Raw genomic sequence first — 426,114 nt, 5'->3', positions numbered from 1 at the left:
CCGCGTGCGGATCGGTCGCCAGCGCCGCCAGCGCGATCGCCGGCGCGGTGTTGCGCCCGACCGGCTCCAGCACCAGCGCCTGCGGCGTCGCGCCCGCCGCCGCCAGCTGCGCCTCCACCTCGTCCGCGTGCGCGGCATTGGCGACCACCACCGGCGCGGCGAAGCCGTCACCCTGCGTGCGCGCCGCCGTCAGCTGCAGCATCGTTTCCGCCGCGGTCAGCGACAGGAACTGCTTGGGCTTCTCCGCCCGCGACAGCGGCCACAGCCGCGTCCCCGATCCGCCCGACAGGATCACCGGAACGATCTGCGTCATGTGCCGTAGAACTCCCGATACCAGTGGACGAACCGCCCGATCCCCTCGCGCAGCATCACCTTCGGCTGATAGCCGGTCAGCGCGTGCAGCTTCGCCACGTCGGCGAAGGTGGCGGTGACGTCGCCGGGCTGCATCGGGCGCATGTGCTTGATCGCGGTGCGGCCCAGCGCCGCCTCCAGCGTGCCGATCATGTCCATCAGCCCGACCGGGTGGCTGTCGCCGATGTTGAGGACGCGGTGCGCGCCGCGCGCGGGCGGGTGGTCAAGCGCCCCCACCACCCCGTCGACGATATCGTCGATGAAGGTGAAGTCGCGCGCCATCTTCCCCTCGCCATAGACCTCGATCGGCTCGCCCGACAGGATCTTCCGCGTGAAGCCGAAGATTGCCATGTCCGGCCGCCCCCACGGGCCGTAGACGGTGAAGAAGCGCAGTCCGGTCTGCGGGAATTTGTAGAGCGTGGCATAGGCATCGCTCATCAGCTCGCACGCGCGCTTGGTCGCGGCATAGAGCGACACCGGGTTCACCGCGGCATCGTCCTCGCTGAACCCGCCGCCGTTCAGCGGCCGGTCGCCATAGACCGAGCTGGACGAGGCATAGACCAGATGCTCGAACCCCGGCGCATGGCGGCTCGCCTCCAGCAACGACAGATGCCCCGCCAGGTTCGACCGTTCATAGGCGAAGGGATTGTCGATGCTGTAGCGCACCCCCGCCTGCGCGGCGAGGTGGACGATCCGCTTAACGCCATGGTCGCGCACCAGCGCCGCGACCAGATCGGCATCGGCGATATCGCCGCGCACCATCCGCATCGCCGGCCGGTCGGCGAAGCTGGCGGCGCGCGCCTCCTTCAGCGCGGGATCGTAATAATCGTTGAAATTGTCGATCCCGATCACGCTGTCGCCGCGGTCCAGCAGGCGGTGCGCGACGGCATGGCCGATGAAGCCGGCCGCGCCGGTGACGAGGATGGTCATCGCGTCGCTTCCCCGTCCCCGGCGCGCGTCATGTTCAGCGCCCGATGCTGGTGTAATCGAACCCGGCGGCGCGCACTTCGTCGGGGACGTAGATGTTGCGCAAATCGACCAGCACCGGCGACGTCAGCAGCGACTTCACCCGCGCCAGGTCCAGCGCGCGGAATTCGTCCCATTCGGTCACGATCGCCAGCGCGTCGGCGCCCTCGATCGCGCTGTACGGCCCGTCGCAATAATCGACATTGTCGAGCACCTTCCTGGCCTGCTCGACTCCCTCGGGATCGTACGCCTTCACCGTCGCGCCGGCATCCTGCAGCGTCTGGATCACCGCGATCGCGGGCGAATCGCGCATGTCGTCGGTGTTCGGCTTGAACGTCAGCCCCAGCACCGCGACGGTCTTGCCGCGCACGTCGCCGCCCATCGCGGCGATGATCTTGCGGCCCATCGCGCGCTTGCGGGTGTCGTTGACCGCCACCACCGCCTCGACGATGCGCTGCGGCGCGTCGTAATCCTGGCTGGTCTTGAGCAGCGCCAGCGTATCCTTGGGGAAGCACGACCCGCCATAGCCGGGGCCGGCGTGCAGGAACTTCGACCCGATGCGATTGTCGAGGCCGATGCCGCGGCTGACGTCCTTCACGTCGGCGCCGACCTTCTCGCACAGGTCGGCGATCTCGTTGATGAAGGTGATCTTGGTCGCCAGGAACGCGTTGCCGGCATATTTGATCAGCTCCGCGGTGCGGCGGCGCGTGACCAGGATCGGCGCGGCGTTGAGGTACAGCGGGCGGTACACCTGCCGCATCACCTCGGTCGCGCGGTCGTCCTCCGAGCCGATCACGATCCGGTCGGGGCGCTTGAAATCGTCGATCGCGGCGCCTTCGCGCAGGAATTCGGGGTTGGAGACGACACCGAACTGCGCCTGCGGCGCGGCCTCGCGGATGATCCGCTCCACCTCGTCGCCGGTGCCGACCGGCACGGTCGACTTGGTGACGACCACCGCATAGCCGGTCAGCGCCTCGCCGATTTCCTTGGCGGCGGCGTGGACGTAGGTGAGGTCGGCATGGCCGTCGCCGCGGCGCGAGGGCGTGCCCACCGCGATGAAGATCGCATCGGCGCCCGCCACGCCATCGGCCAGATCGGTCGTGAAGCGCAGCCGCCCGGACTGCACGTTGCGCGCGACCAGTTCGTCCAGCCCCGGCTCGTAGATCGGCATCACGCCGTCCAGCAGCCGCTCGATCTTGCTCGCGTCCTTGTCGACGCAGACCACGTCGTGCCCGAAATCGGCGAAACAGGCACCGGACACCAATCCGACATAGCCGGACCCGATCATGGCGATCTTCACGAACGTCTCCCTCTTTTGTGATCCGTCAGGCCGCCCGCACGTGGTGCGGCGCAAAACGATCGCGGCGCTCGCGACTTAGCCTGATCCGGTCGGGAATCAAGCGTCGCGCGCGCCGCAGAGGGACAGGCCGAGAGGGTGGAACGTCAGACCAGAAACCAGAAAAGCCCCAGCGTCGCCCACAGCGCGGGAACCCCCGCGGCCAGCAGCAGCAGGCGCGCGCGCGGGCTCCATTTTTGAACGCCCTGCGACGGCGCGGCAAACAGGCCGGCATTGGGGAATGCCTCGACATTGCTGCCACCGAACGCGGCGCTCACCGCGCCCGCGGGCAGCGGCGCGTCGAATTCGCAGCCATAGCCCTCCGGCCCGTGCCAGGCGACCCGCGCGCGGGTCAGCCCGACATGCGCGATGCCGATGCTGAACGCCGTACCCGGCGCGATCGTCGCGGCGGTGCGCAGCCGGCAACCGTCGCGGGTCAGGTCGACCAGCAGCGTCTCGATCGCGCTGCCGTCATCCAGGCGGATCGTTCCCGGACGGCCCAGTTCGCCGCGCAGCGCGCCGCGACGATCGTGCGAATCGGCCAGGCGCCGAGCAGCCATATCCATCAGCGTCGTCCCATCCCCGGTTCCAAGGGCGACAGGATGCACCGTCGAAGGTTTACAAACCGCTCACGGCGGGCGCGGCGTGAAAAAGATTCGGCCGGAAAATCATCGGCCAGACCATACCCGATACCCGAAACGATCTTTTTTTCCAATTTTACGCTTGCATGAAACCCGCCGATTTGGGACCAGTTGTGCAAGCGCCGTGTCAGAATGACACAGAACGGCGCACGGAGAGGATGAATGATCGAATTTGCCCATGCCGATGACGTGGTTTCCGCATCGGCGCTGCTCGGCTTCGGTGGCTCGCTGGCGACCGGTTTGTTGTGCTGGGCGGCGATCATCGTCGCGCTGATCTGATCGCCGGCCGCTCGGCGCGTCCCGCGCCGGGGCCGTTCCGGCGCGCCTGACGGCCGTGCCGATCGTTGCGGCCGCCATGGCCGTTGCTTCCTGCAGATGTCTGCCTATAGTCCGCGCCCGCAGGCGACGATGTATCGGGACAATCGGTTCCGGTCGGAAAGTCGGGGGAGAAGCGCGTGAATGATGGTGTGCAGCGATTGATCGCTGAGCCATCCCTGTCATCAGGCCTGCTGTTCCGCGGCGCTCCGTCGCGGACGCTTCGCGTGCATCTGGCGCTGTCGGTCGTGCTCGGCGACCTGGCGGCGATCATGCTCGGCATCCTGGTGGCGTGGTTCGTGAAACCGGATCCGTCCGCACTGGTGGCGCTGCTCGCGGTCACGCTGCCGATCTACGCCGGTACCGCGCTCAATTCGCGCGCCTTCGCGATCAGCACGCTGCGCCGCGGCAGCGGCGGCGTCTCGATCGCACTGCGCTCGCTCGCGTTCAGTTTCGCGGCGCTGTTCCTGCTGGTCTATTTCATCCGCAGCGAACAGTTCATCCCGCGCTCGATGCTGCTGACCACGATGGTCGCCTCCGCGCTGTTGCTGGGCGGCTTCCGCATCGCCGTGGGCAGCTATATCCGCCGCCACCTCAACGACCGGCTGTTGGCGGAAATGGTCATCTTCGACCGCGCGCACACCCATGTGCCCGACCGGATGATCCAGATCGACGCGGAAACGACCGGCATCACGCCCGACCTGACCGATCCGGCCGCGCTGCATCGCTTCGGCGAACTGGTGCGCGACATGGACCGCGTGGTGATCGTCTGCGAACCGGAGGCGCGGGCCGACTGGGCGATGATGCTGAAGGGCGCCAACGTCCTGGGCGAGGTGATGGTCGACGACATCGGGTCGTTCGGCGCGTTCGGCATCAGCGCGGTCGCGCATCACCCCACCCTGCTGGTCGCCAGCGGCCCGCTGACGCTCAGCCAGCGGGTGACGAAGCGGCTGTTCGACCTGGCATTGTGCATCCCCGCGCTGATCGCACTGGCGCCGGTGCTGCTGCTGACCGCGCTGGCGGTGAAGCTGGACAGCCGCGGCCCGGTGTTTTTCCGCCAGCGCCGCGTCGGGCGCGGCAACGCCTTCTTCGAAATCCTGAAGTTCCGCAGCATGCACGTCGCCGAATGCGATGCCGACGGCAATGTCTCCGCCGGGCGCAGCGACAGCCGCGTGACCCGCGTCGGCCGCTTCATCCGCAGCACCAGCATCGACGAGCTGCCGCAGCTGTTCAACGTCGTGTTCGGATCGATGAGCCTGGTCGGCCCGCGCCCGCACGCGCTGGGTTCGCTGGCCGGCACGCAATTGTTCTGGGAAATCGACAACCGCTACTGGCACCGCCATGCGTGCAAGCCGGGGCTGACCGGGCTGGCGCAGGTGCGCGGCTTCCGCGGCGCGACCCACCGGCGCGAGGATCTGACCAACCGCCTCCAGGCCGATCTGGAATATCTCAACGGCTGGAGCATCTGGCGCGACATCTCGATCATCTTCGCGACGCTGCGCGTGGTCGTCCACCGCAACGCCTTCTAGACCGCGGCGATACTCCGGGAGGTGGTCGGCACGTCTGCCAAGCCCCACTCCGTCATGCCGGTGGCCCGCTAACGGGCTCCGGCCCCGCCCCTCACTGCTCCGCAAACGTCTTCGACAACCGCGCCAGCAGCGGGCCGACCAGATAATCCAGCGCGCTGCGCGCCTTGGTCGGGATCATCACCTCGACCGGCGTACCTGCACGCAGCGCCCCGGCGGTGCCGTCGCGGCGCATCCGCTGCACCTCGGCCGGGGCCAGCCGGATCGCGGCGGTGTAGAACACCTGCCCGGTGCGCTCGTCCTCGATACTGTCGGCGGACACGCGCTCGACCGTGCCATGCAGCGGCGGGGCCAGCCGGCCGCGCGAACCGGCGGCGCGCACCTCGGCGGCCTGCCCCTGCGTCAGCTCCATCGCATCGGTCGCCGATACCTTCGCCTCCACGACGATCGCGTCGCGGGCGGGGACCAGTTCCAGCAGCCGCGCGCCCGCGGGTACCACCGATCCCGCCATCGCGGGCTGCAACGCGGTGACGGTGCCCGCGAACGGCGCCCGCACCACGGTGCGCCGCAGCTGGTCGCGCGCCGCCTGCCATTGCGGCAGCACCGCCGCCAGATCGTTCTGCGCCGTGCGCAGCCGCTCGGCATTCTGGTTCGCCCGCTCGCTGCGCAGCTGGGTCAGCTGCAACTGCGCCTCGCCCGCCTGATTGCGCAGCCGCGCCATCTCCGCAACCGTCTCGCCCTGATCGCCGTCCAGCGCCGCGGCGGAGCGTTCCAGGTTCAGCACCCGCTCGCGCGTCGCCAGTCCGCGCGCCAGAAGGCCGCGATACGCGTCCAGCTCGCTCGCATTCAGCGCCCGCTGGCGCTGCGTGGAGCCGAGCCGCTGGCGATAACCGTCGATCTGGTGGCCCACCTGCACGCGCCGGTCGCGCAGGACCGCGGCCTGCGCCCCCTCCAGCGCGCGCTGCGCGTCCAGCTGCGCCTGCTCGCTCGCCAGCGCCGCCGCCGCCAATGCGCGGTCGGCGTCAGAGGACGCACCGAGCGTCGCGGGCATCGCGACTCGGGACCCGCCGCGCAATTCGGTCTCGATCCGCGCGATTTCGGCCTGCAATCCGAATGTACGGGCCGCCAGCGACCGCTCCTGCGCCAGCGCCTCGCTGGCGGTGAAGGCGACCAGCTGCTGCCCGGCGCGCACGCGCATCCCGTTGCGCACGTCCAGCGACGAGATGATCCCCGCCGCCGGCGCCTGCACCACCTGCCGCGCGTCGGTCAGCCGCACCACGCCGCCGCTGACCACCGCCGCATCCAGCCGCGTGGCGACCGCCCAGCCGCCGAACCCCAGCACCAGCAGCCCGGCGAGCGCCGCGCCCCAGCGCAGCTCGCGGCGCGGATCATGGATCGCGGTACGATCGCCATCGGGCAACGCGAACCGGTCGAAGGTGGCGGACATGCTCATGCGTTGGCCTTCCGGGGGCGATAGGATGCCGGGGTGATGGCGGAAATGAAGCTGGCGGGGCGCTGACCGGAACCGGGGCCGGAGCCGGGATCTCCCCCCGCCCCCGCGATCGGCCCGAATTGCGCGATGCGGCCCGCCTCCAGCACCAGCAGCATGTCGGCACCGGCCAGCACATCGGTGCTGTGCGTCGCGAACAGCACGGTCCGCCGCGCCTCGCGCATCCGCACCAGCAGCGCGGCGAAGGCGCGCTGCGCCTCCGCGTCCAGATGCGCGGTCGGTTCGTCCAGCACCAGCACCGCCGGATCGCCGAACAGCGCGCGCGCGATCGCCACCTGCTGCGCCTGCCCCGCCGACAGCCCGGTACCGCCGATGTCGAGCAGCGTGTCATACCCTTGCGGCAGCCGCGCGATCATGTCGTGCGCGCCGATCGCCTGCGCCGCCGCGATCGCCGCCGCGTCCAGCCGCATCGCCTCCTGCGCGTCGTTGGGGCGGCGGAAACGGGTGATATTCTCCTTCACGGTGCCGGGGAACAGGATCGAATCCTGCGGGACGAAGCCGACATGCTCGGCCAGCCGCTCGGCATCCCAATCGGCGCGCGACGTGCCGTCGAAGCGGACGTGCCCCGCCTGCGGCGCCACCGCGCCCGCGATCGCGCGCAGCAGCGTCGACTTGCCCGCGCCGCTGTGCCCGACGATCCCGACGATCGTCCCCGGTTCCACCGCGAAGCCGATCTCGCTCAGCAGCACGCGCCCGGTCAGCGGCGCACACACCGTCAGCTGTTCGACCTGCACCGCGCCCGTCGGTGCGGGCAGCGCGGTGTGCTCGCGCACCGGCGCTCCGTCGAACAGGCCGCTCAGCCGGCGATAGGCGGCGCGCAGCGACACGATCGTGCGCCAGCTGCCGACCGCCTGCTCGATCGGCGCCAGCGCGCGCGACATCAGCAGCGACGCGGCGATCATCGACCCGGCCGACAGGCTGCCCTCGATCACCAGCACCGCACCCAGCGCCAGCGACCCGGACTGGACCGCCAGGCGGAAGAACTTGATGATGCTGCCATGCGCGCTGCCCGCGAAGCTGGCCTCCAGCTGAAGCGCATTGGCCGCGCCGCGCTCGCCCGCCTGCCGCCATGACAGCGACTGCACCATGCCCAGCGCGCGCGCTTCAGCGGCAAAAGCGGCGGCGTGATTCTGCCGGGCATAGGCGATGCTCACCGCCTCGCCCGCGCGCTTCATCGGCGATGCGGTCATCGCCTCGTTCGTCCAGGCGAGCGCCAGCAGGATGGCGCCCGCGACGATCATCATCAGCCCCAGCGCGGGGTGCAGCAGGAAGGCGACCAGGATGTAGATCGGCGTCCACGGCGCATCCATCGCCGCCAGCACGCCGGGGCTGCCGATCCCCTGGCGCACGGTGTCGAAATCGCGCATTGCCTCGGCGCGCTGGACCCGCGACAGATCGGGGCGGTTCATCGCCACCGCCAGCGTGTCACGCGCCAGCGTCGCCTCCAGCGCCGCGCTGGCGCGGATCAGCACCCGCGAGCGCAGCCATTCGAACGCCGCCAGCGCCGCCAGCCCGGCCAGCGTCAGCAGCCCCAGCGCCACCAGCGTCGGGATGCTGCCGCTGGGCACCACCCGGTCGTACACCTGCAGCATGAACAGCGACGGGGTGAGGTACAGCAGGTTGCCCAGCGCGCTGAACGCCGCCGCCCCCGCCAGGTGCGGGCGACAGCGCGCGAACGCGCGGCGAATCGGGTCCGCGCTGCCGCGCATGGAACGGGGGGAGGCGATCGACGACATGGGGGGAACCTCGTGACACGCACCGGCTGCGCGTGCGTACACGCTAGGCCGGATTGGTTAGCGAAGCGTTGACCAGCCCCGCTTTTGTCCCGCGTTCCCCGATATTTGTCGTTAGATCACGTGCGGATCGAAATAGTCCGCGCCCAGCTTGATCAGGCCGTCGGGATGGTCCGGCACGACGAACGTATAGTCGCCGTGCGCATCGGCCACCATGCCGGTGCCGCCGCCCAGCGAGTGCGCATCGGTCAGCCCGCTGCGGTCCGGCGCCGGCTCACGCGAGGCATTGAACGATACCCAGCCCTTGGGCAGTTCGGGCATGTCGATCACCCCGATCGTCACCGCCTTGTCCACCGTCAGCCCGCCCGCATCGGTCGCGCGGATGGTCAGCGCGTAGCTGCTCTTCCCTTCGTAATCGAGCGCGGCGGTGGTGGTGATGACCCCGGTACGCGCGTCGATCGCGAACGGCATCCCCTTGGCGTTGACCAGCGAATAATTCAGCGCCAGCCCTTCCGGATCGCTGGCGCGCGCCACCCCCACCAGGGCGCCGGGCGCCAGGTTTTCCGCCACCTTGCCCCCGGTCAGCGCCAGGTCGACCGGCGCCTCGTTGACGTCGGTGACGCCGATCGACACCACCTTGTCGACCTTCAGCCCGGCCGGATCGCTGGCGCGGACCGTCAGCGAATAGGCGTTGCGCGCCTCGTAATCGAGCGGCGCGGTAGTGGTGATGACCCCGGTGCGCGCGTCGATCGCGAACGGCAGCCCGCCGGCGCCGACCAGCGAGTAGGACAGCGTGTCGCCGTCCGGGTCCACCGCGCGCGCCGTTCCCACGATCGTGCCGGCGGCAAGGTTCTCCGTCACGGTCCCGCCGGTCAGCGTCAGGTTGGCCGGCGCCTCGTTCACGTCGGTGACGCCGATCGTCACCGCCTTGTCGGTGGTCAGCCCGCCGATGTCGGTCGCGCGTACCGACAGCGCGTAGCTGCTGCGCGTTTCGTAATCGAGCGGCGCGGTGGTGGTGATGACGCCGGTGCGCGTGTCGATCGCAAACGGCATCCCGTTCGCGCCGACCAGCGAGTACGACAGGCGCCCCGCCTCCGGGTCGATCGCCGACACGGTGCCGACGATCGCGCCCGCGGCCAGATTCTCCGCCACCTTGCCGCCCGCCAGCGTCACGCTCACCGGCGCCTCGTTGACGTCGATGACGCCGACGGTGACCGCCTTGTCCACGAACAGCCCGTTGCTGCCGGTGGCGCGCACGGTGATCGAATGGGCCTTCTGCGTTTCGTAGTCGAGCGTCCTGGCGGTGACGATCTTGCCCGTCTGCGGGTCGATCGCGAACAGCCCGCCGGCGCTGTCGACCAGCGAATAGCTGATCGCGCGTCCCTGCGCGTCGGTCGCCGCCGCGGTGCCGACCAGCGCGCCAGGCGCGCCGTTTTCGGCCACGTCGGCCACCGACAGCGTCAGGTTGGACGGCGCGGACGGGGCCGGCGCGGTGCTGTTGGGCACCAGTTCCAGCGCGGTGTTGCGGTAATTGACCGCGATCGTCTCCGGCGCCTCGGCGCGATACACGCCCTGCTTCAGATAGGGGCCGACCGCATCCTGGAAGCCCAGCGGCCCGGTATAGTCGACGATCGTCACCCCGTCGCGCACCACCGTCAGGCGCCCGTCCCCGCCGGGCAGGAACTTGATCGTGACGTCGAACGCATACCATTTGCCGCGGGTGATGTCGGCCGTGTCGGTGAAGTGGCGCTGATAGACCGAATCGTCCACCGCCATGATCGACGTCGCGCTGCTGCGCGTCACGATGCGCATCTTGTCGCCGACCATTTCCAGCGCGAACGGCGGGCTGTGCGGCGCGTCGCCGGGGTCGAACGTGGACTGGAGCTGCATCAGCGTCATCCACGAGGCGGTGTTCTTGGCGCCCGCCTCCACCATCACGTCGAAGGTCAGGTGATAGGTCTTGCCCAGGTCCAGCTTGGCGGTGGCATAGGTTTCGCTGCGTTCCTTCGCGGCGGTGCCGTCGCCCCACCAGTGATCGCCCGCGCGCACCTCGAAGCGGTTGACCCCGGCGGCGGAGGTGAAGCTCCACGCCTGCCCCGCATTCTGCGATCGCAGGTCGAGCGCCATGGCGACGGGGGTGGTGACGATCCCGCCGACCACGCTGTCCACCGCGCCCAGCGCCGAATCGATGACGCCCGGCAGCGTGATCGGCTTCGAGGCGACCGGCGCGGTGAAGGTGTAGCCGGTGGTGGTCGCGGTCAGCCGCGCCGGATCCACCGCGGTCAGTCGGATCGTCTCCCCGGTGGTGAAGGTCAGCAGCGTATCCGATCCGCTGGCCGCGACGGTCGGGCGCAGCCCGGCGTTGAGATAGGCCGACAGGTCCAGCTTGTCCGCATCGCCGTTGCGGCCGAAATCGGTGATCGTGTCGTTGCCCGATCCGCGCGCGAACACGAACGTGTCGACGCCCGCACCACCGGTCAGCGTGTCGTTCCCGCCCCCGCCGGTCAGCGTATCGTTCCCCGCACCGCCGACCAGCACGTCCGCCTTCGTCCCGCCGGTGGCGGCGTAGGCGGCGCCCGTGACGCCGTACAGATGCACCTCGCGCGCGCCATCGGCGGCAACGGTCACGTCCTGCAACAGCGCGATACCGTCGCTGGCGAAGGTCTTCGTCGTGATGCTGCCGTCCGACCGGCCGATCACTGACGTGGTCAACTGCCCGCCCGAGGTATAGCTGTTCGTGACGGTAACGACCTTTCCGTCGGTCAGCACGTCACGCGAATAATACAGGCTGCCGTCGGCGCGCAGCCGCTCGACCGACACCATCGCGCCGGCGGTGTTGTACGTTTCGTGGACGGTGCGGTAGTTCGGGTCGGTCTGCCCGTAATACCACACGTCCTTCGACCCGTCGGCATGGTTCATGATGCTGCGCGTCACCGTCGCGCCATCGGCGGCATAGGTCTTCTGCGTCGTTTCCCCGCCCTGGACGATCAGCATCGACGTCAGCACGCCGGTGGTGCTGTACGATCCGGTGGCGACCGCGCCGGTCGCCAGGTCCACCGTCTTGGTGAAGACCAGGCTGTTGTCGGCGCGCATCCGCGTCAGCGAGGTGAGCGTGCCGTTGGCGGCATATTGCTCATGCGCCTGGGTATAGGTCTGGCCGGTGATGCCGTAGATCCACACATCCTTCAGCCCGCCCGTCTGCTGGACGATGTGGCGCATGAGCGTGAAGCCGTCGGCGGCGTAGTTCTTGGTTTCGACCACGCCGGGCTGTTCGATCGTGCGCGTCGTCAGCAGGCCGGCTGTGTTGTACTGGTCCGACGTCGTACGCCCCAGCGAGGTATTGACCGTCTTGGCGAACACCATCTTGCCGTCCGCCTGGGTGCGGGTCAGCGAGATCAGCGCCCCCTTCGCATCGAAGGTGCTGTATTCGGTGGTATAGGCCTGCCCGGCGATGTTGAGCGCGTACATCTCCTTCGACCCGTTGACGTGCGTGATCGTCTTGCCGCGCAGCGTGCCGTCGGACAGGAACGAGCGCACCTCGACCGAGCCGTCGGCGTAATAGGTCGTGTTGCCGGAGGTATAGGTGACCGCGGTGGCATTCTCGATCGCGGTGATCGGGGCCGGCGCGTATTTCTCCAGCAGGTTCATCTGCGGCCGGTCGCTGCCGCCCACCGGGTCGATCGAGAAATAGTTGTTGTTGCCCGCCGCCCAATACGTGCCGCCCAGCCACGCATCGGCATGCTGCGCCATGTAGGTCAGCATCTTGTCCAACGCGGACAGGCTGGTCGCGTCGGTGCCGACGCCGAATTCGCCCAGGAACAGCTTCTGGTTGTTCTGCAACGCCCATTGCGTGATCGCCTGCAGCCGCTGCACGCCGATGTCGGCGCTGACCGGCGTCGCGACCCCGCCCGAGGCGGTGAGGTCGAGATACTGGTGCACCTCGAACGCATATTTGTTGAGCGGGTCGACCACGCCCTTGCCGATCGTGGCGGCATTGCCGCTGGTCAGCCAGTTGTACGCGCCATCCCATGCCGAACCGGCGACCAGGATCGTCTGCGCCGCGCCCGCCGCGCGGACCGCCGCGATCGCGGCATTGGCCGATACCAGCCAGTCGGCCGGGGTCTGCTCGTTCGGCTCGTTCATCAGCCCGAGCATGACGTTGCCGCGATCCTTCAGCGCACCGGCCAGCGCCCCCCACATCGCCGCGAAATCGGCATTGGTGACCACCGGCCCACCGATCAGCTCGCCATAGGCGCGGCCGAAATTGTGGACGTCGACGACGATCGTCATGCCCTTGGTCGCGGCATAATCGATGACGTGGGTGATCCGGTCGATATACGCCTGGTCGAACGCGCCGCCCTTGGTGGGCTGCAACTGCTCCCACAGGATCGGCAGGCGCAGGATGTTCATGCCCTTGCTGGCGTAATAATCGAGGTTCGCGTCGGTCGGGAACACCACCGGCAGGTGCCAGTCGGCCAGCTGGTTGGTGGTGAATTCCGCCCCCGAATAGGCGATGCCCAGATATTGCAGCGCCGCCGGCGTGGTCGACATGAACTGCGATGTCGAAAAGGACAGCGATCCGTTCGAGAACAGCGCCGCCGACGTCAGCCCGGCCTGATAGCCCAGGTGCGGGTTCGCCCCCGTCGCCAGCGCGGCCTGGAACGTGCGCCCGTCGAGCGCCAGCTCGTTGATGTAGAGGTTACGATCCTGCCCCGTTGCCGAATCGTGATAGTCGTTGGCGTAGACGATGCGGATGTCGTCGTTCGCCGAATCGCTCTGATACGAGAAGGTGAAGGTATTCCATTGCCCCAGGCGATAGTCGGCGCCGACCTCCACGTTGGTGGCGACGGCCACCCCGTTGACGAACACCGAAAATGCCGGCCTTCCCGATGCTTCGGTCCCCGACACCTTGATCGACAGATTATGCGTGATCGCCACCAGACAAGCTTCCCGTAAACCCACGATCGCGCGGTCGACCGTGATGAAGTTCCGTTTAGTTTTATGGATTTACCAAAGGGCTGTGGGGGGTGGTTAAGCCACCGTTAGACCCGCTGCGACAAAGGTCGATACGTGCCGCCGCACGCCCGCACGGTTGCCCTCCACGATCCTGCCCCTGTCCTACATCGCCCGATCGCGATTAAGAACATATAGCGAACAACAGGAGATACGTGCGATGGCGATGGCATCAATCGAGGCGCCGGCGGGTTTCGTGCCGGCATCGGGGATCAGTTTCGGCGCGATCGGCACCGGGGCGACCGCGGTCGATCCCGATCACCCGCTGCCGGTCACCCCGGTCGCGTGGCAGGGCGCGGCGACGAGCATTCCGGTGGCGGGCACCGCGTCCGCCGCCACGCTGGCCGGCCCGTTCGCGCCCGCGCTGGGGCGCCCGGTGTGGCTGACGCTGACGGGAACGTGGGCGGGCACGGTCAAGCTGCTGCGGTCGACCGACGGCGGCGCCACGCGGCTGCCGATGACGGTCGGCGGCGGCAGCTGGGGCAGTTTCCAGGGCAATTGCAACGAACCGGTGGCGGAGGAAAGCGTCGCGGGCGCGACCTATTACCTCGACATCGCAATCACCTCGGGCACGCTGTCTTATCGGGTGACGCAATGAGCGCCGACGTCGTTGCGCGAGGGCTGGCGGCCCGCGCGTGGACCGAGCGGCCGCGCGTGCCGATCGCGCTGGCGGTGCTGGGCCAGTCGAACGAGCGCGGACAGGTATCGCCCACCGAGGCGATCGCCGGAGTGGCATCACGCACCGCTTGGCCCAACGCCTACGCCAGCCTGCGCAATCCGGCGATCCGCTATCCGGTGGGGCCGGCCGGGGCACTGACCGGGGGCTATCATTTCCGGCTGTACGACGATCTGTTCGACGCCGGCTACGACCCGCAGATCGTCAACGCCTCGATCGGCAGCATGTCGATGCTGCGCGACGCCGCCGGGCAGGTGCTGGACATCGCCACATGGCGATCGCAGGGCGTCCGGCAGCAGCGGACCGCGGACGTGCCGGGCGACCGTGGCCATGCCGGCGATTACGGGGTGGCGGCGGGCAAGCTGTTCGTGTGCACGACCGGGCGGCGCGCCTATGCGTTCCACCAGGGGACGTTCCTGCCGGGCGATAGCGGCGTGAACCAGAATCTGGACTTCATCCGCGAAGTCGGCAGCCAGGCGACCGCGGCGACCGCCCCCGACTTTTCCGGCGCAACGGTGGGCGGCACCGTGGCGGACGGATCGGTGGTGTGGACCTGCGTCAGCGCATCGACCGTATACCTCGGCTTCACCTATGGCGCGGGCGCGTGCACCGAAACGCGTGCGGGGTTCGACCCGTTCGGCATCCTGCGCCGCTGTCACGAGGAGATGGCCCGGGTGCGCACCGCGCGCGAACGGATCGTGATCCTGTGCAACGGCCAGTCGGACACCGCCCTTAGCAGCGGCCAGTATCAGGGCGCGATCAACAGCATCGCGTCCTTCTTCGCCAACCGCGGCTATACGGTGCATCTCGGCTTGTCCGCCTACAACCCCAGCGGCAACAACGTCGCGGGCTACGACACGCTGACGGCGGCGCTGTCGTCCTCCTATGCCTTCCTGACCGGCGGCGGGGGCTTTTCGACGGCGCAGATCCGGCTCGGCCCGAACCTGTACCAGCTGATGGGATCGACCGGGGACATGGCGGCGGGCGGCGCGCATTTCGCCAAGGACAGCGGGCAGGACAATATCCACCTCAACGCGCGCGGCGCGGTGGCGGCGGGCGGGCATCTCGCCGCCGCGGTCACCACCTGGCTGCGCCCGATCGCGCGCTAGGGCGACAGGCGATTCGGTGGCGGCTTCCGGTCACGGGGGCCGCCACACCGCGATATGTCGCAGCCGCGGCGCGCATCGTCTCCCAATGACGCTGCATTGCACAAAACCGACGCGCGCAGGCGTTGTTTGCGCCGCATCAACCGCCTAGAGAGCCTTCATACTGGGTATGAGGTGATCGTAGTGCGCAAGGGCATCATTCTGGCGGGCGGTTCGGGCACGCGCCTGTATCCCCTGACCAAGGGCGTCTCCAAGCAGCTGATGCCCGTCTACGACAAGCCGATGATCTATTATCCGCTGTCGACGCTGCTGCTGTCGGGCATCCGCGAGATCATGCTCATCACCACCCCGCACGACCAGGCGGCGTTCCAGGCGCTGCTGGGCGACGGTAGCGAGCTGGGCATCGCGCTCCACTATGCGGTCCAGCCCGAACCGGCCGGGCTGGCGCAGGCCTATCACATCGGCGCCGATTTCGTCGGCGATTCGCCCTCCGCGCTCGTGCTGGGCGACAACATCTTCTACGGCCACGGTCTGGTCGACCTGCTGAACCGCGCCAGCACGCGCGACGACGGCGCGACCGTGTTCGGCTATTACGTGAAGGACGCGACCGCTTACGGCGTCGTCTCCTTCGATGCCGAGGGGCGGGCCGAGACGATCGAGGAAAAGCCGCCGGTGCCCAAGTCGAACTATGCGGTCACCGGGCTGTATTTCTACGACGGCAAGGCGGTGGAGCTGGCGCGCGACCTGAAGCCGTCACCGCGCGGCGAGCTGGAGATCACCGACCTCAACCGCCTGTACCTGGAGGCCGGCAAGCTGTCGGTCGAGATCATGGGCCGCGGCTATGCCTGGCTCGATACCGGCACGCACGCCTCGCTGCTCGACGCCGCGCAATACGTCCAGATCACCGAGGACCGGCAGGGGCTGAAGATCTGCTGCCCCGAGGAGATCTCCTGGCGCCGCGGGTTCATCGACGACGCGCAGCTCGAACGGCTGGCCGCGCCGCTGCGCAAGAGCGGCTATGGCGAATATCTGCTGGGGCTGCTGCAGGGCCGGGGGGCGCGCGCATGAACGTGATCGAGACGGCGATCCCGGGGCCGCTGATCCTGGAGCCGAAGGTGTTCGGCGACGACCGCGGCTTCTTCATGGAAAGCTGGAACGCGGACACCTTCCGCGCGATCGGGCTGGACGTGGCGTTCGTGCAGGACAACCACAGCCGCTCGGCGCGCGGCGTGCTGCGCGGGCTGCATTTCCAGAACCCCAACCCGCAGGGCAAGCTGGTCCGCGTCGCGGCCGGGCGCGTGTGGGACGTGGCGGTCGACGTGCGCCGGTCCTCGCCGCATTTCGGCAAATGGGTGGGCGTGGAACTGTCGGCGGCGAACAAGCGCATGTTCTGGGTGCCGGCGGGGTTCGCGCACGGTTTCGTCAGCCTGGAGGACGGCACCGACTTCCTCTACAAATGCACCGCGCTCTACGATCCGTCGGCGGAACATTCGCTGCTGTGGAACGACCCCGCGCTGGGCATCGAATGGCCGCTGGAGGGGATCGAGCCGCAGCTGTCGGGCAAGGACAAGGTCGGCAAGCCGCTGGTCGAGATCGAGGGCTTCGCATGAAGGCGCTGATCACCGGCGCGCACGGCCAGCTGGGCCGGGGCCTGGCCGCCAGCGCACCCGCGGGCACCACGCTGATCCTGCACGACCGCGACACGCTCGACATCACCGATCGCGCGGCAGTGGACGCGCTGGTCGCGGCGGAGCGGCCGGACGTCATCCTCAACGCTGCCGCCTATACCGCGGTCGACAAGGCGGAAAGCGACGAGGACGCGGCCCATGCCGTCAACGCGACCGCGACCGGCATCCTGGCGGACGCGGCGCGCGCGCACGGCGCCCGCTTCGTCCACGTTTCCACCGACTTCGTGTTCGACGGGCGCGCGGGCGTTCCCTACGCCCCCGACGCGCCGACCGCGCCGCTCAGCGCCTATGGCCGCACCAAGCTGGCGGGCGAGCGACTGGCGGGCGCCGACGCGCTGATCGTGCGCACCGCCTGGGTCTATGCGCCGACCGGCGGCAATTTCGTGCGCACGATGCTGCGCGTGATGGCCGAACGGCCCGAAGTGCGCGTCGTCGCCGACCAGATCGGCACCCCCACCTATGCCCCCGGCCTCGCTGCCGCGTTGTGGACGCTGGCCGGCAAGGGCGTGACCGGCACGCATCATTACACCGATGCGGGCGCCGCCAGCTGGTACGATTTCGCCGTCGCGATCCAGGAGGAGGCGCTGGCCGCCGGCCTGCTCGACCGCGCCGTGCCCGTCGTGCCGATCGCGACTGCCGACTATCCGACGCCCGCGGTACGCCCGCATTATTCGGTGCTCGACAAGACCAGCACCTTCGCCGCACTGGGCGGCCCCACCCCGCATTGGCGCGCGAACCTGCGCACGATGATCGCCGCGATCGCGGGGGAAGGCTGAGATGACCGCCGGCGAGCGCCCGGCCCGCGCCGCCGTCGGTCATATCGACGCGATCGGCGGCCTGCGGGCGCTGGCCGTCCTGTCGGTCGTCCTGTTCCACCTCGACGCCGCCTGGCTGCCGGGCGGCTTCGTGGGTGTCGACGTGTTCTTCGTCATCTCGGGCTTCGTCGTCGCCCATTCGGTGATCGGCGCGCGTGCCGCATCGTTCCGCGGCTATTTCCTGTGGTTCTACCGGCGACGCTTCCTGCGCATCCTGCCGGCGATCTTCGTCTATGTGCTGGCGATCGGCATCCTGGGGGTGCTGTTCATCCCCACCGCGGAGGTCAGCCGCTTCATCGAGATCACCGGCGCCGCATCGCTGTTCGGCGCCAGCAATTTCGTGCTGCTGTGGAAATCGGGCGATTATTTCGCCGCGGCGACCGAGTTCAATACCTTCACCCATACCTGGTCGCTGGCGGTCGAGGAGCAATATTACCTCATCTTCCCGCTGTTCTCCTATTTCCTGCTGATCCGCGCGCTCGGCCCGCGACGCGGGCTGGCGGTGGCGCTGATGTGGGCGGCGTGCATCGCCTCGCTCGCCTGCGCGGTGGTACTGACCGCGCGGGCGCCCGCCGCCGCCTTCTACATGCTGCCGGCGCGCTTCTGGGAATTGGGGCTGGGGTTCCTGCTGCGTTACCATGACGGCGCCGCCCACCGCGCGGGGGCGACGTTGGCGCGGCATCGTGCAGTGGAGAGCCTGGTCGCGGGCGCGGCGGTGCTGGCGCTCGGCTATGCCTTCGTCGCCACCTCGCCGCGTGCCTTTCCCTACCCCGGCGCGCTGCTACCGTGCGCGGCGACCGCGGTGCTGCTGCTGCTGGCGTGGCAGCGCGGAGACGGCTGGGCGGCGCGACTGCTGTCGTGGCGCCTGCTGACCGCGATCGGCCTCATCAGCTACTCGCTATACCTGTGGCATTGGGGCGTCATCGTCCTGATGCGCTGGACGGTCGGGCTGGACACCATCGCGCTGAAAGCGATCGCGGGCGCCGCAATGCTGCTGCTGGCGATCCTCAGCTACCGGCTGGTCGAGCGGCCGTTGCGCTATAGCGGGCTGCTGAACCGCCTGCCGCCGCTGCGTTTCTTTGCCGCCTATGGCGTGGCGGGGGCGCTGATCGGCGCGGTGGTGCTGGGCGCGATGGTGGCCAAGCCGCGCGTCGGCCTTGCCGCGTCCAACGATGCCGCGATCTGGAGCCCCTATGTCGCGCGGCCGGGCGCATCGGGGTGCGCGGTGCGGCAGGAGGCGGTCACCGTAGCGGGCGGCACGCGCGTTACGCTGACGCCCGCCTGCCCGCTCGCGAGCGAAGCGCGCCTGTTCATCATCGGCGATTCGCATGCCGGCGCCTATATCCGCCTGGCCGCGACGATCGCCGCGCAGGATCGTCGCCCGGTTACGGTCATGACCAAGGGCGGGTGCAAGCTGCTGCCGATCCTGCCCGATGACGTGACCCCGGCCTGCACCGCCTTCGATGCCGCCGCCGTCGGCGCGCTGCAACAGGCGATGCGTCCGGGCGATACGTTGCTGGTATCGGCCTATTACACCCCGCGCGAACGCGACATCTGGGGCGACGTCCCCGCCCCCGCCCGCCGCGATGCCGCCGTCGAGGCGCAATTGCGCGCCGATGCGATCGCGCGGTTGCGCCGGTGGCGCGCCGCCGGGCTGGCGGTGGTGCTGGAAGGGCCGAAGCCGACGATGCCGACCGCCGCGTTCCGTTGCGCCGACTGGTTCAACCGCAGCAGCGCCTATTGCGCGCATGGCGACCGCGTCGACCGCGCGACCGTGCTGCGCCGCTCCGCCTTCGCGCGCGCCGCGCTGGCGCGGATCGCGGCGGCGGTGCCGGGGGTGCGGCTGTGGGATCCGCTGCCGGGGTTGTGCGCCGGGGCGGTTTGCCCGGCCTATCTCGACGGCAAGCCGCTGTATTTCGACACCGATCACCTGAGCGGCGCGGGGAACGAGCGGCTGGTGCCGCTGCTGCGCCGCGAACTGGCCGCTACGCCCACCCCTCCCACCCCCAACGACAGCCGCCCGGCCCCGCCGGCCGCGACACGCCCACAGGAGTAACCATGGCCAACCTGATCGTCACCGGCGGTGCCGGCTTCATCGGCGCGAATTTCGTCCACCACTGGCGGCGCGTGTCGCCGCAGGACAGCATCGTGGTGCTGGACGCGCTGACCTATGCCGGCAACCCGGCGAACATCGACGGGCTGGACGGGGTCGAGCTGGTCGAAGGCGACATCTGCGACACCGCGCTGGTCAGCCGGCTGATCGACGACCATGCGATCGACACGATCGTCCACTTCGCCGCCGAAAGCCATGTCGACCGGTCGATCACCGGGCCGGACGCCTTCGTCACCACCAATGTCGTGGGCACGCACAGCCTGCTGAAGGCCGCGAAGGCCGCGTGGCTCGATCGCGGCACCGGCATGCCGCACCGCTTCCACCACGTGTCCACCGACGAAGTCTATGGCTCGCTGGAGCCGAACGATCCGGCGTTCAGCGAAACGACGCCCTATCAGCCCAATTCGCCCTATTCGGCGTCGAAAGCCGGGTCCGACCATCTGGTGCGCGCCTATCACCACACCTATGGGCTGGAGACGACGACCAGCAATTGCTCGAACAATTACGGCCCGTATCAATTCCCCGAAAAGCTGATCCCGCTGTTCACGCTCAACGCGCTGTCGGGCAAGCCGCTGCCGATCTACGGCGACGGGATGAACGTGCGCGACTGGCTGCATGTCGAAGATCATTGCCAGGGGATCGAGCTGATCCTGCGCAACGGGCGCATCGGCGAAACCTATAACGTCGGCGGCGGTCAGGAACTGCCCAATATCCAGGTGGTGGAGGAAATCTGCCGCGGGATCGACGCCGCCTTCGCCGCCGATCCGTCGCTGGCGCAGCGTTTCCCGAACGCCCCCGCGGCGCAGGGTCGCCCGACCGCCGAGCTGAAGACCTACGTCACCGATCGCAAGGGGCATGACCGCCGCTATGCGATCGACGAGACGAAGATCCGCGGCGAACTGGGCTACGAACCCGCGCGCGACTTCCCGCAGGGCTTTGCCGAGACGCTCGCCTGGTATCTGGCGAACGAGGGCTGGTGGCAGCCGCTGGTCGCGCGCGCGGCGCTCGCGGCCTGATCGACAGCGGGAGGACGGACCGATGACACGCGCACGGCCGCACATCCTGTGCGTGCACCAGGGTGGCGAACTCTATGGTTCGGACCGCAGCTTCCTGCAGGCGGTGCAGGCGATCCGCAGCGGCTGGCCCGATGCGTGGGTGCGCGTCGTGCTGGCGGTCGACGGCCCGCTCCGCCCGCTGCTGGCGCAGGTCGCGGACGAGGTGATCGCGCGCGACCTGTGCATCCTGCGGCTCGCCAATCCGGTGGCCACCGCGCTGAAGGGCACGGTGGCGCTGCCCTGGTATCTGGCGCAGGCGGCGCGCGACATCGCGCGGGCCGACCTGGCCTATATCAACACCACCGTCGTCGCCGATCACATCATCGCCGCGCGGATGGCGCCGGCCAAGTCGATCATCCACGTGCGCGAAATTCCCAAGCCGCGCGCGATGCCGGTGATCCGCGGGCTGTGCCTGGCATCGGGCGCGGGGCTGATCTACAATTCGGCGGCGACGCGCGATGCCTTCGCGATGCCCGCGGGACGGCGGCAGGCGGTGATCCACAACGGGGTGGACCGCGTGCCCGACGCCGCGCCGCCCGCGGTGCCCGACGCCTTCACCGCCGACCGCCCGCTGCGCATCGCGATGCTGGGGCGAATCAACGACTGGAAGGGGCAGGATCTGCTGATCGACGCGGCGGCGCGGCTGCCCGCGGACGCGCGCGCGCGGTTGCGCGTGCGGATCGTCGGCAGCACCTTCAACGACGTGCGCGAGCCAATCGAGGCGCTGGAGGCGAAGATCGCTGCCGGGAACCTCGGCGGCATCGTCTCGCTGGAGCCGTTCCGCGACGATCCGGAGGAGGTATATCGCTGGGCCGACCTGTGCGTCGTCCCGTCGCGCCTGCCCGAACCGTTCGGGCGCGTCGCGATCGAGGCGATGGCGCATGGCCGCCCGGTGATCGCGGCGGCGCACGGCGGGCTGGTGGAGATCGTCGACGACGCGTCCGGCTGGCTGTTCCCGCCCAACGATGCCGACGCATTGGCCGCGATCCTGGCCGGGGTGATCGCCGATCCGGCGTCGCTGGCCGCCCATGCCGCGGGCGCGGCGCAGCGGTTCGCGGGGCATTTTTCGTCGGAGACGATGAGCGAACGGCTGCGCGCGGTGTTGAGCGACTGGATCCCCGCGCTGAGAGTGTGACGTGATGAAACCGACGCTGCCGCTGATGCTGATCGCGATCGCCGTGATGACGGGGATCGAGGACGAACCGGCGCAGGCGCAGGCGCAGACGGTCGACCCCGCCGCGCGGGTGGCGGCGGATGCCGCGCCCTATCTGTTCGGGCAGCCGCTGCGCCGTGCGGTGGAGGATTGGGACGCCGCCCGGCGGCGCATCGCCACCGATCCCGCCGCGCAGCAGTGGCTGCGCGGCGTGCGCGCGCGCACCGACAGCTGGATCGCCGGTTACGGCGACCGCGCGGACTGGGTGGCGGGCTGGGCGCACGACATGGTCGATGCGCGCACCGGGCTGCCGGTATCGTGGCAATGGACCACCCCGGAACCGCCGGCGGGCAGCAAGGCGCACGGCGCCTGGGTCTTCTATCGCCGCACCGCCAATATCCAGACGGTGCTGGATGCCGCGCGGCTGTTCCGCCTGACCGGGCAGGCGCGCTATCGCGACTGGGCCGCGCAGCAGCTGGACCTGTATGCCGCCGGCTATGCCCGCTGGCCGCTGCAGACCTTCTCCGGCCAGTCGCGGATGATGGGGCAGAGCCTGGACGAGGCGACCGCCTCGATCAGCCTCGCCGATGCCGCGCGGCTGATCGCCCCCGCGGTCGACCCGGGGCGGGTCGCGCAGTGGAACAGCGGGCTGTTCGCCCCGATGCTGGGCGATATCGTAAAGTCGAACAGCGGCCGCAACAATATTGCGGTATGGCAGGCGAGCGCATCGGCGGTGCTGGCCGCGCACCTGGGCCGCGATGCCGATTATCGCGCCGCGATCGACGGCCCCAACGGCATCCGCGCGATGCTGGATCGCGGCGTGACGCCCGACGGACTGTGGTTCGAACCGAGCGCGGGCTATGCCGCCTATACTATCCAGGCGCTGGCCAGCCTGTTCACCTTCGCCTCGCTCAACGGGCGCGATGCGCCGCTGCGCGCGGCGATGGAGACGACGCAGCGGATGCTGATCTCGCGCGCGCTGATGCGCTTTTCCGACGGTACGCTGCCCGCCTATGGCGACACCACCTACGGGACGCAGGCGTTCCCGCCCGCGCTGATCGAACAGACGCAGCGAACCATGCCGATCCGCGCCGGTACGCTGCGGCTGTCCTGGGCGACGCTGCTCGATCCCGACATGCCGATGGCCCCGCCGCCCGCGCAGACCGCCTCGCACGACTGGCCCTATTCGCAGGCCGCGATGCTGCGCGAGGGCGATTGGGAGGCGTTCTTCCTCTACGGCCAGCGCAGCACCAGCCACGCTCAGGGCGACGCGCTCGCCTATGAACTGCGCTATCGCGGCGTGCCGGTCACCAGCGACCAGGGCAGCGCGGCCTATGGCTCGACGCTGTTCCTCGACTATCTACGCCGTTCGGTCGCGCACGATGCGCCGATCGTCGACGGCCATGGGCAGGCGACGTTCAAGCCGGGGCAGCTCATCTCCTTCGCCGACGGGCGGATCGCCGCGCGACACGACGGCTATCCCGGCGCCTCCGTGACGCGCAGCCTGTCGGTCGGCGACAAGGGCGCGGCCGACACCACGACGATCACCGCCACCGGCGGGGCCGCCCGCCGGCTGGGCGTGGTGTTCAATGCCGATTGCCCGGTGACGCCGGCCGGTACACTGACCCCCGGCCCCGCGCCGGCCGGCGACGGGTTCGGATGGTGGCGGCAGACGCAGGTATCGGGCGCCACCACGCGCTGGTCGGCGACGCTGGCGTGCGCAGGCGGGGCATCGTTCACGCTGGCGCTGGATGCCGACCGGCCGGGCCGCGTGTTCGTGTCGCAGGCACCCGATCGCGCCGGCCGCTACGGCCAGCGCACCTCCATCTATTTCGAGGCGGCATCCACGCCCGCGCTGACGCTGCGCACCACGATCACGCCGCGCTGACCGCGCCGCCCGCACCGTCTGCCAGCAGCTCGGCCGGCACCGCATCCCCCGGCGCGCGCGTCCCAATGATCCGCGCGGGCACGCCGCCGATGATCGAATAGGGCGGGATCGTACCGCGCACGACCGCGCCGGCCGCGACGATGCACCCGCGCCCGACATGCGCGCCCGACAGGAACGTCGCCTTCACGCCGACCCAGCAATCGTCCTCCACCACCACCGGCGCGCGGCGCACGCCCTGCGCGATGATCGGGCGGTCCAGATCCTCGTGCAGGTGGTTTTCGGTGTGGAAGCTGACGTACTGGCCCATGATGACGTCGCGGCCGATCGTCACCCCGCCGCCGCACCCGATGAACGAATATTGGCCGATCCCGCTGTTCGGACCGATCGTGCACCCCTCACCCAGGTTGCGCATCACGCTGGTCGGCATGATGATCGAATGCGCGCCGATGCTGGTGCCTGCGCCGATCGTCACCCCGCCGCGCGACAGCCCCTGGATCAGCACGCCGTCGCCCAGCGTCGCGCCCTTGCCCAGCCGGATCATGCCGCGCGTCTTCAGCCGGACGCGCGCACCGACGAACGCGGGGATGCCCGATCCGCCGCGCAGGAACGGGCGCACCAGCAACCCGCGCAGCGCGGCGGCGGCGCGCGCGGCGCTGAACGCGACGATCGCGGTCAGCGGCAGCGCCGGGTCGATCGTGAAGACATCGCCCTTCACCCGCCGTCCCAGCGCGATCACCAGCCCGCGGATCATGCCGCCACCTCGGCGAGCGCGTCGGCCACCGCCTGCGCACCGAAGATGCGCTGGACCAGCGCCGCGCGATCCGCGCCCCCCGCCTCGGCGCGCGCGGCACGCACCGCCTCCACCACCAGATCGGCGAACCCCTCCGGCGTATCGGCGGTGCGCAGTTCGGCGACCACCTCGGCCGGCAGGCCGCGCGCGCCCTTGGTGGTGGTGACGACGGTGCGCCCGGTCGCCAGCATGTCGACCGTCTTGATGTTCACCCCGCTGCCGTGGAGGATCGGGTTCATCATCACCCGCGCGCGGGCGAACAGCGGCGCGGCATCGCGCGGGTCGGCGACCAGTTCCGCCCCCGCCGCGGCGACGCGCTGCGCCAGCGCGGCCGGCGGGCGGCGCCCGGCGATCGTCAGGCGATGCGCGCCCAGCCGTTCGCCGACCAGCGGATGGACCGCATCGAAATACCATTCCAGCCCGGCGATGTTGTTGGGGCTGGACAGGCTGCCCATGAACAGCAGGTCGATGTCGCGCGCGGTGTCGGGCGCGGCGGCAGTCGCCAGGATCGCCGGGTCCGGCTGCGGTGCCAGCCAGCTGGCATTGTCCAACCCGCGCGACCGCCAATAGGCCATGTCGTCGACCGAGATATCGAACACGCGCGCCGCCTCGCGGTGCAGCCGCGCCTCCGCCGCCTCCAGTCCCCAGGTGCCCGCGCGCAGCGCCAGCGTCTGGCGCAGCGTGGGCGCCAGCCGCGCCTGCTCGGCGACATAGCGGAATTCGATATTGTGCGACCGATAGGCCAGCGGCACGCCCAGCCGGCGCGACAGCTCCAGCGCCAGCCACGACGGATGCGCGCCTTCCAGCCAGATCAGGTCGGGCCGCCACGCGCGCACCCGCTCGATCAGCGCCTCGCGCTCCGCCTTCGGGGGGATGCGCGCCGCGATATAGGACGGGTGGCGGCGCAGGTTCCACACCCGGCGCAGCCGCTCCGCCGTCCCGGCCCCGACGCGCAGCAATACGCGTTCGTCGGTCAATGCCTCGAACGCGGCGACGTCCTCCGGCACGGGTACCTCCCCTGCCGCCAGCCAGCCGATCGCGAACACCGGATGGCCCAGTTGCGCGAACGCCGCCAGCCGCCGGCCCATGTCGCAACGGATGCCGCTGTTCGCGGGATAGGGAAATTCGTGGAGGACGTGGACGATCCTCATGCCATCGCTCCGCTACGGTCCGGGCGCGCCAGGAATTCGGTGTGCCGCATCGCGGTGACGATCATGTACGCCACCGACAGCGTTTCCGCCGCCAGCGCGGAACAGGCGGTGCCCGTCGCCCCGGCCCACCAGCTGAGCGGCACCACCATCAGGAAATTGACCACCGCCGTCACCGCGAACACGCGGCTGTATTTGCCCTTCAGCCCCAGCGGCAGCATCACCTGCATCCCGAACACGCTGCTGATGCCGGCCATGAACGGGATCGGCGACAGGATGCGCAGCACCGTGCCAGACCCGTCATATTGGTGCCCCGCCAGGATGCGGATGATCAGGTCCGCGCCGAAGAACATCGTCAGTGAAATCAGCAGCGTAAAACCGCCCTGGAACAGCAGCAGCTTGCGCGCGAACGCCATCCCCTCCGCGCGTGAATGGTGCATCAGCCGCGACGTGCGCGGATAGACCGCCTGGTTGATCGGATTGACCAGCGCCTGCGCCGCCATCCGCAGCCGGTCGGCCGCGGCGAAGATGCCGACCGCGACCGGCCCCTGCGTGATCCCCAGCACGATCGTGTTGGTGCCGGTGTACAGGTTGGCGGAAATCGCCGATACGAACAGCGGGGTCGAATGCGCGATCTGCGCCCGCACCTCCGCCCAGGTCGGCCGGTGCCAGCGGATGATGTTCATGCTCCGCAGCATCAGCACGGAAAACAGCCCGCCGATCATCGACCCGCACGACAGGATCGCCGCGGCCAGCCACGCCTGGTCGGGGGATTTGACCAGCAGCAGCGTCGCGGGCACTACCAGCCCGCGCCCGCACGTCATCGCGATCGCCGACTTGCCCATCCGCTCCAGCCCCTGCAGGCACCAGTGGACGGTGAACAGATTGGCCAGCGTCATCCCCGCGGCGGCGAACATCACCGGTGCCAGGTGCCGCACCTCCGGCACCGTCAGTGCCGCGATCGTCAGCAGCGACAGGCTGATCCCCAGCAGCAGCGCCTTGCTGGCCAGCACGGTCCAGAAAATGCGGCTTACCGCCGCCGGATCGTCGCGCTCGCGCGAGATTTCCGCCGGCGCCGACACCGCGAAGCCCCAGTCGGTCAGCAGCACCAGATAGGTCGCCACCGCGAAGCTGAGGCTGAATTCACCGTACGACCGCGCGCCCAGCACGCGCGTCAGGTACGGGAAGGTCAGCAGCGGGAACAGATAGGTCGCGATCTGCCACATGAACATCCAGCCGATGTTCGCGCGCATGTTGCCGTTGCTCATGTCAGGCTTTCGTTGGAGCGCGACCGCGTCGCAGGCAGGTGAGGTGGACGCGCGCGTCGCGCGCGATCAGCCGCAACGGAATGCGCCCGCCGAACCGGAAGGCGCGGCGCAGCGCCGGCACCTCCGCGCAATCGCCGCGCGCCGCCAGTTTCTCGGTCTCAATCAGCCGGTAATAGGCCAGCAGCCGGTCCAGCAGCGCGCGCCGCTCCGCCGGGATGCGCGCGCGCAGTTCGTCGGCGAAGCGCAGCGCGGGGTGCCGCGGGTGCCTCCCCGCCAGCGCATGGCCCAGCGCCGAATCCTCGACATGGAAGCGCGTGCGATATTCGCGGTCGACATATACCGGCATCGTGAACGCCAGTTGCAGCCACAGCCACGCATCCTCGCCATAGGTGCAGCGTTCGCGATCGAAGAAGCCGCCCAGCCGCTCGAACACGTCGCGCCGCACCACGGTGGAGCTGGAATGGATCGAATCGATATACGACTTCAGCGCACGCGGATCGTGGAAGGCATCGATGCTCCACACCCCGCTGCGCGGAAACAGCGCGCGCACTTCCTCGCGCTTCGCCGCCTTGTCCGAGCCCACGTCATAGGCCGCGACATAGGCGCCGCATGCCGGTTCCGCCGCCAGCGCGCGCATCGCGCTGGCCAGATGGTCGGGATACCATTCGTCGTCGGCGTCCAGGAACGCGATCAAATCCGCCTCGACATGCCGCGCGCCGCGGTTGCGCGCGCCGCCGGGGCCGCCGTTCGGGATCGATAGCAACTCGATCTGCGCGCGATACTGCGGCTCGATCCGCGCCACGCTGTCGTCGGTACTGCCGTCGTCGACCACCACGACCGCGTCCGGCCGCCGCGTCTGCGCCATGATCGACGCCAGCGCACGGTTGATCGTCGCGGCCTTGTTGTACAGCGGGATGACCGCGACGATGCGTTCGGGCATCGCCTTACGCTTCCGCACCGCGTCTCGACGTCAGCCGAAGCTGCTCGGGACGGCGCCGGAACACCGGATCCAGCGCGTCCCCCCGCATCCACAGCACCAGCATCAGCCCCAGGAACAGGCCCCCGGAACCGATCGCGGTGAAGTTGAAGAACGTCCCGAACACCCCGCTCTGGTTGGTCCAGAACAGCGCCATCACCAACGGCTGTTCGGCCAGCAGGCGGTTCGGAACCGCCACCATCGTCGCGCACATTGCGGTCAGGATCAGGATGGTCAGCGGGATGCCGAACACGAACGCGATGCCCGCCACGCCCAGGTCGGTGTAGAAGAACGGCTGACGCGGCCGGACGAAATATTGCAGTTCGTCGGTCGACGTCGGCAGGCCGACACCCGTCCACAGGTGCCGCGCCGCGATCGGCTGCGCGTCGATATACTGGAGGTAGCGGGCCCGGCCGGAGGCGTCCGCCAGGAACGCCTCATAGGGGTTCGTCGTCACGTCGATATAGCCGTACAGCGACCACAGCGACAGCGTCGCCAGCACCGCGACCAGCGCCCAGCCCGTCCAGCGCCGGGTCACCGGCAGCAGCATGTTGGCGATCGCCACCGCGGACACCACCAGCACCACCGCCTGCACGAACCGCGACTGCGACAGGTACAGCGCATAGACCGCAATCACGATCAGCGGCGCCGCCACCAGCGGCCGCCGCCGGATCGAGGCGATGCCGAAGAACAGGACGAAGGCGGTCAGCTGGCTGGCGAGATAGGCGCGCTGTTCACGCTCGCCGTCCGATGCCAGCACCCCCGCCGCCGCCTCGAACCCGCGATAGGACGACACGATCGGCTCGGACACGATGTAATAGACCGTGTAGAGCACGCATCCCAGCAGCAGCGTGCCGAGCAGCAACCGCAGCGGCACCCGCGCCACCTGGAACACGAACGCCAGCGCCACCGGGCCGAAGAACGACAGCATCACCAGCGGGCGGAACTGCGCGCTTGCAACCAGATGGAAATGGTACACCTGCGCCAGCAGGAAAGCGAAATAGAGCGCAATGATCGCCGCGCCCAGCCAGCGCCCGCGCAGCATCGCCAGCCCGACGTACAGGATCAGCACCGCATATTCGATGACCAGCCCGACCTGCGTCGCGGCGGGGACGAACATCGACATCGTCAGCGACATGTGCAGGCAATAGCCCGCCACCAGCACCGCCACCGCCAGCAGGTCGAGCTTGCCCGCCAGCGACAGCCCGCTGATGTCCCACAGGATGTTGCCGCCGCCGGCCGCCACCGGGCGGCGCGGCGGCGTGCCGCGCGGCGGGAAGGGAGCGCGCGCCATCAGCGCGGCTCCCCGTCGGCGACCCGTTCCAGCAGCCCCTGATAGTCCGACAGGACCATCGGCCAGGTGAACGCTTCCTCCCAACGCCGCCGCGCGGCGGCCGCCATCGCGGCGCGGCGGGCGTCATCGGCCAGCAGTTCGTCGATCCGCTGGCGGCATTCGGCGGTGTCGCCGAAATACAGCGCCGCATCGCCCGCGACCCAGCGGTTGAAGCGATTGTCGTGCGCGATCACGGGGTTGCCCGCGCCCAGCGCCTCGACCAGCGACGGGTTGGTCCCGCCGACGCGATGCCCGTGCATATAGGCCAGCGAGTGGTAGCGCAGCGACGCCAGCGCCGCCGGATCGTAGATCGCGCCGACGAACTTGACCTGCGGCCCCGCGGCGGCGCGCACCCGCGCGTGAAACGGATTGTCGGCGTTATAATTGCCCAGCACCGCCAGCGTCACGTCGCGCGGCGCGGCGGAAAACGCCTCGACGATCTCCAGGATCGAATTCTCCGGCTCCGGCCGCGCGATCAGCGTCAGGAACCGCCCCGGCTCCAGCCCCAGCGCATCAAGCGGCGCGGTGCCCGCCGCGTCGATGCGGTCGCTGCCATAAGGCAGCATCACGATCTTCTCCTTCGGCGCGCGCTGCGCCAGATGGTCGCCGATCGAAGGGTGGTCGGCGATCAGCACGTCGCCCGCCGCCGCGGCCAGCCGTTCGTTGACCCACAGATATGCCTTGGCGCCAGCCGAGTATTTCGCGCGCTTCCACTCGACGCCGTCCATGTTGATGACCTGGCGGCGGCCCTTCATGCGCAGCCACGTCGCCAGGAAGCCGGTGTTGTAGCCCAGCATCAGGATCAGCCCCGGCTCGCCCAGCGCGTGGCGCGCGGACTTCACGTCGAACTCGATCGTCCCCACCGCGCCGTCCCGGCCCACCGGGATATGGATGCGCCGCACGCCTTCCCACTCGTCCTCATAAATGTCGCCGGTGTCGCTGCCCTGACAATAGACGGTGACCCGCCAGCCATGATCGCGCATCCACGGCGCCAGCCGCGCGGCGAAGGTTTCGAATCCGCCATGCGCCGCCGGAACGCCGCGAATACCCAGAATGACCAGATGACGGGTGTCGCCGACACCGGGGGAACTTGACGTGGCCATTCGGTCTCCGTTTACTGTTTCACCGGTTTGTCATTCTGGCGACTGACGGCAGCAGAGCGACCGTATCATGGTCGTCCGTGACCGCCCGGTCCGCCGCGAAGGGGCCGCCCATCGGCGTCCGCCATCTCCCGCGACACCGCGCGGTGCCGGCTTCAGCCGCCTTCCTCGCACATCTCGGGAACCCACTAGTCGCATTTCCGTTTCTTGCCAATCTCCGTCGCATCTGCGGCGGGGGCTTATGGGCCGTGTCCGGACATATTTTGCCGTCCCAAGCGTGCGCGAACGACGGGGGTACCTGTGTCCTTTACGCATCGTAAGATCGGTTTAACGTGTTGAAGGCACTATACGTCTTGTCGACGCCGGTCGTTGTCGACATGATACGCGGTGTGTGTGGGAGGGGTCTTGACGAAGTTTGCAGACCACCGACCGGACGCCGCGATCCCGGCATCCAGACCTCGTGAGAGTAGCGATGACGTACGCCGTGCGAAGCGGCCGTGTCATTCGATCCGGCTGCTCGCCGTGGCGTCGGCGGGTGGGCATTGGGAAGAATTGATGCTGTTACGCCCCGCGTTCGAGGGATTCGACGTCCATTACGCGACCACGCTGGAGGGCTTTGCCGAACGTGAGCGGCTGGAGAAGGTTCATGTCCTGCCCGACGCCAATCGTCATCGCCCGCTGCGGACCATCGCCTGTGCGTGGACCTGCTGGAACGTGATCCGTTCCATCCGCCCGCATTACATCGTGACGACCGGGGCGCTTCCCGGGCTGACCTGCGGGCTGATCGGGCGGCTGTTCGGCGCGCGCACGATCTGGGTCGACAGCATCGCCAATTCGGAACGCCTGTCGATGAGCGGCCAGTTCGCCGGTCATTTCGCGGCCTTGTCGGTGACGCAGTGGGAACATCTGGCGCAAGATGGCTCCCCCGCCTTCCATGGGGCGTTGCTGTGATCCTGGTAACGGTCGGCACCCAGCTGCCGTTCGACCGCTTCATCCGCATCGTCGACGAAGCCGCCCCGTCGCTGGGGCGGCCCGTCTTCGCGCAGGTCGGGCAAGGCACCTACCAGCCGCGCAACATGGAATATGCGGCGCTGATCGATCCGCTGAAGTTCGACGATCTGATCGCGAAGACCGAGCTGATCGTGTCGCATGCGGGCATCGGCACCGTGGTGATGGCGCAGAAGTTCCGCAAGCCGGTGATCCTGTTCCCGCGCCGCGCCGCGCCGCGCTGGGCGAACATCGCAACGATCACCAGATGGCCACGGTCGCCGCGCTGGAAGGCCGGTCGGGCATGTACGTGGCGCGCGTGGCGGAAGAACTGGTGGCGCTGATGAAGCGTCCGCTCGATCCGCCGCTGACCGAAAACGAGCATCCCGCCCGCGACCGTTTGCAGCGCGCGATCCGCGACTTCATCGAAAACGGCCGGTGATCGACGCGGCGCCCCTTGTGGAAACCCACGCTCCCCGTCGACGGCGCGTGCTGGCCGTGGCGTCGATCGGCGGGCATTGGGAACAGATGCTGCTGCTGCGCGGCGCGTTCGAGGGGATGGACGTCACCTACGTCACCAACGACATACGGCTTGCCCAGCGCGAGGGGCTGTCGCCCTGCTATGCGATCGACGACACCAATCGCCACCATCCGCTGCGCTCGCTGCGCTGCGCGTGGTCGGCGATGCGGATCATCGCCAAGGTGCGCCCCGACGTGGTGATATCCACCGGCGCGGCACCGGGGCTGATCTGCATGGTCGCCGGGCGGCTGGTCGGCGCGCGCGGACTGTGGGTGGACAGCATGGCCAATGCCGAACGCCTGTCGGGCAGCGGCCGGCTGGCGCGGCGGCTGGCGCATCGTGTCTTCACGCAATGGCCCCACCTGGCGGTGGAGGGCGAGGTCGAATATCATGGCAGCGCCTTCTGACGTCTCCCCTGGTGCGGACAGCAGCGTCAGCGTCGTCATCGCCACCTATCGCCGTCCCGATGCGTTGGCCCGCGCGATCGACAGCGCGCTGGCGCAGAGCCATGCACCGCTGGAAGTGATCGTCGCGGGCGAGGACGGCGATACCGACACCGCGGCCGTGGTCGCCGGCCACGCCGATCCGCGCGTCCGGCTGGTCGTCAATCCGGTTCGCGGCGGGCCGGGGCCGGCACGCGATCTGGGCGCCCGCGCCGCCCACGGTCGCTTCGTCGCCTTCCTGGACGACGACGACCTGTGGCACCCGGAAAAGCTGGCGCGGCAGGTCGCGCTGGCGGACGATCGCACGATCGTCACCGCCCTGTCGGAGGTGGTCTCGCCCGAAGGGCGGCTGGTGAAGCCCACCCGCCCCTATGACGGGCATCAGGCGATCGACGAATGGCTGTTCGACCGGCGCACCTGGCTGGGCGGCGGGGAGGCGATGTTGCAGACCTCGTCGCTGATGGTGCCGCGTGCGCTGTTCGATACGCTGGGCTTCGGATCGGCGCAGCATGAGGAATGGGAATTCGCAATCCGCGCGCTGCGCACCCACGGCTATCGGCTGGCAACCGTCCCCGAGGTGCTGGTGACCTATTTCACCGGCCAGATCTATTCATGGGAAGGGTCGATCGGCTGGGCGCGCGACACGCAGGGGCTGCTGACCCCGCGCGCGCTGAGCGGCTTCTGCCTGACGGTCGCGGCGCAGAGCATTCCGCCGCGCGGCTGGGCGCGGATGCGCGCCGCCGGGCGGCTGCTGGGCACCGCGGTGCGCCACGGCCGCCCGACCGCGCGCCAGCTGTTCGCGTTCGCGCTGATCGCCGCGGTTCCGCATGGGCTGCGACGCCGCCTGCGCAGCGGCGCCGCCTGACCGATCAGCCGCGCAGACGCTCCGCCTGCGCGACCTGCCGCGCCAGCGCGATATAGCGGCGCGCGATCGCCGGCCACGACCGCCGCTCCATCATCACCGCGCGATAATCGTCGGCGCGTTCGCGCCACACCGCCGCCGGGGTGGCCAAGAACGCGGCGATCCCCTGCGCCACGTCGTCCGCGCTGGCGGGGCGCGGCAGCACCACCGCGGGCATCCCTTCGTCGATCAGCGTGGCGATCCCGCCCGCGCGCGTCGCGATGATCGGCCGCGCGTTCGACGCCGCCAGGATCGCGACCCCGCTTTGCGAATGGAAATCGTCATAGGGCATCAGCAGCGCGTCGCATTCCGCGATCAACCGCTCCAGTACCGCATCCTCGACATAGCCCAACCGCAGGTCGACCGCCGCACCGGCCGCCTGCGCCGCGGCGCGGCATTGCGCGACATAGTCCGCCTCGTCGCGGTGCGGCCCACCCGCGATCACCAGCCGCACCGGCTGCCCGGCGCGCGCCGCCAGCGCGGTCCCCTCGATCGCCGACAGCACGCCCTTGTTCGATCGCACCGTCCCGAACGCGAGCAGCATCCCCGATCCCGGCATCGGCACCGGATCGCCCATCAGGAACACGCCATGGTCGATCACCGACACCGGCACGCGCAGCGTCGGGAAGGCCGCCAGCAACCGTTCGCGCGACGGCTCGCTCAGCACCACCACCTCGCTCGCCAGCCGATAGCACGCGCCGTGCGCGGCGATCTCCCACCGCCGCCAGCGCGCCGGCAAGGCCCAGGCGTGCGGCAGCGGATCATGCGCCACGAACAGGATGCGCGCGCCGGTCAGCCGCAGCAGCGCCAGCATCGGCACCGCGAACAGCAGCGGATCGGGGATCGTCACGATCACCTCGCGGCAGGTCGCGCGCGCGCGCAGCACGCCGATCGCGCCGCCGATCATCCGCGCCAGCGACGCGACGACCTTCGCCGGGCGCGACGGGCGTCCGGTGCGCTCGCGCGGGGGGCGGATGCGACGCAGGCCGGCGCGCGCGCGTTCGAAGCGCGCATCCTCGACCGGCGGGCAGACGAACGTCACCTGCGCGCCCTCGGCCAGCAGCCCGTCGACCAGGCTCTGCGCGAACAGCCCCGCGCCCGACGATCGCCACGAGCGGGTGAAGACGCACAGCGCCGGCGCGGCGCCCGCCACCGCAGCTTCGGTCGGCGCGGTCATTGCGGCAGCGTGCCGATCCTGACGCCGCGGAACTGCACCGCCATCGGCTCCCGCGCGCTGGCGCGATAGATGCCGGCCTTGAAATACGGCCCGACGACGTCTTTGAAGCCGATCGGCCCGCGGTAATCGACGATCTGCCGCCCGTCGCGCCACACCTTCAGCCATCCGGCGCCGGCGGGATCGAACTTCACCGCGATGCGCATCGCATACCAGCGGCCGCGCTGGAGCGGGGCGGTATCGGCATAGTGGAGCGTATACGGCGCATCGTTGTCCCTGCTGATGAGCCTGGGGTCGAAGCGGCTGGCGATCCGCATCTTCTCGTCACGCAGCTCGATCGCGAACGGCGGGCTGTGCCCGGCCTCGCCCGGATCGAACGTCGATTGCAGCTGCACCAGCGTCAGCCACTGGGCGGTGATGCGCGGCCCCTGTTCGATCATCATGTCGAACCGGACGTCGTTGGGCTGCGTCAGCGACAATTTGCCCGACGCATAGGCCTCCGACCGTTCCTTCGGCTGCGTGCCGTCGCCGTGCCACCGGTCGCCGGCATGCACCTCGAAGCGGGTGACCTCGCCGGTCTGGCGGAACGACCAGTTCGCGCCGCTGTTCTGCGGGTTCATCTTCGGCCCGGCGTTCGCCTCCGCCCCCGGGCTTTTCTGCGCATCGGGCGACGTGCACCCCGCCAGCGCCGGCGTCGCGCAGGCAAGCGTCGCCAGCGCCAGCGCCCGTGCCGGGACATGATAAGCGCTCATCGCCGTCTCCTGAATGTACCAATGCCGTCAAGGCGCTGCGGGTCTACGGTAACCGCTTGCCCGCCTCAACCCGCGATCCTAGGGAGGGACCATGCCGATGCCCCACGCGATCGCCCCCGCGAACGGGACGGACGGCCCGCGCGTGGCCGTGGTGATCCTGAACTGGCGGCGTCCCGACGATACGATGACCTGCCTGCGCAGCGTCCTGGATCAGGATTATCCGCCGGTCGACCTGTTCGTGTGCGACAATGCGTCGGGCGACGGGTCGATCGACAGGCTGGAGGCGGCGATCACCGCCGAACTGGCCGCGCGCGGCGGCGACCGCTGGCGCCTCGCGCGGATCGACGATCCCGACGGGGCGCTGCCGCCGGTGCCCGCCGCGCACGAACCGCGGCGGCTGTGGCTGGTCGCGACGGGGCGCAACGGCGGCTATGCCTATGGCAACAACGTCGGGCTGGCGCTGGCGCTGCGCGATCCGGCGATCGCCTATCTGTGGGTGCTCAACAACGACACGCAGGTCGATGCGCAGGCGCTGCGCCGGCTGGTCGCGCGGATGGAGGAGGATCCCTCGATCGGGCTGTGCGGCGCGGTGGTCCGCTATCGCGGCGCGGCGGGTGGCGGGCGCATCCAGGCGGTCGGCGGCGGGCATTTCCTGGCCGATCGCGGCCGGTGCGAACAGATCGGCGAGAACTGGCCCGCCGATACCGCGATCGACACCGCCGCGATCGAGGCGCGGCTCAGCTACGTCAATGGCGCCGCGGTGCTGGCCCGCCGCACGATGATCGACCGCGTCGGGCTGATGACAGAGGATCATTTCCTCTATTGGGAGGAGATGGACTGGGCGACGCGCATGGCGCGCGACGGGCGCTACCGGCCGGGCCTGGCCGCCGGGGCGCTGGTGTTCCACGACGTCGGGGCGTCGACCGGGTCGAACGACCACGGCTTCGCCTCGCCCTCGTCCACCTTCTGGATGACGCGCAGCCGGCTGCGTTTCCTGGCGCGGTATCACCCGCGGCTGGTCCCGCTGGTCCTGGTGCTGATCGCGCGGGCGGCGCTGCGCGAGGTCGCCGGGCGGCGCTGGGCGCGCGCCGGGGCGATGGTACGCGGCGCCTGGGCCGCGCGGCGCGCGCTGTAGCCGCTTTCGGGACAGATGCGCCACATCCTCTCCGGGCGGCGGCCGGCGTTTGTGCTAAGGCCGTCGCCGATGACGCGGATGCCGATCACCAGAAGGCTGTCGGGCTGGATCGCGCTGGCCGTCGCCAGTGCCTTCGTGCTGTCGCAACTGCTGTTCCAGTCGACGCTGGCGGCGCTGGGCGGCAACCGGATGACCGTGATGGCGGGGACCGTCACCGCCGCGTCGGTCGCCGCCGGCTGGCTGCTGGTCGCGTTCCAGGGCGCGTGGTCGGCGCTGTGGTGGGCGATGATGATGGCGCTGCTGGTGTTCTGGCAATGCCAGGTCTTCTCCGACCTCACCGGCTATCCGACCAACTACAACATCATCCTGTCGTTCGCGCCGATGTTCGCCTTTCCGTTGTTCGCCAATCCGGCGCTGCGGCTGAACCGGCTGATGGGGATCACCTTCGTCGCCGCGCTGGCCTATTGCCTGATCTATGTCGCCGCCAACGGCTATTTCGTCAACGCCTGGGAACGCGCACGGGAAGCGTCGTTCGCGCTGAAGGGGCCGGCCGACGCCGCGCCGATGGCGCCGGTGGTGCGCGTGCTGCCCGGCGACGGGGCGCGGCCACCGCGCGTGTTCCTGGCGACGATGTTCTCCACCTTCGCGCTGTTCTACGCGCTGACCCAGGCGCGCGAGACGCGCCGCTATCTCCGCTGGCTGACGCTGGCGGCGATCCCGGCGGCGGCGGTGTTCATGGCACAGTCGCGAACCTATTCCGCGATCCTGTTCCTGATCGCGATCCTGTATGCACTGCGCATCACGGGCCGGGGGCAGCGGATCGCGCTCGCGCTGGTCGTGCTGGCCTCGCTGCTGATCCTGATCCTGGGCGTGGCGGTGCCGTCGTGGAACCCGTTCGGGGCCTTTGCGGACGATTCGTCGGGCGCGGCCCGCGCGCGCGCCTATCGCGTCATCACCCGCATCATCACCGATCATTTCGTCACCGGCATCGGCATCGCCCCCAGCGCCAAGGCGCAACAGGCGTTCATCGGCGAGCCGGGGGTGTTCTGGTCGGACCTGGGGGTGATCGGTATCTGGTACACGTTCGGGCTGGCCGGGCTGGCCGTCTATTGCGTGCAGGCGATGATCGTCGTCGTCGGAGTCGAACGGCCGCAGTTCGTCAGCCGGCCGGAACAGGAAACGCTGTTCCTGAGCGGGATGGTCGTCGGGCTGACCGCGTGGCTGACGCCCGATATCTGGGCCGGCGCCAACGGCGTGCTGCTGTCGATCACGATGGGGATGCTGCTGCGCCCGATGCGGCAGCCGGGGCGCGAGATCGCGATCTGGTTCGGCGCGCATCGCGTCCTGTTCGGCGACTTCGGGCTGCGCTATCGCCTGCGCCAGGCGTGGCGGCGCGTGCGGTCGCTGTGGCGCGGTTCGTCCCGCGGCGGGGCGCCGCCGCGATCGGGACTGCGCAGGTTGTTGCGCCACAACAATAAGTCCGGCTAGATGCATGGCCGGTCGCCCGTTGGCGGACCGGATAAGAGGGCGTTCGATGACATCCCCGGTGCCAGTCGGTATCATCCTGTCCGACGGCCTGGAATCGAAGGGCGGGATCGGCCGCATCATCGGATATCTCGTCACCGCGCTGGGGCAGCGCGCGCCCGATATCGACACCCGCGTCTATCGCGCACGCTGGCGCGAACACGGCATCGGCCGTCACCTGACCGTGCCGCCGGCGCTGGCGGCGTTCGCCTGGGATGCGGCGCGGCGCCGGATCCGCGTCGCGCATATTAACGTGGCGCCGCGCGGATCGACCACGCGCAAGGCGCTGTTCGCGGCGGTCGCGCGGCGGCTGGGCATACCGGTGATCCTGCACCTGCACGGCAGCGGCTATGACGACTTCTTCGCCGCGCAATCCTCCGCCCGCCGCGCCAGGATCACGCGGTTCTTCGGGTCGGCGGCGCGCGTCGTGGCGCTCAGCGACCGCTGGGCCGGGTTCGTCCGCGACGAACTGGGCGTGCCCGCCGCGCGGGTGGTGGTGATCGGCAACGGCGTCCCCGCCCCGCCCGCCACCGACGATCGCCCCGCCGGGGACGCCGCCGCCCCGCCGCACCTGCTGTTCGTGGGGCTGGTGGGCGAACGCAAGGGCGTCGACGTGCTGCTGGCGGCGCTGGCGCAGCTGGCCGCACGGGGCATCGCGTGGCGCGCGACGATCGCCGGCAATGGCGAGGTGGAGGCCGCGCGCGCTGCCGCCGCCGCGCACGGCATCGCCGATCGCATCGCCTTCCCCGGCTGGGTGGACGAGGATGCCGTGCGTGCGCTGATGCGCACCGCCGACCTGTTCGTCCTGCCCTCGCGCGCCGAAAACCAGCCGGTCGCCATTCTGGAGGCGATGGCTGCGGCGCTGCCGGTGGTGGCGACCGACGTGGGCGCGATCCCCGAACAGGTGGTCGACGGCGACACCGCGCTGCTGGTGCCGCCAGCGGATGCGGACCGGCTGGCGGACGCGCTGGCGCGGCTGCTGCCCGATGCGGCGTTGCGCACGCGGATGGGCGCGGCGGGCCGCGCCCGCTTCGCGGCGCATTTCGCGATCGACGCGACCGCCGATCGCTTTGCCGCGCTCTATCGCGAACTGGCGGGGGCCGCGGGTTGACCGACGCGCGCGATCACAGCCCGGCCGCCATCGCCTATCGCCCCGATATCGATGGGCTGCGCGCGGTCGCGGTCGTCTCGGTCGTCCTCTTCCATCTCGGCATTTCCGGGCTGCCGGGCGGGTTCACCGGCGTCGACATCTTCTTCGTCATCTCCGGCTATCTGATCGGCGGGCAGATCGCGCGCGAGGCGGGGGCCGGCATGTTCCGCTTCGCCGGTTTCTACGTCCGCCGCGTGCGCCGCATCCTGCCCGCGCTGATCGCGATGATCGGCGCGTTCCTGCTGTTCGGGCTGGTCGCGCTGACCCCGGCCGAACTGCGCGAACTGGCCAAGGAAACGGTCCCCGCGCTGTGGGGGCTGTCGAACCTGCTGTTCTACACCGGCGGCGATTATTTCGCCCCCGCCGCAGAGCGCAGCCCGCTGCTGATGACCTGGTCGCTGGGAGTGGAGGAGCAATTCTACCTGCTGTTCCCGTTCGTGATGCTGGCGGCGATCCGCTGGTGCCGCGGGCACGTCGTCACGGTGGTCGCGCTGCTGTCGGCGCTGTCCTTTGCCGGGTCGCTGCTGCTGATCCGCATCGATCCGCAGGCGGCGTTCTACCTGTTGCCGACGCGCGCATGGGAATTGGGGTTGGGCGCGATCCTGGCGCTGCTGCAGATGCGCGGCCGGCCGGCGTTATCCGCATTGCGCGAGGCGGCGGGCTGGGGCGGCATCGTCCTGCTGCTGGCGGCGCTGGTCGCCTATCGCCCGGCGATCGCGTTCCCCGGCTGGTTCGCGGTGCTGCCCGTACTGGGCGCGACGCTGCAGATCGCCGCGGGCGGCAGCCGCGCCAACCGATGGCTGCTGTCATCGCGCCCGGTCGTGTTCGTCGGGCGCATCTCCTATTCGCTGTACCTGTGGCACTGGCCGGTGATCTATGTCGCGCGGATCGCGGGCGAGGGCGCGGCGCCCGTCTCCCCGCTGTGGCTGATCGCGATCACCGTGCTGCTGGCGACGGCGTCGTGGCGGTTCGTCGAACAGCCGCTGCGGCACCGCGTCCTGCCCGAACGGCAGGTGCTGCTGCGCTATGTCGCGGTGCTGCTGCTGCTGAGCGGCGCGGCGGCGGCGCTGTACCGCGCCGAAGGATGGCCGGGGCGCCTGCCCGCGCTTGCGCGCGCCGGCGCGGTGGAGGCGGTGGCCGCGCGCCACGGCGCCTGCCTTGCCCCATATGGCGCGACCGCACCGGTCGGCGGCGCGGCCTGCACCGGCGCGCTGGCGGATAGCGATCGGCCGGGGCTGCTGCTGATCGGTGACAGCCATGCCGACGCGATCGCCCCCGCGATCGCCGATGCCGCGCGCGGTGCCGGGCTGGCCTTCGGGCAGATGACCAAATCCTCGTGCCTGCCGCTGCTGGATGCGGCGCGCGAACTGCCCGGCCGCGTGCGCCACCGCGGCGAGTGCATGACGTATCAGGCGACGGTGTTCCGCTGGATCGCCGCGCATCCGCAGGCGCGCGTGATCGCGCTGGCCGGCTATTGGTCGAACGGCGCGCAGGTGATCGACGGGCAAGGTCGCCGCCGCACGGTCGCCGATACGCTGGCGACGACGATCGCCGCGCTGGAGGCGCAGGGCCGGCATGTCGTCCTGATCCAGGATGCGCCGGGGTTCGCGATCAATCCCTATGCGCGCGTGATCGGCGCGGCACTGCCCGTGCGGCGCTGGCTGGCCGGCGTGGCGACGGGGCAGGCCGCCGACAGCGACGACGCCCGCGCCCGCCCGCGCGCCGACGATGCGCGCGCGGCGGTCGCGCGGATCGGTGCGGCGCCCGGCCGGCTGCTGGTCGACCCGGCGCGCGCGCTGTGCGATCCGCGCGGCTGCCGGTACGCCGATGGCGGGCGGCTGTTCTATGCCGACGACCAGCATCTGACCGCATCGGGCGCGCGCGCGGCGTTGCTGCCCGGAACCTCGCTGGCCCGGCGGCTTTCCGCATGGGCCGCCGCCCCAAGGCTGGCAGCCCCCTCTACCCCATCACCACCCCGCCCCGCTCATGACGACGGCGCCGACGGCAGGAAGGAACATCCATGAACGACAGGCCGCGGCGCACCTTTACGGGCACGGGCACCGGCGCCGGCTCGGGCACCGCCGGCAGGGCCGGCCCCGCCCGGCGCCCCGCCGGCGCGCCGGTGCGGCTTGGCCTGCTGGCGGCGACTTTCGTCGCGATGCTGGCGCTGACCATGCTGGGGCCGATGATGACGATCACCGGCGCCGACCTGACGGGCGCCGGCAATTGGCAACGGCAAGCGGGCTATGTCGCGATCACCGTGCTGACGATGGTCGCGCTGCGCCCGCTGCACGACTGGCGGCGGCTGCTGACCGTCCCGCTGCCGATCGCGCTGGCGCTGGGGTGGTGCCTGCTCAGCATCGCCTGGTCGATCGCGCCCGGCGTGGGATTCCGCCGGCTCCTGCTGACCGCGATGGTGATCTGGTCGGTGTTCGCGGCGGTGCGGTGGCTGGGGTACGAACGGACGGTCAACCTGACGCGGTGGGTGCTGCTGGTGTCGCTGGTGCTCAGCTACATCGTCGTCTTCGCCTATCCCGAACTGGGCATCCACCAGGCGGACGAGGTGTATGACAAGAAGCTGATCGGCGACTGGCGCGGCATCTTCATGCACAAGAATACCGCCGGTGCGATCTGCGCCTTCGCGGTGCTGATGTTCGCGTTCGATCGCGGGCGGATGCCGCGCTGGCTGCAGGTCGGCGCGGTCGCGCTGGCCGTCGGCTTCCTGGTGATGACGACGTCGCGCACCTCGCTGGGCGTGTGCGCGGGCGCGGCGGTGCTGGGTGCGCTGTTCACCTTCTATCACGCGCGCTACCGGCTGTTCCTGATCGGCGCGATCATCGTCGCGCTGCTGGTCGGCTCGATCTACATCAACATCTACAACGCGCCCTTCTCGTCCGTGCTCGACGATCGCTCCGCCTTCACGGGGCGCACGCTGATCTGGGACGCGCTGATCCGCTATACGATCGACAATCCGCTGGGATCGGGGTTCGGATCGTTCTGGAACATCGGCAGCGCCAGCCCGATCTTCCAATATGCGCGCGGCTGGGTCATCACCGTGACGGAGGGGCATAACGGCTTCCTCGATCTGGCCTCGACGATCGGCATCCCGGGGCTGATCCTGGTCCTGGCATTGGTGGTGGTCTGGCCGCTGGTGCGCCTGCTGGGCAGCGAGGCCGCGTCGGGGCAGCGCGGCGCGATGCTGCTGGCGGTGATGGTGTTCTGCATCGCGCACAACGGCACCGAATCCAGCCTGATGGACCGCGACACCATCCTTCAGGTGATGCTGATGCTGACGATCGCGCTGATCTGGTCGGTGACGCGCGCCCCGCTGCGCCGCGCGCCCGCACGTCCGGCGTTCGCCCCCGATACGCCGCGCAAGCCGCGCACCTTCGGGGTTGAGCAGGCATGAGCGCGCGGCACCGCTTGCTCGTCGTCGGCGGATCGAGCGACCATCCCGGTGGGGTGGAGGCGTTCTGCGATCGCGGCACCGCCGCGCTGGCGGCGCATACCGATCGCTGGACGGTCGATCGCATCGCCGCCGACAGCGCCTATCTGTCGCGCGCCACGCTGCGCCGCTACCTGCGGCAACTGGGGCGGCTGGTGTCGCACTGCCGCCGCGGGCGTCCCGATCTGGTGTGGGTGCAATATGTGAACCTGCCCGACCTGGGCTTCGTCCTGCTGGCGCGGGCGATGGGACGGCGGGTGATGGTGACGCCGCACCTGGGATCGAACTGGCGCTCGCAATCGCATCCGCTGCTGCGCCGGCTGAGCCAATGGGCGCTGGCGCGCGCGCAGCGACTGGCGCTGATATCGCGCACGCAGGAGCTGGAAATCGCGCTGCCGCCGGCGCTGCCGCGCTCGCTGATCCGCAACTTCCTGCCGCAATCGGTGCTGTCGAGCGTGCCGGCCGCGGGGGACACGATGCCGGACCGGCTGCAACTGATCCATTCCAGCCGCCTGTCGGAGGGCAAGGGCACGTTCCTGGTGGTGGAGACCTGCGCGCTGCTGCGCGACCGCGGCGTGCCCTTCGACGCGCGGATCACCGGCGGCGCGGATGCGGAGACGATGGCGCGGCTTCACGCGCTGATCGCCGAACGCGGGCTGGAGGATCAGGTGAAGGTGCTGGGCCGCATCCCGGAGGACGAGCTGCTCGACCTGCTCGGCCGCTCCGACGTGCTGATCCATCTGTCGAAGATCGATTCCTACCCGCTGATCGTGCTGGAGGCGATGGCGTGCAGCACCGTGCCGCTGGTCATGGAACTGGCGGGCGCGCGCGACATGGTCGAAACCTATCGCGGGCACGTCGTCAGCGCGGCGACGCCGGTCGCGGAAGCCGCCGCGTGGCTGCAATCGCTCGACGTGCCGACGCTACGCCGCGAACGCCCGGCCGTGGCCGCGCCGGTGCGCGCGGACTATGCCTGGTCGCGCGCCGCCGGTGCGCTGGAGGCGGCGCTGGATGCCACCGTCGCGTCGCTGCCGGGCGCCCCGCCGGCGCGCGCGCTGCCGGACGACGCGGCGGCCCGCAGCTGATCCGACCACCGCGGCGCGGGATCGCGCACCGCGGCATGGATCAGCCACAGCATCGCCACCCCGCGCACGATCGCCGCGGCCAGGATATCGCCCTGCGTCGCGGAGGGGGACGCGCCCTCCATCCCGGCGAACATCCAGAATTCGGCGAAATAGGCGGCGATATCGCCCAGCAGGAACAGCGCCATCGGCCGTGCGCGCGTCCCCGTCAGCACCAGCAGCGGCCACAGCCACAGGTCGAACTGCGGCGAATAGACCTTGTTGGTCAACAGGAACCACGCCAGCACCGGGGTGAACAGCAACCAAGGGCGCTCCCCGTGCTGCCGCCAGCCCACCATAACGATCGTCGCCGCGCCGCCGACGAACAGCACGAACGACCACCCGTTGCGCGTCGGGATATCAGTGGCCCACCAGCCGAACTGCGTCATCAATTCCCACACACTCGCCGCCGTGCCCGAGCGCTCGCTGGAAAAGGCGTAGAACTCGCGCCAGTTGTCGAATGCCAGCGCCGCGACCGGCACGTTGACCGCACCCCACGCCGCCACCGCGACCGCCACCAGCGCCGCCGCCGCGACGACCCGCGCCCGCCACGGCCGCGCCGGCGCGAACAATGCGGCCAGCCCCAGCAACGGCAGCATCAGCACCGGAAACAGCTTCGCCGCGCCGCCCAGCGCCGCCAGCGCCGTCGCGCGCAGCAGACGGCCGCGTGCCGCCGCCAGCATCGCCGCCACCGCGAACGCCCCCGCCAGCAGATCCCAGTTATGCCCCAGGTACAGCACCAGCGGCGGCGCCAGCGCCCAGGCATATTGGCGGGTCAGCCCCGAACCCGCGCCCCGCACCATCTCCAGGATCGCGAACGCCAGGATCGTATTGCCCAGCGTCACCACGCCCAGGAAGGTGGCCGCATCCGCGCGCGCGCCGCCGACGACGCGCGCCACGAGCCCCTCGATCCAGATCAGCGCGCCGGTCAGCACCGGATATTCCATCCGCGCCTCGACATACGGCACCTGCCCCGCCGCCACGCCGCGCAAGCCCCAGAACGGCACCGCATCGCTGTAGCAGCCGGTGGTATATTGCTCCGCGCCGGTCCAGCCCGCGCCGCAATGCGCCTTGAACCCCCAGCCGAGCAGGCACGTCAGCGCCAGCGCCAGATACGGCCCGTTCGGCCCCAGACGATTCACGATCCCGCGCACGGGGTTGATCCATGGCAGGTCGATCCGCCCTCGACAAGCGGATGGCCGGAACATATATCGAACGTATGGCGCAGCTCGACGTCCGGCAGAAACTGGAGATCCTGGCCGATGCGGCGAAATACGATGCGTCCTGCGCATCGTCCGGCACCGCGAAACGCAATTCGAAGGACGGCAAGGGCATCGGCTCGACCGAGGGGATGGGGATCTGCCATGCCTACGCCCCGGACGGCCGGTGTATCTCGCTGCTCAAGATCCTGCTGACCAACAGCTGCATCTTCGACTGCCATTATTGCATCAACCGCAAAAGCTCGAACGTCCGCCGCGCGCGCTTCACCGCGCAGGAGGTCGTGAACCTCACCCTCTCCTTCTACCGCCGCAATTATATCGAAGGGCTGTTCCTTTCGTCGGGGATCATCCGGTCGCCCGATTACACGATGGAACAGATCGTCGAGGTCGCGCGCTCGCTGCGCGAGGATCACCAGTTCCGCGGCTACATCCACCTGAAGACGATCCCTGATGCCGATCCCGAGCTGGTCCGGCTCGCCGGGCTGCACGCCGACCGCGTGTCGATCAACGTCGAGCTGCCGACCGCGGGCGGGCTGAAGCGGCTGGCCCCGGAAAAGGACGGCGCGCGGATCGAGGGCGCGATGCGCGACATGAAGCGCGCGATCATCGACACCGGCGACGCGCGCCAACGCTATCGTTCCGCCCCGCGCTTCGCGCCCGCGGGCCAGTCGACGCAGATGATCGTCGGGGCGGATGCCGCGACCGATGGGGATATCGTGGCGCGCGCCTCGACGCTGTACGACCGCTTCGGGTTGCGGCGCGTCTATTATTCGGCGTTCAGCCCGATCCCCGACGCGTCGACCGTCCTGCCGCTCCAGCGCCCGCCGCTGATGCGCGAACATCGCCTGTACCAGTCGGACTGGCTGATGCGCTTCTACGGATTCCAGCCGCAGGAGGTCGTCGCCGCGACCGATGCGACGACGGGGATGCTGCCGCTGGATATCGACCCGAAGCTCGCCTGGGCGCTCAAGTTCCGCGATCGCTTCCCCGTCGACGTCAATCGCGCGCCGCGCGAAATGCTGTGGCGCATCCCCGGCCTGGGGACGAAGGCGGTGGCGCGTATCCTGTCGGCGCGGCGGTGGCGGCGGCTGCGGCTCGACGATATCGCGCGGCTGACCGTGTCGGTGGCGAAGGTGCGCCCGTTCATCGTCACCGACGACTGGCGCCCGGTGCTGCTCGCCGACCGCGGCGACATATCGGCGCTGGTCGCGCCCAAGGCGGCGACCCGCCAGCTGGAACTGTTCGCTGCGTGAGAATCGCTCGCGGGTGAAACGACCTGCCGCCTCGCGCGCTGTCGCGGGCGAAGGAGACCGACCGATGGCTACCCCCGCAATCTATGCCGATCTGAAGCGCGATCACGACAAGCAGCGCAAGATGCTGAAGGAGATCGCCGAGCTGAAGGGCGACAGCGCCAAGCGCAAGAAGCTGTTCGAGGCGTTCCGGCTGGAAGTGCAGAGCCACGCCGCCGCCGAGGAGGAATCGCTCTACGCCGAAATGCTCGGCAATCCCGAGTTGCGCGACGACGCGCGCCACTCGGTCGCCGAGCACAAGGAGGTCGACGACCTGATCGGCGAGATGATGGACGAGGATTTCGCGTCGGACGAATGGGAGTCCAAATTCTTCCACATGCGTCACCGCTACGAACATCACATCGACGAGGAGGAGGAAGAGATGTTCCCCGCCGCCGAGAAGGAGCTCGACACCGCGACCGAGGAACGGCTCGCCGATACCTATGAGGAGCGCAAGCCCAAGGAATTGGAGCTCGCCAAGGCCAATCCGCCCGGCGGCGACGAGCGCGACTGATCGCGCTGGCCGGTCCCGCCCGACCGGGACCGGCCATCCCGCCGCCATGCGTACCGTCACCCTTTCCGCCCCCGACGACATCGACGCCTGGCGCAGCGCTGCGCGCGCGCTGATCGCCGACCATGTCGCGCCCGAGCGCGTCGTGTGGCAGGTGGGCGATGCGCCCGCGGATCTATTTGCAGAAACCCCGGCGGCCGCGACGGCCCCCGCCCCTGCCTCTACCTTCCGCGTGCCGCGCGCGTTCCTCTCGTTAGCCGACGACGCCGCGCTACACCGCGATCCGCAGCGGTTCGCGCTGCTATACACGCTGTTGTGGCGGCTGCGCGATGCGCCGCGGCTGACCGACGATCACGCCGACCCGCTGGTCCGCCGGCTGGAGGAACTGGCCAAGGCGGTGCGCCGCGACATCCACAAGATGCGCGCCTTCCTGCGCTTTCGCTCGGTCGAGGAAGCGGACGGCGCGACGCGCTATGTCGCGTGGTTCGAACCGGATCACCACATCGTGCGCGCCAACGCCGCCTTCTTCGTCAACCGCTTCGCCTCGATGCGCTGGTCGATCCTGACGCCGGAGGTTTCGCTCCACTGGGACGGCGCCGCGCTGGCGCAGGGGCCGGGTGCGGCGCGCGCCGACGCGCCCGAAGGCGATCCGGTCGAGGAGGTGTGGAAGACCTATTACGCCAGCATCTTCAACCCGGCGCGGGTCAAGGTCGGCGCGATGCTGAAGGAGATGCCGCGCAAATACTGGAAAAACATGCCCGAAACCGCGTTGGTGCCGCAGTTGCTGGCAACGGCACAGGCGCGGGAGAGCGGGATGATCGCCACGGCACAGGATCGCGTCGACACCGATCGGGTCGCGGCGGGCGGCAACGTGGCGGCGGCGTGGACGGCGCTGCGCGACGAGGCGGCGGGTTGCACGCGCTGCCCGCTCCATCGCCCGGCGACGCAGACCGTGTTCGGTGAAGGGCCGCTCGACGCGCCGCTGATGTTCGTCGGCGAACAGCCGGGCGATCAGGAGGATGTGGCCGGTCGCCCGTTCGTCGGCCCGGCGGGTCAGGTGTTCGACCGCGCGATCGCCGATGCCGGGATCGACCGCGCCGCCGCCTACGTCACCAACGCGGTCAAGCATTTCAAGTTCGAGCCGCGCGGCCGGCGCCGCATCCATGCCAAGCCCGACGCGGGCGAGATCGACGCCTGCCGCTGGTGGATCGAGCAGGAACGCCTGCTGCTGCGCCCGCGCATGACGGTCGCGCTGGGCGCCACCGCCGCGCGCAGCCTGTTCGGCCGGGCGATGACGATCGGGCGCGAACGCGGGCGGGTGCAGACGCTGCCCGATGGCGGCGCGGCATGGGTCACCGTCCACCCCAGCTATCTGCTGCGCCTGCCCGATCCGGCGGCGAAGGAAGCGGAATATGCGAAGTTCGTGGAGGATCTGAAGGGCGCGCAGGCCGCGATGGGATGAAGCGCGTCACCCCAGCGAAAGGGCGATCCTTGGCTGGTCGGATTGCCCGCCATTCTCATCCGTCACCCCGGCGAAGGCCGGGGTCCATGGTGCCGCAAGAGCAGCGGCGTGTTCGTTCGCGGAGACATCGATGCCGGAACAAGTCCGGCATGATGAAAGGGTCCTGCCCTGGTCCCGCGAAGGCGCGAGCCTACGGGTTGGAAATGGTGCGCCGGTCGCCGGACGGTCCTCGCCTTCGCCGGGATGACGACTGGGCTTCACAATTCCCGCGGATTTGGCCCCATCCGTCCCTTCGGATCGTCCATCGCGTCGATCGCCGCGACATCCTCGGCCGACAGCGACACCTCCTGCGCACGCCAGTTGCTCTCCAGATGCGCGGGGTCGGCGGCCTTGGGGATCACCGACAGCCCCTTGGCGAGGTGCCAGGCGATGATGACCTGCGCGGGGGTGGCGCCGATGCGTTCGGCGATGCGTGTGATCCGCTCGTCCTTCAGCGTCTCGCCCTGCCCCAGCGGGCTCCAGCTCTGCGTGACGATGCCGTGGTCGGAATTATAGGCCTGCACGTCGCGCTGCTGGAACGTCGGATGCAGTTCGATCTGGTTGACCGCCGGGGTCACGCCGGTCGAGGCGATGATCGCGTCGAGATGCTCGGGCAGGAAGTTCGACACGCCGATCGAGCGTGCCTTGCCGGCGTCGCGCAGCGCGACCAGCGCCTTCCATGCGTCCACGAACTGCCCGCCCGCCGGGTGCGGCCAGTGGATCAGATACAGGTCGACATGGTCGCGCCCCAGCAGCGCCAGGCTTTCGTCCAGCGCGCCGGCCGCATCGCCATGCCGATCGTGCCACAATTTGGTGGTCAGCCACACGTCGTCATGCGCCAGCCCTTCGCCGACGCCGCGTTCGTTGTGGTACAGCGCGGCGGTGTCGACCAGCCGGAAGCCCAGGTCCAGCCCGGCGCGCACCACCGGCGCCACCTGCGAATCGGGGATCTGATACGTGCCCAGCCCCAGCTGGGGCATGGTGCGGCCATCGTTGAGCGTCAGGTCGGTCATTCGCAACGAACCGTTGCTGGCGCGCCGCGGTTCCGCACTTCGTGCTTCCCTTTCGCGGCGCGCTGACGCAAGCGGCGCGCATGGTCGAAAAGATCCTGGCCGCGCTTGCCGGCTTCGCCATCTCCGTGATCTCCGCCGGCGGCTATTGGGGCGTCGCGCTGCTGATGGCGATCGAGAGCGCCTGCATCCCGCTGCCGTCCGAAATCATCATGCCGTTCGCCGGCTATCTGGTGTCCACCGGGCAGATGAACCTGTTCCTCGCCGCGACCGCCGGGGCGCTCGGCTGCAACCTGGGGTCGATCGTCGCCTATGAGATCGGGCGGCGCGGCGGACGGCCGATGGCGGAGAAGTTCGGCCGCTACGTGCTGATCGGCCCGGGCGAGCTGGATCTGGCGGACCGGTTCTTCAACCGCTGGGGATCGTGGGCGATCCTGATCGGGCGGATGCTGCCGGTGGTGCGGACCTTCATCGCCTTCCCCGCCGGGGTGGCGCGGATGAAGCTGATCCCGTTCCACGTCTATACCTTCGTCGGCAGCTGGCCGTTCTGCCTGCTGCTGGCGTGGATCGGCATGGTGCTGGGCGACAAATGGAACAGCGACCCGCGGCTGAAGGCGTTCTTCCACCGCGCCGATGCCGCGATCGGGGTGGTGCTGGTGGCGGCGATCGCCTTCTACGTCTGGCATCGCGTGCGCGGGCTGAAGAAGGCGGGGTAGCGCCGTGGTCCGGCGGACGCCGGAGCACGGGTATCGTCAGAACCCGCGCCGCGCGGCCAGCGCACGCAACTGGTCGTCGCGCCCCGGCGCCAGCTGGGCGACGCGCCGTTCATAGGCCTCCACCGCCGCCACGCCGGCGCGCTCGGGCGATCCGGCGTCGAACGGCGGCAGCGGGTCATATTCCAGCGCCAGCTCCACCGCCCGCGCATGCGCCTCGCCACGGACCAGCGCGGTCAGCCGCAACGCGAAGTCGATTCCCGCGGTGACGCCCCCGCCGGTCACGCGGTTGCGGTCGATCACCACCCGCTCGGCCACCGGCTCGGCACCGAACAGCGGCAGCATGTGGCGCTGCGCCCAGTGGCATCCCGCCTTGTATCCGCGCAGCAACCCGGCCGCGCCCAGCACCAGCGATCCGGTGCACACGCTGGTGACCCAGCGCGCATCCGCGCCGATGCGCGCGACCCAGTCGATCGTGGCATCGTCGGCGATCGCGCGGTGCGTGCCGAACCCGCCGGGCACGCACAGGATGTCGGCCCCGGACACGTCGGCGAAGGTGGCGGTCGGCAGGATCGAGAAACCCGCATCGGTCGGCACCGGCTCCAGCGTCGCCGCGACCAGATCGAGCCGCGCGTTGCCCAGCCGCGACAGCACCTGCGCCGGCCCGGTCATGTCCAGCTGGGTCACCTCGGGAAACAGCAGGAAGGCGATGCGCAGCGGTTCGGTGGTCATGGCGACAGGCTCCTTTCGTCAACGAAGGGGTGCCCAGGCGCGCGGCGAAACATCGTCGGCCGCGTTCCCCTGCGGTGATCCGCTGAAGCGCCAGTCACGCGAGCCGCGGCAACGATAGCGGCGCGTCAGCCGAAAAGCCACTGCCCCAGCAGGCGGTGAAACGGAAAGGTGAAGAAGCCCGCGATCAGCAGCGCACCGATCACCATGCCATGTACCGCGCGCCGGTGACGTTCGACCCGGTGGGTCCGCGCGCTCCACCAGATCAGTGGCGCCTGCACCAGCGTCCAGATCGACAGCAGGTGGATCACGCTGAACCGCCCCGGCCCGCTGACGTGGAGAAACAGCGAACTGATCGCGGTGGCCAGCATCGCGATGACCCAGATCGTTCCCAGCGCGCGGTGCCGCGGCGTCCCGCGCGGGCGCAGCAGCATCACCGGGGTCAGCGCGACCGCCACCAATATCGTCGCAAGGTGCAGCCAGACGATCGCGGGCACCTGCCCCCATTGCGATGCCCCCCGGACGATCGCAGCCAACGCCGCGACCAGCAGGATCACCGCACCCGCCGACAATATCCCATCGATGCGGGCCGGTGCCAGGCTGGCCCGGTCCCGGCGCACCGCCGCCGCGGTCGTAGTCATGGCTTCCCCCCTTACGCGCGTCTCAGCCGACGGTGGTCACGATCACGGAACGTCATTCTCCGCCTTGGCCGCGGCGCGGCGCTCGCGCTTCCAGCGGGTGGCATTCTGCGCGATACACCCCGTCGCGCTGGCCGCGCCGACGGTGGAGCAGGTGCCGACGCCGACATTGCCGACGGCCTGATTCGCGGCTTCCTTCGCGGCCCAGCTCTGGTTTTCCGGCGTCACCTCGAAATTACGCAATTCCTTGGGGATACGGAACTGTTCCTCCGCCGGGCGGCGGACGCACACCACGATCTCCTCGCCATTGGCGTTGGTGGGGCAGCGTTCGTTGCCGTACAGCGTCAGCACGCCGTTGACCGGTGCGCCGCGCGACACGCCATCGGCCGCGGTGGTCTTGGCGATGCGCGGGGTGCCGGGGGACGGCGGCCCGCTCTGGGCCAGCGCGGCCGCGGGCAGCAGCGCGAAAAGCAGGAATACGGCCGGGCGGCGCATCGGGTCAGATCCTCTTGGCGGTGGCGATGGCGATACGGCATCCCAGCCGGATCGCGGCGGACATCAACGGATAGGCGGGCGCATCCTCCGCGCCGCTGGCCAGCGCGGTGTCGCGATGCTCTAGTTCCTCGGCCTGGAATTCGGCGATCGCCTCGGACAGCTCCGGGTCGCTGTCGCCCAGCACGACCAACTGCTCAGCATAATGTTTGTCGATCTCGGTCTCGACCGCGGCGGTGCACGCCATCGCCGCTTCCGGCCCGATCGCGGCGGTCACCGCGCCCAGCGCGAAGCCGGCGACGTCCCAGAAGGGCTGCAGGATCGTCGGACGCACGCCGCGTTCGGCGATCATCCGGTCGAAGAACGCGCGGTGGCGCTCTTCCTGCAACGCCATCGCGGAAATCTTGCGCGCCATCGGCGAACGCTGCCCCATGATCGCCAGCTGCCCGGCATAGATACGGGTGGCGCCATATTCGCCGGCCTGGTCGACGCGGATCATCGCATCGGTCGCCGCCGGGCGATCTCCGGGCTTCCAGGTCATCCACGCCTCCACAGCTGCGATACGATCACCGCCGCGCCGGTCAGCGATAGGATCGCATTCCACCCCGCCAGCGACACGCCGAACAGCGCCCATTGCGCCGCATCGCACCGAACGATCGGCGCGGCCAGAAGGTCGCGCAGCGCCTGATCGGTGGAAAGGCCGGTCGTCGACACCGTCTGGGTGCAGGCGGTGATGCCCTGCCACCAGTGATATTCGACCCCGGCGTGGAACACGCCGATCAGCCCCGATATTGCGATCAGCGCCGCCGCCCCAGCCACCAGCGTCGCCTTCACCCGCGCGCCGCCGGTCACGAACGCCAGCACCGCCAGCGCCAGCGCGCCATAATGCGGCCAGCGTTGCCAGTGGCACATCTCGCACGGGTACAGGCCGCCCAGCAGCTGGAACGCCCATGCCCCGCCCAGCAGCGCCGCGGGGATCACCAGCGCCAGCAGGCGGGCGTTGCGCAGCCCGATCGCACTTGCCGCGCGGGTCATTTCGTCCCGCCCGCCTTGTCAGCGACGGCCTTGTCGGCAGCAGCCTTGGCCGCCATCGACTGGGTCACCGCGGCGACCTGCGTCGGGCCGCCCAGCCGCGCGATCGTCTTGAGCGCATACCACAGCTGGAAATCCTTGATCCCCTGCTTCTCCAGCGCCTCCGGCGTAGCGGCGAAGCGCGGATCGTTCTTCACGTCCTCCTCCAGCACCGCATTGTCGGGCGCCTTGATCTCGTTGATCAGGTGGCGGCGCAGGTCGGCCTCGCGGAACACCGGGCGGCTCTTGTAGTCAGGGTCTGACAGCTGCGGCACGCGGATGTCCGGCTCGATCCCGCCTTCCTGCACGCTGCGCCCGGACGGGGTATAGTAACGCGCCGTCGTCAGCCGCAGCGCGGTGCGCGGCCCCAGTTGCAGCAGCGTCTGGACCGAACCCTTGCCGAACGTCCGCTCGCCCATCACCAGCGCGCGATGGTGATCCTGCAACGCACCCGCGACGATCTCGCTGGCGGAGGCGGTGCCCGCATCGGTCAGCACGATCACCGGCAGACCGTGCGCGTCGTCGCCCGGCTTGGCATAGTAACGCTGCGTGTTCGCCGCCTCGCGCTCGCGCTGCGACACGATCTCGCCTCGCTCCAGGAACGCATCCGCCACCGCGATCGCCTGGTCCAGCAAGCCGCCGCCATTGTCGCGCAGGTCGACGACATAGCCCAGCGGGCGATGCCCCAGTGACTTGTCGATCGCCATGATCGCCGCGCGCGTATCCGCCCCGGTCTGTTCGGAGAAGGTGTTGATGTTGATATAGCCGACGTCGCCCTTCACTTCCCATTTGACCGGGCGCTGGACGATCACCTCGCGGGTCAGCGTGACGATGATCGGCTTGTCGCGGCCGGGACGTACCAGCGTCAGCGTCACCTTGCTGCCCGGCTTGCCGCGCATCTGCGCCGTCGCCTCGTCCAGCGTGCCGCCGTAGATCAGCTTGCCGTCGATATGCGTGATATAGTCGCCGGACTTGATCCCGGCGCGCCCCGCCGGGGTGTCCTCCTGCGGCGCGACGACCTTCACCGCGCCGTCCTCCATCGACACGGTCAGCCCCAGCCCGCCGTAGCTGCCCTGCGTCTGGATGCGCAGATTGTCGTAATCGGACCCGTCGACATAGCTGGAATGCGGGTCCAGCGCCGCCAGCATCCCGTCGATCGCGCCCTTGATGAGCTGTTCGTCGGTGACCTTGTCGACGTAATCCGCCTTCACGCGGTTATAGACGTCCAGGAACTTGTCCATCTCGCGATAGGTGGCGGTATCGGCCGCGGCCATCGCTCCGGTGGCGACGGGGATCATGGCGATGCCCGTGACCAGCGCGGCGGCCTGGAGCAGCTTGGACTTCATGCGAACGGGTCGATCCTGCGACGAAGGGGTGGGACCGCGGGATGTAGCGGAAAGACACGCGCTGTCATAGCAGCTACGCGCCTGAACCGCGGCTGAGCGTCACCCGACCAGCTGCGCGATGTCCATCGGCACGCCCTGCCGCCGCAACTCGACGGTCACCTGCGCGCCGTCCCTGGCCGCTGCGCGGCCGATCGCGGCGCCCGCCGCCACCGCCTGCCCGCGCCGTACCGCCAGCGCGCCCAGCCCGGTCAGCAACGTCGTCCAGCCATCACCGTGGTCGATGATGACCACCCCGCCATAGCTGCGGAACGGCCGCGCGAAGGCGATTCGCCCGCCCGCCGGCGCGCTCACCGCCGCGCCCGGCGCCACCGCTAAGGTCAGCCCGCGCGCCTTGACGCCATTGTCCGAAAGCTCGCCCAGGCCGGTGATCAGCCGGCCCTCCACCGGCAGGCGATAGGCCGCCGGCGTGGCCGTCGCGCCCGGGACCGCGCGCGCCACCGGTGGGCCGGGCAGCGCGATCAGGTCGCCCAGCACCGCTTGCCCGCCCCCCACCGTCGCCAGCCGGTCGACCGCGTCGCGCGCCGCCTCGCCCAGCGCCAGCGCGCGGGCGTCGTCGCCATCGTCGCGGTCGGTCAGCACCGCCAGCTGCGCGCGCGCCTCGATCAGCCCCGCGCGCCCAGCTTCCAACTCCCGCGCGGCGACGCCCGCGCTCGCCTGCAACGCGCGCGCCTGCGCCAGCTCGCCGCGCAGCGCCGCGGTACGCGCCTCCACCGCGGGCAACGTGCTGGACAGGACCGCCTGCACATGCACCAGGTCGTCGATGCTGCCCGGCTGCGTCAGCGTCGCCACCGCCGGACGCCGCGCCAGCGACGTCAGCGTCGCGATCAGCTGCGCGACCGGCCCCTGCTGCTGCGCCAGCGCCGCGCGCCGTGCCGCCAGCAGCGTGCCGATCAACCCGCGGCGCACCCGCCCCGCCGTCACCTCCGCCTCCGCCGCATCGACGCGCGCGGCCACCGCCAGCGTCTGGAGCCGCGCGCGCTCGCCCGGGTCGGTCGCGCGGTCGGCGCGGGCGTCCAGCGCCGCCGCGCGCCGCTGCGCCGCCGCCACCGCCGCCTTCGCCCCGCGCAGGTCGGCAGCGGTATAGGCGGACACCGCGCCGGCCAGCGCCAGCGCCACGCCGACGGCGCCGGTCGCCAGCAGGATCGCCCGCCGCACGCGCCTCACCCCTCGCGGTGGTAGGGGTGGTTGGCCAGGATGCTGGTCGCGCGGAACAATTGCTCCGCCAGCATCGCGCGCGCCAGCAGGTGGGGCCAGGTGGCGCGCCCGAACGACAGCAGCAGGTCCGCCTCGCCGCGCTCGGCATCGGAAAAACCGTCCGCCGCGCCGATCAGGAAGCGCGCCTCGCGCACGCCGTCGTCGCGCCACCGCCCGATCCGTTCGGCCAGCGCCATCGACGCCAGCACCTCGCCCTTTTCGTCCAGCAGGATGCGGCGGCCCTGCGCGGGCGGGCGATCCGGCTCGCGCCCGCCCCGGTCGGGCAGTTCGCTGACGCGCGTCGGCCAGGCGATCCGCTTCATATAGCGGTCGACCAGTTCGGCCTCGGGCGATCGCCCGATCCGCCCGCGCGCGACGATATGCAGCAACATGGCGGCGCCCTCAGCGCGCCGCCGTGCGGTCTGTCATGGTCAGGCGGTGCCGGTTGCCGCCGGCGCATCGCCGAACGACCACATCCGCTCCAGATTGTAGAAGCTGCGCACCTCGGGGCGGAACAGGTGGACGATCACGTCGCCCGCGTCGATCAGCACCCAGTCGGCATTGGGCAGCCCCTCGATCCGCGCGGAGCGGCCGGTCTCGCCCTTGATGCGTTCGGCCAGCTTGGACGCCATCGACGCGACCTGCCGCGTCGACCGGCCGCTGGCGATCACCATATGGTCCGCGATCGACGATTTGCCGGCCAGCGGGATCGAGATGGTGTCGACCGCCTGGTCGTCGTCCAGAGACTGCAGGACCAGCTGGTGCAGCGCCTCGACTCCATCGCCGGTGGCGGCAGCGGGTCGGTCGGCGGGTTCGGTGGCGGGCAAGATGGCTCCTCAGATTGCCGTTGTGGCGGGGGATATGGGATCGGCGTATCGCACATGCCAGTCGGGGTCGACGTCGCGAAGCTTCGTCGCGGATGTCGGGTCGGGGCGGAAACGCAGCAGCACCAGCGCTGGCACACTCCACTCGGGCCAATTCCTCGCCTGGCGTACGGGCCGCCGATAGCGCCGCAGCCATCCCATCGCGGGGGCCGCGAGGGCGTCGCCATCATACCCCGGACGCGCGACGACCGCAATCGGCATCGTTCGCGCGATGTCGCGCCACCGCTGCCACCGGTCGAACTGCGCCAGATTGTCCGCGCCCATCATCCAGACGAAGCGATCCCGCGGGTAGCGGCGCACGATCGCGCGCAGCGTGTCGGCGGTGTAGCGGGTGCCCAGCCGCGCCTCGATATCGGTGGCGCGGATCGGCGCGCGGCGCGCCATCGCGCGCGCCGATGCCAGCCGCGCGGCGAACGGTGCCATGCCGCGCACGGGCTTCAGCGGGTTGCCCGGCGACACGATCCACCACAGCTCGTCCAGCGCCAGCGCGCGGATCGCGGACAGCGCGACGTGGCGGTGCCCGCGATGCGCCGGGTTGAACGATCCGCCCATCAACCCGATACGGCGCGTCACCGCGCGCCCGCCACGACTGGGGTCAAGGCCGAACCTGCCCGGTCCCGCGGCCCAGCCACTTGTACGTCGTCAGCCCTTCCAGCGCGACCGGTCCGCGCGCATGGAGCCGCCCGGTGGCAATGCCGATTTCCGCCCCCAGCCCGAATTCGCCGCCGTCGGCGAACTGGGTGGACGCGTTCCACAGCACGATCGCCGAATCCACCTCCGCCAGGAACCGCTCGGCGACGGCGGCGTCGGCGGCGACGATCGCATCGGTATGCCCCGATGCGTGGCGCGCGATATGCGCCAGCGCGCCGTCCAGTCCGTCGACCAGCGCGACCGAGCAGATCGCATCGAGATATTCGGTGTCCCAGTCCGCCTCGCTCGCCGGCTCCACCAGCGCGCCGATCGCATCCTCGCCCACATCGCCTCGCACCGCGCACCCCGCCTCTTTCAGCGCGATGATGAGCGCCGCGGGGTCGGGATAGGCCCGGTCGATCAGCAACGTCTCCATCGCGCCGCACACGCCGGTGCGCCGCATCTTGGCATTGACCACGACGTCGCGCGCCATCGCCGCATCGGCGGAGGCGTGGACGAACACATGGTTGATCCCGTCCAGATGCGCCAGCACCGGCACCCGTGCCTCGGCCTGGACACGCGCGACCAGGCTCTTGCCGCCGCGCGGGATGATGAGGTCGATCGCCCCCTCCGCCGCCAGCATCGCGCCCACCGCGGCGCGGTCGGTCGTCGACACCAATTGTACCGCATGGGCGGGCAGCCCGGCGGCCGCGATCCCGGCGACCATCGCGGCGTGGATCGCGCGGTTGCTCTCCACCGCCTCCGATCCGCCGCGCAGGATCACCGCATTGCCCGACCGCACGCACAGTGCCGCGGCATCGGCGGTCACATTGGGGCGGCTTTCGTAGATGATGCCGATCACCCCGATCGGCACGCGCACCCGCGACAGTGCCAGGCCGTTGGGGCGTGTCGCCATGTCGATGACCTGTCCTACCGGATCGGCCAGCGCCGCCACCGCCGCGATCCCGTCCGCCATCGCGCCGATCCGCGCCTGATCCAGCCGCAGCCGGTCAAGCATCGCGCCCGACAGGCCGTTCGCCTCGCCCCGCGCCACGTCGGCGGCATTGGCGGCGATGATGTCACCCGCAGCCGCGCGGATCGCATCGGCGGCCATCACCAGCGCGCGCGCCTTGTCGGCATCCGGCGCGCGGGCCAGCAACCGCGATGCGGCGCGGCCCCGCATCGCCATGGCGGCGATCAGGGCGGCGGGGGTCTGGCTGTCTAACATGCGCCGCCCCTAACACGGGGGGCCCGGCAACCTCAATTCGGCTTGTCGACCGGCTCCGCGCGCAGCACCGGCGCGGCGCAGTCGCCGGGCGCCGCCGCCGCGACCGCCGGCGGGCGTGCGCGCCCCATCGTCCAGTTCGCCTGCAACCGCACCCGCGGATTGGGCGCGCACCAGATCTCTCCGGTGTCGTTGATCGCGGTGACCCAGATCAGGTTATGCTCCTGGCCATAGTCGATCACGGCGAAGGCATAGCCGGCGCCCTTGTCGATCACATGGACCGGAAGCGGCGGGTCAAGTTGCTGGAACGACATGGGTTACTCCACAGATACGGGTCACCAACCCCTGTCATCCCCGCCCGTTCCGCCGGCTGGACGATCCTCCGCGCGTTCCTATATCGCTGCGATGAACCAGCCGCTCGATCGCCGCCACTTCCTCGCCGCCGCCGGGCTCGGCACGCTCGCCTCGGCGCTGGTCGCCTGCGGGAGCCGCCCGGCCGAGGCCGCCGAACATTTCGCGGTGACGAAAACCGACGCGCAATGGCGCGCGCAGCTTGGCCCCGCCGCTTATGCGGTGCTGCGCCAGGAAGGTACCGAGCGCCCGTTCACCAGCCCGCTCAACGACGAACATCGCGCGGGCACCTTCGCGTGCAAGGGCTGTGCCCAGCCGCTGTTCGCGTCGCGCACCAAGTTCGACAGCGGCACCGGCTGGCCCAGCTTCTGGGCGCCGCTCAATAACGCCGTGGCGACGCGCAGCGACCGGACATTGGGGATGGTGCGGGTCGAGGTGCACTGCCGGCGCTGCGGCGGGCATCTGGGGCATGTCTTCAACGACGGGCCGCGCCCGACCGGCAAGCGCTATTGCATGAACGGCGTGGCGATGACGTTCCGGCCCGCGTGACGGCGCGGCGGCCGATCGCTCAGTGCGCGATCGGCAGCACGCCGTCGGCGGGCACGGCGGCGACAGTCGCGATCGTCACCGGCGGCAGCGGCGCCTCGACGGTCGGAGTGGCCGGCGCACGGCCCGAATAGATGAAGCCCGCGACCGGATAGCTGGTGGTGCCCAGCCCGCCGGTCGGCGCGTACCACACGCGCACCTTGCTCCAGTCGCCGGCTTCCGACACATCGACCGCGCGCACGTTGCGCTCGATCCCGCCGCGCCGCGACCAATTGGCGTGGGTCAGCAGGACTTCGCGGTCGCTGACGATGCGGCTGACCATCGCGACATGCCCGACCGGCATCGAACGGACGGCCTTGAACGCCATCACCGCCCCCACTTGCGGACGATCGCCGCGCTGGTAGCGGCCGGCGGCCTGGCCCCACCAGGTATTGGCATTGCCGCGGATCTCGATCCCGGACACGTCGCGGGCGAAGGGCGCGCACTGCAGGTACTTGGCCTGCGCCGGCGCGGTGGTCCCTAGGACGCACGACATCACCAGCGCAAAACGCGCTGCCATCACCTTGAACTTCACGGGCGACCCCCCGGTCTCTCGAATTGATGCAGTGTCGCTAGCCGGGGATGTTCACGCCTGCAAACGGTCGCGGAACCAATTCGGATGAACGGAGTATGACCGGCGACGAACCGCTGCGCCGCCGGAAAAGCGCGGCAGCGACGCTGCCGGTCCCTGCGACGTTGGTCTTAGGCGAACGGTTCGCGCGGCGCCGAATCGACCACCGGCGCCCCCGCCAGCCGCGCCATCCGCAATTCATGCTCACGCCGCCCGAACGGGAAGCGGGAATAGAAGAACGACGCCAGGATCGCGAACACGACGTAGCAGCTGGCATAGATCAGCGTCAGCCGATCGAGCACCGCGACCGGCACCTGCCCCGGCACCGCCTTTTCGGGGAAGCCCGCGGCGGCCAGGATCAGCCCGCAGACGAAGATGCCGATCCCGCTGGTGCATTTCTGGACGAAGAAACCGCCGGCGAAGAACATCCCTTCGGAACGGCGCCCGGTGCGCTGCTCGGCATCCTCCACCACATCGGCCAGCATCGACGCGCCCAGGATGTATGCGGTGACGCTGAACGCGGTGCCCATCGCCACCAACGTGAACAGCACCGGCAGCAGCGCCGGATCGCCCACCGCGGGGAACAGCCCCGCCAGCCGCAGCCAATAAGGCGCGGTGCCGAACACCACGCTGGTCAACGCGGCCACCGCCGCCGCGCGCGGCTTGGACAGTTTCGCGCCGATCCGCGGCGCCACCACGAACGCGCACGCCACGCCCGCGAACAGCGACAGGCTGAGCAGCACGAACTTCATGCCGCGCAGCCCCCAGACGAAGCTGTAGAGATAGTTGGACAGCGCATAGACCAGCCCCTGCGCGGTATAAGCGCAGATCCCCGCCAGCATCAGCGTCACGAACGCGCGGTTCTTCAGCGTCGCGCCGATATCGCGGAAACTGTCGCGCAGCGACCGGTCGTCGGCGGGCTGCTGCGGCAGGTTGGGGATTTCGCGATGCGTGCTGAGCGCCGACAGCAGGATCGTCGTCCCCATCACCACCGCCCCGGCGATCGCGAAGCTGCGATAGCCCGCCGGGTTGAGCAGCCCGTTGGGATAGCCGGGAGTGGGGCTGAGGAAATAGAGATAGGCCGACACCAGCATCAGCAACCCGCCCGCCCAGCCGAACAGATAGCGGTACGCCATGATCCGCGTCCGCTCGTCGTAATCGCCGGACAGTTCGGCGGCGAGCGCCTGACTGGGCACCTCATAGGCGCTGACCGCCGAACGCACGATCACCGCGACCGCGAACAGCCACCCCAGCACCAGCTGCTGCGGCGCGGCCGGCGGGTTCCACAGCAGCAGCCAGCCGATCATGATCGGCAAGGCCGCGCCATACATCCACGGATGCCGCCGCCCCCATCGCCCGCGCGTGCGGTCCGACAGGAAGCCGACGGTGGGATCGACGAAGGCGTCGATGATGAGCGCACACATCACGACGAAGCCGACCGTCGCCGCCGGCACGCCCACGACCTGGTTGTAGAACAGCAGCAGGAACGTGCCGAAGCCGGCGTCCTTGACCCCGTAAGCGGTCGCGCCCACGCCATAGCCGGCCATCGTTCCCGGCGTCAGCCGCCGGACGCGCGGCGCATTGCCCGCCGGGTGCGCGACCGTGTCGGTCACTTGAACGCGTCCAGCGCGGTGAACAGCGATGGCTCGCTTTCGTCCCAGCTGGCGCGCGTGCCGATCGTCATGCCGCCGTCGACCAGGATGTGCGTACCGGTGACGAACGCGGCATCGTCGCTCGCCAGATAGGCGACCGCGGCCGCGATATCCTCGGGCCGGCCGGCGCGCTGCACCGGCTGCGCCTTGGCGGCGATCCCGGCAATCGCTTGGTTGGCCATCTGGCGCTTTTCCTCGGACGTCTCCAGGTCGCGGGTAAAGATGTTGGTGGTGATGAACCCGGGGACGACCGCGTTGACGCGAATGCGGTGCCGCGCCAGCTCCGCCGCCGCCAGCTTGGTCAGGTGCAGCACGCCGGCCTTGGCGGTGGAATAGGCGATCGGGGCATAGCCACTGCCGAGCGCCGACACGCTGGAGGTGTTGACGATCGCCCCGCCGCCGCGCTTCGCCATCAGCGGCGCGGCATGGCGGATGCCCAGCGCGACCGAGCGCAGCAGCAGCGATTGCGTCCGGTCCCAGTCGGCGGCGGCGATTTCGTCGATCCGTTCGCGCGCGCCGCCTGCACCGGCATTGTTGAACACGATGTCCAGCCCGCCCGCCGCGTCCGCCGCCGCCAGCAGCGCCGCGATCGCCGCTTCGTCGGTGACGTCGGTATGCCGGAAATGGATCCGTCCGTTCGATGTCTCGGCGATCTCCTCGCCCGCATCGCGGTCGATGTCGCCGATCCACACCTCGGCACCTTCGTCCACCAACCGCAGCGCGGTGGCGCGCCCGATGCCCGATGCACCACCCGTCACCACCGCGCGCCTGCCCTGAAGCCGCATCCCACTCTCCTGCGAACGCCGGCCCGGCCATCTTGCCGGGTCCGGTCTTTCGGCATCATAGTATGGCGGATTTCTCGGTCAACACGGCATGGTTCGAATATCGGGTTTGCCTCCCTTGGCGAAATATGGCTAGATGCGCGCCATGGCACTCGATCCCGAAACCTTCGACGCGCTCATCGACACGGTGCGCCGTTTCGTCACCGAACGGCTGCGCCCGCTGGAAGCACAGGTGGAGGCGGACGACGCGATCCCCGATGCGGTGGTGCAGGACATGCGCGACATGGGGCTGTTCGGCCTGTCGATCGCCCCGGAATATGGCGGGCTGGGCCTGACCATGGCCGAAGAGGCGCTGGTCGCGATCGAGATGGGGCGCACCACCCCGGCGTTCCGTTCCAATTTCGGCACCAACGTCGGCATCGGCAGCCAGGGGCTGGTGATGGCGGGCACCCCCGAACAGAAGGAACAATGGCTGCCGCGCATCGCCAGCGGCGACGTCATCACCAGCTTCGCGCTGACCGAGCCGGAAGCGGGCAGCGATTCGGGCGCGGTGCGCACCCGCGCGGTGCGCGACGGCGACGTCTATCGCCTGTCGGGCGGCAAGCGCTACATCACCAATGCCGATCGTGCCGACCTGTTCACCGTCATGGCGCGCACCGGCGAGGAAGCGGGCGGGCGCGGCGTCTCCGCCTTCCTCGTGCCGCGCGACCTGCCCGGCGTGTCGGTGGGCGAGCCGGAACGCAAGATGGGGCAGAAGGGCGCGAAGGTCGCCGACGTCCATTTCGACGACGTGCGCGTGCCGGTCGCCAACCGGCTGGGCGCGGAGGGCGAAGGGTTCAAGATCGCGATGCGCGTGCTCGATCGCGGGCGGCTGCACATCGCGGCGGTGTGCATCGGCGTCGCCGAGCGGCTGATCGCGGACAGCGTCGCCTATGCCGCGGAACGCCGCCAGTTCGGCAAGCCGATCGCCGAACACCAGCTGATCCAGGCGATGATCGCCGATTCGAAGACCGAGGCGCTGGCCGCGCGCGCGCTGGTGCTGCAGACCGCACGGGCCAAGGATGCGGGCGAGGACGTCGTGCTCGAATCCGCCGCCGCGAAATATTTCGCCAGCGAGATGGTCGGCCGCGTCGCCGACCGCGCGGTGCAGATCTTCGGCGGCGCCGGCTATATCGCCGACTACGGGATCGAGCGGCTGTACCGCGACGTGCGGCTGTTCCGCATCTACGAAGGCACCAGCCAGATCCAGCAACTCATCATCGCGCGCGAAACGCTCAAGCGCGGCGGCTGATCGCTTCCGTTACCTGGCAAAGGGTCGGGTCTCGAGCGTCAGGGCGGTCCTGCGCGGCGCGAGACCCCGGCCGTCGCCGGGGTGAGGTCTTTTCAGGAGACGAATTCATGGACACCACCAACCTGTTCCGCCTCGACGGCCGCATCGCGCTGGTCACCGGGGGCAGCCGCGGCATCGGCAAGATGATCGCCGCCGGCTTCATCGCGCAGGGCGCGAAGGTCTATATCTCCAGCCGCAAGGCGCCGGCGTGCCAGGACACCGCCGCCGAACTCGGGCCGAACTGCGTACCGCTGCCGATGGACGTGTCGACCGTCGACGGTTGCCGCGCGCTCGCCGCCGCGCTGGCGGAGCGCGAGGAACGACTCGACATCCTCGTCAACAATGCCGGCGCGGCGTGGGGCGTGCCGTTCGAGGAGTTTCCCGAAAGCGGCTGGGACAAGGTGATGGACCTCAACGTCAAGTCGCCGTTCTTCCTTACCCAGGCGCTGCACGGCCTGTTGAAGGCGGGCGCGGCCGGCGGCACCCCCGCGAAGGTCATCAACATCACCTCGATCGACGGGCTGCGGCTCAACCCGTGGGAGACGTACAGCTATCACGCCTCCAAGTCGGCGCTGATCTACCTGACCAAGCGGCTGGCGGCGCGGCTGGTGAAGGACGGGATCAACGTCACCTCGATCGCCCCCGGCGCCTTCGCGAGCGAAATGAACCGCGCCGCGCGCGACCATGGGGATTCGGTGGCCAAGGCGATCCCGGCGCGCCGCATCGGCGCGGACGAGGATATGGCCGGCACCGCCATCTACCTCGCCAGCCGCGCGGGCGACTATGTGATCGGGGAGACGATCGCGGTCGACGGCGGCATCGTCAACGCCAGCCTGGGCACCAGCATCGACGCCTGACGGAACGGGGCGGCGGCCCAACCCGTTGATCCGGCACGAAGGAGACCTAGCGATGCGCCAGGACGAAACGCGCCCGACGACGGAAACCCGCCGCCCCAATACCTCCACCGACCATCAGCGCGCCGGCGACGCCCGCCGCCCTGCCGACACGCTCGACAGGGGGCAACCCGACGGGGAGGCGATTTCGCGCAAATCCTCGCTGACGCACAACGAATAGCTACTTCCGCCATTCCGTCGATTCCGACCGAGTTTGGTGCAACGCAGCAAGGTTTCGGCAACATCGGAAAGGCGCGCGCAACGCCGTTTCGCTGCAACGCAATATAGTGTTGCTGCGCTACGGCACACCGTTGACCCGTTAACCGCCGCGCCCGCACATCATGCGCTTCCGCCATCACCGGGGACGCAGCGATGCTTCACTACCTCGTCGATACGCATGACGAACCGATCACCTGGCGCGACGTGGAAGCCCTGCCGATCATCGCGCTGGGCGTGCTGGTCATCATCGGCTTCGTGCGCATTCAGCAGGAACTGACGCCGGGTCTAGCGGCGGATTTCTGGAAGGGGGCGGGGATCGTCATGCTGCTGGGCGTGCGCACGATGCTGGGCGACCGGCTGGATCAGGACGACGCGATCGCATGATCGTCGGCCGCGCGCCGCGTATCCGCCATACGCTCTATCCCGCCTGGCGCACGCTGGCGGTGCTGTTCGTCTGGGATTCGGCGGTCACCCTCTTCTATTACGCGCTGCCGTTCTCCGCGCCCGCGCTGCCGGTCACGCTGTTCGGCACGGTGCTGGGGCTGTTCCTGGGGTTCCGCACCAATTCGGCCTATCAACGCTGGTGGGAGGCGCGCACCCTGTGGGGGGCGATGATCAACGCCTCGCGCAGCCTGTCGCGCGCGGTCATGGCGTTCGTCCCCGACGATCACGCATCGGCGGCGTCGATGAAGCGACTGATCGTGCGGCGCCAGATCGCCTACGTCCATGCGCTGCGCTGCCAGCTGCGCCGTCAGGATCCCGCGCCGGAGATCGCGCGCCTGCTGGGGGCGGATGCCGCGGCGGGGGCGCTGGCGCGCACCAACCCGGCCAATGCGCTGCTCGACGGCAGTTCGCGGATGATCGCCGATATCCGCCGCGAAGGGTTGATCGACTCCATCCAGCAAACGCAGATCGAGCATGTAATGGTCGATATCGCCAATGCGCAGGGCGGGATGGAGCGGCTGAAGAACACGCCGCTGCCCGCGCAATATCGCAGCTTCCCGGTGTTCTTCACCAAATTGCTGTGCCTGCTGCTGCCGATCGGGCTGGTCGACACGCTGGAATGGGCGACGCCGATCGGATCGTCGCTGGCCGGGTTCATGTTCCTCGCCGGGTTGCAGGTCGCCGACGATCTGGTCGATCCGTTCGCCAACACCGTCCATGACGTCCCGCTGACCGCGATGTGCCGCACGATCGAAATCGACCTGCTGCAATCCGCCGGCTACGACGCCCCGCCGCCGCTGCAACCCGACGGGCATGTGCTGTGGTGAACAGCGGGGTGCGGCGAACGCACTGAAGCAAGGGGCGTGAGTGGGAGGCTTCTGTTGCCCGGTGCCTCCCGTACCGCTGGAATCCCCTTCTGTTGCCCGGTGGGGTCCAACCGCGCTATTTTGGTGTAACGTCAGGCCGTTAGGCCATCAGTTACGCCGCCATCGCGAGTGCTTCGTTATCGTTGGCACTTGTGTAATGGGCCGTTGCGGTGGTCCCATTCCGAGCGAAGACGGCGCCTTTCAATACACGTCGATCCTGGTTCGGCCCCGTCAGCTACGCCGCCGCCGTCGCGCGTGTAACGCGCCGGCCATGCGGCGCAGATGGTGGAGCCGCCGGGTACTGCCCCCGGGTCCGCTGCATCTATTCTACGCCATGGTTTATCGCCATAGCCGGGTGGAACCCGGCACGACCACATATAGGGGCCGCGCGCGCGAACGCAAAGGCCGCGATGGCCATTTGTCCGCCACAATATCCCTGTATATAATGGTGTATGCTTACCCAGCGGTCGCGTTACGCCCTTCGTTCGATGCTGTTCCTGGCCACCGCCCCGGCGGGTTCGCCGCCGATTCCGATGACCCGCATCGCTGCCGAGGCGAACGTGCCGCGCAAGTTCCTTGAGCTGATCCTCGCCGATCTGCGCGATGCCGGGCTGCTGCACAGCCATCGTGGCAAGATGGGCGGCTATTGCCTGTCGCGCCCGGCGCACCTGATTTCGCTGGGGGAGATCATCCGCATCATCGAAGGGCCGCTGGCGCTGGTCCCGTGCGTCAGCCGCACCGCCTATCGCCCGTGCAAGGATTGCAAGAGCGAGGCGGACTGCGCGATTCGCCACGCGATGATGCGCGTACGCGACGAAACCGCGCGCATCCTGGACGGCACCAGCCTTGCGGATGCCACCGCCGAGGATCTGGTCGCGGCGTAAGGCCGGCGCGGGCCGCCGCAGCCATGCGGCGCCCGAAGGCGCCGGCCCGGCCAACCTCGCCCAGGCGAGGTCTGACGACGCGGCTTGGCCGCGTCGGGCCACAACCAGCCCCCCTCGCCATCTTCCCCCCCGAACGCGGATCGCCTACCCCGTGCGGCATGACGCTGCCCGCCACCGATCACGACGCCGCCGCCGAGCTGAAACGCCTCGCCGCCGAGATCGCGCACCACAATCGCGCCTATCACACCGATGACGCGCCGGAGATCAGCGACGCCGATTACGACGCGCTGGTCCGCCGCAACAACGCGCTGGAGGCGGCCTTCCCGCATCTGGTCCGCGCCGATTCGCCGAGCCGGCAGGTCGGCGCCGCACCCGCCGCGCACCTCGCCAAGGTCCCGCACGCGCGCCCGATGATGAGCCTCGACAACGCCTTTTCCGATGAAGAGGTGGCGGAGTTCGTCGCGCGCGTCCGCCGCTTCCTGAAGCTGTCGGCGGACGAACCGGTCGCGCTGACCGCCGAACCCAAGATCGACGGCCTGTCCTGTTCGCTGCGGTACGAGGATCGCCGGCTGGTCCGCGCGCTGACCCGCGGCGACGGCGCGGTGGGGGAGGACGTGACCGCCAACGTGCGCACCATCGCGGACATTCCCGCGACCCTGCCCGATGACGCGCCCGACGTGTTCGAGGTGCGCGGCGAGGTCTATATGGAAAAGGCCGCCTTCGCCGCGCTCAACGCCCGACTCGTGGCCGAAGCGGCGGAGGCGGGCAAGGAAGCGCGCCAGTTCGCCAACCCGCGCAACGCCGCCGCCGGATCGCTGCGGCAGAAGGACGCCGCGGTCACCCGCGCCCGTCCGCTGCGCTTCCTGGCGCATGGCTGGGGCGAGGCGAGCGCATTGCCCGGCGATACGCAGGGCGCGATCGTCGCGGCACTGCGCGGCTGGGGCTTTCCGGTCGCCGACGCCTTCGCGCATGGCGCCGACGCCGCCGCCGCGCTGGCGGTCTATCGCGCGATCGAGGCCGCGCGCGCCGATCTGCCGTTCGATATCGACGGCGTCGTCTACAAGGTCGACCGGCTCGACTGGCAGGCGCGGCTGGGCAGCATCGGGCGCGCGCCGCGCTGGGCGATCGCGCACAAATTCCCCGCCGAGCGCGCGCAGACCACGCTGGAGGCGATCGACATCCAGGTCGGCCGTACCGGCAAGCTGACTCCCGTCGCGCGGCTGACCCCCGTGACCGTCGGCGGCGTCGTCGTCACCAACGCCACGCTGCACAACCGAGACGAGATCGCGCGGCTCGACGCGCGCGTCGGCGACCGCGTCGTCCTGCAACGCGCCGGCGACGTCATTCCGCAGATCGTCGAGGTGCTACCGCGCGACGCCGATCGCCCCGCCTTCGCTTTCCCCGATCACTGCCCGATCTGCGGCAGCGAGGCGGTGGCGGAGGAAGGCGAGGTCGACGTGCGCTGCACCGGCGGCCTCATCTGCCCGGCGCAGCGGCTCGAACGGCTCAAGCATTTCGTCAGCCGCGGCGCGCTCGACATCGACGGGCTGGGCGAAAAGACGCTGACGGAGTTCCTCGATCTCGGCTGGATCGCCGAGCCGGCCGATATCTTCCGCCTCGCCGCGCACCGCGACGAACTGGTCGGGCGAGAGGGGTGGCAGGCCAAGTCGGTGGACGCGCTGATCGCCGCGATCGACGCGCGGCGCGAACCCGATGCCGCGCGTCTGCTGTTCGGCCTCGGCATCCGCCACATCGGCATCGTCACGGCACGCGACCTGATGAAACGCTATGTCACCCTTCCCGCCCTCGCCGCGCTGGCCGACGAGCTGATCGCGCTGCGCGACGCGACCCCGGCGGTGCTGGGCGAAACCGAGGCACGCCACCGCACCCGGCTGAACAAGGCGCTGGCCGAGCGGATCGGCGTCGAGAATGTCGGCGCCGCGGTCGGCCATGCGCTGGCCGATTTCTTCCACGAACCGCACAATCGCGCGGTGTGGGACGATCTGCTGGCGCAGGTGACGCCCCCGCCCTTCACGGTCGAAACGCGCGCGTCGGACGTGTCGGGCAAGACCGTGGTGTTCACCGGCACGCTGGAAACGCTCAGCCGTGACGAGGCGAAGGCGCAGGCGGAGGCGCTGGGCGCGCATGTCGCCGGTTCGGTATCGAAGAAGACCGATCTGGTCGTCGCCGGCCCCGGCGCGGGATCGAAGGCGAAGAAGGCCGCCGATCTGGGCATCCGCGTCGTCGACGAAGCGGGCTGGCAGGCGATCGTCGCCGCCGCCGGCTGAGCCTGTTTGAAAACTCGCCGAAAGGCGAGTTTTTAGGCGGCACCGGCGCTTTTCCAGACAAACTCTCAGAACAATTTGCGCGCCATGATCCGCACCTGCTGCCCCAGCGGGTCGATCAGCCCCGGCTGGTAGCGATAGGGGGTCGCCCCGGTGCGGTCGCGCACCGCGATGCGGCTGTTGAGCAGGTTTTCGGCGACCAGCGCCACCGACAGCCGCTTCGCCCACGGCCGCGCCACCAGCGCACCCGCGTCGAGCGTGACATACGCCACCAGCCACGTCCGCCCGGAATAGCTGAGGTCCGACGCCGCGATCGTGCTGCGCGCACGCGTCGGACCCTGGATCCGTGCATAGAGACCGGGGGTAAACGGCCCGATCGTCCCGCCGACCGTCCCGTCCAGCTGCCAGCGCGGTCGCCCGCCGGTGCCATCCAGCGTATCGCCCGCCAGCAGGTCCAGCGCCGGTTGCCCGTCGCGCAGCGTCACGCGGTCGTCCAGCCGGTAAGTCAGCGTGCCGTTCATGTACATCGTCGGGCGCGGCTTCGGCGGGGGTGGGGGCGGCGGCGTGGTCGTGTCGCCTTCGGCCCGCTTCGCCGGTTCGGGCGGCTTACGCCCCAGCGGCGTCGACAGATCGGTGGTCAGCAACAGCTTGCGCTCCCGCTCGCGCGCCAGGTTGAGCGAGCGCAGGTCCAGCGTCGACAGCGCCCCCGCCGGATCGCGCCCGAACAGCGTGGGGAAGGCCCGCTGCAACGCCGCGCTCGCGTCGGTCGGCGCGAACGCCTGGTTGCGGATACTCGTGTCGACATAGGACAGGCCGACACGCCATTCGCGCGCCTTGATCGGCGACACCGTCACGCCGACGCTGGTCACCCGCCGGCGTTCGGCGGCCAGCGCGGGATTGCCGCCGATCGTCGTCGTCGCCAGCACGCTTTGCCCGGTCGCGAAATCGAACGCCGGCACGTTGGGGGTCGTCACCAGCGGCGCGGTCAGCAGCGCGATCGCCGGCGCGGTCGCGGCGTCGCTGACCGACAGCGTGACCTGCACCGGCCGCGCCGGCGCCCAGGCAAGGCCGTAGCTGCTGCTGGTCAGCCGCCCGTAATCCGACACGTCCGCCACCCCGATCGTGCCGTTGGCGGACAGTTTGCCGACGAACCCGAGCGCACCGCGCTCCGCCGAAGCGATCGGCACGGTGGCGGCGATGCTCGCGTCGCGGCTGGTGCGCGTCAGCGCCGGTGACGCCGCCCCATTCCCCCCCGCCGGTTCGCTGTTCGACCGGACATAGCCCGCCGCCAGCGTCACCTGCACACGCCCGGCGGGCAGGCGCAGCACCGGGCCGTTCGCCACCGCCTTGCCCGCGACCGTCCCCGTCACGGTACGGCTGGCGACCGCGATGCGCGTCGCGGCGTCGGTGGGCAGCGCGCCGAACGGATCGGCCCCGGCATTCACCGCGTCCTGCCACGCGCCGGGGACCAGCGCCTGATCGGATCGCACCGCCTGTCGCGCACGGTCGTAGCTGCCGGTGACGTTCCACGCCCAGTCGCCCCAGCCACCCTGCACCGTCGCCCCGGAATGCAGCGTCAGGCTGGTCGTACGCTGCCGCAGCGGATCGCCCGGCAGATAGCGCGACAGCAGCAGGTCGTCCGCGAACGGCAATGCGCCGTTGCCCGCGGGCACCACCAGCGTCACCGGCGCCAGTCCGGTCAGCGCGCCCTGCCGCTGCCCCTCGGCATTAATGTTGAGCGAGGCGTCGATGGTGCGGCTCAGCGGCGCGCCGATCGTCCCGTCGAGGCGCAGCGTGTCGACGCGCGACTGGAGCGTGCGATAGGGGTTGATGTCCGCCGATCCCGCCGCCGCGCGATACGCCGCCAGGATGGGGCGCAGCGCCGGGTCGCCCGGCACCGCCGCGCGCGTCACGGCGCGTCCCGCCAGCGCGTCCAGCCGCGGGTCGATGCTCCCCCCGTCGGCGCGCGCCACCGTCCCGACCAGCGAGAACGGCGTATCGGGGTCCGCGGCGATATCGCGCTGCGACTGCAAGACCGGGGTGAAGTGGAAATAGGACAGGGTCAGCGACGCACGCCGCGCATCGTCGATCCGCGTCGCGCTCGCCTCGCTGTAACTGGTCGCCCCGCCGCCCGCGGTCGTCGTGCCGCTCGCCTGCACCGTCGACAGCGCGCGGAAATGCTTTTTCGTGATGACGTTCATCACCCGCACGGTCGGGGAAAAGCCGAAGCGGGGCGCGTCCTGTTCGGACAATATTTCGGTCCGCTCGATCGCCTCGGGCGGCAGGTTCTGCACCTCCGCAAAGCCCGAGATGCGCCGCCCGTTGAGCAGATAGGCCGGATCCTCGCCCGTCACCGATTGCGCCAGCGGCTTCAGCCGGTCGGCCAGTTCCTTCATATTGGTCGCGCCCAGCGCGCGCAGCGCCTGCGCGTCGAGCGCGGCGACCGGCGCGACCTCGCCGATCGCCGATCCGCGCAGCCGCTTGCCGGTGACGATCACGTCGGCGCGCGGGTTCTCGTCACGCTCCGCCTGCGCGGCGGCGGCGGCGGCGGTCGTGGCGCCCAGCGCCAGCGGCACCAGCGCGCCCGCACGGATCGCCCTCGACATCATCCGCCCGCTCCACCGCTGCCTCACCGGGACCGAGACACCATGGTTTCGGGGCCGCAATAAGGCGCCCATACGAAAAGGGCGGCCCCGCGGGACCGCCCTCTCCTTCTATATCGGAAGCTACGCTTACGCGCCGGCCGGCGACGGATTGCCGAACGGTCCCGACGGACGCCGCGTCTTGGGGATGGAGGTGCCCGCGGTCGGCACCGTCCGCGTCTTCGGTCCCTGATCCTGGCGGCCGATATCCTCGCCCGCGATCAGGCGCTTGATCTCCTCGCCCGACAGCGTCTCATATTCCAGCAGCGCGCCCGCCAGCGTGTGCAGCTGGTCGCTGTGGTCGGTCAGCACCTGCTTGGCGCGGTGCAGCCCGCCTTCGACGATCGACTTGATCTCATCGTCGATCAGCTGCGCGGTCTGGTTGGACATGCGCACCGGCTGGCTGGACGAATAACCCAGGAAGCTTTCGCCCTCCGGCTGGGCATATTCGACCGGGCCGACCTTGTCCGACATGCCCCATTTGGTGACCATGTCGCGGGCAAGCCCCGTGGCGTACTGGATGTCGCCCGACGCACCCGACGATACCTTGTCATAGCCGAAGATGATCTCCTCGGCCACGCGCCCGCCCATCGCCACCGCCAGGTTCGCGTACATCTTGTCGCGGTGATAGCTGTAGCTGTCGCGTTCCGGCAGGCGCATCACCATGCCCAGCGCACGGCCGCGCGGAATGATCGTCGCCTTGTGGATCGGATCGGACGCCGGCTCGTGCAGCGCGACGATCGCATGGCCCGCCTCGTGATAGGCGGTCATCCGCTTCTCGTCCTCGGTCATCACCATCGAACGCCGCTCGGCGCCCATCATGACCTTGTCCTTGGCCTCCTCGAATTCGGCCATCGCGACCAGCCGCTTGCCCTTGCGCGCGCCCATCAGCGCGGCTTCGTTGACGAGGTTGGCAAGATCGGCGCCGGAGAAGCCCGGCGTGCCGCGCGCGATCGTGCGCGCATCGACGTCGGGTGCCAGCGGCACCTTCTTCATATGCACTTCCAGAATCTTGACGCGGCCCTCGATATCCGGGCGCGGCACCACCACCTGCCGGTCGAACCGGCCCGGGCGCAGCAGCGCGGGATCGAGCACGTCGGGGCGGTTGGTCGCCGCGACGATGATGATCCCTTCGTTCGCCTCGAAACCGTCCATCTCGACCAGCAGCTGGTTCAGCGTCTGCTCGCGCTCGTCGTTGCCGTTGCCCAGCCCCGCGCCGCGATGCCGGCCGACCGCGTCGATCTCGTCGATGAAGACGATGCACGGCGCGCTCTTCTTGGCCTGTTCGAACATGTCGCGCACTCGGCTGGCCCCGACGCCGACGAACATCTCGACGAAATCCGAACCGGAGATGGTGAAGAACGGCACGCCCGCCTCGCCCGCGATGGCGCGCGCCAGCAGCGTCTTGCCGGTGCCGGGCGACCCGACCAGCAGTGCGCCCTTCGGGATCTTACCGCCCAGCCGCGCGAACTTCGACGGGTCCTTCAGGAAATCGACGATCTCGGTCAGCTCGGCGCGCGCCTCGTCGATGCCCGCGACGTCGTCGAAGGTGACCTTGCCTTCCTTCTGCGTCAGCATTCGCGCGCGGCTCTTGCCAAAGCCCATCGCGCCGCCGGCGCCGCCGCCCTTCTGCATCTGACGCAGCACGAAGAAGGCGATGCCGATGAACAGCAGGAACGGCAGCGAATTATAGAGCATCAGCAGCCAGATCGACGGGCCTTCCTCGGGCTTGCCCGCCACTTCGACGCCGGACTTGCGCAGCCGGTCCATCAGGCCCGAATCCTGCACCGGATAGGTGCGGAACTTGTCGCCGCTGGAGAAGGTGCCGGAGATCATGTCGCGCGATACGTTGACGCTCTTGACCGTCCCCTCGTCCACCTTGTCGAGGAAGGTCGAATAGGCGATCGTGTTGCCCTGCGCGGTCGAATTGCCGCCGCCCAGCACCGTCACCACCAGCGCCAGCGACAACAGCACGCCGACCCAGATCAGCAGGCTTTTCATCCACGGATTGGGGCCACCGCCGCCATTCTCGCCATTGGGCTGCCGATCGTTGTCGTTCATGCGCTACCTTTCGTCATCCGCAATGTAGGGCGGCGAGGGTTAATGGCAATGGAACAACGTCGGTCAGACTGATCGACGCGGTGGAGCCACCGAAAACCGCCATCCTGCGGGCGCCGGGGACACTTTCACCCCGCCCTGCACCGCCCCGCGCCCGGCCTCCAGCGCGTCCAGCAGCGGCTCGACATTGGTCGAATCGTCGAATGCGGGCAGGACGATGGCGGCCGACTCGCGCACCGCGATGATCGCGCGGCGCACCAGCCGGCGGCGCAGCTCGCGCTCCTCCTGCGCCACCGCGAACGGACGGTCGGGGCCGCGCCAGCGTTCCTTCCACAGGCGCTCGGCCAGCCGCGCCAGCACCGCCTCCGCCTCCGCCAGCCACGCCGCCGATGCCGCCAGCCGTACCGGGTCCAGCGCCGGGGCGGCGGCCAGCAGCGCGCGCATCCGCGTCCGGTCGTGACGTGGGTCGTCGTTCGACGGATCGTCCACGAACGGCATCTGCGCTGCCTGCGCCACTTCGCGAAGCTGCGCCCGCCGCCAGCCGAGCAGCGGGCGCAACACCGCCACGCCGCCATCGAACCGCCACGGCCGGATCGCTGCCAGCCCCGACAGCCCGGCACCGCGGTTCAGCCGCATCAGCAGCGTCTCGGCCTGGTCGTCCCCGTGATGCGCGGTCAGCAACACCGCCGCACCCTCCGCGGCGGCCCAGTCCACCAGCGCGGCATAGCGTGCGACCCGCGCGCGCATCTGGATGCTGCTGCCCGCGATCGCATCAATTGGGGCCAATGTGCGGTGCGGTACCGCCAGCGCGGCACCGGCGCGCGCCACCATCGCCGCCTCGTCCGACGATCCGGCGCGCAGGCGATGGTCGAACGTCGCCGCCACGACCCGCCCCGGATGGGCGGCGGCGGCCAGTGCCAGCATCGCCATGCTGTCCGCCCCGCCCGATACCGCCAGCGCGATCCGCACCTGCGCGGGCGTCGTCGCGCCGTCGAACGCCGCCGCCGTCACGCGCGCCAGATCGTCGCGAAACCGCGCCACCGCCGCGTCGGGCGGCGGCACCGGGGTCATCTCACTTGCACTTGGCGGCGGTGCGCGCCTTGGCGACATCGGCCTTCATGCCGGCGGAGATCTTGTCGCCGTACACGTCGGTCAACTCGCCATAGACCTTGCACGCATCCGCCGGCTTGTTGAGCTTCATCAACGCGCTGCCCAGATAGAACAGGCTGTCGGGCGCGCGCTCGCCGTCCGGATACTTCTTGTAATTGTCGTAGAAGGCGATCGACGCCAGGCTCGGCTTCCCATCGTCCAGATAGGCGCGCCCCAGCAGGTTCTGTGCGAAGCTGGCGCGGCGGCTCTTGGGATAGTCGGCGACCATCTTCTTCAGCTGCGCCTGCGCCTCCGGATATTTCTTCGCCGACCACAGGCGATAGCCGTAGAGATAGGCATCCTCCGCCGCATCGCCGGTGTTGGGCTTCTCCACCCCGGCAACGGCAGCGGCCGGCGTCGGCGTGGACGCCGGGCGCGGTGCGGTCGGCACGCGCACGTCGCCGGTCGCGGCGACGTCGGCCGCCGGGACGGCACCGGACGCAGCGGGCGCGGCGGACAGCTTCGCATCGGTGGCGGTGCGATAGGCGGCGAACTGCTCCTCCAGCTGGCGCAGCTTGTGCTGCGTCATCTCGATCTGCCCGGTCATCGACGCCATCTGCTGTTCCAGCGAGGTGACGCGCGATGACAGATCGGCGACCGCGCTGCTGGCCGGCACGCCGACCGGCGAGGGCGTCGGGGTGGAGGGCGAAATCTGCGGTTCCACCATCTGCCCGGCGCCGTTCGGGAACACCTTGCGCTGCACCGCGCGCATCTCGCTCTCCAACCGGCCCACGCGCCCTTCCAGCGGCGCGCCCTGCTGCGCGCCGGCCGGCACGACCACACCCGTCGCCAGCATGGCGGCCATGCCCGCCCCGATCAGAAACCTGTTCATGCCCTCGATACCCCCGGCGTCGCTCATCCCGCGACCATAATCACCCCCGCGCGGCTGTCGCCAGCCTGAAGCAGGATATGTGCGGCTCAATCCGGCGTGTTCGTCGCCGTCGCGGCGGTCGGCGCCGGCGACTGGAAGGCCGCCGGCACGCCGCCCGTCGTTCCGGTCGCGCGCGCGGTCGGCCGCGCCGTCGGGGCCGCGGCCGGCGTCGCCGCGCCGCCGCCGCGCGCCGCCAGCGCCGCGGCGCTGATCCCGACGTCCTTGATCGCGCGCTTGCCGTCGCCCAGCGCCGGCACCTCGCGCCCGTCGACGGTGATCGACAGCTGGTCGGGACGGCCGACGTTGATCATCGGGCGGTCGGCGGTGGCGGGCACCTCGAACGTCTCGCCCTTCTTCTTGGTGCCCAGGAACAGCGTCTGGTTGTTGGCGTCGTAGACGCGCATCCAGACCTCGTCGCGCGCGGTCAGCACCACCTTGCCCGCGGGCGCGGCGGTGCTGGCGGCGGGGACCGGGCGGCTGGCGGCGACCGGGGTGGGCGACACGGCGGCGGCGGGCGCCTCCTGCGTGCCGCGCATCATGCCGGTGGACAGCCACAGCAGCCCCAGCACCAGTACCGCCAGCGCCAGCCCGGCGGCGACGATCACCACCCCGCGCGACGGCCCGCGCGCCGGATCGGCGATCTCCTCGATATGGTGCTGGCGGATCGGCATCGCGCCGCGCGCCAGTTCCCCGCGGATGTCGCGCCCGACGTCGGCCGGGTCCAGCCCGACCGCCCGGGCATAGGCGCGCGCGAAGCCGGAGGCATAGGTGGGCGAGGGCAGCAGATCGAGCCGGTCGTTCTCCAGCGCTTCCAGGAACCGCTGCGTCACGCGGGTCCGCGCGGCGACCTCCGCCACCGACAAGCCCTGCGCCTCGCGCGCGGCGCGCAGCCGGGCACCGACCGTGCCCGGCGCCGCTGCCGCCTGTGCGGGATGCTCACCATCGCTCATTATCGTCTCCGACCCCCGCGCCATCCCCGTTTGCTCGCGGAGAAAGCGTTCGTCTCCCAAAGCGTCCCGTGGGTGTCAACCGATCCCCGTCGTGCGTCCCGGCTCGCTTTGTCGCAAAGCCGCCCCGGCCACCCGCTTTTGCCCGCCCGCCCTACCGTCAGGCCAGCTCGACGCCGTGCGCCGCCGCCCAGCCGGCGAGCGCGCCGCGCATGTCGGCGGGCGGATGCACCAGCAATTCGCCCACGAAGCCGACCAAAGCGTCATGGTCCAGCGACCGGATCATCGCCTTGATCGGCCCCACCGCCGCCGGGGTGATCGACAACCGGTCGATCCCCAGCCCGATCAGCGCCATCGCCTCCAGCGGGCGCCCGCCCATCTCGCCGCACACCCCCAGCGGCACGCCCGCCGCGCGCGCCGGCTCCGCCACCGCCTTCAGGAAGCGCAGGATCGACGGCGACAGCCAGTCGTAGCGTTCCGCCAGCTTGGGGTTGGCGCGATCGGCGGCGAACAGGAACTGCGTCAGGTCGTTGGTGCCGATCGACAGGAAATCGACCTTGGGCAGCAGCAGATCGAGCTGGTAGGCGAGCGCCGGCACCTCCAGCATCGCACCATAGCGGATCTCCAGCGGCATCCGCTTTCCGCGCCCGGACAGGAACGCGCGCTGCGCTTCGAACAGGTCGCGCGCCTGGTCGAATTCCCACGCCTCCGACACCATCGGGAACATCACGTTCAGCGTGCGCCCCGCCGCCGCCTCCAGCAGCGCGCGCGCCTGCGCCTTCATCAACCCGTCGCGTTCCAGCGCCAGCCGCAGCGCGCGCCAGCCCATCGCCGGATTCTCCTCGTCCGCATCGACGCTGGTCAGGTACGGCAGCGCCTTGTCGCCGCCGATATCGACGGTGCGGAAGATCACCGGCCGCGGCCCCGCGGCGTCCAGCACCTCGCGGTACAACCGCTGCTGGCGCTCGCGCTGCGGCAGCGTGGCGGACACCAGGAACTGGAATTCGGTGCGGAACAGCCCGATCCCGTCCGCGCCGGTGACGTCCAGCGCCGCCACGTCGTCGCGCAGCCCGGCGTTGACCATCACGGTCACGCGGTGGCCGTCCTTCGTCTCCGGCGCGACGTCGCGCAGTGCGGCATAGGCGGCCTTGCGCTTCTGCCGCGCGATCAGCTTGGCGTCGAACGCCTCCTCCATCGCGGCGGAGGGACGCACGGTCAGCGTCGCCTCCGTCACGTCGAGCAGCAGCAGGTCGCCCTCCGCAATCAGCCGGCGCACGTCGCGCACGCGGCCCAGCACCGGCACCCCCATCGCGCGCGCCACGATCGTCACGTGCGCGGTCAGCGACCCTTCCTCCAGCACCACGCCCTTCAACCGGCGGCGGTCATATTCCAGCAGCTCCGCCGGCCCCAGGTTACGCGCGATCAGGATCGTGTCCTGGCGCAGGCCCAGCTGCGCGGCGGTGCCCATCTGCCCGCTGACGATGCGCAGCAGCCGGTTGGACAAATCCTCCAGGTCGTGCATCCGGTCGGCCAGCAGCGGATCGTCGATCTCGCGCATCCGCTGGCGGGTACGCTGCTGGACGCGCTCGATCGCGGCCTCGGCGGTCAGCCCGCTGTCGATCGCCTCGTTGATGCGCCGCGACCACCCTTCGTCATAGGCGAACATCTTGTACGTCTGGATGACTTCCTGATGCTCGTCGCCGACACCGAATTCCGCCTCGCGCGCGATGCGGTCGATCTGCTCGCGCATCTTGTCGAACGCGGCATAGACGCGGTGGCGTTCCGCCTCGGTATCCTCGGCGACGGTGTGCTCGATGTGGATGCGCGGCTGGTGGAACACCGCGCAGCCCGCGGCCATGCCGTCGACCAGCTTCTGCCCGGCGATGCGCGTGGGCGCGGTCGACTGCGGCCGGTCCTTCGGCCCGCCCTGGTCGATCAGCCCGGCATTGGCGATCAATTCCGACAGCACCATCGCCACCGTCTGCAACGCCTCGATCTCGACATCCTCGTACCGGCGCGGGTCGGCGTGCTGCACCGCCAGCACCCCCACCGCGCGCTCGCGCCGGATGATCGGGACGCCGGCGAAACTGTGGAACCGGTCCTCGCCCGTTTCCGGCTTGTACGCGAAATCGGGGTGGCTGGCCGCTTCGTCCAGGTTCAGCACCTCGCCGTTCGCCGCGATCGTGCCGACCAGCCCCTCACCCAGCGCCAGCTTGGTGACGTGCACCGCCTGCGGGTCCAGCCCGCGCGTCGCGTACAGTTCCAGCACGCCTTCGCGCAGCAGGTAGATCGAGCACACCTCGCTATCCAGCGCCTCGCCGATGATCTCCACCACCGAATTCAGCTTGGCCTGCGCGTTCGATCGCGCGGCCATCACGTCATGCAGGTTGACCAGGATCTCGCGGGCGGAACGGGCGGCTGACACGGGCATGGCCCACGGCTAACAGACGCAGGGCTTGGGTGCCACGCAGCATTTTCACCACGGCGCCGCGTTGCGTTCCGCCGCGGCGATGCCAACATGGCGCGGCGAACGAAAGGCGGGAAGGGACGGGAATGCGCGGGCAGGTTCTGGGGGTGGATGTTCGGACCGGGCACGGGCTGCTGGCGGGCGACGACGGGCGCCGCTACACCTTCCTGCCCGAGGATTGGGCGCCCGCCGGCGAACCCGCGGTCGGCCAGACGGTGGATTTTGAAACCAGCGACACCCGCGCGCTCAACGTCTTTCCGTTGCCGGCCGTCCCGACACCGGCGGTCGCGCCGGCGGCCCCCGCGCTGCCGGTCAGCGACCGCAACAAATATGTCGCGGCGGTGCTCGCCTTCTTCCTCGGCACCTTGGGCATCCATCGCTTTTACCTGGGCCGCAACGGATCGGGGGTGGCGATGCTGCTGCTCAGCCTGTCGATGCTCGGCCTGATCCTGACCGGGCCGTGGGCGCTGATCGACGCAATCCGCTACCTGATGATGTCCGACCAGGAATTCGCCGCGCGCTACGCCCGCTATCCGCGCTGACGCGCCGGCCGCCACTCACTCGACACGCACGTCGACGGTGAAGCGGCGGACATAGCCGTCCGACGTCGCATTCTGGAAGACCATGTGGTCCCGCCCGTGGAAATCGGCGGCGGGCGTGTAGAACACCTGCTTGCCCGGGACCGCCGTGCGGTCGCACGCGACACGCGGATTGGGCGGCAGGTAATTGGGGAAGGTCGGGGCATCGACGATGTCGAGTTGCCCGTGCTGCGGCGAATCGATCACGCGCGACGTGATCGTGCCGGATGGCGTGCAATCGGGATTGAGCAGCACCGCCGACCACAAGCGGATTTTCTGCCCGGCCATCGCTTCCTTGGAGAGCTTGATGGCCTGAACGCTTTTGGGCGGCGCCGATGGAAGACGCTGGACGACATAGGTCTGCGCGGTGGCACCCTGCGCCGCCATCACCAGCGAAACAACGGTCGCGATCGACTGAACAGCACGCATCGGCATCACCTCATGGTCGAGGCATGATCGATATCATCAATGGAATGAGGGCAATAATGGGATTGGCGAAGATTACCGATATTTCATCGGCCGTCATGAAATCTTCGTGATGCGATGAAGATCGGGACGGATCATTGCGACAGGCGGAGCAAATACAACACGTCCGGCACGCAACAGACAGGTTCGGCAGGGATACGAAACGCCTCGCTTATCGCATCCGCCGGATCACATTGCCTGCCCCGGTGCTGCTGATCCGCGGGCGGGCATTGCCCGGCGCGCGCCATGTCACGCGATTGCTGGCGCCGGTCACGCGGATCGCGGCATCGGCGGTCAGGTCGACGGTGACGATATTGCTCGCGCCCTCGATCACCAGCAGGCGGCACGGCCCCTCCACAGTGATGCGGTTGCTCGCGCCGGTGATGTGCGCCTCGCCATCCTCGCAGGTCATCGGCATTTCGGCCCCGGCACCCTCATGCACCGCCTGCGCCGCCGCCGTGCCGCCGGTCGCCAGCATTGCCGACGCGGCCAGGGCGCTCAGTCCGATTATCGCGCGCATGTCTCTCTCCCGTTCCTGATGCGGGTCAAAACGCGATGGCGGGGCAAGGGTTCACCCTTCGTCGCGCGGATCGAACAGCCCGTCCTGCGATCCCGCCGGCGGGTTCAGCCCCAGATGCTTCCACCCGCCCGCGTTCAACACGCGCCCGCGGGCGGTGCGGGCGACCAGCCCCAGCTGGATCAGATACGGCTCGATCACTTCCTCGATCGTGTCGCGCGGTTCCGACAGGCCGGCGGCAAGCGTCTCCACGCCGACCGGTCCGCCGCGATAGATGTCGGCGATCATCGTCAGGTAGCGGCGGTCCATCGCGTCCAGCCCCAGCCGGTCGACCTCCAGTCGGTCGAGCGCGCGGTCGGCGATCGGGGCGTCCACCACCTCGGCCCCCGCCACCGCCGCGAAGTCGCGCACCCGGCGCAGCAGCCGCCCGGCGATGCGCGGGGTGCCGCGCGAACGGCGCGCGATCTCGGTCGCGCCGTCGCGCGCGATCCCCATGTCCAGCAGCCCGGCGGCGCGCGTCACCACCCGCTCCAGTTCGTCGACGGTGTAGAATTGCAGCCGGATCGGGATACCGAAGCGGTCGCGCAGCGGCGTCGTCAGCAACCCCTGCCGCGTCGTAGCGCCGACCAGCGTGAAGCGCGGCAGGTCGATGCGCACGCTGCGCGCCGACGGCCCCTCGCCGATCATCAGGTCCAGCGCGCGATCCTCCATCGCGGGGTACAGCACTTCCTCGACCGCGGGCTGCAAGCGGTGGATCTCGTCGATGAACAGGACGTCGCCGTCCTCCAGATTGGTCAGCAGCGCCGCCAGATCGCCCGACTTGGCGATCACCGGGCCGGACGTCGCGCGAAAGCCGACGCCCATCTCGCGCGCGACGATCTGCGCCAGCGTGGTCTTGCCCAGCCCCGGCGGGCCGAAGAACAGCACATGGTCCAGCGCATCGCCGCGCGCGCGCGCCGCCTGGATGAACACGCGCAGGTTCTCGCGCGCGGCCTTCTGCCCGACGAATTCGTCCAGATGCCGGGGGCGCAGCGCCGCATCCACATCCTCCGGGCGGCGGGCGGGCGTAATCAGCCGGTCGGTATCGTCGTCGTCGGTCACGGTTCGTTCCGTAGCGCGCGCCGCGCCGCGATCAAACCCCCGCGCCGGCAATTTGATCGCCGGCTATTTGATCGCCGGCTATTTCGCCGCCTTGCGCAGCGCGAGGCGCACCAGCGCGTCCAGCGAGGCAACCGCGCCCAATTCCTCCTCCGCCGCGGCCACCGCGGCGGCCGCCTCGGGCGCGCGGAAGCCCAGGTTCAGCAGCGCCGACACCGCATCCGCGCCCGCGCCCGCCGGCACCACCTGCGCCGCCGCCGCCGCGCCGATCGCAACCCCGCCGACCTTGTCCTTCAACTCGCGCACGATCCGTTCGGCCAGCTTCGGGCCGACGCCGTTGGCGCGCGCGACCGTCGCCTTGTCCTGCGCCATCACCGCGCGCGCCAGGTCGTTCGGCTCCAGCGCCGACAGGATCGCCAGCGCCACCCGCGCGCCGACGCCCTGCACGCCGGTCAGCAGGCGGAACCAGTCGCGCTCGCCCGCGCTGGAAAAGCCGACCAGGCGGATGAAATCCTCCCCCACCAGCATTTCGGTGAACAGCGTCGCCGCCTCCCCCACCGGACCGATCGCCGCCAGCGTGCGGCTCGACGCGCCGACCAGATAGCCGACGCCGCCGACGTCGATCACCGCATGGTCGACACCCGTCGAATCGAGCCGGCCCTTCAGATGCGCGATCATATGTCCGTCCTTACCCGCCGCATCATGCCCTGCGCGCTCGCCACGTGATGCGCATGGCAGATCGCGACCGCCAGCGCATCCGCCGCGTCCGGCCCGGCCAGCTTCGCGCCCGGCAGCAGCACCGCCATCATCGCCTGGATCTGCCGCTTCTCCGCGCCGCCCGTGCCGACCACCGCCTTCTTGACGGTGGAGGGATGATATTCGCCGACCGCCAGCCCCGCCGACGCCGACGCCAGCAGGACGACCCCGCGCGCCTGCCCCAGTTTCAGCGTCGACTGCGCATTGGTGTTGCCCAGCACCTCCTCCACCGCCGCGCCATCGGGCCGCTCGGCCCGAATCACGTCGACCAGTGCGCCGTACAGATTCGCCAGCCGGCGCGGCAGCGGCGCGGACGGATCGGTGCGGATCTGCCCGTTGGCGACATGGCTGAGGCGATTGCCCTCGGCGCGGATCACCCCCCAGCCGGTGGTGCCAAGCCCGGGATCAAGGCCGAGGATCAACATGAGGGCGGCGCGCGACGCGCCGGCCGCGTGGGAAAGAAGGGATGTTCGCGCAGAGGCGCAGAGACGCAGAGGGTATCCGTTCGCAGCGCGTATCGCGCTTCAGCGCAGCGGCTGCGCCATGCCTTGCCGGTAAGAAAGCCACGTCGCGGCATGAACGACCTCTTTGCGCCTCGGCGTCTCTGCGCGAACAAACCACGGGACGTTTTCGCCTGTCGCGACGCTGCGTGGGGCATCTCACCCCAACCCCTCCCCTGAAGGGGAGGGGCTTTTGACGTCACCCCCGCTTCGCCATCACCCCAGCTTCGCCATCACCTCGTCGGCCACTTCGTAATTGCCCCACACGGTCTGGACGTCGTCGTCGTCGTCCAGCGCGTCGATCAGCTTGAACAGCGTCGCGGCGTCGTCCTCCGCCACGTCGACCATCGTCTGCGGACGCCATGCCAGCTTCGCGCCCTCGGCCTCGCCCAGCACGGGCTCCAGCGCCTTGGCGACTTCGTGCAGCGCGCCCTGCTCGGTCCAGATCTCGTGGCCGTCCTCGCTGGAGGTGACGTCCTCGGCGCCCGCTTCCAGCGCCGCCTCGAACACCTTCTCGGCATCGCCCGCGCTCGCCGGATAGGTGATGAGGCCCATGCGGTCGAACCCGTGGCTGACCGAACCGGACGCGCCCAGGTTGCCGCCGTTCTTCGACACCGCGGTGCGCACGTTGGTGGCGGTGCGGTTGCGATTGTCGGTCAGCGCCTCGATGATCAGCGACACGCCGCCGGGGCCGAACCCTTCGTAGCGGATTTCCTCGTAGCTTTCCGCATCCCCGCGCGACGCCTTGTCGATCGACCGCTGGATATTGTCCTTGGGCATCGACTGCGCCTTGGCCGCGGCGATCGCGGCGCGCAGGCGCGGGTTCATGTCGGGATCGGGCAGGCCCATCTTGGCCGCGACGGTGATTTCGCGCGACAGCTTGGAAAACATGCTCGAGCGCTTCTTATCCTGCGCGCCCTTGCGGTGCATGATGTTCTTGAATTTCGAATGGCCTGCCATGACTGCCTCTACCGGGGAATCCGGCGGCTTTATCGCGGGGCGGCGCGGGATGCCAGAGCCGGGGCGCGCGATGCCAAAACCGCGCTTGCCCCGACTCCCCGCGATCGGGCAAAGGCGGCGGCACAATGACAGTCAGCGTGGACATGGGCACCGATACGTCGGGCGCGCCCGTGACGATGGATCTCGAAGAACTGCTCGCCACCCGTCTGCTCGTCCAGGGCAATTCCGGGTCCGGCAAGTCGCACCTGCTGCGCCGCCTGCTCGAAAGGTCCGCCGGGCAGGTGCAACAGGTGGTGATCGACCCGGAGGGCGATTTCGTCACGCTGTCCGACCGCTACGGCCATGTCGTGATCGAGGGCGCGGACTATGCCGAGTGCGAGATCGCGCGCATCGCCGCCCGTCTGCGCGAACATCGCGCCAGCGTGGTGCTGAGCCTGGAGGGGCTGGAGGCGGAGGGGCAGATGCGCTGCGCCGCCGGCTTCCTCAACGCGCTGTTCGATGCGCCGCGCGAACATTGGTATCCCGCGCTGGTGGTGGTGGACGAAGCGCAATTGTTCGCCCCCACCACCGGCGGGGAAGTGGCGGAGGAGGTGCGCCGCGCGTCGCTGTCGGCGATGACCAACTTGATGTGCCGCGGGCGCAAGCGCGGGCTGGCCGGCGTCATCGCGACCCAGCGGCTGGCCAAGCTGGCGAAGAACGTCGCGGCGGAGGCGTCCAACTTCCTGATGGGGCGCACCTTCCTCGACATCGACATGGCCCGCGCCGCCGACCTGCTGGGGATGGAACGGCGGCAGGCGGACGTGATCCGCGACCTGGCGCGCGGCACCTTCCTGGCGCTCGGCCCCGCGGTGTCGCGCCGCCCGATCACCGTCAGGATCGGCGCGGTGGAAACGCAGGCGCGCAGCGGCAGTCCCAAGCTGGTGCCGCTGCCCAGCGCCGATGCGGTCGACGTGCAGGCGCTGCTCGACATGACGCCGGAGGCGGCGCCGACGCTGCCGATGACGTTCGATCCGCGCCCGCGCCGCGTTCCCGAACAGGAACTGATCGCCGACATCGCCACCCCCGCAGCGCCGGCCGTCCCCGCCCCGACGCTGCCCGAACGGTCGGATGCCGAGGTGGAGGCGGTCTATGCCGACGTGCTGCGCGCGATCGTCGAGGATGACGAGGCGGGCGGGCGCCCCGCCGCGGTGCTGTTCCAGGATTTCCAGGTCCGCTGCCGCATGGCCGGCATCGCCCGCCCCGCGCTCGATCTGCCAGCGTTCAGCCGCCGGCTGTCGTGCGCCCGCGCCGGCATCTTCGATCCTCATGCCGACGAATGGTCGGGCGCGCTCGCGCTGGCGCAGGGGCTGCCCGACGACATGCTCGGCGCGTTCCTGCTGGTCGCCAAGGCCGCGCGCGACAACGAACCCTGCCCCTCCGACGAGGCGATCGCCGCGACCTACGGCACCAGCTCGATCGGGCGGGTGCGGCGGCTGATCGGCTATATCGAAAGCCGCGACCTGTTCGTGACCCGCACCGACATGGCCGGCAAACGCTCGATCACCATCCCGCACCTGGGCTGGACCACCGCCGCGGCCGAAGCGGCGGCGTAACCGTCCTCCCGGCGAAGGCTGGGATCCTTGCGCCCCCGTCATGCCGGACTTGTTCCGGCATCCACGCTTCCGCGAACGCAAAATCCGATACTCTTGCGGCACCATGGACCCCGGCTTTCGCCGGGGTGACGGGCGTAAGCGGTAGGCAAACCGACGATTGCAGAGGTCTTGCGAAGGACGGGATTTTCCTGCGTCCCGACGGTTAAAGGCCCCAGCCTGCGCTGGCGCGACGCGTTCCGCGCCCTTACCGCAGGCTTTTCGCAAACCCCTCGGGGTCCGCCGCGTCGGGTACCCAGCGGGTACCGTCGCGGTCGAACTCCATGTCGATCTGCCCGCTCGCACGGTCGATGCGGACCAGGCATTTCTTCCAGCCCTCGCCCCCCGCCACCACGGTCGCATCGCGAAGTTCCTGGAACAGCGTCAGCGCGCGGAACCCGTCCGGGGTCGCCGCTTCCCATTCGTCCCCCCAATAGACATAGCCGAACAGCCGCGTCCGCTCGGCGACCTGCGCCACCACCACGATCCGTTCCCACGGGCGCGCCGCGAATTTCGATCCGCGCACGATCTCGCTGCCGATCTCCTGCACCAGTTCGTCGGCGCGCCGCTGGTCGAAGGCCGTCTGCGTCATCACCACACCCATATCACTTGCGATCACCGGCCGTCACCGCGCCAGCCGCGCGCTCATCTCGGCGGCGGGCACGCGATCGAACACCTGCCCGGCAGCATTGGCGAACAGTTCCTGATTGTCAAAGACGCGGCGCCCCGCATCGTTGAACACCTCGTAACTGACGCCGACCTGGTCCGGGCGCCCCGCCTTCCCGCCGATCAGTTCGACGTTGACCTTCACCGTCCCGCCGTGGCCGATCCAGTCGGCCCATTCGTTCTCCAGCTTCTTGTAGGCGGAACGGTTGAAGTTGAAATTCTGCGGGAACATGTTGCGCGTTCCCTGATCGCCCAGGAAGCGGTGGCCGATGACATGGCCGGCATCGTCGTCCGCCTTCCCGCGCCCGCGCACGCTGTCCTGCGCGTCCAGTTCCGCCTTACCGCGCGGCGTCCCCGCCGGCTGAAGCTCGCGCAGCGTCGCGGTGACGCGCGTCGGCTCGCCCGCGGCGTTCAGCGTCCATTCGGCGGAATTGGCGCCGATCTTCGCGCTGTGGACGCCCGCCCGCGCCGTCGCCTGCGTGCCGCCGGCGAAGAAATCATCCAGCTGACGCCGCGTCGCCATTATCGAATCCCGCGCACCGGCAGGCAGCTTGGCGAGCGCGCCATCGGGGATCGCGTTGATCGCATCGCGCACCTTTTCCAGTGCCGGCGCCAGCGTGCTGCGCAACGCCGGATTGTGCGCGATCGCAGCGACCGAATCGCTGACGGTCTGCGCCCATTTGCCGACCTTGCCCAGCTTGGCGAGATCGCCGACGCCGACCGCGATGCCCAGCGCGGAGATGCCGGCATTGCCCAGATGGCCGCCCGCCCCGCCCCAATCGCCCGAAATGGCCGAGCCGATCGACCGCCCGACCGACACAACCGCATTCGTCCCGTCCGAGATCGGCGTCGGATCGACGATGCCGGTGATGTCCAGCGCCATCTGGCCCAGGTCCAGCCCCAGTTGCACCGGATCCGGCCCGGCCACCCCGGCCGGCGCTGCCGCCCCCGGCGCCGGGCCATTGTCGTTGCCGGCATCCAGCGCGCGCGCCAGTTCGCCGCGCTCCACCGCGGTCAGCCGCGCCTCGACCTGCGTCCGTAGCGCGCCCGCGCGCTGCGGATCGCCCTGCGCCAGCGTCGTCAGCCGGGTGGCGAGCGCGGCAGCATCGAACGTGCCGCCGGCGCGCGCCTGTGTGGTCAGCGCCGCAGCGTCATCGCCGGAGGGCGCGGCGCCGCCGGCGGCATGTCCTGACAGGGCATTGAGGGCGACCATGGCTTCATCCCGGACGACATGTACCGGGCGCCTTGAAGCAGATCGTGGTCGGCGGGCCGATAGTCGGAACGACTATCCCGGCCGGCGTGGCGTTACTTGACGTCCAGCGCGCGGCTCAGCGTGGCGGTCGGTTTGACCAGGCTGTCGTAGACGAAGCTGGCGCCCAGCCCGGCCGCGGCCAGTCCGGCCAGCCCCATGATCGCATATTGGAACGCGGACGAGAACGCGCGCGACCGCTCGACGCGGCGCGCCATCCGCGCCTCGTGCATCATCCGCGTCTCGGCGCGGCGTTCCTGCGCCTGATGCTCGTCGGTCTTGACCGGGCGGGAGGCGTGGCGCGGTTCGTCGATCAGCGCCTTGATCGAGATGCGGTCCTGCGTCTGGACGCCGAAGAAGCGCCCCTTGCCCCAGCGCACGCGCCCGACCAGCACGATCGTGCCGCGGCGCACCTCGATATAGGCGCCCGGTTCCGGCGGGGTGTCGCACCCGGCCATGAACCCGCGCGACGATACGTTGTGGATGACCACGTCGACCCACGACGCGCCCAGCCGCATCCGCGACGGGATGAGGACGGTGATCCGCTCCTCACGGGGCCGAAAGCCCGCCTGCATCTTCGCCAGCACGATCGTGCTTCCCCGGTTACGTCATCCAGCATCCCGGATGCGTTAAAATCGAGAAGATGGGGTTAACGGACGGTCGAAGCGCGCCTTTGCAAACCTTTGTGATCGCCGCTGCGCAGGGGAGCCGCGCCGCGTCGGCGGCACCCCCGCACACGCGCGTCAGATCATGCCCAGCGCCTGCATGTACACTTCCAGGATGGACTGTTCCTCCTGATATTCCTCGCGCTTCTTCTTGCGGATCTGCAGGATCTTGCGGATCGCCTTGGCGTCGTAGCCGCGGCTCTTGGCCTCCGCCATGACGTCCTTGATATCGTCGGCGATACCCTTCTTTTCTTCCTCAAGCCGCTCGGCGCGCTCGATCAGCAGCCGCAGTTCGTCGGCCGCCACATGCCCGCCGCCCATGCCTTCGCCACGTTCTTCCGCCATGTGCCTTCGTCCCCAAATGCCGGACGCCGCCCGCGCCGGGCGCGAATCGCGCTTGCGGCGGACGGCGTCATGAAACCCCGATTGTCCGGTGCGGCGGCGCGTCTATCGTCCCGCGCCGCCGCGCTCAAGCCTTACGCGGCAGGTCGTTTGGCCACCACCCCGCGATGCATGACGAAATCGACATGCTCCAGCCGCGTCACGTCCTCCAGCGGGGAGCCGGACACCGCGATGATGTCGGCGCGCTTGCCCGGCGCCAGCAGCCCCAGGTCGTCGCGACCCAGCAGGTCGGCGGCATCCACCGTGGCGCTGCGGATCGCCTGCGCGGGCGTCATGCCCAGGTCGATCAGCTGCGCGAATTCGGTGGCGTTGCCCCCATGCTTCGACACGCCGGTGTCGGTGCCGAACGCGAACTTCACCCCCGCCGCGAAGGCACGCTTGTGGCTGGCGTGCATCGCGGCGGCGGCGGCCTCCGCCTTGGGGATGGTGGCCGGGGGCAGCGCGCCGGACCGCGCCTGCGCCAGCGCGGCGATCGGCGCGATCTCGGTCGGCACCAGCCAGGCGCCCTTGGCCTTGAACAGCCGGATCGTGTCGTCGTCCAGATAGCTGGCGTGCTCGACCGAATCGACCCCGGCCTCCAGCGCGGCGCGCGTACCTTCGGCGGCATGGCTGTGCGCGGTCGCCTTGCGCCCCAGCGCATGCGCGGTCTCGACGATCGCGCGCATCTCCTCGGGGGTCATCGCTCGGCCCAGCCCGCCGGCGACGTTCGACAGCACGCCGCCGGTCGCCGCGAACTTGATGACCTGCGCGCCCAGCCCAACCTGCCGGCGCACCGCGCGGCGGCATTCGTCCGCCCCGTCGCACACGTTCATCTGGTGCGCGTGGACCGCATCGGCCCATTCCTCCGCCAGCCCGTTGGTGCCGTCGCCATGCCCGCCGCTGACCGAAATCATCTGCCCGGCGTTGACGATGCTCGGCCCCGCAACGTCGCCGCGCTCGATCGCGTCGCGCAGCGCGCGGATGCCGCGCGCGTCGCCGCCCAGGTCGCGCACGGTGGTGAAGCCCGCCTCCAGCGTCTTTCGCGCATTGGCGACGCTGGTCATCATGTCGTCGGCATCGTCGGTGGTCATCCGCGCCAGCCGCTCGCGCAGCGGATCGCCGCCGATCCCCCACAGATGGACGTGCATGTCGATCATGCCCGGCATCACGAACCGGCGCGACAGGTCGACCAGCGTGGCGCCCGCCGGCGGCGCGACGAAGCCGTCGCGGATTTCCGCTACCACGCCGTCACGCACCACGATCGTGCTGTTGCCGCGCGGCGGCTGGCCCGGCCGGTCCAGCAGCGCGCCGGCGTGGATATAGGCCACCGTCGCCGGTGCGGCCGCGGCAGGCGCCGCCGCGGGTTGCGCGACGGCGGGTGCGGCCATGGCCAGCACCATGGCGGTAGCGATCGTCTTCAGCATCGTCCCCGTAACTCCCTGTTATCCGCGGGACGCTAGGCTCAAGGGGACCGGCGACGCAACCGCCTCAGGCGTTCTTCTTCACGCTTTCGGCCATCCGCGCCAGTTGCTCCGGGGTCGCCTCGCCCTGATGCGCGTCCTTCCACGCGGCATAGGGCATGCCGTAGATCGCCTCGCGCGCGGTGTCGCGGTCCAGCCCCGCCGCCTCGCCGATCCAGTCCGACAGGCAGTTGCGGCAGAACCCCGCCAGCCCCATCAGGTCGACGTTCTGCGCATCGCTGCGGTGGCGCAGATGGCGCACCAGCCGGCGGAACGCCGCCGCCGCCGCCGCATCGTCAATCGTGTCGAGCCTGTCCATCATGGGCCTCCGGGAGGTTGAACTGTTCGCGGTAACGGGTAGAGGCGGCGCGGCAAAGCAGGAAGCGGCATGACCCTCGATCCCCAGAACGCCCGTCCCACCGATAAAGAAACGGTGCTCCCGCGCTCGCGCAAGGTCCGCGTGCTCGCCACGCTCGGCCCGGCCAGCGACACGCCGGAGATGATCGCCACCTTGTTCCAGGCGGGGGCCGACGCCTTCCGCATCAACATGAGCCATGGCGATCAGGAATCGAAGAAGGCGGTCATCGCCGCGATCCGCTCGCTGGAGGAACGCTTCAACCGCCCCTCCACCATCCTCGCCGACCTTCAGGGGCCGAAGCTGCGCGTCGGCAAGTTCGCCGACGGGCGCGTCACGTTGGTCACCGGCAGCACCTTCACGCTCGACCACGATACGACGCCGGGCGACGCGACCCGCGTGCGCCTGCCGCATCGCGAGATCTTCGCCGCGATCGAGCCGGGCGCGCGGCTGCTGCTGGACGACGGCAAGCTCGTCCTGCGCGTCACCGATCATGACGCCGACCGCATCGTCACCACCGTCGAGGTCGGCGGCCCGCTGAGCGACAACAAGGGGCTGAACGTCCCCGATGTCGTCGTGCCGATGGCGGCGCTGACCGAAAAGGACCGCTCCGACCTCGCCTTCGCGGTCGACCAGGGGGTGGACTGGATCGCGCTGTCGTTCGTCCAGCGGCCCGAGGATCTGGCCGAGGCGCGCAAGCTGATCGAGGGGCGCGCCGCGCTGCTCGCCAAGATCGAGAAGCCCGCCGCGATCGAGCGCCTCGATGAGATCGTCGAGCTGTGCGACGGCGTGATGGTCGCGCGCGGCGACCTGGGCGTCGAACTGCCGCCGCAGTCGGTGCCGCCGCTGCAGAAGCGGATCGTGGAAACCGCGCGGCGGATGGGCCGCCCGGTGGTCGTCGCGACCCAGATGCTCGAATCGATGATCGTCTCGCCCTCGCCGACCCGCGCGGAGGTGTCCGACGTCGCCACCGCCATCTACGACGGCGCGGATGCGATCATGCTGTCGGCGGAAAGCGCCGCGGGCCAGTGGCCGATCGAATCGGTCGCGATGATGAACGCGATCGGCGATGCGGTGGAACGCGACCCGATGCACGGCGACCGCGTGCATTTCACCGTCACGCGCCCCGATCCCACCACCGCCGACGCGCTGGCCGAGGCGGCGAAGAACATCGCGGAGACGGTGTCGGCGTCGGCGATCATCTGCTTCACCACCTCCGGTTCGACCGCGCGGCGCATCTCGCGCGAGCGGCCGGGCGTGCCGATCCTGGTGCTGACCCCCAGCAAGGATACCGCGCGCCGCCTGGGGCTGTTGTGGGGCACCCACAACGTCAACACCCGCGACGTCGAATCCTTCGAGGAGATGGTCGCCAAGGCCAAACGGATCGCGCTGCGCCAGGGGATCGCCAAGGCCGGCGACAGCGTCATCGTCATGGCCGGCGTGCCGTTCCGCACCCCAGGCTCCACCAACGTGCTGCATGTCGTGCGGATCGTGGGTGACGAATTGAAGGACTATCGCGGCCCCGACGCGCGCTAACGCCGCGCGCTGAACGCCGCCCGCTTATCGGGTAACGCGGTGGCGGGTGGAACGCCGGCCGCCGCTGCGCTTTCTCCGCCCATGACCGGCAGGGTTAGGCGAAAGGCGGGGCTGGCCGCCGCGGCGGCGCTCGCCGCAACCCGGCGCACGCCCGACGATCGCTGCGCGCTGTGCGACCGCCCGCTGGGCGCACGGGTCGAATGGCATCACGTCGTCCCACGCGGCGAAGGCGGGACCGACACCGTACCGCTCCACCCGATCTGCCACCGCGCGATCCACGCCGCCGCCGACAATGCGACGCTCGCGCGTGCCGGGGCGCTCGCGGCGATCCGCGACCGGCCGGACATCGCGCGCTTCCTGCGCTGGATCGCCGACAAGCCCGCCGACTTCCACGCCGCCACCCGCCGCGCCCGCCGGGAATAGCCCGTGCCCACCCTCATCACGACGTCGCCCTGTCCGTGACCGTTTTGCGGCACCCCCGCCGCATCGCCGCCACAAACCCGCACTTCCGTTCATCCGGACGACAGGAAGCGTGACAGTTCCGCAACACTCCCCGCAAAGCTGCGATTTTGTGTGCAGGTGCGAGCAACCAAGCGCGCGCCCCGCGGTTCAGCCAGTCCCAGTCCCGGCGGCCGCCGTTGCGGCCCAGTCACCGGGCAACACAGAAGTTTGAGGAAGCGTATGCGTAAGCTCGTTCTCGCGGCCGTTGCCGCGTCTGCCGCGTTCGTGGCGACCCCGTCGCTGGCGCAGGACACCTATTCCACGACGGCGGCTCCTGCCCCCGCCGCCGACACGGCGACCGCGCCCGACGGCACCCGCGCCTTCGGCATCGAGCCGTATTTCGGCGTGCGCGGCGGCTGGGAAGAATTCTCGAAGGACAGCGTGCCGGGCGCACCGATCGGCGACAAGCTGAACGGTTCGCTGGTCGAGGGGCTGGTCGGGGTCAACGTGCCGCTGGGTCCGGTGTTCATCGGTGCCGAGGGCAATGTGGCCAAGGGCGTGTCGGGCGACATCGACTGGCAGTATGGCGCCGCCGGCCGCTTCGGCTTCCGCGCCGGTGAGAGCGGCATGATCTACGGCAAGGTCGGCTATCAGTGGGTTAACTTCGACAAGCGCGTCGACACCACCCGCGATTTCCACGACGTCACCTACGGCATCGGCTTCGAAGTCGGTCCGAAGGAGATCGGCCTGGGCGGCATCACCGGCAATTCGGGCATCCGCCTGCGCGGTGAAGTGTCGACCTTCGGCTGGACCAACAGCTTCCGTCCGACGCTGGGCGTGATCGCCCACTTCTGATCTGACGAGCTTCCGGTCGCCAAGGGAGCACCAGGCGACCGGTCCGCACCAGTTGTGTTCCGTGCGGAAGGGAAGGGGCGGCGCCGAATGGCCCGCCCCTTTTCCGTGTCCGGCGTCCGCGATCCCGTCACGCGGGCGGCAGCCACTCCTCCAGGATCGCATTGACCGCCTCGGGCGCTTCCTGCTGCACCCAGTGCGATACGCCGGGCAGCCGCCGGATCGTCAGGTCGGCGACGTATTGCTCCGTGCCCTCCAGCGTCTCCACCCCCAGCGCGGTGTCTTCCTCGCCCCACACGATTAGCGTCGGCACCTCGACGCGACCGCCGTTCGAGAGCGCCATGCGATCGCGATGGCGCACCGCGGCACGATACCAGTTGACCATCGCGGTAATCGCGCCGGGGCGCTGCGCCGCGCGGGCGTAGACGTCCAGCACCGCGTCGGGGAAGCGCGACTTGTCCACCGCCATGCCGCGGAACGCGCGGCGGATCGCGGCGGCATCGCCGCTCAGCAGCATTCGTTCGGGCAACCAAGGCAATTGGAAGAACGCCATGTACCAGCTTCGCCGCCGCTGCGGCCAGTGCCCCAGTGCGCGCTGGAAACAGCGCGGGTGCGGCAGGTTCATCACCACCAGCCGCTCGACCGGGCGGATGCGGTTGATCGCGAACATCCACGCGATCGCCCCGCCCCAGTCGTGCGCCACCAGGGTCAGCTTCTTCGCCCCGCTGGCGTCGAACAGCGCCGCGGCATCGGCGACGATCCGGTCCGCGCTGTAGTCGGCAACCTCGGGCGGGCGGGACGATGCGCCATAGCCGCGCTGGTTGGGCGCCCAGACGCGATAGCCCTTGGCCGCCAGCAGCGGGATCTGGTGGCGCCAGCTGTAGTGAAGTTCGGGAAAGCCATGCAGGCACAGCGCCAGATGATCGCCCTCGCCCGCCTGCGCGACTTCGAACGTCAGCCCGTTGGCCGCGACCTGCGCGATGTCGATGCCGCTCCCCGGATCGGGTGTCCAGCTCGGCCCGGACGCGTCCGGCGGTATCATCCGATGGCCTTCCGGCTGAGCTGCACCAGCGGCGCCACCGACGAATAATTCGGCACGTCGCCCTGCACCTCCGCGTTGCGCGGCAGGCCGATCGCCTGCTGGAACGCCTCCATCGACGCGAACTCCACCTGCGCGATCGCCGCGAACGCCGGGTCGCCCGTCAGCCCGGCCACCGCCAGATGCACGGTCACGCCCGTCACCGCATCCCCCCACACGTCGCGGCACAAGGGGATATGCGTGCCGGTGAAATAGTCCGCGTCGAACCGCGCATCGGCGGCATAGGGGTAGGCGATCGACAGCGTGACCATGTCCTCATCCTCCATTCGGGGCGCGGGCGTCCTGCGACACCCCTTCGCCGGCCCGATTCGCGGGTCTCGGCGAAAAGCATAACTTCCGTTATGTGCGGATCACAAGGGCGCGCTCACGCCAGCCGCAGCGAATCCACCAGCAATTCGGCCGCGACCGACGGCGGCGGCGTCAGCCCGCCTTCGGTCCACGCCAGCAGGAACCCGCTGACCGCGCCCGACAATATCCCGACCGTCAATCGCGCGACATGCCCGTCGCCCGCGCGCGCCAGCACGTCGCGCATCGTCGCCAGCCCGGCCACCTGCTCACGGAACAGCGTGACGGCATTGGCGCCCGCCGACCCGTCCAGCAAGGCGCGGTACAGCCGCGGCTGCGACGCGATCCGTTCCAGCGCGAAACGCGATGTCGCGACATGCGCGTCGCGTATCGGGGTCCGCGCCTGCACCAGCCGCTCGGCCAGCGCGTGCTGCTCGACCAGGTCCGCTCGCAGCCGGTCGACCAGCAGCGCGTCGACGCCGGTGTAATGGCGGTAGAAGGTCGGACGGCCGACGCCCGCCTCCTGCGCGACCATGCTGACCCCGATCGCCGAATATTCCATGCGCTCCGCCAGCCGGCCCAGCGCCGCATGCAACGCGGCGCGCGTCCTGCGCTGCCGCTCGTCCAGCCTGTCATGCGGTCCATCGGTCGCCATGGCGCTGCATACGCCCGCCGCCCGCCGCCCGCAAATCGACGGCAAAGATAAGATACACTTGTTCCATAACTCTTGTCATGGTAGCGCCCGGTGAACGGGAAGCCCCCAGAGGCCCTCGACACATGGGAGAGGAAAAGCGATGTCGATGAACAAATGGCGTATTCTGGTGTCCGTGGCCCCGATCGCGCTGGCCTGCCCGGCCTATGCCCAGGCACCCGCCACCGATTCGTCGGCCCCCGCACCGGCCGCCCAGCAGGGTAGCGGCGGGCTGGAAGACATCGTCGTCACCGCGCAGCGCCGCGCCGAGAACATCCAGGACGTGCCGATCGCGATCACCGCCGCCGATGCGGATACGCTGGCAACCGCACGGGTCGACAACGTCGCCAACATCCAGGCGATCAGCCCCAGCATCAGCTTCCGCGCGACGAACATCGCCACCTCGTCGGCCAATGTCATCATCCGCGGGCTGGGCACCACCGGCAACAGCCGCAGCTTCGAAGGATCGGTCGGCGTCTTCATCGACGGCGTCTATCGCAGCCGCGCCGCCTCCGCGCTTCAGAACTTCCTCGACATCGACAACCTCCAGGTGCTACGCGGTCCGCAGGGAACGCTGTTCGGCAAGAACACCACCGCCGGCGCGCTGCTGCTGACCTCCACCAAGCCCAGCCTCGACCGGACCGAGGGGCTGGTCGACCTCAGCTACGCCAATTACCAGACGGTGCTGGCCCGCGCGGCGGTGTCGGTACCGCTCAGCGACACGCTGTCGTTCCGAATCGCCGGCCTGGCGGGCAAGCGCGACGGATTCTACAAGGATGCTACGACCGGCCGCTCGCTCAACAACGACGCCAGCCAGGCGGTCAAGGGCCAGTTGCTGTTCGAACCGAGCGCGGACCTGACGATCCGCCTCATCGGCGACTATGCGCACAGCTCCGGCGACTGCTGCTATGCGACCAGCGACTATATCAACGGCCCGACGCAGCCGCTGATCGATGCGCTGACGCTCGCCAACGGCCGCCGCGTGCCGTCGCGCCGTCTGGAAGACTTCCAGGCCTCGCTCAGCGCGCGCAGCCTTCAGTCGATCGAGGATTACGGCGGGACGGCATTGGTCAACATCGGCGTGGGCAACGGCGAGATCCGCTCGGTCACCGCGCTGCGCCGTTTCACCCTGCAGCAGACCGATGCCGATGCCGACTTCTCCGGTGCCGACGTACTCAGCCTTGACGAAGGGTTCCGCAGCAAGTTCTTCTCGCAGGAGCTGACCTACAACGGCAAGATCGAGGCGCTGAACGCCGACCTGGTCGTCGGCGGCTTCTTCTCGGACGAGCGGCTCAACATGGACCGCAACCTTTATTGGGGCACACAGGCGCAGACCTATTGGGACGCGGTGCTCGCCGGCGCGGGCATTCCGCCGGGCACGGTGTCCGCCACGAACAGTCGTATCGCCATCGAGTTCATGAACGGACGTTCGAAATCCTACGCCGGGTTCGCGCACCTCGATGCGCGGCTGAGTGATCAGTTCAGCGTGATCGGCGGCATCCGCTATTCGGTGGAGGAGAAACAGGGCGCGTTCCGCTACGGCTTCTACGATCCGCGTCCCAATGCGGTGTTCCGCGTGCTGGGCGTCTCGCCCGGTCCCGCTTACGACCGCTCGACCACCGACAAGGCGTTCAGCGGGACCGTCGGGCTTCAATACCGTCCGGTCGACGACGTGATGCTGTACGCCACGTACAATCGCGGCTTCAAGGCGGGCGGCGTCAACATCGACTCCAACGGCGGCGGGCTGGTCGCCAACAATCCGGCCGAACGGCCGGGTGCGGTGCCAGCCAATCCGGTGTATCGCCCGGAAACCGTCAACGCCTATGAAATCGGCGGCAAGTTCGAATATCTCGATCGCCGCGCGCGTACCAACATCTCGTTCTTCTATTACGACATTTCGGACGTGCAGGTGGCGCAGTTCGTGGGCCTGCGCTTCACCGTGCTCAACGCGCGCTCGGCGACCGATTACGGCGTGGAGATCGAGAACCTGTTCCAGCTGACGCCCGCGCTGACGCTGGGGCTGGACGGCACCTGGCTGCCGCACGCGCAATACGGCGCCGATCCGACGATCGACGCCGTGCTGTCCAATTCGCGGTTCCGCTTCGCGCCGAAGTTCCAGGGCAATGCGACGCTCAACCTCGACCAGCCGCTCACCGACGAGGTCAACCTGACCGCGCGCGTGCAATACCAGTATAGCGGCAGCCAGCTCATCAACACCGCCTCGCTGGCGGAACGCGGCGCGGTGCACCTGCTCAACGCCAACCTGGGGCTGAAGCTACGTTCGGGGCTGACCGTGGAGGCGTTCGGGCAGAATCTGACCAACGAAATTTACCCCACCCAGGCGTTCAACACCCCGATCCAGACCGGGGACCAGAACGCCTATCTCGCCCCGCCGCGCACCTACGGCCTGCGCGTCCGGGCGTCGTTCTGACCGGAGGGCGAGCGATGGAAGCGTTCGACGTCAACCAGATCGCCGATCCCGCGATCTACGGCGATCCCGCACGGTTGCAGGCGTTCATGACGTGGCTGCGCACCGAACATCCCGTCGCCCGGGCGGAACCGCCCGGGTACCGGTCCTTCTGGGTGCTGACGCGCCACGCGCATATCCGCGAGGTGGAACGCCGCGCGGACATCTTCAACGCCGGCCCGCGCAGCACGCTGATGCCGGTCGAGGTGGAAGAGATGAACCGCCAGTTCTTCGGGCTGGAGGCCGGGGTCGAATCGCTGGTGATGATCGACGGCGCGCGCCACCAGGAATTGCGCGCGATGACGCAGGATTATTTCCTGCCCAAGAACATCCGCCGACTGGAGGCGATGGTCGACGGGCTGGCGGACGAATTCGTCGGGCGTCTGCGCAGCTTTGCCGGCGGGCGCTGCGACATCGCCGCCGACGTGGTGTTCTGGTACCCGCTGCGCGTCGCGATGACGATCCTGGGCATCCCGCCGGCGGACGAGGCGCGGATGCTGAAGCTGACGCACGAGATTTTCGGGGCAAGCGACCCGGCGGTGCGCCGGCCGGGGCTGACGATCGGCGAACATCTGACCACGGTCGTGCAGGAATATGCCGCCTTCTTCGCGGAGGTGAATGCGCGCAAGCTGGCCGACCCGCAGGACGATGTCGGCACGCTGATCGCCCGCGGGCTGGAGGGCGCACGCGACCTGACCCCGTCGGAACGGCTGGGCTATTACGTGATCGTCGCCACCGCCGGCCATGACACCACCGCGGCCTCGATCGCCGGGGGGATCAGCGCCCTCATCGACGATCCGTCGCTGATCGCGCGCCTGCGCGACGATCCCGCCTTGGTGAAGAGCTTCGCCAACGAGGCGATCCGCTACACCGCGCCGGTCAAGCATTTCTTCCGCACCGCGACGCAGGATTACACGATCGACGACGTCGTGATCCGCGCGGGCGATCACGTCATGCTCAACTACGGCGCGGCGACCCGCGACGATGCGGTGTTCCCCGACGCCCAGCGGTTCGTCGCGGATCGCACCCCCAACAACCACCTCGCCTTCGGCTACGGCCCGCACCAATGCCTGGGGCAGTTCGTCGCCAAGCTGGAGATCGAGGCGTTCTTCCGCGCCTTCAGCCGCAACGTCACGTCGGTCGTGGCGGACGGGCCGGCGCTGTACACCCAGGCAGCCTTCGTCAGCGGGATTCGCAGCCTGCCGGTGCGGCTGGAGATGGCGGCGGAGGCATCGCACGCCGCCCACTGATACTTCGCCCTACCCCCGCCGGTCGCGGCGTCGGCGGGTCATCAGGTCGGGGCGGGGCGGCGGCACCCAGCCGGCGGGCGGCTCGACCCGCTGCCGGCTGGTGCCCAGTCCCATGCTACCGGGGCGCTGGCGTTCCAGCCCCTGCGTATCGGCTGCGGCCGCCTGCGCGTCGCTGGCGCCGCCACGGATCAGGTTGATACGATCGCGCAGCCGCCGCGCCTCCTCGAAATCCAGCGCCGCGGCGGCGGCCTCCATCTGCGCGTGCAGCGCGGCGATATCCTCGGTCATGCGCGATCAACGCATCGCGCGCCGGATCGGTGCGTGTGCGCGGACTATGCTACGCCGCGAACCATGAACCGCACCGCCTCGATCGATTCGCTGCGCCAGGCGCTCCACGCCGGGCGGGCAGCCGCCGTCGCGCAGGCCGCGGCGCAGCAACTGGCGGCGACGCCCGACGACATCGACCTGCTCGAAATCGCCGCGCTCGCTGCCGAGGCCTGCGGCGACCCGGCGCGCGCCGAACGCTGCCTGCGCCATCTGGTCACGGTCGCGCCGGACGCCTTGTGGGCGCGCGACGACCTAGCGCATTTTCTGTTGCGCCACGGCCGCGATGACGAAGCGGAGGCGGTGGCGCGCGATACGATCGCGATCGCGCCGGACGGCCCGGCCGCCCACGCCTTCGTCGGGCAGCGGATGATCCAGCGCGAGGCGCTGGTGGAGGGCGCGTGGCATCTGCGCGTCGCACGCCGCCACCTGCCCGCCGCACAGGCGGCGCAGCTGGCGCCCGCGCTGGGTCGCGCGCTGCTGCGGCTGGGCGAGCCGCAGGACGCCGCCGCGCTGGCACGCGAGGCACTGGCGGCCGCGCCCGGCGCGCTCGACGCGGCGATCCTGGCGACCGAGGCGGCCGAGCAATCGGGCGACGCCCCCGCCGCCGAGGCGGCCTTCGCGCACGCCGAACGGATCGCCGCCGCCGCGGGCCGCGACGTCGCCTTGCTGGACGCGCGCGTGCTGGCGATCGGCGGGCGCTGGCGCGAGGCGCTGGCGCAGCTCGACCGGCTACCCGACGATGCCGGTGGCGCGGCGCTGCTGCTGCGCGGGCGACTGCGCGACCGCGCCGGGCGGCACGAGGCGGCGTGGCGCGATCTGGTGGCGGGCAAGGCGCGGCTCGCCCGTCCCTATGATCGCGACGCGGTGGACCGGCGGTTCGCGCAGCAGCGCACATGGCCCGCAGTGCTGCCCGCCGCCCCACCGCGCGGCGACGTCGCGCAACCCGTGTTCATCATGGGGATGCCGCGATCGGGCACAACGCTGCTGGAACAGATCCTGTCGGCGCATCCCGATATCCGCGCCGGCGGCGAACTGCCGTTCGTGGCGCAGCTGCGCGGCTTCGCCCACGGGCTGTTGGGCACCGACCTCCCGCTGCCGGTCTCGGTCGCGCGGCTGCGGATCGCCGACCGGCACCATCTGCCGGCACTGTTCCGCGATTTCTACCTTGCGCGCGCACGGCAATACGGGCTGGACGGCGGCGCGCGATTCTTCACCGACAAGATGCCGCTGAACGAGGTCGACGCTCCGCTGATCCGCCTCGCCTTCCCCGACGCGCCGCTGCTGCTGATGCGCCGCCACCCGCTCGACACATTGGTGTCGATGATGGCGCACGACATGACGCATGGCGCGAACTGCGCCTACCGGCTGGAGGATGCCGCGCATCACCTGGCGGGTGTGTCGGATCTGGTCGTCGACTATCGCGAGCGGCTGGGCATCGCCCCGCTGGTCGTCCGCTACGAGGATCTGGTGACCGACGCGGCGGCGCAGGTGGCGCGCGTGATGGCCGCGATCGGCCTGCCCCCGCACCCGGCGCAACGCGATTTCCACCGCCAGTCGCGCCACGCCCCCACGCCGAGCCATGCGCAGGTGCGCGAGCCGCTGCACGCCCGCTCGGTGGAACGGTGGCGCGCCCACGCGGCGTCACTCGCGCCGGTCGTCCCGGTGGTCGCCGCCGCGCTGGAACGGGGCGGCCACACCGTCTGACGCCGCGCGGTCAGACGCGCAAATACCAGCCGCGCTTGTCCATATAGGCGATCGGATACCAGACGATCGCGACGAAGATCGCCACCGGCGCCAGCGCCGCCACCTGCGTGCCCGTCACCGGTGCCAGCCAGCGGAACGGCAGCTGGATCGCATCGCCGGTCAGGATGATCGACGCCAGGTCATGCAGCACATAGGCGGCGATCGCGTTGCGCCCGAAACTGCCGAACAGGTCGCCCTTCGTCGCCGGGCGGTCGTCGCGGTCGAACCAGGCGTGGAATGCGCCCAGCAGCGCCACCGTCAGCCCGGTGGAGAGCAGCACGAAGCTGCTGGTCCACAGGTTCTTGGCGATCGGGAACACCAGACCCCACGCCAGCCCCGCCGCCATCCCCGCCACTCCGGCGACGAACAGCCGCTTCGCCGCGGCAGGCACCGGCAGCCCTCGGCGCAGGTAGTCGCCCGTCAGCGTGCCCAGCAGCCCCTGCGCGATCGCCGGCAGCGTGCCGAGCAGCCCTTCGGGATCGTAGCCGTCCGGCCCCTTCACGTAGCGCCAGTTGCCGAACACTTCGCGGTCGACCCAGGACACGAAATTATGCCCCTGCACCCACAGGTCGGTGGCGCTGCCGTCGGGCATCGGCAACAGGCACAGCCCCCAATAGCCGACCAGCAACGCGCCCGCCGCGATCGCCCGCGCCCGCCCGCTCATCCGCGGATAGAGGATCGCGCAGATCGCGAAGACGATGCCGATCCGCTGCAGCACGCCCGGCAGGCGCGGCACATATTTGTGGAAGTCCGCCAGGAAGAACATGTGCCCCAGCAGCAGGCCCAGCAGGATCATCCGCCCCGCCCGCGCCAACACGCGCCGCGTCGCCGCCGCGCCGCCCGCGTCGGGCTTGGCCGAAATCGCGATCGACACGCCCACCATCGTCAGGAACGCCGGGAACACCGTGTCGGCCAGCGTGAAGCCCGCCCAGTCGGCGTGGAGCAGCGGCGCGAACACCGGCTTGTCCATCCCCTGCACCCCGGCGGTGGCGTTGACGGTGATCATCCCCGCCACCGTCACCCCGCGCAACAGGTCGAGCGAGCGCAGCCGCCGCCCGGCCCGGTCGTGCGGGTCACGCGGCCCGGTCGCGACCGGGCCGACGGGACCATCCGCGATGGGGGAGGAAGGGTGTGCAGCGGCGGTCATGTCCATTCTCTCCCCGATCCGGCGCTCAATAGGTCAGCCGCAGCCCGACGTAGAAGGTGCGCCCGTTGTCGTAATAGGCACGCGGGATCGCCGGGTCGCCGACGAAATAATAGAGCTTGGCGTTGGTGATGTTCTGCGCATCCGCGCTCAGCGCGATGTGCGGCGTCACGTGGACCAGCAGCGATCCGTCGAGCTGCCCGAACCCGTCCTGCCACATCGGCGTCGCACGATCGATGCCCGACCGGAACTTCGACCGGTAGCTGTACGCCAGCCGGGTGCTGATCAGCTTGTCCTCGTAATAGCCGGTCAGGTTCCAGGTGTGCTTGGAATTGCCGTCGATCTCGCGGCTGAAATTGTCCGCCGCGGTCACCGCATCGGCGTTCTTCTTGGCATCCGAATAGGTGTAGTTGGCGATGAAGCCGAAGCCGCCGTAGATCGGCTGCTGCCAGTTCACCTCCACGCCCTTGTTGACGCCGCCGCCGCCGTTGACCGGCTCCTCGATCAGGAAGGTGGCGCCATTGGGGTGCAGCACGGTGCGGTAGAAGCGCCGCGACGTCGTGGTGGTGATGTAGTTGCTGATGTCCAGCGCGAAGACACCGACCGACAGCAGCGCCTGCGGCCCATAATAGAATTCCGCCGCCAGGTTGAACTGCCACGCGCGGAACGGGTCGAGCCGCGGGTTGCCCCCCGCGCTGCCCGACAGGCTCAGGTCGTCGAGCGAGAAGGCGCCGGCCAGTTGCGCATAGCCCGGCCGCGACATCACCTTCGCCACCGCCGCGCGCAGCAGCAGCTTGTCGGTCGCGTTGTAGGTCAGGTTGGCGCTGGGCAGCACGTCCCAATACGACCGGCCGTCGTTCACCGCGCCGAACTCGCCGAACTTGTTGATGATCGTCGGCGTGACATTGGGCGAATATTGCAGCGTGCTGATGTCGGTATGGATGCTGCGCAGGCCGATGTTGCCGCGCCAGTTGCGGTCGTTGCCGACCTTCGCCATCGCATAGAAGGACGCATCGTTCTCCTTCACCGAGAAGCTGGAGGGCGGATAGAAAGCCTCGCTGACGCCGCCGCGGGTGTTCAGGATCGCCTCCACCTTGCCCAGGTCCGCCAGCGAATAGCGCGTCGCCGCGCCGATCCGGCGGTTGAAGTCCGCCGGGGTGGTCGCGCCGGCATAGACGTCGAACAGCCCGATCTGGTTGGTGTTCGACGCGCCGTTCTGCGGGTCCACCGCCGGCGTCTCGTTACCCGCCCACAGGATGCCGGTGGCGTTGACCGCACGCTTGTGGCTGGTGAAGCGCGCGCCGGTCTTGATCGAGCGCAGCCAGCTCGAGTCCGGATATTGCTGCTCCAGGTCGGCCTGGGTGTAGAATTCCGTGTCGGGCGAGATCGTCGAGCCGCCCCACGTCCCGCTGAAATAGTTCTTCAGATAGGCCGCCGACGTCGGATCGGTCGGCAGGCCCGGATAGCTGATCGTCGCGCCCTTGCCCGCGATCGCGTAGCTCATGCCGGTCTGCCAATAGCTTTCCCAGGCGCGCTCCTTGCTGGTTTCGCCGCGCCCCTCGGTGTAGCCGATGTTGGCGTGGACGGTCAGGTCGTCGGCCGGGTTCCACCTGGCCTCCAGCGTCCCGTTCCAGGTCGAGGAGAAGGCGCTGCGGAAGATATCGTCCTGCACGCGCCCGAACGCCGCCTGCCCGCCCGCACCGGTCGCCCCCCAGGCGGCGGAGGTGAGGTAGGTGATCCCGTCGTACGACTTGGTCGTATATTGACCCAGCGAATAGCCCGGCGTTCCCGGCGTCGAGTTTTCCGCGACCAGCTTGCTGGTCCACGCCATGCTGTTCACGTTGACGTTGTTGGCGCTCATCCGCGTGTACAGGCCGGTCGCGGTCAGCTCCAGCCGGTCGGTCGGCTTGAACTGGACGGTGACGGTCCCGCCCTTGCGGATACGCTCCTGCGTGAAATAGGCATTGCCGATCAACGCCGGATAGGCGACGTCGACGCCGCTGCCGGCGAAATTCTCCTGCGTGGCATAGCCGAGGAACTCCTGCCCGTCGCGGCGGAACGCGCGCGCTTCGTAGAAGCCGGCGGCGAGCACACCCAGCGTCCCGGCCTTGTTCTTCCAACTCGCCACGCCCGACACCTGCGGCTTCCACTTGTCGGACAGGTCGTTGTACACACCCTGCGCGGTCAGGTTGAACGTGCCCGACGGCAGGTCCAGCGGCATCCGGCTGTGGACGTTGATCGTGCCGCCGATCCCGCCCTCGGGAATATCGGCCTGGGCGCTCTTGTACACCTCCAGGCTGCCGACGATCTCCGACGGGAACATGCTGAAGTTGAAGCTGCGCCCGCCGTTCGCCTGGTCCAGCACGAACCAGTCGCCGGTCGCCAGGCTGTGCCCGTCGAGCAGCGTCAGGTTCAGTTCCGGGTCGGTGCCGCGGATCGACACCGACTGGTTCTCACCAAAGCCGCCGCCCGCCGACGATCCGGTGACGACGTTGACGCCGGTCAGCCGGCCGAGCGAATCGGCGACGTTCTTGTCGGGAAACTTGCCGATATCCTGCGCGGTGATGACTTCGGACACCATGTCCGACTTGCGCTTCTGGTCCAGCGACGCCTGGATCGAGGCGCGGATGCCGGTGACGACGATGTCGTTGCCATCCTCCTGCGCGCCGCTGCGCAGCTGCGCGGCGCCGACCTCGCCCTGCACCTGATCGGGCGTGACGGCCGGCGGCGGCGCATCCTGCGCCCGCGCGGTGGCCGATGCGGCCAGCGCCATCATGCTGACGGACGACAGAATCCCCTTGACGAACATCACCGGCCCCCAATGCAAATGTAATTATTTGGTACTACCGATCGCTCCAGCCGCGCTCGATCCACGGTCGCGGAACGACTGATATGGATAAGGAAGCACCGATTTGTTACGCGATGCAAGCCCAAATATGACGTTTGTGTATCTGGATGTTTCTAACGTCATATTTTGGTATTGTGCACCGGAGCAGGCCGTGACACCATCCGGTCCGCCGGGCATCACGACCCGCGCACTATCCGTATCGGAAGGACCGGGATGCCGTTGATCGCGTCGCTGCTCGCCTCACTGCCCCTCGCCGGATCGGCCCCCGCGCCCGATCTCGCCGCGCTGGCCGGGGGGCTGGGCTATCGGGTGACGGTGGTCGACAACCGCCCGACGACCTGCCCCCCGCCGCCCGCGGACCCCGCCGCCGCGCCGGTGCCTGCGGGCGCCCCCACCCCGCCGCCCCCGCCCCGGCGCTGCATGATCGCCGATATCGACATCGACACCCCCGCCGGGATCGTGGTGCCCGCCGGTCTGGAGATCCGCACCAGCCTGATCGGCAGCGTGCTGGCGCTGGACAGCGACGATTTCACCAGCCGTACCGTCAACGGCGACGTCACCGTCTTCGCGGTGCGCCCCGGCCGCACGCTGGCGCCGGGGCGGCACTACCGGTTGCGCCTGACCACCACGGTGCCGTTCTTCTCGCGCTCGTTCGTGATGCCCAATGCCGCGCTCGCCGCGCCGGGGATGGCGCCGGTGGTGATCGCCGCGACGCGCCCCGGTACCGATGCGGCCACGGGGCTGGAAACGCAGCCCTATGTCGCGCCGATGACCGACGAGCCGCGGCTCGCCACGGCCGATGCGGTCGACCGCAACGTCTGGCTGACCCCGGCCCGCGCCTTCGCCCGCTATGCCGCGCGCGGCGACGCGGCACGCCCGGATATCGCGATCCTCCCAGCCCCCGCGCAGGTCGAGCGCCCGGACGGCGCGCCGCTGGACCTGACTCGCGGGGTGCGCGTGACGCTGCGCGGCGTGACGCGCGCCGCGATCGCGCCGGCGCTCGACGGCCTCACCCGCGCCGGGGTGGGAAGCGGCGCGGTACCGCTGTCGATCGCGGTCGGGAATGCGGCGCTGCCGGCGGAGGGCTATCGCCTGACCGTCGACGCGCGCGGCATCGCGATCGCCGCGCACGACGCCGCCGGCGCGTCCTATGCGCTGCGCTCGCTGGCGCAGCAGGCCGCGCATGAAGGCCGCCGGATGAAGCCGCTGACGATCGTCGATGCGCCGCGGCTCGGCTATCGCGGGCTGCATATCGACATCGCGCGCAACTTCCACGGCCGCGTCGAGATCCTGCGAATCATCGACCAGATGGCGGCGATCAAGCTCAACACGCTGCACCTTCACCTGGCCGACGACGAAGGCTGGCGGATGCAGATCGCGGCGCTGCCCGAACTGACGCAGGTCGGCGCCTACCGCTGCCTCGACCTGGACGACCGCGCCTGCCTGCAACCGCAGCTGGGCGCCGACCCGGCGCGCGGCGCGCCCACCAACGGCTACCTGACCGAGAGCGATTATCTGGCCATCCTGGCCGCGGCGAAGGCGCGGCAGATCACCGTCGTCCCCTCGTTCGACATGCCCGGCCATTCGCGCGCCGCGATCAAGGCGATGGAGGCGCGCTACCGCCGGCTCGCCGCCGCCGGCCGCATCGCGGAGGCCGAACGCTACCGGCTGGTCGAACCGGCCGACACGACCCGATACCTCAGCATCCAGCTGTACGACGACAATACGCTGAACGTCTGCATCCCGCAGACCTATCGCTTCCTCGACACCGTCGTCGCGGCGATGGCGCGGCTCCATGCGAAGGCCGGGGTTCCGCTGCGTCTCTACCATATCGGCGCGGACGAGACCGCCGGCGCGTGGCGCGATTCGCCCGCCTGCCGTGCGGAGGCGGCGCGCACCGGCACGCCGATCGCGCATCTCGGCGCGCGCTTCGTCGAACGGGTGGCCGCGATGCTGGCGGCGCGCGGCATCCGCGCGGGCGCGTGGAGCGACGGGCTGACCCATGCCGATGCCGACAAGCTGCCCGCGCAGATGCAATCCTATGTCTGGGGCGGGCTGTTCGGGCCGGGCGTGGCGGAGGCGCATGCCCACGCCAACCGCGGCTGGCCGGTGATCCTGTCGATCCCCGACGTCACCTATCTCGACATGCCGCAGGCGGTGTCGCCCGACGAACCCGGTGCGACCTGGGCCACGCGGGAGATCGACCTGTTCCGCCTCTATGCCTTCATGCCCGGCAATTTGCCCGCCAATGGCGCGGTGGTGACGGATATCCTCAACCGTCCGGGCACGATCGCCGATCCGGTACCGCTCGCCCCCGGCCACCATGTCGCCGGCATCCAGGGGCAATTGTGGAGCGAGATGGTGCGGCGCGATTCGCAGGTCGAATACATGCTGTTCCCGCGGCTGTTCGCGCTGGCGGAACGCGGCTGGTCGACGCCGGCGTGGGAACCGGCCTACACGCCCGGCGCCAGCTATTCCTATGGCGATGCGCGGGTCGACAGCGCCGCGCTGCTGGCGGGCTGGCGCGACTTCGCGGGCCGTGTCGCCGAACGGCTGACCGCGCTGGAGGGCGACGGCATCATCTATCGCCTGGCACCGCCCGGCGCGCGGATCGTCGCTGGCCGGCTGGAGGCGAACAGCGAACTGCCGGGGACCGCGATCGACTATCGCCCCGCCGGCGGCGCCTGGACGCGCTACACCGGTCCGGTCGCGGTGGGCGGCGCGACCGAGTTGCGCACCGTCACGCACGACGGGCGCCGCGTCAGCCGCACGATCACCGTCGTCCCGGCGCGCGCGGCATGGCAATGACCCGGCTCGCCGCCGCGCTCGCACTCGCCGCACCGCTGCTGCTCGGCGCCGCCCCGCGCGCCGACGACTGGCACGATCCGGCGCTGTCGCCCGATCGCCGCGCCGCGCTGGTGCTGGCGGCGATGACCCGCGAGGAAAAGCTGGCGATGGTGATCGGCGATTTCGCGTCGGACCAGGTGGGCAAGCCGGACGCGCACCCGCCCGCCGCCGCGCGCGAAGGGTCCGCGGGCTATGTGCCGGGCGTGCCCCGGCTCGGCATCCCGCCCTTGTGGGAAGCGGATGCCGCGATGGGCGTCGCGACCCAGCCGACCGCGCGCACGTCGCGCCCGGCGGTCGCGCTGCCCAGCACGCTGGCGACGATCGCCAGCTGGGACGAAGGCGTCGCGCGGGCCGGCGGCGCGATGATCGGCGGCGAGGCACGCCGCTACGGCTTCAACGTCCTGCTCGCGGGCGGCATCAACCTGACGCGCGAGCCGCGCAACGGGCGCAATTTCGAATATGGCGGCGAAGACCCGCTGCTGGCCGGGCGGATGGTCGGCGCGCAGATCGCGGGCATCCAGTCGAACCATATCGTATCGACCGTCAAACATTACGTGCTGAACGCGCAGCAGACCGATCAATTCACGCTCGACGCGCGGATCGACCCGGCGGCGCTGCGCCAGTCGGACCTGCTGGCGTTCCAGATCGCGATCGAGCGCGGGCGGCCGGGGGCGGTGATGTGCGCCTACAACATCGTCAACGGCGCCTATGCGTGCGAGAATGCGCCGCTGCTGCGCGACGTGCTGAAGGCGCGCTGGGGCTATCCCGGCTGGGTGATGTCGGACTGGGGTGCGGTCCATTCGACCGTGGCATCGGCCAATGCGGGGCTGGATCAGGAATCCGCCGCCACCTTCGATGCGCAGCCCTATTTCGGCGCGCCGCTCGCCGCCGCGATCGACGCCGGGCAGGTGCCGGCCGCGCGGCTCGACGACATGGTGCGGCGCATCCTGCGCGCGATGTTCGCCAACGGGCTGTTCGACCACCCGGTCGCGATCGCCCCGATCGACACCGCCGCCGACACCGCGGTGTCGCAGGATGCGGCGGAGAGGGGCGCGGTGCTGCTGCGCAACGCCCGCGCCACGCTGCCGCTGCGCGCAGCGGCGCTGCGCCGCATCGTGGTGATCGGCGGCCATGCCGATGCCGGCGTGCTGTCCGGCGGCGGTTCGTCGCAGGTGCATCCGCGCGGCGGCTCGGCGGTGAAGGGGCTGGCGCCGACCGGCTGGCCCGGCCCCGTCATCTACCTGCCGTCCTCCCCGCTGGCTGAGCTGCGCCGCGCGATGCCGGGGGTGACGATCGACTATCTCGACGGGCGCGATCCGGCCGCCGCGGCGCGCGCCGCCGCCCGCGCCGACGCCGCGATCGTCTTCGCCACGCAATGGACCGCCGAATCGCAGGACACCTCGCTCACCCTGCCCGATGCGCAGAACGCGCTGATCGACGCGGTGGCACGCGCCGCGCCGCGCAGCGTCGTGGTGCTGGAAACCGGCGGCGCGGTGCTGATGCCCTGGGCGGAGCGGGTCGATGCGATCCTCCAGGCCTGGTATCCCGGCGCGGGCGGCGGCGCGGCGATCGCGCGGCTGCTGACCGGTGCGGTCAATCCGTCGGGCCATTTGCCGATCACCCTGCCGCGCGACGACCGTGCCGGGCGCTGCCGCCCGTTCGGCGGCGCACCGACACCGGGCGCCCGCTTCACGGTCGATTATTGCGAGGGCGCGGCGGTCGGCTACAAGGCGTTCGACCGCGACGGCATCGCGCCGCTGTATCCCTTCGGCCACGGCCTGTCCTACACCCGCTTCGCCTTCGCCGCGCCGCGCATCGCGCGCGATGCGCGCGGCCTTCATGCGACGACGGTGATCCGCAACACCGGCGCGCGCACGGGCGCCGCGGTCGCGCAATTGTATGTCGAGCGGGTCGGCGGCGGCTGGGAAGCGCCGCGGCGGCTGGCCGGCTGGGCGCGGCGCACGCTGGCGCCGGGCGCGCGACAGGCGGCGACGATCGCGATCGACCCGCGCCTGCTGGCGACGTTCGACACCGCCGGCGGGCAGTGGGTGATCGCCCCCGGCCGCTATCGCTTCCGCATCGGCGCCTCGTCGCGCGACCTGGGACCACCCGTCGACATCGTACTGCCCGCGACGCGCTTCGGCGCGTGATGGCGGTTCAATCCCTTCGCAAACCGCTTTAGGGACGCTTCCAGAGCGACAAGGGGAGAGACGCGCGATGCGGCCACCGATCACGATACAGCCGGGGGCCGCGACGCGTGCGGGCGTTCCCGGCGGCGATCCCGATGCGCACCTGGCGTCCATTCCGGCGTGCGGCGCGCTGGGCATGTGTGTCGTCGCGGACGGCGACCATGCACTGGCGCTGGCGCTCGATCCCCGGCTGCCCGCCACGCGCACCGCCGGCGGCGGGATCGATCCGGGCGCCGCATTGCTGCTGGCCGATCAGGCGACCGCCAACGGCATCTTCGCCACGATGCCCGCGCCCAGCCCGATGATGACGCTGCAATTGCGCGTCGACTGGATCGCCGCGCCGCGCACCGGCACGCTGGTCTGCGCCGTCGCCGACGTCGTGCGTGACGGCGATCTGGCGCTGGTGCGCGGCATCCTGCGCGACGACGACGGGCTGTCGGCCACGGTGACCGCGCGCTATCTGGTCGGCGCGATGCCCGGGGGCTTCCGCGACGTGCCATTCGGCGACGGCACCACGCCGCCCAGCGATGCCGCGTCGTTCGATGCTTGGCTGGACATACAGGACGGCGGGGAGGCGCTGACGATCGTCCCACGCCCCGATCATGTCGGTGCGCGGTTGCTGCCGGCGTTCCACGGCGGGGTCGTGTCGGCACTGATCGAGCATGCCGGGCGCCGCCATCTGGCACCGGGGTTCCGCGCGCTGGACACCGACGTGCGCTTCCTGGCGCCCGCGCGCGCCGATCTGCCGCTGCATGCCAGCGTCCAGCCGCGGCGCAGCGGCCGCCGCGCCGCGACGATCGACATCACCGCCTATCAGGACGACCCGGCCCGCCCGGTCGCGGTCGGCCGGCTGACCGCGATCAGCGATGCGCCGGCGACCGTGACCGCCTATCGCCTGGCGCAGGCCTAGGGCGCCTCCACCCGCAGCGTCGCCAGCGCCGCCAGCGCCATCACCCCCGCCGCGCACGCCATCGTCCACACCGGCTCGGTCGGGAAGGCGATGCGGACGATCGTCCCCATCACCGTCGCCACCAGTAGTTGCGGCACCACGACGAAGACGTTGAACAGCCCCATGTAGATGCCCAGCTTCGCCTGCGGCAGGCTGGAGGCGAGGATGGCATAGGGCATCGCCAGGATCGAGGCCCAGGCGATGCCGATCGCCACCTCGCTCAGCAGCAGCATGTGCGCGTCGCGCACGAGCAGGAACGACAGGAAGCCGAGCGCCCCGATCGCCAGGCACAACGCATGGGCGCGCACCTTGCCCACCGCGCGCGCCAGCGGGCGCAGCACGAACAGCGCCGCCAGCGCCGCGACGCCGTTATAGACCGCGAACAGGATACCGACCCAATTGCCGCCCGCATTGTACGCCGCGCTCGCCGGGTCGGTCGCCCCGAACACATATTGGGCGACGACCGGCGTGGTGTAGATCCACATGATGAACAGCGCGGACCAGGTGAAGAACTGCACCAGCGCCAGCCGCTTCATCACCGGCGGCATTCCCGCGAAATCGCCGACGATATGCGTCAGCAGATGGTCGCGCCGCCCGCTCAGGTACAGCCGCGCCGCCACCAGCCGCGCGATGCCGTACGCGGCGAGCAACGCGGCCAGCAGGTACAATTCCTTCGCCAGCCCCGCCGCCGCGACCAGCGCCGCGGTCGCCCCGCCGCACGCGATCCAGCCCGCCGCGCCCGCCACCGACTGCGGCGGCGCGGGTGTCTCGGCCGTCTGCGCCTCATGCCCGTCGAACCGCGCCATGTCCTCCGGCGCATATTCACGGGTCGTCAGCACCGTCCACAATACCGCCAGGAACAGCGCCGCGCCGCCGATGTAGAAGCCGTAGCGCACCGTATCGGGCACCCCGCCCGGCGCGGCGACATTGGCGATCCCCATCTGGTCCAGGACATAGGGCGTCACCGATCCCACTACCGCGCCCGCGCCGATCAGCGCCGTCTGCACCGCATAGCCGGCGGTATGCTGGTCGCGGTCCAGCATGTCGCCGACGAAGGCGCGAAACGGCTCCATCGACACGTTCAGCGACGCGTCCAGCATCCACAGCATCACCGCCGCGGCCCACAGCGCGGGGGCGTTGGGCATCCCGAACAGCGCCAGCGCCGCCACCGCCGCCCCGGCGAAGAAATACGGCCGCCGCCGCCCGAAACGGCCCCAGGTGCGGTCGGAATAATGGCCGATCACCGGCTGCACCAGCAATCCCGTCAGCGGTGCGGCGATCCACAGCAGCGCCAGATCGTCGACGCTTTCGCCCAGCGACTGGAAGATGCGGCTCATGTTCGCGTTCTGCAACGCAAAGCCGATCTGGATGCCGAAGAAGCCGAAGCTGATGTTCCACAGCCCCGCCGTGCTTTGCCGCGGGCGCCGGTCGGTCGCCCCCGGGGCGGTGGCCATGCCGGTCACTTCGCCCGCGTGCCGCTGCCCGGCGCGACGAAGCGGATCGCCTGTCCGCCCCCCGGCGCCAGCGCCAGCGTCAGCGTGTCGCCACGCCGCACGGGCTTGCTCTCGATCGTGATCGCGTGGCGATCGGCGGTGCGATAATCGGCGTTCGGGCCGTCGCGATAGATTTGCGCGGTATAGGTTTTGCCGGGATCGAGGAAGTCGAGCCGGACGGTCGTGGTACGCGCCTGTTCGTCGCCCACCGACCCCAGGAACCAGTCGTCCGATCCCCTGGCCTTGCGCACGATCGTCACATAGTGGCCGACTTCGCCGTTCAGCACGCGCGTCTCGCTCCAGTCGGTCGGCACGTCGCGGATGAAGCGGAACGCGCCCGGATAGCGGGCATAGGCCTCCGGCGTGTCGGCGACCATCACGACCGGCGAATAGATGACGACGTAATTGGCCAGCTGCTTGGCCAGCGTCGACGGAATGTCGCTGCCGGCATTGCCCTTCAGGCTGACGATGCCGGGGGTGAAGTCCATCGGGCCGCCCAGCAACTGGGTGAACACCATGTTCGCTTCGTGGTTGGGCGGGTTCTTCCCCGCCCAGCTCATATATTCCATGCCCCGGCCGCCTTCGCGCGCGACCCAATTGGGCCAGGTACGGCGCAGGCCGGTGTCTTTGACGGGTTCGTGGCTGTCGATCGACACGTGGTACTTCGCGGCGGTTTCGACGACACGGGCATAGTGGTTCACCATCCACTGCCCCTCATGCCATTCGCGGTGCTGCGATCCGTCGGGATCGGTCCGCTCGATCTGGCCGGCGTCGGTGACATAGCCGGTCTTGACCACCGGGATGCCGTGGTCCTGCGCATATTTGAACGCGCGGTCCAGCTGCGCATCGTAATGGCTGGCGGAGCCGCCGGTTTCGTTGTGGCCGATCAGGTAGACGCCCTTGGACTTGGCGTAACGTTGCAGTTCGGCGGCGTCGAAATCCTCGGTCGGCTGGTCGAACTGCATGTCCTTGCCGTTGCCGAACCAGTCGCCGTCCCAGCCGACATTCCAGCCCTCCACCAGCACGCCCGGAATGCTGTTGGCGGCGGCGAAGTCGATGTAGCGTTTGACGTTGGCGGTGGTCGCGCCGTGCCTGGGCCCGCGCGACCATGTCCATTTGCCGGTGATCATGTTCCACCACACGCCGACGAACTTGCCGGGGCGGATCCACGACGAGGTGTCGCCCAGCCGGTTCGGCTCGTTGAGGTTCAGCGTCATGCGGCTTGCATGATACAGCCCCGGCGCATCGTCGGCGATCGCGATGGTGCGCCACGGCGTCGAAAAGCCCGCGTCGCGGCTCACCTTCGGCACGCCCGATCCGGGGGTCAGGTTCGCCTTGAACCGAGTGCCCTGGAAGCGTTGCAGGTTCATCGCCGCATAATCGACCAGCGCGGCTTCATGGATGGCGACATGCGTGCCGCCGGCCAGCCTGAACGTCGCGACCGTCTGCGCCGTGCCGACGGCGGAGATCGGCGTCGCCTCGTACAGATATTCCTCGCGGTTCCAGCCATAGGCCGGCTTCCACCACGCGGTCCCGTCCTCGGCCAGCGCGAATTCGGTCAGTTCGTCGGCGATGTTGGCGTGGTGCAGCCCCGGCTGGTCGGGCAGCGTGTAGCGAAAGCCGACGCCGTCGTCGAAGATGCGGAACGTCACCTGCATCTCGCGCCGATCATGGTCCTTTTCCTTCAGCCGCACGACCAGCTGGGTGTGGCGGTCGCGGATTGTCTGCCATTCGCCGAACGGCTGGGTCCAGCTGGTGTCGGCACTGGTGGTCCGCGCATCGACCAGCGCGAAATGCCGGTCCAGCTTGGGCGCATCGGTGAACAGGAAACCCAGCGCGCTGTCGGCGATCACCGGCTTGCCCTTGCGCGTGACCGCGTAGGTGGCGCGCCCGTCATTGTCGATCGACACCGCGACGGTGATCGCCTTGTCGGGCGACGCGGCGGTCGCCACCACCTCGGCCAGCGCGGGTTGCGCGGCGACCAGCGCCAGCAGGCTTGCGAACATGCGCATCATCATCCGATCTCCCGTGCGACCAGCCCCGCGGGGCCGGCCAGAATCCATTCCGCGCCCGCGCCGACACGCTCCACGATGCGCCAGCGCGCCCTGTCCGCCGGCGCAACGTCCAGCCGCCCCGCACCGAAGTGGAAGATGCAGCGCAGCACCTCGCCATCGTGCCGGCGCTCGAACACCAGCAGGTCGTCGGTCGCGTCCACCACCGTCATCGTGCCCAGCGTCAGCGCCGCATGGCCGCGCCGGAACGCCAGCAGCCGCCGCGTCAGGTTCAGCAGCGACCCCGCGTCCGCGTCCTGCCGGTCGACCGCCAGCGCGGGGTGATCGCTGCCGGTGGGCAGCCACGGCTCGGCAGTGGAAAAGCCCAGGTGCGCGGCATCGCCCCACCACGGCATCGGCGTACGCGCGCCGTCGCGCGACAGCGTCAGCGGCCAGTTGGCGATCGCCTCGGGATCCTGCAGCTTCTCGAACGGGACGGCGACCTGCGTCAGCCCCAGTTCCTCGCCGAAATACAGGATGATCGTGCCGCGCAACGTGGCGAGCAGCAGCATCTTCATCGCCGCGAACGCGCCTTCCTCGCCCGCCCTGGCCCAGCGCGACACCGCGCGCGGCGCGTCGTGGTTCTCGAACGCCCAGCTCGGCCAGCCGGTGCCCGGCGTATCGGGCCAGCCCTGAACCGCCTCCGCCACCACGCGTGGGGTCAGTTGCGGGGCGTAGAGGAAGTCGAAGCCATAGGCGCTGTCGAGCCGGCCCGGCGCGGTGAACGCCTTCATCTCGCGCTCGCTGTCCGCGCCGCCCACCTCCGCCACGGTGAAGGTCGCGCCATATTGGTCCAGCACGCCGCGCAACCGCTCCAGGAACAGCGGAATGTCCGGGTGCGACTGATTGTACAGGTGCAGCTGGAAATCGAACGGGCGGGTCGGGACGCCGTTGCCGGTCGGCGCGGGCGGATTGTCGGTCAGCGACGGGTGATGCATCGAAAAGTTGATCGCATCGACGCGGAACCCGTCCACCCCCCGCTCCAGCCAGAAGCGCGCCACGTCCAGCAGCGCCTCCTGCACGTCGGGATGGTGGCCGTTGAGCTGCGGCTGGCTGCTCAGGAAATTGTGCAGGTAATATTGCCCGCGCCGCGCGTCCCACGTCCACGCCGGACCGCCGAACACCGATTGCCAGTTGTTGGGCGGCGAGCCTTCGGGCTTGGCGTCGGCCCAGACATACCAGTCGGCGCGCGGATTGTCGCGGCTCGACCGGCTCTGCGCGAACCACGGATGCCGGTCGGAGGTGTGGGCATAGACCTGGTCGACGATAACCTTCAGCCCCAACTGATGCGCGCGCGCGACCAGCGCGTCGAAGTCGGCGAGCGTGCCGAAGATCGGATCGACGTCGCAATAATCGGCGATGTCATAGCCGAAATCCGCCATCGGCGAGGTGTAGAAGGGCGACAGCCAGATCGCATCGACGCCCAGCGACGCGACATGGTCCAGGTGCGCGGTGATGCCCGCCAGATCGCCGATCCCGTCGCCGTTCGCATCGGCGAAGCTACGCGGATAGATCTGGTAGATCGCCGCCCCGCGCCACCATTCGGCGGTGGCGGTGGTATCGGCGGCGATGCGGGGGGAGCGTTGCGCGGTCATCGGGGGCACGGTCGTCATTCGGGGGTCGCCGCGCAGATCGCATAGCCCAGCGGCGGCAGCGTCACGGTGACGCTGGCGGGGGCCGTGGCGGTCGCGGCACAAGGGCCGGCCAGCGCGGTGAAGCGGCGCGATGCCGCCTCCACCTCGACCTGCCGCGTCACCGGCGCGGTGGCGGTGTTGAAGACGAGCAGCACTTCCTGCCGCGTCGCCGGGTCGATCCGCGACACCGCCAGCAACCCGGGCGTGTCCTGGCGATAGCGCAGGACGGTGCTGCCGCGGCGCAGCGCGGGGGTCGCGCGGCGGATGCGCGCCAGCTGCGCGATCTGGCGGAACAGCGCGCCGTCGGTGGCGAAGCTGGCCGTCGCGGTGGTGCGGTCCGATCCGACCAGCCGGTTGTCGTTATAGCTGGCGACGCGGCTGGCGAACATGTCCTCGCGCGCGTCCTGGTCGCCGCCGTCGCCGGAAAAGCCCTGTTCGTCACCCGAATAGATCGTCGGCACGCCGCGCAGCGCCAGCAGCATCGCGTTCGACAGCTTCACCCGGTCCAGCACCTCGGCCTCGCCAGCCTTCGGAAAGGCGCGGCGCACGAACGTCGCGAAGCGGCCGTCGTCGTGATTGCCGGTGAAGGTCGGCAGGGTCCGCCCGGTCGCGACGCCGCCAGCGTAAAGCGCGTCGCCGTCGAACAGCGCCGCGAACGCATCGGTACCGCGCGTCCCCGCGACGGTGTCCGCCACCGCCTGCCGGAACGAGAAATCGAGCACCGCGGGCAGCCCGCCGGTGTGCGTCCATTCCGCCAGCACCGCCGGGCGTACCTCGTGGTCGGATACCTCGCCGAAGATGTGGAAGTGCGCGATGCCGCGCGCGGCGGCGCGGCGCTGCATCGCGGGGACGAACGCCTGCCAGAATGCCGGGTTGACGTGCCGCGCGGTGTCGATGCGGAACCCGTCGATGCCGTACCGGTCGATCCACCCGCCGAAGATGTCGATCATCCCCGCCACCACGCGCGGGTTTTCGGTCATCAGATCGTCCAGCCCGACGAAGTCGCCCATCGTCGCGCTTTCGCCGTGATAGGTGCTGTCGCCGCGATTGTGGTACAGCGTGACGTCGTTCAGCCACGCCGGCACCTTCACGTCGCGCTCGGCCGCCGGGACGTAGGGGGTATAGGCATAGGAGGGATCGGTCAGCCGCGCGAAATTCGCCGCGCTCCGGTCCCCGTCCCCCGCAAACCCGGCATTGATCGCCGGCCCGGCCACCCCGCCGCGCCGCTGATAGGGGTAGTCGGCACGGCTGCGATACGGGCACGCGCCCTGCCCTTCGCATTCGCGCATCCGGATCACGTCGGCGGTGTGGTTGACGATGATGTCCATATACACCTTCATCCCGCGCGCATGCGCGGCATCGACCAGCGCGCGGAAATCGTCGTCGCTGCCCAGATGCGGGTCGACGCGGGTGAAATCGGTGATCCAGTAACCGTGATAGCCGGCGCTTTCCTGTCCCGGCGCGCCCTGCACCGGCTTGTTGCGGAACACCGGCCCGACCCACAGGGCCGTCGCACCCAGCGCCTGGATATAGTCCAGCCGACGCACCAGCCCCTTCAGGTCGCCGCCGTGGTAGAAGCCCTTGTGCGTCGGGTCGAACCCGGTGACCAGCGGCCCGCCCGACAGGCCGCCGCGATCGTTCGCCGGATCGGCATTGTCGAACCGGTCCGGCAGCACGAAATAGATCACCTCATCCTCGGGCAGGCGATCGCGATAGGTCGCAGCCGCCTTCGCCGGCGGGACGGGCGCCGGCGCGGCGGCGGCGGCCTGCCCGGCGAGAGCAAGCGCGACGAACAGCGGCGTCATGCCGCCAGTCCCGCGGGGGCGGCGCAATGCCGGGCGATGATATCGTCGTGACGGGGCATCTGGGCCACCTCCCGAAGGTTGAGCCGGGGCAGGATGTCGAGGAATTCGGCCAGTTGCGCAGGGGTCGGCGCATCGGCCATCGGATGATGCGCGGCGGGGATCACCCCCTGCCCGACCAGCACCTGCAACCACCCCGCCTCGGTGAACAGCTCGTCACGGTCGCGCAGGATGCGCGCCGCGCCGCGCCACAGCTCCAGCTTCGCGCGCAGCGTGTCGGGGATGTCGCCGTCGCGCCGCTCGCGCCAGAACGGCGCGTCGCGCCGGTTGGCGATGTAGTGGAGGATGATGAAGTCGCGGATCCGCTCCGCCTCGAACGCGGTGCGGCGGTTGTATTCGTCGCGCAGCGCGGGCGCCGTCGCGCGGCCGGGCAGCAAGGTGACGAGGCGCTCGATCGCCGACTGGATCATGTGGATGCTGGTCGATTCCAGCGGCTCCAGGAACCCCGACGACAGCCCCATCGCGACGACGTTTGCGTGCCACGCCACCTGGCGCCGCCCGGTGGTGAAGCGCAGCGGGCGCGGATCGCCGACCGGCGCGCTGTCCAGGTTGGCCAGCAACCGCTCCGCCGCCGCCGCATCGTCAAGGTGGCGCGAGCTGTAGACGATGCCGTTGCCGGTGCGGTGCTGCAACGGGATGCGCCATTGCCACCCCGCGTCATGCGCGATCGCGCGGGTATAGGGGCCGGCCTGCACGATCGGCGCGCTCGCGACCGCCATCGCGCGGTCGCACGGCAGCCAGCGGGTCCATTCCTCATAACCGACGCCCAGCGCGCCGCCGATCAGCAGCGCGCGAAACCCGGTGCAGTCGACGAACAGGTCGCCGTCCACCCGGCGGTCGCCCGCCAGCATCAGCGCGGCGACGTCGCCGCTCCCGCCGTCGCGCACGACATCGACGATCCGCCCCTCGACGCGCGTCACCCCGCCCGCCTCCGCGCGGCGACGCAGGAAGGCGGCATATAGCGCGGCATCGAAATGCAGCGCATAGGGCATGTCCGGCAGCATCGACGCCGGCCGCGGCGCCCCGCGCCGCATCCGGTCCGCCTTTGCGGCGACCGCGTTCAGCGCATAATCGCCCAGCGGCCGCGCGACGCCCGCGCGGTGGCCGCGCAGCCACAGGTGATGGAACGCCAGCGTCCCCGAATCGCGCCCGACGTCGCCGAACGCGTGCATGTAGCGATCGTCCGGCGCGCCCCAGCCGGCGAATTCGATCCCCAGCTTGAACGTCGCGCCGGTCGCGCGGATCAGTTCGTCCTCGTCGATGCCCAATGCCTGGTTGAACAGGCGGATCTGCGGGATCGTCGCCTCGCCCACCCCCACCGTGGGAATGTCGTCCGATTCCACCAGCGTGACCGCGAAGCCGTCGCCCAGCAGGTGGATGAGCGCCGCCGCGCACATCCACCCCGCCGATCCGCCGCCGGCGATCACGATGCGCATCGGTCGATCGCTCATCCCGCTCGCTCCCCCTTCTCGCCGCCGCGCGCGCCGCCGATCAGAACTTGTACGTCACGCCCACATAATAATCGCGCGTGTACCGCTGATATTCGCGCACCAGCCGCGGGTCGTTCGCCTCGCTGGTGACGAACGGGGTGTCGGTCAGGTTCTTGCCCTGCAACAGGATCGACAGGCCGGTGAACGGTCCGGACTTGAACTCATAGCCGATCTGCGCGTCCAGCACGCCTTCTGCCTTGCCCTGGCGGAATTCCGGGTTGGCCGACAGGCCCGCCAACTCGGCCAGGAAGCTGGAGCGATAGCGATAGGTGGCGCGCGCCTGGAACCCGCCCTTCTCGTAGTAGGCGGTGCCGGTGCCGACCCAGCGCGACTGGCCGGGCAGCGTGATCGCCGTCGTCGGATTCGATCCGTACTTGATCGCGCTGTCGACATAGGTGCCGGTCACGAACACGCCGAACCCGTCCAGCGCGTCGGTGAACAGCTTGAACGGCAGCGATGCGGTCGCCTCCACGCCCAGCACGTCGCCGCCGCCCGAATTGGCGGGCTGCGACACCAGGCCGAACTGCGCGTTCTGGCCGCGGATCGTCGCCTGCTGCGCCGCGCTCAGCGCCGGCAGCAGCCCGGAGAAGTCGAACAGCGTCGAGCTGGCCGGATCGACGAAATCGGTCAGATGCTTGTAGAAACCGGTCATCGCGACATAGCCGCCGGCACCGAAATACTTTTCCAGGCTGACGTCGATATTGGTCGACTTGTACGGACGCAGGTTGACGTTGCCGCCGGTCGAGCTGAACGGGCTGTTCTGCGGCAGGCTGCCGCGCCCGATCTTCGACACGTCGATCGCCACGTCCTGCGTGATCCGCTCCTGGTCGAGGCGCGGGCGCACCATCGTCTGCGCGCCGTTCAGCTTGACGTAGAAGCCCGGGTCCAGCTCGACCGACATCGTCGCGGACGGCAGGACGTTGGTGTAGCGCACCGTGCCGCTGACCGGCGCGGTGGTGACCGTGCCGTTCAGCAGGCTGGCGATCCGCCCGTCGGAGCTTTGTTCGGTATGGACGACCTGGACGCCAATCGTCCCCTTCAGCGGCTTGCCGCCCGCCACGCCGTCGATGACGATCTTGGCATAGCCGGTCCACACGTCTTCGCTGACGACATTGTCGCGCACCAGCGACGACGGCCGCGCATCGAACGACTGGTTGAGCAGGCCGTAGACCTTGAGCGGATCGTAGGTCAGCATCCGCGGCACGCCCAGATAGTCCAGGCTCACCTGCCGGTCGAGCAGCACGTCGGCCGGCACTGCGATGCTGGTCGGCGTGCCGCTGGCGACGGTGCAGTTGGTGCCGCCGCCCTGCGGGCACAGGAAGTAGGAGGTGTAACGGCTGTCCTTCTGCCGGCGGCTGAAATTGCCGCCGACTTCCCACCCCTTGATGACGCCCAGGTCGCCGAACTCGCCGTCCAGGCTGGCGCGCAGCGACTTCAGGTCGTCGACGAAATCGGGCCGGTTCAGGAAGCCGGCCTGCACCACCGCGCTGGTCCCGTTGAAGCCCCAGCCGCGCGGATCGGTCAGCCGGATGATGCCGGTGTTGCTGTAATCCAGCGTCGGCACGATCCCGAACGTGCCGTTGCCGTTCTGCGTGATGCGGATCACGTCCTTCGCGCCGGTGGTGTTGTATCCGGTGCCCGAATAGGTTTCGAGCAGGAAGTCGGTGCGCGTCGCGCGGCTCCAGCTGGCATCGACCTTCAGGTGCGTCGTCTCGCCGATCAGCAGGTCGTTGTTCCAGCCCAGCGACAGGTTCTCGGCGGTGCGCCGGTTATAGTCGTTGCGCTGCACCGCGACGACATTGTTGATCGTCGCCGCCGTCACCAGCCCGTCGGTCACCGTATAGCCGGGGGAGATCGTCGTGCCCGCGCCCCAGCCGGGGTTGATCGGGAATTCGATGCCGCGCAGCCGCTGCGTTTCCTCGAAGTGGGAATAGAGCGCATCGAACGTCGAATGGAGCCGGTCGGACGGCTGCCACTCGATCGTGGCGACGCCGCCGTACCGCTTCAGCAGGTTCGACTGCACATAGGGCTTGGCCCCGCCCAGGATCAGGTTGTTGCCGACTTCCGGCGCCGCGGGGAAGCCCCAGGCGGCATAGCGTTCGATCTGCGTCGGGGTCTGCGTCGCCGACGCGCCGATCGCGATGCCCAGCGTGTCGTTGGCGAACTGGTCGACATAGGTCGCCGACGCGCGATAGCCGTAGCGGGTGCCGTCGGGGTTCAACGCCTTCCTGTCGTTCATCTGGCCGCGGCCGGACACGACGATCGTCTGCTTGCCCTGCGCCAGCGGGCGCAGCATCCGCAGGTCGACGGTGCCCGAAATGCCCGCCGCGATCAGCGCCGGGTCCGCGCCCTTGTAGACGTTGACGTTCTGGAAGAATTCCGACGGATACTGGTCGAACTCGACACCGCGGTTGTCGCCCACCGTCACCTGTTCGCGCCCGTTGAGCAAGGTGGTGGAGAAGTCCGGCCCCAGCCCGCGGATCGACAGCCGCTGGTCGCGCCCTTCCAGCCGCTGCGCGGTGACGCCGGGGATACGCGCCAGCGAATCGGCGATCGACACGTCGGGCAGCTTGCCGATGTCCTCCGCGGACACCGAATCGACGATCACCGTCGCATTGCGCTTGGTCCGTGCCGATGCCTCCAGCGACCCGCGGATACCGGTAACGACGATCGTGCCGGCGTCGACCTCCTCCGGGGCGGTCGCACCGGGGGCGACCGGGCCGTTCGCGGGGTTCTCCACCGGCGCGTTCTGCGCGGCCGGCGCGCCCTGCGCGAACGCCGGCGTGGCGGCGACGGTCAGCGCCGCGACGCTGGCGCCCAGGATCAGCGCGGTGCGGCGGCGCATGGCAATGGTGCTGGAATAGCTCATGAAAATCCCCTCCCTGTTACCCGCGTCGCGTCTTCGGCACGCTGTCGGGCGCCGCCCCACGGGCTGGCTGTTCCCGCGATGTGACGCAGCCGCGGGCATTCGGGAAGGAAACGGCATACGTATTCACGGCGACCATATTCTCGCTGTGACATTCCCGTTACGGTGGTCTTGGGAGAAGGGGATCGCATGTCGCAGGACAAGCCGACGTCGTTCGATATCGCCGAGCTGGCGGGGGTGTCGCAGCCCACGGTCAGCCGTGCGCTGCGCGGCGACCGCACGGTCAGCGAGGCGACGCGGATGCGGATCGAGGCGATCGCGCGGCAGCTGAACTACAAGGTCGACAAGAACGCCTCGTCGCTGCGCCGCGGCCTGACCAACACGCTGGCGCTGCTGTTCTTCGAGGATCAAACCCCCGACGATTCGCTCATCAACCCGTTCTTCCTGGCGATGCTGGGGTCGATCACGCGCACCTGCGCGAAACGCGGCTTCGACCTTCTGGTGTCGATCCAGCAGCTGTCGGCCAACTGGCACGTCGATTACGAGGACAGCCGCAAGGCGGACGGCATCATCCTCCTCGGCTATGGCGATTACGAGGTATATCGCGCGCGCCTCGACCAGCTGGTCGCGCAGGGGACGCATTTCGTGTGCTGGGGCGTGGTGCAGCCGGGGCGGCCAGGCACGACGATCGGCTGCGACAATGTCGAGGGCGGGCGGATGGCCGCGCAGCACCTGATCGACCAGGGCCGCCGCCGCATCGCCTTCCTGGGCGACGCATCCGAACATTATCCCGAATTCGCCAACCGCTATCGCGGCTATGCCGCCGCGCTGCGCGATGCCGGGCTGCCCGTCGATCCCGGGTTGCAGGTCGACGTGATCGCGTTCGAGGAGGCGGGGCAGGAAGCGGCGCAGCGGCTGATCGCGCGCGACATCCCGTTCGATGCGATCTTCGCCGGATCCGATCTGATCGCGATCGGCGCGATGCGCGCGCTGGCGGAGGCGGGGCTGTCGATCCCCGGCGACGTCGCGATCGTCGGGTTCGACAACCTGCCCGCCGCCGCCAGCGCCAATCCGCCGCTGACCACGATCGCGCAGGATTACGGCCGCGCGGGCGAATTGCTGGTCGATGCGCTGATCGCGCAGCTGTCCGGCCGGCCGGTGTCGGGCGAATTGCTGGCCCCGCGACTGGTGACGCGCGCGTCGGGCTGACCCGCCCGCCCCGCCGCAGGAAAAAACGGCGAACTATACGCCGGCTATATGCGATCGCCGGGAATCGCTCTCGAATTGCTACGCGACATGCGCCTAATCGCTTGCCCCTGAAGGTGCCGCGACATGGCCGGCACCACGCAAATTGGGGTGCTTTATGTCGTTTCGTCTGGCGGCCGCGGTCATCGCAGCGGTCGCATGTCCCGTCGCCGCTCATGCGCAAAGCGCACCGCCGGACAACGCCGCGGCCGCGCCGCGCCCTGCCGTGACGGTCAGCGGCGCCGCGACGATCGCATCGGACTATCGCTTCCGCGGCGTCTCGCAATCCGACCGGCACATGGCGGTGCAGGGCGGGATCACCATCGCGCACGACAGCGGGCTGTACGTCGGCACCTGGGCATCAAACCTCGCCGGCTGGGGCACGTTCGGCGGCGCCAACATGGAGCTGGACCTGATCGCCGGATACAAGGCGCAGTTGGCCGACGATGCGACGCTCGACGTCGGGCTGACGTGGTACATGTATCCCGGCGGCGCGGCGAAGACCGACTTTGCCGAACCCTATGCGAAACTGACCGGCACCGCCGGCCCCGCCACGCTGACCGCGGGCGTCGCCTATGCCCCGAAACAGCAGGCGATCGGCAAATGGTACGACACCGGCGCCGCAGCCGCGGCGGGGGTGTACGACCATCCCGGCGCCAGCGCCGACAATCTGTACCTGTGGGGCGATGCCGCGGCGGCGATCGCGGGTTCGCCGATCACCGCAAAGGCGCATATCGGGCACAGCCGCGGACAGGACGGGCTTGGCCCCAACGCCACCGCCGTCGCGCCGACCGGCCGCTACTGGGACTGGTCGCTGGGCGCCGACGCCGCCGTGGCGCGGAACCTGACGGCCAGCCTCAATTATGTCGGCACCGACATTTCGGATCGCGACGCCGCCTATCTGCGCCCCAGCTTCAGCCGGGGCCAGGACGGCACCGGCAATATCGCCGGCGGCGCGGTGGTCGCGTCGCTGACCGCCGCTTTCTGACGCGAAAGGACCGTCATGCAGGACATGCTGTGGATCGCCGTGATGCTGGGGCTGGTGGCGCTGACGCTCGCCTTCGTCCGGCTGTGCGACAACGCCTGAGGAGGCCCGCGATGACCATCGACCTGTGGCTCGCCGCGATCACCGCGCTGGGGCTGCTCCTTTATCTGGTGGCGGTGCTGATCCGCCCCGAACGCTTCTAGAAGGGAGGCGGACCATGACGTTTCAGGGCTGGTTCCTGATCCTGGGCTTCACCGCGATCGTGGTGGCGCTCGCCAAGCCGATCGGCCTGTGGCTGTTCGCGCTGTACGAAGGGCGGCGCACGCCCGTCCACATCCTGTTCGCGCCGGTGGAGCGCGGCTTCTACCGGCTGGCGGGGATCGACCCGGCGCAGGAACAGGGGTGGCGCCGCTATGCGGTGCACATGCTGCTGTTCAACGCGGTGCTGATGGCCTTCACCTACGCCGTCCTGCGGCTTCAGGCGGTGCTGCCCGGCAATCCGCAGCGGCTGGCCGCGGTCGGCGAGCATCTGTCGTTCAACACCGCGATCAGCTTCACCACCAACACCAACTGGCAGAGCTATGGCGGTGAGGGCACGATGTCGAATCTCAGCCAGATGCTGGGGCTGACGATCCACAATTTCCTGTCCGCCGCGACCGGGATCGCGCTCGCCTTCGCGCTGTTCCGCGGCTTCGCGCGACGCGAGGCGGCGACGGTCGGCAATTTCTGGGCCGACGTGACGCGGATCACCCTGTACCTGCTGCTGCCGCTCTGCGCCGTGCTGACGATCGCCTATATCGCCTGCGGCGTGCCGCAGACGCTGGCCGGCGTCGTCGACGTCCAGACGCTGGAGGGCGCGCGCCAGTCGCTGCTGCTCGGCCCGGTCGCGTCGCAGGAAGCGATCAAGATGCTCGGCACCAACGGCGGCGGCTTCTTCAACGCCAATTCGGCGCATCCGTTCGAAAACCCGTCGGCGCTGACCAACCTGATCCAGATGCTGTCGATCTTCGCGATCGGCGCGGGGCTGACCTGGACGTTCGGCAAGGCGGTGGGCAACACCCGCCAGGGCTGGGCGATCCTGTCGGCGATGATGGTCCTGTTCCTGGCCGGCGTCACCGTCGCCTATGGGGCGGAAGCCGGGGGCAACCCGGTGCTCCACGAGCTGGGCGTCGCGGGCGGCAATATGGAGGGCAAGGAGGTGCGCTTCGGCATCGCCGCCTCCGCGCTGTTCTCGGTCGTCACCACCGCGGCGTCGTGCGGCGCGGTCAATGCGATGCACGACAGCTTCACCGCGCTGGGCGGGCTGGTCCCGCTGTTCAACATGCAGCTGGGCGAAATCGTGATCGGCGGCGTCGGCGCGGGCATCTACGGCTTCCTGCTGTTCGCGATCCTGGCGGTGTTCGTCGCCGGGCTGATGGTCGGGCGCACCCCCGAATATGTCGGCAAGAAGATCGAGGCGCGCGAGGTGAAGCTGGCGGTGCTGGCGATCGCGGTGCTCCCGCTGATGATCCTGGGGCTGACCGCGCTGTCGTCGGTGCTGCAACAGGGGCTGGCCGGACCGCTCAACAAGGGGCCGCACGGTTTCAGCGAGATCCTGTACGCCTTCACCAGCGCGGTCGCCAACAACGGCTCCGCCTTTGCCGGGCTGACCGCCAGCACGCCCTATTACGACGGCCTGCTGGGCGTCGCGATGTGGGTCGGGCGGTTCTTCATCATCGTGCCGATGCTGGCGATCGCCGGCAGCCTCGCGGCGAAGAAATACACGCCCGAAGGTGCCGGGTCGTTTCCGACCACCGGCGCGCTGTGGGTCGGCCTGCTGATCGGGATCATCCTGATCCTGGGCGGCCTCACCTTCCTGCCGAGCCTCGCGCTCGGTCCCATCGCCGATCATCTCGCGATGATCCGCGGCCAGCTGTTCTGATCGGGGGCCGACATGGCACATTCCCAGACCAAGAGCCTGTTCACCGCCGACCTTGTCATGCCGGCGGTCAAGGCATCGTTCGTGAAACTCAACCCGGCGGAGCTGGTGCGCAATCCGGTGATGTTCGTCACCGCCGCGGTCGCGGCGCTGATGACCGTCCTGCTGGTGATCGGCCATGATCCGCTGTCCTTCGGCTTCAAGCTGCAACTGGCGGCGTGGCTGTGGCTGACCGTGCTGTTCGGCACCTTTGCCGAGGCACTGGCGGAGGGGCGCGGCAAGGCGCAGGCCGCCTCGCTGCGCGCCACCAAGGCGGAACTGACCGCCAAGCGGCTGACGGGCGACGGCCGCACCTTCGACACCGTGCCCGCCAGCCAGCTCAAGGTCGGCGACGTGGTGCTGGTCGAAACCGGCGACCTGATCCCGTCCGACGGCGACGTCGTGTCCGGCGTCGCCTCCGTCAACGAAGCGGCGATCACCGGCGAAAGCGCGCCGGTGATCCGCGAGGCGGGCGGCGACCGTTCCGCCGTCACGGCGGGCACGCGCGTCATCTCCGACGAGATCCGCGTCAAGGTGACGGTGGAACCGGGCCACGGCTTCCTCGACCGCATGATCGCGCTGGTCGAGGGGGCGGAGCGGCAGAAGACCCCGAACGAGATCGCGCTGACACTGCTGCTGGTCGGGCTGACGATCATCTTCCTGATCGCGGTCGGCACGATCCCGGGCTTTGCCGCTTATGCCGGCGGCAGCATCCCGGTCGCGATCCTGGCGGCGTTGCTCATCACGCTGATCCCCACCACCATCGCCGCATTGCTGTCGGCGATCGGCATCGCGGGGATGGACCGGCTGGTGCGGTTCAACGTCCTGGCCAAGTCGGGCCGCGCGGTGGAGGCGGCGGGCGATATCGACGTGCTGCTGCTCGACAAGACCGGCACGATCACGGTCGGCGACCGTCAGGCGGCCGAGTTCCGCGCGGTCGGCGGCGCGGGCGAGGCGGAGCTGGCCGAGGCCGCGCTGCTCGCCAGCCTGGCGGACGAAACGCCGGAGGGCCGCTCGATCGTCGTCCTGGCGCGCGACCGCTTCCATCTCGATCGCGCGATGCCCGACGGGGCGCAGATCATCCCCTTCACCGCGCAGACCCGCGTGTCGGGGATCCGCTTCGCCGACACGCTGATCCAGAAGGGCGCGGTCGATTCGATCCTGCGCGCGAACGAAGGGTCGGGGCTGACCGCGGCGGCGACCGAATTGCGCCGCATCACCGACGAGATCGCCCGCGCCGGCGGCACCCCGCTGGCGGTCGCGCGCGACGGGCGGCTGCTGGGCGCGATCTTCCTCAAGGACGTGGTGAAGGCCGGCATCCGCGAACGCTTCGGCGAATTGCGCACCATGGGCATCCGCACCGTGATGATCACCGGCGACAATCCGCTGACCGCCGCGGCGATCGCGGCGGAGGCCGGGGTCGACGATTTCCTGGCGCAGGCCACCCCCGAGGACAAACTGGCGCTGATCCGTCGCGAACAGGGCGGCGGGCGGCTGGTGGCGATGTGCGGCGACGGCACCAACGATGCCCCCGCGCTGGCGCAGGCCGACGTCGGCGTCGCGATGAACACCGGCACCCAGGCCGCGCGCGAGGCGGGGAACATGGTCGACCTGGACAGCGACCCGACCAAGCTGATCGAGATCGTCGGGCTGGGCAAGCAGCTGCTGATGACGCGCGGCGCGCTGACCACCTTCTCGGTCGCCAACGACGTCGCCAAATATTTCGCGATCATCCCGGCGATGTTCGTCGCGCTCTATCCGGGGTTGGGCGTGCTCAACGTCATGGGGCTGGCCTCGCCGCAATCGGCGATCCTCAGCGCGATCATCTTCAACGCGGTCATCATCCCGATGCTGGTGCCGCTGGCGCTGCGCGGCGTCGCCTATACACCGATGGCGGCCGGGCCGCTGCTGGCGCGCAACCTGGCGATCTATGGCCTTGGCGGCCTCGTCGCACCGTTCATCGGCATCAAGCTCATCGACATGCTCGTCGGTGGCCTCGGCCTGGCGTAAGGAACATTCAGATGGGCAAGGATATCACCTCCGCACTGCGACCCGCGATCGTCATGGCGCTGCTGTTCGCGGCGCTGCTCGGGCTGGGCTATCCGCTAGCGATGACCGGGATCGGGCAAATGCTGTTCCCGGCGCAGGCGAACGGCAGCCTGGTGCGCGACGATGCGGGCCGCGTGATCGGTTCGACCGTCGTCGGGCAGGCGTTCGTCAGCGATCGCTATTTCGACACCCGGCCGTCGGCGGCGGGCAAGGGCTATGACGGCCTCGCCTCCTCGGGGTCGAACCTCGGCCCCGCCGCGCGCCCGCTGGCGGATCGCGTCACCGCCGATGTCGCGCGCTACCGCGCGGCGGGGGTCGCCGGCGCGCTGCCCGCCGATCTGGTCACCACCAGCGGATCGGGGCTGGACCCCGACCTGTCGCCCGCCGCCGCGCTGGCGCAGGCGCCGCGCGTCGCGCGGGTGCGCGGCCTGCCGCTCGGCCGCGTGACCGCGCTGGTGGAACGGCAGACCCGCGCGTCGCTGCTGGGCGACCCCCATGTCAACGTGCTGGCGCTCAACCGCGCGCTGGACGCCATGGCGCGCTGATGCCCGCCCCCGCCAGCGGACGGCCCGATCCCGATGCCCTGCTGCGCACCACCGCGCAGGAGGGTGCCGGCCGGCTCAAGATCTTCCTCGGCGCCGCCCCCGGCGTCGGCAAGACCTATGAGATGCTGTCCGAGGGCGCGGCGCGGCGGCGCGACGGGGTCGACGTCGTCATCGGCGTGGTGGAAACGCACGGCCGCGTCGAAACCGAGGCGCTGACCCGCGGGCATGAGGTGATCCCCCGCCGCGCCGTCCCCTATGAGGGGCGCACGCTCCACGACATGGATCTCGACGCGATCCTGGCGCGCGCCCCGCGACTGGTGCTGGTCGACGAACTGGCGCACACCAACGCGCCCGGCAGCCGCCACGCCAAGCGCTACCAGGATATCGAGGAGCTGCTGGCGGCGGGGATCGACGTCTATTCGACGGTCAACATCCAGCATGTCGAAAGCCTCAACGACGTCGTCGCCAGCTTCACCCGCGTGCGCGTGCGCGAAACGGTCCCCGACAGCATCCTGGAAACCGCCGAGATCGAGGTGGTCGACATTCCCCCGGACGAGCTGATCGAGCGGCTGAAGGCGGGCAAGGTCTATCTGCCGCAGGAGGCGACGCGCGCGCTGGGGCATTTCTTCTCACGGTCGAACCTGTCGGCGCTGCGCGAACTGGCGCTGCGCCGCGCGGCGCAGGCGGTCGATGCGCGGATGCTGGACGACGTGCGCGCGCTGGGGCTGGGCGGCACCTGGGCGGGCGGCGACCGCATCGTCGTGGCGATCAGCGAACTGCCCGGTGCCGACGGGCTGATCCGCGCCGCCAAGCGCATCGCCGACGGGCTGCGCGGCCCCTGGACGACGCTGTTCGTCGAAACCCCGCGCGCCGCGCACTTCACCGATGCGCAGCATGCCAGCGTGGCCGCCGCAATGACGCTGGCGACGCAGCTGGGCGGCGCGGTCGCCACCGTCCCTGCGCCGACCGTGGTGGAGGGCATCCAGAGCTTCCTGGCCGATTCGCGTGCCACCCAGCTGGTGCTGGGCAAGTCGCGTCGATCGCGCTGGTTCGAATGGCGCCACGGATCGGTGGTCGACCGGCTGATCCGCGACACGCCCGACGTCACCGTCCACGTCCTGCCGGTGGCGGCGGAGGCGCCCGCCGGCCAGCGCGGCGCGCGGCGTCCCGGCTCCTGGGGCACGCCCGCCGGCTATGCCGTGACCAGCGCGATGGTCGCGGGTGTGACCGCGGCGGCCAGCGCGCTGTTCCACGTCCTAGACCTCGGCAACGTGGCGCTGCTGTATCTGTTGCCGGTGATGGCCGCGGCCAGCCTCTACGGCCTGCGCACCGGGCTGTACGCCGGCTTCGCCTCCAGCCTGGCATACAATTTCTTCTTCCTGCCGCCGGTCGGCACGCTCAGCATCAACAATCCCGAGAATATCGTCTCGGTGTTCGTCCTGATGGGCATCGCGATCGCGACCAGCCAGCTGACCGCGCGGGTGCGCGCGCAGGCCGATCTGGCCGCCGCCAGCGCGCGCACCAATGCCACGCTGGCCGGTTTCCTGCGCCAGATCGCGGGCGTCACCGATGCCGATCGCGCGGCGCAGATGATCTGCGACGACGTGCGCCGGCTGCTGGGGGTGCAGGCGATCCTGCTCGGACCCACCGCCGACACCCACCTGGGGATCATCGCCGCCAGCGATCCGGCCTATCGGCTGGACACGGTGGACGCCGCAGCGGCGGGCTGGACGCTCGACACCGGACAGCCCGCCGGAAAGGGTTCGGGCACGCTCGCCGCGTCGGAATGGCTGTTTCAGCCGCTGAAGGCGGGCGAGCGTATCCTGGCGGTGCTGGGCGTCGCCAGCGACAGTGCCGGCGATCCCGTGCGCGCCGATCAGCTGCCGCTGCTCAGCAGCCTGATCGACCAGTCGGCGCTGGTGCTGGAACGGCTGCGGCTGCAGGCGGAAATGCGCGACGTCGATGCGGTGCGCACCCGCGACCGGCTGCGCGCCGCGCTGCTCTCCTCGGTCAGCCACGACCTGCGTACCCCGCTCACCGCCGTCATCGCCGCGGCGGACCAGTTGCCCGCGGGCGCCACCCCCGAACTGATCGCGACGATCCGCGCGGAATCGGCGCGCCTCAACCGCTTCGTCGCCAACCTGCTCGACATGGCGCGGATCGAGGCCGGGGCGATCCGCCTCAACGTCGAGGCGACCGACCTCAGCGACGCGGTCACCGGCGCCGCGCACGACGCCCGCCGCGCGCTGGAGGGGCATGCCGTCCGGCTCGACGTGCCGCCCGACCTGCCGCTGGTGCGCGTCGATCCGCAGCTGCTGCACCATTGCCTGCTCAACCTGCTCGACAACGCCGGGCGCTACGGCGATCCGGGCAGCGAGATCGTGATCGAGGGGCGCAACCGCTTCGGCGAGGTGCGGCTGGCGGTGCTCGATCGCGGCCCCGGCCTGCCGCCGGGGCAGGAGGCCGCCGTATTCGAAACCTTCACCCGCCTCGCCGGGTCCGACCGCGCGATCGGCGGCACCGGGCTGGGGCTTGCCATCGTCAAGGCGTTCGCCGACGCCATGGGCATGGGCGTGGAGGCCGCCAATCGCCCCGACGGTGACGGCGCGGGCGGGGGCGCCCGCTTCACCCTCACCTTCCCCCCCGCGCTGATCGTGCGCGATCCTTCCACCGGGAACCCCGACTGATGCCCGCCAGGATACTCGTCGTCGATGATGAAGCCGCGATCCGCCGCCTGCTACGCAACACGCTGCTGCGCGCCGGGCATGAGGTGGTGGAGGCCGGCACGGCCGCCGACGCGCTGCGGCTGGCGGCGGCGGAGCGGCCCGACGCTATCCTGCTCGACCTCGGCCTGCCCGACCGCGACGGGCTGGGCATCATCCCGCTGCTGCGCAAGCAGGGCGATGCGGTGATCCTGGTCGTTTCCGCGCGCGAGGCGGTGGAGGAAAAGGTCACCGCGCTCGACCTGGGGGCGGAGGATTACGTCACCAAGCCGTTCGATACCGAGGAACTGCTCGCCCGCCTGCGCGTAGCGCTGCGCCATCGCGGGCCGGCGGCGGAGGTGGCGGCGGGCAAGGTCGTGGTGCGCGGCGATCTGGCGATCGACCTCGACCGGCGGATCGTGACGCGCGGCGGCGTGGACGTGCACCTGACGCGCAAGGAACATGACGTGCTGGCGCTGCTGACGCGCCACATCGGCCGGATCGTCACGCACGACCGGCTGCTGGCATCGTGCTGGGGCGGGGACGAGGATGCGCGGATCGAATATCTGCGCATCGTCATCCGCAACCTGCGCCAGAAGCTGGAGGCACCCGACCCCGTCGGCAGCGTGATCGCCAACGAACTGGGCGTCGGCTACCGCCTGCGCAGCGACGGGTGACGACGCCGACCCTTTCCTTTGCCGAATATATATGATTTATCCAGCTCATTCTTTGGCAATGGCGTAACGGGGTCGACATGCGGATCAATCGGTGGCTGACGGGGCTGGTGGCGGTGATGTGGCCGGGCATCGCGTTCGCGCAGGCGAGCTTCGATGCGACCAGCCGGATCTTCCGACTGGACGGGGGCGAGGTGACCTATGCGTTCAAGGTGAATGCCCAAGGGATCCTCCAGTCGGTCTATTGGGGGCGCCGCCTGCCCGATCGCGCGCCGCTCGCCGCGCCCGAACTGTCGGGGCTGAGCGGGTTCGACGTCGCCGCCAATGTCGTGCCGCAGGAATATGCCGGCCAGGGCGGCGGCCTGTACGCCGAACCGGCGCTGAAGATCACCTGGCCGGACGGGAACCGCGACCTCGTCCTCCACTATCGCAGCCACCAGATCGACGGCGACACGATCCGCGTGACGCTGTCGGACCTCGACCGGCCGGTGTTCGTCACGTTGACCTATACGATCGACCGCGGCACCGGGGTACTCGCGCGCTCGGCACGGATCGAAAATCGCGGCACCGACGACGTGCGCGTCGATCAGGCGGCGGGCGCCGGGCTGACGCTGCCGGTCGCCTATGACTATCAGCTCCATTATTCGACCGGGCGCTGGGCCGCCGAATGGACGTTGCAGCACCGCCCGCTGGTCGCCGGCTCGACCGTGCTGGAAAGCCGCCGCGGATCGACCGGCAGCCAGAACAACCCGTGGTTCATGGTCTCGCGCGATGCCACGACCGAGGATCACGGCCCGGCGTGGATCGGCGCGCTGGCGTGGAGCGGATCGTGGCGGATGACCTTCGACCAGGATGTCACCGGGCGCATCCGCATCACCGGCGGCTACAATCCGTTCGACTTCGCCTATCGCCTGCGCGCCGGCGCGCAGCTCGACACGCCGGTCATGTACGTCGGCTATTCCGACGAGGGGAAGGGCGGCGCCAGCCGGCTGTTCCACCGCTTCCAGCGCGAACGGATCCTGCCGCACGCGGGCGATGCGCCGCCGGCGCTGCGCAAGGTGCTGTATAACAGCTGGGAAGCGACCTATTTCGACGTGAGCGAGGCCGGGCAGATGGCGCTGGCCGAGCGCGCCGCGGCGCTGGGCGTCGAACGGTTCGTGATGGACGACGGCTGGTTCGGCGCGCGCAACAACGACAAGGCGGGACTGGGCGACTGGACCGTCAACCCGGCCAAGTTCCCGCGCGGGCTGGGGCCGCTGATCCAGAAGGTCCGCTCGCTGGGGATGGACTTCGGCCTGTGGGTCGAACCGGAGATGATCAATCCCGACAGCGACCTGTTCCGCGCGCATCCCGACTGGGCGATGCAGTTCAAGGGCCGCCCGCGGACGGAGGGGCGCAACCAGCTGGTGCTGAACCTGGCGCGCACCGACGTGCGCGACCATGTGCTCAAGGTGCTGGACGACCTGCTGACGCAGAACGACATCGCGTTCCTCAAGTGGGATTACAACCGCAACTGGTCCGAACCGGGCTGGCCCGATGCGGACGTGGCGGAACAGCAGACAATCTACGTCGCCTATGTCCGCAACCTCTACTGGATCATCGACGAACTGCGCCGCCGCCATCCGCGCGTGGAGATCGAAAGCTGTTCCGGCGGCGGCGGGCGCGTCGACCTGGGCATCATGGCGCGCACCGACCAGATGTGGCCGTCCGACAATACCGACCCGTACGACCGGCTGCTCATCCAGGACGGCTATACGCAGGCCTATGCCCCCGCCACGATGATGGCCTGGGTGACCGACAGCCCCAATTGGGTGAACCAGCGCCAGACCACGCTGCCGTTCCGCTTCCTGTCGGCGATGCAGGGCGGGCTAGGGATCGGCACCAACCTCAACAAATGGACCCCGGCGGAGGTGGAGACCGCGCGCTATTACGTCGCCGCGTACAAGCGCATCCGCGAAACGGTACAGCGCGGGTCGCTGTACCGCCTCAACCGCGAAAGCCGCGCCGATCCGCGCTGGACCAACCTGTACGTCGCCGCCGACCGGTCGCAGGCGGCGCTGTTCACGCTGGTGGGATCAACGCACAAGCTGGATGTGATGCCCACGATCAACCTCGCCGGGCTGGACGCGGAGGCGACCTACCGGATCGAGACGATGGAGGGCACCCCCCTGCCCGCCACGATCCCCGCCAGCGCGACCGGCGCCTATTGGATGAACCACGGCGTCGACGTGACGCTGCGCGGGGACTTCCAGGGCATGGGGTTCATCCTGTCGCGCACCGGGCGTGGCGAGCGACGCTGATATTATCATACGTTTATGTGACGGAAATCACACATACCGGCCACTTTTAACCCCCGCACGCGACGTTTTTATCTCGACAACGCCACTAAAGTCATATTTATTATCCCCAACAACAGGGGAGGCTGACATGGCGCAGATTCGGAATCACACGCAACGACTGGCGGCGGCGGTGCTGCTGTCGGGAACGGCACTGGCACTGTGCGCCGCGCCCGCCCTGGCCCAGACAGGCTCGGGCGCTGCCGCCCCCGACGCGTCCGGCCCCGCCGGCGCGCAGATCGACCCGGCCGGCGCCCCTGCTCCCGGCGACGACATCGTCATCACCGGCATCCGCGCCAGTCTGGCCAGCGCGCTGGAGCTGAAGCGCGATACCGTCGGCATCGTCGACGCGATCTCCGCCAAGGACATCGGCGAGTTCCCCGACGCCAACATCGCCGAATCGCTGCAGCGGATCACCGGCGTGTCGGTGGACCGCGTCAACGGCGAAGGGCGCGGCATCACCGTCCGCGGGCTGGGGCCGGAATTCAACACCGTGCTGCTCAACGGCCGGCTGCTGTCGACCGAGGGCGGCGGGCGCTCCTTCTCGTTCGACATCCTGTCGTCGGAACTCATCACCGGCGCCGAAGTCTACAAATCGTCGGAGGCGCGGCTTCAGGAAGGCGGCATCGGATCGACCGTGATCCTGCGCACCGCGCGTCCGACCGATCGCGCCGGCTTCCACATGGCGGGCAGTGTCGCCGGCCGCCACGACAACACCGCCGACCGCATCACCCCGGTCGTCTCGGGCGTCATCAGCGCCTCGAACGAGGATCGCACCTTCGGCGTGCTGGCCAGCTTCATCTACGACAAGCGCATTTCGCGGCTGTCGAACGTGTCGACCGACGGCTGGATCACCAACCAGAATATCGACACCAACAATGATGGCGTGAAGGACACCCGCCCGGTCCAGGCGGACGGAACGCGTGCGCAGGGCGTGGCGCTGCCGCGGACGGTCAACTTCACCTCGACCCGCAACGATCGTGAGCGGATCGGCGGGACCTTCGCGGTCGATTATGTGGCGTCTGATACGCTGAAGTTCGCGTTCGACGCGCTCTATACCCAGCAGAAGACCGCCAGCGTCACCAACCAGCTGGGCTATTACACCGATCCCGACCGGATCACCTCGGCGACGTTCAACGCCAATCGCACCGTTACCAACTTCACGGTGCTGCCCGCCACCGCCACGTCCGGGCTGGCGTCAGATAACATCCTGGCCACCAATCCGCAGAACGCGCGCACCTATCAACTGGGCATCAACGCCGAGTGGAAGCCCGCCGAGGCGCTGACATTGGTCTTTGACGCGGCGCATTCCAATACCCGCAACGATTCCGACCAGCTGTTCTACGTCGTCGGCACGCGCCAGATCGGGGTCACGCCCACCTTCACGCTCGCCGGGCCGGACGGGCTGCCGTCGATCACCAACACGCTGGCCACCAACGACAAGTCCGCGCCGCGGCTGCACTGCTGCTCGGAACGCGGCGGCCGCAACCGCGACACGGTGAACCAGGCATCGGTCGACGCCACCTGGGACATCGGCACCGTCCTCGACAAGCTGCAGGGCGGCCTGCTGTTCACCAACCGCAAGAAGACCACGGTGGTGCGCGAATCGCCCGAACCGCTTGGCTGCTTCTACTGCGGCTATCAGGCGGTGGCGCCGGGATCGCTGTTCACCGATTTCACCGCCAACGTGCAGGGACGCAACCTGACCTGGCTGACCTATGATCGCGACGCGCTGGTCAGCTATTACGGGTCGGACGCGGCCGTGTCGCAGATTTCGGACGTCGACGCGCGCAACCGCTTCCTGGCGGTGTATCGCGGCAACAACAACAGCCTCGACCCGATCGATCGCGATCGTGGCTCGGGCACGGTGCGCGAAAACACCTTCTCCGGATACCTCCAGGCCAGCCTCAAGGGCGACTTCGGCAGCAGCCGCTGGACCGCGATGGCCGGCGCGCGCCTGGTCCATACCGACGTCTATGCCACCGGCTATTCGGTGACGCTGCTCAACATCATCCAGAACCCCGCCGATCCCACCGCGGCGGTGCCGGTGTACAGCCCGACGGTGCCCGTCGATGCGCGCAACAAATATACCTACATCCTGCCAACGCTGAACTTCCGGCTCGACATCACCGACCAGCTGACCGCGCGCCTTGCCGGCTCGCGCACCCTGACGCGGCCGACGCTCAGCCGGTTGGGGCTGTCGCAGGACTTCGTGTTCCGTCCGCCCGCCTCGAACACGGTCAGCGGCGGCAACCCGTTCCTGAAGCCGTTCCTGGCGTGGAACGCCGACGCCTCGCTCGACTATTATTTCAGTCGGACGAGCTACGCGAGCCTCGCGGGCTTCTACAAGAAGCTGGAGAACTTCATCATTTCGGGCCAGCAGCCGGAGGAGTATTTCGGGCTGACCTTCCTCGCCAACCGTCCGTACAACGCGCAGAAGGGCGACGTGTACGGGCTTGAGGCGGCGATCCAGACCACCTTCGACTTCCTGCCCGCGCCGCTCGACGGGTTCGGCGCCAGCGCCAACTATACGATGGTGAAAAGCTCGATCCGCTTCGACCCGTCGCTCAGCAACCAGTCGTTCAACGTCGAGGGGCTGTCCGACACCGCCAACGTGGTGCTGTTCTACGAAAAGGACGGGTTCCAGCTGCGCGGGGCGTACAACTGGCGCGCACCGTTCCTGCGCCAGACGTTCGGCCCGCAAAGCCAGCCGGAGAACATCTTCGGCTACGACCAGATCGACCTGAGCGGGTCGGCGCGGATCAACAGCAACGTCTCGGCCTTCTTCGAGGTGCTGAACCTCACCAACGCCAAGTTCCGCAGCTATTCGCGGTTCGAGGAACGGCTCATCACGGTGTCCGATCAGGGACGCCGCATCTCGCTGGGCCTGCGCGCCAGCTTCTGACCCAGGCGACCGGTCGCCGCGATGCCATGACGGTATCGCGGCGGCCGGCGCATGCTGGCATCATGCACGCATGACCGCCCCCCTTCCCCATCCGCTGCCCGATGGCCGCATCGCGCATGTCCTGACGCTGTCGCACGGTGCGTTGCGGGTGCGGATCACCGATCTGGGCGCGACGATCCTGTCGCTGTCCGCCCCCGACCGGCACGGCGTCTGCGCAAATGTGCTGGTCGGCCCCGACACGCCCGCCGCGCATTCGGCCGGCGGGGGGAGCGGCCCCTATGCCTATATGAACGCGACCTGCGGGCGCGTCGCCAATCGCATCGCGGGCAGCACCATGCCGCTGGACGGCGCCACGATCGCGCTCGCCGCGAACGAGGGCGCTCACCAGCTCCACGGCGGCCCGCACGGCTTCGACCGGGCGATCTGGCATATTGATGGTGCGGACGCGCGGCAGGTCACGCTGTCGCACGTCAGCCCGGACGGCGATCAGGGCTATCCCGGCACGTTGACCGCCACCGCGACCTTCCGTCTGGAGGATGCCGGGACGCTGTCGATCCGCTACGCCGCGCGCACCACGCACGCGACTCACGTGAACCTCGTGTCGCACCTCTATTTCAACCTGTCGGGCGTCGCGGGCTCGACGATCCACGACCATCGGTTGCGCATCGCCGCCGACGCGGTGCTGCCGATCGATGCGGCGGGAATCCCGCTCGGCACGCTCGCCCCGGTGGCGGACACGGCGTTCGATTTCCGCACGCTGCGCCGCGTCGGCGACGGACTGGACGGCGACGATCCCGCGATCGCCGCGCAGCACGGCTACAATCACAATTTCTGCCTGTCGCCGCCGCGCGACGCATTGCTGCTCGATCCGTGCAGCGGACGGCGGATGCACCTGTCGACCGACCAGCCCGGCCTCCAGCTCTACACCGGCAACGCGCTGTGCGACGGCTATCGCCCGCACGCGGCGCTGTGCCTGGAAACGCAGGGGTGGCCGGATGCCCTGCACCACGCGCACTTCCCCTCGACCCGGCTCGATCCGGGGGGCCAGTATCGGTCCGAAACGCTGCTACGCTTCGATACGCTCTAAAGCGCGCCCATCCGCCCGCCGTCGGCGACGATGTCCTCGCCCGTGACGAAGCGCGCCGCGTCGGACGCCAGGAACCGCACTACCGCCGCGATATCCTCGGGCTGGCCGATGTCGGCGGGGTCGATCTTCTCCTTGCCCGACCGGATGTTGGGGCTGTCGCGCAGCATCGCGGTGTCGATCGCGCCCGGCAGTACCGCGTTGCAGCGGATGCCGCGCTCGCGCCCCTCGATCGCGGTCGTCCGCGTCAGGCTGACCAATGCGGCCTTGGACGCGGCATAGGAGGCGACGTCGGGCGACGTGCGCCGCGCATGGACCGACGCGATATGGACGATCGACGCTCCTTCGCCCAGCACCGGCCACGCCGCCGCGGTCAGCAGCGCGGGCGCCACCAAATTGACCGCCAGCACCCGCTGCCAGTCGGCCGCGTCATGCGCCGCGACCGGCTTGAAGATCATCACCCCCGCGACATTGACCAGCACGTCGAGCCGGCCGAAGCGCGCGATCGTCGCGGCGACCATCCGCGCCGGCGCGGCCGCATCGGCCAGGTCCGCGACCAGGCTGTCGGGATCGTCCGGGATCGCGACATGGTCCGCCGCCATGACCGTCAGGCCATCGGCGCGCAGGCCGCGTACCACCGCGCCGCCGATCCCGCCTGCCGCGCCGGTGACCAGCGCGACGCGCGCGCCCTGTGCCGCCGCGCTCACCATTCGCGCAGCGACCCGTCGCGCCCGCGCCACACCGGGTTGCGCCAGCGGTGCGCGTCCTTCGCCGCCTCGCGCACGCGCGCCTCGTCGATCGTCACGCCCAGCCCCGCGCCCTCCAGCACCGCCACCGTGCCGCCCTCGACCGCCAGCACCGCCGGGTCGGTCAGATACGTCAGCAGGTCGGCCTCGGCATTGTTATAGTGGATGCCCAGCGACATTTCCTGGATCACGAAATTGGGCGCCGCCGCCGCCACCTGCAGGCACGCCGCCAGCGCCAGCGGGCCGAGCGGACAATGCGGCGCAAGCGCGACGTCATAGGCCTCCGCCATCGCCGCGATGCGCCGCCCTTCGGAGATGCCGCCCGCATGGCTCAGGTCGGGCTGCGCGATGTCGATCGCGCCGCGTTCCAGGAACGGCTTGAAATCCCAGCGCGAATACAATCGCTCGCCCAGCGCGACCGGCACCGTGGTCTGCGCGGCGAGCTGCGCGATCGCCTCGGGATGTTCGCTCAGCACCGGTTCCTCGATGAACATCGGGCCAAGCGGCTCCAGCGCGCGGACGATCTGGCGCGCCATCGGCTTGTGGACACGCCCGTGCAGGTCGACGCCCACGTCCATGCCGGTGTCCCTGACCAGCCCCAGCCGCTCCACCGCATCGGCGACCGCCGCCGGGCCGGCGAACCAGTCGAGGTCCTCGGTCCCGTTCATCTTGACCGCATCGAACCCCTGCTCGCGGCGCGCGCGCGCGGCTGCCGCGACGTCGGACGGGCGGTCGCCGCCGATCCAGGCATAGACGCGGATGCGATCGCGCACCCGCCCGCCCAGCAGGTCGGACACCGGCACCCCCAGCGCCCGCCCGCGCAGATCCCACAGCGCCTGGTCGACGCCCGAGATCGCGGACATCAGCACCGGCCCGCCGCGATAGAAGCCCAGCCGGTACAGCGTCTGCCACGCATCCTCGATCCGGTGCGCATCGGTGCCGATCAACCGGTCGCGCACCGCCTCCAGCGCGCCGGCGACCGCCTCGGCATGTCCTTCCAGGCTGGCCTCGCCCCAGCCGACCGCGCCGTCGGCGGTCTCGATGCGGACGAACAGCCAGCGCGGGGGAACCAGAAAATGCTCGATCTTCGCGATCGGCGACGTGGGCCGGGTCATCGACGTCAACGCTCCCTCTGGCGGGCGATGCGTAGCGCCGGCAGCCGCCCGGTCTGGCGCAGCCGGTCCGCGACCACCGCCAGCAACAGGATGCCGCCACGCACCACATATTGATAGAAAGTCGGCACGTTCATCAGGTTGAGCGCATTCTGCGCCGCGCCCATGATGAACACGCCCACGATGACGCCGGCCACCGTCGCGACACCGCCCGACAGCGACACCCCGCCCAGCACGCAGGCGGAGATCACCGCCAGTTCCAGCCCGATGCTGGTGTTCGGCTGCCCGCTGGTGATCCGCGCCGCCAGCACGATGCCCGCGACCGCCGCGACCATCCCCTGCAACACGAACACGGTGATGCGCACGCGGGTGATCGGGATGCCCGCCAGCCGCGCGGCCTCCGGATTGCCGCCGATCGCCAGGATGTTGCGCCCGAACACGGTGCGGTTCAGCAGCACGCCGAACAGCGCGAAACTGGCCGCCATGATCCAGATCGGCCAGCCGATGCCCAGCATCCCCCCCGATCCCAGCGCATAGAAACGCTGTGCGGGGATCGCGACGCTTTCCCCGCCCGACGCCAGGAACGCCAGCCCGCGCACCATCTCCATCGTCGCCAGCGTGACGATCAGCGAATTGACCTGCAACCCGGCCACCAGCGCGCCGTTGAACAGCCCCACCGCGGCGCCGCCCGCCAGCGCCGCGACGACGCCCAGCGCGACGCTGCCGGTCGCGTTGATCGTCACCGCCGCCAGCACGCCGGCAAAGGCGACGGTGGAGCCGACCGACAGGTCGACCTCGCGCATCGCCAGCACCAGCATCATCGTCGCCGCGATCGTGCCGACCAGCGTCACCGACAGCAGCAGTCCCTGCGCGTTGCGCACGCTCAGGAAATCGGGGACCAGCCAGCCGAGCAGGGCGACCAGCACGAACAGCGCCAGCAGCGGCCCGGCACGGGAAAGGAGCGAGGATGGCGTCATGCGGGGATCGTGTCCCTGTCAGGAGAGGATGGGTCCGGGAAAGAAGGCGCGGCAGCACCCTGCGGCAGCGCCAGCCGCATCAGCACGTCGGCGCTCGCCTCGGCACGCGGGACGATGCCGGCCACGCATCCCTCGCGCATCACCACGATGCGGTCGGCGACGCCCAGCACCTCGGCCATGTCGGACGACGCGAACAGCACCGCGCCGCCCGCCTCGGCGAACGCGTACATCCGCTCGTAGATCTCGCTGCGCGCGCCCACGTCGATGCCGCGCGTCGGCTCGTCCAGCATCAGGATACGCGCCTGCGCCATCAGCCAGCGGCCGATCACCGCCTTCTGCTGGTTGCCGCCGGACAGGGTCGCGATCGGCGTCGCCGGGCTGGCGGTCTTGACGCGCATCGTGTCGATGATCGCGCGCGCACCGCTGGCCTCGGCACGCGCGCGCAGCCACGGCGACGCGCCGCGCCGGTTGCGCCAGCCGATCGCGATATTCTCCTGCACCGCGGCCAGCGGGATAATCCCGGCGTCCTTGCGATCTTCCGGGCACAGCCCCAGTCCGGCGGCGATCGCGGCGCGCGGGTCGCCCGCCGCCAGCGGCTCGTCCCGCACCGTCACCGCGCCCCCGGTGCGCGGCGCGGCGCCGTACAGCAGCCGGAACAGTTCCGACCGCCCCGCGCCGACCAGCCCGAAGAAGCCGAGTATCTCGCCGTCCGCCACCTCGAACGACACCGGCTGGCGCAGCCCCGCGCCGGTCACGCCCTCGGCCCGCAGCGCCGCCGCCCCGGCGGGCCGCGCGCGATAGCCGTAGATGTCCGCGATCGCGCGGCCCGCCATCGCGGTGACGATACGGTCGGCGTCCGCCGGGCCGACCGGTGCGATATCGGTGACGTGCCGCCCGTCGCGCAGCACCGTCGCGCTGTCCGCCAGCGCATAGATTTCCTCCATGCGGTGGCTGACGTACAGGATCGCGGCACCGTCGCGGCGCAGTTCGTCGATGATCGCCAGCAGCCGGTCGGTCTCGCGCGCGCTCAGCGAGCTGGTCGGCTCGTCAAAGGCGATGATCCGCGCCTCGCGCAGCAGCGCGCGGCCGATCTCCACCATCTGTCGCTGCCCGATCGACAGCGAACGCACCGGCGTCGCCGGATCGATCGCCTCGCCCAGTCGCGCCAGCACCGCACGCGCGCGCTGCTGCAGTTCGGCATGGCGGATCCACCCGCCGCGCGCCGGCAGGGTTCCCAGCAGCAGGTTTTCCGCCACCGACAGGTCGGGCACCAGCTGCAGTTCCTGGTGGATGATCGCCACGCCAGCGTCCTGCGCCGCGCGCGGCCGGTCGAACCGACATGCGACGCCGTCGATCGCCAGCGTGCCGCGGTCGGGCTGGTACTGGCCCGACAGGATCTTCAGCAGGGTCGATTTGCCCGCGCCGTTTTCGCCGACCAGCGCGCGCACCTCGCCCGCCGCCACGGTGAAGCTGACGCCGTCCAGCGCGACGACGCCCGGAAAGCTCTTGCCGACATCCTCGAAGGCCAGCCGCGCGGTCATGCCGCCGCCTCGCGGGCCAGCGTGGCGCGCATCGTCGCGCGGGTCATCAGCGTCCCGCTGGTCAGCGTCAGCGGCGCCGGTGCGCGCGCATCGCGGATCCACGCGAACATCGCCGCCGCGGTGTCGTAGCCATGGCGCCGCGCGCTCAGCAGCACGGTGGCGAAGAAACCGGTCGGCACCGGCTTGGACAATTCGGCGATCGCCGCCTCCGATCCGCCGATGCCGATGCCGATCACCGCCGCGGGCGCGATGCGCAGTCCCTCGGCCGCGCGCACGCCCCCCACGACCGTCTCGTCGTTCAAGCCCAGGACGATCCAGCGTTCGATATCGGCATGCGCGGTCAGGATCGGCGCCGCCGCGGTGAACGCGCCTTCGGTGTCGGTGGTCCGCTGCGGCGCGTCGAACACGCGGGCGAAACCGCGCGCGCGCAGCGCCGCCACCGCCCCGCCGGTGCGTTCGCGCCCGGTATCCAGGCTGTCATAGGCGATGCGCAATATCCCGGTCCGCTCCCCCGACCAGCCGCGCCGCGCCGCTTCGTCCGCGGCGGCATTGCCCGCGACCCGACCGATCGCGTCGGCGGAGATGCCGACATGCGGGATGGCGGCGATCGGCCCGCCGTCCGGGCCGATCAGCCGGTCGTCCACCGACATCACCTTCATCCCGCTATGCGCCGCAAAGCCCGCGATCGCCGGGCCGAGCCGCGGATCGGGGGTGCAGATCACGAACCCGCCGGCATAGCGCGCATAGAGCGTCCACAAGGCCGACAGCACGCGGTCGCCATCCTCCGCCCCGATCGCGATCAGCGAAAAGCCCAGGTCGCGCGCCGCCGCGCGGGCGAACCGCCATTCGTCCTGAAACCATTGCTCCTGCGGCATCTTCACGACGAAGCCGATCCGCACGCCGCGCGTCGGCGCCGCGCGCGGTGCGCAACCGCCCAGCGCGGCCATGCCGACGACCGACGACAGACCGCCGAGCAGGGTTCTGCGCCCCGTCACCCCCTCCGCCATGTCGCCCTTCCCCAAGCCCTCATCACACCTGCATAATATCATACTTATTACAGGGGAAGCGCAAATTTGCGCCTTATCGACGATTGGCCTTCGCGCCACAGGTCGGATATGTAGGGGTGATGACGCTCCCGACCGCGGCCGCCACCGGCCACGCCCCCTCCGACGGCCGCAACCTGACGGCGACGATCGTCAACGACCTGGGCCATGCGATCGTCACGCAAAGCTATCGCGCCGGCGCACCCTTCCCGACCGAGGCGGAATTGTGCGAACGCTTCAACGCCAGCCGCCCCGTCCTGCGCGAGGCGGTGAAGATGCTGACCGCCAAGGGGCTGCTGGTCGGGCGCAAGCGCGCGGGCACGATCGTCCAGCCGGAGGAGCGGTGGAACCTGCTCGATCCCGATGTGCTGCGCTGGATGCTGCAACGCGATTTCTCGATCGACCTGCTGATCGACTTCACCGACATCCGCCTGGCGATCGAACCGCGCGCCGCGACGCTGGCGTCGCATTCCGCCACCGGGCCGCAGCGCGCGCGCATCCTGGCGGCGATCGACCGGATGTTCGCCGCCGATCGCGGCGAGGAGGACGCGCTGGAGGCCGATATCGCCTTCCACATCGCGGTGCTGGAGGCGAGCAACAACCGCTTCCTGCGCCAGTTCACCGACCTGACCGAAACGACGCTGCGCTTCTCGATCCGCCGGACCAACCAGTACAAGGGCGTGCCCCGCGCCAGTTCGCGCGACCACAAGCGCGTCGCCGATGCGATCGTCGAGGGCAAGGCGACGCTGGCGGGAGAGCGGATGTACGAACTGATCCACGACGCGCTGGCGCTGCTGCTGGTCGCCGGCAACCACCCGCTCCGGCCGTGACCGCCTGACCGCGCACGCGCCTCAGCCGCCGCACGCGCTCGCCGCGGTGGCGATCCTGCGCGGCGCCTCGCCCGGGCGCGGCTGCCCGGGGTGATAGGCGACGCCCGCCACGCCATCCAGCGGGACCGGGCGCAACGTGCCGCTGGCATAGCGGTTCGCCTGGTCGTCGAAATGCGGTGACGCCGGGTCGCCGCTCTGCCCGCCGGCCGATACCGTCCAGGCATGCGGGCCGTCGGGCGCGAATTCCACCAGCGCCACGAAGCTGTTGCCGCTGGTGCCGTAGAAGCACCGCTGCCCCGGCTGGCGTTCGACCGAGAAGGCCGCCAGCGATCCGAAATTGCCGGTGGTGAACGGCACGGGCACGCTGGGGCGCCGATCGTCGAAATGCGGGCGGATCGCGCCGTCCAGCCGCTGGAACCGGTTGATCCTGCCCCAGGCGACGCGCCACCCGCCGTGTTCCGCGGTCATCGCGGCGACCGCATCGTCCAGCGCCGCCAGCCGGTCGGCATCCGCGGTGGCATTGGCCAGCCAGTCGAAGATCGTGCGGTGCGCGGCCTCTGCCTTCGGCCCCTCGCGCCGCCACAGCGCTTCGCCCCAATAGGCCGCCAGCGACATCGGCTGCGATTCGAGGCCCCAGCGCCGGTCCCAGCCGGACAGCATCGCGACCGGCGCCGCCAGCCGCGCGCGCAGCGGCGCGCCCGCCGGCAGCGCGTCCCACGCACGCCGCACCGCCGGGATCTGCTGGTCGAAGAACGGCAGGAACGGATCGAACGCCAGGTCGCGCAACGCCATCGCGGTGAATTTCCGCGTCCCGTTCAACAGCGCGGTGGCATGGATGCCGCGCGGGTTCTCGCCGAACTGGTCCATATAGGCCGGGAAGGCGGCAGCGCGCGGGCTGTCCGCCCCCGCCGCGCCCCATGGCGCATTGTTGGTGTTCATCACCCACCCGCTGGCCGGCCGCACCGCCTGCGGCAGCTCGTTCAGCCGGTGCAGCCCGCGCCACGCGGTCGCCGGGTCGCTGCCGTCGACCGGACGGGTATAGTCGAATCGCGCGTCGCGCACCGGCACGAATTGCGGGTGCAGATACGCGATCGTGCCGTCGGCGGCGGCCAGGATGGTGTTGTTCGACGAATTGGCCTTGCGGTCCGACGCGCGCAGATACGCGTCCAGCGTCGTCGCCTTGGTCCGCAGCCAGCTCTGCTCCAGCGCGGCCTGCCGCGCGTTCAGCATCGCCACCGCGATCCAGCGGTCGTTCTCCGCGCGGATCACCGGGCCGTGCCGCGTCGCCAGCGTCGTGAACGATCGCGGCGCCAGCGTGCCGTCGGGGCGGCGCACCTGCAGCGTCACCGTCCGCTGTACGAAGGGGCGCCACTGCGCGCCGTCGCGCCAGCGCAGCGCGCCCCCGCGCCGCGCCACCTCGACCGCGAATTCGTCGATATTGTCGACCCCGCTCGACGTGTGCATCCACCCCAGCCGGCGGTTGAACCCCTGGTAGATGAAGTACTGTCCCCAGGTGGCGGCGCCGTAGACGTCCAGCCCCTGGTCGCTGCGCACCTGCTGTTCCGACCGGAAGAAAAACGAGGTGTGCGGATTGATCCACAGCAGCGGATGGCCGCTGGCGCTGCGCTGCGGACCGATCGCAATGCCGTTCGATCCCTTCGGCTCGACCATCCGGCCCGCATCGCTCGCGGCGAGCTGCGCCGCCGCACCGCCATGGCCGTAGAAGGCCGCGAGCGGGTCGAGCGCGACCCCGCGCTCGATATCGCCGCCGATGCTCCCTTCGGAAAAGGCGAGCGCCATCCACGGTTCGAACCGGGTCAGCCGCTGCGGGCGGACGGCGGGGTGGGTCGCCAGATAATGGTTCAGCCCCGCCGCCCATGCCTGCATCAGCCGTCGCGACCAGTCGGGGCTGCGCCGGTACGCCGCCTGCAACGCCGCCGGATCGACGAACAGCCGCTGGCGCAGGTCGGCCCACAGCGCGCTCTCGCCCTCCACCTCCGCCAGCCGGCCCAGCGCGACCAGATAATTGCGCTCGATCCGCGGGAAATCGTCCTCCGCCTGGGCGTAGATCATGCCGAACACCGCGTCGGCGTCGCTGCGTCCGTGGATATGCGCGATGCCGGCATCGTCGCGCACGATCGTCACCGCATCGGCGTACGGGGGTGCCGGGGGCCGCGCATCCGCCGTGCCCGCCGCGACCGCCATCATCGCCCCAGCCCACCACCGCATCGCGCTTCCCCTTTTTGACTTGCAATTATGTCATATATAATATCATGCAGCGGTCAATCATCCCACTGATAGCATCCCGTTGGAAGGGGCCAGCCATGACCATTCGCCTGACACCGGTCGCCATACCCGATTTCGGCACCATCGACGAACCGCCCGCGCTGCCGCCGGCGCGTTATGCCGCGCGGTGCGATGCGGCGCTGGCGGCGGCGGGGACCGACTGGCTGGTCGTCTATGCCGACCGCGAGCATATGGCGAACGTCATGTTCCTGTCGGGGTTCGAACCGCGGTTCGAGGAGGCGCTGCTGCTGCTCGGTCCCGGCGGGCGGCGGATCGTCGTCACCGGCAACGAATGCGTCCCCTATGCCGAACGCGCGCCGCTGCCCGGCCTGACGGTGCGGCTGGCGCAGACGATGAGCCTGCTGGGCCAGGACCGCAGCGTCGCCCCGCGGCTGACCGACGTGCTGCGCGACGCGGGGCTGGCGCCCGGCACGCGCACGGGGATCGTCGGGTGGAAGTATCTGGCGGCGGAGGAATGGGACGACGGCCTGCCCGCGCCCTCGTTCCTGCCCGCCGCCTATCACGCCGCGATCGCGCGCGTCGTCGGCGCCGATGCGGTGGAGGATCGCACCGCGGTGCTGCTCCACCCCGAAACCGGCCACCGCTCGATCATCGATGCCGATCAGATCGCGGTGTTCGAGGCGGCGGCCGCGCGCGGCTCCGCGATGGTGTGGTCGGTCCTGTCGCAGCTGCGCCCCGGCGACCGCGAGCGCGATGGCGCCGCGCGGATGGGCTATCACGGCGATCCGTTCAACGTGCACATGATGCTGGCGTCGGGCGGCGCTGCCGATGGCGGGGTGATCGGGCTGGCCAGCCCCGGCCCACGCGTCCTGCGCAAGGGCGACGGCGTGTCGACCGCGGTCGGCCTGTGGGGCGGGCTGACCGCGCGCGCGGGGCTGCTGGACGATGCCGACGACGCCTTCGTCGCCACCGCCGCGGATTATTTCGCGGGGCTGGTCGAATGGTATCGCGTCGCGCGCGTGGGCACGCCGGGCGGCGAGCTGCACGACGCGGTCACCGGCACCCTGGCGCGCGGCGGGCTGCACTCGCTGCTCAATCCCGGCCATCTGACCGGGCATGAGGAATGGTCGCACACCCCCGTCCGCCCCGGCTCGACCGAGCGGCTGCGGTCGGGGATGCATGTGCAGGTCGACGTCATCCCCACGCCGATGCGCGACGGCTGGGCGCTCAATTGCGAGGACAGCGTCGTGCTGGCCGATGCCGCGCTGCGCGCCGAGCTGGCCGATCGCCACCCGGCGGTGATGGCGCGCATCGACGCGCGCCGCCGCTTCATGACCGATACGCTGGGCGTCGCCGTCGACGAAACCGTGCTGCCGCTGTCGTCCGTGCCGCTGTGCCTGGCGCCGCTGTGGCTGAAGGCGGATCACCTGTTCGTCCAGGAATGATCCGTTACCCGGATCACCGCCGCAGCCGCGCCAGCGGCAGCGGCCGCCCCGGCACATCAACGTCGAACGCGAACACCGCGCCCGCCTCCGGCTGCGCGGCCAGCGCCGCCGGGTCCAGCCCCAGCCGCGCGGTCGTGGCAAAGGCGGTGCGCAGGTCCGCGCCGCCGAACGCAATCTTCGTCACCTGCGCCGCCGGCAGCCGCACCTCGCGCAGCAGCGTGCCCGCCGGATCGTAGCAGCGCGCGCTCCATCCGCCCCACATCCCCAGCCAGATGTTGCCGGCCGCATCGGTGCTGACCCCATCCGGCGTGCCGTCCGCCGGGTCAATCGTCACCAGCACGCGCCCAGCGCCGGTCGTCCCGTGGCCCGTCACCGGCACCGCGTGGATCGCCCCGCCCAGCGTATCGACATGGTACAGGGTCGATCCGTCCGGAGACACCGCCGGGCCGTTGGTGATCGTCACCGGCGCGATTCCCGTCACGGTCGCCTGCGCGCCGTCCCAGCGATGCACCTGCCCGGTCGCCGCGCGCGCGGCATCGTCCATCGACCCGAACCATACCACGCCGTCCGGCCCGACCGTGGCATCGTTCAGCCGGTTGCCGGGACGATCCGGCTCCACCGCGCACAGATGGGTGAAGGCGCCGGTCGCGGGGTCGAAATGCGCCAGCCCCGTCTGCAGCCCGGCCAGGAAGCCGCCGCCCTCCGCCGGCAGTACCCAGCCGATCTGCGCCGGTGCGGGCCACGATCGGTGCGCGCCATCGGCGGGATCGACGCGGTGGACCGCCGGCCGCTTGATATCCACGAACCACAGCGCCGCGTCGCGCGTGTCCCACACCGGCCCTTCGCCCAGTTCCGCCGCGCCGTTCCACACCGTCCGCGCCCGATCCGCCATCATCATCCTCTCTTGTCCTGCGCCATGCGTTGACGATACAGCGCTGCACGATAATGTCATATAAATAACCGGGGCAAGGTGATGATCGGCGAAGTGATCGCGGTGGATTGGGGAACGACCAACCGGCGCGCCTACCGGCTGGCGGCGGACGGGCGCGTGCTGGCCGCGATACGCGACGATCGCGGCATCCTGTCGCTGACCCCGGCGGACTATCCCCCGGCGGTGGCGGCGCTGCGCGTCCGGCTGGGCGATGCGCCGGTGCTGATCGCGGGCATGGCCGGATCGACGCGCGGCTGGCGCGAGGCGCCGTATGTCGATGCCCCCGCCGATCTCGCCGCGCTGGCCCGGGGCGTGGCGCCCGTCGCACATGATGTGGCGATCGTGCCGGGCGTCGCGCTGCGCGGCCAGCGGCACGACGTGATGCGGGGGGAGGAGGTGCAGGCGCTGGGCGCCGTCGCCGCGGGACTGGCGCCGCGCGATGCGCTGTTCTGCCAGCCGGGCACGCACAACAAATGGATCGCCGTGGCCGATGGCCGCATCCACCGCTTCGCCACCGCGATGACCGGGGAGCTGTTCGCCCTGCTGCGCACGCACGGCATCCTGTCCGGGATGCTCGACGCCGCCGCCGTCGACGGTGCGGCGTTCCGCGACGGCGTGGCGCGCGGCGCGGGTGCGACCGATCTGCTCGATGCGCTGTTCGAAGTGCGTGCGCGCGTCCTGCTCGGCGCGCTGTCGCCCGGCGATGCGGCATCCTTCGCCAGCGGCGTCCTGATCGGCGCGGACGTCGGCGCGCGCGGCGATCTGGCGGGGCGCACCGTCCATCTCCTCGCCAGCGGCCCGCTCGCCGCGCTCTACGCCGCGGCAATCGGCCTGCGGGGCGGCGATGTTCTCGCGATCGACAGCGAGGCCGCGTTCACCGCCGGCATCCACGCGCTCCACGCCCTGCTTCCGGGAGAAGCCCAATGACCGATACCGACCGCGCCTTCGATCGCGCCTTTGCCGCCTGCCCGCTGGTGGCGATCCTGCGCGGGCTGACCCCGGCGGAGGCGCCGGCGATCGGCGACGCGCTGGTCGCCGCAGGGCTGACCCTGATCGAGGTGCCGCTGAACTCCCCCGATCCGTTCGACAGTATCGCGCTGCTCGCCCGGCGGCTGGGGGACCGCGCGATGATCGGCGCCGGCACGGTCCTGGCCCCCGACGACGTCACGCGCGTGCGCGATGCGGGCGGCACGCTGATCGTGTCGCCCAACACCGATGCCGCGGTGATCCGCGCGACCCGCGCCGCGGGACTGATATCGCTGCCGGGCTATTTCACCCCCAGCGAGGGGTTCGCCGCGCTCGCCGCCGGTGCCAGCGCGCTGAAGCTGTTCCCGGCCGACGGCACCACCCCCGCCTTCCTGAAGGCGCAGCGCGCGGTCCTGCCACGCGACGCGCGTATGCTGGCGGTCGGCGGGGTCGCGCCGGACAATATGGCGACATGGCGTGCGGCGGGCGCCGACGGTTTCGGCCTGGGATCGAACCTCTACCGCCCCGGCGCAACGGCGCAACAGGTCGCGGACGCCGCCGCCCGCTACGTCGCCGCGCTATAGCGAGGCTCGCGTGGCGGGACGCCGCCCCGCTACGCCAGCCGCAGCGGCAGGCTGCGCAGCCGCCGGCCGGTCGCGTCGAACACCGCATTGGCGATCGCCGGGATGACCGGCGGCAGCGCCGGCTCGCCCAGCCCGGTCGGCGCGGCATCGGACGGGACGAACGTCACGTCGATCGCGCGCGGCGCGCCGTCGATGCGCAGCAGCGGGAAATCGCCGAAATTCTCCTGCGTCGCCGCGCCCGCCACGACCTCGATCTTCTGCCCCGCCAGCGCCTGCGCGATCCCGTCGATGACCGATCCCTGCACCTGATGCACCGCGTTCAGCGGGTTGATGACCTGGCTGCCGACGTCGCCGGCCACCCACACCTTGTCGACCTGGATGGCCGCGCCATCGACGACGGTGATGTCGACCACCTCCGCGAAATAGCCCGCATGGCTGAAATAGAAGCCGAAACCACGGCCCTTCCCCGCCGTTCGCGCACCCGGCCTTGCGCGGCCCCCCGTCCAGCTGGCGCGGGTGCACACCGCGTCGATCACGCGGCGCGCGCGCCCGGTGTCGAACGCCGCGCCGCGTTCCGGCGGGGGCAGGGTGCGCGGCGCGCCCAGCGTGCGCCGCAGCAGATCGGGCAGATCGCACCCCGCCGCGAGCGCCACTTCGTCCAGGAACCCCTGGAACGTGAACGCCATCGCATTGCTGGTCGGCGCGCGCAGCCAGCCGGTCGGCATGGTGGTGGGCATGTACGTCGCGCCGTAATGGACCGCCGGCACCAGCTGCGCCGGAAATTCGAACGGCGACATTTCCGCGGCGATCGCCGGCTCGCCATCCTGCCCGAAGCTGACGAAATGATCGGTGATCGCGGTGATCGCGCCGTTCGCGTCCAGCCCTGCGGTCAGGCGGTGCCACCCCGCCGGGCGATAGCAATCGTGCCGGATGTCGTCGGCGCGATCGTACAGCAGCTTCACCGGGCGCCCCGGCACCGCCTTCGCGATCAGCGCGGCCTGTACCATATAATCGTTCATCAGCCGCCGGCCGAACCCGCCGCCGATCCGCGGCATGTGGATCGTGATCGCCTCCGGCGCGATGCCCAGCGCCTTGGCGGTCGCCTTGCGCCCCGCCGCGGGCGCCTGGCTGGGCGCCCACAGCTCCAGCTTGCCGTCGGCGAACCGCGCGGTGCAATTCTGCGGCTCCAGCGTGGCATGTGCCAGGAACGGATAGTCGTAGCGCTCGGTCACCACGCGATGCGCGTCCTTCAGCGCCGCGGCGGCGTCCCCGCTGCGGTACAGGTCGTGGCGCGGTGCCGCGTCCAGCAACGTCGCGGCCGTGCGTTCGTAGCTGGCGGTGGCATGGTCCCCGCCCGCCGCCGGGCGCGCCCAGGTGATCGCCAGTTTCCGTCGCGCCTGCGCTGCGGTCCACCAGCTGTCGGCCACCACTGCGACCGCGTCATCCGCGCCGCCCGCCGCCGCCAGCCCGCTGTTCAGCCGCACGACCGCCACGACGCCGGGCATCGCGCGCACCGCGGCATCGTCCAGCGTCTTGATCGTGCCGCCGAACACCGGGCTGATCGCGATCGCGGCATGCACCATGTCCGGCAGGTCGGTGTCGATCCCGAACAGCGGCTTGCCCGCGACGATCGCGGGCGTATCGACGCCGGGCTGCGCGGTGCCGATGATGCGGAAATCCTTCGCCGCCTTCAGCGTGACGGTCGCCAGGTCCGGCGCGGGCAGCCCCGCCGCACGGGCGGCGAACGCGGCATAGGGCGCGCGCCGCCCGCTCGCCGCGGCCACCACATATCCCCGCTCGGTGGTCAGCGTGGCGACGTCGACGCCCCATTCGGCGGCGGCGGCGGTCAGGATCATCTGCCGCGCGGCCGCGCCGACGCGGCGCATCGGCAGCCAGTTGACCGGCGTGGCGCGGCTGCCGCCCGCCACCTGCGGGCCATAGAGCGCATCGTTCGCCAGCGTCTGCTCGATCCTCACCTGCGCCCAGTCGGCGTCCAGTTCCTCCGCGATCAGCATCGGCAGCATCGTGCGGATGCCCTGCCCGATCTCCGGGTTCTTCGCCCCGATGGTAATGGCATTGTCGGGCGCGATCCGCACGAAGGCGTTGAGGACGCCCGGCGCCCCCGCCCCCACCCCCTGCGCCGACAGCGGCACGCACGCGTCGAAGGCGAGCACCGTCCCCCCCAGCAGCGACACCGTCAGGAACCCGCGCCGGTCCAGATGCGCCGCCGCGCTCATGCCGCCGCCGCCTTCGCGATCGCCGCGCGGATGCGCAGATAGGTCGCGCAGCGGCAGATGTTGCCGCTCATCGCGCTGTCGATCTGCTCGGGCGTCGGTGCCGGAATCTGCGTCAGCAGCGCGGTCGCCGACATGATCTGCCCGGCCTGGCAATAGCCGCATTGCGGCACGTCCAGTGCCACCCACGCCTCGCTCACCCGCCGCCCGATCGCGGTGGTCGCGACATGCTCGATCGTCGTCACCGCCTTCCCTTCGATCGACCCGACCGGCGTCTGGCAGGACCGGATCGCCTCGCCGTCCATCATCACGGTGCACGCCCCGCACAGCCCCGCGCCGCACCCGAACTTGGTACCCGGCAGCTTCATGTCTTCACGCAAGGCCCAGAGCAGCGGCTTGTCCGGATCGACGTCGATCGTGCGCGGCATACCGTTGACCGTGATCGTCACCGACATCGGCATCCCCCGTTCCGCACCGCCGACACGCCCCCCGGCCCCCGCCGGTCGCTGCGATGCAAAAGAAATGCTGGACGCACTTCAAGATTTCGTCAACCCGCGGATACTTGTGGTGGTCCGCGCCGGGGTCTAGAAAGGTCCGCCGTGCCCCCGCACGTGCTTGAGTTTCCGGCATGAATTCCACGACCACGATCGCACGCCCCGGCATCTACGCCCGCGGTACCGAAACGGTGGACACGATCCTGCGCGCCGCGCTGGACCTGCTGATCGATGAAGGGGCCACCGCCTTCACGATTCGCCGCATCGCCGCGCGCTGCGACATGAAGGTCGGCAACGTCAGCTATCATTTCCCGCGCAAGGAAATGCTTGTCCAGGTGATGCTGGACGACCTGATCGACAGCTATTCGCGGCTGCTTGAACGCACCGTGCGCATCCCGGCCGTCCCGGCGGAGGAACAGCTGCGGCTGCTGATCGTGCTGTGCCTGGACGATATCCGCGGCAAGCGGACGACCCGGCTGTTCTCCGAATTGTGGGCATTGGCCAACCACAGCGACTTCGTCGCCGACCGGGTGCGCATCTTCTACCAGCGCGTGCACGATTATATCGGCGAATATGTCGCGCTGCTCAATCCCGCGCTGTCCCCGGAGGAGGTACACACCGTCGCGCTGTTCATCAGCGCGTCGATGGAGGGGACCACGCCGTTCGCGGGATATGAGAAGCCGTGGGCGCACAAGATGCCCGCCCTGACCGCACTGGCGGCAAAGTCGCTGGTGGAGCTTGCCAAGACGGTCACGTCGCGCGACATTGCCGGCCTTCCCGCGCGGCTCGATTGACGGCGCGGGGCGAAACGACATGTAGTGGGGCGTTGCAGGGGATGATCTGAACGGCGGGCGTCGCAAGGCGCGCATCGCTGTTGGGGTCGCCGATGAACCACGCCACGTCCCGCGCGCCGATCGGCGCGATCGCCGCCGCCGCGCTCGCCTGCCTGCAACCGGGGATCGACCCGGTGTTCCTGACGCTCCTGTCCGATGCCGGCGGGCTGGATCCCGACGCGCACGGCTGGGTCGTGGGCGCGACGCAGGGAGGGATGGCGGCGGGCGCACTGCTGGTCTGGCGCTTCGGGGCCAAGCTGCCCGCCCATATCGCCGCCCGGGCGGCGCTGGCGGCGACTGCGCTGGCGCTGCTGACCGCGGTCCTGGACGCCGGCCTGTCCGCCCTGCTGCTCACACGCGCGCTGTTCGGCACCGCCACCGGCATCGTCTATACCGATGCGATGAGCGGCGCGGCGGCGCGCCGCCCCACCACCGCCTATGCCGCCGTGTTCCTGACCCAGTTGCTGCTCTCCGCGCTGGTCGCGCTGGTGCTGCCCCCGGTGGCCCACGCCGCCGGTCCGCGCGTCGCGCTCGCGTTGCTGGCGGCCCCCCCCGCGACGGCGGCGCTGATCGCCGCACCATTGAATCCGCGAGTACGCGAGCGCGATCCGGGGGTGGCGGGCGCGTCGCCAGTGTCCGCCGCCGCCTGGGCGCTGGCGCTGGCGACCATCGCCTTCATCGCCGCGACGATGATGATCTGGAGCTCGGCGGCCGCGCTCGCGATCGCCAGCGGGATCGCGCCGGATACGATCGGCGTGGCGGTATCGGCGGGGTCGGTCATCGGCGCCGCCACCGCGCTGGCGGTGCTGCGCGATCGCCGCGTCGTGCCGCTGCCGTTGACCGGCGTGCTGGCCAGCGGCGGGCTGCTGGCGCCGCTGGTGCTGACGCCGCCGGGTCAAAGCGGGCCGTTCGTGGCCGGCATCCTGCTGCTCAATATCGGATCGACCGCGATCATCATCCGCTGTTCGGGCGCGGCCAGCGCCGCCGGGGACGGCGCGCTGTTCCGCCGCTTCGTCGCTTGCACCCACCCGCTGGGAATGATCGCCGGCCCGCTGATCGGTGCCGCGCTGGTCGGGGTCGCCGGGTCGGCCGGACTGGTCGCTGGCGCGGCCGGCGCGCTGGCGCTGGGCTGCGCGGCGCTGGTCGTGGCGGCGCGCCAGGCGGCGGTGTTTTCGCAGGTGCAAAAAAATCTCTTCGGCCCCGCTTGACGAAAACTGGACACATGTACAGACTTTGCGGCGATCGACGGGGGGACGGGCGAAATGATGACGATGCTTCGGGCGACGGCGGCCAGCGTGATCGCCGCCACCGCTTTGCTGGCCGGCGCCACGGCCGCACCGGCCCAATCCGCTCCCGAGCTGCAGCCGGAAACGTCGGATACGATGCGGGCCGATCCGCCCAATCCCAACTGGTTCTATGTCGAGGGCGGGTGGGACTCGCCGGGCACCAGCATTTTCGACGGGCTGACCGGCAAGATGAAGGGGCTGGTCGATACCGCCCGGCTCACCGATTTCGCGATCGACCCGGCCGGCCGCTATTATTACGTCGCCGAATCGCTGTGGAGCCGCCGCGACCGCGGCACGCGCCAGGACATGGTCACCGTCTACGACACGCGCGACATGAAGCGTCAGGCGGAAATCACCATCCCCGGCCGCATCCTGATCGGCGCGCGAAAGAACAATTTCGTCATCAGCGACGATGGCCGCTGGGCGTTCGTCTACAATCTCGATCCCGCCTCCTCGGTCAACATCGTCGATCTGGCGGCGCGCAAGTTCCGCTCCAACGTCGAACTGCCCGGCTGCGCCAGCATGATGCCCAATCCCGGCATCGGCTTTTCCGCGCTGTGCTCCGACGGGTCGCTGGCGACCGTCGACGTCACCGGGAAGAAGCCCGCGATCACCCGCACCGCGCCGTTCTTCCAGGCGACCGACGATCCGATCTTCGACAATTACGCCTATGATCTGGCGAAGAAGCAGGCGGTGTTCCTGACCTACACCGGTCTTATTTACACGGCCGCCATCGCCGCACAGCCGGTCGTGGCGCAGCCCTTCTCGATCCAGGCCGCCGCCGGATTGCGGCCCGGCGATACGAAGCCGCTCGACGTCAACTGGATGCCCGGCGGGCGCCAGCCGATGGCGCTGCACCGGCCGTCCGGGCACATGTTCGTGCTGATGCACATGGGCGAGATGTGGACGCACAAGGAATCGGGGACCGAGATCTGGGATGTCGACCTTGCCGCCAAGAAGGTGGTACGCCGCCTGCCGCTCAAGGAACCGATGAACAACATCGCGGTGACGCAAACCGCCGCCCCGCTGCTGTTCGTTGACGGCGAAGGGCGCAAGGGCTGGATCATCGACCCGGCCACGGGCGAGAAGAAGCACGAGATCGAGAACGCGGGCGGCGGCGTCATCACCGTCGTCGATCCGTCCTGACCATGGCGGGCGCCGACGGTCTTGCCATTGCCGGGCTGGCCACCTCGATCGGGGCCGGGCTGGTCTTCGCGGTCGCGGGGATCGGCAAGCTGCGCCACGCCGCGCTGATGGACGGCGTGGTGGCCAATTACCGGCTGCTGCCGCCGGGGCTGGTGGCGCCGGTGGCGCGCCTCCTGCCCTATGCCGAACTGGCGATCGCGGCCGGGCTGCTGTCGGGCATCCGCCCGTGGCCGCAATGGCTCGCCGCCGCGCTGCTCGCGGTGTTCGCCGCCGCGATGGCGGTCAATATCCGGCGCGGGCGCACGCATATCGATTGCGGCTGCGGGCTGTCGGCGCTCCGCCAGCCGCTCGATCGCCGGCTGGTGGTGCGCAACCTGCTGCTCGCCGCCGCGCTGCTGCCGGCGGCCTTCGCCGCCCGCGTCGACGGCGCGGCAGGCGTGGCGGTCGCGGGCGCGGCCGGGACGACGCTGTTCCTGTTCTATCTGGTGTTCAACGCGATCGGTGCGCTGTCGCACCGGCCGGCGACCGCCCTGGGGAGGTAATCGACGATGATGACGGCATTGATGGTGTCCCAGATCCTCTCCTGGCTCCTGATCCTGGCGATGGGGTTCGCGCTGCTCGCGCTCGCGCGGCAGGTCGGCGTGCTGCACCTGCGCGTCGCGCCGGCCGGGGCGCTGACCACCGCCGGGGGGATCGGTGTCGGCGATCGTCCCGCCGCGATCGAGGCATCGCTGCTGGGCGGGGGCAGGACCGTGGTCGGCGGCGCGGCTCCCGGCGCGGGGCTGCGCCTGTTGATGTTCGTGTCGGCGCAATGCCCGCTGTGCAAGGGGATGATCCCGACCGCGAAGTCGTTCGCGCGCCACGAACGGGTCGCGCTGACCTTCGTCGGCGACGACGACCCCGCGGCACAGCGCGCGCTGATCGCGCAGCAGGGGATCGACGCCTATCCGTTCGTCAACGGGCCGGAGGTGGGCCAGGCGTTCGGCGTGTCCAAGCTGCCGTTCGCGGTGCTGCTGGATGCCGACGGCACGGTCCTGTCCAAGGGGCTGGTGAACAGCCGCGAGCATCTCGAAAGCCTGATCGTCGCGCATGAAATGGGGATCGCGTCGGTCCAGGACTATATCGCCACGCTGAAGGTCGAGGCGGCCTGAACGGCGCCAAACGGGGGATTGGGCACATGAAGCTTTTCGACGCCGACGCCATCGGGGAAACGATCCTGCGCAGGCTGGCCGGGCGCACGTCGCGCCGCGGCATCCTGTCGCGCGCCGGGCTGGCGCTGGTCGCCGCGCCCGTGTTCCCGCTGCTGCCGGTCAGCCGCGCACAGGCGTCCAAGCCCGATCGCTCGGCAGAGGCCAAGACCGCCTTCGCCCGCAACGCGCAGTCGAAGGACGATACCAAGTGCGATTACTGGCGCTATTGCGCGATCGACGGCGCGCTGTGCACCTGCTGCGGCGGCGGCATCCACAGCTGCCCGCCGGGCGCGGAGCCGTCGCCGGTGTCGTGGGTGGGCACCTGCATCAACCCGGATGACGGCAAGGCGTATCTGATCGCCTATCGCGATTGCTGCGGAAAGCCGGCATGCGGCCAGTGCGGGTGCGACAACACCGATCGCGAAACGCAGCTGTACACGCCGCAGCTCAACAACGACGTCATCTGGTGCTTCGGCACGTCCAGCATGGAATATCACTGTTCCACCGCGGTGCTGGTCGGCGCGGCGGGCTAGGACGATGCGCGGCGTCGGCGCGGCGGGGCGGCGGCTGGCCGCGTTGGCGGTGGCCGCCGCGATCGTCGGCGCCGCGGCGGCCGCGACCGCGCCGCCCACCCGCGCGCTGCCCGCGGCGATCACCGACCCGGTGCTCGCACGCTCCGACTATATCGAACATTGCGGCGGGTGCCACGGCGTCGACGGCCGCTCCGCGCCCGCGCAGGTGCCCGAACTGCGCGACCGCGTCGGGTATTTCATGTGCACGCCGGAAGCGCGCGCCTATCTGGTGCGGCTGCCCAACGTCGCGCACAGCCGCATCACCGACAATCAGGAACTGGCCGATCTGGTCAATTTCGTCGTCTTCGGACTGGGCGGCGCCAGCGCCCCCGCCGATGCGCAGCCCTTCTCCGCCGCGGAGGTCGCGCGCGAACGTCGCCTGGCGCTGTCGGCCACCTCGCTCAAGGCGGAGCGCGCACGTCTGGTCGCCGCCGCGATCCGCCGCTGCGGTGCGCCCGCCTCGCTACGGCAATTCTACGCGCCGGCACGCGGTTGACGCAGGCGCCCTTCGCACCCGCACAATCCGCTTGACGAATATTGGACGGTCGTACAGTCTTTGTCCAGAGGCGAACGGGGCGCCTCTGATCCGCTGACGTCTAGGGGGACGGAACGCGCATGACGATCCCATCGAATCCGCCTTTCGCCGACCGCGCCGGGCCGCGCCGCTGGGGCCAGCGGCTCCTCCTGCTGGGGCTGGGCGCGACGATGGTCGCGGTCGCACACGCCAACGTCCGCGACGCCGCCGCGCCGGCGCCGGTCGCCGACACGAACGCGGGCGAAACGGAGGAGGGCATCCCCGTCACCGATGCCCTGACGCGCGAGAAGTGCGGCACCTGCCATGCGCCCGATGCGAAGGGCAACCTGTCGCGCATCTCCTGGGTCCGCACCACGCCGGAAGGCTGGGCGCAGGCGATCAAGCGGATGGTGCGCCTCAACGGCCTGCAGGTGACGCCGGACGAATCGCGCGCGATCGTGCGCTACCTCGCCGACTTCCACGGGCTGGCGCCGGAGGAGGCGCGGCCGGTCATGTACCTGCCCGAACATCGCATCGTCGACGAAGCCGCCATCCCCAACGACACCGTGCGCCAGGCGTGCGCCGCGTGCCACTCCTTCGCCCAGCCGCTGTCGTGGCGCCGGTCGAAGACCGAATGGAAGCTGCTGCAGGACATGCACGTCGCGATGTATTCGCAGGCGGAGGCGCAATATCGCCGCGTGCCCGATCCCGCGCCCGGCGCGCCCCCGCCCGCCCCCGGCACCCCGCCGGTGATGAACGGACAGGTCGCGCTGGACTATATGCAGAAGACCGCGCCGCTCCACACACTGGAATGGGGCAGCTGGCGCCCGCGCATCCGCGCGCCCTATCTGGCCGGAACGTGGCTGGTGTCCACGCATCTGCCCGGCCGCGGCGATTATGTGGGCGAACTGACGATCCGCCCCGGCAAGGCGGCGGGCGAGTTCGTTACCGCCACCGCGCTGCGCTCGCTCGCCACCGGGCAGGCGCTGACGCGGCAGGGCACCGGGCTGGTCTATGGCGGCTATGCGTGGCGCGGCCGCTCGGCCGGACCGACCGCGCCGGCCGCGGTCGACGATCCGGCGACGCCGACGCGCGACACGATGTGGTTCTCCCCGGACCAGAAAAGCGCCGAGGGTCGCTGGTTCTGGGGCGAATATCACGAATTCGGCTTCGACGTGAAACTGACCCGCGCGGGCACCGCCCCCGCCATCGCCGCGGTCGCGCCCGCCGCGCTGCGCGCCGGCACGACGAAGGCGCGCGTCCACATCTACGGCGCGAACCTGCCCGCGGATCTGGCCCCCGCCGACGTCAGCCTGGGTGACGGCGTGAGCGTGCGCGCGGTCGAAAGCGTCGCACCGGGCGATGCGGTGGTGCTGGCCGATGTCGCCGCCGATGCGGTGTCCGGGCGCCGCGACGTCGGCGTGCGCGGCGCCACCCTGCCGCAATCGCTGCCGGTCTATCGCACGATCGACTATCTGAAGGTCGTTCCCGACACCGGCCTGGCGCGGCTGGGCGGGGAGAAACACCCCAAGGGCTATGGCCAGTTCGAAGCGTTCGGCTACGAAAACGGGCCGGACGGCAAGCCGAACACCGCCGACGACGTGAAGATCGGCCCGGTCGACGTCGACTGGCGGATCGACGAGTTCATGGCGGTGCAGAACGACGACGACAAGGCGTTCGTCGGCACGCTCGGCCCCGGCGCGCTGTTCACCCCCGCCGCCGACGGCCCCAATCCGGCGCGCCGCTTCGGGCGCAACAATTACGGCGACGTCTGGGTCGTCGCCACCGCGAAGACGGAGAAGGACCGCTTCGGCCAGCCGCTGACCGCGCGTGCCTATCTGGTGGTCGCGGTGCCCGCCTATCAACGCTGGGATCAACCGGAGGTCGCGCAATGACCGTGATGCTGTCGCACCGCTATCGCCCCGGCGAATATCGCGCCTTCGCCGCCGCCGACGCGCGCTTCATCTACGTCGTCGGCGCCGGCTCGATCTTCCAGCTGGACGCCGCCGCCGCGCAGGTGCTGGACCTGCTGGAGGATGGCGCGGCCGACCATGACGATCTGGTCCGCGCGCTCGCCGATCGCGGCATGCCCGCGGCCGATGCGGACGAACTGGTCCGCGAACTGCGCTTCGCCGGGGTGATCCTCAGCGACCAGGCGGCCTATGCCCCCGCCCCCGCGCCCGATCATCCGCCCGCCGACTTCCCGTTGCAGGCGCTGGTCCTCAACATCACCAACCAGTGCAATCTTGCCTGCACCTATTGTTACGAATTCGGCGCGGACAAGATCGCGACGCCGCAGGGCAAGAAGAAGTACATGTCGATCGACACCGCCCGGGAATCGGTCGACCTGCTGATCGCGCAATCGGGGGCACGCAAGGGGGTGCACATCACCTTCTTCGGCGGCGAAACGCTGATGAACTTCCCGCTGCTGAAACAGGTCGTCGCCTATGCCACCGATCGTGCAACGGAGGCGGGCAAGACCGTCGGGTTCAGCCTGACCACCAACGCCACGCTGATCACCGCGGAGATCATCTCGTTCCTGTCGGACCATGAAATCGGCGTCACCGTCAGCATGGACGGCCCGCCGGACCTTCAGGACAAGCACCGCGTCTATAAAAGCGGCAAGGGCAGCTACGCGGTGGTCGAACCCCGGCTGCGCGCGCTGATCGCGGGGCACCGCACGCGGGCAATCACCGCGCGCGTCACGCTGACCGACGGCGTCACCGACGTGCTGCGCATCTATCGCCATCTGAAGGACGAACTGGGCTTTCACGAAGTCGGCTTCGCGCCCGTCACCAGCGGCGATGCGCGTAGCTATTCGCTCGCCGCCGGGGAGATGGACGGCGTGCTGGCGCAATTCCACCAGCTGGCCGACGAATGGCTCGACCATGCCATCGCCGGGCGGTCGCACGGCTTTTCCAACGTCAGCGAAACGATCAGCGAACTGATCCAGGGCGTCCACAAATCGCATCCGTGCGGCGCCGGTCTGGGGCTGCTGGGCGTCAGCCCGTCGGGCGATCTGTCGCCGTGCCACCGCTTCACCGATGCCGACACCCACACGATGGGGCACGTGTCGAGCGGGATCGACCGCGAGCGGCAGCGCGATTTCCTGGCGCGCGGGCATGTCGATGCGAAATACGAATGCCAGAGCTGCTGGGCACGGCCGCTGTGCGCGGGTGGGTGCCATCACGAAGCGTTCGTCCGCTACGGCGATACCGGCCACGCGAACCTGCATTATTGCGACTGGATCCGCGACTGGACCGATCGCTGCCTGCGCATCTACGGCGAACTGGCGGTGAAGAACCCGGCCTTCCTCGAACGCTTCGCTCAACGAAAGGCGCTGTCATGAAGCATCTTCGTCCGCTCAACAAAAAGGCCGCGCGGATCGACGAAGCCGCATCGCTGCTGGAGGAAGACGTCGTCGCCCTGCAGCAGCAACCGCGCCCGCACGTGCCGATGGGCTGCTCGCTCGCCTTCTCGCCCGGGTGGGAAGTCGACGCCGGGGGCGGCACCGCGGGGCTTTGCCAGCCGGTCGAACGCGACATCTACGATTGCTACGTCACCTGCTTCTGGCCGGTGCAGGTGCCCGATCACGTCAATTACTCGCCCGACTGGGCCAGCAATTGCGCCGTCGCGACCAAGGACTGGCGCAACCTCGACCTCGTCTTCCCGTAATTGCCGCCGCCAGTCGCCGCGTCGCTTGTCCGCCCGTTCAGGATGCACCGCCCGATGACCCTGCTTCGCACCGCCGCCGCCCTGTGCACCGCCCTGCTGCTCGCGTTGGGGCTGCCCGCTACCGCGCGCGCCGGCACGCTTTATATGGGCGGCTACCCCAATGTGCTGCTGCTGTTCGACGAAGCGGCCGGACAGGTCACGCGCCGCATCCCGCTCGCCACCGGGCTGCCGACCGGACTGCATGAATCGGCGGATCGCAAGCGCATCTACGTCTCCACGATCACCACCGGCGGGATCGAGACGTACGACGTGGCGACCGGGCGCGTCGTCGACAGTTTCAGCCTGAACACGCCGACCACCAAATACCGCTTCTACAGCGGTGTCACCGATGCGGCGGGCCGCTATTTCTACACCGTCGCCGAACGCATCGACAAGGATGTCGATCGCTATCGCATCGGCAAGCCGCAATATACCGTCGTCGATCTGAAGCTGCACAAGGTCGTGCGCGCGGTCGATATGGCGGCGGAGGACGACACGCCCGGCGCGCCCTATCGCGCCGCTTACGCGATCTCCCCCGACGCGCGCTTCCTCTACGTGTTCCGCGACAAGGTGATCGTCGTCGCGACCGCCGATCTGAAGGCGGTCGACCGGATCGAGCTGGCCAAATCCGACCTCGGCGGGTTCGAGAACGTCATGTTCGGCGGCGGGGTGGAGGCGCTGCGCTCGCCCACGCAGTTCGTGTCGCTGTTCAACGCCGCCGACCCCTACGTCCACAACAAGGTATTCGGGGTGGCGCGCTTCGACCTGACGTCGCGCCGCTTCACCTTCGCGCCGATCGGCCCGGCCTCGGCGATGCTCGCCGGGCTGGAGGTCACGCCCGACGGCAGGCACGGCTATACGGTCGCGACGACGGGGACTTTGGGCAACAAGCGGTGCGAATTCTGGCATTTCGACCTGACGACCGACAAGCTGGTCGAGACCGCGGAATTCCCGTGCCGCACGCGTTTCCAGCTCGGCATGTCGGGCGACGGGACGAAGCTCTACATCTACGGCGCCAGCTTCGACATCGAGGTCTATGACACGAAGACGCTGAAGCTGGAGAAGACCTGGGACATCGGCAATGACGCGACGATGGCCGGGATGGTCGTCTCGCAATAGTCATGGCGGATGCGGGGTTCGGGGTCACGATCACCGGGGGCGGCATCGCCGCGGCCTGTTGCGCGCATCTCCTCGCCCGGCGCGGCCTGCCGGTCACCACCACCGCGCACGAACGCCGCCACGCGCCCGCCGTCATGCTCAGCGGCGCCGCGCTCGCGCTGATCCGCGACGTGATGGACCGCCCCGATCTGTTCGGCGACGCGCCACGGATCGCGCGGCGCATCGTCGCCTGGGGCGGCGGCGATCCGGTCGCGATGCCGCATGACGCGATCGTGGTGGACGCCGCCGCCCTCGCCGCGATCGCCGCCCCGCCGATGTCGCACGGTGCCGAACTTGCCGCCATGACGATCGTCACCGATCCGCGTGCGCTCCCCGCCCCGGCCCGCTTCGGCGCGCGGATCGCGACCGTCGCATCGGTCCTGCTGCGCCATGAACGCGACGCGCACGATTGCTGGATCGAATCGCTGGATGCCGGCTGGCTGTTCCTGATCCCGTGCGGCGCGCGCACCGGCTGGCTGCTGTCCGTCGGCCTGCCGCTGGACGAGGCGTGCGACCGCAGCCGCCACGTCGCCCCACGCGTCATCGTCACCGACGGGGCGACCGCGGTCTTCGATCCGGTTCCCCGGCTCGCGGCGACAACCAGCGGGGCGGACTGGATCGGTTGCGGGTCGGCGGCGATCGCGTTCGACCCGATCGGCGGCGACGGCACCGCGCAGACGATCCGCGCGGCGATTCTGGCCGCCGCGGTCGTCGCGGGAATCGCGTCGGGGGGCGATCGGGCGGCGCTGATCGCGCATTATGACGCGCTCCTGCTGGCCACGATGCGGCGCCACTTGGCGCTATGCGTGCCGTTCTACCGTGCCGGCGGGGCGGGTCACTGGTGGCGCACCGCGCACGATGCGCTGATTCAGGGGCATGAAACGTGCACGCACCGCCTCTCCGCGATGCCCGCTCCTCGTTACCTCCTGCACGATTTCGACCTTGTGCCCCGCATGGCGGCGGCGTGAACGCGTCCCCGCCCCCTCCCGCCCCCCCGCCCGCGGTCGCCGACTGGCGCACCTACCGTCGGCTGGGGCGCTTTCTGCGCCCTTACGCACCGCGCCTTGCCATCGTGCTGGCGATCAGCCTGCTGTCCACCGCGCTCAATCTGGCGCAGCCCTATCTGTCGAAACTGATGATCGACGACGCGCTGCTGCGCGGCGATCTGCGAATGCTGGCCGTGATTTCGGGCGCGCTGCTCGGCGTGACGATCGTCGGCTTTGCGCTCAACATGCTCGCCAGCTACCGCTATGTCGCGCTGTCCGCGGCGATGCTGTACGACATTCGCGTGGCGTTGCTGCGCCATCTCCAGACGCTCTCACCGCGCTTTTTCGCCGGTTTCCGGCTCGGCGACCTCATGTCGCGCATCAACAGCGACGTCAGCGACGTACAGCGCGTCGCCGCCGATACCCTGTTGTCGGTGCTCAGCAATGTGCTGTTCCTCCTCGGCAGCATCGCGTTGATGCTGTGGCTCAACTGGCGCCTGTTCGTCGTCGGCACCCTCCTCCTCCCCGCGTGCCTCGCCGCATTTCTGCTGTGCCAGCGGCGCCTGACCGCGCAGACGCGCGACATGCGCGAACGCGGCGCCGACCTCGGCAGCTTCCTGGTCGACACCGTCATGGGGATGCGCACCGTCACCGCACTGCGCGCCGGGGAGCGCGAAGTGGCGCGTTTCGGCGCGCATAACCGCGCCTTCGTCGCCGCGATGCTGCGCATGCAGCTCACCTCCTTCGCCACCGGCGCGCTGCCCGGCACGCTGCTGACCGCCTCCACCGCCGCCGTGGTGCTGTACGGCGGCACGATGATCGTCGACGGCACCATGACGATCGGCACGCTGGTGGCGTTCATGACCTATCAGGGGCGGCTGTTCGCGCCGATCCAGGTGCTGATGGGGCTGGGTTCGGGCCTCGCCTCCACGCGCGTCTCGCTGGCGCGCATCTTCGCGCTGTTCGACACGCCGCCCGACGTCACCGACGCGCCCGACGCCCGCGCGCTGCCCCCGATCGCGCGCGATATCCGCTTCGACCATGTCGCCAGGCGCCACGATCGCGACGCGGTGCTGACCGACGTCGACCTCATCATCCCGGCCGGCGCCTTCTGCGCGATCCTCGGGCCCAGCGGCGTCGGCAAGTCGACGCTGGCGGACCTGCTGGTCCGCTATCACGATGTCGACGCGGGACGCATCCTCATCGACGGCACCGACATCCGCGGCGTCCGGCTCGACGATCTGCGCCGACGGATCATCCTGATCGAGCAGGTGCCGCATGTCTTTAACGACACGATCGCCGCGAACATCGCCTTCGGCCTCGACGCCGTCGAAGCCGATCGCATGGCGGAGGCGGTGCATGTCGCCGGCCTCGACACGCTCGTCGCGCGCCTGCCGCTAGGTCTGGCGACCCGCACCGGGGAGCGCGGCCACGCCCTGTCCGCCGGGGAACGCCAGCGGCTGGCGCTGGCGCGCGCGGTGCTGCGCCGCCCCGACGTGCTGATCCTCGACGAACCCACATCGGCACTGGACGAGGAGACGGAGGCGCTGGTCGCCGGTCGGCTGCGCGCGGCGATGCCCGACGTGACGCTGATCGTCATTACGCACAAGCCGTCGCTGGCGGCACGCGCCGACATGATCGTGCGCATCGCCGACGGCCGCGCGCACGTGACGCAACCAGACCTCGCCCCCGCCACGTGACGCCGCCCACCGGACGCGGCATCCGCGTCGCGATCATCGACAGCGGCGTGGATCCCCGCCACCCACACATCGACGCCGCGCGACTGGCGGGCGGCGTTGCGGTCGATCGCGAAGGGCGGATCGACGACACGCCGCACGCGCTGCTCGACCGGCTCGGACACGGCACCGCCGTCACCGCCGCGATCCAGGAACGCACGCCCGATGCCGAACTGCTGACCGTGCGCGTCTTCCACGACGCGTTGCGCGCATCCGCCGCCGCGCTGATCGCCGCGATCCGCTGGAGCATCGCCGCGCGCGCGGACATCGTGAACCTCAGCCTCGGCTCCACCAACACCGCGCACCGCGACGCCTTCGCCGCCGTCACCGCCGAAGCGGCGGCCGCCGGCGTGCTGATCGTCGCGGCGCGCACCGCTGGCGACAGCGTGTGCTGGCCCGGCGCATTGCCCGACGTGCTGGGTGTGGACCTCGACTGGGACTGCCCGCGCGCGACCTGGCGTGTCGTTCCGGGTCAGAATGTCGTGCGCGCGGCGGGCTATCCCCGCCCGATCGAGGGCGTCGCGCCGTCACGCAACCTTTACGGCGTCAGCTTCGCCGTGGCGCAGATCACCGGCATGGCGGCCTGCGTCGCGCAACGCATCGACGCGACGGACCCGCCGGACCGCCGCGTCGCGCTGATGTCGGCCATTCTCGCCGGCGCGGACTGAGCCGCACCGGCGGTATCGGGGCTCAGAACTTCTGACCCAGACGCATCCCGAAGAACTGCGGCTTGATCGGGAAGATGCGCGACGATCCCGAGCAGAACGCGATCGAGCAGAAGGTGTTCGTCGTCAGCTGGCCACGTTTGTCGAAGGCGTTCTGGATGAAGAAGGTCAGCGACCAATTGTCCTTCTTGATACCGGCGGAGAAATCGAAGCTGACGAACCCCTTGGTACTGCACGCGACGCCGGGACTGGTGGTGCCGGGGCAGACCAGCAGGTTGTTGTCCGACACGTTCAGATCCTGCGTCGCGCCCGTCTGGTACAGCGCCGCGCCCTGAAGATAGGTGTCGAGATCGCCGATCGCGGTGTCGTAGCGGATCGACGTCGTGCCCTTGAACTTCGGCTGGCGCGGCAGGCGGGTGCCGTCCGCGGCCGCGACCTGCGGCGTGGGCGGGGCGGTATTCGGCACGAACTGCCCCAGCTGACAGCTGCTCAGCTGAGTGATCTGCTTCGTCGCGGGATCGACCGAGAAGTTGCAGAAATTGCCCTTCAGCTTGCCGTCGTTATACGCCCCCGACGTGCTGATCGTCACCTTGCCCAGTCGCAGGTCGGCGTCATATTCCACGCCCTTCACCTCGGCCTTGCCGGCGTTGCCGGTCATCCCCGCACCCTGCGCACCGGCGACGACGACGCTGTACTGGATATTGTCCCACTTCTCGTAATAGACGGCCGCGTTGAACCGGAACATGCGGTTCCACGTCGTCTTGAAGCCCAGTTCGTAATTGGTGAGCGTTTCCGACTTGAACGGTGCGACGTCGACCGGCCCGAGCGAGCGGATCCGCAGCGGTCGGTTGAACCCGCCGGGGCGGAAGCCGGTGGAATAATTGGCATAGACCATCTTGTCCGGCGTGATCTGCCAGTTGAGCGCCACCTTGTGGGTTTCGCCGCTCTCGCTGTAGCGCCCGGTCTGGTCGGCCGCCCGGAAATTGGTGTTCAGGCATTGCAGCCGCTGCGCGGGAAGCGGCGTCGGGCATCCCATCGTCTTGCTAGGGACGGAGTAGGACGTGACCGTATTGGCCGCCGACGCGGCGACCCCGGCGAAGCCGACTACGGCGTAGTCGGTCCAGAAATAGCGGATGCCCCCGGTGATCTTCAGCTTGGGCGTGATGTTGTAATGCCCTTCCGCGAAGATCGCGGTGTCGTGGTACAGTTGGTTCTGCTCGACGATGTAGAAACCGTCCTGCTTCACCGCCGGAGTGCCCAGCGCCATGGTGCCCAGCGGATTGCCGTTGGGATTGATGACGTTCGTCGTGAACGCGCCGTTGCTGATTTCGTACAGCGCGGGGACGCCGATCAGCCCGCCGGGCACGTCACCGCCGCCGGCCTGGGTATAGCCGACGATCCGATCCAGACCGTGGATGGCGTAATAGGTGTTCGTCTCGTTCGCCTGCCGCTGGTAGAAACCACCCAGCGTCACGTCGAACGGCCAGGTCTTCGGCGTGGTCAGCCGCACTTCCTGCGTGAACTTGTTGCGGTGCGTGTCGGCGTGATAATATTGCGTCGGGTCGATCAGCTGGCATTGCTGCGCGGCCCCGGTGCCACGGCAATTGTCGAAGAATTGCAGGTAGCTTTCGTACCCCGCACCAAAGCCGTCATAGGTGACGGTGTAATAGGTATAGTCGTTGAGCGTCTTGGTCCGCCGCTTGAAGTAACCGGTCGCGGAGACGACGTCCCAGTCGCCGATATGCCCGTGGATCGACAGCGCGGCCTGATACCAGCGATCGTCGTTGCGCGTGGGATTATAGTCGTGGACCTGAAGGTCGCCGACGCGCGGATCATAGCCGAAATAGCCGCGTGCGATCTGGCGCTGCGCGGTGATCTCCGGCGTGATGTCCCATCCGTCCCACGGGCTGATCAGCAGCTGCGCGCGCCCGCCATATTCGTTGATCGAATTGTAATCATCCTGCGCGATCGCCGAATTGTCGACCCTGAAACTGGTGTTGGGATTATCGTCGCCCAGCGTGTACACCGCCGGCGCCCCGTTGTTGAAGCGGCCGTTGTTCGGCGTATTGTCGATATAGCCGCCGTCCTTGCGGTAATAGCCCATCGTGCGCAGCGCCATGATATCGTTGATCGGCAGGTTCAGATACCCTTGGTACTGCGCGCCGAAATCGCCCTTGCCGTATTTGTTCAGCTCCATGTCGTAGCCGTATTCCAGCTTGCCCAGCTTCGGCTTGTTGGTGATGAAGCGGATCGTCCCGGCCAGCGACCCCGCGCCATACAGCGTGCCCTGCGGTCCCGACAGCGCCTCGACCCGTTCCAGGTCGTAGACATGGATGTCGGGCACCTCCGTGCCGGTGATCGGAATATCGTCCAGATAATAGCCGACCGAGGCATAGGCGCCGCCCGCCGGCACGATGCCGCGGAAGAACGCGGTGCTGCGCCCCGGCCCGATCCCTTCGAACGACACCGACGGCATCAGCGTGGCAAGGTCGCTCAACCCCTTGACCTGGCGCTGCTCCATCTTCTCGGCGCCCAGCGCCTGCATCGAGATCGGGACGGTCTGCACGCTTTCCGCGCGGCGCGTCGCGGTGACGACGATCTCGCCCAGACCGGCATCTTCCTGCGCGGCGGGTGCCGGATCCTGTGCGGCCTGCGCCGATGCGGTGGTGCCGAAAACGATCGGCGTCAGAATGGTGGTCGCGCCCAGCACGCAAAGATGCGCGGCACGAGAACGGCAACGAATGGCCATGCGTAAAATCCCCCGATTACGCGTTGCTTGGCCTCTCCGGGTGCGCGTCCGTTCGGGTGTGATCCCCCGCATCGGATCTCTTGCCTTGTCACCACCTGCGCTGTCAGCGAAACACACCCCGACCGCGGCGTACGAAGGCTCCTTCCCCCGCGCGCCAAGCGCGGAGGGTTGCCGATGATCGCCCGTTGTGCCGTTCCCCTGCAGGACGGTTCGCGGTTGCCATAACCAGAACGACCGTCCTAGATTCGGATACTGCCGATCATGACGCCGCTGTCAAGCGCGGTTTTCGGGAACGACCGTGGCGATGATGCCCCCTCGACCGGCCCCGATTTTCGACCTAGCTTTTGTGCACGTGCTCACACCGGGGGGTTATGGGAAACGTATCGGCAAGCGTGGCAGACGGCGTCCGCGAAGAACTGGCCCGCGCCGGTGCGCTGCTGGAGGACCGGCCCGGTCAGGCGCTGGAGCGCGCCGAGGCCGTGCTGTGCCGCGTGCCGGGCCTGCCCCCGGCGGAACTGCTCGCCTGCCAGGCGTTGCGCCGGCTGGGGAAGGCACAGGCCGCGCTGCCGCGACTCGAGGTACTGGCGCGTCCCCTGCCCGCGGTCCCGGCGCTTTGGTGGGAACTGGCGCATGTCGCGATGGAACTAGGCCATGATGATCGCGCGATCGACGCGCTGGAGCGTCTGACGCGGCAACAGCCCGCGATCGCCGATGGCTGGTTCCTGCTGGCGCGCGCGCTGCGCCGCGCCGGACGCGGGCAGGATGCCTGGCGCGCCGACTTGTCCGGCGTCCATGCCGCGTCGCGCGATCCCGAACTGGTCGAGGCCGCCGTCGCCATGAACGACGGCCGGCTGGACGACGCGCGCGCACGGCTGGAACGTCGCGGCACCCGCCACCCCGACGACCCCGTCGGCACCCGATTGCTGGGCGAGATCATCTGGCGCGAGGGGGATATCGCCGCCGCGCTCGTGCTGGTCGAACGCGCGGTCGCGATGGCGCCCGGCTTCGACCTGGCACGGGACTTCCTCATCCGGCTGCTGTTGCAGAGCAACCGACTGGAAGAGGCGCTGACCCATGCCGACATGCTGATGCAATCGCCGATGAAGGCGGCCGGGCACGATCTGCTGAAAGCCTCCGTCCTCGTCCGGCTCGGCGAACAGGAAGCGGCGGGAGACATCTACGAACGGCTGCTGGCGCAGCAGCCGGCGCAGCCGCAGGTTTGGCAGAACCTGGGGCATGTGCGAAAGACGCTGGGGCGACAGGCCGCCGCGGTCGATGCCTATCGCCGCGCCGTCGCCCTGCAACCAACGATGGGGGAGGCGTGGTGGAGCCTCGCCAACCTGAAGACCGTCCGCCTCGACGCGGGCGACATTGCGGCGATGCGCGGCGCGCTCGTTACGCTGGCCGGTCACGACGGGGCGCACGGCGAGGACGTCTTCCACCTGCACTTCTCGCTGGGCAAGGCGCTGGAGGATGCGGGCGACCACGACGCCGCCTTCGATCACTACGATCGCGGCAACCGCCTGCGGCGCGCGATGATCGCGCACGATGCCGATGATTTCGGCGCGGAGGTGGCCGCCGCGACCGCCACGTTCACCGCACCGTTCCTGGCCGGCATGGGCGATGGCGGCTGTCCCGCACGCGACCCGATCTTCATCGTCGGCTTGCCGCGCTCCGGCTCGACGCTGGTCGAACAGATATTGTCCAGCCACAGCCAGGTGGAAGGGACGATGGAGCTGCCCGACATGATGATGATCGCCGGCCGCTTGCAGGCGCGCGTCGACGAGGGCGAGTTTCCCGATTTCCGCACGATGATCGCGTCATTGTCCCCCGCCGACCGCACGCGGCTGGGCGAGGAGTATCTGGAACGCACGCGCGTCCACCGGCGTAGCGACCGACCGCTGTTCATCGACAAGATGCCCAACAACTGGCAGCACGTCGGGCTGATCGGGATGATCCTGCCCAATGCACGCATCATCGATGCCCGCCGCCATCCGATCGCCTGCTGCTTTTCGGGCTGGAAGCAGCACTTCGCGCGTGGACAGTCGTTCAGCTACGACCTGACCGACATCGCCCGCTATTATCGCGATTACGTGTCGCACATGGCCGCTTATGACGCCGCGGCGCCGGGTCGGGTGCATCGGGTCATCTACGAACGGATGGTGCAGGACACGCCGGGGGAGGTCGAGCGGCTGCTCGCCTATCTCGGGCTGCCGTTCGAACCGGCGTGCCTGTCGTTCTGGCAGAACGAGCGTGCGGTGCGCACCGCCAGTTCCGAACAGGTCCGCCGCCCGATCTTCACCGATGCGGTGGATCACTGGCGCCACTATGAAGCGAGGCTGGCGCCGCTGTTCGCGATACTCGGGCCGATCGTCGATCGTTATCCCGACGTGCTGGCGGCGGTCGCCGCCGGCCACGCGATCACTTGCGCAGCGACACCAGATAATTGACGACCGCGGCCCGATCGGCAGGATTGGCGATCGAGATCGCCATGCGCGTCCCCGGCACCAGCTTGGCCGGGGCTTGCAGGAACTTGTCGAGCGTCGCCTTGTCCCATTTCAGATTGGAGTTGCGCAGCGCGGACGAGTAGAGGAAGTCGGTGCTGGCCGCCTTGCGCCCGCCCACCCCGGCCAGGTTCGGGCCCAGCCCGGCGCGCGCGCCCGGCGTGGTCACGTGGCACATCTGGCACCGCTGGCGAAAGATCGTGCCGCCGTCCGCCTGTGCCGATGCCGGGCTGGCCGCGAACGCCAGCGGCACCAGCGCCACACCGATCCGCGTGGCAGTGAGGAATGTCGTCATCGTGCGCCCCCAATGATCCGCGCAAGGCTGCGCGGCACAATCATGACGATCGTCCAATATTATGCGACGGCGACGGGCGCAATCGCTATTCGACGGCCCGCGTCGTCATGCCCGCCTGTCGCAGGCGCCAGATAAGCTGGTCGAGCCGGTCCTGCCCGAAAAAGGGTTCGTCGCGGAACGCCATCAGCGGCACGCCGTAATGGCCGGCGGCACGCTGATCTGCCTCGTTCTCGACGATCGCCGCGGCCAGCCGCTCGCCTTCCGCCGCGACCGCCGCGTCCATCTCCGCCAGATCGAGGCCCAGCGGAGCGACCGCACGCGCCAGATGGTCGCCGATATGCCAGTCGTCGGTGCCGCCGTCCCACAACAGCCGGCTGACCGCGGCGGCGAAGGCGACGCCGGCCCCGCGCTCGCACGCCAACTGCCCCAGCCGGCTGAGCCGGTGGATGTACGGCTGTTCGGCCGGATAGGTACGCGTCGCGCGATCCATCACCACCGGGTCCGGGCGCGGCCAACGGAACGGCATCCCCAGGAATTCGGCGGTGCGCATCGTGTCGCGCAGCAGATAGCCGGTCCATAGCGGATCGGCGTTGCTGAAAAAGGACGCCTGCCGCACCGCGATGGGACGGACGATGTGCATCCGGCACGTCACGTCATGATCGCGCAGCAGCGCCTCCAGTCGCGGCATCAGGAGATAGCTGTAGGGCGATCGGAACGACCAGAAGCAATCGAACGACAGCATCGCGGCACCTTCCCTGTTCGGGCATCAGCGGTCACCGCAATCGGCGGCGCTGTCAATGACGGCGCCGGCGCGTCAGCTGGCCAGCAACCGGTTGGCGCACGCCTGGACATGTTCGGCGATCAGCAGGAACGCGGTGTGCATCGGCGATTGCCGGCGCCACGCGATCGCGATCGAGCGATAGGCCTGCCACCCCTGCACATCGAGGATCCGCACCCCCGTCGCCCCGCCGATCGTGGAGCGCAGATACAGGCCCGGCAGCAGCGCCAGTCCCAGCCCGCTGGCCACCATCTGGTGCAGGCTGCCCAGGCTGGTCCCGGTATAGTCGGGGGCGATCGTCATCCCATAGGCTGCGGCGATATCGCCCGCCTGCCGCGCCAGATGATGGCGCGGGTCCAGCGTCAGCAGCGGACTGCCCGCCAGACCGTCGCGCGTCACGACATCGTCCGCCCCCAGCGGATGATCCAGCGCCGCGACCAGGTGCAGCGGTTCGCGGAACAGCGGCTCGATCACCAGATCGTCCCCCGCCATCGGCAGCGGCCCCAGCACCACGTCGATGTTCCCGCGCGACAGCTCCAGCATCTGTTCGTCGGGGATGCCTTCCCGCACGTGCAGGCGCAGCCGGGGGGCGTTGCGATGCAGGTCGGCGATGATCGGCGACAGCAGATACGGGCCGAGTGTCGGCGTCGTGCCCAGCTTCAGCGTCCCCGTCAGGCTGTCCGACGATCCCGACGCCAGCGCAACGATATCGCGTGCGTCGGTGAGCATCCGGCGCGCGGTGGACACGATGCTGCGACCGACCGGGGTCAGCACGGCCCCCGCGGCGCTGCGTTCCAGCAGCGTGATCCCCAGCCGCTCCTCCAGCGCGCGCACCTGCTGGCTGAGCGTCGGCTGCGACACGTTGGCGACGCGCGCGGCCATCGCGAACGAACCGGTGTCCGCGACCGTAACGAGATATTCGAGCTGACGCAGCGTGGGCATGACCGGATATAGCCCGTGCCTATAGCCAGGACGCAAGCATTCCGATTGGCGTTGTCGCGCGGAACGCTGTAGCTCGGAACAATCGATACGATACCGGAACGCCGCTTCGCGCCCCGCGGACGACGCGGGCTATGGTAGCGGTGGCGCTTGTCGAGGTTGATTGGGAGCACGCGGTGGCGGCGAAGCGACTGGGTTTTCGGGACGCGGCGGCATGGCTGTCGCAGATCATTGGCCCTGATTCCGCCTATGTGCGGCTTGGCATCGTCTATACCGTCGCGATCAGCCTTCTTTCGCTGGCCACGCCGATCTCGGTCCAGTTGCTGATCAACAGCGTCGCGAACACCGCGATGCCCGCGCCGTTATGGGCGCTGTCCGCGGTGCTGCTGCTCCTGCTGCTGCTGGTCGCGGGGCTGAGCGCGCTGCGCGTCTGGATCATGGCGGCGTTCGAACGACGCGTTTTCGCGCGCGTCGTCGCCGAAGTGACCGTGCGGGCGGTCCATGCGCAGGACCCGTTCTTCGCCGATGCCAAGCGCGGCGACCTGTTCAACCGCTATTTCGACCTGGTGGTCATCCAGAAGGCGGTGCCCAGCCTGGTCATCGGCGGCTTCACGATCGTGCTGCAGGCGGTCGTCGGGCTGACGATCACCAGTTTCTACCATCCCTTCTTCCTCGCCTTCAACGTCGTGCTGGTGGCGGCCGTGCTGCTGGTCTGGCTGATCTGGCAGCCCGGCGCGATCACCGGGGCCGTGGCGCTGAGCCATGCCAAGCACAATGCCGCCTCCTGGCTGGAAAGCGTCGGCGGGTCGAACGGCTTCTACAAATCCTCGCGCCACCTCGATTTCGCGATGGACCGGTCGGAGGCGATGACCGCCAGCTATGTCGGCGCCCACCGGCGGTATTTCCGCTACCAGTTCACGCAGACGGTCGCGTTCCTGCTGATCTATGCCTTCGCCGGCGCCGCGCTGCTGCTGCTGGGCGGGACGCTGATCCTGCGCGGGCAATTGTCGCTGGGGCAATTGGTGGCCGCGGAGCTGATCCTGTCGGGGGTCTTCTACGGCATTTCGCAGCTCGGCTGGTATCTCGACACCTTCTACGATCTGGTCGCGAGCGCGGAGGAAATGTCGCTGCTGTTCGCGATCCCGCAGGAACCGAACGTGCGCGGCGACAGCGGACCGCGCGACGGCGCGGTGGCGCTGACCGATCTGGTGCTGGACGGCGCGCGCTACAATCTGACGCTGGCGGCGGGCGAACAGCTGGTCACCGTCGCCGAGCCGGGGGCGGAGCAGCGGCTGACGCGGCTCCTCAAACGCCACGTCCACCCCGAGCGCGGGCTGATCCGCATCGGCGGCGGCGATCTGGGCGCGCTGGACATGTACCATCTGCGCTCCGACGTGATGGTGCTCGATCGCTCGACCATCGTCGAAGTGACGATCCGCGAGTATCTGAGCCTCGCCTCGGGCAGCCGTTCGGGCGAAGCGATGGATGCGCTCGCCGCGGTCGGGCTGGAACGCCGCGTCGCCAGCCTGCCGCTCGGTCTCGACACGCCGCTCGGCTCGTCGGGTTACCCGCTCAGCATCGGCGAGACGATGGCGCTGAAACTCGCCAATGCGCTGCTGACGCGTCCCAGGCTGCTGCTGCTCGGCCAGATCTTCGACCTGTTGCCTGCGCACCGGCTGCGCGACGCGATGCGCCTGCTGAAGACGCACGGCACCACGGTGCTGCTGTTCACCGGACGTCCGGAGGATCTGGAACTCGACGGCTTCCTCCATTTGGGGCTGACCGAGCAGCGGCGCTTCACGAACCTGGCCGATCTGACGGCGGCCGTCCGCCAGGGGGACACCGATGTCGTATCAGCCTGAACACGCGACGCATTTTCGCACCCTCACCACGCTGCGCCCACCGCGTGTTGGCGTGGCGATCGCGTGGCTGGTGACGGTCGGGATCGCCGCGGCGGTCGCGATCCTCTTCCTGGTGCCGTGGCTGCAGACCGCGCAAGGGCGCGGACAGGTCGTCGCGCTCGATCCGGGCGACCGCGCGCAGGACGTCACCGCGCTGGTGCCGGGGCGGGTCGAACGCTGGTACGTTCATGACGGCCAGCACGTGAACCGCGGCGACCCGATCGCGCGCGTCGTCGATCTCGACCCCAATCTCCTCTCCCGCCTCGCCGCCGAACGCGCGCAGGTGGAGGCGGAGATCGCCGCGGTGCGCCAGTCGCAGGCGGTCGCCACGATCGACGTCGGCCGCACCCGCCAGCTGCTGGCCGAAGGGCTCGCTTCCCGGCGCGACTTCGAACAGGCGCAGATCAAGGTCGCCGACGCCGGCGCGAAGCTGGCCGAATCGCGGGCGAAGCTGAACCGCATCGACGTCCAGCTCAACCGCCAGTCTGCACAGCTGGTCCGCGCGCCGCGCGACGGCCGCATCCAGAACCTGAACGCCACCGCCGGCGGCGCGCTGGTGTCCGCCGGCACCCCGCTGGCGGTGATCGCGCCGGAACGGGTCGAGCGCGCGGTGGAGTTGCTGATCGACGGCCGCGACGTGCCGTTGCTGCGCCCCGGCCGCCCGGTGCGGCTGGAATTCGAGGGCTGGCCCGCGATCCAGTTCAGCGGCTGGCCCTCGGTCGCCTATGGCTTCTTCGACGGGCGGGTCCGCACGATCGACCCCAATGCCAATATGCAGGGGCTGTTCCGCATCTTGGTCGAACCGATGCCGGGCAAGCCCGCCTGGCCCGGCCCGCGATACGTCCGGCTGGGCGGCAAGGTCTATGGCTGGGTACAGGGTGAGACGGTCACGGTCGGCTACGAACTGTGGCGCCAGCTGAACGACTTCCCGCTGGAATTCGGGCAGGTGACGACCGACAAAGCTGCGGGCGGCGCTGGTGCAAAGGAAGAGGACAGCGGCAAGATTGCGGCGAAGGCGGGCAAGCCGAAATGATCCGCGCGTTGCTGCTCGCCTCCGCGCTGCTCGCCACGCCGGTCGTCGCCACCCCCACCCTCGCCCAAACGCCGTCGGCCGCGCCGCTGACGCTGGACGAGGTGCTGCGCTCGTCCGCGCGGGCGGCGCCGCAGATCGTCGAGGCGCTGGCTAAGGTCCGCTCCGCCGAGGGGCGTGCACTGAGCGCGGACGGCGCGTTCGACACCGTGTTCGACGTCGATGCCCGCTCGCGCGCGCTGGGCTATTACGACGGAACGGTCGCCAGTGGCCGCGCCACGCGCCCGCTGACCGGCAATGGCGGCTATGTCTACGGCGGCTATCGCGTCAGCCGTGGCGGCTTTCCGGTGTATGAGGACGAGAATTACACCAACCGCCTGGGCGAGGTTAAGGTCGGCGCGCTCTATTCGCTGCTGCGCGACCGGCTGGTGGACGAACGCCGCACCCGCCGCACGCTGGCGTCGGGCGATATCGACATCGCGCGCTTCGAACGCGAGGCGGTGGCGATCGGGGTGCAGCGGCGCGCGATCGACGCCTATCAGACCTGGGTCGCCGCCGGGCTGCGGCTGCGCGCCTATCGCGACCTGCTGGATCTGTCGGAAAGCCGACGCGGCGGGCTGTCGCGGCAGGTACAGCTGGGCGCGCGGCCGGACATCCTGCTGGCGGAAAACGACCAGAATCTGGTGCGCCGCCGCGCGCTGGTGGTGCGGGCGGAGGGCGATTTCGCGGCGGCGGCCAATGCGATGTCGCTCTATTTCCGCGACGATGCGGGGGAACCGTTGATCGTCGGCGCCGAACGCCTGCCACGCGACGCCGGTGCGCTGTCGGGGGTGATGGTGGCGAACGTCGCCGACTATGCGCAGCGGCGCCCCGATCTTCAGGTGTTGCTGGCGCGGATCGACCAGGGGTCGGCGCGGCTGGCGCTGGCGCAGAACGACCTGCGCCCGCGGTTCGACCTGCGCGGGGAACTGGGCAAGGACGTCGGCCCGGTCGGACTGGGCGGCCCGTCGCGCACCCCGCTGGAGGGGGCGATCGGCTTCCGCTTTTCCATGCCGCTGCAGAACCGCGCCGCGAAGGGCCGCATGGCCGAGGCGCAGGCGGAGATGGAGGCGCTGTCGGCGCGCAGCCGCTTCCTGCGCGACCAGATCGCGATCGAGGTGGAAGGGATCAGCATCAACGTCGGCGCGGCCGAGCGGCTGGCGGAGATCGCCGAACAGGAACGCCAGCTCGCCGAACGCCTCGCCGCCGCGGAACGCCGCCGCTTCGAACTCGGCTCCAGCGACTTCTTCCTGGTCAACCAGCGCGAGGAAACCGCCAACGACGCGCGCGTGCGGCTGATCGACGCGCAGACGCGCATCGCCGCGGCGCGTGCCGAACTGGCCGCCGCCACCGCCGATCGCGCCGCGCTGGGCCTCGACCGCTAGCGACGTCAGCCGACCGTCGCGAGCACGCGCGCGGCGCGATGCGGCGCGTCGGGATTCGTCGCGCCGGGGCTGAAGCGCACAGGGCACAGCGCCGTCACCGCATCGCGATGGGTCACGACAATCAGCCCCTGGCCGGTGCGGGCGAGCCGCCGGGCCAGCCGGTCGACCACCATACGCTCCGTCTGCGCGTCCAGCGCCTCGGTCGGCTCGTCCAGCAGCAGCCACGGCGCGCGCGACAGATACGCACGCGCCAGCGACAGGCGCCGCCGCTCCCCGCCGGACAGCTGCTCGCCATTCTCGCCGATCCAGCTGTCCAGCCCGTGCGGCAGCGCGCGGACGACGCCCGCCAGACATGCCGCGTCCAGCACGTCCCATAGCACACGGTCGTCGGCGTCCGGGTCGGCCAGCAGCAGATTGTCGCGCACCGTGCCTGCCAGCAGCTGCGCATCCTGTGGCGCCCAGGCGAAGGTCACGCGCAGCGTCGCCACCGTCAGCGCCGCCAACGGGATATCGCCCAGCCGGATGCCGGGGGCGTCATGGCGACGCAGACCGATCAGCGCCTCGACCAAGCTGGTCTTGCCGGTGCCGGTCGCGCCGGTGATCGCGATCCGCGCGCCGGCGGGGGCGAAGGTGCCGGCCCCCGGTAGGGTCAGCACAGCCGATGGGGGCTTAGGGAAGGGCTGCGGATCGGCCACGAACAGTGCGTCGAGGCGCGCGGCGGCCTCGCGCGTGGCGGACCGCACCGCGCGTTCGCGCAGCGCCGGCATGATCCCGTCCATCGCCGCCGCCGCGGTCAGCGCACCCAGCGCCGCCAGCGCCGCGCCGGCGGGCATGGCCAGCACGAAAACCCCGACCGCCCCCGCGCCCGTCGCCAGCGCCCCGATCGCCTCGATCGCGCCGCCCGCCGCCGCCTGCCGCCGCCGCGCATCCGCCAGCGCCGCATCGGCCGCGGCGATGCGGGCGATCGCGGCATCCTCCATGCCGTAGCAGCGCAATTCGGGCGCGGCGGCCAGCTGGATACCCAGCAGTTCGCGCAACGCGCCTTGGCGGCGCTGCACCTCCTGCCCCGCGCCGTCGAGACGCCGGCACAGCCACGCGGTCAGCGCCACGGCCACCCCCGCCAAAGCGAGGAACAACAGCGCGGCAGCCGGTCGAACGCTCAGGATCAACAGCCCGCCCGTCAGGATCGCTGCCGCCGCGCCGGCGCGGGCGGGCCGGCGCGCGATCGCCATTTCGATCGCCCCGACGTCGTGCACCAGCCGCGCGCTCGCCTCGCCGCTGGTCAGCGCCAGCGCGGCGGCCGGTGGCGCGGCGGCAATGGCGCGGTAGAGCGCGGGGCGGACACGTGCCAGCACCGCGAAGGCGGCTGCATGTCCGGCCAGCCGCTCCCCGTAACGCGCGCCGGTCCGCACGATCGCGAGGAAGCGGATCGCCGCGCTGGGCAGCAGATAGTTGAACCCTGCCGTCGCCGCCGCCCCGGCCAGCCCCGCCGCCCCCGCCGCGGTGATGAACCACCCCGACAGCCCCAGCAGCAGCGCGGTCGCCGCCGTCACCGCCGCCGCGAGCAGGGCGGCGCGCAGCAACCCCGCACGTTCGCGCCGGACTTCCCCGACAAGCAGGCCCGCAAACTCGCTCACAGCCGCAACACCCGGTCGGCGATGGCGGCCAGGCGCGGCGAGTGCGTCGCGATCAGCGCGGTGCGCCCGGCACAGGCGGCGGCGATGGTGCGGATCATTTCGTCCTCGGCATCTGCATCCAGATGCGCGGTCGGTTCATCCAGCAGCAGCAGCGGCGCATCCTTCAGCAGCGCCCGCGCGATCCCGATCCGCCGCCGTTCGCCGCCGGACAGCCCCCCGCCCCGCGCATCGAGCGGCGCGTCGAGCCCGCCCGGTCGCCCAGCCAGCGCCGGCCCCAGACCGGCCGCCGCGGCGGCGGCGGCGATCCGTTCGCGCGGCGCCAGCGGGTCGGCGATCGCGATCGCCTCCGCGATGGTGCCGGGCAGCAGCAACGGGTCCTGCCCCGCCCACGCCGCCATGACGCCCGCGTCATGCGACAACGGCACGTCGCCGACCGATATCGTCCCGCCGGTCACAGGGGCGAGGCCCAGCAGTGCGCGCAGCAGGCTGGACTTGCCGCTGCCCGATGCGCCGACCAGCGCCACCGTCTCCCCCGGCATGACCATCAGGCGGAAATCGGCCACCGCCGCACGATCGGCATCGGGATAGCGGATCGTCACGCGGTCGAACACCAGTCGCGGCGGGTGCCGGACGACCAGCGGCGCCGGGGGCACGGGCCGGTCGAGCAACGGCCGCAGCCGCGCCGCCGCCGTCTCCGCCGCCTGCCGTTCGTGATAGGCAGCGGCCAGTCGCCGCATCGGTGCATAGAATTCCGGCGCCAGCGCCAGCGCGAAGAAAGCGCGACCCAGCGTCAGCCGCTCGGGCACCGCGACCGGCAGCAGCCCCAGCAGGGCGAACCCGCAATAGACAGCGACCAGCGCGACCGACAGCGCCGCGAAGAATTCCAGCGCCCCCGACGACAGGAACGCGACCCGCAGCACTGCCATGGTGCGGGCTGCCAGATCCTGCGACGCCGTGCCGATCCGCGCCGCCTCACGCTCCTCCGCGCGGAATGCCAGCACCACGGGCAATGCGCGCACGCGGTCGGCGAACAGCGACGACAGCCGCGCGAGCGCGACGAACTGGCGGCGCGACCGGTCGGCGGCCGCGCCCCCCGCCAGCGCCATGGCCACGACGAAGGGGATCAGCGTCGCCAGCAGGATCGCCGCGCTGACCGGACTGGCGAAGGCGATGGCGGCCAGCACCACCATCGGCCCGATCGCCGCCGCGCGCCGCGCCGGCAGGAACCGCGCGGCATAGCCGTCCAGCGCGTCGACATCGTCCACCGCCGTGCCGACCAGTGCCACCGAGGTCGCACGTGCGCCCGGACCGGCGCCGAACGCCGCGCGGACGATGCGCGCGCGGGCCGCGGCGACGGTACCCCGCCCCGCCGTCGCGGCGCTGCCGGACACGGCCCAGGCGATGCCCGCACGGGCGACGGCAGCGGCCAGCGCCAGCATCAGCCACCATGCCGCCCCGCCGACCGCCCCGTCCCCAGCGTGACTGACGGCGCCGGCCAGCCCGCCGGCAAAGCCGATCGCCGCCACCGTATCGGCGCTCATCAGCACCGCCGCCGCGCGCGACGGGCGGGCCAGATCGCCCAGCGGGGTTCGGCCATGGCGGCGGGGGGCGGCGATCGACGTCATATCAGCCGCCTAATCCGCGCCTGCCGCACGCCGAATACGGAGTTTCCCGTATATCGACCGCGCCCCGCCCGGCCGATGAGGCTGACCGAGCCGGCGCCCCGATGGCCCGGCATGGAGGAGACTTCAGCGGTGGACCCGAGCGTCATCGACCTGTCGCGGCTGCAATTCGCGCTGACCGCGCTGTATCATTTCCTGTTCGTGCCGCTGACGCTGGGGCTCAGCTTCATGCTGGTCATCATGGAATCGGTCTATGTCATGACCGGGCGGCCGGTGTGGCGGCAGGTGACGCGCTTCTGGGGGAAGATCTTCGGGATCAACTTCGTGCTGGGCGTCGCCACCGGGCTGACGATGGAATTCCAGTTCGGCACCAACTGGTCGTATTTCTCGCATTACGTCGGCGACATCTTCGGCGCGCCGCTGGCGATCGAAGGGTTGATGGCCTTCTTCCTGGAGGCGACGTTCGTCGGGCTGATGTTCTTCGGCTGGGACCGGCTGTCGAAGCTCGGCCATCTGGTCGTCACCTTCATGGTGGCGCTGGGCACCAATCTGTCCGCGTTGTGGATCCTGATCGCCAACGGCTGGATGCAGAATCCGGTCGGCGCCACGTTCAATCCCGACACGATGCGGATGGAAGTGACCGATTTCGCCGCGGTGCTGTTCAACCCCGTCGCGCAGGCCAAGTTCGTCCACACCGTCAGCGCCGGCTATGTCACCGCGTCGGTCGTGGTGCTCGGCATCTCCGCCTTCTGGCTGTTGAAGGGGCGGTGGGTGCCGGTTGCGCGGCGATCGATGACGGTCGCGGCGGCGTTCGGCCTCGCTTCCTCGCTGTCGGTCGTCGTGCTGGGCGACGAAAGCGGCTATGCGCTGACCGACAACCAGAAGATGAAGCTCGCCGCGATCGAGGCGGCGTGGCACACCGCGCCTGCGCCCGCCGGCCTGACCCTCTTCGGCGTGCCCAGCATGGCAACGCGCGAAACCCGCTACGAAGTGCAGGTGCCGTGGGTGCTGGGACTGATCGCGACGCGCAGCCTGGACGGCACGGTCACCGGCATGTCCGAACTGGTACTGCAGGCGCAGGAACGGATCGCGTCCGGCCAGATCGCCTATGCCGCGGTCCAGCGGCTGAAGGCCGATGCGCAGGATGCCCCCGCCCGCGCCGCGTTCGAGGCGCACAAGCGTGATCTGGGCTACGCGCTGCTGCTGAAGCGATACGTCGCCGATCCCGCCGCCGCGCCCCCGGCGCAGGTCGAGCTTGCGGCCTGGGACACGGTGCCCAGCGTCCCGCTGATGTTCTGGGCGTTCCGCGTCATGGCCGCGATCGGCTTTGCGATGATCGCGCTGTTCGCCACCGCCTTCGTGCTGTGTTCGCTCAGGATGCAAATGAACGTGCGCTGGTTCCTGCGCGCGGCGGTGATCGCGATCCCGCTGCCGTGGGTGGCGATCGAATTGGGCTGGATCGTCGCCGAACTGGGGCGCCAGCCATGGGCGATCGACGGCGTGCTGCCGACCTTCCTCGCCGCTTCCAGCCTGACCCCGGCGATGCTGCTGACGACGATCGCTGGCTTCACCCTGCTCTACGGCACGCTGGCGGTGATCGAGGTGCGGCTGATCCTGGCCGCCGTCCGCCACGGCCCGGTCGAGGACGAGGTGCCGGCGCTGCCCGCAGACACCCACGCGCCGATCCCCGCGCAACCGCTCGCCGTCTGAAAGGAGCGTCACGATGTTCGATTATGAGATGCTGCGCCTGATCTGGTGGGTGCTGCTGGGCGTGCTGCTGATCGGCTTCGCGCTGACCGACGGGTTCGACCTGGGCGTCGCCGCGCTGCTGCCGTTCGTGGCGCGCAGCGATGCGGAGCGGCGGATGGTCATCAACACCGTCGGGCCGACGTGGGAGGGGAACCAGGTGTGGTTCATCCTGGGCGGCGGCGCGATCTTCGCCGCATGGCCGTTCGTCTATGCCGCCAGCTTCTCGGGCTTCTACCTTGCGATGTTCGTGGTGCTTGCCGCGCTGATCCTGCGCCCCGTCGGGTTCAAGTATCGCAGCAAGCGCCCCGATCCGGCGTGGCGCACGCGCTGGGACTGGGCCTTGTTCGTCGGCGGGCTGGTGCCGGCGCTGGTGTTCGGGGTGGCGGTCGGCAACGTGCTGACCGGCGCGCCCTTCCGCTTCGACGGCGACCTGCGCGTCTTCTACGACGGCAGCTTCCTGGCGCTGTTCAGCCCGTTCGCGCTGCTGGCGGGCGTGCTGTCGGTGGCGATGCTGGTGCTGCACGGCGCGGCGTGGCTGTCGATCAAGGTGGAGCCAGGCGCGGTGCACGAGCGCGCGGTCGCTTACGGCTTTGCCGCGGGGACGTTGGCGCTGCTGCTGTTCGCGGTCGGCGGGCTGATGGTGGCGGCGATGCCGGGGTATGAGATCGTCGGCGCGGTCGATCCGGCCGGGCCGTCCAACCCGCTCCACACCACCACGCGCATCGTCACGGGCGGATGGCTGGCGAACTTCGCGCGGCATCCGTGGATGGCGATCGCGCCCATGCTGGGGTTTGCGGGAACCGCGCTGGCGATGATCGGCATCTACCGGCGGCAGGGCGCGCTGGCGTTCGGCGGGTCGAGCGCCGGCGCGGCGGGGATCATCGCCACCGTCGGCTGCGCGATGTTTCCGTTCATCCTGCCGTCCAGCATCGACGCGCATTCCAGCCTGACGGTCTGGAACGCTTCGTCCAGCGCGCGGACGCTGGGAATCATGCTGGTCGTCACCATCGTCTTCCTGCCGATCGTGCTGGCCTACACCGCCTGGGCGTATCGCGTGATGTTCGGCCGGGTCACCACCGCCGCCGTCACCGCCGGCCCCGACTTCTACTGAAAGGACGCAGTCATGTGGTATTTCACCTGGGTATTGGGCCTGGGTCTCGCGGTCGGCTTCGGCATCCTCAACGGCATCTGGCACGAATTCCACCTGCCCGCCGACGATCAGGAATAGGCCGGTGGCGACCTATCACCCCGATCTCGCCACGCAGGCGGTACCGCGCTACACCAGTTATCCCACCGCGGTCGATTTCAGCCCCGCGGTGGGGCCGGAACGACAGGCGCTGGCGCTGCTGGGCGTCGCGCCCGACACGCCCGTCTCGCTCTACATCCACGTGCCCTATTGCCGGGAGATATGCTGGTATTGCGGCTGCAATACCGGCGCGATCGGCCGGCCGGCGCGACTCGACGCCTATGTCGACGCGCTATTGGCGGAGATCGCGCTGGTCGCCGGGCTGATGGACGGGCGCGTCGGCTCCATCCACTTCGGCGGCGGCAGCCCGAACGCGCTGTCGCCGGCGCAGCTGCTGCGCCTGGCGGAGGCGATCCGCGACCGGTTCGGGGTCGACAGCGCGGCGCAATGGGCGATGGAGATCGACCCGCGCGGCTTCGACGCCGCTGATGCCGATACGCTGGCGGCGATCGGCGTCCGCCGGGTGAGCATCGGCGTGCAGACCTTCGCGCCCGCGGTCCAGCGCGCGATCAACCGCGTGCAGCCGTACGAACAGGTCGCACAGGTGGTCGAGCGGCTGCGCGGCGTCGGCGTCCGCGACCTCAATGTCGACCTGTTGTACGGCCTGCCGCGCCAGCGCGCCGACGATATCGCGGAAACGATCGCCGCGGCGCTGACGCTCGATCCGGCGCGCGTCGCGATGTTCGGCTATGCGCATCTGCCCGCGATGATCCCGCGCCAGCGGATGATCGACGCCGCCGATCTGCCCGACCCGCAGCACCGCTTCGCCCACAGCGCGCTGGCGCACGACCTGCTCACCGATGCGGGCTATGCGCCGATCGGCTTCGATCATTTCGCGCGCGCCGCCGATCCGCTCGCGCTCGCCGCGTCGACCGGACGCCTGCACCGCAATTTCCAGGGGTTCACCGACGACGATGCGGGGGTGGTGATCGGCATCGGCGCCTCGGCGATCAGCCAGTTCGACGGGCTGATCGTCCAGAACGAAAAGCATGTCGGCCGCTATCGCGCGGCGATCGCGGGTGGCCATCTGGCCGCGACGCGCGGTGTCGTGCGCACCGCCGACGATCGCCTGCGCGGTGCGATCATCGAACGGCTGCTGTGCGATGGCGAGGTCGATCTGGCCGCGGTCTGCGGCGCGCACCGGCTGCCGCTGACGTCGCTGCTCGACGCACTGGCCGCGCTGGTCCCGCTGGAAAAACGCGGGATCGCGCGCTGGTGCGGGGGCCGGCTGTACCTGGACGACGCCGATCGCGCGTACCGGCGGGTGGTGGCCGCGGTGTTCGATGCGCGGCGGCGGCGCGCCGGCGCGCCGGCAAGCCTCGCGGTCTGACGCGGAACATGGCACGTTGGTGCCGATGAGCAGCATGGACAGTCGCGAACGGGAAACGACGGCCGGGAAACTCGCGCGCTTCGTGGAGGGGCTGGCCGACCGTGCCGTCCTGCTGTTGGCGCCGGACGGCACGGTCGCCAGCGCGACTTCGGGCGCGCGTCGGCTGCTGGGATGGGCGCCCGACGCGCTGTCCGGTCACCCCGCCGCGATACTCTATCCCGGCGAAGATGCCGGGCGGCAGTGTGATGCCGCGCTCCACGCCGCCATGGCGCAATCGCCGCTGGCCCTCGAACAATGGCTGGTGCGGCGCGACGGCAGCGAATTTCTGGCCGATGTCACGATCGTGGCGCTCCGCGACGACGACGACGCTGCGGTGCCGGCCGGTTTCGGCATGGAGATCGCCGACGTCACCTCCGGCCGCGCACGCGAACAGGCGCTGCGGCAGAGCGAGCTGCACGTCCGGTCGATCCTGGCCACCGTGCCCGATGCGATGGTGGTGATCGACGATGCCGGGGCGATCCTGTCGTTCAGCACCGCCGCCGAACGGCTGTTCGGCTATGCCGAGGCCGATGTGGTCGGGCAGAACGTCAGCACGCTGATGCCATCGCCGTATCGCGAACAGCATGACGGCTATATCGCCCGCTACGAAACCACCGGCGAACGGCGGATCATTGGCATCGGCCGGGTCGTCACCGGGCTGAAGCGCGACGGGACGCAATTCCCGATGGAATTGTCGGTCGGCGAGGCGCGCGACGAGGGACATCGCATCTTCACCGGCTTCATCCGCGACCTGACGACGCAGCAGCTGGCGGAGCTGCGCATGAAGGAATTGCAGGCCGAACTGATCCACGTCTCGCGCGTCAGCGCGATGGGCACGATGGCCTCGACGCTGGCGCATGAGCTGAACCAGCCGCTGACCGCGATCGCCAATTACCTGGAGGCGGGGCGCGACCTGATCGACAGCGACGCGCCCGATGCGCAGCCGTTCCTGCGCGAGGCGATGGACGAGGCCGCGCGCGAGGCGCTGCGCGCCGGGCAGATCGTGCGGCGGCTGCGCCAGTTCGTCGCGCGCGGCGACACCGACAAGGCGGTGCACGACCTGCCGGAGATGATCGAGGAAGCGACCCGGCTGGGACTGCTCGGCGCGACCGAACGCGGTATCCGGCTGTTCACCGATCTGGACCCGGCCGCCGCGCATGTGCTGGCCGATCGCGTCCAGATCCAGCAGGTGCTGGTCAACCTGCTGCGCAACGCCGCCGAGGCGGTCGGCGACGCGGCGCAACGCGACATCCGCATCACCACTCGCCGCAATGGCGGGATGATCGACGTCACGGTCGCGGATACCGGGCCGGGGATCGATCCGGCGGTGGCCCCCCGCCTGTTCGAGGCGTTCGCCAGCGGAAAGGAACACGGCATGGGACTGGGCCTGTCGATCTCGCGTACCATCGTCGAGGCGCATGGCGGTCGCATCTGGGCCGAGCCGGCGCCCGGTGGCGGCGCGATGTTCCATTTCACCGTCTGGAGCGCCGAACCGGGGGATGGCCATGACTGACCGACGCATGGTGCATGTCGTGGATGACGAGGATGCGGTGCGCCGCTCGATCGCGTTCATGCTGAAGACGTCGGGTTTCGCGGTCACGCCATGGGAGAGCGGCGTGGCGTTCCTGCGCGCGGCGCGGCACGAGGCGCCCGGCTGCGCGCTGCTCGACATCCGCATGCCGGAAATGGACGGCTTGCAGGTCCAGCAGGAACTCGCCGCACACGGCATCGGCTTTCCCGTGATCGTCCTCACCGGCCATGGCGATGTCGCAACCGCGGTGGCGGCGATGCGGGCGGGCGCGATCGATTTCCTGGAGAAGCCGTTCGAGAAGACCGCGCTGCTCGCCGCGCTCGACCGCGGTTTCGCGCATCTGGAACGGCGCGACACCGCCGCGGCCAGCGCACGCGACGCGTCGGTGCGGATCGCCGCGCTGACCCCGCGCGAACAGGACATCCTGCGCGGACTGGTGCGCGGGCACCCCAACAAGACGATCGCCTACGATCTGGGCATCAGCCCGCGCACGGTCGAGGTGCACCGTGCCAATGTGATGACGAAGCTGGGGGTGCACAGCCTGTCAGACGCGCTGCGCCTCGCCTTCGCGGCTGGGCTGGCCGACCCTGTGGACAACACGTAGCGACCCGGCGCGCGGCGGTCGCCACCATCACGCTCCCATGATGGACTGGAGCAGCCATGACGATCGATCCGCCCCTCGAACGCAGGCAGGCCGCGCTGGTGGTGGAGGACGACGACGGCGTGCGCCGATCGCTCCAGCTGCTGCTGCACTGGCGGGGATATGAGGTACGCTCGTTCGCGTCGGCCACCGCGTTGCTGGCGGGTGCCGACCTGGACGACGCCGCGGTGCTGATCGCCGATTTTCGCCTGCCCGACGCGACCGGGTGCGACGTGCGCCGCGCGCTGGGCGATCGTGGCTGGACCGGGCGCTCGGTACTCATCACCGGCTATCCCAGCGAGTCACTCGACGCGATGGCGCGGGACAGCGGATTCGATGCGGTGCTGACCAAGCCGTTGCGGCAGCAGGCGCTGTTTTCGGCACTTCGTTAGACCGGGACTATCGGTACGTCGCTGAAAGCGGGGTATAACCGCACGCGACAGGAGGCAGGATGCGATGAGAGGAGCCGTGGCAAGACACGGAGATGCCGTCCATGAGGCGGTCCGGTCCGCCAGCCGTGCCGCGACGTCGGCGATCGCCGCTTCATGGTGCCGGTCGGCGCTGAACCACGGCCTCGATCCCGATGGCGCGCCGCGGCGCGACCGGATCGACGATGCGGCGCTGGCCGCGGTCCGTGCGGAAAACGACCTGATGCTCGCGGTCGCCGCGCCGGTGCTGGACGAGATGTTCCGGGCGGTGGGGCGGACGGGCTGCGCGGTGATCCTGAGCGACCGGCGCGGCGTGATCCTGGAACGGCGCGCCGGCGCCGGTGACGACGCCGCCTTTTCCGCCGCGGGGCTGGTGGAAGGTGCCCTGTGGGGCGAGGAGGATCAGGGGACCAACGGCATCGGCACCTGCCTGTTCGAAGGCAAGCCGGTGGTCATTCACCGCGATCAGCATTTCGCCAGCCGCAACGTCAACATCAGCTGCATGGACGCGCCCGTCCACGATCCGCACGGCCGGCTGGCGGCGGCGATCGACGTGTCGAGCTGTCGCGACGATCACGGCACCGCGATGGCCGAAATGGTCGCCGCGCTGGTCCGCGATGCGGCGCGCCGGATCGAGCGCGACCTGTTCTGCCGCCATTTCGCCGACCGCCGCATCATCTTCCTGTCCGAACAGGCGGTCAGCGGCAGCGCGCTGCTGGCGGTCGATCGCGACGATCTGGTCGTCGGGGCCAGCCGGGCGGCGCGGCTGCGACTGGGGCTGAGCGATGCCGCGCTGGCCGCCCCGCAATCGCTGGCGCAGGTGCTGGGCGAAGAGGCGCCGCCCTCGTTCGAGAACGCCGACCGCGCGGTGCTGCGACAGGCGCTGGCGCAGGCGGGCGGCAATGCCAGCCGGGCCGCTCGGCTGCTGGGGATCGGGCGCGCGACGCTGTACCGCCGCATGGCGCGCGCCGGCCTGACCGGCTGACGATCGCCCCCGCCAGCTGTCTCGACAGTGAGACACAGCGGAGGTCCCGCGTCGGCCCCCTCCCTTCCGCGCATGCCGGCCGGGCGCGATAACGGGGGACAGACGCCGTCACGGCGCCCCACCTCGTGAAGGAGAGGACCATGAGCCCCCTTACCCTCGATCGCCCGGCCACGACCCTGTGTGCGCCGTTCGCGCCGCGCTACGACAATTTCATCGGCGGCACCTGGGTCGCGCCGAAGGCGGGCCGCTATTTCCAGAACATCTCGCCGCTGACCGGCCAGCCGGTGGGCGAGATCGCGCGGTCGCAGGCCGAGGATATCGAGGCCGCGCTGGACGCCGCGCACCGCGCGAAGGACGCCTGGGGCCGCACCTCCGTCGCCGAGCGCGCGCTGCTGCTGGGTCGCATCGCCGACCGCATGGAACAGCATCTCGAACAGCTGGCGATCGCCGAGACGTGGGACAATGGCAAGCCGATCCGCGAGACGATGGCCGCCGACATCCCGCTGGCGATCGACCATTTCCGCTATTTCGCCGGCGTCGTGCGCGCGCAGGAAGGGTCGATCGGGGAAATCGACCACGACACCGTCGCCTATCACTTCCACGAACCGCTGGGCGTCGTCGGGCAGATCATCCCGTGGAACTTCCCGCTGCTGATGGCGGCGTGGAAACTCGCACCCGCGCTCGCCGCCGGCAATTGCATCGTGCTGAAGCCCGCGGAACAGACCCCCGCCTCGATCATGGTGTGGATCGACCTGGTCGGCGACATCCTGCCGCCGGGCGTGCTCAACATCGTCAACGGCTTCGGGCTGGAGGCGGGCAAGCCGCTCGCCACGTCGCGCCGGATCGCCAAGATCGCGTTCACCGGCGAGACGTCGACCGGCCGCCTCATCATGCAATATGCCAGCGAGAACCTGATCCCGGTGACGCTGGAACTGGGCGGCAAGTCGCCCAACATCTTCTTCGAGGATGTCGCGCGCGAGGATGACGATTTCCTCGACAAGGCGCTGGAAGGGTTCACCATGTTCGCGCTGAACCAGGGCGAGGTGTGCACCTGCCCCAGCCGCGCGCTGGTCCATGAGAAGATCTACGACCGCTTCATGGAACGCGCGCTGAAGCGGGTGGCCGCGATCGTGCAGGGCAATCCGCTGGATGCCGCGACGATGATCGGCGCGCAGGCGTCGGCCGAACAGCGCGACAAGATCCTCTCCTATGTCGACATCGGCCGGCAGGAGGGCGCGGAACTGCTGATCGGCGGCGGAGCGGCCGATCCCGGCGGGGCGCTGTCCGGCGGCTATTACGTGCAGCCGACCGTGTTCCGCGGGCATAACGGGATGCGGATCTTCCAGGAGGAAATCTTCGGCCCCGTGCTGTCGGTGACGACGTTCCGGGACGCGGAGGAGGCGCTGTCGATCGCCAACGACACCGCTTACGGCCTGGGCGCCGGGGTGTGGAGCCGCGACGCCAACACCTGCTACCGCTTCGGCCGCGCGATCCAGGCCGGGCGGGTATGGACCAATTGCTACCACGCCTATCCCGCGCACGCGGCGTTCGGCGGCTACAAGCAATCCGGCATCGGGCGCGAAAACCACAAGATGATGCTGGATCACTATCAGCAGACGAAGAACATGCTGGTCAGCTACAGCCCGAAGAAGCTCGGCTTCTTCTGACGACACCGCGCCCCGCCCGGTTGCGGGCGGGGCGGTTTATCCCCCCAAGGAAGGAAGAACTTTATGGCAAAGACCATGAAGGCCGCGGTCGTGCGCGCGTTCGGCCAGCCGCTGAGCATCGACGAAGTCCCTGTGCCGGAGGTCGGGCCGGGCCAGATCCAGGTTGCGATCCAGGCATCGGGCGTGTGCCACACCGATCTGCACGCCGCGCAGGGCGACTGGCCGGTGAAGCCCAACCCGCCGTTCATCCCCGGCCACGAAGGCGTCGGCTTCGTCAGCCAGGTCGGCGCCGGGGTGACGAACGTGAAGGAGGGCGACCGGGTCGGCGTGCCGTGGCTGTACACCGCCTGCGGGCATTGCGTGCATTGCCTGGGCGGGTGGGAAACCCTGTGCGAAACGCAGCTCAACACCGGCTATTCGGTCAACGGCGGGTTCGCCGATTATGTCGTCGCCGATCCGAACTACGTCGGCCACCTGCCCCCCGGCCTCGGCTTCACGGAGATCGCACCGGTGCTGTGCGCCGGGGTCACCGTCTACAAGGGGCTGAAGATGACCGACACCCGCCCCGGGGACACGGTGGTCGTCTCCGGCATCGGGGGGCTGGGCCATATGGCCGTGCAATATGCGGTCGCGATGGGGCTGAACGTCGCGGCGGTCGACGTCGACGACGCCAAGCTGGCGCTTGCCCGCCGGCTGGGTGCGACCGTTACCGTCAACGCGCGGACCGATCCCGATCCCGCCGCCACGATCAGGCGCGAGACCGGCGGCGGGGCGCAGGGCGCGCTGGTTACCGCCGTCAGCGAGAAGGCGTTCGCGCAGGCGATCGGCATGATGGCGCGGGGCGGGACGGTCGCGCTCAACGGCCTGCCGCCCGGCGACTTCCCGCTCAACATCTTCGGCCTCGTCCTGAACGGCATCACCGTACGCGGCTCGATCGTCGGCACGCGGCTCGACCTGCAGGAATCGCTCGACTTCGCCGCGCACGGCAAGGTGCGCGCCACGGTCGAGGTCGCGCGGCTGGCGGACATCAACACCGTCTTCGACCGGATGCACAAGGGCCAGATCGAAGGCCGCATCGTCATGGACATGACTGCCTGACGCCCCCTGCGGGCGGCGGCATGGCGACATGCCGCCGCCCGATCGGCGCACGATTGATGATGCAGGCGCATCAGAAGATGACGGAATGTCACTTCCCGTAACGGATGGAATTCGTGACACTGCCCGTGGGTATCCGTGCCGCGATGCCGTCACTGGGGGGTGAACGATATGAATGTTGCCGCAACGTGCCGTCGGGCCTCATGCCGGATCGGAATGGCCGCCCTGCTGCTGGGGATCGCCCAGCCGTTCCCGAGCGCCTCCGCGCAAAGCCAGACCGCGGACCGGATCGACGGGTCGCCGGTAATCGAGCGGCTCGATTCGGCATCGCTGCCGGTGGGAAAGACCCGGCTGTGGCTGCGCGTCGACGACAATGACGTCGGGCAGGGCTATTATGTCCCCGTGATCGTCGTGAAGGGGCCGCGCCCCGGGCCGCGCCTGTTGCTGACCGCGGGGATCCATGGCGACGAGCTGAACGGCATCGGCGTGATCCAGCGGCTGGTCGAAAGCCTCGACCCGGCGACGCTGTCCGGCACGCTGATCGCGGTGCCCGGCCTCAACGCGCCGGGGCTGCGCAATTCCACGCGCGCCTTCACCGGCGGTCATACCGGCGCGGGCGACAACCTGAACCGGCTGATCCCGCAGGACCGCAAGGACCATGGCGACGAAGGCGGCGGCGCGAAGCGCTTCGCCGCGCGGCTGTGGTCGCGGCTGATGGTTGACAACGCCGATCTCGGGATCGACCTGCACACGCAATCGCGCGGCGGCACCTACCCCGCCTATGTGTTCGTCAACACGCCCGCCGCCAAGCGGCTGGCCGACATGCTGCGCCCCGACAGCGTCTATATCCAGGCCGGGCTGGACGGCGCGGTGGAGGACATGCTCAACGCCAACGGCATCCCCGCGGTCACCTATGAACTGGGCGCGCCGGAGGTGTTCGACGAAGCGATGATCGCGCGCGCGCTGCGCGGGGTGCGCAACGTCATGATCGATCGCAAGATGCTGCCCGGCACGCCCGACCTCAGCGATCCCGAACCGTTCCTGGGCAATCTGGTCACCAACGTCGACAGCCCGCGCGGCGGCTGGGCGCATGTGCGCGTGACGATGAACCAGTTCGTGAAGAAGGGCGACGTGCTCGCCGTCGTGACCGATCCGTTCGGCCGCACGATCGCGACGCTGACCGCGCCGCTCGATGCGCGGGTGGCCGGCATGGGCACCGATCCGCGCACCCAGCCCGGCGACATGGTGGTCCGCCTGATCTCGTGGGACGCCAGCCTGCCGTGCCTGCGCACGGGCTGCCCGCCGCTGCCGCGCAAGAAGGACAACTGACCCGCCGCGGCCTGTTCCTCCTATATTCCAATCCTGCATCAGCAGATGAAGCCAATACGTTTGGCGCATCGCTGATCCTGCCCGATAGAGCGGGCGGCGCGTCGTATCCGCGCGCCGCCACAGCCCGATATCGTCCCTTTCCAGAATAGGAAACGTCATGACCGATCCGCTGATGAACCTGTACAATCGGGCGCCGATCGCGGTCGAATCCGGCAAGGGCGTGTGGCTGACCGATACCGCCGGCCGGCGCTATCTGGACTGCGTCGCCGGCATCGCCACCGACGCGCTGGGCCATGCACATCCCGCGCTGGTGGCGGCGCTGACCGAGCAGGCGGGCAAGCTGTGGCACGTGTCGAACATCTTCCGCATTCCCGGGCAGGAGGCGCTGGCGCAGCGGCTGGTCGACGCCTCGTTCGCCGATTGCGTGTTCTTCGCCAACACCGGCACCGAGGCGGTGGAGTGCGCGATCAAGACCGCGCGCCGCTATCATCACGTCAAAGGCCAGCCGGAACGGATCGACATCGTCGGCTTCGCCGGGTCATTCCACGGGCGCACCTATGCCGCGATCAATGCGTCGGGGAACGCCGGTTACATGGAGGGATGCGGCCCGCGCCTGCCGGGGTTCGTCCAGCTGTCGGTCGACGATGCCGCCGCGATCGAGGAAGCGATCGCCCGCCCGACCACCGCGGCGGTGATCGTTGAGCCGGTGCAGGGCGAAGGCGGCGCACGCGCGCTGTCCGGGGAATGGCTGCTGCGGCTGCGCGCGCTGACCCGCCGGCACGGCGTGCTGCTGATCCATGACGAAGTGCAGAGCGGGATGGGCCGCACCGGCAAGCTGTTCGCGCATCAATGGTTCGATGGCGCGGCGCCGGACATCATGGCGCTGGCCAAGGCGCTGGGATCGGGCTTCCCGGTCGGCGCATGCCTTGCCACCGCCGAGGCGGCGAAGGGCATGACCCCGGGCGTCCACGGCACCACCTTCGGCGGCAATCCGCTGGCGATGGCGGTCGGCATCGCTGCGTTCGACACGATCGCAAACGGGGAGACGCTGGCCAACGCCCGCGCCGCCAGCGCCGATTTCTTCGACCGGCTGGAGGACCTGCGCGGTCGCTTCCCCGACGTCATCGCCGAGGTGCGCGGCAAGGGGCTGCTGATCGGGTTGAAGATGATCCCCAACAACCGCGAATTCATGGGCATCGCGCGCGATCACGGCCTGCTGGTCGCGGGCGGCGGCGAGAATTGCGTGCGGCTGCTGCCCTCGCTGCTCATCACCCCTGCCGAAGTGGCGGAAGCCGTGACCCGGCTGGAGGCCGCCTGCGTCGCGGCGCGCGGTGCGATGGCGCAGGCGGCGTGATGACGGCACTGGTATCCACCTGCCCCGCGACGGGCGAGACCGTCTGGTCCGCACCGGCCGCGACCGCGGCGGACGTGACCGCGGCAGTGGCGCGCGCGCGCGCGGCGTTCCGCGACTGGCGCGCGACCGCGCTGGACGATCGGATCGCCGTGGTGCGCGCCTATGCCGGCGTCCTGAAGGAGCGCAGCGACGCGCTGGCGCGGGTGATCGCGCGCGAAACCGGCAAGCCGCTGTGGGAATCGGCGCAGGAAGTCGCGACGATGATCGGCAAGGTCGAACTGTCGATCACCGCGCAGGCCGAACGCGCCGGCCATCGCGAGACGCCGATGCCGTTCGGGGCGTCGATCCTGCGCCACCGCCCGCATGGCGTGATGGCGGTGCTGGGGCCGTACAATTTCCCCGGCCATTTGCCCAACGGCCATATCGTCCCGGCGTTGCTGGCCGGCAATACGATCGTGTTCAAGCCGTCCGAACTGACCCCCGCGGTCGGCGCGGCGATGTGCGATGCGTGGCATGCGGCGGGTCTGCCCGACGATGTGCTGCAGGTGGTGCAGGGCGGGCGCGAGACCGGCGCGGCGCTGGTCGATGCGGCGATCGACGGCCTGCTGTTCACCGGATCGGCGGCGACCGGTGCGCATTTCCGCCGCCGTTTCGCCGAACGGCCCGACGTCATCCTGGCGCTGGAACTGGGCGGCAACAACCCGCTGGTGGCGTGGGACGGCGACGTCCGGGAAGTGGCGGCACTGGTGGTGCAGTCGGCCTATGTCACGACCGGGCAGCGCTGTTCGTGCGCGCGGCGGCTGATCGTGCCGGCCGGGGCGTTCGGCGATGCGGTGGTGGAGGCGGTTGCCGCGCTGATCCCGCGGCTGACGATCGGTCGCTGGGACGATTCCCCGGCGCCCTATATGGGGCCGCTGATCTCCGACCAGGCGGCGGCGACGGCCCGCGGGCAGGTCGACCGGCTGGTCGCGCTGGGCGGACGGCCGATCGTCCCCTTCGGCACGGTCGAGGGGCGGCGGCCCGCCTTCGTCACCCCCGCGCTGATCGACATGACCGGCATCGACGCGCCGGATGACGAAATCTTCGCCCCCGTCCTGCAGGTGCATCGCGCGGCATCGTTCGACGATGCGATCGCGCTGGCCAACGCCACCCGCTTCGGCCTGTCAGCCGGGCTGGTGACCGCCGACGACGCGCTGTGGCAGCAGTTCCTGGTCGAGGCGCGCGCGGGCATCGTCAACCGCAACCGCCCGACGACGGGCGCCGCGGGCGCACAGCCTTTCGGCGGGATCGGCGATTCCGGCAACCATCGCCCCAGCGCCTTCTACGCCGCCGATTATTGCGCCTATCCGATGGCCAGTTTCGAGGCCGGCGGCGCCACCGGGCAATGGGACGCGTTGCAACCGCATCTGGCCTTGGCCGAGGGTCTGGCCCGCTCATGACGATGGTCATGCGCGCGGCGGGCCTCGACGACCTGCCCGCCCTGGATGCGATGGCCCGGAGCACCGGCGGCGGGTTCGTGAACCTGCCGCCCGATCGCGACAAGTTGCGTGACCGGCTGACCGCGGCGATCGCCGCGTTCGGTCGCGAACAGGGCCAGCCGGATGACGACCGGTTCCTGTTCGTGCTGGAAGACGGCGCCGATGCCTGCGGCACCTGCCAGATTTTTGCGCGGGTGGGCGGCAGCACCCCCTTCTACAGCTATCGCATCGACCGGCGCAGCGCGTGGTGCGCCGGGCTGGACCGCGCGATCGAGAGCGACCAGCTGACGATCTGCACCGATCATCACGGATGCAGCGAGGTCGGCGGGCTGTTCCTGCGCGCGGACGCCCGCGCCGCCGGGGCCGGCGCGCTGCTGGCGCGCAGCCGCTACCTCTTCATCGCGATGCACCGCGCCCGCTTCGCCGACACGACGATCGCCGAACTGCGCGGCGTGGTGGAAGAGGACGGCGGCGCGCCCTTCTGGGACGGGATTGCAGCCCGCTTCTTCGGCATCAGCTTCGCGCAGGCCGATGCGTTCAACGCCGCCAACGGCACGCATGCACTGGCCGAGATGATGCCGCGCACCCCGGTGCTGCTCGCGATGCTCGACCCGCGCGCGCGCGACGTGGTCGGCGTGCCGCACCCGTCCGGCCGTCCGGCGATGCGATTGCTGGAAAAGGAAGGCTTTCGCCACGATCGCTACATCGACCTGTTCGACGGTGGCCCGACCGTGACCGCCGCCACCGACGATATCGCGACGATCCGCGCGGCGCGCACCGCCACGGTCCGCGCGACCACCGCGACCGGGGGAGCGCCGGTCATCGTCGCCAGCGGCCGGTTGGCGGCGTTCCGATGCTGTTTCGGCACGGTCGCGCCGCATGGCGACGGCATCGCGATCGACCCGGTCGCCGCCGCCGCACTGGGCGCCGCGATCGGCGACACCCTCACCTACGCACCTCGCTGATCCGATTGGGAGCCACCCGCATGTCCGTTCCGGTTTGCGCCGACACCATCCGCACCCGTTTCTCCCGCGCCATGTCGGCGATGTATCGCGACGAGGTGCCGCTGTACGGCGACCTCCTGTCGATCGTCGCCGACGTGAACCGGCGGGTGCTGGCGGAGCGCCCGGCATTGTCCGCCGAACTGCGCGCGCGCGGCGAGCTCGATCGGCTCGACGTCGAGCGGCACGGCGCGATCCGGCTGGGGACGGCAGCGGAGCTGGCGATGATGCGCCGCGCCTTTGCGGTGATGGGGATGTGGCCGGTCGGCTATTATGACCTGTCGGTCGCCGGCGTGCCGGTCCATTCCACCGCGTTCCGCCCGATCGACGAGGCCGCACTGGCCGCCAATCCGTTCCGCGTCTTCACCTCGCTGCTGCGGCTGGAACTGATCGAGGATGAAGGGCTGCGCGCCGAGGCGGAGGCGATCCTGGCGGACCGCCGCATCTTCACGGACGAGGCGGTGCGCCTGATCGAACGCGCGGAGGCGCAGGGCGGGCTGGGCGATGGCGAGGCCGACCGCTTCGTCGCCGAACTGCTCGAAACCTTCCGCTGGCACGGCGATGCGCGCGTCGACGCCGACGCCTACGACCGGCTGAGCGCGGCACACCGGCTGATCGCCGATATCGTGTCGTTCCGAGGGCCGCATATCAATCACCTGACGCCCCGCACGCTCGATATCGACGCGGCGCAGGCGGAAATGCAGGCGCGCGGCATCGACGCGAAGGCGGTGGTCGAGGGGCCGCCGCCGCGCGCCGTTCCGATCCTGCTGCGCCAGACCAGCTTCAAGGCGATCGAGGAGGACGTGGTCTTCCCCGGCGGCCAGCCCGGCCAGCACACCGCCCGCTTCGGCGAGATCGAACAGCGCGGTGCCGCGCTGACCCCTGCGGGGCGCGAGCTCTACGACCGGCTGCTGGAACAGGCGCGCAGCGGCACGGGGGGCAGCTATGCCGAGCGGCTGGCGACCGCCTTCACCGACTTCCCCGACACGCTGGAGGCCTTGCGCGAACGCGGGCTGGCCTATTTCCGCTACGAGCCGGTCGATGCCGGCGACGGCCCTCCTGTCGCCGATCTGGAAGCGGGGATCGCCGCCGGTCACATCCGTGCCACGCCGATCGTCTACGAGGATTTCCTGCCGGTCAGCGCGGCGGGCATCTTCCAGTCGAACCTCGGCAACGACGACCAGCGCCACTATGCCGCCTCCGCCGCGAAGGCCGCGTTCGAGGCGGCGCTGGGCGCACCGGTGCTCGATCCGTTCGCGCTCTATGCCGCACTGGAGGCGCAATCCGTCGCGCGGGTCACTGGCCTGCCCGTCCGGGCGGCGGCGTAGATGGCCGAGGCCACCGGGGCGGCGGTCGCGCGGCTGTTCGCCGAACTGGGCGCGGCCGGCTTCGGCGGCGATCGGGAAAGCGGGATCGGCGCGCGGCACGTCGCGTCGACCGACAATTCCATCTACCAGTTGCTGCCCGCCGCAATCGTCTATCCGCGCAGCGGCGACGACGTGACGGCGGTGGTGCAGGCGCTGCGACGATCGGGCACAGCGCTGTCGCTGACCGCGCGGGGCGGCGACACCGGCACCAACGGCCAGTCGCTCAACACCGGGGTGATCGTCGATTTCGGCCGCCACATGCGCGGCATCGGCGCGTTCGATCCGGTGGCGAACACCGTGGTGGTCGAACCGGGCGTGGTGCTGGACCAGCTGAACGCCTTCCTGGCACCGCACGGCCGCTTCTTCCCGCCGATGGTGTCGACCGCCAGCCGCGCGACGATCGGCGGAATGGTCGCGACCGATGCGTCGGGCAAGGGATCGCGCCGCTGGGGCAAGACGTCCGACTATATCGCCGCCATCGACCTGACGCTGTCCGACGGTACGTCGTGGCGCGCCGAACCGATGACCCGCGCAGCGGCGGAACGGATCGCGGGCGGCACCGGCATCGTCGCCGACATCCACCGCGAGGCGCTGCGCATCGTCACCACCCGCGCCGACGAGATCGCGGCGATCTTCCCGCGGATGAACCGCGGGCTGACCGGCTACAACCTGCAACGCACATGGGATGCGGCCGCGGACCAGTTCTTCCTCGGCTATCTGCTGGCGGGGTCCGAAGGGACGCTGGCGCTGACCCGTTCGATCACGCTGCGGGTGGAACCGCGGCCCCAGCGGCGCGCGCTGGCGGTCATCCGCTACGACACGTTCGATGCGGCGATGCGCGACGTCCAGCGGCTGATCGCCGCCGACCCTGACGCGATCGAGATCATCGACGACAAGATCCTGGGCGTCGCGCATTCGGACATCATCTGGACCAGCGTTGAGGCGCTGCTGGGCGGCACGGGCGACCGGCCGGTCGCGGCGATGAACTTCGTCGAGTTCACCGGCGACGACGATGCGGCGATCGCGGCGGGGCTGGACCGGCTGGCCGCGATCGGGCCGGCGGGCGATTGCCGGATCGTGCGCGACCCTGCGCAGATCGGGCAGTTATGGGCGCTGCGCGAAAAGTCGGTCGGGCTGCTCGCCCGGCTGGGCGGCGCGCGCCAGGGCATTCCCTTCGTCGAGGACACCGCGGTCCCCCCGGAACGGCTGGCCGATTATGTCGCGCAGTTCCGCGCGCTGCTCGATCGCCACGGCCTGCAATATGGCATGTTCGGCCATGCCGACGTCGGCTGCCTGCACGTCCGCCCGTTCCTGGACCTGCGCGATCCGGCGCGGGCGGCGTTGATCCGCCCGATCTCCGACGCGGTGGCACAGCTGACCAAAGACTATGGCGGGTTGCTGTGGGGCGAACATGGGCGCGGGTTCCGAGGGGAATATTCGCCGCTGTTCTTCGGCGATCTCTACCCCGAACTGGTGCGGCTGAAGACCGTCTTTGATCCCGACAACCGCCTCAACCCCGGCAAGCTCGCCGCGCCGGCGGGGCATGAGGTCGATCGAATCGACGGCGTACCGCTGCGCGCCGATGCCGATCGCGACATTTCCGATCGGAACGCGCTGGCGTTCGACCGCGCCGTCGCGTGCAACGGCAACGGCGCGTGCCACGCCTGGGACGCGCTGGACGTGATGTGCCCGTCGTACAAGGCGACGCGCGACCGCGCGCAATCGCCCAAGGGCCGCGCCGCTTTGCTGCGCACCTGGGCGCGGCTCGATTCCATCGCGGACCCGACGCCGGCTGAACGTGCCGAGCGCGACGCGATCACCGCCGACACGCACCGGTCGCTGTCGACGTGCCTGTCGTGCAAGGCGTGCACCACATTGTGCCCGGTGAAGGTCGATATCCCGACGATGAAGTCGCGCTTCGCCGAACGTACCGCAACGCGGCGCCCGCTGCGCCAGCATTTCCTCGCCCGGATGGAGCCGATGCTCGCGATCGGGCGGCGGATGCCCGGGGTCGCCAACGCCGTGCTGGGCACCGGCGCCGCGCGCGCGGCATTGGCGCGGCTCGGTTACGTCGACCTGCCGCGCTTTTCCGTCGCCGACGCCCGCGCGCTGCCGCCGGTCGCGACGGTCGCGGCGATCGACGCGCTGCCGCCGGAATCCCGGGCGAACACCATCGTCCTGGTCGAGGACAGCTTCACGGCCAGCTTCGACGGCCATGTCCTGCTGGCTGCCGCGCGCGTGCTGGCCGCCTGCAGCTTCATCGTCCTGCGGCTGCCCGCGCGCAGCAACGGCAAGGCGCTCCACCTGATCGGGATGCGCGGCCGCTTCGCACGCATCGCCCGCGCGCGCATGGCGGAGGCCCGGGCGCTGGCCGGCACCGGGGTGCGGCTGGTCGGGCTGGACGCCGCGACAGCGTTGATGTTTGCGCAGGAATTCACCGAGATGACGGGCGAGAGCGTCGATGTTGCGGGACTGGAAACCGTGCTGGCGCAGGGCGATCCCGTGCGCCGAGGCAACAGCGGCGCCGCGCCCTACCGGCTGCTCGGCCACTGCACCGAACAGGCGCTGCGCCCGCAGGCACTCGCTGGCTGGGCGGCCGCACTCGCCCGCTTCGGCATCGCGGCCCAGCCGGTCAAGACGGGCTGCTGCGGCATGGCCGGGCTGTTCGGCCACGACGCCGCGCACCAGCGCCTGTCCAGGGACATCTTCGCACTCGGCTGGGCGCAGGCGACGCATGACGACCGCATGCTGGCAACGGGTTTTTCCTGCCGCTGCCAGACGAAGCGGATGACCGGCCGCCGCCCGCTGCATCCGATCGAGCTGATCGACCGGATCCTGGCCTAGCGCCGCAACCGCGTCGCCAGGATCACCGCCGAGGTCGTTCGGTCGATCCCCGGCATCATCCCGATCGCGTCGATCACGTCGTTCAGCCGCTCCAGGCTGGACGCCTCGACGATCGCGATCATGTCATATTCGCCGGCGATGGCGTGCAGCCCGGTCAGCTCCGGGATCGCCGCCAGCGCCTCCTGCGTCTCGACCATCAGCTTGGGGTGCGACGTCATCATCACGTGCGCGCGCACCGTCCGCCGCTCGTACGCCTCGCCCAGCCGCACGGTATAGCCGTCGATCGTGCCGTCCTGCTCCATGCGCGCGATGCTGGCGTAGACATGTGCGCGCGACACGTTCAGCACATGCGCCAGTTCCGATACCGGAACGCGCGAATCCTGCCGCAACAGCGCCAGCAGCCGCGCGTCGAGTTCGCGCTTCGAGCTGCCGGGATTACTCGGGCCGTCGGCCGACATCCATTTCTCCCGCATAGATGGCGGTACGTGGGGGTTGGTCATCCGATACGCTACCACGATACATGCCGTCGCTGTTCATCGCGAAGGCGATGCGGCCATCGCCGTCCATCGCGATCAGCCCGCCTTCGCCGCCGATCTCCCCCACCTCGCCCATCGTGGCGCTCGCGGCGGCGGCGATGTCCTGATCCTTCCATTGCACGCGGTCGCAGACCTGGCGCGCGGCGACCTGGCGGATGAAGAATTCGCCGGTTCCGGTCGCCGACACCGCGCAGGTCTTGTCCATCGCATAGGTGCCCGCGCCGATGATCGGCGTGTCGCCGATCCGGCCCCAGCGCTTGCCGGTCAGCCCGCCGGTCGACGTCGCGGCCGCCAGATGCCCGCGCTGGTCGCGCGCCACCGCGCCGACCGTGCCGTAACGGTGCGTCGGGTCGAGCGCGGCGTGTTCCTCGTCGCGTTTCCACGAAAGATATTCCTGCCAGCGCTGATCGGTGCGGAAATAGGACGGGTCGACCTGCTCCACCCCCTGTTCGCGCGCGAACTGGTCGGCCCCCGCCCCGCTCAGCAGGACGTGGCGGCTGTGCTCCATCACCGCACGCGCCAGCACGACCGGGTTCTTCGTGGTACCAACGCCCGCGACCGCGCCCGCGCGCAATGTCGCGCCGTCCATGATCGCGGCGTCCAGCTGGTTCTTCCCCTCCGCATCGAACACCGCGCCGCGCCCGGCGTTGAAGTGCGGATCATCCTCCAGCAGGCGCACCGCGGCCTCGACCGCGTCCAGGCTGGTGCCGCCCTTCGCCAGCACCGCCGATCCGGCGGCGAGCGCGGCGTTCAGCGCGGCGCGATAGGCGCGCTCCTGGTCGGGCGTCAGCGATCCCCTGGGGATCACCCCCGCCCCGCCATGGATCGCCAGCGACCAATGCCCGCCCGGCGGCAGCGGCGCGTCGATCAGCTTGCCGTCCACCACCTTCGCCGTGCCCACGAACGCCGGCCGCGGCACCGCCAGCGTATCGAGGTCGATCGTGCCGCCCGGCGCGATGCCGGTGATGCGGATGTCCGCCCAGTCGAGCGGCTTGCCCGGCACCAGCGTGGGCACGCCCTGCGGCTGGACCAGCCAGGCATGGGTGTTCGCCGGCCCACGATAGATCGCCTGCCCATCGGCCTCGACGCACAGGGCGCCCTTTTCGTCGACGCCCAGCCCGATCGCCCGCGGATCGCCCGATGCGCGCGCCTTCGCGACGAACGCGATCAGCCGCCCCAGCCGGTCGCGCTGGTTGAAATGCGTATCGGTGACGACATGCGCCAGCCGCGGCATGTGCAGGAAGTCGCGCACCAGCGTCACCGCATCGCCCGCGGGATCGGACAGCGCCCGGAACGAATCGATGCTGCCGCCGTCCATCGCGCCGTAAGCGGTGCCGCCCAGCACGGCGAGGCCGGCGCTGGTGCCCGCGATCGGCTTGCCCGCCGCGACATGCGCGTCCAGCGCACGTGCGACCGGCGTCCCCTGCCAGAAGCGGACGTATTTCGCCTGGTCGCCGCCCGCCAGGAAGATGCCGTCGGCCTTCGCGATGGCGGCCAGCACGCGCGAATCGGTGGAGGCGGCGCGATCGGTGAACAGGATCGTCGACACCGATGCGACGCCGGCCATCTCCGCGAACATCTCGCGCCCGCCCTCGCCATCGCCCGACGCGCGCAGGATCAGGATGTGGCCGTAACCGGCCTTCTTCGCGAACCACCGGAACGCCTGGCTGTCCCAGTCGCCGCCGCCCAGCAGCATCAGCCCCTGCGACGGGGCGGCACGGCGCGGTTTTGCCGGATCGCCGGTCACGAAGAAGCGCGCACCCGCGACCGCCGCCGGCTGCCGCGCGCCCTGCGGCTCCGCCATCGCCGGAACCGTCGATGCAATTCCCGCGCATATCAATGCGATGCCCAACACACGGTGCCGCAAGGCCACACTCCCATCAAAACAACAGAACGGACGCTCAATGTGCTATTTTTATATTTCAATTTGACTGAAGTCCATGGCATTATGATTGCGCAACGGGGAATGATCGGGGAGCATTATAATGCGGGGCTATGGGGTCGCACGCTCGCTAGCGGGCGCTGGGATGATGGCGATGGCGGGCAGCGCGATGGCGCAGGAACTGCCCGGCAGCGCCCCGGCGGAAGGCGCATCGGAGGAAATCGTGGTCCTCGGCTCGCGCATCCCGCGCGTGCAGAAGGAAGGGCCGGCGCCGGTCACCGTCATCACCGCCGACGACATCCTGCGCGGCGGCTTCCAGAGCGTGCCCGACGTGTTGCGCGGCGTGACGCAGAACGGCGGCGAGACGCAGGGCCAGCAGAGCGCGTCCGGCGCCAGCTTCAGCCCCGGGGCGCAGCAGGTCGACCTGCGCGGGCTTGGCCCCAACCACACGCTGGTGCTGGTCAACGGGCGGCGCATCGCCGATTTCCCGCTGCCGTTCCAGGGCAACAGCAACTTCACCGACGTCTCGAACATCCCGGTCGGCCTGATCGAACGGGTCGAGGTGCTGAGCGGCAGCGCCTCGGCGATCTACGGGTCCGACGCGATCGCCGGCGTGGTCAATTTCCAGCTGAAGACCAAGGCGGACGGCACGCGCATCGACCTGCGCTACAACGACACCCAGCACGGCGGGGGCGAGGCGTATCGCCTGATGGCGACGACCGGCTGGGAAACCGGCCGGTTCCACGGCGTCGCCGGCATCGAACTGCTCAACCAGCGCCCGCTGTGGCAGTATCAGCGCAAGCGGCAGGATTCGACCGCCGACAACCCCACCACCGCCACCCCGCTGGCGCAGCGCACGTTCCTGCGGGCGGATGAGGACCTGAACTATATCGATCCGGGTCAGGCGACGTGCAGCGCGCTGTCCTCGCTCAACCAGGGCACGATCTATTACGCCAATCGCCGCCGCTACGGGCAGTTCTGCGGCAGCAATGAATCGGTCGCCTACGGCACGATGATCTCGGACCGCAAATCGGTCACCGCCTACAGCTCGATGGGCTACGACCTGGGCGGCGGCACCGAATTGTTCGCCGACGTCCAGTTCAGCTATTCCAAGCTGAAGCTGTTTCGCCGGATGAAGAGCTGGTATTACGTGTCGCCCGACGGGAATGAGGAAGGCACCTTCTTCAATCCCAATCTGGCGCCCGACGCCACCGACAGCGGGTTGCAGCTCGACAATTGGACGCGCCAGTTCACGCCGGAGGAGATCGGCGGGTTCGACAACGGCATGACCCGCAACCGGTCGGTCACCTTCAACATCACGCCCGGCATCCGCGGCCAGTTCGGCAACGACGGGCGCTGGAAGTACGAAGTGTCGTTCAACCACGCACAATATGATTCGCGCGTCACCTTCCCCGAAATCGTCATCTCGAAATCGAACGCGCTGTTCCTGGGGCAGCAGCAGGGCGTCGACCCGGTCACCGGCTATGCGATCTTCAACGCCGACGTCCGCCGCCTGTACAAGCCGCTGACGCCGGAGGAATATCGCTCGATCTCGGTCGACTCGCTCTATCGCCCGCGGTCGTGGACCGACACGCTGGCCGGATCGCTCAACACGACCAACCTGTTCCAGCTACCCGCCGGCCCGGTCGGCGCCGCCTTCATCGCGGAGGTCGGCAAGCAGGGCTACGACCTGCGGCCCGATCCGCTGACGCTGACCAATTACTACGTCGGGCTGGTCGATTCGGACGGCAGCGGATCGCGCAGCCGCTGGGGCCTGGGCTACGAATTCCGCGTACCGCTGCTGTCGTTCCTGCAGCTTAGCACCGCCGGCCGCTACGATTCCTTCCACATCGCGGACAACACCTTCGGGCGGTTCACCTACAACTTCGGCGGCGAATTGCGTCCGACCAAGCGGCTGCTGCTGCGCGCCGCTTATGGCACCGGCTTCCGCGCGCCGGACCTCAACTACGTCTTCCGCGGCCCGGGCAACACCCACCCGTCGGCCACCGATTACTACCTGTGCCGCGTGGAGGAGCCGGACGAGACGATCGGCGATTGCAGCTATTCCGACCAGACGATCATCGCGCGCAAGACCGGCAACCGCCAACTCAAGCCGGAGACCTCGACCTCGCTCAACGCCGGTTTCGTGTGGCAGCCGTCGAACCGGCTCGACCTGTCGGTCGACTATTTCCGCGTGAAGATGAAGGATCAGGTCCGCGACATCAGCATCGACGCGCTGCTGCGCGCGGAATCGACCTGTCGCGCCGGCGGCGGGGCCGATCCGTCGTCGCCAACCTGCCAGGATGCCATCGCCCGCGTCCAGCGCTATACGACCGGCGCGCTGGCCGGGCAGTTGCAGGCGGTGCGGGTCAACCCGATCAACGTCGCGGAGGAAACCACCGACGGCATCGACGTGGCCGCCAATTTCCGCCTGCCGACCGCCGCCATCGGCGAATTCACGTTGTCGGGCGGCTACACCTACGTCTTCAATCACACGGTGCGTCAGTATCCGGGCGATCCGGTCATCAACCAGTTCGCGGTCGACAGCAATTACGACATCCCGCGCGAGAAGGGCACCGCCAGCCTGACGTGGAGCCTGGGCGATTTTTCGACGACGCTGACCGGCCAGCGGCTGGGCAAGCTGCCCAATTACGACCAGGACGCCTACATCAAGGCCAGCTACCTGTTCAATCTGTCGGCGCGCTACGACCTGAACGAGCGGCTGCGCGTGACCGGGACCGTCACCAACCTGTTCGACCAGGCGCCGGTGTTCGACCCGACCTATGCCTCCTATCCCTATTACGACATTTCGTGGTTCGACGGCGTCGGCCGGGCGTTCGCGCTGCAACTGACGTGGAAGACCGGCGGCAGGCCGCTGTAACCCTCACGCTTCCGCCGCGGCTTCGTCCAGCAGCCAGCGGCGGAAGCGGTCGAACAGCGGGCCGCCGCCGTGATCGCGCGGCCAGACGAGGTAATAGGCTTCCGGCCCGCGCATGGTGACGTCCATCGGCATCACCAGCGCGCCGGACTCCAGTTCCGGCCGGATCAGGAACGTCGGGATCAACGCCATGCCCATCCCCGCCGCCGCCGCATGGGCGAGCATCAGGAAATGTTCGTAGACCGGCCCCTGGCCGATCGCCGCGTCGGCCAGTCCGGCGGCGGCGAACCAGTCGCCCCACGCCGACGGCCGCGACTGTAGCGACAGACGCGTATGCGCCAGAAGGTCGTCCGGCTGCGCCACCGGATGGCGCGCCAGCCAGTCGGGCGAACAGACCGGCGCGACATCCTCATGGAACAGCAGCGCATGTTCGGCCCCCGGCCAGTCGGGCAGGCCGAAATGGATCGCGGCGTCAAACCGCTCCTCCGCGAAATCGAACGGATGCGATCGCGCCGCGATGTTCACCAGCAGGTCCGGGTGCCGCGCGCTCAGGCCGGGCAGGCGCGGCGCGAGCCAGCGCATCCCGAAACTGGGCAAGGTCGCGATCGTCAGCGCCCGGTCCGCCACCGGGGTCAGCAGCCGCCGGGTCGCGCTGCGCAACTGCTCGACCGCGGGCGCCACCGCTTCGGCATAGGCGATCGCCGCCGGCGTCGGCGCGACCCGCCGTCCGCGCCGTTCGAACAGCGCGACGCCCAGCCATCCCTCCAGCAAGGCGATCTGCCGGCTGATCGCGCTCTGGGTCAACGACATGCGCTGCGCCGCGCGTGAAAAGCTGCTCGTCTCGACCGCCGCGAGAAAGCTGACCAGCGCCGTCAGTGGCGGCAGTTCGCGGCGGTGGACGTCGTTGGGATCGGCTTGCATGACCTGGACGAATGACGAGGGAGGGACGCCTGACGCCTTCCCTCATAGGCCGTTCGGCGCGGCTCCACAAAGGCCGGGTCGATCGCGTGCGTTGCGACGATCGCCACGGTCAACTGCCCAGTTCCTTGCGGACGATTGCGGCACCGGCACCCAGCGCGTTCAGCTTGCCCCGTGCGACCGCGCGCGACAGCGGCGCCATGCCGCAATTGGTGGCCGGGTAGAGCTTGTCGGCATCGACGAAGCGCAGCGCCCGGCGCAGCGTATCGGCGACCTCTTCCGGCGTCTCGATGGTGTCGGTCGCGACGTCGATCGCGCCGACCATCACCTTCTTGCCCCGGATCAGTTCGATCAGGTCCATCGGCACCCGCGAATTCCGGCATTCCAGCGAGATGATATCGATCGTCGACTTTTGAAGATTTGGGAAAGTCTGCTCGTACTGGCGCCATTCGGCGCCAAGCGTCTTCTTCCAGTCGGTGTTGGCCTTGATGCCATAGCCGTAGCAGATGTGGACGGCGGTTTCGGCCTTCAGCCCCTCGGCCGCGCGCTCCAGCGTGGCGATGCCCCAGTCGTTCGCCTCGTCGAAGAAGACGTTGAACGCAGGCTCGTCGAACTGGATGATGTCGACGCCCGCCGCTTCCAGTTCGCGGGCCTCTTCGTTCAGGATGCGCGCGAATTCCCACGCCAGCTTTTCGCGGCTGCGGTAATGCGCGTCGTACAGGGTGTCGATCATCGTCATCGGCCCCGGCAGCGTCCACTTGATCGGCCGGTCGGTCTGCGCGCGCAGGAACCGCGCATCGTCCGCGAAGACCGGCGCCGGCCGCGACACCGCGCCGACGACGGTCGGCACGCTGGCATCGTAGCGGTCGCGGATCCGCACCGTCTCGCGCTTTTCGAAGTCGACGCCGTCGAGATGCTCGATGAACGTCGTGACGAAGTGCTGGCGCGTCTGCTCGCCATCACCCAGGATGTCGATGCCCGCCTGCCGCTGGTCGTCGACCGCCAGGCGCAGCGCATCGCGCTTGCCCGCGACCAGTTCCTCGCCCTCCAGCTTCCACGGCGACCACAAGGTTTCGGGCTGCGCCAGCCAGGAAGGCTTGGGCAGGCTGCCCGCGGTGGTCGTCGGCAACAATGTGGTCATGATGGATACCTGTCACAAAGGGGAATGGATCAACGGCCGCCGGTCGCGGACCAACGCTTCAGCGCCGCGCCGTGCGGCCTGATGATCGTCTCTTCGGCGAACCTGCCCTGTTCGAGGGCAAGCCGGTTGCGCTCTTCGCGATCGTAGACGATGCGGGTCAGCGAATAGTCCTGATACGTCAGGCTGGGCCGGTACAGCGCCGCCGCCGCCGAATTGGCGTTGTAGATTTCGGGACGGTAGATCTTCTGGAACGTCTCCATCGTCGCGATCGTGCTGGCGAGTTCGAGGTTGGTGTAGTCGCTGACCAGATCGCCGATATGATAGAAGGCGAGCGGCGCGACGCCGTGCGGCGGCATAAAGTAGCGGGCCTTCATGCCCATCTTCGCGAAATACCGGTCGGTCGCCGACAGCCGGTCGGTCCGGTATTCGACGCCCAGGACCGGATGCGCGTTGGCGGTGCGGTGGTAGACTTCGCTGCTCGACACGCTCAGGCAGATGACCGGTGCCTTGCGGAAGGTGTCGCGATAGGCGCTGGACGCCAGGAAGCGTTGGAACAGCCTGCCGTGCAGGTCGCCGAAATCGTCCGGCGCACCGCCCCCTGCGGTCTTCAGGTGATCGAGCAGGACGACGCTGAAGTCGTAATCGCGCAGATAGGACGAGAAATTGTTGCCGACCATGCCGTCGATGCGCTCGCCGCTGGTCCGGTCGGTGACGATCGCGTGCAGGATCTCGATCAGCGGAAGACTCTGGTCGCCGGCCCCGGTGGCGAGCGCGACCGAGACGATCTTCAACTCCACCGCATATCGATCACCCGCGGGGTTGTCCCACTGCATCAGCGCGTTGAAGCGGCGGTCGATCATCACCAGCGTGTTGCGCAGATTCTCTCGGCGGCGCTCGCCCCGCGCGAGATTGGCGAAGTTGGTGGTGATGCGCGTGTCGTCGGCCGGACGATAATCCTCGTCGAAGGGAAGGCTGCTGATCGTGAACGTGAACCCGCTGTTCGTCATGACTCACCTGGCGTTGCGGGCGAAGGTCAGGCGAAAGCGCGCAAGGCACGGACGGGCTCGGATGGCGGACGCCACGAGACCACGCATCAAGCGCGATCCACCGGAGGAACCCCCGTCCGAGGAACGTTATGGCGTCGAAGGCAGGTTTCCTGGCTTGCGGGTCAACGCGGTGGCTCCGGCCTTCCCAGGCTCCTTGCGGGAACCCAGTGACACGAAATGGAGCCGCCACTCGCCGCTTACAGTTGCGGGGGCAGCGCCGGATTCTGCCCCGAAGGAGCACCACCGGCTTCCCGTCTTAGCCCCATCGCCACGCCTGGGATGGGGAACCTCGACACGCGGGGTTCAACACCATCACGCAATCCGCGTCAAGTTCTATATAAAGATATCTTTATATGTTGATATGCCTCACCGCCTATCCGTCACGCGGCGTCGACGTCACAGATAGCGCAGCCACGTCAGGTCGCGCCGCCGCGCCTTGAAGCGCGAGAACCAGACGGTCGGCAGGTAGAGCGGAACGATCAGCGCCGCATACCAGACCAGAACCCAGCCATAGCTGTTGACGGCAAAGACCGACCCATGCGTCGGCCCCCATAGCCCCAGTGCGGTATGGTAGAGGATCCGGAGCATCGTGAGGTGGAACAGGTAGAAGAACATCGGCGCGGCGCCGAACACCGCCAGTGCCGCGACGATCCCCCTGCCCGCCGCCCTGTCGAACGCCACCAGCATCAGCGCCCCGATGCCCAGCGTCAGCAACAGGAACAGCAGCGACGGCGGATATTTGGTCAGCGCCAGGAAGCTCATGACGGTCCGCATCGGATCGCCCGGCACCGTGAACCACGGGGCATCGCCATAGCCGTTGGCCAGCCGGATCAGCACGAACGACGCGAGCATCGCGATCCCCGACCCGATAAGGCGACGGTTGCGGACCGCCGCGGACGTGCCGGGCAGGAACCACGGACCGATCGAAAAGCCGAGCACGATCACCCCGATCCAGGGCAGCACCGGATAGGTCGTCTTCGCCAGCAAGCCGAACGGCAGGGATATCACGTCGCGCTGGTGCAGCATCGCCCACAGCGGAAACAGCGGCTGGTCGGGAGTGAGGTGGATGAAATCGAGCAGGTTGTGCCCGCACAGGATCACGATCCCGGCGACCAGCAGGACGCGGTGCGGCAGCCCGATCAGTCCGGCCAGCACGACCATGCAGACCCCGATGCACCAGATCACCTGCAGCCACAGCGTCGGCACCGCCGCGACGCCCCAATAGAGTTCGGACAGGAACAACACCTCCAGCGCCATCAGCACCAGTCCGCGCTTGACCAGATACATTCTGGTTTCCGCCAGCGTATGCCCGCTGCCGTGCAGGAATGCCGCCACGCCGGTCAGCGCGACGAACACCGGCGCGCACAGGCTGGCAACCAGGCGGGCGACGAACAACGCGGGCAAGGCGGTACGCGCATCCATCGGATCGGGGACCGCGACGTGCAGGAACCACGTCTCGCGCAGATGGTCGAGCAGCATCAGCACCATCACCAGGCCGCGCAGGGCGTCGATGCTCTGCAACCGGCGTCGCGCCGTCGTCGTGTCGGCAACCCTCACGCTGTCGTCGCGATCTGATGGTCGCGGTTGACGGGTCAGGGCTGAGGCGGCATGGAAATGATACATCATTACATACTAGTCAGAAGGAAGCCGCGTGTCCAATCCCGCGATCCGCCGGCCGCGCAAGTGCGCGGCGCCGGCCATACGCAAGCTGTTCGTCCTGCCGGCGTTGCTGAGCGCACCGGTCGCCGCGGAGGAAACGACCACGGACGATCGCGAGGAGATCGTGGTGCTGGGAACGCGCGCCGCGCGCGACGCGACGATATCCGCCGATCGCGCGACCGAGCGTATGTCGCAGTCGAGCCGGTCGCTCGAACAGGATCTGCTGCAGGCGGCCGGCACCTACCGCCTGGGCGATGCGCTGGAACTGGTCAGCGGCAGCAGCCAGCAGAACAACCGCGGCGGCTTTGCGGACAATTTCGCCATCCGCGGCTTCCTGAGCACCGCCGACGGCGGCGGCGAATATTATGTCGACGGCTTCGTCGCCAACCGTGGCAGCGCACCGGCGCGGGATCCCGCGACGATCGAGCGGATCGAGATCCTCAAGGGGCCGGCGGGCGCGATCTTCGGCGACATCGATCCGGCCGGCCGCGTCAACATGGTCACGAAGACGCCGCGCTTCGCACCGGCGGCGTCGGCGCGGCTGACCTATGGGTCGTTCGACACGCGACGGATCGAACTCGATGCCACCGGCCCGCTCACCGGAAACCTCGCCGGGCGGATCGTCGTCGCGGCGGAGGACAGTGACGGATTTCGGGATTTCGTGGGATTGCGGCGGCGGACGGTGGCACCATCGCTGACCTTCCGCCCCTCCGCCGCGCTGCAGCTGACCTATGTCGGGCAGATCATCCGCTACGCCTCCCCGTTCGATCGCGGCGTCGTCGCGCTGGGGGGCGATCCGCTGGCGTTGCCGGCCTCGCGCTTCCTGGGCGAACCGTCGAACGGCGACACGCACGCGCGCGACACGCGTCACCAATTGACCGGCGAGTGGCAGGTCGCCGGCCCCTGGTCGCTCGTCGGCGGGATCGCCTATCGAACCGGATCGCTGCGCGGCATCTCGGCCGATCAGTCGCGGCTGGTGGGCGGGCGGACGCTCTGGCGCCAGCGACGCGAGCGTGGCTACGAGGTCGAGGACCTTTCCGCGCGGCTGGAATTGCGCGGCGAGCTGGAGGCGCTGGGTCACCACCGCCCCGCCCTGGGCGTGAAGGCGTACCGGCTCGACTATCTGGAACTGCTGCGCCGGCGCAATCCGTCGGCGGCGGCCCCTTATGCGATCGACGTCTTCGACCCCGTCTATGGCATAGCGCAGGCGCTGCCCCTGCTGCCCAGCATCGACCAGCGCGAGAAGCGCGATGTACTGGCGATCTATGCCCAGGACCTGTGGGATGTGACGGGTCGCCTGTCGGTGGTGGGCGGCATACGGTTCGATACCTATCGTCAGGAATTGCGCCGGAACCTGACGGGTGCCGTGTCGCGCGCGGCGGGTTCCCCCGTGACGTTCCGCATGGGCGCGCGCTACGCGATCACCGATGCGGTGTCGGTCCATGGCAATTGGGGCGAATCCAACCTGCTCAATTCGGGCAGCGGCCGGGATGGCGCCGCCTTCGCGCCCGAACGCGGCCATGGCTATGAAGCGGGGGTGAGCGGTCGGTGGACCGGTATCGACGCAGGGATCACGTGGTTCGATATCGCCAAGTCGGGCGTGCTCACCACCGATCCGCTCGACGCCAATTTCCTCGCGCCGGTCGGCTCGCTGCGCAGCCGCGGCATCGACCTGGACGTCGCGCTTCGCCTGGGACGGCGGTGGCAGGCCGTCGTCAATTATGCGTGGACGCGGGCGCGCTACGACGATCGCAACTTCGCCACGCCCCTGGCCCTCAACGTGCCCGACCATTCGGGATCGGTGTTCGTCGTGCATCGATCGGTCGATCACGGCTGGTCGGTCAGCGGCGGGGCGACCTATACCGGTCGGCGCTCCGGCGCCACGGACACCAGCGGCCTGATATTGCCCGCCTATCTGAAGCTGAAGGCCGCCGCCGAAGCTCCACTGGGGCGGTTCGCCACCCTGCGGCTGGAAGCGGACAACCTTCTGGATCGCCGTTATGCGCTCAGTTCCTACAACGGCTTCTGGATTTATCCCGGCGCGCCGCGAACGATCCGCGTCTCGCTCGGCACCCGATGGTAGGGCGCGGCCCCGCGACAGCATGCGGCACGGCCGTTTCCAGATGTCGGACGCGCACGCGCCCCGGGGGCCGGCAAGGCTTGCGACGGTGCTTGTCGGATCGGCCGGCCGACAAGACTGTTGCGCGCTGTTTCAGGAGGGTGACGGACTTCGGAAAAAGCCCTACCACGTTCCCTGATGATCGACCGTACGCCTGTGTCCGTGCAGAAATCCGTGCGATGGATCGAACGACTTCCCGTCGCCCGCGATCGCCCGGTCTTCGGCATGGCCATCATGCTCGCGATCGTCGCTGCCGCATGGCTGCTCCGGGACCTGGCCGATCCGTTTCTGCCGCCGGGCTTTCCCTACGTCACCTTCTTTCCGGCGGTGATCGTCAGTTCGTTCCTCTTCGGCGTGCGCATCGGTGCGGTCTCGGCATTGCTCTGCGGCTTGCTCGCCTGGTATTGCTTCATTCCCCCCACGGGCTTCAAGTTGACGACCGGCGCGGCGTTCGCATTGGCGTTCTACGTATTCGTGGTCGCGACCGATCTGGTGCTCGTCCACTGGATGCAGGTCGCCAATCGCCAGCTCGCCGCCGAACGCGAGGTGAGCCGCTCCCTGGCCGATACGCGCGAGTTGCTGTTCCGCGAACTGCAGCACCGGGTGTCGAACAACCTGCAGGTGGCGGCGGCCCTGCTGACCATGCAGAGGCGGGAACTTGCCGACGCCGGCGAACGATCGGCGCTGGACGAAGCAGCTGCCCGCCTCGCGCTGATCGGCCGCATCAGCCGACAGCTGTACGACGCATCGGGGGTCGCCCAGCCGCTTGTTCCCTTCCTTAGCGAGCTTGGCCTGAGCGTCATCGAAGCAGCCGGGCGGCACGATGTCACCATCACCGCCTCCGGCGACGAACGGTTGCGGCTGGTACCGGACGCCGCCGTTCCCGTCGCCCTCATCGTCGCAGAGGCGGTCGCCAACGCGCTGGAGCACGGCTTTGCCGATGGAACAGGTGGCCGCCTCGCCATCGCGGTGGAGCAGGATCCCGGTCGCGGCCTTTGCATCACGGTCCATGACGACGGACACGGCTTGCCTGCCGACTTCGATCTGGACAGCAGTACCAGCCTGGGCCTGCGGATCGCGACCACCCTCGCGCGCGGACAGGGGGGGCGCTTTCATCTGGAACGATGCCAGGGAACCCGCGCCACGCTCATCCTCCCGCCGGGATTGTCGGCGGATGGCGCGGCGACGGAGCAACGCGGGGGGCCGGGCGATCCACTTGCGGACAGCGGCCCGCATCTTCTGGGCTAGTGCTGCCCCGCGCACTCACCCACGTCTAAAAGCGATGGAATAACACCAGCCGCAGAGCATCCAGACGAGTAGTAGGACGTAGGGTCGCCAATCCGCCTCTAGGCCGACGAAGATCAAAATCGTGGCACAGGCCGAACCGGCATAGCCGAGCCGACGCATCGCACGACGGCCGAACTTGAACGCAGCCGCGTCATATACGTCGGGATGGCGGTCGACGACCCGCGCGGCGACGAGGCAGATGCTGCCGTATTTGATGAGGTTGGGGATGTTCACCGCCAGGAACAGAAAGGTGAGTTCCATCGGCAGGAGCAGGCCGACGCAGCCGAGCAGGAAGACCGCGAACAGCGCGACATGCGGCGTGCGCCAACGCGGATGTACCCGGCCCAGCGCGCGCGGCAGCATGCCGGACACGCCCATCGCATAGAGGCTCCGGCTGAACATCGCGAACAGCGCGTTGAGCGACTTGCCGATCGACAAGACTGCCGCCAGGACGATCAGCGGCGTCGCGGCTGGACCCATGAAACGTTTGGCTGCATCGAGGATCGGCGCGTCGCTGGCGCCCAGCGCGTCGTCGCCAAGTACCCCCAGCGCGACGAAGCCGACGGCGAGGTAGAGGAGCGTCGCCGATCCGATCGACAGCGCGATGCCGAGCGGGATGGTGCGGCGGCCATCGGCGACCTCCGCCCCGGCCTCGGTCGCAGCCTCGATGCCGAAGAACAGCCCCATCAGCAGCGGCGTCGCGGCGATCATGCCGTGCACGCCGTTGGGGAACAGCGGCCGCAGCCGGGCGGGATCTACCGCACTCATGCCGCCCCAGGCGACGAAGACCGCGAACAGCAACAGCATGCCGACGAGCAGCACCTTTTGCACGCGCGTGGCGACATGGACGCCGAACAGGTTGGCGACGAGCGCGAGCAGCATGACGGCGAGCATCGTCGGTTTGGTCGGCAGCGGCACCAGCATCGAGGCGTAGCGGACGAGCACCAGCGCCAGCACGACGATCGCCCCGAGGTTGGCGACGATGCGCGCCCAGCCGATGTAGAAACCCCAGGCGGGATGGAGGAACCGGGTGGGCCAGACGACCGACGCGCCGGAAACGGGGCATGCCGAACCCAAGAAGGCGTAGCTGACCGCGATCAGGTACATCGGCAGCGCAGCGAGCAGCGCCGACAGCAGCATTGCCGGGCCGGCGATGCGGGCGGCGGGCGCGATCGCCGAGAATATCGACACGCCGACGGCGGTGCCGAGCCCCAGCGCGACGACCCCCCACAGGTCGATGCCCTTGGCGAGGCTCGCATCGCTCATCGGGCGGGCTTCTCCGCAAGGAAGGCACGCAGGTCGCGCATCAGCAGGCGCCAGCTGGTATCGTCCGAATAGGCGACATGGCCCGCGGGGTAGCGATGGTTGCGGAACCGGTCGGGCGCAAGGCTGCTTTGCGCGAGGAGATAGTCCGCCGCGCCGACGGTCGTGGTGAGGTCGTAGAGGCCGGTGCCGACGAACAGGCGCATTGCGGGCACCGCCGCCATCGCCCGTTCGAGCCGGGCCATGAACGGCCAGTCGTTGAACGGTGAGTCGCCGGAGCCGTAGCGCCAGTCGTCCTCGCCGCGCACGATCACGCGATAGGCGGTCCCATCGGTGGCGCCGATCCGGGCAAGCTGCTCGACCACCGCCTTGCCGTAGAGGTCTGACACGGGCGAAAAGGCGTCGGGGCCGACGATGTCACCGGCATCCGCCGCTCGCGGCGCCGTATAGCGCGCGTCGTAGCGACCGAGCACCCGCCCTTGCGCGCGTAACAGCTCGACGCGGAAGCGCTCCTTGGAGATGCGCAGGTCATGGGCGAGATAATAGTCGCGCGATATGCCGGTCAGCGCCTCCAGCCGCGCCGCGACGGCGGCGCGATCGGCGGGTTCCAATGCGCGGCCCCGGAACAGCGCGGCGAGATAGGTTTCGGCATAAGCGGCGGCCTCACGCGCGCTGCCCTCGGGCGTGCAGGGGGCGGCACGGACATGATGATAGCAGGCGATCGCGGCGAGCGTCGGCAGCGCCACCGGATAGGTGACGACATTGCCCGGTCGCTGCGAGGTCTCGATCATGTTGAGCGCCTGGCCGAGCAGCAGCACCCCGGCGAGCTTCAGTGTGGCATCCTGCCGACGCAGCGCATCGACCATCGCTGCGGCGCGGATCGTGCCGTAGCTTTCGCCGAGGATATAGAGCGGCGCCCCCGTGCGGCCATGCGCGGACAGCCAGGCGCGGGCGAGCTGCGCGACCGCGTCGGCATCGCCATCGACGGACCGGTAGATTGCGAGGTCGGCGTCCGCCGTCAGCGAGGAAAAGCCTGTACCGGGCGGATCGAGGAAGACGAGATCGGCGACGTCGAGGAGCGTGTCCGGGTTGGGCGCGACGGTGGCGGCAGCGGGCAGCGGCGCAGCCGGGTCCTGCGGCACCTGCGCACGCCATGGCCCCAGCGCCCCCATGTGGAGGTAGGCGGAGGCGGCACCGGGGCCGCCATTGAAGACGAACAGCACCGGCCGCTCGCGCCGCGCGGGCACGCTGTAGGAGATATAGCCCGCGGTCGCATCCTGTCGGCCGGGCCGGCTGGCGACCGGCACCACGCCGACCTCGGCGGTATAGGCGACGCGCCGGCCGGCGATCACCGCGCTCTGGTCGCTACGCGCCCTGATCGTCGGCGTGGGCAGCGGCTGCGCCGAGGCGGCGGCTCCGGCGACCAGCATGGCCCATCCCCATAGCGCGCGCCGTATCATCTTATCCGATCCCCCTGTCATGCCGGTCGCGATAGCGGATCAGCCCGTCGGTCAGCGCCTGCAAGCCGTAATCGACATCCGCCGGTGCCCGTGCGAAGCCGATGCGGATATGCCCCGCCGCGCCAAAATACTCGCCCGGCGCGACGACGACGCCGCAGCGATCCGCCAGCCATTCGGAGAAACGCACGGTATCGTCGATCCCGACCAGCCGCGGAAAGGCGATGCAGCCGAACGGCGGCAGCGCGCCGGTGACCAGGCCCTGTTCGCACCAATGCGCGTGGTAGGATTCCAGGATCGGACGCGCCCGGCGCATCATGCCGGCGCGATAATCCTCGAAGATCTCGGGATGCTCGAGCACCAGCGCGGCGACGGCGTGCGAGAGGTTGGACACGCCGAAGTCGATTTCTTCGGCAAGGGCGCGGATGCGGGCGATCGGCTCCTGCGCACCGACGATCCAGCCGCAGCGCAGCGTGCTGAGACCATGGGACTTGGTGAGGCTGCTGATGCTGATCAGCGCGGGTCCAATCCGCGAGGCGGGCGGCGGGCGCAAGGCGGGATCGACGTAGTCGCCATAGACCTCGTCGACGATCACGTGGATGCCGCGCGCCTCCGCCAGCGCCCCGATCGCCGAGAGCGTGTCGGGGGGCAAGGCCATGCCCGACGGATTGTGGAGGTTGGATAGCACGATCAGCCGCGTCGCCGGCGTGATGGCCGCCTCCAGCCCCGCGACGTCGATCGCGAAATCGTCGCCGTGCCGCGCGAAGCGGTCGACGCCGTAACCATAGGTCTCGGCAATCGTGTGGAACAGGTCGAAGCCCGGGGATTCCACCAGCACCCGCTCGCCCCGCGCCAGCATGGCGCGATAGATCAGCGACAGCGCACCGGTCGCGCCGGTGGTGCAGACGATCCGTTCCGCCGGAACCCCATAGATTCGCGCAAGCTCGGCGACGACATAGGGGTTCCCGTTGGTGAAGGCGCTGGTGTAGCGCGAGGTAATCGTGTCGCCGAAGCCGTCCGCGATGATCCGGCGCAGCTGGTCGACGGGTTCGGGCACCGAACTGTCGAACAGGCCGACGAGCAGATTGCGCTCCGACCGGACGGCGCGGATCACCCGGCGCACCCAATGGGAATAGGATTCGCGTGCCCATGACGCGCTGGTCGCGAAGGCGTGGTCGGGTTCGTCCGGCCGGGTCATCTCGAGGGTCCGCGCGTCAAGAGGCATGGTGGGCGGGGCCGCCCGGCCGCGAACGACCGGGCGGGGCCATCAGTTGAGCTTGATCCGCGCGCCGGCGTAGAAGCGCCGACCGAGGATGTCGCCATAGGCGATCTGCGGATAGGACGGGTCCTTGTCGGTCAGATTGTCGACGCCGAGGCGCAACGCCACCGTGCCGATATCGACCTGCGCCGACACGTCGTGGACGATGTTGCGGGCGAGGACGGGATTGGGCGTCGTCTCGATCGACACGTTGGCGCCCGCCGCGGTCCGGTCGCGATATTGCAGCTGGTAGGTGAGGCGGAGCGGCCCCTTGCTCCAGGCGGCGTTGAACCGCCCGACCCAGGTCGGCGACAGATAGGTGCCGTCGGTACGCACGAAGGTGGTGCCTGTAACCGAGGTGGTGAGGAGGGTGGTGTGCGTCGCCGCCGCGGTCAGCTGCAGCCGGCCGAGGTCGCCGCCGCCGAACAGGTCGCCGGGGGCGAACTGATAGTCGATCACGTAATTCTCGCCGCGGTAGCGGATCACGCCGGCGTTGAACGTGGTGGTGGTGCCGGTGACGATCGTTCCGCCGGGGCTGAGCCCGTCGCTGGTCGCGAGACGGGTGAAGGCGCTGCACACGCCGGCGGCGGGATTGGGATCGTCGTAGCAGGCGGCGGCGAAATCGGCGGTGGTGAAGGCGGACAGGCCGTCCCTCAGGTCGATCTCGATGCGATCGGCGCTGATCGTAAGGCCCGGGACGAAACGCGGCTGGAGCAGGATGCCATAGGTCCAGGTGTTCGAAATCTCGTTGCGCAAGGCGGTGTTGCCGCCGGTGGTCACCGTCGCCCGCTGGAAATTCTCGGACGGGTCCTGGAAGCGGGCGAGGCGCGCGGCGGCGCTCAGCCCCGTGCCGGTGCCGTCGGCGTCGACGCCGTAACCCGGATTGGCGGTAAAGAGGGCGAGGCAGCTCGCACGCCGCTGGGCGGGATTGGGGCCGCTGGCGATCCGGTCGGCGTCGCAGGGATCGAAGCCGGTCGAATTGAGCCCGCTCGACGAGGGCGCAAGCAGTTGCGTGAGCGTCGGCGCGCGGAAATTGCGGCTGCGCGAGCCACGGAGCGTGACGCCGCGCACCACCTCCCAGCGCAAGCCGAGATCCCAGACGTTCTGGTGCCCGGCATAGCTGTTATCGACGTAGCGGAACGCGCCCTTCGCCTCCAGTAGGCGGACGAGCGGCAGCGTGACGTCCTTGCCGACGAGCGGTACGATCAGCTCGGCGGAGGCCTCGTCGGTGTTGTAGCCGCCCGATTGCGCGATCTGGCGCACCCCGGTGCCGAAGCTGCCGGCGCGGTTGGCGGCGAGCGGATCGAAGCGCGCGCGTTCGTCGCGATGCTCGTAGGCGATGCTGAAGTCGGCATTGCCCATCGGCAACCTAGCGAGCGTGCCACCCAACGTCGCGAGCAGGTCCACCTGTTCGTTCTTCCAGTCGATGCCGGCGCGGGTGCTGACATAGTCGCGCGCGGCGGCGCTGACATTGCCGTCGCCGAACGGATTGATCGGCGCGCAGGCCGCATCGTCGTTCGCGGTGGTCGCGTCGGCGTTGATCGCGCAGACGATCCGGCCGCCGCTCGCGACCGCGCTGATCGCGTTCTGGAAGCGGTTGTTGACGACCTGCCAGCTGCGTTGCGCACCGTCCACGCGGGCATAGCTGCCGGCGAGCGACCAGTAGAAGTTGCGGCTGCCGACGTCGAAGTCGCCGTTGAGCGCCAGCGCGACGCGATAGGTGTCGGTGCGGGTGGTCTGGTCGTTCGAGGGGGTGAGATCGTAGAAATATTTGGAGAGGTAGAGCGGCGCACCGCCGGCGAAGGCGGCGCTGGCGCCGCTCAGCAGGGTACGCGCCTGCGCCGTCAGGAAGGGATTGGCGATCGTGAAGGCGATCGGCCCGCTGGACGAGCCGGCATTGAGGGTCGTGTAGCTGTTGCCCTGCGGAATCTCGGTGCCGGTGGTGCGCGCATAGAGCAGTTCGGTCGAGATGGTGAGGCGATCGGTCAGGTCGTAGTGGCCGACGAGGTTCGCCGTATAGCGCTCCACCCCGGTGCGCAGGCCGGCGAGTGCCTGATACTTGAAGCCGTCGCCGCCCGAGGCGAAGGGAATGCCCTGGATCGCGCCGGTGTTGTAGGGAATGACGCTCCCATCAGGAGCGAATTGCAGGGCGTTACCGCCGCTGCGCGCAAGGAACGGCTGCACCGGTGCAGGGCGGGTGAAGATCACGCCATTGGCGTTGAACGGCCAGAAGGCGGCGTTGAAGATTTCCTTGACCGCGGGGATGCCGTCGGCGGGGCCGGTGTCGGCGGGATTGCTGACGGTAAGGCGGCCGAGATTGGAGAGCGGGCGCGCCGAGAACATCAGCGTCGGCGACTTCGAATAGCCAAGGTCGATGGCGACGTTGCCGCGGCCGTCGCCGAAGTTGCGGCCGGCGGTGGCGCGCAGACTGTGCGTCGCATAGTCGCCACGGCTGGAGATGCCGTTCTGCGCGTCGAGTTCCAGCCCCGCAAAGTCCTTCTTGACGATGTAGTTGACGACGCCGGCGATCGCATCGGAGCCGTAGACCGCGGCGCCGCCGCCCTGATAGACTTCGACCCTGTCGAGCAGGCCCAGAGGAATGATGTTGGCGTCGACGAAAGCGTTGCCGACGCCGTCGCCGGCGCCGATGCCGGACCCGCTTGTCACCATGCGCCGGCCGTTGAACAGGGTCAGCGTGCGCCCCGGTCCGAGATTGAAGAGATTCGGTGCCTGATAGCCGGGGCCGCTCGAATTGCCGCTGCCATCGGCCTGGTTGAGCACGGGCGCGTTGGAAGGAAGGTTGTTGAGCGCATCGGCGGCCGTGATGAAGCCGCGATCGGTGATCGCCTGCGACGTGATCTCGGCGACGGGTGCGGCATTGTCGAGACCGGCGCGGCGGATGCGCGACCCGGTGACGACGATCGCATCCGGGCTGTCGGCTTGCGGCCCGTCTTGCAGGGCCGCCGCGCTATTCGCGATGGAGCCGTCGGTGGATGATGGCATCGGCGCCTGCTGGGCGGCCGCCGGCACCGCGATGAGCGCGGCGAGCACCGCGGTCGAAGCCATCCACCCACGGATCATCCCGTTATGCGTCGTCTGCATGAAGCCCCCCTTCGTATCGCCCCGCGCGGGTCCGCGGCGGCTGCCGTCGGCCTTGCGCCCTGCCGACGAAGATAGCGGGCGTGGTCGGGCACGTTCTTGCGTTGATGCGGCCGCTACGCCCGGTTCAGGCCGGCATCGATCGCGCCCATGGGGGTTCCTGCAAAAATTATGCGCCTGCGCCCAGAAAGGCTGCAAGTTCGTCGCCGAAGCGCCGAGTTTCCCGAGGATCTTCATACATCATGTGACCGCCGGCAAAGCAGCGCAGGATGAAGCGGGCGCGGATAGCCGCGGGCAGCGCGGCGACGGTGGCGGCGTTGCCGGCACAACTGTTCAACGAATCGTAGAGACCGGTCGCGACCCACACGCGCAGCGAGGGGTCCTTGGTCATGGACCGCTGGATCCAGGGCTGCGATGCGCTCGGCGGTCCTTCGCCGGCCATGGCGCGGGCGAGCGACTCCTTGGTGATCGGCGACTGGTCGTAGCGCCATTGGCCGCCGACGTCCTCGGCGGGCGCGTCGATACCGGCGTATCGGCCGGCGCCGTAACGCAGGTCGCCCCGGTAATAGGCGAGGACGAGCGCGTCTTCCTCGCCGCGCGCCGCCCTGGCGGTCTGGCGCATGTCGAAGATGCCGAGCGTCTTGCCCTCCGGTCCCAGCAGACGAGTGCGAAAGTCGCGGGGGGAAACCCACAGCGTCTTCGTGTCGATCGTCGCAGGATCGAGCCCCTGGTAGCGGGCGAGGCGGTCGACGACTGCGGCGCGCGCGGAGGCGCTCAGCCCGGCGGGATCGGCAAGAGCCGGGGCGTAGATCGTATCGGCCCAGCGCTGGACTTCGGCGAGGGTGGCGCCCTGGTCGCGCTGCAAATCGGGTGTCAGCTTGCCGAGGGCGAAGGCGGTGGCCGCGCGATTGACGAGCGACAGTGCGCTGCGCCGTTCACCGCCCCGTTCTTCGCCAAGCGGGATGCCGCCCGAGATCAGCGCGAGGCCGACGACCGGGATGTGCGCGTCGATCAGAGCCTCTGCAACGCCTGCCGCGCGCCACGTGCCGAAGCTCTCGCCGACGAGGGCAAGCGGGTCGCGGGTGCGGCGATAGCGCTGGCGGAAGTCGCGGATCAAGGATGCCGTCGAGGCGATGTCGGCGAGCGTACCGTAGAATGCGCTCGCCTTGGCCGGCGTGTTGGCGCGACTGAACCCGGTGCCGACCGGATCGACGAAGACGAGGTCGGTGCGGGCGAGCGGGGTCGCCGGGTTGTCGGCGAGCACGCCGCCGCGGATGATGCGCGGGCCGATCGCGTGGAAGTGCAGCGTGCGGGAATCCGCGCCGGGGCCGCCGTTCCAGACGAAGCTGAGCGGGCGCCCGGCGCCGGGTACCAGGTACGCGGTGTAGACGATCCGCGCGGTCGCCTCCCCGACACGGACCGGAAGTGCGCCGACGCAGGCGACATAGTCGAGCCGCCGGCCGCCGATCATGGCGCTATGGCGCGTTTCCGTCGCGTCGGGCGCGCAGACCGCCGCCGCGGCTGGCGCGCCGATCGCCGCCGACATCAGCGCAATTACCACCGAGCGGATCATCGTGATATCTCCCTGCGTCCGTCGAGAGTTAGCGGATACGGCACGGCAGGATTATGCGCATATGGCCCGTCGTGCCGGATCCCGGTGACGTCGTGCCGACGCCGGCGCCCGAAACACGCAACTTCTATGCGACGGTGATCGGCTAGGTTGCACCCATGGGGGTTTCGATGATGAGTGCGGGCGTGACGCGGCGGGGCGTTTTGGCGGGAACCGCTACCCTGCCGTTGGCAATGCCAGCCGATGCGGCGCCCGCCACCCTGCCGGATCGCACGAACTTCGCCGCCATGCCGGGGACGTATCTGGATTCCGGGACGATGCATCCGGTGCCGATCGGCGCACGCGAGGCAGCGCGTGCGTACCTCGCGCAGCGCGCGACGATGGACGGCTATTTTCCCACCGATACGGTCGAGGGGCGGGTGAAGGCGAACTTCTCACGGCTCATCAACGCGACGCCGGCCGAGATCGCCTTCGTCCAGAGCACCACCGCGGGCGAGCAGGCGATCATCGACGCGCTCGGCTTCCCGCACGAGAAGGGCCGTATCGTCACCGACACGCTGCACTTTTTCGGCTCCTTCTATCTCTACGAGGAGCTGGCGAAGCAGGGCGTCGACGTCGTCTGGCTGCGACCACGCGAGAACCGGATCGCGATCGACGATATCGAACGTGCGGTGGCGCCGGGGACGCGGCTCGTCGCGCTGTCGCTGGTGTCGACCTACAACGGCTTCGAGCACGACCTCAAACGCGTGTGCGACATCGCGCATGCGAAGGGCGCGCTGGTCTATGCCGACATCATCCATGCCGCCGGCGCGGTGCCGGTCGACGTGCGGGCGAGCAACGTCGATTTCGCCGCCTGCGCCAGCTATAAATGGCTGATGGGGGATTTCGGCCTGGGCTTCCTCTACGTCCGCGCCGACCTGCACGATCGGTTGCGGCGGACGCGCTACGGTTATTACCAGCTCGATCGGTTCGACCCGCACGTCTATCCGTTCGATCCTCCGCCGACGCGGGTGGACTATCCCGTCGCCGACGTGACGCCTCGTGCCGACATGGAGGGTCTGTTCGCAGGCGGCACGCATGCCCACACCGTCTCGGCGATGCTCGACTGGTCGCTCGCGCATATCCTCGATCTCGGCGTCGATCGCATCACCGCCTATCGCGTGCCGCTCTTGCGCCGGCTGCACGAGGGACTGGCGAGCCGCGGCTATCGGGTCGTGACGCCGCCCGACAGCCGCACCCCGCTCGTCACCTGCATTGTCGAGGGTGCGCGCGAGCGGCTCGCCGCGCCGCTCAAGGCCGCGAAGATGCAGATCACCCTGTCGCGCAACCGCTTCCGCGTCAGCCCGTCGGTGTTCAACACGCTGGACGATATCGAACGCCTGCTCGCCGCGCTGCCGCGCGCCTGATCTTCGAAGGAAAGCCCGATGCGCCGCCTCCCCTATCATGCCGTCGCCCTGGTCCTTGCCGCCACGCCGGCCGCGCTTCCGGCGCAAGACGGCGGCGATGCGCCGATGTCGCCGGCCTTCCTGCGCGCGATGGAGCCGATGGTGCCGCGCGATGGGCCGAGCGCGCGGGTGGTGACGACGCGGCATCGCATCACGCTGGGCGGAAAGCCCATCGCCTATCGCGCGATCGTCAGCGAACAGGCGATGCCGGGCGCTGACGGTACGCCGGTCGCGATTGGCGTCAGCTATGCCTATGTCGCCGACATGCCGCGCGCGGCCGGGCAACGGCCGGTGCTGTTCGTGTTCAACGGCGGGCCGGGCGCGTCGTCGTCGCCGCTGCACATGCAGGCGTTCGGGCCACGGCGGATGGTCGGCAGCGGCGCGGCGACGCATCTTGAAGACAATCGCTTCACCTTGCTCGACGTCGCCGATCTCGTCTTCATCGACCCGGTCGGCACCGGCGCGTCGATGCCGATCAAGGGCAAGGATGCGTCGGGCTATTTCGGCGTGGGCGGCGATGCGCGCGGTGTCGCGGCGATGATCTCGGGGTGGCTGGCGGCGAACGGGCGGACGGGGTCGCCCGTGCTGCTGGTGGGCGGGAGCTATGGCACCTCGCGGGCGCTGGCGATCCTCAACGAAAGCATGAAGGCGAAGGCGCCGCTGCCCGATGGCGTCGTGCTGCTGTCGCTGTCGATCGGCGACAGCGACGGGCCGGTGGTGTCAGATGCCGTGCTGCTGCCGACGCTGGCGGCGGTCGCTTGGTATCACGGCGCGGTCGATCGCGCCGGCCGGAGCGTCGCGCAATGGTATGACGCGGCGCTGCACTTCGCGCAGACCGATTATGCCGCGGCGCTGATGCAGGGGCCGGCGCTGCCCATGGCGGAGAAGCAGCGGGTCGCGGCGCGCATGGCGGCGCTGATCGGCATTCCTGCGGCGACGCTGGCAGCGCACGACCTGCGGCTGGAGCGGCGGGACTTCATGCTCGGGCTGCTGGCGGCGAAAGGCCTCAGGACCGGACAGCTCGACGGGCGCGCGACGCGGGCGATCGCTGCGAGCAACATGCGACCGCCGTTCGACGATCCGTCGATGTCGCTGGGATCGGGGACGGCGACGACGATCGAGACGTATCTGCGCGACGAGCTCGGCTATGCGCTGCCGAGTGGCTATCGCAGCCTCAACCTCGGCATCAACTTCACATGGAACTGGGACAAGGAATATGGCGGCAGTTACCGCGCCACATCGTTCGCGCCCTATCTGAGGGCGGCGATGGCGGCGAAGCCGACGCTGCGCGCGTTCGCGGCGGGCGGCTATTACGACATCACGACGCCCGTCTACGCCGGCCAGTTCGCGATCGAGCAGAACGACGTACCGGCAGACCGCATTGCCTTCCACCGCTACCCCTCGGGCCATTCCGCCTTCGAAGACCCCGACGCGCTGGCAGCGCTCAGCGCCGACCTTCACCGCTTCGTCGCGGCGGTGGCGGCGGGGCGGTGATCCACCTCCGGTGATCGGCAAACGAAGGGATTGAGGCGCGCAGAGCAGGCAGCCTGAGTGCCGCTACGCGCAAAACAGCGGGGACTGGTTTAGAATTCATCCATCGCGTCATGCGCCGGCCCAGAGCCGGTCGCCTTCGACACGGGCGGCGGCGGGATCAGCCTGGGGGCGGGCGCGAAGGGTCTGACGCCGAACGCCGGGTAGATCTCCGCCGGGAAATAGAGGGTGCCGTCCTTCACCACCAGGGCGATGCGGTGGAGTTCGCGCAGGTCGCGCGTCGGGTCGCCGGGCAGAAGGACGAAATCGGCAAGCTTGCCGCGCGCGATCGTCCCGAGCTGCTGGTCGCGGCCCAGATAGCGCTCAGACCCCAGCGTCGCGAGACGCAGCACGTCGGGCGTCGGAATCCCCGCCTCGGCATAGATCTGCAACTCGCGATGCACCGACAGGCCGGTCTGATCGTCGGTGCCGGGGAGCAGCCGGATACCGCGGTCGTGGAGCAGCTTGAGCACCTGCCTCACCTTGGTCATCGCGCCGTCATAGGCGGCGGCGTCTGCCGGCCCCGCGATCGGCGCGATCGCCTGGCGGCGGCGGCGTTGCAGGCCGATCGGCAGGTGGTCGATATAATCGGCGACGGCCGGGTTGGGCTGGCCGTCGCGGCCGCCCATCAGCAGCTCCAGCGTCACCGCGGTCGGATCGTGCGCGATCCGACGCGCCGCCATCAGCGCGATCGTGTGCTGCACGCGCGGAGAGGCGAGGTCGAGCGTCGCGGTGCGCCTCATCGCGGTGAGCCGCAAGGGCGTGCGCGTGTCCTCCGTGGGACCGAGCACCCAGCCGAGCATCAGCTGGTTGACGTGCGTCACCTCGTCATAGCCGGCGCCGATCATCGCATCGGCATTGCTGAAGGCGGGAATGTGGCCGGTCACGGTCATGCCGAGCCGGTGCGCCTCACGCGTGATCGCCGGCACCCAGCCGGGGTTCATGCTGTTGTAGATCTTGATCTGCCAATAGCCGCGCGCGGCATACCAGCGCACCGCATCGAGCGCCGCTGCTTCGCTGTCCGCGACGATGCCCAGCCTAGCGGAATAGGGGCTGCGCCCTTCGAGGAAGCCGTTGGGCGTGATACGTGGGCCAGCGACCTCGCCTGCGTCGATGCGACGGATGAGGTCGGGCAGGAAGGCGTTGTCGTTGCCCATGTCGCGCACCGCGGTGACGCCGGCCGCGAGGTAGAGCAGCGCGGATTCGAGGCTGACATGCGCGTGCATGTCGTGCAGCCCCGGCATCAGCGTGCCGCCGGCACCGTCGATCGTCGCCTCTCCGGGAGAAGCCGGAGCCTCGAGCGGCTGGATGCCGGTGATGCGCCCGTCGGCGAAGACGACCGAGACCGGCGCGCCGCGCGTGCCGCTGACCGGATCGAAGACGCGGACGTTGCGGATGCGCACCGGCGCGTCGATGCGGTGGGCGAAGCGCTGTTGCAGGGCGGCGTAGCGCTCCGCGGTCAGTCGCGTCGCGAGCGCGGCAAGCGCAGGGACGTCGCCTTCGTGGCCTTCGCGCACCGTCGCGCCGCCGGTGTCGAGCACCGCGAACAGCGCGCCCGCGGCATCGAGCAGGATCATCTCGGGCGACAGATCGATGCCGCTGATCGCATAGGCCTGGTAGCGCGCGCCGCCGATGGTCGCGGGCCCAAGCGGATCGATGTGCAGCTGGCCGCCGGGCAGTGCCGGAAGGGTGCCGCCCGGCGCCTTGAGCAGCGCGCGTGCGTAGAGGCCTAGCGCCCAGGGGCTGGCGGACTGGCCGATGTAGAGCGCGGTGCCGCTGACCGACGCCTCTCGCGCGCCCATCGCGTCGCTCCAGCGCGCGGTGGCGCCGTCGCGCGCGAAGCGTTCGTGGACGTCGCCACCGAAGGTCGCCTTGCCGTCGAGCGTCCAGCGCCGTGGCAGGCCGTCCGGCCCCAGGTCGATCGCCTCGTCCATCGTCGGGCCGCGGCCGTTGTTCTTCACGTCATAATGGATCGCAACATGGTCGCCGGTCCGCGTCGCCGCGACGCTGCCGACCTTTTCGCCATTGGCGATCACCGACAGGCGCTCGGCGGTCTGCGCCGCGACCGGGGCGGCGCCGGCAAGGAGCGTGGCGAGAAAGGTGGGGAGGGTCAGACGGATCATGCGCGCAGCGAACTGCGATAGAGGTGGGCGGCGGCGGCGAGATCCTGCACGGCATGGCCCAGCGACTTATAGACGGTGATGTCGGTCTCGCGCGTGCGACCGGACACGCGGCCGAGCAGCACCTCGCCGATTTCCGCGACAATGTGATCGTCGGTGACGAGACCGGCATCGCGCGCGACGAGGAATTCGGCGGCGGCATCCCGCGCGGAGGCGGTGCTGTCAGGGATGTAGCGGCTCTTGGCGACGAGGGCGCTGTCTACCTCCACCGGCCCCGGGCCGCTCGATCCGACGAGGTTGACGTGCGTACCGGGCTGGACCCAGTCGCCGTGGATCAGCGGCTCGGCGGCGGCCGTCAGCGTGCAGACGACATCGGCGTCGCGGGTGGCGGCCGCAAGGTCGCTCGCGCGTTCGCAGGGCAGGTGCGGAAATGCGGCGACCAGCGCATCCGCCTTGGCGGGCGAGCGGCCCCAGATCAGCACCCGATCGAAACGACGGACCAGCGGGAGCGCGTGGAGATGGGTATGCGCCTGGCCGCCGGTGCCGACGATCAGCAGCGTCGTCGCATCCGTGCGGGCGAGCGCGTCGGTCGCGACCGCGGTGGCGGCGGCAGTACGGATATGCGTGATCTCCTCTGCATCCGCGATCACGACCGGGCGACCCTCGCTCGGTTCGAACAGCACCACGACGCCTCGGTGGCGGCGCTGTCCGGACTGCGGGTCGGCGAAGACGCTGATCGTCTTGGTTCCGAACATGTCCTGTTCGCCCAGTGCGCCCGGCATCTGCGCGAAGGTGCGGCCCGGTCCCAGCGGAAGCATCGTGCGCAGCAACTGGCGGGTCGTTCCGGCGGACAGGGCCTGCATCGCATCGCGCACCACGCGAATGCAATCGGGATAGGAAAGCCCGGCGCGCACGCCCGCGCTGTCGAAGATCGTCAGGTCGTCGCGCGTCATGTTCGATCCTCCTCTGCCCCACCGGCAGGCTATCCTCCTTCCCGCGCAAAAGCTTGTCGATCGGGCGCACCCGTGGTGGAATGGCGGCAGCTTCAATCCCCAATTTGCCGGAACCGCGCATAATCATGGCCGACGCCCTCGACCGCCTGGACCTCAAGATCCTCGACCGCCTGCAGATCGACGCCTCGGAATCGTCGAGCGAGATCGCCGATCGCGTCGGCCTGTCGCAATCGCCGTGCTGGCGGCGCATCCAGCGGCTGAAAGAGGAGGGCTATATCAAGGCGCAGGTCGCAGTGCTCGACCGCGAGAAGTTCGGCGAAAGCATGTACATCTTCGCCCAGCTCAAGATGGGTCGGCTGAGCGACGAGGCGCGCGACCGGTTCATGCGCGCCGTGGAGGACATTCCGGAGATCACCGAGGCCTATACGCTGTTCGGCGAGATGGACGTGATGCTCAAGGTGCTGGCCCCCAGCATGGCCTGGTACCAGAACTTTACCTTCCGCACGCTGCTGCGCCTGCCCGGCGTCGAGGATATCCGTTCGATCGCCACTTTGTCGGAGGTGAAATGCACGCATCGCCTGCCGCTGCCGTCAGCATGAGGCTGCGGCAATCGGCACGGTTCGCGAATAGGCTATGCAGCGCTTCGGGCGGACGGAGGCGCTTGCGACAGGATTTCGCTTGCGCCCGAGGTTAGATTGACCCCGCCACTCGGGGAAAACGCCATGACCGGTCGAATGCTGCGCTTCTGTCCGGCGCTTGCGATGCTGCTTCTCGCCGGTGCCGCGCCATCGGACGACGCGCCGCATCTGGTCGTCCGGATCGCACCGGCCGCACCGGACGCGCAGCAGAACATCCCGTTCGTTGACGTGACGTTGGTCGTGGACGCGCTCCATGCCGCAGCGGGCGATCCGCTGTTCGAACTGCCGCTGGTTGCCAACACGGTCGTCACAAGCGGCAAGGACCTGCAGTCGCTCGCCTTCGCGGATGCCGCCGGCCCGATCGTGGTGACGGAGCTGGACATCGCTGAGGATGCTTCGAACACCACCAGGCGCTGGCGTGCCTCAAGAGCCGTCTTGGGCGCGATGACCGTGCGCTACCGCGTCCCGATCGATGCCGCCGCCCCGCCGCTGGCGCTGCCGCAATATGAGATGCGGACGGAGCGTGGCACCTTTTCCGCGGCGGGCAACGCCTTCCTTCTGCTGCCCACGGATCGTACGCCGCGTCGGGTCGAGGTGCAGTGGGATTTCTCGCGCTACGGCGCGGGCGGCACCGGTGCGTCGAGCTTCGGCCTTGGCGACGTCACGACGCCGGCGGCGCTACCCGCGCCATCACTGGCGTCTGCCTATTACATGGGCGGGCGTCCCGGCACCGCGGGACCGGAGCGGGACGGCTTCTTCGCCGCGTGGCAGGGTGATCCCCCGTTCGCGATGGCACCGCTGATGACCTGGGCAGGGAAGCTGCATCGCTTCTACGGTAGCTTCTTCGGCTACACGCCGATGAGCTTCGGCGTGTTCGGGCGCACCAACACCCGCAATCCGGGCAGCGGCATCGGCCTGACCGACAGCTTCGCCTATACGTTCAACCAAACCTCCAGGCCCGACGACCTTCGTTCGCTACTAGCGCACGAGATGCTGCACAGCTGGGTCAATTCGCTCGACGGATCGATGGACGGTGCCGGCGGGCTCGACCGGTCATGGTTCGGCGAGGGGCTGGCGGTCCATTACCAGCGGACGCTGCCGTACCGCGCGGGCATGATATCCGCCGACGATTTCCTGAAGGACCTCAACGAGACGGCGGCGCGCTATTACACCAACATCAAGATCACCACGCCCAATGCCGCGATCCTGGACGGCTTTTGGCGCGATACGCGGGTGCGCGTGCTGCCCTACGACCGCGGGTCGCTGTATTTTGAAACGGTGGATGCGCAGATCCGGGCGAAGTCGGGGGGCAAGCGTTCGCTCGACGACATCGTGCGGGCGATGCTGGCGACGCGGCGTGGCGGTGGCGCGATGAACGAAGCGCTGTATCGATCGCTGCTTGAAGCCCAGCTGGGCGACAAGGGTATCGCCGATCTCGACGCGATGCTGGCCGGTCGGATCGTGCTGCCGCCGTCCAACGCCTATGGGCCGCGGTTCCGCCGCGTCATACGCCCGCTGCGCCGCTACGACCTGGGCTTCGACATGGCCTCGCTGCAAGCCAGGCCGAAGATCGTCCGTGGTCTCGTCGCCGGCTCCAACGCAGCGCTGGCTGGCCTGCGCAACGGCGACGAAATCCTCAACAGTTTTCCACAGGATGCGCTGCAGGGCGATCAGCAAGCCTATGTGACGCTGGACTTGAGGCGGGAAGGCCGGGTCCGCCGTATCCGCTATCAGCCACGCGGCGAGACGGTGGACGCGTTCCAGTGGGTGGCAGTCAATCCTCGTCAGGCGACGGCGTCGAAAAGGCGAATGTGATAGAGTGGCCGCTTTCGGCAGCAATCGCGGGTAAGCGGACGTTTGTTCGGGCCCCAAGGTGGGCGCCTCGAGCGCGTTCGTGATAGCCGTCCCGCATTTGGTAGCCAGATATCGTAGGCGGGCCTTCAGCTACGAGCGGCTTTGAACGGGCAGCACTCGTCGCGGGCCGGAATACCAGATAGCCCCCGTCTCCGTAGCGATCGGGCTTCGTGGCGAACTTCCGATTGCCGGGTTCGAAACCTCCCCGGCAATCGGATGTCGCGCTTTTAGAAGCGAAAGCCGACCGTGGCACGCATCGAATGCCAACGGAATTGTTCATCGCTGCGGCGGAAGTCGGTGCCGGCAGTGGTGCCACCGTTCGCCGCGTTGGTGAACGGCGTTCCGGCTGGTCCCGCCGCTCGCACGACGTAATCGTCGTCGCGATACTGGTGATAGAGATATTCCAGCCCAATCGAGAAGCGGCCGATGCGCTGCTCTACGCCGCCACCGCCCTGGATGCCGAACTGGTTGCGCTTGCCGCTGCCGGTGAAGGTATTGGTCATGTTGGTCGAGCCGAAGGCGCGATCGATCCGGGCGTAGCCGGGACCAAAGGTGCCGTAGAACAACGTCGTGTCGTTCGGCGTGAACCCGGCGCGCGCGCGGATACCCGCTTCCCAGTCGATGCCGCGACTGAACACGTAGCTGGCGGGCGTACCGGAGAATGCGGTAACCGAGTCGGTGATGTTGGTCGTGCCGAACTCGCCCACGACGCCGACGACGAGCCGCCCGCGCTGCGCGTCGAGACCGACGCGCCCGTAATAGGCCCAGTCGTCGCGATCGTTGGCGCATGATCCGCCGTTTGCGGGGCTCAACTGATTGCGCGCGGCGCCGTTGCAGAAACCGGGACCGAAGGCATCTGCACCAGACCCGGTGCGCACGACGTCACCGTACCGACCGTCGAGGTTGCGATCGAACAGGATGCGCGAATTGCGATCGTTCGACTGCACGTCATAGCCGCCGGCGGCACCGACGTAGAGCCCATTGAAGCCCGCATCTTCCTGTGCGGCGGCGGGTGGAGCAACGAGCGCGGCGGCGGCGCCCGCGGCAAGAGCGATGATCTTCATGCGATGATCCCTTTTTGACGTAGCTGCGGCGGGCGCACTCGATGCGCCCGCCGGGATAAGACATGGCCGGCCGGTGACGGCCCGGCGCATCAGGGGAGCCCCACCCGCAGCGTGGGATTGGGGTTGTTCGTCCCGTTGGGGAAGAAGCCGCCGCCGTTCAAATTGGCGCCCGTCGCGTTGAGATAGACGATGTTGTGCACCTGACGACTGTTGCGGCTGTAGGCGATCGCGTCGGCGTCTGCGGGCACCAGATTTGCCGCCCCGCCGGTACCGGTCAGCCCTTGGTCCGTAACCCCGCCCTGGTCGAGCGCGTCGCGGGCGGCGGAAATGCGGTTGCTGGCAGTGACGAGCGAGGGCGTGTTGATACCCTTCGCATAGAGTACCGTGCGCACCAGCCCGGCGTGGTAGGATTCCGCCGCCAGAATCCCGGCCGCCGCCTCCAGGAACACCTTGCTGCTCAACAAGGGCGCCGCGCCCTTGTAGGCGGTGACGCCGACGTCCTCGAAAATATAGGCGCCGAGCAGGAAGTTCTCCGGCGTTGCATAGGGGTCGAACGTTTCGTTCGCCCCGATCACCCCGGCGGCGCGCGCCGCTGCGGTGAACGCGCCGTTCGCGTCGCCCGAAATGTTGATGTTGGGCATCGCCACCGCAGCGGAGCCGAGCGCGGCACGCAGGAAGTCTACGTGCGCCGCCTCATCCGCAGCAATCTCGCGCGCATAGGCGCCGACGAGCGGATCGCGGGAGAAATCCACCCGCGCGCCGCCGGTGACCGTGCCACCGGCCGCACCGCTGCCGCTGGCGATCTGCGCCGCCGACAGGCCGGTGCCGTTAACGGCGAAAAGATAGAACTGCGCCTCGAGATACTCGAGGTTGAGCGCGAGGTTGAGGATGTCGCTGTCCGTCACCGCGGCGGGGGTTGGGGTCGGCGTGGGGGTCGGCCTTGGGGCGTCGTCGCCTTCCGAATCAAAACAACCCGACAGCAGGCTGGCGCCGCCGAGCGCGAGCGTGCCGCCGCCCGCTACCTTCAGGAACTGTCGTCGTGCGCTGCGCCGCGCGTCGGCGGCGGCCAGGATATCGAGGGCTTGGCGATGGTCGATCATGGGAAACGTCCTGCAATGGGGAAAATCGCTGGGTCTGAAACCGGATTGGCCGGTCACGTGGTCGAGCGGATGTTTCCGTTGACGCCATTGGGGAAGAAGCCGCCCATCGTCGTGGACGCCGCGTTCAGGTACACGATGTTGAGCACCTGACCCGGCGTGCGGCTGTAGGCGAGGCCGTTGGCATTGAGCGGCGCGATGTTCGACGTCAGCGTATTGCCGCTGCCCGATGGCGCGATACCAAAGTCGTCGTTCGGCGCGATGCCACGGACCCGATCCTCGGTCGGGCTGCCGTCCAGCCCGTCTCGCGCCTTGGAAATGAGTTCGGTCGCGTCGACGAGCGCCTGCACGCCCCGGGCGTAGAGCGTCGTGCGGACGATGGCGGCATGATACGCTTCCACCGCCAGGATGCCTGCCGCGGCCTCCAGAAAGGTCTTGTTCGACAGCAGTGGGGCCGCGCCCTTGTAGGCAGTGACGCCGACATCCTCGAAGATGAAGGCGCCCAGCAGGAAGTTGTTGGGCGAGGAATAGGGATCGAACGTGTCGTTCGGACCCACGACGCCCGCCGCGCGCGCGGCGGTGGTGAACGCGCCGTTCGCGTCGCCGGAGATGTTGATGTTGGGCATCGCGACCGCGGAGGTCGCGAGATTCCGGCGCAGGAAGTCGACGTGCGCCGCTTCGTCCGCCGCGATCTCGCGCGCATAGGCGCCGACGATCGGATCGCCGGTGAAATCGACGCGGCGGCCTCCCGTCACCGTTCCGCCCGCGGTCCCGCCGCCGCTGGCGGTCTGCGCCGCTGTCAGGCCGGTGCCGTTGACGGCGAAGAGATAGAATTGGGCTTCGAGATACTCGAGGTTGAGCGCGAAGTTGAGGACGTCCGCGTCCGTCACCGCCGATTGCGCCTTCGCCGGGTCGCTGTAGGCGAACGCGGAGCCGACTGCCGCGGCACCCAATGCGGCGGTGAACAGCGCCCTGCGATTATGCCGTCGCTCGACGCGCGCATCCAGCGCATCGATGACCAGATCCTGCTGCGTCGTCACTCGGCACCTCCCTGGCGCCCGCAAGGGGTCGGAACGCTTCTTGTCGTGCGGGCGATTTCAGCTACGAGTGCCAATCCGGCACGGATGCAGTGCGGCCGGAAAAAAGATTGCGTTGGGAGGGACGAGGATTGCTTGAACCCAGCGAACGCCCCGACGCAATCGACCGGTCGGCCCGCCGCGAAACCCTTGCCGCGGCGCTCGTCGCGACCGGGATGGCGGACAGGACCGCCTTCGCCCGCGTCTATCAGATGAGCGCGGCGAAGCTGTTCGGCGTGTGCCTTCGTATCTGCGGCGAACGGCAGGCGGCGGAGGATGTGCTGCAGGAGGTGTATCTCATCGTATGGCGGCGGGCGGCGACGTTCGAGCCGCAACGGGCCAGTCCGATCACGTGGCTGGCGACGATCGCTCGCAACCGGGCGATCGACTGGCGCCGCGCAAACGATCGGCCGCCACCGACGATGACCGAGGAAGCGCTTGCGCCACCAACCGAACGCGCCGATCCCGCAATCGCCGCGGACGAGGCGATGATCGCCGACGAGGAGGCGGATCGCCTGCGCGAATGCCTCGAACTCCTGGGCGAGCGGCCGCGACGCGCGATCAGCACCGCCTTTCTCGATGGCCTTACCTACAAGGACGTCGCGCAGCGCGAGGGCGTGCCCCTGGCGACGATGAAGAGTATCGTGCGCCGCTCGCTCCTCCAGCTCAAAAAGTGCATGCACCATGACGCCTGAGGACCAAGTCGATGCCGCCGAACTGGCACTTGGGCTGCTCGACGGCGCGGAACGCACGACGGCAGTGGAGCGGATGCTGGCGGACAGCGAATTTGCCATGGAAGTGGCGTGGTGGCGCGACAGGTTCGCAGCGTTGCTGCACGGCTACGACCCGGTCGAACCGCCCGCGGACCTATTGGCGCGGATCGCGTTGCCGGATGCGAAGCCGGCGCCCGAGCCGGTGGCCGTCATCAGACCTCGCTGGAGCTGGTTTGCGGGCGGTGCGGCGGCAGGCGCAGTCGCCGCCTCGCTGGTCGCGCTGCTCACCGTACCGAAGGCCATCGTACCGCCAGTCGCCCCCGCGCCGGTACGCCCGCTCGTCGCGGTGCTCGCTCCGACCGAAGGGGCACAGCAGGCACCGGTCGCCGCTTTGGTAGATCGGCGTGACGGCTCGGTTCGATTGACGGCGACCATCGTCGTGCCGGCCGATCGGGTAGCGGAACTCTGGCGCATCGGCGGCGACAAGGTGCCCCGACCACTCGGCCTTCTTGCCCCTGGTGCGGTGGCTCCGGCGCTGCTGAAGAACGCGCGCCTGCCGACGCCGGACGAGGTGCTGGCGGTGTCGATCGAGCCGGTGGGCGGTTCGCCGACCGGCCAGCCGACGGGTGCAGTCGTTGCGACCGGGGCCGTGGTCGATATGTCGTGACAAGGATTGGCGACGCTCGTAACCCTGCAGCCGCGGTTGGTCGTGATGGCGGCTGTCAATGACCCGATATCGATCGTCGAGGCGCGTCATGGTGCGTGACGGTGACAGGCCGCTCGCGCGTCATGTCTGCGGGTTCGTTGAGTCCCGCGGCAAGAAGGTTCACCTCATGGGCGTCCCCGAACCCACGTCCCTTTAAGAACGTCGCGCGCTGGACGGGCCTTCCGTCAGACTTCACAGCTGTACGGCGCCACGGACCGTGATGCACGAACGTCGAAAAACGGCCCGCGAACAAGATGCACTGAACGTCGCATCGTGGGTCGCTTACGCCCTAATCTGACCCGATCGGCATTCCCGGTGGGATGGTCACGGCGACATCCTTGTCGCGTAGTGCCGCCTCCAGTGCCTCGCGGTCGCGAAGTAGGCGGGCGGTGGCGAGTGCCCAGGCGCGGTCGTCGTCATTTGCGAAGGCGCGCGCCTGTTGCCGGTTAGCCCAGTCGGCGAGTGCCTGATCGAGGCGATTGCCGGCGTCGGAGCCGCTGGCCGGGTCGGCGGCCGCCTTTGCGAGGTTCAGGATGATCCGCGTGCCGACCACCCGCCGTACGGCCGCCAGGCGGGCGCTCGTGGCCGGCGCGTCCGCGATGGCCACCAATCGCGTCGCGAGCAGCGCCGGCCCGGGGACCGCGGGATCACGGCGGCTCTGATCGGCGAGCCGGGCGAGGCGCTCGGGTGCCAGCAAGCCGCGCAGGGTCACGTCCGCAGCGACCTGGGCCGCCACCAGCGGATCGAAGACGGTGCTGCCGGCGGTCCGCATGACCTCGATATCGGTTTGCCGGTCGCTATCGCCCGACCAGCCGGCCGACAGTTGCGGTATCAGCCGCTCGGGCACGTCGAGCGCGCTGGGAGCCAGCGTCGCCAGGATCGCATCCAGCGCATGGCGCTGGGTCGCGCCATCGACCGGCGCCGCCGTGCCGTCGCTGCCGCCCGCGACCGCGTAGCTCGAAAAGGCGCCACCGACCAGCTTGGTCGCTGCCTCCACCTGATAGCGATGGAGCAGCCAGATCGGCACGAATTTGCGGCGTAGCGCAGCCACGGGCTCACCGGGGGCGAGCGCTTCAGGCCCGAAACGCGCGACCGCGGCAGCACGAACCGTCATCATGCGGGTGAGTTCGGCAACCGGATCGGCCCCGTCGTCCCACAGGCTGCCCCACGGCTGCGATGCGGAGGCGCTGCGCGAATTTTCGTCGGAGACAAAGCGCAGCCCGCGCTGCTCCGCCGCTGTCGCCTTCGCGCGGGCCGCCGCGTCCGGGTTCATGCCGATCGGATCGCCGTATAGCCAGTCGATCGCGTAACTGTCCCACGCACCGAGCCCGACGCCGTAAGCGTCCGAAAGGTCGGGGGCGCCGTGCATCAGCCCGATCCGCGGTGCGGGATAGTCCATCACGGACGCGCGGCCCTGCGTGCTGCCAGCGAAATTGTGCAACAGGCCGAGCGCGTGACCGACCTCGTGCGCGGCGAGCTGGCGGATGCGGGCGAGCGCGACCTGCGCCGGATCGTTGGGCCCACCCGTTCCCGTTCTGGCGGCGCCGACGAGACCTTCGTAGATCAGCATGTCCTGTCGCACGCGAAGCGATCCGAGCAGCACCGAGCCTTTCAGGATTTCCCCCGTGCGCGGATCGGTGACGGCGTAACCGTACGACCAGCCTCGTGTCGCGCGGTTGACCCAGTTGACGACGTTGTAGCGCATGTCGAGCGGATCGGCGCCGTCGGGCAGGATCTCGACATTGTAGGCGTCGATGAACCCCGCCGCCTCGAACGCCGCTTTCCACCACGATGCGCCTTCGAGCAGCGCGGTGCGGATCGGTTCGGGCGCGGCATTGTCGATGTAGAAGACGATCGGCTTCTTGACGCGCGAGCGCGGGGCGCCGGGATCGACCCGCTCCAGTCGGAAGCGGTTGGCGAGGCTCTGGACGATCTGCCCGCTGAGCGGCGCGCCGAAATCGAGGATCTGCGTCGCAAAGCTGCCGCCGCGTGGATCGAAGGTGCGGGTGACATAGCCCGCCTCGGGCAGCGCGATGAAGCTGTGGCGCACCACCAGGGTCACCTGGCGCGGATCGGGGGCGATGTTGCGCACCTCGGGCCCGGGCGTATCGCTCGCGTAGGTCTGTCGTGCCTCGAACTCCAGGTTGAGCGGGAACGCGCGAACGCTGTTCGGATCGGCGGCGCTCAGTGCCTCGACCAGCTTCCAGCCCTTCTCGCCGCTGGTGTTGAGCTGCGCTGTGATGCCCTTGGTGTCGCGGGCGAGGAAGGGCGCGATATCGACGAGCAGCGTTCCATCGGGACCGTCGACCACATCGCCCAGCCACAAGGTGGACGTGGCGAAGGCATCTGCCGCCGCCGCCTGCTCCGCCGCCGATGCGCCGGTCGCGCGAAAGCGCGGGTTTTCGAGCTCGAACGCCACTTTCCTGCCGAGCCGGCGGATGACCAGCAGTTGCGCGGGCCCGGGCTGTGCGCGATCCAGGCCGATCGGGGCCGAGCCGAGCCCGGTCCGGAGCGCCGTTACGTACAGCATACGCGCGGATACGCCGTCGGCACCGGGAGCCGGCAGCGACAGGAGGATGCGCCCAGCCTTGCGATCAACGTGGACCGGCAGCAGGCCGTTCAGCCGCTCCGTGCCGGCGAGCGCGCCTTGCTTCGACACGGCGTCGTCGGCCTTCCGTCCCTCGGCGGTGACGGGAAACGCGATCGTCAACAGGACGCCGGCGATGATGGCTCTACGGATCATGATACCCCCGGCAGCCGTGGTGCCGGATCGCCCCGGTCCTCGCAAGGGGAGAGCACGCCGAGCCACGTAGCGGCATGATCGACGCACGATCGCAGTCATGACGGCAGCCACCCCCTCGCCCACGCGGACGAGCAACGAGCATTGGGTATCTGAAGGAGACCGCGAGGATCATAAATCGGGTCGAGCCTCGCGTTGGCCTCACGTCAGCGGTTCACGGCCTATGCCAGTGGCCAGAAGAACAGGATCAGCGGCGTGCCCAGTAGCAGCACCAGCGCCGATAATGGGGCGCCCAACCTGGCATAGTCGCCGAAGCGATAGCCCCCGGGGCCCAGCACAAGCGTGTTGCACTGATGTCCGATCGGGGTGAGGAAATCGCAGCCCGCGCCGACCGCGGTCGCCATCAGGAACGCCTCGGGCCGATAGCCCAGGTCGCCGGCGAATTGCGCTGCGATCGGCGCCATCACCAGTACCGTCGCCGCGTTGTTCAGGAACGGCGTCACCGCCATCGCCGCCGCAAGGATCAACGCCACCGCGCCCCAGGCCGGCAGCGTCGTCGCAACCTGCGCCAGTCCCGTCGCGATCACGTCCGACGCACCGGTGGTCCGAAGCGAATCCGACACCGGGATCAGCGCCCCCAGCATGATGAGGATCGGCCATTCGACATTGTCGTACGCCTCGCGCGGGCTGATCGCGCCGGTCGCCATCACCATGGCCGCCGCGGCGAAGAAGGCGACCGCCACCGGCACCCAGCCCATCGCCGTCAGGAACATCGCGACGGCGAGGATCGAGATCGGCAGCCACGTTGCGCGCTTCGATCCCAGCCGGAGGTCACGCTCGGCCAGTGGCAGGCAGCCGAGCTCGCGTAGCCGATCGGGCATGGTATCGAGCGCCCCCTGCAACACCACGACGTCGCCCTCGCGAAGGATGGTGTTCGCCAGTCGCCGCGATAGCCGCTCTCCCCTCCGCGAGATCGCGATCAGATTGACGCCGAACATGCGTTGCAGGTTCAGCCCGCCGGCGGTCTGGCCCTCCAGGCGCGAGCCCATGTTCACGACCGCCTCGATCACCCCGATCTCGCCGGTGGTGCCGCCCTGCTCCTTCTCGCGACGCTCTTGCGACTTCTCCCGCTCCTCGCCTTCGTAGACCAGGCGATCGCTCGCGATCACGCGCTCCAGCGCATCGGGTTGCCCGCCCAGGATCAGCGTGTCGTCCTCGCGCAATTCGGTGTCGGGAAGCGGGGCGCTGCGCATCCCCGCGCGCAGCAATTGCGTCATCGTGACTTCGCCGTCATGCCGGTCGAGAAAGGCCTGCACCGTGTCGCCCACTGCAGGCGAGCCGGTGGGCACGACGACTTCGGTCACATAGCCAGTGATGTCCAGCGCCTCGCCCATGGTCGCCGCAGCGCGGCGGTCTCGCGGGATCAGGCGGTAGGCGAATCGCAGGTAGATCAAACCGGCGACGAACAGGCAAAAGCCGACCGGCGTATAGTCGAACATGCCGAACGGCTCGCCCGTCATCTGCTCCCGCGCGCGGCTGACGATGATGTTGGGCGAGGTACCGACCAGTGTCATCAGGCCGCCCAGCAGCGCGGCGAAGGACATGGGCATCAGGAAGACCGACGGGCTGACGTCGTTCTTCTTCGCCATCTGTAATGAGGCAGGCATCAGCATGGCGAGCGCGCCGATGTTCTTGACGATCGCGCTCGCGACGCCGACCGATCCGGCCAGCACCAGAAGCTGCGAGCGCACGCGCGTCACGCGGCGCCCGACGCGGCGCAGCGCACGCTCGACCACGCCCGAACGCTGCACGGCGGCGGAGATGACCAGCGCCGATCCCACGATCACGACGATATCGTCGGACAAGCCCTTGAAGGCGTCGGCCGGCGCCACGATCCCCACCAGCAGCGCGGCCAGGAGCGAGATGATGGCGGTCACGTCGTAGCGGAACCGGCCCCAGATGAAGAGCGCCATCATCCCGATGAGAATCGCGATGGAGAGAGTTTGGGACAGCGTCATCGTCGTCCGTTCAATGCGCGAGCGCGGGACAATGTCCGATACCCCGTGAGGAGCGCGATAAAAACCGGCGTGGCCAGTGGCTTGGGAAGCGCGTCGTCCGGATCGGCGGCATCGTCCTCTCCCCCTGCCCTGTCCAGCCGTATATCGATCGCTGGCCAGAAGAGAGGGATCGAGCCTCCAATGTCGGGAGCCGACCTCGCATTCCGTACCAACCCGAAATGCGGCGGAAAAAAGCAAGTGGGGAAACGCTATTGGTCTTTGCAGAAAAGTCCCCGCATTACCTGACATTGCCAAAAACGCGCTAAAACGCGCCGGAAAGCCGAAGTTTCCTCAACATCGTGAAATGGTTAGGAATAAGTGGCGGAGCGGGAGGGATTCGAACCCTCGATACGGTTTTGCCGTATACTCACTTTCCAGGCGAGCGCCTTCGACCACTCGGCCACCGCTCCGCATTCGCTGGAAGCGACACGCCCTAGTGGACGGGCCGCGCGCGCGCAAGCGGGTTGGATTGCACGTCGGCAAAGGGGCGGGCACGATGGGGGCATGATGCTTCTTCTTGCTCTGGCCGCGATCGCGGCGCCTGTTCGGGGATCTGCCGCGCCGGCCCCTCCCCCATCCCCGGCGGCGACCGCCTATGAGGCCGTGACAGGCGACTGGCGGCCCATTCCCGACGACGAACTGCTGGTCATGCGGCTGGCGGGGGGACGCACGGTGACGATCCGTCTGGCCGCCTGGGCGGCGCCGCTGCACGTCGCGCAGATTCGTCGGCTGGCGGCCGCGCATTGGTGGGATGCCGCCAGCGTCTATCGCGTCCAGGAAAACTGGGTGGCGCAATGGGGCGACGCCAGCGAGGAAAAGCCGTTGCCGGCCGGTGTCACGCCGCAGGTCGACCCGGAGTTCGAGATCACGCGCTTCGCCCCGGCGGTCCTGATGGCGCGGGGCGATCCCCATGCGCGGGCATCGGGCATCACCGCGGACGCATGGCCGGTGGCCAGCGACGGTGCAGGTCACGCGTGGCTGCCGCATTGCTATGCGATGGTGGGCGTCGCGCGCGATGCCGATCCGCGATCCGGCTCCGGCGCGGAGCTGTTCACCCCGATCGGCCAATCGGCGCGGCGGCTGGATCGCAACTATACCGTCGTCGGCCGGATCATCGACGGGATGGCGAACCTGTCGGCCCTGGCGCGCAGCGACGCGCCGATGGGCGTCTATGCCGATCCGGCACAGCGCACGCCGATCGAATGGGTGCGGCTGGCAAGCGAACTTCCCGCCGCGGAACGCCCGCGCTTCGCCTATCGCGCCGCCGACAACCCGCGCTTTGCCGCGGCGGTGCGGCGGCGCGAGAACCCGCCGCCCCCCACGATCGGATCCGGCGCGATCGACGTGTGCGAGATGCCGCTGGAGATCAGGCGCCTCGACGCGCGCTGATCGATCGATCAGCCGCCGCCGCGCACCCAGCCGGCGACCTGCCCGGCGACGTCGTTGGCGGCGCGGCCCAGCGCATCGGCCGCCGCGGTCGGCTCGATCGCAGCGACCGGGACGCGCGCCTCGAAGCGGCGCTTCTCGATCGTCGATTGGCCGGCCCGCGTCAGCGACGCATCATAGATCACCACCGCCTGCCGCTGCGACGCATCGACGCCGAAGCTGCGCAGGTCGCCCGACAGGTCCGCGCTGGGCGAGCCGAACGACTGCGCCGGGGCCAGCACCACCATGCCGGCGCGCGCGGTCAACGTATCGGCCAGCACGCGCGCGAACAGCCGGGCGGGCGGCTCGGACCATTGCGCGTCCTTGATATAGGCGACCGCCACGTCGCTCTCCTGCACCGGGATGCGCGTGTTGGCGATCGTCTGCGGCACCGCGGGCACCTGAACCACGATTGCCCGCCCGGCCGATGCGGTCTGCGCCGCGCCCGGTTGCGGTTGCGCCGTGGAGGCGATCGTCAGCAGCTGCTTGGGCGGCTTGCCCCCGAAGCTGAGGCAGCCGGCCAGCGGAACGATCGCCGCGGCAAGGACGAGGTTTCGAGTGAAGCGCACGCTCAGTTCCCCTTGTATTCCGGCAGCTTCTGTTGACCGATCAGCGAGCTGGCGCCGCCCTGTTCGACGCGTTCCGAAATCGCCGAGAGCGACGCGGCCGTCACGCGCAGGTCGCGGACCAGCTGGTTGATCTGCGGCACGGTCTGCTTCGAGAAGGTCGTCAGCCCCGGCCGCGCATCGCCGATCGCGGCGTTGAGCGTGTCGGTGCTCTCACGCGCCGACTTGATCGTCGCGTTGAGGTTGGCGAGCGTCGGCTTGATATCCTCGGTCATCACGCCGTTGGTGGTCTGTGCCAGTTCGCCGATCTGCTGTGCGGCATTGCCCGCCTGCGCGATCGCCACGCGCGTCTGCGCCAGCGTGGCGGCGATCTCCGGCCCGCGATCGGCCAGCGCATCGGTCAGGCGATTGGTGTTGTCGAGGATGCCGGCGATCGACGCCTGGTTGCGGTCGCTCAGCATGCCCGTCAGCCGCTCGGTCAGCGTCGACAGCCGTTCCAGAAGCTGCGGAGCGGAATTGAGGATCGCGCCGATCCCGCCGGTCTTGGTCGGGATCACCGGCACGCCCAGCGGACAGACGCTGCGCGCGTCGCCGGCGGGGCAGGTGATCGGCGCCTGCCCCTTGATCGCGCCGTCCAGGCTGACGGTGCTGGTGCCGGTGAAGCTGCCCTGGATGGTCGCGGTGGTGCCGCGCAGGATCGGCGTATCGTCGTTAACGCTGATGCGCACGCGCACATATTGCGGATCGGGCTTCCACAGCGAGATCGTCTTCACCTGCCCCGACGGCACGCCGGAGAAGGTGACGGTCGACCCCTTCGCCAGCCCGTCGACCGACTGGCGGAAGAAGATGTCATATTCCCGTTCCGCCCCGCCGCTTACCCGCGCGATCCACACGGTGAAGATCGCGACGATCGCCAGCAGGATCAGCACGACGGCCCCGACCAGGACGTGGTTCGATCGCGTTTCCATCACTCAGCCCCTGATAGCCGGCGGTCGTCGTCGGCAGCGGCAGTGCCGTCGCCTGTCCGGCCCGCCGCCGGTTCGTGTTCCGCCGCGCGCTCCTGCGATGCGACCGCAGCGCGGCCGCGCGGGCCGTTGAAATATTCCTGGATCCACGGATGATCGAGCGCGAGCAGCTCCGGGATCGTCCCCACCGCGATCACGCGCTTGTCCGCCAGCACCGCGACGCGATCGCAGATGGCGTAAAGCGTGTCGAGATCGTGGGTGATGAGGAATACCGTCAGCCCCAGCGTCTTCTGGAGCGAGGCGGTCAGTTCGTCGAACGCCGCCGCGCCGATCGGGTCCAGCCCCGCGGTCGGCTCATCGAGGAACAGGAGATCGGGGTCGAGCGCCAGCGCGCGCGCCAGCCCGGCGCGCTTCTTCATGCCGCCGGACAGTTCCGCCGGGAACTTCGGCCCCGCATCCGCCGGCAGGCCGGTCATCACCACCTTGTACGACGCGATCTCATCGAGAAGGGACAGCGACAGGTCGGGGTAGAATTCGCGCAGCGGCACCTGCACGTTTTCCGCCACCGTCAGTGTGGAGAACAGTGCGCCGCCCTGGAACAGCACGCCCCACCGCTTGCGGATGTCGACGGTTTCCGCCTCGCTGCGCCCCAGCGTCGGCTCGCCGAACACCAGCACCTCGCCGGCATCGGGGGTCTGCAACCCGATGATCGAGCGCATCAGCACCGACTTGCCGGTACCCGATCCGCCGACGACGCCCAGGATTTCGCCGCGACGCACCTCCAGGTCGAGATTGTCGTGGATCACCTGCTCGCCGAAGCTGTTGCGCAGGCCGGTGACGCGGATCACCGGCTCGGCCCCTTCAGGTCCCGTATCGTGGCGGGCGGAATGCGGCATCAGATCCAGCCGATCTGTTCGAAGAACACGGCGAAGAAGGCGTCGAGGACGATGACCATGAAGATCGCCTGCACCACCGCGGACGTGGTCTTCAGGCCGACCTGTTCGGCATCGCCCTTGACCTGCATGCCCTGGAAACAGCCGGCCACCGCGATGATTGCACCGAACACCGGCGCCTTGATCAGCCCCACGAACACGTCGGTGATCGGCACCACCTCACGAATGCGGGCGATATACGCGATCGGCGGAATATCCAGCGTCATCCAGCATAGCAGACCACCGCCGATGATCGCGACGACCGAGGAATAGAAACCCAGCAGCGGCATCAGCACGATCGCCGCGATCGTGCGCGGCAGGACCAATGCCTCCATCGGCGACACGCCGATCGTGCGCATCGCGTCGATTTCCTCGGTCAGCTGCATCGTGCCCAGCTGCGCGGCGAAGGCGGAGCCGGACCTGCCCGCGACCATGATCGCGGTCATCAGCACACCCAGCTCGCGCAAAGTGATACGCCCGACCAGATTGATCGTGAATGCCTCCGCCCCGAACTGGCGCAGCTGTACCGCGCCCTGTTGCGCGATGACGATGCCGATCAGGAAGCTCATCAGCCCGACGATGCCCAGTGCGGAGACGCCGACCACCTCGAACCGCTGGACCGTGGCGTTGAAGCGGAAGCGGCTGGGATGGCGGATGACCCCGCCGAACGCGATGATCGTCGCGCCCATGAAACCCAGCAGCCCCACCGCGGTCCGGCCCGCATGCGCGGTCGCGTCGCCGATCTCGGCCAGCACGCGGCGGAACGACGATCCGCTGCCCGGGCGCATCTGCACCGGCTGGTCGGCGGCGACCACCTGTTCCAGCAGGTTGTGCGCATCGCCGCTCAGCCCGCGGATCTCGGCCTTGTGCTCGCGCGCGAAGCGGTGGACCACCCAGGCGCCGATCGTGTCGATCCGCTCGATCCCCGACAGGTCGATGCACGCCACGTCGCCGCCGTGGCCGTCCAGCCGCTCGGGAAGATTGCCCAGACGCGCCAGCGACAGGTCGCCGGTGAAGCGCAGCGTCGCCGCGCCGGACGCGCCGGGTTCCTCGCTGAAATCGGCTGCCGCGCTCATCGAAAGGTCCTTGCGGCAACTCGCATGGGGCAACAAGCGATCAAGCGCGCCATTCGTTCCGCGCGCGAATCCATTCCACCGGGCTGCGATACGTCGTGCGTCACAACGCGACGTCTACGGTATGGATCAGAACGCCGACAAGCCCCCCCACCAGGGTACCGTTGATACGGATGAACTGCAGGTCCTTGCCGACCGCATGTTCCAGCCGCATCGTGATCGTCCCCGCATCCCATCCGCGTACCGTTTCGGACACCAGCCGCACGATCGAATCGCCGTAATCGGCCGCCGCGCCCACCGTCGCACGCCGGACGAAGCGGTTGATGGTGCGACCCAGCCGCGCATCGTCCTGCAACGTGGCGCCCAGCTGCCGCAGCGCCTCGCCCAGCTTGCCGCGCAACACCGCCTCCGGATCGCGCGCGGCGCGCAGCATCGCCAGCCGCGCCTGTTCCCACAGGCCGTTGATCCAGTCCTGCATCGCCGGATTCTCAAGCAGCTCGATCTTCATCGCCTCCACCCGCGCGCGCAGCGCCGGGTCGTGCTGCAACCGCTGCGCCAGCGACCGCAGCCCCTCCTCCGCCTTCTGGCGCAGCGGGTGGTCGCGATCCTCCGCCATCTCCGCGACCAGCCGGTCCAGCCCGCCGACGATCTTGGTCGCCAGCGTCTCGTCCAGCCCGGTCCAGCGCAGGATCGAGCCGGCCCGGTCATGCACCATCGCGCGCACCAGATGCTCGTTCGCTTCCAGCGCGCCGCGCGCCCAGCGCACGCCATGGTCGAGGATCGGCAGATGCCGGTCCTCCGCGATCGCGGCGTCGAGCGCGCGGCCGAGCATCGGCGACAATTCGGTTTCGCGGACACGCGTCACCAGCATCGCGCGCACCATCCCGCCCAGCCGCTCCTGGTCGAGCGCGTTAAGCACCTCCTGCGCCAGCCGCGACGTGCCGCGCGCCAGCCGTCCACCGCCCGCGCCCTGCGGATTGGCCAGCCAGCGTCCCGCGGCGGCGGCGACGTCGATCCGCCCCATCCGCCGGGCGACCACGGCGGGGATCAGGAAGTTCTCGCGCAGGAAACTCGCCAGCTGGTCGCCGATCCGGTCCTTGTTGCGGGGAATGATCGCGGTATGCGGGATCGGCAGGTGGAGCGGGTGGCGGAAGAGTGCCGTCACCGCGAACCAGTCCGCCAGTCCGCCGACCATCGCCGCCTCGGCAAAGGCGCGGACGAAGCCCCACGCAGGATGCTGATCCGCCAGCGCGCGCGCGGCGAGGAACAGGGCCGCCATCGCCAGCAGCAATCCCGTCGCCACCCGGCGCATGCGCCCCAGCGCAGCGGGCGGGACGGGGGTGCGGCGCATGGCGATCATCGTTAGGACAATCCCCGATCGCGCCGATTGTTCAAGTCCCTGCGGGCAGGGCGCCGGACGCGCCCTCGTCACTCCGCCGGATCGGCCCCGTCGCGAAAGCCGATCCGGCCGTGCGGCGCGGCGATCGCATCCTTGGGCGGGCCATGTTCGATCAGCGCGCCGCCATCGTCGCCCGGACGATAGGTGAGCAGCCGCCGACCCAGCCATGGCCCGACGCGCCGCTCGATCCCGATCGCCAGGGAGAAGGCCGCCGGTACGATCAGCAGCGTCAGCAGCGTCGACATCGTCAGCCCGCCGATCACCACGATCCCCATCGGCGCGCGCCACGCCCCGTCGCCCGACAGCGACAAGGCGGTGGGCACCATGCCCGCCACCATCGCGACGGTGGTCATCACGATCGGCTGCGCCCGCTTGTGACCGGCGTCGACGATCGCGGCATGGGGCGTCACGCCCGCCGCCATTTCCTCCAACGCGAAGTCGATCAGCAGGATCGAATTCTTGGCGACGATCCCCAGCAGCATCAGCAGCCCAATGAACACCGGCATCGACAGCGGCTGCCCGGCGACCTTCAGCGCCAGCAATCCGCCAAGCGGCGCCAGCAGCAACGACCCCATGTTGACCAGCGGCGGCAGCAGGCGGCGGTACAGCAGCACCAGCACGGAGAAGACCAGGAACACCCCCGCCACCACCGCGACGACGAAGTTGATCAGCATCTCCAGCTGCCATTTGGCCTGGCCGACGCTCAGCTGCTGGACGCCCACCGGCAGGTTCTTCATCACCGGCAGCTGGTTGATCTGCTTCATCGCATTGCTGGTGACCAGGCCGGGCGACAGATCCGCACCGACGGTCAGCTGACGCTGCTGGTTCAGGCGCGTGATCTTGGTCGGGCCGGACCCGAACCCGATCTCGGCGATCAGGCTGAGCGGCACCGAACCGCCCGACTGCGTCTGCACCGGCAGGTTCTGGATGGTGTCGAGCCGCGACCGGGCACTCTCCTCCAGAGCGACGCGGATCGGCACCTGGCGGTCCGACAGCGAGAAGCGCGCGCTGTTCTGGTCGAGGTCGCCCAGCGTCGCGATGCGGATCGCGTTCGACAGCGCCGCTGTCGTCACGCCCAGCTGCGCCGCCAGGTCGAGCCGCGGCTTGATGAGGATTTCGGGGCGGTTGAGATCGCCGGCAATGCGCGGTGCGACCAACCCTGGCACCTGGCCCATCTCGCTCACCAGCCGGTCGGCGGTCTTGCGCAACAGCACGGGATCGTCGCCGCCCAGCGTGATCGAGATGTCGCGGTTGTTATCGCCGAAGCCGAACTGCGACTGGAAGTTGACGCGCGCGTCCGCGATCGTCGCCAGCGCCGGCGCCAGCCGCCGCTCGAATTGGGTCGAGGTGACGTCGCGCTTTTCCTTCAACGTGGCGATGACCCGGCCGGTCCCCACGAAGGTGCGGGTATACAGGCTTTCGACTTCCGGCTGCTTCTTGAGCAGGGCATAGACCTGATCGACGACCGCCTGCGTGGTGTTCAGCGTGGCGCCCGGCGGCATGGTGATCGTCACCGCGCTGCGCGGCTGGTCGGCGGCGGGCTGGAACGTCATCGGCGTCGTGGCGAACAGTACGATCGTCAGCGCGAACGACAGGGCACCCATTCCCATCACCCAGATGCGGTGGTCGCGCAGACAGCCGGTGAACCGCCCGATCCCGCCCCTGGCACGGATCAGCGGCGCCTTGCCCTGATCCAGCGTCCAGCGCAGCACGCGCTCGTAGAAATCGACCGCCGGGCCGCCATGATCGGCATGGCCGCTGGATTTCAGGAAATACGCCGCGATCATCGGCGTGATGAGGCGTGCCACCGCCAGGCTCATCAGCACCGCGACGACGACGGTCAGCCCGAAATTCTTGAAGAACTGCCCCGACACGCCGGGCATCAGCCCCACCGGCAGGAACACCGCAACGATCGCCATCGTCGTCGCCAGCACCGCCAGCCCGATTTCGTCCGCGGCGTCGATCGACGCCTGATAGGCGGTCTTTCCCATGCGCATGTGGCGCACGATATTCTCGATCTCCACGATCGCATCGTCGACCAGCACGCCCGCCACCAGGCTCAGCGCCAGCAGCGTCATCTGGTTCAACGTGAACCCCATCAGGTCCATGAACCAGAAGGCCGGGATCGCCGACAGCGGTATCGCCAGCGCGGAGATGAACGTCGCGCGCCAGTCGCGCAGGAACAGGAAGACGACCACCACCGCCAGGATCGCGCCCTCGATCATCGCGTGCAGCGCGCTCTTATACTGTTCCAGCGCATATTTCGCGCCGTCGATGCGCAGCTTGAACTTCACCTGCGGGTTGCGCTTCTCCAGCGCCTCCAGCTTGGCCTTGGCCTCGCGGAAGACGGTAACGTCGGAGGCGTTCTTGGCGCGCTTGAAATCGAAGCTCAGGGCGGGACGACCATCGACCGCCGCGGCGCTGCGCTGCTCGGCATATAGGTCGCGCACGGTCGCCACGTCGGACAGGCGAATGGTGCGGCCGTTGCCGATCGCAACCTGCGTCTGGCTCAGGTCATAGGCGGTGGCGGCATTGCCCAGCACACGCACCGATTGCTCGGCCCCGGCGATCTCGGCACGCCCGCCCGCCGCGTTCAGGTTCACCTGCCGCAACTGCTGGTTGATCTGGCTGGCGGTCAGGCCATAGGCCGCCAGCTTGGCGGGATCGAGGATCACGCGGATCTCGCGGCTGACCCCGCCGTTGCGCTCGACCGATCCCATGCCGGGGACCGACAGCAGTTCCTTCGCGACGGTATTGTCGATGTACCAGCTGAGCTGTTCCAGCGTCATGTCGGTGCCGACCGCGGTGAAGCTGCCCAGATCGTTGTCGTTGATCTTCACGCGCTGGACCTGCGGCTCCAGGATGCCGTCGGGCAGCTGCGCGCGGATCTGCGTCACCGCATCGCGCGCCTCGTTCACCGCGCGGTCGACGGGGGTGCCGATCGTCAGCTGGACGAAGGTGGTCGACTGCCCCTCGGACACGAACGACTGGATTTCGTCGACGCCCTCCAGCGTGCGCACCGCGGCCTCGACGCGCTGCGTCACCTGGTTTTCCAGCTCGCTGGGTGCGGCGCCCGGCTGGCTGATCGTGATGGTCACCGCCGGAAAGTCGATGTCCGGTTCCTGGTTGATGTCCATCTGGATGAAGCTGACGATCCCGGCGACCGTCAGCATCATGAACAGGACGATCGACGGCACCGGATTGCGGATCGACCAGGCGGATATGTTGCGGAAGCCCATCGTCGCTTGTCCTCAGCGCCCCTTGGGGGTGACCGGCTTCACCAGCTGGCCGGGGTTCAGGAAGGCGCCCGCCGCCTGCACCACCCGTTCGTTGCCGGTCAGCCCGCCGGCGATCGCGACCTTGTCGTCGCTCACCGATCCCAGCGTCACGTCGCGACGCCGCACGCGGTTCTCGGCATCGACGATATAGACGTAATTGCCGCGGCTGTCGCTGAGCAACGCCGATTGCGGCAATTCGGGCTGGCGCGCGTCACCGGCGATGATCGTCGCGGAGGCGAAGCCACCGGGGCGCAGCGCGGGATCGTAGGACAGCTGGATCCGCGCGATCCCCTGCCGCGACTGCGGGTCGATCACCGGCGACAGCTGCCACACGCGGCCCGCGAAGCTGCGCTTCTCACCCACCGGGATCACCTGCGCCGACGAACCGACGTGGATCGCCTGCAGATCGGCCTCGGACAGTTGCGCGCGCATCTCCATCTCGCCGTTGGCGGCCATGCGGAACAGGACGCCGGTGGCGGAACTGACGATCTGCCCCGGCTCCACCCCGCGCGTCAGCACCAGCCCCGGGGAGGGCGCACGAATGTCCAGCCGGGCGTTGCGCGCGCGTTGTTCCGACAGCGTCGCCTGCGTCACGCGCAGCCGCGCCGCTGCCGCATCGCGGGTGGCGATGCGCCGCTGCACGTCCGCCTTGGAGATGAAGCCGCGGTCGACCAGGCTCTGCGCGCGCTCCAGCTCGGCCTGCGCCAGCGTCAGGTCGGCGCGCGCGACGTTGATCTGCGAGGCGAGCGAATCGGCGGTCTGCGTCTGGACCGACCGGTCGATCGTCGCCAGCACCTGACCGGCCTTCACCCACTGGCCGGGTTCGACCAGAACGCGCGATACCATGCCGCCCTCGCCCGCGACGCCGACCGGCATCTCGCGCTTGGCGGCCAGCGACCCGGTGGCCGCCACGGTGCGCGCGACCGCTTGCGATCCGGGGACGACGACGGTCACCGACGGCGCTTGGTCGCCGGCCGGCGCGGGCGCCTCGGCATCCTTGCCGCCGCGCAGCGCCAGCCACGCCGCCACCGCGATCACCAGCAGCACGACGCCCGCCACGATCACCCAGCGCCGCCGGCCGCGGTCGCGCGAATCCTCGATCAGCAGCCGCTCGCCTTCCAGGTTGCCGTTTTCGTAGTTCATTCCACCCCTCTCGTCGGGGCGTGTATTACGATGATATAGCACCCGGTACAAGCGGGCATCTTTCAAGCGGTTCGTCGCGTTCATCCTGCGTTTTGTCGCACCGGTGCAGATGCGGCCAAGACGAGAAACGGGAGATATCACGATGCGAATGACCACAATCACCGGGCTGGGCGGCGCCGCCGCGATCCTGGCCGGGGTGACGCTGGCCGCGACGGCAACGGCGCAGACGCCACTGCCGATGGCGACGGTGGTGCCCGACGGCACGATCCTGGACGTGACCGCCACCGGCCGGGTGACGCGCGTACCCGATCTGGCGACCGTCCGCGCCGGCGTCGTCACCCAGAACGCGACCGCCGCGGGTGCGTTGAGCGAGAACGCCCAGCGCATGACGCAGGTGGTCCGGGCGCTGAAATCGGCCGGGATCGCCGAACGCGACATCGCGACCAGCAACGTCAGCCTGTCGCCGCAATATCGCTACACCGACAATCAGCCGCCGGTCATCACCGGTTATCAGGCGAGCAACACCGTCAGCGTCAAGTTCCGCGATATCGCCAAGTCCGGCCCGGCGCTCGACGCGCTGGTGCGGTCGGGCGCCAACCAGATCGACGGACCCAGCATGTCGCTGTCCCAGCCCGATGCCGCGCTGGACGAGGCGCGCACCGACGCGGTGAAGACCGCGCGCGCGCGCGCCACGCTCTACGCGCAGGCCGCCGGAATGACGGTGGCGCGGATCGTCTCGATCGAGGAAGCCGGCGACAACGACGGCAGCCGCCCGCAACCGCCGATGATGCTGCAGCGCGCCGCCATGGCTGAGGCGCGCGATTTCACCCCGATGCTGGCGGGAGAAACCGACGTGACCGCGATGGTGCGCGTCCGCTTCCTGCTGAAATGACCGTATGCCCCGTCCGTCGCGTGGCGGACGGGGCACAGGCAGACGACGGCGCATACGAAACAGGCCGCCCGGAACACCGGGCGGCCTGTTTCTTTGTCGTTCGTGAGCGTGGGGCGCGTTAGCGCACCCGGCCGCGACGGACGAGGTTTACGATCGCCAGCAGAACGACCGCGCCGACCAGCGACACCAGGAACGAATAGATCGTCAGCGGCTGGTTGTTGATCGAGCCGCCGGTGAACAGCAAGCCGCCAATGAAGGCGCCGACGATACCGACGATGATGTTCAGAAAGATGCCCTGCTGGGCGTCAGTGCGCATGATGATGCTGGCGAGCCAGCCGATGACGCCACCGATGATGAGCCAGATAATAAGTCCCATAGCAATTCTCCCCTGCGATGCGCCCGGACGGTGAAGCGCTGTGGCAGGGAAGACTCACGAAGGGTGGATATTGTTCCGGGCGCGTTTCGGGATCAGAACTTCTGCTGGCGCTCGTACAGCGATTTATACTGCTGGATGCGCGTGACCCGCAAGCCGGGCATGCCCGACCGGTCGATCGCACGCTGCCATCCGGCGAATTCCTCCACCGTCAGCCCGTAACGCTGGCACACTTCGTCCACCGTCAGCAGGCCGCCGTTGACCGCGGCGACGACCTCGGCCTTGCGCCGGACCACCCACCGCGTGGTGTTGGCCGGCGGCAGCGTATCCATGGTCAGCGCCTCTCCCAGAGGACCGATGACCTTGGCGGGGCGGATTTTTTGGTTCTCGATCATTCCTAACCTCGGTTCGGGGCGGGGGGCCCCCTTCCCTGCGACGAAGCACTGCGTAGGCGCCTCGATTTGAACACGCCCTAAAGCGGCGCGGTAAACGCGGTCTTCACGGCTCTTTCCATTCGCTTAGCGCCGCCGCCGCCGCCGGATTGAACGCACCCTCGCCCGATCGCGCGTTCGCCGATTCGTTCAGCGCGCGCGCCACCTGCGCGGTGCGCGACGTGTCCTGCCGGGCGCGCAGCCCGGCCAGCAGCGGGGGAAGATGGGTTTCCTCGGGTAACGTCACGTCGGGTCCTGGCTTTCGCGAGATGTGATGGACTCGCTTAGCCCCGGTCTGCTGAAGGTCGCGTAAAGCCGCCGGCAACGCTTCCTTCACCTGCCTTTACGCGGACATACGCGACGGGGTATGGCCGGTGGCATGATGGACACGGTGGATTTCCAGCTGCCGGCGGGTGCGCGGCGCATCGTCGTGGCGATGTCGGGCGGGGTCGACAGTTCGGTCGTGGCGGCGCTGGCGCAGGCCAGCGGCGCGGAAACGATCGGCGTGACGCTCCAGCTCTACGATCATGGCGAAGCGACGAAGCGCGCCGGCGCATGCTGCGCGGGTCGCGACATCCGCGATGCGCGCGCGGTGTGCGACCGGCTGGGCATCGCGCATTACGTCTTCGACCACGAATCCAGCTTCCGTACGCAGGTGGTCGATCGCTTCGCCGACGAATATCTCGCCGGCCGCACGCCGATCCCGTGTGTCCAGTGCAACATGGGGCCGAAATTCACCGACCTGTTCGCACTGGCCCGCGATCTGGGCGCCGATTGCCTGGCGACCGGCCATTACGTCCGCCGCATCGTCGGCGACGACGACGCGCAGCTGCACCGCGCGGTCGATCCGGCGCGCGACCAGAGCTATTTCCTGTTCGCCACGACGCGCGCGCAGCTCGACTTCCTGCGCTTCCCGCTGGGCGCGCTGCCCAAGCGCCGCGTGCGCGAACTGGCGGGGGAGATGGGGCTGCTGGTCGCCGACAAGCCCGACAGCCAGGACATCTGCTTCGTCCCCGACGGCGATTATGCCACGCTGGTGAAGAAGCTGCGGCCGGAGGCGGCGGCGGGCGGCGACATCGTCGACATGGCCGGGCGCAAGCTGGGCGAGCATCGCGGGCTGGTCCATTATACCGTCGGCCAGCGCCGCGGGCTGGAGATCGGCGGCAGCCCCGAACCGCTGTATGTCGTGCGGCTGGAGCCCGAACAGCGCCGCGTCGTCGTCGGCCCGCGCGCCGCGCTGGCGGTGGCGGCGGCGCGTCTGGCCGACATGAACGTGCTGGGGCCGCTGGAAGGCGCGCTGACCGCGAAGGTCCGCTCGATGGCCAAACCGGTGCCCGCGCGGATGATCGGCGATCGCCTGGTGTTCGCGGTGCCCGAATATGGCGTCGCGCCCGGCCAGGCGGCGGTGCTGTACGATGGCGAACGGGTGCTCGGCGGCGGCTGGATCGCCGCAACCGAACCGGCACTGGTCGCCGCATAGAAAGAACCCGGCACCGAAGAGGTACCGGGTCCAGTTTCGTCCAGGGAGCACCAGACGGTAACGGCGGCGGCGACCGCGGGGGGATCGCCGCGTCAGTTCAGAAGGTCAGAGCGCGTTCCCGCCGATCGCGTTGTCGGTCGGCGTGATATCGGCCGGCAGCGCGTCGGCGCCATTGCCGAACGTCGCCAGATTGCCGTCCGCGGGCACTTCGTCGTTCAGCACGGTTTCGTTCGCCAGCGTATCGTTGGCGGCGACCGGCTCGGCGCCCTTGCCGCATGCGACCAGTGCCAGGCTCATCGCGATCATGGAAACGGCGGCAGCGATTTTCTTCATGTATCTCGATCCCCTTTGATGGCGATGGCACCGACCATCGTTCGAATCAAAACTACACCTCAGCGATAGAATATCAATAGCCTCATGTGTCGGGAAGTTGCTGGTCCGCGACGCCCCAGCCGCGCAGCGCGCGGCTGCCCGCACGCTCCAGCAATTCGTCGCGGTCGGTGACGCGCCAGCGCGCCGCGGTGTCGATATCGCGCAACTCGCTCCACGATACCGGCGCGGCTACTGGCGCCCCGGCGCGCGCCCGCGCGGCATAGGGCATGATCGCCGTCGCCCCGCGCTGGTTGCGCAGCCAGTCGATGAAGATCCGCCCCTTGCGCTTCGCCTTGGCCATCGTCGCGGTGAACCGTTCCGGCTCCGCCTGCGCCAGCGCGCGTGCGAAGCGATCGGCGAAATCCTTGACCGCCGGCCATTCCGCCTGCGGGGTCAGCGGTACGACGACATGAACGCCCTTGCCCCCGGACAACAGCGGAAAACTCGCCAGCCCCAGTTCGGCCAGTTGCGTCTTCAGATGCTCGGCGGCCTTCTTCGTCGCGGCGAAGTTCAGCCCCTCGTCGGGATCGAGATCGAACACCATCCGATCGGGCCGTTCCACGTCCGCGACCTGCGAACCCCAGCCGTGGAATTCGATCGTCCCCATCTGCACGCACGCGACCAGTCCGTCGCCGCTGTCGACGTACAGGTAATCCTCGGTTGATCCGTCCTTCTCGCGAATCCGTACCTGATGAACCCGGTCGCCGAACGACCCGGCATCGTGCTTCTGGAAGAAACATTGCCGGCCCCGCCCCTGCGGGCACCGCACCAGGCTGACCGGGCGATGCGCGACGAACGGCAGCATCGCCGGGGCGATCGCAGCGTAATAATCCGCCAGATCGCCCTTGGTCACATCCGATTCGGGGAAGATCGCTCGGTCGCGGTTGGTCACCTTCACCGTCGATGCGACGGGCACCGGCGCCGCGGCGGGTCGTTCGGCGACGACCTCCGCCGCCGGCTTGTCGCCGCGCAGCCCCAGGAAACTGGGATGGCGCAGCAGCCCGTCAGGGGTGGTTTCGGTAAAGGCGATCTCCGCGACCAGCTTCGGCGTGACCCATTGCGCGCCGCGTACCATCGCGCGCGGTGCGGCCACCGTCGCGGTCTTGCGGGCCAGCCGGTCGAGCCGGGTGCGCAGGTCGGCAATCGTGTCGACGGAAAAGCCGGTGCCGACCTTCCCGGCATAGCGCAGCGCCCCGTCCTGGTGCACGCCCAGCAGCAGCGAGCGCAGCCCACGCCCCTTGTCCGACGGCAGCCAGCCGACGATCACGAACTCCTGCCGGCGGATGCACTTGGTCTTCAGCCACGCCTGCGTGCGCTTGCCGCGGTAGGGCGCATCGGCCCGTTTCGACACCACGCCCTCGAAGCCTTCGCGGCACATCGTCTCGAACAACGGCTCGCCCGCCCCGGCGACATGCTCCGCGAATTGCAGATGCGGGTCGGCATCCGCCATCAGCGCGCGCAACCGCTCCTTGCGCTCGACATTGGTCAGCGCGCGCAGATCCTCGCCGTCATGCCGGAGCAGGTCGAACGCGAAGAAGGTCATCTCGCCGCCCGCTGCGATCGCGGCCTTCAGCGTCGCGAAATCGGGGCGGCCGTCCTTGAACGCCACGATCTCCCCGTCGATCAGCGCGTCGCCGACATCCAGCTGCGCCGCCGCCGTCGCGATTTCGGCGAACGTCTCGCTCCAGTCGAGTCCACTGCGGGTATAGACCGTCGCCTTCCCCCCGCCGACCGCGATCAGTGCGCGATAGCCGTCATACTTCACCTCATGGATCCAGCCCGCGCCGGCGGGGACGCTATCGACTAGCGTGCACAGCTGCGGCGCCTCGAACGGCGGGGGCGCGGCGCCGGCCTTGCGCTTCTTGCGACGGGCCGGAGCGCGGCGCTGCGCCGGCACCCCCTCGGCGATCTCCTGCATCGTCCGCCCTGTCGTAACGCTGGTCAGCGCGGTGTCGGTCAGCGTGTCGGTCGCGCCCGCGGCGGCGTCGTCGATCTTGCGCAGCAGCCAGTTCTCGCGCGTTTCCTTTCCGCGCGGCTTCAGGCGGATCAGCAGCCATTCGCCCTTCATCCGCTCCCCGTCGAGGACGAAGTGCAGGTGTCCCGCCTCCAGATCGGCGGCGGTCTTGCCCGCCACCGGTGACCAGGTGCCGCGATCCCACAGCATCACCGTGCCACCGCCATATTCGCCCGCCGGGATCGTCCCCTCGAACGTCGCGTACGACAGCGGATGGTCCTCGGTCCGCACCGCCAGCCGCTTTTCCGCCGGGTCCAGGCTCGGCCCGCGGGTCACCGCCCAGCTTTTCAGGACGCCGTCCACCTCCAGCCGGAAATCCCAATGGAGCCTGGTCGCATCGTGCTTCTGCACGATGAAACTGTTGCCGTTCCCCGGCGCCAGCGTACCCGCCGGTTCGGCGGTGCGCGAAAAGTCGCGCTTGGCGTTGTATCGTTCCAACGGATCGGGGCGGCGCGCCATCGCCGGTCAGGCGCGCTTGCGTGTCGCCGGCTTCCGCGCGGCGGGCTTGCGAGTGGCCGGTTTCTTCTTCGCCGCTGCCAGCTCGGCGTCCGCTGCGGCCGTGCCGCTTTTGCCCTCCATCGACTTCTTCAGCGCCGCCATCAGATCGACGACATTCGATCCCGACCGCGCCGCGCCCGCGTCCTTGTCCTCGATGATCCGCCGGCCCTTGGCCTTGCGCTTGCGGTCGATCAGCCCCTTCAGCGCATCGACGTAGCGATCGTGGAAGCCGCGCGGGTCGAACGGCGCGGCCTTCTTCTCGATCAGCGCCTCCGCCAGTTCCAGCAGCTCCGGCTCGGGCTTGGCATCGGGAATGTCGCGAAAATAGCCCTGCGCCTTGTTCACCTCATCGGTATAGCGCAGCGTTTCCAACACCATGCCGCGCCCGCACGGCTTCAGGCTGACGACATATTCGCGCCCGCGCATCGCAAGCTGGCCCAGCCCGACCTTCTTCGTGCGCCGCAACGCCTCGCGCAGCACGATGAACGCTTCCTCCGCCAGATCGTCGGCGGGAACGACGAAATAGGGCTTCTCGTAGTAAAGGACGTCGATCTCATGCGCGTCGACGAACTGCGTCAGCTCCAGCGTCTTCTTGGATTCCAGCTTCACCGCGTCGATCTCGTCCTGGTCGAGCAGGACATATTCGCCCTTCTCGATCTCGAACCCCTTCATGATCTCGTCGGTGTCGACCGCGCCGACGCCGGGAACGGTCTTCTCCAGCTTGATCCGCTTGCCCGACGGTTCGTGGATCTGGTGGAAGCTGATCTGCGCGCCGGAGCGCGTCGCCGAATAGATTTCGACGGGGATCGACACCAGCGCCAGCCGGATCTGTCCCTGCCAATAGGCGCGCGCGGCCATCACCAACCCTTTCGTTGCGAGGGCGATTCAATGAGTTGGCGGCCCGCGGGTTCCCTGCCCCGTGCGCGGAGAAGGGCGCAATGATGACGCGCGTGCGATTGCGCGGTAGAAGCCGCGCGATGAGCAATGATCCCTTTGCGCTGTTCGATACCTGGTATGCCGAGGCGCGCACCAGCGAGCCGAACGACTCGAACGCGATGGCACTGGCCACCGCCGACGCGGACGGGCGCCCGTCGGTGCGGATGGTCCTGCTGAAGGGGCATGGCCGCGACGGTTTCGTCTTCTACACCAACCGCGGCAGCCGCAAGGCCGGGGAACTGGCCGCCAATCCGCACGTCGCGCTGCTGTTCCACTGGAAATCGCTGCGCCGCCAGATCCGCATCGAAGGGCCGGTCGCCCCCGTCACCGATGCGGAAAGTGACGCCTATTTTGCCACCCGTTCACGCGATTCGCAGCTGGGCGCCTGGGCATCGGACCAGTCCCGCCCGCTCGACGCGCGCGCCACGTTCGAGGCGCGGTTCGACGCCGCCAGGGCGCGATTCGACGGGCAGGAAGTGACGCGCCCGCCGTTCTGGGGCGGCTATCGCGTCACGCCGCAGCGGATCGAATTCTGGCAGGACCGTGCGCACCGCCTGCACGAACGCCGGCTGTTCACCCCCGCCGCCGACGGCACGTGGCACGAAGGGTTGCTGTACCCATGACGCGCGACGAACGCCGACGCATCATCCCGCTGGCGATGCGCGCCGCGCTGGCCAGCGTGGCGATGGCCTGCTCGCTGCTGGTCATCAAGGGTTATGCGGCGTGGCACACCGGCTCGGTCGCGATGCTGGGCAGCCTGGCCGATACCGGGCTGGACCTGCTCGCCAGCCTGGTGACGCTGTACGGGGTGAAGCTGGCGGCCGAGCCGGCCGACCACGACCACCGTTTCGGCCATGGCAAGGCGGAGGCGCTGGCGGCACTGTTCCAGGTCGTCCTCATCACCGCCTCCGCGATCGGGATCGCGTGGCGCGCGATCGAACGGTTCAGCACGCCTGCGGTGAACGAGGATGCCGGGCTGGGCATCGGCGTATCGGTAGTCGCGATCCTCGCGACCTTCGCGCTGCTCGCCTATCAGCGCAGCGTGATCCGGCGCACCGGATCGGTCGCGATCCTGGCCGACAACGTCCATTACCAGTCGGACGTGCTGCTGAACGTCGCGGTCATCGCCGCGCTGGTGCTCGACCAATATGTCGGGATCGCGGGTGCCGATCCGGTGTTCGGCATCGCCATCGCGCTGTGGCTGGCATGGGGCGCGTTCCAGGCGTCCAGCCAGGCGATCGACATGCTGATGGACAAGGAATGGTCCGAGGAACAGCGCGCCGCCTTCATGGAGGTGGCCGCGCGCCAGCCGGGCATCCGCGGCATCCACGATTTCCGCACCCGCCGCGCCGGCAGCCACGATTTCGCGCAATTCCACATGGAAGTGGACCCCGACCTGACCGTGCGTGCCGCGCACCGCATCGTCGAGGGGGTCGAACATGCGCTGCGCGACGCCTTCCCGCGGGTCGAAACGCTGATCCACCTCGATCCCGAAGGGCATGTCGACACCGACAACCCGCTGGTCGAGGCGGACGTGACGCCGCACTGGTTTTCCAAGCGCGTCTGAAAGGATTGCCGCGATGCGCCTGCCCTTCACCCAGGTCGATGCCTTTGCCGACGCCGCCTTCGCGGGCAATCCGGCGGCGGTGATGCCGCTGCCGCGCTGGCTGGGCGATGGCGTGCTGCAGGCGATCGCGCAGGAGAACAACCTGTCCGAAACCGCCTTCCTGGTCGCGGACGACAGCGGCGCTGCGGATTACGAACTGCGCTGGTTCACCCCCGCGGCGGAGGTCGCGCTGTGCGGCCATGCGACGCTGGCGAGCGGACATGTCGTGCTGGCGTCGGACAGCACGCGCGATCGCGTCACCTTCCGCACGCGGCAGGCCGGCGTGCTCGCGGTCGCCCGCGCCAGCACCGGCGCCCGCTACGACATGGCGCTGCCGGCCTGGGCGCCCGCCCCGCGCCCGCTGCCGGATATCGTCGCCGCGCTGGGCGTCACCGCGCGCGAGACGCTGTGGCATGACAAGGGCTATGCCGTGATCGTCGTGGACGACGAGGCCGCTGTGCGCGCCGCGGCGCCGGACGGTCGCGCGCTGAAGGCGCTTGGCCCCTATGTCCATATCGTCACCGCCGCGGGGCAGACGGCCGAGGTCGTCAGCCGCGTCTTCACCGATTATTTCGACATTCCCGAGGATCCGGTGACCGGATCGGCACATGCCGTGCTGGCACCCTACTGGACCACGCGACTGGGCCGCGACACGTTCACCGCGTTTCAGGCCAGCGCGCGCGGCGGGCACCTGTCATGCCGGCTGGATGGCGATCGGGTGATCCTGTCGGGATCGTGCGTGACGACGATCGAGGGCACGTTCCTGCTGCCCTGAGCGTCCGGCATCGCTCCGTCCGGGCGGCGGAGGTCGCAAGCGCAGCGCGTCTGGCGCCGGGGCGCGTGCCGACAGCCGCGGACGGCGGCGGGCAACCTGCCCGCCCGCCTGATCCTTACTTCTTGGCGGGCGGCTCCACCGCCAGCGCCTTGTCCTTCTTCGCGGCGGGATCGACCGAGGGGGCGCCCGACGCGGGCGTGCCCTGGTTCGCGATGTCGGCGGTGTCGCCCTTCGCGCTGTCGGTCACGTTGGCGACCGCGCCGTCCTTCGCCGCCGGGGCGGCGCCGGCGGCCGGGGCGGCCGGCAGCGGCAGGTTCGATCCCTGCTGGTTCAGGTACGCGATCAGGTCGGCACGGTCCTGTGCGTTGCCCAGACCGGCGAAGGTCATCTTGGTGCCGTTGGCGAACTTGCGCGGGCTGGTCAGCCACGCGTCCATCTTGTCGAAGTCCCAGTTGCCGCCGACGCTCTTGAGCGCATCGGAGAAGGCGAAGCCGCCCTTGCCCTGGCCAACCGGCTCGCCCAGCGTGGCGTACAGGTTCGGGCCGATGCCGTTGGCGCCGCCCTGGTTGATCGTGTGGCACGCCGCGCACTTCTTGAACACGTCGGCGCCCTTGGCCGGATCGGCCTTCGCCAGGCGCGTCGCGATCGGCTCCGCCGCTTCGCCGCCGCCCGCGCCGGCCTCCTCGACGCCCTCGATCGCATAGCCCATCTTCTCGGGCCGTTCGCCGTGGAAAATCATCCCCCCGGCGATCGACAGCCCCAGCGCGACGGCGGCACCACCCAGTACCCAGCCTGCAATCGTGTTGTTCCGATCGTCCATGTCGCGCTATCCGCCCCTCTTGATTAGGGCATCCCATAGAAAAGCGATGGGGGGACCGCAAGCACTTGAGCGCAGCCGGTGCACTCCCTAGTCGCGGGCGCCATCATGGAAAGCTACGCCGCCCCCGCCCGATCGCTCGTCGCCGACATGGCCGCCGCCGCCGCCGCCCACCCCGAACGCGCCGTCGCGTTCCAGGGCGCGCCGGGCGCCAACAGCCATGTCGCGGTGGCGGAGGCGTTTCCGGGCGCGCTGGCGCTCCCCTGCTTCAGCTTCGAGGATGCGCTGGACGCGGTGAAGGCGGGCCATGCCGATTGCGCGATCATCCCGATCGAAAATTCGCTCCACGGCCGCGTCGCCGACATCCATTTCCTGCTGCCCGAATCCGGGCTGGTCATCACCGGCGAACATTTCCTGCCGATCCGCCACGCGCTGATCGGCTGCGGCCCGCGCGACGGGGTGCGCCAGGCGATGAGCCATCCGCAGGCGCTGGGCCAGTGCCGCCACTGGCTGAAGGCGCACGGCATCGAACCGCTGAGCTACCCCGACACCGCCGGCGCCGCGGCACTGGTCGCGGAACGGCGCGATCCGGCGGTCGCGGCGCTCGCCCCGCCCGGCGCCGCGGCGCTCTACGGCCTCGACCTGCTGGCCACCGACATCGCCGATGCCGACCACAATATGACCCGTTTCGTGGTGCTGGCGCGCGGCGCGCGGCCGCTGACCGGCGCCGGGCCGTGGATGACGACCTTCATCTTCGAGGTGAAGAACATCCCCGCCGCGCTCTACAAGGCGATGGGCGGCTTTGCGACCAACGGGGTCAACATGACCAAGCTGGAAAGCTACCAGCGCGGCGGCAGCTTCGCCGCGACCGAATTCTTCGCCGATGTGGAGGGGCGCCCCGGCGACCCGGCGTTCGACCGCGCGATGGAGGAACTGGGCTTCCATTCCAAATGGGTGCGCGTGCTGGGCACCTATGCACAGGCGCGCCCGCGCGGCTGATTTGCCGACCCGCCGGGGCTTGCGCGGTGCGGCGCACCCCGTATCGTGGGATACATTGTCTCCCCTCGATCGGACGGTCCATTCCATGAAGAAGCTGTTGCTCGCCGGCGTCCTGCTGTCGGTGTCCGCTGTCGCGCTGGCGCAGGGAAATCGCCCGGCAGCGGCAGGTGCGCCGCAGCCGCCGCGCGCGGCGAAGAAGCCGCATACCGTCCCCTCCCCCAACGGCGCGCGCGAGGATGCCTATTACTGGCTGCGCGACGACACGCGGAAGAACCCGGAGATGCTCGCCTATCTGAAGGCGGAGAACGACTATGCCGACGCGCTCCTCGCCCCGCTCAAGCCGCTGGAAGACCGCCTCTATGCCGAGGCGGTGAGCCACATCAAACAGGATGACAGCTCGGTTCCCTATCGGCGCAACGGCTATTGGTATCAGAGCCGCTATGCCGCCGGCGCCAATTACCCGATCATGGAACGGCGCAAGGGCAGCGCCGACGCGCCCGCCGAACTGCTGTTCGATCAGCCCGCCATGGCGAAGGGCCACAATTTCTTCGCGCTGAGCGATATGGAGATTAGCCCCGACAACCGCCTGGCGGCCTTTGCCACCGATACCGTCGGGCGCCGGCAATATGTCGTCCGGATCAAGGATCTGGCGACCGGGCAGTTGCTGCCGGACACGATCACCGATGCGGAGCCGAACCTGGTCTGGGCCGACGACAACCGCACGCTGATGTACATCGCCAAGGATCCGACGACGCTGCGCGGGTACAAGGTGATGGCGCACGTGCTGGGCACCGCCCCCGCCACCGACCGCGTGCTGTACGAGGAGAAGGACGACACCTTCCAGATGTCGATCAACCGCACCAGCGACGATCGTTTCTGGTGCGTGCGCGTCGAATCGACCGTCAGCGACGAGCAACGCTGCGCGCCGCTGGCCACTCCCGCCGCGCTGACGCTGTTCGCGCCGCGCGCGCGCGATTTCCGTTATCAGGCCGATCACATGGGCACGCGCTGGATCGTCAAGACCAATCGCGATGCCAAGAACTACAAGCTGGTGACGCTCGCCGATGCCGATGCCGCGAAGGGCGTCGCGGCCTGGCGCGACCTGACGCCGGCCAGCGACACCGTCTTCATCGAGGATTTCACCCCCTTCGCCGGCTTCGTCGCGATCGACCAGCGCGAGGGCGGGAACCGCATGATCCGCCTGCTGGGCGACGACGGGCGCTCCACCCCGGTCAAGGCGGACGAGCCGGCGTACCAGATGTCGCTGTCGATCAACGCCGAACCGGCGAAGACCGACTGGGTGCGCTACAGCTATGCCTCGCTGGTCACGCCCACCACCACCTATGAGGTGAATGCGAGGACCGGCGAGCGCCGCACGCTGAAGGTGGCGCCGGTCCCCGGCTACGATCCCGCCAATTACGTGACCGAACGCGTCTGGGCACCCGCACGCGACGGGACGAAGGTGCCGGTGTCGATCGTCTATCGCAAGGGTACGAAGCGCGACGGCACCGCGCCGCTGTTCCAGTACGCCTATGGCAGCTACGGCATCTCCACGGACCCGGCGGTCGATCCCGCCCGCCTGCCGCTGCTCGACCGCGGCGTCGTCTATGCGCTGGCGCATATCCGCGGCGGGCAGGAAATGGGCCGCGGCTGGTACGACGACGGGCATCTGCTCAACAAGAAGAACACCTTCACCGATTTCGTCGACGTCACCCGCTATCTGGTGGCGCAGAAATATGCCGCGCCGGGCCGCGTCGCGGCGATGGGCGGCAGCGCGGGCGGGCTGCTGATGGGTGCGGTCGCGAACATCGCGCCGAAGGATTATGCGGTGATGGTCGCGCAGGTGCCGTTCGTCGACGTGGTGACGACGATGCTCGACGCCTCGATCCCGCTGACCACGTTCGAATATGACGAATGGGGCAACCCGGCGCAGAAGGCCTATTACGACTATATGCTCAGCTACTCGCCCTACGACAATGTGACGCGGCAGGGGTATCCGGCGATGTACGTCGGCACCGGCCTGTGGGACAGCCAGGTGCAATATTACGAACCCGCCAAATGGGTCGCCAGGCTGCGCGAGATGAAGACCGACAGCAACCCGCTGGTGTTCCGCGTCAACATGGAGGCCGGGCACGGCGGCAAGTCGGGCCGCTTCGAACGCTATCGCCAGAATGCCGAGGCGCAGGCGTTCGTGCTGCAACAGCTGAAGGTCGCTCAGTAATCGCCCCCGGCCGGGGTCACTCCCCGGCCGACCATGCCTCCAGCAGCGTGTGCGCGATCGCATAGGGCGGCGGGGCCAGGAACGGCCCCTCCCCCGCCAGCGCGGCGCGCACGTCGTCGCGCGTCACCCACATCGCATCCTCCAATTCGTTGGCGTCGAGCGTGATGCGGTCGTGCTCCGCCTGCGCGACGCAGGCGATCATCAGCTGCGCGGGGAACGGCCACGGCTGGCTGGCGACGTAGCGCACCGCGCCGATCGGCAGCCCGGCTTCCTCGCCGATCTCGCGCCGCACCGCTTCCTCGATCGATTCGCCCGGCTCCAGGAATCCGGCCAGTGCCGAATAGCGCCCCTTGGGAAAGGCCGGCTGGCGCCCGACCAGCGCGCGCCCGTCATGTTCGGCCAGCATGATGACGACCGGGTCGACACGGGGGAAATGCTCGGCGTTACACGCTCCGCATTTGCGGCCCCACCCTGCGCGGAAAATCGCGGTGGACGCGCCGCATTGCGCGCAGAACCGGTGCCGCAGATGCCAGTCGACCAGCGAGCGCCCGGTGGCAAAGGTCGCCGCCTCCCCCGGCTGCAGCTGGTCGAGCAGACGGAACAGGGTGGGCGATCGGAACGACGGCGCCGGTCCCCCCGCGGGCGGCACCGCCGCGAAGCGCGCGCGCCCGCCGTCCAGCCCCAGCAGCACGAATTCGGCATCGTCGGGCGCGTCGGACAACATCGTCCACGCCAGCCGGCCGCTGTCGTCCACCTCCGGCTCGAACCCGTCGAGCTTCAGCAGCCGCGACTGCCAGTTGCCCAGTGCCGCCGCAAAGGCATCGGCATCGTGGCGCAAATGGTCGGCGCGGTCGAGCGTCCCGCCGGTGAACCCCGGAGCGGCGATCACCGGTGCAGCCTCGCCGCGTCCTGAATCAGCGCGGCCGGCACCTCGCGGCGCAGCGGCAGCGAGCCGGGCGGGAAGATGTTGACCATCACCACGCCGCGCATCCGATGCGTCGGATTGACCCATGCGACGCTGTTCGCCGCGCCGTCCCAACCATAGGTGCCCGCCAGCACCCCCGGCCGGTCGGCCAGCGTGACATAGCCGCCCGCGCCATAGCCGGTGTCGGTGACGCTGCCCGGCGTCACCCCGGTAAAGGTGACGCCCGCGGGCAGAAGGTTCGACGTCGCCAGCGCCACCGTCTCCGGCTTCAGCACGCGCACGCCGTCCAGCGTGCCGCGATCCTGGATCATGTGGAGGAACCGGTCGTAGTCGCGCGCCGACGACACCAGCCCCGCACCGCCATAGGGAAAGCTGGGCGGCTGGAGATAGACCGAGGTCGCCGCCGGATCGACCGGCACGCCCTGCGCCCCCAGAACCGCATAATTGGTGGCAAGCCGCCCGGCGTCCTTCTGCGGCACCTGCCAGAAGGTCGAGCTCATCTTGAGTGGATCGAGCAGCCGCGTCTGGACGAAGCGGTCGAACGGCATCCCGCTCGCCTTCTCGATCACCGCGCCCATCACGTCGAGGCCGATCGAATAGCTCCATTTCGTCCCCGGCTCCGCGATCAGCGGCAGCGCCGCGACGCGATTCGCGAACTCCGCCAGCGATGTGGGCCGCGCGGCCTTCGCCTTGCCCTCGGTCGCGGCGTTGAGCGCGGCGGGCAGGATGCCGCGCGCCTCATATTCCTTCAGCAGCGGCCCCTTGCTGATGATATTGTAGCCCAGCCCGGCGGTATGCGTCAGCAACTCGCGGATCGTGATCGGCTTCGTCGCCGGGCGGCTGTCGAGCGAGGTGTCGGGCCTGGTCAGCACGCGCATCGTCGCGAACGCCGGGAAATATTTCGACAGCGGGTCGTCCAGCCCGATCTTGCCTTCCTCGATCAGGATCATCGCCGCCATCGCGGTGACCGGCTTGGTCATCGAATAGACGCGCCACAGGCTGTCCGGCCCCGCCGCCGGCGCGCCATCGCCCCAGGCGATCGTGCCGCTGGACACGAAATAGGTCGGGTAATCGTCACGTCCGAACGCACCGACGATTCCGGGCACGCGGCGCTCGGCCACGTATCGGTCGAACAATGCCTGGGTCGCGGGCAGCAGCGAAGGCGCGCGCGCCGCCGGTGCCGGTGCCGGCTGCGCCTGCCGCGCCAGTCCCGTGCCCCCGGCCGCCAGCGCCAGGGCCAGCGCCGCCGCCATTGTCCACCGCTTGCTCGTCACGCCATTCTCCTCACCACCGCCGCGGCCTTGGCGAACAAGGTCGGCAGACCCGCCTCGTCCAGTCGGTCGACCGGCCACCATTCGCCGATGTTGACCGCGTGATGCGTCCGCGCGACCGCCAGCGCAAGGTCGAGCGTGAAGTGCGTAAACCCGTGCGAGACACCGTCGTCCAGCATCCGCCAGTCCGCCGCCGCCGGCGCCTCCGCCAGTCCCGGCGGCGCATCGCCCCACGGCCCGGTCGGCAGCGCGCGCATCCCACCCAGCAGCCCCTTGTCCGGGCGCCGCACCAGCAGCACCGCGCCGTCGCGTTCCAGCCAGAAGATCGTGCCGTGCCGATGCGGGCGCGCTGCCTTCGGCTTCTTCACCGGGAACGTCTCCGGCGTGCCCAGCGCACGCGCGGCGCAGCCCTCGGCGATCGGGCACAGCAGGCAGCGCGGGCGGCGCGGGGTGCAGATCGCCGACCCCAGGTCCATCATCGCCTGCGCGAAATCGCCCGCGCGCCGGTCGGGCGTGATCGTGTCGGCGGCGGCGCGGATCGCGCGGCGCCCGCCCGGCAGCGGGTGCGGAATCGCGAACAGCCGCGCGACCACCCGCTCGACGTTCGCGTCGACCACCACCGCGCGCCGCCCGAACGCGATCGCCGCCACCGCCGCCGCGGTATAATCGCCGAACCCCGGCAGCGCGCGCAGCGCCGCCTCGGTATCCGGCAGCGCGCCGCCATGATCGGCCGCGATCACCCGCGCCGCCGCCATCAGGTTGCGCGCACGGGCATAATATCCCAGCCCCGCCCAGGCGGCCATCACGTCCGCCTCGTCCGCCGCCGCCAGCGCGGCGAAGGTCGGCCAGCGCGCGATCCATGCCGAAAAGCGCGGGCGCACCGTCGCCACGGTCGTCTGTTGCAGCATCACCTCGGACAACCACACCCGATACGGATCGGGGGTCTCGCCCGCCTTTGCCCGCCACGGCAGGTCGCGGCGGTTACGGTCGTACCAGTCGAGAAGCGGGGCGGCGACATCGCGGCGCTTGGCGTCCATGCCCCGGCTATGGCATGGGACGGCGAATGAGCAAGCGCGACCGTGTCCCTGCCCCCCCGCCCGAGCGGCAGAACCGATCGCGACAGGTGGCCGAACTGCTGCCCGCGATCGGCGGCGCCGCGTTCCGCCGCTTCGGCTTCGTGCAATCCGCGATCGTCAGCCGCTGGCCTGAGATCGTGGGCGAGCGGCTGGCCGCGGTCAGCAGCCCCGATTCGATCCGCTTTCCCGTCGGCAAGAAGCAGGACGGCACGCTGACACTGACCGTCCGCGGCGCGCACGCCCCGATGATGAGCCACCTGACCGTGGAGATCATCGAGCGGGTCAACCGCTTCTTCGGCTATGCCGCGATCAACCGCGTCGCGATCCGCCAGGGTGAGGTGACCAAGCGCCCCGAACGCCGCGCGCCGCCCTCGCTCGCCCCCGCCCCGGAACTGGGCGGCAGCCTGAAGGCGATCGCCGATCCCGAACTGAAGGCGGTGCTGGAGGCGCTGGCCTCCGGCGTCGCGTCCGCCACCCCCGCCCCGCTGCCCGTCCTGCCCAAGGTGCGATGATGCGTGTCCTGCCCCTTATCGCCGCACTGCTGCTGGCCGCCCCGATCGTCGCCGCGCCGCGCCCATGGACCGCGGTAGCCGCGCCGGTCGCCACCGGCAGCTACCTGATCGGCAATCCCAGGGCGCGGGTGAAGCTGGTCGAATATGTCAGCTACACCTGCCCGCATTGCGCACATTACGCCGAACAGTCGGACCAGCCGCTGGGCGCGATGGTCCGGTCCGGCAGCGTCAGCGTGGAGGTGCGCAACCAGGTCCACGACGGGCTCGACCTCGTCGCCGCGACGCTGGCGCGCTGCGCCGGGCCGGCGGCCTTCCCGCGACTGCACAAGGCGCTGTTCGCACAGCAGCAGCAATGGTTCGAACGCACCGCCGAATGGCAGCAGGGCAATGCCGCGCGCATCTCCGCCTGGCCGCAGCTGGCGCAGCTGAAGGCGATGGCCGACGGCGGCGGGCTGACCGCGATCGCGCTGGCCGCCGGCGCCCCGGCGGGCGCGATCGACGCCTGTTTCGCCACCGATGCGCAGGTGAAGCGCGTGCTGGCGGCGTCGAACGCGACGTCGCAGGTGGCGGGCACCCCCGCGTTCGAGATCAACGGCCGGCTGATCCAGAATGTCGACTGGGCGAAGCTGGAACCGCAGCTGCGCGCGGCCGGTGCGAAATGACCCAACGGAGTGAAGTGATGAGATATCTCGCGATCCCCGCGCTCGCCGCGCTGGGGCTGCTCGCCGCCTGCGGATCGGGCGGCGGCGGCAATGACAGCGCGCCCACCGCCCCCGCCAATTCCGTCGCCGCGGTGAAGGCGCCGGCCGGGCAGGACTGGACGCAGGTCGTCTCGCGCACGCCGGAGGGCGGGTTCGTGATGGGCAATCCCGACGCGCCGCTCAAGCTGGTCGAATACGGGTCGCGCACCTGCCCGACCTGCGGCGCGTTCGGCCAGACCGGGCAGCGCCCGCTGGAGGAGAATTACGTCCGCACCGGCAAGGTATCGTACGAATTCCGTGACTTCATGGTCCACGGCCCGCCCGATTTCGCCGCGTCGCTGCTGGGTCGTTGCGCCGGGCCGGGGCCGTTCTTCCCGATCCTGGAACAGATGTATCTCGACCAGCCCAAGTTCCTCGACACCCAGATGAAGGTCGCGCAGGATCAGGCGTTTCTGCAACGCACCGCCAACATGACCCCGGCGCAGATCGCCAATGCCTGGGGCGATGCCATGGGCTATGTCGATTTCGTCAAGCAGCGCGGCGTGACCGAGGCGCAGGCCCGCGCCTGCCTGAACGACACCAAGGAGATCGAGGCGCTGACCAAGATGATGCAGGATGCGTCCGACAAGCAGGGCGTCACCGGCACCCCGACCTTCTTCCTCAACGGCCGCAAGCTCGACAATGTCGTGACGTGGCAGGGGATCGAGGCCGCGCTGAAGAACGCCGGCGCGTGATGCCGCGGCGATAGCGTCGGGCGGGCGCGGGGCGATGCGCATCAAGCGGCTGCGGCTGACGGGCTTCAAGAGCTTCGTCGACCCGGCCGACCTGCGCATCGAACCGGGCCTGACCGGCGTCGTCGGCCCCAACGGCTGCGGCAAGTCGAACCTCCTGGAGGCGCTGCGCTGGACGATGGGCGAAAACAGCCCGAAGTCGATGCGCGGCGCCGGGATGGAGGATGTGATCTTCGCGGGCACCGCGACCCGCCCGCCGCGCGACTTCGCCGAGGTATCGCTGCTCGCCGAGGTGGATCGCCCCGACGGCGCGCAGGAAAGCGAGATCGTCCGCCGGATCGAGCGCGGCGCGGGCAGCGCCTATCGCATCGACGGGCGCGACGTGCGGGCCAAGGACGTGCAATTGCTGTTCGCCGATTCGGCGACCGGCGCGCACAGCCCCGCGCTGGTCAGCCAGAACCGCATCGGCGCGATCATCGCGGCGCGCCCCGCCGAGCGGCGCGCGATGCTGGAGGAAGCGGCCGGGATCGCCGGGCTGCACGTACGGCGCAAGGATGCCGAGGCGCGGATGCGCGCGACCGAGGCCAATCTGGCGCGGCTCGACGAGGTGATGAGCGACCAGGCGACGCGCGTCGCCGCGCTCAGGCGGCAGGCGCGCGCCGCGGAACGCTATCGCCTGCTGTCCGAACAGATCCGCGTGGCGGAGGCGCGGATGATCTACGCCCGCTGGCGCGACGCGGCGCAGGCGGCGGAGGCGGCGAAGGACGAGGCGGAAGCCGCCGAAGCGGCGGTCGCGGCGGCGAGCGCGCGCGAGCAGGAGACGATCGCGGCGCAGCGTGCGGCGGCGGAACGGCTGGCGGCGGCGCGTGCGGCGGCGTTGGCGGCGCGCGATCACGCCGGTGAGGTGACGCACCAGCTGACGCGTGCGCGCGAACAGCGCCACGGATTGCAGCGCCGGTTGCTGGAAATGGAGACCAATGCGCGGCGAATCGCGGAGGATCGCACGCGTGAGGATGCGCTGTCGCACGACGCCGCAGATGCGCTGGCGCGCCTGACCGACGAGGTTGCGGCACTGGAATCGCAGGTGCGCGAGGGCGCGGCGGCGGTCCCCGCGCTGGAGGCGGCGTTGAGCGAGGCGGAGCGGCACGCCCGTGACGTCGAGGTGGCGCTGGCGCAGGCGCTGTCCGAACAGGCCGCGCAGGCCGCCGAACGCCGCGTCGCGGCGGCGGCCAGCGCCGCTGCGACCGCGCGGTTCGAGCGGGCGACCCGCGATGCGGTGCAGCTGGAGGAGGCGATCGCAGGCGTCGGCGACGTCGAGGCGCTGGAAAACGAGCGCGGTGCCGCACAGGAGACGCAGGCCGCCGCGCGCGAACAGGCCGCGAAGGCGCGCGCCGCGCTGGAGTGGGCGGAGACGAGCGAGGCGGAAGCCGCCGCCGATCGCGATCCCGCCGAGGCCGCCCGCGCCGCCGCGATCGCCGCACTGGCGGCGCTGGACGGCGAGGCGGCGGCACTGGCGCGCGGCGCGACCGAGGCGGACGATAAGCTGCTGGGCGCGGTCAGTGCCGAGCCGGGGTTCGAACGCGCGCTGGCCGCGGCGCTGGGCGACGACATGGAATCGTCGCTTTCGGACTGGCACGGATCGGCGGTCCGCTCCACCGATCCGCCCGCGCCGGTCGGCACGCTGCCGCTGGCCGCGCGGGTCGAGGCGCCCGCGCCGCTGGCGCGGCGGCTGTCGCAGATCTTCCTGGTGGAGGGCGATTCGGGCCAGCCGCTCGCTCCCGGCCAGCGGCTGGTCACGCGCGAGGGGCGGCTGCGGCGCTGGGACGGCTATGTCACCGAACACGGCGGCGCGGCGGCGGCCGAGCGGCTGGAACGCCGCAACCGGCTGGCGAAGCTGACCGCCGACCGCCCCGCCGCCGCCGAGGCGGTCGAGCGCGCCACCGCGCGCCGCGCCGCGCTGGACGAGCGGATCGCGCGCGCGCGCGCCGCCGCGCAATCGGCGCGCGCGCTGCTGACGCAGGCGGAGGCGCAGCAGCGCGAGGCGCAGCGCGCCGAGGATCGCGCCGCCGCGCAGATCGAGCGGCTGGCCGGGCAGCGCGCCGACCTGATCGAGCGGCAGGCGCGCGTCGCCGCCGACATCGCCGAGGCCGATGCGGAGCGCGCCCGCGCCGAGGCCGCGCTGACGGCGCTGCCCGACGGGTCCGCGGCGGCGGCGGCGACCGCGCGGTTGCAGGGCGAGGCGCAGGCGGCGCGCGCGCAGGTGGCGCTCGCCCGCGCCGACCGGACCGCGCACGACCGCAACCTGGCGCAGGCGCGCGACCGGCAGGCCGCCGCCCGCGCCGAGATGCAGGGCTGGAAGGCCCGCGCGGGGGAAGCGGTGCGCCGCATCGCCGACATGGACCGCCGCGCCGCCGACCTGTCCGCCGAACTGGAAAAGCTTGCCGATCGCCCGGCGCAGCTGACCGCCGAGATCGCCCGGCTGGAACAGGCCCACGACACTGCGCGCACCGCCGCGGATACGACGCAAGGCGAGGAACGCGACGCCGACGCCGCGGTGCGCGCCGCCGATGCCGCGCAGGCGCGCGCCAACGAGACGCTGGCCGCCGCGCGCGAGGCCCGCGCCGGCGCCGCCGCGCGCGCCGAAAACCACGAACTGCGCCGGGTGGAGATGGGGCGCGTGTCGGGCGAGCGGTTCGAATGCCCCGCCCCCGTCCTGCCGACCAAAGCGGGGTTCGACAGCGCCACCGTCGCCAGCCCGCAGGACGAATCGGCCGCGCACGAACGGCTGACGATGGATCGCGAGCGGCTAGGTCCGGTCAATCTGGTCGCCGAACAGGAACTGGCCGAACTGGAGACGAGCGGCGCGGCCACCGCCGCCGAGCGCGAGGAACTGGGCCAGGCGGTCAACCGGCTGCGCGGGTCGATCGGTACGCTCAACCGCGAGGGCCGGCAACGGCTGCTGGCGGCGTTCGAGGCGGTCGACGGGCATTTCCGGCGGCTGTTCACCACGCTGTTCGACGGCGGGCAGGCGCATCTGGAACTGGTCGATTCGGACGATCCGCTGGAGGCCGGGCTGGAGATCATGGCGCAGCCGCCGGGCAAGCGGCTGCAATCGCTGACGTTGCTGTCGGGCGGCGAACAGGCGCTGACCGCGGTGGCGCTGATCTTCGGGCTGTTCCTGACCAATCCGGCGCCGATCTGCGTGCTGGACGAAGTCGACGCGCCGCTGGACGATGCCAATATCGAACGCTTCTGCGATCTGCTGGACCGGATGACGCAGGAAACCGACACCCGCTATCTGATCGTCACGCACAATGCCGTGACGATGAGCCGCATGCACCGCCTGTTCGGGGTGACGATGGTGGAAAAGGGCGTCAGCCGGCTGGTGTCGGTGGATCTCCAGGCTGCGGAGCTGCTGGCGGCGGAGTAGCCGCGCATTTTCGATATTGTTGTTGCAGGTCAAGGCGTTGTCGCGTGGGTCGTGCGATATGCGCGGGGGTGACGTGGCGATATGCCCCCTGCCCGCGATGGCTGGTGTGCGAAACCCAGAGCCACGCAGGGCCACGCAAGGCCACTGCGCCCCGACCGCGTATCATCACGAAGGACGCCCATGGCTGATATCCCCGCCCCCGACACGCCCGGCGCGACCGCGCTGCTGGTCATCGACATGATCAACGACCTGTCGTTCGAGGATGGCGAGCGGCTGCGCCCTGCGGCGGAGGCGGCGGCGCGGCGGATCGCGCGATTGCGGGCGGGGGCGGAGCGCGCGGGCGTGCCGGTGATCTTCGTCAACGACAATTTCGGGCGATGGCATGCCGATCGTGCCGCGATCGTCGGCCATTGCGACCGCGGCGACAGCGCCGGCCGCGCGCTGATCGACGCGCTGCGCCCGCGCGACGACGATTACTTCATCGTCAAACCGCAATTCTCCGGCTTCTATGCCACCAACCTGCCGGTGCTGCTGCCGCAACTGGGGGCCAGCCGGCTGATCCTGACCGGGGTGGCGGCGGATATCTGCGTCCTGTTCACCGCCGCCGATGCGCACATGCGCGACTATGACCTGTGGGTGCCCGGCGACGCGGTGGCGAGCGAGACCGCGGAGCGGCGCGACTGGGCGCTCGACATCATGCGCCACAGCATGGGCGCGGACACCAGCGCCACAGACGCGCTGACGCTGGACGAATGGCTGGCGCGCGCGGCCTGAGCCGGTGCGGGCGGACGGTCAGCCGGCGCTGCGCGCCCGCGCGCCCATCCGGCACGCGCGGATCGACGCCGGGTCCGGCCGCGCGCCGGCAGCGCGGAAGGTGGCGAGATAGCCGCCCGCCGAGCGCATCTCGCGGAAATCGACCGGGGCATAGCCGACCGCCGCGAATTCGCAGCGCAGCAGCATCGGCGGCGTGCCATGGTCGCGGGTCGCGCGATCGGCGTCGACCACCACGACCAGCCCGTCGCGGCGCAGCGACGGGCGCATCCGCCACAGGAATTCGTACGGCTGCGCGATCTCATGATACATGTGCACCATGAAGATCCGGTCGAAGCTGTTCTCCGGCAGCCGCGGATCGGCGGGCAGGCCCAGCCGCACGCTGACATTCTCCAGCCGCTCGCGCGCGACGCGCTCGGCCAGCGCATCGCGCACCGCCGGGACGATATCCTCCGCCAGGACGCGCCCGTCCGCGCCGACGCGCGCGGCCAGCCGGGTGGTATAATAGCCCTCGCCCGCGCCCAGATCGGCGACGGTCATGCCGGGGCGGATATCGGCCAGGTCCATGACGCGCCCGGCCTCGTTCAGGCGATCGCGCGCTTCCTCGTTCGACCAGCGCGGCGACACGATGCGCGCGATCGGGCGGTCGGCGGCGGGGAACGGGCCGGGGCTGGCGGTGGGTTCCGGCTTGAGGAGCGGTTTCGACCCGTCGCACGCCGTCAGCGACGCCAGCAGCGCCGCCGCGACGACGACCGAGGATAGCGCCCCCCCGGCGATCATCAGTCGACGTCCTCCACGACCACCGCCTCGCCGGTCACGCGCTGCGACAGCGCCGCCGCCATGAAGTCGTCGAGGTCGCCGTCCAGCACGTCGCCGGGCGCGGTGCTGGTCGTGCCGGTGCGCAGGTCCTTCACCAGCTGATAGGGCTGGAGCACATAGCTGCGGATCTGGTGGCCCCAGCCGATGTCGGTCTTGCTGGCGTTCTCGGCATTCGCCGCCGCCTCGCGCTCGGCCAGTTCGCGCTCGTACAGGCGCGCGCGCAGCTGGTTGTAGGCCTCGGCCTTGTTCTTGTGCTGCGACCGCTGGTTCTGGCACTGCACGACGATGCCGGTCGGCAGATGGGTGATGCGGACCGCCGAGTCGGTGGTGTTGATGTGCTGACCCCCCGCGCCCGATGCGCGATAGGTGTCGATGCGCAGCTCGCTCTCGTTGATCTCGACCTCGATATTGTCGTCGATCACCGGATAGACCCACACGCTCGAAAAGCTGGTGTGGCGGCGCGCGGCGGAATCGTAGGGGCTGATCCGCACCAGCCGGTGCACGCCCGATTCCACCTTGGCATAGCCATAGGCGTTCTCGCCCTTGATCAGCAGCGTCGCGCTCTTGATCCCGGCCTGTTCGCCCGCGTGATAGTCGATCAGTTCCACCTTCATGCCGCGTCGCTCGGCCCAGCGGGTGTACATCCGCTGCAGCATCCCGGCCCAATCCTGGCTCTCGGTGCCGCCCGCGCCGGCGTTGATTTCCAGATAGGTGTCGTTGGCGTCCGCCTCCCCTGCTAGCAGCGCCTTGACCTTGTCGGCCTGCGCGCGATCGGCGAGCGTCTTGAGCGCCGCGACGCCCTCGTCCGCCATTTCGGCGTCGCCCTCGGCCTCGGCCATCTCGATCAGTTCGGCGGTGTCGGACAGTTCGCGCTCGATGTCGCGGGTGGCGGTGATCGCCTCGTCCAGCCGGCGACGCTCGCGCATCACCGCCTGCGCCTCCTTGGGGTTGTTCCACAGCGCCTGGTCCTCGACGCGCGCGTTCAGCTCGTCGAGCCGGCGCAGCGCGCGGTCCCAGTCGAGGAAGCGGCGCAACAGCGCCAGCGCCTCGTTGATGCTATCGACATGGGCCTGCGCTTCGGCGCGCATAGGAACTCTCCAAGGTCACGTCATTCCAGCGCGGGCTGGAATCTCGTGCGGCTCAAGCATCGCTTCGCAACCGGGAGATCCCAGCCGGTGCCGGGACGACGAAAAAAGAACGATCGCGGCGGGCTTAGTAGATGCCGCCCTGCTTCTGCAAGAAGTCGCTGTCGCTGGCCGCGCGCGTGGCCGGACCGGTGGTGGGCGCGGCGGTGGGCGTGGCGGCGGGTCCGGCGCGGCGCGCGCGCGGCGCCTCGCTCTGCGGCTTGAACGCTTCCCAGATCACCGCCGCCTTCGGATCGGCATCGGTCGGGAAAGTGCCGTAGACCGGGCGGCCGCTGGCGCGGTCGATGCGCACCATGCGGATGCCCGGCGGCGCGCGGAACGGCAGCACCGGCAGGCCGTCATACGCCTTGACCGCCCATTCCTTGAACACCGGCACCGCCACCGTGCCGCCCTGCGCATAGCCGCCCAGGCTGCGCGGGCTGTCATAGCCGAGGTACAGGCCGGCGATCATCTGCGGCGTGCCGCCGATGAACCATACGTCGGTCGGGCCGGAATTGGTGCCGGTCTTGCCGAAGATCGGACGCCCCAGGTCGCGCAGCGCGGTGGCGGTGCCGCGCTGGATGACGCCTTCGGTGATGTGCACCATCTGGTAGGCGCTCATCGCGTCGAGCACCTGGCGACCGCGCATCGCCGGGCGCGGCATTGCCTTGCCGTCCCACTCGCGCATGTTGCAGCCGTCGCAGGCGCGCCAGTTTTCCGGCCAGATCACCTGCCCGTTGCGGTCCTGCACCACGTCGATCAGCGACGGATCGTGCCAGCGGCCCCAGTTGGCGAGCACGCCATAGGCGTTGACCATCTTCTCCACCGTCGTCTCGCCCGCGCCCAGCGCGTAGGAGAGATAGGGCGAATAATCGCCGATCTGCATCGCCTTGATGAGCTTGACGACATTGGCCATGCCGGTCTGCGCCGCGGCGCGCACCGTCATCAGGTTGCGCGACTGTTCGATGCCCCAGCGCATCGTGTGCGGGCCGGCGCCGCGCGAATTGCCGAAGTTCCTGAAGCATTTCTGCCCCAGTCGCGCGCCCTGGTAGACGCAGAACGGCCCGTCGACGATGATCGACGCCGGGGTCATGCCGTGTTCCAGCGCGGCGGAATAGACGATCGGCTTGATCGTCGATCCGGGCTGGCGCATCGCCTGGGTGGCGCGGTTGAACGATTGCACGCTGGCGTCGAACCCGCCCTGCATCGCCAGGATGCGCCCGGTCATCGGTTCCTGCACCACCATCCCGCCGGAGATGCGCGGGACCGAGCGCAGCGCGAACGCACCGCCCGCCGATGGCGCCACCGCCAGGATGTCGCCCGGCTTGATCGCGCCGAACGCCGGACTGCCGACGCCGCGCACCGGCATCTGCGCCGCGCCGCGCGGCAGCGTGCCGGTCGACCCGTCGGCGAAGCCGAGTTGCCACGCATCGCCATCGCGCGCGATCACGATGCCCGCGCGCCAGTCCGAATAATCGAGCGCGATATTGGTGTTGAGCAACGCGCCCAGCCACGTGCCGCCATCGCCCAGCTCGACATGCCGCAGCGGCCCGGACCAGCCACGCCCGCTGTCGAAGCGCAACAGGCCGTTGCGCAGCGCCGCGGCGGCATATTCCTGCACCCGCCGGTCCATCGACGTGCGCACCCACAGCCCGCCGGCATAGACGCTGTGCGGCCCGTCGTCGGCATTTTCGCCGAACCGGTCGATCAGTTCGCGGCGAACCTCCTCGACGAAATAGCCGCCGACACGCTCGAACTTGGGCGTGCGCCGCGCGATCGCGCCGATCGGTTCGGCCGCGGCGGCGCTGGCCTGCGCCTGCGTCACGAAACCGTTCTTGACCATCTCGCGCAGCACGTAGTTGCGCCGTTCCAGCGCGCGATCGGTGCTGCGGAACGGATCGTAATTCGCCGGTCCCTTGGGCAGGATCGCCAGATAGGCCATCTGCCCGAGCGTCAGCTCGTCCAGTTCCTTGTCGAAATAGGCGTGCGACGCGGCCTCCACGCCATAGGCGTTGCGGCCCAGGAAGATCTGGTTGAGGTACAGTTCGATGATCTGCTGTTTCGACAGCGTCTGTTCGATCTTGTACGCCAGCAACGCCTCACGGATCTTGCGCGTGGGCGAATATTCGTTGCCGATCAGCAGGTTCTTGGCGACCTGCTGCGTGATGGTCGATCCGCCGCGGGCGCGCTGGCCGGTGCCGAACTTGCGCGCATAGTCGATCACCGCGCCCGCCAGGCCGGGGAAGTCGACGCCGTGGTGCTCGAAGAAGGTCTTGTCCTCCGCCGCCAGGAACGCGCGCACCAGCAGCGGGGGATATTCGGCGAAGGCCAGCTGCACGCGCCGTTCGCGCGCATAGGAATAGATCGGCGATCCGTCGCCCGCCCGCACGTTGGTGGGCAGCGGCGGCTGATACGCCTTCAGCTTGTCGACCGAGGGCAGGTCGCGCGCGAACACCAGCCAGAACACGCCCGCGGCGACCGCCGCCAGCCCGGCCAGCCAGACGCCCCAGCGCACGATTCGCCGCCGCCACAGCCCCGCCAGCGCACCGCCGGCGCCGCGGCGCGCGGTCATCGTCTCGCTGGGGGTATCGGAAGCCATAGGCGCCTGCGTTTAGCAGGTTCGCGCCCCGTGGAAAGTACGGGGCCGCGTCACTTCATCGCGAGGCGGCGCGCGAAATAGACGTCGACGGCGCGCTGCACGCTCTGCGCGATCTTCGCGCGGCCTTCGCGGCTGTCGAGGAACGCCGCGTCGGAGGGGGTGGAGAGATAGCCGGTTTCGAACAGGATCGAGGGCATGTCCGGCGCCTTGAGCACCAGCAGCGAGGCGGTGCGGTGGAAATCGGCCTTGGTCGGGATCAGCGGCCGCGCCTCACGCCCCAGCAGCCGCGCGAACCCGGCGGAGGCGTTCATCGTCTCGCGCTGCGTCAGGTCGATCAGCAGCGAGGAGACGTCGGCGTTGCGATCCAGGTTCACGCCCGCGATCACGTCGGCCTTGTTCTCGCGCGCGGCCAGCCGGGCGGCTTCCTTGTCCGATGCGACGTCCGACAGGGTATAGGCGGTCGCGCCGCTGGGCGTCCCTTCGCCGACGCTGTCGCAATGGATGGAGATGAACAGGTCCGCCTTCAGCCGCCGCGCCATGCCGAAGCGTTCGCGGTGCAGGATGTAGCGGTCGTCGTCGCGGGTCAGCGCGACGCGCACGCGCCCGCTGTCCAGCAGCGCGGTGCGGATCGCGCGAGCGATGCGCAGCGTCACGTCCTTTTCGCGCAGCCCGGTGTCGGGGTTGATCGCGCCGGGATCGACCCCGCCGTGCCCGGCGTCGATGACGACCAGCGGGCGATCCGCCTCCCCCTCCACGCGCGGCAGCGCGACGCCCGCGGCGGGCGGCGGCACGGGGACCGAGACGCGGACGCGTCCGCGCGGCGGGGGTGTGTCGGCATCGCCGCTCTTCCCCCAGTTCCACGGCAGGAAGCGCAGCGGCCCGGCGGCGGAGGCGGCGGCGAAGCCGGCCGCGTCGACACGCCGCAGCCGTAGCGCCAGCGCCCGCCCGCCATCGACGAAGCGCCCGCCCGCCACCACCATCGGCTGCGCCAGGTCCAGGACGATGCGCGCGCCGTCCTGCCCGCGCCGCGCCATCCGCACGGGCGCACCCGCCGCCGATGAGGACGCGGCCGGCTGCGCCCCATCGACGTCGATCGCGATCCGGTCCGGTCCGGGCAGGACGAAGCTGGCGGCGCGCGCCACTGCCGCGTCGAAGCGGATGGTGACTCCGTCCGCGCCGACGTCGACACGCTCGACCGTCGCCGCCAGCGCGGGCGCGCCGGGGAACAGGCCCATCAACAGGACGGCAAGCAGCGACACGCCGCTTCCATGCCGCCACCATCCCCGTGCGGTCCAGCGAAAAGCCCGCTGGCCGTCGATCGTCGCCGTGCGTTGCATCATGCCGGCGGTGTTAGGCAACGTGGTTTCAAGCCGCGGTTGCCGCGCGCGGTTAACGTTGTGTTCGGAAAGAGATTGCCGGCGCATTTGCCATGTCGCCGGCCGAAACGTGCCGGTTGATGCGCGGGCGCGGCAATGCTACCCCGTCATTTCGGGGAAAGGAGCGTGCCTGGCGCGCAACTTGCTCCCCGAACTAACTGCCCGCCCGGCATGTCGCCGGCACCGGGCCATCAGGTTGACGCTCGCAATGCCGTATTCCGCCCGACCGCTGTTCCGACCGGCCCCTGCCGGCGGTGACGGTACGGTCGCGGCCTTCGTCGGTCCCCGGCACGTCCGGGGCCTGCGGCCAGCGACAGCAGCACCCATCACCATCCGCGCCGCCGCCCCCTTCGGGCGGGCGGCCGCGCCTTATCGTCGCGCCGCGGCGCCCCATGCGGGCAGGCCGGGCGCGTGGAGACCGTTCAATGACCACGCGCATGCTGATCGACGCACGCCACCGGGAAGAAACCCGGGTGGCCGTCGTCAAGAGTAACCGGATCGAGGAATTCGATTTCGAAAGTGCCGAGCGCAAGCAGCTCAAGGGCAATATCTATCTGGCCAAGGTGACGCGCGTCGAGCCGTCGCTGCAGGCGGCCTTCGTCGATTACGGCGGCAACCGCCACGGCTTCCTGGCCTTTTCCGAAATCCACCCGGATTATTACCAGATCCCCAAGGAGGATCGCGACGCGCTGCTGCGTGAGGAAGCGGAACACGCCGCCGAGGAAGCCGCGCTGCGCGCCGAGCTGGACGCCGCCGACGATGACGAGGACGGCGACGAGGATGCCGACGACGATCACGCCGACGACGTGGACGCCGGCGACGACGATCACGGCGGCGACGATCATGGCGGGGACGCGCCGCGTCGCCGGTCGCGCGGCAACGGCGGCGGCAACGACGATCAGGTCGAGGCGCTGCGCCAGCGCCGCATGAACCTGCGCCGCCGCTACAAGATTCAGGACGTCATCCGCCGCCGCCAGGTGCTGCTGGTGCAGGTCGTCAAGGAGGAGCGCGGCAACAAGGGTGCGGCGCTGACCACCTATCTGTCGCTGGCGGGCCGCTATTGCGTGCTGATGCCCAACACCTCGCACGGGGGCGGGATCAGCCGGAAGATCTCGAACGCGGCCGATCGCAAGCGGCTGAAGTCGATCATGGCCGATCTGGCGCTGCCGGCGTCGATGGGCTGCATCGTGCGCACCGCCGGGCTGCAGCGCACCAAGACCGAGATCAAGCGCGACTTCGACTATCTCGCCCGGCTGTGGGACGAGATCCGTGAAAAGACGCTGACCTCGTCCGCGCCCGCGCTCGTCTATGGCGACAGCGACCTGATGAAGCGTGCGATCCGCGACATCTACAACAAGGACATCGACGAGGTGATCGTCGAGGGCGACGAAGGCTATCGCCAGGCGCGCGAATTCATGAAGCTGCTGATGCCCAGCCACGCCAAGAAGGTGAAGCATTACAGCGACCCGGTGCCGCTGTACCAGCGCGCCGGCGTGGAGGACCAACTGGCGGCGATGTACCATCCGGTCGTCCAGCTGAAGTCGGGCGGCTATCTGGTCATCAACCCGACCGAGGCGCTGGTGTCGATCGACATCAACTCCGGCCGGTCGACCCGCGAACACAATATCGAGCAGACCGCCACCGCGACCAACCTGGAAGCGGCGCAGGAAATCGCGCGCCAGCTGCGGCTGCGCGACATGGCGGGCCTGGTCGTCATCGACTTCATCGACATGGACAACAATTCCAATGTCCGGAAGGTCGAGAAGGCGATGAAGGAGGCGCTGAAGAACGACCGCGCGCGCATCCAGGTCGGCCGCATCTCCAGCTTCGGGCTGATGGAGATGAGCCGCCAGCGGCTGCGCACCGGCGTGCTGGAGGCATCGACCCGCCCGTGCCCGCATTGCGAGGGTACCGGCTTCGTGCGCACCGCGTCGTCGTCGGGCCTGTCGGCGCTGCGCCTGCTGGAGGATGAGGCCGCGCGCGGGCGCGGATCGCTGCTGACGCTGCGGTGCAGCCAGGAAGCGGCCTTCTACGTCCTCAACCGCAAGCGCGCCGACATCGCCGAGATCGAGGATCGCTACGGCGTGCAGGTCGACATCATCGCCGACGGCGAGCAGGAAGGCGCGCGCATGTCGGTCGAGGCGTCCGGCCCGCCGCCCGCGCACGCACCCAAGTTCGACCGCCCGATCGAGGATCTCGAGGACGATCTCGACATCGAGGAAGAGGACGAGATCGAGGAGGAGGACGAGGCCGTCGAGGAAGACGAGGCGCCGTCCGAACGCCGCGAGCGCGCCGAGGGCGAGGGTGACGGCGAGGGCCGCAACGGCCGCCGCCGTCGCCGCCGCCGTGGTCGTCGCGGCCGCAACCGGCCCGAGGGCGAGAGCGAGGACGGCGAATCCGCGGAGCGCGACGTCGACGCTCCTGCCGCCGAAGCGGATGAGGACGCCGAGGCCGAGGCCGTTGCGGACGACACCGCTCCGGTCGAGGCGGAGGGCGAAGGCGCCGGTCGCCGCCGTGGCCGCCGCGGCCGTCGCGGTCGCCGTCGCGACGGTGACCGTCCGGCGGAGGGCGATGCCGCCGGCACCGAGCCGGTGAGCGACGCCGTCGAGGCGGAAGCCGAGGCCGAACCGGTCGTCGCGGCCGAGCCGGAGGAGGCGCCCGCGCCCGAACCGGCGCCCAAGACGCGCCGCCGCCCGCGCGCCCGCGCCGCTGCCCCGGTCGAAGCGGCCGCGGTCGAGGAAGACGCCGCGCCCGCGCCCGCGCCGGTCGCCGAGGCCGCTGCGGCGGATGCCCCGGCCAAGCCCAAGCGCACCCGCCGCAAGAAGCCGGTCGAGCCGATCGCCGAGGCGGGCGATGCCGGTCCGGTGAACGACGGCCTGGGCGCGCCCGAGCCGGAAGCCGACGAGCCGGAAGCGGCCCCCGCCCCGGCCAAGCCGAAGCGTACGCGCCGCAAGAAGGCCGACGCCCCTGCCGCCGAGCCGGCCGAGGCTGCTCCGGCAGCGGAGGCCAAAACCGATGGCGACGACGCCCCGTCGGATGCTTCGTCGGATGCCACCGAGGACGAGGCGAAGGACGACGGCGCCCCCACCACCCCGCGTCGCGGCTGGTGGCAGCGCACCTTCGGCGCATGACGGACCCGGCCGCCCTCCTCCCCCCGCCGCCGCGCGGCGTGGACGGACGGGGGCGGCCGGCCGCTTCGGCGACGTCGGGTCAGCGGCGGTTCAGCGACCGTCGCTATCCCGGCGCGCGATGACGCCCCGACCCATCCGCCGCGCGACCGCGCGCCGCGCGCCCTTCCGCCGGTTCGTGATCGGCATCGCGGTGACGGTGCTGGTCGCCGCGCAGCCCGCACAGGCGCAATCGATCCTGCGCGATGCGGAGACCGAGGCGCTGCTGCGCGACATGTCGGCGCCGCTGGTCACCGCCGCTGGGCTGCGCCCCACCGACGTCCAGTTCGCGCTGGTCAACGACGATTCGATCAACGCCTTCGTCGCTGGCGGGCAGATCGTCTACATCCACACCGGGCTGATCCAGGCGGCCGACAACGCCAACCAGGTGCAGGGCGTGATCGCGCATGAACTAGGGCATATCGCCGACGGCCATATCATCAGCGGCGAACAGGCGCAGAAGCCCGCGATGGGCATCTATCTGCTGTCGATGGTCCTGGGGCTTGCCGCGATGGCGGCGGGCGGGGGCGAGGCGGGCGCGGGCATCCTGGCCGCCGGGCAACAGGCCGCGCTGGGCAAATACCTGTCGTTCACCCGCGTGCAGGAAGCGACCGCCGACGCCTCCGCGGTCCGCTACCTCAATACCGCGAACATCACCGGCAAGGGGATGCTCAGCTTCTTCAAGACGTTGCAGCAGCAGGAATATCGCTACGGGACGAAGAACATCGACCCGTTCATGCAATCGCACCCGCTGTCGGGCACGCGCATCCAGACGCTGACCGCCGATCTTCAGGCGTCGCCGGCATGGAACAAGCCGTCCGACCCGGCGATCGAGGAGCGGTTCCGCCGCGTGAAGGCGAAGCTGGACGGTTACCTGCTCCCCCCGCCGCAGGCGATGCAGAAATATCCGGAAAGCGACCAGTCGGTCTATGCGCATTACGCGCGCGCCTATGCCTATCATCGTGCCGGCTACCCCGACAAAGCCGATGCCGAGGCGGAGGCGCTGGTCGCGCATTCCCCCGACGATCCCTATTTCCAGGAGATCATGGGCCAGATCCTGCTGGAAGCGGGCAAGCCCAAGCTGGCGATCGCCCCGCTCAGGCAGGCGACCGAGGGGTCGCGCAACGACCCGCTGATCGCCACCACCTACGGTCATGCGCTGATCGCCACCGAAGACCCCAAGAATTACGACGAGGCCAAGCGCGTGCTGCGCACCGCAGTGGGCCGCGATACGGAGAATCCGTTCGCCTGGTTCCAGCTGGGCACCGTCTACGAACTGACCGGGGACGAGGCGCGTGCCGCGCTGGCGAGTGCCGAGCGCGCCAGCATGGTCGGCGACCATCGCACCGCCGTCGATCGCGCGCGCGCGGCGATGGCGGGCCTGACGAAAAATACCCCCGACTGGATCCGCGCGCAGGATATCGCGATGACCTCGCAGACCGCGGCCGACAAGGACAGGAAGAAGAAACGGTGAACCGCGTCTGGTTGCTGGGAATGGTGGTGCTGGGCGCGTTGTTCGGCGCGGGCGGCATGTGGCTGGCCAATCGCGCCGCGCCGGATGCGGGCGACCGCGCGCGCACCGAACAGGTGGTGCGCGAATATCTGCTGGCCAACCCGGAGATCATCCCGCAGGCAATGCAGAAATTGCAGGAACGCGACGCCGCCCGCGCGGTCGCCGCGTCGCGCGGCGTGATCGAGGAACCCTATGCCGGTGCATGGATCGGCAATCCCAAGGGCGATGTCACGCTGGTCGAATATTACGACTATAATTGCGGCTTCTGCCGCGCCAGCCTGCCGACGATCGACCGGCTGGTCGCCGCCGACCGCAACCTGCGCGTGGTGTTCAAGGAATTGCCGGTCCTGTCCGACGAAAGCCGCACCGCCGCGCGCGCCGCGCTGGCGGCGGCGTCGCAGGGGAAGTTCAAGGCGTTCCACGATGCGCTCTACGCCGCCGGCCCGGTCAGCGACGCGACGATCGCGCAGGCCGCTAAGGCGTCCGGCGTCGACGCCGCGCGCATCCCCGCCGATGCCGATGCGACGATCCGCCAGAACATGGAAACCGCCGCAAAGCTGGGCATCACCGGCACGCCCAGCTGGGTGGTGGGCGACCAGGTGCTGAGCGGCGCGCTGCCGATCGAACGGCTGCAGGACGCGATCGCGAAGGCGCGCGCGGCGCGCTGAGCGCGGAGGCGCACTCGGCGTCCCGCCCGCTTCCGTGACGGACGTCGCCGCGCTACGACGGGAAGATGCTGTATCTCACCCTGAAAGCCGCCATTTCCGGGGTTCTGATCGCGATCGCATCGACGCTGGCCAGACGTTATCCGGGCTTCGGCGCACTCATCGCATCGCTGCCGCTGGTGTCGGTGCTCGGCATGATCTGGCTGTGGGGCGAAAAGCCGGATGCCACCAACATGGCCGCGCATGCGCAGGCGACCTTCTGGTACGTCCTGCCCTCGTTGCCTATGTTTCTTCTCATCCCGTCGCTGCTTCGGCACGGGTTGGGGTTCTGGCCCGCGCTGCTGGCAGGATGCTGCCTGACCATCGCGCTTTATGCGGCCATGACGTGGCTGGCGCCGCGCCTGGGCGTTCAGCTGTGACGGCGCCGCGCCCCGCTTCGGCTCGGCATCGCGCCCCTCACCAACGCACCCGCCCCGACAGCACCGGCCGCAGCATCAGCGCGTTGAGGTCGATCGCGATGTGCAGCGCGATCGCGGTCCATAGCTGCCCGGTCAGCAGGTAGACGAACGCCAGCAGCGCGCCCGACACCGCGGTCGCCGCCACCCCGCGCCAGCCCTGGTAACGGTGCGCGATGCCGAACAGCGCGGTCGCCACCGCGAACCCCGCCAGCGCCGATCCAGTCACCCACGCGATGGCGATCGGCAGCAACAGGCGGAAGAACGCTTCCTCGTTCACCCCCGCGCCGATCGACAGCGGCACGCTCCACAACAGGCCCGCGGAGGTGCGCGGCATCAACCCCTCGACATCGCCCAGCCCCAGCGGGCGCCCGCGCCAGCGTTCGGCCAGCGCCAGCATCGCGCCGCCCAGCATGATCCCGCCGACCACCCACAGCGCCCCGGCATCGACGACGATCGTGCCCCCCGCCCAGCGGATCGCGGCGGCGCGCGCGGGGAAAAACTCGGGCGGCAGCGCGACCAGCGCGTTCAGCCGTCCGGTCAGCGCCAGCACCGCCAGCGTCGTCCCGCCCAGCCACACGCACTGCCGCCACAGGCGGCGCGCCGGGCCGCGGCGTACCGGCGTCCAGCCGACAGGCAGCACGCCGCCGCGCAGATAGGCCCAGAGCGCGCCGAGCGCCGCCGTCAGCGCGACGAGGGCGATCACACGGGGCCGTTACTGGTCGAGGCGGTGTTCGCCCTTCACCCAGCGCACCGTGCCGGACGAGGCGCGCATCACGACGCTTTCGGTCGTCATCACCTTGCCCTTGCGCTTGACCCCGGCGAGCAGCGAGCCGTCGGTCACGCCGGTGGCGGCAAAGATGCAGTCGCCCTTCGCCAGTTCCTTCAGGTCGTACTGGCGGTCGAGATCCTCGATCCCCCATTTGCGCGCGCGGGCGCGTTCGTCGTCGTTGCGGAACAGCAGCCGGCCCTTGAACTGCCCGCCGACGCAGCGCAGCGCCGCACAGGCCAGCACGCCTTCCGGCGCGCCGCCCGATCCCATGTAGACGTCGATCGTGGTGTCGGGATCGGACGTGGCGATCACGCCAGCGACGTCGCCGTCGCCGATCAGCACCACGCCGCAACCGATCGCGCGCAGCTCGGCGATCAACGCCTCGTGCCGCGGGCGGTCGAGGACGCAGGCGATGATCTCGCTCGGCTTCACCCCCTTGGCCGCCGCGATCGCCTCGACATTCTGGGTCGGCGTGCGGTCGAGGTCGATGACCCCGGCGGGCAGGCCGGGGCCGACCGCCAGCTTGTCCATATAGACGTCGGGCGCGTTGAGCAGCCCGCCCGCCTCCGCGATCGCCAGCACCGCCAGGCTGTTCGGCCCCGACTTGGCGCAGATCGTGGTGCCTTCCAGCGGATCGAGCGCGATGTCGATCTTCGGCCCGTTGCCGGTGCCCACCTTCTCGCCGATGTACAGCATCGGCGCCTCGTCGCGCTCGCCCTCGCCGATGACGACGGTGCCCTCCATCGGCAGTTCGTTGAGCGCGGCGCGCATCGCCTCCACCGCGGCGGCGTCGGCGGCCTTTTCGTCGCCGCGCCCGGTCAGCGTCGAGGCGGCGATCGCCGCCGCCTCGGTCACGCGCACCATTTCCAGCACGAGCACACGGTCGAGAACCTTGCTGGCGGTCGGCATCGCTTTTCCTCTTCATCCACGGGCGGTTGCTGCGCCCGTGGATAGGCGCGGCACATGACGGTGTCGAGGCAGCGCGGTGATTTTGTTTTACATGTTATACGCGCGCACCGCCCCGTTGCGGGATCAGTCGCGCAGCAGTTCGTTGATGCTGGTCTTGCTGCGGGTCTGCGCGTCGACGCGCTTGACGATCACCGCGCAATACAGGCCCAAATTGCCGCCGGTCGACCCGGGCACGACCACCGCATAGGGCGGTACTTCGCCGCGATACACCTCGCCGGTGGCGCGGTCGATGATCTTGGTCGACGCGCCCAGGTACACGCCCATCGACAGCACCGCGCCCTCGCCCACGCGCACACCCTCGGCCACTTCGCTGCGCGCGCCGATGAACGCGCCGTCGCCGATGATGACCGGATCGGCCTGCAACGGCTCCAGCACGCCGCCGATCCCGGCGCCGCCGGAGATGTGGACGTTCTTCCCGATCTGCGCGCAGCTGCCGACGGTGGCCCAGGTATCGACCATCGTGCCTTCGCCGACATAGGCGCCGATGTTGACGAAGCTGGGCATCAGCACCGCGCCCTTGGCGACATGCGCGCCGCGGCGCACGATACTGCCGGGCACCGCGCGGAAACCCGCGGCGCGGAATTCCGCCTCGCTCCAGCCGGAGAATTTCGACGGTACCTTGTCGAACCAGTGGCCCGCACCGGGACCATTGTCGATCAACGCATTGTCGTTGAGGCGGAACGACAGCAGAACCGCCTTCTTCAGCCACTGGTTGACGCGCCAGCCGCCGTTGCCGTCGGGCTCGGCGACGCGCGCGGTGCCCGCGTCCAGCATCGCCAGCGCGCGGTCGACCGCCACGCGCACCTCGCCCCCGGTGGTCAGCCCCAGATCGGCGCGATTGTCCCAGGCGGCATCGATCGTCGCGGAAAGCTCGGCGGTCATTGGTCCTCCAACAGTGACTGGACCCAGGCGGTGACGTCGGTCACGCGCAGGTCGACATAGGATCGGTCGGCGTCGTGGTGCTGCTCGGACCCGTTGTCCACCCATACGGTCGTCATGCCGATCGCCTTGGCGGGGGCCAGGTTGCGGGCCATGTCCTCGACGAACAGCGCGCGGGTGGGGTCGATGCCGAACGCCGCGCACAGCCCGGCATAGGCGCCGGGCGCCGGCTTGGGCACCAGGTCCATCGCATGGATGTCGTGCACCGCCTCGAAACTCTGCCCCAGGCCCAGCCGCTCCAGCACCTTCAGCGCATAGGGGCGGTCGCCGTTGGTGAAGACCAGCTTGCGCCCGGGCAGCTGCGCCAGCGCGGCGGCGAGCGGGGCGTTCTCCTCCAGCACGTCCATCTCGATATCGTGGACGAACGTCAGGAAGGCGGCCGGATCGATATCATGCTCGGCCATCAGCCCGGCCAGCGTGGTGCCGTGGCCCAGGAAATAGTCCTTCTGGATGCGTCGCGCCTCGACCGGGTCGACCGACAGGAAATCGGCGATGAACGCGGTCATCCGCGCGTCGATCAGCGCGAAGAGGTTCGCGCTCGCCGGATAGAGCGTGTTGTCGAGATCGAAGATCCAGGTGTCGATATGGGCAAGCGCGGGGGGCATCGCCCGCGCTGATGCCCGATGGCCGCGGGATAGTCGAGCCGGATCGCGCCTCCCTGCCCGTCTACCCCCTGCCCGTCAGAAGGACGACCAGTCGTCCTCCACCGCCAGCGCGGCGTTGCCGGCCTGTCGCACGATCCGCTGCGGCGCGAGCCGGGCGGTGGCCGCGGGCGCCGGCGCCGGCTCGGCACGCGCGGTCGCGAGCGGCGTGACGGCACCGCCGCCGGTGCGGAAGCGCGCCACTTGCGAGGCGAGCATGTCCGCTTCCTCCGCCAGGCTGCGCGCCGCGGCGGTCGCCTGTTCGACCATCGCGGCATTCTGCTGCGTCACGCCGTCCATTTCCGACACCGCGGTGCTGACCTGAACCAGGCTGGTCGATTGCTGTTCGGCCGACGCCGCGATCTCGCGCACCAGCCCGTTGATCTCGGTGATGCGCTCGATGATCCGGGTCAGCGCCTCGCCCGTCTCGCCGACCAGCCCGACGCCGTTGCCGACCTGGTCGGCGGAGGCGGTGATGCGCGCCTTCACGTCCTTGGCCGCGTCGGCGGACCGCTGCGCCAGCGCGCGCACCTCGCTGGCGACGACGGCGAAGCCCTTGCCGGCATCGCCGGCGCGCGCCGCCTCGACCCCGGCGTTGAGCGCCAGCAGGTTGGTCTGGAACGCGATGCCGTCGATCACGCTGATGATGTCCGAAATCTCGCCGGACGTGCGCTCGATCGCGCCCATCGCCTCGACCGCGGCCTGCATCACCTCGCCGGAACGCTGCGCCTCGTCGCGCGCCTGTTCGACGGCGGCATTGGCGCGCGCCGCGCGGGCAGCCGATTCGCGCACGCCGCTGGTGATCTGTTCCATCGCGGCGGCGGTCTGCTCCAGGCTGGCGGCCTGCTGCTCGGTGCGCTGGGACAGGTCGTCCGACGCCTGGCGGATGTCGGCGGCGCCGTTGTTGATGCCGCTGGTCGAATCGGACACGCGCCTCATCGTCGACTGCAGCGCCTGCGCGGCATTGTTGAAATCGCTCTTCAGCTTGGCGAACGGCCCGGTCAGCTCGGCATTCACGCGCACCATCAGGTCGCCGTCCGCCAGCCGCGACAGCGCGTCGCCGACGCTGCCGACGATCAGGTCGGTCTGTTCCTGCTTGGCGCGCTCGGCCCCGGCCAGCTGATCGCGGAACGCCAGCGTCGCGCCGGCCAGCTGCCCCAGCTCGTCGCGACGCGATGCGGCGGGCACCTCCACCGACAGGTCGCCCTCGCTCATCCGCCGCACCACGCCGACCAAGGCGATCAGCGGCGCCACGACGAACCGGCGCGCGGCATAGCCCACCAGCAGCACGACCAGCACGGTGATCGCGGCGGCGCCGACGATCAGGATGTTGGCCAGCGACGCGGTCGCACTTGCCCCGGCCGCGACGGCGTCGGCGTGCCGGTCGATCGTGTCCGACACCTCCGACATGCTCTTTTCCAGGGTGTCGAAGCTCTTCAGGAACGCCGGCAGTTGCGCGCCCGCCCTCGCCGGATCGACCTGCGCGGCCTTCACGATCGCTTGCGCCGCGGCGGCATAGCGATCGGCGTCGGCGGTGATGCGCGTGGCCGCCTGCGCGACGTCCGGCGCGGCGACATAGGCGCGATCGACCGCCAGCGCCTCGCGCAGCGCGGCGATGTCCTTGGTCAGCGATCGCGCGGCGTCGGCGGAGTCCAGCCCCGGATTGTTCCGCGCCGCCAGCACGGTCAGCACGTCGCCGCGGATCGCGTCGTGCATCATGTCGGCCGTCATGTGATTGCGTACCAGATCACCGGAATCGTTCAGCCGCGCGACCGCGCCCGCCTGGATCCGGCTGGTCCATACGCTGGTCGCGCCGGCGGCCAGCACAAGGACGGCCAGCGCCGCGATCGCGATCCACGTCATCCGGTTAATCGATCGGGTCATGTCTGCTCCCCATGACGAATGAGGCCGCAAGCATAGTTAGAGATCGCAAAATTTATCTTAATCCTGCCGGAATGGTTGTGATCACCTGTTACCAGACGATCAATCCGGAACATAAAAGTCGTCTTTACCGTATTCTACAAACATTCCTGCATCGCCGTGCGGCTAATCGGATCGCCGGAGGTACGGATGCGCAACACCTACAACATAATGCGCCCATTGATCGCGGCCGCAGCGACGACCGCGATGTTCGCCGCCGCCCCGGCAACTGCGCAGGATGCGCCCGCGGCGGAACCAATCGTGAAGCTGTCGGCCAGCTATAGCGCCGAAGTGATCGGCGTGGTGGATGGCGGCGCGGCACGCGGGGCGCGGGCGCTCGACAATCTCGACATCACCGCCGACGTCGATCTGGCGCGTGCGATCGGGTGGCGCGGCGCGTCCTTCCACGCCGACGTGCTCAACAATTTCGGCGGCAATCCCAACGACCTTGCCGGCACGTTGCAGGGCATCGACAATATCGAGGTCACCAGCCAGCGGCTGAAACTGTACGAGGCGTGGGTGGAACAGGCGCTGGGCGGCGGCGTGACGCTGCGCGCGGGGCTGTACGACCTTAACAGCGAATTCTACGTCAGCGATCCGGCCGGGCTGCTGGTCAACCCGATCTTCGGGATCGGATCGGAACTGTCGTCGACCGGGCCGAACGGGCCGTCGATCTTCCCGTCCACCGCGCTCGCCGCGCGGCTGCGTGTGGAGCGCGGGCGCGGCTATGCGCAGGCGGCCGTCATCAACGCCACCGCCGGCACGCTGGGCGACGACGGCGGCATCGACACCAGCGCGCGCAATGGCGTGCTGGTGATTGCGGAGGCGGGGATCACCGCGCCGCTGCGGCTGGGGATCGGCGGCTGGCGCTATACCAAGCGGCAACCGGGCGTGATCCCGCCGGGCGTCACCCCGGTGGAGGAGCGGTTCGACGCGCAGGACGCCTATGTGCTCGCCTCGTTCGACCTGGCGGGCGCCGAGGGCGACGTGGCGCATACCGCGGTGTTCGCGCGCGCCGGCGTGTCCGACGGGCGCACCACGCCGTTTTCGGGCGGCTGGCAGGCGGGCGTGCTGATCGACCGGCTGTTCGCCGCGCGCCCGGCCAGCATGCTGTCGCTGGGCGCGGGCAGCGGCGTGCTGTCGCGCCCCTATCGCGACGGCGCACCCGCCGGCTCGCCGCCGTTGACCGGGGCGGAGACGCTGTTCGAGCTGACCTATTCGGACGAGCTGCTGGCGGGCCTGTCGATACAGCCCGACGTGCAATATATCCTGCACCCCGGCGCCGACCGGTCGGTGAAGGACGCAATCGTGCTGGCGCTGCGCTTCTCCTATGCCTGGCCGGCGGACTGACGCCCCCTGTTTTCCCGCACCGATGCGGCTATGATGGCCGTTTACGCCATTCCCGCGCCGGAGCTTTTCCATTCGCCAGATCGCCGCGCTTCCCTATCGCCTCGACACCCAGGACACGCGCGACGTGCAGGTGCTGCTCGTCACCTCGCGCGGGACGGGGCGGTGGGTGATCCCCAAGGGCAATATCGACCCGCGCCTGTCGCCGCATGACGCCGCCGCGATGGAAGCGCGCGAGGAAGCGGGCGTGGTCGGCGCGCTGTCGCCGGTGCCGCTGGGCAGCTATCGCTATCGCAAGCGGCGCGGCAGCGGCGCATCGCTGATGGCCGATGTGGAGGTGTTTCCGCTGGCCGTCAGCGAGGAGCTGGACAGCTGGAAAGAGCAGGGCGAGCGCGAACGCCGCTGGTTTCCGCTTGCCCGCGCCGCCGATGTGGTGGACGAGCCCGACCTGCGCGACCTGATCCGCTCCTTCGCGCCGGCCGATTTCCGGGCGGCGATTCGGCGCGGGCGTCAGGCGGGCATGGTCGCCAAAGACTCTGGATGGGGTTCGATGTTCGGTTGGTTTCAGCGCCTGCTTCCCAGGACGGGCAATTTCTTCGAACTGTTCGAGGCGCATGCCGCCGCGGTACAGGCCGGCGCGGAAGCGACCGCGCGGCTGTTCGCGGGCGGCCCGGCCGCCGCGGAGCATATCCGCGAGATCAGCGAACGCGAGCATGACGCCGACGACATCACGCGCGAGGTGCTGGTCACCGTCCGCAAGACGTTCCTGACCCCGTTCGATCGCGGCGCGATCACCGCGCTGATCGGCGCGCTGGACGATACGGTCGACGAGATGCAGGCCGCCGCCGCCGCGGTCGACCTGTACGGCCTGAACGACTTCGCGCCGGAAATGCGCGACATGGCTGCGCTGGCCGTCGATGCCGCGCGGCTGGCGGCGGAGGCGATGCCGCTGCTGCGCGACGTCACCCGCAACGGCGAACGGCTGCACGAACTGACCGAGCGGCTGATCCGTATCGAGGGCCATGCCGACGAGGTCCATGCCGCCGGGCTGAAGCGCGCGCTGCGCGACCACGGCACCGCCGACACGCTGCGCTTCGTCACCGAGCGCGAGATCTACAAGCATCTGGAGCGCATCATCGACGCGTTCGAGGATGTCGCCGACGAGATCGACGGCATCGTCATCGACCACGCCTGACCGGTCCGGGACGATACAGCCATGCACGAACTGGCCTTTCCGCTGCTGGTCGGCCTGATCGCGGTCGCGCTCGCGTTCGATTTCCTCAACGGCCTGCACGATGCGGCCAATTCGATCGCCACGGTCGTCGCCACGCGCCTGCTGTCGCCGGTGCAGGCGGTGCTGTTCGCCGCCGCGTTCAACTTCGCCGCCTATTTCCTGACGATCGCCATCCCCAGCCTGCATGCGGTGGCGGAAACGATCGGCAAGGGGCTGATCGACAAGGACGTGGTGACCCCGGCGGTGATCTTCGGCGCGCTGGGCGGGGCGATGTCGTGGAACGTCATCACCTGGCTGCGCGGCATTCCGTCGTCCAGCAGCCACGCGCTGGTCGGCGGGCTGATCGGCGCGGGCGTCACCCATGCCGGCATCGGCGCGGTGAAATGGGGCGGCCTCAACAAGACGCTGTTGGCGATCGTGCTGTCGCCGACGCTGGGGATGATCCTGGCGATGCTGGTGATGCTGCTGTCCAGCTGGGCGTTGCGCCGCGCCACCGCGAACCGGGCGGAGCGCAATTTCCGCGCGCTGCACCTCCTGTCGTCCGCCGCCTATTCGCTCAGCCACGGGCTGAACGATGCGCAGAAGACGATGGGGATCATCACCGTGCTACTCTATTCCACCGGCTATCTGACCGGCCCGTTCGAGGTGCCGCACTGGGTGGCGATCAGCTGCTATGTCGCGATCGCGGCGGGCACGATGACCGGGGGGTGGAAGATCATCGAGACGATGGGCAGCCGCATCACCAAGCTGTCGCAGCACCAGGGGTTCAGCGCCTCGCTGGCCGGGTCGATCGTGCTGTTCACCGCCTCCGCGCTGGGCATTCCGGTGTCGACCACCCACACGATCACCGGTGCGATCATCGGCGCGGGCACCGCGCGGCGCGCGTCGGCGGTACGCTGGGGCGTGGCGCAGAACGTCGTGATGGCGTGGATCATTACCATTCCCGCCTCCGCGACGATCGGCGCGCTGTTCTACGGCCTGACGCTGCTGTTCTGAACCGCCCGACCGGCCCGCGATCGCGGCGCGGGCCGGCGCCTCGTCACCTCACGGATAGCGGCTCGGGGTCGAGGGCATGATGACCCCGGTTTCCTTGCCGTAGCGATCCCAGGCGGCGACCAGCGCAGCCAGCCGCGCCGGTTCGCGCGCCGCCAGGTCGTGCGTCTCGCCCGGGTCCTCGGCCAGGTTGAACAGCCGCCAGCGGTCGCCCAGGTTCACCGCCTTCCAGTCGCCCTGGCGCAGCGCGCGGCGGCCGAACAATTCGCTGCCGATCGCCTCGTCCGGCGCATGGACGCGCGCCGCCCCGCCCGTCAGATACGCGCGCCAGCTGACGCCGCGCACCGGCTGCACCGTCCGCCCGGCGTAGGTGGCACCGCGCCAGTCGCCGCCCGCCGCCTCCACCAGCGTCGGCACGACGTCCATCACCGTGCCGAAGGCGTGGCTGATCCCGTGCCGCCGCGCGCCCGGCCAGTCGATGAACGCGGCAACGCGCGTCCCGCCCTCGGTCGTGTAACCCTTGTACAGCCACGACGGCGCGGTCGCTGCCTGCGCCCAGCCCGGCCCGTACCAGGCATAGGAGGTCGCGGTGCCGATATTGTCGATGCGATTGTCCGCCGCCTTCACGCGCGCCTGGAACGCGGGGATCTCGATCTTCGCCAGGTCCGCCCCCTCGGCGCCATTGTCGGCGGTGAACAGGATGATGGTGTTGTCGTAGCGGCCGGTGCGCTTCAGGTAATCGATCACGCGGCCGACATTCCGGTCCATGCGGTCGACCATCGCGGCATAGACCTCCATCAGCCGCGCCTGTTCGCGTCGCTTCGCCGGCGACAGTTCGGCCCAGCGTTCGCCCGCGGGCAGTTCGACGTCATGCGCCGCGACGTTCGCCGGGACGAGGCCCAGCGCCTTGAGCCGCGCCAGCCGGCGCTGGCGCAGCGCCTCGAACCCGTCGTCATATGCCCCGCGATAGCGCGCGATATCCTCGGCCGGCGCCTGCAACGGCCAGTGCGGCGCGGTGAAGGTGAGATAGGCGAAGAACGGCTTGCCCGCATCGGCACGGCCCAATTGCTCGATCAGCTTGCCGGCATAGGCGTCCGACGAGTAGAAATCCGCGGGCAGCGCCGCCAGCCGCCGCCCGTTCTCCCAATAGGTCGTGCCCCCGTCGCCCGGCGCCTTCGACAGGTCGGTCCCGAAATGACTGCCGCCGCCCTGCGCCAGGTCGAAGCTCTGGTCGAAGCCGTGGCGCGCGGGGCTGTCCTCCTCGCGCACGCCCAGATGCCATTTGCCCGACATCATCGTGGCATAGCCAAGGTCGCGCAGCCGGTCGGCCAGCGTCACGATATCGCCGGGCAGATAGCCTTCGTAGCCGCGCTGCCCGCGCTGGTTGGGCGCCCACATCTCCGCCATGTTGCCCAGCCCGGCCAGATGGTTGTCGGTCCCCGACAGCAGCATCGAGCGGGTCGGCGAACAGGTGGGCGCCGAATGGAACCCGGTCAGCCGCAGCCCGCGCAGCGCCAGCGCGTCCAGGTTGGGGGTGCGGATCTCGCCGCCGAACGCGCCCAGATCGGAATAGCCCAGGTCGTCGGCGACGATCACCAGGATGTTCGGCGGGGCGGCCCGCGGCGCCGGCGCGGCGGGTGCGGGCGCGGCGGCAGGCGTCGGCGCGCGCGCCGCATTGAGCGCCACCGGGGCGAGCATCGTGCCCGCCAGCAGCGCGGCGGGAAGAAGGAAGCGCATCGAACGGCTCCGGTGAAGATGGACAGGCCGGCGCGACACGCACCGGCCCGGGAAGGGATGGATCAGGCCGCGGCCGCTTCGGGCTTCAGCGCGCGGCTGTGCGTGCCGTCGATCGCGACCGGCACCGATCCGGCGATCGTCGCGCGGCGCAGGTGGCGCTTCTGCTTGCCGAAATCGGCGATCGCGCGGTGCTGCGTCGCGCGATTGTCCCAGATGGCGACATCGCCCGGCTGCCAGCGCCAGCGCACCGTATTCTCCGGCTTGGTGATATGCTCCTGCAGCGTCTGGAACAGCCGGCTCGAATCCTCGCGGTTCAGCCCGACGAAATTCTTGACGAAATTGCCCAGCAGCAGCGCCTTCTCGCCCGTCACCGGATGGACGTGCACGACCGGATGCTCGGTTTCGTAGACGGTGGAGGCGAACACCTCGCGGTGGCGGCGGATCTGTTCGTCCGACGCCTCGGGCCGGGCGACGGCATAGTCATAGGCGTTGGTGTGCACCGCGCGCAGGTCCGCCACCAGCGCCTTGAGCGCGGGCGGCAGCCCTTCGTAGGCGGCGACCCCGTTCGCCCACAAGGTATCGCCGCCCGCGGCCGGGATCACCAGCGCGCGCAGGATCGACGCCGCCGGAAAGGCCGGCAGGAAGGTGATGTCAGTGTGCCATTGCGACGCCGCCTCCCCCTCGCGCGAGTTGAGTTCCAGCAGGAAGCGCGATCCCTCGGCCACCGGCACGGTCGGATGCGCCAGCGGGTCGCCCAGCCGGCCGGCGAACGCCTCGTGCGCGGCATCGTCCAGCTGCGTCTGGCCGCGGAAGAAGATCACCTTGTGGCGGACCAGCGCGCGCTTGATCGCCTCCACGGTCACTTCGTCCAGGTCGCCCGACAGGCGCACGCCGCGCACCTCGGCGCCGATCCGCCCCGCGACGGGCACGATGTCGAGCGGGCTTTCGGCGTCCGCGGCATTGTCGAACTGGTGCTGCAATGCGGTCATGTCGATCACTCCTTCGATGAGGGTCAGGCAGGGAAAGCCCCGGGCCGGGGTGTGCCGCGCGCCTCCAGCGCGGCGCGGATCGCGGCATGGCGGGTCTGGTCGATCGGAAAGCGCCAGATCAGCGAGGCCGAGATGATGTGCGCGACGGCGGGGCCGAGCGCGAAGACGTATTTGAGCGCCTCCAGCGCGGCGGGCGCGCTGGCCCCGCGCGGCTGGAACCCCAGCCACGCCAGGACCGGCAGCGCGATGCCGATCCCCAGCGCGGGGCCGCTCTTGCTCGCCAGGCTGAACACGGAAAAGAACAGGCCGGTCCGGTTGTGCCCGGTGCGCAGTTCGTGCGCATCGGCGACGTCGGCCACCATCGCGCGCAGCATCAGGTTGCCCGACCCTTGCGTCAGCCCCTGCGCCACCGCCAGCGCGATCAGCAGCCACAGCATGTCGGGAAAGACCGCCAGCAGCGCGACGTTGATCGCGGCCTGCGCCAGCTCGCCGGCGATCGCGGTCTCGCGCTTGCCCAGCCGCCGACCGATCGCCAGCCAGATCGGCCCGGCGGCGACACCGAACACGAATTGCAGCAGGTACAGCCCGCTCGCCCATTGCGGCAGCCCCATGTAGCTGACGCAGAAGAACGCGATCAGCCCGGCACGGATCGACTGGCCTGCCGTCACCGCCACGTCCGACGCCAGCACGCGAAGCAGCAGCCGGTCGCGGAAGATCAGCGTCGCCGCGCGCCATGCGCCGGTACGCTGCGCCGGCCGCGCCGGGGCCGCCGGTTCGCCAATCACGCCCAGGCTCAGCAGCAGCGCGGGCGGCAGCGTCAACAGGATGAACACGCCCGCCGCGTGCAGCTTCAGCACGCCGTCGGCGGGGCGCCATTGGTCGATCAGCGTCGGCAGGATCAGGACCAGCAACAGCCCCAGCGCCCGCATCGTCTGCTGATAGGTCACGATCCGCGTGCGTTCGTGATAGTGCGCCGACAATTCCCCCGCCCAGGCGGAAAAGGGAATCTCGATCATCGTCCAGCCGGCGTAGAAGACGAACAGTGCGTCCGCCAGATACGCCGTCGGGATGTGCGCGGGCGGGAAGAACAGCAACGCCGCACCGATCCCGAACAGCGCGCCGCCCGCCGCGATCCACGGCCGGCGCCGTCCGAAGCGCGTGCGGGTGCGGTCCGACAGCATCCCGACGATCGGGTCGGCCGCCACGTCCCAGAACCGGCCCAGGAAGAAGATGAACCCGATCGTCGCCAGCGACAGGCCGAAATGGCTGGCATAAACCTGCGGCACGAACAGCGTCAGCGGCAGCCCCGCGCCGGACAGCGGAATGGCAAGCGACCCGAAGCCGAGCAATCGCGCGCCCGCGATTCCCGCCGGCTCGTCGCCGCCACGCGAACGGGTGCGGCGCGGCGCCGCGCGGGGTGCGTCGTGCAGGGGAATGCTCGCCATCGCGGCCTCCGTCAGAACCGGGCCTTCAGCGTCGCGCCATAGGTGCGCGGATCGCCCAGGATCGCGCTGACCAGCCCGTAGTTGAGCACGTTCAGCGTCTGGAAATAGTCCTTGTCGAACAGGTTGCGCGCCCAGACCGACAGGTCGTAGCGCCCGTCGCGGCCCAGCCGCACGCCCGCACGCGCGTTGACGATGCCGTATCCGGGGACCAGCCCGTAGCGGCTGTTGCTGGCGACGGTGTAATAGGACGACCGGTACGACCAGTCGGCGTGCACATAACCCTCCGCCGCGTCGCCCGCGAACCGCTGCGTCACGTCGCCGCCGACCGATGCCGACCAGCGCGGCACGCCCGCCAGCGGCTGCCCGGCGAAGTCGCGCGCCGGGGTGCCGCCGGGACTGGTGGCGGTCGGGTTCAGCGCCTCGACCGGGGTCGGCCCGTTGGGATACTCGCGATAGGTGGCGTCGGTATGCGCGACCGACGCGGTCAGGTTCAGCCAGTCGGTCGCGCGCACCGCCAGATCGGCTTCGAACCCGCGCGACCGCACCGCCGGGATGTTCGCGATATAATTGACGTAATTGTTGGTGCCGACCAGCTGCTGGACGATCGTCGTCTGATAGTCGCGCACGTTGGTCTGGTACGCGGCCAGGCTCAGCGTCACGCGCCGGTCGAACAGCTGCGATTTCAGCCCGATCTCGTAATTGTCGACCGTTTCGGGGCGGACGACCGGATCGACGCCGCCGGGGATGTTGGTCAGGTTCAGCCCCGGCGATTTCGCGCCGCGCGAATAGGTGGCGTACAGCAGCGCATCGGCCGACGGTTTCCACCCCAGAGTCACCAGCCCCGACAGGCTGTCATCCTTCGTATCGACCGCGAAGGCCTGGATCGGCGCCAGCGCAGCGCGGATCGCGTTCACCCGCGCGATCTGCGCCTGGGTCAGCCCGGTGGTCGGCTGGGCGAACACGCGCTTGCTGGCATAGCTGCCCCATTTGTCCTCATGCGTGTAGCGCAGCCCGCCGGTCAGGCTCAGCGCCGGGGTCAGGTGCCAGGTCGCCTGCCCGAACACCGCCGCGCTTTTCGTATGCGGATCGGAAAAGCCCGCGGTCAGCAGCCCGCTGGCGGCGATCGTCGCGACATTGCGGTCGTCGGCGGGAAACAGCGCCGCGGGCGCGTCGGCGCCATATTCGCTGGTGCTGTACCCGCGCACCACCTGGCGGAAGTAATAGACGCCCAGCTGCCAGTCGACCGTATGCGTGCCGGTGGAGGCGAGCCGCAGTTCCTGGCTGAACTGGCGCTGGAAATTGAGGATATGATTCTGCAGGTTGATCGACAGCGCGGTCAGATCGCTGTCGTTGCGCGGAAACCAGTTCCACTGCCGCACCGCGGTGACCGACGTGATCGCCGCGCCGCCCAGATCGTAGTCGACCTGCCCCGACACGCCCCAGGTGTCCATGTTCGCCTGGAACGGCGAATTGGCGTCGGTGCGCCGTGCGAACGGGTCGATCGGCAGCGGCGTGTACCCCGCAAAGCGCCCGACCCGCTGGGTGAACGTATTCGCGATCGCGGTGCCGTTGTCGTAACGGGCGAAGGTCGCCACCGGCAGGTTGATGCAGCACGACTGGTCCTGCTGTCCCCAGTCGCCGATCACGCGGATCGTCAGCCCGGTCGCCGGGGTCAGCAGCAGCTGCCCGCGCACGGTGACGTTCTCGTAATCATGGACCCGCGCGCGTGTCGTGGTGTCGTACAGGAAGCCGTCGCGGCTGGTGTAGGCGGCGCTGAGCCGGAACGCGGCCAGCCCGTCGATCAACGGCCCGGTCAGCGATCCGCGCACCTGCCGGTAATCGTAATTGCCGGCATCCGCCTGCGCATCGCCGTGCCAGTCGAACTGCGGCAGCCGGCTGGAGATGTTGATCGCGCCCGCGGTGGTGTTCTTGCCGAACAGCGTCCCCTGCGGCCCGCGCAGCACCTCCACCCGGTCCAGGTCGACCAGGTCGAACTGGCTCTGCCCGACGCGCCCGTAATAGACGTTGTCGATATAGACGCCGACGCCGTTCTCCAGCCCGTCGTTGGTCAGCGCGACGTTCGATCCCAGCCCGCGGATGTTGATGTTGGTGTTGCGCGGGTTGAAGCTGAACACCTGCAGCGACGGCACCAGTTGCTGCACCTGGTCCAGGCGATAGTCGCCGCGGATGCCCAACTGCGCGTTGCTGACGACGCTCAGCGACACCGGCACGTCCTGCGCGCGCTCCTCGCGGCGGCGCGCGGTGACGATCACGTCCGCGCCGCCGTCCTCCACCGTCGCGGCGCCGGTGTCGGCCGGCACGCCCGCCGGGACGACGTCGTTGCTGGCGAGCAGCACCTGCGCCGCGGCGGCGTCGGCGATGATCGCGCCCGCCGAGGTGGCGGCGAGCAGCAGGCAGCGGACAAGCGTGGTCCGCGCCGGAAATCCCCTTGTCATGGATCGGCTTTCTTCTGTTCTGTCGGATCGTCGCCGGGCGCGTGCCGTCCCCCGCCGGCGCATGGGCACCGGCGTCGTTGGGCGGGCGGGTCGGCTGGAGGATCGGGCGCGGACGCCCTAGCGTCGCGGCGGCGGGTCGTGGAAACGGATCGGGTTCATGCCTGCCCCCTCACGATGGATCGGCGATGAACAAAACCTACCTTTCCGATGGGCTTTGTGGAGATAGCAAATTTTGCCGCGGCGCAAGGCCGTCTATGGCGCGGTCAGCCGACCAGCCCCAGCGCGATCGGGCTGGCGCCCGCCCCGCGGAGCGGCCATGCGGCGGACCACGGCGTAGCAACGGACGGGCGGGGACGGGGATGAGGGCGTGGCGGACTGCGGGGCTGGCGATCCTCCCGATCGCGCTGGTCGGGGCACCAGCGACCGCCCGGACCGCCGCCGCCCCTCCCACAGGTGTCGCCGACGCGGCACTGGCGGGTCATTACTATTTGTCGGGGGTGATGGAGACCGGCTCCGAACTGCTGCTGAGGCGCGACGGGCGGTTCGAATGGTACGTCAGCTACGGCGCGGTCGATCAATCCGCCACCGGCCGCTGGTCACGTGACGGGGCGACGGTGACGCTCACCGCCGATGCCCCGTCGCCCGACGCGCCGCCGATCCGCGCCGATCGCGTCCTGCCCTGGGATGCACAGGCCGAGCGGCGGCTGCGCGACGCCGAATGGTCGCGCGAGGCGGATGCTGTCGCGCAGCGGTGCCCGTGGAACGACGACGTGGCCGCCACCGCCGCGCCGCTGTCCGCCGAGGCGCCCCCGCGCCCCGCCGCCGCCGCCGCCAAGGCCGCCGAAGCGCGCCGCACCGCCGAACGCGCACGCGACGATGCCACCCGTGCGATGGCCGCCGCGCTCGCACCCGGCGCCCCCGCCGACGCGCGCGCCGCCGCCGATGCCGCGATGGCGGCATGGCACGGCGCACGTGACGACATGGAACGCGCGCACGTCGACGCCGGCCTGCCCGCGCCCGCGATCGGATCGCCCGTCGCGCCCACCGCCTGCGCCCAGCCGCCCCGCCCCGATACGGGTGCGTTGCCCTCCACGCAGTGGCGTCGCGGCATCGCGGCACTGGTCGGCGATCCGGCGCGCGACCTGCGGCTGTCGGGCGTCGACGTCACCTTCGTCTACGGCGACGGCCATCGCGAGACCGCGATGACCGATCGCGGCGGCTGGGCCTTCGTCCCGCGGCGCGCGGGGGTCGGCGGTGGAGCGGCTGATCGTCGCGGTGCCGGTGCAGGGTCTGGCCCCCGTCACGTTGCCGGTCGCTCCGCTGGCGGAGGGGGTGCAGACGCTGATTGTCGATACGCGGCAACTGGTCGCCCCGCCGTTCCGGACGATGCGCCTGACGGTGGACCGCGATGCGCTGATCCCCGCCACGATGCCGCGCGGCCGCTACATCCGGCACTGATCCACGGAACGTTGCGCGCGCGTTCCGTCTATGCGAACGCGCCGCCGACCGCTGATCTCACTACCTGAAGGAACGACGATGCGACGGATGCTGGCCCTGCTGCCCCTGCTGTTCGCCGCCACGCCGTCATGGGCCGGCGAGGATGCCGATATCGACCCGGCGACCGTCGACGTCGTCGATGCCATCAACTGCCGCGTCGCGGCGCCGACCTATAACGGCTTCGCGATGGCGATCGGGTCGGACGGTCTGGCCGAACGTCGCGGCTGGCGGAAGGTCGCGGGAAAGAACCCGTTCCTGACCGAATACGAACTGCCCCGCCCGGTGACGGTCGCCGGCAACTGGTCGACGCGCCGGGTGGCGTTCAGCGCCTCCGGGGTGGTCGCGATCCTCGACCTCGCCGATCCGAAGCAGGTCGCCGCCGGCGAAGGCATCGCCAACGAACTGAACACCGATGCCGCGATCGACGCGCTCGTCGCCGCCGCGGAGGAAGCGCGCCCCGGCTCCGGCGACAAGGTCCGCGCCGACATCCCCTTCCGCAAGTTCATGGGACAGCGCGTGCTGGTCGACGCGACCGAGCCGGCGACCGAAAAGGACGGCTTCGGCACCCACACGGTCATCGCGCGCTCGATCTCGAACGCCACCAGCCATCCGGGCAAGACGCTGTACGGCTGCTCCTATCGCATCGAACTGCTCGGCCGCGACGGCAAGCCGCTGTAACAAGCCGCTGTAACGGGGCGCGCGGCGGCGATGCCGCGCGACGTTCTTGCGTTCGATGCCGTTCGGCCGTTAAAGGGCGGCAACCGCAAGGACCCGGTGCAAACCCGGGTGGCTATCCCGGCCGCCGATCCGCCGGGGAAACTCCACATGCCCTCATAACGATCGAGCCTGCTTCAGGCGTCGGCATGTGCTGTGTCCACGACAGGCCAATGACCCCTATCCCATCCCGTTTTCGAACCGAATGGTTCACCGGCGCGGGCGATGCACGGCGCGATATCCTCGCCGGCATCGTCGTCTCGCTGGCGCTCATCCCGGAAGCCATCGGCTTTTCGATCATCTCCGGCGTCGATCCGCGCGTCGGATTGTATGCGTCGGTCGCCATCGCGATCGTGATCGCGATCCTCGGCGGGCGTCCCGCCATGATCTCCGCCGCGACGGCTGCGGTGGCGGTGGTGGTGACGCCGCTCGTGCGGGAACATGGCGTCGAATATCTCTTCGCCGCGACGATCCTGATGGGCGTGATCCAGATCGCCGCCGGATTCCTGCGGCTCGACCTGCTGATGCAGTTCGTCTCGCGCTCGGTCATCACCGGCTTCGTCAACGCGCTGGCGATCCTGATCTTCATGGCGCAGCTTCCGCAGCTGACCGGCGTGACGTGGCACAGCTATGCGATGGTCGCGGCCGGGCTTGCGATCATCTACCTGCTGCCGCGGGTCACCAGGGCGGTACCGTCGCCGCTGGTCGCGATCGTCGTCCTTGCGGCGGTCAGCATCGCGCTGGGCCTGCCGGTCCGCACGGTCGGCGACATGGGCCGGCTGCCGGAGGGATTGCCAAGCCTGTCGCTGCCGAACGTGCCGCTGACGCTGGAGACGTTCCGGATCATCTTGCCGTATTCGCTGACGATGGCGGCGGTCGGGCTGCTGGAATCGCTGCTCACCGCCCAGATCGTCGATGACATGACCGATACCGACAGCGACAAGCGGCGCGAATGTGCCGGCCAGGGCGGCGCGAACATTGCCGCCGCGCTGGTCGGCGGCATGGGGGGCTGCGCGATGATCGGGCAATCGGTCATCAACGTCACCTCGGGCGGTCGCAGCCGGCTTTCCACCTTCGTCGCCGGCGCGTTCCTGATGTTCCTGCTGTCGGTACTCGGACCGGTCGTCGGCCGCATCCCGATGCCCGCACTGGTCGCCGTCATGGTGATGGTGTCGATCGGCACGTTCAGCTGGAACTCGATCCCCAACCTGCGCCGCCATCCGCCCACCTCGTCGGTGGTGATGCTGGTCACGGTCGCGGTCGTCGTCGCCACCCATGATCTGGCACGCGGCGTGCTCGCCGGCGTGCTGCTGTCCGGCATCTTCTTCACCGGCAAGGTGCGGCGCCTGTTCGCGGTCGAACGCGACGCGGCGACGCACGGGGCGCCGGTGACCTACCGGGTGAGCGGCGAGATCTTCTTCGCCTCGGTGGACCGCTTCACCCGCGCCTTCGCACCCGAAGGCGGACGGCCCGTCACCATCGACGTGTCGGCGGCCCGTTTCTGGGATATCTCCGGCGTCGGCGCGCTCGACAAGGTGGTGGCCCGGCTGCGCCGCGACGGGTCGGATGTGGACGTGATCGGCTACGACACGGCGAGTGCCGATCTGGTCGATCGCTTCGCACGGCACGACAAGACCGGGTTCGAGCTGGGCGCCGTTCCCCATTGAGCGCGCCCTGCTGCGCGACCACACGGCCGGTTGACCGACCGGGCGCCGGACAGCATATAAGCGCCCACGGCGATGGATTTCCGCCGGGCCATCCGGCCGAACCGCCCTCGCAAGGGCCGATGATTCCTACCAGGCGCCGCAAGGCAGCAAGGAGGAATCATGCGCGCGACGTTTCGCCATCTCCATGACCGGTTCGACGCGGCCATGTTCGCCCGCGATCGGCACGGCCACGTCATGTCGGTGCTGCGCTGGGGGCTGATCCTCATCCCGATGGCTGCCGCCGTGGGGACGCTGTGCGCGGCGTTCCTGTGGAGCCTCGATGCGGTGACGCGGCTTCGCTTCGCCTGCCCCTGGCTTGTCTACCTGCTGCCGGTGGGCGGGTTCGTCGTCGGGCTGCTCTACCATCTGACCGGACGATCGGTGGAAGGCGGCAACAACCTGATCGTCGAACAGATCCACGAACCGGGGGGCGGCGTGCCGCTGCGCATGGCACCGCTCATCTTCTTCGGCACGGTGGTGACGCATCTGTTCGGCGGATCGGCCGGACGCGAAGGCACCGCCGTCCAGTTGGGCGGCAGCCTTGCCAGCGGCTTCGGACGCGCGCTCGGGCTGGAGGCGGAGGCGACGCGCATCCTGCTGATGACCGGCATCGCCGCAGGGTTCGGGGCGGTGTTCGGCACGCCGATCGCGGGCGCGGTCTTCGCGCTGGAGGTACTGGCGATCGGCCGGGTGGAATATCGCGCCCTGATGCCGTGCCTGGCCGCTGCGCTGGTGGGCGACTGGACCTGTCTGGCGTGGGGCATCCACCACGCCGTCTATCGGGTCGATGCGCTGGTGCCGGTCGATGCGCTGCTCGTCGCCAAGGCGGGCATCGCCGGCATCGCCTTCGGGCTGGTCGGGCTGGCCTTTGCGGAGGCCCATCATGCGCTGGGCGGATGGCTGAAGCGCGCGGTGCCTTATGGTCCGCTGCGCCCCGTCATCGGCGGGCTGGCCGTGATCGCGCTGGCCTGGCTGCTGGGCACGCGCGACTATCTGGGCCTGGGAACGCTGGCGGCGACGCCGGGCGGCCTGACCATCGCCAGCTTCTTCGGCCCCGCCACGCATCCGTGGAGCTGGGCGCTGAAGCTGCTGTTCACCGTCGTCACCCTCAGCGCCGGGTTCAAGGGCGGCGAGGTGACGCCGCTGTTCTTCATCGGCGCCGCCCTCGGCAACGCGCTCGCGCCCGTATTCGGGGTGCCGACGGGGGTGTTCGCCGCGGTCGGCTTCGTCGCGCTGTTCGCGGGCGCAGCCAACACGCCGCTTGCCTGCACCTTCATGGGGATCGAGCTGTTCGGCGCGACCTATGCGGTGCCGATCGCGGTCGCGTGCGTCGTCGCCTACCTCTGCTCCGGCCACAACGGCATCTATCTGTCGCAGCGCGTCGCCGTGCCCAAGGTGCCGGCCGCCGATCTCCCGCCCGGCGCCACCCTGCGCGATGCCCGCACCCGCCGCACCGACCGCCGGAGAGCGCGCGGCTGATGCCCGGTCCGGCGAAGGCCACCCGCATCGCACACAGGGACGAACCCGGGTTGTGAACGTCGAACGCATCGTGCACTACGCCATGGCGGGTGTTCGCGAGGAAGTCGCGCGGGCAGGTTCTCACGTTGGTCGGGCCGCCAACGGCGAATTGCCATGCCTGGAGCGACCACTTGCTCGATCGGATTATCATCATCCCCCAAGCACCGGCGCCATGCCCCCGGACTGACGGGATCGCCCCGCGGGGGGCCAGCCGCGCGGACCGCGCGGCAACGGCATTCCAGCCGGGCGCGCGGTGATGATACTGCTGTTTCTTCTGCTGGCCCCGTTCGTCGCGGTCGTCGCGCTGATGGCGACCCGCGATGCGTCGCGCCGCCTCCATGTGACGATCGCCGCGGCGGCCAGCGCGGGCGGGCTGGCGGCATTGCTGTCGCAGGCGGGCGCCGCGCTGTCGGGGCGTATGCCGATGGTGACGATCGCATGGCTGCCGACGCTTGGCCTCGACCTCGCGCTATGGCTCGATCCGCTGGCCCTGCTGTTCGCCGGGCTGATCCTCGGCATCGGTCTGCTCGTCGTCGTCTATGCGCACGGCTATCTGAAACCGGGCGAGCCGACCGCGCGCTTCCTGTCGTTCCTGATGTTGTTCCAGGGGGCGATGGTGGGCATCGCGCTGTCGCGCAACGTGCTGCTGATGCTGGTGTTCTGGGAAATGACCAGCCTCGCCTCGTTCCTGCTGATCGGCTTCTGGCGCGACAAGGCGGAGGCGCGACAGGGCGCGCGCATGGCGCTGACCGTCACGGGCGGCGGCGGACTTGCGCTGATCGCGGGGATGGTCCTGCTGGGGAAGGCGGCGGGCAGCTACGATCTGGCGACGATCCTGACCCGCGCCGACGCGGTGCAGGCCTCGCCGCTATACCCCGCGATCCTGATCCTGGTCCTCGCGGGCGCCTTCACCAAGTCGGCGCAATTCCCGTTCCATTTCTGGTTGCCGCACGCGATGGCCGCGCCGACGCCGGTCAGCGCCTATCTCCATTCCGCGACGATGGTGAAGGCGGGCGTGTTCCTGCTCGCGCGGCTGTGGCCGGTGCTGGCGGGCACCGAATGGTGGTTCGGCATCGTGACCGTCGCCGGGCTGGCGACCATGCTGTTCGGTGCCGGCGTCGCGCTGTTCCGCCACGATCTGAAGGCGATCCTGGCCTATTCGACGATCAGCCAGCTGGGGCTGATGGTGATGCTGCTCGGCTTCGGCACAGGGGCTGCGGTAAGCGCGGCGGTGTTCCACATCGTGAATCACGCCGCGTTCAAGGCGGCGTTGTTCATGCACGCCGGGATCGTCGACCATGAAACCGGCACGCGCGATCTCCGCCGCCTGGGCGGGCTGGCCGCGATCATGCCGCTGACCGCGACGCTGGGCGTGCTGGCCGCCGCCGCAATGGCGGGGTTGCCGCCGCTCGGCGGGTTCATTTCCAAGGAGATGATGCTGGAGGAAAGCGCGCATACGCTGCTCGCCGGACAGGCGCTGCTCGTACCCATGCTCGCCACGCTCGCCGCCTTGCTGTCGGCGGCCTATTCGCTGCGCTACGCCGTCGCCCTCCACTTCGGCGAACGCCGGACCGGGGACGTCGCGGCCCCGCACGATCCCGGTGTGCTGCTGCTTGCCCCCCCTGCGATGCTCGCCATGCTGGCGCTGGGACTGGGGCTGCTGCCCATGACGCTGGCGGGGCCGCTGGTCGCCGCTGCCAGCGCGGCGGTGACCGGCGGGGCGGCGCCCGACCTGCACCTCGCGCTGTGGCATGGCATCAATCCGGCGCTGTTGATGAGCGCGGGCGCCGTCGCGGCGGCGGTCCTGCTGCTCGCCTGCTACCGCCCGGTCGCGGCGCTCGCGGCGCGCGTGCCCGCGCCCGATGCCAAGCGCCTGTTCGATGCCGCGATCGCGCGCCTCGTCGCCACGCTCCGCCGGCTGTCGGGCGCGCTGCACGTCGCATCGCTGCAACGCTATCTCGCGGTGCTGTTCGCGGTGGCGCTGACGCTGGGGATCGAGGCGGCCGTTCGGCACGGCATCGCTGCCGGCGATCGTCCGACGACATCGGCATCGCCCGTCGCGATCGTCGCGTGGTTCGCGCTGGTCGCCGCGACCGTCGCCGTCGTCGCCGCCGATCGGCGGCGCTATCTGGCGCTGATCTTCATCAGCGTGATCGGCCTCGTCATGGCGCTGGCCTTCATCCACCTGTCGGCACCCGATCTGGCGCTGACCCAGATCGCGGTCGAGGTCGTCACGATCCTGCTGATGCTGCTGGCGCTGCACCTGCTGCCGGGGCGCCCGCCGCGCCTGTCGGCGCCACCCCGGCGGCTGCACGATGGTGCGATTGCGGCGGCGGGCGGCCTTGGCGTCGGATGGCTGGCATGGGCGATGATGACCCGGCCGGAGCGTCCCGGCATCTCCCGCTTCCACTGGGACAACAGTTATTCGGGCGGCGGCGGCACCAATGTCGTCAACGTGACGCTGGTCGATTTCCGCGCGTTCGACACGTTGGGCGAGATCATCGTGCTCGGCATCGCCGGGCTGGCCATCTACGCGCTGCTCGAACCCGCCGCGCGGGGGGTGGCGGGTCGGCGGCTGCGCGAATGGCGGTCGAACGACCGGCATTCGCCCGAACGCCATCCGATGATGTTCGTGATGGCGACACGGCTGCTGCTGCCATTGGCGCTGCTGGTCGGCAGCTATGTCTTCCTGCGTGGCCACAACCAGCCGGGCGGCGGGTTCATCGCCGCGCTGATCTTCTCGATCGCGATCCTGCTGCAATATCTGGCGTCCGGCTTCGACTGGACCGACCAGCGGCGCAAGTTCGGCGAACATGCGCTGATCGGCGCGGGCGTGCTGATCGCGGCGGCCACCGGCCTCGGCTCGCTGGTCTTCGGCGCGCCGTTCCTGTCGAGCAGCTTCGGCTATTTCCACCTGCCGCTGATCGGCGAGTTCGAATTGGCCACCGCGATGCTGTTCGACCTTGGCGTTGCCTGCGTCGTGATGGGGGCGGTGCTGATGGCGCTGGCGCAGCTGGCGCAGATCGCCCAGCGCGCCGCCAAGGCCGAAGCCGCGGAGGAGCCGTCGTGAGCCTGGAGTTCCTGGTCGCCTCCGCGATCGCGGTGCTGGTCGCGGGCGGCATCTACCTGGCCCTGCGCGGGCGGACCTTCCAGGTCGTGCTGGGGCTGACCCTGCTGTCCTATGCGGTCAACCTGTTCCTGTTCGCGATCGGGCGGCTGATCGTGGACCGGCCGCCGCTCTATGCGAAGGGCGTCGTTACCCATGCCGATCCGCTGCCCCAGGCACTGGTGCTGACCGCGATCGTCATCACCTTCGGCATGACGGCGCTGACCGTCATCCTGTCGCTGCGCAGCTTCCTCGAAAGCGGGTCGGACCAGGTCGACGGCGACGCCGAACCGGTGGTTCGGGAGGATGCGGCATGACCCTCGTCGATCACCTGCCGGTCGCGCCGATCGTCCTGCCCGCCGTCATGGCGCCGGTGACGATGCTGGTGATGCGCCGGCGCCGGATCGTCAGCGTGGCGCTGTCGTTCGGCGGCGGCGTGGCGATGCTCGTCGCCGCGCTCGCGCTCTTCGCCATGGTGCAGGACGATGCCATCCGCTGCTATGCGCTGGGCGCCTGGGCCGCGCCATTCGGGATCGTGCTGGTGGTCGACCGCCTCGCCGCGGCGATGCTGGTGCTGGCGGCGGTGCTGGCGCTCGTCGTGCTGGGCCACGCGGTCGCCACCGGCGCGGATCGCAAGGGCTGGCATTTCCACCCGATGTTCCATTTCCAGCTGCTGGGGCTGAACGGCGCGTTCCTGACCGGCGACCTGTTCAACCTGTTCGTCTTCTTCGAAGTGCTGCTGATCGCGTCCTACGGCCTGATGCTGCACGGCCAGGGGGCGCTGCGGCTGAAGGCCGGCGTCGCCTATGTCGTGGTCAACATCGTCGGATCGGCGCTGTTCCTGATCGCGATGGGCCTGTTCTACGGGCTGACCGCGACGCTCAACATGGCGGACCTGGCGGTGCGCGTCGCGGCACTGGGGCCGGCGGATCAGGGGCTGTTGCGCGTCGCCGGGCTGCTGCTGGTGACGGTGTTCGCGCTGAAGGCGGCGGTGGTGCCGATCCACCTGTGGATGCCGCGCACCTATGCCGCGACGATGCCGGTCGTCGCCGCGCTGTTCGCGATCATGACCAAGGTCGGCGTCTATGCGATGATCCGCACCGTCCCGCTGATCCTTGGCGCCCGGGCGGGCGCGGCGGCGTGGGTGCCCGCCCCCTATCTGCTGCCCGCCGCGATCGCCGGGGCGGTGCTGGGCTTCGTCGGCGTGCTGGTGGCGCGCGGGATGCGCGAACAGGCCGCCTTTGCGGTGCTGGCGTCGACCGGCACCCTGCTGATGGCGGTGGCCACGTGGCGCGAGGCGACGCTGGCCGCCGCGCTCTACTATCTGGTACAGGCGACGCTGGCCGGTGCGGCGCTGTTCCTCGTCGCCGACGCGACAATGCGCCGCCGGGGGCAATATGCCGATGCGATCGTGCCCAGCCCGCGCTTCGCCGGACAGGATGCGACAGGGCTGCTCTACCTGATCGCCGCCGTCGCCGCGGTCGGCCTGCCACCGCTGGCAGGGTTCGTCGGCAAGCTCCTGATCCTCGATGCCAGCTACGACGCGCCGGGCTGGCCCGCGATCTGGGCGACGATCCTGGCATCGACGCTGATCGGCGTGGTCGGCTTTTCGCGCAGCGGGTCGACGCTGTTCTGGAAGGCGGCACCGCCCGGCACCGATCCCGTCGCCGCACCCGCGCGGTCGCGCGCCGATCTGGCCGCCCCGCTCGCCCTGCTGGCGTTGCTGGCGCTGCTGACCGTCGCGGGCGGGTGGGTCACGGTTCAGGCACGGGCCGCCGCGCGGCAGGTGATGGCCCCCGACCGTTACGTCGCCGCCGTCCTGGGGCATGGGCGATGAACCGCCTGCTGCCGCATCCGGCGCTGTCGGCGATGCTGCTGATCGTGTGGCTGCTGATGGCCAACAGCATCACCGTCGGCGGGATCGTGCTGGGCGGCGTGTTCGCGCTCGTGCTGCCGAAATTCACCCAGCCGTTCTGGCCGGACCGACCCCGCATGCGGTTCGGGCGTGCCTTCCTCGGCTATCTGGGGATCGTGCTGCTCGACATCATCGTCGCCAATTTCCAGGTCGCGTGGCTGATCCTGTTCCGCCGCAACGGGGATCTGCGCGCGCGCTGGCTGGTCGTGCCGATCGACCTGACCACGCCGGAGGCGATCACGATGCTGGCCGGCACGATCAGCCTGACGCCCGGCACGGTATCGTCCGATGTGTCGGCCGATGGCCGCTATCTGCTGGTCCACGCGCTCGACGTCGACGATGCGGAGGCGGAGATCGCGCGGATCAAGACGCGCTACGAAACACGGTTGCAACGGGTGTTCGCATGATCGGCATCGCACTTCACATCGCGGCCGGCTGCATCGCGCTCGCGCTGCTGCTGAACGGATGGCGGCTGTGGCGCGGCCCGGCGCTGGGCGACCGGATCGTCGCGCTCGACACGATGGTCATCAACGCCATCGCGCTAATCGTGCTGATCGGCATGATCGGCGGCAACGATACCTATTTCGAGGCGGCGCTGCTGCTGGCGATGGTCGGGTTCGTCAGCACCATCGCCTATTGCAAGTTCATCCTGCGCGGGGACATCGTGGAATGAGCGTCATCGCGGACGTCGTCATCGCCGCCCTGCTCCTGCTGGGCGCCGGCTTCGCCTTGATCGGCAGCTGGGGGCTGGTCCGCCTGCCCTCGACGATGGAGCGGCTGCACGGCCCGACGAAGGCGACGACCCTGGGCCTCGGCGCGCTGCTGCTGGCTTCGGTCGCCTATTTCCAGACGCGGCTCGGCATCTGGACCGCGCACGAACTGCTGATCTCGCTGTTCCTGTTCATCACCGCGCCGATTTCCGCCAACATGATCGCCAAGGTGCATCTGCACCGCGTCCGCATCGGCGCGATCAGCGAACCGGACAGCATCGCCGGTCCGCCGCCGCGTCCGGATGGCGAGGGCGACTGGGCGACGTTCGAGGCGCCGCGGCGCGACAATCCCGCCTCGACCGCCAACAGCTGATCCGCGGCCGGCGATGCACAGGGACGATCAAACGCCGCACTATCACCTGTACCGGCCCAGCCGCACGCCCGTCTGGCTGGCGCTGTCGTGGCGCGCGCTGCTCGCCTTCGCGCTGATCGGCATCGCGCTCGCGGTCCACTGGTTCGATCGCGATGGCCTGCGCCAGTCGTCGGGCGCGCCGGTCACCTTCGCCGACATCCTGTACTTCACCATGATCACCGTCACGACGGTCGGCTATGGCGACATCGTGCCGGTCACGCAGCAGGCGCGCCTGTTCGACACGTTCGTCGTCACGCCGATCCGGCTGTTCGTGTGGCTGATCTTTCTGGGAACCGCCTATGATTTCCTGCTCAAGAACGTCTGGCAGCGCTGGCGCATGTCGGTGATCCAGCAACAGCTGCGCGACCATGTCGTCATCGCCGGTTTCGGCAACAGCGGATCGGAAGCGGCGAGCGAACTGATCCGCCGCGGTGCGCATCCCGACACGATCGTCGTCATCGACGAGGACTCCGCCGCGCTGCGCCGGGCGGAGGCGCTGGGCGTCGCGGTCATGGAAGGCAACGCCACCCGCGATGCCGCGCTGCAGGCTGTCCGGGTCGGCACGGCCAGTGCGCTGATCGTCGCGGCCGGACGTGACGATACCTCGATCCTGATCGTCCTGACCGCACGCCGGATCGCCCCGGCGCTTCCCGTCAGTGTCGTGATCCGGTCGCAGGACAATGAAGCGATCGCCCGGCAGGCCGGTGCGAATACGGTCATCAACCCGGCCAGCTTCGCCGGACTGCTGCTCGCCGGATCGACCCACGGCGCCCATCTGGCCGACTATATGGCCGATCTGGCTGCCACCGATGGCCGCGTCGCCCTGCGCGAGCGCCCCGTCACCGCCGCGGAGGTGGGCATGGCACTGCGCACGATAACGACCGGTCTCGGCCACCGTATCTATCGCGGCGACGCCATGTTCGGCTTCTGGGAGCGCGAGGCGCAATGCCTCGAGGCCGGCGACGTGATCCTCGAGGTCATCCCCGCGACACCGCCCGGCACGCCGCCTGTCGCATGAATAAGTGACGCGCCGGCGCCCATGGACACGCATCGCCCTCTTTGGGGCTGGTCGTAGCGTTCTCGCTCGAACGCATCCCGCCGGTCACGATAGCAGCCGTGGCGGCGGCGTTCATCATCGCACATCATCGCACCGGGCCGCGCCCCGATCACCGCGTCGTGATGTTGTTCGTTATCCCGGGCGCGCCGGTCCGTGACGCGCCCGCTCAATCCCGTGCGTCGCGCAGTGCCGCCAGTTCAGCTAGCCTGACAGGATCGTCGGCTGCGAGCGCCTCCTCAAGGTAGAAGCTGTAGGCGATATTGCGCACCACCTCCTTCGCCTCGCCGCTGTATTCCTCCGCTATAACGGGAAAGGCATCCACCAGCTCGCGAAGAAATCCCTTATCCATCTCTTCGAGATGGTCAGCGAGAGATTCCGTCATCTTCACGGCAGTGTCGAGATTGAGCTCATCCTCGTCCGTCAAGGTGAGGAACACGACATACTCTGCGATGATATCCGCGACCTGCATAGCAATCATGGCTTCACGACCTTTACGTGGATGTTCGTGATACTCATCTTTTTGAGCAACTTGAGCGCTTTGGCTTTCTGAACAGACGTAGGAACCTCCCACAATCCGATCAGGCGATGTTCTGCCAACACCTGCGACTGCCGCAAGATCTGGGCTCGCGCGCGTGGGCCATCGACCACTTTCCATTTCCGGTCGATCACGTAATCGCCTTGGATGCCGTCGAACTTTACGGGCCGCTTCGAGCCGTCCGCCATCGTTCGCATCAGCGTCGGTGCCTGACCGGCGCGCGCGCCAGGGGCAGCGTCGTTATAGGGTTTCCAGGACCTTTTTGACCTGGTCGTCTCCCTTACCCTGTCGATCTGCGGCGGCTCATAGGTCGGTCGCGGCCTCGCCATGCGAAGTCGGCGCAACGCAGCTGCCTTGGAGAGGGTAGCTCCTGGTGCCGCCGCAAGCGCAATATTGCCGGCGATGGTTCCCGTGGCACGGCCGATATCCCGCGCCGAAGCGCTGGCAACGGCGCTTGCCGCGCGCGAAACCTGGATGCGAGCGGGCGTATCCTCGGCAGCGATGGCGGCATCGATCACGCCTGCGATCCCGCGACCTGCGCCGCGAACCGTGGTCGCTAGGTTCGTCGTCAGCGCGGCGTGTAGGCCCGCCACCGTTCCTTTCCCAACCTCGTAAAGTCCTTCGCCAACGCCACCGACGAATTCGGTGACAGGGTTTCGGTGGTCGCCGGACAGTCCTCCTTCGCCGCGTTCGGGTTGCATGGGGGGCGCAACGGGTCTCGCCGACCTGTGGGCGCCACTCGCCGGTGGTCCGGCACGCGATGTTTTCCGATGCGACCGTGTCCCGGTTCGCGATTTGCCACGGTCCGCTAAAGCGGTCGCGGCAACAGTGCGGTCGGACGTGCGACTGCTCGCCCCGCCAGCCGCGTCGGCCTGGCTGGCGCCGTAATGGCGTCCAGCGCCGACAAAGGTGAACCGACCGTCCGCCGGATCGTGCCATGGATTGAATTTGAGCTCTAGACCGTCAGGATTGACCGCTAGCGGCAGCCTGCCTGTCCGCAGCCACCATGAAAAAGCGCTCGACTTGCTACCACGTGATGTGCCGTTCATGCCGCCCCGCCCACCATTGCAGCGAGAACATTTGAGCAACATTTTCCAACAAGTCAAACGCGAAACGCCATTACCGTCGCGGACGGGTGCCCGGCTTTGCCCTCTAGGGACCTGATGTCACGAGTGTGGTGCCGCTTACAGGACTCGAACCTGTGACCCCATCATTACGAATGATGTGCTCTACCAGCTGAGCTAAAGCGGCCAACGAACTGCCCAGGGGCGTCGTGGAGGGCGCGCTTAACAGGTGATCGGGGGGCTGGCAAGCGCCGTCGGCCTTTACGCCGCGTTTACCACGCAGGGTGCACAGCACGGTCTGGACAGGGCGAACCGACGCCCCACACCGGGACGACGACGATGGACACCGCGCGCGGCTATGACGATCCCCGCCACGACGATGGCGAGCCGACCCATGGCGGGGTGGGCGAACCGGAGCTGGCGATCGGCACCGACGAACGGCGCATGCACGTGCGCGCCTACAACCATTGGGTATCGCTGCTGCGCGACCGCCCCTATCCCGCGATCGCGGACCTGGAGCCGGAGAGCATCGCCGATTTCGGCCCGAACAGCGTGCTGCTCGATTTCAGCGCGGGGCTCGACAATCCCTCGATCCAGTTCATCGGCAAGGCGCTGCGCGACGAATGCGGCGTCGACGGGCCGCTGGCGCGGATCAGCGACGTCCCCGCGCGCTCGCTGCTGTCGCGGCTGACCGACCATTATCTGCAGATCATCGCCAATCGCGCGCCGATCGGGTTCGAGGCGGAGTTCGTCGGCGCGCGCGGGCACACCACCTTGTACCGCGGCATCCTGATGCCCTTTTCCTCCGATGCGGAGACGATCGACTTCATCTACGGCGTGATCAACTGGCGCGAGATGGTTCCGGTCGACGATCAGGCCGCGCTGGATGCCGAACTGGCCGCCGCGGTCGCGGTGCGCGGTCCGCGCCACGATCCGGTGCCCACGCCCTCGCGTGCCTGGGCCGACGGGCCGAGCGCGGGGACGCAGGACGAAGGCGAGGCGACCGATTCGCTCGACGACCGGCTGGCCGCCGCGCGCGACAGCGCCGCCTCCGCACGCGCCGCCGCGACGCGCAGCCACGCCGCGCTGTACCGCGCGCTGGGCCGCGCGCACGATTTCGCGCTGGCCGCCGCGCAGGACGGCGAGCGGCTGGCCGCGATGCTGGAGGATGCCGGGATCAAGGCGCAGCCGCGCGCGCCGATGACCGCGATCGCCAAGCTGGTGTTCGGCGCCGATCACGACAAGACGCGCCTGACCGAGGTGGCGACCGTGCTCGCCTATGCGCAGCGGGTCGGCGTTCCCGAAGGCGGGCTGGCGCGCGTGCTCGAATCGGCCGAGGGCGGGATCAAGGGCATCGTCGCCGACGAACGCGCCGCCCGTCGCCCCGCCCCCGCGCCGCGCAAGACCGCCGCACCGCTGACCGAACGCGCGACGCTCGCCGAGGTCGCGATCGATTGCGGGCTGGAGGATGGCGCCCCCGTGGTGCTGCTGGGCCGCGTCACCGCGGGCGGCATCGCGGTGGTCGGCACGATCGCGGACGATGCGAAGCTGGCCGAACGCGTGCTGCGCCGGCTGGGCTGATGCGCCGTAATTTTGCGTTGCAGCAAGCCTTGAGCCGGTAACGCGGTGGGCGCATAGCCCGCTTCATGGTCGAAAAGTCTCTCAAGATACTGTCGCACGCACTGGCGGAGCGGCTCACCCATCGCGCGCTGCCCGGCGAACTGATCGGCTTCGGCGCGGACCAGCAGGCCGAGGCCGCCGAGTTCCTGGCGCAGACCGCGGCGGAGCGTGCGCCCGGCACCCCCGCGATCGCGCTGGAGGCGCTGCCCGGCGACGGCACGCGGCGGCGGATGCGGCTGGCGATCGTCAACGACGACATGCCCTTCCTGGTCGATTCGGTCGCCGCGGCGATCGGCGACCGCGACATCGCGGTCGATCGCGTCATCCACCCGGTCATCCGCGTCACCCGCGATGCCGCCGGGCGACTGACGGGGATCGAGGACGACGGCGGCGCGCGCGAATCGATGATCTACGTCGAGCTGGAGCGCGTCGACGCCAAGGACCGCCGCGCGCTGACCGAGGAGATCGAGCGGCTGCTGGCCGACGTGCGCGTTGCGGTGGCCGACTGGCGCGCGATGCAGGCGCGGCTGGCCGCCGATGCCGGGATGCTCGACGATACCGGCGGCGATGCGGAGGGGGCCAGCCTGCTGCGCTGGTTCCTGGACCGGCATTTCACGCTGCTGGGCCACGAACGCTGGCATGTCGACGGCCATGCCGATGCCGATGCGCCGCTGGGCATCATGCGCCACGACCATGCGGTGCCGGTCCTGGCCGACCGGTCGCGGCGGCTGGCGATCGACTATTTCGTCGCGGGCAATGCCGCGCCGCTGCTGCTGAAATCCAGCCTGATCTCCCCCGTCCATCGCCGCGTGCCGCTGGATCTGGTGGTGGTGCCGGTGATGACCGGCGGCACAGTCACCGGCCTGTCGATCCACGCCGGCCTGTGGACCTCGGCCGCGCTCAACGCGCCGCCGCGCAGCGTGCCGGTGCTGCGCCAGCGGCTGGCGGCGAGCGAGGAGAAGTTCGGTTTCGACCCCGCCGGCCACACCGGCAAGGCGCTGACCCATGCCATCGCCACGCTGCCGCATGACGTGATGGTCGCGGTCGGCGCCGCGGCGATGGAGGAACTGGCGCTCACCGCGATGAGCCTGGCCGACCGCCCGCGCCCCAAGCTGGTGCTCACCCCCTCCCCGCTCGGGCGGCACCTCTACGCCTTCGTTTGGCTGCCGCGTGACGAGCTGACCACCGCGCGCCGCACCGCCATCGCGCAGATGCTGGCGGAGGCCGCCAACGGCCAGCTGCTCAACTGGGCGACCAGCGTCGACGACGGGCGCATCGCGCTGGTCCGCTACACGATCGACCTGCGCGGCCCCGGCCGCCTGCCCGACGCCACCACGCTCGACGACCAGCTGGAAAAGATGGTGCGCGGCTGGGCGCCCTCGATCGAGGCCGCGCTCGCGGACGAGGTCGGGCCGGCACGCGCCGCCCGCCTGGCGCTGCGCCACGCCGCCGCCTTCCCGGCGCGCTACCGCACCGGCGCCACCGCGGACGAGGCGGCGCGCGACATCGTGTCGATCGCGCAGCTGGAGGGCGATGCCGACCGCGAGGTGCGCTTCACCAGCGGCGGCGACGGGATGCTCCACCTCAAGGTCTATCGCCAGGGCGGCGCGCTCGCGCTGTCCGATGCGGTCCCCGCGCTGGAGCATTTCGGCTTCCGCGTGATCGAGGAGGTGCCGACCTCGCTCAGCGACGAGGAACGCTCCTCGATCCACGATTTCACGCTGGAAACCGCGGCGGACATCCCCGCCGTGCTGTCCGCCGCCGACACGCTGCGCGAGGCGATCGCGCAGGTGCTGGAGGACCGCGCCGAGGACGACCTGTTCAATCGCCTGATGCTGGAGGCGGGGCTGGCCCCGTCGGCGGTGGTGCTGTTCCGCGCCTGGTTCCGCTACCTGCGCCAGGCGGGGATGAGCTACGGCATCGCCAATGTCGTCGACACGCTGGCGCGCAACCCGGCGGTGACGCAGGCGCTGGTCGACCGCTTCACCGCGCGCCACGATCCCGCCAGCACGCTCGACGCCGATGCCGCCGATGCCGCGATCGCCGCCGGGCTGGATGCGATCACCGGGATCGACGACGATCGCATTCTGCGCGCCTTCCGCGCGGTGATCGACGCGACGCTGCGCACCAACGCCTTCACCCCCGCCGCCGCGGAGGCGCTGGCGTTCAAGCTGGACAGCGCGCAGATTCCCGGCCTGCCCGCTCCGCTGCCGTGGCGCGAGATCTGGGTCTATTCGCCCCGGGTAGAAGGTATCCACCTGCGCGCCGGCCCGGTCGCGCGCGGGGGCTTGCGCTGGTCGGATCGCCGCGACGACTTCCGCACCGAGATCCTGGGCCTGATGAAGGCGCAGCGGGTCAAGAACGCCGTCATCGTCCCCACCGGCGCGAAGGGCGGCTTCTATGCCAAGCAGCTGCCCAGCCCGTCGAACCGCGACGCCTGGCTGGCGGAGGGGACGGAGGCGTATCGCATCTTCATCCGTACCCTCCTGTCGATCACCGACAATATCGTCGGCGGTGCGGTGGTGCATCCCGAAGGGGTCGCCATCCATGACGGCGAAGACCCCTATTTCGTCGTCGCCGCGGACAAGGGCACGGCGACCTTCTCCGACGTCGCCAACGCCATCGCGCTGGAACGCGGCTTCTGGCTGGGCGATGCCTTCGCCTCGGGCGGGTCGCAGGGCTATGACCACAAGGCGATGGGCATCACCGCCAAGGGCGCGTGGGTATCGGTGCAGCGCCACTTCGCCGAACGCGGGCTGGACGTGCAGACCCAGCCGATCCGCGTCGTTGGGTGCGGCGACATGTCGGGCGACGTGTTCGGCAACGGGATGCTGCTGTCGAAGGCGATCCGGCTGGTCGCCGCGTTCGACCACCGCCACATCTTCCTCGATCCCACGCCCGATGAAGCGGCCAGCTGGGACGAGCGTGCGCGGCTGTTCGCGCTGCCGCGCTCCAGCTGGCTCGACTACGACCGCTCGCTGATCTCGCCCGGTGGCGGGGTGTTCGCGCGCGACATGAAGTCGATCCCGCTGTCGCCGGAGATCAGGGCCGCGCTCGACATCCAGGCCGATGCGCTGGAACCGACGCAACTGATCGCCGCGATCCTCAAAAGCCCGGTCGACCTCATCTGGTTCGGCGGCATCGGCACCTATGTGAAGGCGGCGGCGGAAAACAACGCCACCGTCGGCGATCCCGCCAACGACCGCCTGCGCGTCGATGCCGAGGATCTGCGCGCGGTCGCCATCGGCGAGGGCGCGAACCTGGGCGTCACCCAGGCCGCGCGCATCGCCTTCGCCGCCGCCGGGGGCCGGATCAACACCGACTTCATCGACAATTCGGCCGGCGTCGATTGTTCGGACAATGAGGTCAACATCAAGATCGCGCTCAACCGCGAGATGATCGAAGGGCGGCTCGCGTTCGAGGATCGCAACGCGCTGCTCGGCAGCATGACCGACGACGTCGCGCATCTGGTGCTGGAGGACAACCGGCTCCAGACGCTCGCGCTGTCGATCGCGGAGCGCGACGGCGCGCAGGGACTGCCCAGCTACGTCCGCCTGATCGAGGTGTTCGAAGATGCCGGCCGGCTCGACCGCCGGGTCGAGGGGCTGGGCAGCAACGTCGACCTGCTGCGTCGCGTCGGCGACGGGCGCGGGCTGACCCGCCCCGAACTGGCGGTGCTGCTGGCGACCGCGAAGCTGGCGTTGCAGGACGAACTGGAACGCTCCCCGCTGGGCAGCGACCCGGCGCTGCTGCCGGACCTGCACGCCGCCTTCCCCACCGCGATGCGCGAACGCTTCGCCAAGGCGATCGACGACCACCGCCTGCGCGGGGAAATCGTCGCGACGAAGCTCGCCAACCGCATCGTCAACCGCATCGGCATCCTCCACCCGTTCGAACTGGCGGAGGAGGAAGGCGCCGCGCTGGCGGATATCGCCGCGATGTTCGTCGTCGTCGAACGCCAGTTCGGCCTTGCCGATTTGTGGCAGGCGATCGAAACCGCCGCGATGCCCGAAAGCGGGCGGCTGGCGCTGTTCGATCAGGTCGCCGTCGCTGTCCGCTCGCACATCGCCGACCTGCTGCGCGCCACCATCTCCGGCACCGCGCCGTCCGACGCGCTGGGCCGCCTGTCGAAGGGGGTCGAACGGCTCGACGCCGCCGCCGACGAACTGCTGATGGACGAAGCGCGCGCGCACAGCCGCCGCATCGCCGACATGCTGGAACAGGCCGGCGCCCCGGCGGACCTGACCGCGCGGGTCGTGCGGCTGTTCCAGCTCGACGGCGCGATCGGGCTGGCGGACCTGGGCCATCGCACCAAGCTGGACGAAACCCGGCTGGCACGCGCCTTCACCCGGCTCGGCCAGGCACTGGGGCTGGACTGGGCGCAGGCTGCGGCGATGCGCATCACCTCCAGCGATCCGTGGGAACGCCTGCTGATCGCCGGGCTGGCGCGCGATTTCCAGCAGCTGCGGCTCGATTTCCTGCATCGCGGCGGGAAGACCGATCCGGAGGAGCTGGTCGCCCGCTGGCTGGCCGCCAATGCCGCGCGCATCGGCCAGTTCCGCGCCGTCATCGACCGCGCCCGCAACGCCGCCGCCCCCAATGCCGCGATGCTGGCCCAGATCGCCGGCCAGGCCCGCGTCCTGCTGGGACGCTGATACGAACGGGGCGGGCGCGCGACGAAAGCGCCCCGCCCCCGCCACCACCCGCCACCCGCCACCCGCCACCCGCCACATACGTCATCCCGGCCGCACACGTCATCCCGGCGAAGGCCGGGATCTCCCGCGGCTCCTGCCCCGCCCCCTCACCAAAAGGCCCCAGCCTGCGCTGGGGCGACGCGCGCGGCCGACCACCCCGCCCGGCCCCCGTCACCCCGGACGCGTTCCGGGGTCCACCGTGCCGCAAGATCAACGCCTTGCGAGGACGCGGCGCAGTGGATGCCGGAACAGGTCCGGCATGACGGATCGGACGTTCGCAGGGTCTCGATCAGGTCCGGGGCGGCAGACCCTATGCGGCCGGCCAGACGAACCTCGCAACGCCCCCGCAAACCTTGCCCCCGGCCCCCGCCACCTCACTCATACGCCCCGCGCCGCATCACATAATCGCGCGTCTCGTACGGCGGGGCCAGTCCCTCCACCCACGCGCCATGCGCATGGGTCAGCGCCACCAGCTGCATCGCCGCGTCCGACGGCCAGCATTGCACGCGCACCTCATGCCGGTGAAGGTCGCGGTTCGGCTCCATCATCACCCACGCCAGCGGCCGCTCGGGCGTCGCGCGGGCGCCCGCGGCCGCCATCGCGGCACGGATGCGTTCGCGCCCGGCGGCGGGCAGATATTGCCACACCACCGAATGCATCAGCACCCGCGTCACCCCGTCCGCCTGCGGCTCGGCCAGTCGCGCCTCGACCCATTCGGGCGCGTCGCCCTGCACCAGGTCGACGCCGCCCCCCCGCACCATCGCGATCGCGGTCGCCAGCCGCGCCTGTCGCTCCGCCGCATCGGCCCAGACATAGGCTTCCAGCCGCTCGGCGGCGCGCGGATCGGCGACGTCGACCGGCGCGATGTCCACGCCGCGCGCGCCGGTGACCTCGACCTGCGCCGCCGGCGGCGGGGGGCCGCGCCACTCGGGGCGGATCGTTAGCGGCGAATCGACCGGCCCCGTCGTCACCCCGCCCAGGTCGAACCGCATCCGCCCGATCAGCAGGTTCAGCCCCGCGCTTGATCCGATCTCGATCACCTCGATGCGCGGGCCGAACCGCGCCGCGACATGCAGCAGCCCGGTCATCAGCCCGGCGGACCGCGCCGCCTCGTTGGTTTGCGGCGGTCCGTCGAGCCATGGCAGCAATTGCGCGTCATATCGCGCCACGATGCGCGCGATCAGCGCGTCCGTCCGCGCCGAATCCAACGCATCGGCGGCGAACAACCGCGCCAGATCGTCGTCGCCACCGCGCCGGAACAGCGCATGGACACCCCCGATCAGCCGCAGAACCACCGCATCGGCCACTGGTTCGCCCGCCCAGTCGAGCACGCGGACGCCCGTTTTCGTCGTCCGGTCCAGCGTTCTACCCAGCGCGCGGCTGATCCGGGCGGTCACCGGCGCGGCCATCGCGTCGCAATATTGCGCCTGCACCTCGAACGCCGCGCGGTTTTCCTGCTCTCCGGCCATGCGTTTCCTCCTCGCTCAACGCATCATTGCGCGCTGTTTCCCCCTTCCGTAAAGCGCCGGACCATGTCCCAGCCGTCGCTTTCGCCCTCCCCCATCGTCATCGCGGTGCCCAAGGGGCGCATCCTGGCGGAGGCGCTGCCGCTGCTCGCCGCCGCCGGCGTCGTTCCGGAACCCGCGTTCGGCGACGAAAAGAGCCGCGCGTTGCGCTTCCGCACGCAGGATCCGGGCATCGAACTGATCCGCGTGCGCGCCTTCGACGTCGCCACCTTCGTCGCGCACGGCGCCGCGCAGCTCGGCATCGTCGGCTCCGACGTGCTCGCCGAATTCGACTATGCGGAACTCTACGCCCCCGTCGATCTCGACATCGGCCATTGCCGGCTGTCGGTGGCGGAACCGGCGGACCTGGCCGCCAGCGACGATCCGCGCGGGTGGAGCCACGTCCGCGTCGCCACCAAATATCCCCATGTGACAGCGGGTTACTTCGCCCGGCGCGGCGTGCAGGCGGAGTGTATCAAGCTCAACGGCGCGATGGAGCTGGCGCCGACGCTGGGGCTGGCGACGCGGATCGTCGATCTGGTGTCGTCGGGCCGCACGCTCCAGGAAAACGGGCTGGTCGAGGTGGAGCGGATCATGGACGTGTCGGCGCGGCTGGTCGTCAACCGCGCCGCGATGAAGACCCGCGCGCACGTCTTCCCGCTGGTGGAGGCATTCCGCGCCGCCGTCGCCGGGGCGCGCGCGGCATGATCCGCCTCGAAACTGCCGACGGCGATTTCGCCACCCGCTTCGACGCGCTGGTCGACGCCCGCCGCGAAACCGCCGTCGACGTCGCCTGCGACGTCGCCACGATCATCCGCGCCGTCCGCGACGACGGCGACGCCGCGCTCCACGCCTTCACGCAGAAGCTCGACCGCCACGACCTGAACGATACCGGCTGGCGCCTCGACGCCGCCGCCTGCGCCGCCGCCTTCGCGGGGCTGGAGCCGGAATTGCGCGCCGCGCTGGAACTCGCCGCGGCGCGCATCCGCACCTATCACGAGAAGCAGCGGCCGGAGGACACCGCCTTCACCGACGCCGCCGGCGTGCGGCTGGGTGCGCGGTGGCGTGCGGTCGATGCGGCGGGGATCTACGTGCCCGGCGGCCGCGCGGCCTATCCCTCCACGTTGCTGATGAACGCGATCCCCGCGCGCGTCGCCGGGGTGGAACGGCTGGTCGTCGTCACGCCGACCCCCGACGGCGTGGTCAACCCGCTGGTGCTGGCGGCGGCGCATCTGGCGCAGGCGGACGAGGTGTGGCGCGTCGGCGGTGCGCAGGCGATCGCCGCGCTCGCTTACGGTACCGAACGGATCGCGCGCGTCGATGTCGTCACCGGCCCCGGCAACGCCTGGGTCGCGGAGGCCAAGCGGCAGGTCTATGGCGTGGTCGGGATCGACATGGTCGCCGGCCCCAGCGAAATCGTCGTGGTGGCGGACGGCGCCAACGACCCGGACTGGATCGCCGCCGACCTGTTGAGCCAGGCCGAGCATGACACGACCACCCAGTCGATCCTGTTCACCGACGACGGCGAGTTCGCGACCCGCGTCGCCGACGCCGTCATGGCGCAGCTGGAAACCCTGCCCACCGCCGCCGTGGCGCGCGTCGCGTGGGAGGATAATGGCGCGATCGTGGTCGTTCCGACGTTGATGGATGCGATGCCGTTGGTCGACCGGCTGGCCCCCGAGCATGTCGAGCTGGCGTGCGACGATCCGCAGGCGCTGTTCGACCGGCTGCGTCATGCCGGATCGGCGTTCCTGGGCCGCCACACGCCTGAGGCGATCGGCGATTACGTCGCCGGGCCGAACCACGTCCTGCCGACCGGGCGGCGCGCGCGGTTCGCCAGCGGGCTTGGTGTCACCGACTTCATGAAGCGCACCAGCTTCCTGCAGCTTGACGAAAGCGCGCTGAGCGAACTCGGCCCCGCGACGATCGCGCTCGCCGAAGCCGAGGGATTGCCGGCACACGCACGCTCGGTCGCGCTGCGCATTCGTATCAATCACTGACGGCAAAAGGGGCGCCAGGTCGGGCGCCCCTCCGCTCCGTCAGGCGGTGGCCAATTCCGCGTCGGCGTTGGCCTTGCTTTCGGCCAGCGTCGTCAATTTGTCGTCGGTGGCCTTTTCTTCCGCGAGCGTTTCCTCGAGCAGCCCGGCGACCTGCGTATGGCCCAGCTGGCGCGCCCAGGCGATCAGCGTGCCGTAGCGCGTGATCTCGTAATGCTCGACCGCCTGCGCCGCCGCGATCAGCGCCGCGTCCAGCACGGCCTTGTCGGCGACCTCGCCGGCGACTTCGTTGGCTTCCTTGATGATGCCGTCGATCGCCGGGCACTTCACCGCCTTGGCCTTTTCGCCCAGCGCCTCGAACGCCTGCTCCAGGCGCGCGATCTGCCCTTCGGTTTCGCGCAGGTGCGTCTCGAACCCCTGTTTCAGCTCGGGCGACGTCGCCTTGTCGATCATCTTGGGCAGCGCCTTGGTGATCTGGTTCTCCGCATAATAGATGTCCTGCAGCTGATGCAGGAACAGGTCGTGGAGCGTTTCGATATCCTTGGTGAACAGTCCCATGTCTGCTCTCCTCTGCTATCCGGTGGTCATGCGATGGCGCCCGCAAGTGGCGGACCGTGAACGAACGGATGCCGCACGCCGACGTTGCCGGAAAACTGCCTGATACGGATCAACACGCCGCGCGGGGGTGACGAACGCGCGCGACCGGCGTACAGCGCGCGCCCATGTCCCGAACCGCTGCCCGATCCAAGAGCCGCGCCGCCGCGCGCCTCGCCGCCGTCCAGGCGCTGTACCAGCACGAGATGGAAGGCACCGCGATCCCCGCGCTGCTCCACGAATTCCATCACCATCGGCTGGGCGCCGTCATCGAGGACGTCGAATATGCCGAGGCCGACGTCCAGTTCTTCGACGATATCGTCACCGGCGCGCACGCGCGGCTGGGCGAGATCGACCGGCTGATCGCGGAGAAGCTGGCCAGCGGCTGGACGCTGGAGCGGCTGGACCGCCCGATGAAGGCGATCCTGCGCGCGGGCACGTGGGAATTGCTGGCGCGTGCCGACGTGCCGGTCGGCGCGGTGATCACCGAATATGTCGATGTGGCCCACGCCTTCTACGAACGGCGCGAGGCGGGGTTCGTCAACGGCCTGCTCGACGGTATCGCCAAGCAGGTGCGCGGCTGACCGCGATGGCGGACGTGGTCAACCTGAACCGCGCCCGCAAGGCGAAGGCGCGCGCCGCCGCGACGGTGCAGGCGGCGGCGAATCGCGCCGCCTTCGGCCGCACGAAGGCGCAGAAACAGGCCCATGCGCGGGAGCGTGCGCACCACGACGCTGCACTGGACGGCGTGCGGCGCGAGGAGTGATCCGTCGCGCCGCCGCGATCAGGCGGCGATGCGCAGCTCCAGCCGGCCCCAGATTTCGACCAGCGCGTCGGTCAGTTCGCGCATCATCGCCTCGTCATGCGCCGGGCCGGGGGTGAAGCGAAGCCGCTCGGTCCCGCGCGGCACGGTCGGATAATTGATCGGCTGCACGTACACGCCATATTCGGCCAGCAGGATGTCGCTGATCTTCTTGGCCTTCACCGGGTCGCCGACCATCACCGGGACGATATGCGTCTCGCCGATCATCACCGGCAGGCCGGCATCGCGCATCATCGCCTTCAGCGTGGCGGCGGCGGCCTGCTGCCCCTCGCGCTCGACGCTCGACTGCTTCAGGTGGCGGACGCTGGCCAGCACGCCCGCGACCAGCACCGGCGATAAGGAGGTGGTGAAGATGAAGCCGGGTGCATAGCTGCGGATGACGTCCACGATCGTGCGGTCCGCGGCGATATAGCCGCCCATCACCCCGAACGCCTTGCCCAGCGTTCCTTCGATGATCGTCAGCCGGTGCGCGACGCCGTCACGTTCCGAGATGCCGCCGCCGCGCGCGCCGTACATGCCGACGGCATGGACCTCGTCCAGATAGGTCAGCGCGTTATACTTGTCCGCCAGGTCGCAGATCGCGGCGATCGGGGCGACATCGCCCTCCATCGAATAGACGCTTTCGAACGCGATCAGCTTGGGCGTGGCGGGATCGTCGGCAGCGAGCAGTTCCTCGAGATGCGCCAGGTCGTTGTGGCGGAACACGCGCTTCTCGCAGCCCGCGTTGCGGATGCCCGCGATCATCGAGGCGTGGTTCAGCTCGTCCGAATAGATGATGCAGCCCGGCAGCACCTTGGCCAGCGTCGACAGCGTCGCCTCGTTCGAGACATAGCCCGACGTGAACAGCAGCGCCGCCTGCTTGCCGTGCAGGTCGGCCAGCTCGCCTTCCAGGTCAACATGGTAATGCGTGTTGCCGCCGATGTTGCGCGTGCCGCCCGAACCGGCGCCGACATCGTGCAGCGCCTCTTCCATCGCGGCGATCACCTTGGGGTGCTGCCCCATCGCGAGATAGTCGTTCGAACACCACACCGTGATCGGCTTCGGCCCGTTATGCCCGGCGAAGCAGCGCGCATTGGGGAACATCCCCTTGTTGCGCAGGATGTCGATGAACACGCGATAGCGGCCCTCCGCATGGAGCCGGTCGATCGCCTGGGTGAACACGCGCGAGTAATCCACGGCGCGCGTATCGCTATCGCTGGTCATGGGCCGTACCCCTACTCCCCTCTCCATCGCCTGACCAGTCGGCATCCTTGGTCTCTCTGATCGAACGGCTAGGACAAATTGTCCCACCCCGCGCGGGTTATAGCAACTCCGTCTTGCCGAAATCTCTCTGCGCCAGCGTCGCGGCGATCCGCGATTCGCGCTCGCCCCCGGCGGTGAACACCAGGGTGCCGGGCGCGGCGCGGTCGGGCCACGACTGTCCCTGCGTCAGGTGCGCGATGCGCAGCGCGATTCCCGGGCCGCCATCGACGAACCGCACGCCGGGCGCGACCGCCGCCAGTTGCGCCGCCAGCAGCGGAAAATGCGTGCAGGCGTTGACGATCACGTCGATGCGGTCGCCGCCCGGCTGCGCGAACAGCCCGTCCAGTTCGCGCGCCACCGCCGCCTCCGGCGCGACCTTGCCGGCCAGTTCCGCCTCCGCCAGCGTCACCAGCCCCGCCGATCCGTGGCGTAGCACCGTGCAATCCGCCGCGAACCGCGCCGCCAGGTCGTCGACATAGGGCTGGCGCACGGTCGCCTCGGTGCCCAGCACGCCGATCACGCGCGTCGCGCTCATCGCGGCGGCGGGCTTGATCGCCGGGACGGTGCCGACCACCGGCACGTCCAGCGCAGCGCGCACCGCCGGCAACGCGATCGTCGAGGCGGTGTTGCACGCGATCACCGCCAGCCGCGGGCGATACCGCTCGACCAGCCGTCCCAGCAGCGCGGGGACGCGCGCCGCGATCTCCGCCTCGCTGCGGATGCCATAGGGGAAGAACGCCGAATCGGCGGCATAGACGATCGGCGCGGTCGGCAGCAGCGCGCGCGTCGGCGCCACCACCGACAGGCCGCCGACACCGGAATCGAAGAACAGGATCGGGCGCGCATCGCTCATCCTGCCCCGCTTAGGTGACGTGCCGGCGCCCGGCAATCAGATGACGCAAATCTGGGCATGGCATCGCCGCGCGCTTTTCGCTAGAAGCGGGACAAAAGGGGATCAACGCTGACCAACGCCATCGTCTGGATGCCGCCCGTCGCGGCGCTGCTCGGCGGTTATCTGCTGGGTTCGATCCCGTTCGGCGTGCTGCTGACGCGCGCGTTCGGCGCGGGCGACCTCAGGCAGATCGGCTCGGGCAATATCGGCGCCACCAACGTGCTGCGCACCGGGCGCAAGGGGCTGGCCGCGGCCACGCTGCTGCTCGACATGGGCAAGGGGCTGGCGGCGGTGCTGCTGGCGGCCTGGCTGTTGCCCGGCAACGCCGCGCTGGCCGCCGCGGGCGCATTCGTCGGCCATTGCTATCCGGTGTGGCTGTGGTTCCGCGGCGGAAAGGGTGTGGCGACGCTGATGGGCATCGCGCTGGGCCTGTGGTGGCCGCTGGGGCTGGTGTTCGCCGCGCTGTGGCTGGGGCTGCTCGCCGCGACACGCATCTCCTCGCTGGCGGGGATGACCGCGGCGATCGGCACGCCGGTGGCCGCCGCGATGCTGGGGCGGTTCGACATCGTCCCGCTGCTGATGGCGCTCGCCGGGATCGTCCTGTGGAAGCATCGCGCCAATGTCGCGCGGCTGATCGACGGGACCGAGCCGCGCGTCGGCGCGAAGACGGCGGCGCCTGCGGACCGTCCGGCGGAGAGCGGCGCGGGTGAGTGACGCGCTGGCACGGCTGCGGTTGATTCGCACGCCGTCGATCGGGCCGGTCACCTATCGCCAGTTGATCGCGCGGTTCGGCACCGCCGCCGCCGCGATCGATGCGCTGCCCGATCTGGCACGGCGCGGCGGCGGTCGCGCCCCGATGGTCCCGCCGGTGGCGCTGGCCGAACGGGAAAGCGCGCTGCTCTCGCGGATCGGCGCACGCCATCTGTTCCTGGGCGATACCGACTATCCGCGCCTGCTGGCCGAAAGCGACAATCCCCCGGCGGTGCTGACCGCGCGCGGCGACCTGTCGCTGGCGGCGCGGCTGCCCGTCGCGATGGTCGGCGCGCGTAACGCCTCCGCCGCGGCCTGCCGCTTCGCGCGGCAGATCGCGCACGCGCTGTCGTCACGCGGCGCGACGGTCGTGTCGGGGCTGGCCCGCGGGATCGACACCGCCGCACACGAAGGCGCACTGCCCGCGACGATCGGCGTGATCGCGGGCGGGATCGACGTGGTCTATCCGCCGGAGAATGCCGCGGTGCAGGAACGGGTCGCGCAGGAAGGACTGCTGATCGCCGAGATGCCGCCGGGCACGGAACCGCGCGCGCGCCATTTCCCGCACCGCAACCGCATCATCGCGGGCCTGTCGCTGGGGACATTGGTGGTGGAGGCAGCGCCGCGCTCCGGCTCGCTCATCACCGCGCGGCTGGCGGGCGAGGCGGGTCGGGAGGTGATGGCGGTGCCCGGCCACCCGCTCGATCCGCGCGCGCACGGCTGCAACGCGCTGATCCGCGACGGGGCGACGCTGATCCAGAGCGCCGACGACGTGCTGGAACAGATCCGCCCGATCGACGCCCGCGCGGCGGTCCATGCGCCCGCCGCGCCCTGGCGGCCATCCCCGCCTGAGGATGCCAGCGATGCCGAGCGCCGTCGGGTAGAGGGCCTGCTCGCCTCCGTCGCGGTGGGCGTGGACGACATCGTCCGCCAGTCCGGGCTGTCGCCCGCGATCGTGCAGATGGTGCTGCTGGAACTCGAACTCGCCGGCCGGCTGGAGCGCCATGCCGGTGGAAGGGTAAGCCTGTGCTGAACGACGCCGACGTGCCACGCTGGGTCGCGCGCTGGTTCCGCGGTGCGGCGCTCTATGGCACGATCGCCCTGCTCGCCAGCCTGCTCGCCTCGCCCGCCGGCGGCGCGGCGCCGCAACTGCCGCCGCTGGCCTTTGCCTTCACCGCGCTGGCGTTCCAGATCGTCTTCTGGATCGTCGGCGGCGATCCCGTCCGCTATCATCCGGTCATGCTGGCGGGCGTCGCGGAGAAACTGGCGTTCGGCGTTCCCGCGTTGTGGCTGGTGGCGACCGGCGGCGCCGATCGCGCCGTCGCGCCGTTCGCGATCATCGACCTCGTGCTCGGCGCCGGCTTCCTGCTGGCGTGGCGCGCCACCCCCGACCGGCGCTGAGCCGCGGGGTTGACGCCTCCCGACGCTTCCCTCCACCCTCGCGCGTATACGTGAGGCTTCCTAGCTAGGCACAATGCAACTCGTCATCGTCGAATCGCCCGCCAAGGCGAAAACCATCGAAAAGTATCTCGGCCCGGATTACCGCGTCCTCGCCAGCTACGGCCATATCCGCGACCTGCCCGCGAAGGACGGGTCGGTGAATCCCGATGAGGGGTTCGCGATGGAGTGGGAAAACTACGCCGACAAGGCCAAGCAGCTGAAGGCGATCGCCGACGAGGCGAAGAAGGCGGACCGCCTGATCCTGGCCACCGACCCCGATCGCGAGGGGGAGGCGATTTCGTGGCACGTCCAGGAAGTGCTGGCCAAGCGCAAGGCGCTGCCCCGCGACGTCCAGCGCGTCACCTTCAACGCCATCACCAAGCCCGCGGTGACGCAGGCGATGGCGAACCCGCGCGATCTGGATACCGACCTGATCGACGCCTATCGCGCGCGCCGCGCGCTCGACTATCTGGTCGGCTTCACGCTGTCGCCGGTGCTGTGGCGCAAGCTGCCGGGCGCCAAGTCGGCGGGCCGCGTCCAGTCCGTCGCGCTGCGCCTGATCGTCGACCGCGAGCGTGAGATCGAGGCGTTCCGCGCCCAGGAATATTGGTCCGTCACCGCCGCGATGGAGCAGGACGGCACGCCCTTCACCACCCGGCTGGTGCAGTGGAACGGGCAGAAGCTCGACCGGCTGTCGATCGGCAACGAGGGCGACGCGCTGAAGGCGAAGGCGGATGTCGAGGCGGGGCGCTTCTCGGTCCAGTCGGTCGATACCCGCCCGGCGACGCGCAACCCGCCGCCGCCCTTCACCACCTCGACGCTGCAGCAGGAGGCGGCGCGCAAGCTCGGCTTCTCCGCCGATCACACGATGCGGATCGCGCAGCAACTCTACGAGGATGGCGCGATCACCTATATGCGGACCGACGGCGTGCAGATGGACGGCAGCGCCATCTCCGCCGCGCGCGCCGCGATCGCCAACCGCTATGACGGCGGCTACGTCCCCGACAAGCCGCGCCAGTATCAGAGCAAGGCGAAGAACGCGCAGGAAGCGCACGAGGCGATCCGCCCGACCGATTTCGCCAAGGACCGCGTCGGGTCGGGCGACCATGCGCGCCTCTACGATCTGGTGTGGAAACGCGCGATGGCCTCGCAGATGGCGTCGGCGCGGATGGAGCGTACCACGGTCGAGCTGGCCGACGGCACCGGCCGCCACGTGCTGCGCGCCACCGGTCAGGTGGTGCTGTTCCCCGGCTATCTCGCGCTCTACGAAGAGGGGCAGGACGACAGCCAGGACGAGGATGCAAAGCGTCTGCCGCGCCTGCGCGAGGGCGATGCCCCGGCGAAGAAGGACGTGGCAGCCGAACAGCATTTCACCCAGCCGCCGCCGCGCTTCTCCGAGGCATCGCTGGTCAAGCGGATGGAGGAGCTGGGGATCGGCCGCCCGTCCACTTATGCCTCGATCATCAAGACGCTGAAGGACCGCACCTATGTGCGGGTCGAGAAGAACCGCTTCTTCGCGGAGGAGAGCGGGCGGCTGGTGACGGCGTTCCTCGAACGCTTCTTCGAACGCTATGTCGGCTATGACTACACCGCCGAGCTGGAAGAGGAGCTGGACGACGTGTCCGGCGGCCGTGCGCAATGGCAGGACGTGCTCGCCGCCTTCTGGCGCGATTTCAAGCCGCGCACGTCCGAGGTGATGGAGCAGAAGCCGAGCGAGGTGACCGCCGCGCTCGATCAGTTCCTGGCGCCCTATCTGTTCCCCGAAAAGGCCGACGGATCGGACCCGCGGCTGTGCCCCGCGTGCGGCGCGGGGCAGCTGGCGCTGCGCGGCGGCCGGTTCGGCGCGTTTATCGCGTGCAGCAACTATCCCGAATGCAAGTTCACGCGCCGCTTCGCGCAGGGCGGCGAGGCCGCGGGCGAGGACACCGGCCCGGAGCAGCTGGGCCATGATCCCGAAACCGGCCTGCCGGTGGAGCGCAAGTCGGGGCGCTTCGGCCCCTATATCCAGCTGGGCGAGGGCAAGGACGCCAAACGCGCCTCGATCCCCAAGGATATCGGCGAGCTGGATCTGGAGATGGCGCTCAAGCTCCTCCACCTGCCGCGCACGATCGGCCAGCACCCCGAAACCGGCAAGGACATCGCCGCCAGCATCGGGCGCTACGGCCCCTATCTGGTCCATGACGGCAAATACGCGCGCCTGTCCTCGACCGCCGAGGTGTTCGAGACCGGGATGAACGCCGCGGTGGTCAAGCTGGCCGAGGCCGCCGCCGGTGGCGGACGCCCCGCGCGCGGCGCGGCGCGCGCACCGCTCAAGGTGCTCGGTGCGCATCCGCGGACGGAGGCGGAGCTGCGGCTGATGGAGGGGCGCTACGGCCCCTATGTCACCGACGGCACGACCAACGCGACGCTGCCCAAGACGGTCACCCCCGATCAACTGACGCTGGAGGAAGCTGCGCAGTTGATCGACGCCCGCGCCGCCGCCGCCCCCGCCAAGCCGAAGAAGAAGGCGCCCGCGAAAAAGGCCGCGGCGAAGAAGCCCGCCGCCAAAAAGCCTGCGGCGAAGAAGGCCGCAGCGAAGGAATAGGCTGGAGCCCGGCGGCCGTTACCGGCCGCCGGGGAACTCGGTCGCCTCGAACCGGATCGGCGCGCCCTGCGGCGCATCGCCCAGCGTGTCCTCCCACATCGCGACATGCCCGCGCACGATCGTGCCGACCGGCTTGCCGGTCAGCGTCATGCCCGTGAACGGCGACCAGCCCGCGCGCGAGGCGAGCCAGGCATCCTCGATCGTCCAGCGCTTCTTCAGGTCGACGATCGTGAAATCGGCGTCATAGCCGCAGGCGATCCGCCCCTTGCCCACCAGCCCGAAGATCCGCTGCGCCCCCGCGCTGGTCAGCTCGATCACGCGCTGCAACGACAGGCGGCCGTTGGCGGCATGGTCCAGCAGCAGCGGCAGCAGCGTCTGCACCCCCGGCATCCCGCTGGGGCTGGCGGGATAGGGCTTGGCCTTCTCCTCCAGCGTGTGCGGCGCATGGTCCGAACCGATCACGTCCGGCACCCCGCGCGCCAGCCAGTGCCACAGGCCGTCGCGATGCGCGCCCGACCGGATCGGCGGGTTCATCTGCGCCAGCGTGCCCAGCCGCGGATAGGCTTCTTCGCCCGCCAGCGTCAGATGCTGCGGCGTCACCTCGCACGTGGCGATATCCTTGTTGCGGCCCAGCAGTTCCAGTTCCGCCGGGGTGGTGACGTGCAACACATGGATGCGCCGCCGCGCCGCGCGCGCCAGCCGCAGGATGCGCTGCGTCGCCAGCAGCGCGCTTTCGTCGTCGCGCCATACCGGGTGCGACGCGGCGTCGCCGGTGATCCGCTCGCCGGCCCGCGCGTTCATCCGGTCCTCGTCCTCGGCATGGATGGCGACGCGCCGCTGCCCGTGGGCCAGCACCTCGGCCAGCCGCGCATCCTCGCTGACCAGCAGGTCGCCGGTCGATGCGCCCATGAAGATCTTGACCCCCGCGGTGCCCGGCAGCCGCTCCAGCTCGGTCAGGTCGCGCGCATTGTGGTTGGTGGCGCCGACATAGAAGGCGTGGTCGCACCACATCCGCCCCTTGGCGCGCGCCAGCTTGTCGGCGATCGCCTCGGCCGAATCGGTATTGGGCTTGGTGTTCGGCATCTCGAACACCGCCACGACGCCGCCGCGCACCGCTGCCTCGCTGCCCGACGCGAGGTCTTCCTTGTGCTCCAGCCCCGGCTCGCGGAAATGCACCTGCGTGTCGATGACGCCCGGCAGGATATCCAGCCCGGTACAGTCGATCGTGCGCCCGGCATCGCCACGCGCCCCGATCTCCACGATGCGCCCGCCGGTGACGCCGATATCGGCCGTGACCGGGCCGCCGGGGGTGTGCACCGTGCCGCCGCGCAGCAGAAGATCGTAGCTCGCCATCACCCGTCGCCTCGTCCGCTCTTTCGTCCTGTCGTCCGTCCCCCTACCTTGCGGACATGGACGATACCACCCCGGGAACCATGCTGGCCGACCGCACCCTGCTGCGGCTGTCGGGCGACGATGTGCGCGGCTTTCTGCAAGGGCTGCTGACCAACGACGTGGCCGGCGCGCTGCCGGTCTGGGCGGGGCTGCTGACGCCGCAGGGCAAGGCGCTGTTCGACATGATCGTGTGGAGCGACGGCGACGACATCCTTCTCGATGTCGAGCGCGACCAGGCCGAGGCGCTGGCGCGGCGGCTGGCGATGTATCGCCTCCGCCGCGCGATCACGATCGCGCCGGACGATACGCTGGCGGTTCACTGGTCGCCGGATGCGATGGCCGGCGCCGCCCCCGACCCGCGGCTTGCGGCGCTGGGCTGGCGCTGGATCGCCCCGCCCGGACCGGCGGCGGCGGGGTGGCACGCGCACCGCCTGGCGCTGGGCGTGGCGGAAGGCGCGGCCGAGCTGGGAAGCGGCGAAACCTTGTGGCTGGAGGCGAATGCGCGCGAGCTGAACGGCGTCAGCTTCACCAAGGGCTGCTACGTCGGGCAGGAGAATACCGCCCGGATGCATCACCGGGCGAAGGTGAACCGGCGGCTGTTCGTCGCGCCGAACGACGACGGCGACACACGCCGCCGCACCACTTACCCCGATCGGGGTGTGATGGTCACGCTGCGCCGGGTCGAGACGCCCGGCGATGCCACCATCCCGGAATGGTTGGCGCCGCATCTGGATTCGGGAAGCGACGGCTGACGGGCCGGCGCGCAAGCGACGCCGTCACATCGGTTCGTCGGAGCTGACGCCCAACCCCGCGGTCACCGCACGATCCACGCGCGTGACGCCAAGGCGCCCCCGCGACCTCTTCCACATCGTCCCATGAACAGCACAAAGAAAAAGGGAGGCCGGCAACTGCCGACCTCCCCAATTCTTTCGCCGAAGCGATCGCCTTACTGGCCCGAACCCGGACCGTAGGTGATCTCCACGCGACGGTTCTGCACTTCGCGCACACCGTCGGCGGTTTCGACGCGCAGGCGGGTCTCGCCGAACGCTTCGGTGGTCATCACGCCGTCCGGGATACCCTTCGAAGCGAGATAGGCCTTCACCGAGTCCGCGCGACGCTGCGACAGGCCCAGGTTGTACTTCGCGGTACCCGACGTGTCGGTGTAGCCGGCCAGCATGACCTGCGCGTTCTGGCAGTTCTGGTACTGCGTCACGGCGTTGTCGAGGATCGACGCGGCTTCCGGGGTGACGTCCGACTTGTTCCACTCGAAGAACACGATGAACGGACCCGGCGAGCAGACCACTTCCGGCGGCGGAGGCGGCGGCGGGGGCGGAGGCGGAGGCGGCGGGGGCGGCGGCGGGGGCGGCGGAGCCGCTTCCGGTGCGCCGAAGTTGTAGGTCACGCCACCCAGCAGCGAGTGCGAGCGGAAGCGACCATCGTACGCGCTGCCGCGCTGGTCGAACAGGTTGACGTTGTCCGCGTTGAAGAAGCGATACTTCAGCGAGACGTCGACATGGTCGCTCAGCGGCGCGCGGATGCCCGCCAGGGCCTGCCACGCGAACACGGTGTCCGAATCGTCGATCAGACGATACGACTGACGCGGATCCAGCGTCGCCTTGACGCGGGCGACACCGGCACCACCGCCGACGAAGCCCTGCAGACCATCGTCCGCACCGAAGTCGAGCAGGCCGTTGACCATGAAGCTCAGCGCCGAGGTACGGCCACCGAAATAGTCATAGGTGCCGGCAGCGAGCTGGGTCGTGCCGCTGTTCGGCGTCTGGCCGGTGTTACGGTAGCCATCGACGGTCGCCGAACGATAGCCGACTTCGGTTTCGAGGCGGAACGCGCCGAAATCGTAGCCGATGACGCCATCGACGTCATAGCCGTAATCGTGGTCGACGGTGCCGGTGCCCGACCGCGAGGCGGCCGTACCGGTGATCGAATAGTCGATGTCCTCGACAATCATCGCACCGCCTTCAACGCCGACATACCACGCCTTGTCGCGCGCGAGCGCGGGCGTGGCGAGGGCGGTGGAGGCAAGCGCCATGATCATGGCAAGCTTACGCATCATAATCCCCTTTCCATGGTGTCACTACGGACAGCGCAAACTCACTATCCGAACGATGGTTTCCCGACAAGCTGACAAAAACCCGGCACTGTTGCGCAACTGCCACAGCTGCAAGGGCGGCGGACGGGCTCAGCGCGCGATCATTCCATGGGTGCGGAGCGCCTCCAGGATCGCCATGATCGCGGTGCGGGCTGGCGCATCGACGGTGTCGCCGGCCGCGGGATCGGCGATCGCCGGACGCTGCGCGCCGACGACCGGCGTCCCGTCGATCACCACCCGCGCGGCGCGCACCACCCCATTCTCCCATCCCGCGGCGGTGCGGGTGGCGACCATCTGCTGCCCGGCATCCCACACGCGCCAGCCCGGCCGGGTCGCCACGAATCGCCATCCGCCATCGGTCCAGCCCGCCAGCATCCCGGCATGGCCGGTCCATGCCCCCTGCGGCGCATCGCCGACGATCCACGCATCGCCGGTCGCGGGATCGGCGGGGGGCGTCTGCGTGCCGATTCCCCTGACCACCGCCTGCACCGCCAGGTCCAGCATCGCCAGCGCCTCGTTATGGGTGCGCTCCTTCTGTGCCTGTCCCGCCTCCATCATCGGCATCAGCAACCGCGTGCTCGTCGCTTCCATCGCTTGTCTCCTCAAAGGCTTAGGGTCGCGGGCGGCGAGAGGGCGTAGGTTCCCTGTTGCTGAACCGCCACGGTGACCGCACCTGCGGGAACCTCCGCCGCGGTCAGCACCAGTTGCGGTGCGTCGCTGGCCCATGTCGCGATCGTTGCGCCGCTCCGATCCGCCAGCGCGATGCGATAGCCTTCGCGTTCCTCGCCCAGCGGCGCGTCCTCGCCATCCCGCCAACGCCAGCCCAGCCGGCTGCGGCGCGTCCATGCCAGCCGCAACCCGCCGTCCGCGTCGCGCATCGCGCGCAACTGCACCGGCGGCGGCGGTGCGCAGGACCGTCCATCGATCGCCACGCTCGCCATCGCCGCCTGCGCACCATCGCCCACGCCCGCGGCGGCGATCCGGACGCTGTCGCCCGCTGCCGCGCCCGCCAGCGGCACCGGCAGCACCGCGGCACGTTCGATCAACACGAATCGCGTACCGCCGGGATGTGCGGCTGGGGTGGTGCCACGACATCCGCGCCACCAGCCGCTCAACCGCCAGCGGGTCGCATCGACCGGCACCGCATCGCGGAACTGGATCAGTTCGTCGCCGATCAGCGCCAGGTTCGAACCCCGGTCGATCGCCGCAGCATCGGCGGAGGCCAGCGTCATCCCCTCATGCGCCAGCACCACCTCGATCGTGCGTGCGCGGTCCTCGATTGCGCCGCTGCCCGCCGGCAGAGCGGTCGCCAGCCGGCCGAGTGTCGCCGGAGCGGCGGTAGCGCCGATCGCGGTCCAAGACGCGCCGCCGTCGCGGCTGACCGTCACCGCCGCATGTCGCCAGCCCGGCGCCTCGCCAGCGGCGAAGATCGCGAGGCGCGGTTCGGTGACCGGCGCCTCGTCCAGCGGCGGCAGTTCAGCGATCTCGATCCGCGTCGCGCCGATCCGCGTATCGGGCGCGGCCACCACCCGCCCCGGATCGGCCGGCGGCGGCGGCAACGCCGCGCCCGTCCCCAGCGGGGTCAGGTCCAGCGTAACCCGCCACCCCTCCACCGCCGCGCGCGTCACGCGCCACAGCGCCCCGTCACTTTCCACCGCGGTTCCCGGCGCGATCGCGATCGCGGTCGCGTCCAGCACCGCCGTGCGCGACCGCCGCGACCGCTCGCGTGCGCGGATCATCTCGTCGGCGACCTGCCGCGCACGTGCCGCGTCGAGCGCGACCGGCAATTCGACCGCTTCCTCGCGCCACCCGCCGCCGGTGCCGCGCGCCTGCTGCACGCCGATCTGGTAATCGCGCGCCGGGTCGTAATGCGACAGCGACAGCGTGGCGGGCACTGCCTCGACCGGCAGGCGCGCCTCGCGCAGCGCTGCATCGGGATCCAGCACCAGCGGCGCGCCGGTCGCGCGGTCGATCCGCGTCGCCGCGCCGTCGGGCACCATCCACGCACCCGTCATCGTCGCCAGCGCGGCGACCGCGCCCGCCACGCTGTCGCCGCTGGCGGCATAGCCCGCGACCGGATCGTCCGGACCCGCCCCGGTGATCGCGCCCTCGCCCAGCGCGCGCATCACGTCCCCGGCGCGCGGCGGCACGGCATCGCCGATCACCTCGAAGGTGAGCGAGGGGATGCGGTTGCCGAAATCCGCCAGCGCCAGTTCCTCGAACACCGCATAGGCGATGCCGCGATGCGCGGGCGCGTCCGCCTCATGGCTGGCGATCAGCGGATCGGGCGCCTGATCCTCGCTGCCGTCGTGCAGGCGGAAGCCGGTCTGCGTCTTCCAGTCGCCCGCCGCCCCGCGCAGCAGCTTGCCGTCGGCCCAGATCCGCCCCACCCCCGCGACCGGCCGCGCCGACAGTGCCACCGCGAACGACGCGGCATAGCTGTAGCTGGTCGTGACCGGCTGCCCCTTGCCCGCGCGCCCGTCGTGCCGCGTCTCGATCAGCTCGGTCGACCAGATCACGCACCCCGCGACCCGCATCGTCCCGAACACCCTGGGGATGGCGGTGCCGTAGGAGGAGGTCTGCACCTTCAGATCGGTCAGCCGCGGCCCCTGCCGCCCGCGCGGCGCCAGCACCGCACGGTCGACCCGCTGGCCCAGCAGCCCGCCGATCGCCGCCCCTACCGGCCCGCCGATCGCGCCGCCCACCGCCGTCAGTACCAGCGTCGCCATCTCATCCCTCCCCCTCGTCCAGCCGCCACGCCGCGATCACCGGCCATGGCGGCACCCCCGGCCGCGCCACCACGCGCCCCGCGCCGGCATCGGCGTGGACGATCCCGTCCGCGGTGCGGATCGCCAGATGCAGCTGCGTCGCCGCGACGCGCAGCAGCAGCACGTCGCCCGGCGCCTCGCCCGCGCACGGCACCGCCCCCGCCGGCATGGCGCCCGCCGGCAGGACGGCGCAGCGCAGCGCATAGTCGCGCGGCAACCGCACGTCCGGGCGCACCGCCGCGACCGCCACCGCCACCACCCCGACGCAATCCAGCCCCAGCGCCGGATCGCGACCCTGCGGGCGAAACCGCGCGCCCACCGTCGCCAGCGCCGCCGCCGCGACGCGCTCACCCGGCGTCATGTGCCGGGATAGCGGGTCAACAGGTCGATTCCCGGCAGATACGGTTCGCCCCGGAAATTGGCGGCATTGCCGAACCGCGCGGCGCAGGTGGCGATGCGCCGGTCGCATCCCTCGCTCACCTCCACCAGCGTACCCGCCTCGATCGCGAAGGGCGGCGCCATGCGCAGCGTCACCTCGGCGCCCGCCGACCGCGCGATCGCGCTGCGCAGCCCGGTGTTGGCGCCCCCGAACCAGCGCAGCACGCCTTCGCCCCAGCCGTTGTCTGAGGGCTCGGCGCGGTCCAGCGTCACCACCTCCCCCGCCGCCGCGACGACGCGCGCGAACTGCCGCCGTCCCGCCATCGCGACGCGGCACCGCCGGTCGCCCAGCGAGGCGCGGCACGCCGGCGACGTCGCCTCGGTCACCGGCCCCTCCAGCCGCGCGGTCGCGCCGCGCAGGTCGGCGGCGAACGCCCCGTCCTGCCACGACACCTCGCCGATCCGCCCCTCGCCCAGCGCGATCGGCGCCGCCGCCAGATCGTCCCAGTCGATCGCGACGGTCACCACCCGCGCGGCATCCCATCGCCCCGCCGCCAGATCGCGCGCGGTAATCGCCGCGACGTCCAGCGCGCCGCGCGCGGTCATCGTATCGGGGTCGGCGCCCTCGGCGCGCTCGATCGCCGACGGGGTCATCCCCGGCGCCGCGCGATAGCGCACCCCCGCCACGGTCAGGTCGCGGTCGTGATCGGTCAGCGCCACGGTAACGCCGTCGGATCGCTCGATCCGCCAGCACAGCGCCAGCGTCGTCACCCGATCCGGCTGGCTCGCCCCCGCGCTCATGCCTCGCGCACCTCGATCAGCGGCACGCTAGGCGCCGCGCCGGCCAGATGCGTCGCGCGCGACACGGTCAGCTCGTCCTCGGCGAAGCGCACCGGCACGTCGAAATCGAACGCCGCGGTCACCGCCGCGCCCGCCGGCGGTGCGGCATCCAGCGTCACCATGCCCCCCGCCGCCAGCGTGAAGGCCTGGGTCGGCTGCCCGTCGATCGCGATGCGCACCGTGCCGGTCACCGGGCGCGTGATCCGCCGCACCGCCGCGCCGTAATGACGGACCAGCGCGAAGCCACGCGTCGTCCCGTCGCCGGTCCCGATCCGCTCGTCACTCGCGCGCCAGTCGAACGGATCGCGCAGGCGGAACCCGCGTGCCGGGCCATGCCGCGCGCGGAAAAACGCCAGCAGCGCCGCGACATCCGCCTCGCTGCGCACCCCCGGCCCCACATCGTACCGGGTGCGCGCCTGCGCCCAGGCGACCTGCCGCGTCTCGCGCCCGCCGCCGCTGGTGGTGACGCTGGTGGAGAAGGTCGGCGTCACCTCCGCCTCGCGCCCCAGCGCCAGCGGGAACGCCACGTCGTCGAACGCCTCCACCCCGTCCTCCCCATCCTGCCAATATGTCAGCCCGTCGCGCATCACCTGCGGCAGCGCCCACAGATAGGTACCGCGCACCCCGCGCCGCTGCGCCACCTGCGCCGCCGCCACGATCCGATCCCACTGCGCGCGGTCCTGCGGGTTCAGCACAAAGCCCGCGAAATATTCCTGCGCCGCCGGCGGATAGCCCAGCCGCGCGGTCGCCGCCGCGGCGCCCGCCGCGCTCGACGCGGTATCGCCCGCCGTGACCCAGTCGTAATCCTCCAGTTGGAGCACATCGAACGCCGGCGCGGCCCAGCCGACCGGCAGGTTCATGCGCTTCGCCTCCGGCGCGGCGGCGTCCAGCACCGTCGGCAGATAGGCGAGCAGATAGGTGACGCACCCCGGCTGCGCCGCGCGCGCCGCCGCCGTCAGCGCCGCGGTGGACGCCGCCAGCACCGCGCCCGCACGGTCCAGCGTCGCGCGCTGCGCCGCGTCCAGCGACGCGCGCAGATCGGGAATCGCCGCCGGCGCGATCGCCGCCACCGCGTTTGCATCGTACAAGCACGGATGCGCGACCGCGCCGGGCGTGACCCACCACCACGGCTCGCCCACCTGGAAATACGGCGCCAGTCCCGCCGCCGCGCCGATCGCCAGGAACGCCGCCGCCACCGCGCGCAGATAGTCCATCGCAGCGTCGCTGGCGGGCGACAGCAATGTCGACGGCGGCACCCAGCCGGTCAGCGCCGGACTGCCGTCGGCCGCGCGCTGCTTCCACGCCGCCGGGCAATGCGCGTCGAACAATTCGTAGGACAGCGACCAGATCAGGTCGTAGCCCAGTCCACGTGCGCGCCGCGCGAAGTCGCCGTGCCACGCCGCGCACGCCGCGTTCAGCGCGCCCCCCGCCAGCGTCACCGCACCGCCCCCGGCGTCCAGCCGGAAATAATGGCTCATCCCCACATAATGGACGATCGCCCCGCGATACCCCAGGTGCAGCGCGTTGCGCAGCAGCCGCTGCGGCGTCAGGTGATAGCTGTCGTCATAGCCGCTCGCGATGCGCAGGTCGTGTTCGGGCACCACCACGTCGCCGATCGCCAGAACCGCCCCCGATCCGGTGCACGCGATCCCGCCCAGCTCCGCCCAGCCCTCCACCGGCGCCGGCAAGGCGCCACCGCCCTGCTCGTCATATCCCGGCGCGACCAGCGACACGAACATCCGCTCGACGTCACCCGCCCACACCGGATCCGCCTCGTCCGGCAACGCGAACCCGCCGTCCAGCGCCGCGAAGTCCAGCGTCACCCGCGCATCGGTCGGCGTGCCTTCCGCATAATTCCACAACCGCACGTACCAGGCGCGCGGCTGCCCGGCGGCATCGCGCCCCTCGATCGTCAGCACCGGCCCGTCGACCGCGTCCAGCGCCAGCACGCCGGCCGATCGCCAGCGGAACGAGAGCCGGCACGCGCGGTAATCCCGCGCCTCCTCATACGCCAGTAACGGATGGTCGTGCCGGTCGGCACTCTCCCAGATCAGCCCGGCCAGATCGTCCCGGCGATAGAAGACCGCATCGACGCGCACCGTATCGGGTGCGGGCGTCGTCACCGCCGCCATCATCGGGCGCGGAAAGTTGACCGTCCAGAACGCGGGGTCGAACCGCTGGATGAACCCGCCCGCCTGTTCGGCGCGCTGCGTTGCCAGCCAATGCCCCATCACGCCTCCTCCGTCAGCGCGGCCCGCACCGCGCGCGCCACCTGGCGGCTGGATCGCGCCAGGGCAGCGGGCGCAGGCGTGTCGCCGGCGCGGATCGTGATCGCGACACGCACGTCGCGCCCGCCGCCGCCCGCGCCGCTGGCGGGGATCACCCGTCCGCTGCTGGTCGGCACGAACAGTTCCGGCCCGCGCTCTCCCACCCAATAGGGTCGCGCCGGGCTGACCGGCCCGCCGGTCGCGCGCCCCGGCAGGCCCAGCAGCCCGACCAGCGACGCGACCAGCCCGCCGCCGCTGCCCCCGTTGCCGCCGCCGCCACCGCCGACGATGCTGCCGATTCCGTTGCGCACTGCCGCCGCGGCGATCTCCGCCAGCACCGACAGCGCGACCGCCTTCAGATCGTCGAACCCCAGCTTGCCCGTGCGCACCGCGCGCATCAGCGCGGTCTCCACCGCGCGGCCCGCGCGATCGGCGCCGGCGGCGAACGGCCCCTCCAGCGTCTGGCGCATCGTGTCGACGTCGCGCGCGAACCCGGCGGTGTCGGCGCGCACGCCGATCACCAGCCGCTCGATCTCCTCATCCATCGGGAAATGCCTCCTGCAATCGGGCGATCAGCGCCGCATCGGGCGGCGGCATCGCCATGTCGGGCGCGCCGGCCTCCACCAGCGCCGCCAGTTCGGCGGGGGTCGCGCGCCAGAAATCGTCGGGGCGCCATCCGAACGCGATCCCCGCCAGCCCCGCCAGCCGCACCGCCACCACGGCGAAGCGCGGGTCCGCCATGTCGCTCACCGCCCCGCCAGCACCTGCCGCAACAGCAGCTTCAGCGCCGGGGTGGCGCCCGCGATGCCGCCGGCCACCACCGCCTCGCCCAGCGTCTCGCGGGTCAGCGCGGGTGGCGCATCGTGGCGGCAATGCCAGAACAGCGCGACCAGCTCCGCCAGCCTGAGGTCGCCGCGCGCCGCCCGCTCGACCAGTGCGAACAGCGGCCCCAGTTCCTCCTCCGCCGCCACCAGCGCGGCGAAGCTGGGGCGCAGCACCAGCGGTTCACCCGCGACGCGGATGCTCGCCTCGCCGCGCGCGGCGTTCGCGGGGGCGCTCATGCGCTCGCTACCGCGCCGCTGCTCTCCAGCGCGATCGTGTAGCTGCGCTCGCCGTTGTAATCCCCGGCATAGTCCAGCCGCGTGACCAGGAACCTGCCCGTCATCGCCTCGCCGCTTTCGAACGTCAGGCGATAATCGTCGAGCGTGCCCGCCAGCGCGCTCGCCTTCACGCGCGTTTCCGCCGCCGATCCGGTGAAGACGCCCGCCGCCGATACGCTGACCGACCGGACGCCCGCCCCCGACAGCAGTTCGCGCCACCCGCCCGAATCCTTGCTGGTGATCGCCACCGCCTCGCCGTTGATCGACAGCTGCGTCGTGCGCAGCCCCGCCACCGTCCGGTACGCCACCGGGTTGCCGCCATCGCCCACCTTCAACAGGAACGCGCTGCCCTTTTCCGCCGCCATCGTCAGTCCTCCTGTTCCAGCATCCGCACCCGCACGTCGACCATCGCGGCCCAGCGTGCCGTTCCCTCGCCCAGCACCGCGCAGCGCACCGGCACGACCGTCACCACCCGCCATCCCGGCAGGTCGCGCGGCAGCGCCAGCAACGCCGCCTCCACCGCGCCCGCGATCCCCTCGATCCGGGCCGGCTGCGCGTGCTCGTCGCGCACCGTCACGCCGACGCGCGCCTCGCGCCCGGCGCGGTCCTTGGTGCTCCAGTCGGTGGTCGCGATGTCGCGCAGCGTGACGTGCGGCACCGCCGCCGCCTTCGCACCCGCGCCGTCCGCCACGCGCTGCACCCCCGCCACGGTGCGCAGCTGCGCCAGCACCGCCGCGCGCAGGGTCGCCGCCGCGCTCATGCGCGCCACCACGTCAGCCGCGGGTCGTCGACCCACCGCCGCACCAGCCCGCGCGCGCTGACGGTGACGCCGTCCGCGCCTTCCTCCACCCGCGCATCGGGCAGCAGGTCGCGCACCCGCGCCGCGATGCGCCCGCGCGCCGCCGCGACGCGCCGCTCCACTGCCGGCGTCATGCGCGCACCCCCGGGATCAGCGCGATGCGCCGGAACGGCCGCCACAGCGCGGTCACCGCCGCGGGCACCGGGGTCGTCGCACCGCGATCGGCGAACAGATGCGCCGCCAGCATCGCCACCCCCTGCCGCAATCCGGCGGGCAATCCGTCCCAGTCGGCGGCGATCCCGGCGGTGAAGGTGACGCGCGCCGCCGCCGCCATCCGCACCCATCCGCGACCGTCGCCATCGATGTCGATCGTCATGTCCGGCGCCGCCTGGATCGCGCGCACCGGCACCGCGGGCAGCATCTGCCACGCCGCGCCCGCCGGCATGTCGGCAGCGGCCTCGCGCGCGATCAGCACCTGCCCGGTGACCTGTTCGGCCAACCCGATCGCGGTGTCCGCCAGTGCGCCGATCAGCGCATCGTCCTCCGCCAGTCCGGCGCGCAGTTCCGCCTTCACCGCCGCCACCGCGGCGGCACGATCGGCGGGGCCCAGCGTCACCGCGCCCGGCCCGCCCGTGATGATGGCCATCCCCATCCCCCTCGCTTTGCGTTGCGTCCATGCCGCGGGGCCGGCGCGTGCCGGCCCCGCCGGCGGGTTCAGGCGGCGGCGAACTTCATCAGCTTGATCGCCTCGCTGTTCGACACGCACCCGCCGACCCGCTTGGTGGCGTAGAAGGTGACGAACGGCTTGTTGGTATACGGATCGCGCAGGATGTTGGTCTCGGCGCGCTCCGCGATCAGATAGCCGATGCGGAAGTTGCCGAACGCGATCGACAGGCTGTTGGCGGCGATGTCGGGCATGTCCTCGGCCTCCACCACCGGATAGCCCAGCAGCGTCGCCGGCTGCCCGCTGGTCAGGCTGGGCTGCCACAGGAACTGGCCGTCGGCGGTCTTGAACTTGCGGATGCGCGCCGCGGTCGCGGCGTTCATCACGAACGCGGCACCCTGCCGGTACGGTGCGCGCAGGCTCTGCACCAGGTCGATCAGCCGGTCGGCGCCGTTGGTGGCGAAATCGCCCGCCGCGCCGCTGGGCAGGTACTGGAGTGTCCCGAACGCGCGCGCCGCATCCCCCGCCGCCGACGTCGCCGCCTGCAGGAACCCATTCGGCCGATTGGTCCCGCTGCCGTTGACGAACGCCGCGCCCTCGGCCCGCGCGAACTCGGTCGCGATCTCACCGGCCAGCCACGCTTCGACGTCGAACAGCGCATCGTCCAGCATCGCCTGGCTGGCGGACGGGTTGGCGTACAATTCGCCCATCGGCGGGGCGATTTCCTGGAACGCCGGGGTGGCGGTGCCCGGCCGCGCATCGGTCTCCGCCGCCCAGCCCGACGGCGTGCCGCCGGTCGTCACCAGCTTGCGGTAACCCGCCGATCCCACCTGCACCACGTTGGCGATGGCGCGGATCGGGCTGATCGACTTCAACACCGCGTCGATCTGCTGGTCGATCTCGCGCGGGACGGCAAAGCCGCCCTGGTCGCCGGTCGTCCCCGTGAACGCCTTCATCTCGATCGTCGCGCCGGTGCGGACGAAGCCGTCGAACGCGGCATTGCCCATGGCGCGCGCGCCCTCCAGCACCGGGCGTGCTTCCACCGTATCGTTCATCACCTTCTCCTTCGGGAATGCCCGCTTGCCGGGCAGCAGTCGGCAGCGCCGCGGCGCCGCCGGATTCAATCGTCGTCGATCGCCGCGATGCGCGCGGCGGGCTGCATCGGCACCGCCACCAGGCTGATCTCGGCCAGGTCGGCGGCGCGGATTTCGCGCCACGCCCCCTGCGTCACGCGCCGCGCGCGATAGCCGACCGACAGCGCCGGCAACGCGCCGCTGCGCACCGCGCGCGCCACCGCCGGATCGTCGATCCGCGCCGCGATGCGCAGACCCCGTTCGTCCTCGCCCAGCGCCAGCACCGCGCCCACCGCCGCGCCGCGATGGTGGAGCAGCAGCGGCACCGGCACCGCACCGGCAAAGGCGCCCGCGCGGAACACGTCGCCCGCGCGGTCGACCCGGTCGTAGACCGCGGCATAGCCCGCGATCCGCATCACCTGACCCACTCGCCGAAGCCCAGCTTCACGGCCAGCCCGACCAGCAGCAGCGCCCACACCATCCGCACCACCCAGGCGACGCTGGCGCGCCAAGCCGACGACTTGGCGGTGCGCCACGCCTTCAACAGCTCGCGCAGTTCGGCGACGTCGCCCGCCGCGCCCTCGTCGGCCAGCCCCAGCCGCGTCAGCGCGCGCGTCGCGCCCAGCTCGCCCGCTTCCTCCGCGATCGCGCGCAGCACCGCCATGTCGCCGCCGCGCGCCTGTTCCTGCGCCAGCAGCTGCGCCAGCACCGCGCCCGTGCTTCCCGCGCTCACGACCAGTCCACCATCTGGCGCTTTTCGTCGCGCGACAGGAAATCGGCACTGGCGACCATCCGCCACAACCGCTCGCGATCCTCGACCAGCGCGGGTACGCGGTCCAGGTCCACCTCCAGCGTCGCATCGGCGAACCACGGCGACAATCCGTCGCGCAGGGCGGTCAGGATCGCGCCCGCCAGCGGCAGCACCGTCAGCCGCCACAGCGCGCGATTGGCCTCGCGGTAATTGGCATGGGTGCTGTCGCCCGGCAGGCCCAGCAGCATCGGCGGCACCCCGAACGCCAGCGCGATCTCGCGCGCGGCGGCCGCCTTGGTCCCGGCGAAGTCCATGTCGGCGGGGGTCAGGCTCATCGCCTGCCACTTCAGCCCGCCCTCCAGCAGCATCGGGCGCCCGGCATTGGCCGCGCCGGCAAAGCCCTGCTCCATCTCCTCGCGCAGCCGCCGGAACTGGTCGGGGGACAGCACCGATCCGTCGCCGGCATCGTACACCAGCGCGCCAGACGGGCGCGCGGCATTGTCCAGCAACGCCTTGCTCCACGACGATGCGGCATTGTGGATCGCGATCGCCCCGGATGCCGCGCCCAGACAGCCCAGCCCGTAATGATCGTCGACCGGGTTGAAGCGGCGGACATGCACCACCGCCGCCGGATCCAGCCGCGTCGCCCGCACCCCGACACGGTACAGATACGCCGCCGGCCACCCGTCCGCGCCCAGTTCCACCGTCACCCGCTCGGGGCGCAGCGGGAACAGCGCCGCCGCCGCACCGTCGGCATCGCGCAGGATCTGGACGAAGGCATTGCCGTGCAGCAGCACCTGCGCCGCCACCGTCTCCAGCAGCCCCGGCGCCCCCGCCAGCGCGGCGAGCGCCGGGTCGCTCGCGTCCAGCGGTGCCCCGCCGACCGCCTCCGCGACCAGCCGCACCGCACGCTGCGCCACCGCGTTGCCGCAATAGCCGGCGCGCACCTGCGCCTCATATCCCTGCGGCCACACCCCGATCGGTGCCGCCACCCCCGCCGCACGCGCCAGCGCCGGACGCGCGCCATCGCGCCCGGATTTCCACCCGAACCAAGCCATCGGCCACTCCCCATGATGATAAAGCCGCCCGCGCGTCGGCCCCACGAAACCCCGTACCGCGCGGCCCCATGTCCCGACGCACGCCGGAACGCTGCGCCGATCGCGCTACATCACCGCCACCCGCGCCTCGCCCTGCCGGTCCAGCATCAGCGCGGTCAGCGCCCAGATGCAGGCGTCGGCGCGGTCGGGCGATCGGCCCGGCCCGTCGTAACCGCCGCCGATCGACAGCCCCGCCAGCTCGTCCTCCAGCGCGGGGAACGCCCGCGCGTGCCAGACGCGCCGCAGTTCGTAGAGCGCGGCGACCGGTTCCGCGCGCGCCGCCTTGCCGCGCGTGGCGTGCACCAGCGTCACCGGCAATGTCGCCTGCGCCGCCAGCAGCACGCTCTTCACCATCGCGCCGCCCTGGTTCGCCTCCGCGACCACGCGGTCCGCGCCGACGCGGGTCGCGCACGCGCCGACCGCGCGCGCCCAGCCCTCCGGCGTCGCGCCGCTGACGCTGGCATCCTCGATCACATAGCCGCAGCCGTCGCGCCCCAGCCCAGCCGCGACGATCCCGCAGGCGTCGCCATCGGTGCCCGCGGGCGGATCAACCCCCACGACGATGCGCACCAGCGGCGGCACCGTCGCGGCGCGCTGCGCCTCGAACGTCGCCCGCGTCCACAATGCGCCCGCCACCTCGTCGATCAGCTCGCCGTCCAGTTCCTGCCGCCCCAGCCGCGTCGCGCCGTAACTGGCGGTCATCGCCGCGACGAACGCGGGCGGCAGGTGCGGGTTGTCATGCGTCCGCCCGCGCGTGGTGCGCGTCCCCGGATCGGCCGCGATCCGCCGCATCAGCGCGGTCGGGCGCGGCGTCGTCGTCACCAGCACGCGCGGCTGCTCGCCCAGCCGCAATCCCATCAGCAGATTGTCCCAACCGGCCGTGCCGCGCCATTTGCCCAGTTCGTCCGCCCAGGCGAAATGATGCTCCGGCCCGCGCAGCTTCTCCGGCGCCGCGGCGGAATAGACCTGTGCGCTCGCCCCGCTGGCGAAGCGCACCTCGCCGCTGGTCGGGCGCCACACCACCGGTTCGTCGTCGCGCGCCACCGCGATGACGCCGCTCGGCCCCTCCACCATCACCTTGCGCGCATCGGCGATCGTCGCGCCGACCAGCGCGATGCGCGCCTGCGGCATGGTGCGGGCCATCGCACTCACCCATTCGGCGCCCGCGCGCGTCTTGCCGAAGCCGCGCCCCGCCTGCATCAGCCACACCGACCAGCCGCCCGGCGGGGGCAATTGCCCGGGATGCGCCCATTCCTCCCACCGCTCGACGATCGCGCGCGCGGTATCCTCGCTCAGCGTCGCGGCGATCGCGCGGCGATCGGCCAGCGGCAGCCCGCGCCACCAGCGCAGCGCCCGCTCCATCGCTGCGCTCATGCCGGCTCCGCCGCGCCGCCGCGCCGCGCCTGTGCCGACAGCCGCCGCAGCAGTTCCTGCCCGGCGACGTCGCTGCCCTCCTTGCGTGATCGCGGCGCGGCCGGCTGGGCGGGCGCACCGGGCCGCCGCGCGAGCAGCTGCATCGCGGTGGCGATCTCGATCGCCCCGCCCGGCCGTTCGCCCTGTTCCAGCACCTGGCGCAGCACGGCGGCTTCCAGCCGCTCCCACGCCGCCGCCGCCGCGTCGCGCCATTCGCGTGCGAAGCCCGGCTCGCGCCGCCGCTTGGCATAGGCCGCGGTCACCGACATGCCCGCCGCCGCCGCCGCGACCGCCACGTCGCCGGTCATGCTCAGGTGATCGAGGAAGGCGTGCCGAGCGGCCTTGCTCCACCGCGTCGCCTCCGCGCCGTCAGCCGCCGCGCCCACTGCCCGGGCCGACGCCGCCCCGCCATGCCCCGTGACGTCACGCCCCGTACCGCCCATTCGTTCGGTCATCCGGCGATCCTCCCCTGCGTCGATGCTGCCGTCATCGTCCGCGCCCGGTCGCGCGCCACCCGGCACGTCCCGCGTCACCCGCTGCCGGGCGCCAAACGACGACGGGCCGGCGCGGCGGGGCCGCAGTCCCAAGCCGCCCGGCCCGATTCGCATCATCTCGATGTTCACGTTTTGTACGCGAACAGCGCGGCGCTGTCAAGCCGTAAATGTGATCGCCGTCAATGGGGAGGGGATGGAGCGGGTAGCGGGAATCGAACCCGCGTATTCAGCTTGGAAGGCTGCTGCACTACCATTGTGCTATACCCGCTCGCCGGACGACGGGCAGTAATCCAACCCGCCCGCCCGTGCAAGCGCGCTGCGCGCCGGCCGCGCCGGCAATCTTACGCGCCGCGTAAATTCGCTAGACCTTTGTCGATAGCGCGCTAAACCGGCCGCGATACCGGATGTTCAAATCCGGACACATCGACCCGTCATGTTTGGGAGAGGCACTGTCGCCATGCGTCTGACCACCGTCCTTCTGTCCACCGCCGCCGCGCCCGCGCTGCTGTTCGCCGCCACCGCGTCGGCCCAAACCTCCACCGGTCAGACGTCTACCGATCAGGCCAGCCCCGTCACCGCCAACGCCGCCGTCGCCGGACAGGCCGATACCACGGCGGCACAAGCCGACGCGAACGACGTCGGCGCGGGCGACATCGTCGTCACCGCCACCCGCCGTTCCGAACGCCTGTCGGAAGTGCCGATCTCGATCAACGCGGTCAGCCAGGCCGCGCTCCAGAATTCCGGCGCCACCGACATCCGCCAGATGGCGCAGCTCGCCCCCTCGCTCAACGTCTCCTCGACCGGGTCGGAGGCGAACGCCTCGGCGCGCGTGCGCGGCATCGGTACGGTCGGCGACAACCCGGGCCTCGAAAGCTCGGTCGCGGTGTTCATCGACGGCGTCTATCGCAGCCGCACCGGCTCGGGCCTCAACGACCTGGGCGAGGTCGACCGGATCGAGGTGCTGCGCGGGCCGCAGGGCACGCTGTCGGGGCGCAATTCCTCGGCCGGCGCGATCAACGTCTACACCAAGGCGCCGTCGTTCGACTTCGGCGGCTATGCCGAGGGCAGCTACGGCAATTTCGACGCCTGGCGCGCCGCCGGCGCGCTGACCGGGCCGATCATCAAGGACCTGCTCGCCTTCCGCATCGACGGCGTCTACGCCAAGCGCGACGGCTTCATGCGCGATGTCGTCAACAACACCGACTATAACGATCGCAACCGCTGGTTCGTGCGCGGACAGCTGCTGCTCGAACCCTCGTCGGACTTCTCGCTGCGGCTGATCGGCGACTACACCTTCCGCGACGAAAAGTGCTGCGGCGCGGTCTATGTCGACACGCGCGAGAAGATCGATCCCACCCCCGGCGCCGCGGGCGATTATGCCATCAACCCCAACGGCAACCGCATCGTCGACGTCATCAATTCGATCGCTGCGCTGCGCGGCTATCCGGCCGGCACCGCCTTCCCCAGCGGCAACGATCCGTACAGCCGCCGCATCGCCTTCTCCCCGGGGAAGGCCTATTCGAACGTGACCAAGGATTACGGCGGGTCGGCGCAGATCGACTGGAACCTGGGCGGCGCCTCGCTCACCTCGATCACCGCCTATCGCGAATACAAGTCGGCGGGCGCCAGCGACATCGACTATAACGTCCTCGACATCGGCGATCGCCCGGCGGACGGCAACAACTACCGCCAGTTCCACACCTTCACGCAGGAAGTGCGCCTCAACGGCGAGGCGTTCGGCGACCGGCTCAACTGGCTGGTCGGTGGCTTCTTCTCGAACGAGGATCTGGAGGTCGTCGACAATCTGAAGTTCGGCAGCGATTACGGCGCCTTCGCCGCGTGCCGCATCGTCGCGACGATCAATCCCACCGCCGCCCTGCGCAACCCGGCCGGGCCGGGATGCCTCGGCACCACGCCGCTTGCCGCGCTGGGCGGTGCGACCGGGCGCCAGGCGATTGGTGCCGGTCTGGGCGCGGCGGCGGGGGTGATCCTTCCCGCGATCGACCTTCTGGGCACGCTCAACAACCTGGGCACGACCCGCGACGTCTACCGCCAGAACAGCAAGAGCTTCGCGCTGTTCACGCACAACATCGTCAAGCTGACCGACAATCTGTCGTTCACCGCCGGCCTGCGCTGGACGCAGGAGCGCAAGCGGTTCGACGCGACGTTCGGCAACAACAACACCGTCTGCCCGCAGATCCAGGGGCTGCTGGGCGCCGGCCCGGCGGGCAATCTGTTCAACAATGCGCAACTTGCCGCGCTGACCCGCGGGATCGCGACGCTGGCGTGCACCGGCAATTCGTCGTCGGCGCTGAACGGCCGCACGCTGGCGGACAATTTCAAGGAAGACCAGCTGACCGGCACCGCGGTGCTGTCGTGGAAGCCGGTCGACCGCGTGATGACCTACGCCAGCTATTCGCGCGGGTACAAGGCGGGCGGCTACAACCTCGACCGGTCGGACCTGGGCGATGCCTATAACCCCGCGACGATCGGCAATGCCACCGGCGGGCGGCTGCGCTTCGACCCGGAAACCGTCAACGCCTATGAAATCGGGCTGAAATATTCCAGCCGTCCGTTCACGTTCAACATCGCGGGCTTCCGGTCGGAGTTCAAGAATTTCCAGCTGAACACCTTCAACGGCACCAATTACGTCGTCGAAAACATCGGCTCGTGCTCGAACGACCTGAACGGCGCCGATCGCGACAACAGCGCGGCGACCGGGGCGTGCACCGGCAACGTCAAATATGGCGTCGTCAGCCAGGGCGTCGAGGTGGAGGCCGGCTTCTACCCCGCGCGCCACCTGGCGGTGAACCTGGGCTATACCTTCGCCGACACCAAATACCGCCGCAACCTGGTCGGCTCGGATGCGGGCGCCCCGCTCGACCCCGCGCTGTTCCTGCTGTCGGGGTCGCAGATGTCGAACGCGCCGCGCAACGTCATCACCTCCTCGGTCGCCTGGACGCCGGATATCGGCAGCGACGGCATGTCGGCGCTGTTCTACGTCGATCAGCGGACGGCGTCGGACTACAACACCGGCTCAGACCTCTTCGTGGAAAAAATGCAGGACGGCTTCACCGTGGTGAATGCGCGCGTCGGCCTGCGCGGGCGTGACGAACGCTGGGCGGTGGAACTGTGGGCGCAGAACCTGCTCGACACCAACTATACGCAGGTCGCGTTCAACTCGCCCTTCCAGGGGGCGGGCAGCCAGCAGCAGGTGCAGGCGTTCGGCGGCACCGGCAACCAGCTGTTCTCGGCGTTCCTCGCCGAACCGCGCACCTATGGCGTGACGCTGCGCACGCGCTTCTGATTCACACCTTTGCACCCATGGCGGGCCGGCCGGCGCATCCTGGCGCCGGCCGGCCCGTTCGTTTCGTCGGTTTCCGCGCGCATCCTACCCGTTCCGGTGGGAAAGCGCCGCGACGATGGTTGACCCGTTAACCGTTTTCGCGGCTTCCTCCGGCCAAGCGACCGTCCGAGTCGGTCGCGTCTGGCCCGTGGGGGGCGCAACGGCGATGAACGGCGAAGCGGTAATCCGGTTGGTGTCCGAACAGATGGAGCGCATCCTGTGGACCGCGCGCAGCGCGGGCGGCACGCTCATCATCTCGCGCGGTCACGATCCCGATACGATCCGCCAGTTGCTCGATCAGGGGCTGATCCGCGAACGCCTCGGCCACCTCGTACTCACGCCCAAGGGCACCCAGCAACGCCGCGCCTGCGCGCCCTTCTGACAGCCTCACGCTAGGACCATCACCCCAGCGAAGGTTGGCCTGCTACGAACCCCCTTCGTCATGCCGGACTTGTTCCGGCATCCACGGCACGGCATGATCCCGAGCCGCTGATCGTGCGGCACGGTAGATGCCGGAACAAGTCCGGCATGACGAAGCGACGCCGCAACGACCTGCGCCCCGCCCCTCACAACCGGTCGAAGTCGATCGCCCCATGCCGGTCCAGCCGCTGGTCGGCGGCGGGCAGCGGGTATTTCAGCCCGGTGGCGCAGTTGAACAGCACCACCTCCTCATCCTCGTCCACCTCGCCGTCGCGCAACGCCTGGCGATACGCCGCCAGCGTCGCACCGCCCTCCGGGCACATCAGCAGGCCGTCGCGCCGTGCGGCATCGTCCACCGCCGCCAGGATCGCCGGGTCGCCGACCGCCAGCGCCTTGCCGCCGCTCTCGCGCACCGCGCGCAGGATCAGGAAATCGCCCACCGCGCGCGGCACGCGGATGCCCGCGGCGACGGTGTGCGCATCCTCCCACCGCTCGGCATGTTCCTCGCCCGCCTCGAACGCGCGCACGATCGGGGCGCAGCCCGCCGCCTGCACCGCGTACATGCGCGGCCGTTCGCTGCCGATCCAGCCGAGCGCCTCCAGCTCGTCGAACGCCTTCCACATCCCGATCAGCCCGGTACCCCCGCCGGTGGGATAGAAGATCGCGCGCGGCAGCCGCCAGCCGAGCTGCGCGGCCAGCTCCAGCCCCATCGTCTTCTTGCCCTCGATCCGATACGGCTCCTTCAGCGTCGAAAAATCGAACCAGCGCCCCTCGGCCGCGCCCTTGGCGACGATCGCGCCGCAATCGTCGATCAGTCCGTTGACCCGCCACACCCGGCCCCCTTGCGCCGCGATCTCGCGCACGTTCACTTCCGGCGTATCGTCGGGGCAGAACACGATCGTCTCGATCCCGACGCGCGTGGCATAGGCGGCCAGCGCCGCCCCGGCATTGCCGTTGGTCGGCATCGCGATCCGCGTGACGCCCAGCTCCTTTGCCATCGCCACCGCCATCACCAGCCCGCGCGCCTTGAAGCTGCCGGTCGGCAATCGCCCCTCGTCCTTGACCCACACGTTCGCGCCGCCGCTCTTGGGGATCGGGATCAGCGGCGTCTCCACCTCGCCCAGGCTGACGACATTGTTGGTATGCCGCACCGGCAACAGCTCGCGCCACCGCCACAGGTCGGTGCCGCGCGCGTCCAGCGCATCGCGCGACAGCGCCGCCGCCACTCCACCCAGGTCGTAGCGGACCAGCAGCGGCCGCCCGGCGCGCGACAGGTTGTGGAGGGTATCGGCGTCATACCGCTCCCCCGTCAGCGAACATTCCAGATGCGTGACGAAGGTCGCGCGCTCGGCAGTCAGATTGTCGTTCATGACCCGCGGTCTAGGCGCGGCGGCGCGCCGGCGAAAGCACCGATGGTCGCGCCGCGCATCCGCGGGGGTGCCGCGCGCCGACACCCCCGCGACGCTCCTTCAGTCGGGCTTCTTCGCCACCGCCACCAGCGCCGGGCGCAGCAGCCGGTCCTTGATCATCCAGCCGGCCTGCATCTCCTGCACGATCGTGCCCGGCTCGGCATCGCTCGCCACCTCCATCATCGCCTGGTGGCGATTGGGGTCGAGCGGCTGGCCCAACGCCTCGATGCGGGAAAGGCCGTGGCGCCCGAACACGCTGTGCAGTTCGCGGCCCGTCGCCTCCAGCCCGACGACCAGCCCCTTCATCTTCTCGTCCTCGCGCAGCTCCGCGGGGATCGCGGCCAGCGCACGGTCCAGATTGTCGGCCACCGACAGCACGTCGCGCGCGAACGCGGTCGCGGCATAGGCGCGCGCGTCGGCGGCGTCCTTCTCCGCGCGGCGGCGCACGTTCTGGATATCGGCCTGCGCGTACAGCGTCTCCTGCTTCGCGGCGGCCAGCTGGTCCTCCAGCTCGGCGATTCGCGCCGCGGCGGCATCATGCTCGGCCACTTCGGGCGCCGCCTCCGCCGTTTCGTCACGCAGGTCGTCGGCGGGCTTGTCGGTATCGGTCATTCTTTCCCTGTCTTTACTCAACGTATCGTGACGGCCGCTCATCCCATCAGCCGGGCGAGCGTCGCTGCGGTGAAATCCACCATGGGTACGACGCGCGCATAGTTCAACCGCGTCGGGCCGATCACCCCCACCACGCCGACGACGCGGCCGTCCTGACCGCGGAACGGTTTGGCGATGACGGACGATCCGCTCAGCGCGAACAATTTGTTCTCCGCGCCGATGAAGATCCGCGTCGCATCGCCCGCGCGCGCCGAATCGAGCAGCGCGGCGACCTCCTGCTTGCCCTCCAGATCGTCGAGCAGCCCGCGCACCCGTTCCAGGTCGGCGGCATCGGCGTCGTCCAGCAACCGCCCCTGCCCGCGCACGATCAGCACCGGGCGCCGCGCCCCGTCCTCGCTCCACACCGCCAGCCCGCGTTCCACCAGCGCGCGCGCTGCCGCGTCCAACGCGCCGCGCCCCGCCGCCAGTTCGCGCTCCACCCGCGCGCGCGCCTCGCCCAGCGTCAGCCCGCCCATCGTCGCGGTTAAATAATTGCCCGCCTCCACCAGCGCGCCGGGGGCGACGCCCATCGGCAGCGCGACGACGCGATTCTCGACCGCGCCGTCCTCCGCCACCAGGACCGCCAGCGCCTGCCCCTGGCCCAGCGGCATGAACCCGATCGAGCGCAGCACCGTCTCGCGCTTGGGCACCATCACCAGCCCCGCGCACGCCGACAGGCCGGACAGCGCCGCCGTGGTCGCCGCCAGCGCCTCCTCGACCGGGCCGTGCGTCCCCGCGCGCGCCTCGATCTGCGCGCGTTCGTCGGCGCTCGGCTCGTGCGCCTGCATCATCCCGTCGACGAACAGGCGCAGCCCCGCCTCGGTCGGCATCCGTCCCGCGGACGTGTGCGGCGCGGCCAGCAGCCCCAGCGATTCCAGCTGTGCCAGCACGTTGCGGATCGACGCGGGCGACAGGTTCAGCCCGGCCTGCGCCAGCGTCTTCGATCCCACCGGCACGCCATGTTCCAGATAGCCGTCGACGACGCGACGAAAGATGTCGCGCGCGCGATCGGTCAGTTCCGCGATCGGGGGCGTGGCGGCCATGACGCGAATGTAGGGCGACGCGGCGGCGCGCTCAACGCCCCGCATCGGCATCGTCGCGCGCAAACGGGCGTTGACAGCACCGCACGGGGCGGGCATTGGGCGCCCTCGCTTTTTGGCAAGCGCCGCTCGTGGAAGGGTGGCCGAGTGGTTAAAGGCAGCAGACTGTAAATCTGCCCACGCAAGTGTACGCTGGTTCGAATCCAGCCCCTTCCACCACCCCCTTCGGACCGGGGTTCCGCGTCCGCCAGCGTTCCACGTCCGGCTCCATCACGCGCCCGCCCGCCCGATCCGCGCCTTCGCCATTGAACGCCGCCCGCACATGGCCGATCAACGGCACCGCACCGGGGGGACGCGCATGAAGAAGGACCTGACCATCACCACCGGCGTCGCCGCCGCGCTGCTCCTGTCGGGATGCGGCGGCCAGCGCGACGAATGGACCGCGCAGCGCGATACCGCGGTCTGCACCGACCGCGCCGGCAACCGCGTCCCCGACGATCGCTGCGACCGCCGCTCCGCAACCGGGCATGGCGGCGGCTTCCTGTGGTATTATCTCGGCCGCAACCGCGCGATCCCGGCCTATGGCGAACGAGCGACCGGCGGATCGTGGTCGCGCCCCGCCGGATCGACCTTCTACCGCGCGCCGGCATCCACCGCGATGACGCGCGCGGCGGCGGTGTCGCGCGGGGGCTTCGGTTCGTCGGCGCACCGCTTCGGCAGCATCCACGCATGATCCGCGAGACGATCGAACCGCGCCCCGACTGGCGCGCGACGGTCGAGGCGGAGGGGCTGATCTGGCACACCGCCGATGGACGGCCCTATTGGAACGAAGCGGCCTGCTACCGCTTCACGCCCGCGCAGGTCGCCACGATCGAGGCCGCCACCGCCGAACTGTACCGCCTGTTCCTGGCCGCCGGCGACGCGATCGTCGGCGATCGCGCCATGCTGCGCCGGTTCGGCATCCCGGATGCGTTCCATCGCCCGATCGCCGATGCATGGAACGCCGAACCGCCAGCGCTCGATTATGGCCGGTTCGACCTCGGCTATGACGGCCTGGGGCCGCCCAAGCTGTTCGAATTCAACTGCGACACGCCCACCTCGCTGCTGGAAGCCGCGGTGATCCAGTGGACGTGGAAGCAGGAACGGTTTCCCCACGCCGACCAGTTCAACAGCATCCACGATCGGCTGGTCGTGCGGTGGTCCGACCTTCGCGGACGACTGCCCGCGGCCGTCCACTTCGCGCATGTCGCCGATGATGAGGATGCGGTCACCACCGCCTATCTGCGCGACACCGCGCAGCGCGCGGGGATCGCCACCATCCCGATCCTGATCGACGATCTGGGCTGGGACGCCGACGCACGCCGCTTCGTCGATGCCGACGACCGGCGGATCGCGGCATTGTTCAAGCTGTACCCATGGGAATGGCTCGCCAACGAGGCGTTCGCCCCGAATCTGCTGGAAAGCCTGTCGCGCGGCGATACGCTGTGGCTGGAACCGGTGTGGAAGATGATCTGGTCGAACAAGGGCATCCTGCCCGTGCTGCACGATCTGTTTCCCGGGCACCCGAATCTGCTGGCCGCCGCCTGGTCGCCGCCCGCCGATGCGGACGCGGTGGCCAAGCCGCTGCTGGCGCGCGAGGGGGCGAACGTGTCGCTTCGCCGCGCCGGCACGATCGTCGCCGAGACGGGCGGCGACTATGGCGACGAAGGCCATGTCTTCCAGGAACTCTACCCGCTGCCACAGCCCGCGCCGGGCATCTTCCCGGTCATCGGCAGCTGGGTCGTCGGGGGCGAGCCGGCCGGCATGGGCATTCGCGAGGACGGCCTGATCACCGGCAATGGCGCCCGCTTCGTCCCGCACGTCATCGACCCGGCGGCCCGCGGCGTTTCCTTATGAATTACCCGATTTGATGGAGCTACGACCCCGTCGTAAATCGTCATTAAGCAACCTCGGTTCACAAGCCCGGTCATGGCTGGGGGCGCAAGGTGCTGATCAAGATCAAGACGTCGGAGGCGAGGATCGGGATGTTCGTCCACATGGTGGACGGCGGCTGGCTCGCCAGTCCCTTCTGGCGGTCGCAACTCCTGCTCACGCGACAGGCGCAGATCGACAAGCTGGTTGACGCCGGGATCGCGGAGATCGTGATCGATACGGACCGCGGCGTCGGCCCGGCGGGGGGCGGCGATACGGCCCCTTCCGTTGTCGTCGCCGATGCGTCGGACGAACCGGATGAGCCCGCCGCGGTGCCCTATACCGGGCCGGAACGTCGCGCCCGCCGCCGTCCGACCACCGAACTGGATCGCGCCCGCGAAACGGTCGAACGGTCGAAGGAAGCGGTATCGCGGATGTTTTCGGAAGTGCGGCTGGGCAACGCCGTCGACGCCGCCGCCATCTCGCCGCTGGTCGATGAGATCGCCGCCTCGGTCGCACGCGATTCGACCGCGATCATCAAGGTCACGCGGCTGAAGAACAAGGACGAATACACCTATCTCCATTCGGTGGCGGTGTGCGCCTTGCTCATCAACTTCGCGCGCCGCATGGGCCTGCCGGAGGATGAGGTGCGCGACCTGGGCATGGCCGGGATGCTGCACGACATCGGCAAGATGGCGGTGCCCAGCGCGCTGCTCGACAAGCCGGGCAAGCTGGAACCGAGCGAATTCAGCGTGGTGCAGACGCATCCGGTGAAGGGGCATGCGCTGCTGATCGAAAGCGACGGGGTCGCGCCGCCGGTGCTCGACGTGTGCCTGCACCACCACGAACGGATCGACGGCAGCGGCTATCCGCACCGGCTGACCGGCGCGCAGCTCAGCCTGCATGCGCGGATGGGGGCGATCTGCGACGTCTATGACGCGGTCACGTCCGATCGCCCGTACAAGCGCCCGTGGTCGCCCAGCGAAGCGTTGTCGCGCATGGCGTCGTGGACGGGACATTTCGATCCCGAACTGCTGGCGATCTTCATCGAAAGCATCGGCATCTACCCGGTCGGCACGCTCGTCCGGCTGCGCAGCAACCAGCTGGCGATCGTCACCGCGGTGAACGACGACGATCCGACGCTGCCGGTGGTCCGCTCCTTCTTCGACATTCCGACGCAGGCGTTCGTGCCGCAGCGCGATCTGGATACCGCGCGTTCGCGGGCGGAGGATACCGTGCATCGCACCGAACGCGGCAGCTACTGGTTCGGCGACGCCTGGCCGCAGGTGATGGACGCGGTACGGAACGGCCGCACCCCGCCGCGCGCCAGCGCCGCGCCCGTCCCGCCGACGCCATTGGCCATGGGGGCCTGATCCGATGCCGACATCCGTTTCGCCCCGCCATCGGCTGCTCGCCTGGCTGTCGCCCGACGCGGCCGGCGCACCGACCGTCGTCGCGGACCACGACCAGCCGGCGCGCGACAGCGGCCGCGGCGCCGTTCATCGTCGCCTCTACGACGATATCGGCGAATTCCTGTTCCGCAACGGCCTTGCCCCGTCGCCCACCAACTTCGCGGTGGCGCACGCCTATATCTCCGGTGAGGACTGGGACATCGCGCAGGCGGTGGCCGCGCATATTCAGGGCGGCGCGCCGCTCCTCGACGACGATGTCGCGCGGATCCTGGAAACGCGCGCCGCCGACGAACTGACGCCGGAGGCGCTGGCGCAGCTGGCGCAGACGCTGGAAAGCGGGCTGGTCGACTATCGCCTGATGATCGGCGAATCGCGCTCCAACGCGACCCATTTCGGCGACGAGCTGGACCGCGAGGCTGCCAATCTCGACAGTGATCCGGCCGGCGCGCTGCACCGTATCGTCACGATCACGCGCGAGGCGGTGGAAAAGACGCGGCTGATGGAGGAACAGCTCCAGCGCAGCCAGCGCGAGGCGGACCAGCTCAAGGCCGATCTGGAAAGCGCGCGCCGCGCCGCCGAACAGGATCACCTGACCGGGCTGCCCAACCGCCGCAGTTTCGAACGCCACCTGCGCGAGGCGCTGGCCGCCGACGGCCCGCCGCCGACGCTGGCGCTGTGCGACATCGACGATTTCAAGCAGATCAACGATCGCTTCGGCCACCCCGCCGGCGACCGGGTGCTGAAGTTCGTCGCCGGCTTCCTCGAAGGGCAGCTGGGCAAGTCCGCGCTCGTCTCGCGCTACGGCGGGGAGGAATTCGCCTGCCTGTTCCGCGACGCCGACACGCTGGAGGCGCGCGACCTGCTCGATGCGGTGCGCGAGCGGCTCGGCGCGCGCTCGCTCGTCAACCAGGAAACCGGAGAGGCGATGGGGTCGCTGACCTTCTCGGCCGGGGTCGCCCCGGTCGAGGGCGATCGCACGGCGCAGGCGTTCCACGATGCCGATCACGCGCTCTACACCGCCAAGCGCAGCGGCAAGAACATGGTGATCGCAGCGCGCTGAGCGCGTCAGCGGATCGCGTCGACCACCCCGGCCCAGGCGGCGATTTCCGCATCCATGTGGCGGATCACCGTCAGGTCGCCGGCGCGCGCATGGACCGGGTCGATCGTCACCTCGCCCTCCCATTCCCAGGTGGCGTTGCCGGTGATCGTCACCATCCCCTCCGCGGTGGCGCTGGCGCGGACCAGCCCGCCGCGGTTCAGCACCGCGATCTCGCGCGCGAACGCGATCCGCCCGGTCAGCCCCGCGGCATAGGTGGACGCCGCCATCGCGCTGCCGCAGCTGTCGGTCAGCCCCACGCCGCGCTCGAACGTGCGCACGAACAGCGTATCGGGGCCGCGCACCTCCACGAACGACACGTTGGCGCGGTTGGGCAGCCAGTCGGGCGCCGCCTCGCACGCGGTGCCGACGCGCACCAGTTCGTCCTCGTCGACCCGCTCGACGAAGGCGATCAGGTGCGGGTTGGGGATGGCGACCGCGGTGAACGCGCGCGCGGTCGGCAGCATCGCAACCGGCGCCTCGACGATCCGGTCGCGATCGGTCGCCAGCGGCCAGGACGCGACGTCCAGCGTCGCCGGCCCCGCGGTCTCGCGCACCGCATAGACGCCCGGCGCGACGTCGGGCGCGCGCGCCACCTGCGCACGGCTGGTCTTCAGCCGCACCGTCGCGCGCGCGATCCCCAGCGCCTCGAACCCCGCCCGCGCGACGCAGCGCAGGCCGTTCAGGCACGTCTCCGCTTCCGATCCGTCGCGGTTGAACATTCGCATCCCGAACGCCGCGCCATCCTCCCCGGCGGGATCGTCGCCCGGCGTCAGCACCAGCAGGCCGTCGCCGCCGACCGGCCCCGCCGGGTCCGCCAGCGCGCGCGCCACCTGCGCCCATTGCCCCTCGTCCAGCGACAGCGCGCGCCCGTCGACCAGCGGGAAGTCGTTGCCCGACCCGTGACATTTGATGAACCGTATCCGCATCGCCCCGACCTGCGCCGCGCGGCGCGTCAGGGCAAGCCCCTATCCGGGCAGGCGATAATGGTCGGCGACGCGGTCCAGCGCCAGCGTCAGCACCAGTCGCCCGCTGCGCGTCGGCCACCCCAGCGCGCGCTCGCTGGCGGGCAGCCCCTCGCCCGCGCACACCACCCGCCACAGGATGTCGGACAGGCCGGCGCCCGCCGCGGCGATCGCGCCGTCGAATCGCCGCTTCGCCGCCACCTGTGCCTCGCCGGGGTCCAGCCCCCGCCCGCCCCCGCCGTCCACGCGCGGCTGCCACCGCATCGTCACCGGCGCCCCCAGCGCCGCGCGCTCGTAATCGGCGCGCAGCCGTTCGCCCGCCTCGTTCTGGCGCCCCGTCACCAGCCCGCGCGCCGCCAGCCACGCCAGCGCCGATTCGCGGCGGTTGACCGTGACCGTCCGCCCCTTCGCCGCGCCCGTCGCGCCCGTGACCACGGCCCCGCGGCGCCCCGCCCCGTCGATCCTCTGTTCCACCAGCTCGCGCATGTCCGCTCCTGCCTCACCCTCGATACGGGGGCACGGCTGGCGCAAGTTGGAGGATGTAGGACAGCGGCATCCCGCACGCTTCGGAATGGTGGGCGCTGACGGGTTCGAACCGCCGACCTACTCGGTGTAAACGAGCCGCTCTACCAGCTGAGCTAAGCGCCCGGCGCGTGCAGTGGCGCGGGAGGACCGTCTGTATCGCGCCGCCCCCGCCGATCAAGCGAAAAGGCGCACCGCTCACACCAGCGGCAGCTTCGCCTCCGCCAGCGCCGCGACATAACGGTACATCGCATCCTGCGCCGCCGGGCTGAGCGACACGAACGCGCGCCGCCGGTCCTCCGGGTCGGGATGGCGGTGCAGCAGGTCGGCGGCGGTCAGCTTGCCGATCCAGCGCAGCGCGGTGGTCGGCGCGACCGCGGCAGCGATGCACAGGCTCGACACCGACACGCGCGTCCCCTCCAGCGCGGCGGCGAACAGGTCCAGCAGCATGTCCCACGCCGGATCCTCGAACAGCCCGGTGCCGAAAAAGCGGTCGCGCATCCGCCGCGCGCGCAGCACGTCGCGGATCGTCGCGGCGGCGATATCGACCGACGGCGGCGGCGCGCCGAAACGGGCGTGGCGGTCCGCGGCGCGCGAACCGCCCCCCGCGCCGTCATCCGCCGCGATCCGCGCCAGCAGTTCGGCGATCCGCGCCACCTCCGCCTGCAACCGCGCGGCGCGCTCACGCTCGTCGTCGGCGCTGCGCACGCGGTCGCCCGGCGTGCTGCCGGCGGTGGCGATCGCCAGCGCGGCGACCCATTCGGCCTGGTCCTGGTCGGGCGTGCACAGCAACTGCACGGCATCGACGCGGTCGCCCAGCGTCGCCACCACCGGGTCGATCTGCGCGACCGTCATCGCCACGATCAGCGGCAGCGCGCGCGCCGCGCACGTCGCGTCGGTGGCGGTCAGCCACGGCGCCAGCGCGGCATCCGCCACGCCCTCCAGGATCAGCACCACCGCATCCGCCTCGCCGGGGATTGCGGGCGGGGCGTCGCCGTCGCCCGGCGGCGCGGCGATCACCGTCCCGCCGACCAGCGCCACCGCCGCCCGTGCCGCGACCGCGTCCGCGCCATCGCCGCCCATCACCACGAAACGCGCGGCGGCGCTGCCCGCCAGCCCGAATTGCGATACCATCATTCCCCGTCCGCTGCCGCCCTGGTCCCCATGTCCCGGCCTGTGGACCGGGCACGGCGCGTCAGTCCAGCGACTTGACGATTTCCTCGACCATCTTCTTGGCGTCGGCCAGCAGCATCATGGTGTTGTCCATGTAGAAGACGTCGTTGTCGACACCGGCATAACCCACACCGCCCATGCTGCGCTTGACGAACAGCACCGTCTTGGCCTTCTCCACGTCCAGCACCGGCATGCCGTAGATCGGCGATGTCTTGTCGGTCTTCGCCGCGGGATTGGTCACGTCGTTGGCGCCGATGACGAAGGCGACGTCGGTCTGCGCGAATTCGCTGTTGATGTCCTCCAGCTCGAACACCTCGTCATAGGGGACGTTCGCCTCGGCCAGCAGGACGTTCATATGCCCCGGCATGCGCCCCGCGACCGGGTGGATCGCGTACTTCACGCGGACGCCATGCTCCTTCAGCTTGTCGGCCATCTCGCGCAGGACGTGCTGCGCCTGCGCCACCGCCATGCCGTAACCGGGGACGATGATGACCTGCTCGGCCTGGCTCATCAGGAACGCCGCGTCCTCGGCCGATCCGCGCTTCCACGGCCGGTCGACCTTCGCCGCGCCGCCCGCGCCCGCGTCGGGTGCGCTGCCGAAGCCGCCGGCGATCACGCTGATGAAGCTGCGGTTCATCGCGCGGCACATGATGTACGACAGGATCGCGCCCGACGACCCCACCAGCGCGCCGGTGATGATCATCGCGCTGTTGTGCAACGTGAAGCCCATCGCCGCCGCGGCCCAGCCGGAATAGCTGTTCAGCATCGACACCACGACCGGCATATCCGCCCCGCCGATCGGGATGATCAGCAGGAAACCGATCGCGAACGACAGGATCGTGATCGTCCAGAACACCCACGGGCTCTGGTCGACCGTGAAATAGGCGACCAGCAGCAGGATCGCCGCCAGTACGCCCAGGTTGATGACGTGCCGCCCCGGCAGCATGATCGGCGCGCCGCCCATGTTGCCGTTCAGCTTCAGGAAGGCGATGACCGAGCCGGAGAAGGTGATCGCGCCGATCGCGACGCCCAGCCCCATCTCGATCCGGCTGACCGGCAGGATGTACGCCAGCGGCGTGCCCGACAGCGGATCGACAAGGATGCGCGCGATCCCGAACGCGACCGGGTTCAGGAAGGCCGCGGCCGCCACCAGCACCGCGGCAAGGCCGACCAGCGAGTGGAACGCGGCGACCAGCTGCGGCATCGCCGTCATCGCGATCCGCCGCGCGGTGGTGACGCCGATCACCGCACCGATCGCGATCGCGGCGACGATCTCCAGCGCCGCGACATAGTCGATCCGCGCGATCAGCGCGGCATAGTCATAGCCCTCGATCAGCGTCGTCGTGACCGGCACGTGCGTCACCAGCGTGGTGACGACCGCGATCCCCATGCCGATCATGCCGAACCGGTTGCCCCGCTGGCTGGTCGTCGGGCTGGACAGCCCGCGCAACGCCAGGATGAAGCACACCCCGGCGATCAGGTACGCCAGCGCGACCCACGGATTGACGGCGACATGCTCCACTAGATCCTGCTCCCCCTTATATCGTCATCCCGGCGAACGCCGGTCTCTCACCACGACGGTGCCCGTGCGGCACGAGCCCCCGGCCTGCGCCGGGGTGACGATCAATGTTTCGCGACCGCCGGCCGCTCCTTCTTCTTGTACATCGCCAGCATCCGGCTGGTGACCGCGAAGCCGCCGAAGATGTTGACGCTGGCCAGCACCACCGCCAGCAGCCCCAGCCACTTGCCCCCGGTGCTCCCCGCCGCCGCCGACGCGATCAGCGCGCCGACGATGATGACGCTGGAAATCGCATTGGTCACCGCCATCAACGGCGTGTGCAGCGCGGGCGTCACCGACCAGACCACGTAATAGCCGACGAAACACGCCAGCACGAAGATCGACAGGATCGCGATGAAATCCATTATATATCCTCCCCGGCACGGGGAGGGGGACCATGCGAGGCATGGTGGAGGGGGCGTGCCGCACACGAGACGATCGCGGCAACCACCGCCGCCATGTCCCGCGTCACGTCGTCCGCTCTCACCCGCAACACACGATAGCCGTTCTCCCGCAGAAATCCGTCCCTCAATTCGTCCCGCTCGACTTGGCAACCGTCATGACCGACGCCATCGACCTCGATCACCAGGCGGGCGCTCGCGCAGTAGAAATCGACCACATAGGGGCCGATCGGATGCTGCTTGCGAAACTTCACACCGGTCGCCTGGCCGCGCAGCCGTTGCCACAACAGCACCTCGGGATAGCTCATCCGGCGGCGCAGCGCGCGCGCCGTGACGACCTCGGGCCGAGGTATTCGCGGCACGCCCCCTCCACCGCGCTGCGCGCGGTCCCCCTCCCCTTGCAGGGGAGGATAACCCATCACGACAGCAACCGCGGGTTCACCACCGCGCCGTCCTTCGTCAGCCGCACGGCGTCGCCGATCTCGTCGTCCAACACCGGCTTGCCCGCGTCCTTGTCCCAGAAGGTCGACAGGAAATTGTACAGGTTGCGCGCGAACAGTGCGGAGGCGTCCGCGGGCAGCCGCCCGGCGACGTTGCGGTGCCCGACGATCCTGACGCCGTGGCGGGTCACCACCTCGCCCGCCACCGCGCCCTCGACATTGCCGCCGCTTTCCACCGCCAGATCGACGATCACCGATCCGGGTCGCATCGTCGCCAGCTGCGCATCGCTGATCAGCCGCGGCGCGGGGCGGCCGGGGATCAGCGCGGTGGTGATGACGATATCCTGCTTGGCGATATGCGCGGATACCAGCTCGGCCTGCGCCTTCTTGTATTCCTCGCTCATCTCGGTCGCATAGCCGCCCGAACCCTCGCCCTCGATCCCGGCGACATTCTCGACGAAGATCGGCTTGGCGCCCAGCGACAGGATCTGTTCCTTCGTCGCGGATCGCACGTCGGTGGCGGATACCTGCGCGCCCAGCCGCCGCGCGGTGGCGATCGCCTGCAGCCCGGCGACGCCCACGCCCATCACGAACACCTTGGCGGCGCTGACCGTGCCCGCCGCGGTCATCATCATCGGAAAGGCGCGGCCATAGACGCCCGCGGCGTCCAGCACCGCCTTGTACCCCGCCAGGTTCGATTGCGACGACAGGATGTCCATCGACTGCGCGCGCGTGATGCGCGGCATGAACTCCATCGCCAGCGCCTCATATCCCGCCGCGGCATAGGCGTCGATGCGCGGGCGGTCCCCGAAGGGGTTCAGCCCGGCGACGATCCACGCGCCCGGCGCCGCGCCGGCCAGCGTCGCGGGGTCCGGCCCCTGCACGCCCAGCACGATGCCCGCGCCCGCCAGCGTCGCCGCCCGGTCGCCAACGTCGGCCCCCGCCGCGGCGTAATCGCCGTCGGCATAGGATGCGCCGGCGCCGGCAGCGGCCTCGACCGCCATCTGCGCGCCCAGCGCCACGAATTTCTTCACCGTTTCCGGCGTCGCGGCCACCCGGCTCTCGCCGGAAGCCCCCTCCTTAAGGACCGCGATCTTCATGCCGCGCTTAGGAAATCAGCCAGATGACGAGAAAGGCGAGCAGGAAACACGCCACCGATCCGTACTTCAGCAGGTTCAGCATGCTGAAATAGGTCGCCTCGTGCGCCTTGATGTTGGCGGGGTCGGCCATGTCGATCCTCTTCTATGTGAACGCGCCTAAAGCCTAGATCGCGCGCGGCGGCTAGGCAATATCGGCTAGGCCGCGCTTAAGCCCGCCTTTACCCCGACCGGCTACGCCCTCGCGGATCGCTTATCCTGACGGGGCACGAATGACGCGCAACGGCCAACGCCTGCTGATGCTGATCGACGCGGATGCGGCGCAGCAGCGCCAGCTGTCCGCGCTCGCCGCGCGCGGCGGCTGGCGCACCGTCGCGGTGCCCGACGGCGCCGCCGCGCTGGCGCTGCTGGCCGGGGCCGCTGGGCGCCCGGTCGATGCCGTGCTGCTCGATCATGCCGCCATCGCCGAACCGGTCGCGGACGTCATCGCCGCGCTGCACGAGCGCCGCCCGGCGCTGCCGGTGCTGGTGCTGACCGCGCACGAATCAGTGGCGGATGCGGTCGCGGCGATGCGCGCCGGCGCGGTCGATTTCCTGGTCCGCCCGGTCGCCCCGCAACGCTTCGTCCAGGCGCTGGAGGCCGCGCTGGCGGGCAGCGTCTCGGGCGAATTGCGCCCGCTGACCGAGAAGATTCCCGCGCTGCTCGGCTTCGACGAGATCGTCGGCTCGGCACCCGATTTCCGCGCCGCGCTGGCGGTGGCGGCCAAGGCGGCGCGCGCGCGCGTCCCCGTGCTGATCGACGGCGAACCGGGGGTGGGCAAGGAAGTGGTGGCGGAGGCGATCCACGCCGCCTCGCCGCGCGCCGCGGCCCCGCGCATCACCGTCAATTGCGCCGCGATCGCCACCAACCTGATCGAAAGCGAGCTGTTCGGCCACGAACAGGGCGCGTTCGCGGGCGCGTTCGAACGGCGCATCGGGCAATTCGTCCACGCCGACGGCGGCACCCTGTTCCTGGACGAGGTCGACCACCTGCCGCTCGACGCGCAGGCCGCGCTGCTGCGCGTGCTGCACAGCGAGGAGGTCGTGCCGCTCGGCGGGCGCCACCCGCGCGCCGTCGACGTGCGCGTCATCGCCGCCACCAACAAGCGGCTGCTGGACGAGGTCGCGGCCGGGCGCTTCCGCGAGGATCTCTACTACCGCCTCAACGCCGTGACCGTGACGATCCCGCCGCTGCGCCAGCGCAGCGGCGACATCCCCGCGCTGACCCGCCACCTGCTGGCCCGCATCGCGACCCAGCCGGGCTTGCGCGAACTGGGGATCACCGACGACGCGCTGGCGCTGCTCGCCGCCTATGACTGGCCGGGCAACGTGCGCCAGTTGCAGGACGCGCTGTTCCGCGCCGCGGTGCTGTGCGAGGGCGATGCGCTGACCCGCGGCGATTTCCCGCAGCTGGCGGCGATCGGCGCGCGCCCCGCGGCGCGGCTGGCGACCGGGGGCACCGCCGCCGCCCCCGCGCTGGCCGCGGCGGGCGGGGTCACGCTGTTCCGCCCCGACGGCAATCTGCGCCCGCTGGAGGAGATCGAGGCCGACGTCATCCGCCTCGCCATCGGCCATTACCGCGGCCGCATGACGGAGGTGGCGCGCCGGCTCGGCATCGGCCGCTCGACCCTGTACCGCAAGCTGAGCGAGCTGGGGATCGACACCGCCGCCTGATCCGGGGCAGAATGCCGCGATGCCGCCGTTCCGCCACCGCTCCTACCTCGTCACCGGCGCCGCCTCCGGCATCGGGCTGGCCGTCGCGCAGCATCTGGCCGCGAACGGTGCCGCGCGGCTGGTGTTGGCCGATCGCGATGCCGGTGCGCTGGCGCGCGTCGACGTCGGCTGCACGCTCGACCTGTTGCCCGGCGACGTCGCGGACGAGGCGTTCTGGGATGCCGCCGCGCCCGCGCTGGCGGGGATCGACGGCGCGGTCGTCAACGCCGGAGTGGCGGGCGCGGGGGCGATCGCCGATCTGCCGCTTGCCGAATGGCGCCGCATCCTGTCGGTCAACCTGGACGGCGCGTTCCTGACGCTGCGCGCGGCGATGCGCGCCATGCGCGATCGCGGCGCGGGCGGCGCGATCGTCGCCACCGCCTCGGCCGCGGGGATCAAGGCGGAAGCCGGCGTCGCCGCCTATGGCGCGTCCAAGGCCGGGCTGATCCAGTTGGCGAAGGTCGCCGCGAGGGAAGGCGCCGTGGACCGCATCCGGGTCAACGCCATCGCGCCCGCCGGGGTGGAAACCCCGGTGTGGGATGCAGTGCCGATGTTCGCTGACCGCGCCGCCGTGATCGGCCGCGACGCCGCCTTCGCCGAACTCGCCGCGCTGGCCACCCCGCTGGGCCGCTATGCCAAGGCGGAGGAGATCGCGGAGCAGATCGCGTTCCTGCTGTCGGATGCCGCCGCGCTGGTCACCGGCGCGGTGCTGGTCAGCGACGGCGGCTACACGCTGTAGCGCGCGTCACCACAGCACCCCCTTCACCGGCTGCGCCGGCTCTGGCGCCGGGTCGCCGATCGACTGCAACAGGTCGATCTCGATCGTCCGGCACATCGCGTTCAGCGGCAGGTCGTGGACCGTGTTCGCGAACGGATCGACCAGGTCGTCGCCGATCGCCAGCACCGCCAGGAACATCAGCCCCGCCACCGTCGATCCCAGCGGCGTCGCGAAGCCCAGCGATTCCACCAGCCCGATCGGCAGCAGGATGCAGAAGATGTGCGTGAACAGCGTCGGGAAGAACCGGTACTGGTTGGGCAGCGGCGTGTTCTTCAGCCGCTCCATGCCCCCCTGCGCATTGGCGATATCGACCAGCACGCTTTCCATCGCGCTCTGCTGGATCGTGTCGATCCAGCCGTTCTTCATCGCCAGGTTGATGCGCCGGCCGGTGCCGTCGACGATCCCGTTGGCGACGTTGGTACGCCCCAGCGCGAAATCCGCCTCGCCCTTCGACAGGAAGCGCAGCACCTCCGCGTCCGGGCTCTGCTTGCGCAGCTGGCAACGCAGCGCGTTGACATAGGCGACCTGCCGCAGGACGATCGTCCGCTTCATGTCGGTCGCCTCGGGATCGGGCAGGAAATTGCGCGCCTGCCGCGCCAGGTTGCGGCTGGCGTTGATCATCAGCCCCCATAGCGACCGGCCTTCCCACCAGCGCTGGTACGCCGAATTGCTGCGAAACCCCAGGAACAGCGCCAGCGCCGACCCGAACAGCGTCAGCGGCAGCGACGGCGCCTTGAACGGCAACACGTAGTAGGTGACGGTGACGATCACGTCCCATACGAACAGAAGCAGCAACGGCTTCCACACTTCGCGGACGATCTGCGTGTAACGGGGCGTGGCGGTGACGATCATGCGCGCGCTAACGCACATCAATCCGCCACGTTGCGCCGCCGCGCCGCAACCGAAACGATTTGTTACGCGGCCGCGTACTCCGATACGCCATCCCCCCGCACGTCATCCCAGCGAAAGCTGGGATCTCCCGCGGAGAATGCACCGCCTTCCCCGCAAAGACCCCAGCCTGCGCTGGGGTGACGTCGCCGGATGACGAAGCGGGCGACGAAAGGGGATGACGATGGCGCCCCCTACCCGATCAGCGCCCGGTCGCGCAGCCCGCGCCACACGCGCAACGCCTGCACCGTTTCCGCCACGTCATGGACGCGCAGCAGCTGCACCCCCGCCGCCGCGCCCGTCACCGCCAGCGCGATCGAACCGCCCAGCCGCTCGGCCACCGGCGCCTCGTTGCTCAGCGCGCCGATCAAACGCTTGCGGCTCACCCCCAGCATGATCGGGCAGCCGATGCCGTGGAACAGCGCCAGCGCGTTGATGAGCGCCAGATTGTCCGACAGCGACTTACCGAAGCCGATGCCCGGGTCGATCATCACCCGCGCGCGGTCGACGCCCGCGGCGACCACCGCGTCGACCCGCGCCTCCAGCCAGTCGAACACCTCGGTCACCACGTCGCGATAGCCGTCGCGGCCATGCCCGCCGTGCTTGGGATCGGGGGAGTGCATCAGGATTACCGGCGCGCCGGTGCGCGCGGCCACCTCCAGCGTGCGTTCGTCCCACAGCATCGCCGACACGTCGTTGACGATCCCCGCACCCGCCGCCAGCGCGGCCTCGGCCACCGGCGCCTTGCGCGTGTCGATGCTGACCAGCGCGCCGCCGCGCGCCAGCCGCTCCACCACCGGGGCGACGCGCCGCGCCTCGTCCTCTTCCCACACCAGCGCCGCGCCCGGCCGGGTCGATTCGCCGCCGACGTCGATCACCGCCGCGCCCGCCGCCGCCATCGCCATCCCCGCCGCCGCCGCGCCCGCGGGGTCGTCGACATGCGCGCCGCCGTCCGAAAAGCTGTCGGGTGTCACGTTCAGGATGCCCGCCACCTGCGGCTGGTCGAAGCGCAGCGTCCGCCCGCCCAGCGCCCAGGGCGCGCGCGGCGCGGTGATCCGCGCATGGAGCAGCGCCGCCCGCTCGCCCAGCGTCGCCACCTCGCCCACCGGCACGACGCGGCGGTCGCCGTCGCCGCTCACCTCATAGGCGGCGAACCACTGCATCCCCCCCGCCAGCCGCACGGCGGCGCCATCGGGCAGCCCGATCGGCGTGTCGACGAAATGCACGGGGCGCAGGTACAGGGTCATGCCGTGGTTCCTACCAACCCCGCAACCGGGACGAAACCGTCTGCGTCACCCCAGCGAAAGCTGGGGTCTTTCGCCACGGGGAGACCCCAGCTGTCGCCGGGGTGACGGCCAGTCTGCCGCTCCCCCTACGGCTGCGTCGCCAGCAGGTACGTCTGGCGCAGCGTGTCGATCGGCGCCAGCACGCCGTCGCGCTCGATGTGCCAGAACGTCCAGCCGTTGCACGCCGGCGCACCCTGCAGGGTCGCGCCCAGCTTGTGGATCGAACCGGTCGCGCCGCATTCGCTCGCCAGCGATCCGTCGGCGCGCACCAGCACGCGGTACCGGCGCTTGGCATCGGTCAGCACGTCGCCGGCGGTCAGGTACCCGTTCTCCACCAGCACGCCGAACGCCACCTTGGGCTGGCTGCGCGGGCTCTGCATCGTCGCCAGCGCCGATTCGTCGAGCGGCAGCGCCGCGGCGATCCGCTCCATCGCGGCATCGACATAGGTCAGCTCGCGCTCGATCCCGATCCACCGCCGCCCCAGCCGCCGCGCCACCGCGCCGGTGGTGCCGGTGCCGAAGAACGGGTCGACCACCACGTCCCCCGGCTTCGTGCAGGCCAGCAGGATGCGGTACAGCAGCGCCTCCGGCTTCTGCGTCGGGTGCACCTTCACCCCGCCCTTCTTCAGCCGCTCGTTCCCGCCGCAGATCGGGAATTCCCAGTCCGACCGCATCTGCAATTCGTCGTTCAGCGTCTTCATGCTGCGGTAATTGAACGTGTATTTCGCCTTCTCGCCCTTCGACGCCCAGATCAGCGTCTCGTGCGCGTTGGTGAAGCGGGTGCCGCGGAAATTGGGCATCGGATTGGCCTTGCGCCACACGATGTCGTTGAGGATCCAGAACCCCAGGTCCTGCACCGCGGTGCCGACGCGGAAGATGTTGTGATAGCTGCCGATCACCCAGATCGTGCCGTCGTCCTTCAGGATGCGGTGCGCCTCCGCCAGCCAGGCGCGGGTGAAGGCGTCATACTGCGCGAAGGTATCGAACTTGTCCCAGTCGTCGGTCACCGCATCGACATGGCTGCCGTCCGGGCGGAACAGCTCGCCGCCCAGCTGCAGGTTATAGGGCGGGTCCGCGAACACCATGTCGACCGACTTCGACGGCAGCGCCTTCATCGCCGCGATGCAATCGCCCATGACGATCTGGTCCAGCGGCAGCGGCGCTTCCGCCTCCGCCGCCTGGCGCGTCCTGCGCGCGACCTTCTCGATCACCCCCATCGTTCGTCCCCCGTCTTGAGGGGTGAAAGTGCGGCAAACGGGCCTTGCGTCAAGCAAACATTGGTTAACGCGACTCGCCGGGAATCCGTTGCGTTGGCGGAACATTCGGGGGCCATGACCAGATATTGAGTCTGCGCCCACCGCCCGGACTCAACCGATGGTATGTTGCGCGAAAGACTCAAGCCGACTCGCTTCGTCGCATTTGCCCGCGCGGACCGCGCGCGCCTCGCCGAATCACGCGCCCGGCACCACCCCGCCCAGCACCAGTTCCAGCTGCGCGACCGGCGCGAAGCTGCGCCGGTGCAGCGGCGACGGCCCGTGCTCGCGCAGCGCGGCGAGGTGCGCGGCACTGCCATAGCCCTTGTTGCTGTGCCATCCGTATTGCGGATGCGCCTGCGCCGCCTCGATCATGATCGTGTCGCGGGTGTGCTTGGCGATGATCGAGGCGGCGGCGATCGAGCGGCTGACCGCATCGCCCCCGACGATCGCGCTGGCGGCATAGCCCCAGCGCGGCAGGCGGTTGCCGTCGACCAGCACGTGCCCCGGCACGCATCCCAGCGCCGCCGCCAGCCGGTCGACCGCCAGCGTCATCGCCTTCATCGTCGCCCAATGGATGTTGAGCGTGTCGATCTCCGCCGGATCGACGATGCCGATGCCCACCACCGCGCAGTCGGTCAGCCGCGCGCACAGCCGCGCGCGCTCGGCGGCGGGCAGGCGCTTCGAATCGTCGATGCCGCGCGGCGTGCCGCGTTCGGGCAGGACCACCGCGGCGGCCACCACCGGCCCCGCCAGCGGCCCGCGCCCCGCCTCGTCCACCCCCGCCACCGGGGGCAGGCACAGCCGTTCGTGCTTCAGTCCGGGCATGTCACGCCAGCCGCCACGGCGGGAAGCGGCGCTGCTCGCCCGCGGTATACAGGCGCAGTGGGTTGCCCGCCGGGTCGGTCAGCCGCGCCTCGCGCCAGCCCCATGGCTGCCGCACCGCTTCCTCCACCGCGATCCCCGCGCCCCGCGCCGCCGCGATCGCGCCGTCGAGGTCGACCACCTCCAGATAGACGATCGCACGCCCGTCGATCTCGCCCGCCGCCTCGATCGACAGCGTCGTGCCCCCCGCGCTTTCGAACCGCGCATAGCGCCCGCCGCTGTCGACGATCGCGGTCAGCCCCAGCGCGCGATAGAAGGCCAGCGAGGCATCATGGTCGGTCGCGGGCAGCGTCACCTGATTGGGGGTCGGCCCGGCCGGATCGGCCTCGCCGCGAACCCGCGCATGGCCCATCGGCCCGTGCCCGCCGCCCAGCCCCGGCGCGGCGTGCAGCGCGATCCGCACGAAGGTGATCGCGCGCCCGATCGCGGCGGGCAGCGCCATTCCCGCCGCCAGCCCGGTGGCGATCGCGCTGGCCAGCGTGCAGCCGGTGCCGTGCGTGTGCCGCGTGTCGATGCGCGGATGTTCCCAGCGCGCGATCTCGCCGTGAACATCGAACAGCCGGTCGACCACCGTCTCGCCGGTGGCATGGCCGCCCTTCACCAGCACCGCGACGCGCATCCGCGCGGCATAATCGGTCGCCGCGCGCGCCGGATCGCTCAGCGCCTCCGCCCCGCACAGCGCCGCCAGTTCGGGCAGGTTCGGGGTCACCAGCGTGGCGCGGCGCGCCAGCCGCTCCATCGCCGCGATCGTGGCATCGTCGGCCAGCACCGCGCCGCTGGTCGCGACCATCACGGGGTCGAGCACCACCGGCCCGTCATAGCGGCCGCCGGCCAGTTCCTCCGCCACCGCCGTCGCGATCGCGGGGCCACCCAGCATCCCGATCTTCACCGCGTCGACGCCGATATCCCCGGCCACGCACGCCATCTGCTGCACCACCATCGCGGGCTGGATGGCGTGGACGCCCTCAACCCCCAGCGTGTTCTGCGCGGTGATCGCGGTGATCGCGGTCATCGCATGGCCGCCCAGCATGGTGACCGCCTTGATATCCGCCTGGATACCCGCGCCGCCGCCCGAATCGGAACCAGCGACGATCAGGACGCGCGGCATCATCCCTTGAAATGCCGCACGGTCGACGCGGGGTTCCTCGCCAGCGCCTTGCCCACCCGCGCCGGCCGGTCGAGCAGTTCGCCGCCGCAATTGGGGCAGCGTTCGTCCATGTCGTCGGCGCAATCGGCGCAGAACGTGCACTCGAACGAACAGATGAACGCACCGCCCTCATCGGCGGGCAGATCGGCGCCGCAACGCTCGCAATCGGGTCGCATCTCCAGCATGGGGTGCGCTCTACCGGCTCGCGGGCGGGCCGTCACCACCCATGCCATCACCCCGATATCGTCACCCCAGCGAAGGCTGGGGTCTCCCGCTGCCGGCGCGCCGCCCCAGCCGCAGAAGATCCCAGCCTTCGCTGGGATGACGTTCGGTATCACGCCGCCTTGCGCACCGCCTCGCAGATGCGGTCCACCACCTGCTCGACCACCGCCGGGTCGTCGCCCTCGGCCATCACGCGGATCACCGGCTCGGTGCCCGACGGGCGGATCACCAGCCGGCCGTTGCCCGCCAGCTCGGCCTCGGCGGCGGCGATCACGGTCTTGACGCTGTCCGCCTCCAGCGGCTTGCCGCCAGAGAAGCGCACGTTCTTGAGCAGCTGCGGCAGGGGATCGAAACGGTGCAGCACGCGGCTCGCCGGCTCGCCCGAGCGACGGATCTCGGCCAGCACCTGCAACGCCGCGACCAGCCCGTCGCCGGTGGTGGCATAATCGGACAGGATGATATGCCCGGACTGTTCGCCGCCGACATTATATCCCTGCCGCCGCATCGCCTCCAGGACGTAGCGGTCGCCCACCTTGGTGCGGATCAGTTCCAGCCCCTGCGTCGCCAGGTGGCGTTCCAGCCCCAGGTTCGACATCACCGTGGCGACCAGCCCGCCGCCCTGCAACCGGCCCGCGCGCGCCCAGCCGCCGGCGATCGCCGCCATCAACTGGTCGCCGTCGACCACGCGGCCCTTCTCGTCCACCACGATCAGCCGGTCGGCATCGCCGTCCAGCGCGATGCCGATGTCGGCGCGCACCTCCACCACCTTGGCGGCCAGCGCCTCGGGATGGGTCGATCCGATCTGGTCGTTGATGTTCAGCCCGTTGGGGTTGACCCCGATCTGCACCACGTCGGCGCCCAGTTCCCACAACGCCTCGGGCGCGACCTGATAGGCGGCGCCGTTCGCGCAATCGACCACCACGCGCATCCCGTCCAGCCGCAGGTCGTTGGGGAAGGTGGACTTGGCGAAGTGGATGTAGCGCCCGCGCGCGTCGTCGATTCGCTTGGCGCGGCCGATCTCGCCCGGCGCGGCCAGCGGCACGTCGGCGTCCAGCGCCGCCTCGATCGCCATCTCGTCCTCGTCCGACAGCTTGAACCCGTCGGGGCCGAACAGCTTGATGCCGTTGTCGGCGAACGGGTTGTGGCTGGCGGAAATCATCACGCCCATGTCGGCGCGCATCGACTTGGTCAGCATCGCCACCGCCGGGGTCGGCATCGGCCCCACCAGGGTCACGTCCATGCCCACGCTGGTGAAGCCGGCCTGCAGCGCGCTTTCCAGCATATAGCCCGACAGGCGCGTGTCCTTGCCGATCACCACGCGGTGGCGGTGGTGCCCACGCAGGAAGTGGCGGCCCGCCGCCATCCCCACCTTCATCGCCATCGCCGCGGTCATCGCGCCGGTGTTGGTCAGCCCGCGAATCCCGTCGGTGCCGAAATATTTCCTTGCCATCACGCCTTCCGTTCGCTCCGCTTCGCATACTCCCTAGCGACTTGCCCGTGAAAGCGCGATTACCGGCAGATGACACAAGCCTCACGTATCCTCGTCGCCTTGCTGGCCGGGCTGTTCGCCGGGATCGCGCTCGCCGCGCTCGCGCCCGCCGCGGTGCCGGGCGCGACCGCCGTCGCCGAGCCGGTCGGCACCGCCTGGCTCCATGCGCTCCAGATGACGATCGTCCCGCTGGTGGTGGCGCTGCTCGTCACCGGGGTGGCCGCCACCGCGGAGGCGGCGCGCGCCGGGCGGCTGGCGGGGCGCGCGATCGCGCTCTACGTCACGCTGCTGGCGGTATCGGCCGGCATCGCGGCGCTGCTGACCCCGCTGATCCTGTCGATCGTGCCGCTGCCCGCCGCCTCTGCCGATGCGCTGCGCCGCGCGCTGTCGACGGCGGAGGCGATACCCCCCGTCGCGCCGCTGGGCGAATTCTTCGCCGGGATCGTCCCCACCAACATCGTGAAGGCCGCGGCGGAGAACAGCTTCCTGTCGATCATCATCTTCACGCTGATCTTCGCCTTCGCGATCGCGCGGATCGGCGCGGAGGAACGCGCGCTGCTCACCCGCTTCTTCACCGCGCTGCGCGATGCGATGCTGGTGGTGATCGACTGGGTGCTGTGGATCGCGCCGGTCGGCGTGTTCGCGCTGGCGCTGGTGGTCGGCGCGCGCGCCGGGACGGGCGCGTTCGGGGCGCTGGTCCATTACATCCTGGTCGTGTCCGGGGTCGGCGTGGCGGTGACGCTGATCGCCTATCCGCTGGCGTTGCTGGGCGCGCGGCTGCGGCTCGCGGACTTCGCGCGCGCCGCGCTGCCGGCACAGGCGGTCGCGATCAGCACGCAAAGCTCGCTCGCCTCGCTGCCCGCGATGGTCGAGGGGTCGCGCACGCTGGGCGTGCCGGTCGCCACCGCCGGCGTCACGCTGCCGCTGGCGGTCGCGATCTTCCGCGCCACCGGGCCGGCGATGAACCTGGCGGTCGCCATCTATGTCGCCACCTGGTTCGGGGTGCCGCTGTCGCCCGCGACGCTGGCGGTCGGCGTCGTCGTCGCGACGCTCACCTCGCTCGGCTCGGTCAGCCTGCCCGGCACCGTCAGCTACGTCAGCGCGATCGCGCCGATCGCGGGGACGATCGGCGCCCCGCTCGCCCCGCTCGGGCTGCTGGTGGCGGTGGAAACCATCCCCGACATCGTCCGCACCGTCGGCAACGTCACGATGGACATCGCAACCACCGCCTTCCTGTCGCGGCGCGGCGCCCGGCTGGAGGACGATGCCGCCCCGCCGCCGGACCTGCCGGCCGACGCCGGGGGCGCTTGACGGGAACGCCATAAACGACTTATTGACATCTTTGTCAGTAGGAGTTCGAGTCGATGGCGACCCTTCCCCCCCTTCCCGGCACCAGCGGCCGGCGTGACTGGCGGACCGCGTTCGACGCGGTGCGCCGCCTGATGGCCGATGCCGACGACACGACGCAGGTGTTCCGCATCATGCGCGCGCTCAACGTCGGCAACGCGCCGCAGAATTACGCCCGCCTGATCGCCACCGAGGAAGGCGGCCGGATCGCCTATGAGCGGGTCGAGCTGGCGCAGCGGTTCAGCGATCCGGCGTTCGTCGCCTCCTTCGCCCCCGGCACGGTCGGCGCGGCCTATCGCCAGTTCCTGGAAAGCACCGGCTATTCCGCCGACGGCCTGGTCGAGGTGAGCAAGCTGGAAGGCGACCCGGAATGGGTCGACCATCCCTATACCTGGATGGGCCGGCGCATCCGCGACACGCACGACATCTGGCACGTCCTGACCGGCTATCAGGCGGACGAGCCGATGGGCGAGGCGGCGCTGGTCGCGTTCAGCTTCGCGCAGGTCGGCGGCCTCGGCTGGGCGCTGATCGGCACCGCCGCCGCGCTCAAGAGCCTGAACGTGGCCAGGAACACGCTGTTCGCGAAGGCGGTGTGGGAGGGGTATCGCCACGGCCGCGCCGCGCAATGGCTGCAGGGTGAGGATTATCTGACGCTGATGCACGAACCGATCGACGCGGCGCGCGCGCGGCTCGGCATCCGCGAACCCGTCCTCTACCGGCGCGCGCAGCGCGAGCTCGGCCCCGCGATGGCCGATTTCCTGAAGGCGCGGAAGGAAGGCGCCGCGCTGGCTGCCTGATGTGACCGGCGCGCGCGGGCGGTTCAGCCCGCGCGCCGCCACCCGCCCCAGGCGTAGAGCGCACAACCGGTCCAGATCAGCGCGAAGGTGACGACGTGCACCGGCCGCAACGGTTCGTGGAACAGCATTACCGCCTCCACGAACTGCAACGTCGGCGCGATATATTGCAGCAGCCCCATCGTGGCGTAGCGCAGCCGCCGCGCCGCCGCGGCGAACATCAGCAGCGGCACCGCCGTCACCACGCCCGCCAGCACCAGCAGCAGGTCGATCGTGCGGTCCTGCCCGAACGCTCCCTGCCCGCTACCGTGCGCCAGCACGATCACCGCCAGCGCCGGGGCCAGCAGCAGCGCGGTTTCCACCGTCAACCCGCCCAGCGAATCGATCGCCGCCACCTTGCGGATCAGGCCATAGCCGCCGAAGCTGAGCGCCAGCGTCAGCGATATCCACAGCGCGCCCCCGCCCGACAGCGCCATCACCGCGACGCCCACCGCCGCCACCGCGACCGCCGCCTTCTGCACGCGCCCGATCGTCTCGCCCAGCAACGCCATGCCCAGCGCGACATTGACCAGCGGGTTGATGAAATAGCCCAGGCTCGCTTCCAGCACATGGCCGTGCTGGACCGCCCAGATATAGACCAGCCAGTTGATCGCGATCAGCGTCGCCGACGCCGCCAGCAACGCCAGCGTCCGCCCGCGCGCCGCCGCGCGGATCGCGCCCGCCTGCCGCGTGACGGCGACGATCGCCACCAGCAGCAGCAGCGACCAGACGATGCGATGCGCCAGCACCTCCAGCGACGGCACGCCGCGCAGCAGCCGCAGGTACAGCGGCAGCAATCCCCATAGCGCATAGGCGCCGATGCCCAGGATCAGGCCGCTGCGCGTCGCATTCCCGCTTTCCGTCATGCGCGCGGCCATCGCGGGCGCGGGGCTGCGGCGCAACCCCGTTTTCCCCATTCGACACGCCCCGCGCCGCGTCCTACGGCGGTCGGCGATGCTGTCGCGCCTGGTCCTTACCGATTTCCGCAACCATGCGGGCCTCGCGCTGGCGCCGGGACCGGGGTTCGTGATCCTCACCGGCGCGAACGGCGCGGGCAAGACCAACGTGCTGGAAGCGGTGTCGCTGCTCGCCCCCGGCCGCGGGCTGCGCCGCGCCGCGCTGTCGGACATGGCGCGCAGCGACGGGCCGGGCGGGTTCGGCGTCGCCGCGACGCTGGCGGACGGGGTCGATCTGGCGACCGGCGCGCATCCCACCGCGCCCGAACGCCGCGTCACGCGCATCAACGGCGCGGCGGCGCAGGCCTCGGCGCTGGCGGAACGGGTCGCGGTGCTGTGGCTGACCCCGGCAATGGACCGGCTGTTCACCGAACCGGCCGGGGAACGCCGCCGCTTCCTCGACCGGCTGGTGCTGGCGCTGGCGCCGGGCCATGCGCGCCACACCAGCCGCTACGAAGCGGCGATGCGCGCGCGCAACCGACTGCTGGCGGAGGGCGCACCCGATCCCGGCTGGCTCGACGCGCTGGAGGCGCAGATGGCGCTCCACGGCGCCGCGCTGGACGCCGCGCGGCGCCGCACCGTCGACGCGCTCGCCGCCGCGCTGGCGGCACAGCCGGCGCAGGGCATCCTGCCGCGCGCCGCGATCGCGCTCGACGGGTGGCAGGGGGACGAGGCCGATCTGGCGCAGGCGCTGCGCCACGGCCGCGCGCGCGATGCGGCGGCGGGCCGCACGATTACCGGGCCGCACCGCGCCGACCTCACCGTCACCCATGTCGACAAGGGGCGCGCCGCCGCCAGCGCCTCGACCGGCGAACAGAAGGCGCTGCTGCTCGGCATCGTGCTGGCGCATGCCGAACTGGTCGCCGCGCGCGCCGGCCAGCCGCCGGTGCTGCTGCTCGACGAAGTCGCCGCCCACCTCGATCCCGCACGCCGCGCCGGCCTGTTCGCGCGATTGGCGCCGCTGGGACAGACGTGGATGACCGGCACCGAACCCGCGCTGTTCGACGCCGCGGGCGATGCGACGCGCATGGCGCTGTAGCGCGGGGGGGGCCCGCCGCCGTTCCGGCCCGGTCCCAGAACCTTCACGGAAACGCCGCACCGGACGCTCTTTTCTGTTCGAAACCTCTGCCCCCCGCTCCCGTCACCCCGGACTTGTTCCGGGGTCCACCGTGCCGCAAAATCAACGCCTTGCAAGGGCGCGGCGCGGTGGATGCCGGAACAAGTCCGGCATGACGGCGTGGGTTTTACAAAGATCTCGCTTTCGCCGGAGTGACGGACGATTCAGCAAAACCGGGATACGCGAAGGTCCCGACCAATTCCGACACATCCGCCGTGTGCGTACGCGGCACCGTGGATGCCGGAACCGGTCCTGCATGACGGAAACTTAGACCGTTACGCCCGTGCACCCAATCGCCACCGGCGACGTTATCCCGTCATCACCAGCCCCGGAGCCACCCGTCGTCCCTCCCCCGCCCTTCACCCCGCTCGATCCGCCGAGCCGAGCGACCGCGTCGCGCAGCCTCGTCGAATGGCGGCGCGGCTGGCCGCTGGTCGGCGCGGCGATGGTCGGCGCCGGGCTGGGGCCGGGACTGTTCCAGAACATGTCCAGCATCTTCACCCCCGCGTTGCAGGCCGCGTTCGGCTGGTCGCGCGGCGATATCGCCACCGCCGCCGGGCTGGGGCTGATCGGCGCGCTGGTCGCGCCGCTGGTCGGGCGGCTGGCCGACCGCTTCGGGGTGCGCCCGGTCATTCTCGGCTCGATGCTGCTGCTCGCCGCCGGCTATCTGTGCCTCGCGCTGCTGGCCGGCGGGCTGTGGCAATATCACCTCGGCGTGCTGCTGATCGTCATGGCGCTGCCCGGCACCAGCAGCCTGTCCTACGGCAAGCTGATCGCGGTCGCGTTCCGGCGCCAGCGCGGGCTGGCGCTGGCGCTCGGCACCTCGGGGCTGGCGCTGATGACGATGGTCGCCGCACCCGTGCTGGGTACGGTGGTGGCGCAATGGGGCTGGCGCGCGGGATTCGTGCTGCTGGCGGTGGCCGGCACCGTGCTGGCGCTGCCGCCGATCCTGCTGGGCATCCGCGGCATCCCCGCCGCCGCCGCCCCGCCGGTCGTCGCCGACGCGCCGCTGCTGCCCGGCGTCAGTGCGAAGGAGGCGCGCCGCGACCGGCGCTTCTGGCTGATGGTGGCATCGGCGCTGCTGGTCAATCTGGCGACCACCGGCCTCGTCACCCAACTGGTGCCGATCGGCGTCGACCGCGGGCTGGGCGGCGGGCAGGCCGCGCTGCTGCTGACCGGCTTCGGGGTCAGCGCGATCGCCGGGCGGCTGCTGGTCGGCACGCTGATCGACCGCTTCCGGCCACAGCCGGTCGCCGCGGCGGTCGCGCTCGTCTCCGCCGCCGCCTTCGCGCTGCTGGCGGGCGGCGCGCACGGGCTGGTGCCGCTGATGCTGCTGGTGTTCCTGGCGGGGCTGATGAACGGCGCGGAGAACGACCTCTTGCCATTCCTGGCGGCGCGCCTGTTCGGGCTGCGCGCCTATGCCGAAATCTACGGCTCGGCGATGCCGGTCGCGCTGCTCGGCACCGCGCTGGGGATCATCGGCTTCGGGCGGCTGCACGACCTGTTCGGCAATTACGCCGTCGCGCTGGCGATCGGCAGTGCGGCGCTGCTCGCGGCGGCGACCTGCTTCCTGCTGCTGCCCGACCGGGCCGACGCGTCGCCGAACTGACACGCCCGCGCGCTACGCCGGGCGGGTGGACCGCCGCCGCCATCCCCCCGGCCTGACCTTTGCCGACTGGCACGCCGCCGATGGCTGGGCGCTGCGCCGCTACGACTGGGCGCCCGACACCGCCGTCGCCCAGCGCGGCGTCCTGCTGTTCCTGGGCGGGCGCGGCGACTTTGCCGAAAAGTATCTGGAGGCGATGGCGCACTGGCGCGCGCGCGGCTGGCACGTCGCCGGCATCGACTGGCGCGGGCAGGGCGGGTCGGGGCGCCTGCTCGCCGATCCGCTGGTCAACCATCTGCCCGCGCTCGACCCGCTGCTGGACGATCTGGCCGCCTTCGCCGCCGCGCTCGCCCCGCGCGTCGCGGTGGCGCATTCGATGGGCGCGCACCTGCTGCTGCGCTGGCTGGCGGAACGCGGCGGCGCGCTCGACGCGGCGGCCCTGTCCTCGCCGATGCTGGGGTTGCGCGCCGGCCCGCTCGGCACCGCGCCGCTCGCGCTCGCCGCGCGTGCCGCCTGCGCGCTGGGCCACGCCGAACGCCGCATCTGGGAGGGGGACGCCGGCAACGTCGGCGGCCGCATGACCTCCTGCCCGGATCGCCAGGCGGACAAGGTGTGGTGGAAGGCGAACGTGCCCGCGATCGCATCCGGCGCGCCCAGCTGGGGGTGGATGCGCGCCGCCTGCGCCTCGATCGCCGCGCTCGACCGCGCACCGCTTGGCGGTGTCGCCACCCCGCTCATGCTGATGGTGTCGCGCCGCGATCCGGTGGTGTCGCCCGCCGCGATCGCGCGCCTATCGCGTCGCCTGCCCGCCGCCACGCTCCACCTGCTGCCCGGCCGAAGCCACGAACTGCTGCGCGAGGGCGATGCGATCCGCCACGCCGTGCTGGCGCGGATCGACGCACACCTGGAACGCTGACGCACCCGTCCATTTCGCTTTCGTTGCACGCCCGTCATGCCTATATGCTCCGCATGGCAGAACAGCAGAATTCCAGCGAGTACGGCGCCTCCTCGATCAAGGTGCTGAAGGGTCTGGACGCGGTGCGCAAGCGTCCCGGCATGTATATCGGCGATACCGACGACGGCTCGGGCCTCCACCACATGGTGTTCGAGGTGAGCGACAATGCGATCGACGAGGCGCTGGCCGGGCATTGCGACCGGATCGACATCACGCTCAACGCCGACGGCTCGGTCTCTGTGACCGACAACGGGCGCGGCATCCCCACCGGCATCCACCCGGAGGAGGGCGTGTCCGCGGCCGAGGTGATCATGACCCAGCTGCACGCCGGCGGCAAGTTCGAGAATACCAGCGACGACAATGCCTACAAGGTATCCGGCGGCCTCCACGGCGTCGGCGTGTCGGTGGTCAACGCGCTCAGCGAATGGCTCGACCTGACGATCTGGCGCGACGGGGAGGAGCATTACATGCGCTTCGCCCATGGCGATGCCGTCGCGCCGCTCAAGGTCGTCGGCCCGGCGGAGGGCAGGAAGGGCACGCGCGTCACCTTCTTCCCCTCCCCCGCCACCTTCAAGATTACCGAATTCGACTTCGACAAGCTGGAGCATCGCTACCGCGAGCTGGCGTTCCTCAATTCCGGCGTGCGCCTGTTCCTCAGCGACGCCCGGCATGAGGAGCCGAAGACGATCGAGCTGTATTACGAAGGCGGCATCGCCGCGTTCGTGAAGTGGCTGGACAGGAACAAGCAGCCGCTGTTCCCCGATCCCATTTCCGTGTCGGGGATGCGCGACCAGATCGGCATCGACGTCGCGCTGGAATGGAACGATTCCTATTACGAGAACGTGCTCGCCTTCACCAACAACATCCCGCAGCGCGACGGCGGCACGCACATCGCCGCCTTCCGCGCCGCGCTGACCCGCACGCTCAATAATTATGCGGAAAAGTCGGGACTGCTGAAGAAGGAGAAGGTGTCGCTGACCGGCGACGACATGCGCGAGGGGCTGACCGCGATCGTCTCGGTCAAGCTGCCCGACCCGAAGTTCAGCTCGCAGACCAAGGACAAGCTCGTCTCGTCCGAGGTGCGCCAGCCGCTCGAAAGCCTGATGGCCGACAAGATGGCCGAATGGCTGGAGGAAAATCCGCAGCACGCGCGCGCGATCGTCGGCAAGATCATCGACGCCGCCGCCGCGCGCGAGGCGGCGAAGCGCGCGCGCGAACTGACCCGGCGCAAGGGCGTGATGGAGGTCAGCGGCCTGCCCGGCAAGCTGCACGACTGCCGCGAACGCGACGCGACCAAGGCCGAACTGTTCATCGTGGAGGGCGATTCCGCCGGCGGCTCGGCCAAGTCGGGCCGCGACAGCGACTATCAGGCGATCCTGCCGATCCGCGGCAAGATCCTCAACGTCGAACGCGCGCGCACCGACCGGATGCTGGGGTCGAAGGAGATCATCTCGCTGATCCAGGCGATGGGCACCGGCATCGGCCGCGACGACTTCAAGATCGAGAAGCTGCGCTACCACAAGATCGTCATCATGACCGACGCCGACGTCGACGGCGCGCATATCCGCACGCTGTTGCTGACGTTCTTCTACCGCCAGATGCGCGAGATCATCGAGGCCGGGCACCTCTACATCGCGCAGCCGCCGCTGTACAAGGCGACCAAGGGGCGCTCGGAAGTCTATCTCAAGGACGATGCCGCGCTCGACGACTATCTGGTCGACGCGGGGCTTTCGACGATGATGCTGGAGCGCGGCGGCGAGGGGCTGACGGGCGCGCACCTGCGCCCGCTGGTCGAACATGCGCGGCGGATGCGCACGCTGATGCGCTACGTGCCGCGCCGCTACGATCCGGTCATCATCGAAACGCTCGCACTCGGCGGCGCGCTGACGCCCGACATGCCGCGTGAGGCGCGCGCGGCGGCGGTCGCGGAGGTCACCCGCCGCCTCGACCAGGGCGACAGCGAGGCGACCTGGACCGCGCGGATGACCGAGGACGGCGGCATCCATTTCGAACGGCTGTGGCGCGGCGTCACCGACCACCACATCGTGGAGGCCGCGTTCCTCGCCTCGGCGGAGGCGCGCAAGCTCCACACGCTCGCCGCCGAACAGGCCGAAAGCTTCGTCCACGCCGCCCGGCTGACGCCGGTGCGCAGCGCCGCGGCCGAGGCCGCCGCCGCCGACACCCCCGCCACCGACGAAGACAACGAGGGCGAGGGCGAGAGCGCGGGCGAAGGCGTCCCCGGCCAGCGGCTGGCGGTCGCCAAGGGCGAGGCGCTGGTCGCACGCCCGTCGCAGCTGCTCGACGCGATCCTCGCCGCCGGGCGCAAGGGCCTGTCGATCCAGCGCTACAAGGGGCTGGGCGAGATGAACGCCGAGCAATTGTGGGAAACCACGCTCGATCCCGCCAACCGCTCGATGCTGAAGGTGGAGGTCGACCAGGCCGACGTCGCCGACGAAATCTTCGCCCGCCTGATGGGCGACGTGGTCGAGCCGCGCCGCGAATTCATCCAGGAAAACGCCCTCAGCGTCGCCAACCTCGACGTATAGGCTATCCTGCCGAACTGCCCACATCGGGAGGCTCCAGCGAAAGCGGGGGCCCCCGGTGGCACTTCCCACCACCACCCGTCGCCCCTGCGCAGGCAGGGGCCTCCCGGTGACGCGCGTAACGCCCCCCCATTTCCGTCATGCCGGACCTGTTCCGGCATCCACGTCTCGCCGAACGCACAAGCCGATGCGTCTGCGGCGCCATGGACCCCGGCCCCCGCCGGGGTGGATGAGTGAAAAGGCAGCAAAACCGACCTTCGCACCCCCCAGCCTGCGTTGGGATAACGCCGCCCCCGTCGCCCCTGCGCAGGCAGGGGCCCATCTCTCTCACCTCCCGCGCAACGCCGCCGCACCCGCCCCGCCTCACCGGCGCGCCAGCACCTCGTCCACCCACGCCGGCACCAGCACCCCCGCCGCGCCCAGCCGCGTCTCGTCGAACCACGCGCTGCCCGCCGACGGCTCCAGGTTCAGCTCCAGCGTCGCCGCGCCATAAGCGCGCGCGGTCTGGACGAACCCCGCCGCCGGATAGACCGCGCCCGACGTCCCGATCGACACGAACAGGTCCGCCGCCGCCAGCGCCGCCTCGATCCGCGCCATCTGGTAGGGCATCTCGCCGAAGAACACGATGTCCGGCCGCAACGCCCCCGCCCCGCATGCGGCGCAGCGCGTCCCCGGCGGCAACGCCCCGCGCCATTCCGCCCGCGCACCGCATGCGGCGCACACCGCACTGTTCAACTCGCCATGCATGTGCAGCATCCGCACCGCCCCGGCACGCTCGTGCAGGTCATCGACATTCTGCGTGACGATCAGCAACTCAGCCTCCCACGCACGATCCAGCCGCGCCAGCGCCTCATGCGCCGCATTGGGCACCACCCCCGCCAGTGCCGCGCGCCGCAAGTCGTAGAAACGATGCACCAGCTCGGGATCGCCCGCCAGCGCCTCGGGCGTGCACACGTCCTCGACGCGGTGCTTTTTCGGAACAAAGTCGATTATGTCACCATCCCAATAGCTTACACCGTTTTCGGCGCGGAATGTCGGGATGCCGGACTCGGCCGAGATGCCCGCGCCGGTGAGGATGACGATGCTGGGAACGTCGCTCACCGCCAACTTCCGTCAGATGCGAAAGCAACGGCGATCAGGAACATAGCCACACAAAGGATCGAAGCCCATACGAGCACCCAAGTCGCACACGCTCGTCGCACCGTCCCTTTCTCGCTAGCTCTCCGCACACGGAGCGCCACGATTGACTGGGCAAGCCACATGACGCCGAGAACGGCGATGATGTAGTCGCCTTCGCCTGCCACGGCGATGACCGGGAGCGAGGCGATTGCAACCAAGCCGATCCAAGGACCGGCCATATACATGCCCGCCAAGTTGGCCTTCGATGCACGTCGCTCCTCGCGTTCGGCCTTAAGCCAATCCTCTGGTCCGATTGCTGCCATTCTCAACTTTAGCGACAGGTTCCGGAGAAGCGCAAACTCGCCAGCGATAATCGTTTATCCGTGCAAACCTCCTCGACCCGGTGCCCCTCCCACAATCCGCCCGGCCCGCGGAACGTCGCGATGCCGCTCTCCGCGGACACGCCCGCGCCAGTGAGGATGACGATGTTGCGTAGGTAGGCCATCGGCGCACCCTATGCGGTATGGGCGGACATTCCCACCGCGGGGCGTATTGGAAGGGTTATCTTCACGCGAAGACGCGAAGACGCGAAGACGCGAAGAGAAGCAAGAAGGTTTGTTCACGCGGAGGCGCGGAGGCGCAGAGATGATGGTGCCTCATGCAAGCGGCAGCTCTTCCTCCCGCGAGCGACTGACAAAAGACGCTTCGCGTCTAACGCGACACCTCCGCGTCTCTGCGTCTCTGCGCGAATGACCTTCTTATCCACGCCTCCGCGCGCCCCCCTTCTTCTTCGCGTCTTCGCGTCTTCGCGTGAACCCGAAAACCCCTCACCGGCTCGCCAGCACATCCCCCGCCGCCGCATTCACGCGCGCCACCTCGCCTTCGTCGCTGACCGGCGCGTCCATCCCCGACACGTACGCCATGTCGGTCACCTCCACCGTCGCGCCCAACTGCGTGATGTCGAACAGCTTTTTCGCAAAGGCGGTCGGCAGGCGGATGCAGCCGTGCGACGCGGGAAAGCCGGGGTTGCGCCCCGCGTGCAGCGCCACGCCGTCCCACGTCAGCCGCTGCATGTACGGCATCGGCGCATCGTCATACAGGTTGGAACGGTGGAACGCCTTCTTCTGCAGGATCGTGAACCGCCCGGTCGGGGTCGGCCGGTCGTCGGTGCCGGTCGACACCGCCGATGCCGCCACCAGCGTCTGTCCGCGGAACACATAGGCGCGCTGGTCGGGGATGGAGATCAGCACGCTCACCGCCCCCTCCGCCTGCCGGTCGGTCCACAGGTAACGATTCGGCGCCAGTGCGGCGGCGGCCTCGGTGATCGCAAGGCTGTCCATCGCCTCGGCGGCGGCGGGGGCGGCGGGGATGGCGAGGCCGGCGAGGACCGGCACGATCAGGTAACGGGCGAATCGCCGCATCAATGATCCTTTCATGTCCGTGCCCGCCGCGGCGCGGCGGCGGGCTGTCATCAAGGGAACGTCCCACCGCCATTTTGGTGCCGGGCGACGAAGCGTTGGGATTCCACGGCCAATGTCCGGAACGGCAACGCAAGCAGCGTGCCAGGTTGCGGATTGTTCACTCCTTTCATGCTATCAGCATCGGCAATGGAGCGGGGAATTGTTGAACATATGAAATGGTCGCAGGATGCGGCGCCGTCGCGCCGCCACTTGTTGAAGACCGGTGGTGTGCTTGCCGGGGCGCTGATGATCCCCGGTGCTGTTTCCGCCGGAATGCGCCAGCGCAGCATGCCCGAATCGCTGCTGCCGCCGGACGTCTATCCGGGCGCGCATCCGGCCGCCCGCGCGGCCGTCGCGGCACAGCCGGCGGTGCGCGACACGATCGTCGCACCGGGGGTGAATCGCCAGCTGATGCAGCGCGCGATGGCCGCGCTGGAACGCCACGGCAGCCGCATCGCGCGGCATGACCGGATGGCGGTGGCGGACTTTTCCGCCGGGTCCAGCCGCCCGCGCTTCCACCTCATCAACCTGGAAAGCGGGCGCGTCACGTCCAAACTGGTCGCGCACGGCAGCGGATCGGACCCGGCGCACACCGGCTATGTCCAGCGCTTCTCCAACGCCAACGGCTCCAACGCCTCGTGCGAGGGCGCGTTCCTGACCGACGATTATTACGTCGGCAAGCATGGCCGGTCGCAGCGGCTGATCGGACTGGATCGCACCAACGACAATGCGCTGGACCGTGCGATCGTCGTCCACGCCGCCTGGTATGCCAATCCCGACATGATCTCGCGCCGCGGGATGCTGGGGCGCAGCCAGGGCTGCTTCGCGGTCGGCGAGCGCGATCTGGCGGAGGTGTTCGAACGCCTCGGCCCGGGCCGGATGATCTACGCCGCGAAGGTGTGAGGGGCTATCCCGCGCGCCGGTCGAACGCCGCCAGTTCGTAGGCGATCGACGCCTCGACCAGTTGCTCCCACAGCGCCGCGATCGCCTCGCCCGGCAGGCCGGCGGCCTCGGCGGCGGCGCGCGCCTGCGCGATCACCTGCGCCTTGCGCGCCTCGTCGCGCACCGCGGTGCGTGCCGGCTTGATGCGCGCGGCGGCGTCCATATAGTCGAAGCGACGCCGCAACATCGCCACCAGTTCGCGGTCCAGCGCGTCGACGCCGGCGCGCACCTCGGCCATGGTGGTACAATCGGCACCGGGAAGGATCGGGTTCATGCCCCGGCTGCTATCCGCCCCGCGCCGCGCCGTCCAGCTTGACTCGCCGCCCCCTCCCGGCTAGGCGCGCCGCTTCGCAATCGCCCCCGCACCCCGGTGAAGCGGCGGGCCTGCCTTATCTCAACCACGGGACGATGCAGCGCGAAGACCGGGACCAACGTCGTTCGCATATTGCAAGGAACACACATGTCGAAGCGCCACAGCGCCAAGTACAAGCTCGATCGCCGCATGGGCGAGAACATCTGGGGCCGTCCCAAGTCCCCGGTGAACAAGCGCGAATACGGCCCCGGCCAGCACGGCCAGCGCCGCAAGGGCAAGATGTCGGACTTCGGCATCCAGCTGCGCGCCAAGCAGAAGCTGAAGGGCTATTACGGCGACGTGACGGAAAAGCAGTTCCGCCACGCCTATGACGAAGCGTCGCGCATGAAGGGCGATACCTCGCAGAACCTGATCGGCCTGCTCGAGCGTCGCCTGGACATGATCGTCTACCGCGCCAAGTTCGCGCCGACGATCTTCGCCGCGCGCCAGCTGGTCAGCCACGGCCACATCCGCGTCAACGGCGTGAAGTGCAACGTCGCCTCGCGCCGCGTCAACGTCGGCGACGAAATCTCGCTGGGCAACAAGGCGCAGGAAATGGCGCTGGTCATGGAAGCGCAGCAGCTGGCCGAGCGCGAAGTGCCCGACTACGTCGCGGCTGACGGCAATTCGAAGATCACCTTCGTGCGCGTGCCGACGCTGGACGAGGTGCCCTATCCGGTGAAGATGGAACCGAACCTGGTCGTCGAATTCTACTCGCGCTAACGCGCAGAATAGAATCCGGCTACCGGCCGGCCTCGCCCAGGCGAGGACCGACGACGCGGCTCCGCCGCGTCGCCCCCCGGACCGAAACGAAAAAGGGCGGCCCCGCTACGGGCCGCCCTTTTTCGTTTCCCCCACTTCCCGGCACCACCGTGCCCCGGCGAAGGCCGGAGCCCAGGGTTGCGAAGCGCAACGCCCGTTACCCTACCAACCCTGGGTTCCCGCCCCCGCCGGAACACAAGCGCGCCAGCCCCTCCGTCACCCCGGACTTGTTCCGGGGTCCATGGCGCCGCGAAATCAGGCACTTGCCTGTGTGCGGAAACGTGGATGCCGGAACTGGTCCGGCATGACGGCATGGGCTTTGCAAACGTCCCGCGAACGCCGGAGTCTCCGCGTAAAGAGCGCCGCGCTCATGCCGCCCAGAACCCCCGCCCGCGCCGGGGACGACCTGGGTTCCCCCTACCCGCCGAACGCCGCCTTCAGGAACGCGTCGCTCTTCGCCAGCATATCGCTGCGGGCGGCGCTATCGTCGATCTGGTGGTCCAGCTTGGGGAACACCACCAGCGTCGATGCCTTGCCCGCATCGCGCAGCCGCTTGTCCATCAGCCGCGACTGCGCGACGCCGACGTTCAGGTCGGTGTCGCCGTGGAACATCAGCACCGGCGCCTTGAACCGGTCGGCGTGGCGCGCGGGCGATCCCTTCGCCACCGCCTCGCCCGATCCGATCTGCTCGGCCACCAGCACGCGGTTGGTGAAGCCGACCGCCTCGCGCTTGGTCGCCGCCAGATCGGTCACCGGCGCGATCGCCACCACCGCGCGGAACAGGTCGGGGTCGATCACATTGGCCTGCAATGCGGCATAGCCGCCATAGGACCAGCCGAGGATCCCCAGCTTCTTCGGATCGGCGATCCCCTCCTTCACCAGCCAGCGGCCGGCATCGGCGACGTCGCTGATCGCCTGCTCCCACGAGCGGAAGGCGTTGTTGGCGAACCAGCCGTCGCCATAGCCCGACGATCCGCGATATTGCGGCTGGATCACGGCGTAGCCGGACGCGGCGAAGAACTGCACCAGCCAGTCGAACCCCCATTCGTCGCGGTACGACGGCCCGCCATGCGGCATCACGATCGCGGGCAGCTTCCTGGCCGCGCCACCCGGCGGCAGCGTCAGATAGGCGGGCACCATCGTCCCGTCGGCGGCGGGGAAGCGCACCGCCTTCATCTCGCCCATCGCCACGCCGTCCAGCGCCGGGCGCGCGCCGACCAGCGCGTCCAGCCGGCGCGTCGCCTTGGTGAAGCGGTAATAGGTGCCCGGATCGACGTCGCTGCCCGCGAACACCAGCAGCTGGCTTTCGTCGGCGTTCGCGCCCACGAAGCGGATCAGCGGCGTCCGGGGCAGCGCCCGCGCCAGCGCCGCGGCCAGCTTGCGATAATCCGGGTCGAAATAGTCGGTCTGCCGCCGGTCGGTGACATAGGTGGCGCCGATCACGCGCCCGCGCCGCCCGATCGTCACCACCGATGTCACGTCGACCTCTGGGTTGCTGGCGACCAGCTCGGTCGCCATCGAACCGTCCAGCTTGACGCTGTACAGCGCCAGCCGCCCGTTCAGCCCGCGCGTGGCAAATGCCACGTCGCGCGTCCCGTCGACCGCCAACGGCTCCAGCGCGTCGTGGCTGTTCGCCCGCGCGCGGCTGAACGGCTGCCAGCCGCCGCCACCGCCGCCCGTCGGGTGGTAGCGATAGATGGTCTCCCCGGTCAGCAGGCCGGTGCCGTCGCGCGGCATCACCTCCTTGATGCGGATGTTGCCTTGGCCGTCGGCGAGGTAATCGGTCGCCTCGCTGTCGGGCCGCTCGACCAGTTGCGCCTTGCCGGTGACCGTATCGACCAGCTCGACGCCCAGCCCGTCGCGCGACCCGGTCCCGCGGATGTTCGACCCGGTGGCGTCCGCTTCGGGGACGAAGTCGCGCGACATCAGCACCCAGCCGTCGCCCGATCGCCAGTCAATGACATTGCCGTCGAACTGGTTGGGGCGCGATGCCAGTCCGCGCAGCTTGCGCCCCAGCGGCAGGAGGTGCGTGCCGTCGGCATCGAACCCGACCAGCCGGGTATAGGACACCCGCCGCTCCAGCGCGTCGCTGATCCCGTACAGCTTGCACACGATCCGCGTCGGCGACGACCAGCCGCAACGCACCGGCTGCAATCCGTTGCCGTCGCTCAGACCGATCGGCGTCGTCGCGCCGGTGTCGGCATCGACGATGACGGCGGCATCGCCGCGTGTGCCCATCGACGTCAGGATCGCCACCCGCCGCCCGTCGGGCGACATGCTGATCTGGCGCACGTTCTCGCGCGCGCCGAACCGCTCGGCCAGCGTCTGGGGCTTCGCGGGCGCGTCCTTCGCCGCCGGTGCCTGCGCCCCCGCACCCCACATCGCTGCAGCCGACATCGCCGCGCCCGGCATCGCCGCCCCCGCCAGCAGCACGCACGCCACCGCCGCCGATCGCCGACCGATCATCACCTTCCCCCCGATCATGTCCCCGCCGCCATGCTATGGCGCGGATCGCCGTGTCACAAGCCGCTTTGCCAACGCCCGCGTGGACAGCCGCCGCGGCGATTGGCAGAAGGCCCCAACGCCTTCTCCCGGTCGGAGCCTCGTTTCATGCGCCTGCGTACCCTCGCCCTCCCGTTCCTCGCGCTCACCGCCGTGCCCGCCGCCGCGCAGACCGCACCGCCCATATCGGAAGCGACGCTGAAGGACGTGACGAAGGAATTGTCGTCGGATGCCTACGAAGGCCGCGCGCCGGGCACCGCGGGCGAGGAGAAGACCGTCGCCTATCTGGCGAAGCGGTTCGCCGCCGCCGGCCTCGCGCCCGGTAACAAGGGCAGCTGGTACCAGGACGTGCCGCTGGTGGAGATGACGGCGAAGAACGTCTCGCCGCTCACCTTCTCGGGCGCCGGCGCGCCGATCGCGCTCGCCTACGGGCCGCAGATGGTGATCGGCACGCACCGCATCCAGCCGCATGTCGCGGTGAAGGACAGCCCGGTCGTCTTCGTCGGCTATGGCATCACCGCCCCCGAAAAGGGCTGGGACGATTACGCGGGCATCGACGTGCGCGGCAAGACGGTGCTGATCCTGGTCAACGATCCCGACTGGCAGCAGCCGGACGTCGGCGGGCTCTTCAACGGCCGCGCGATGACCTATTACGGCCGCTGGACCTACAAATATGAGGAAGCCGCCCGCCACGGCGCCGCCGCCGCGATCATCGTGCACCAGACGGCGCCCGCCGCCTATGGCTGGAACGTCGTCCAGTCCAGCTGGACCGGCGCGCAGCAGCTGGCCGATTCGACGGATGGCGGCGCGGGCGAAAGCGCCGCGATCGGCTGGATCCAGCACGACGCCGCGCAGCGCCTGTTCGCGCAGGCCGGGCAGTCCTTCGAAACGCTCGCCGCCGCCGCGAAGCGCAAGGGCTTCCGCGCCGTCGCGCTGAAGGGGGTCACCGCATCGGTGTCGTTCGACAATGCGATCCGCAAGCACATGTCGCGCAACGTCGTCGGCGTGCTGCCGGGCAGGACGCGGCCGGACAACTATGTCCTCTATTCCGCGCACTGGGACCATCTGGGCCGGTGCGAGGCGGCGCCCGACGGCGACGACATCTGCAACGGCGCGATCGACAATGCCACCGGCACCGCCGCGCTGGTCGCGCTGGCGGAGGCGAATGCGAAGGCCGGCGCGCCCGCGCGCAGCCAGATCTTCCTGGCGGTGACGGGCGAGGAATCGGGGCTGCTCGGCTCCGAATATTACGCCGCCAACCCGCTCTATCCGCTCGCGCGGACGGTCGCGGGGGTCAACATGGACGCGCTGTCGATGGCCGGCCCGGCCAGGAACGTCGTGGTGATCGGCAAGGGCAAGTCCGACCTCGACGGCTGGCTCGACCGCGCGCTCGCCACGCAGGGCCGCGTCGCCAGCGCGGAGCCGACCCCGGAAAAGGGCTTCTACTACCGCTCCGACCATTTCAGCTTCGCCAAGCGCGGCGTGCCGATGGTCTATTTCGAGGGCGGCGACGATCTGGTGAAGGGCGGGCGCACGGCGGGCAAGGCCGCGGCCGAGGATTACGAGGCGCACCGCTATCACGGGCCGAAGGACGAATATGACCCGGCCTGGGACTGGACCGGCGTTGCCCGCGACGTCCAGCTCTACTACACGCTCGGCCGCTCGCTGGCGGACAGCGACGTCTGGCCCAACTGGGTCGCCGGCGACGAATTCCGCGCGATCCGCGACAAGAGCCGCGCCGCGGCCGCTACGTCCGCGAAATAAGGAACGTTTCCGCAATGACCTCGATGCTGACCCCGCCCGCCGAATGGGCGCCGCACAAGGCGGTATGGATCGGTTTTCCCAGCCACCCCGAATTGTGGGGCGACGATCTGGACGAGGCGCGCACGGAGGTGGTCGCCTTCGCCCGCGCGGTCCATGCCGGCGGGCGCGGCGAACAGGTGCTGCTGGTTGCCGCCGATGACGAGGCCGCGGCCGCCGCGCGCGCGCTGGCGCCGTTCGCCGAACTGGTCGTCGAACCGTTCGGCGACATCTGGCTGCGCGATACTGCGCCGATCATCGGCGGGGACGCGCGTGCGCGCGATTTCGGGTTCAACGGCTGGGGCGGCAAATACGACCTGCCCGGCGACGAGGATATCGGCGCGCGGCTGGCGCGGCGGCGCGGGCTGTCGATCCTGCCGTGCGACTGGATCCTGGAAGGCGGCGCGATCGACGGCGACGGCACCGGGCTGGTCGTCACCACCGAACAATGCCTGCTCAACCCCAATCGCAATCCCGAGCTGACGCGCGAGGCGATCGAGCGGCGGCTGAACGAGGATCTGGGGCTGACGCGCGTGCTGTGGCTGGGCGACGGCCTCATCAACGATCATACCGACGGGCATGTCGACAATCTCGCGCGGTTCGTCGGCGAAAACCGCCTCGCCATCCCGCAGGCGGCCGACAACGACCCCAATTGGCGCATCTATCAGGATGCCGCCCTGCGCGCCCGCGCCGCGGGGGTGGAGGTGGTGCTGGTCCCCTCCCCCGGCCGCGTGTTGCGCGATGAGGAAGTCGTGCCCGCCAGCTACATGAACTTCTACATCGGCAATGCCGCGGTGGTCGTCCCGCTGTACGGCACGCCGCAGGACGATGCCGCGGTGGAGGCGATCCGCGCATTGTTCCCGACCCGCGACGTCGTGGGGCTGCGCGCCGATGCGATCCTGACCGGCGGCGGCAGCTTCCACTGCATCAGCCAGCAGATCCCTGCATGACCGCCACCGCCGCGCCGCGCGTCCTCGACCGCGTCGACCTGCCGTTCCTCCCGAACCATTACCGGGGGAAGGTGCGCGACAATTACGATCTGCCGGGCGGACGCCGGCTGATCGTCGCCAGCGACCGGCTGAGCGCGTTCGACCGCATCCTGTGCGCCGTGCCGTTCAAGGGGCAGGTGTTGACGCAGGTCGCGCGCTTCTGGTTCGAGGCGACGGCCGACATCTGCGCCAACCACGTCATCGACTATCCCGATCCCAACGTGCTCCTGTGCCGGCGGCTGACGATCCTGCCGGTGGAGATCGTCGTGCGCGGCTATCTGGCGGGGACGACCAGCACCTCGATCCTGACGCTGTACAAGGCGGGGCAGCGCGCGATGTACGGCACCACTTTGCCCGACGGTCTGGTGGCCAACCAGCGGCTGCCCGAGGCGATCATCACGCCGACCAGCAAGGAATTCGACGGCGGGCACGATCGCCCGCTGACCCCGGCGGAAATCCTCGACGCCGGGTTGCTGACGCCTGCGCAGTGGGAGGAGGTCAGCGCCACCGCGCTGGCGCTGTTCGCGCGCGGGCAGGCGATGGCGGCGGAACGCGGGCTGATCCTGGCCGATACCAAGTACGAATTCGGCGTCGACGCCGACGGCCGCATCCTGCTGGCGGACGAGGTCCACACCCCCGACAGCAGCCGCTTCTGGAAGGCCGCGACCTATGACGCGCGCGTCGCGGCGGGGGAACGCCCGGACAGTTTCGACAAGGACGTCGTGCGCGCCTGGGTCGCCGAACGCGCCGATCCCTACGCCGCCGATCTTCCCGCCATCCCCGACGAACTGATCGCCGCGACCAGCGCGGTCTATGTCGAGGCGTATGAGACGATCACCGGCCAGCCGTTCGTCCCCGACCTGTCCGGCGCCACGGTCCTCGACCGCATCCGCACCCGCCTCGCCCCCTTTGCCGCCTGACGCGCACCTCCGGGTTCCTGCGCACGCAGGAACCCGGAGCCACGAACGACACCACCCGAAACCCTGCGCTCCTGCCTGCGCAGGAGCACGAACACCCAACCCACCCGTGCTCCGGCGAAGGCCGGAGCGTTGCGCCACACCGCGCAACCCCGGTGCAGCATCACACCCTCACCGCGTCGGCACCGGCTCCGCGCCCGAATAATCGTAGAACCCGCGCCCGGTCTTGCGCCCGTACCAGCCCGCCTCGACATATTTGACCAGCAGCGGCGCGGGCCGGAACTTCGGGTCGCCGGTCCCCTCGAACAGCACGCGCGTGATCTCCAGGCAGGTGTCCAGCCCGATGAAATCGGCCAGCGTCAGCGGCCCCATCGGGTGGTTCAGCCCCAGCTGCACCGCCGCGTCGATATCGCGGATCGACGCCACGCCCTCGCCCAGCGCGAAGCACGCCTCGTTCAGCATCGGCATCAGCACGCGGTTGACGATGAAGCCCGGCGCGTCATTGGCGTGCACCACGCGCTTGCCCAGCGCCGCGGCATAGGTTTCGACCGTCGCGACCGTCGCATCCGACGTCGCCAGCCCGCGGATCACCTCGATCAACCCCATCACCGGCACGGGGTTGAAGAAATGCACCCCGATGAAGCGCGCGGCATCGGGGCTGGCCTGCGCCAGCCGCGTGATCGGGATCGACGAGGTGTTCGACGCCAGCACCGCCTGATGCCCCAGCACTGCGCCGACCTTCGCGAAGATCGCGCGCTTGATCTCCTCGCGCTCGGTCGCCGCCTCGATCACCAGCCCGCACGCGGCCATGCCCGCGACGTCGCCGATCGGCTCGATCCGCTCCAGCACGCGGTCGCGCGCCCCGGCGTCGATCTTGCCCTTCTCCACGTCGCGCGCCAGCCGTTTGGCGATCCCTGCCTTGCCCGCCTCGGCGCGCGCCTGGTCCACGTCGCTCAACAGCACGCGATAGCCCGCGGCGGCGGAAACCTGCGCGATCCCCGCGCCCATCTGGCCCGCGCCGATCACTCCGACAGCCTGCATCATCATCTCCCGTTCATGGCGTTTCCCCTTTAGACACGCGCACGGCGAACAGACCAGCACGGAGATGGCGATGCGGTGGACGGCATATGGCGCGACGGCGGCGATCGGCATGCTCGCGGCCTGTTCCTCCCCCGCGCCCGATGCGGCGCCGACGAACCGGACCGCGACCGCGACCACCGCCGCGCCCACGCCCACGCCGACAACCGCCGCCGACACCCACACCCGCCCCGCGCCGGCCGAACCGCGCACCTTCCGCGACTGGGCGGTGGCGTGCGACAATGGCGCGCGCTGTACCATGGCCTCGCTCGCGCCCGGCGATGCCGGCGATTTTCCCGCCTTTACGCTGTCGGTCGCGCGCGATGCCGGGCCGGCGGGCGGCTTCGCGCTGTCGCTGTCCGCGATCGAGGAGAAGCCCGCCCCCGCCGCGATCGTCGTCGACGGGCGCAGCTTCGCGCTGGCCGGCGACGGGCTGACCGGCGCGCGTGCCGCGGCGGTCGTCGCGGCGATGGCGAACGGCCGCGCGATGCAGGTGCGCGGGCGCGACGGCGCGGCGCTGGGCGCGGTGTCGCTGGCGGGCGCGTCGGCGGCGCTGCGTTATCTCGACGATCGGCAGGGGCGCGTCGGCACGGTCACCGCCGCCGTGGCGCGCGGCACCGCCCCCGCAGCGCGCGTCCCCGCCGCCCCCGCGCTGCCGGTCGTGGTCGCCCCCACGCCCGCCGGGCGCCCCGCCGCGATCACCCCCGCGCTGCTCGCCGCGATGCAGGCGACCGGCCGTTGCGAGACGAAGCGCCCCGACGGCGAACCCTGGACCGCCGAGGCGCATGCGCTGGGCGGCGGCGCGACGCTGGTGCTGCTGCCCTGTTCGATGGGCGCCTATAACGAGGTGCAGGCGCTGTTCGTCGTGCGCGACGGCAAGCCCGCGCCCGCGCGCGTCGATGCGCCCGCCGGGTTCGCCGCCAGCGGCGCCGATCCCGAAACGCCGGTGCCCAGCGTCGTCAACGCGACATTCGACGGCGGCGTGCTGAGCAGCTATGCCAAGGGCCGGGGACTGGGCGACTGCGGCGTAGCGCAGGCGTTCGTATGGGATGGGGCGATGCTGCGACTGACCGACCAGAACGAGATGCGCGAATGTCGCGGCAATCCGGAATTCCTGCCCTTGTGGCGCGTGCGCGTGGTGCGGCGATGATCGCGCCGCTCGCGCTGTTGCTGGTCGCCCCCGCCGCCGCTCATGCGCCCGGCGACCTGCGCACCTTCACCGACTGGATCATGGGCTGCGACAACCAGCGCGCGTGCCAGGCGGTGGCGCTGGTGCCCGACGCTGCGGACGGCGACGGCTATCTGATGCTGGTGCTGCGCCGCGACGGCGCGGCCACCGCCCCCGCGCAGCTGCAGGTGCCGGTCCCCGATACCGTCGCGGCGGGCGCACGCCTGTCGTTCGCGGTGGACGGCAAGCCGGTGGCGCAGATCGTCGCACCGGGCAAGGGCGCCGGGCTGGCGCTGCCGTTCCAGGGCGCGATCGCGGCGGCCCTGCTCGGCGGGCGGCAGGCGACGCTGGCCGATGCGCGCGGGCGCACGCTGGCGCGCGCGTCGCTGTCGGGGCTGTCGGCCAGCCTGCTGGCGGTGGACGAGGCGCAGCAGCGCGTCGGCACCCGCACCGCGCTGGTCCGCCCCGGCGCGCGCCCCGCCTCGGCGGTGCCGCCGGTCCCGCCGCTGCCGGTGATCCGCCAGGCGCCCGCGCTCGTCGCCCCGCCGCGCACCATCTCGCCGAAGGAGGCCGCGCAGCTGATCGGCCGCGACAATGCGTCGTGCCAATATGCGATCGGCCCGGTGAAGCCGCGCTCCTACCGGCTGGACGCCACCCACTCGCTGATCGCGATCGAGCATCCGTGCGGCAACGGCGCGTACAATATCTACACCAGCCTGTTCGTCGCGGGTGACAAGGGCAAGCCCGCCCCGGCCGTCCTCGACGCGCCGTCGACGTTCGGCAACACGCCCGTGAACCAGATCATCAACGGCGACTGGGACGCGCGCACCCGCCGGCTCAGCTCGTTCGTGCGCGGGCGCGGGCTGGGCGATTGCGGGTCGCGACAGGCGTTCGCCTGGGACGGCGCGCGCTTCCGCCTGGTCGAGCAGGCGCAGATGGGCGAATGCCGCGGCGCCTACGACTATATCACCACCTGGCGCGCGCGCGTGACCGTCGACTGACCGGAAGGCGCCCGCTCAGGGCGCGGGCCGTTCCGCCTGCGCCTCCGCCAGGATCACCGCGAACCGGCCGTCGGCGTCGGTCCATTCGCGCACCGGCGTCCACCCGCCCGCGCGCAGCAGGATGCGCGCGTCGCGCGGGCCGTATTTGTGGCTGTTCTCGGTATGGATCGTCTCGCCCGCGGCGATGTCGAACGTGCGGCCCTCCACCTCGAACGCGGCGTCGGCGGTCGCCTCCAGATGCATCTCGATCCGTGCGCGGTCGTCGTTCCACACCGCCTTGTGGCGGAACGCATCGACCGGGATCGTCCCGTCCAGCTCGCGGTTGATCCGCTCCAGCAGGTTGAGGTTGAACGCCGCGGTCACCCCCTGCGCATCGTCATAGGCGGGGACCAGCACCTCCTCGCCCTTGATCCGGTCCATCCCGATCAGCAGCATCGCGCCTTCCTTCAGCGACGCGCGCATCGCCCGCAGCAGGTCGATCGCCGCCAGCGGGATCAGGTTGCCGATCGTCGATCCGGGGAAGAAGCCCAGCTTGGGCATGTCCTCGATCGTGCGCGGCAGCGTCAGCGGGCGGGTGAAATCCGCCTCGAACGGCAGGATCAGCAATTCCGGGAAACGCTGCGCCAGCGGGCGCACCGATTCGCGCAGGAAATCGCCGGAAATGTCGATCGGCACATAGGCACCGGGGTTCAGGCATTCGAGCAGGATCGGCGTCTTGGTCGACGATCCCGAACCGAATTCCACCACCGCGCGGCCCTCGCCCACCGCCTCGCGCAAATCGCCGCACAGCGATTGCAGCAGCGCGGTCTCGGTGCGGGTCGGATAATATTCGGGCAGTTCGGTGATCTGTTCGAACAATTGCGACCCGCGATGGTCGTAGAACCAGCGCGCCGGGATCGCGCGCGGGCGGCGCGCCAGCCCCGACAGCACGTCGGCGCGGAATTGCGGGTCGGCCAGCCGGGTCTGGCCATCCTCGATCTCGGGCTTCAGCATCGCGTCACAGGTCCTTTGCCAGGCGCACGCCGGTGAATTGCCAGCGTTGATGGGGGTAGAAGAAATTGCGGTAGGACGCGCGTGCGTGACCACGCGGCGTGGCGCAGCTGCCGCCGCGCAGCACGAACTGCCCGCTCATGAACTTGCCGTTATATTCGCCGACCGCGCCATCGGCGGCGCGGAAACCGGGATAGGGTCGATACGCCGAACCGGTCCATTCCCACACGTCGCCGAAGAACGCCGGCCCGCCGGCGGACGGCCGCGGCTCGATCGCGCCGGCCACGTCCAGCTGGTTGCCCCCCGCGGCGTCATGCGCGGCGGCGGCGGCTTCCCATTCGAACTCGGTCGGCAATCGTGCGCCCGCCCAGCTGGCATAGGCATCCGCCTCGAAGAAGCTGACATGCGTCACCGGCGCCGCCGGATCGACCACGCGCCGCCCGTCCAGCCCGAAACGCGTCCACACGCCGTCGCGCATTTCCCAATATAGCGGCGCCTCGACGCCCTCGCGCTGCACCCATGCCCAGCCGTCGGACAGCCACCAGCGCGCGTCGCGATAGCCGCCGTCGGCGATGAACGCGGCCCATTCGCCGTTGGTGACGGTGCGGTCGGCGATCGCATGCGCGGGCACCAGCGCGCGGTGGCGCGGCCCCTCGCAATCGAACGCGAACGCCTCGCCGGCATGGCCGATCTCCACCACCGCTTCGTCGCGCGCGATCCACCCGATCGGACCGGGCATCGCCACCGGCACCTTGCGCGCCGCCGGCCAGATCGCCGGCTCCAGCGGGTTTTCGGAAAACAGGTGCAGCATGTCGGTGACCAGCAATTCCTGGTGCTGCTCCTCGTGGTGGCAGCCCAGCGCCACCAGCGCACGCGCCGCCTGCGGCAGCGTGCCGATCGCCGCCAGCACCGCCGCATCCACCGCCGCGCGATAGCCGCGCACCTCGTCCAGCGTCGGGCGAGTCACCATCCCGCGCCGCGCGCGCGCGTGCCGCCGCCCTTCCGCCTCGTAATAGCTGTTGAACAGGAACGGGAAGCGTTCGTCGTGCAGCCGGTAATCGGGAACGTGATCGCGCAGGACGAAGGTTTCGAAGAACCATGTCGTATGCGCCAGATGCCATTTGGCGGGCGACGCATCGTCCATCGACTGGACCGTGGCATCGGCATCGGACAGCGGCGCGACCAGCGCCACCGTCAGTTCGCGGACGGCGCGATAGCGTTCCGACAGCGCGCGCTGCGCGTCATCGGCGCACCCTGCCGCTTCCTGCCGCTGCGCTTCCATGAACCCGTCTCCCGCGCGCCGGCCCTTCCGGCATGCAGAAGATCACGCGCGTCTCAGCGGTTGGCCCCTGCTACCCACAAAACGTCGCCACCGGCGTTTTTGTTCACGTGCCGGCATGCGACAAACAGGTAATCCGACAAACGGTTGAGGTACGCCAGCGCCTGCGGATTGGCGGCATCGCCCATCGCCACGGCGGATCGTTCCGCGCGCCGCACCGTCGCGCGCGCGACATGCAGCGCGGCGGCCGCACCGCCCGGCAGGATGAAGCTGGTCAGCGGCGGCAGTCCGGCGTTGAGCGCGTCGATCGCCTGCTCCAGCCGCGCAACCTGCGCCGGGACGACGCGCAGCACCATCTCCGACGGGGCGAAATCCTCTCCCGGCGTCGCCAGGTCCGCCCCCAGGTCGAACAGGTCGTTCTGCACCCGCGACAGTTCGCGCGTCACCTCGCCTTCGGGCAGCGAGGTGATCGCGACGCCGATGACGCTGTTCGCCTCGTCCACGTCGCCGATCGCCTGCATCCGCGCGTCATGCTTGGCCACACGGCTGCCGTCGACCAGCCCGGTCGTCCCGGCATCGCCGGTCCGCGTGTAAATACGGTTCAGCTTGACCATGAGCGCGTCAGGTGCGCCCGGCCGCGAACAGGATGACGACCACGATCAGCACCGCCAGCGCCTGGAAGAAGACGCGCATCTGCATCATGCGGTTCGATTTCAGCTGCGCCGCGGTCGGCCCGCCGCCGGTCCCGCGCGCCTCCGCGGACGCATCCTGAAGGAACGAGACGATGCCGCGCACCAACGCGACCACCGTGGCGATCATCGCCGCGATCAGCAGGATGACGAGGAACGTGTTCATGACCCGAATGTAGGATGCGCGGGCCGGCTGGGCAATGCGACAGATTGTCCAGCCCCCGGCATGTCACCCCATCCCTCCCCCGCCCGCAACCGCGCCGCCACCGCGCGCCCGTCCTCGCCCGCCTCGCGCATCGCCGCCAGCGTCGGCGCGCCGTGGCGCTTGGCCAGCCGCTCGCCGTCCGCGCCGGTCAGCAGCGCATGGTGGTGGTAGCGCGGCACCGGCAGCTCCAGCAGCGCCTGCAACAGCCGGTGGACGTGCGTCGCCTCGAACAGGTCGCGCCCGCGCACCACGTCGGTCACGCCCTGCGCGGCATCGTCCACCGTCACCGCCAGGTGATAGCTGGCCGGCGCATCCTTGCGCGCCAGCACCACGTCGCCCTGCGCCAGCGGATCGGCCGCGATCGTCCGCGCGTAATCGGTGAAGCTCAGCGCGCCCACGCGCGCCACCGCCGCTGCCATGTCGATCCGCCAGCAATGCGGCGCATCGCGCATCGGCACGCCCCGGCACGTCCCCGGATAGGCCGCGACCGGCCCGTGCGGCGCGCTCATCGCGTCCGCGATCTCCGCGCGCGTGCAATAGCAGCGATACAACAGCCCCATCTGGCGCAGCCGCTCCAGCGCCGCGGCGTACCGGTCCAGCCGCGCCGACTGGCGCACCACCGGCCCGTCCCACGCCAGCCCCAGCCACGCCAGGTCGTCGACGATCGTCGCGACATGTTCGTCGCGGCTGCGCGTCCCGTCGATATCCTCGATCCTGAGCAGGAACCGCCCGCCGCCCGCGCGCGCCATGTCGTGCGCCAGGATCGCGGACAGGGCATGGCCCATGTGCAGCCGCCCGGTGGGCGACGGGGCGAAACGGGTGACGATCATGCCCGGCGATGTGCGCGGGCATGGACCCGCGATCAAGTCCGCGGCTATCACGCACGGCATGACGCTTACCCCCCCGATCGCGCCGCAGCGCCCGCATTCGTTCACCGCCCACGGCATCACCATCGACGATCCCTGGGCTTGGCTGAAGGATCCGAACTATCCCGACGTCACCGATCCGGACGTGCTGGCGTATCTGGAGGCGGAGAACGCCTATTTCGAGGCGCAGATGGCGCCGCATCGCCCGCTGGTCGATCGCCTGTACGACGAGATGAAGGCGCGCATCAAGGAGGACGAATCCTCCGTGCCGCAGAAGGACGGCGACTATCTCTACTGGACCGCGTTCGAAACCGGCGGCCAGTACCGGCTGTGGTGGCGGCGCCCGATGGCGGGCGGCGCGGACGAACTGCTGCTCGACGAACCCGCGCTGGCCGCCGGGAAGGGATATTTCCGCCTCGGCGCCTTCGCGGTGTCGAACGACGCGACGAAGCTCGCCTATGCGATCGACGACAACGGCTCGGAACGCTTCACCATCCATGTGAAGGACCTCGCCACCGGCGCGCTGCTGCCCGATGTCATCCCGGGGATGCTGTCCGACATCGTCTGGGCGGCGGACGACAGCGGCTTCCTCTACGGCCTGGCGAACAAGGAATGGCGCACCGACAATGCCCGCTTCCACCGGCTGGGCACCAATCCGGCGCAGGACGTCGAACTCTATCACGAGGCGGACGAGGGCTATCGCGTCGCGGTGGGGGAAACCAGCGACCGGCGCTGGATCGTCATCGCCACCGGCGATCACGTCACCAGCGAGGTGCGGCTGCTGCCCGCCGCCGATCCGTTCGCCGCGCCGCTCCTGGTCGCGCCGCGCCTGCCCGGCCGCGAATATGACGTCGACACCCACGGCGACACGCTGTTCATCCACACCAACGATACCGATCCGATGTGGCGGCTGGTCACCGCACCGATCGCCGCGCCCGGCGACTGGACGCAGCGGATCGCGCCCAGCCCGCATTTCTACATGACCGGGGTGGAATGCTTCCGCGACTTCTTCGTGGTGGAGGGGCGCGAGGACGGGCTGGACCAGATCGAGCTGCATTCCTACGACCCCGCCGTCCCCCCGCGCCGCATCCCCTTCCCGGAGGCGAGCTATACCGCGGGCACCGGCGACAATCCCGAATACGACCAGAGCGTGATCCGCCTCGGCTACGAATCGATGGTCACCCCCGGCACCGTCTACGACTATGACACCGCCACCGGCGCGCTGACGGTGCTGAAGGTGCAGGAGATCCCCTGCGGCTATGACGCCGCGCGCTACGCGACCGAACGGCTGACGATCCCCGCGCGCGACGGCACCGCCATCCCGGTGTCGATCGTCTATCCGGCCGGCTTCCCGCGCGACGGGTCGCGCCCGCTGTTCCTCTATGCCTATGGCGCCTACGGCCATGCGATTCCGCCGGGCTTCTCGACCGGGCGGCTCAGCCTGCTCGACCGCGGCTTCGCCTATGCCATCGCGCATATCCGCGGCGGCGACGATCTGGGCCAGCAATGGTATCACGACGGCAAGCTGGAAAAGCGCACCAATACCTTCACCGATTTCGTCGACGTGGCGAAGGGGCTGGTCGCTGGCGGCTGGACCAGCGCGGGGCGGATCGCGATCGCGGGCCGCTCGGCGGGCGGCGAGCTGATGGGCGCGGTGGTCAATTCCGATCCGGACCTTTGGGGCGCGGTGATCGCCGACGTGCCGTTCGTCGACGTGCTCAACACGATGCTCGACGAAACGCTGCCGCTGACGCCGGGCGAATGGCCCGAATGGGGCAATCCGGTCGAGGACAAGGCCGCGTTCGAGCTGATCCGTTCCTATTCCCCCTACGACAATGTCCGCGCGCAGGATTATCCGCCGCTGTTCATCTCCGGCGGGCTGAACGATCCGCGCGTCACCTATTGGGAACCGGCGAAATGGGCCGCGAAGCTGCGCGCGACCAAGACCGACGACAACGTCCTGCTGCTCAAGACCAACATGGGCGCCGGCCACGGCGGCAAGTCCGGCCGCTTCGAATCGCTGCGCGAGGGCGCGGAGGAGCACGCCTTCGTCCTGTGGCAGCTTGGCATCGCGGAGTGAGCGGCCACCCGCTACCCGGTCATGCCGGGGCTGTCCCGCAATCCAGGGTGACGCCCCCGCGCGGCCGGCGCGCATGACGATCGAGGCGATCGTCGCGAAATACGGCCTCGCCGCGCTGTTCGCCGGCGCCGCGCTGGAGGGGGAGGCCGCGGTCGTCGCCGGCGGCGTGCTGGCGCACCAGCATTACTTCCCGCTGTGGGCCGCGATGATCGCCGCGGCGACGGGATCGTTCTGCGCGGATCAGGCGTGGTTCTTCGCCGGGCGGCGGATGCGCGACCATCGCTGGGTCGCCGCCGCGCGGGCCAAGCCCGCGTTCGCGCGTGCGCTGGCGATGCTGGAACGCCATCCGGTCGGCTTCATCTTCGCCTTCCGCTTCATCTACGGCTTCCGCACGATCAGCCCGATCGCGATCGGCACCACCGGCGTCGCGCCGCGGCTGTTCGCGACGGTCAATGCGCTGTCCGCGATCAGCTGGGGCATCATCTTCTGTTCGATCGGCTATTGGTTCGGCCATGCGTTCGAGGCGGTGCTGGGCCGGCTGGCGCACGATTCGCGGCTGTGGTGGCTGGTCGGCGGCATCGTCGGCGCCGGGCTGGCCGCGGCGCTGATCTACCGGCAAAGGAGCCGCACATCATGACCTTCCGGCAATCCTTCACCGCCGCTGCGGCCGACATCGACGAACTGGGGCACGTCAACAATGCCGTCTGGGTCCGCTGGATCCAGGACCTGGCGGTCGCGCACTGGGATGCGATCGCCCCGCCCGAACATCGCGACACGATGGTATGGGTCGTGACCCGCCACGAAATCGACTATCGCGGCAACGTGACCGAAGGGGAGACGGTGACCGGCGAAACTTGGGTACCCCAGCCGCCGCGCGGCGCGCGCTTCGACCGCCACGTCCGCTTCACCGGCGCCGACGGCCGCGTCCGGGTGGAGGCGATCACCACCTGGGCCTTGCTCGACCGCGCCACCGGCCGCCTGATGCGCGTCCGCCCGGACATCGCCGCGCCGTTCCTGGCGGGGTAAGCGGGGGGTTACCGGCCCAGCCTGCGCACCAGCCGGATGCCCAGCGTGTCGATACCGGGGTTGGTGTCCGAAAATATCCGGCGGTGGCTGAAATGCTCCCACGCCAGTTCGGCGGCCCAGCGCCGGTTCAGCCGCACGCCGATCGCGGCATTGGGATTAAACAGCACACGCGATCCCCACGACGTGCGCCTGCGATAGATGTCGTAGCGTCGCCGCGCCTCGGCGTCGGAAATGCCCGGCGCGAACGGATCCGGGGTGAAGCGATAGCCGTCATGCACGGTCACGCTGATGCCGATCTGACCATAGATCCGGTCGCCAAGCGCATGCTGGCGCCATTCCGCGCCCAGGCTCGCAAAATTGGTGCGTCCGGCGGTGTTGATCTGCACCTTGGCGGTGACGCGCGGCTTCAGAACGAAGCGTATGGGGGCGGAGCGATACGAAAGCTGGATGTCGGCGGTGCCATATTCCTCCTCGCCTTCATACAGCACGCCCGCCGGCGTCGCGGGCGCAAACAGCTTGTCGCCCAGCGGGTGGAAATTGGAACCATGGTCGAAAGCGCCGACCGCGATTTCCGGCCGCGCCGAAAGCGCCGGATCGTCCATCGGGCCGGCGTGCTCCTTCGCCACCGCTGTCGTCGAGACGAACGCCATCGCCGCGCCAAGCGCGCGTTTCCATGCACCGATCATGTAGCTGCCCCTTCAAACAGGCGTCGCCCGCCCGCCGGAAATGGCGTAAGATAGCAAAGAATTTCTGTCAAACAGAAAGATATTGATGAAAGACGGCTATTTTCTACCTGCTGGAAAGGCACGCCTGTGCCGCTGGGCGGGTATGATGTTCCTGTTGGCGGCGGCGGTGATGCCGATCGTGATCGCGTTCGCCGGACTGACGCCGGGCGCGACACCGATCTGCGGTGGCGGCTATGGCTGTGTCTGGAAAGCAAGCGCGACGGCGCTGCTGCCGGAAGAAACCCGGGCCGGCATCGAGGAATCGCCTCGCGCCCGTGCCCGATTGGAAACCTACGCCGCGCGGGCCGATGTGCGCGCCGGGCTGGCGGCGATCAGGGCGATCGACCTGCTGCCATTCATGGTGCTGCTTGGCAGCATCGGCGTGGCATTGCGGCGGCTGGGTGGCACCGGCGTCGACACGCTGGAACGGGCATTGCCATGGCTACGCTACGCATCGCTGGCAGCGATCGTCTGGGCGCTCGCCGGCCCCGTCTACGAAAGTGCGCTGGAAACATGGCTGTCGCCGGGCACGCCATCCGGCTTTCAGGTCGTGACGACGGTCACGCTCGCACCGATCGCCGGCGGGCTGCTGCTCGCCCTTGCCGCTTACGCCGCGATCTGGGCGGTGGAAGCGGCGCTGGAAGCGCGACGCGATCTGGATCGCTTCGTCTGATGCCGATGATCGTCAACCTCGACGTCATGCTGGCGAAGCGAAAGGTTCGTTCGAAGGAACTCGCCGAGGCGATCGGTATCACCGAATCCAACCTGTCGCTGTTCAAGTCGGGCAAGGTGAAGGGCGTACGCTTCTCCACTTTGGCGGCGATCTGCCGCTACCTGGAGTGCCAGCCGGGAGAGATTCTTGCTTACGAACTTTCCGACGACGATCTGCGGCCGGAAAGCGGGGAGTGACGGCATTCACTCCAAACCCGCCGCCTTCTACGCCGTCGCGTGAAGCAATGACCTTCGCATCTTCGCGCGGCTCATCCACAGTATCCGCACCACCGGCGGCGGTCGGGAACCACCACCCCCGCCGTCCACGATCACGCCGGCTGCTTTTCCCCGATCACCTTCAGCAGATCGTCGAACGACGTGGCGAAGCTCGCCACGCCTTCCTCCACCAGCGTCGCGGTGACGCCGTCCAGGTCCAGCCCCAGCCGCTCGGCATCGGCCAGTACCTTCTTCGCGCCATCGACGTCGTCGGTCAGCGTCTGCGCGACGGTGCCGTGGTCGCGGAACGCATCCATCGTCTTGGGCGGCATGGTGTTGACCGTCTCCGGCCCGATCAGCGTGTCGACGTACAGCGTGTCCGGGTAATCCGGGTTCTTGGTGCCGGTCGACGCCCACAGCAGCCGCTGCGGCTGCCCGCCCTTGGCGGCCAGCTTCTGCCAGCGGTCGGACGCGATGAACTCCTGGTACCAGGCATAGGCCAGCTTGGCGTTGGCGATCGCCACCTTGCCCTTCAGCGCCTTGGCCTCGTCACCGCCGACGCCCGCGTCGATCTTGTCGTCGATCTTGCTGTCGATGCGGCTGACGAAGAAGCTGGCGACGCTGGCGATGCGGTCGATCGGCAGGCCCTTTTCGGCGCGCTCCTCCAGCCCCTCGGCATAGGCGTTCGCCACCTTCTGATAGGCCGCGATCGAGAACAGCAGCGTCACGTTGACGTTGATCCCCTTGGCGATCGTGTCGCGGATCGCGCGCACGCCGTCGTCGGTGCCGGGGATCTTGATCATCAGATTGGGGCGGTCCACCGCCTGCCACAGCCGCTCGGCCTCCTCGGCGGTTTCCGGCCCCTTCATCGCCAGATAGGGGGACACTTCCAGGCTGACATAGCCGTCCTTGGCGTCCAGCCGGTCGTAGACCGGGCGCAGCGTGTCGCACGCCGCCTGGATGTCCTTCACTGCCTGCGCCTCGTACCGCGCCATCGCGGTCGCGCCGGGGTTGGCCTTGTCGAACGCGGCGAAACCCGCGTCATAGGCTTCGCCCGACCCCATCGCCTTCTCGAAGATCGTCGGGTTGGAGGTGACGCCGCTCAGCCCGTCCTCGTCGACCAGCTTCTGCAGCCCGCCGGCGTTCAGGAACTTGCGGTCCACGAAGTCCAGCCACACCGCGGTGCCGGCGTTGCTCAGATCCTGCAGCTTGCTCACGTCACACTCCTTCGTCACCCCGGACATGTTCCGGGGTCCACCCGTCCACACGTCCGTCCTCATGATATTGGCGCGGTGGATGCCGGAACAAGCCCGGCATGACGATCAGCCCGCCATCGCTTCCTTCGCCACCTTCACGACGTTCTCGACCGTGAAGCCGTACTTGTCCTGCAGCTTGGCGATCGGGGCGGAGGCGCCGAACGTCGACATGGTGATCTGCCGCCCCTCGTACCCGACATAGCGGTCCCAGCCGAGCGATCCGGCCATCTCGATCGCGACGCGCGCCTTCACCGCGCGGGGCAGCACGCTTTCCTTGTAGGCGGCGTCCTGCACTTCGTAGCGGTACCAGCTGGGCATCGACACGACGCGCGCCTTCACGCCCTCGCCCGTCAGCTGCTCGTACGCCTTCACCGCCAGCGCGACTTCCGAACCGGTCGCGATCAGGATCACCTCGGGCGTGCCGTCGCTGTCGGCAAGGACATAGGCGCCCTTCTCCAGCCCGTCGGCGCTCGCGTATTTGCCGCGGTCCAGCGTCGGCAGCGCCTGGCGCGACAGCACCAGCGCGGCGGGGGTGCCGGCTTCCTTCATCACCGCGCGCCATGCCGCGGCGACCTCGTTGGCGTCGCACGGGCGGATCGTGTCGAGGCCGGGGATCGCGCGCATCGTCGCCAGATGCTCGATCGGCTGGTGGGTCGGCCCGTCCTCGCCCACGCCGATCGAATCGTGCGTGAACACGAACACCGATCCCACCTCCATCAGCGCCGCCAGCCGCACCGGCGCGCGCATGTAATCGAGGAAGACCAGGAAGGTGGAGCCATAGCCGCGCAGGTGCGACAGCGACATGCCGTTGACCACCGCGCCCATCGCATGTTCGCGCACGCCGAAGTGGAAATTGCTGCCGGCGTAATTGTCCGCCTCGAACGACGCGGCGCCCTTGATGTCGGTCTTGGTCGACGGCGCCAGGTCGGCGGAGCCGCCCAGCAGCCACGGCACCTTCTTCGCGATCGCGTTCAGCACCTTGCCGCCCGCGTCGCGGCTGGCGACGCCCTTGTCGTCCGCCTCGAACACCGGGATCTCGCTGTCCCAGCCTTCGGGCAGCTCGTCCTTCCACATCGCGTCCAGCTCGGCCGCCTTGTCGGGATGCGCCGCGCGATAGCGGTCGAACAGCGCGACCCATTCGTCGCGCGCCGCGCCGCCGCGGTCCTTCACCGCCTTGCCGAACGCCTCCTTCACGCCCTCGGGGACGTAGAAGTCCTTGTCGGTCGGCCAGCCGTAGGCTTCCTTGGTCTTGACGATATTCTCGGCGCCCAGCGGCTCGCCATGCGCCTTTTCGGTGCCGGCGCGCGGGGAACCCCAGCCGATCACCGAGCGGACGACGATCATCGTCGGGCGGTCCTGCTCATCGCGGAACGCCTGGATCGCGGCGGTCAGCGCGGCGACGTCATTGGCATCGTCGACATGGATGACGTTCCAGCCATAGGCCTCGAACCTTTTGCCCACGTCCTCGTCGAACGCCAGGTCGGTGCCGCCCTCGATCGAGATATGGTTGCTGTCGTAGATCCAGCACAGGTTCGACAGCTTCAGGTGCCCGGCCAGCGACGCGGCCTCGGCGCTCACGCCCTCCATCATGTCGCCGTCGCCGCACAGCGTGTAGACGTCGTGGTCGAACAGCGCGAAGTCGGGCGTGTTGTACCGCGCCGCCAGCCAGCGTTCGGCGATCGCCATGCCCACCGAATTGCCGCAACCCGCGCCCAGCGGCCCGGTGGTCGTCTCGACACCCGTCGTGTGGCGATATTCGGGGTGGCCCGGCGTCTTCGATCCCAGCTGGCGGAACTGGCGGATATCGTCCAGGCTCACCGCCGGCTGGCCGCTCTTGTTGCCGTCGGCGTCGATCTCCTCGACGCCGGCCAGGTACAGCAGCGAATAGAGCAGCATCGACGCATGGCCGACCGACAGGACGAAGCGGTCGCGGTTCGGCCAGTCGGCATGCGCGGGGTCGTAGCGCAGGAACTGCGTCCAGATCGTCCAGCCCACCGGCGCCAGCGCCATCGGCGTGCCCGGGTGGCCCGAATTGGCCGCCTGCACCGCGTCCATCGACAGGGTGCGGATGGTGTCGATCTGCAGCCGCTCGGGGCTGCCGTCTTCATGAACGCCCGCAGGCAGGGTGGCGGTATCGGTCATGGAAACCTCTTGTCCGGAATGGTCATGCCAACGCACCGGCCGGGCGCCGGTTGCCGAGTCCCGGCCCCCTTAACGGCTCGCGTCGCCGCGTTCCAGCCGCGTAACGACGCCGTCGTCGGCGATATAGGCGGCATCGACCTGCGACAGGAACAGCCCGTGCCCCAGCGCGCCCGGAATCGCCGCGATCGCGCGCGCCAGCGCCGCCGGATCGGGGATCGCGCCGAACCGCGCGTCCAGCACGATATTGCCGTTGTCGGTCACCCCGTCACGCACCGTCACCGCCGCGCCCAGCGCCGCCAGCCGGTCGGCCACGAAGGCGCGCGCGAACGGCAGCACCTCGACCGGCAGCTTCGCCGCGCCGATCGCGGCCACCCGCTTCGATCCGTCGGCGATCACCACCATCCGCACGGAGGCCGCCGCGACGATCTTCTCGCGCAGCATCGCTCCGCCCGCGCCCTTGATCGCGAACAGCCGCGCATCCACCTCGTCCGCGCCGTCGATGGTCAGGTCGACGCGCGCCACATCGGCGAAGTCGCGTACCACCAGCCCGCCCGCGCGCGCCTTCGCCGCGCTGTCGATGCTGGTCGCCACCGTCTCGATCCGCGCACCCCGCGCGATCAGCGCCGCGATCGCGAACGCCACGGTCGATCCGGTGCCCAGCCCGACGAGCATCCCGTCCCGCACCTCCGCCACCGCCGCCTCGGCCGCCAGCCGCTTGTCCTCGTCACGCACGCCGCACCTCCGTCCCGCCCCAACGCGCCGCACCGGCGGGGAGGTTCACCGCCCCGCGCCACCCGCCCCCCCTGCGTCATCCCGGCGAAAGCCGGGATCTCCCGCGATCGAAAGCACCCCATCCCCACAAAATCCCCGCGGTGCCCGCAACGGCCATCCAAACCGGTCGCCCCTGTGCAGGCAGGGGCCTATTGCTGGTTCGTGTGCCGGTCGAGCCGACACATGGGCGTCGCGTTCGTTGGTCGCGCCGGTCGGGACGCGGGCAGAGATCGGCCCCTGCCTGCGCAGGGGCGACGGATACCGGGGCAAGGGCGAGGCCAAGCGCCGCAGGCTCCCTCCCCAACGCCACCGACGAGCACGACGACACCCCGCCACACCCCCTCCGTGCGCTCCGCGCCTCCGCGTGAACTACCCCCCCTTCGCGTCTTCGCGTCTTCGCGTGAACCCGACCTTCTTCGCGCCTGCGCGTTCACGAATCACATCACGAATAACGCTGCTCCTCCCACCACGGCACGAAGTCCGGCATGTCCCGGCTCACCCGGTCGGGATAGACCGGCGCGCGCTTCTCCAGGAACGACGTCACGCCCTCCTTCGCATCGCCCGACCGCCCGCGCGACAGGATCGCGCGGCTGTCGACCTTGTGCGCGTCCATCGGGTGCGAATAGCCCAGCCCCCGCCACAGCATCGCGCGCGTCAGCGCCACCGATACCGGGGCGGTATTGTCGGCGATCTCGCGGGCCAGTTCGTTGGCGCGCGCCAGCAGCCGGTCGGCGGGCAGCACCTCCTTCACCAGCCCGCCCGCCTGCGCCTCGGCGGCGTCGAAGACGCGGCCGGAATAGCACCATTCCAGCGCCTGGCTGATCCCGACGACGCGCGGCAGGAAATAGCTCGACGCCGCTTCCGGCACGATCCCGCGCCGCGCGAACACGAAGCCCATGCGCGCGGTGTCGCTCGCCAGCCGGATGTCCATCGGCAGCGTCATCGTGCTGCCCACGCCCACCGCCGGGCCGTTGATCGCCGCGATCACCGGCTTGAGCGATTCGAAGATGCGCAGCGTCAGCCGCCCGCCGCCGTCGCGCGCGCTCTCGCTGGCATAGCGCAGCTCGCCGTCCGGCCCGACCGGCGATTCCTCGCCGCGGCTTTCGTAGTCGAACGTCTTGCCCCCCGCCGACAGGTCCGCGCCGGCGCAGAACGCGCGCCCCGCGCCGGTCACGATCACGCAACGCACGTCGTCGTCGGCATCGCTCGCGTCGAACGCGGCGATCAGCTCGGCCATCATCGTGCCGGTAAAGGCGTTCAGCTTCTCCGGCCGGTTCAGCGTGATCGTCGCGACCCCGTCGGCGACCTCGTAGATGATCTGTTCGTATGCCACCGGCCTCTCCTCAAGCTGCTTATGGCGGCATAACAATACTTATGGGCGAGGCGCGTCAACCCGCGGTCGCGACCGTCCTGATTGCTTATGCGCCTCGGCTTCGCACTTCATGCCGCCCCGGCCCCACCACGTCATCCCAGCGAAAGCTGGGATCTCCCCGCGGCACACACGCCTGCTCCGGAAAGGCCCCAGCCTTCGCTGGGGCGACGTCTGCACGCCGCTCTTTCGTTATAGGCCCGTCCGCTTCCGAAAGGCGGCACACAGTCCCGGACGACCGGCACGCCCAGCGCCGTCCGCCGCTACGCCCGCTTCCCGAACAGCCGCCCCAGCACCGCGTCGGCGGCCTGCACCACCGCATCGGCCACCGCCTGCGGATCGGGTGCGCGCTGCGTGCCCTGCGGCGGCGGCGCCTCGCCCGCCGTCCCGGCCGCGGGGGCGGAAGCGGCGGCGCGCGGCGTGCCCGCCCCGTCTGCCGTTCCCTCGGACACCTTGCGCGCGATCGCCGCGCTGGCCGCCGCCGCCGCGACCGTCAGCGCGCCCGCGATCGCCTGCCGCCCCGCCGCGCTCGCCACCGCCGCCCCGGCCTGCCCGATCAGCTCGTCACCCGCCTTGCGCAGCTCCTTGGGCAGCTTCACGCCCAGGATCTCCTTGGGCAGCTTGCCCTTCTTCGCCTTCTTCTTGGCCACGTCGCTCACCTCGCCTGTGTGACAGGGATATAAGACACCCCGCCCGCGGTGCAACGGATCGAAGCCGCCACCTTCATCGTTCCACCGCTCATCTTGCCCCGCTCCCCCCATCGCCCCACATCCCGCCGGACGGCGCCGGCTGGACGGGCGCGAACAAATCTGGAACATACCCCCGCATGGCACTTACCACGATTTCGGTCCGCGGCGCGCGCGAGCATAACCTCAAGGACGTCAGCGTCGATATCCCGCGCGATACGCTGACGGTCATCACCGGGCTGTCCGGTTCGGGCAAGTCCAGCCTCGCGTTCGACACCATCTATGCCGAGGGGCAGCGCCGCTACGTCGAATCGCTGTCGGCCTATGCGCGCCAGTTCCTGGAGCTGATGCAGAAGCCCGACGTCGACCATATCGAGGGGCTGTCCCCCGCGATCTCGATCGAGCAGAAGACGACCAGCCGCAACCCGCGCTCGACGGTGGCGACCGTCACCGAGATCTACGACTATATGCGCCTGCTGTGGGCGCGCGTCGGCGTCCCCTATTCCCCCGCCACCGGCCTGCCGATCGCGGCGCAGACGGTCAGCCAGATGGTCGACCGCGTCATGGCGCTGCCGGAGGGGACGCGGCTCTACCTGCTCGCCCCCGTCGTGCGCGGGCGCAAGGGCGAGTATCGCAAGGAGCTGGCGGAGTGGCAGAAGGCCGGCTTCACCCGCGTGCGCATCGACGGCGTGGTGCATGAGATCGACGAGGCGCCCGCGCTCGACAAGAAGTACAAGCACGATATCGAGGTGGTGGTCGATCGCCTGGTGGTGCGCGAGGATGTCGCGACCCGCCTGGCCGACAGTTTCGAAACAGCGCTGAAGCTCGCCGACGGCCTCGCCTATATCGACCCCGCCGACCCCGTCGAGCCGCGCACCCCCGAAAGCGTCGTGCTGGGCGATCACGCCCCCCCCGGCCGCATCGTCTTTTCCGAAAAGTTCGCCTGCCCGGTCAGCGGCTTCACCATCGCGGAGATCGAGCCGCGGCTGTTCAGCTTCAACGCCCCCCAGGGCGCCTGCCCGGCGTGCGACGGGCTGGGCGAGAAGATGATCTTCGACGAGGATCTGGTCGTCCCCAACCACGATCTGTCGATCAAGAAGGGCGCGGTCGTCCCCTGGGCGAAATCCAACCCGCCCTCGCCTTACTACATGCAGGTGATGGCCAGCCTGGCGCGCGAGTTCGGCTTCTCGCTCGACACGCCCTGGGCCGACCTGCCGGGCGAGGTGAAGCTGGTCATCCTCCACGGCACCGGCGGCAAGCCGGTCACGCTCACCTTCGTCGACGGCAAGAAGTCCTACGACGTGAAGAAGCCATTCGAGGGCGTCATCGGCAACCTCAACCGCCGCCTCCTCCAGACGGAAAGCGCGTGGATGAAGGAGGAGCTGTCCAAATACCAGTCGTCGCAGGCGTGCGAGGTCTGCCACGGCGCCCGCCTCAAGCCCGAGGCGCTGGCGGTCAAGATCGCGGGCGAGGACATCAGCCACGCCACGCGGATGAGCGTGGTCGACGCGCTCGCCTTCTTCACCGACCTGCCGAACCACCTGGGCGACCAGCAGCGCGCGATCGCCGAACGCATCCTGAAGGAGATCGTCGAGCGGCTCGGCTTCCTCAACAACGTCGGCCTCGATTACCTGAACCTCGATCGCACCTCGGGCACGCTGTCGGGGGGCGAGAGCCAGCGCATCCGCCTTGCCAGCCAGATCGGCAGCGGGCTCAGCGGCGTCCTCTACGTCCTCGACGAACCGTCGATCGGGCTGCACCAGCGCGACAACGACATGCTGCTCGCCACGCTCCGGCGTCTGCGCGACCTAGGCAACACCGTCATCGTCGTGGAGCATGACGAGGATGCGATCCGCATGGCCGATTACGTGATCGACATGGGGCCGGGCGCGGGCGTCCACGGCGGCAAGGTGGTGGCGCAGGGCACCGTCAAGCAGCTGCTGAAATCGAAGACGTCGATCACCGCCGATTACCTCAACGGCACCCGCGAAGTGCCCCTGCCCGCCAAGCGCCGCAAGGGATCGGGCAAGAAGCTGACCGTCCACAACGCCACCGCCAACAACCTGACCGGCGTCACCGCGTCGATCCCGCTCGGCACCTTCACCTGCATCACCGGCGTGTCCGGGTCGGGCAAGTCCAGCTTCACGATCGACACGCTCTACGCCGCCGCCGCGCGCCAGCTGAACGGCGCGCGCATCCTGGCGGGCAAGCATGACAGGATCACCGGGCTGCAGCATCTCGACAAGGTCATCGACATCGACCAGTCGCCGATCGGCCGCACCCCGCGGTCGAACCCGGCGACCTACACCGGCGCCTTCACGCAGATCCGCGACTGGTTCGCGGGCCTGCCCGAATCGCAGGCGCGCGGCTACAAGCCCGGGCGGTTCAGCTTCAACGTCAAGGGCGGGCGGTGCGAGGCGTGCCAGGGCGACGGCGTGCTCAAGATCGAGATGCACTTCCTTCCCGACGTCTACGTCACCTGCGACGTGTGCCACGGCGCGCGCTACAACCGCGAAACGCTGGAGGTGAAGTTCAAGGGCCATTCCATCGCCGACGTCCTCGACATGACGGTGGAGGATGCCGCCAGCTTCTTCGCCAACGTGCCGCCGATCCGCGACAAGATGGCGATGCTGGTCGAAGTCGGGCTCGGCTACGTCAAGGTCGGGCAGCAGGCGACCACCCTGTCGGGCGGCGAGGCGCAGCGCGTGAAGCTCGCCAAGGAGCTCAGCCGCCGCGCCACCGGCAACACGCTCTACATCCTCGACGAACCCACCACCGGCCTCCATTTCGAGGACGTGCGCAAGCTGCTGGAGGTGCTCCACGCGCTGGTCGAGCAGGGCAACACCGTGGTGGTGATCGAACACAATCTGGATGTCATCAAGACCGCCGACTGGATCATCGACCTGGGGCCGGAAGGCGGGGTCAAGGGCGGGGAGATCGTCGCGGCGGGCGTGCCGGAGGATGTGGTGAAGGAGGAGCGGAGCTTTACGGGGAGGTATCTGGCGCCGTTGCTCGCCAACCCGTGATAGGGAAAATCGCTATATCGCCTCCATCATTGCGTAGCAGATAAATTTGTGCCTTAGATGTCAGAGATCGGCCACCGAGAGGATCAGACATGGACGTCGCCGAGCTGACTGTTGCTCAGAAGACACTTCGGCATCGCTTGGTTGATTTACCAAGTTCGGCATTCCCCCACATTAAGATGGGTTACACTCTCCTTGGGAATTTAGAAACCGACAAACTTAACACTATTATCGATTACGTTTCCTCGAATTTCTCGAAGCGGTCGAGATACGACCCGGATGTCGCCGCAAGTTTATCAGGTATTGATCGCAATATCGTTGGAGATCTTCTATCCGCTGTCGCTCTGACAGTAGGATCTGTATTCGATATTGATGTATCTAAAGACGACTTTTTTGACGCCGCGCCGGAGGGCCTGATTGATGAACAATCGAGGCCGATAGTTAGTGAAATTCTCGGCATCGCACTTAAGAAGAAAGACGCTATAAAGCGCGATTTCGACGTTTCCAAGGTTGCAAATTCTATACTTCCGTCGTTTCGCTATATAGACTTTGCGATCGATGCGCGCATTGCATTTAATGCAGAAAACGATATTATTGACAAAGTTCCTCTTGCGGTATTTTATCTTAATCTGGACACAGACGAAGACATTTGCTTTCAAAGCTCATTGTCAGATCTGGACGAACTAATAAGTAAATTAAAGCATGCTAGAGAACGCTTAGGCGCCACATGCTTAGCAATCGAGGATTGGAAGTGAGCTTAGGGGACTCGCACGACTGGCTAATGTACGGCTACAGCGTTGTAGGTGCTCTTGTATTGTGGGGAAGGCTAACGATCGGTCAAAAAAAGCCTATGGATACGCTGATCTTTTGGAGAATATTTTCAGATCACCTCGAGCATCGTATATCTTTCAATTCGTAGCATTTGTTCTAATTGGTGGCTTAGTCGCAAAAACGCTCGCATCTCCAGCAACGGAACCACAGGCGTTAGCAGCCGGAATGGCCTGGAGCCGCCTAACGGGCAAGGTGTAACTATGAAAATGCCATTGACGGTCAATCGAGGTACTTTTCTGTTTAATCTCTCTTTGTGCCTGTTAGTCGCCCTGTCTTTTGCTTCTCATTATTTCCCACATTTTGTAGCGCCCGCCATTGGTGCATCCTTAATATTGTCCATTGCCGCGCCGTGGGCAGCGCATCAGTGTGAACAATTTAAAAAGCCTAGAGTATTAACACAAGTAAAAACCCGTCATCAGAGCGTTGAAGATGATAGCGACCTGATTGCCGAAGATACTAGCGCCTCATCCGGAAAATTTGACAAAAACTTTATCAACTTCATTGAAGAAAAAGCGCAAGTTTTAAACCATGAAGATGCATTCTCAGTTCTTATAAGAGAATTGCATCACCACGCTGATCGGCGCGAAAAGATCCGATCGCCAGATACTAGCGAAGATTTTTCGGTAACGCTGAAGATTATTAATGTATATATTGGGAATCCGTCATCGGAGAAAATTTCCGATAAGGCGGAATTGCCTGAGTTCATACTTAGGCCAGATTTGCACTCTGCAATCGCAAATACCGCAAGCGACTTCAATTAAACCTATTGAATAAAACTATGCGTTAATTATTTTTGCAAATAACGGAGAGAAATGTAATACGAGTCGTAGTGACATAATAACAAGCACGCTCCGGCACCTGTCCTACACCCCCCAACACCCGCCACCCTCCCCCGCACACCACAGGGAGGGCCACCGCATGACCGTCATGACCCCGATGGAGGGCATCACCGCCCCCGCCCGCCGCGCGCCCCAGCCCCCGTCCGATCTCGCGCCCGATCCCGCGCCCGCCCCCACCGCGCTGCTCCCCGATCCCACCCCCTCCCGCCGCGCCGACGGCTGGTCCGCCGCCAACCAGCGCCTCTTCCTCGCGGCGATCGCCGAGGGGCATGGCGTCGATGCCGCCTGCACGCAGGTCGGGCTGTCGGCCACCTCCGCCTATGCCTTCCGCCGCTCGGCGAAGGGCGCGGGCTTCGCGCTCGGGTGGCGCGCGGCGACGCTGGTCGCGCGCGATGTGGTCGCCGACACGCTGATGGTCCGCGCGCTCCACGGCCAGGTCGATACCTATACCCGCGCCGACGGCGTCACCGTCACGCGCCACCGCCATGACAATCGCCTCGCGATGACGCTGCTCGCGCGGCTCGACCGGCAGGTGGAATCCGCCCCCGATGCCGACGTGCGCGCCGCGCGGCTGGTGGCGCAGGAATTCGACGCCTTCCTCGATCTGGTCGACGGCGGCGGCGGGCCGGCGCAGGCCGGGCTGTTCCTCGCGCGGCGCCACGCGGGGCTGGGCGACCTGCTCGACGCCGCGGCGGACGATCGCGCGGCCGCGCATGATCTCGCGCCGCTGTTCGCGCTCGCCGCGGCCGATCGCCTCGCGCGCACCGGCCATGCCACCGCGCAGGAGGTGCCGGTCGCCGATCTCGATCCCGCGCAGCGTGCGTCATGGACGGCGGAGCAATGGGCGCGGGCGGAGGCCGCCGGGCTGCTGCGGCTCGCCCCGCCCCCGCACGACGCCCCGCCGCCCGCCAACGACGCGCCGGCGTCTCAACATTCGCAACATTCGCCCGCCCCGTCTCCGCCGGAGTCAGCGCCCGTCTGGTGGTGCGACGTCGCCGATGCATGGCGCACCTCCTTCCCCCCGCCCCCCGGCTTCATGGGGGAGGAGGAGGGCGAGCCGACGCACCTCGACTACGAACGCGCGCTCACGGCGCAGGAAGCGGCGGCGATGGGGCCGGGGCCGGACCATCGCGATGCCCCCGCGATGGCCGCGCTCGCCGCCGCGCGCGACGCCTGGTTCGCGCTCGCGGCGCCGGGTGCCCGGCCGGGGTCGGGGTCGTTGCCGGGGTCGCTATGGGAACCGGGGCCGCCGCCCGCCCCAGCGGCGCTGCCGGGCGACGGCGGGTGAGCGGGGCGTCAGCCCGCCGCCTCGCCCGGCGCGCGCGCGTGGATCGCCAGCGCGTGGATGCGCTCGGCCAGCAGGTCGGCCAGCGCGTGGTTGACCATCCGCTGCCGCGCGACGCGCGTTTGCCCGGCGAAGGCCGCGCTTTCCACCGTCACGCGGAAATGGCTTTCGCCCGTGCCGTCGTCGCCCAGATGCCCGCGATGCTGCGCGCTCTCGTTCGCCACCTCCAGCCTCGTGGGGGACAGAGCGGCGGTCAGCCGCGCGGCGATCGCCTCGGCGACGGTACCGGGAACGGGGCGCGCGGCGGGGGTGCTGGAAGCGTCGGTCATCGCCCCCATATAGCGTCTCTTTTGCGAAAGAAGATGGACGAAGCGTGGCGTTGAACAAGGATCGCCCCCACACCCGTTTCCACGGCCGGGTCGAAGGGACCGGGCAGCCGTGCTCCCACCCCGCCTGCGCGGAGGCGGGCGAATTCCGCGCGCCCCCGCTGGAAGGGCCGGGCGACGGCGAAGGGCCGCCGCGCTTCCGCTGGTTCTGCCTCGATCACATCCGCGCGTTCAACGCCGGCTACAATTACTTCGACGGCATGACCGCCGACGAAATCCACCAGGCGCAGCGCCCGATGGCCGGGTGGGAGCGCGAGACGCGCGCCTTCGCGCGGGCCGGGGCGGGGGATCAGGGGCCGCGCTGGGCCGATTTCGCCGACCCGCTCGACGCGATCGGCGCCCGCTTCCGCCGCGCCGCCGCCACGCCCGATCGTGCCGACGGCAAGCCCCTGTCCGGGGAGGACCGCCGCAACCTGGAGGTGCTGGGTCTGGCCGCGGACGCCGATCGGGCCGCGCTGCGCCGCCGCTATTCGGAACTGGTGCGCCGCTACCACCCCGATCGCAACGGCGGCGACCGCCGCCACGAAGCCAAGCTGACCCGGGTGATCGCCGCCTACCAGCACCTGCGCCGCGCCCCCGCCTTCGCATGACGTGGGGGGGGGGGCAGGATGGGGGTCAGATGACGTCCAGCACCAGCCCCAGCCGCCGCGCCTCCTCGGCCTCGATATACCAATTGTCGGGCGCCTTTTGCTTCAGCTGCTCCAGCGTCACCTGCGTGCCGCGCACCAGATCGGCGAACCCCTCCTCCTGGATGCGGATCGAATCCTCGATCTCGTTCAGCTTGGCCTTCAGCAGCGGGGTCAGCGTGTTGAGCGGGCCATTGAGCGTGATGGTGCTGTTCATCAACCGCTCGTGGATCA

General features: G+C 69.8%; 364 protein-coding genes, 5 tRNA genes, 1 other RNA gene, 1 pseudogene, 3 riboswitches and 1 other annotated feature (1 of these 375 only partly in view). Of the genes and pseudogenes, 175 read left to right on the top strand and 196 right to left on the bottom strand.

Annotation, left to right across the window (positions count from 1 at the left end):
- The 4 genes from COA07_RS09790 to COA07_RS09775 form a co-directional block, all read right to left on the bottom strand.
- On the bottom strand, window positions 1-313 hold a 313-nt coding region (locus COA07_RS09790), incomplete at its 3' end, for a sugar phosphate nucleotidyltransferase (RefSeq protein ID WP_169924231.1).
- Window positions 310-1,281, bottom strand: coding sequence for an SDR family NAD(P)-dependent oxidoreductase (locus COA07_RS09785; protein WP_066707555.1), 972 nt, complete (start codon window positions 1,279-1,281; stop codon window positions 310-312). The genes COA07_RS09785 and COA07_RS09790, both read right to left, overlap by 4 nt.
- A 34-nt stretch (window positions 1,282-1,315) precedes the next feature.
- Window positions 1,316-2,617 (bottom strand): UDP-glucose dehydrogenase family protein, encoded by a 1,302-nt coding sequence (locus tag COA07_RS09780; RefSeq protein ID WP_066707558.1) that lies wholly within the window; start codon window positions 2,615-2,617, stop codon window positions 1,316-1,318.
- A gap of 143 nt (window positions 2,618-2,760) precedes the next feature.
- On the bottom strand, window positions 2,761-3,219 hold the full coding sequence (locus COA07_RS09775) for a PilZ domain-containing protein (RefSeq protein WP_066707561.1): 459 nt from the start codon (window positions 3,217-3,219) through the stop codon (window positions 2,761-2,763).
- A gap of 617 nt (window positions 3,220-3,836) precedes the next feature.
- Here COA07_RS09775 and COA07_RS09770 point away from each other — a divergent pair.
- The gene (locus COA07_RS09770; protein ID WP_066707563.1) at window positions 3,837-5,138 is read left to right on the top strand and encodes a sugar transferase; all 1,302 of its coding nucleotides are present in this window, start codon (window positions 3,837-3,839) and stop codon (window positions 5,136-5,138) included.
- A gap of 91 nt (window positions 5,139-5,229) precedes the next feature.
- On the opposite strand, the gene COA07_RS09765 is transcribed toward COA07_RS09770, so the two are convergent.
- The 3 genes from COA07_RS09765 to COA07_RS09755 form a co-directional block, all read right to left on the bottom strand.
- Window positions 5,230-6,588, bottom strand: coding sequence for an HlyD family type I secretion periplasmic adaptor subunit (locus tag COA07_RS09765; protein WP_083956713.1), 1,359 nt, complete (start codon window positions 6,586-6,588; stop codon window positions 5,230-5,232).
- Complete coding sequence (locus tag COA07_RS09760; RefSeq protein ID WP_066707567.1) at window positions 6,585-8,354, bottom strand: type I secretion system permease/ATPase; 1,770 nt, start codon at window positions 8,352-8,354, stop codon at window positions 6,585-6,587. The genes COA07_RS09765 and COA07_RS09760 overlap by 4 nt, the downstream gene beginning before the upstream one ends.
- Window positions 8,355-8,492: 138 nt before the next feature.
- Entirely contained in the window at window positions 8,493-13,316 is a 4,824-nt protein-coding gene (locus COA07_RS09755; RefSeq protein WP_066707569.1) for a cadherin domain-containing protein, read from the bottom strand.
- 235 nt (window positions 13,317-13,551) lie between these two features.
- Here COA07_RS09755 and COA07_RS09750 point away from each other — a divergent pair, with 235 nt between their 5' ends.
- The 9 genes from COA07_RS09750 (at window position 13,552) to COA07_RS09710 (ending at window position 23,885) form a co-directional block, all read left to right on the top strand.
- A complete protein-coding gene (locus COA07_RS09750) occupies window positions 13,552-13,989 on the top strand; it encodes a hypothetical protein (RefSeq protein ID WP_066707578.1) in 438 nt (145 codons plus the stop codon).
- On the top strand, window positions 13,986-15,176 hold the full coding sequence (locus COA07_RS09745) for a hypothetical protein (protein ID WP_066707580.1): 1,191 nt from the start codon (window positions 13,986-13,988) through the stop codon (window positions 15,174-15,176). Before COA07_RS09750 ends, COA07_RS09745 begins: the two co-directional genes overlap by 4 nt.
- Before the next feature lie 180 nt (window positions 15,177-15,356).
- Complete coding sequence (rfbA, locus tag COA07_RS09740; RefSeq protein ID WP_066707601.1) at window positions 15,357-16,241, top strand: glucose-1-phosphate thymidylyltransferase RfbA; 885 nt, start codon at window positions 15,357-15,359, stop codon at window positions 16,239-16,241.
- Window positions 16,238-16,783, top strand: a complete 546-nt coding sequence (gene rfbC / locus COA07_RS09735; RefSeq protein WP_066707582.1) for a dTDP-4-dehydrorhamnose 3,5-epimerase — start codon at window positions 16,238-16,240, stop codon at window positions 16,781-16,783. The genes rfbA and rfbC overlap by 4 nt, the downstream gene beginning before the upstream one ends.
- On the top strand, window positions 16,780-17,637 hold the full coding sequence (gene rfbD, locus COA07_RS09730; RefSeq protein WP_066707585.1) for a dTDP-4-dehydrorhamnose reductase: 858 nt from the start codon (window positions 16,780-16,782) through the stop codon (window positions 17,635-17,637). Before rfbC ends, rfbD begins: the two co-directional genes overlap by 4 nt.
- Window position 17,638: 1 nt before the next feature.
- Window positions 17,639-19,732: an acyltransferase family protein gene (locus COA07_RS09725; protein WP_066707588.1), complete on the top strand. Its 2,094-nt coding sequence runs from the start codon at window positions 17,639-17,641 to the stop codon at window positions 19,730-19,732.
- Window positions 19,733-19,734: 2 nt separating this feature from the next.
- Window positions 19,735-20,805 carry a dTDP-glucose 4,6-dehydratase gene (rfbB, locus tag COA07_RS09720; RefSeq protein ID WP_066707590.1) on the top strand — a complete coding sequence of 357 codons (1,071 nt, stop codon included), beginning with the start codon at window positions 19,735-19,737 and terminating at the stop codon, window positions 20,803-20,805.
- 22 nt (window positions 20,806-20,827) lie between these two features.
- A complete protein-coding gene (locus tag COA07_RS09715) occupies window positions 20,828-21,979 on the top strand; it encodes a glycosyltransferase (RefSeq protein ID WP_066707593.1) in 1,152 nt (383 codons plus the stop codon).
- 4 nt (window positions 21,980-21,983) lie between these two features.
- The gene (locus COA07_RS09710; protein WP_066707596.1) at window positions 21,984-23,885 is read left to right on the top strand and encodes a heparinase II/III domain-containing protein; all 1,902 of its coding nucleotides are present in this window, start codon (window positions 21,984-21,986) and stop codon (window positions 23,883-23,885) included.
- Here COA07_RS09710 and COA07_RS09705 read toward each other — a convergent pair.
- The 6 genes from COA07_RS09705 to COA07_RS09680 are packed head-to-tail and all read right to left on the bottom strand — an operon-like array spanning window position 23,872 to window position 30,503.
- The gene (locus COA07_RS09705; protein WP_066707599.1) at window positions 23,872-24,636 is read right to left on the bottom strand and encodes an acyltransferase; all 765 of its coding nucleotides are present in this window, start codon (window positions 24,634-24,636) and stop codon (window positions 23,872-23,874) included. The genes COA07_RS09710 and COA07_RS09705 overlap by 14 nt on opposite strands.
- The gene (locus COA07_RS09700; RefSeq protein WP_096640874.1) at window positions 24,633-25,826 is read right to left on the bottom strand and encodes a glycosyltransferase; all 1,194 of its coding nucleotides are present in this window, start codon (window positions 25,824-25,826) and stop codon (window positions 24,633-24,635) included. The genes COA07_RS09705 and COA07_RS09700 overlap by 4 nt, the downstream gene beginning before the upstream one ends.
- On the bottom strand, window positions 25,823-27,091 hold the full coding sequence (locus COA07_RS09695) for a flippase (RefSeq protein ID WP_066712734.1): 1,269 nt from the start codon (window positions 27,089-27,091) through the stop codon (window positions 25,823-25,825). The genes COA07_RS09700 and COA07_RS09695 overlap by 4 nt, the downstream gene beginning before the upstream one ends.
- A gap of 1 nt (window position 27,092) precedes the next feature.
- Window positions 27,093-28,031 carry a glycosyltransferase family 2 protein gene (locus COA07_RS09690; RefSeq protein ID WP_141396501.1) on the bottom strand — a complete coding sequence of 313 codons (939 nt, stop codon included), beginning with the start codon at window positions 28,029-28,031 and terminating at the stop codon, window positions 27,093-27,095.
- A 4-nt stretch (window positions 28,032-28,035) separates the two neighbouring features.
- Window positions 28,036-29,361 (bottom strand): O-antigen ligase family protein, encoded by a 1,326-nt coding sequence (locus COA07_RS09685; protein ID WP_096640872.1) that lies wholly within the window; start codon window positions 29,359-29,361, stop codon window positions 28,036-28,038.
- Window positions 29,361-30,503, bottom strand: a complete 1,143-nt coding sequence (locus COA07_RS09680; RefSeq protein WP_066712949.1) for a DUF1972 domain-containing protein — start codon at window positions 30,501-30,503, stop codon at window positions 29,361-29,363. The genes COA07_RS09685 and COA07_RS09680 overlap by 1 nt, the downstream gene beginning before the upstream one ends.
- A 552-nt stretch (window positions 30,504-31,055) precedes the next feature.
- Between COA07_RS09680 and COA07_RS09675 the strand changes: the two genes are divergently transcribed.
- The 4 genes from COA07_RS09675 (at window position 31,056) to COA07_RS09660 (ending at window position 33,315) form a co-directional block, all read left to right on the top strand.
- Window positions 31,056-31,451: a glycosyltransferase family protein gene (locus COA07_RS09675; protein ID WP_083957012.1), complete on the top strand. Its 396-nt coding sequence runs from the start codon at window positions 31,056-31,058 to the stop codon at window positions 31,449-31,451.
- Window positions 31,448-31,831 (top strand): glycosyltransferase, encoded by a 384-nt coding sequence (locus tag COA07_RS09670; protein ID WP_211280953.1) that lies wholly within the window; start codon window positions 31,448-31,450, stop codon window positions 31,829-31,831. The genes COA07_RS09675 and COA07_RS09670 overlap by 4 nt, the downstream gene beginning before the upstream one ends.
- A 145-nt stretch (window positions 31,832-31,976) precedes the next feature.
- Window positions 31,977-32,414 (top strand): UDP-N-acetylglucosamine transferase subunit ALG14, encoded by a 438-nt coding sequence (locus tag COA07_RS09665; RefSeq protein WP_245842091.1) that lies wholly within the window; start codon window positions 31,977-31,979, stop codon window positions 32,412-32,414.
- Window positions 32,398-33,315, top strand: coding sequence for a glycosyltransferase family 2 protein (locus COA07_RS09660; RefSeq protein WP_169924230.1), 918 nt, complete (start codon window positions 32,398-32,400; stop codon window positions 33,313-33,315). Before COA07_RS09665 ends, COA07_RS09660 begins: the two co-directional genes overlap by 17 nt.
- Before the next feature lie 4 nt (window positions 33,316-33,319).
- Here the strand turns inward: COA07_RS09660 and COA07_RS09655 are convergent, their stop codons facing one another.
- Window positions 33,320-34,528 (bottom strand): glycosyltransferase family 4 protein, encoded by a 1,209-nt coding sequence (locus COA07_RS09655; RefSeq protein WP_066713479.1) that lies wholly within the window; start codon window positions 34,526-34,528, stop codon window positions 33,320-33,322.
- The gene (locus tag COA07_RS09650) at window positions 34,525-35,277 is read right to left on the bottom strand and encodes a heparin lyase I family protein (protein WP_066713482.1); all 753 of its coding nucleotides are present in this window, start codon (window positions 35,275-35,277) and stop codon (window positions 34,525-34,527) included. The genes COA07_RS09655 and COA07_RS09650 overlap by 4 nt, the downstream gene beginning before the upstream one ends.
- A gap of 91 nt (window positions 35,278-35,368) precedes the next feature.
- Here COA07_RS09650 and COA07_RS09645 point away from each other — a divergent pair, with 91 nt between their 5' ends.
- From COA07_RS09645 to COA07_RS09620, 6 genes are all read left to right on the top strand, one after another.
- Window positions 35,369-36,412, top strand: a complete 1,044-nt coding sequence (locus tag COA07_RS09645) for a glycosyltransferase (protein ID WP_096640868.1) — start codon at window positions 35,369-35,371, stop codon at window positions 36,410-36,412.
- Between the two features lie 69 nt (window positions 36,413-36,481).
- Entirely contained in the window at window positions 36,482-37,900 is a 1,419-nt protein-coding gene (locus COA07_RS09640) for an O-antigen ligase family protein (RefSeq protein WP_096640866.1), read from the top strand.
- A 58-nt stretch (window positions 37,901-37,958) separates the two neighbouring features.
- Complete coding sequence (locus COA07_RS09635) at window positions 37,959-39,047, top strand: glycosyltransferase family 4 protein (RefSeq protein ID WP_169924229.1); 1,089 nt, start codon at window positions 37,959-37,961, stop codon at window positions 39,045-39,047.
- Complete coding sequence (locus COA07_RS09630; protein WP_096640862.1) at window positions 39,044-41,110, top strand: acyltransferase family protein; 2,067 nt, start codon at window positions 39,044-39,046, stop codon at window positions 41,108-41,110. The genes COA07_RS09635 and COA07_RS09630 overlap by 4 nt, the downstream gene beginning before the upstream one ends.
- Complete coding sequence (locus COA07_RS09625; RefSeq protein WP_096640861.1) at window positions 41,107-42,495, top strand: O-antigen ligase family protein; 1,389 nt, start codon at window positions 41,107-41,109, stop codon at window positions 42,493-42,495. Before COA07_RS09630 ends, COA07_RS09625 begins: the two co-directional genes overlap by 4 nt.
- Entirely contained in the window at window positions 42,492-43,616 is a 1,125-nt protein-coding gene (locus COA07_RS09620) for a glycosyltransferase (protein WP_096640859.1), read from the top strand. The genes COA07_RS09625 and COA07_RS09620 overlap by 4 nt, the downstream gene beginning before the upstream one ends.
- Here COA07_RS09620 and COA07_RS09615 read toward each other — a convergent pair.
- A complete protein-coding gene (locus COA07_RS09615; RefSeq protein ID WP_245842090.1) occupies window positions 43,499-44,806 on the bottom strand; it encodes a hypothetical protein in 1,308 nt (435 codons plus the stop codon). The genes COA07_RS09620 and COA07_RS09615 overlap by 118 nt on opposite strands.
- 65 nt (window positions 44,807-44,871) lie before the next feature.
- Between COA07_RS09615 and COA07_RS09610 the strand changes: the two genes are divergently transcribed.
- The 3 genes from COA07_RS09610 (at window position 44,872) to COA07_RS09600 (ending at window position 48,134) form a co-directional block, all read left to right on the top strand.
- Window positions 44,872-46,125: a putative DNA modification/repair radical SAM protein gene (locus COA07_RS09610; protein WP_066711299.1), complete on the top strand. Its 1,254-nt coding sequence runs from the start codon at window positions 44,872-44,874 to the stop codon at window positions 46,123-46,125.
- A 64-nt stretch (window positions 46,126-46,189) separates the two neighbouring features.
- Entirely contained in the window at window positions 46,190-46,675 is a 486-nt protein-coding gene (locus COA07_RS09605; protein WP_066711282.1) for a hemerythrin domain-containing protein, read from the top strand.
- A 46-nt stretch (window positions 46,676-46,721) separates the two neighbouring features.
- Entirely contained in the window at window positions 46,722-48,134 is a 1,413-nt protein-coding gene (locus COA07_RS09600; protein ID WP_066711284.1) for a UdgX family uracil-DNA binding protein, read from the top strand.
- Between the two features lie 257 nt (window positions 48,135-48,391).
- On the opposite strand, the gene COA07_RS09595 is transcribed toward COA07_RS09600, so the two are convergent.
- Window positions 48,392-49,186, bottom strand: coding sequence for an aldo/keto reductase (locus COA07_RS09595; protein ID WP_066711286.1), 795 nt, complete (start codon window positions 49,184-49,186; stop codon window positions 48,392-48,394).
- Window positions 49,187-49,266: 80 nt separating this feature from the next.
- Between COA07_RS09595 and COA07_RS09590 the strand changes: the two genes are divergently transcribed.
- On the top strand, window positions 49,267-49,899 hold the full coding sequence (locus COA07_RS09590) for a DedA family protein (protein ID WP_066711288.1): 633 nt from the start codon (window positions 49,267-49,269) through the stop codon (window positions 49,897-49,899).
- Window positions 49,900-49,935: 36 nt separating this feature from the next.
- Here COA07_RS09590 and COA07_RS09585 read toward each other — a convergent pair whose 3' ends face one another.
- The 12 genes from COA07_RS09585 to COA07_RS09530 form a co-directional block, all read right to left on the bottom strand.
- Window positions 49,936-50,628 carry a DJ-1/PfpI family protein gene (locus COA07_RS09585; RefSeq protein ID WP_066711290.1) on the bottom strand — a complete coding sequence of 231 codons (693 nt, stop codon included), beginning with the start codon at window positions 50,626-50,628 and terminating at the stop codon, window positions 49,936-49,938.
- 24 nt (window positions 50,629-50,652) lie between these two features.
- Window positions 50,653-50,736, bottom strand: a riboswitch (ZMP/ZTP riboswitch).
- Between the two features lie 17 nt (window positions 50,737-50,753).
- Window positions 50,754-51,266 carry a DUF2306 domain-containing protein gene (locus tag COA07_RS09580; RefSeq protein WP_066711292.1) on the bottom strand — a complete coding sequence of 171 codons (513 nt, stop codon included), beginning with the start codon at window positions 51,264-51,266 and terminating at the stop codon, window positions 50,754-50,756.
- A gap of 42 nt (window positions 51,267-51,308) precedes the next feature.
- Complete coding sequence (locus COA07_RS09575) at window positions 51,309-51,758, bottom strand: hypothetical protein (protein ID WP_066711294.1); 450 nt, start codon at window positions 51,756-51,758, stop codon at window positions 51,309-51,311.
- Between the two features lie 4 nt (window positions 51,759-51,762).
- Entirely contained in the window at window positions 51,763-52,296 is a 534-nt protein-coding gene (locus COA07_RS09570; RefSeq protein ID WP_066711300.1) for a demethoxyubiquinone hydroxylase family protein, read from the bottom strand.
- Window positions 52,293-52,790: a disulfide bond formation protein B gene (locus COA07_RS09565; RefSeq protein WP_066711297.1), complete on the bottom strand. Its 498-nt coding sequence runs from the start codon at window positions 52,788-52,790 to the stop codon at window positions 52,293-52,295. The genes COA07_RS09570 and COA07_RS09565 overlap by 4 nt, the downstream gene beginning before the upstream one ends.
- Complete coding sequence (locus COA07_RS09560) at window positions 52,787-54,172, bottom strand: S41 family peptidase (RefSeq protein WP_066711298.1); 1,386 nt, start codon at window positions 54,170-54,172, stop codon at window positions 52,787-52,789. Before COA07_RS09560 ends, COA07_RS09565 begins: the two co-directional genes overlap by 4 nt.
- Window positions 54,173-54,271: 99 nt before the next feature.
- Window positions 54,272-55,387 (bottom strand): murein hydrolase activator EnvC family protein, encoded by a 1,116-nt coding sequence (locus COA07_RS09555; RefSeq protein WP_096640917.1) that lies wholly within the window; start codon window positions 55,385-55,387, stop codon window positions 54,272-54,274.
- A gap of 5 nt (window positions 55,388-55,392) precedes the next feature.
- The gene (locus COA07_RS09550) at window positions 55,393-55,818 is read right to left on the bottom strand and encodes a 23S rRNA (pseudouridine(1915)-N(3))-methyltransferase RlmH (RefSeq protein WP_066713282.1); all 426 of its coding nucleotides are present in this window, start codon (window positions 55,816-55,818) and stop codon (window positions 55,393-55,395) included.
- A gap of 39 nt (window positions 55,819-55,857) precedes the next feature.
- Window positions 55,858-56,253 (bottom strand): ribosome silencing factor, encoded by a 396-nt coding sequence (rsfS, locus tag COA07_RS09545; RefSeq protein ID WP_066713279.1) that lies wholly within the window; start codon window positions 56,251-56,253, stop codon window positions 55,858-55,860.
- A gap of 9 nt (window positions 56,254-56,262) precedes the next feature.
- A complete protein-coding gene (locus COA07_RS09540) occupies window positions 56,263-56,883 on the bottom strand; it encodes a nicotinate-nucleotide adenylyltransferase (RefSeq protein ID WP_083957031.1) in 621 nt (206 codons plus the stop codon).
- Between the two features lie 22 nt (window positions 56,884-56,905).
- Window positions 56,906-58,168: a glutamate-5-semialdehyde dehydrogenase gene (locus COA07_RS09535; RefSeq protein WP_066713273.1), complete on the bottom strand. Its 1,263-nt coding sequence runs from the start codon at window positions 58,166-58,168 to the stop codon at window positions 56,906-56,908.
- 32 nt (window positions 58,169-58,200) lie between these two features.
- Window positions 58,201-58,479 carry a hypothetical protein gene (locus COA07_RS09530; protein WP_096640857.1) on the bottom strand — a complete coding sequence of 93 codons (279 nt, stop codon included), beginning with the start codon at window positions 58,477-58,479 and terminating at the stop codon, window positions 58,201-58,203.
- 91 nt (window positions 58,480-58,570) lie between these two features.
- On the opposite strand from COA07_RS09530, the gene msrB reads away from it, so the two are divergent.
- Window positions 58,571-59,065 (top strand): peptide-methionine (R)-S-oxide reductase MsrB, encoded by a 495-nt coding sequence (msrB, locus tag COA07_RS09525; protein WP_066710227.1) that lies wholly within the window; start codon window positions 58,571-58,573, stop codon window positions 59,063-59,065.
- Between the two features lie 19 nt (window positions 59,066-59,084).
- Here msrB and COA07_RS09520 read toward each other — a convergent pair whose 3' ends face one another.
- From COA07_RS09520 to COA07_RS09510, 3 genes are all read right to left on the bottom strand, one after another.
- Window positions 59,085-59,621 (bottom strand): CHAP domain-containing protein, encoded by a 537-nt coding sequence (locus tag COA07_RS09520; RefSeq protein ID WP_066710239.1) that lies wholly within the window; start codon window positions 59,619-59,621, stop codon window positions 59,085-59,087.
- A 182-nt stretch (window positions 59,622-59,803) separates the two neighbouring features.
- Window positions 59,804-61,285, bottom strand: a complete 1,482-nt coding sequence (locus tag COA07_RS09515) for an MFS transporter (protein ID WP_307718165.1) — start codon at window positions 61,283-61,285, stop codon at window positions 59,804-59,806.
- Window positions 61,282-62,109 (bottom strand): SDR family NAD(P)-dependent oxidoreductase, encoded by an 828-nt coding sequence (locus tag COA07_RS09510; protein ID WP_066710224.1) that lies wholly within the window; start codon window positions 62,107-62,109, stop codon window positions 61,282-61,284. Before COA07_RS09510 ends, COA07_RS09515 begins: the two co-directional genes overlap by 4 nt.
- A 142-nt stretch (window positions 62,110-62,251) precedes the next feature.
- Between COA07_RS09510 and COA07_RS09505 the strand changes: the two genes are divergently transcribed.
- The 5 genes from COA07_RS09505 to COA07_RS09490 all read left to right on the top strand — a co-directional run bounded on the left by COA07_RS09505 (window position 62,252) and on the right by COA07_RS09490 (window position 65,819).
- Entirely contained in the window at window positions 62,252-63,397 is a 1,146-nt protein-coding gene (locus COA07_RS09505) for an acyl-CoA dehydrogenase family protein (RefSeq protein WP_066710234.1), read from the top strand.
- Window positions 63,398-63,504: 107 nt separating this feature from the next.
- The gene (locus COA07_RS09500) at window positions 63,505-64,293 is read left to right on the top strand and encodes an SDR family oxidoreductase (RefSeq protein WP_066710221.1); all 789 of its coding nucleotides are present in this window, start codon (window positions 63,505-63,507) and stop codon (window positions 64,291-64,293) included.
- Between the two features lie 52 nt (window positions 64,294-64,345).
- A complete protein-coding gene (locus COA07_RS18260) occupies window positions 64,346-64,510 on the top strand; it encodes a hypothetical protein (RefSeq protein ID WP_169803515.1) in 165 nt (54 codons plus the stop codon).
- A 191-nt stretch (window positions 64,511-64,701) separates the two neighbouring features.
- Window positions 64,702-64,932 (top strand): hypothetical protein, encoded by a 231-nt coding sequence (locus tag COA07_RS09495; protein ID WP_066710214.1) that lies wholly within the window; start codon window positions 64,702-64,704, stop codon window positions 64,930-64,932.
- Complete coding sequence (locus COA07_RS09490) at window positions 64,929-65,819, top strand: bestrophin family protein (protein WP_066710211.1); 891 nt, start codon at window positions 64,929-64,931, stop codon at window positions 65,817-65,819. The genes COA07_RS09495 and COA07_RS09490 overlap by 4 nt, the downstream gene beginning before the upstream one ends.
- A 77-nt stretch (window positions 65,820-65,896) precedes the next feature.
- On the opposite strand, the gene ssrA is transcribed toward COA07_RS09490, so the two are convergent.
- Window positions 65,897-66,265: a transfer-messenger RNA gene (gene ssrA, locus COA07_RS09485) on the bottom strand.
- A gap of 45 nt (window positions 66,266-66,310) precedes the next feature.
- On the opposite strand from ssrA, the gene COA07_RS09480 reads away from it, so the two are divergent.
- Complete coding sequence (locus COA07_RS09480; protein ID WP_066710208.1) at window positions 66,311-66,742, top strand: RrF2 family transcriptional regulator; 432 nt, start codon at window positions 66,311-66,313, stop codon at window positions 66,740-66,742.
- A 158-nt stretch (window positions 66,743-66,900) separates the two neighbouring features.
- Entirely contained in the window at window positions 66,901-69,030 is a 2,130-nt protein-coding gene (gene ligA, locus COA07_RS09475) for an NAD-dependent DNA ligase LigA (protein ID WP_066710205.1), read from the top strand.
- Window positions 69,031-69,095: 65 nt separating this feature from the next.
- Here the strand turns inward: ligA and COA07_RS09470 are convergent, their stop codons facing one another.
- The 6 genes from COA07_RS09470 to ptsP form a co-directional block, all read right to left on the bottom strand.
- Window positions 69,096-71,633 carry a TonB-dependent receptor gene (locus COA07_RS09470; RefSeq protein WP_169924228.1) on the bottom strand — a complete coding sequence of 846 codons (2,538 nt, stop codon included), beginning with the start codon at window positions 71,631-71,633 and terminating at the stop codon, window positions 69,096-69,098.
- Between the two features lie 126 nt (window positions 71,634-71,759).
- Window positions 71,760-73,730 carry an ATP-dependent zinc metalloprotease FtsH gene (gene ftsH / locus COA07_RS09465; protein ID WP_066712725.1) on the bottom strand — a complete coding sequence of 657 codons (1,971 nt, stop codon included), beginning with the start codon at window positions 73,728-73,730 and terminating at the stop codon, window positions 71,760-71,762.
- Between the two features lie 63 nt (window positions 73,731-73,793).
- A complete protein-coding gene (tilS, locus tag COA07_RS09460; RefSeq protein WP_083956994.1) occupies window positions 73,794-74,798 on the bottom strand; it encodes a tRNA lysidine(34) synthetase TilS in 1,005 nt (334 codons plus the stop codon).
- Between the two features lies 1 nt (window position 74,799).
- Window positions 74,800-75,735 carry a tetratricopeptide repeat protein gene (locus COA07_RS09455; RefSeq protein ID WP_373853934.1) on the bottom strand — a complete coding sequence of 312 codons (936 nt, stop codon included), beginning with the start codon at window positions 75,733-75,735 and terminating at the stop codon, window positions 74,800-74,802.
- 59 nt (window positions 75,736-75,794) lie between these two features.
- Complete coding sequence (locus COA07_RS09450) at window positions 75,795-76,697, bottom strand: helix-turn-helix domain-containing protein (protein ID WP_096640855.1); 903 nt, start codon at window positions 76,695-76,697, stop codon at window positions 75,795-75,797.
- Window positions 76,698-76,854: 157 nt separating this feature from the next.
- On the bottom strand, window positions 76,855-79,125 hold the full coding sequence (gene ptsP / locus COA07_RS09445; RefSeq protein WP_066711989.1) for a phosphoenolpyruvate--protein phosphotransferase: 2,271 nt from the start codon (window positions 79,123-79,125) through the stop codon (window positions 76,855-76,857).
- A 122-nt stretch (window positions 79,126-79,247) separates the two neighbouring features.
- Here ptsP and COA07_RS09440 point away from each other — a divergent pair, with 122 nt between their 5' ends.
- Window positions 79,248-79,703 (top strand): TM2 domain-containing protein, encoded by a 456-nt coding sequence (locus tag COA07_RS09440; RefSeq protein WP_066711991.1) that lies wholly within the window; start codon window positions 79,248-79,250, stop codon window positions 79,701-79,703.
- Between the two features lie 15 nt (window positions 79,704-79,718).
- Here the strand turns inward: COA07_RS09440 and COA07_RS09435 are convergent, their stop codons facing one another.
- From COA07_RS09435 to COA07_RS09410, 6 genes are all read right to left on the bottom strand, one after another.
- On the bottom strand, window positions 79,719-80,168 hold the full coding sequence (locus COA07_RS09435; RefSeq protein ID WP_141396499.1) for a hypothetical protein: 450 nt from the start codon (window positions 80,166-80,168) through the stop codon (window positions 79,719-79,721).
- A 208-nt stretch (window positions 80,169-80,376) separates the two neighbouring features.
- A complete protein-coding gene (locus COA07_RS09430) occupies window positions 80,377-80,724 on the bottom strand; it encodes a DUF3060 domain-containing protein (protein ID WP_066711995.1) in 348 nt (115 codons plus the stop codon).
- Between the two features lie 51 nt (window positions 80,725-80,775).
- Window positions 80,776-81,822, bottom strand: coding sequence for a Holliday junction branch migration DNA helicase RuvB (gene ruvB / locus COA07_RS09425; RefSeq protein WP_066711997.1), 1,047 nt, complete (start codon window positions 81,820-81,822; stop codon window positions 80,776-80,778).
- Between the two features lie 78 nt (window positions 81,823-81,900).
- Window positions 81,901-82,497: a Holliday junction branch migration protein RuvA gene (gene ruvA / locus COA07_RS09420; RefSeq protein ID WP_096640853.1), complete on the bottom strand. Its 597-nt coding sequence runs from the start codon at window positions 82,495-82,497 to the stop codon at window positions 81,901-81,903.
- On the bottom strand, window positions 82,494-83,000 hold the full coding sequence (gene ruvC / locus COA07_RS09415; protein WP_066711617.1) for a crossover junction endodeoxyribonuclease RuvC: 507 nt from the start codon (window positions 82,998-83,000) through the stop codon (window positions 82,494-82,496). The genes ruvA and ruvC overlap by 4 nt, the downstream gene beginning before the upstream one ends.
- 291 nt (window positions 83,001-83,291) lie before the next feature.
- Window positions 83,292-84,035, bottom strand: a complete 744-nt coding sequence (locus COA07_RS09410) for a YebC/PmpR family DNA-binding transcriptional regulator (protein WP_066711618.1) — start codon at window positions 84,033-84,035, stop codon at window positions 83,292-83,294.
- 125 nt (window positions 84,036-84,160) lie between these two features.
- On the opposite strand from COA07_RS09410, the gene COA07_RS09405 reads away from it, so the two are divergent.
- Window positions 84,161-85,627 carry an ATP-binding protein gene (locus tag COA07_RS09405; protein ID WP_066711619.1) on the top strand — a complete coding sequence of 489 codons (1,467 nt, stop codon included), beginning with the start codon at window positions 84,161-84,163 and terminating at the stop codon, window positions 85,625-85,627.
- Window positions 85,628-85,871: 244 nt separating this feature from the next.
- On the opposite strand, the gene COA07_RS09400 is transcribed toward COA07_RS09405, so the two are convergent.
- From COA07_RS09400 to COA07_RS09375, 6 genes are all read right to left on the bottom strand, one after another.
- Window positions 85,872-86,255, bottom strand: a complete 384-nt coding sequence (locus tag COA07_RS09400; RefSeq protein ID WP_141396498.1) for a hypothetical protein — start codon at window positions 86,253-86,255, stop codon at window positions 85,872-85,874.
- A gap of 33 nt (window positions 86,256-86,288) precedes the next feature.
- On the bottom strand, window positions 86,289-87,542 hold the full coding sequence (locus tag COA07_RS09395; protein ID WP_066711621.1) for a DNA/RNA non-specific endonuclease: 1,254 nt from the start codon (window positions 87,540-87,542) through the stop codon (window positions 86,289-86,291).
- Window positions 87,543-87,634: 92 nt separating this feature from the next.
- Entirely contained in the window at window positions 87,635-88,165 is a 531-nt protein-coding gene (locus COA07_RS09390) for a PilZ domain-containing protein (RefSeq protein ID WP_066711622.1), read from the bottom strand.
- A gap of 156 nt (window positions 88,166-88,321) precedes the next feature.
- Complete coding sequence (locus tag COA07_RS09385) at window positions 88,322-88,588, bottom strand: DUF2312 domain-containing protein (RefSeq protein WP_066484246.1); 267 nt, start codon at window positions 88,586-88,588, stop codon at window positions 88,322-88,324.
- A 131-nt stretch (window positions 88,589-88,719) separates the two neighbouring features.
- A complete protein-coding gene (locus COA07_RS09380) occupies window positions 88,720-90,048 on the bottom strand; it encodes a metal-dependent hydrolase family protein (RefSeq protein WP_096640851.1) in 1,329 nt (442 codons plus the stop codon).
- 64 nt (window positions 90,049-90,112) lie between these two features.
- Complete coding sequence (locus tag COA07_RS09375) at window positions 90,113-90,403, bottom strand: DUF1244 domain-containing protein (RefSeq protein ID WP_066711336.1); 291 nt, start codon at window positions 90,401-90,403, stop codon at window positions 90,113-90,115.
- 69 nt (window positions 90,404-90,472) lie between these two features.
- Between COA07_RS09375 and pyk the strand changes: the two genes are divergently transcribed.
- From pyk to COA07_RS09360, 3 genes are all read left to right on the top strand, one after another.
- Complete coding sequence (gene pyk, locus COA07_RS09370) at window positions 90,473-91,975, top strand: pyruvate kinase (protein WP_066711329.1); 1,503 nt, start codon at window positions 90,473-90,475, stop codon at window positions 91,973-91,975.
- An 81-nt stretch (window positions 91,976-92,056) separates the two neighbouring features.
- Window positions 92,057-92,398 carry an HNH endonuclease gene (locus tag COA07_RS09365; RefSeq protein WP_245842089.1) on the top strand — a complete coding sequence of 114 codons (342 nt, stop codon included), beginning with the start codon at window positions 92,057-92,059 and terminating at the stop codon, window positions 92,396-92,398.
- A gap of 258 nt (window positions 92,399-92,656) precedes the next feature.
- Window positions 92,657-93,271, top strand: coding sequence for an opacity protein (locus COA07_RS09360; protein WP_066711330.1), 615 nt, complete (start codon window positions 92,657-92,659; stop codon window positions 93,269-93,271).
- Window positions 93,272-93,398: 127 nt separating this feature from the next.
- On the opposite strand, the gene COA07_RS09355 is transcribed toward COA07_RS09360, so the two are convergent.
- From COA07_RS09355 to COA07_RS09345, 3 genes are all read right to left on the bottom strand, one after another.
- Complete coding sequence (locus COA07_RS09355; RefSeq protein WP_066711331.1) at window positions 93,399-94,310, bottom strand: alpha/beta fold hydrolase; 912 nt, start codon at window positions 94,308-94,310, stop codon at window positions 93,399-93,401.
- Window positions 94,307-94,618 (bottom strand): EthD family reductase, encoded by a 312-nt coding sequence (locus tag COA07_RS09350; RefSeq protein WP_169803535.1) that lies wholly within the window; start codon window positions 94,616-94,618, stop codon window positions 94,307-94,309. Before COA07_RS09350 ends, COA07_RS09355 begins: the two co-directional genes overlap by 4 nt.
- Window positions 94,619-94,731: 113 nt before the next feature.
- Window positions 94,732-95,307, bottom strand: coding sequence for a TetR/AcrR family transcriptional regulator (locus tag COA07_RS09345; RefSeq protein ID WP_066711333.1), 576 nt, complete (start codon window positions 95,305-95,307; stop codon window positions 94,732-94,734).
- A gap of 139 nt (window positions 95,308-95,446) precedes the next feature.
- On the opposite strand from COA07_RS09345, the gene COA07_RS09340 reads away from it, so the two are divergent.
- Together COA07_RS09340 and COA07_RS09335 are read left to right on the top strand one after the other, a co-directional pair.
- Entirely contained in the window at window positions 95,447-97,774 is a 2,328-nt protein-coding gene (locus tag COA07_RS09340; protein ID WP_245842088.1) for a TonB-dependent receptor, read from the top strand.
- Window positions 97,775-97,788: 14 nt separating this feature from the next.
- A complete protein-coding gene (locus tag COA07_RS09335) occupies window positions 97,789-99,060 on the top strand; it encodes a cytochrome P450 (RefSeq protein ID WP_066711334.1) in 1,272 nt (423 codons plus the stop codon).
- Window positions 99,061-99,069: 9 nt separating this feature from the next.
- Here COA07_RS09335 and COA07_RS09330 read toward each other — a convergent pair whose 3' ends face one another.
- Entirely contained in the window at window positions 99,070-99,348 is a 279-nt protein-coding gene (locus tag COA07_RS09330) for a UvrB/UvrC motif-containing protein (RefSeq protein ID WP_066711335.1), read from the bottom strand.
- A 63-nt stretch (window positions 99,349-99,411) separates the two neighbouring features.
- Between COA07_RS09330 and COA07_RS09325 the strand changes: the two genes are divergently transcribed.
- A complete protein-coding gene (locus tag COA07_RS09325) occupies window positions 99,412-101,091 on the top strand; it encodes a sulfotransferase (RefSeq protein ID WP_096640849.1) in 1,680 nt (559 codons plus the stop codon).
- Between the two features lie 10 nt (window positions 101,092-101,101).
- Here COA07_RS09325 and COA07_RS09320 read toward each other — a convergent pair whose 3' ends face one another.
- A complete protein-coding gene (locus tag COA07_RS09320) occupies window positions 101,102-102,277 on the bottom strand; it encodes an acyltransferase family protein (RefSeq protein WP_169803568.1) in 1,176 nt (391 codons plus the stop codon).
- Window positions 102,278-102,302: 25 nt separating this feature from the next.
- Window positions 102,303-105,083: a TonB-dependent receptor gene (locus tag COA07_RS09315; protein WP_066712325.1), complete on the bottom strand. Its 2,781-nt coding sequence runs from the start codon at window positions 105,081-105,083 to the stop codon at window positions 102,303-102,305.
- Between the two features lie 252 nt (window positions 105,084-105,335).
- On the opposite strand from COA07_RS09315, the gene COA07_RS09310 reads away from it, so the two are divergent.
- The 3 genes from COA07_RS09310 to COA07_RS09300 all read left to right on the top strand — a co-directional run bounded on the left by COA07_RS09310 (window position 105,336) and on the right by COA07_RS09300 (window position 111,068).
- Window positions 105,336-107,930 carry a family 20 glycosylhydrolase gene (locus COA07_RS09310; protein ID WP_096640847.1) on the top strand — a complete coding sequence of 865 codons (2,595 nt, stop codon included), beginning with the start codon at window positions 105,336-105,338 and terminating at the stop codon, window positions 107,928-107,930.
- Window positions 107,921-110,119 carry a beta-glucosidase family protein gene (locus tag COA07_RS09305; RefSeq protein ID WP_096640845.1) on the top strand — a complete coding sequence of 733 codons (2,199 nt, stop codon included), beginning with the start codon at window positions 107,921-107,923 and terminating at the stop codon, window positions 110,117-110,119. Before COA07_RS09310 ends, COA07_RS09305 begins: the two co-directional genes overlap by 10 nt.
- Window positions 110,120-110,186: 67 nt before the next feature.
- Window positions 110,187-111,068, top strand: a complete 882-nt coding sequence (locus COA07_RS09300) for a PaaI family thioesterase (RefSeq protein ID WP_066713115.1) — start codon at window positions 110,187-110,189, stop codon at window positions 111,066-111,068.
- Here COA07_RS09300 and COA07_RS09295 read toward each other — a convergent pair.
- From COA07_RS09295 to COA07_RS09270, 6 genes are read right to left on the bottom strand one after another with little or no spacing between them, the layout of a single operon-like run.
- The gene (locus COA07_RS09295; protein WP_066713127.1) at window positions 111,065-112,561 is read right to left on the bottom strand and encodes an MFS transporter; all 1,497 of its coding nucleotides are present in this window, start codon (window positions 112,559-112,561) and stop codon (window positions 111,065-111,067) included. The genes COA07_RS09300 and COA07_RS09295 overlap by 4 nt on opposite strands.
- Before the next feature lie 5 nt (window positions 112,562-112,566).
- Window positions 112,567-114,615, bottom strand: a complete 2,049-nt coding sequence (locus COA07_RS09290; RefSeq protein ID WP_096640911.1) for a glycoside hydrolase family 97 protein — start codon at window positions 114,613-114,615, stop codon at window positions 112,567-112,569.
- Window positions 114,615-116,246 carry an alpha-glucosidase gene (locus COA07_RS09285; protein ID WP_066709588.1) on the bottom strand — a complete coding sequence of 544 codons (1,632 nt, stop codon included), beginning with the start codon at window positions 116,244-116,246 and terminating at the stop codon, window positions 114,615-114,617. The genes COA07_RS09290 and COA07_RS09285 overlap by 1 nt, the downstream gene beginning before the upstream one ends.
- A gap of 14 nt (window positions 116,247-116,260) precedes the next feature.
- A complete protein-coding gene (locus COA07_RS09280; RefSeq protein WP_066709565.1) occupies window positions 116,261-118,090 on the bottom strand; it encodes an alpha-amylase family glycosyl hydrolase in 1,830 nt (609 codons plus the stop codon).
- Entirely contained in the window at window positions 118,087-119,598 is a 1,512-nt protein-coding gene (locus COA07_RS09275) for a tryptophan halogenase family protein (RefSeq protein WP_066709567.1), read from the bottom strand. The genes COA07_RS09280 and COA07_RS09275 overlap by 4 nt, the downstream gene beginning before the upstream one ends.
- Before the next feature lie 40 nt (window positions 119,599-119,638).
- Window positions 119,639-122,506 carry a TonB-dependent receptor gene (locus COA07_RS09270; RefSeq protein ID WP_174525810.1) on the bottom strand — a complete coding sequence of 956 codons (2,868 nt, stop codon included), beginning with the start codon at window positions 122,504-122,506 and terminating at the stop codon, window positions 119,639-119,641.
- Window positions 122,507-122,692: 186 nt separating this feature from the next.
- Here COA07_RS09270 and COA07_RS09265 point away from each other — a divergent pair, with 186 nt between their 5' ends.
- The 11 genes from COA07_RS09265 to COA07_RS09215 all read left to right on the top strand — a co-directional run bounded on the left by COA07_RS09265 (window position 122,693) and on the right by COA07_RS09215 (window position 138,988).
- Complete coding sequence (locus tag COA07_RS09265; RefSeq protein WP_066709569.1) at window positions 122,693-123,712, top strand: LacI family DNA-binding transcriptional regulator; 1,020 nt, start codon at window positions 122,693-122,695, stop codon at window positions 123,710-123,712.
- 154 nt (window positions 123,713-123,866) lie between these two features.
- Entirely contained in the window at window positions 123,867-124,736 is an 870-nt protein-coding gene (locus tag COA07_RS09260; protein ID WP_066709571.1) for a TorF family putative porin, read from the top strand.
- A gap of 110 nt (window positions 124,737-124,846) precedes the next feature.
- Window positions 124,847-124,936: a K(+)-transporting ATPase subunit F gene (gene kdpF / locus COA07_RS09255; protein WP_066709581.1), complete on the top strand. Its 90-nt coding sequence runs from the start codon at window positions 124,847-124,849 to the stop codon at window positions 124,934-124,936.
- Between the two features lie 14 nt (window positions 124,937-124,950).
- A complete protein-coding gene (kdpA, locus tag COA07_RS09250) occupies window positions 124,951-126,654 on the top strand; it encodes a potassium-transporting ATPase subunit KdpA (RefSeq protein WP_066709583.1) in 1,704 nt (567 codons plus the stop codon).
- A 12-nt stretch (window positions 126,655-126,666) separates the two neighbouring features.
- A complete protein-coding gene (gene kdpB / locus COA07_RS09245) occupies window positions 126,667-128,700 on the top strand; it encodes a potassium-transporting ATPase subunit KdpB (RefSeq protein WP_066709585.1) in 2,034 nt (677 codons plus the stop codon).
- Window positions 128,701-128,711: 11 nt separating this feature from the next.
- Entirely contained in the window at window positions 128,712-129,284 is a 573-nt protein-coding gene (kdpC, locus tag COA07_RS09240) for a potassium-transporting ATPase subunit KdpC (protein ID WP_096640843.1), read from the top strand.
- A complete protein-coding gene (locus tag COA07_RS09235) occupies window positions 129,284-131,971 on the top strand; it encodes a sensor histidine kinase (RefSeq protein WP_096640841.1) in 2,688 nt (895 codons plus the stop codon). Before kdpC ends, COA07_RS09235 begins: the two co-directional genes overlap by 1 nt.
- Entirely contained in the window at window positions 131,971-132,663 is a 693-nt protein-coding gene (locus COA07_RS09230) for a response regulator transcription factor (RefSeq protein WP_096640839.1), read from the top strand. Before COA07_RS09235 ends, COA07_RS09230 begins: the two co-directional genes overlap by 1 nt.
- 77 nt (window positions 132,664-132,740) lie before the next feature.
- The gene (locus COA07_RS09225) at window positions 132,741-134,960 is read left to right on the top strand and encodes an alpha-galactosidase (protein ID WP_083956915.1); all 2,220 of its coding nucleotides are present in this window, start codon (window positions 132,741-132,743) and stop codon (window positions 134,958-134,960) included.
- A gap of 127 nt (window positions 134,961-135,087) precedes the next feature.
- A complete protein-coding gene (locus COA07_RS09220; RefSeq protein ID WP_066711655.1) occupies window positions 135,088-137,901 on the top strand; it encodes a TonB-dependent receptor in 2,814 nt (937 codons plus the stop codon).
- Between the two features lie 70 nt (window positions 137,902-137,971).
- Entirely contained in the window at window positions 137,972-138,988 is a 1,017-nt protein-coding gene (locus tag COA07_RS09215) for an aldose epimerase family protein (protein WP_066711656.1), read from the top strand.
- Here COA07_RS09215 and COA07_RS09210 read toward each other — a convergent pair.
- The 5 genes from COA07_RS09210 to COA07_RS09190 are packed head-to-tail and all read right to left on the bottom strand — an operon-like array spanning window position 138,985 to window position 144,356.
- Window positions 138,985-139,695, bottom strand: a complete 711-nt coding sequence (locus tag COA07_RS09210) for an SDR family NAD(P)-dependent oxidoreductase (RefSeq protein WP_096640837.1) — start codon at window positions 139,693-139,695, stop codon at window positions 138,985-138,987. The genes COA07_RS09215 and COA07_RS09210 overlap by 4 nt on opposite strands.
- The gene (gene dgoD / locus COA07_RS09205; RefSeq protein ID WP_066713387.1) at window positions 139,689-140,846 is read right to left on the bottom strand and encodes a galactonate dehydratase; all 1,158 of its coding nucleotides are present in this window, start codon (window positions 140,844-140,846) and stop codon (window positions 139,689-139,691) included. The genes COA07_RS09210 and dgoD overlap by 7 nt, the downstream gene beginning before the upstream one ends.
- Before the next feature lie 5 nt (window positions 140,847-140,851).
- Complete coding sequence (gene araH / locus COA07_RS09200) at window positions 140,852-141,820, bottom strand: L-arabinose ABC transporter permease AraH (protein ID WP_066713385.1); 969 nt, start codon at window positions 141,818-141,820, stop codon at window positions 140,852-140,854.
- On the bottom strand, window positions 141,817-143,361 hold the full coding sequence (gene araG, locus COA07_RS09195) for an L-arabinose ABC transporter ATP-binding protein AraG (protein ID WP_096640835.1): 1,545 nt from the start codon (window positions 143,359-143,361) through the stop codon (window positions 141,817-141,819). Before araG ends, araH begins: the two co-directional genes overlap by 4 nt.
- Window positions 143,358-144,356, bottom strand: a complete 999-nt coding sequence (locus COA07_RS09190; RefSeq protein WP_245842087.1) for a type 1 periplasmic-binding domain-containing protein — start codon at window positions 144,354-144,356, stop codon at window positions 143,358-143,360. The genes araG and COA07_RS09190 overlap by 4 nt, the downstream gene beginning before the upstream one ends.
- Window positions 144,357-144,487: 131 nt before the next feature.
- On the opposite strand from COA07_RS09190, the gene COA07_RS09185 reads away from it, so the two are divergent.
- On the top strand, window positions 144,488-145,234 hold the full coding sequence (locus COA07_RS09185) for a FadR/GntR family transcriptional regulator (RefSeq protein WP_066713138.1): 747 nt from the start codon (window positions 144,488-144,490) through the stop codon (window positions 145,232-145,234).
- 21 nt (window positions 145,235-145,255) lie between these two features.
- On the opposite strand, the gene COA07_RS09180 is transcribed toward COA07_RS09185, so the two are convergent.
- The gene (locus COA07_RS09180) at window positions 145,256-147,463 is read right to left on the bottom strand and encodes a penicillin acylase family protein (RefSeq protein ID WP_096640833.1); all 2,208 of its coding nucleotides are present in this window, start codon (window positions 147,461-147,463) and stop codon (window positions 145,256-145,258) included.
- A gap of 95 nt (window positions 147,464-147,558) precedes the next feature.
- On the opposite strand from COA07_RS09180, the gene COA07_RS09175 reads away from it, so the two are divergent.
- Entirely contained in the window at window positions 147,559-148,926 is a 1,368-nt protein-coding gene (locus COA07_RS09175; RefSeq protein ID WP_066712295.1) for a M24 family metallopeptidase, read from the top strand.
- Between the two features lie 13 nt (window positions 148,927-148,939).
- On the opposite strand, the gene COA07_RS09170 is transcribed toward COA07_RS09175, so the two are convergent.
- Window positions 148,940-149,818 carry an SMP-30/gluconolactonase/LRE family protein gene (locus COA07_RS09170; protein ID WP_066712311.1) on the bottom strand — a complete coding sequence of 293 codons (879 nt, stop codon included), beginning with the start codon at window positions 149,816-149,818 and terminating at the stop codon, window positions 148,940-148,942.
- A gap of 81 nt (window positions 149,819-149,899) precedes the next feature.
- On the opposite strand from COA07_RS09170, the gene COA07_RS09165 reads away from it, so the two are divergent.
- Window positions 149,900-150,784: a 2-dehydro-3-deoxygalactonokinase gene (locus COA07_RS09165; RefSeq protein ID WP_066712305.1), complete on the top strand. Its 885-nt coding sequence runs from the start codon at window positions 149,900-149,902 to the stop codon at window positions 150,782-150,784.
- Window positions 150,781-151,407 (top strand): 2-dehydro-3-deoxy-6-phosphogalactonate aldolase, encoded by a 627-nt coding sequence (locus COA07_RS09160; protein ID WP_066712308.1) that lies wholly within the window; start codon window positions 150,781-150,783, stop codon window positions 151,405-151,407. The genes COA07_RS09165 and COA07_RS09160 overlap by 4 nt, the downstream gene beginning before the upstream one ends.
- Before the next feature lie 29 nt (window positions 151,408-151,436).
- On the opposite strand, the gene COA07_RS09155 is transcribed toward COA07_RS09160, so the two are convergent.
- Together COA07_RS09155 and COA07_RS09150 are read right to left on the bottom strand one after the other, a co-directional pair.
- Window positions 151,437-153,644 carry a xanthine dehydrogenase family protein molybdopterin-binding subunit gene (locus COA07_RS09155; RefSeq protein WP_096640831.1) on the bottom strand — a complete coding sequence of 736 codons (2,208 nt, stop codon included), beginning with the start codon at window positions 153,642-153,644 and terminating at the stop codon, window positions 151,437-151,439.
- Window positions 153,641-154,096: a (2Fe-2S)-binding protein gene (locus tag COA07_RS09150; RefSeq protein WP_066712067.1), complete on the bottom strand. Its 456-nt coding sequence runs from the start codon at window positions 154,094-154,096 to the stop codon at window positions 153,641-153,643. Before COA07_RS09150 ends, COA07_RS09155 begins: the two co-directional genes overlap by 4 nt.
- A gap of 173 nt (window positions 154,097-154,269) precedes the next feature.
- Here COA07_RS09150 and COA07_RS09145 point away from each other — a divergent pair, with 173 nt between their 5' ends.
- The 14 genes from COA07_RS09145 to qhpE all read left to right on the top strand — a co-directional run bounded on the left by COA07_RS09145 (window position 154,270) and on the right by qhpE (window position 167,938).
- Window positions 154,270-154,929 (top strand): TetR/AcrR family transcriptional regulator, encoded by a 660-nt coding sequence (locus tag COA07_RS09145; protein WP_066712069.1) that lies wholly within the window; start codon window positions 154,270-154,272, stop codon window positions 154,927-154,929.
- Between the two features lie 92 nt (window positions 154,930-155,021).
- The gene (locus COA07_RS09140) at window positions 155,022-156,176 is read left to right on the top strand and encodes a hypothetical protein (RefSeq protein WP_066712071.1); all 1,155 of its coding nucleotides are present in this window, start codon (window positions 155,022-155,024) and stop codon (window positions 156,174-156,176) included.
- Between the two features lie 57 nt (window positions 156,177-156,233).
- The gene (locus tag COA07_RS09135) at window positions 156,234-157,400 is read left to right on the top strand and encodes an amine dehydrogenase large subunit (protein WP_245842086.1); all 1,167 of its coding nucleotides are present in this window, start codon (window positions 156,234-156,236) and stop codon (window positions 157,398-157,400) included.
- 2 nt (window positions 157,401-157,402) lie between these two features.
- Window positions 157,403-157,942, top strand: a complete 540-nt coding sequence (locus COA07_RS09130; protein ID WP_096640829.1) for a MauE/DoxX family redox-associated membrane protein — start codon at window positions 157,403-157,405, stop codon at window positions 157,940-157,942.
- Window positions 157,943-157,948: 6 nt separating this feature from the next.
- Complete coding sequence (locus COA07_RS09125; RefSeq protein WP_066713903.1) at window positions 157,949-158,551, top strand: thioredoxin domain-containing protein; 603 nt, start codon at window positions 157,949-157,951, stop codon at window positions 158,549-158,551.
- A gap of 26 nt (window positions 158,552-158,577) precedes the next feature.
- Complete coding sequence (locus COA07_RS09120) at window positions 158,578-159,123, top strand: methylamine dehydrogenase light chain (protein WP_066713900.1); 546 nt, start codon at window positions 158,578-158,580, stop codon at window positions 159,121-159,123.
- 4 nt (window positions 159,124-159,127) lie between these two features.
- Window positions 159,128-159,658: a cytochrome c family protein gene (locus tag COA07_RS09115; protein WP_245842085.1), complete on the top strand. Its 531-nt coding sequence runs from the start codon at window positions 159,128-159,130 to the stop codon at window positions 159,656-159,658.
- Between the two features lie 119 nt (window positions 159,659-159,777).
- On the top strand, window positions 159,778-161,571 hold the full coding sequence (gene peaA, locus COA07_RS09110; protein WP_245842084.1) for a quinohemoprotein amine dehydrogenase subunit alpha: 1,794 nt from the start codon (window positions 159,778-159,780) through the stop codon (window positions 161,569-161,571).
- Window positions 161,568-163,025, top strand: coding sequence for a quinohemoprotein amine dehydrogenase maturation protein (peaB, locus tag COA07_RS09105; protein ID WP_066708665.1), 1,458 nt, complete (start codon window positions 161,568-161,570; stop codon window positions 163,023-163,025). Before peaA ends, peaB begins: the two co-directional genes overlap by 4 nt.
- Entirely contained in the window at window positions 163,022-163,351 is a 330-nt protein-coding gene (qhpC, locus tag COA07_RS09100) for a quinohemoprotein amine dehydrogenase subunit gamma (protein WP_066491558.1), read from the top strand. Before peaB ends, qhpC begins: the two co-directional genes overlap by 4 nt.
- A gap of 54 nt (window positions 163,352-163,405) precedes the next feature.
- On the top strand, window positions 163,406-164,509 hold the full coding sequence (locus COA07_RS09095) for a YncE family protein (protein ID WP_066708668.1): 1,104 nt from the start codon (window positions 163,406-163,408) through the stop codon (window positions 164,507-164,509).
- Window positions 164,510-164,511: 2 nt separating this feature from the next.
- Complete coding sequence (locus COA07_RS09090) at window positions 164,512-165,516, top strand: hypothetical protein (protein WP_066708670.1); 1,005 nt, start codon at window positions 164,512-164,514, stop codon at window positions 165,514-165,516.
- On the top strand, window positions 165,513-167,234 hold the full coding sequence (locus COA07_RS09085; RefSeq protein WP_066708673.1) for an ABC transporter ATP-binding protein: 1,722 nt from the start codon (window positions 165,513-165,515) through the stop codon (window positions 167,232-167,234). The genes COA07_RS09090 and COA07_RS09085 overlap by 4 nt, the downstream gene beginning before the upstream one ends.
- Window positions 167,231-167,938, top strand: a complete 708-nt coding sequence (gene qhpE / locus COA07_RS09080) for a subtilisin-like serine protease QhpE (RefSeq protein WP_245842083.1) — start codon at window positions 167,231-167,233, stop codon at window positions 167,936-167,938. Before COA07_RS09085 ends, qhpE begins: the two co-directional genes overlap by 4 nt.
- A 22-nt stretch (window positions 167,939-167,960) precedes the next feature.
- On the opposite strand, the gene COA07_RS09075 is transcribed toward qhpE, so the two are convergent.
- Window positions 167,961-170,684 carry a TonB-dependent receptor gene (locus COA07_RS09075; RefSeq protein ID WP_066708676.1) on the bottom strand — a complete coding sequence of 908 codons (2,724 nt, stop codon included), beginning with the start codon at window positions 170,682-170,684 and terminating at the stop codon, window positions 167,961-167,963.
- A gap of 371 nt (window positions 170,685-171,055) precedes the next feature.
- On the opposite strand from COA07_RS09075, the gene COA07_RS09070 reads away from it, so the two are divergent.
- Complete coding sequence (locus tag COA07_RS09070; RefSeq protein WP_066708679.1) at window positions 171,056-173,134, top strand: tetratricopeptide repeat-containing sulfotransferase family protein; 2,079 nt, start codon at window positions 171,056-171,058, stop codon at window positions 173,132-173,134.
- On the opposite strand, the gene COA07_RS09065 is transcribed toward COA07_RS09070, so the two are convergent.
- The 3 genes from COA07_RS09065 to COA07_RS09055 form a co-directional block, all read right to left on the bottom strand.
- Window positions 173,106-173,483 (bottom strand): c-type cytochrome, encoded by a 378-nt coding sequence (locus tag COA07_RS09065; protein ID WP_066708682.1) that lies wholly within the window; start codon window positions 173,481-173,483, stop codon window positions 173,106-173,108. The two genes, COA07_RS09070 and COA07_RS09065, sit on opposite strands and share 29 nt — an antisense overlap.
- A gap of 85 nt (window positions 173,484-173,568) precedes the next feature.
- Window positions 173,569-174,225 (bottom strand): 2-hydroxychromene-2-carboxylate isomerase, encoded by a 657-nt coding sequence (locus COA07_RS09060; protein ID WP_066708685.1) that lies wholly within the window; start codon window positions 174,223-174,225, stop codon window positions 173,569-173,571.
- A gap of 72 nt (window positions 174,226-174,297) precedes the next feature.
- Entirely contained in the window at window positions 174,298-175,203 is a 906-nt protein-coding gene (locus COA07_RS09055) for a LysR family transcriptional regulator (protein WP_066708688.1), read from the bottom strand.
- A gap of 173 nt (window positions 175,204-175,376) precedes the next feature.
- Between COA07_RS09055 and COA07_RS09050 the strand changes: the two genes are divergently transcribed.
- Genes COA07_RS09050 through COA07_RS09040 form a run of 3 tightly spaced genes read left to right on the top strand, consistent with a single transcriptional unit; the run spans window position 175,377 to window position 179,555 of the window.
- On the top strand, window positions 175,377-177,062 hold the full coding sequence (locus COA07_RS09050) for an ATP-binding cassette domain-containing protein (RefSeq protein WP_066708701.1): 1,686 nt from the start codon (window positions 175,377-175,379) through the stop codon (window positions 177,060-177,062).
- Window positions 177,046-178,134, top strand: coding sequence for an efflux RND transporter periplasmic adaptor subunit (locus COA07_RS09045; RefSeq protein WP_066708692.1), 1,089 nt, complete (start codon window positions 177,046-177,048; stop codon window positions 178,132-178,134). Before COA07_RS09050 ends, COA07_RS09045 begins: the two co-directional genes overlap by 17 nt.
- A complete protein-coding gene (locus COA07_RS09040) occupies window positions 178,131-179,555 on the top strand; it encodes a TolC family protein (protein ID WP_066708694.1) in 1,425 nt (474 codons plus the stop codon). The genes COA07_RS09045 and COA07_RS09040 overlap by 4 nt, the downstream gene beginning before the upstream one ends.
- 5 nt (window positions 179,556-179,560) lie before the next feature.
- Here the strand turns inward: COA07_RS09040 and COA07_RS09035 are convergent, their stop codons facing one another.
- Together COA07_RS09035 and cydD are read right to left on the bottom strand one after the other, a co-directional pair.
- Window positions 179,561-181,192 (bottom strand): ATP-binding cassette domain-containing protein, encoded by a 1,632-nt coding sequence (locus COA07_RS09035; protein ID WP_096640827.1) that lies wholly within the window; start codon window positions 181,190-181,192, stop codon window positions 179,561-179,563.
- Entirely contained in the window at window positions 181,189-182,817 is a 1,629-nt protein-coding gene (gene cydD, locus COA07_RS09030; protein WP_096640825.1) for a thiol reductant ABC exporter subunit CydD, read from the bottom strand. The genes COA07_RS09035 and cydD overlap by 4 nt, the downstream gene beginning before the upstream one ends.
- 129 nt (window positions 182,818-182,946) lie before the next feature.
- On the opposite strand from cydD, the gene COA07_RS09025 reads away from it, so the two are divergent.
- The 16 genes from COA07_RS09025 to COA07_RS08950 all read left to right on the top strand — a co-directional run bounded on the left by COA07_RS09025 (window position 182,947) and on the right by COA07_RS08950 (window position 202,897).
- A complete protein-coding gene (locus tag COA07_RS09025; RefSeq protein WP_066708249.1) occupies window positions 182,947-184,524 on the top strand; it encodes a cytochrome ubiquinol oxidase subunit I in 1,578 nt (525 codons plus the stop codon).
- Between the two features lie 13 nt (window positions 184,525-184,537).
- Window positions 184,538-185,674: a cytochrome d ubiquinol oxidase subunit II gene (gene cydB / locus COA07_RS09020; protein ID WP_066708230.1), complete on the top strand. Its 1,137-nt coding sequence runs from the start codon at window positions 184,538-184,540 to the stop codon at window positions 185,672-185,674.
- Window positions 185,675-185,686: 12 nt separating this feature from the next.
- Complete coding sequence (gene cydX / locus COA07_RS09015; protein ID WP_083956749.1) at window positions 185,687-185,791, top strand: cytochrome bd-I oxidase subunit CydX; 105 nt, start codon at window positions 185,687-185,689, stop codon at window positions 185,789-185,791.
- 4 nt (window positions 185,792-185,795) lie between these two features.
- On the top strand, window positions 185,796-187,139 hold the full coding sequence (hemN, locus tag COA07_RS09010) for an oxygen-independent coproporphyrinogen III oxidase (protein WP_066708222.1): 1,344 nt from the start codon (window positions 185,796-185,798) through the stop codon (window positions 187,137-187,139).
- A gap of 25 nt (window positions 187,140-187,164) precedes the next feature.
- Complete coding sequence (locus COA07_RS09005) at window positions 187,165-188,691, top strand: PAS domain-containing sensor histidine kinase (RefSeq protein ID WP_066708238.1); 1,527 nt, start codon at window positions 187,165-187,167, stop codon at window positions 188,689-188,691.
- Window positions 188,684-189,313 carry a response regulator transcription factor gene (locus COA07_RS09000; protein WP_066708236.1) on the top strand — a complete coding sequence of 210 codons (630 nt, stop codon included), beginning with the start codon at window positions 188,684-188,686 and terminating at the stop codon, window positions 189,311-189,313. Before COA07_RS09005 ends, COA07_RS09000 begins: the two co-directional genes overlap by 8 nt.
- Before the next feature lie 56 nt (window positions 189,314-189,369).
- Complete coding sequence (locus COA07_RS08995; RefSeq protein WP_066708219.1) at window positions 189,370-189,741, top strand: response regulator; 372 nt, start codon at window positions 189,370-189,372, stop codon at window positions 189,739-189,741.
- A gap of 64 nt (window positions 189,742-189,805) precedes the next feature.
- Window positions 189,806-190,762, top strand: coding sequence for a GAF domain-containing protein (locus COA07_RS08990; protein WP_066708216.1), 957 nt, complete (start codon window positions 189,806-189,808; stop codon window positions 190,760-190,762).
- A gap of 140 nt (window positions 190,763-190,902) precedes the next feature.
- Window positions 190,903-192,429 (top strand): aldehyde dehydrogenase, encoded by a 1,527-nt coding sequence (adh, locus tag COA07_RS08985; RefSeq protein WP_066708213.1) that lies wholly within the window; start codon window positions 190,903-190,905, stop codon window positions 192,427-192,429.
- 63 nt (window positions 192,430-192,492) lie between these two features.
- On the top strand, window positions 192,493-193,527 hold the full coding sequence (adhP, locus tag COA07_RS08980) for an alcohol dehydrogenase AdhP (RefSeq protein WP_066708210.1): 1,035 nt from the start codon (window positions 192,493-192,495) through the stop codon (window positions 193,525-193,527).
- A 213-nt stretch (window positions 193,528-193,740) separates the two neighbouring features.
- A complete protein-coding gene (locus tag COA07_RS08975; protein WP_083956748.1) occupies window positions 193,741-194,853 on the top strand; it encodes a succinylglutamate desuccinylase/aspartoacylase family protein in 1,113 nt (370 codons plus the stop codon).
- A 157-nt stretch (window positions 194,854-195,010) separates the two neighbouring features.
- Complete coding sequence (locus COA07_RS08970; protein ID WP_066708207.1) at window positions 195,011-196,207, top strand: aspartate aminotransferase family protein; 1,197 nt, start codon at window positions 195,011-195,013, stop codon at window positions 196,205-196,207.
- The gene (gene astD, locus COA07_RS08965) at window positions 196,207-197,646 is read left to right on the top strand and encodes a succinylglutamate-semialdehyde dehydrogenase (RefSeq protein ID WP_066708204.1); all 1,440 of its coding nucleotides are present in this window, start codon (window positions 196,207-196,209) and stop codon (window positions 197,644-197,646) included. Before COA07_RS08970 ends, astD begins: the two co-directional genes overlap by 1 nt.
- Entirely contained in the window at window positions 197,643-198,650 is a 1,008-nt protein-coding gene (locus tag COA07_RS08960; protein ID WP_066708202.1) for an arginine N-succinyltransferase, read from the top strand. The genes astD and COA07_RS08960 overlap by 4 nt, the downstream gene beginning before the upstream one ends.
- 20 nt (window positions 198,651-198,670) lie before the next feature.
- On the top strand, window positions 198,671-200,014 hold the full coding sequence (hglS, locus tag COA07_RS08955; protein WP_066708199.1) for a 2-oxoadipate dioxygenase/decarboxylase HglS: 1,344 nt from the start codon (window positions 198,671-198,673) through the stop codon (window positions 200,012-200,014).
- A complete protein-coding gene (locus tag COA07_RS08950) occupies window positions 200,015-202,897 on the top strand; it encodes an FAD-binding and (Fe-S)-binding domain-containing protein (protein WP_066708196.1) in 2,883 nt (960 codons plus the stop codon).
- Here COA07_RS08950 and COA07_RS08945 read toward each other — a convergent pair.
- Together COA07_RS08945 and COA07_RS18760 are read right to left on the bottom strand one after the other, a co-directional pair.
- Window positions 202,894-203,355, bottom strand: a complete 462-nt coding sequence (locus COA07_RS08945; protein WP_066708193.1) for an Lrp/AsnC family transcriptional regulator — start codon at window positions 203,353-203,355, stop codon at window positions 202,894-202,896. The genes COA07_RS08950 and COA07_RS08945 overlap by 4 nt on opposite strands.
- Window positions 203,333-205,237, bottom strand: coding sequence for an isoaspartyl peptidase/L-asparaginase (locus tag COA07_RS18760; protein WP_307718159.1), 1,905 nt, complete (start codon window positions 205,235-205,237; stop codon window positions 203,333-203,335). Before COA07_RS18760 ends, COA07_RS08945 begins: the two co-directional genes overlap by 23 nt.
- 181 nt (window positions 205,238-205,418) lie before the next feature.
- Here COA07_RS18760 and COA07_RS08935 point away from each other — a divergent pair, with 181 nt between their 5' ends.
- Window positions 205,419-208,196 carry a TonB-dependent receptor plug domain-containing protein gene (locus COA07_RS08935; protein WP_096640823.1) on the top strand — a complete coding sequence of 926 codons (2,778 nt, stop codon included), beginning with the start codon at window positions 205,419-205,421 and terminating at the stop codon, window positions 208,194-208,196.
- A gap of 3 nt (window positions 208,197-208,199) precedes the next feature.
- Here COA07_RS08935 and COA07_RS08930 read toward each other — a convergent pair whose 3' ends face one another.
- From COA07_RS08930 to COA07_RS08915, 4 genes are all read right to left on the bottom strand, one after another.
- Window positions 208,200-209,114 (bottom strand): LysR substrate-binding domain-containing protein, encoded by a 915-nt coding sequence (locus COA07_RS08930; protein ID WP_066706885.1) that lies wholly within the window; start codon window positions 209,112-209,114, stop codon window positions 208,200-208,202.
- A gap of 109 nt (window positions 209,115-209,223) precedes the next feature.
- Window positions 209,224-210,252: a methionine synthase gene (locus COA07_RS08925; RefSeq protein WP_066706882.1), complete on the bottom strand. Its 1,029-nt coding sequence runs from the start codon at window positions 210,250-210,252 to the stop codon at window positions 209,224-209,226.
- 29 nt (window positions 210,253-210,281) lie between these two features.
- Entirely contained in the window at window positions 210,282-211,259 is a 978-nt protein-coding gene (locus COA07_RS08920; protein WP_066706875.1) for a putative oxygenase MesX, read from the bottom strand.
- A 122-nt stretch (window positions 211,260-211,381) separates the two neighbouring features.
- Window positions 211,382-211,604, bottom strand: a riboswitch (cobalamin riboswitch).
- A 90-nt stretch (window positions 211,605-211,694) separates the two neighbouring features.
- Window positions 211,695-212,855: an acetyltransferase domain-containing protein gene (locus tag COA07_RS08915; RefSeq protein WP_066706872.1), complete on the bottom strand. Its 1,161-nt coding sequence runs from the start codon at window positions 212,853-212,855 to the stop codon at window positions 211,695-211,697.
- 94 nt (window positions 212,856-212,949) lie between these two features.
- Between COA07_RS08915 and COA07_RS08910 the strand changes: the two genes are divergently transcribed.
- Window positions 212,950-215,040 carry a TonB-dependent receptor gene (locus tag COA07_RS08910; protein ID WP_245842080.1) on the top strand — a complete coding sequence of 697 codons (2,091 nt, stop codon included), beginning with the start codon at window positions 212,950-212,952 and terminating at the stop codon, window positions 215,038-215,040.
- Window positions 215,041-215,214: 174 nt separating this feature from the next.
- Window positions 215,215-216,324: a sensor histidine kinase gene (locus COA07_RS08905; RefSeq protein WP_245842079.1), complete on the top strand. Its 1,110-nt coding sequence runs from the start codon at window positions 215,215-215,217 to the stop codon at window positions 216,322-216,324.
- Window positions 216,325-216,339: 15 nt separating this feature from the next.
- Here COA07_RS08905 and COA07_RS08900 read toward each other — a convergent pair whose 3' ends face one another.
- From COA07_RS08900 to COA07_RS08880, 5 genes are all read right to left on the bottom strand, one after another.
- Window positions 216,340-217,629 (bottom strand): APC family permease, encoded by a 1,290-nt coding sequence (locus COA07_RS08900; protein WP_066706867.1) that lies wholly within the window; start codon window positions 217,627-217,629, stop codon window positions 216,340-216,342.
- Window positions 217,626-219,056 carry a S10 family serine carboxypeptidase-like protein gene (locus COA07_RS08895; protein ID WP_066706865.1) on the bottom strand — a complete coding sequence of 477 codons (1,431 nt, stop codon included), beginning with the start codon at window positions 219,054-219,056 and terminating at the stop codon, window positions 217,626-217,628. Before COA07_RS08895 ends, COA07_RS08900 begins: the two co-directional genes overlap by 4 nt.
- Window positions 219,057-219,087: 31 nt before the next feature.
- Window positions 219,088-220,281: a pyridoxal phosphate-dependent aminotransferase gene (locus tag COA07_RS08890; protein WP_066706863.1), complete on the bottom strand. Its 1,194-nt coding sequence runs from the start codon at window positions 220,279-220,281 to the stop codon at window positions 219,088-219,090.
- A 69-nt stretch (window positions 220,282-220,350) separates the two neighbouring features.
- Window positions 220,351-223,443, bottom strand: coding sequence for a TonB-dependent receptor plug domain-containing protein (locus COA07_RS08885; protein WP_066706861.1), 3,093 nt, complete (start codon window positions 223,441-223,443; stop codon window positions 220,351-220,353).
- A gap of 166 nt (window positions 223,444-223,609) precedes the next feature.
- A complete protein-coding gene (locus COA07_RS08880; protein WP_066706858.1) occupies window positions 223,610-225,013 on the bottom strand; it encodes a S10 family serine carboxypeptidase-like protein in 1,404 nt (467 codons plus the stop codon).
- A 230-nt stretch (window positions 225,014-225,243) separates the two neighbouring features.
- Between COA07_RS08880 and COA07_RS08875 the strand changes: the two genes are divergently transcribed.
- Both COA07_RS08875 and COA07_RS08870 read left to right on the top strand, forming a co-directional pair.
- Window positions 225,244-226,416 carry an aminotransferase class V-fold PLP-dependent enzyme gene (locus tag COA07_RS08875; RefSeq protein WP_245842078.1) on the top strand — a complete coding sequence of 391 codons (1,173 nt, stop codon included), beginning with the start codon at window positions 225,244-225,246 and terminating at the stop codon, window positions 226,414-226,416.
- An 18-nt stretch (window positions 226,417-226,434) separates the two neighbouring features.
- Window positions 226,435-227,949, top strand: a complete 1,515-nt coding sequence (locus tag COA07_RS08870) for a S10 family serine carboxypeptidase-like protein (RefSeq protein WP_245842077.1) — start codon at window positions 226,435-226,437, stop codon at window positions 227,947-227,949.
- A gap of 89 nt (window positions 227,950-228,038) precedes the next feature.
- Here COA07_RS08870 and COA07_RS08865 read toward each other — a convergent pair whose 3' ends face one another.
- Both COA07_RS08865 and COA07_RS08860 read right to left on the bottom strand, forming a co-directional pair.
- On the bottom strand, window positions 228,039-230,108 hold the full coding sequence (locus COA07_RS08865) for an amidohydrolase family protein (RefSeq protein ID WP_066706855.1): 2,070 nt from the start codon (window positions 230,106-230,108) through the stop codon (window positions 228,039-228,041).
- Complete coding sequence (locus COA07_RS08860; RefSeq protein ID WP_066706843.1) at window positions 230,105-231,058, bottom strand: ornithine cyclodeaminase family protein; 954 nt, start codon at window positions 231,056-231,058, stop codon at window positions 230,105-230,107. Before COA07_RS08860 ends, COA07_RS08865 begins: the two co-directional genes overlap by 4 nt.
- Window positions 231,059-231,183: 125 nt before the next feature.
- Here COA07_RS08860 and COA07_RS08855 point away from each other — a divergent pair, with 125 nt between their 5' ends.
- Both COA07_RS08855 and COA07_RS08850 read left to right on the top strand, forming a co-directional pair.
- Window positions 231,184-231,657 carry an Lrp/AsnC family transcriptional regulator gene (locus COA07_RS08855; RefSeq protein ID WP_066706840.1) on the top strand — a complete coding sequence of 158 codons (474 nt, stop codon included), beginning with the start codon at window positions 231,184-231,186 and terminating at the stop codon, window positions 231,655-231,657.
- A 123-nt stretch (window positions 231,658-231,780) separates the two neighbouring features.
- A complete protein-coding gene (locus tag COA07_RS08850; protein ID WP_096640819.1) occupies window positions 231,781-233,511 on the top strand; it encodes a M61 family metallopeptidase in 1,731 nt (576 codons plus the stop codon).
- Between the two features lie 266 nt (window positions 233,512-233,777).
- Here the strand turns inward: COA07_RS08850 and COA07_RS08845 are convergent, their stop codons facing one another.
- From COA07_RS08845 to COA07_RS08835, 3 genes are all read right to left on the bottom strand, one after another.
- Window positions 233,778-234,614, bottom strand: a complete 837-nt coding sequence (locus COA07_RS08845) for an outer membrane protein (protein ID WP_066706834.1) — start codon at window positions 234,612-234,614, stop codon at window positions 233,778-233,780.
- 89 nt (window positions 234,615-234,703) lie between these two features.
- Window positions 234,704-235,714 (bottom strand): ferritin-like domain-containing protein, encoded by a 1,011-nt coding sequence (locus COA07_RS08840; RefSeq protein WP_066706832.1) that lies wholly within the window; start codon window positions 235,712-235,714, stop codon window positions 234,704-234,706.
- A 53-nt stretch (window positions 235,715-235,767) separates the two neighbouring features.
- Window positions 235,768-236,751, bottom strand: a complete 984-nt coding sequence (locus tag COA07_RS08835) for a ferritin-like domain-containing protein (RefSeq protein WP_066706829.1) — start codon at window positions 236,749-236,751, stop codon at window positions 235,768-235,770.
- A gap of 89 nt (window positions 236,752-236,840) precedes the next feature.
- Here COA07_RS08835 and COA07_RS08830 point away from each other — a divergent pair, with 89 nt between their 5' ends.
- Window positions 236,841-237,482, top strand: a complete 642-nt coding sequence (locus tag COA07_RS08830; RefSeq protein WP_245842076.1) for a sigma-70 family RNA polymerase sigma factor — start codon at window positions 236,841-236,843, stop codon at window positions 237,480-237,482.
- On the top strand, window positions 237,472-238,167 hold the full coding sequence (locus COA07_RS08825) for an anti-sigma factor (RefSeq protein WP_066713777.1): 696 nt from the start codon (window positions 237,472-237,474) through the stop codon (window positions 238,165-238,167). The genes COA07_RS08830 and COA07_RS08825 overlap by 11 nt, the downstream gene beginning before the upstream one ends.
- A gap of 328 nt (window positions 238,168-238,495) precedes the next feature.
- Here the strand turns inward: COA07_RS08825 and COA07_RS08820 are convergent, their stop codons facing one another.
- From COA07_RS08820 to COA07_RS08810, 3 genes are all read right to left on the bottom strand, one after another.
- Complete coding sequence (locus COA07_RS08820) at window positions 238,496-240,949, bottom strand: zinc-dependent metalloprotease (protein WP_096640817.1); 2,454 nt, start codon at window positions 240,947-240,949, stop codon at window positions 238,496-238,498.
- Between the two features lie 218 nt (window positions 240,950-241,167).
- A complete protein-coding gene (locus COA07_RS08815) occupies window positions 241,168-242,964 on the bottom strand; it encodes an SLC13 family permease (RefSeq protein WP_066706963.1) in 1,797 nt (598 codons plus the stop codon).
- 358 nt (window positions 242,965-243,322) lie between these two features.
- Window positions 243,323-243,413, bottom strand: a tRNA-Ser gene (locus tag COA07_RS08810).
- A gap of 193 nt (window positions 243,414-243,606) precedes the next feature.
- Between COA07_RS08810 and COA07_RS08805 the strand changes: the two genes are divergently transcribed.
- Window positions 243,607-244,392, top strand: a complete 786-nt coding sequence (locus tag COA07_RS08805; protein WP_245842074.1) for a peptidylprolyl isomerase — start codon at window positions 243,607-243,609, stop codon at window positions 244,390-244,392.
- Window positions 244,393-244,400: 8 nt separating this feature from the next.
- On the opposite strand, the gene COA07_RS08800 is transcribed toward COA07_RS08805, so the two are convergent.
- From COA07_RS08800 to COA07_RS08770, 7 genes are all read right to left on the bottom strand, one after another.
- Window positions 244,401-244,997, bottom strand: a complete 597-nt coding sequence (locus tag COA07_RS08800) for an ABC-type transport auxiliary lipoprotein family protein (protein ID WP_066706957.1) — start codon at window positions 244,995-244,997, stop codon at window positions 244,401-244,403.
- A 2-nt stretch (window positions 244,998-244,999) separates the two neighbouring features.
- Window positions 245,000-245,962, bottom strand: a complete 963-nt coding sequence (locus COA07_RS08795) for an MlaD family protein (protein WP_066706954.1) — start codon at window positions 245,960-245,962, stop codon at window positions 245,000-245,002.
- The gene (locus COA07_RS08790) at window positions 245,962-246,855 is read right to left on the bottom strand and encodes an ABC transporter ATP-binding protein (RefSeq protein ID WP_066706952.1); all 894 of its coding nucleotides are present in this window, start codon (window positions 246,853-246,855) and stop codon (window positions 245,962-245,964) included. The genes COA07_RS08795 and COA07_RS08790 overlap by 1 nt, the downstream gene beginning before the upstream one ends.
- A complete protein-coding gene (locus tag COA07_RS08785; protein ID WP_066706944.1) occupies window positions 246,855-247,967 on the bottom strand; it encodes an ABC transporter permease in 1,113 nt (370 codons plus the stop codon). The genes COA07_RS08790 and COA07_RS08785 overlap by 1 nt, the downstream gene beginning before the upstream one ends.
- Before the next feature lie 100 nt (window positions 247,968-248,067).
- On the bottom strand, window positions 248,068-249,324 hold the full coding sequence (locus COA07_RS08780) for a DUF445 domain-containing protein (RefSeq protein WP_245842073.1): 1,257 nt from the start codon (window positions 249,322-249,324) through the stop codon (window positions 248,068-248,070).
- Window positions 249,325-249,392: 68 nt separating this feature from the next.
- The gene (locus COA07_RS08775; protein WP_066706942.1) at window positions 249,393-252,602 is read right to left on the bottom strand and encodes an efflux RND transporter permease subunit; all 3,210 of its coding nucleotides are present in this window, start codon (window positions 252,600-252,602) and stop codon (window positions 249,393-249,395) included.
- A 12-nt stretch (window positions 252,603-252,614) separates the two neighbouring features.
- The gene (locus tag COA07_RS08770; protein WP_066706939.1) at window positions 252,615-253,784 is read right to left on the bottom strand and encodes an efflux RND transporter periplasmic adaptor subunit; all 1,170 of its coding nucleotides are present in this window, start codon (window positions 253,782-253,784) and stop codon (window positions 252,615-252,617) included.
- Window positions 253,785-253,932: 148 nt separating this feature from the next.
- On the opposite strand from COA07_RS08770, the gene COA07_RS08765 reads away from it, so the two are divergent.
- On the top strand, window positions 253,933-254,676 hold the full coding sequence (locus COA07_RS08765) for an SIMPL domain-containing protein (protein ID WP_066706932.1): 744 nt from the start codon (window positions 253,933-253,935) through the stop codon (window positions 254,674-254,676).
- Window positions 254,677-254,794: 118 nt separating this feature from the next.
- On the opposite strand, the gene COA07_RS08760 is transcribed toward COA07_RS08765, so the two are convergent.
- From COA07_RS08760 to COA07_RS08750, 3 genes are all read right to left on the bottom strand, one after another.
- The gene (locus COA07_RS08760) at window positions 254,795-255,052 is read right to left on the bottom strand and encodes a GlsB/YeaQ/YmgE family stress response membrane protein (RefSeq protein ID WP_066488563.1); all 258 of its coding nucleotides are present in this window, start codon (window positions 255,050-255,052) and stop codon (window positions 254,795-254,797) included.
- Between the two features lie 92 nt (window positions 255,053-255,144).
- Window positions 255,145-255,444: a CtrA inhibitor SciP gene (gene sciP, locus COA07_RS08755; RefSeq protein WP_066488560.1), complete on the bottom strand. Its 300-nt coding sequence runs from the start codon at window positions 255,442-255,444 to the stop codon at window positions 255,145-255,147.
- A gap of 103 nt (window positions 255,445-255,547) precedes the next feature.
- Window positions 255,548-255,727, bottom strand: a complete 180-nt coding sequence (locus COA07_RS08750) for a hypothetical protein (protein WP_066706929.1) — start codon at window positions 255,725-255,727, stop codon at window positions 255,548-255,550.
- Between the two features lie 135 nt (window positions 255,728-255,862).
- Between COA07_RS08750 and mnmA the strand changes: the two genes are divergently transcribed.
- Window positions 255,863-256,960, top strand: coding sequence for a tRNA 2-thiouridine(34) synthase MnmA (mnmA, locus tag COA07_RS08745; RefSeq protein WP_066706973.1), 1,098 nt, complete (start codon window positions 255,863-255,865; stop codon window positions 256,958-256,960).
- Window positions 256,961-257,065: 105 nt separating this feature from the next.
- On the opposite strand, the gene COA07_RS08740 is transcribed toward mnmA, so the two are convergent.
- The 3 genes from COA07_RS08740 to ku all read right to left on the bottom strand — a co-directional run bounded on the left by COA07_RS08740 (window position 257,066) and on the right by ku (window position 260,702).
- On the bottom strand, window positions 257,066-257,293 hold the full coding sequence (locus COA07_RS08740) for a hypothetical protein (protein WP_066706926.1): 228 nt from the start codon (window positions 257,291-257,293) through the stop codon (window positions 257,066-257,068).
- Window positions 257,294-257,375: 82 nt separating this feature from the next.
- A complete protein-coding gene (ligD, locus tag COA07_RS08735) occupies window positions 257,376-259,805 on the bottom strand; it encodes a DNA ligase D (RefSeq protein WP_066706923.1) in 2,430 nt (809 codons plus the stop codon).
- 6 nt (window positions 259,806-259,811) lie between these two features.
- A complete protein-coding gene (ku, locus tag COA07_RS08730) occupies window positions 259,812-260,702 on the bottom strand; it encodes a non-homologous end joining protein Ku (RefSeq protein WP_066706920.1) in 891 nt (296 codons plus the stop codon).
- A 119-nt stretch (window positions 260,703-260,821) separates the two neighbouring features.
- On the opposite strand from ku, the gene pdxH reads away from it, so the two are divergent.
- Genes pdxH through COA07_RS08715 form a run of 3 tightly spaced genes read left to right on the top strand, consistent with a single transcriptional unit; the run spans window position 260,822 to window position 263,161 of the window.
- Window positions 260,822-261,403, top strand: coding sequence for a pyridoxamine 5'-phosphate oxidase (gene pdxH, locus COA07_RS08725; RefSeq protein WP_066706917.1), 582 nt, complete (start codon window positions 260,822-260,824; stop codon window positions 261,401-261,403).
- Window positions 261,400-262,347, top strand: a complete 948-nt coding sequence (locus tag COA07_RS08720) for a cation diffusion facilitator family transporter (protein WP_066706914.1) — start codon at window positions 261,400-261,402, stop codon at window positions 262,345-262,347. Before pdxH ends, COA07_RS08720 begins: the two co-directional genes overlap by 4 nt.
- Window positions 262,348-262,360: 13 nt before the next feature.
- A complete protein-coding gene (locus COA07_RS08715) occupies window positions 262,361-263,161 on the top strand; it encodes a PhzF family phenazine biosynthesis protein (protein WP_066706911.1) in 801 nt (266 codons plus the stop codon).
- A 115-nt stretch (window positions 263,162-263,276) separates the two neighbouring features.
- Here the strand turns inward: COA07_RS08715 and COA07_RS08710 are convergent, their stop codons facing one another.
- Complete coding sequence (locus COA07_RS08710) at window positions 263,277-263,981, bottom strand: c-type cytochrome (protein WP_066706909.1); 705 nt, start codon at window positions 263,979-263,981, stop codon at window positions 263,277-263,279.
- A gap of 105 nt (window positions 263,982-264,086) precedes the next feature.
- Here COA07_RS08710 and COA07_RS08705 point away from each other — a divergent pair, with 105 nt between their 5' ends.
- Window positions 264,087-264,977: a prephenate dehydratase gene (locus COA07_RS08705; RefSeq protein ID WP_066706901.1), complete on the top strand. Its 891-nt coding sequence runs from the start codon at window positions 264,087-264,089 to the stop codon at window positions 264,975-264,977.
- 85 nt (window positions 264,978-265,062) lie between these two features.
- Window positions 265,063-267,198 (top strand): S9 family peptidase, encoded by a 2,136-nt coding sequence (locus COA07_RS08700; RefSeq protein WP_083956679.1) that lies wholly within the window; start codon window positions 265,063-265,065, stop codon window positions 267,196-267,198.
- A gap of 16 nt (window positions 267,199-267,214) precedes the next feature.
- Here COA07_RS08700 and nudC read toward each other — a convergent pair whose 3' ends face one another.
- Genes nudC through mutY form a run of 3 tightly spaced genes read right to left on the bottom strand, consistent with a single transcriptional unit; the run spans window position 267,215 to window position 270,431 of the window.
- Window positions 267,215-268,084, bottom strand: coding sequence for an NAD(+) diphosphatase (gene nudC / locus COA07_RS08695; protein ID WP_066706970.1), 870 nt, complete (start codon window positions 268,082-268,084; stop codon window positions 267,215-267,217).
- Window positions 268,084-269,397, bottom strand: a complete 1,314-nt coding sequence (locus tag COA07_RS08690) for a serine hydrolase domain-containing protein (RefSeq protein WP_245842072.1) — start codon at window positions 269,395-269,397, stop codon at window positions 268,084-268,086. The genes nudC and COA07_RS08690 overlap by 1 nt, the downstream gene beginning before the upstream one ends.
- Window positions 269,394-270,431, bottom strand: coding sequence for an A/G-specific adenine glycosylase (mutY, locus tag COA07_RS08685; protein WP_096640813.1), 1,038 nt, complete (start codon window positions 270,429-270,431; stop codon window positions 269,394-269,396). Before mutY ends, COA07_RS08690 begins: the two co-directional genes overlap by 4 nt.
- Window positions 270,432-270,445: 14 nt before the next feature.
- Here mutY and COA07_RS08680 point away from each other — a divergent pair, with 14 nt between their 5' ends.
- The 5 genes from COA07_RS08680 to COA07_RS08660 all read left to right on the top strand — a co-directional run bounded on the left by COA07_RS08680 (window position 270,446) and on the right by COA07_RS08660 (window position 276,618).
- Window positions 270,446-270,982, top strand: a complete 537-nt coding sequence (locus tag COA07_RS08680) for a DUF721 domain-containing protein (RefSeq protein WP_066713203.1) — start codon at window positions 270,446-270,448, stop codon at window positions 270,980-270,982.
- Window positions 270,982-271,644, top strand: coding sequence for a thioredoxin domain-containing protein (locus COA07_RS08675; RefSeq protein ID WP_169803593.1), 663 nt, complete (start codon window positions 270,982-270,984; stop codon window positions 271,642-271,644). Before COA07_RS08680 ends, COA07_RS08675 begins: the two co-directional genes overlap by 1 nt.
- 17 nt (window positions 271,645-271,661) lie before the next feature.
- A complete protein-coding gene (locus tag COA07_RS08670; RefSeq protein ID WP_083957027.1) occupies window positions 271,662-272,417 on the top strand; it encodes a thioredoxin domain-containing protein in 756 nt (251 codons plus the stop codon).
- A gap of 34 nt (window positions 272,418-272,451) precedes the next feature.
- Window positions 272,452-275,844 (top strand): chromosome segregation protein SMC, encoded by a 3,393-nt coding sequence (smc, locus tag COA07_RS08665; RefSeq protein WP_096640811.1) that lies wholly within the window; start codon window positions 272,452-272,454, stop codon window positions 275,842-275,844.
- 180 nt (window positions 275,845-276,024) lie between these two features.
- Entirely contained in the window at window positions 276,025-276,618 is a 594-nt protein-coding gene (locus COA07_RS08660; RefSeq protein WP_066713783.1) for a cysteine hydrolase family protein, read from the top strand.
- Between the two features lie 18 nt (window positions 276,619-276,636).
- Here the strand turns inward: COA07_RS08660 and COA07_RS08655 are convergent, their stop codons facing one another.
- From COA07_RS08655 to COA07_RS08640, 4 genes are all read right to left on the bottom strand, one after another.
- Window positions 276,637-277,395 (bottom strand): class I SAM-dependent methyltransferase, encoded by a 759-nt coding sequence (locus COA07_RS08655; RefSeq protein ID WP_096640809.1) that lies wholly within the window; start codon window positions 277,393-277,395, stop codon window positions 276,637-276,639.
- On the bottom strand, window positions 277,395-278,522 hold the full coding sequence (gene prfB, locus COA07_RS08650) for a peptide chain release factor 2 (protein WP_066713661.1): 1,128 nt from the start codon (window positions 278,520-278,522) through the stop codon (window positions 277,395-277,397). The genes COA07_RS08655 and prfB overlap by 1 nt, the downstream gene beginning before the upstream one ends.
- 124 nt (window positions 278,523-278,646) lie before the next feature.
- Window positions 278,647-281,157 carry a penicillin-binding protein 1A gene (locus tag COA07_RS08645; protein ID WP_096640807.1) on the bottom strand — a complete coding sequence of 837 codons (2,511 nt, stop codon included), beginning with the start codon at window positions 281,155-281,157 and terminating at the stop codon, window positions 278,647-278,649.
- Between the two features lie 50 nt (window positions 281,158-281,207).
- Window positions 281,208-282,497, bottom strand: coding sequence for an N-acetylmuramoyl-L-alanine amidase family protein (locus tag COA07_RS08640; RefSeq protein ID WP_245842071.1), 1,290 nt, complete (start codon window positions 282,495-282,497; stop codon window positions 281,208-281,210).
- A gap of 473 nt (window positions 282,498-282,970) precedes the next feature.
- On the opposite strand from COA07_RS08640, the gene COA07_RS08635 reads away from it, so the two are divergent.
- The 4 genes from COA07_RS08635 (at window position 282,971) to COA07_RS08620 (ending at window position 288,297) form a co-directional block, all read left to right on the top strand.
- Window positions 282,971-285,664 (top strand): Rne/Rng family ribonuclease, encoded by a 2,694-nt coding sequence (locus COA07_RS08635; RefSeq protein ID WP_096640901.1) that lies wholly within the window; start codon window positions 282,971-282,973, stop codon window positions 285,662-285,664.
- 118 nt (window positions 285,665-285,782) lie between these two features.
- Window positions 285,783-287,174 (top strand): M48 family metalloprotease, encoded by a 1,392-nt coding sequence (locus tag COA07_RS08630; RefSeq protein WP_066711973.1) that lies wholly within the window; start codon window positions 285,783-285,785, stop codon window positions 287,172-287,174.
- A complete protein-coding gene (locus COA07_RS08625) occupies window positions 287,171-287,881 on the top strand; it encodes a DsbA family protein (RefSeq protein WP_245842070.1) in 711 nt (236 codons plus the stop codon). The genes COA07_RS08630 and COA07_RS08625 overlap by 4 nt, the downstream gene beginning before the upstream one ends.
- A gap of 65 nt (window positions 287,882-287,946) precedes the next feature.
- Complete coding sequence (locus tag COA07_RS08620) at window positions 287,947-288,297, top strand: DUF3147 family protein (protein ID WP_066711977.1); 351 nt, start codon at window positions 287,947-287,949, stop codon at window positions 288,295-288,297.
- 37 nt (window positions 288,298-288,334) lie between these two features.
- Here the strand turns inward: COA07_RS08620 and COA07_RS08615 are convergent, their stop codons facing one another.
- The 5 genes from COA07_RS08615 to COA07_RS08595 form a co-directional block, all read right to left on the bottom strand.
- Window positions 288,335-289,039, bottom strand: a complete 705-nt coding sequence (locus COA07_RS08615; protein ID WP_066711978.1) for a CPBP family intramembrane glutamic endopeptidase — start codon at window positions 289,037-289,039, stop codon at window positions 288,335-288,337.
- 9 nt (window positions 289,040-289,048) lie between these two features.
- Window positions 289,049-290,014 carry a class II fructose-bisphosphatase gene (glpX, locus tag COA07_RS08610; protein ID WP_066711980.1) on the bottom strand — a complete coding sequence of 322 codons (966 nt, stop codon included), beginning with the start codon at window positions 290,012-290,014 and terminating at the stop codon, window positions 289,049-289,051.
- Between the two features lie 123 nt (window positions 290,015-290,137).
- Window positions 290,138-290,956: a 2,3,4,5-tetrahydropyridine-2,6-dicarboxylate N-succinyltransferase gene (gene dapD / locus COA07_RS08605; protein ID WP_066711982.1), complete on the bottom strand. Its 819-nt coding sequence runs from the start codon at window positions 290,954-290,956 to the stop codon at window positions 290,138-290,140.
- On the bottom strand, window positions 290,953-291,618 hold the full coding sequence (locus COA07_RS08600) for a pyrimidine 5'-nucleotidase (protein WP_066711984.1): 666 nt from the start codon (window positions 291,616-291,618) through the stop codon (window positions 290,953-290,955). The genes dapD and COA07_RS08600 overlap by 4 nt, the downstream gene beginning before the upstream one ends.
- A gap of 75 nt (window positions 291,619-291,693) precedes the next feature.
- Complete coding sequence (locus COA07_RS08595) at window positions 291,694-293,538, bottom strand: methyl-accepting chemotaxis protein (protein ID WP_096640805.1); 1,845 nt, start codon at window positions 293,536-293,538, stop codon at window positions 291,694-291,696.
- Between the two features lie 207 nt (window positions 293,539-293,745).
- Here COA07_RS08595 and COA07_RS08590 point away from each other — a divergent pair, with 207 nt between their 5' ends.
- The 3 genes from COA07_RS08590 (at window position 293,746) to COA07_RS08580 (ending at window position 297,151) form a co-directional block, all read left to right on the top strand.
- Complete coding sequence (locus COA07_RS08590) at window positions 293,746-294,924, top strand: carbohydrate porin (protein WP_174525817.1); 1,179 nt, start codon at window positions 293,746-293,748, stop codon at window positions 294,922-294,924.
- 70 nt (window positions 294,925-294,994) lie between these two features.
- Complete coding sequence (locus COA07_RS08585) at window positions 294,995-296,116, top strand: DUF47 family protein (RefSeq protein WP_245842099.1); 1,122 nt, start codon at window positions 294,995-294,997, stop codon at window positions 296,114-296,116.
- A 21-nt stretch (window positions 296,117-296,137) separates the two neighbouring features.
- On the top strand, window positions 296,138-297,151 hold the full coding sequence (locus COA07_RS08580) for an inorganic phosphate transporter (protein ID WP_066710397.1): 1,014 nt from the start codon (window positions 296,138-296,140) through the stop codon (window positions 297,149-297,151).
- Window positions 297,152-297,199: 48 nt separating this feature from the next.
- Here the strand turns inward: COA07_RS08580 and COA07_RS08575 are convergent, their stop codons facing one another.
- The 4 genes from COA07_RS08575 to COA07_RS08560 form a co-directional block, all read right to left on the bottom strand.
- Window positions 297,200-298,885 (bottom strand): arylsulfatase, encoded by a 1,686-nt coding sequence (locus COA07_RS08575; protein WP_066710394.1) that lies wholly within the window; start codon window positions 298,883-298,885, stop codon window positions 297,200-297,202.
- A gap of 62 nt (window positions 298,886-298,947) precedes the next feature.
- The gene (locus COA07_RS08570; protein WP_066710406.1) at window positions 298,948-299,874 is read right to left on the bottom strand and encodes a TauD/TfdA dioxygenase family protein; all 927 of its coding nucleotides are present in this window, start codon (window positions 299,872-299,874) and stop codon (window positions 298,948-298,950) included.
- Window positions 299,875-299,897: 23 nt separating this feature from the next.
- Complete coding sequence (locus COA07_RS08565) at window positions 299,898-301,319, bottom strand: MFS transporter (protein ID WP_066710391.1); 1,422 nt, start codon at window positions 301,317-301,319, stop codon at window positions 299,898-299,900.
- Window positions 301,320-301,330: 11 nt separating this feature from the next.
- The gene (locus COA07_RS08560) at window positions 301,331-303,775 is read right to left on the bottom strand and encodes a TonB-dependent receptor (protein WP_066710389.1); all 2,445 of its coding nucleotides are present in this window, start codon (window positions 303,773-303,775) and stop codon (window positions 301,331-301,333) included.
- Window positions 303,776-304,134: 359 nt separating this feature from the next.
- On the opposite strand from COA07_RS08560, the gene COA07_RS08555 reads away from it, so the two are divergent.
- From COA07_RS08555 to COA07_RS08505, 11 genes are all read left to right on the top strand, one after another.
- Window positions 304,135-305,301: a hypothetical protein gene (locus tag COA07_RS08555; protein ID WP_141396497.1), complete on the top strand. Its 1,167-nt coding sequence runs from the start codon at window positions 304,135-304,137 to the stop codon at window positions 305,299-305,301.
- Between the two features lie 10 nt (window positions 305,302-305,311).
- Window positions 305,312-305,950: a hypothetical protein gene (locus tag COA07_RS08550; protein WP_141396496.1), complete on the top strand. Its 639-nt coding sequence runs from the start codon at window positions 305,312-305,314 to the stop codon at window positions 305,948-305,950.
- Window positions 305,951-306,036: 86 nt separating this feature from the next.
- Window positions 306,037-306,092, top strand: a sequence feature (sul1 is cis-regulatory element that is thought to sense ions involved in sulfur or methionine metabolism; They are found in Alphaproteobacteria).
- A 67-nt stretch (window positions 306,093-306,159) separates the two neighbouring features.
- Window positions 306,160-307,653, top strand: a complete 1,494-nt coding sequence (locus COA07_RS08545; protein WP_066709861.1) for a SulP family inorganic anion transporter — start codon at window positions 306,160-306,162, stop codon at window positions 307,651-307,653.
- Window positions 307,654-307,712: 59 nt separating this feature from the next.
- A riboswitch (Fluoride riboswitch) is annotated at window positions 307,713-307,789 on the top strand.
- 23 nt (window positions 307,790-307,812) lie between these two features.
- Window positions 307,813-309,171, top strand: a complete 1,359-nt coding sequence (locus COA07_RS08540) for a voltage-gated chloride channel family protein (protein WP_066709859.1) — start codon at window positions 307,813-307,815, stop codon at window positions 309,169-309,171.
- Window positions 309,172-309,466: 295 nt separating this feature from the next.
- Window positions 309,467-312,280, top strand: a complete 2,814-nt coding sequence (locus COA07_RS08535; protein WP_066709856.1) for a monovalent cation/H+ antiporter subunit A — start codon at window positions 309,467-309,469, stop codon at window positions 312,278-312,280.
- Window positions 312,277-312,633, top strand: a complete 357-nt coding sequence (locus COA07_RS08530; protein WP_066709854.1) for a Na+/H+ antiporter subunit C — start codon at window positions 312,277-312,279, stop codon at window positions 312,631-312,633. Before COA07_RS08535 ends, COA07_RS08530 begins: the two co-directional genes overlap by 4 nt.
- Window positions 312,630-314,153 carry a monovalent cation/H+ antiporter subunit D gene (locus COA07_RS08525; protein ID WP_066709851.1) on the top strand — a complete coding sequence of 508 codons (1,524 nt, stop codon included), beginning with the start codon at window positions 312,630-312,632 and terminating at the stop codon, window positions 314,151-314,153. Before COA07_RS08530 ends, COA07_RS08525 begins: the two co-directional genes overlap by 4 nt.
- On the top strand, window positions 314,150-314,638 hold the full coding sequence (locus COA07_RS08520; protein WP_066709848.1) for a Na+/H+ antiporter subunit E: 489 nt from the start codon (window positions 314,150-314,152) through the stop codon (window positions 314,636-314,638). The genes COA07_RS08525 and COA07_RS08520 overlap by 4 nt, the downstream gene beginning before the upstream one ends.
- Window positions 314,635-314,904 carry a K+/H+ antiporter subunit F gene (locus COA07_RS08515; RefSeq protein WP_066709846.1) on the top strand — a complete coding sequence of 90 codons (270 nt, stop codon included), beginning with the start codon at window positions 314,635-314,637 and terminating at the stop codon, window positions 314,902-314,904. The genes COA07_RS08520 and COA07_RS08515 overlap by 4 nt, the downstream gene beginning before the upstream one ends.
- Window positions 314,901-315,314, top strand: coding sequence for a Na+/H+ antiporter subunit G (locus COA07_RS08510; RefSeq protein ID WP_066709844.1), 414 nt, complete (start codon window positions 314,901-314,903; stop codon window positions 315,312-315,314). Before COA07_RS08515 ends, COA07_RS08510 begins: the two co-directional genes overlap by 4 nt.
- 13 nt (window positions 315,315-315,327) lie before the next feature.
- On the top strand, window positions 315,328-316,371 hold the full coding sequence (locus COA07_RS08505; protein ID WP_066709841.1) for a potassium channel family protein: 1,044 nt from the start codon (window positions 315,328-315,330) through the stop codon (window positions 316,369-316,371).
- A gap of 205 nt (window positions 316,372-316,576) precedes the next feature.
- Here the strand turns inward: COA07_RS08505 and COA07_RS08500 are convergent, their stop codons facing one another.
- The 3 genes from COA07_RS08500 to COA07_RS08490 all read right to left on the bottom strand — a co-directional run bounded on the left by COA07_RS08500 (window position 316,577) and on the right by COA07_RS08490 (window position 318,196).
- Window positions 316,577-316,888, bottom strand: coding sequence for a hypothetical protein (locus tag COA07_RS08500; protein ID WP_066709838.1), 312 nt, complete (start codon window positions 316,886-316,888; stop codon window positions 316,577-316,579).
- Window positions 316,885-317,646 carry a hypothetical protein gene (locus COA07_RS08495; RefSeq protein ID WP_157085204.1) on the bottom strand — a complete coding sequence of 254 codons (762 nt, stop codon included), beginning with the start codon at window positions 317,644-317,646 and terminating at the stop codon, window positions 316,885-316,887. Before COA07_RS08495 ends, COA07_RS08500 begins: the two co-directional genes overlap by 4 nt.
- 474 nt (window positions 317,647-318,120) lie before the next feature.
- Window positions 318,121-318,196: transfer RNA gene (locus COA07_RS08490), tRNA-Thr, on the bottom strand.
- Between the two features lie 152 nt (window positions 318,197-318,348).
- Between COA07_RS08490 and COA07_RS08485 the strand changes: the two genes are divergently transcribed.
- Together COA07_RS08485 and COA07_RS08480 are read left to right on the top strand one after the other, a co-directional pair.
- Window positions 318,349-319,590, top strand: coding sequence for a PAS domain-containing protein (locus tag COA07_RS08485; RefSeq protein WP_096640799.1), 1,242 nt, complete (start codon window positions 318,349-318,351; stop codon window positions 319,588-319,590).
- A gap of 65 nt (window positions 319,591-319,655) precedes the next feature.
- Window positions 319,656-324,284, top strand: a complete 4,629-nt coding sequence (locus tag COA07_RS08480) for an NAD-glutamate dehydrogenase (protein ID WP_066712410.1) — start codon at window positions 319,656-319,658, stop codon at window positions 324,282-324,284.
- Window positions 324,285-324,697: 413 nt separating this feature from the next.
- Here the strand turns inward: COA07_RS08480 and COA07_RS08475 are convergent, their stop codons facing one another.
- Window positions 324,698-325,792 carry a DUF2332 domain-containing protein gene (locus tag COA07_RS08475; protein ID WP_096640797.1) on the bottom strand — a complete coding sequence of 365 codons (1,095 nt, stop codon included), beginning with the start codon at window positions 325,790-325,792 and terminating at the stop codon, window positions 324,698-324,700.
- A 63-nt stretch (window positions 325,793-325,855) separates the two neighbouring features.
- Between COA07_RS08475 and hisG the strand changes: the two genes are divergently transcribed.
- A complete protein-coding gene (gene hisG, locus COA07_RS08470; protein WP_066709185.1) occupies window positions 325,856-326,536 on the top strand; it encodes an ATP phosphoribosyltransferase in 681 nt (226 codons plus the stop codon).
- Window positions 326,533-327,828, top strand: coding sequence for a histidinol dehydrogenase (gene hisD / locus COA07_RS08465; protein WP_066709188.1), 1,296 nt, complete (start codon window positions 326,533-326,535; stop codon window positions 327,826-327,828). Before hisG ends, hisD begins: the two co-directional genes overlap by 4 nt.
- A gap of 39 nt (window positions 327,829-327,867) precedes the next feature.
- On the opposite strand, the gene COA07_RS08460 is transcribed toward hisD, so the two are convergent.
- Window positions 327,868-328,383: a YciE/YciF ferroxidase family protein gene (locus COA07_RS08460; protein WP_066709191.1), complete on the bottom strand. Its 516-nt coding sequence runs from the start codon at window positions 328,381-328,383 to the stop codon at window positions 327,868-327,870.
- A gap of 164 nt (window positions 328,384-328,547) precedes the next feature.
- Here COA07_RS08460 and nusB point away from each other — a divergent pair, with 164 nt between their 5' ends.
- Together nusB and COA07_RS08450 are read left to right on the top strand one after the other, a co-directional pair.
- Entirely contained in the window at window positions 328,548-329,003 is a 456-nt protein-coding gene (gene nusB, locus COA07_RS08455) for a transcription antitermination factor NusB (protein WP_066709194.1), read from the top strand.
- Window positions 329,004-329,008: 5 nt separating this feature from the next.
- Complete coding sequence (locus COA07_RS08450) at window positions 329,009-329,185, top strand: DUF4169 family protein (RefSeq protein ID WP_083956793.1); 177 nt, start codon at window positions 329,009-329,011, stop codon at window positions 329,183-329,185.
- A gap of 18 nt (window positions 329,186-329,203) precedes the next feature.
- Here COA07_RS08450 and hemA read toward each other — a convergent pair whose 3' ends face one another.
- Entirely contained in the window at window positions 329,204-330,445 is a 1,242-nt protein-coding gene (gene hemA / locus COA07_RS08445) for a 5-aminolevulinate synthase (protein ID WP_066709203.1), read from the bottom strand.
- Between the two features lie 97 nt (window positions 330,446-330,542).
- Complete coding sequence (gene murI / locus COA07_RS08440; RefSeq protein ID WP_066709206.1) at window positions 330,543-331,337, bottom strand: glutamate racemase; 795 nt, start codon at window positions 331,335-331,337, stop codon at window positions 330,543-330,545.
- A gap of 129 nt (window positions 331,338-331,466) precedes the next feature.
- On the opposite strand from murI, the gene plsY reads away from it, so the two are divergent.
- The 4 genes from plsY to topA all read left to right on the top strand — a co-directional run bounded on the left by plsY (window position 331,467) and on the right by topA (window position 336,150).
- Window positions 331,467-332,090 (top strand): glycerol-3-phosphate 1-O-acyltransferase PlsY, encoded by a 624-nt coding sequence (gene plsY, locus COA07_RS08435; protein WP_066709209.1) that lies wholly within the window; start codon window positions 331,467-331,469, stop codon window positions 332,088-332,090.
- A complete protein-coding gene (dprA, locus tag COA07_RS08430) occupies window positions 332,083-333,159 on the top strand; it encodes a DNA-processing protein DprA (RefSeq protein ID WP_066709212.1) in 1,077 nt (358 codons plus the stop codon). The genes plsY and dprA overlap by 8 nt, the downstream gene beginning before the upstream one ends.
- On the top strand, window positions 333,153-333,527 hold the full coding sequence (locus COA07_RS08425; RefSeq protein ID WP_066709214.1) for a hypothetical protein: 375 nt from the start codon (window positions 333,153-333,155) through the stop codon (window positions 333,525-333,527). The genes dprA and COA07_RS08425 overlap by 7 nt, the downstream gene beginning before the upstream one ends.
- A gap of 73 nt (window positions 333,528-333,600) precedes the next feature.
- Window positions 333,601-336,150, top strand: a complete 2,550-nt coding sequence (topA, locus tag COA07_RS08420; protein WP_066709216.1) for a type I DNA topoisomerase — start codon at window positions 333,601-333,603, stop codon at window positions 336,148-336,150.
- An 18-nt stretch (window positions 336,151-336,168) separates the two neighbouring features.
- Here the strand turns inward: topA and COA07_RS08415 are convergent, their stop codons facing one another.
- The gene (locus COA07_RS08415; protein ID WP_066709218.1) at window positions 336,169-337,503 is read right to left on the bottom strand and encodes a dihydroorotase; all 1,335 of its coding nucleotides are present in this window, start codon (window positions 337,501-337,503) and stop codon (window positions 336,169-336,171) included.
- A gap of 56 nt (window positions 337,504-337,559) precedes the next feature.
- Between COA07_RS08415 and ygfZ the strand changes: the two genes are divergently transcribed.
- Window positions 337,560-338,294 carry a CAF17-like 4Fe-4S cluster assembly/insertion protein YgfZ gene (ygfZ, locus tag COA07_RS08410; protein WP_066709220.1) on the top strand — a complete coding sequence of 245 codons (735 nt, stop codon included), beginning with the start codon at window positions 337,560-337,562 and terminating at the stop codon, window positions 338,292-338,294.
- Between the two features lie 194 nt (window positions 338,295-338,488).
- Here ygfZ and COA07_RS08405 read toward each other — a convergent pair whose 3' ends face one another.
- The 20 genes from COA07_RS08405 to COA07_RS08315 form a co-directional block, all read right to left on the bottom strand.
- Complete coding sequence (locus COA07_RS08405) at window positions 338,489-339,610, bottom strand: OmpA family protein (protein ID WP_066709231.1); 1,122 nt, start codon at window positions 339,608-339,610, stop codon at window positions 338,489-338,491.
- A 129-nt stretch (window positions 339,611-339,739) separates the two neighbouring features.
- Window positions 339,740-340,240 carry a DUF2793 domain-containing protein gene (locus COA07_RS08400; protein ID WP_066709225.1) on the bottom strand — a complete coding sequence of 167 codons (501 nt, stop codon included), beginning with the start codon at window positions 340,238-340,240 and terminating at the stop codon, window positions 339,740-339,742.
- A gap of 11 nt (window positions 340,241-340,251) precedes the next feature.
- Window positions 340,252-342,378: a GTA baseplate fiber-binding domain-containing protein gene (locus COA07_RS08395; RefSeq protein ID WP_066709228.1), complete on the bottom strand. Its 2,127-nt coding sequence runs from the start codon at window positions 342,376-342,378 to the stop codon at window positions 340,252-340,254.
- Between the two features lies 1 nt (window position 342,379).
- Entirely contained in the window at window positions 342,380-342,778 is a 399-nt protein-coding gene (locus COA07_RS08390) for a hypothetical protein (RefSeq protein WP_096640793.1), read from the bottom strand.
- Complete coding sequence (locus COA07_RS08385; RefSeq protein WP_096640791.1) at window positions 342,775-343,596, bottom strand: DUF2163 domain-containing protein; 822 nt, start codon at window positions 343,594-343,596, stop codon at window positions 342,775-342,777. The genes COA07_RS08390 and COA07_RS08385 overlap by 4 nt, the downstream gene beginning before the upstream one ends.
- Entirely contained in the window at window positions 343,593-345,866 is a 2,274-nt protein-coding gene (locus tag COA07_RS08380) for a DUF2460 domain-containing protein (RefSeq protein ID WP_066713350.1), read from the bottom strand. The genes COA07_RS08385 and COA07_RS08380 overlap by 4 nt, the downstream gene beginning before the upstream one ends.
- Window positions 345,866-346,447 carry a tail tape measure protein gene (locus tag COA07_RS08375; RefSeq protein ID WP_096640789.1) on the bottom strand — a complete coding sequence of 194 codons (582 nt, stop codon included), beginning with the start codon at window positions 346,445-346,447 and terminating at the stop codon, window positions 345,866-345,868. The genes COA07_RS08380 and COA07_RS08375 overlap by 1 nt, the downstream gene beginning before the upstream one ends.
- Complete coding sequence (locus COA07_RS08370; protein ID WP_066713819.1) at window positions 346,440-346,643, bottom strand: phage tail assembly chaperone; 204 nt, start codon at window positions 346,641-346,643, stop codon at window positions 346,440-346,442. Before COA07_RS08370 ends, COA07_RS08375 begins: the two co-directional genes overlap by 8 nt.
- 5 nt (window positions 346,644-346,648) lie before the next feature.
- The gene (locus COA07_RS08365; RefSeq protein ID WP_066713822.1) at window positions 346,649-346,963 is read right to left on the bottom strand and encodes a gene transfer agent family protein; all 315 of its coding nucleotides are present in this window, start codon (window positions 346,961-346,963) and stop codon (window positions 346,649-346,651) included.
- Window positions 346,960-347,367, bottom strand: coding sequence for a phage major tail protein, TP901-1 family (locus tag COA07_RS08360; RefSeq protein WP_066713824.1), 408 nt, complete (start codon window positions 347,365-347,367; stop codon window positions 346,960-346,962). The genes COA07_RS08365 and COA07_RS08360 overlap by 4 nt, the downstream gene beginning before the upstream one ends.
- A 2-nt stretch (window positions 347,368-347,369) precedes the next feature.
- Window positions 347,370-347,762, bottom strand: a complete 393-nt coding sequence (gp17, locus tag COA07_RS08355; protein ID WP_245842069.1) for a tail completion protein gp17 — start codon at window positions 347,760-347,762, stop codon at window positions 347,370-347,372.
- Complete coding sequence (locus COA07_RS18255) at window positions 347,759-347,935, bottom strand: hypothetical protein (protein ID WP_169924227.1); 177 nt, start codon at window positions 347,933-347,935, stop codon at window positions 347,759-347,761. The genes gp17 and COA07_RS18255 overlap by 4 nt, the downstream gene beginning before the upstream one ends.
- Window positions 347,932-348,447, bottom strand: a complete 516-nt coding sequence (locus COA07_RS08350; RefSeq protein ID WP_066712940.1) for a head-tail connector protein — start codon at window positions 348,445-348,447, stop codon at window positions 347,932-347,934. Before COA07_RS08350 ends, COA07_RS18255 begins: the two co-directional genes overlap by 4 nt.
- Before the next feature lie 68 nt (window positions 348,448-348,515).
- On the bottom strand, window positions 348,516-349,520 hold the full coding sequence (locus tag COA07_RS08345; protein WP_066712946.1) for a phage major capsid protein: 1,005 nt from the start codon (window positions 349,518-349,520) through the stop codon (window positions 348,516-348,518).
- 65 nt (window positions 349,521-349,585) lie between these two features.
- Complete coding sequence (locus COA07_RS08340; protein ID WP_066712938.1) at window positions 349,586-349,954, bottom strand: HK97 family phage prohead protease; 369 nt, start codon at window positions 349,952-349,954, stop codon at window positions 349,586-349,588.
- Window positions 349,954-350,202: a DUF6127 family protein gene (locus COA07_RS08335; protein WP_066712943.1), complete on the bottom strand. Its 249-nt coding sequence runs from the start codon at window positions 350,200-350,202 to the stop codon at window positions 349,954-349,956. Before COA07_RS08335 ends, COA07_RS08340 begins: the two co-directional genes overlap by 1 nt.
- A gap of 65 nt (window positions 350,203-350,267) precedes the next feature.
- The gene (locus COA07_RS08330; RefSeq protein ID WP_066712935.1) at window positions 350,268-351,347 is read right to left on the bottom strand and encodes a phage portal protein; all 1,080 of its coding nucleotides are present in this window, start codon (window positions 351,345-351,347) and stop codon (window positions 350,268-350,270) included.
- Window positions 351,348-351,452: 105 nt separating this feature from the next.
- Complete coding sequence (locus COA07_RS08325; RefSeq protein ID WP_096640788.1) at window positions 351,453-352,760, bottom strand: DNA-packaging protein; 1,308 nt, start codon at window positions 352,758-352,760, stop codon at window positions 351,453-351,455.
- Entirely contained in the window at window positions 352,757-353,254 is a 498-nt protein-coding gene (locus tag COA07_RS08320) for a hypothetical protein (protein ID WP_141396495.1), read from the bottom strand. Before COA07_RS08320 ends, COA07_RS08325 begins: the two co-directional genes overlap by 4 nt.
- Window positions 353,255-353,487: 233 nt before the next feature.
- Window positions 353,488-353,561 (bottom strand) — tRNA-Gly (locus COA07_RS08315).
- Window positions 353,562-353,750: 189 nt separating this feature from the next.
- Here COA07_RS08315 and COA07_RS08310 point away from each other — a divergent pair.
- On the top strand, window positions 353,751-356,600 hold the full coding sequence (locus COA07_RS08310; protein ID WP_066710944.1) for a TonB-dependent receptor: 2,850 nt from the start codon (window positions 353,751-353,753) through the stop codon (window positions 356,598-356,600).
- A 205-nt stretch (window positions 356,601-356,805) separates the two neighbouring features.
- On the top strand, window positions 356,806-357,021 hold the full coding sequence (locus tag COA07_RS08305) for a hypothetical protein (RefSeq protein ID WP_066486308.1): 216 nt from the start codon (window positions 356,806-356,808) through the stop codon (window positions 357,019-357,021).
- Between the two features lie 184 nt (window positions 357,022-357,205).
- Here COA07_RS08305 and COA07_RS08300 read toward each other — a convergent pair whose 3' ends face one another.
- The 3 genes from COA07_RS08300 to hrcA form a co-directional block, all read right to left on the bottom strand.
- Window positions 357,206-358,429 carry a threonine synthase gene (locus tag COA07_RS08300; RefSeq protein WP_066710946.1) on the bottom strand — a complete coding sequence of 408 codons (1,224 nt, stop codon included), beginning with the start codon at window positions 358,427-358,429 and terminating at the stop codon, window positions 357,206-357,208.
- A 99-nt stretch (window positions 358,430-358,528) separates the two neighbouring features.
- Window positions 358,529-359,080 carry a nucleotide exchange factor GrpE gene (gene grpE / locus COA07_RS08295; protein ID WP_096640782.1) on the bottom strand — a complete coding sequence of 184 codons (552 nt, stop codon included), beginning with the start codon at window positions 359,078-359,080 and terminating at the stop codon, window positions 358,529-358,531.
- Between the two features lie 38 nt (window positions 359,081-359,118).
- Window positions 359,119-360,162, bottom strand: a complete 1,044-nt coding sequence (hrcA, locus tag COA07_RS08290) for a heat-inducible transcriptional repressor HrcA (protein WP_066710958.1) — start codon at window positions 360,160-360,162, stop codon at window positions 359,119-359,121.
- A 130-nt stretch (window positions 360,163-360,292) separates the two neighbouring features.
- Here hrcA and COA07_RS08285 point away from each other — a divergent pair.
- From COA07_RS08285 to COA07_RS08265, 5 genes are all read left to right on the top strand, one after another.
- Window positions 360,293-360,378 (top strand) — tRNA-Tyr (locus tag COA07_RS08285).
- A 139-nt stretch (window positions 360,379-360,517) separates the two neighbouring features.
- Window positions 360,518-360,892 (top strand): hypothetical protein, encoded by a 375-nt coding sequence (locus tag COA07_RS08280; RefSeq protein WP_066710960.1) that lies wholly within the window; start codon window positions 360,518-360,520, stop codon window positions 360,890-360,892.
- Window positions 360,889-362,055 (top strand): glutathionylspermidine synthase family protein, encoded by a 1,167-nt coding sequence (locus COA07_RS08275; protein WP_066710948.1) that lies wholly within the window; start codon window positions 360,889-360,891, stop codon window positions 362,053-362,055. Before COA07_RS08280 ends, COA07_RS08275 begins: the two co-directional genes overlap by 4 nt.
- Before the next feature lie 89 nt (window positions 362,056-362,144).
- On the top strand, window positions 362,145-363,443 hold the full coding sequence (locus COA07_RS08270) for an HD-GYP domain-containing protein (protein ID WP_066710949.1): 1,299 nt from the start codon (window positions 362,145-362,147) through the stop codon (window positions 363,441-363,443).
- A 4-nt stretch (window positions 363,444-363,447) separates the two neighbouring features.
- Window positions 363,448-364,542 (top strand): GGDEF domain-containing protein, encoded by a 1,095-nt coding sequence (locus COA07_RS08265; RefSeq protein WP_096640780.1) that lies wholly within the window; start codon window positions 363,448-363,450, stop codon window positions 364,540-364,542.
- A 5-nt stretch (window positions 364,543-364,547) separates the two neighbouring features.
- Here the strand turns inward: COA07_RS08265 and dapF are convergent, their stop codons facing one another.
- The 9 genes from dapF to COA07_RS08220 form a co-directional block, all read right to left on the bottom strand.
- Window positions 364,548-365,507, bottom strand: a complete 960-nt coding sequence (gene dapF, locus COA07_RS08260) for a diaminopimelate epimerase (protein ID WP_066713882.1) — start codon at window positions 365,505-365,507, stop codon at window positions 364,548-364,550.
- 39 nt (window positions 365,508-365,546) lie between these two features.
- Window positions 365,547-366,029: a DUF6456 domain-containing protein gene (locus tag COA07_RS08255; RefSeq protein ID WP_096640778.1), complete on the bottom strand. Its 483-nt coding sequence runs from the start codon at window positions 366,027-366,029 to the stop codon at window positions 365,547-365,549.
- Between the two features lie 86 nt (window positions 366,030-366,115).
- Window positions 366,116-366,191, bottom strand: a tRNA-Val gene (locus COA07_RS08250).
- A gap of 72 nt (window positions 366,192-366,263) precedes the next feature.
- Window positions 366,264-367,202 carry a MarR family winged helix-turn-helix transcriptional regulator gene (locus COA07_RS08245; protein WP_096640776.1) on the bottom strand — a complete coding sequence of 313 codons (939 nt, stop codon included), beginning with the start codon at window positions 367,200-367,202 and terminating at the stop codon, window positions 366,264-366,266.
- A 58-nt stretch (window positions 367,203-367,260) separates the two neighbouring features.
- Complete coding sequence (locus tag COA07_RS08240; protein WP_066712867.1) at window positions 367,261-368,760, bottom strand: NAD(P)(+) transhydrogenase (Re/Si-specific) subunit beta; 1,500 nt, start codon at window positions 368,758-368,760, stop codon at window positions 367,261-367,263.
- 101 nt (window positions 368,761-368,861) lie between these two features.
- The gene (locus COA07_RS08235) at window positions 368,862-369,161 is read right to left on the bottom strand and encodes an NAD(P) transhydrogenase subunit alpha part 2 (protein WP_066484979.1); all 300 of its coding nucleotides are present in this window, start codon (window positions 369,159-369,161) and stop codon (window positions 368,862-368,864) included.
- Window positions 369,161-369,559 carry an endonuclease domain-containing protein gene (locus COA07_RS08230; protein ID WP_307718175.1) on the bottom strand — a complete coding sequence of 133 codons (399 nt, stop codon included), beginning with the start codon at window positions 369,557-369,559 and terminating at the stop codon, window positions 369,161-369,163. Before COA07_RS08230 ends, COA07_RS08235 begins: the two co-directional genes overlap by 1 nt.
- A 56-nt stretch (window positions 369,560-369,615) precedes the next feature.
- On the bottom strand, window positions 369,616-370,737 hold the full coding sequence (locus COA07_RS08225) for an NAD(P) transhydrogenase subunit alpha (RefSeq protein ID WP_066712869.1): 1,122 nt from the start codon (window positions 370,735-370,737) through the stop codon (window positions 369,616-369,618).
- A 7-nt stretch (window positions 370,738-370,744) separates the two neighbouring features.
- A complete protein-coding gene (locus COA07_RS08220) occupies window positions 370,745-370,867 on the bottom strand; it encodes an aa3-type cytochrome c oxidase subunit IV (RefSeq protein WP_082740447.1) in 123 nt (40 codons plus the stop codon).
- 139 nt (window positions 370,868-371,006) lie between these two features.
- Between COA07_RS08220 and COA07_RS08215 the strand changes: the two genes are divergently transcribed.
- The gene (locus COA07_RS08215; RefSeq protein ID WP_096640774.1) at window positions 371,007-372,446 is read left to right on the top strand and encodes a sigma-54-dependent transcriptional regulator; all 1,440 of its coding nucleotides are present in this window, start codon (window positions 371,007-371,009) and stop codon (window positions 372,444-372,446) included.
- A 19-nt stretch (window positions 372,447-372,465) separates the two neighbouring features.
- Entirely contained in the window at window positions 372,466-373,224 is a 759-nt protein-coding gene (locus tag COA07_RS08210) for an SDR family NAD(P)-dependent oxidoreductase (RefSeq protein WP_066713306.1), read from the top strand.
- Between the two features lie 6 nt (window positions 373,225-373,230).
- Here COA07_RS08210 and COA07_RS08205 read toward each other — a convergent pair whose 3' ends face one another.
- The 7 genes from COA07_RS08205 to glmM all read right to left on the bottom strand — a co-directional run bounded on the left by COA07_RS08205 (window position 373,231) and on the right by glmM (window position 380,394).
- Window positions 373,231-374,115, bottom strand: a complete 885-nt coding sequence (locus COA07_RS08205; protein WP_066713308.1) for a bestrophin family protein — start codon at window positions 374,113-374,115, stop codon at window positions 373,231-373,233.
- A 230-nt stretch (window positions 374,116-374,345) separates the two neighbouring features.
- Window positions 374,346-375,398: a dihydropteroate synthase gene (gene folP, locus COA07_RS08200; protein ID WP_096640772.1), complete on the bottom strand. Its 1,053-nt coding sequence runs from the start codon at window positions 375,396-375,398 to the stop codon at window positions 374,346-374,348.
- Between the two features lie 125 nt (window positions 375,399-375,523).
- Window positions 375,524-376,654: a site-specific DNA-methyltransferase gene (locus tag COA07_RS08195; protein WP_066713543.1), complete on the bottom strand. Its 1,131-nt coding sequence runs from the start codon at window positions 376,652-376,654 to the stop codon at window positions 375,524-375,526.
- 234 nt (window positions 376,655-376,888) lie between these two features.
- Window positions 376,889-377,518: a ribonuclease HII gene (locus tag COA07_RS08190; RefSeq protein WP_096640771.1), complete on the bottom strand. Its 630-nt coding sequence runs from the start codon at window positions 377,516-377,518 to the stop codon at window positions 376,889-376,891.
- Window position 377,519: 1 nt separating this feature from the next.
- Complete coding sequence (gene thiD, locus COA07_RS08185; protein ID WP_066713245.1) at window positions 377,520-378,686, bottom strand: bifunctional hydroxymethylpyrimidine kinase/phosphomethylpyrimidine kinase; 1,167 nt, start codon at window positions 378,684-378,686, stop codon at window positions 377,520-377,522.
- The gene (locus COA07_RS08180; RefSeq protein ID WP_066713244.1) at window positions 378,683-378,907 is read right to left on the bottom strand and encodes a DUF1272 domain-containing protein; all 225 of its coding nucleotides are present in this window, start codon (window positions 378,905-378,907) and stop codon (window positions 378,683-378,685) included. Before COA07_RS08180 ends, thiD begins: the two co-directional genes overlap by 4 nt.
- Before the next feature lie 149 nt (window positions 378,908-379,056).
- Window positions 379,057-380,394 (bottom strand): phosphoglucosamine mutase, encoded by a 1,338-nt coding sequence (gene glmM / locus COA07_RS08175; RefSeq protein ID WP_066713243.1) that lies wholly within the window; start codon window positions 380,392-380,394, stop codon window positions 379,057-379,059.
- Between the two features lie 69 nt (window positions 380,395-380,463).
- Here glmM and COA07_RS08170 point away from each other — a divergent pair, with 69 nt between their 5' ends.
- Window positions 380,464-381,744 carry a dicarboxylate/amino acid:cation symporter gene (locus COA07_RS08170; RefSeq protein WP_096640770.1) on the top strand — a complete coding sequence of 427 codons (1,281 nt, stop codon included), beginning with the start codon at window positions 380,464-380,466 and terminating at the stop codon, window positions 381,742-381,744.
- A gap of 53 nt (window positions 381,745-381,797) precedes the next feature.
- Window positions 381,798-382,577 carry a Coq4 family protein gene (locus COA07_RS08165; RefSeq protein ID WP_066713246.1) on the top strand — a complete coding sequence of 260 codons (780 nt, stop codon included), beginning with the start codon at window positions 381,798-381,800 and terminating at the stop codon, window positions 382,575-382,577.
- A gap of 23 nt (window positions 382,578-382,600) precedes the next feature.
- On the opposite strand, the gene rarD is transcribed toward COA07_RS08165, so the two are convergent.
- Window positions 382,601-383,479 carry an EamA family transporter RarD gene (gene rarD, locus COA07_RS08160; RefSeq protein WP_066713251.1) on the bottom strand — a complete coding sequence of 293 codons (879 nt, stop codon included), beginning with the start codon at window positions 383,477-383,479 and terminating at the stop codon, window positions 382,601-382,603.
- An 88-nt stretch (window positions 383,480-383,567) separates the two neighbouring features.
- On the opposite strand from rarD, the gene recF reads away from it, so the two are divergent.
- The 4 genes from recF to gyrB all read left to right on the top strand — a co-directional run bounded on the left by recF (window position 383,568) and on the right by gyrB (window position 389,793).
- Window positions 383,568-384,608: a DNA replication/repair protein RecF gene (gene recF / locus COA07_RS08155; protein WP_096640893.1), complete on the top strand. Its 1,041-nt coding sequence runs from the start codon at window positions 383,568-383,570 to the stop codon at window positions 384,606-384,608.
- A gap of 361 nt (window positions 384,609-384,969) precedes the next feature.
- Window positions 384,970-386,295 carry an MFS transporter gene (locus COA07_RS08150; RefSeq protein WP_141396494.1) on the top strand — a complete coding sequence of 442 codons (1,326 nt, stop codon included), beginning with the start codon at window positions 384,970-384,972 and terminating at the stop codon, window positions 386,293-386,295.
- A 25-nt stretch (window positions 386,296-386,320) separates the two neighbouring features.
- On the top strand, window positions 386,321-387,208 hold the full coding sequence (locus COA07_RS08145) for an alpha/beta hydrolase (RefSeq protein ID WP_169924226.1): 888 nt from the start codon (window positions 386,321-386,323) through the stop codon (window positions 387,206-387,208).
- A gap of 53 nt (window positions 387,209-387,261) precedes the next feature.
- Entirely contained in the window at window positions 387,262-389,793 is a 2,532-nt protein-coding gene (gyrB, locus tag COA07_RS08140) for a DNA topoisomerase (ATP-hydrolyzing) subunit B (protein ID WP_066709629.1), read from the top strand.
- Between the two features lie 360 nt (window positions 389,794-390,153).
- On the opposite strand, the gene COA07_RS08135 is transcribed toward gyrB, so the two are convergent.
- The 5 genes and pseudogenes from COA07_RS08135 to COA07_RS18245 all read right to left on the bottom strand — a co-directional run bounded on the left by COA07_RS08135 (window position 390,154) and on the right by COA07_RS18245 (window position 392,659).
- Complete coding sequence (locus COA07_RS08135; protein ID WP_066709632.1) at window positions 390,154-390,891, bottom strand: NAD-dependent deacylase; 738 nt, start codon at window positions 390,889-390,891, stop codon at window positions 390,154-390,156.
- The gene (locus COA07_RS18250) at window positions 390,888-391,232 is read right to left on the bottom strand and encodes a hypothetical protein (RefSeq protein ID WP_169803509.1); all 345 of its coding nucleotides are present in this window, start codon (window positions 391,230-391,232) and stop codon (window positions 390,888-390,890) included. The genes COA07_RS08135 and COA07_RS18250 overlap by 4 nt, the downstream gene beginning before the upstream one ends.
- A gap of 44 nt (window positions 391,233-391,276) precedes the next feature.
- A pseudogene (locus COA07_RS08125) lies at window positions 391,277-391,414 on the bottom strand (Sir2 family NAD-dependent protein deacetylase); the annotation flags it as partial.
- 322 nt (window positions 391,415-391,736) lie between these two features.
- Entirely contained in the window at window positions 391,737-392,330 is a 594-nt protein-coding gene (locus COA07_RS08120; RefSeq protein WP_066709639.1) for a L,D-transpeptidase family protein, read from the bottom strand.
- A gap of 50 nt (window positions 392,331-392,380) precedes the next feature.
- Window positions 392,381-392,659 carry a hypothetical protein gene (locus COA07_RS18245; RefSeq protein WP_169803510.1) on the bottom strand — a complete coding sequence of 93 codons (279 nt, stop codon included), beginning with the start codon at window positions 392,657-392,659 and terminating at the stop codon, window positions 392,381-392,383.
- Between COA07_RS18245 and COA07_RS08115 the strand changes: the two genes are divergently transcribed.
- Entirely contained in the window at window positions 392,658-393,272 is a 615-nt protein-coding gene (locus tag COA07_RS08115) for a murein L,D-transpeptidase catalytic domain family protein (protein ID WP_425442589.1), read from the top strand. The two genes, COA07_RS18245 and COA07_RS08115, sit on opposite strands and share 2 nt — an antisense overlap.
- A 4-nt stretch (window positions 393,273-393,276) precedes the next feature.
- Here COA07_RS08115 and COA07_RS08110 read toward each other — a convergent pair whose 3' ends face one another.
- The gene (locus COA07_RS08110; protein ID WP_066709645.1) at window positions 393,277-393,585 is read right to left on the bottom strand and encodes a chorismate mutase; all 309 of its coding nucleotides are present in this window, start codon (window positions 393,583-393,585) and stop codon (window positions 393,277-393,279) included.
- Between the two features lie 186 nt (window positions 393,586-393,771).
- Here COA07_RS08110 and rpsD point away from each other — a divergent pair, with 186 nt between their 5' ends.
- On the top strand, window positions 393,772-394,386 hold the full coding sequence (rpsD, locus tag COA07_RS08105; protein ID WP_066709648.1) for a 30S ribosomal protein S4: 615 nt from the start codon (window positions 393,772-393,774) through the stop codon (window positions 394,384-394,386).
- A gap of 456 nt (window positions 394,387-394,842) precedes the next feature.
- Here the strand turns inward: rpsD and COA07_RS08100 are convergent, their stop codons facing one another.
- Window positions 394,843-396,909: an alpha/beta hydrolase family protein gene (locus COA07_RS08100; protein WP_281254082.1), complete on the bottom strand. Its 2,067-nt coding sequence runs from the start codon at window positions 396,907-396,909 to the stop codon at window positions 394,843-394,845.
- Window positions 396,910-397,035: 126 nt separating this feature from the next.
- On the opposite strand from COA07_RS08100, the gene COA07_RS08095 reads away from it, so the two are divergent.
- The 3 genes from COA07_RS08095 to COA07_RS08085 are packed head-to-tail and all read left to right on the top strand — an operon-like array spanning window position 397,036 to window position 400,636.
- The gene (locus COA07_RS08095) at window positions 397,036-398,691 is read left to right on the top strand and encodes a M28 family metallopeptidase (RefSeq protein WP_066709650.1); all 1,656 of its coding nucleotides are present in this window, start codon (window positions 397,036-397,038) and stop codon (window positions 398,689-398,691) included.
- Window positions 398,692-398,705: 14 nt separating this feature from the next.
- Window positions 398,706-399,677, top strand: a complete 972-nt coding sequence (locus COA07_RS08090) for an agmatine deiminase family protein (protein WP_066709652.1) — start codon at window positions 398,706-398,708, stop codon at window positions 399,675-399,677.
- Window positions 399,674-400,636, top strand: coding sequence for a phosphoribosylaminoimidazolesuccinocarboxamide synthase (locus COA07_RS08085; protein WP_066709656.1), 963 nt, complete (start codon window positions 399,674-399,676; stop codon window positions 400,634-400,636). The genes COA07_RS08090 and COA07_RS08085 overlap by 4 nt, the downstream gene beginning before the upstream one ends.
- Window positions 400,637-400,804: 168 nt before the next feature.
- On the opposite strand, the gene COA07_RS08080 is transcribed toward COA07_RS08085, so the two are convergent.
- Entirely contained in the window at window positions 400,805-401,674 is an 870-nt protein-coding gene (locus tag COA07_RS08080; RefSeq protein WP_066709660.1) for a 3-hydroxyacyl-CoA dehydrogenase NAD-binding domain-containing protein, read from the bottom strand.
- A gap of 70 nt (window positions 401,675-401,744) precedes the next feature.
- Here COA07_RS08080 and COA07_RS08075 point away from each other — a divergent pair, with 70 nt between their 5' ends.
- Together COA07_RS08075 and COA07_RS08070 are read left to right on the top strand one after the other, a co-directional pair.
- Window positions 401,745-402,860, top strand: a complete 1,116-nt coding sequence (locus COA07_RS08075) for a DUF1176 domain-containing protein (RefSeq protein WP_096640890.1) — start codon at window positions 401,745-401,747, stop codon at window positions 402,858-402,860.
- Complete coding sequence (locus tag COA07_RS08070) at window positions 402,857-403,879, top strand: DUF1176 domain-containing protein (RefSeq protein ID WP_169924225.1); 1,023 nt, start codon at window positions 402,857-402,859, stop codon at window positions 403,877-403,879. The genes COA07_RS08075 and COA07_RS08070 overlap by 4 nt, the downstream gene beginning before the upstream one ends.
- 15 nt (window positions 403,880-403,894) lie before the next feature.
- Here COA07_RS08070 and egtD read toward each other — a convergent pair whose 3' ends face one another.
- The 5 genes from egtD to gluQRS are packed head-to-tail and all read right to left on the bottom strand — an operon-like array spanning window position 403,895 to window position 407,872.
- Window positions 403,895-404,872, bottom strand: a complete 978-nt coding sequence (gene egtD, locus COA07_RS08065) for an L-histidine N(alpha)-methyltransferase (RefSeq protein WP_066709661.1) — start codon at window positions 404,870-404,872, stop codon at window positions 403,895-403,897.
- A gap of 4 nt (window positions 404,873-404,876) precedes the next feature.
- The gene (gene egtB, locus COA07_RS08060; protein WP_066709662.1) at window positions 404,877-406,151 is read right to left on the bottom strand and encodes an ergothioneine biosynthesis protein EgtB; all 1,275 of its coding nucleotides are present in this window, start codon (window positions 406,149-406,151) and stop codon (window positions 404,877-404,879) included.
- 53 nt (window positions 406,152-406,204) lie between these two features.
- Window positions 406,205-406,762 carry a cob(I)yrinic acid a,c-diamide adenosyltransferase gene (locus tag COA07_RS08055; RefSeq protein ID WP_066709669.1) on the bottom strand — a complete coding sequence of 186 codons (558 nt, stop codon included), beginning with the start codon at window positions 406,760-406,762 and terminating at the stop codon, window positions 406,205-406,207.
- A gap of 7 nt (window positions 406,763-406,769) precedes the next feature.
- Window positions 406,770-407,003: a twin transmembrane helix small protein gene (locus COA07_RS08050; RefSeq protein ID WP_066709671.1), complete on the bottom strand. Its 234-nt coding sequence runs from the start codon at window positions 407,001-407,003 to the stop codon at window positions 406,770-406,772.
- The gene (gluQRS, locus tag COA07_RS08045; RefSeq protein ID WP_066709674.1) at window positions 407,000-407,872 is read right to left on the bottom strand and encodes a tRNA glutamyl-Q(34) synthetase GluQRS; all 873 of its coding nucleotides are present in this window, start codon (window positions 407,870-407,872) and stop codon (window positions 407,000-407,002) included. Before gluQRS ends, COA07_RS08050 begins: the two co-directional genes overlap by 4 nt.
- 58 nt (window positions 407,873-407,930) lie before the next feature.
- Between gluQRS and COA07_RS08040 the strand changes: the two genes are divergently transcribed.
- From COA07_RS08040 to COA07_RS08030, 3 genes are all read left to right on the top strand, one after another.
- On the top strand, window positions 407,931-409,988 hold the full coding sequence (locus COA07_RS08040; RefSeq protein ID WP_066709701.1) for a S9 family peptidase: 2,058 nt from the start codon (window positions 407,931-407,933) through the stop codon (window positions 409,986-409,988).
- Window positions 409,989-410,061: 73 nt separating this feature from the next.
- Complete coding sequence (locus COA07_RS08035) at window positions 410,062-410,625, top strand: DedA family protein (RefSeq protein WP_066709677.1); 564 nt, start codon at window positions 410,062-410,064, stop codon at window positions 410,623-410,625.
- A complete protein-coding gene (locus tag COA07_RS08030; protein WP_066709680.1) occupies window positions 410,622-411,014 on the top strand; it encodes an acyl-CoA thioesterase in 393 nt (130 codons plus the stop codon). Before COA07_RS08035 ends, COA07_RS08030 begins: the two co-directional genes overlap by 4 nt.
- Before the next feature lie 8 nt (window positions 411,015-411,022).
- Here the strand turns inward: COA07_RS08030 and COA07_RS08025 are convergent, their stop codons facing one another.
- The gene (locus COA07_RS08025; protein ID WP_066709683.1) at window positions 411,023-411,700 is read right to left on the bottom strand and encodes an acyloxyacyl hydrolase; all 678 of its coding nucleotides are present in this window, start codon (window positions 411,698-411,700) and stop codon (window positions 411,023-411,025) included.
- Window positions 411,701-411,785: 85 nt separating this feature from the next.
- On the opposite strand from COA07_RS08025, the gene COA07_RS08020 reads away from it, so the two are divergent.
- Window positions 411,786-412,412, top strand: a complete 627-nt coding sequence (locus tag COA07_RS08020; protein WP_245842095.1) for a hypothetical protein — start codon at window positions 411,786-411,788, stop codon at window positions 412,410-412,412.
- Window positions 412,412-412,648 (top strand): helix-turn-helix domain-containing protein, encoded by a 237-nt coding sequence (locus tag COA07_RS08015; protein ID WP_066709688.1) that lies wholly within the window; start codon window positions 412,412-412,414, stop codon window positions 412,646-412,648. The genes COA07_RS08020 and COA07_RS08015 overlap by 1 nt, the downstream gene beginning before the upstream one ends.
- Window positions 412,649-412,779: 131 nt before the next feature.
- On the opposite strand, the gene tal is transcribed toward COA07_RS08015, so the two are convergent.
- The 5 genes from tal to COA07_RS07990 all read right to left on the bottom strand — a co-directional run bounded on the left by tal (window position 412,780) and on the right by COA07_RS07990 (window position 418,863).
- Window positions 412,780-413,883 carry a transaldolase gene (gene tal, locus COA07_RS08010; RefSeq protein ID WP_066709703.1) on the bottom strand — a complete coding sequence of 368 codons (1,104 nt, stop codon included), beginning with the start codon at window positions 413,881-413,883 and terminating at the stop codon, window positions 412,780-412,782.
- Window positions 413,884-413,988: 105 nt separating this feature from the next.
- Entirely contained in the window at window positions 413,989-416,064 is a 2,076-nt protein-coding gene (gene tkt, locus COA07_RS08005) for a transketolase (RefSeq protein ID WP_066709694.1), read from the bottom strand.
- 69 nt (window positions 416,065-416,133) lie between these two features.
- On the bottom strand, window positions 416,134-416,796 hold the full coding sequence (rpiA, locus tag COA07_RS08000) for a ribose-5-phosphate isomerase RpiA (RefSeq protein WP_066709696.1): 663 nt from the start codon (window positions 416,794-416,796) through the stop codon (window positions 416,134-416,136).
- A 481-nt stretch (window positions 416,797-417,277) separates the two neighbouring features.
- Window positions 417,278-418,168 (bottom strand): crotonase/enoyl-CoA hydratase family protein, encoded by an 891-nt coding sequence (locus COA07_RS07995; RefSeq protein ID WP_066709698.1) that lies wholly within the window; start codon window positions 418,166-418,168, stop codon window positions 417,278-417,280.
- 299 nt (window positions 418,169-418,467) lie between these two features.
- Window positions 418,468-418,863, bottom strand: a complete 396-nt coding sequence (locus tag COA07_RS07990; RefSeq protein WP_245842068.1) for a hypothetical protein — start codon at window positions 418,861-418,863, stop codon at window positions 418,468-418,470.
- Window positions 418,864-419,030: 167 nt separating this feature from the next.
- Between COA07_RS07990 and uvrA the strand changes: the two genes are divergently transcribed.
- The 4 genes from uvrA (at window position 419,031) to COA07_RS07980 (ending at window position 424,871) form a co-directional block, all read left to right on the top strand.
- On the top strand, window positions 419,031-421,916 hold the full coding sequence (gene uvrA, locus COA07_RS07985; protein ID WP_066712248.1) for an excinuclease ABC subunit UvrA: 2,886 nt from the start codon (window positions 419,031-419,033) through the stop codon (window positions 421,914-421,916).
- 89 nt (window positions 421,917-422,005) lie between these two features.
- Window positions 422,006-422,668 carry a hypothetical protein gene (locus tag COA07_RS17725; protein WP_141396493.1) on the top strand — a complete coding sequence of 221 codons (663 nt, stop codon included), beginning with the start codon at window positions 422,006-422,008 and terminating at the stop codon, window positions 422,666-422,668.
- A gap of 276 nt (window positions 422,669-422,944) precedes the next feature.
- The gene (locus COA07_RS17720; protein WP_141396492.1) at window positions 422,945-423,505 is read left to right on the top strand and encodes a hypothetical protein; all 561 of its coding nucleotides are present in this window, start codon (window positions 422,945-422,947) and stop codon (window positions 423,503-423,505) included.
- A 157-nt stretch (window positions 423,506-423,662) separates the two neighbouring features.
- Window positions 423,663-424,871 carry a hypothetical protein gene (locus COA07_RS07980; protein WP_141396491.1) on the top strand — a complete coding sequence of 403 codons (1,209 nt, stop codon included), beginning with the start codon at window positions 423,663-423,665 and terminating at the stop codon, window positions 424,869-424,871.
- Window positions 424,872-424,879: 8 nt separating this feature from the next.
- Here COA07_RS07980 and COA07_RS07975 read toward each other — a convergent pair whose 3' ends face one another.
- A complete protein-coding gene (locus tag COA07_RS07975; RefSeq protein WP_066713771.1) occupies window positions 424,880-425,197 on the bottom strand; it encodes a BolA family protein in 318 nt (105 codons plus the stop codon).
- A gap of 50 nt (window positions 425,198-425,247) precedes the next feature.
- Between COA07_RS07975 and COA07_RS07970 the strand changes: the two genes are divergently transcribed.
- On the top strand, window positions 425,248-425,844 hold the full coding sequence (locus COA07_RS07970) for a DnaJ domain-containing protein (RefSeq protein ID WP_255266847.1): 597 nt from the start codon (window positions 425,248-425,250) through the stop codon (window positions 425,842-425,844).
- Window positions 425,845-425,869: 25 nt separating this feature from the next.
- Here the strand turns inward: COA07_RS07970 and COA07_RS07965 are convergent, their stop codons facing one another.
- Window positions 425,870-426,114 carry the final stretch of an ATP-dependent Clp protease proteolytic subunit gene (locus tag COA07_RS07965; RefSeq protein WP_066713766.1) on the bottom strand. It continues 325 nt past the right edge of the window, so only the last 245 of its 570 coding nucleotides appear in the window; its start codon lies off the right edge, out of view — the gene reads right to left on this strand; it ends in the stop codon at window positions 425,870-425,872.

Origin of the sequence: Sphingomonas adhaesiva (genome assembly GCF_002374855.1) — a bacterium.
GTDB lineage: Bacteria > Pseudomonadota > Alphaproteobacteria > Sphingomonadales > Sphingomonadaceae > Sphingomonas > Sphingomonas adhaesiva.
Note: the sequence above shows the minus strand (reverse complement) of the source record. Positions and strands in the feature narration are given on the sequence as shown.

Coding starts and splice junctions, on each gene's coding strand:
- COA07_RS09785 (WP_066707555.1), bottom strand. CDS start 1,281: ATGACCATCCTCGTCACCGGCGCGGCCGGCTTCATCGGCCATGCCGTC.
- COA07_RS09775 (WP_066707561.1), bottom strand. CDS start 3,219: ATGGATATGGCTGCTCGGCGCCTGGCCGATTCGCACGATCGTCGCGGC.
- COA07_RS09765 (WP_083956713.1), bottom strand. CDS start 6,588: ATGAGCATGTCCGCCACCTTCGACCGGTTCGCGTTGCCCGATGGCGAT.
- COA07_RS09760 (WP_066707567.1), bottom strand. CDS start 8,354: ATGCGCGGCAGCGCGGACCCGATTCGCCGCGCGTTCGCGCGCTGTCGC.
- COA07_RS09750 (WP_066707578.1), top strand. CDS start 13,552: ATGGCGATGGCATCAATCGAGGCGCCGGCGGGTTTCGTGCCGGCATCG.
- COA07_RS09745 (WP_066707580.1), top strand. CDS start 13,986: ATGAGCGCCGACGTCGTTGCGCGAGGGCTGGCGGCCCGCGCGTGGACC.
- rfbC (WP_066707582.1), top strand. CDS start 16,238: ATGAACGTGATCGAGACGGCGATCCCGGGGCCGCTGATCCTGGAGCCG.
- rfbD (WP_066707585.1), top strand. CDS start 16,780: ATGAAGGCGCTGATCACCGGCGCGCACGGCCAGCTGGGCCGGGGCCTG.
- COA07_RS09725 (WP_066707588.1), top strand. CDS start 17,639: ATGACCGCCGGCGAGCGCCCGGCCCGCGCCGCCGTCGGTCATATCGAC.
- rfbB (WP_066707590.1), top strand. CDS start 19,735: ATGGCCAACCTGATCGTCACCGGCGGTGCCGGCTTCATCGGCGCGAAT.
- COA07_RS09715 (WP_066707593.1), top strand. CDS start 20,828: ATGACACGCGCACGGCCGCACATCCTGTGCGTGCACCAGGGTGGCGAA.
- COA07_RS09710 (WP_066707596.1), top strand. CDS start 21,984: ATGAAACCGACGCTGCCGCTGATGCTGATCGCGATCGCCGTGATGACG.
- COA07_RS09705 (WP_066707599.1), bottom strand. CDS start 24,636: ATGATCCGCGGGCTGGTGATCGCGCTGGGACGGCGGGTGAAGGGCGAT.
- COA07_RS09700 (WP_096640874.1), bottom strand. CDS start 25,826: ATGAGGATCGTCCACGTCCTCCACGAATTTCCCTATCCCGCGAACAGC.
- COA07_RS09695 (WP_066712734.1), bottom strand. CDS start 27,091: ATGAGCAACGGCAACATGCGCGCGAACATCGGCTGGATGTTCATGTGG.
- COA07_RS09690 (WP_141396501.1), bottom strand. CDS start 28,031: ATGCCCGAACGCATCGTCGCGGTCATCCCGCTGTACAACAAGGCCGCG.
- COA07_RS09685 (WP_096640872.1), bottom strand. CDS start 29,361: ATGGCGCGCGCTCCCTTCCCGCCGCGCGGCACGCCGCCGCGCCGCCCG.
- COA07_RS09680 (WP_066712949.1), bottom strand. CDS start 30,503: ATGGCCACGTCAAGTTCCCCCGGTGTCGGCGACACCCGTCATCTGGTC.
- COA07_RS09675 (WP_083957012.1), top strand. CDS start 31,056: ATGCTGTTACGCCCCGCGTTCGAGGGATTCGACGTCCATTACGCGACC.
- COA07_RS09660 (WP_169924230.1), top strand. CDS start 32,398: ATGGCAGCGCCTTCTGACGTCTCCCCTGGTGCGGACAGCAGCGTCAGC.
- COA07_RS09655 (WP_066713479.1), bottom strand. CDS start 34,528: ATGACCGCGCCGACCGAAGCTGCGGTGGCGGGCGCCGCGCCGGCGCTG.
- COA07_RS09650 (WP_066713482.1), bottom strand. CDS start 35,277: ATGAGCGCTTATCATGTCCCGGCACGGGCGCTGGCGCTGGCGACGCTT.
- COA07_RS09645 (WP_096640868.1), top strand. CDS start 35,369: ATGCCGATGCCCCACGCGATCGCCCCCGCGAACGGGACGGACGGCCCG.
- COA07_RS09640 (WP_096640866.1), top strand. CDS start 36,482: ATGACGCGGATGCCGATCACCAGAAGGCTGTCGGGCTGGATCGCGCTG.
- COA07_RS09625 (WP_096640861.1), top strand. CDS start 41,107: ATGAACGACAGGCCGCGGCGCACCTTTACGGGCACGGGCACCGGCGCC.
- COA07_RS09620 (WP_096640859.1), top strand. CDS start 42,492: ATGAGCGCGCGGCACCGCTTGCTCGTCGTCGGCGGATCGAGCGACCAT.
- COA07_RS09610 (WP_066711299.1), top strand. CDS start 44,872: ATGGCGCAGCTCGACGTCCGGCAGAAACTGGAGATCCTGGCCGATGCG.
- COA07_RS09605 (WP_066711282.1), top strand. CDS start 46,190: ATGGCTACCCCCGCAATCTATGCCGATCTGAAGCGCGATCACGACAAG.
- COA07_RS09600 (WP_066711284.1), top strand. CDS start 46,722: ATGCGTACCGTCACCCTTTCCGCCCCCGACGACATCGACGCCTGGCGC.
- COA07_RS09595 (WP_066711286.1), bottom strand. CDS start 49,186: ATGACCGACCTGACGCTCAACGATGGCCGCACCATGCCCCAGCTGGGG.
- COA07_RS09590 (WP_066711288.1), top strand. CDS start 49,267: ATGGTCGAAAAGATCCTGGCCGCGCTTGCCGGCTTCGCCATCTCCGTG.
- COA07_RS09585 (WP_066711290.1), bottom strand. CDS start 50,628: ATGACCACCGAACCGCTGCGCATCGCCTTCCTGCTGTTTCCCGAGGTG.
- COA07_RS09580 (WP_066711292.1), bottom strand. CDS start 51,266: ATGACTACGACCGCGGCGGCGGTGCGCCGGGACCGGGCCAGCCTGGCA.
- COA07_RS09575 (WP_066711294.1), bottom strand. CDS start 51,758: ATGCGCCGCCCGGCCGTATTCCTGCTTTTCGCGCTGCTGCCCGCGGCC.
- COA07_RS09570 (WP_066711300.1), bottom strand. CDS start 52,296: ATGACCTGGAAGCCCGGAGATCGCCCGGCGGCGACCGATGCGATGATC.
- COA07_RS09565 (WP_066711297.1), bottom strand. CDS start 52,790: ATGACCCGCGCGGCAAGTGCGATCGGGCTGCGCAACGCCCGCCTGCTG.
- COA07_RS09560 (WP_066711298.1), bottom strand. CDS start 54,172: ATGAAGTCCAAGCTGCTCCAGGCCGCCGCGCTGGTCACGGGCATCGCC.
- COA07_RS09550 (WP_066713282.1), bottom strand. CDS start 55,818: ATGTTGCTGCATATCGTCGCGCGCGGGCGGATCGGGCGATCGCCCGAG.
- COA07_RS09535 (WP_066713273.1), bottom strand. CDS start 58,168: ATGTTAGACAGCCAGACCCCCGCCGCCCTGATCGCCGCCATGGCGATG.
- COA07_RS09530 (WP_096640857.1), bottom strand. CDS start 58,479: ATGTCGTTCCAGCAACTTGACCCGCCGCTTCCGGTCCATGTGATCGAC.
- msrB (WP_066710227.1), top strand. CDS start 58,571: ATGAACCAGCCGCTCGATCGCCGCCACTTCCTCGCCGCCGCCGGGCTC.
- COA07_RS09520 (WP_066710239.1), bottom strand. CDS start 59,621: ATGGCAGCGCGTTTTGCGCTGGTGATGTCGTGCGTCCTAGGGACCACC.
- COA07_RS09510 (WP_066710224.1), bottom strand. CDS start 62,109: ATGCGGCTTCAGGGCAGGCGCGCGGTGGTGACGGGTGGTGCATCGGGC.
- COA07_RS09505 (WP_066710234.1), top strand. CDS start 62,252: ATGGCACTCGATCCCGAAACCTTCGACGCGCTCATCGACACGGTGCGC.
- COA07_RS09500 (WP_066710221.1), top strand. CDS start 63,505: ATGGACACCACCAACCTGTTCCGCCTCGACGGCCGCATCGCGCTGGTC.
- COA07_RS18260 (WP_169803515.1), top strand. CDS start 64,346: ATGCGCCAGGACGAAACGCGCCCGACGACGGAAACCCGCCGCCCCAAT.
- COA07_RS09495 (WP_066710214.1), top strand. CDS start 64,702: ATGCTTCACTACCTCGTCGATACGCATGACGAACCGATCACCTGGCGC.
- COA07_RS09490 (WP_066710211.1), top strand. CDS start 64,929: ATGATCGTCGGCCGCGCGCCGCGTATCCGCCATACGCTCTATCCCGCC.
- COA07_RS09480 (WP_066710208.1), top strand. CDS start 66,311: ATGCTTACCCAGCGGTCGCGTTACGCCCTTCGTTCGATGCTGTTCCTG.
- ligA (WP_066710205.1), top strand. CDS start 66,901: ATGACGCTGCCCGCCACCGATCACGACGCCGCCGCCGAGCTGAAACGC.
- COA07_RS09470 (WP_169924228.1), bottom strand. CDS start 71,633: ATGTCGAGGGCGATCCGTGCGGGCGCGCTGGTGCCGCTGGCGCTGGGC.
- ftsH (WP_066712725.1), bottom strand. CDS start 73,730: ATGAACGACAACGATCGGCAGCCCAATGGCGAGAATGGCGGCGGTGGC.
- tilS (WP_083956994.1), bottom strand. CDS start 74,798: ATGACCCCGGTGCCGCCGCCCGACGCGGCGGTGGCGCGGTTTCGCGAC.
- COA07_RS09455 (WP_373853934.1), bottom strand. CDS start 75,735: ATGAGCGACGCCGGGGGTATCGAGGGCATGAACAGGTTTCTGATCGGG.
- COA07_RS09450 (WP_096640855.1), bottom strand. CDS start 76,697: ATGAGCGATGGTGAGCATCCCGCACAGGCGGCAGCGGCGCCGGGCACG.
- ptsP (WP_066711989.1), bottom strand. CDS start 79,125: ATGCCCGTGTCAGCCGCCCGTTCCGCCCGCGAGATCCTGGTCAACCTG.
- COA07_RS09440 (WP_066711991.1), top strand. CDS start 79,248: ATGCGCGGGCAGGTTCTGGGGGTGGATGTTCGGACCGGGCACGGGCTG.
- COA07_RS09435 (WP_141396499.1), bottom strand. CDS start 80,168: ATGCGTGCTGTTCAGTCGATCGCGACCGTTGTTTCGCTGGTGATGGCG.
- COA07_RS09430 (WP_066711995.1), bottom strand. CDS start 80,724: ATGCGCGCGATAATCGGACTGAGCGCCCTGGCCGCGTCGGCAATGCTG.
- ruvA (WP_096640853.1), bottom strand. CDS start 82,497: ATGATCGCGCATCTGAAGGGCCGGCTCGATTCGACGGGTGTCGACCAT.
- ruvC (WP_066711617.1), bottom strand. CDS start 83,000: ATGTTGATCCTCGGCCTTGATCCCGGGCTTGGCACCACCGGCTGGGGG.
- COA07_RS09410 (WP_066711618.1), bottom strand. CDS start 84,035: ATGGCAGGCCATTCGAAATTCAAGAACATCATGCACCGCAAGGGCGCG.
- COA07_RS09405 (WP_066711619.1), top strand. CDS start 84,161: ATGACAGTCAGCGTGGACATGGGCACCGATACGTCGGGCGCGCCCGTG.
- COA07_RS09400 (WP_141396498.1), bottom strand. CDS start 86,255: ATGACGCAGACGGCCTTCGACCAGCGGCGCGCCGACGAACTGGTGCAG.
- COA07_RS09395 (WP_066711621.1), bottom strand. CDS start 87,542: ATGGTCGCCCTCAATGCCCTGTCAGGACATGCCGCCGGCGGCGCCGCG.
- COA07_RS09385 (WP_066484246.1), bottom strand. CDS start 88,588: ATGGCGGAAGAACGTGGCGAAGGCATGGGCGGCGGGCATGTGGCGGCC.
- COA07_RS09380 (WP_096640851.1), bottom strand. CDS start 90,048: ATGCTGAAGACGATCGCTACCGCCATGGTGCTGGCCATGGCCGCACCC.
- COA07_RS09375 (WP_066711336.1), bottom strand. CDS start 90,403: ATGGACAGGCTCGACACGATTGACGATGCGGCGGCGGCGGCGGCGTTC.
- pyk (WP_066711329.1), top strand. CDS start 90,473: ATGACCCTCGATCCCCAGAACGCCCGTCCCACCGATAAAGAAACGGTG.
- COA07_RS09365 (WP_245842089.1), top strand. CDS start 92,057: ATGACCGGCAGGGTTAGGCGAAAGGCGGGGCTGGCCGCCGCGGCGGCG.
- COA07_RS09360 (WP_066711330.1), top strand. CDS start 92,657: ATGCGTAAGCTCGTTCTCGCGGCCGTTGCCGCGTCTGCCGCGTTCGTG.
- COA07_RS09355 (WP_066711331.1), bottom strand. CDS start 94,310: ATGATACCGCCGGACGCGTCCGGGCCGAGCTGGACACCCGATCCGGGG.
- COA07_RS09350 (WP_169803535.1), bottom strand. CDS start 94,618: ATGGTCACGCTGTCGATCGCCTACCCCTATGCCGCCGATGCGCGGTTC.
- COA07_RS09345 (WP_066711333.1), bottom strand. CDS start 95,307: ATGGCGACCGATGGACCGCATGACAGGCTGGACGAGCGGCAGCGCAGG.
- COA07_RS09340 (WP_245842088.1), top strand. CDS start 95,447: ATGTCGATGAACAAATGGCGTATTCTGGTGTCCGTGGCCCCGATCGCG.
- COA07_RS09335 (WP_066711334.1), top strand. CDS start 97,789: ATGGAAGCGTTCGACGTCAACCAGATCGCCGATCCCGCGATCTACGGC.
- COA07_RS09330 (WP_066711335.1), bottom strand. CDS start 99,348: ATGACCGAGGATATCGCCGCGCTGCACGCGCAGATGGAGGCCGCCGCC.
- COA07_RS09325 (WP_096640849.1), top strand. CDS start 99,412: ATGAACCGCACCGCCTCGATCGATTCGCTGCGCCAGGCGCTCCACGCC.
- COA07_RS09320 (WP_169803568.1), bottom strand. CDS start 102,277: ATGACCGCCGCTGCACACCCTTCCTCCCCCATCGCGGATGGTCCCGTC.
- COA07_RS09315 (WP_066712325.1), bottom strand. CDS start 105,083: ATGTTCGTCAAGGGGATTCTGTCGTCCGTCAGCATGATGGCGCTGGCC.
- COA07_RS09310 (WP_096640847.1), top strand. CDS start 105,336: ATGCCGTTGATCGCGTCGCTGCTCGCCTCACTGCCCCTCGCCGGATCG.
- COA07_RS09305 (WP_096640845.1), top strand. CDS start 107,921: ATGGCAATGACCCGGCTCGCCGCCGCGCTCGCACTCGCCGCACCGCTG.
- COA07_RS09300 (WP_066713115.1), top strand. CDS start 110,187: ATGCGGCCACCGATCACGATACAGCCGGGGGCCGCGACGCGTGCGGGC.
- COA07_RS09295 (WP_066713127.1), bottom strand. CDS start 112,561: ATGGCCACCGCCCCGGGGGCGACCGACCGGCGCCCGCGGCAAAGCACG.
- COA07_RS09290 (WP_096640911.1), bottom strand. CDS start 114,615: ATGATGCGCATGTTCGCAAGCCTGCTGGCGCTGGTCGCCGCGCAACCC.
- COA07_RS09285 (WP_066709588.1), bottom strand. CDS start 116,246: ATGACCGCGCAACGCTCCCCCCGCATCGCCGCCGATACCACCGCCACC.
- COA07_RS09280 (WP_066709565.1), bottom strand. CDS start 118,090: ATGACGCCGCTGTTCGTCGCGCTTGCTCTCGCCGGGCAGGCCGCCGCC.
- COA07_RS09275 (WP_066709567.1), bottom strand. CDS start 119,598: ATGAGCGATCGACCGATGCGCATCGTGATCGCCGGCGGCGGATCGGCG.
- COA07_RS09270 (WP_174525810.1), bottom strand. CDS start 122,506: ATGAGCTATTCCAGCACCATTGCCATGCGCCGCCGCACCGCGCTGATC.
- COA07_RS09265 (WP_066709569.1), top strand. CDS start 122,693: ATGTCGCAGGACAAGCCGACGTCGTTCGATATCGCCGAGCTGGCGGGG.
- COA07_RS09260 (WP_066709571.1), top strand. CDS start 123,867: ATGTCGTTTCGTCTGGCGGCCGCGGTCATCGCAGCGGTCGCATGTCCC.
- kdpF (WP_066709581.1), top strand. CDS start 124,847: ATGACCATCGACCTGTGGCTCGCCGCGATCACCGCGCTGGGGCTGCTC.
- kdpA (WP_066709583.1), top strand. CDS start 124,951: ATGACGTTTCAGGGCTGGTTCCTGATCCTGGGCTTCACCGCGATCGTG.
- kdpB (WP_066709585.1), top strand. CDS start 126,667: ATGGCACATTCCCAGACCAAGAGCCTGTTCACCGCCGACCTTGTCATG.
- kdpC (WP_096640843.1), top strand. CDS start 128,712: ATGGGCAAGGATATCACCTCCGCACTGCGACCCGCGATCGTCATGGCG.
- COA07_RS09235 (WP_096640841.1), top strand. CDS start 129,284: ATGCCCGCCCCCGCCAGCGGACGGCCCGATCCCGATGCCCTGCTGCGC.
- COA07_RS09230 (WP_096640839.1), top strand. CDS start 131,971: ATGCCCGCCAGGATACTCGTCGTCGATGATGAAGCCGCGATCCGCCGC.
- COA07_RS09225 (WP_083956915.1), top strand. CDS start 132,741: ATGCGGATCAATCGGTGGCTGACGGGGCTGGTGGCGGTGATGTGGCCG.
- COA07_RS09220 (WP_066711655.1), top strand. CDS start 135,088: ATGGCGCAGATTCGGAATCACACGCAACGACTGGCGGCGGCGGTGCTG.
- COA07_RS09215 (WP_066711656.1), top strand. CDS start 137,972: ATGACCGCCCCCCTTCCCCATCCGCTGCCCGATGGCCGCATCGCGCAT.
- COA07_RS09210 (WP_096640837.1), bottom strand. CDS start 139,695: ATGGTGAGCGCGGCGGCACAGGGCGCGCGCGTCGCGCTGGTCACCGGC.
- dgoD (WP_066713387.1), bottom strand. CDS start 140,846: ATGACCCGGCCCACGTCGCCGATCGCGAAGATCGAGCATTTTCTGGTT.
- araH (WP_066713385.1), bottom strand. CDS start 141,820: ATGACGCCATCCTCGCTCCTTTCCCGTGCCGGGCCGCTGCTGGCGCTG.
- araG (WP_096640835.1), bottom strand. CDS start 143,361: ATGACCGCGCGGCTGGCCTTCGAGGATGTCGGCAAGAGCTTTCCGGGC.
- COA07_RS09185 (WP_066713138.1), top strand. CDS start 144,488: ATGACGCTCCCGACCGCGGCCGCCACCGGCCACGCCCCCTCCGACGGC.
- COA07_RS09180 (WP_096640833.1), bottom strand. CDS start 147,463: ATGCGGTGGTGGGCTGGGGCGATGATGGCGGTCGCGGCGGGCACGGCG.
- COA07_RS09175 (WP_066712295.1), top strand. CDS start 147,559: ATGACCATTCGCCTGACACCGGTCGCCATACCCGATTTCGGCACCATC.
- COA07_RS09170 (WP_066712311.1), bottom strand. CDS start 149,818: ATGGCGGATCGGGCGCGGACGGTGTGGAACGGCGCGGCGGAACTGGGC.
- COA07_RS09165 (WP_066712305.1), top strand. CDS start 149,900: ATGATCGGCGAAGTGATCGCGGTGGATTGGGGAACGACCAACCGGCGC.
- COA07_RS09160 (WP_066712308.1), top strand. CDS start 150,781: ATGACCGATACCGACCGCGCCTTCGATCGCGCCTTTGCCGCCTGCCCG.
- COA07_RS09155 (WP_096640831.1), bottom strand. CDS start 153,644: ATGAGCGCGGCGGCGCATCTGGACCGGCGCGGGTTCCTGACGGTGTCG.
- COA07_RS09150 (WP_066712067.1), bottom strand. CDS start 154,096: ATGTCGGTGACGATCACGGTCAACGGTATGCCGCGCACGATCGACGTC.
- COA07_RS09145 (WP_066712069.1), top strand. CDS start 154,270: ATGAATTCCACGACCACGATCGCACGCCCCGGCATCTACGCCCGCGGT.
- COA07_RS09140 (WP_066712071.1), top strand. CDS start 155,022: ATGAACCACGCCACGTCCCGCGCGCCGATCGGCGCGATCGCCGCCGCC.
- COA07_RS09135 (WP_245842086.1), top strand. CDS start 156,234: ATGACGATGCTTCGGGCGACGGCGGCCAGCGTGATCGCCGCCACCGCT.
- COA07_RS09130 (WP_096640829.1), top strand. CDS start 157,403: ATGGCGGGCGCCGACGGTCTTGCCATTGCCGGGCTGGCCACCTCGATC.
- COA07_RS09125 (WP_066713903.1), top strand. CDS start 157,949: ATGATGACGGCATTGATGGTGTCCCAGATCCTCTCCTGGCTCCTGATC.
- COA07_RS09120 (WP_066713900.1), top strand. CDS start 158,578: ATGAAGCTTTTCGACGCCGACGCCATCGGGGAAACGATCCTGCGCAGG.
- COA07_RS09115 (WP_245842085.1), top strand. CDS start 159,128: ATGCGCGGCGTCGGCGCGGCGGGGCGGCGGCTGGCCGCGTTGGCGGTG.
- peaA (WP_245842084.1), top strand. CDS start 159,778: ATGACGATCCCATCGAATCCGCCTTTCGCCGACCGCGCCGGGCCGCGC.
- peaB (WP_066708665.1), top strand. CDS start 161,568: ATGACCGTGATGCTGTCGCACCGCTATCGCCCCGGCGAATATCGCGCC.
- qhpC (WP_066491558.1), top strand. CDS start 163,022: ATGAAGCATCTTCGTCCGCTCAACAAAAAGGCCGCGCGGATCGACGAA.
- COA07_RS09095 (WP_066708668.1), top strand. CDS start 163,406: ATGACCCTGCTTCGCACCGCCGCCGCCCTGTGCACCGCCCTGCTGCTC.
- COA07_RS09090 (WP_066708670.1), top strand. CDS start 164,512: ATGGCGGATGCGGGGTTCGGGGTCACGATCACCGGGGGCGGCATCGCC.
- COA07_RS09075 (WP_066708676.1), bottom strand. CDS start 170,684: ATGGCCATTCGTTGCCGTTCTCGTGCCGCGCATCTTTGCGTGCTGGGC.
- COA07_RS09070 (WP_066708679.1), top strand. CDS start 171,056: ATGGGAAACGTATCGGCAAGCGTGGCAGACGGCGTCCGCGAAGAACTG.
- COA07_RS09065 (WP_066708682.1), bottom strand. CDS start 173,483: ATGACGACATTCCTCACTGCCACGCGGATCGGTGTGGCGCTGGTGCCG.
- COA07_RS09060 (WP_066708685.1), bottom strand. CDS start 174,225: ATGCTGTCGTTCGATTGCTTCTGGTCGTTCCGATCGCCCTACAGCTAT.
- COA07_RS09055 (WP_066708688.1), bottom strand. CDS start 175,203: ATGCCCACGCTGCGTCAGCTCGAATATCTCGTTACGGTCGCGGACACC.
- COA07_RS09045 (WP_066708692.1), top strand. CDS start 177,046: ATGTCGTATCAGCCTGAACACGCGACGCATTTTCGCACCCTCACCACG.
- COA07_RS09040 (WP_066708694.1), top strand. CDS start 178,131: ATGATCCGCGCGTTGCTGCTCGCCTCCGCGCTGCTCGCCACGCCGGTC.
- cydD (WP_096640825.1), bottom strand. CDS start 182,817: ATGACGTCGATCGCCGCCCCCCGCCGCCATGGCCGAACCCCGCTGGGC.
- cydB (WP_066708230.1), top strand. CDS start 184,538: ATGTTCGATTATGAGATGCTGCGCCTGATCTGGTGGGTGCTGCTGGGC.
- cydX (WP_083956749.1), top strand. CDS start 185,687: ATGTGGTATTTCACCTGGGTATTGGGCCTGGGTCTCGCGGTCGGCTTC.
- COA07_RS09005 (WP_066708238.1), top strand. CDS start 187,165: ATGAGCAGCATGGACAGTCGCGAACGGGAAACGACGGCCGGGAAACTC.
- COA07_RS09000 (WP_066708236.1), top strand. CDS start 188,684: ATGACTGACCGACGCATGGTGCATGTCGTGGATGACGAGGATGCGGTG.
- COA07_RS08995 (WP_066708219.1), top strand. CDS start 189,370: ATGACGATCGATCCGCCCCTCGAACGCAGGCAGGCCGCGCTGGTGGTG.
- COA07_RS08990 (WP_066708216.1), top strand. CDS start 189,806: ATGAGAGGAGCCGTGGCAAGACACGGAGATGCCGTCCATGAGGCGGTC.
- adh (WP_066708213.1), top strand. CDS start 190,903: ATGAGCCCCCTTACCCTCGATCGCCCGGCCACGACCCTGTGTGCGCCG.
- adhP (WP_066708210.1), top strand. CDS start 192,493: ATGGCAAAGACCATGAAGGCCGCGGTCGTGCGCGCGTTCGGCCAGCCG.
- COA07_RS08975 (WP_083956748.1), top strand. CDS start 193,741: ATGGCCGCCCTGCTGCTGGGGATCGCCCAGCCGTTCCCGAGCGCCTCC.
- COA07_RS08970 (WP_066708207.1), top strand. CDS start 195,011: ATGACCGATCCGCTGATGAACCTGTACAATCGGGCGCCGATCGCGGTC.
- astD (WP_066708204.1), top strand. CDS start 196,207: ATGACGGCACTGGTATCCACCTGCCCCGCGACGGGCGAGACCGTCTGG.
- COA07_RS08960 (WP_066708202.1), top strand. CDS start 197,643: ATGACGATGGTCATGCGCGCGGCGGGCCTCGACGACCTGCCCGCCCTG.
- hglS (WP_066708199.1), top strand. CDS start 198,671: ATGTCCGTTCCGGTTTGCGCCGACACCATCCGCACCCGTTTCTCCCGC.
- COA07_RS08950 (WP_066708196.1), top strand. CDS start 200,015: ATGGCCGAGGCCACCGGGGCGGCGGTCGCGCGGCTGTTCGCCGAACTG.
- COA07_RS08945 (WP_066708193.1), bottom strand. CDS start 203,355: ATGTCGGCCGACGGCCCGAGTAATCCCGGCAGCTCGAAGCGCGAACTC.
- COA07_RS18760 (WP_307718159.1), bottom strand. CDS start 205,237: ATGGCGGAGCCGCAGGGCGCGCGGCAGCCGGCGGCGGTCGCGGGTGCG.
- COA07_RS08935 (WP_096640823.1), top strand. CDS start 205,419: ATGCGGGGCTATGGGGTCGCACGCTCGCTAGCGGGCGCTGGGATGATG.
- COA07_RS08930 (WP_066706885.1), bottom strand. CDS start 209,114: ATGCAAGCCGATCCCAACGACGTCCACCGCCGCGAACTGCCGCCACTG.
- COA07_RS08925 (WP_066706882.1), bottom strand. CDS start 210,252: ATGACCACATTGTTGCCGACGACCACCGCGGGCAGCCTGCCCAAGCCT.
- COA07_RS08920 (WP_066706875.1), bottom strand. CDS start 211,259: ATGACGAACAGCGGGTTCACGTTCACGATCAGCAGCCTTCCCTTCGAC.
- COA07_RS08905 (WP_245842079.1), top strand. CDS start 215,215: ATGATCGACCGTACGCCTGTGTCCGTGCAGAAATCCGTGCGATGGATC.
- COA07_RS08900 (WP_066706867.1), bottom strand. CDS start 217,629: ATGAGCGATGCGAGCCTCGCCAAGGGCATCGACCTGTGGGGGGTCGTC.
- COA07_RS08895 (WP_066706865.1), bottom strand. CDS start 219,056: ATGCTGGTCGCCGGAGCCGCCGCCTCGGCGCAGCCGCTGCCCACGCCG.
- COA07_RS08890 (WP_066706863.1), bottom strand. CDS start 220,281: ATGACCCGGCCGGACGAACCCGACCACGCCTTCGCGACCAGCGCGTCA.
- COA07_RS08885 (WP_066706861.1), bottom strand. CDS start 223,443: ATGCAGACGACGCATAACGGGATGATCCGTGGGTGGATGGCTTCGACC.
- COA07_RS08880 (WP_066706858.1), bottom strand. CDS start 225,013: ATGATCCGCTCGGTGGTAATTGCGCTGATGTCGGCGGCGATCGGCGCG.
- COA07_RS08875 (WP_245842078.1), top strand. CDS start 225,244: ATGCCAGCCGATGCGGCGCCCGCCACCCTGCCGGATCGCACGAACTTC.
- COA07_RS08870 (WP_245842077.1), top strand. CDS start 226,435: ATGCGCCGCCTCCCCTATCATGCCGTCGCCCTGGTCCTTGCCGCCACG.
- COA07_RS08865 (WP_066706855.1), bottom strand. CDS start 230,108: ATGATCCGTCTGACCCTCCCCACCTTTCTCGCCACGCTCCTTGCCGGC.
- COA07_RS08860 (WP_066706843.1), bottom strand. CDS start 231,058: ATGACGCGCGACGACCTGACGATCTTCGACAGCGCGGGCGTGCGCGCC.
- COA07_RS08855 (WP_066706840.1), top strand. CDS start 231,184: ATGGCCGACGCCCTCGACCGCCTGGACCTCAAGATCCTCGACCGCCTG.
- COA07_RS08850 (WP_096640819.1), top strand. CDS start 231,781: ATGACCGGTCGAATGCTGCGCTTCTGTCCGGCGCTTGCGATGCTGCTT.
- COA07_RS08845 (WP_066706834.1), bottom strand. CDS start 234,614: ATGAAGATCATCGCTCTTGCCGCGGGCGCCGCCGCCGCGCTCGTTGCT.
- COA07_RS08840 (WP_066706832.1), bottom strand. CDS start 235,714: ATGATCGACCATCGCCAAGCCCTCGATATCCTGGCCGCCGCCGACGCG.
- COA07_RS08825 (WP_066713777.1), top strand. CDS start 237,472: ATGACGCCTGAGGACCAAGTCGATGCCGCCGAACTGGCACTTGGGCTG.
- COA07_RS08820 (WP_096640817.1), bottom strand. CDS start 240,949: ATGATCCGTAGAGCCATCATCGCCGGCGTCCTGTTGACGATCGCGTTT.
- COA07_RS08815 (WP_066706963.1), bottom strand. CDS start 242,964: ATGACGCTGTCCCAAACTCTCTCCATCGCGATTCTCATCGGGATGATG.
- COA07_RS08795 (WP_066706954.1), bottom strand. CDS start 245,962: ATGGAAACGCGATCGAACCACGTCCTGGTCGGGGCCGTCGTGCTGATC.
- COA07_RS08790 (WP_066706952.1), bottom strand. CDS start 246,855: ATGCCGCATTCCGCCCGCCACGATACGGGACCTGAAGGGGCCGAGCCG.
- COA07_RS08785 (WP_066706944.1), bottom strand. CDS start 247,967: ATGAGCGCGGCAGCCGATTTCAGCGAGGAACCCGGCGCGTCCGGCGCG.
- COA07_RS08780 (WP_245842073.1), bottom strand. CDS start 249,324: ATGATCGCCATGCGCCGCACCCCCGTCCCGCCCGCTGCGCTGGGGCGC.
- COA07_RS08775 (WP_066706942.1), bottom strand. CDS start 252,602: ATGGGCTTCCGCAACATATCCGCCTGGTCGATCCGCAATCCGGTGCCG.
- COA07_RS08770 (WP_066706939.1), bottom strand. CDS start 253,784: ATGAACTACGAAAACGGCAACCTGGAAGGCGAGCGGCTGCTGATCGAG.
- COA07_RS08765 (WP_066706932.1), top strand. CDS start 253,933: ATGACCACAATCACCGGGCTGGGCGGCGCCGCCGCGATCCTGGCCGGG.
- COA07_RS08760 (WP_066488563.1), bottom strand. CDS start 255,052: ATGGGACTTATTATCTGGCTCATCATCGGTGGCGTCATCGGCTGGCTC.
- sciP (WP_066488560.1), bottom strand. CDS start 255,444: ATGATCGAGAACCAAAAAATCCGCCCCGCCAAGGTCATCGGTCCTCTG.
- mnmA (WP_066706973.1), top strand. CDS start 255,863: ATGGACACGGTGGATTTCCAGCTGCCGGCGGGTGCGCGGCGCATCGTC.
- COA07_RS08740 (WP_066706926.1), bottom strand. CDS start 257,293: ATGAAGAAAATCGCTGCCGCCGTTTCCATGATCGCGATGAGCCTGGCA.
- ligD (WP_066706923.1), bottom strand. CDS start 259,805: ATGGCGCGCCGCCCCGATCCGTTGGAACGATACAACGCCAAGCGCGAC.
- ku (WP_066706920.1), bottom strand. CDS start 260,702: ATGGCCGCGCGCGCCTATTGGCAGGGACAGATCCGGCTGGCGCTGGTG.
- pdxH (WP_066706917.1), top strand. CDS start 260,822: ATGAGCAATGATCCCTTTGCGCTGTTCGATACCTGGTATGCCGAGGCG.
- COA07_RS08720 (WP_066706914.1), top strand. CDS start 261,400: ATGACGCGCGACGAACGCCGACGCATCATCCCGCTGGCGATGCGCGCC.
- COA07_RS08715 (WP_066706911.1), top strand. CDS start 262,361: ATGCGCCTGCCCTTCACCCAGGTCGATGCCTTTGCCGACGCCGCCTTC.
- COA07_RS08710 (WP_066706909.1), bottom strand. CDS start 263,981: ATGGACGATCGGAACAACACGATTGCAGGCTGGGTACTGGGTGGTGCC.
- COA07_RS08705 (WP_066706901.1), top strand. CDS start 264,087: ATGGAAAGCTACGCCGCCCCCGCCCGATCGCTCGTCGCCGACATGGCC.
- COA07_RS08700 (WP_083956679.1), top strand. CDS start 265,063: ATGAAGAAGCTGTTGCTCGCCGGCGTCCTGCTGTCGGTGTCCGCTGTC.
- mutY (WP_096640813.1), bottom strand. CDS start 270,431: ATGGACGCCAAGCGCCGCGATGTCGCCGCCCCGCTTCTCGACTGGTAC.
- COA07_RS08680 (WP_066713203.1), top strand. CDS start 270,446: ATGGGACGGCGAATGAGCAAGCGCGACCGTGTCCCTGCCCCCCCGCCC.
- COA07_RS08675 (WP_169803593.1), top strand. CDS start 270,982: ATGCGTGTCCTGCCCCTTATCGCCGCACTGCTGCTGGCCGCCCCGATC.
- COA07_RS08670 (WP_083957027.1), top strand. CDS start 271,662: ATGAGATATCTCGCGATCCCCGCGCTCGCCGCGCTGGGGCTGCTCGCC.
- smc (WP_096640811.1), top strand. CDS start 272,452: ATGCGCATCAAGCGGCTGCGGCTGACGGGCTTCAAGAGCTTCGTCGAC.
- COA07_RS08660 (WP_066713783.1), top strand. CDS start 276,025: ATGGCTGATATCCCCGCCCCCGACACGCCCGGCGCGACCGCGCTGCTG.
- COA07_RS08655 (WP_096640809.1), bottom strand. CDS start 277,395: ATGATCGCCGGGGGGGCGCTATCCTCGGTCGTCGTCGCGGCGGCGCTG.
- prfB (WP_066713661.1), bottom strand. CDS start 278,522: ATGCGCGCCGAAGCGCAGGCCCATGTCGATAGCATCAACGAGGCGCTG.
- COA07_RS08645 (WP_096640807.1), bottom strand. CDS start 281,157: ATGGCTTCCGATACCCCCAGCGAGACGATGACCGCGCGCCGCGGCGCC.
- COA07_RS08640 (WP_245842071.1), bottom strand. CDS start 282,497: ATGATGCAACGCACGGCGACGATCGACGGCCAGCGGGCTTTTCGCTGG.
- COA07_RS08635 (WP_096640901.1), top strand. CDS start 282,971: ATGCTGATCGACGCACGCCACCGGGAAGAAACCCGGGTGGCCGTCGTC.
- COA07_RS08630 (WP_066711973.1), top strand. CDS start 285,783: ATGACGCCCCGACCCATCCGCCGCGCGACCGCGCGCCGCGCGCCCTTC.
- COA07_RS08620 (WP_066711977.1), top strand. CDS start 287,947: ATGCTGTATCTCACCCTGAAAGCCGCCATTTCCGGGGTTCTGATCGCG.
- glpX (WP_066711980.1), bottom strand. CDS start 290,014: ATGCCGACCGCCAGCAAGGTTCTCGACCGTGTGCTCGTGCTGGAAATG.
- dapD (WP_066711982.1), bottom strand. CDS start 290,956: ATGACCGCCGAGCTTTCCGCGACGATCGATGCCGCCTGGGACAATCGC.
- COA07_RS08600 (WP_066711984.1), bottom strand. CDS start 291,618: ATGCCCCCCGCGCTTGCCCATATCGACACCTGGATCTTCGATCTCGAC.
- COA07_RS08595 (WP_096640805.1), bottom strand. CDS start 293,538: ATGACCCGATCGATTAACCGGATGACGTGGATCGCGATCGCGGCGCTG.
- COA07_RS08590 (WP_174525817.1), top strand. CDS start 293,746: ATGCGCCCATTGATCGCGGCCGCAGCGACGACCGCGATGTTCGCCGCC.
- COA07_RS08580 (WP_066710397.1), top strand. CDS start 296,138: ATGCACGAACTGGCCTTTCCGCTGCTGGTCGGCCTGATCGCGGTCGCG.
- COA07_RS08575 (WP_066710394.1), bottom strand. CDS start 298,885: ATGCGCTTCCTTCTTCCCGCCGCGCTGCTGGCGGGCACGATGCTCGCC.
- COA07_RS08570 (WP_066710406.1), bottom strand. CDS start 299,874: ATGACCGCATTGCAGCACCAGTTCGACAATGCCGCGGACGCCGAAAGC.
- COA07_RS08565 (WP_066710391.1), bottom strand. CDS start 301,319: ATGGCGAGCATTCCCCTGCACGACGCACCCCGCGCGGCGCCGCGCCGC.
- COA07_RS08560 (WP_066710389.1), bottom strand. CDS start 303,775: ATGACAAGGGGATTTCCGGCGCGGACCACGCTTGTCCGCTGCCTGCTG.
- COA07_RS08555 (WP_141396497.1), top strand. CDS start 304,135: ATGAGGGCGTGGCGGACTGCGGGGCTGGCGATCCTCCCGATCGCGCTG.
- COA07_RS08550 (WP_141396496.1), top strand. CDS start 305,312: ATGCGACGGATGCTGGCCCTGCTGCCCCTGCTGTTCGCCGCCACGCCG.
- COA07_RS08545 (WP_066709861.1), top strand. CDS start 306,160: ATGACCCCTATCCCATCCCGTTTTCGAACCGAATGGTTCACCGGCGCG.
- COA07_RS08540 (WP_066709859.1), top strand. CDS start 307,813: ATGCGCGCGACGTTTCGCCATCTCCATGACCGGTTCGACGCGGCCATG.
- COA07_RS08535 (WP_066709856.1), top strand. CDS start 309,467: ATGATACTGCTGTTTCTTCTGCTGGCCCCGTTCGTCGCGGTCGTCGCG.
- COA07_RS08525 (WP_066709851.1), top strand. CDS start 312,630: ATGACCCTCGTCGATCACCTGCCGGTCGCGCCGATCGTCCTGCCCGCC.
- COA07_RS08520 (WP_066709848.1), top strand. CDS start 314,150: ATGAACCGCCTGCTGCCGCATCCGGCGCTGTCGGCGATGCTGCTGATC.
- COA07_RS08515 (WP_066709846.1), top strand. CDS start 314,635: ATGATCGGCATCGCACTTCACATCGCGGCCGGCTGCATCGCGCTCGCG.
- COA07_RS08510 (WP_066709844.1), top strand. CDS start 314,901: ATGAGCGTCATCGCGGACGTCGTCATCGCCGCCCTGCTCCTGCTGGGC.
- COA07_RS08505 (WP_066709841.1), top strand. CDS start 315,328: ATGCACAGGGACGATCAAACGCCGCACTATCACCTGTACCGGCCCAGC.
- COA07_RS08500 (WP_066709838.1), bottom strand. CDS start 316,888: ATGATTGCTATGCAGGTCGCGGATATCATCGCAGAGTATGTCGTGTTC.
- COA07_RS08495 (WP_157085204.1), bottom strand. CDS start 317,646: ATGCAACCCGAACGCGGCGAAGGAGGACTGTCCGGCGACCACCGAAAC.
- COA07_RS08485 (WP_096640799.1), top strand. CDS start 318,349: ATGGACACCGCGCGCGGCTATGACGATCCCCGCCACGACGATGGCGAG.
- COA07_RS08480 (WP_066712410.1), top strand. CDS start 319,656: ATGGTCGAAAAGTCTCTCAAGATACTGTCGCACGCACTGGCGGAGCGG.
- COA07_RS08475 (WP_096640797.1), bottom strand. CDS start 325,792: ATGGCCGGAGAGCAGGAAAACCGCGCGGCGTTCGAGGTGCAGGCGCAA.
- hisG (WP_066709185.1), top strand. CDS start 325,856: ATGTCCCAGCCGTCGCTTTCGCCCTCCCCCATCGTCATCGCGGTGCCC.
- hisD (WP_066709188.1), top strand. CDS start 326,533: ATGATCCGCCTCGAAACTGCCGACGGCGATTTCGCCACCCGCTTCGAC.
- COA07_RS08460 (WP_066709191.1), bottom strand. CDS start 328,383: ATGGGACTGTTCACCAAGGATATCGAAACGCTCCACGACCTGTTCCTG.
- nusB (WP_066709194.1), top strand. CDS start 328,548: ATGTCCCGAACCGCTGCCCGATCCAAGAGCCGCGCCGCCGCGCGCCTC.
- COA07_RS08450 (WP_083956793.1), top strand. CDS start 329,009: ATGGCGGACGTGGTCAACCTGAACCGCGCCCGCAAGGCGAAGGCGCGC.
- hemA (WP_066709203.1), bottom strand. CDS start 330,445: ATGACCAGCGATAGCGATACGCGCGCCGTGGATTACTCGCGCGTGTTC.
- murI (WP_066709206.1), bottom strand. CDS start 331,337: ATGAGCGATGCGCGCCCGATCCTGTTCTTCGATTCCGGTGTCGGCGGC.
- plsY (WP_066709209.1), top strand. CDS start 331,467: ATGCCGCCCGTCGCGGCGCTGCTCGGCGGTTATCTGCTGGGTTCGATC.
- topA (WP_066709216.1), top strand. CDS start 333,601: ATGCAACTCGTCATCGTCGAATCGCCCGCCAAGGCGAAAACCATCGAA.
- COA07_RS08415 (WP_066709218.1), bottom strand. CDS start 337,503: ATGGCGAGCTACGATCTTCTGCTGCGCGGCGGCACGGTGCACACCCCC.
- ygfZ (WP_066709220.1), top strand. CDS start 337,560: ATGGACGATACCACCCCGGGAACCATGCTGGCCGACCGCACCCTGCTG.
- COA07_RS08405 (WP_066709231.1), bottom strand. CDS start 339,610: ATGCGTAAGCTTGCCATGATCATGGCGCTTGCCTCCACCGCCCTCGCC.
- COA07_RS08400 (WP_066709225.1), bottom strand. CDS start 340,240: ATGGAAGCGACGAGCACGCGGTTGCTGATGCCGATGATGGAGGCGGGA.
- COA07_RS08395 (WP_066709228.1), bottom strand. CDS start 342,378: ATGGCGACGCTGGTACTGACGGCGGTGGGCGGCGCGATCGGCGGGCCG.
- COA07_RS08390 (WP_096640793.1), bottom strand. CDS start 342,778: ATGACGCCGGGTGAGCGCGTCGCGGCGGCGGCGCTGGCGACGGTGGGC.
- COA07_RS08385 (WP_096640791.1), bottom strand. CDS start 343,596: ATGAGCGCGGGGGCGAGCCAGCCGGATCGGGTGACGACGCTGGCGCTG.
- COA07_RS08380 (WP_066713350.1), bottom strand. CDS start 345,866: ATGGGGCATTGGCTGGCAACGCAGCGCGCCGAACAGGCGGGCGGGTTC.
- COA07_RS08375 (WP_096640789.1), bottom strand. CDS start 346,447: ATGGATGAGGAGATCGAGCGGCTGGTGATCGGCGTGCGCGCCGACACC.
- COA07_RS08370 (WP_066713819.1), bottom strand. CDS start 346,643: ATGGCGGACCCGCGCTTCGCCGTGGTGGCGGTGCGGCTGGCGGGGCTG.
- COA07_RS08365 (WP_066713822.1), bottom strand. CDS start 346,963: ATGAGCGCCCCCGCGAACGCCGCGCGCGGCGAGGCGAGCATCCGCGTC.
- COA07_RS08360 (WP_066713824.1), bottom strand. CDS start 347,367: ATGGCGGCGGAAAAGGGCAGCGCGTTCCTGTTGAAGGTGGGCGATGGC.
- gp17 (WP_245842069.1), bottom strand. CDS start 347,762: ATGAGCGCGGCGGCGACCCTGCGCGCGGCGGTGCTGGCGCAGCTGCGC.
- COA07_RS18255 (WP_169924227.1), bottom strand. CDS start 347,935: ATGACGCCGGCAGTGGAGCGGCGCGTCGCGGCGGCGCGCGGGCGCATC.
- COA07_RS08350 (WP_066712940.1), bottom strand. CDS start 348,447: ATGGCCATCATCACGGGCGGGCCGGGCGCGGTGACGCTGGGCCCCGCC.
- COA07_RS08345 (WP_066712946.1), bottom strand. CDS start 349,520: ATGAACGATACGGTGGAAGCACGCCCGGTGCTGGAGGGCGCGCGCGCC.
- COA07_RS08340 (WP_066712938.1), bottom strand. CDS start 349,954: ATGCGGATCGCGGGCTATGCCGCGGTCTACGACCGGGTCGACCGCGCG.
- COA07_RS08335 (WP_066712943.1), bottom strand. CDS start 350,202: ATGGCGGTGCTGCGCGCGATCGCGGAGGAAGCGGGCGAGCTGGGCGCG.
- COA07_RS08330 (WP_066712935.1), bottom strand. CDS start 351,347: ATGGCTTGGTTCGGGTGGAAATCCGGGCGCGATGGCGCGCGTCCGGCG.
- COA07_RS08325 (WP_096640788.1), bottom strand. CDS start 352,760: ATGAGCGCAGCGATGGAGCGGGCGCTGCGCTGGTGGCGCGGGCTGCCG.
- COA07_RS08320 (WP_141396495.1), bottom strand. CDS start 353,254: ATGACCGAACGAATGGGCGGTACGGGGCGTGACGTCACGGGGCATGGC.
- COA07_RS08310 (WP_066710944.1), top strand. CDS start 353,751: ATGCGTCTGACCACCGTCCTTCTGTCCACCGCCGCCGCGCCCGCGCTG.
- COA07_RS08305 (WP_066486308.1), top strand. CDS start 356,806: ATGAACGGCGAAGCGGTAATCCGGTTGGTGTCCGAACAGATGGAGCGC.
- COA07_RS08300 (WP_066710946.1), bottom strand. CDS start 358,429: ATGAACGACAATCTGACTGCCGAGCGCGCGACCTTCGTCACGCATCTG.
- grpE (WP_096640782.1), bottom strand. CDS start 359,080: ATGACCGATACCGACAAGCCCGCCGACGACCTGCGTGACGAAACGGCG.
- hrcA (WP_066710958.1), bottom strand. CDS start 360,162: ATGGCCGCCACGCCCCCGATCGCGGAACTGACCGATCGCGCGCGCGAC.
- COA07_RS08280 (WP_066710960.1), top strand. CDS start 360,518: ATGAAGAAGGACCTGACCATCACCACCGGCGTCGCCGCCGCGCTGCTC.
- COA07_RS08275 (WP_066710948.1), top strand. CDS start 360,889: ATGATCCGCGAGACGATCGAACCGCGCCCCGACTGGCGCGCGACGGTC.
- COA07_RS08265 (WP_096640780.1), top strand. CDS start 363,448: ATGCCGACATCCGTTTCGCCCCGCCATCGGCTGCTCGCCTGGCTGTCG.
- dapF (WP_066713882.1), bottom strand. CDS start 365,507: ATGCGGATACGGTTCATCAAATGTCACGGGTCGGGCAACGACTTCCCG.
- COA07_RS08255 (WP_096640778.1), bottom strand. CDS start 366,029: ATGCGCGAGCTGGTGGAACAGAGGATCGACGGGGCGGGGCGCCGCGGG.
- COA07_RS08245 (WP_096640776.1), bottom strand. CDS start 367,202: ATGATGGTATCGCAATTCGGGCTGGCGGGCAGCGCCGCCGCGCGTTTC.
- COA07_RS08235 (WP_066484979.1), bottom strand. CDS start 369,161: ATGGATTTCATCGCGATCCTGTCGATCTTCGTGCTGGCGTGTTTCGTC.
- COA07_RS08225 (WP_066712869.1), bottom strand. CDS start 370,737: ATGAAGATCGCGGTCCTTAAGGAGGGGGCTTCCGGCGAGAGCCGGGTG.
- COA07_RS08220 (WP_082740447.1), bottom strand. CDS start 370,867: ATGGCCGACCCCGCCAACATCAAGGCGCACGAGGCGACCTATTTCAGC.
- COA07_RS08215 (WP_096640774.1), top strand. CDS start 371,007: ATGACGCGCAACGGCCAACGCCTGCTGATGCTGATCGACGCGGATGCG.
- COA07_RS08210 (WP_066713306.1), top strand. CDS start 372,466: ATGCCGCCGTTCCGCCACCGCTCCTACCTCGTCACCGGCGCCGCCTCC.
- COA07_RS08205 (WP_066713308.1), bottom strand. CDS start 374,115: ATGATCGTCACCGCCACGCCCCGTTACACGCAGATCGTCCGCGAAGTG.
- folP (WP_096640772.1), bottom strand. CDS start 375,398: ATGACCCTGTACCTGCGCCCCGTGCATTTCGTCGACACGCCGATCGGG.
- COA07_RS08195 (WP_066713543.1), bottom strand. CDS start 376,654: ATGGGGGTGATCGAGAAGGTCGCGCGCAGGACGCGCCAGGCGGCGGAG.
- COA07_RS08190 (WP_096640771.1), bottom strand. CDS start 377,518: ATGCCCGGACTGAAGCACGAACGGCTGTGCCTGCCCCCGGTGGCGGGG.
- thiD (WP_066713245.1), bottom strand. CDS start 378,686: ATGATGCCGCGCGTCCTGATCGTCGCTGGTTCCGATTCGGGCGGCGGC.
- COA07_RS08180 (WP_066713244.1), bottom strand. CDS start 378,907: ATGCTGGAGATGCGACCCGATTGCGAGCGTTGCGGCGCCGATCTGCCC.
- glmM (WP_066713243.1), bottom strand. CDS start 380,394: ATGGCAAGGAAATATTTCGGCACCGACGGGATTCGCGGGCTGACCAAC.
- COA07_RS08170 (WP_096640770.1), top strand. CDS start 380,464: ATGACACAAGCCTCACGTATCCTCGTCGCCTTGCTGGCCGGGCTGTTC.
- COA07_RS08165 (WP_066713246.1), top strand. CDS start 381,798: ATGGCGACCCTTCCCCCCCTTCCCGGCACCAGCGGCCGGCGTGACTGG.
- rarD (WP_066713251.1), bottom strand. CDS start 383,479: ATGACGGAAAGCGGGAATGCGACGCGCAGCGGCCTGATCCTGGGCATC.
- recF (WP_096640893.1), top strand. CDS start 383,568: ATGCTGTCGCGCCTGGTCCTTACCGATTTCCGCAACCATGCGGGCCTC.
- gyrB (WP_066709629.1), top strand. CDS start 387,262: ATGGCAGAACAGCAGAATTCCAGCGAGTACGGCGCCTCCTCGATCAAG.
- COA07_RS18250 (WP_169803509.1), bottom strand. CDS start 391,232: ATGGCAGCAATCGGACCAGAGGATTGGCTTAAGGCCGAACGCGAGGAG.
- COA07_RS08120 (WP_066709639.1), bottom strand. CDS start 392,330: ATGCGGCGATTCGCCCGTTACCTGATCGTGCCGGTCCTCGCCGGCCTC.
- COA07_RS08115 (WP_425442589.1), top strand. CDS start 392,658: ATGCCCGAATCGCTGCTGCCGCCGGACGTCTATCCGGGCGCGCATCCG.
- COA07_RS18245 (WP_169803510.1), bottom strand. CDS start 392,659: ATGCTGCGCTGGCGCATTCCGGCGGAAACAGCACCGGGGATCATCAGC.
- COA07_RS08110 (WP_066709645.1), bottom strand. CDS start 393,585: ATGAACCCGATCCTTCCCGGTGCCGATTGTACCACCATGGCCGAGGTG.
- rpsD (WP_066709648.1), top strand. CDS start 393,772: ATGTCGAAGCGCCACAGCGCCAAGTACAAGCTCGATCGCCGCATGGGC.
- COA07_RS08100 (WP_281254082.1), bottom strand. CDS start 396,909: ATGATCGGGGGGAAGGTGATGATCGGTCGGCGATCGGCGGCGGTGGCG.
- COA07_RS08095 (WP_066709650.1), top strand. CDS start 397,036: ATGCGCCTGCGTACCCTCGCCCTCCCGTTCCTCGCGCTCACCGCCGTG.
- COA07_RS08090 (WP_066709652.1), top strand. CDS start 398,706: ATGACCTCGATGCTGACCCCGCCCGCCGAATGGGCGCCGCACAAGGCG.
- COA07_RS08085 (WP_066709656.1), top strand. CDS start 399,674: ATGACCGCCACCGCCGCGCCGCGCGTCCTCGACCGCGTCGACCTGCCG.
- COA07_RS08080 (WP_066709660.1), bottom strand. CDS start 401,674: ATGCAGGCTGTCGGAGTGATCGGCGCGGGCCAGATGGGCGCGGGGATC.
- COA07_RS08075 (WP_096640890.1), top strand. CDS start 401,745: ATGCGGTGGACGGCATATGGCGCGACGGCGGCGATCGGCATGCTCGCG.
- COA07_RS08070 (WP_169924225.1), top strand. CDS start 402,857: ATGATCGCGCCGCTCGCGCTGTTGCTGGTCGCCCCCGCCGCCGCTCAT.
- egtD (WP_066709661.1), bottom strand. CDS start 404,872: ATGCTGAAGCCCGAGATCGAGGATGGCCAGACCCGGCTGGCCGACCCG.
- egtB (WP_066709662.1), bottom strand. CDS start 406,151: ATGGAAGCGCAGCGGCAGGAAGCGGCAGGGTGCGCCGATGACGCGCAG.
- COA07_RS08055 (WP_066709669.1), bottom strand. CDS start 406,762: ATGGTCAAGCTGAACCGTATTTACACGCGGACCGGCGATGCCGGGACG.
- COA07_RS08050 (WP_066709671.1), bottom strand. CDS start 407,003: ATGAACACGTTCCTCGTCATCCTGCTGATCGCGGCGATGATCGCCACG.
- gluQRS (WP_066709674.1), bottom strand. CDS start 407,872: ATGATCGTCACCCGTTTCGCCCCGTCGCCCACCGGGCGGCTGCACATG.
- COA07_RS08040 (WP_066709701.1), top strand. CDS start 407,931: ATGACGCTTACCCCCCCGATCGCGCCGCAGCGCCCGCATTCGTTCACC.
- COA07_RS08035 (WP_066709677.1), top strand. CDS start 410,062: ATGACGATCGAGGCGATCGTCGCGAAATACGGCCTCGCCGCGCTGTTC.
- COA07_RS08030 (WP_066709680.1), top strand. CDS start 410,622: ATGACCTTCCGGCAATCCTTCACCGCCGCTGCGGCCGACATCGACGAA.
- COA07_RS08025 (WP_066709683.1), bottom strand. CDS start 411,700: ATGATCGGTGCATGGAAACGCGCGCTTGGCGCGGCGATGGCGTTCGTC.
- COA07_RS08020 (WP_245842095.1), top strand. CDS start 411,786: ATGAAAGACGGCTATTTTCTACCTGCTGGAAAGGCACGCCTGTGCCGC.
- COA07_RS08015 (WP_066709688.1), top strand. CDS start 412,412: ATGCCGATGATCGTCAACCTCGACGTCATGCTGGCGAAGCGAAAGGTT.
- tkt (WP_066709694.1), bottom strand. CDS start 416,064: ATGACCGATACCGCCACCCTGCCTGCGGGCGTTCATGAAGACGGCAGC.
- uvrA (WP_066712248.1), top strand. CDS start 419,031: ATGGCACTTACCACGATTTCGGTCCGCGGCGCGCGCGAGCATAACCTC.
- COA07_RS17725 (WP_141396493.1), top strand. CDS start 422,006: ATGGACGTCGCCGAGCTGACTGTTGCTCAGAAGACACTTCGGCATCGC.
- COA07_RS17720 (WP_141396492.1), top strand. CDS start 422,945: ATGAAAATGCCATTGACGGTCAATCGAGGTACTTTTCTGTTTAATCTC.
- COA07_RS07980 (WP_141396491.1), top strand. CDS start 423,663: ATGACCGTCATGACCCCGATGGAGGGCATCACCGCCCCCGCCCGCCGC.
- COA07_RS07975 (WP_066713771.1), bottom strand. CDS start 425,197: ATGACCGACGCTTCCAGCACCCCCGCCGCGCGCCCCGTTCCCGGTACC.